The sequence below is a fragment of the Pseudomonas viridiflava genome, from assembly GCF_900184295.1.
GTDB lineage: Bacteria > Pseudomonadota > Gammaproteobacteria > Pseudomonadales > Pseudomonadaceae > Aquipseudomonas > Aquipseudomonas viridiflava.
In genome coordinates this window covers 1,830,524-2,291,896 of sequence record NZ_LT855380.1, presented here as the reverse complement: position 1 = coordinate 2,291,896, position 461,373 = coordinate 1,830,524, and the positions used below count along the sequence as shown (strand labels likewise).

370 protein-coding genes, 5 tRNA genes and 1 pseudogene (2 of these 376 only partly in view) are annotated in these 461,373 nt (G+C 59.7%); 138 read left to right on the top strand and 238 right to left on the bottom strand.

Features of this window, described 5'->3' with window-relative positions; genetic code table 11:
• From CFBP1590_RS10570 to cobA, 4 genes and pseudogenes are all read left to right on the top strand, one after another.
• Positions 1-1,541 carry the 3' portion of a bifunctional protein-serine/threonine kinase/phosphatase gene (locus tag CFBP1590_RS10570; protein WP_088234980.1) on the top strand. 121 nt of this gene lie to the left of the window's left edge, so 1,541 of the gene's 1,662 nt are visible here — the last part of the coding sequence; its start codon lies off the left edge, out of view; the stop codon is at positions 1,539-1,541.
• Positions 1,542-1,831: 290 nt separating this feature from the next.
• Positions 1,832-3,037, top strand: a pseudogene (locus CFBP1590_RS10565) (NAD(P)/FAD-dependent oxidoreductase); the annotation flags it as partial.
• 20 nt (positions 3,038-3,057) lie between these two features.
• The gene (locus CFBP1590_RS10560; protein WP_088234978.1) at positions 3,058-5,778 is read left to right on the top strand and encodes a nitrate reductase; all 2,721 of its coding nucleotides are present in this window, start codon (positions 3,058-3,060) and stop codon (positions 5,776-5,778) included.
• Between the two features lie 10 nt (positions 5,779-5,788).
• Entirely contained in the window at positions 5,789-6,550 is a 762-nt protein-coding gene (cobA, locus tag CFBP1590_RS10555) for a uroporphyrinogen-III C-methyltransferase (RefSeq protein ID WP_088234977.1), read from the top strand.
• 99 nt (positions 6,551-6,649) lie between these two features.
• Here cobA and CFBP1590_RS10550 read toward each other — a convergent pair whose 3' ends face one another.
• The 8 genes from CFBP1590_RS10550 to ppsA all read right to left on the bottom strand — a co-directional run bounded on the left by CFBP1590_RS10550 (position 6,650) and on the right by ppsA (position 14,743).
• Positions 6,650-7,684, bottom strand: a complete 1,035-nt coding sequence (locus tag CFBP1590_RS10550) for an OmpA family protein (protein ID WP_025996041.1) — start codon at positions 7,682-7,684, stop codon at positions 6,650-6,652.
• Between the two features lie 107 nt (positions 7,685-7,791).
• On the bottom strand, positions 7,792-8,382 hold the full coding sequence (gene sigX, locus CFBP1590_RS10545; RefSeq protein WP_004885689.1) for an RNA polymerase sigma factor SigX: 591 nt from the start codon (positions 8,380-8,382) through the stop codon (positions 7,792-7,794).
• A gap of 82 nt (positions 8,383-8,464) precedes the next feature.
• Complete coding sequence (locus CFBP1590_RS10540; protein WP_004885692.1) at positions 8,465-9,289, bottom strand: mechanosensitive ion channel family protein; 825 nt, start codon at positions 9,287-9,289, stop codon at positions 8,465-8,467.
• 2 nt (positions 9,290-9,291) lie between these two features.
• Positions 9,292-9,540 carry a hypothetical protein gene (locus CFBP1590_RS10535; RefSeq protein ID WP_004885697.1) on the bottom strand — a complete coding sequence of 83 codons (249 nt, stop codon included), beginning with the start codon at positions 9,538-9,540 and terminating at the stop codon, positions 9,292-9,294.
• Between the two features lie 87 nt (positions 9,541-9,627).
• Positions 9,628-10,623, bottom strand: coding sequence for a divalent cation transporter CmaX (gene cmaX, locus CFBP1590_RS10530; RefSeq protein ID WP_088234976.1), 996 nt, complete (start codon positions 10,621-10,623; stop codon positions 9,628-9,630).
• A gap of 11 nt (positions 10,624-10,634) precedes the next feature.
• Positions 10,635-11,123, bottom strand: coding sequence for a ribonuclease E activity regulator RraA (gene rraA / locus CFBP1590_RS10525; RefSeq protein ID WP_029244453.1), 489 nt, complete (start codon positions 11,121-11,123; stop codon positions 10,635-10,637).
• Between the two features lie 90 nt (positions 11,124-11,213).
• Positions 11,214-12,200, bottom strand: coding sequence for an alpha/beta fold hydrolase (locus CFBP1590_RS10520; RefSeq protein WP_088234975.1), 987 nt, complete (start codon positions 12,198-12,200; stop codon positions 11,214-11,216).
• A gap of 167 nt (positions 12,201-12,367) precedes the next feature.
• Positions 12,368-14,743 (bottom strand): phosphoenolpyruvate synthase, encoded by a 2,376-nt coding sequence (gene ppsA / locus CFBP1590_RS10515; RefSeq protein WP_025996036.1) that lies wholly within the window; start codon positions 14,741-14,743, stop codon positions 12,368-12,370.
• Here ppsA and CFBP1590_RS28395 point away from each other — a divergent pair.
• Complete coding sequence (locus CFBP1590_RS28395) at positions 14,690-14,896, top strand: hypothetical protein (protein WP_370454405.1); 207 nt, start codon at positions 14,690-14,692, stop codon at positions 14,894-14,896. The two genes, ppsA and CFBP1590_RS28395, sit on opposite strands and share 54 nt — an antisense overlap.
• 39 nt (positions 14,897-14,935) lie before the next feature.
• Entirely contained in the window at positions 14,936-15,754 is an 819-nt protein-coding gene (gene ppsR / locus CFBP1590_RS10510; RefSeq protein ID WP_004885714.1) for a posphoenolpyruvate synthetase regulatory kinase/phosphorylase PpsR, read from the top strand.
• Positions 15,755-16,082: 328 nt separating this feature from the next.
• Here the strand turns inward: ppsR and prpF are convergent, their stop codons facing one another.
• The 5 genes from prpF to CFBP1590_RS10485 all read right to left on the bottom strand — a co-directional run bounded on the left by prpF (position 16,083) and on the right by CFBP1590_RS10485 (position 23,154).
• The gene (gene prpF, locus CFBP1590_RS10505; RefSeq protein ID WP_029244451.1) at positions 16,083-17,267 is read right to left on the bottom strand and encodes a 2-methylaconitate cis-trans isomerase PrpF; all 1,185 of its coding nucleotides are present in this window, start codon (positions 17,265-17,267) and stop codon (positions 16,083-16,085) included.
• Between the two features lie 351 nt (positions 17,268-17,618).
• Positions 17,619-20,207, bottom strand: a complete 2,589-nt coding sequence (acnD, locus tag CFBP1590_RS10500) for a Fe/S-dependent 2-methylisocitrate dehydratase AcnD (RefSeq protein WP_058433004.1) — start codon at positions 20,205-20,207, stop codon at positions 17,619-17,621.
• 82 nt (positions 20,208-20,289) lie between these two features.
• Positions 20,290-21,417 carry a bifunctional 2-methylcitrate synthase/citrate synthase gene (gene prpC / locus CFBP1590_RS10495; protein ID WP_058433003.1) on the bottom strand — a complete coding sequence of 376 codons (1,128 nt, stop codon included), beginning with the start codon at positions 21,415-21,417 and terminating at the stop codon, positions 20,290-20,292.
• Between the two features lie 139 nt (positions 21,418-21,556).
• Positions 21,557-22,450, bottom strand: a complete 894-nt coding sequence (prpB, locus tag CFBP1590_RS10490; protein WP_029244448.1) for a methylisocitrate lyase — start codon at positions 22,448-22,450, stop codon at positions 21,557-21,559.
• Positions 22,447-23,154 carry a GntR family transcriptional regulator gene (locus CFBP1590_RS10485; protein WP_032664482.1) on the bottom strand — a complete coding sequence of 236 codons (708 nt, stop codon included), beginning with the start codon at positions 23,152-23,154 and terminating at the stop codon, positions 22,447-22,449. Before CFBP1590_RS10485 ends, prpB begins: the two co-directional genes overlap by 4 nt.
• A 297-nt stretch (positions 23,155-23,451) precedes the next feature.
• Between CFBP1590_RS10485 and rloA the strand changes: the two genes are divergently transcribed.
• From rloA to pabB, 4 genes are all read left to right on the top strand, one after another.
• Positions 23,452-23,988 carry a retropepsin-like aspartic peptidase RloA gene (gene rloA / locus CFBP1590_RS10480; RefSeq protein WP_029244446.1) on the top strand — a complete coding sequence of 179 codons (537 nt, stop codon included), beginning with the start codon at positions 23,452-23,454 and terminating at the stop codon, positions 23,986-23,988.
• Between the two features lie 4 nt (positions 23,989-23,992).
• Positions 23,993-25,531 (top strand): osmotic stress tolerance membrane protein RloB, encoded by a 1,539-nt coding sequence (gene rloB, locus CFBP1590_RS10475; RefSeq protein WP_058433002.1) that lies wholly within the window; start codon positions 23,993-23,995, stop codon positions 25,529-25,531.
• A complete protein-coding gene (locus CFBP1590_RS10470) occupies positions 25,531-26,508 on the top strand; it encodes an alpha-L-glutamate ligase-like protein (RefSeq protein ID WP_162868308.1) in 978 nt (325 codons plus the stop codon). Before rloB ends, CFBP1590_RS10470 begins: the two co-directional genes overlap by 1 nt.
• Positions 26,509-26,604: 96 nt before the next feature.
• The gene (pabB, locus tag CFBP1590_RS10465; protein WP_088234973.1) at positions 26,605-27,951 is read left to right on the top strand and encodes an aminodeoxychorismate synthase component I; all 1,347 of its coding nucleotides are present in this window, start codon (positions 26,605-26,607) and stop codon (positions 27,949-27,951) included.
• Positions 27,952-28,603: 652 nt separating this feature from the next.
• On the opposite strand, the gene thrH is transcribed toward pabB, so the two are convergent.
• Entirely contained in the window at positions 28,604-29,221 is a 618-nt protein-coding gene (thrH, locus tag CFBP1590_RS10460) for a bifunctional phosphoserine phosphatase/homoserine phosphotransferase ThrH (RefSeq protein ID WP_029244442.1), read from the bottom strand.
• A gap of 174 nt (positions 29,222-29,395) precedes the next feature.
• Between thrH and CFBP1590_RS10455 the strand changes: the two genes are divergently transcribed.
• Positions 29,396-30,130: a phosphoadenylyl-sulfate reductase gene (locus CFBP1590_RS10455; protein ID WP_004887688.1), complete on the top strand. Its 735-nt coding sequence runs from the start codon at positions 29,396-29,398 to the stop codon at positions 30,128-30,130.
• Between the two features lie 69 nt (positions 30,131-30,199).
• Here the strand turns inward: CFBP1590_RS10455 and cysB are convergent, their stop codons facing one another.
• The 5 genes from cysB to CFBP1590_RS10430 form a co-directional block, all read right to left on the bottom strand.
• Positions 30,200-31,174, bottom strand: a complete 975-nt coding sequence (cysB, locus tag CFBP1590_RS10450) for an HTH-type transcriptional regulator CysB (protein WP_004887691.1) — start codon at positions 31,172-31,174, stop codon at positions 30,200-30,202.
• Positions 31,175-31,334: 160 nt separating this feature from the next.
• On the bottom strand, positions 31,335-31,829 hold the full coding sequence (locus tag CFBP1590_RS10445; RefSeq protein ID WP_004887692.1) for a universal stress protein: 495 nt from the start codon (positions 31,827-31,829) through the stop codon (positions 31,335-31,337).
• Between the two features lie 91 nt (positions 31,830-31,920).
• Positions 31,921-32,829 (bottom strand): 5'-nucleotidase, encoded by a 909-nt coding sequence (locus CFBP1590_RS10440; protein WP_025993305.1) that lies wholly within the window; start codon positions 32,827-32,829, stop codon positions 31,921-31,923.
• Between the two features lie 18 nt (positions 32,830-32,847).
• The gene (locus CFBP1590_RS10435; protein WP_088234972.1) at positions 32,848-33,804 is read right to left on the bottom strand and encodes a putative 2-dehydropantoate 2-reductase; all 957 of its coding nucleotides are present in this window, start codon (positions 33,802-33,804) and stop codon (positions 32,848-32,850) included.
• Between the two features lie 25 nt (positions 33,805-33,829).
• A complete protein-coding gene (locus CFBP1590_RS10430) occupies positions 33,830-34,165 on the bottom strand; it encodes a YbbN family protein (protein ID WP_058433057.1) in 336 nt (111 codons plus the stop codon).
• A gap of 233 nt (positions 34,166-34,398) precedes the next feature.
• Between CFBP1590_RS10430 and CFBP1590_RS10425 the strand changes: the two genes are divergently transcribed.
• Positions 34,399-35,475, top strand: a complete 1,077-nt coding sequence (locus CFBP1590_RS10425) for a 3-deoxy-7-phosphoheptulonate synthase (RefSeq protein WP_029244438.1) — start codon at positions 34,399-34,401, stop codon at positions 35,473-35,475.
• Between the two features lie 71 nt (positions 35,476-35,546).
• Here CFBP1590_RS10425 and CFBP1590_RS10420 read toward each other — a convergent pair whose 3' ends face one another.
• Positions 35,547-35,828, bottom strand: coding sequence for a GNAT family N-acetyltransferase (locus CFBP1590_RS10420; protein WP_004887702.1), 282 nt, complete (start codon positions 35,826-35,828; stop codon positions 35,547-35,549).
• Positions 35,829-36,435: 607 nt separating this feature from the next.
• On the opposite strand from CFBP1590_RS10420, the gene oprI reads away from it, so the two are divergent.
• Complete coding sequence (gene oprI / locus CFBP1590_RS10415; RefSeq protein WP_002553018.1) at positions 36,436-36,687, top strand: outer membrane lipoprotein OprI; 252 nt, start codon at positions 36,436-36,438, stop codon at positions 36,685-36,687.
• 549 nt (positions 36,688-37,236) lie between these two features.
• On the opposite strand, the gene CFBP1590_RS10410 is transcribed toward oprI, so the two are convergent.
• From CFBP1590_RS10410 to CFBP1590_RS10400, 3 genes are all read right to left on the bottom strand, one after another.
• Positions 37,237-38,202, bottom strand: coding sequence for a L,D-transpeptidase family protein (locus tag CFBP1590_RS10410; RefSeq protein ID WP_004887746.1), 966 nt, complete (start codon positions 38,200-38,202; stop codon positions 37,237-37,239).
• Positions 38,203-38,304: 102 nt separating this feature from the next.
• Complete coding sequence (locus tag CFBP1590_RS10405; RefSeq protein ID WP_029244437.1) at positions 38,305-38,586, bottom strand: hypothetical protein; 282 nt, start codon at positions 38,584-38,586, stop codon at positions 38,305-38,307.
• 56 nt (positions 38,587-38,642) lie between these two features.
• A complete protein-coding gene (locus CFBP1590_RS10400) occupies positions 38,643-39,248 on the bottom strand; it encodes an arylesterase (protein ID WP_029244436.1) in 606 nt (201 codons plus the stop codon).
• Positions 39,249-39,258: 10 nt separating this feature from the next.
• Between CFBP1590_RS10400 and CFBP1590_RS10395 the strand changes: the two genes are divergently transcribed.
• A complete protein-coding gene (locus CFBP1590_RS10395; protein WP_004887741.1) occupies positions 39,259-39,942 on the top strand; it encodes an ABC transporter ATP-binding protein in 684 nt (227 codons plus the stop codon).
• Positions 39,942-42,458: an ABC transporter permease gene (locus CFBP1590_RS10390; RefSeq protein WP_088234970.1), complete on the top strand. Its 2,517-nt coding sequence runs from the start codon at positions 39,942-39,944 to the stop codon at positions 42,456-42,458. Before CFBP1590_RS10395 ends, CFBP1590_RS10390 begins: the two co-directional genes overlap by 1 nt.
• Positions 42,459-42,643: 185 nt before the next feature.
• Here the strand turns inward: CFBP1590_RS10390 and greB are convergent, their stop codons facing one another.
• From greB to CFBP1590_RS10365, 5 genes are all read right to left on the bottom strand, one after another.
• Positions 42,644-43,117, bottom strand: coding sequence for a transcription elongation factor GreB (greB, locus tag CFBP1590_RS10385; protein WP_004887737.1), 474 nt, complete (start codon positions 43,115-43,117; stop codon positions 42,644-42,646).
• 47 nt (positions 43,118-43,164) lie between these two features.
• Positions 43,165-43,494: a hypothetical protein gene (locus CFBP1590_RS10380; RefSeq protein WP_004887736.1), complete on the bottom strand. Its 330-nt coding sequence runs from the start codon at positions 43,492-43,494 to the stop codon at positions 43,165-43,167.
• A gap of 80 nt (positions 43,495-43,574) precedes the next feature.
• Entirely contained in the window at positions 43,575-43,883 is a 309-nt protein-coding gene (locus CFBP1590_RS10375) for a hypothetical protein (protein WP_004887734.1), read from the bottom strand.
• Positions 43,884-44,127: 244 nt separating this feature from the next.
• On the bottom strand, positions 44,128-44,562 hold the full coding sequence (locus CFBP1590_RS10370) for a DoxX family protein (protein ID WP_004887732.1): 435 nt from the start codon (positions 44,560-44,562) through the stop codon (positions 44,128-44,130).
• A 103-nt stretch (positions 44,563-44,665) separates the two neighbouring features.
• A complete protein-coding gene (locus tag CFBP1590_RS10365) occupies positions 44,666-46,111 on the bottom strand; it encodes an MltF family protein (RefSeq protein ID WP_029244434.1) in 1,446 nt (481 codons plus the stop codon).
• A gap of 174 nt (positions 46,112-46,285) precedes the next feature.
• On the opposite strand from CFBP1590_RS10365, the gene CFBP1590_RS10360 reads away from it, so the two are divergent.
• From CFBP1590_RS10360 to CFBP1590_RS10350, 3 genes are all read left to right on the top strand, one after another.
• On the top strand, positions 46,286-47,122 hold the full coding sequence (locus CFBP1590_RS10360) for a TatD family hydrolase (protein ID WP_029244433.1): 837 nt from the start codon (positions 46,286-46,288) through the stop codon (positions 47,120-47,122).
• A gap of 84 nt (positions 47,123-47,206) precedes the next feature.
• A complete protein-coding gene (locus tag CFBP1590_RS10355; RefSeq protein WP_029244432.1) occupies positions 47,207-48,511 on the top strand; it encodes a methyl-accepting chemotaxis protein in 1,305 nt (434 codons plus the stop codon).
• Between the two features lie 117 nt (positions 48,512-48,628).
• On the top strand, positions 48,629-48,991 hold the full coding sequence (locus CFBP1590_RS10350; RefSeq protein WP_029244431.1) for an Mpo1-like protein: 363 nt from the start codon (positions 48,629-48,631) through the stop codon (positions 48,989-48,991).
• A 422-nt stretch (positions 48,992-49,413) separates the two neighbouring features.
• Here CFBP1590_RS10350 and CFBP1590_RS10345 read toward each other — a convergent pair whose 3' ends face one another.
• From CFBP1590_RS10345 to kdpF, 12 genes are all read right to left on the bottom strand, one after another.
• On the bottom strand, positions 49,414-50,211 hold the full coding sequence (locus CFBP1590_RS10345) for an acyl-CoA thioesterase (protein ID WP_029243935.1): 798 nt from the start codon (positions 50,209-50,211) through the stop codon (positions 49,414-49,416).
• Between the two features lie 135 nt (positions 50,212-50,346).
• Positions 50,347-51,108 carry a CHAD domain-containing protein gene (locus CFBP1590_RS10340; protein ID WP_029243934.1) on the bottom strand — a complete coding sequence of 254 codons (762 nt, stop codon included), beginning with the start codon at positions 51,106-51,108 and terminating at the stop codon, positions 50,347-50,349.
• Positions 51,109-51,130: 22 nt separating this feature from the next.
• The gene (locus CFBP1590_RS10335) at positions 51,131-53,134 is read right to left on the bottom strand and encodes a transglutaminase TgpA family protein (RefSeq protein ID WP_088234969.1); all 2,004 of its coding nucleotides are present in this window, start codon (positions 53,132-53,134) and stop codon (positions 51,131-51,133) included.
• The gene (locus tag CFBP1590_RS10330; protein WP_088234968.1) at positions 53,131-54,087 is read right to left on the bottom strand and encodes a DUF58 domain-containing protein; all 957 of its coding nucleotides are present in this window, start codon (positions 54,085-54,087) and stop codon (positions 53,131-53,133) included. Before CFBP1590_RS10330 ends, CFBP1590_RS10335 begins: the two co-directional genes overlap by 4 nt.
• Entirely contained in the window at positions 54,084-55,001 is a 918-nt protein-coding gene (locus tag CFBP1590_RS10325; RefSeq protein WP_004887712.1) for an AAA family ATPase, read from the bottom strand. Before CFBP1590_RS10325 ends, CFBP1590_RS10330 begins: the two co-directional genes overlap by 4 nt.
• A gap of 198 nt (positions 55,002-55,199) precedes the next feature.
• The gene (locus CFBP1590_RS10320; protein ID WP_004887711.1) at positions 55,200-55,478 is read right to left on the bottom strand and encodes a hypothetical protein; all 279 of its coding nucleotides are present in this window, start codon (positions 55,476-55,478) and stop codon (positions 55,200-55,202) included.
• A gap of 639 nt (positions 55,479-56,117) precedes the next feature.
• Positions 56,118-56,810 carry a response regulator gene (locus CFBP1590_RS10315; RefSeq protein ID WP_058433045.1) on the bottom strand — a complete coding sequence of 231 codons (693 nt, stop codon included), beginning with the start codon at positions 56,808-56,810 and terminating at the stop codon, positions 56,118-56,120.
• Positions 56,811-56,865: 55 nt separating this feature from the next.
• Entirely contained in the window at positions 56,866-59,529 is a 2,664-nt protein-coding gene (locus tag CFBP1590_RS10310) for a DUF4118 domain-containing protein (RefSeq protein WP_088234967.1), read from the bottom strand.
• 144 nt (positions 59,530-59,673) lie between these two features.
• A complete protein-coding gene (gene kdpC / locus CFBP1590_RS10305) occupies positions 59,674-60,246 on the bottom strand; it encodes a potassium-transporting ATPase subunit KdpC (protein WP_029243929.1) in 573 nt (190 codons plus the stop codon).
• A 59-nt stretch (positions 60,247-60,305) separates the two neighbouring features.
• The gene (gene kdpB, locus CFBP1590_RS10300; RefSeq protein WP_371321597.1) at positions 60,306-62,366 is read right to left on the bottom strand and encodes a potassium-transporting ATPase subunit KdpB; all 2,061 of its coding nucleotides are present in this window, start codon (positions 62,364-62,366) and stop codon (positions 60,306-60,308) included.
• A 16-nt stretch (positions 62,367-62,382) separates the two neighbouring features.
• Positions 62,383-64,077, bottom strand: coding sequence for a potassium-transporting ATPase subunit KdpA (kdpA, locus tag CFBP1590_RS10295; protein ID WP_058433041.1), 1,695 nt, complete (start codon positions 64,075-64,077; stop codon positions 62,383-62,385).
• 8 nt (positions 64,078-64,085) lie between these two features.
• Positions 64,086-64,175: a K(+)-transporting ATPase subunit F gene (gene kdpF, locus CFBP1590_RS10290; RefSeq protein ID WP_004882540.1), complete on the bottom strand. Its 90-nt coding sequence runs from the start codon at positions 64,173-64,175 to the stop codon at positions 64,086-64,088.
• Between the two features lie 269 nt (positions 64,176-64,444).
• Here kdpF and CFBP1590_RS10285 point away from each other — a divergent pair, with 269 nt between their 5' ends.
• The gene (locus CFBP1590_RS10285; RefSeq protein ID WP_004882541.1) at positions 64,445-64,687 is read left to right on the top strand and encodes a helix-turn-helix domain-containing protein; all 243 of its coding nucleotides are present in this window, start codon (positions 64,445-64,447) and stop codon (positions 64,685-64,687) included.
• 87 nt (positions 64,688-64,774) lie between these two features.
• Here CFBP1590_RS10285 and CFBP1590_RS10280 read toward each other — a convergent pair whose 3' ends face one another.
• The 6 genes from CFBP1590_RS10280 to CFBP1590_RS10255 form a co-directional block, all read right to left on the bottom strand.
• Positions 64,775-68,626, bottom strand: a complete 3,852-nt coding sequence (locus CFBP1590_RS10280) for an RHS repeat domain-containing protein (RefSeq protein ID WP_231991839.1) — start codon at positions 68,624-68,626, stop codon at positions 64,775-64,777.
• Positions 68,627-68,704: 78 nt separating this feature from the next.
• On the bottom strand, positions 68,705-69,202 hold the full coding sequence (locus tag CFBP1590_RS10275; RefSeq protein WP_029243925.1) for a hypothetical protein: 498 nt from the start codon (positions 69,200-69,202) through the stop codon (positions 68,705-68,707).
• A gap of 27 nt (positions 69,203-69,229) precedes the next feature.
• The gene (locus tag CFBP1590_RS10270; RefSeq protein ID WP_088234966.1) at positions 69,230-72,163 is read right to left on the bottom strand and encodes a hypothetical protein; all 2,934 of its coding nucleotides are present in this window, start codon (positions 72,161-72,163) and stop codon (positions 69,230-69,232) included.
• A gap of 3 nt (positions 72,164-72,166) precedes the next feature.
• Positions 72,167-74,551 carry a hypothetical protein gene (locus CFBP1590_RS10265; protein WP_088234965.1) on the bottom strand — a complete coding sequence of 795 codons (2,385 nt, stop codon included), beginning with the start codon at positions 74,549-74,551 and terminating at the stop codon, positions 72,167-72,169.
• 100 nt (positions 74,552-74,651) lie between these two features.
• Positions 74,652-79,370 carry a hypothetical protein gene (locus CFBP1590_RS28065; protein ID WP_231991838.1) on the bottom strand — a complete coding sequence of 1,573 codons (4,719 nt, stop codon included), beginning with the start codon at positions 79,368-79,370 and terminating at the stop codon, positions 74,652-74,654.
• A gap of 35 nt (positions 79,371-79,405) precedes the next feature.
• Complete coding sequence (locus CFBP1590_RS10255; protein WP_088234964.1) at positions 79,406-81,202, bottom strand: hypothetical protein; 1,797 nt, start codon at positions 81,200-81,202, stop codon at positions 79,406-79,408.
• 267 nt (positions 81,203-81,469) lie between these two features.
• On the opposite strand from CFBP1590_RS10255, the gene CFBP1590_RS10250 reads away from it, so the two are divergent.
• The 5 genes from CFBP1590_RS10250 (at position 81,470) to CFBP1590_RS10230 (ending at position 92,132) form a co-directional block, all read left to right on the top strand.
• Positions 81,470-86,503 (top strand): RHS repeat-associated core domain-containing protein, encoded by a 5,034-nt coding sequence (locus CFBP1590_RS10250; RefSeq protein ID WP_088234963.1) that lies wholly within the window; start codon positions 81,470-81,472, stop codon positions 86,501-86,503.
• Between the two features lie 495 nt (positions 86,504-86,998).
• Positions 86,999-87,550 carry a fimbrial protein gene (locus tag CFBP1590_RS10245; RefSeq protein WP_029243922.1) on the top strand — a complete coding sequence of 184 codons (552 nt, stop codon included), beginning with the start codon at positions 86,999-87,001 and terminating at the stop codon, positions 87,548-87,550.
• Between the two features lie 101 nt (positions 87,551-87,651).
• Positions 87,652-88,407 carry a fimbrial biogenesis chaperone gene (locus tag CFBP1590_RS10240; protein WP_088234962.1) on the top strand — a complete coding sequence of 252 codons (756 nt, stop codon included), beginning with the start codon at positions 87,652-87,654 and terminating at the stop codon, positions 88,405-88,407.
• A 37-nt stretch (positions 88,408-88,444) separates the two neighbouring features.
• Complete coding sequence (locus CFBP1590_RS10235; protein ID WP_088234961.1) at positions 88,445-90,958, top strand: fimbria/pilus outer membrane usher protein; 2,514 nt, start codon at positions 88,445-88,447, stop codon at positions 90,956-90,958.
• A gap of 61 nt (positions 90,959-91,019) precedes the next feature.
• Positions 91,020-92,132 carry a fimbrial protein gene (locus CFBP1590_RS10230; RefSeq protein WP_374729058.1) on the top strand — a complete coding sequence of 371 codons (1,113 nt, stop codon included), beginning with the start codon at positions 91,020-91,022 and terminating at the stop codon, positions 92,130-92,132.
• A gap of 30 nt (positions 92,133-92,162) precedes the next feature.
• Here CFBP1590_RS10230 and CFBP1590_RS10225 read toward each other — a convergent pair whose 3' ends face one another.
• The 3 genes from CFBP1590_RS10225 to CFBP1590_RS10215 all read right to left on the bottom strand — a co-directional run bounded on the left by CFBP1590_RS10225 (position 92,163) and on the right by CFBP1590_RS10215 (position 98,473).
• The gene (locus CFBP1590_RS10225) at positions 92,163-93,599 is read right to left on the bottom strand and encodes a hypothetical protein (protein WP_088234959.1); all 1,437 of its coding nucleotides are present in this window, start codon (positions 93,597-93,599) and stop codon (positions 92,163-92,165) included.
• A 182-nt stretch (positions 93,600-93,781) separates the two neighbouring features.
• On the bottom strand, positions 93,782-96,100 hold the full coding sequence (locus CFBP1590_RS10220; protein WP_088234958.1) for an autotransporter outer membrane beta-barrel domain-containing protein: 2,319 nt from the start codon (positions 96,098-96,100) through the stop codon (positions 93,782-93,784).
• Positions 96,101-96,472: 372 nt separating this feature from the next.
• The gene (locus CFBP1590_RS10215; RefSeq protein ID WP_088234957.1) at positions 96,473-98,473 is read right to left on the bottom strand and encodes a hypothetical protein; all 2,001 of its coding nucleotides are present in this window, start codon (positions 98,471-98,473) and stop codon (positions 96,473-96,475) included.
• A gap of 356 nt (positions 98,474-98,829) precedes the next feature.
• Between CFBP1590_RS10215 and CFBP1590_RS10210 the strand changes: the two genes are divergently transcribed.
• Both CFBP1590_RS10210 and CFBP1590_RS10205 read left to right on the top strand, forming a co-directional pair.
• On the top strand, positions 98,830-99,579 hold the full coding sequence (locus CFBP1590_RS10210; protein ID WP_058433032.1) for a response regulator: 750 nt from the start codon (positions 98,830-98,832) through the stop codon (positions 99,577-99,579).
• A complete protein-coding gene (locus CFBP1590_RS10205; RefSeq protein ID WP_088234956.1) occupies positions 99,576-100,631 on the top strand; it encodes a sensor histidine kinase in 1,056 nt (351 codons plus the stop codon). Before CFBP1590_RS10210 ends, CFBP1590_RS10205 begins: the two co-directional genes overlap by 4 nt.
• Before the next feature lie 57 nt (positions 100,632-100,688).
• Here the strand turns inward: CFBP1590_RS10205 and CFBP1590_RS10200 are convergent, their stop codons facing one another.
• The 8 genes from CFBP1590_RS10200 to CFBP1590_RS10165 all read right to left on the bottom strand — a co-directional run bounded on the left by CFBP1590_RS10200 (position 100,689) and on the right by CFBP1590_RS10165 (position 106,951).
• On the bottom strand, positions 100,689-101,738 hold the full coding sequence (locus CFBP1590_RS10200) for an AI-2E family transporter (RefSeq protein ID WP_029243914.1): 1,050 nt from the start codon (positions 101,736-101,738) through the stop codon (positions 100,689-100,691).
• Positions 101,739-101,829: 91 nt separating this feature from the next.
• The gene (locus CFBP1590_RS10195; RefSeq protein WP_080665301.1) at positions 101,830-102,660 is read right to left on the bottom strand and encodes a DUF4892 domain-containing protein; all 831 of its coding nucleotides are present in this window, start codon (positions 102,658-102,660) and stop codon (positions 101,830-101,832) included.
• 127 nt (positions 102,661-102,787) lie between these two features.
• Positions 102,788-103,642, bottom strand: a complete 855-nt coding sequence (locus CFBP1590_RS10190) for an alpha/beta hydrolase (RefSeq protein WP_088234955.1) — start codon at positions 103,640-103,642, stop codon at positions 102,788-102,790.
• Positions 103,639-104,460: an alpha/beta fold hydrolase gene (locus tag CFBP1590_RS10185; RefSeq protein ID WP_029243911.1), complete on the bottom strand. Its 822-nt coding sequence runs from the start codon at positions 104,458-104,460 to the stop codon at positions 103,639-103,641. Before CFBP1590_RS10185 ends, CFBP1590_RS10190 begins: the two co-directional genes overlap by 4 nt.
• 131 nt (positions 104,461-104,591) lie before the next feature.
• Positions 104,592-105,035, bottom strand: coding sequence for a hotdog fold thioesterase (locus CFBP1590_RS10180; RefSeq protein WP_058433027.1), 444 nt, complete (start codon positions 105,033-105,035; stop codon positions 104,592-104,594).
• 68 nt (positions 105,036-105,103) lie between these two features.
• Positions 105,104-105,559: a phosphohistidine phosphatase SixA gene (sixA, locus tag CFBP1590_RS10175; protein WP_058433026.1), complete on the bottom strand. Its 456-nt coding sequence runs from the start codon at positions 105,557-105,559 to the stop codon at positions 105,104-105,106.
• The gene (locus CFBP1590_RS10170) at positions 105,556-105,900 is read right to left on the bottom strand and encodes a DUF4389 domain-containing protein (protein ID WP_058433025.1); all 345 of its coding nucleotides are present in this window, start codon (positions 105,898-105,900) and stop codon (positions 105,556-105,558) included. The genes sixA and CFBP1590_RS10170 overlap by 4 nt, the downstream gene beginning before the upstream one ends.
• A 25-nt stretch (positions 105,901-105,925) precedes the next feature.
• Entirely contained in the window at positions 105,926-106,951 is a 1,026-nt protein-coding gene (locus CFBP1590_RS10165; protein ID WP_025996428.1) for an NAD(P)H-dependent glycerol-3-phosphate dehydrogenase, read from the bottom strand.
• A gap of 285 nt (positions 106,952-107,236) precedes the next feature.
• On the opposite strand from CFBP1590_RS10165, the gene CFBP1590_RS10160 reads away from it, so the two are divergent.
• From CFBP1590_RS10160 to CFBP1590_RS10145, 4 genes are all read left to right on the top strand, one after another.
• Positions 107,237-109,162, top strand: coding sequence for a response regulator (locus CFBP1590_RS10160; RefSeq protein WP_088234954.1), 1,926 nt, complete (start codon positions 107,237-107,239; stop codon positions 109,160-109,162).
• A gap of 220 nt (positions 109,163-109,382) precedes the next feature.
• Entirely contained in the window at positions 109,383-109,898 is a 516-nt protein-coding gene (gene fabA / locus CFBP1590_RS10155) for a 3-hydroxyacyl-[acyl-carrier-protein] dehydratase FabA (RefSeq protein ID WP_024686114.1), read from the top strand.
• Positions 109,899-109,908: 10 nt separating this feature from the next.
• Positions 109,909-111,126: a beta-ketoacyl-ACP synthase I gene (fabB, locus tag CFBP1590_RS10150; RefSeq protein ID WP_088234953.1), complete on the top strand. Its 1,218-nt coding sequence runs from the start codon at positions 109,909-109,911 to the stop codon at positions 111,124-111,126.
• 182 nt (positions 111,127-111,308) lie between these two features.
• Positions 111,309-112,160: a pirin family protein gene (locus tag CFBP1590_RS10145; protein WP_029243905.1), complete on the top strand. Its 852-nt coding sequence runs from the start codon at positions 111,309-111,311 to the stop codon at positions 112,158-112,160.
• Positions 112,161-112,181: 21 nt separating this feature from the next.
• Here the strand turns inward: CFBP1590_RS10145 and CFBP1590_RS10140 are convergent, their stop codons facing one another.
• Positions 112,182-112,916: a dienelactone hydrolase family protein gene (locus CFBP1590_RS10140; protein WP_029243904.1), complete on the bottom strand. Its 735-nt coding sequence runs from the start codon at positions 112,914-112,916 to the stop codon at positions 112,182-112,184.
• Positions 112,917-113,007: 91 nt separating this feature from the next.
• A complete protein-coding gene (gene htpG / locus CFBP1590_RS10135) occupies positions 113,008-114,915 on the bottom strand; it encodes a molecular chaperone HtpG (protein WP_004882570.1) in 1,908 nt (635 codons plus the stop codon).
• A 335-nt stretch (positions 114,916-115,250) separates the two neighbouring features.
• Between htpG and CFBP1590_RS10130 the strand changes: the two genes are divergently transcribed.
• The gene (locus tag CFBP1590_RS10130; protein WP_004882571.1) at positions 115,251-115,523 is read left to right on the top strand and encodes a hypothetical protein; all 273 of its coding nucleotides are present in this window, start codon (positions 115,251-115,253) and stop codon (positions 115,521-115,523) included.
• An 81-nt stretch (positions 115,524-115,604) separates the two neighbouring features.
• Here the strand turns inward: CFBP1590_RS10130 and brnQ are convergent, their stop codons facing one another.
• The 10 genes from brnQ to sdhC form a co-directional block, all read right to left on the bottom strand.
• Complete coding sequence (gene brnQ / locus CFBP1590_RS10125; protein WP_004882572.1) at positions 115,605-116,918, bottom strand: branched-chain amino acid transport system II carrier protein; 1,314 nt, start codon at positions 116,916-116,918, stop codon at positions 115,605-115,607.
• A gap of 396 nt (positions 116,919-117,314) precedes the next feature.
• Positions 117,315-118,196: a succinate--CoA ligase subunit alpha gene (gene sucD / locus CFBP1590_RS10120; protein ID WP_004882573.1), complete on the bottom strand. Its 882-nt coding sequence runs from the start codon at positions 118,194-118,196 to the stop codon at positions 117,315-117,317.
• A complete protein-coding gene (sucC, locus tag CFBP1590_RS10115; RefSeq protein ID WP_004882574.1) occupies positions 118,196-119,362 on the bottom strand; it encodes an ADP-forming succinate--CoA ligase subunit beta in 1,167 nt (388 codons plus the stop codon). Before sucC ends, sucD begins: the two co-directional genes overlap by 1 nt.
• Before the next feature lie 206 nt (positions 119,363-119,568).
• Positions 119,569-121,005 (bottom strand): dihydrolipoyl dehydrogenase, encoded by a 1,437-nt coding sequence (gene lpdA, locus CFBP1590_RS10110; protein WP_088234952.1) that lies wholly within the window; start codon positions 121,003-121,005, stop codon positions 119,569-119,571.
• A 165-nt stretch (positions 121,006-121,170) separates the two neighbouring features.
• The gene (odhB, locus tag CFBP1590_RS10105; RefSeq protein ID WP_057410401.1) at positions 121,171-122,391 is read right to left on the bottom strand and encodes a 2-oxoglutarate dehydrogenase complex dihydrolipoyllysine-residue succinyltransferase; all 1,221 of its coding nucleotides are present in this window, start codon (positions 122,389-122,391) and stop codon (positions 121,171-121,173) included.
• A gap of 41 nt (positions 122,392-122,432) precedes the next feature.
• A complete protein-coding gene (locus CFBP1590_RS10100; protein WP_088234951.1) occupies positions 122,433-125,264 on the bottom strand; it encodes a 2-oxoglutarate dehydrogenase E1 component in 2,832 nt (943 codons plus the stop codon).
• A 260-nt stretch (positions 125,265-125,524) separates the two neighbouring features.
• Positions 125,525-126,229, bottom strand: a complete 705-nt coding sequence (locus CFBP1590_RS10095; RefSeq protein ID WP_004882578.1) for a succinate dehydrogenase iron-sulfur subunit — start codon at positions 126,227-126,229, stop codon at positions 125,525-125,527.
• Between the two features lie 12 nt (positions 126,230-126,241).
• Positions 126,242-128,014: a succinate dehydrogenase flavoprotein subunit gene (gene sdhA, locus CFBP1590_RS10090; RefSeq protein WP_004882579.1), complete on the bottom strand. Its 1,773-nt coding sequence runs from the start codon at positions 128,012-128,014 to the stop codon at positions 126,242-126,244.
• A gap of 3 nt (positions 128,015-128,017) precedes the next feature.
• Positions 128,018-128,386 (bottom strand): succinate dehydrogenase, hydrophobic membrane anchor protein, encoded by a 369-nt coding sequence (sdhD, locus tag CFBP1590_RS10085; RefSeq protein WP_004882580.1) that lies wholly within the window; start codon positions 128,384-128,386, stop codon positions 128,018-128,020.
• Positions 128,380-128,766: a succinate dehydrogenase, cytochrome b556 subunit gene (gene sdhC / locus CFBP1590_RS10080; protein WP_004882581.1), complete on the bottom strand. Its 387-nt coding sequence runs from the start codon at positions 128,764-128,766 to the stop codon at positions 128,380-128,382. The genes sdhD and sdhC overlap by 7 nt, the downstream gene beginning before the upstream one ends.
• A 350-nt stretch (positions 128,767-129,116) precedes the next feature.
• Here sdhC and gltA point away from each other — a divergent pair, with 350 nt between their 5' ends.
• Entirely contained in the window at positions 129,117-130,406 is a 1,290-nt protein-coding gene (gene gltA / locus CFBP1590_RS10075) for a citrate synthase (protein ID WP_004882582.1), read from the top strand.
• A gap of 69 nt (positions 130,407-130,475) precedes the next feature.
• Here the strand turns inward: gltA and CFBP1590_RS10070 are convergent, their stop codons facing one another.
• From CFBP1590_RS10070 to CFBP1590_RS10030, 9 genes are all read right to left on the bottom strand, one after another.
• Positions 130,476-131,081: an START domain-containing protein gene (locus CFBP1590_RS10070; protein ID WP_029241477.1), complete on the bottom strand. Its 606-nt coding sequence runs from the start codon at positions 131,079-131,081 to the stop codon at positions 130,476-130,478.
• Positions 131,082-131,136: 55 nt separating this feature from the next.
• Positions 131,137-131,394, bottom strand: a complete 258-nt coding sequence (locus CFBP1590_RS10065) for a YkgJ family cysteine cluster protein (protein ID WP_029241476.1) — start codon at positions 131,392-131,394, stop codon at positions 131,137-131,139.
• Between the two features lie 91 nt (positions 131,395-131,485).
• Positions 131,486-132,145 (bottom strand): translation initiation factor 2, encoded by a 660-nt coding sequence (locus CFBP1590_RS10060; protein ID WP_162864278.1) that lies wholly within the window; start codon positions 132,143-132,145, stop codon positions 131,486-131,488.
• Positions 132,146-132,257: 112 nt separating this feature from the next.
• Positions 132,258-133,697, bottom strand: a complete 1,440-nt coding sequence (locus CFBP1590_RS10055) for an aminotransferase-like domain-containing protein (protein ID WP_029241474.1) — start codon at positions 133,695-133,697, stop codon at positions 132,258-132,260.
• Between the two features lie 366 nt (positions 133,698-134,063).
• Positions 134,064-134,879: an OmpA family protein gene (locus tag CFBP1590_RS10050; RefSeq protein WP_004882587.1), complete on the bottom strand. Its 816-nt coding sequence runs from the start codon at positions 134,877-134,879 to the stop codon at positions 134,064-134,066.
• Positions 134,876-135,226: a DUF4398 domain-containing protein gene (locus CFBP1590_RS10045; RefSeq protein ID WP_025996416.1), complete on the bottom strand. Its 351-nt coding sequence runs from the start codon at positions 135,224-135,226 to the stop codon at positions 134,876-134,878. The genes CFBP1590_RS10050 and CFBP1590_RS10045 overlap by 4 nt, the downstream gene beginning before the upstream one ends.
• 11 nt (positions 135,227-135,237) lie before the next feature.
• Positions 135,238-136,080 carry a substrate-binding periplasmic protein gene (locus CFBP1590_RS10040; RefSeq protein ID WP_058433018.1) on the bottom strand — a complete coding sequence of 281 codons (843 nt, stop codon included), beginning with the start codon at positions 136,078-136,080 and terminating at the stop codon, positions 135,238-135,240.
• 120 nt (positions 136,081-136,200) lie between these two features.
• Complete coding sequence (locus tag CFBP1590_RS10035; RefSeq protein WP_069143268.1) at positions 136,201-137,130, bottom strand: electron transfer flavoprotein subunit alpha/FixB family protein; 930 nt, start codon at positions 137,128-137,130, stop codon at positions 136,201-136,203.
• A complete protein-coding gene (locus CFBP1590_RS10030; RefSeq protein WP_029241471.1) occupies positions 137,131-137,880 on the bottom strand; it encodes an electron transfer flavoprotein subunit beta/FixA family protein in 750 nt (249 codons plus the stop codon).
• 538 nt (positions 137,881-138,418) lie between these two features.
• Here CFBP1590_RS10030 and CFBP1590_RS10025 point away from each other — a divergent pair.
• Positions 138,419-140,074, top strand: a complete 1,656-nt coding sequence (locus CFBP1590_RS10025) for an electron transfer flavoprotein-ubiquinone oxidoreductase (protein ID WP_088234950.1) — start codon at positions 138,419-138,421, stop codon at positions 140,072-140,074.
• A 62-nt stretch (positions 140,075-140,136) separates the two neighbouring features.
• Here CFBP1590_RS10025 and CFBP1590_RS10020 read toward each other — a convergent pair whose 3' ends face one another.
• The gene (locus CFBP1590_RS10020; protein ID WP_029241469.1) at positions 140,137-141,042 is read right to left on the bottom strand and encodes an AraC family transcriptional regulator; all 906 of its coding nucleotides are present in this window, start codon (positions 141,040-141,042) and stop codon (positions 140,137-140,139) included.
• A gap of 180 nt (positions 141,043-141,222) precedes the next feature.
• Here CFBP1590_RS10020 and CFBP1590_RS10015 point away from each other — a divergent pair, with 180 nt between their 5' ends.
• Positions 141,223-142,275 (top strand): NAD(P)-dependent alcohol dehydrogenase, encoded by a 1,053-nt coding sequence (locus tag CFBP1590_RS10015; RefSeq protein WP_004882594.1) that lies wholly within the window; start codon positions 141,223-141,225, stop codon positions 142,273-142,275.
• 1 nt (position 142,276) lies between these two features.
• Here the strand turns inward: CFBP1590_RS10015 and CFBP1590_RS10010 are convergent, their stop codons facing one another.
• The 10 genes from CFBP1590_RS10010 to leuC all read right to left on the bottom strand — a co-directional run bounded on the left by CFBP1590_RS10010 (position 142,277) and on the right by leuC (position 153,051).
• Positions 142,277-143,089, bottom strand: a complete 813-nt coding sequence (locus CFBP1590_RS10010) for an IclR family transcriptional regulator (RefSeq protein WP_088234949.1) — start codon at positions 143,087-143,089, stop codon at positions 142,277-142,279.
• 65 nt (positions 143,090-143,154) lie between these two features.
• Complete coding sequence (locus tag CFBP1590_RS10005) at positions 143,155-144,465, bottom strand: MFS transporter (RefSeq protein WP_004882596.1); 1,311 nt, start codon at positions 144,463-144,465, stop codon at positions 143,155-143,157.
• A 111-nt stretch (positions 144,466-144,576) separates the two neighbouring features.
• Positions 144,577-145,725, bottom strand: a complete 1,149-nt coding sequence (gene dgoD, locus CFBP1590_RS10000) for a galactonate dehydratase (protein ID WP_004882597.1) — start codon at positions 145,723-145,725, stop codon at positions 144,577-144,579.
• 61 nt (positions 145,726-145,786) lie between these two features.
• Positions 145,787-146,416, bottom strand: a complete 630-nt coding sequence (locus CFBP1590_RS09995; RefSeq protein ID WP_029241468.1) for a 2-dehydro-3-deoxy-6-phosphogalactonate aldolase — start codon at positions 146,414-146,416, stop codon at positions 145,787-145,789.
• 1 nt (position 146,417) lies between these two features.
• Positions 146,418-147,422 (bottom strand): 2-dehydro-3-deoxygalactonokinase, encoded by a 1,005-nt coding sequence (locus CFBP1590_RS09990; protein ID WP_058433016.1) that lies wholly within the window; start codon positions 147,420-147,422, stop codon positions 146,418-146,420.
• 178 nt (positions 147,423-147,600) lie between these two features.
• A complete protein-coding gene (gene asd / locus CFBP1590_RS09985; RefSeq protein WP_029241467.1) occupies positions 147,601-148,713 on the bottom strand; it encodes an aspartate-semialdehyde dehydrogenase in 1,113 nt (370 codons plus the stop codon).
• 70 nt (positions 148,714-148,783) lie between these two features.
• On the bottom strand, positions 148,784-149,866 hold the full coding sequence (gene leuB / locus CFBP1590_RS09980) for a 3-isopropylmalate dehydrogenase (RefSeq protein ID WP_057408160.1): 1,083 nt from the start codon (positions 149,864-149,866) through the stop codon (positions 148,784-148,786).
• Between the two features lie 66 nt (positions 149,867-149,932).
• Positions 149,933-150,697 carry a class I SAM-dependent methyltransferase gene (locus CFBP1590_RS09975; protein WP_058433015.1) on the bottom strand — a complete coding sequence of 255 codons (765 nt, stop codon included), beginning with the start codon at positions 150,695-150,697 and terminating at the stop codon, positions 149,933-149,935.
• Positions 150,698-150,974: 277 nt separating this feature from the next.
• Positions 150,975-151,616, bottom strand: coding sequence for a 3-isopropylmalate dehydratase small subunit (gene leuD / locus CFBP1590_RS09970; RefSeq protein ID WP_004882606.1), 642 nt, complete (start codon positions 151,614-151,616; stop codon positions 150,975-150,977).
• Between the two features lie 10 nt (positions 151,617-151,626).
• Positions 151,627-153,051 carry a 3-isopropylmalate dehydratase large subunit gene (leuC, locus tag CFBP1590_RS09965; RefSeq protein ID WP_058433014.1) on the bottom strand — a complete coding sequence of 475 codons (1,425 nt, stop codon included), beginning with the start codon at positions 153,049-153,051 and terminating at the stop codon, positions 151,627-151,629.
• Between the two features lie 144 nt (positions 153,052-153,195).
• Here leuC and CFBP1590_RS09960 point away from each other — a divergent pair, with 144 nt between their 5' ends.
• Together CFBP1590_RS09960 and CFBP1590_RS09955 are read left to right on the top strand one after the other, a co-directional pair.
• Positions 153,196-154,053 carry a LysR family transcriptional regulator gene (locus CFBP1590_RS09960; RefSeq protein WP_088234948.1) on the top strand — a complete coding sequence of 286 codons (858 nt, stop codon included), beginning with the start codon at positions 153,196-153,198 and terminating at the stop codon, positions 154,051-154,053.
• Positions 154,054-154,145: 92 nt separating this feature from the next.
• Complete coding sequence (locus CFBP1590_RS09955; RefSeq protein ID WP_088234947.1) at positions 154,146-156,344, top strand: putative bifunctional diguanylate cyclase/phosphodiesterase; 2,199 nt, start codon at positions 154,146-154,148, stop codon at positions 156,342-156,344.
• 43 nt (positions 156,345-156,387) lie between these two features.
• On the opposite strand, the gene CFBP1590_RS09950 is transcribed toward CFBP1590_RS09955, so the two are convergent.
• From CFBP1590_RS09950 to uvrB, 9 genes are all read right to left on the bottom strand, one after another.
• A complete protein-coding gene (locus CFBP1590_RS09950) occupies positions 156,388-156,831 on the bottom strand; it encodes an Hsp20 family protein (protein ID WP_004882612.1) in 444 nt (147 codons plus the stop codon).
• A gap of 101 nt (positions 156,832-156,932) precedes the next feature.
• Positions 156,933-157,913: a tRNA dihydrouridine synthase gene (locus tag CFBP1590_RS09945; protein WP_029242537.1), complete on the bottom strand. Its 981-nt coding sequence runs from the start codon at positions 157,911-157,913 to the stop codon at positions 156,933-156,935.
• A 29-nt stretch (positions 157,914-157,942) separates the two neighbouring features.
• Positions 157,943-158,404 (bottom strand): acyl-CoA thioesterase, encoded by a 462-nt coding sequence (locus CFBP1590_RS09940; protein WP_058433012.1) that lies wholly within the window; start codon positions 158,402-158,404, stop codon positions 157,943-157,945.
• Positions 158,405-158,582: 178 nt separating this feature from the next.
• Positions 158,583-158,658 (bottom strand) — tRNA-Glu (locus tag CFBP1590_RS09935).
• Positions 158,659-158,703: 45 nt separating this feature from the next.
• Positions 158,704-158,779, bottom strand: a tRNA-Ala gene (locus CFBP1590_RS09930).
• A gap of 52 nt (positions 158,780-158,831) precedes the next feature.
• A tRNA-Glu gene (locus CFBP1590_RS09925) sits at positions 158,832-158,907 on the bottom strand.
• Positions 158,908-158,983: 76 nt separating this feature from the next.
• Positions 158,984-159,059: transfer RNA gene (locus CFBP1590_RS09920), tRNA-Ala, on the bottom strand.
• Between the two features lie 187 nt (positions 159,060-159,246).
• Entirely contained in the window at positions 159,247-160,728 is a 1,482-nt protein-coding gene (gene gltX, locus CFBP1590_RS09915) for a glutamate--tRNA ligase (RefSeq protein ID WP_029242539.1), read from the bottom strand.
• An 873-nt stretch (positions 160,729-161,601) separates the two neighbouring features.
• Positions 161,602-163,617 (bottom strand): excinuclease ABC subunit UvrB, encoded by a 2,016-nt coding sequence (gene uvrB, locus CFBP1590_RS09910; RefSeq protein WP_029241568.1) that lies wholly within the window; start codon positions 163,615-163,617, stop codon positions 161,602-161,604.
• 385 nt (positions 163,618-164,002) lie between these two features.
• Here uvrB and CFBP1590_RS09905 point away from each other — a divergent pair, with 385 nt between their 5' ends.
• Complete coding sequence (locus CFBP1590_RS09905) at positions 164,003-165,199, top strand: amino acid aminotransferase (protein WP_088234946.1); 1,197 nt, start codon at positions 164,003-164,005, stop codon at positions 165,197-165,199.
• A 555-nt stretch (positions 165,200-165,754) separates the two neighbouring features.
• Positions 165,755-166,057 (top strand): hypothetical protein, encoded by a 303-nt coding sequence (locus CFBP1590_RS09900; protein WP_029242896.1) that lies wholly within the window; start codon positions 165,755-165,757, stop codon positions 166,055-166,057.
• Between the two features lie 73 nt (positions 166,058-166,130).
• Here CFBP1590_RS09900 and pvdQ read toward each other — a convergent pair whose 3' ends face one another.
• Positions 166,131-168,479: a bifunctional acylase PvdQ gene (gene pvdQ / locus CFBP1590_RS09895; protein ID WP_088234945.1), complete on the bottom strand. Its 2,349-nt coding sequence runs from the start codon at positions 168,477-168,479 to the stop codon at positions 166,131-166,133.
• 197 nt (positions 168,480-168,676) lie between these two features.
• On the opposite strand from pvdQ, the gene CFBP1590_RS09890 reads away from it, so the two are divergent.
• The 3 genes from CFBP1590_RS09890 to CFBP1590_RS09880 are packed head-to-tail and all read left to right on the top strand — an operon-like array spanning position 168,677 to position 173,217.
• Positions 168,677-169,849, top strand: a complete 1,173-nt coding sequence (locus CFBP1590_RS09890; RefSeq protein WP_088234944.1) for an efflux RND transporter periplasmic adaptor subunit — start codon at positions 168,677-168,679, stop codon at positions 169,847-169,849.
• Entirely contained in the window at positions 169,850-171,817 is a 1,968-nt protein-coding gene (locus tag CFBP1590_RS09885) for a MacB family efflux pump subunit (RefSeq protein WP_088234943.1), read from the top strand.
• An 11-nt stretch (positions 171,818-171,828) separates the two neighbouring features.
• On the top strand, positions 171,829-173,217 hold the full coding sequence (locus CFBP1590_RS09880; protein WP_088234942.1) for an efflux transporter outer membrane subunit: 1,389 nt from the start codon (positions 171,829-171,831) through the stop codon (positions 173,215-173,217).
• A 314-nt stretch (positions 173,218-173,531) separates the two neighbouring features.
• On the opposite strand, the gene pvdP is transcribed toward CFBP1590_RS09880, so the two are convergent.
• A complete protein-coding gene (pvdP, locus tag CFBP1590_RS09875; RefSeq protein WP_088234941.1) occupies positions 173,532-175,166 on the bottom strand; it encodes a pyoverdine maturation tyrosinase PvdP in 1,635 nt (544 codons plus the stop codon).
• Between the two features lie 403 nt (positions 175,167-175,569).
• Between pvdP and pvdM the strand changes: the two genes are divergently transcribed.
• The 6 genes from pvdM (at position 175,570) to CFBP1590_RS09840 (ending at position 186,329) form a co-directional block, all read left to right on the top strand.
• Positions 175,570-176,913, top strand: coding sequence for a pyoverdine-tailoring dipeptidase-like protein PvdM (pvdM, locus tag CFBP1590_RS09870; protein ID WP_058432633.1), 1,344 nt, complete (start codon positions 175,570-175,572; stop codon positions 176,911-176,913).
• The gene (gene pvdN / locus CFBP1590_RS09865; protein WP_088234940.1) at positions 176,910-178,190 is read left to right on the top strand and encodes a pyoverdine-tailoring periplasmic protein PvdN; all 1,281 of its coding nucleotides are present in this window, start codon (positions 176,910-176,912) and stop codon (positions 178,188-178,190) included. Before pvdM ends, pvdN begins: the two co-directional genes overlap by 4 nt.
• A 56-nt stretch (positions 178,191-178,246) precedes the next feature.
• Complete coding sequence (gene pvdO, locus CFBP1590_RS09860) at positions 178,247-179,107, top strand: dihydropyoverdine dehydrogenase (RefSeq protein WP_029244065.1); 861 nt, start codon at positions 178,247-178,249, stop codon at positions 179,105-179,107.
• 63 nt (positions 179,108-179,170) lie between these two features.
• On the top strand, positions 179,171-180,835 hold the full coding sequence (locus CFBP1590_RS09855) for a cyclic peptide export ABC transporter (protein WP_088234939.1): 1,665 nt from the start codon (positions 179,171-179,173) through the stop codon (positions 180,833-180,835).
• A gap of 305 nt (positions 180,836-181,140) precedes the next feature.
• Positions 181,141-183,387, top strand: a complete 2,247-nt coding sequence (locus tag CFBP1590_RS09850) for a TonB-dependent siderophore receptor (RefSeq protein ID WP_088234938.1) — start codon at positions 181,141-181,143, stop codon at positions 183,385-183,387.
• Between the two features lie 512 nt (positions 183,388-183,899).
• Positions 183,900-186,329, top strand: coding sequence for a TonB-dependent siderophore receptor (locus CFBP1590_RS09840; protein ID WP_374729029.1), 2,430 nt, complete (start codon positions 183,900-183,902; stop codon positions 186,327-186,329).
• A 190-nt stretch (positions 186,330-186,519) separates the two neighbouring features.
• Here CFBP1590_RS09840 and CFBP1590_RS09835 read toward each other — a convergent pair whose 3' ends face one another.
• The 5 genes from CFBP1590_RS09835 to CFBP1590_RS09815 form a co-directional block, all read right to left on the bottom strand.
• A complete protein-coding gene (locus CFBP1590_RS09835) occupies positions 186,520-195,147 on the bottom strand; it encodes a non-ribosomal peptide synthetase (RefSeq protein ID WP_088234935.1) in 8,628 nt (2,875 codons plus the stop codon).
• Position 195,148: 1 nt separating this feature from the next.
• Positions 195,149-201,619: a non-ribosomal peptide synthetase gene (locus CFBP1590_RS09830; protein WP_088234934.1), complete on the bottom strand. Its 6,471-nt coding sequence runs from the start codon at positions 201,617-201,619 to the stop codon at positions 195,149-195,151.
• Between the two features lie 246 nt (positions 201,620-201,865).
• Complete coding sequence (locus CFBP1590_RS09825) at positions 201,866-209,665, bottom strand: non-ribosomal peptide synthetase (protein ID WP_088234933.1); 7,800 nt, start codon at positions 209,663-209,665, stop codon at positions 201,866-201,868.
• The gene (locus tag CFBP1590_RS09820; RefSeq protein ID WP_088234932.1) at positions 209,662-213,072 is read right to left on the bottom strand and encodes a non-ribosomal peptide synthetase; all 3,411 of its coding nucleotides are present in this window, start codon (positions 213,070-213,072) and stop codon (positions 209,662-209,664) included. The genes CFBP1590_RS09825 and CFBP1590_RS09820 overlap by 4 nt, the downstream gene beginning before the upstream one ends.
• A 310-nt stretch (positions 213,073-213,382) precedes the next feature.
• Complete coding sequence (locus CFBP1590_RS09815; protein WP_088234931.1) at positions 213,383-214,360, bottom strand: TauD/TfdA family dioxygenase; 978 nt, start codon at positions 214,358-214,360, stop codon at positions 213,383-213,385.
• Positions 214,361-214,668: 308 nt separating this feature from the next.
• Between CFBP1590_RS09815 and CFBP1590_RS09810 the strand changes: the two genes are divergently transcribed.
• From CFBP1590_RS09810 to CFBP1590_RS09775, 8 genes are read left to right on the top strand one after another with little or no spacing between them, the layout of a single operon-like run.
• On the top strand, positions 214,669-215,880 hold the full coding sequence (locus CFBP1590_RS09810; RefSeq protein WP_088234930.1) for a PepSY-associated TM helix domain-containing protein: 1,212 nt from the start codon (positions 214,669-214,671) through the stop codon (positions 215,878-215,880).
• Complete coding sequence (locus CFBP1590_RS09805; protein ID WP_029242848.1) at positions 215,877-216,419, top strand: PA2404 family protein; 543 nt, start codon at positions 215,877-215,879, stop codon at positions 216,417-216,419. The genes CFBP1590_RS09810 and CFBP1590_RS09805 overlap by 4 nt, the downstream gene beginning before the upstream one ends.
• Positions 216,416-216,754 (top strand): hypothetical protein, encoded by a 339-nt coding sequence (locus CFBP1590_RS09800; RefSeq protein ID WP_088234929.1) that lies wholly within the window; start codon positions 216,416-216,418, stop codon positions 216,752-216,754. Before CFBP1590_RS09805 ends, CFBP1590_RS09800 begins: the two co-directional genes overlap by 4 nt.
• Positions 216,751-217,320 (top strand): DUF6162 family protein, encoded by a 570-nt coding sequence (locus CFBP1590_RS09795; protein WP_088234928.1) that lies wholly within the window; start codon positions 216,751-216,753, stop codon positions 217,318-217,320. Before CFBP1590_RS09800 ends, CFBP1590_RS09795 begins: the two co-directional genes overlap by 4 nt.
• Positions 217,321-217,345: 25 nt before the next feature.
• Positions 217,346-218,278, top strand: a complete 933-nt coding sequence (locus tag CFBP1590_RS09790) for a metal ABC transporter substrate-binding protein (RefSeq protein WP_029242851.1) — start codon at positions 217,346-217,348, stop codon at positions 218,276-218,278.
• Entirely contained in the window at positions 218,275-219,039 is a 765-nt protein-coding gene (locus tag CFBP1590_RS09785; RefSeq protein ID WP_088234927.1) for a metal ABC transporter ATP-binding protein, read from the top strand. Before CFBP1590_RS09790 ends, CFBP1590_RS09785 begins: the two co-directional genes overlap by 4 nt.
• The gene (locus CFBP1590_RS09780) at positions 219,039-219,938 is read left to right on the top strand and encodes a metal ABC transporter permease (RefSeq protein ID WP_088234926.1); all 900 of its coding nucleotides are present in this window, start codon (positions 219,039-219,041) and stop codon (positions 219,936-219,938) included. Before CFBP1590_RS09785 ends, CFBP1590_RS09780 begins: the two co-directional genes overlap by 1 nt.
• Positions 219,939-220,847: a metal ABC transporter solute-binding protein, Zn/Mn family gene (locus CFBP1590_RS09775; RefSeq protein ID WP_088234925.1), complete on the top strand. Its 909-nt coding sequence runs from the start codon at positions 219,939-219,941 to the stop codon at positions 220,845-220,847. It abuts the gene before it with no gap.
• 505 nt (positions 220,848-221,352) lie between these two features.
• On the opposite strand, the gene CFBP1590_RS09770 is transcribed toward CFBP1590_RS09775, so the two are convergent.
• The 4 genes from CFBP1590_RS09770 to CFBP1590_RS09755 form a co-directional block, all read right to left on the bottom strand.
• On the bottom strand, positions 221,353-221,580 hold the full coding sequence (locus CFBP1590_RS09770) for an MbtH family protein (RefSeq protein WP_004881201.1): 228 nt from the start codon (positions 221,578-221,580) through the stop codon (positions 221,353-221,355).
• Positions 221,581-221,661: 81 nt separating this feature from the next.
• Positions 221,662-223,074: an aspartate aminotransferase family protein gene (locus CFBP1590_RS09765; protein ID WP_088234924.1), complete on the bottom strand. Its 1,413-nt coding sequence runs from the start codon at positions 223,072-223,074 to the stop codon at positions 221,662-221,664.
• A gap of 182 nt (positions 223,075-223,256) precedes the next feature.
• A complete protein-coding gene (locus CFBP1590_RS09760) occupies positions 223,257-236,276 on the bottom strand; it encodes a non-ribosomal peptide synthetase (RefSeq protein ID WP_088234923.1) in 13,020 nt (4,339 codons plus the stop codon).
• A 96-nt stretch (positions 236,277-236,372) separates the two neighbouring features.
• Positions 236,373-237,131 carry a thioesterase II family protein gene (locus CFBP1590_RS09755; RefSeq protein ID WP_058431259.1) on the bottom strand — a complete coding sequence of 253 codons (759 nt, stop codon included), beginning with the start codon at positions 237,129-237,131 and terminating at the stop codon, positions 236,373-236,375.
• Positions 237,132-237,454: 323 nt separating this feature from the next.
• Here CFBP1590_RS09755 and CFBP1590_RS09750 point away from each other — a divergent pair, with 323 nt between their 5' ends.
• Positions 237,455-237,991, top strand: a complete 537-nt coding sequence (locus CFBP1590_RS09750) for an RNA polymerase factor sigma-70 (protein ID WP_004881192.1) — start codon at positions 237,455-237,457, stop codon at positions 237,989-237,991.
• Positions 237,992-238,060: 69 nt separating this feature from the next.
• On the opposite strand, the gene CFBP1590_RS09745 is transcribed toward CFBP1590_RS09750, so the two are convergent.
• Positions 238,061-238,588 carry an SgcJ/EcaC family oxidoreductase gene (locus tag CFBP1590_RS09745; RefSeq protein WP_004881189.1) on the bottom strand — a complete coding sequence of 176 codons (528 nt, stop codon included), beginning with the start codon at positions 238,586-238,588 and terminating at the stop codon, positions 238,061-238,063.
• Positions 238,589-238,786: 198 nt separating this feature from the next.
• Between CFBP1590_RS09745 and CFBP1590_RS09740 the strand changes: the two genes are divergently transcribed.
• The 4 genes from CFBP1590_RS09740 to CFBP1590_RS09725 are packed head-to-tail and all read left to right on the top strand — an operon-like array spanning position 238,787 to position 243,421.
• Positions 238,787-239,971, top strand: coding sequence for a sensor histidine kinase (locus CFBP1590_RS09740; RefSeq protein WP_029242990.1), 1,185 nt, complete (start codon positions 238,787-238,789; stop codon positions 239,969-239,971).
• The gene (locus tag CFBP1590_RS09735; protein WP_004881185.1) at positions 239,968-240,636 is read left to right on the top strand and encodes a response regulator; all 669 of its coding nucleotides are present in this window, start codon (positions 239,968-239,970) and stop codon (positions 240,634-240,636) included. The genes CFBP1590_RS09740 and CFBP1590_RS09735 overlap by 4 nt, the downstream gene beginning before the upstream one ends.
• Positions 240,633-242,960 carry an ATP-binding protein gene (locus CFBP1590_RS09730; RefSeq protein WP_088234922.1) on the top strand — a complete coding sequence of 776 codons (2,328 nt, stop codon included), beginning with the start codon at positions 240,633-240,635 and terminating at the stop codon, positions 242,958-242,960. The genes CFBP1590_RS09735 and CFBP1590_RS09730 overlap by 4 nt, the downstream gene beginning before the upstream one ends.
• Positions 242,957-243,421 carry a response regulator gene (locus CFBP1590_RS09725; RefSeq protein ID WP_004881182.1) on the top strand — a complete coding sequence of 155 codons (465 nt, stop codon included), beginning with the start codon at positions 242,957-242,959 and terminating at the stop codon, positions 243,419-243,421. The genes CFBP1590_RS09730 and CFBP1590_RS09725 overlap by 4 nt, the downstream gene beginning before the upstream one ends.
• An 8-nt stretch (positions 243,422-243,429) precedes the next feature.
• Here the strand turns inward: CFBP1590_RS09725 and CFBP1590_RS09720 are convergent, their stop codons facing one another.
• The 6 genes from CFBP1590_RS09720 to CFBP1590_RS09690 form a co-directional block, all read right to left on the bottom strand.
• A complete protein-coding gene (locus CFBP1590_RS09720) occupies positions 243,430-243,861 on the bottom strand; it encodes a universal stress protein (protein ID WP_025995310.1) in 432 nt (143 codons plus the stop codon).
• 145 nt (positions 243,862-244,006) lie between these two features.
• Positions 244,007-245,017, bottom strand: a complete 1,011-nt coding sequence (dusA, locus tag CFBP1590_RS09715; protein ID WP_088234921.1) for a tRNA dihydrouridine(20/20a) synthase DusA — start codon at positions 245,015-245,017, stop codon at positions 244,007-244,009.
• Positions 245,018-245,425: 408 nt separating this feature from the next.
• Positions 245,426-245,707: a type II toxin-antitoxin system RelE/ParE family toxin gene (locus tag CFBP1590_RS09705; RefSeq protein WP_080665244.1), complete on the bottom strand. Its 282-nt coding sequence runs from the start codon at positions 245,705-245,707 to the stop codon at positions 245,426-245,428.
• On the bottom strand, positions 245,707-245,901 hold the full coding sequence (gene relB / locus CFBP1590_RS09700; RefSeq protein WP_029242986.1) for a type II toxin-antitoxin system RelB family antitoxin: 195 nt from the start codon (positions 245,899-245,901) through the stop codon (positions 245,707-245,709). The genes CFBP1590_RS09705 and relB overlap by 1 nt, the downstream gene beginning before the upstream one ends.
• 236 nt (positions 245,902-246,137) lie before the next feature.
• Positions 246,138-246,548: a LexA family protein gene (locus tag CFBP1590_RS09695; RefSeq protein ID WP_025995307.1), complete on the bottom strand. Its 411-nt coding sequence runs from the start codon at positions 246,546-246,548 to the stop codon at positions 246,138-246,140.
• A 97-nt stretch (positions 246,549-246,645) separates the two neighbouring features.
• Complete coding sequence (locus CFBP1590_RS09690) at positions 246,646-247,887, bottom strand: M20/M25/M40 family metallo-hydrolase (RefSeq protein ID WP_088234920.1); 1,242 nt, start codon at positions 247,885-247,887, stop codon at positions 246,646-246,648.
• 266 nt (positions 247,888-248,153) lie between these two features.
• Between CFBP1590_RS09690 and CFBP1590_RS09685 the strand changes: the two genes are divergently transcribed.
• On the top strand, positions 248,154-250,325 hold the full coding sequence (locus CFBP1590_RS09685; RefSeq protein ID WP_058431250.1) for a TonB-dependent siderophore receptor: 2,172 nt from the start codon (positions 248,154-248,156) through the stop codon (positions 250,323-250,325).
• A 68-nt stretch (positions 250,326-250,393) separates the two neighbouring features.
• Here CFBP1590_RS09685 and CFBP1590_RS09680 read toward each other — a convergent pair whose 3' ends face one another.
• Positions 250,394-250,873, bottom strand: coding sequence for a P-loop nucleotide/nucleoside kinase family protein (locus CFBP1590_RS09680; RefSeq protein ID WP_058431249.1), 480 nt, complete (start codon positions 250,871-250,873; stop codon positions 250,394-250,396).
• 246 nt (positions 250,874-251,119) lie between these two features.
• On the opposite strand from CFBP1590_RS09680, the gene tal reads away from it, so the two are divergent.
• Positions 251,120-252,055: a transaldolase gene (tal, locus tag CFBP1590_RS09675; RefSeq protein ID WP_088234919.1), complete on the top strand. Its 936-nt coding sequence runs from the start codon at positions 251,120-251,122 to the stop codon at positions 252,053-252,055.
• Positions 252,056-252,133: 78 nt separating this feature from the next.
• On the opposite strand, the gene rssC is transcribed toward tal, so the two are convergent.
• Both rssC and rssB read right to left on the bottom strand, forming a co-directional pair.
• Positions 252,134-252,619 carry an anti-sigma factor antagonist RssC gene (gene rssC, locus CFBP1590_RS09670; protein WP_004881040.1) on the bottom strand — a complete coding sequence of 162 codons (486 nt, stop codon included), beginning with the start codon at positions 252,617-252,619 and terminating at the stop codon, positions 252,134-252,136.
• A complete protein-coding gene (gene rssB / locus CFBP1590_RS09665) occupies positions 252,619-253,800 on the bottom strand; it encodes a two-component system response regulator RssB (RefSeq protein ID WP_004881038.1) in 1,182 nt (393 codons plus the stop codon). Before rssB ends, rssC begins: the two co-directional genes overlap by 1 nt.
• Positions 253,801-254,066: 266 nt before the next feature.
• On the opposite strand from rssB, the gene CFBP1590_RS09660 reads away from it, so the two are divergent.
• Positions 254,067-254,366 carry a PilZ domain-containing protein gene (locus CFBP1590_RS09660; RefSeq protein WP_004881036.1) on the top strand — a complete coding sequence of 100 codons (300 nt, stop codon included), beginning with the start codon at positions 254,067-254,069 and terminating at the stop codon, positions 254,364-254,366.
• 78 nt (positions 254,367-254,444) lie between these two features.
• Here CFBP1590_RS09660 and CFBP1590_RS09655 read toward each other — a convergent pair whose 3' ends face one another.
• Complete coding sequence (locus tag CFBP1590_RS09655) at positions 254,445-255,146, bottom strand: MlaA family lipoprotein (RefSeq protein ID WP_004881035.1); 702 nt, start codon at positions 255,144-255,146, stop codon at positions 254,445-254,447.
• Positions 255,147-255,337: 191 nt separating this feature from the next.
• Here CFBP1590_RS09655 and pcrP point away from each other — a divergent pair, with 191 nt between their 5' ends.
• Positions 255,338-255,949, top strand: coding sequence for an HAD superfamily inactivated hydrolase PcrP (gene pcrP / locus CFBP1590_RS09650; protein ID WP_025995302.1), 612 nt, complete (start codon positions 255,338-255,340; stop codon positions 255,947-255,949).
• Between the two features lie 103 nt (positions 255,950-256,052).
• The gene (locus CFBP1590_RS09645; protein WP_004881030.1) at positions 256,053-256,319 is read left to right on the top strand and encodes a DUF4404 family protein; all 267 of its coding nucleotides are present in this window, start codon (positions 256,053-256,055) and stop codon (positions 256,317-256,319) included.
• Between the two features lie 138 nt (positions 256,320-256,457).
• On the opposite strand, the gene queF is transcribed toward CFBP1590_RS09645, so the two are convergent.
• Positions 256,458-257,288 carry an NADPH-dependent 7-cyano-7-deazaguanine reductase QueF gene (gene queF, locus CFBP1590_RS09640; RefSeq protein WP_058431247.1) on the bottom strand — a complete coding sequence of 277 codons (831 nt, stop codon included), beginning with the start codon at positions 257,286-257,288 and terminating at the stop codon, positions 256,458-256,460.
• A gap of 175 nt (positions 257,289-257,463) precedes the next feature.
• Here queF and CFBP1590_RS09635 point away from each other — a divergent pair, with 175 nt between their 5' ends.
• Both CFBP1590_RS09635 and CFBP1590_RS09630 read left to right on the top strand, forming a co-directional pair.
• Positions 257,464-258,144 carry a heavy metal response regulator transcription factor gene (locus CFBP1590_RS09635; RefSeq protein WP_043306664.1) on the top strand — a complete coding sequence of 227 codons (681 nt, stop codon included), beginning with the start codon at positions 257,464-257,466 and terminating at the stop codon, positions 258,142-258,144.
• Complete coding sequence (locus CFBP1590_RS09630; protein WP_088234918.1) at positions 258,141-259,502, top strand: heavy metal sensor histidine kinase; 1,362 nt, start codon at positions 258,141-258,143, stop codon at positions 259,500-259,502. The genes CFBP1590_RS09635 and CFBP1590_RS09630 overlap by 4 nt, the downstream gene beginning before the upstream one ends.
• A gap of 52 nt (positions 259,503-259,554) precedes the next feature.
• Here the strand turns inward: CFBP1590_RS09630 and CFBP1590_RS09625 are convergent, their stop codons facing one another.
• The 3 genes from CFBP1590_RS09625 to CFBP1590_RS09615 form a co-directional block, all read right to left on the bottom strand.
• Positions 259,555-260,799 carry a lipoprotein-releasing ABC transporter permease subunit gene (locus CFBP1590_RS09625; protein WP_088234917.1) on the bottom strand — a complete coding sequence of 415 codons (1,245 nt, stop codon included), beginning with the start codon at positions 260,797-260,799 and terminating at the stop codon, positions 259,555-259,557.
• 62 nt (positions 260,800-260,861) lie between these two features.
• Positions 260,862-261,545 (bottom strand): lipoprotein-releasing ABC transporter ATP-binding protein LolD, encoded by a 684-nt coding sequence (lolD, locus tag CFBP1590_RS09620; protein ID WP_179302754.1) that lies wholly within the window; start codon positions 261,543-261,545, stop codon positions 260,862-260,864.
• Positions 261,546-261,552: 7 nt separating this feature from the next.
• Positions 261,553-262,803: a lipoprotein-releasing ABC transporter permease subunit gene (locus CFBP1590_RS09615; protein ID WP_043306661.1), complete on the bottom strand. Its 1,251-nt coding sequence runs from the start codon at positions 262,801-262,803 to the stop codon at positions 261,553-261,555.
• Positions 262,804-262,905: 102 nt separating this feature from the next.
• Here CFBP1590_RS09615 and CFBP1590_RS09610 point away from each other — a divergent pair, with 102 nt between their 5' ends.
• On the top strand, positions 262,906-263,493 hold the full coding sequence (locus CFBP1590_RS09610; RefSeq protein ID WP_043306660.1) for a PilZ domain-containing protein: 588 nt from the start codon (positions 262,906-262,908) through the stop codon (positions 263,491-263,493).
• 55 nt (positions 263,494-263,548) lie between these two features.
• Positions 263,549-264,271, top strand: coding sequence for a glycerophosphodiester phosphodiesterase (locus CFBP1590_RS09605; RefSeq protein ID WP_004881009.1), 723 nt, complete (start codon positions 263,549-263,551; stop codon positions 264,269-264,271).
• 42 nt (positions 264,272-264,313) lie between these two features.
• Here the strand turns inward: CFBP1590_RS09605 and sthA are convergent, their stop codons facing one another.
• Together sthA and CFBP1590_RS09595 are read right to left on the bottom strand one after the other, a co-directional pair.
• On the bottom strand, positions 264,314-265,708 hold the full coding sequence (sthA, locus tag CFBP1590_RS09600) for a Si-specific NAD(P)(+) transhydrogenase (protein ID WP_025995295.1): 1,395 nt from the start codon (positions 265,706-265,708) through the stop codon (positions 264,314-264,316).
• A 135-nt stretch (positions 265,709-265,843) separates the two neighbouring features.
• Complete coding sequence (locus CFBP1590_RS09595; RefSeq protein ID WP_058431245.1) at positions 265,844-266,830, bottom strand: FAD:protein FMN transferase; 987 nt, start codon at positions 266,828-266,830, stop codon at positions 265,844-265,846.
• Positions 266,831-267,344: 514 nt separating this feature from the next.
• On the opposite strand from CFBP1590_RS09595, the gene CFBP1590_RS09590 reads away from it, so the two are divergent.
• On the top strand, positions 267,345-268,637 hold the full coding sequence (locus CFBP1590_RS09590; RefSeq protein ID WP_029242973.1) for an MFS transporter: 1,293 nt from the start codon (positions 267,345-267,347) through the stop codon (positions 268,635-268,637).
• Positions 268,638-269,092: 455 nt separating this feature from the next.
• On the opposite strand, the gene CFBP1590_RS09580 is transcribed toward CFBP1590_RS09590, so the two are convergent.
• The 3 genes from CFBP1590_RS09580 to CFBP1590_RS09570 form a co-directional block, all read right to left on the bottom strand.
• Entirely contained in the window at positions 269,093-270,253 is a 1,161-nt protein-coding gene (locus tag CFBP1590_RS09580; RefSeq protein WP_088234915.1) for a sensor histidine kinase, read from the bottom strand.
• Positions 270,254-270,382: 129 nt separating this feature from the next.
• Positions 270,383-271,648: an MFS transporter gene (locus CFBP1590_RS09575; RefSeq protein WP_088234914.1), complete on the bottom strand. Its 1,266-nt coding sequence runs from the start codon at positions 271,646-271,648 to the stop codon at positions 270,383-270,385.
• Between the two features lie 172 nt (positions 271,649-271,820).
• The gene (locus CFBP1590_RS09570; RefSeq protein WP_088234913.1) at positions 271,821-273,284 is read right to left on the bottom strand and encodes a glyceraldehyde-3-phosphate dehydrogenase; all 1,464 of its coding nucleotides are present in this window, start codon (positions 273,282-273,284) and stop codon (positions 271,821-271,823) included.
• Positions 273,285-273,473: 189 nt separating this feature from the next.
• Here CFBP1590_RS09570 and mfd point away from each other — a divergent pair, with 189 nt between their 5' ends.
• The 5 genes from mfd (at position 273,474) to CFBP1590_RS09545 (ending at position 283,271) form a co-directional block, all read left to right on the top strand.
• A complete protein-coding gene (gene mfd / locus CFBP1590_RS09565; RefSeq protein WP_029242969.1) occupies positions 273,474-276,926 on the top strand; it encodes a transcription-repair coupling factor in 3,453 nt (1,150 codons plus the stop codon).
• Between the two features lie 11 nt (positions 276,927-276,937).
• Complete coding sequence (locus CFBP1590_RS09560) at positions 276,938-277,462, top strand: CsiV family protein (protein ID WP_057411090.1); 525 nt, start codon at positions 276,938-276,940, stop codon at positions 277,460-277,462.
• Positions 277,463-277,537: 75 nt separating this feature from the next.
• Positions 277,538-280,282, top strand: a complete 2,745-nt coding sequence (locus CFBP1590_RS09555; RefSeq protein WP_043306655.1) for a DEAD/DEAH box helicase — start codon at positions 277,538-277,540, stop codon at positions 280,280-280,282.
• 65 nt (positions 280,283-280,347) lie between these two features.
• Positions 280,348-282,543: a PA5441 family protein gene (locus CFBP1590_RS09550; RefSeq protein WP_088234912.1), complete on the top strand. Its 2,196-nt coding sequence runs from the start codon at positions 280,348-280,350 to the stop codon at positions 282,541-282,543.
• Entirely contained in the window at positions 282,543-283,271 is a 729-nt protein-coding gene (locus tag CFBP1590_RS09545; protein ID WP_058431239.1) for a DUF3142 domain-containing protein, read from the top strand. Before CFBP1590_RS09550 ends, CFBP1590_RS09545 begins: the two co-directional genes overlap by 1 nt.
• On the opposite strand, the gene CFBP1590_RS09540 is transcribed toward CFBP1590_RS09545, so the two are convergent.
• Positions 283,262-283,819, bottom strand: coding sequence for a cysteine hydrolase family protein (locus CFBP1590_RS09540; protein WP_088234911.1), 558 nt, complete (start codon positions 283,817-283,819; stop codon positions 283,262-283,264). The two genes, CFBP1590_RS09545 and CFBP1590_RS09540, sit on opposite strands and share 10 nt — an antisense overlap.
• 148 nt (positions 283,820-283,967) lie before the next feature.
• Here CFBP1590_RS09540 and CFBP1590_RS09535 point away from each other — a divergent pair, with 148 nt between their 5' ends.
• From CFBP1590_RS09535 to CFBP1590_RS09525, 3 genes are all read left to right on the top strand, one after another.
• Positions 283,968-284,717, top strand: coding sequence for a 3-oxoacyl-ACP reductase family protein (locus CFBP1590_RS09535; protein ID WP_004880985.1), 750 nt, complete (start codon positions 283,968-283,970; stop codon positions 284,715-284,717).
• 200 nt (positions 284,718-284,917) lie between these two features.
• Positions 284,918-285,007, top strand: a tRNA-Ser gene (locus tag CFBP1590_RS09530).
• A 298-nt stretch (positions 285,008-285,305) separates the two neighbouring features.
• A complete protein-coding gene (locus CFBP1590_RS09525) occupies positions 285,306-286,058 on the top strand; it encodes a hypothetical protein (RefSeq protein ID WP_145958173.1) in 753 nt (250 codons plus the stop codon).
• Between the two features lie 22 nt (positions 286,059-286,080).
• Here the strand turns inward: CFBP1590_RS09525 and fliB are convergent, their stop codons facing one another.
• Positions 286,081-287,247, bottom strand: a complete 1,167-nt coding sequence (fliB, locus tag CFBP1590_RS09520) for a flagellin lysine-N-methylase (protein ID WP_088234909.1) — start codon at positions 287,245-287,247, stop codon at positions 286,081-286,083.
• Between the two features lie 158 nt (positions 287,248-287,405).
• Between fliB and CFBP1590_RS09515 the strand changes: the two genes are divergently transcribed.
• Positions 287,406-287,774 (top strand): c-type cytochrome, encoded by a 369-nt coding sequence (locus CFBP1590_RS09515; protein WP_025995281.1) that lies wholly within the window; start codon positions 287,406-287,408, stop codon positions 287,772-287,774.
• Positions 287,775-287,831: 57 nt separating this feature from the next.
• Here CFBP1590_RS09515 and CFBP1590_RS27855 read toward each other — a convergent pair whose 3' ends face one another.
• On the bottom strand, positions 287,832-287,996 hold the full coding sequence (locus tag CFBP1590_RS27855; protein WP_004880973.1) for a DUF6021 family protein: 165 nt from the start codon (positions 287,994-287,996) through the stop codon (positions 287,832-287,834).
• A gap of 149 nt (positions 287,997-288,145) precedes the next feature.
• On the opposite strand from CFBP1590_RS27855, the gene CFBP1590_RS09505 reads away from it, so the two are divergent.
• Positions 288,146-288,553, top strand: coding sequence for a DUF4124 domain-containing protein (locus CFBP1590_RS09505; protein ID WP_088234908.1), 408 nt, complete (start codon positions 288,146-288,148; stop codon positions 288,551-288,553).
• Between the two features lie 3 nt (positions 288,554-288,556).
• On the opposite strand, the gene CFBP1590_RS09500 is transcribed toward CFBP1590_RS09505, so the two are convergent.
• Entirely contained in the window at positions 288,557-288,871 is a 315-nt protein-coding gene (locus CFBP1590_RS09500) for an EthD family reductase (protein ID WP_088234907.1), read from the bottom strand.
• A 172-nt stretch (positions 288,872-289,043) separates the two neighbouring features.
• Between CFBP1590_RS09500 and CFBP1590_RS09495 the strand changes: the two genes are divergently transcribed.
• From CFBP1590_RS09495 to CFBP1590_RS09485, 3 genes are all read left to right on the top strand, one after another.
• Positions 289,044-289,337, top strand: coding sequence for a DUF6388 family protein (locus tag CFBP1590_RS09495; protein ID WP_088236391.1), 294 nt, complete (start codon positions 289,044-289,046; stop codon positions 289,335-289,337).
• 99 nt (positions 289,338-289,436) lie between these two features.
• Positions 289,437-290,126, top strand: a complete 690-nt coding sequence (locus CFBP1590_RS09490) for a crotonase/enoyl-CoA hydratase family protein (RefSeq protein ID WP_058431235.1) — start codon at positions 289,437-289,439, stop codon at positions 290,124-290,126.
• Positions 290,127-290,253: 127 nt separating this feature from the next.
• Positions 290,254-291,225: a magnesium and cobalt transport protein CorA gene (locus tag CFBP1590_RS09485; protein ID WP_004880963.1), complete on the top strand. Its 972-nt coding sequence runs from the start codon at positions 290,254-290,256 to the stop codon at positions 291,223-291,225.
• 454 nt (positions 291,226-291,679) lie between these two features.
• Here the strand turns inward: CFBP1590_RS09485 and CFBP1590_RS09480 are convergent, their stop codons facing one another.
• Complete coding sequence (locus CFBP1590_RS09480; RefSeq protein WP_088234906.1) at positions 291,680-292,408, bottom strand: amidotransferase; 729 nt, start codon at positions 292,406-292,408, stop codon at positions 291,680-291,682.
• 685 nt (positions 292,409-293,093) lie between these two features.
• On the opposite strand from CFBP1590_RS09480, the gene CFBP1590_RS09475 reads away from it, so the two are divergent.
• Entirely contained in the window at positions 293,094-293,468 is a 375-nt protein-coding gene (locus CFBP1590_RS09475) for a rhodanese-like domain-containing protein (RefSeq protein ID WP_029242956.1), read from the top strand.
• 88 nt (positions 293,469-293,556) lie between these two features.
• Here the strand turns inward: CFBP1590_RS09475 and CFBP1590_RS09470 are convergent, their stop codons facing one another.
• The 8 genes from CFBP1590_RS09470 to CFBP1590_RS09435 form a co-directional block, all read right to left on the bottom strand.
• Entirely contained in the window at positions 293,557-294,387 is an 831-nt protein-coding gene (locus CFBP1590_RS09470; RefSeq protein ID WP_058431233.1) for a transglutaminase family protein, read from the bottom strand.
• Positions 294,384-295,343, bottom strand: coding sequence for an alpha-E domain-containing protein (locus CFBP1590_RS09465; RefSeq protein ID WP_004880946.1), 960 nt, complete (start codon positions 295,341-295,343; stop codon positions 294,384-294,386). Before CFBP1590_RS09465 ends, CFBP1590_RS09470 begins: the two co-directional genes overlap by 4 nt.
• A gap of 12 nt (positions 295,344-295,355) precedes the next feature.
• Positions 295,356-296,765 (bottom strand): circularly permuted type 2 ATP-grasp protein, encoded by a 1,410-nt coding sequence (locus CFBP1590_RS09460; protein ID WP_004880943.1) that lies wholly within the window; start codon positions 296,763-296,765, stop codon positions 295,356-295,358.
• A 530-nt stretch (positions 296,766-297,295) separates the two neighbouring features.
• Entirely contained in the window at positions 297,296-297,637 is a 342-nt protein-coding gene (locus CFBP1590_RS09455; protein WP_029242954.1) for a ribonuclease E inhibitor RraB, read from the bottom strand.
• 241 nt (positions 297,638-297,878) lie between these two features.
• Positions 297,879-298,115, bottom strand: a complete 237-nt coding sequence (locus CFBP1590_RS09450) for a hypothetical protein (RefSeq protein ID WP_004880940.1) — start codon at positions 298,113-298,115, stop codon at positions 297,879-297,881.
• Between the two features lie 207 nt (positions 298,116-298,322).
• Positions 298,323-300,416, bottom strand: coding sequence for an LTA synthase family protein (locus CFBP1590_RS09445; RefSeq protein WP_088234905.1), 2,094 nt, complete (start codon positions 300,414-300,416; stop codon positions 298,323-298,325).
• 267 nt (positions 300,417-300,683) lie between these two features.
• The gene (speE, locus tag CFBP1590_RS09440) at positions 300,684-301,544 is read right to left on the bottom strand and encodes a polyamine aminopropyltransferase (protein WP_004880936.1); all 861 of its coding nucleotides are present in this window, start codon (positions 301,542-301,544) and stop codon (positions 300,684-300,686) included.
• Between the two features lie 198 nt (positions 301,545-301,742).
• Positions 301,743-301,934, bottom strand: a complete 192-nt coding sequence (locus CFBP1590_RS09435; protein ID WP_004880934.1) for a PLDc N-terminal domain-containing protein — start codon at positions 301,932-301,934, stop codon at positions 301,743-301,745.
• Positions 301,935-302,097: 163 nt separating this feature from the next.
• Here CFBP1590_RS09435 and CFBP1590_RS09430 point away from each other — a divergent pair, with 163 nt between their 5' ends.
• Positions 302,098-303,024, top strand: coding sequence for a ZIP family metal transporter (locus tag CFBP1590_RS09430; protein WP_088234904.1), 927 nt, complete (start codon positions 302,098-302,100; stop codon positions 303,022-303,024).
• On the opposite strand, the gene CFBP1590_RS09425 is transcribed toward CFBP1590_RS09430, so the two are convergent.
• Both CFBP1590_RS09425 and CFBP1590_RS09420 read right to left on the bottom strand, forming a co-directional pair.
• A complete protein-coding gene (locus CFBP1590_RS09425) occupies positions 303,025-303,543 on the bottom strand; it encodes a hypothetical protein (protein WP_088234903.1) in 519 nt (172 codons plus the stop codon).
• Positions 303,544-303,643: 100 nt separating this feature from the next.
• A complete protein-coding gene (locus CFBP1590_RS09420; protein WP_004880928.1) occupies positions 303,644-304,183 on the bottom strand; it encodes an ankyrin repeat domain-containing protein in 540 nt (179 codons plus the stop codon).
• Between the two features lie 333 nt (positions 304,184-304,516).
• Between CFBP1590_RS09420 and CFBP1590_RS09415 the strand changes: the two genes are divergently transcribed.
• The gene (locus CFBP1590_RS09415; protein ID WP_004880927.1) at positions 304,517-304,795 is read left to right on the top strand and encodes a DUF3509 domain-containing protein; all 279 of its coding nucleotides are present in this window, start codon (positions 304,517-304,519) and stop codon (positions 304,793-304,795) included.
• 111 nt (positions 304,796-304,906) lie between these two features.
• Here CFBP1590_RS09415 and CFBP1590_RS09410 read toward each other — a convergent pair whose 3' ends face one another.
• The 6 genes from CFBP1590_RS09410 to aroC form a co-directional block, all read right to left on the bottom strand.
• Positions 304,907-305,629, bottom strand: a complete 723-nt coding sequence (locus CFBP1590_RS09410) for a helix-turn-helix transcriptional regulator (RefSeq protein ID WP_058431229.1) — start codon at positions 305,627-305,629, stop codon at positions 304,907-304,909.
• Positions 305,630-305,838: 209 nt separating this feature from the next.
• Entirely contained in the window at positions 305,839-306,522 is a 684-nt protein-coding gene (mtnC, locus tag CFBP1590_RS09405) for an acireductone synthase (RefSeq protein WP_088234902.1), read from the bottom strand.
• Between the two features lie 47 nt (positions 306,523-306,569).
• Positions 306,570-307,115: a 1,2-dihydroxy-3-keto-5-methylthiopentene dioxygenase gene (locus CFBP1590_RS09400; protein ID WP_004880921.1), complete on the bottom strand. Its 546-nt coding sequence runs from the start codon at positions 307,113-307,115 to the stop codon at positions 306,570-306,572.
• 86 nt (positions 307,116-307,201) lie between these two features.
• Positions 307,202-307,816, bottom strand: a complete 615-nt coding sequence (locus CFBP1590_RS09395) for a methylthioribulose 1-phosphate dehydratase (protein ID WP_088234901.1) — start codon at positions 307,814-307,816, stop codon at positions 307,202-307,204.
• Entirely contained in the window at positions 307,813-308,976 is a 1,164-nt protein-coding gene (locus CFBP1590_RS09390; protein ID WP_088234900.1) for an MFS transporter, read from the bottom strand. Before CFBP1590_RS09390 ends, CFBP1590_RS09395 begins: the two co-directional genes overlap by 4 nt.
• A gap of 30 nt (positions 308,977-309,006) precedes the next feature.
• Positions 309,007-310,098, bottom strand: coding sequence for a chorismate synthase (gene aroC, locus CFBP1590_RS09385; protein WP_025995264.1), 1,092 nt, complete (start codon positions 310,096-310,098; stop codon positions 309,007-309,009).
• A 142-nt stretch (positions 310,099-310,240) separates the two neighbouring features.
• Between aroC and CFBP1590_RS09380 the strand changes: the two genes are divergently transcribed.
• Positions 310,241-311,248, top strand: a complete 1,008-nt coding sequence (locus tag CFBP1590_RS09380; protein ID WP_088234899.1) for an alpha/beta hydrolase — start codon at positions 310,241-310,243, stop codon at positions 311,246-311,248.
• 123 nt (positions 311,249-311,371) lie between these two features.
• On the top strand, positions 311,372-312,172 hold the full coding sequence (locus tag CFBP1590_RS09375) for a hypothetical protein (RefSeq protein WP_080922486.1): 801 nt from the start codon (positions 311,372-311,374) through the stop codon (positions 312,170-312,172).
• Between the two features lie 33 nt (positions 312,173-312,205).
• Here CFBP1590_RS09375 and prmB read toward each other — a convergent pair whose 3' ends face one another.
• Positions 312,206-313,114, bottom strand: coding sequence for a 50S ribosomal protein L3 N(5)-glutamine methyltransferase (gene prmB, locus CFBP1590_RS09370; RefSeq protein ID WP_088234898.1), 909 nt, complete (start codon positions 313,112-313,114; stop codon positions 312,206-312,208).
• Positions 313,115-313,373: 259 nt separating this feature from the next.
• Here prmB and CFBP1590_RS09365 point away from each other — a divergent pair, with 259 nt between their 5' ends.
• From CFBP1590_RS09365 to CFBP1590_RS09355, 3 genes are all read left to right on the top strand, one after another.
• Positions 313,374-313,964: a cysteine hydrolase family protein gene (locus CFBP1590_RS09365; RefSeq protein WP_029242943.1), complete on the top strand. Its 591-nt coding sequence runs from the start codon at positions 313,374-313,376 to the stop codon at positions 313,962-313,964.
• A gap of 136 nt (positions 313,965-314,100) precedes the next feature.
• Positions 314,101-314,421 carry a hypothetical protein gene (locus CFBP1590_RS09360; RefSeq protein ID WP_004880906.1) on the top strand — a complete coding sequence of 107 codons (321 nt, stop codon included), beginning with the start codon at positions 314,101-314,103 and terminating at the stop codon, positions 314,419-314,421.
• Positions 314,422-314,466: 45 nt separating this feature from the next.
• Entirely contained in the window at positions 314,467-315,024 is a 558-nt protein-coding gene (locus CFBP1590_RS09355; RefSeq protein WP_025995260.1) for a Smr/MutS family protein, read from the top strand.
• A gap of 12 nt (positions 315,025-315,036) precedes the next feature.
• Here the strand turns inward: CFBP1590_RS09355 and CFBP1590_RS09350 are convergent, their stop codons facing one another.
• The 7 genes from CFBP1590_RS09350 to CFBP1590_RS09320 form a co-directional block, all read right to left on the bottom strand.
• Complete coding sequence (locus CFBP1590_RS09350) at positions 315,037-316,173, bottom strand: hypothetical protein (RefSeq protein WP_163022421.1); 1,137 nt, start codon at positions 316,171-316,173, stop codon at positions 315,037-315,039.
• Positions 316,174-316,366: 193 nt separating this feature from the next.
• A complete protein-coding gene (locus CFBP1590_RS09345; protein ID WP_088234897.1) occupies positions 316,367-317,500 on the bottom strand; it encodes a hypothetical protein in 1,134 nt (377 codons plus the stop codon).
• A gap of 193 nt (positions 317,501-317,693) precedes the next feature.
• The gene (locus CFBP1590_RS09340) at positions 317,694-318,827 is read right to left on the bottom strand and encodes a hypothetical protein (RefSeq protein WP_088234896.1); all 1,134 of its coding nucleotides are present in this window, start codon (positions 318,825-318,827) and stop codon (positions 317,694-317,696) included.
• Complete coding sequence (locus CFBP1590_RS09335; protein ID WP_145958172.1) at positions 318,820-322,500, bottom strand: toxin VasX; 3,681 nt, start codon at positions 322,498-322,500, stop codon at positions 318,820-318,822. Before CFBP1590_RS09335 ends, CFBP1590_RS09340 begins: the two co-directional genes overlap by 8 nt.
• Positions 322,497-323,396, bottom strand: a complete 900-nt coding sequence (locus CFBP1590_RS09330) for a DUF4123 domain-containing protein (protein ID WP_088234894.1) — start codon at positions 323,394-323,396, stop codon at positions 322,497-322,499. Before CFBP1590_RS09330 ends, CFBP1590_RS09335 begins: the two co-directional genes overlap by 4 nt.
• Positions 323,383-325,431: a type VI secretion system Vgr family protein gene (locus tag CFBP1590_RS09325; RefSeq protein WP_088234893.1), complete on the bottom strand. Its 2,049-nt coding sequence runs from the start codon at positions 325,429-325,431 to the stop codon at positions 323,383-323,385. Before CFBP1590_RS09325 ends, CFBP1590_RS09330 begins: the two co-directional genes overlap by 14 nt.
• 131 nt (positions 325,432-325,562) lie before the next feature.
• Positions 325,563-326,081 carry an Hcp family type VI secretion system effector gene (locus tag CFBP1590_RS09320; protein WP_004882969.1) on the bottom strand — a complete coding sequence of 173 codons (519 nt, stop codon included), beginning with the start codon at positions 326,079-326,081 and terminating at the stop codon, positions 325,563-325,565.
• Positions 326,082-326,913: 832 nt separating this feature from the next.
• Between CFBP1590_RS09320 and folE the strand changes: the two genes are divergently transcribed.
• Positions 326,914-327,459 (top strand): GTP cyclohydrolase I FolE, encoded by a 546-nt coding sequence (gene folE, locus CFBP1590_RS09310; protein ID WP_004880900.1) that lies wholly within the window; start codon positions 326,914-326,916, stop codon positions 327,457-327,459.
• 69 nt (positions 327,460-327,528) lie between these two features.
• Positions 327,529-327,900, top strand: a complete 372-nt coding sequence (locus CFBP1590_RS09305; RefSeq protein ID WP_163001136.1) for a glutaredoxin family protein — start codon at positions 327,529-327,531, stop codon at positions 327,898-327,900.
• 19 nt (positions 327,901-327,919) lie between these two features.
• Here the strand turns inward: CFBP1590_RS09305 and CFBP1590_RS09300 are convergent, their stop codons facing one another.
• The 3 genes from CFBP1590_RS09300 to CFBP1590_RS09290 all read right to left on the bottom strand — a co-directional run bounded on the left by CFBP1590_RS09300 (position 327,920) and on the right by CFBP1590_RS09290 (position 330,188).
• On the bottom strand, positions 327,920-328,306 hold the full coding sequence (locus CFBP1590_RS09300) for a lysozyme inhibitor LprI family protein (protein ID WP_088234892.1): 387 nt from the start codon (positions 328,304-328,306) through the stop codon (positions 327,920-327,922).
• 67 nt (positions 328,307-328,373) lie between these two features.
• Complete coding sequence (locus CFBP1590_RS09295) at positions 328,374-328,976, bottom strand: glutathione S-transferase family protein (RefSeq protein WP_004880895.1); 603 nt, start codon at positions 328,974-328,976, stop codon at positions 328,374-328,376.
• Positions 328,977-329,021: 45 nt separating this feature from the next.
• On the bottom strand, positions 329,022-330,188 hold the full coding sequence (locus CFBP1590_RS09290) for an aminotransferase-like domain-containing protein (RefSeq protein WP_088234891.1): 1,167 nt from the start codon (positions 330,186-330,188) through the stop codon (positions 329,022-329,024).
• Positions 330,189-330,269: 81 nt separating this feature from the next.
• On the opposite strand from CFBP1590_RS09290, the gene CFBP1590_RS09285 reads away from it, so the two are divergent.
• The gene (locus tag CFBP1590_RS09285; RefSeq protein ID WP_004880891.1) at positions 330,270-330,740 is read left to right on the top strand and encodes a MarR family winged helix-turn-helix transcriptional regulator; all 471 of its coding nucleotides are present in this window, start codon (positions 330,270-330,272) and stop codon (positions 330,738-330,740) included.
• Between the two features lie 126 nt (positions 330,741-330,866).
• Complete coding sequence (locus tag CFBP1590_RS09280; protein WP_088234890.1) at positions 330,867-332,060, top strand: benzoate/H(+) symporter BenE family transporter; 1,194 nt, start codon at positions 330,867-330,869, stop codon at positions 332,058-332,060.
• A gap of 7 nt (positions 332,061-332,067) precedes the next feature.
• On the opposite strand, the gene CFBP1590_RS09275 is transcribed toward CFBP1590_RS09280, so the two are convergent.
• Entirely contained in the window at positions 332,068-333,003 is a 936-nt protein-coding gene (locus CFBP1590_RS09275) for a S66 peptidase family protein (RefSeq protein ID WP_088234889.1), read from the bottom strand.
• Positions 333,004-333,230: 227 nt separating this feature from the next.
• Between CFBP1590_RS09275 and CFBP1590_RS09270 the strand changes: the two genes are divergently transcribed.
• On the top strand, positions 333,231-334,241 hold the full coding sequence (locus CFBP1590_RS09270; protein WP_088234888.1) for an NADP-dependent oxidoreductase: 1,011 nt from the start codon (positions 333,231-333,233) through the stop codon (positions 334,239-334,241).
• Positions 334,242-334,387: 146 nt separating this feature from the next.
• On the opposite strand, the gene pyrF is transcribed toward CFBP1590_RS09270, so the two are convergent.
• The gene (pyrF, locus tag CFBP1590_RS09265; RefSeq protein ID WP_025995251.1) at positions 334,388-335,086 is read right to left on the bottom strand and encodes an orotidine-5'-phosphate decarboxylase; all 699 of its coding nucleotides are present in this window, start codon (positions 335,084-335,086) and stop codon (positions 334,388-334,390) included.
• A gap of 328 nt (positions 335,087-335,414) precedes the next feature.
• Here pyrF and eat point away from each other — a divergent pair, with 328 nt between their 5' ends.
• On the top strand, positions 335,415-336,779 hold the full coding sequence (gene eat / locus CFBP1590_RS09260; RefSeq protein ID WP_025995250.1) for an ethanolamine permease: 1,365 nt from the start codon (positions 335,415-335,417) through the stop codon (positions 336,777-336,779).
• 127 nt (positions 336,780-336,906) lie between these two features.
• Positions 336,907-337,074 (top strand): DUF2897 family protein, encoded by a 168-nt coding sequence (locus CFBP1590_RS09255; RefSeq protein ID WP_004880879.1) that lies wholly within the window; start codon positions 336,907-336,909, stop codon positions 337,072-337,074.
• 40 nt (positions 337,075-337,114) lie between these two features.
• On the opposite strand, the gene CFBP1590_RS09250 is transcribed toward CFBP1590_RS09255, so the two are convergent.
• Positions 337,115-337,942: a substrate-binding periplasmic protein gene (locus tag CFBP1590_RS09250; RefSeq protein WP_004880877.1), complete on the bottom strand. Its 828-nt coding sequence runs from the start codon at positions 337,940-337,942 to the stop codon at positions 337,115-337,117.
• A 270-nt stretch (positions 337,943-338,212) separates the two neighbouring features.
• Between CFBP1590_RS09250 and CFBP1590_RS09245 the strand changes: the two genes are divergently transcribed.
• Entirely contained in the window at positions 338,213-338,755 is a 543-nt protein-coding gene (locus CFBP1590_RS09245; RefSeq protein WP_029242832.1) for a 3'-5' exonuclease, read from the top strand.
• 176 nt (positions 338,756-338,931) lie between these two features.
• Positions 338,932-339,213 (top strand): pyrimidine/purine nucleoside phosphorylase, encoded by a 282-nt coding sequence (gene ppnP / locus CFBP1590_RS09240; RefSeq protein ID WP_004880874.1) that lies wholly within the window; start codon positions 338,932-338,934, stop codon positions 339,211-339,213.
• A 56-nt stretch (positions 339,214-339,269) separates the two neighbouring features.
• On the opposite strand, the gene CFBP1590_RS09235 is transcribed toward ppnP, so the two are convergent.
• On the bottom strand, positions 339,270-341,048 hold the full coding sequence (locus tag CFBP1590_RS09235; RefSeq protein WP_088234887.1) for an ABC transporter transmembrane domain-containing protein: 1,779 nt from the start codon (positions 341,046-341,048) through the stop codon (positions 339,270-339,272).
• Positions 341,049-341,343: 295 nt separating this feature from the next.
• On the opposite strand from CFBP1590_RS09235, the gene CFBP1590_RS09230 reads away from it, so the two are divergent.
• On the top strand, positions 341,344-341,523 hold the full coding sequence (locus CFBP1590_RS09230) for a PA1571 family protein (RefSeq protein ID WP_004880870.1): 180 nt from the start codon (positions 341,344-341,346) through the stop codon (positions 341,521-341,523).
• A gap of 52 nt (positions 341,524-341,575) precedes the next feature.
• Here CFBP1590_RS09230 and pdxB read toward each other — a convergent pair whose 3' ends face one another.
• From pdxB to rlmM, 3 genes are all read right to left on the bottom strand, one after another.
• Positions 341,576-342,727 (bottom strand): 4-phosphoerythronate dehydrogenase PdxB, encoded by a 1,152-nt coding sequence (pdxB, locus tag CFBP1590_RS09225; protein ID WP_088234886.1) that lies wholly within the window; start codon positions 342,725-342,727, stop codon positions 341,576-341,578.
• Between the two features lie 71 nt (positions 342,728-342,798).
• Positions 342,799-343,053, bottom strand: a complete 255-nt coding sequence (gene tusA / locus CFBP1590_RS09220) for a sulfurtransferase TusA (protein WP_004880865.1) — start codon at positions 343,051-343,053, stop codon at positions 342,799-342,801.
• A 50-nt stretch (positions 343,054-343,103) separates the two neighbouring features.
• Complete coding sequence (gene rlmM / locus CFBP1590_RS09215; RefSeq protein WP_029242828.1) at positions 343,104-344,186, bottom strand: 23S rRNA (cytidine(2498)-2'-O)-methyltransferase RlmM; 1,083 nt, start codon at positions 344,184-344,186, stop codon at positions 343,104-343,106.
• 188 nt (positions 344,187-344,374) lie between these two features.
• On the opposite strand from rlmM, the gene acnA reads away from it, so the two are divergent.
• From acnA to CFBP1590_RS09190, 5 genes are all read left to right on the top strand, one after another.
• The gene (gene acnA, locus CFBP1590_RS09210) at positions 344,375-347,125 is read left to right on the top strand and encodes an aconitate hydratase AcnA (protein ID WP_088234885.1); all 2,751 of its coding nucleotides are present in this window, start codon (positions 344,375-344,377) and stop codon (positions 347,123-347,125) included.
• Between the two features lie 112 nt (positions 347,126-347,237).
• Positions 347,238-348,029, top strand: coding sequence for a CPBP family intramembrane glutamic endopeptidase (locus tag CFBP1590_RS09205; RefSeq protein ID WP_029242826.1), 792 nt, complete (start codon positions 347,238-347,240; stop codon positions 348,027-348,029).
• Between the two features lie 98 nt (positions 348,030-348,127).
• The gene (aer, locus tag CFBP1590_RS09200; protein ID WP_088234884.1) at positions 348,128-349,693 is read left to right on the top strand and encodes a methyl-accepting chemotaxis protein Aer; all 1,566 of its coding nucleotides are present in this window, start codon (positions 348,128-348,130) and stop codon (positions 349,691-349,693) included.
• 300 nt (positions 349,694-349,993) lie between these two features.
• On the top strand, positions 349,994-350,656 hold the full coding sequence (locus tag CFBP1590_RS09195) for a hypothetical protein (RefSeq protein ID WP_088234883.1): 663 nt from the start codon (positions 349,994-349,996) through the stop codon (positions 350,654-350,656).
• Between the two features lie 423 nt (positions 350,657-351,079).
• On the top strand, positions 351,080-351,607 hold the full coding sequence (locus CFBP1590_RS09190; RefSeq protein WP_088234882.1) for a hypothetical protein: 528 nt from the start codon (positions 351,080-351,082) through the stop codon (positions 351,605-351,607).
• Between the two features lie 67 nt (positions 351,608-351,674).
• On the opposite strand, the gene CFBP1590_RS09185 is transcribed toward CFBP1590_RS09190, so the two are convergent.
• Positions 351,675-353,798 (bottom strand): autotransporter family protein, encoded by a 2,124-nt coding sequence (locus CFBP1590_RS09185; protein WP_231991858.1) that lies wholly within the window; start codon positions 353,796-353,798, stop codon positions 351,675-351,677.
• 479 nt (positions 353,799-354,277) lie between these two features.
• Between CFBP1590_RS09185 and CFBP1590_RS09180 the strand changes: the two genes are divergently transcribed.
• The 3 genes from CFBP1590_RS09180 (at position 354,278) to CFBP1590_RS09170 (ending at position 358,675) form a co-directional block, all read left to right on the top strand.
• On the top strand, positions 354,278-356,158 hold the full coding sequence (locus CFBP1590_RS09180) for a hypothetical protein (protein WP_205855599.1): 1,881 nt from the start codon (positions 354,278-354,280) through the stop codon (positions 356,156-356,158).
• A gap of 47 nt (positions 356,159-356,205) precedes the next feature.
• Positions 356,206-358,113: an immunoglobulin-like domain-containing protein gene (locus tag CFBP1590_RS09175; protein ID WP_050575405.1), complete on the top strand. Its 1,908-nt coding sequence runs from the start codon at positions 356,206-356,208 to the stop codon at positions 358,111-358,113.
• Between the two features lie 103 nt (positions 358,114-358,216).
• Positions 358,217-358,675, top strand: coding sequence for a hypothetical protein (locus CFBP1590_RS09170; protein ID WP_088234880.1), 459 nt, complete (start codon positions 358,217-358,219; stop codon positions 358,673-358,675).
• A 1-nt stretch (position 358,676) separates the two neighbouring features.
• On the opposite strand, the gene CFBP1590_RS09165 is transcribed toward CFBP1590_RS09170, so the two are convergent.
• Positions 358,677-359,357 (bottom strand): alpha/beta family hydrolase, encoded by a 681-nt coding sequence (locus tag CFBP1590_RS09165; RefSeq protein WP_088234879.1) that lies wholly within the window; start codon positions 359,355-359,357, stop codon positions 358,677-358,679.
• Positions 359,358-359,632: 275 nt separating this feature from the next.
• Here CFBP1590_RS09165 and ccoN point away from each other — a divergent pair, with 275 nt between their 5' ends.
• From ccoN to hemN, 12 genes are all read left to right on the top strand, one after another.
• On the top strand, positions 359,633-361,075 hold the full coding sequence (ccoN, locus tag CFBP1590_RS09160; protein ID WP_043306620.1) for a cytochrome-c oxidase, cbb3-type subunit I: 1,443 nt from the start codon (positions 359,633-359,635) through the stop codon (positions 361,073-361,075).
• Positions 361,075-361,683 (top strand): cytochrome-c oxidase, cbb3-type subunit II, encoded by a 609-nt coding sequence (gene ccoO / locus CFBP1590_RS09155; RefSeq protein WP_088234878.1) that lies wholly within the window; start codon positions 361,075-361,077, stop codon positions 361,681-361,683. Before ccoN ends, ccoO begins: the two co-directional genes overlap by 1 nt.
• 5 nt (positions 361,684-361,688) lie before the next feature.
• The gene (locus CFBP1590_RS09150; RefSeq protein ID WP_043306677.1) at positions 361,689-361,880 is read left to right on the top strand and encodes a CcoQ/FixQ family Cbb3-type cytochrome c oxidase assembly chaperone; all 192 of its coding nucleotides are present in this window, start codon (positions 361,689-361,691) and stop codon (positions 361,878-361,880) included.
• A complete protein-coding gene (gene ccoP / locus CFBP1590_RS09145) occupies positions 361,877-362,854 on the top strand; it encodes a cytochrome-c oxidase, cbb3-type subunit III (RefSeq protein ID WP_088234877.1) in 978 nt (325 codons plus the stop codon). Before CFBP1590_RS09150 ends, ccoP begins: the two co-directional genes overlap by 4 nt.
• A 135-nt stretch (positions 362,855-362,989) precedes the next feature.
• Complete coding sequence (locus CFBP1590_RS09140) at positions 362,990-363,235, top strand: type II toxin-antitoxin system Phd/YefM family antitoxin (RefSeq protein WP_088234876.1); 246 nt, start codon at positions 362,990-362,992, stop codon at positions 363,233-363,235.
• Complete coding sequence (locus CFBP1590_RS09135) at positions 363,235-363,687, top strand: type II toxin-antitoxin system VapC family toxin (RefSeq protein ID WP_029242815.1); 453 nt, start codon at positions 363,235-363,237, stop codon at positions 363,685-363,687. The genes CFBP1590_RS09140 and CFBP1590_RS09135 overlap by 1 nt, the downstream gene beginning before the upstream one ends.
• 24 nt (positions 363,688-363,711) lie before the next feature.
• On the top strand, positions 363,712-365,127 hold the full coding sequence (gene ccoG, locus CFBP1590_RS09130; RefSeq protein WP_029242814.1) for a cytochrome c oxidase accessory protein CcoG: 1,416 nt from the start codon (positions 363,712-363,714) through the stop codon (positions 365,125-365,127).
• A 10-nt stretch (positions 365,128-365,137) separates the two neighbouring features.
• Positions 365,138-365,677, top strand: a complete 540-nt coding sequence (locus CFBP1590_RS09125; protein ID WP_029242813.1) for a FixH family protein — start codon at positions 365,138-365,140, stop codon at positions 365,675-365,677.
• Position 365,678: 1 nt separating this feature from the next.
• Positions 365,679-368,132, top strand: a complete 2,454-nt coding sequence (locus tag CFBP1590_RS09120; protein WP_088234875.1) for a heavy metal translocating P-type ATPase — start codon at positions 365,679-365,681, stop codon at positions 368,130-368,132.
• On the top strand, positions 368,111-368,329 hold the full coding sequence (gene ccoS / locus CFBP1590_RS09115; RefSeq protein ID WP_029242811.1) for a cbb3-type cytochrome oxidase assembly protein CcoS: 219 nt from the start codon (positions 368,111-368,113) through the stop codon (positions 368,327-368,329). Before CFBP1590_RS09120 ends, ccoS begins: the two co-directional genes overlap by 22 nt.
• Positions 368,330-368,337: 8 nt before the next feature.
• Positions 368,338-369,021: a sulfite exporter TauE/SafE family protein gene (locus CFBP1590_RS09110; protein ID WP_029242810.1), complete on the top strand. Its 684-nt coding sequence runs from the start codon at positions 368,338-368,340 to the stop codon at positions 369,019-369,021.
• Between the two features lie 103 nt (positions 369,022-369,124).
• Positions 369,125-370,507: an oxygen-independent coproporphyrinogen III oxidase gene (gene hemN / locus CFBP1590_RS09105; RefSeq protein ID WP_029242809.1), complete on the top strand. Its 1,383-nt coding sequence runs from the start codon at positions 369,125-369,127 to the stop codon at positions 370,505-370,507.
• Positions 370,508-370,521: 14 nt separating this feature from the next.
• Here hemN and CFBP1590_RS09100 read toward each other — a convergent pair whose 3' ends face one another.
• On the bottom strand, positions 370,522-370,989 hold the full coding sequence (locus CFBP1590_RS09100; RefSeq protein WP_029242808.1) for a FlxA-like family protein: 468 nt from the start codon (positions 370,987-370,989) through the stop codon (positions 370,522-370,524).
• A 151-nt stretch (positions 370,990-371,140) separates the two neighbouring features.
• On the opposite strand from CFBP1590_RS09100, the gene fnr reads away from it, so the two are divergent.
• Entirely contained in the window at positions 371,141-371,875 is a 735-nt protein-coding gene (gene fnr / locus CFBP1590_RS09095; protein WP_004880807.1) for a fumarate/nitrate reduction transcriptional regulator Fnr, read from the top strand.
• A 63-nt stretch (positions 371,876-371,938) separates the two neighbouring features.
• Complete coding sequence (locus CFBP1590_RS09090; protein ID WP_004880806.1) at positions 371,939-372,487, top strand: adenine phosphoribosyltransferase; 549 nt, start codon at positions 371,939-371,941, stop codon at positions 372,485-372,487.
• Positions 372,488-372,569: 82 nt separating this feature from the next.
• Here the strand turns inward: CFBP1590_RS09090 and CFBP1590_RS09085 are convergent, their stop codons facing one another.
• The 50 genes from CFBP1590_RS09085 to CFBP1590_RS08840 form a co-directional block, all read right to left on the bottom strand.
• The gene (locus tag CFBP1590_RS09085) at positions 372,570-372,971 is read right to left on the bottom strand and encodes a DUF2802 domain-containing protein (RefSeq protein ID WP_004880805.1); all 402 of its coding nucleotides are present in this window, start codon (positions 372,969-372,971) and stop codon (positions 372,570-372,572) included.
• On the bottom strand, positions 372,972-373,451 hold the full coding sequence (locus CFBP1590_RS09080; protein ID WP_002554262.1) for a chemotaxis protein CheW: 480 nt from the start codon (positions 373,449-373,451) through the stop codon (positions 372,972-372,974). It lies immediately after the preceding gene.
• Between the two features lie 56 nt (positions 373,452-373,507).
• Positions 373,508-374,371, bottom strand: coding sequence for a CheW domain-containing protein (locus tag CFBP1590_RS09075; protein WP_029242807.1), 864 nt, complete (start codon positions 374,369-374,371; stop codon positions 373,508-373,510).
• 102 nt (positions 374,372-374,473) lie between these two features.
• Entirely contained in the window at positions 374,474-375,262 is a 789-nt protein-coding gene (locus tag CFBP1590_RS09070) for a ParA family protein (RefSeq protein WP_004880799.1), read from the bottom strand.
• Between the two features lie 43 nt (positions 375,263-375,305).
• Positions 375,306-376,193, bottom strand: coding sequence for a flagellar motor protein MotD (gene motD, locus CFBP1590_RS09065; protein WP_029242806.1), 888 nt, complete (start codon positions 376,191-376,193; stop codon positions 375,306-375,308).
• Positions 376,194-376,199: 6 nt separating this feature from the next.
• Positions 376,200-376,940, bottom strand: a complete 741-nt coding sequence (locus CFBP1590_RS09060; protein WP_004880794.1) for a flagellar motor protein — start codon at positions 376,938-376,940, stop codon at positions 376,200-376,202.
• The gene (locus CFBP1590_RS09055; RefSeq protein ID WP_029242805.1) at positions 376,940-378,112 is read right to left on the bottom strand and encodes a protein-glutamate methylesterase/protein-glutamine glutaminase; all 1,173 of its coding nucleotides are present in this window, start codon (positions 378,110-378,112) and stop codon (positions 376,940-376,942) included. The genes CFBP1590_RS09060 and CFBP1590_RS09055 overlap by 1 nt, the downstream gene beginning before the upstream one ends.
• 51 nt (positions 378,113-378,163) lie before the next feature.
• Positions 378,164-380,422, bottom strand: coding sequence for a chemotaxis protein CheA (locus CFBP1590_RS09050; protein ID WP_029242804.1), 2,259 nt, complete (start codon positions 380,420-380,422; stop codon positions 378,164-378,166).
• Positions 380,423-380,455: 33 nt separating this feature from the next.
• On the bottom strand, positions 380,456-381,241 hold the full coding sequence (locus tag CFBP1590_RS09045; RefSeq protein WP_029242803.1) for a protein phosphatase CheZ: 786 nt from the start codon (positions 381,239-381,241) through the stop codon (positions 380,456-380,458).
• Positions 381,242-381,260: 19 nt separating this feature from the next.
• Positions 381,261-381,635: a chemotaxis response regulator CheY gene (locus tag CFBP1590_RS09040; protein ID WP_161627625.1), complete on the bottom strand. Its 375-nt coding sequence runs from the start codon at positions 381,633-381,635 to the stop codon at positions 381,261-381,263.
• A gap of 255 nt (positions 381,636-381,890) precedes the next feature.
• The gene (fliA, locus tag CFBP1590_RS09035) at positions 381,891-382,631 is read right to left on the bottom strand and encodes an RNA polymerase sigma factor FliA (protein WP_002554271.1); all 741 of its coding nucleotides are present in this window, start codon (positions 382,629-382,631) and stop codon (positions 381,891-381,893) included.
• A complete protein-coding gene (fleN, locus tag CFBP1590_RS09030; RefSeq protein WP_003412391.1) occupies positions 382,628-383,461 on the bottom strand; it encodes a flagellar synthesis regulator FleN in 834 nt (277 codons plus the stop codon). Before fleN ends, fliA begins: the two co-directional genes overlap by 4 nt.
• A gap of 115 nt (positions 383,462-383,576) precedes the next feature.
• A complete protein-coding gene (gene flhF, locus CFBP1590_RS09025) occupies positions 383,577-384,905 on the bottom strand; it encodes a flagellar biosynthesis GTPase FlhF (RefSeq protein ID WP_004880785.1) in 1,329 nt (442 codons plus the stop codon).
• Between the two features lie 11 nt (positions 384,906-384,916).
• Positions 384,917-387,046, bottom strand: a complete 2,130-nt coding sequence (gene flhA / locus CFBP1590_RS09020) for a flagellar biosynthesis protein FlhA (protein ID WP_004880782.1) — start codon at positions 387,044-387,046, stop codon at positions 384,917-384,919.
• Positions 387,047-387,244: 198 nt separating this feature from the next.
• Complete coding sequence (gene flhB, locus CFBP1590_RS09015) at positions 387,245-388,381, bottom strand: flagellar biosynthesis protein FlhB (RefSeq protein ID WP_004880779.1); 1,137 nt, start codon at positions 388,379-388,381, stop codon at positions 387,245-387,247.
• Position 388,382: 1 nt separating this feature from the next.
• The gene (fliR, locus tag CFBP1590_RS09010; RefSeq protein WP_032650615.1) at positions 388,383-389,168 is read right to left on the bottom strand and encodes a flagellar biosynthetic protein FliR; all 786 of its coding nucleotides are present in this window, start codon (positions 389,166-389,168) and stop codon (positions 388,383-388,385) included.
• Positions 389,169-389,174: 6 nt separating this feature from the next.
• Complete coding sequence (fliQ, locus tag CFBP1590_RS09005; RefSeq protein ID WP_004880775.1) at positions 389,175-389,444, bottom strand: flagellar biosynthesis protein FliQ; 270 nt, start codon at positions 389,442-389,444, stop codon at positions 389,175-389,177.
• Positions 389,445-389,469: 25 nt separating this feature from the next.
• Positions 389,470-390,222 carry a flagellar type III secretion system pore protein FliP gene (gene fliP / locus CFBP1590_RS09000; RefSeq protein ID WP_004880774.1) on the bottom strand — a complete coding sequence of 251 codons (753 nt, stop codon included), beginning with the start codon at positions 390,220-390,222 and terminating at the stop codon, positions 389,470-389,472.
• Positions 390,222-390,659 carry a flagellar biosynthetic protein FliO gene (gene fliO / locus CFBP1590_RS08995; RefSeq protein WP_004880772.1) on the bottom strand — a complete coding sequence of 146 codons (438 nt, stop codon included), beginning with the start codon at positions 390,657-390,659 and terminating at the stop codon, positions 390,222-390,224. Before fliO ends, fliP begins: the two co-directional genes overlap by 1 nt.
• On the bottom strand, positions 390,660-391,121 hold the full coding sequence (gene fliN, locus CFBP1590_RS08990; protein WP_004880770.1) for a flagellar motor switch protein FliN: 462 nt from the start codon (positions 391,119-391,121) through the stop codon (positions 390,660-390,662).
• A gap of 62 nt (positions 391,122-391,183) precedes the next feature.
• Entirely contained in the window at positions 391,184-392,152 is a 969-nt protein-coding gene (gene fliM / locus CFBP1590_RS08985; RefSeq protein ID WP_004880767.1) for a flagellar motor switch protein FliM, read from the bottom strand.
• Positions 392,153-392,161: 9 nt separating this feature from the next.
• Positions 392,162-392,662, bottom strand: coding sequence for a flagellar basal body-associated protein FliL (gene fliL, locus CFBP1590_RS08980; protein WP_004880765.1), 501 nt, complete (start codon positions 392,660-392,662; stop codon positions 392,162-392,164).
• Positions 392,663-393,076: 414 nt separating this feature from the next.
• Complete coding sequence (locus CFBP1590_RS08975) at positions 393,077-394,489, bottom strand: flagellar hook-length control protein FliK (protein ID WP_088234874.1); 1,413 nt, start codon at positions 394,487-394,489, stop codon at positions 393,077-393,079.
• Between the two features lie 90 nt (positions 394,490-394,579).
• Complete coding sequence (locus CFBP1590_RS08970; protein WP_088234873.1) at positions 394,580-394,936, bottom strand: Hpt domain-containing protein; 357 nt, start codon at positions 394,934-394,936, stop codon at positions 394,580-394,582.
• 43 nt (positions 394,937-394,979) lie between these two features.
• Positions 394,980-396,677 carry a SpoIIE family protein phosphatase gene (locus tag CFBP1590_RS08965; RefSeq protein ID WP_088234872.1) on the bottom strand — a complete coding sequence of 566 codons (1,698 nt, stop codon included), beginning with the start codon at positions 396,675-396,677 and terminating at the stop codon, positions 394,980-394,982.
• Between the two features lie 3 nt (positions 396,678-396,680).
• Positions 396,681-396,983 (bottom strand): STAS domain-containing protein, encoded by a 303-nt coding sequence (locus tag CFBP1590_RS08960; RefSeq protein WP_004880759.1) that lies wholly within the window; start codon positions 396,981-396,983, stop codon positions 396,681-396,683.
• A gap of 79 nt (positions 396,984-397,062) precedes the next feature.
• Positions 397,063-397,512, bottom strand: a complete 450-nt coding sequence (gene fliJ, locus CFBP1590_RS08955; RefSeq protein ID WP_004880757.1) for a flagellar export protein FliJ — start codon at positions 397,510-397,512, stop codon at positions 397,063-397,065.
• A gap of 6 nt (positions 397,513-397,518) precedes the next feature.
• A complete protein-coding gene (gene fliI, locus CFBP1590_RS08950) occupies positions 397,519-398,877 on the bottom strand; it encodes a flagellar protein export ATPase FliI (RefSeq protein WP_029242800.1) in 1,359 nt (452 codons plus the stop codon).
• Positions 398,867-399,685, bottom strand: coding sequence for a flagellar assembly protein FliH (fliH, locus tag CFBP1590_RS08945; RefSeq protein ID WP_088234871.1), 819 nt, complete (start codon positions 399,683-399,685; stop codon positions 398,867-398,869). The genes fliI and fliH overlap by 11 nt, the downstream gene beginning before the upstream one ends.
• 15 nt (positions 399,686-399,700) lie before the next feature.
• Positions 399,701-400,717 (bottom strand): flagellar motor switch protein FliG, encoded by a 1,017-nt coding sequence (fliG, locus tag CFBP1590_RS08940; RefSeq protein WP_004880752.1) that lies wholly within the window; start codon positions 400,715-400,717, stop codon positions 399,701-399,703.
• The gene (gene fliF / locus CFBP1590_RS08935) at positions 400,710-402,491 is read right to left on the bottom strand and encodes a flagellar basal-body MS-ring/collar protein FliF (RefSeq protein ID WP_004880751.1); all 1,782 of its coding nucleotides are present in this window, start codon (positions 402,489-402,491) and stop codon (positions 400,710-400,712) included. The genes fliG and fliF overlap by 8 nt, the downstream gene beginning before the upstream one ends.
• Positions 402,492-402,506: 15 nt before the next feature.
• Complete coding sequence (gene fliE / locus CFBP1590_RS08930) at positions 402,507-402,836, bottom strand: flagellar hook-basal body complex protein FliE (protein WP_004880750.1); 330 nt, start codon at positions 402,834-402,836, stop codon at positions 402,507-402,509.
• A 253-nt stretch (positions 402,837-403,089) separates the two neighbouring features.
• Positions 403,090-404,505: a sigma-54-dependent transcriptional regulator gene (locus CFBP1590_RS08925; protein WP_029242797.1), complete on the bottom strand. Its 1,416-nt coding sequence runs from the start codon at positions 404,503-404,505 to the stop codon at positions 403,090-403,092.
• On the bottom strand, positions 404,505-405,719 hold the full coding sequence (locus CFBP1590_RS08920; protein WP_058430779.1) for a sensor histidine kinase: 1,215 nt from the start codon (positions 405,717-405,719) through the stop codon (positions 404,505-404,507). The genes CFBP1590_RS08925 and CFBP1590_RS08920 overlap by 1 nt, the downstream gene beginning before the upstream one ends.
• 122 nt (positions 405,720-405,841) lie before the next feature.
• On the bottom strand, positions 405,842-407,317 hold the full coding sequence (fleQ, locus tag CFBP1590_RS08915) for a transcriptional regulator FleQ (RefSeq protein ID WP_025995203.1): 1,476 nt from the start codon (positions 407,315-407,317) through the stop codon (positions 405,842-405,844).
• Between the two features lie 178 nt (positions 407,318-407,495).
• The gene (fliT, locus tag CFBP1590_RS08910) at positions 407,496-407,792 is read right to left on the bottom strand and encodes a flagellar protein FliT (protein WP_004880742.1); all 297 of its coding nucleotides are present in this window, start codon (positions 407,790-407,792) and stop codon (positions 407,496-407,498) included.
• A 28-nt stretch (positions 407,793-407,820) separates the two neighbouring features.
• Positions 407,821-408,216, bottom strand: a complete 396-nt coding sequence (fliS, locus tag CFBP1590_RS08905) for a flagellar export chaperone FliS (RefSeq protein WP_025995202.1) — start codon at positions 408,214-408,216, stop codon at positions 407,821-407,823.
• Between the two features lie 130 nt (positions 408,217-408,346).
• Positions 408,347-409,807, bottom strand: a complete 1,461-nt coding sequence (gene fliD, locus CFBP1590_RS08900; RefSeq protein ID WP_088234870.1) for a flagellar filament capping protein FliD — start codon at positions 409,805-409,807, stop codon at positions 408,347-408,349.
• Between the two features lie 79 nt (positions 409,808-409,886).
• A complete protein-coding gene (locus tag CFBP1590_RS08895; protein WP_025995200.1) occupies positions 409,887-410,279 on the bottom strand; it encodes a flagellar protein FlaG in 393 nt (130 codons plus the stop codon).
• Positions 410,280-410,351: 72 nt separating this feature from the next.
• Entirely contained in the window at positions 410,352-411,200 is an 849-nt protein-coding gene (locus CFBP1590_RS08890) for a flagellin domain-containing protein (protein WP_025995199.1), read from the bottom strand.
• Positions 411,201-411,520: 320 nt separating this feature from the next.
• The gene (locus tag CFBP1590_RS08885) at positions 411,521-412,447 is read right to left on the bottom strand and encodes a ketoacyl-ACP synthase III (RefSeq protein ID WP_025995198.1); all 927 of its coding nucleotides are present in this window, start codon (positions 412,445-412,447) and stop codon (positions 411,521-411,523) included.
• A gap of 296 nt (positions 412,448-412,743) precedes the next feature.
• Entirely contained in the window at positions 412,744-415,647 is a 2,904-nt protein-coding gene (locus tag CFBP1590_RS08880) for a glycosyltransferase family 2 protein (RefSeq protein ID WP_088234868.1), read from the bottom strand.
• A 141-nt stretch (positions 415,648-415,788) separates the two neighbouring features.
• Complete coding sequence (locus CFBP1590_RS08875) at positions 415,789-419,370, bottom strand: glycosyltransferase (RefSeq protein ID WP_029242792.1); 3,582 nt, start codon at positions 419,368-419,370, stop codon at positions 415,789-415,791.
• Between the two features lie 88 nt (positions 419,371-419,458).
• Entirely contained in the window at positions 419,459-421,051 is a 1,593-nt protein-coding gene (locus tag CFBP1590_RS08870; protein ID WP_029242791.1) for a flagellar hook-associated protein 3, read from the bottom strand.
• A 13-nt stretch (positions 421,052-421,064) separates the two neighbouring features.
• Positions 421,065-423,125: a flagellar hook-associated protein FlgK gene (gene flgK / locus CFBP1590_RS08865; RefSeq protein WP_088234867.1), complete on the bottom strand. Its 2,061-nt coding sequence runs from the start codon at positions 423,123-423,125 to the stop codon at positions 421,065-421,067.
• A 10-nt stretch (positions 423,126-423,135) separates the two neighbouring features.
• Positions 423,136-424,377: a flagellar assembly peptidoglycan hydrolase FlgJ gene (gene flgJ / locus CFBP1590_RS08860; protein WP_088234866.1), complete on the bottom strand. Its 1,242-nt coding sequence runs from the start codon at positions 424,375-424,377 to the stop codon at positions 423,136-423,138.
• A 10-nt stretch (positions 424,378-424,387) separates the two neighbouring features.
• Positions 424,388-425,497: a flagellar basal body P-ring protein FlgI gene (locus CFBP1590_RS08855; RefSeq protein WP_004880722.1), complete on the bottom strand. Its 1,110-nt coding sequence runs from the start codon at positions 425,495-425,497 to the stop codon at positions 424,388-424,390.
• 13 nt (positions 425,498-425,510) lie between these two features.
• Entirely contained in the window at positions 425,511-426,227 is a 717-nt protein-coding gene (gene flgH / locus CFBP1590_RS08850) for a flagellar basal body L-ring protein FlgH (protein WP_004880720.1), read from the bottom strand.
• Between the two features lie 81 nt (positions 426,228-426,308).
• Positions 426,309-427,097 carry a flagellar basal-body rod protein FlgG gene (flgG, locus tag CFBP1590_RS08845; protein WP_002554310.1) on the bottom strand — a complete coding sequence of 263 codons (789 nt, stop codon included), beginning with the start codon at positions 427,095-427,097 and terminating at the stop codon, positions 426,309-426,311.
• Between the two features lie 46 nt (positions 427,098-427,143).
• Positions 427,144-427,884 (bottom strand): flagellar basal-body rod protein FlgF, encoded by a 741-nt coding sequence (locus tag CFBP1590_RS08840; RefSeq protein WP_029242787.1) that lies wholly within the window; start codon positions 427,882-427,884, stop codon positions 427,144-427,146.
• 282 nt (positions 427,885-428,166) lie between these two features.
• Between CFBP1590_RS08840 and CFBP1590_RS08835 the strand changes: the two genes are divergently transcribed.
• A complete protein-coding gene (locus tag CFBP1590_RS08835; RefSeq protein WP_004880715.1) occupies positions 428,167-428,358 on the top strand; it encodes a hypothetical protein in 192 nt (63 codons plus the stop codon).
• A 91-nt stretch (positions 428,359-428,449) separates the two neighbouring features.
• Here the strand turns inward: CFBP1590_RS08835 and flgE are convergent, their stop codons facing one another.
• The 4 genes from flgE to flgB are packed head-to-tail and all read right to left on the bottom strand — an operon-like array spanning position 428,450 to position 431,351.
• A complete protein-coding gene (gene flgE / locus CFBP1590_RS08830) occupies positions 428,450-429,778 on the bottom strand; it encodes a flagellar hook protein FlgE (protein ID WP_004880714.1) in 1,329 nt (442 codons plus the stop codon).
• A gap of 28 nt (positions 429,779-429,806) precedes the next feature.
• Complete coding sequence (locus CFBP1590_RS08825; RefSeq protein ID WP_004880713.1) at positions 429,807-430,484, bottom strand: flagellar hook assembly protein FlgD; 678 nt, start codon at positions 430,482-430,484, stop codon at positions 429,807-429,809.
• Between the two features lie 15 nt (positions 430,485-430,499).
• Positions 430,500-430,940, bottom strand: coding sequence for a flagellar basal body rod protein FlgC (gene flgC / locus CFBP1590_RS08820; protein ID WP_004880711.1), 441 nt, complete (start codon positions 430,938-430,940; stop codon positions 430,500-430,502).
• Positions 430,941-430,943: 3 nt separating this feature from the next.
• The gene (flgB, locus tag CFBP1590_RS08815) at positions 430,944-431,351 is read right to left on the bottom strand and encodes a flagellar basal body rod protein FlgB (protein WP_004880709.1); all 408 of its coding nucleotides are present in this window, start codon (positions 431,349-431,351) and stop codon (positions 430,944-430,946) included.
• Between the two features lie 310 nt (positions 431,352-431,661).
• Between flgB and CFBP1590_RS28055 the strand changes: the two genes are divergently transcribed.
• A complete protein-coding gene (locus CFBP1590_RS28055) occupies positions 431,662-433,032 on the top strand; it encodes a hypothetical protein (protein ID WP_231991836.1) in 1,371 nt (456 codons plus the stop codon).
• Between the two features lie 76 nt (positions 433,033-433,108).
• On the opposite strand, the gene cheR is transcribed toward CFBP1590_RS28055, so the two are convergent.
• Together cheR and CFBP1590_RS08795 are read right to left on the bottom strand one after the other, a co-directional pair.
• A complete protein-coding gene (gene cheR, locus CFBP1590_RS08800; RefSeq protein ID WP_004880708.1) occupies positions 433,109-433,936 on the bottom strand; it encodes a protein-glutamate O-methyltransferase CheR in 828 nt (275 codons plus the stop codon).
• A gap of 62 nt (positions 433,937-433,998) precedes the next feature.
• Positions 433,999-434,925, bottom strand: a complete 927-nt coding sequence (locus tag CFBP1590_RS08795) for a chemotaxis protein CheV (protein WP_004880707.1) — start codon at positions 434,923-434,925, stop codon at positions 433,999-434,001.
• 78 nt (positions 434,926-435,003) lie between these two features.
• Between CFBP1590_RS08795 and flgA the strand changes: the two genes are divergently transcribed.
• From flgA to CFBP1590_RS08775, 4 genes are all read left to right on the top strand, one after another.
• Positions 435,004-435,762, top strand: coding sequence for a flagellar basal body P-ring formation chaperone FlgA (gene flgA / locus CFBP1590_RS08790; RefSeq protein ID WP_088234865.1), 759 nt, complete (start codon positions 435,004-435,006; stop codon positions 435,760-435,762).
• A 160-nt stretch (positions 435,763-435,922) separates the two neighbouring features.
• The gene (gene flgM, locus CFBP1590_RS08785) at positions 435,923-436,234 is read left to right on the top strand and encodes a flagellar biosynthesis anti-sigma factor FlgM (RefSeq protein WP_088234864.1); all 312 of its coding nucleotides are present in this window, start codon (positions 435,923-435,925) and stop codon (positions 436,232-436,234) included.
• A 50-nt stretch (positions 436,235-436,284) separates the two neighbouring features.
• Entirely contained in the window at positions 436,285-436,752 is a 468-nt protein-coding gene (locus CFBP1590_RS08780; RefSeq protein WP_025995186.1) for a flagellar protein FlgN, read from the top strand.
• A gap of 82 nt (positions 436,753-436,834) precedes the next feature.
• The gene (locus tag CFBP1590_RS08775) at positions 436,835-437,581 is read left to right on the top strand and encodes a flagellar brake protein (protein WP_025995185.1); all 747 of its coding nucleotides are present in this window, start codon (positions 436,835-436,837) and stop codon (positions 437,579-437,581) included.
• A gap of 97 nt (positions 437,582-437,678) precedes the next feature.
• Here CFBP1590_RS08775 and CFBP1590_RS08770 read toward each other — a convergent pair whose 3' ends face one another.
• The 3 genes from CFBP1590_RS08770 to CFBP1590_RS28050 form a co-directional block, all read right to left on the bottom strand.
• A complete protein-coding gene (locus CFBP1590_RS08770) occupies positions 437,679-439,097 on the bottom strand; it encodes an MFS transporter (protein WP_088236386.1) in 1,419 nt (472 codons plus the stop codon).
• 53 nt (positions 439,098-439,150) lie between these two features.
• Positions 439,151-440,392 carry a glutamine synthetase family protein gene (locus tag CFBP1590_RS08765; RefSeq protein ID WP_167383116.1) on the bottom strand — a complete coding sequence of 414 codons (1,242 nt, stop codon included), beginning with the start codon at positions 440,390-440,392 and terminating at the stop codon, positions 439,151-439,153.
• A gap of 204 nt (positions 440,393-440,596) precedes the next feature.
• Positions 440,597-440,776, bottom strand: coding sequence for a hypothetical protein (locus tag CFBP1590_RS28050; protein WP_127051617.1), 180 nt, complete (start codon positions 440,774-440,776; stop codon positions 440,597-440,599).
• On the opposite strand from CFBP1590_RS28050, the gene vioA reads away from it, so the two are divergent.
• The 3 genes from vioA to CFBP1590_RS08750 all read left to right on the top strand — a co-directional run bounded on the left by vioA (position 440,775) and on the right by CFBP1590_RS08750 (position 446,214).
• Entirely contained in the window at positions 440,775-441,893 is a 1,119-nt protein-coding gene (gene vioA / locus CFBP1590_RS08760) for a dTDP-4-amino-4,6-dideoxy-D-glucose aminotransferase VioA (protein ID WP_004880695.1), read from the top strand. The genes CFBP1590_RS28050 and vioA overlap by 2 nt on opposite strands.
• The gene (locus CFBP1590_RS08755; RefSeq protein ID WP_029242784.1) at positions 441,893-442,618 is read left to right on the top strand and encodes a methyltransferase domain-containing protein; all 726 of its coding nucleotides are present in this window, start codon (positions 441,893-441,895) and stop codon (positions 442,616-442,618) included. Before vioA ends, CFBP1590_RS08755 begins: the two co-directional genes overlap by 1 nt.
• Positions 442,619-442,692: 74 nt before the next feature.
• On the top strand, positions 442,693-446,214 hold the full coding sequence (locus CFBP1590_RS08750) for a glycosyltransferase (RefSeq protein WP_088234862.1): 3,522 nt from the start codon (positions 442,693-442,695) through the stop codon (positions 446,212-446,214).
• An 89-nt stretch (positions 446,215-446,303) separates the two neighbouring features.
• On the opposite strand, the gene CFBP1590_RS08745 is transcribed toward CFBP1590_RS08750, so the two are convergent.
• The 7 genes from CFBP1590_RS08745 to CFBP1590_RS08715 all read right to left on the bottom strand — a co-directional run bounded on the left by CFBP1590_RS08745 (position 446,304) and on the right by CFBP1590_RS08715 (position 452,558).
• Positions 446,304-447,326, bottom strand: coding sequence for a ketoacyl-ACP synthase III (locus CFBP1590_RS08745; protein WP_162876808.1), 1,023 nt, complete (start codon positions 447,324-447,326; stop codon positions 446,304-446,306).
• Complete coding sequence (gene vioB / locus CFBP1590_RS08740; protein WP_043306578.1) at positions 447,326-447,967, bottom strand: dTDP-4-amino-4,6-dideoxy-D-glucose acetyltransferase VioB; 642 nt, start codon at positions 447,965-447,967, stop codon at positions 447,326-447,328. Before vioB ends, CFBP1590_RS08745 begins: the two co-directional genes overlap by 1 nt.
• Positions 447,964-448,725: an SDR family NAD(P)-dependent oxidoreductase gene (locus CFBP1590_RS08735; RefSeq protein ID WP_162876807.1), complete on the bottom strand. Its 762-nt coding sequence runs from the start codon at positions 448,723-448,725 to the stop codon at positions 447,964-447,966. The genes vioB and CFBP1590_RS08735 overlap by 4 nt, the downstream gene beginning before the upstream one ends.
• Positions 448,726-448,776: 51 nt before the next feature.
• A complete protein-coding gene (locus CFBP1590_RS08730; protein WP_004880682.1) occupies positions 448,777-448,986 on the bottom strand; it encodes an acyl carrier protein in 210 nt (69 codons plus the stop codon).
• A gap of 251 nt (positions 448,987-449,237) precedes the next feature.
• Positions 449,238-449,933, bottom strand: coding sequence for a sensor histidine kinase (locus CFBP1590_RS08725; RefSeq protein ID WP_088234861.1), 696 nt, complete (start codon positions 449,931-449,933; stop codon positions 449,238-449,240).
• The gene (locus tag CFBP1590_RS08720; RefSeq protein ID WP_004880679.1) at positions 449,930-451,531 is read right to left on the bottom strand and encodes a tetratricopeptide repeat-containing response regulator; all 1,602 of its coding nucleotides are present in this window, start codon (positions 451,529-451,531) and stop codon (positions 449,930-449,932) included. Before CFBP1590_RS08720 ends, CFBP1590_RS08725 begins: the two co-directional genes overlap by 4 nt.
• Positions 451,532-451,883: 352 nt before the next feature.
• Positions 451,884-452,558, bottom strand: a complete 675-nt coding sequence (locus CFBP1590_RS08715) for a TIGR04211 family SH3 domain-containing protein (RefSeq protein ID WP_004880677.1) — start codon at positions 452,556-452,558, stop codon at positions 451,884-451,886.
• Positions 452,559-453,023: 465 nt separating this feature from the next.
• Here CFBP1590_RS08715 and ppnN point away from each other — a divergent pair, with 465 nt between their 5' ends.
• A complete protein-coding gene (ppnN, locus tag CFBP1590_RS08710; RefSeq protein WP_088234860.1) occupies positions 453,024-454,397 on the top strand; it encodes a nucleotide 5'-monophosphate nucleosidase PpnN in 1,374 nt (457 codons plus the stop codon).
• Between the two features lie 49 nt (positions 454,398-454,446).
• On the opposite strand, the gene CFBP1590_RS08705 is transcribed toward ppnN, so the two are convergent.
• Positions 454,447-455,316, bottom strand: coding sequence for a helix-turn-helix domain-containing protein (locus tag CFBP1590_RS08705; RefSeq protein ID WP_088234859.1), 870 nt, complete (start codon positions 455,314-455,316; stop codon positions 454,447-454,449).
• 149 nt (positions 455,317-455,465) lie between these two features.
• Here CFBP1590_RS08705 and pobA point away from each other — a divergent pair, with 149 nt between their 5' ends.
• The 5 genes from pobA to CFBP1590_RS08680 form a co-directional block, all read left to right on the top strand.
• Entirely contained in the window at positions 455,466-456,650 is a 1,185-nt protein-coding gene (pobA, locus tag CFBP1590_RS08700; protein ID WP_088236383.1) for a 4-hydroxybenzoate 3-monooxygenase, read from the top strand.
• 351 nt (positions 456,651-457,001) lie between these two features.
• Complete coding sequence (locus CFBP1590_RS08695) at positions 457,002-458,327, top strand: MFS transporter (protein ID WP_088234858.1); 1,326 nt, start codon at positions 457,002-457,004, stop codon at positions 458,325-458,327.
• Between the two features lie 167 nt (positions 458,328-458,494).
• Positions 458,495-458,845, top strand: coding sequence for a DUF6152 family protein (locus tag CFBP1590_RS08690; RefSeq protein ID WP_088234857.1), 351 nt, complete (start codon positions 458,495-458,497; stop codon positions 458,843-458,845).
• Complete coding sequence (locus tag CFBP1590_RS08685; RefSeq protein WP_088236382.1) at positions 458,845-459,339, top strand: DUF6644 family protein; 495 nt, start codon at positions 458,845-458,847, stop codon at positions 459,337-459,339. Before CFBP1590_RS08690 ends, CFBP1590_RS08685 begins: the two co-directional genes overlap by 1 nt.
• Before the next feature lie 304 nt (positions 459,340-459,643).
• A protein-coding gene (locus tag CFBP1590_RS08680; protein ID WP_088234856.1) for a type VI secretion system Vgr family protein crosses the window boundary here: on the top strand, positions 459,644-461,373 show its 5' portion. 346 nt of this gene lie beyond the right edge of the window; the window shows 1,730 of its 2,076 coding nt (coding positions 1-1,730); it begins with the start codon at positions 459,644-459,646; its stop codon lies off the right edge, out of view.

Here is a 461,373-nt window from a genome sequence, read left to right as displayed (position 1 = left end):
CCTTGGCCGACGGGGTCAGTCAGTGTGCCGATGGTGCGCTGGCTGCGCAGTCAACACTGCAGGCGCTGGCGCTGGACTACTACTCGACACCAGAGACCTGGGGCGTGGCCCAGTCTCTGGATCGTCTGTTGCTGGCCCAGAACCGCTGGCTGCTGGCCAACGGTCTGCTGACCACCCTCAGCGCGCTGGTCCTGCGCGGCAGACGCTTCACCCTCGCCCACGTGGGCGATTGTCGCGCGTATCGCTGGCAAGACGGCAAGCTCAAACGCATCAGTGAAGACCATGTCTGGGAACAGGCCGACATGCAGCACGTGCTCAAGCGTGCGCTGGGGCTGGATCAGTACGTGGTCATGGACTATCTGGAGGGCGAGCTCTGTGAAGGCGAGCGCCTGCTGCTGGTCAGCGACGGCATCTGGGCGACGCTGGGCGATGCCAGCATCCGCTCGATCCTGACCGAACAGGACGATCTGGATGCCGCAGTCATAACCCTGGTCAGCGCGGCGCATCTGGCGGGCAGTCAGGACAATGCCAGCGCCCTGCTCATCCAGGTCGACAGCCTGGGCGAGGATGATCTCGGGGATGCACTATTGCAGTTACAGCAATGGCCGTTACCGCCGGCACTCAAACCCGGCCAGGTGTTTGAAGGCTGGAGTATTGGCAATGTGCTAGCCCAGTCGCGGCAATCCATTCTGTACCGCGCCCACGATGCTCATGGGCTGCCCTGGCTGATCAAGACGCTGCCATCTGCCCGGCATGACGAACCCGGTGCAGGTCAGGGCCTGCTGTTGGAGGAATGGTTCCTGCGCAGGGTCGCCGGACGCTTCTTTCCAGAAATCCATCCGCTGCCCGAGCGTCAGCATCTGTATTACGCCATGCGCGAATACTCCGGGCGCACGCTCGCCCATCTCTTCTCCCTGAGCGGCCCCCTGCCACTGGCGCAATGGCAGGATCTGGCCACTCGACTGCTACGGGCCACGGGTCTTCTGCATCGACGCAACATCATCCATCGCGACATCAAGCCGGAGAACCTGCTGCTGGGTGACGACGGCGAGTTGCGCCTGCTGGATTTCGGTCTGGCGTTCTGTCCCGGCCTGTCTGCGGCCAATGCAGAGGATTTGCCTGGCACGCCGAGCTACATTGCACCGGAGGCCTTCAACGGTGCCGAACCCGATCCGCAACAGGATCTGTACGCAGTCGGCGTCACGCTTTATTACCTGCTGACCGGTCAGTATCCGTATGGCGAAATCGAGGCTTTTCAGCACCGCCGCTTCGGCACACCGATTCCGGCCAGTCGCTACCGGCCCGACTTGCCGCTCTGGCTGAGCCAGAGTCTGGACAAGGCCGTGCAGGCCAATCCCGCCCAGCGTTATGAAACCGCCGAGCAGTGGCAGCTTGAACTGGAACAGGCCGAACAACGCCCTGTGGTCGCGCGACCCAGGCCATTGCTGGAGCGCGAGCCGCTGAAGGTATGGCGTACGCTGGCACTGGTTTCTCTGCTGATCAATCTGGTCGGCCTGATCTGGCTGATGAGCCGCCATTAAGCGCTGAGCCGCCCTACATCGCCCCGCTTCTGTGCAACGCGCCTCAACGCAGTGCAGGCAACTCTCCCGCAATCGACCCGAACCCCCGCATTCGCAGCCTGATCAGAGTTGGCACAACCGCTGCATGATCTCCCTCAGAAGTTTCATAACGCGCCGCCCTCAACGATGAAGGCAGCGCTTCCCGAGAGAACGGGACCGGACAAAGGCGTCCTCGTCAGGCAACTGACGGGACGCCTTTTTTGTTTGCGCGCAATTTGTCGAGCGCACCCTGACGGTGACTCGGAGGCACGATGAAAAAACTCAAACTGGTGATGATTGGCAACGGCATGGCCGGCGTGCGCACACTCGAAGAGTTGCTCAAATTAAGCGAAGACTTGTACGACATCACAGTCTTCGGTGCCGAGCCACACCCCAACTACAACCGGATTCTGCTCTCGCCAGTGCTGGCGGGCGAACAGACGTTCGAAGAAATCGTACTCAACGACCTCGCCTGGTATGAAAACAACGGCATTCAGTTGCTGCTGAACCGGCGCGTGGTCAGGATTGATCGCATCAAGCGTCTGGTGATCGCTGACGATGGCACGCAGGCCCATTACGACCGCCTGCTGATCGCTACCGGTTCGAGCCCGTTCATTCTGCCGATTCCCGGCAACACGCTGGAGGGCGTGATCGGCTATCGCGACATCGGCCACACCCGGGAAATGATCGACACTGCCGCCACGCACAAGCGCGCGGTGGTTATCGGCGGCGGTCTGCTGGGCCTGGAAGCGGCCAATGGCCTGAGCATGCGCGGCATGCTGGTCACAGTGGTCCATAACGGACAAACGCTGCTGGAGCGTCAACTGGACAAGACCAGCGGTCTGATGCTTCAGGCCGCGCTTGAACAGCGCGGTCTGAGCTTTCGCCTCAACGAGCAGACCGAGGCCTTGCTGGGCGACGATCACGGTCGCGTACAAGCCGTGCGCTTCAGGAACGGCGATGTCATCGCCGCTGATCTGGTGGTGATGGCAGCCGGAATTCGTCCCAATACCGAACTAGCCGAACAGGCTGGCCTGCCGTGCAGCCGTGGCATTCTGGTCAACGACACGCTGCAGACCTACGACCCGCGTATCTACGCCATCGGCGAGTGCGTCAGCCATCGAGGCATCGCCTACGGCCTGGTCGCACCTCTGTTCGAACAGGCCAGGGTCTGCGCCAATCACCTTGCGCAGCTGGGTTTCGCCCGTTACCAGGGCTCGGTGACGTCGACCAAGCTGAAAGTGACGGGAATCGACCTGTTCTCCGCTGGCGACTTTCTGGGTGGCGAAGGCACGGAAAGCATCACCCTGTCCGACCCTATCAGCGGGATCTATAAAAAACTGGTCATCAAGAATGACGTGCTGGTGGGTGCGTGCCTGTACGGCGACACCGCCGATGGCAGCTGGTACTTGAAACAGATTCGCGAAGGCCAGGGCATCGATGCCATTCGCAACCACCTGATGTTCGGCGAACCCGCTCCGACCGAGGCGGCGTGCGCATGACCCGCCTGGCGATCCCGACCACTCAAATCACGGCATCCACCTGCTGCTACTGCGGCGTGGGTTGCGGGGTGCTGATCGAGCACGACGGGCAGAACATTCTGGGCGTCAGTGGCGACCCGCAGCACCCGGCCAACTTCGGCAAACTGTGCAGCAAAGGCTCAAGCCTGCACCTGACCGGCGACATCGACGCGCGCGCACTTTACCCGGAACTGCGCCTGGGCAAAGATCTGGCCCGCAGTGTCACCGACTGGGATACGGCGCTGGACCACGCTGCCAACGTATTCGCCGACAGCATCCGTAAGCATGGCCCGGACAGCGTGGCGTTCTACATATCCGGCCAGTTGCTGACCGAGGATTACTACGCATTCAACAAACTGGCCCGCGCCCTGATCGGCACCAACAACATCGACAGCAACTCGCGGCTGTGCATGTCATCGGCCGTGGCGGGCTACAAACGCAGCCTCGGCGCCGACGCCCCGCCCTGCAGCTACGAAGACATCGAGCTGAGCGATTGCGTGATGATCGTCGGCAGCAACATGGCCTACGCCCATCCGATTCTGTTCCGTCGTCTGGAAGAAGCGAAGAGCCGCAGACCCGCGATGAAACTCATCGTCATCGATCCTCGGCGTACCGACACGTGCGAACTGGCCGATCTGCATTTGGCGATTCAGCCCGGCACCGATGTGGCCTTATTCCACGGCATTCTCCACGTGCTGATCTCTCAAAGACTTATCGATCAGGCGTTCATCGCCGCACACACTCAGGGCTACGACGACCTCGAAACGCTGGTCCGCGATTACCCCCCGGAGCACGTCGCACAGCTGTGCGGCATTGCGCTCGAGCAACTGCTGACCTGCGCCCGCTGGATCGGCGAAACGCCCAGTTTTCTGTCACTGTGGTGCATGGGGCTGAACCAGTCCACGGCGGGCAGCGCCAAGAACAGCGCGCTGATCAATCTTCACCTCGCAACGGGCCAGATCGGCCGCGTTGGCGCCGGCCCCTTCTCGCTCACCGGCCAGCCAAACGCCATGGGTGGCCGTGAAACCGGCAGCCTGTCCAACCTGCTGCCGGGCCATCGCGAAGCCGCCAACCCGGAACATCGCGCCGAAGTGGCCGAATACTGGGGCGTCGACCAGTTGCCCGCCAACCCCGGTCTGTCTGCCATCGAGCTGTTCGAACAGCTGCAGAGCGGCAAGATCAAGGCGCTGTGGATTGCCTGTACCAACCCGGCGCAGTCACTGCCGGACCAGAACAGAATCAGAGAAGCGCTGCAGACCTGCCCGTTCGTGGTGCTTCAGGAAGCGTTCAAGACCACTGAAACGGCACGCTTCGCCGACCTGTTGCTGCCCGCCGCCAGTTGGGGTGAAAAGGAAGGCACGGTAACCAACTCGGAGCGACGGATTTCCAATGTGCGAAAGGCGATTCAGGCTCCCGGCCAGGCACGTCCGGATTGGGCGATCACCGTGGACTTCGCCCAACGCCTGCAACATCGGCTGCAGCCCGAAGCGCCCGCCCTGTTCGACTTCAGGAATCCGGCCGCCCTGTTCGATGAATTCAAAGGCCTGACCGTCGGGCGCGACCTGGACATGTCAGGCATTGATCGCGCATTGATCGACCGTCAGGGGCCGCAGCAATGGCCATTCCCGGTGGGCACCAGCGTCGGTACGCCGCGCCTGTATGCGGATGGCATCTTCCCTTCCCCATCGGGCCGTGCGCAGTTCCTGAGCGAGCCGTACGTGGCTGCCAGGGAACTGCGCGATGCCGACTTCCCGCTGACCCTCAACACCGGTCGCCTGCGTGACCAATGGCACGGCATGAGCCGGACCGGGACCGCTGCCCGCCTGTTCGGCCACGTCAGCGAAGCGGTGCTGGGTCTGCACCCGCAAGACTTGCAACTGCATGCGTTGCAGGCCGGCGATCTGATCAAACTGGTCAGCCGTCGCGGTGAACTGTATTTGCCGGTGAGCAGCGATGACAGCGTACGTCCCGGCCAGGCATTCCTGCCCATGCACTGGGGCGATCGCTTCCTCAAGGGTGGCGTGAATGTCCTGACCCAGCCGGCGTATGACCCGATTTCAAAACAGCCGGAACTCAAACATTCTGGCGTCAGGATTGAAAAAGCCGATCTGCCCTGGCAGTTTTTTGCGCTGGTGGAAGGCGATGTGCAGCAGCAATGGGAGCGTCTGCGCTCATTGTGTGGATCATTCACCTACCTGAGTCTTGGCCTCGTCGGCCGCGAACGCCCTGCCCTGGTGATTCGAGCCGCAAACGCTGTTGCGCCGGACGCGAGCCTGCTGCAACAGATCGACGTGTTGCTGAGTGTCGCTGAAGGTCCGGTACTGGCCTACGACGACCCCAAGCGCGCCATCGGCAAGCGGGTGCGGATCGACAACGGTCGTATTACCGCCATCCGCCTGGCCGGCGAGACCCTGGCGCAGCATTGGTTGCAGACGCTGTGGCTCGAAGAGCGCGTCGATCTACCGCTGCGCCGCTGGCTGCTCGCGCCACTGAGCAGCCAGCCGGGCAAGGATGGTTCGCAAGCGCGCGACAAGACCCTGTGCAACTGCATGAACGTCAAACAGAGCGCCGTGCTGAAAGGCGTCGAAGCTGGCCTGGACTTGAATCAACTGAAGAAACAATTAGGCTGCGGGACGATGTGCGGTTCCTGCGTCCCTGAAATAAAAAGACTGATCAACACCGTGATGGTCACTGAATGAGGAACACAGCATGAGCGCAAAAGTCTGGCTGGTGGGCGCAGGCCCGGGTGATCCCGAATTGCTGACGCTCAAGGCCGTGCGGGCCTTGCATGAGGCGGATGTGGTGTTGATCGATGATCTGGTCAACCCCGCTGTGCTTGAGCACTGTCCTGCTGCAAGGGTTATCCCGGTCGGTAAGCGCGGCGGTTGTCGCTCGACGCCACAGGCCTTCATCCATCGCCTGATGCTGCGCTACGTGCGACAGGGTAAATGCGTGGTGCGCTTAAAGGGCGGAGACCCGTGCATCTTCGGCCGTGGCGGTGAGGAAGCAGAGTGGTTGCAGGAACGCGGCGTGGCAGTGGAGCTGGTCAACGGCATTACTGCTGGCCTGGCGGGTGCAACGCAATGCGGTATTTCGCTGACGCTACGCGGGATCAGCCGTGGGGTAACGCTGGTCACCGCCCATACTCAGGACGACAGCAGCCTCAATTGGCAGGCACTGGCGCAAAGCGGCACGACACTGGTGGTGTACATGGGCGTGGCGAAGCTGCCACAGATTCATGAGAACCTGCTGGCGGGAGGAATGAGCCCGGACATGCCGGTGGCGATGATCGAGAACGCGTCCCTGCCATCGCAACGTGAATGCCGCAGCACACTTGCAAACATGCAGCGTGATGCCGCTGCGTTCGAATTGAAGAGCCCTGCCACTCTGGTGATCGGCGCAGTCGCCGCAGGCAACCAGGAAGTCTTGAATCAGACATTGTTGGACGATCTTCAGCAACAGGCCGGCTGAGTTCCAGCTTTATTGCCTACCCGCCAGCATGCATGCACGCTCAAATCGCAGACAAAGAAAAGCCCGGCCTGAGCCGGGCTTTTCAGTACAAGCGGCTAATTACTTAGCTTGAGCTTCTACTTCTGCTTCTACGCGACGGTTAACTGCGCGGCCAGACTCAGTTGCGTTGTCAGCAACTGGACGGGATTCGCCGTAACCAACCGAGTTTACGCGGCTAGCACCAACGCCATACTGGTTGACCAGGACCTGCTTAACGGCGTTTGCACGACGCTCGGACAGCTTCTGGTTGTAAGCGTCAGGACCGACGGAGTCAGTGTGACCTTCAACAGTGGTGGAGGTTTGTGGGTACTGCTGCATGAAGTCAGCGAGGTTCTTGATGTCGCCGTAGCTGCTAGGCTTGACTACGGATTTGTCGAAATCGAACTTCACGTCCAGCTCAACACGAACCACTTCAGCAACGGCTGGGCAGCCATCAGCGTCAACAGTTACGTTTGCCGGGGTGTCTGGGCACTTGTCAACGTTGTCGCAAACGCCATCGTTGTCGCTGTCGGAGCACACTTCAGCTACTGGAGCGGGTGCTGCTTCAACTTTCTTGCTGCCGCCACCGAAGTTAACGCCGATACCGACGCTTGGCGCCCACTCGGTGTCGCCTTGGTCGATGTTGTACTGAGCTTCAACGCCTGCACGGGCATAGAAGTTGTCAGTGAAGTACAGCTTCGCGCCGCCGCCAACGTTGGCGAAGGTGGAGCCGTTACGGCCGCCACGAGCGTCCTGGCCAATGCTCTGGTCAGAGAAACCGGCAGACAGGTAAGGACGCAGCATGTCGCCCGGGTTGTTGAAGTGGTACAGAGCGTCCAGGGCGGTGTTGGAGCCCTTGATGTTCTTGCCGCTGTCGCTACGGACGTTGTGAACTTCGTCGTAGCCCAGACGCAATTCAACGTCATCGGTCAGGAAGTAGCCAACGGAGCCGCCGAACAGGTTGCCGTCGTTTTTGAAGTTACGAGCGCTGTCGTAATATTCTTTCTTGGCGAAGCCTTCGATTTCGACCGCGCCTTGGCCTTGTGCCAGAGCGCCGAAAGAAGTTGCGGCAACAATAGTACCAATGGCCAAGCCCAAGGTGTTTTTCAGTTTCATCCGTTAAATCCCCATCTGATGATTGTAAAGCAGTCCCGCATAACTGGGGACAACTCGTCGGCAAGTCTACCAGACCTTGCCAGTTCGTTAGAGATATTTGCTCGCCGTTAAGTTTCGACGATACCTGCAAATTTCTCACGTAGTTTATCAAGCGCCCGCTTGTAACGCATTTTCGTTGCGCTCAAGCCCATGTGCATGATGTCTGCGATCTCCTGGAACTCCAGTTCTGCGACAAATCGCAGCACCAGAATCTCCCGATCAATCGGGTTCACGTGCACAAGCCAGCGATCGAGACCGCCCCGCTCTTCAGGTTTTGGCGTCTTTTCTTCCGACGCTTCCTCAAGCGGATCCAGACTCAAAGCGTCCATCAAGCGACGCTTACGCCGTTCCTTCCTGTATTGAGTGATGCACTCGTTGTACGTGATGCTGTAGAGCCAGGTCTTGAATTTCGATTTACCCTCGAAATTCTTCAAGCCATACAACACCTTAAGCATCACCTCCTGACAGACATCGTCCGCGTCGCGATCGTTCCCTAAATAACGTGCACAGACGTTAAAAAGTGTCCGCTGATAGCGACGCATCAATTCTTCATACGCCCGCGTCACGTTGAACAGCTCGACGTGGGCACGTGCCACCAGCTCCTCATCCGAGAGCTCGTGTGGATCGTAGCGCGTTGAAAGCGGTTGAGGTTTATTCAAAACGAATCTTGCCGACAGTCAGGTCAATGTCCGCCACAGCCCTTTCCGGCAACTTGGCGGCATAGATTAGCAGGTTAGCCGCTTAACGGCTGCTTACTCTCTGATCGAGGAGGATGCGGTTGGAAAAAGAAACCAGCTCCCCTTCGTCTGTCAGCAGGGTCGTCTTGACCGTACCGATTTCCTCTATCTGCCCCTCGGTGTCGCCTATCTGCACCTGCTGGCCCACCTGATAAAGTTCACGCACATAAATTCCGGCGATGATCTGACCTGCAATTTCGCGACTTCCCAGGCCCAACGCCAGGGCGACCGCCAGACCAACGGTCAGCAAGGCAATCACGATCACATGGTTCAGCAGGTCGGTTTTGACCTCCAGCTGGCTGATCGCGACAGAAATGCTGATGATAATGACCAGCCCCTGGGCAATTCGCCCGAGTCCGGCGGAGTAATCGATGCCGACGCCTTCAGCCGCACCGCGCACCAGTCCATTGACCAGTTGCGCCAGCAAGACACCGACCAGCAGCACCAGTGCCGCGCCGAACACCTTCGGCAGATAAAGCGCCAGCATGTCGAGCGTGGCCGATACGCGCTGCAGACCCAGAGATTCTGCAGCGGATACCAGGAAAATCAGCAACACAAACCAGTAAACGATCCTGCCGATAAGTGTGGAGATCGGCACCTTGACGCCCGCACGCCCCATGATCTTGGTCAGCCCTGTGCCGCCGACCAGACGATCCAGCCCCAGCTTGGCGAGCAGTTTGGACAGCAGCGCATCAAGCAGCTTGGCTACGGCAAAGCCGAGCACCACCACGACGAGCGCGCCAAACAGGTTGGGGATGAAGTTTGCAACTTTGGTCCACAATGCAGTCATTGCAGCAAGAAGGCTCTGCGTCCAGAGGTTCAATTCCATGCTCAATCAGCCTTATCGGTAGAACGGGCACCAGATCCGGTGCGACGGGAAACGGGAGCGACATGGGCAGAACCGTTGTTGAGTGCGATCATCATCGCCTCGGACCAACGGCCCAGCAGCCCGAACAACACACCGGCACCGACCTGGCGGTTGGCGGTTTTCAGGACTCGCCCCAGACATGCATCGTCGTCCCGGCTGGAGGATGACGAGTTCAGCATGTCACGTAAAGATTCTTCGAACGGATCGTGCATCAGGCACCTCACGCAATGTAAGTCAAAGACGTGACGCTTTGCGGGTGAGTCACAAACGCTTCATGAAAAAACATATAAGTATAAGCCTTATACCCAACGCAACCGTCTGAACAACCACCACTGCCCGGCCGCCAGCGCGACGATCAGGCCGCACGCGACCAGAAAACCGTAGGGATTTTCCGCCCCCGGAATGCCACCGACATTGATACCCAGCAGGCCGGTCAGAAAACTCATGGGCAGGAAGATACCGGTGATGATGCCGAAGCGGTACAGAGTGCGATTCATGTGCTCGCGCAGACGCCGGTCTTCGGACTCAAGCAGCAGCCCGACTCGCTCTCGGGTCAGTTCAAGCTCTTCAAGGTAACGGGTCAGGCTGTTGTTCAACTCGTTCCAGTAGTCGGCGTCTTCATTGTCGAACCAGGTCAGTTTGATCCGTGAAAGCTGGCCATAGATATCGCGCTGCGGCCCCAGAAAACGCCTGAGACCTGCCGCACGGCGGCGGATGTGCAGCAACTTGCCATGTTCGGGACTGTACCGTTCGTCGGCGTCGGTCTTTTCTTCTTCCTCATCGACCGACTCAGTCAGCTCGCCCACCAGATCCTGAACCTTGTCGGTCAGGTACTGGGCCAGATAGAGAATCAGTTCCGACGCCGTTTTGGGGCCTTTGGACTGGCCGAGCAGCTCGATCAGTTCTTCGGTGGCGCGCAAGGGCCGCAGCCGCAACGAGATGACCCGCTGCGCCGCTGCGAAAATCCGCACCGAAACCATGTCTTCCGGCTCAGCGCCGGGATTGAGGTTCACGCCGCGCAGAAACAGCAGCAATTCCTCGTCCGGCAACGCCAGCAGACGCGGCCGGGTATTTTCTTCAAGCAGCAGATCACAGGCGAACTCGCTCAGGCCGCTGGCGTTGCGCAACCATGTCTGGGTCTGCGGATGACTGCGGTCCCAATGCAGCCACAGGCTTTCCTGCGGCTGCATCTGAAGTTCCTGAAGCTCGGTCCGAGCGATGAAGCGCGCCCCACCCTTACCATCCAATACGAGGGCATGAACCAGCCCCCACTGCGCGTTTGCTTCATCGAACATTGAGTCGTCGCTTATTCCGGCATGGTCAGGGGGGAAGGAGAAATAATCACGCCGTTGTTGTCGGCGTACAGATAATCGCCCGGCTTGAAGGTCACACCACCGAAGGTCACCGGCACGTTCAGCTCACCGATGCCGCGCTTTTCGCTTTTCTTCGGATGGCTGGCCAGCGCCTGCACGCCCAGATCGGTCTGGGCCAGCATGTCCACGTCTCGCACGCAGCCGTAGATCAGCAGACCTTCCCAGCCATTTTTCGAGGCCTGCTCGGCGACCATATCGCCCAGCATTGCGCAACGCAGCGAACCGCCGCCGTCAACCACCAGGACCTTGCCCTTGCCGTCCAGAGCAATCTGCTCCTTGACCAGCGAGTTGTCTTCGAAACACTTGAGGGTGACGATCTGGCCGCCAAACGAGTCGCGTCCACCGAAATTGCTGAACATCGGCTCGACAACCTGTATCAGGTCCGGATAAGCGTCACACAGATCGGGGGTGAGGTAGTGCATGAGGTCAACTCCTGTCATTGAGGCATGGGCTCAAGAATGGTGCAGATCAGCGTGCTGCGCAGTGCAGTGTCTTTATAGCGACTTTAACCGCTAACTGCCTACTGCCACCTGAAGCTCAGCTGTCTGTTCAGCAGACCGCTCGCGCAGCCAATCGATCACTCGGGGCCATACCTGTTGCTGCGCGCCCTTGCTGACCAGCATCTGCACATGACCGAAATCTTCGTTGAAGCCATGCTCGCGGCCCAGACAGAGAAACTGCTTGAGTTCGCTGCCTGCCTGATCGAACAGCATTCGACAGGCCCATACCGGATCCTGGTGATCGCCCACCGCGGCCACTGCCAACAACGGAACCTGAACGGCTTTCAAGCCTGCCCACCAGTCACCGTGACGATCACCGAAACGCCCGAACAGACCATGCCAGCGCATGCTTTCAAGCAATATGCCCATGGGCTCGTCTTCCGGGCCGCGCTTGAAACGCGGACCCGATACATGCTCGAAACGCTTGAGCAGAAGACGACTGGACCATTGCAGCGGCGGAATCTTCAGCGGCCAGTAGCTGCGACTGATCTGACTGCCGAACAACGCCACCGACGCCGCGCTCTCGACGCCAAGGTATTCGCCGCCCAACGCTGCAGCCAGCGTGGTACCACCCAGCGAATGACCGATCCAGTGCGGTACCTGCCCGTTTTGCTCTTGTACGAAGGCGGCGATTGCTGGCACGTCATAGCGGGCGTAATCGGCCACGCAATTGCCGCGATAGTTCTGATTGCGCGCCGACAGCCCGTGTCCGCGCATTTCGGGAATCCAGACGTCATAACCGGCACGCGCCAGAAACGGCCCCAGACCGATTCCCTTGGGCGAATACCAGAACCTGCGATTGGAAAAACTGCCGTGTACCAGAATGACCGGGATACCGCGTCCATGAGCCTGATCGACCAGACCCAGGCGGGTCACGGCCAGTTCGACGCTCGGGTCAGGACTGTTGGCAGGTTTGAGGCGGTAGACATCCTCGACCAGATCACCACGACGCTCGGCACTGATCAAGGCAACGGGAAATAGGTGGCTGCTGCTTTGCATATTGCTCTTTTTCGGAAATTCAAAGGCATCGGGTCGCCTCTGACAGACTGTATGAAACTGCGTGTGGGTGCGCCGTGAGGCGCATAAAAAAGGCGGTCTCCGAAAAAACCGCCTCTTTTTGATGAAACCCTGAACCACAAGACGGCTCAGGGCTTTTTCGCGTCACATCAGACCGGCGCCTGCGCCTCGGCCAGGAAGAACCAGGTTTCCAGCACCGAATCGGGGTTGAGCGAAACACTCTCGATGCCCTGATCCATCAGCCAGCGCGCCAGATCCGGGTGATCGGAAGGCCCCTGACCGCAGATGCCGATGTACTTGCCAGCCTTGTTACAGGCCTGAATGGCGTTGGACAACAGCTTCTTGACCGCTGGGTTGCGTTCGTCGAACAGATGCGCAATGACGCCCGAATCACGATCCAGACCGAGGGTCAGCTGCGTCAGATCGTTGGAGCCGATGGAGAACCCGTCGAAGTACTCGAGGAACTCTTCAGCCAGAATCGCGTTGGACGGCAGCTCGCACATCATGATGATGCGCAGACCGTTTTCGCCGCGCTTCAGGCCGTTGGCCGCCAGCAGGTCGATGACCTGGCTCGCTTCGCCCAGGGTGCGCACGAACGGCACCATGATCTCGACGTTGGTCAGGCCCATGTCTTCACGTACACGCTTGAGGGCACGGCATTCCAGCTCGAAGCAATCGCGGAAGTTTTCGCTGATGTAACGCGATGCACCGCGGAAACCCAGCATCGGGTTTTCTTCTTCCGGCTCGTACAGTTTGCCGCCGATCAGGTTGGCGTATTCGTTGGACTTGAAGTCCGACAGACGCACGATGACCTTTTTCGGGGTAAACGCGGCAGCCAGGGTGCTGATGCCCTCGACCAGCTTCTCGACGTAGAAGCCGACCGGATCGTCGTAACCGGCGATGCGCTTGTCGACGCTGTCCTTGATTTCCGGCGGCAGCAGCGAGTAGTTCAGCAGCGCCTTCGGGTGCACGCCGATCATCCGGTTGATGATGAACTCCAGACGCGCCAGGCCGACACCGGCGTTGGGCAGCTGGGCGAAATCGAACGCGCGGTCCGGGTTGCCGACGTTCATCATGATCTTGAACGGCAGCTCGGGCATGGCATCGACCGAGTTGGTCTTGATGTCGAAACCCAGCTCGCCTTCAAAAATGTAACCGGTGTCGCCTTCGGCGCAGGAAACCGTCACACCCTGCCCGTCCTGCAGCAACTGGGTGGCGTTGCCGCAACCCACAACGGCCGGAATGCCCAGTTCACGCGCAATGATCGCTGCGTGGCAGGTGCGACCGCCACGGTTGGTGACAATGGCACTGGCGCGCTTCATGACCGGTTCCCAGTCGGGGTCGGTCATGTCGGAGACCAGCACGTCACCTGCCTGGACCTTGTCCATCTCGGACACGTCCTTGATGATCCGCACCTTGCCCGCGCCGATGCGCTGACCGATTGCGCGACCTTCGACCAGCACCTTGCCGGTCTCCTTGAGCAGGTAGCGCTCCATGACGTTGGCCGAGGCGCGGCTCTTCACGGTTTCAGGACGCGCCTGAACGATGTAGAGCTTGCCATCGTCACCGTCCTTGGCCCACTCGATGTCCATCGGGCACTTGTAGTGCTTCTCGATGATCATGGCCTGTTTGGCCAGTTCGGACACTTCGGCATCGGTCAGGCAGAAACGCGCACGATCCGCAGGCTCGACGTCGATCACCTTGACCGAACGACCGGCCTTGGCTTCTTCGCCGTAGATCATCTTGATGGCCTTGCTACCCAGGTTGCGACGCAGGATCGCAGGACGGCCAGCGGCCAGGGTATCTTTGTGTACGTAGAATTCGTCCGGATTGACTGCGCCCTGCACAACCGTTTCACCCAGGCCGTAGGCGCCGGTGATGAACACCACGTCGCGAAAGCCCGACTCGGTATCCAGGGTAAACATCACGCCCGCAGTACCGGTTTCGGAACGCACCATGCGCTGCACGCCAGCGGAGAGTGCGACCAGCTTGTGATCGAAGCCCTGATGCACGCGGTAGGAAATGGCGCGGTCGTTGAACAGCGAGGCGAACACTTCCTTGGCGGCACGAATGACGTTCTCGACGCCACGGATGTTCAGGAAGGTTTCCTGCTGGCCTGCGAAGGAGGCATCAGGCAGGTCTTCGGCGGTGGCGGAAGAACGCACGGCAACGGCCAGATTCGGATTGCCTGCCGACAGCGCGGCAAACGCAGTGCGAATCTCGGCGTTGAGCTTCTCGGGGAACTCGGCTTCCATGATCCACTGACGAATCTGCGCGCCTGTTCTGGCCAGGGCGTTGACGTCGTCGACATCAAGAGCATCCAGAGCTGCGTGGATCTGATCGTTCAGACCGCTGAGCTCGAGAAAATCACGGTAGGCCTGGGCCGTAGTCGCGAAACCACCAGGCACTGAGACACCAGCGCCTGCGAGGTTGCTGATCATTTCGCCGAGGGATGCGTTCTTGCCTCCCACATGCTCCACATCATGGACGCCGAGCTTATCGAGGGAAACTACGTACTCTACCAAGGTGATCTCTCCACTAACTGTGTTTATTGTTGGGAAAAGCTCATTCACCGGGGTCACGGCAACGCGACCGCAGGCGTTTCGGAACAGGCGCGAACCCGAACCTTCAAAATAGGCGAGAATGCAGACCCTCAGGGCCCGCAAGCGCGCCTATGATATCCAGAAATCGTCAACTGCTTAAGGCCAGGGGCGCAAATGAAACGATCCGCTTTCTTCATCTCCGACGGGACCGGCATCACGGCCGAGACCCTTGGGCAAAGCCTGTTAGCGCAATTTGAAAACATCACGTTCAACAAGTTCACCAGGCCCTATATCGACAGCGTCGAGAAAGCGCGGGCGATGGTACAACAAATCAACAAGGCCGCCGACAAGGACGAGGTGCGGCCGATCATCTTCGACACCATCGTCAATCAGGACATCCGGGAAATTCTGGCGACGTCGAACGGCTTCATGATCGATATTTTCTCGACCTTCCTGGCGCCGCTGGAACTGGAGCTTAGTTCACACTCCTCGTATTCGGTGGGCAAATCGCACTCCATCGGTCACAACTCCAACTACATGGAGCGCATCGAGGCGGTCAATTTCGCACTGGATAACGATGACGGTGCGCGCACGCATTACTACGACAAGGCCGACATCATTCTGGTCGGTGTCTCGCGCTGCGGAAAGACCCCGACCTGCCTGTACATGGCCATGCAGTTCGGCATCCGCGCAGCCAACTATCCGCTGACCGAAGACGACATGGAACGCCTGCAACTGCCTGCGGCGCTCAAGCAGCATCGCGAGAAACTGTTCGGCCTGACCATCGACCCGGATCGCCTGACGGCCATTCGTCACGAACGCAAACCCAACAGTCGCTACTCAAGCTTTGCCCAGTGCGAATTCGAAGTACGGGAAGTGGAGAGTCTGTTTCGCCGGGAGAACATCCCGAACATTAACTCCACCCATTTCTCGGTGGAAGAAATCTCCGCCAAGGTGCTGGTGGAGAAAGGGGTTGAGCGGCGGTTCAAGTAGGGGCCATTTCGTTAGATCCTGATCGCGCTCATCGCGATACACGAGTCTGCCTCAACTCTGATCGTGCCCATCGCTCTGCGTGGGCATGCCTCCCGTGACGCTCCGCGTCACAAATGGCACAGACTGCGGACTCAGTGAGCCGGGCGCCCGACTCAGGTCACCTTTGCGCCCTTACGGCGCGCTACTTTGAGGGACCAAAGTAGCCAAAGTCCTTAGCTCCGGTTCCGGCCCCGGCTTCGCCGGGGTTCCTTCGCCCTGACACTGATTCGTGGGACGCGGAGCGTCCCGGACTGGGTGCCAACGCGGAGCATTGGCACGACCGAGCGCACTAGGCCTGCGGCACACGCACCCAGCCTTCCATCAACACTCTGGCGCTGCGGCTCATGATGGCCTTGGTGACTTTCCATTCGCCCTCTTGCTGATGCGCCTCGGCGCCCACCCGCAAGGTGCCGGAGGGATGGCCGAACCGCACCGCGCTGCGGGTTTCGCCGCCCGCCGCCAGATTCACCAGTGTGCCCGGAATGGCAGCCGCCGTACCAATCGCCACAGCGGCAGTGCCCATCATCGCGTGGTGCAACTTGCCCATGGACACGGCCCGCACCAGTAAATCGATATCCTGCGTCGCGACCGACTTGCCGCTGGACGACACGTAGCCGGACGGTGGCGCGACGAAAGCGACCTTCGGCGTGTGCTGCCGACGTGCCGCTTCGTCCACATGCCCGATCAGTCCCATGCGCACAGCGCCGTAGGCCCGAATGGTTTCCAGCTTCGCCAGTGCTTCAGGGCTGCCATTGATGTCGCCCTGCAGCTCGGTGCCGGTGTAACCGATATCGGCGGCGTTGATGAAAATGGTCGGTATGCCCGCGTTGATCAGGGTTGCCTTCAACGTGCCGACACCCGGCACTTCCAGGTCGTCTACCAGATTGCCAGTCGGAAACATCGAGCCACCGGCGCCCTCTTCGTCCGCTGCCGGATCGAGAAACTCCAGTTGCACCTCGGCTGCGGGAAAGGTCACGCCGTCCAGCTCGAAGTCGCCGGTTTCCTGCACCTCGCCCTGATTGATCGGCACGTGGGCGATGATGGTCTTGCCGATGTTGGCCTGCCAGATGCGCACCGTGGCAATACCGTTCTGCGGAATGCGACTGGCATCCACCAGACCGCTGAGAATCGCGAACGAGCCAACCCCTGCCGACAGGTTGCCGCAGTTGCCGCTCCAGTCCACGAACGGCTTGTCGATGGACACTTGACCAAAGAGGTAATCGACATCGTGATCGGCCTTGTTGGAGCGCGACAGGATCACGGTCTTGCTGGTGCTGGACGTCGCCCCGCCCATGCCATCAATCTGTTTCTCATACGGATCGGGACTGCCGATCACGCGCAGCAGCAGTGCGTCTCTTGCCGGACCTGGAACCTGCGCAGCCTCGGGCAGATCAAGCAAGTTGAAGAACACACCCTTGCTGGTACCGCCACGCATATAGGTGGCGGGGATTCGGATTTGCGGTAAATGAGTCATGTCTGTTCCTGTCCCGGTCATCGACCGCTCCCATGTTCTGCGCTGATCGTTATACACACGTCTGCCTCAACACTGATCGTGCCCATCGCTCCGCGTGGGCATGCCTCCCGTGACGCCCCGCGTCACACATGGCACAGATTGCGGACTCAGTGAGCCAAGCGCCCGGCTCAGGCCACCTTTGCGCCCTTACGGCGCGCTACTTTGAGGGACCAAAGTAGCCAAAGTCCTTTGCTCCGGTTCCGGCCCCGGCTTCGCCGCGGCTCCTTCGTCCTGACACTGATTCGGGGGTGTTCATGCCATCGCACTAACGACGAGCGTAGAGCGATGAGCACGATCAGCGCTGCTCAGATTTCAAGACGCCGTCGCTTCGAGAAAGTCCTGGGCGAAGCGTTGCAGCACGCCGCCCGCCTCATAAATAGAGAGTTCTTCGCCGGTGTCCAGACGACAGGTCACCGGCACTTCCAGGCGCTCGCCGTTCTTGCGAGTGATCACCAGCGTCAGGGTTGCACGCGGCGTACGCTGACCGATCACGTCGAAGGTTTCGCTGCCATCGATGCCCAGCGTCAGTCGGTTGGTGCCCGGTTTGAACTCCAGCGGCAACACGCCCATACCGACCAGATTGGTGCGATGGATACGTTCGAAACCTTCGGCAGCAATCGCCTCAACGCCCGCCAGCCGCACGCCTTTGGCCGCCCAGTCACGGGACGAGCCCTGACCGTAGTCGGCACCGGCGATGATGATCAGCGGCTGTTTGCGCGCCATGTAGGTTTCGATGGCTTCCCACATGCGCGTGACCTGCCCTTCCGGCTCGATCCGGGTCAGCGAGCCCTTCTTGACCTTGCCCTCGACGACCGCCATCTCGTTGACCAGTTGCGGGTTGGCGAACGTGGCGCGCTGGGCGGTCAGGTGATCGCCGCGGTGGGTGGCGTAGGAGTTGAAGTCTTCTTCCGGCACGCCCATTTTCGCCAGATATTCACCGGCGGCACTGTTGAGCATGATCGCGTTCGACGGCGACAGGTGATCGGTGGTGATGTTGTCCGGCAGCACCGCCAGCGGGCGCATGCCCTTCAGCGTGCGCTCTCCGGCCAGCGCGCCTTCCCAATAAGGTGGACGGCGGATATAGGTACTCATCGGGCGCCAGTCGTACAGCGGCTCAACCTTGGGACCGGTATGTTCTTCGATAGCGAACATCGGGATGTAGACCTGGCGGAACTGCTCCGGCTTGACCGAAGCCTGCACCACGGCGTCGATTTCTTCGTCGCTCGGCCAGAGGTCCATCAGGCGGATCTCTTTGCCATCGACAACGCCCAGCACATCCTTCTCGATATCGAACCGGATCGTGCCTGCAATCGCGTAAGCGACTACCAGCGGCGGCGAGGCGAGAAATGCCTGTTTGGCGTAAGGATGGATACGTCCGTCGAAGTTGCGGTTACCGGACAGTACAGCAGTAGCGTACAGATCGCGGTCGATGATTTCCTGCTGGATGGCCGGATCCAGCGCGCCGGACATGCCGTTGCAGGTGGTGCAGGCAAACGCCACCACGCCGAAACCCAGTTGCTCAAGCTCCGTGGTCAGCCCGGCAGCGTCCAGATACAGCGCCACGGTTTTCGAACCGGGCGCCAGCGAAGACTTCACCCAGGGCTTGCGAGTCAGACCCAGGCGATTGGCGTTACGTGCCAGCAGACCTGCGGCGATCACGTTGCGCGGGTTGCTGGTGTTGGTGCAACTGGTGATCGCGGCAATGATCACCGCACCATCGGGCATTTGCCCCGGCACTTCGTCCCATTGCCCGGCAATGCCTCTGGCGGCCAGATCGGACGTGGCCACACGCGCATGCGGATTCGACGGCCCGGCCATGTTGCGCACCACGCTGGACAGATCGAAGCTCAGCACGCGCTCGTATTCAACCTGTTCAAGGCTGTCGGACCACAATCCGGTGTGCCTGGCGTACAGCTCCACCAGCTTGACCTGCTCATCCTCGCGCCCGGTCAGGCGCAGGTAATCGATGGTCTGCGAGTCGATGGAAAACATCGCGGCCGTGGCACCGTACTCAGGCGCCATGTTGGAAATCGTCGCCCGGTCGCCCAGCGTCAGGCTGGCCGCGCCTTCGCCGTAGAACTCAAGGTACGCGCCCACCACTTTCTGTTGGCGCAGGTATTCGGTCAGGGCCAATACCACATCGGTAGCGGTAATCCCGGGCTGGCGGCGACCGGTCAGTTCAACCCCGATGATGTCCGGCAGACGCATCCAGGACGCGCGACCCAGCATCACGTTTTCCGCCTCAAGGCCGCCCACGCCAATAGCGATCACGCCGAGCGCATCGACATGCGGCGTGTGACTGTCGGTGCCGACCAGCGTGTCGGGAAACGCCACGCCGTCGAGCACCTGAACCACCGGCGACATTTTCTCCAGATTGATCTGGTGCATGATGCCGTTGCCGGGCGGGATCACTTCGACGTTCTTGAACGCCTGCTTGGTCCAGTCGATGAAGTGGAAGCGGTCTTCGTTGCGGCGATCCTCGATGGCGCGGTTCTTCTCGAATGCCTGCGGATCATTGCCGCCGCACTCAACGGCCAGCGAGTGATCGACGATCAGTTGCACCGGCACCACCGGATTGACCAGCGCAGGGTCGCCGCCCTGGGACGCGATGGCATCGCGCAGGCCTGCGAGGTCGACCAGCGCGGTCTGACCCAGGATGTCGTGGCACACCACACGCGCCGGAAACCACGGAAAATCCAGGTCGCGGCGGCGCTCGATCAACTGGGTCAGCGAGGCATTAAGGGTCGCTGGATCACAGCGACGCACCAGGTTTTCGGCCAGCACGCGTGAGGTGTAAGGCAAGGTGGCGTATGCACCGGGCTTGAGGGCTTCGATGGCTGCATGTGCATCGAAGTAGTCCAGCCGGGTGCCGGGAAGCGGTTTGCGAAATTCACTGTTCATTGCTGGGCTCGGTTCATAGCGGCTAAATCAGGTTTCGAAAAGCAGGCGGGAAGCTCATCGGCGGCTCCCCTGCCCACCTGGCTCAGCGTTGCTCGATGGGCACGAAGCTGCGCTGCTCGACGCCGGTGTACTCGGCGCTCGGACGAATGATGCGGTTGTTGCTGCGCTGTTCGAACACATGCGCCGCCCAGCCCGTCAGGCGCGAGCAGACGAAGATAGGCGTGAAAAGCTTGGTCGGAATGCCCATGAAGTGGTAGGCCGACGCGTGGTAGAAGTCCGCGTTGGGAAACAGTTTCTTCTGTTCCCACATGACCTTGTCGATGGCCTCGGACACAGGGAATAGCACAGTGTCACCCACCTCATCGGCGAGCTTTTTCGACCAACCCTTGATCACCTCGTTGCGCGGGTCGGATTCCTTGTAGATCGCATGGCCGAAGCCCATGATCTTCTCCTTGCGCTCCAGCATGCCCAGCGTGCCCTGGGTCGCCTCTTCAGCCGAGCCGAAACGCTGGATCATCTCCATGGCCGCCTCGTTGGCACCGCCATGCAACGGACCGCGCAAGGTGCCGATAGCCGCCGTGATGCAGGAATACAGGTCGGACAGGGTCGATGCGCAGACACGCGCGGTAAACGTCGAAGCGTTGAATTCGTGCTCGGCGTACAGGATCAGTGACACGTCCATGACCTTGCGGTGCAGTTCGCTGGGTGTCTTGTCCAGCAGCAGGTGCAGGAAATGCCCGCCGATGGAGTCTTCGTTCGTGATGCAGTCGATGCGCTTGCCTTCATGGCTGAAGCGGTACCAGTAGCACATGATCGCCGGAAAGGCTGCCAGCAGGCGGTCGGTGGAATCACGCTGCTGCTCGAAGCTGCGCTCCGGTTCCAGGGTCCCGAGCATCGAGGCCCCGGTGCGCATCACGTCCATCGGGTGGGTGTCGGCGGGTATGCGCTCAAGCACTTCTTTCAGGGCCTGAGGCAGTTCGCGCATTTCCTTGAGGCGTTGCATGTAGGCGGTCAGTTGCATCCGGGTCGGCAGCTCGCCGTAGAGCAGCAGATAGGCGACTTCTTCGAAGCGCGCTTCGGCGGCCAGCTCGCGAACGTCATAGCCACGATAGGTCAGGCCAGCGCCTGCCATGCCGACGGTGGACAGGGCAGTCTGTCCGGCGACCTGGCCCCGCAGACCTGCGCCGCTCAATACTTTTGCTTCAGCCATTGCATTCTCCAGTTCTTGAAATTGTCGGGAATGATCATGTGAATATCCCGCTCGTGCGCCACGAAACACTCGAGAGCGGACGCTGAGCGTCCTGGGCGGTGTTACCACGCAGGAGTGGGAACGATCAGCGGGCTTTTTTTCAGCCTTTCTTCTGCGCAAACAGCGCGTCGAGCTTCTGCTCGAAGGTGTGGTAATCGATGGCGTCGTACAGCTCCATTCGGGTCTGCATGGTGTCGATCACATTCTGTTGGGTGCCATCGCGGCGGATCGCGCCGTAGACATTTTCCGCCGCCTTGTTCATGGCGCGGAATGCCGAAAGAGGATAGAGCACCAGCGATACATCAGCGTCGCGCAGCTCGTCCACGGTAAACAACGGCGTGGCACCGAACTCGGTGATGTTGGCCAGGATCGGCACACCGGCGCGGTTGGCGAACTGCTTGTACATGGCAAGCTCGGTGATCGCTTCCGGGAAGATCATGTCCGCACCGGCTTCGATGCAGGCCGCCGCCCGTTCCAGGGCCGAATCAAGACCTTCGACCGCCAGCGCATCGGTGCGCGCCATGATCACGAAACTGTCGTCGGTCCGCGCATCGACGGCGGCCTTGATGCGGTCGACCATCTCCTGCTGCGACACGATTTCCTTGTTCGGACGATGCCCGCAACGCTTGGCGCCGACCTGATCTTCGATGTGAATGGCGGCCGCACCGGCCTTGATCATCGAACGCACGGTACGCGCCACGTTGAATGCCGACGAACCAAAACCGGTGTCGACATCGACCAGCAGCGGCAGGTCACAGACATCGGTGATGCGTCGCACATCTATCAGCACATCTTCAAGCCCGGTAATGCCCAGGTCCGGAATACCCAGCGAGCCTGCAGCCACTCCGCCACCGGACAGATAAATCGCCTTGAACCCGGCACGTTTGGCCAGCAGCGCATGATTGGCATTGATTGCGCCAACCACCTGCAACGGCTGTTCGCTGATAACCGCGTCACGAAAACGCTGCCCGGGAGTTGTGGTGTCGCGACTCATGATTCACCTCGGTCGGTAGCCGCCTGATAATGGCGCTCAATGTTGCGTCTGGACGCACCGATATGGCGGCGCATCAATAATTCGGCCAGCTCGCCATCGCGTTCGGCAATCGCATCGAGGATGCGGTGATGCTCGGCAAAGGCCTGGCGGGGTCGGTTCGGCGTGGTCGAAAACTGGATGCGGTACATGCGAACAAGCTGATACAGCTCGCCACAGAGCATCTGGCTGAGGGTGCGGTTGCCGCTGCCCTGAATGATCCGGTAATGAAAGTCGAAATCGCCTTCCTGCTGGTAATAGCCGACACCGGCCTGAAACGCAGCGTCGCGCTCGTGGGTATCCAGTACCCGACGCAACTCGTCGATCTCCTCGCTCGTCATGCGTTCGGCCGCCAGCCGACAGGCCATGCCTTCAAGGGATTCACGGATTTCGTACAGCTCGATCATTTCGGCGTGGCTCAGGGAGACCACGCGGGCGCCGACATGCGGCACGCGGACCACCAGACGCTGGCCTTCGAGACGATGAATCGCTTCGCGCAGCGGGCCACGGCTGATGCCATAGGTACGGGCCAGTTCCGGCTCGGAAATCTTGCTGCCGGGCGCGATCTCGCCTTTGACGATAGCCGCCTGGATACGCCGAAAGACGTTCTCGGAAAGGGTTTCCGAATCGTCCGCCAACACTGTAACTTCTTCAAGCGCACCCAACATTGTCGACACCTTGAATTTCAATAGGGCTAAATCTAGTCATACACATTCGACCCGTCAAAGAAAAACGAGCGATTGTCGACAATCATCTAATAAACGGAAGTTTTTCACAGACTAGCGAAGGGTGCCGGACGCTGTCACAAAACTGGCAGCGGCAAGGCTTCATGCTAGACTGCGCGCCACATTTATTCAGCGCTGCCCGGCCCCGGATTCCAGCCTGCAACCCTGTTTTTTTTCGTCATCAGGCCCATCCCGTTTGAGCCCTGACCCTGAAGTTTTGCGCTCATTGCGCCAGGATTTATGAGACTTGATACCCTCGCCACTCTGTTTTGCCTTTTGCTTCTGCCTGCCTTCAGCGTTGCAGCCAACAAGACTGTCTACGGCCTGAACGAGTACGCGCGACTCGCTGATATTGACCTTGAGGTCGCCGCAAAGCTGGATACTGGCGCCAAGACGGCTTCATTGAGCGCGCGCGACATCAAGCACTTCAAACGCAATGGCGAAAGCTGGGTACGTTTCTATCTGGCCATCGACGACAGCCATGCGCACCCCATAGAACGACCGCTGGCGCGGGTCAGCAAGATCAAGCGCCGCGCCGATGACCGTGACCCGGATGACGAAAAAAAGTACACCGCTCGCCCAGTCATCAGCCTGTCGGTCTGCATGGGTGAAGTTTTACGCACCATAGAAGTGAACTTGACCGACCGAAGTGCTTTCCAATACCCGCTTTTGATCGGCTCCGAAGCCTTGAAACACTTCGATGCGCTGGTCGATCCAAGTCTTAAATATGCGGCAGGGAAGCCTGGCTGCGCTTCCGTCGCTCAAAACGCAGAGTAAATACATGCGCTCTCTTACGCTCCATCTGAAAATCCTGATCACGGTGCTCGTCACGCTTGGCATCGCAATCACGGCCTATCAGATACTGGCGCTCGGCATTCCGGTGACCGAAGACGAAACCGACGACCTGTGGAACATCGATGCCAAGGTCGAATTTGTTGCCAACCCCAAGGACTCGGTCAAGATCCAGATGTTCGTGCCGCCGCTGGCGCACGACTACATCAGCCTCAATGAAAGCTTTATCTCCAACAACTACGGCGTCAGCGTCAACCGTGGCGACGGCAATCGCCGCGTCACCTGGTCGACCCGCCGTGCCACCGGCAACCAGACGCTTTACTACCGACTGGTGCTGACCAAGCGCTACAGCGGCGACAAGCCCAAGGTCAAAGGCCCGATCTTCCGTGACAGCCTGCCCGTCGAAGGCCCGGAAAAAGTCGCTGCCGAAGCATTGCTTGCGCCCATTCGCCAGCATTCGGCGGATGTCGAGACCTTCATCACCGAGGCCATCAAGCGCGTCAACAACCTGAACGACGACAACGTCAAGCTTCTGCTGGCGGGCGATACGTCTGCCGGCAAGAAAGCCCAGGTCACTGAATTGCTGCTGTCCATCGCCCACGTGCCGATGGAAAAGGCTCACACCATTCGCCTGGACGCCGGTCAGCCGCAAACGCCTGAACTGTGGCTGCGCAGCTTCAATGGCAAGGAATGGCTGTATTTCAACCCGGACACCGGTGAAGCCGGTTTGCCGGACGATCGCCTGCTGTGGTGGACCGGTGACGAGAATCTGGTCACCGTCGAAGGCGGCAAGAAGGTGCAGGTCACCTTCAGCCTGAACAACAGCGAAATGAATGCCATGCGTCTGGCCAAACTGACCGACGCCAGCACTGATTCGGATTTCCTCGCCTATTCGTTGTACGGCCTGCCACTGCAGACCCAGCAGACGTTCATGATCATGGTCATGATCCCGATTGGCGTGCTGGTTATCCTGATTCTGCGCAACCTGATCGGCCTGCAGACGCTGGGTACGTTTACGCCGGTGCTGATCGCCCTGGCCTTCCGCGAAACCCAGCTGGGCTTCGGTATTGCGCTGTTTACGGTGATCACCGCGCTCGGGCTGTCGCTGCGTTCCTACCTTGAGCACCTGAAGCTGCAGATGCTGCCGCGCCTGTCGGTGGTACTGACCTTCGTGGTGGTACTGATCGCCGCCATCAGTCTGTTCAGCCATAAACTGGGGCTGGAACGCGGCCTGTCGGTGGCGCTGTTCCCGATGGTGATCCTGACCATGACCATTGAACGCCTGTCGATCACCTGGGAAGAACGCGGCGCCAGCCACGCCATGAAAGTGGCCATCGGTACGCTGTTCGCGGCGTCCCTGGCGCACCTGATCATGAGCGTGCCGGAGCTGACCTATTTTGTGTTCACCTTCCCCGCAGTGTTGCTGGTGCTGGTCGGTTTCATGCTGGCGATGGGCAGATACCGTGGCTACCGCCTGACAGAACTGATGCGCTTCAAGGCCTTCCTGAAAGAGGAACAGGCCAAGTGATCGGCTGGTGGAAAACCTGGAAGGCGCTGGAAGCGCGCGGGATCATGGGCATCAATCGGCGAAACGCCGATTACGTGCTCAAGTACAACAAGCGCAGCCTGTACCCGATTGTCGATGACAAGATCATCACCAAGGAACGCGCCATCGCGGCTGGCATTCATGTGCCGGAAATGTATGGCGTGATTTCGACCGAAAAGGAAATCGACCAGCTCGACGAGATCATCGGCGGACGCAGCGATTTCGTGATCAAACCGGCACAGGGCGCAGGCGGCGACGGCATCCTGGTGATCGCCGACCGCTTCGAAGACCGTTATCGCACAGTGTCCGGGCGCATCATCAGCAAGTCGGAAATCGAGCATCAGGTGTCCAGCATCCTGACCGGCCTGTATTCGCTGGGTGGACACCGCGACCGCGCATTGATCGAATACCGCGTCACGCCGGACCCGATCTTCAAGAGCATCAGCTACGAAGGCGTGCCGGACATACGCATCATCGTGCTGATGGGATACCCGGTCATGGCCATGTTGCGCCTGCCTACCCGTCAGTCGGGCGGCAAGGCCAACCTGCATCAGGGCGCCATCGGCGTGGGTGTTGACCTGGCAACGGGCATCACCCTGCAAGGCACCTGGCTGAACAGCATCATCAGTAAACACCCGGACACCACCAACTCGGTGGATGGCGTGCAGTTGCCCAACTGGGACGGCTTCATGAAACTCTCGGCCGAATGCTATGAGCTGTGCGGGCTGGGCTATATAGGCGTCGACATGGTGCTTGATCAGGACAAGGGACCGCTGATCCTTGAGCTTAATGCCCGCCCCGGTCTGAACATTCAGATCGCCAATGACAGCGGCCTGACACACCGCACTCAGGCGGTCGAGGCGCGCATTGAGCACCTGGCGCTGGAAGGCCGGCAGGAAACGCCTCAGGAACGGGTCGAGTTCGTACAGGCGCTGTTCGGCCATGTACCCGGCGCCTGAGAACGATCAGTCTCTGCCCAATCCCGACATACCCCTAGGAGGCGACAGTCCACAGGACTACAATCCCCGGCCGCGCCTCAATACTGACGTTTCGACATGCCCACCTGCCTGATTCATCCCCTGCCCTACAGCCCAGACCCGGCCGAGTACTTCTCACGCATTCGCCAGGCACCGGGCGCGATCCTGCTCGACAGCGGAAGACCCGTAGCCGATCGGGGTCGCTTTGACCTGCTCAGCGCCTGGCCCTTGCAGGAGCTGACAGTCGGGACGCAGGAAACCGGCAGCGCCTACATCGAACGGCTGCGCGCAAGCCTCGCGGCACTGGGCAGTGCCAGCCTGCCGGAAGGCTGCGCGCTGCCCTTCGCAGGCGGGCTGATCGGCTACCTGAGCTATGATTTCGGGCGGCGACTTGAACCTCTGCCAGGTCAGGCCATCGACGACCTGCAACTGCCCGATGCACGCTTGGGACTCTATGGCTGGGCCTTGATAAGCGATCATCAGGCGCAGACCAGTCAACTGATCTTTCATCCGGTCATGGCCGAGGCCGAGTGCGAACACCTGATTGAGCTGTTCGAAGGCAAACCGGCACCCGACGTGACACCGTTCTCACTGCAACGGCCTTTTGCCGCCAGCATCAGCGCCAGCGATTACCAGCAAGCGTTCGAGCGGATTCAGGACTATATCCAGGCAGGCGACTGCTATCAGGTCAACCTCACCCAGCGATTTCAGGCACCTTGCTCGGGCGATCCGTGGCAAGCCTACCGGGCTCTACGCTCGGCCTGTCCGACGCCGTTTGCAGGTTTCATGGCCTTGCCGGATGACGACGCGATCCTGAGCCTGTCACCCGAGCGTTTTGTTAAGGTCAGCGACCGGCAGGTCGAAACCCGGCCGATCAAAGGCACCCGCCCGCGTGGCAAAGACCCGGCACAGGACGCCGAACTCGCCGGGCAACTGCTGAGCAGCGAAAAAGATCGCGCCGAGAACCTGATGATCGTCGACCTGCTGCGCAATGACCTGGGGCGCAGTTGCAGAATCGGCTCAGTGAAAGTCCCGCAACTGTTCAGCCTCGAAACCTACCCCAACGTGCATCATCTGGTGAGCAGCGTGACCGGCGAACTGGCGGCAGACCATGATGCACTGGACCTGATCGCAGGCAGCTTCCCCGGCGGCTCGATCACCGGCGCGCCGAAGATCCGGGCCATGCAGATCATCGACGAACTGGAGCCCACGCGGCGCAGCATCTATTGCGGTTCACTGATGTACATGGACGTACGCGGGCAGATGGACAGCTCAATCGCCATTCGCAGCCTGCTGGTCAAGGACGGACAGGTGTCCTGCTGGGGCGGCGGCGGCATCGTAGCGGATTCCGAGTGCGAAGCGGAATATCAGGAGACCTTCACCAAGGTGCGCGTACTGCTTGAGACGCTGAATGCGCTGTCATGATCCGGCCGTGATGATCGCTCCCACGCTCCGGCGCTCATCGTTATACACAAGTCTGCCTCAACACTGATCGTGCCCATCGCTCCGCGTGGGCATGCCTCCCGTGACGCTCCGCGTCACACATGGCACAGACTGCGGATTCAGTTAGCCGGGCGCATGACGTGGATAACGCTGGAGCTTGGGCTAGCATCTGCGCCACATTCGAGAGCGGACGCGGAGCGTCCTGAGCGGCATTCCCACGCGGAGCGTAGGAACGATCAGTGTGAGGGCTGGCATCTGTACCCGATCGTTTCTATGCTCCGCGCTCATCGTTATACACAAGTCCGCCTCAGCACTGATCGTGCCCATCGCTCCGCGTGGGCATGCCTCCCGTGACGCTCTGCGTCACAAATGGCACAGATTGCGGATTCAATTAGCCGGGCGCATGACGTGGGTAACGCTGGAGCTTGTCCACGCCTCTGCGCCACATTCAAGAGCGGACGCGGAGCGTCCTGAGCGGCATTCCCACGCGGAGCGTAGGAACGATCATCATCGGATTCCTCCAGGAGGACTTGTGTATAACGATGAGCGCCCCAGCGTGGTAACGCCGCCCAGGACGCTCCGCGTCCGCTCTCGAATGTGACGACACAGAGCGCCAGAACCCATCAAAATCGGGCTAGAGCGTCAATTCTCGATTCGATGCCTTGATGAATTCCTTCTTCAAGTCTTCGAATGTATGCACCGCCGGAAACTGCGGAAACTCGCGGATCACGTTTTCAGGGGCGTGAAACAGGATGCCAGCGTCAGCTTCGCCCAGCATGGTGGTGTCGTTATAGGAATCGCCTGCTGCGATGATGCGGTAATACAGGCTCTTGAAGGCCAGCACCGATTGGCGCTTGGGGTCTTTCTGGCGCAATTGATAGCTCACCACCCGGTCGGTCTCGTCAGTAATCAGGCGATGGCATAGCAAGGTCGGAAAACCCAGTTGGCGCATCAGCGGCTGGGAAAACTCGTAAAACGTGTCCGAGAGAATCACCACCTGAAATCGCTCGCGCAGCCAGTTGACGAATTCCACCGCACCGTCCAGCGGCTTGAGGGTGCCGATCACTTCCTGAATGTCCGACAGTTTCAGGCCGTGCTCGTCAAGAATGCGCAGGCGCTGCCTCATCAGCACGTCGTAGTCGGGAATGTCCCGGGTGGTGGCGCGCAGGGATTCGATACCGGTTTTTTCGGCAAAGGCGATCCAGATTTCCGGGACCAGCACACCTTCCAGGTCGAGACAGGCAATTTCCACAGAACGCTCCTCAAGGAACACTTCAAGACAAAGGGAAGCGGCACTCTAGCCGCTCGTCAGACCCCGCGCAACGCATCACAAGGGCCAGCGAAGCGGCCATGCAACGATGGATTTTGTTACCATTGCTGCCATCACGAGCGCTTAAGCGCCACCCTTTACTCAGGAAGCCGCCTGATGAGCCAACCTTTCGACGTCGCCGAGCTGGCGACGACTTATGCGAACAAGTCTGCGCAGGACATTCTGAAACTGGCCTTCGAACATTTCGGTGACGAGCTGTGGATTTCCTTCAGCGGTGCCGAAGACGTGGTGCTGGTGGACATGGCCTGGAAACTGAACAAGAACGTCAAGGTATTCAGCCTCGATACGGGTCGTCTGCACCCGGAAACCTATCGGTTCATCGAGCAGGTCCGCGAGCACTACAAGATCGACATCGAGATCATCTCGCCGGATCAGAGCAAGCTCGAACCTTTCGTCAAGGAAAAGGGGCTGTTCAGCTTCTATCGTGACGGCCATGGCGAGTGCTGCGGCATCCGCAAGATCGAACCGCTGCGCCGCAAGCTGTCAGGCGTCAAAGCCTGGGCAACAGGCCAGCGACGTGACCAGAGCCCTGGTACCCGCAGCGCAGTGGCGGTCATGGAAATCGATACGGCCTTCTCGACGCCCGAGCGGACGCTCTACAAGTTCAACCCGCTGGCGCAGATGAGCAGTGAGGAAATCTGGGGCTATATCCGCATGCTGGAGCTGCCTTACAACAGCCTGCACGAGCGCGGCTTCATCAGCATTGGTTGCGAGCCCTGCACGCGTCCGGTCTTGCCGAACCAGCACGAACGTGAAGGTCGCTGGTGGTGGGAAGAAGCCACTCAGAAAGAGTGCGGCCTGCATTCGGGCAACCTGATCGCCAAGGTCTGACCGACTGCAGCCCAGCTCATTGCGGGCATCGAGTGCTGCCCGCAATGACGCTGTGTCAGCTGTGCCCGATCAATGCACGGGCAGTTCGACATTGGCGAACAGCTCTTCCATCTCCTGTTTGTTATGGCAGGTAATCGCCTTGGCCATGACTTCGCGAGTCAGGTGCGGGGCGAATTTCTCGATGAAGTCGCACATGAAGCCACGCAGGAACGTGCCGCGACGAAATGCAATCTTGGTAACACTGGACTCGAACAGGTCGCTGGCATCCAGAATCACCAGATCGCTGTCCAGTTCTTCGTCCACCGCCATTCTGGCGACGATACCCACACCCAGATTCAAGCGAACATAGGTCTTGATCACGTCGGCATCTGCCGCTGTGAACACGACCTTGGGCACCAGACCACGGTGGCTGAAGGCTTCGTCCAGTTTGGAACGACCGGTGAAACCGAACACGTACGTCACAATCGGGTATTCGGCCAACAATTCCAGCGTCAACTTCGGCACCTTGGTCAGGGGATGGCCCTGAGGCACCACGACGCAACGGTTCCAGCGATAGCACGGCATCATAACCAGGTCACTGAACTGCTCGAGCGCTTCGGTGGCGATGGCGAAATCAACAGTCCCGTCAGCCGCCATTTCGGCGATCTGAGTAGGCGACCCCTGATGCATATGCAGTGCTACGTCCGGGTATTGCCGAATAAAATTGCTGATGACAGGCGGTAATGCGTAACGCGCCTGAGTGTGAGTGGTTGCAATCGACAGCGTGCCCTTCTTCTCGTTAGAGAACTCCTGAGCGATCTGTTTGATACTTTCGACCTTGCGCAAAATCTCACCTGCCGTGGTGATGATGCGCTCGCCTGCCGGTGTGACACGCGTCAGGTGCTTGCCGCTGCGCGCAAACACCTCGACCCCCAGTTCGTCCTCAAGCAGGCGTATCTGCTTGCTGATGCCGGGCTGTGAAGTGTAAAGGCTCTGTGCCGTCGCGGAAACGTTGAGGTCGTGGTGCGCCACTTCCCAAATGTAGCGCAGTTGTTGGAGCTTCATATGTATCCCTCAAAGCAGATAAACCCTAGGGGCATCAGCGACGGTATATAACTGGATTAATGGTCAGGCGAATAATTCTAGAACTTTTTATCACCTTTGTGGGGCGATGGCACGCTCGATTTCACTTGAACAGCCAATTAGACCTTCTCGAACCGTCGCTCTACCCTCGCCCTCTGTTCTGCATCATGGGCACCATGTAAACCGGTACATCGGAAAGCTGTAAAACCCTGGCGGCCGTACGACCTATCGACTCGCCCTCTTTCGCCCGGTGGCTGTGACTGCCCACCACCAGCAAATCCACATCCAGTTTCCGCGCCTGCTCAAGAATAACGCTGGAGGGTTCTCCCTGAACGACCCGCACTGTGCGAATGAAAGACAGGTCTTTGTGACCTTCACCCAGTTCCTCACGAAACCCGTCGAGCATCCGTTGCTCTATTCCATCCATGAACGCACTCACGCCCCTGCTGTGAAGCTCCCTCAACGCATCCTCGCCCAGATAGCTCTGCAGCACCGATTCGGCGAACAGCCCCATGGGTTCAACGACATGGATAACGTAAAGTTCGGCATCGAACGTCCGGGCCAGTGCCAGCGCATGCTGTGTCACATAGGGCGCATACAGACCGAGGTCTGTGGCATACAGCATCGAACGAACCATACAACCTCCCGGACAGCCACATTGGCGGAGATTGATTGAGCTTAGCAGTGCGCCAAAGACCGCGACGGCGGACAATTGGCGGTCTGTCCGCTCAAAGCTTGATTTCGTTGGTGATCCCATGGGGAACGTGGCCGGTTGCTACCACTTCACGCGCTTTTTCGCAGTGCCCCGGCTGATCGTCGAAGAACACATCCGCAGCGAACGCCTCAAGAAACGCCGATTTCTGCAGCCCGCCGAGAAACAGCGATTCGTCGAGCCGAATGTCCCATTCACGCAAGGTGCGGATGACCCGCTCGTGGGCAGGCGCCGAACGGGCAGTGACCAGTGCGGTGCGGATCGGGCAGCTTGCCTCGGGGAATTCACGTTGCAGCAGATTGAGCGCTGCCAGAAACGGCTTGAACGGCCCACCGCGCAATGGCTCACGGGCCGACTCTCGTTCGCTGGCCTGAAAGGCCAGCAGCCCGCCGGACTGATAGACCCGCTCCGACTCATCGGAAAACAGCACCGCATCGCCATCGAACGCGATGCGCAACTCGGGACTGGCCGCCCGTCGCGCACCACCCGACAGGATGGTTGCCGCCGCAAACCCGGCATCCAGCGCACTGCGCACGTCCTCCGCATGGGTCGACAGAAACAGATGGCAGCCGAACGCGGCCAGATAGGGATAAGGACTGCGCCCGCCGACGAACGCCGCCCGACTGATGTCCAGCCCGTAATGCTGGATGGAGTTGAACACGCGCAACCCGGTATCGGCACTGTTGCGCGACACCAGAACCACTTCGACGCGCGCCTTGCTCAGGCTGGCGTTGAGGCTCAGCAGCTTCTCGACCAGCAGATAGGCATCGCCCTGCTCGAGAATCTCGTCTTCGTGTTCGATTTGATACTTGCGGTACGCCTCGACACCCTCTGCCATGTAAACCGCATGACTGTCGCTCAAATCAAACAGCGCTCTGGATGAAATGGCCAGTACCAGTTTGTGATCTTCGGCGTTTGTTGTCATGTCTGCTTCCTCGCCTCTTCAGCGATTGTCGCGATCAATAAAGGCCAGGGCCTGATACAGCGTTCGCACGCGCGGCATGTCAACGCCGGCATCGAGCGCAGCGGCCAGAGGCCGGGTATAGATGGCATCCAGCTCCAGCGGGCGTTTTTCGATAAGGTCATGGTGCATGCTGGGTTTATAGTCGGGCATGCTTTCGGTCACCGTGAACAGATGCCGCGCAATGCCTTCCGGCAAGGCATGACCACAGGCCTCTGCGCCCTGCACCACCTCGTCCATCAAGGCCAGCACCAGCTCACGACTGGCGGGGTCGTTCATCAGGCGCGACGTGCTGGTCCGCAACAGCGCCGAAAGCCCGTTGAACGGGACGTTCCACACCAGCTTCTGCCAGCGGGCCTGTTGCAGGCTGGGCATGGCGCGCGATTCGACACCGGCCTGCCGGAACAACTGCGCACAGGCTTCGACAATGGACAGGCGCTCCGCTTCATCAACCGCCGGGCCGCTGTGATAGCCGATGCTCACTGCCCCGAACGCCTGATGCGCCACGACGCCGGGCGCGGTCCGGTGGACGCAGACGAAACACAAGCCGCCCAGTATGTGCAGGCTGTCCGGCAGAACCGCTCGCAACTGGTCTTCGACCGCGAGCCCGTTTTGCAACAACAGAACTTTAGCGCCATTGGCAGCCATCGCGCCGATGACCGGTCCCAGCTCGGCATTGCCGGTGCTCTTGGTGCCGACCAGCAACCAGTCGCACGGCGGCATATCGACAGCCGAACAGTAGGCCTGCACCGGGTTGAGTTGCAGATCGCCATGCACCGCACTGTTGATCCGAAGGCCGTTTTGCGCGACGGCATCAAACTCGCTGCGCAGCAGAAAGTGCACATCGAATCCGGCGCGAGCCAGCATCAGGCCATAAAAACCGCCGATGGCCCCGGTGCCCACGATACCGATTCGCGGGCGTCTGATTTCACTGCTCATAACGTCTCTCTGGCTGACTGTCTTATCAGGGTAATTCGTCGGGTGGGCTGGCAAGTGCACGGTCCAGTGCCGAAGCCAGACCCTTGACGTTCAGCGGGGCGCGAATTGCGCCATGGAAGGCTCCGTCGCGCACCAGAAACAGTGCTGGAAGGTGAAACACTTCGTAGCGCTGCACCGCGCCACCATTGTCCTGGGCGTCGATCCAGCACAGGCGATCAACCGCAAGGCCCATCCCAGGCAACTGCTGCCTGGCCCAGCGACAGGCAGAGCAGCCCACGCTGGTAAAAATGACCAGCGACGTGCCGGTCAGCTCAAGCAATTGGTGATCAATGTCAAAGTCGCTCAGTTGCAGTTCAGTCAACGAAATAGCCCTCACCTCTGGCCGTACACTATCCGTTGCAGCGCCAGTGGTTGCAAATGACAGATGCTTCAAGGCCGTCAGGTCGCGGTAAACAGGCCCGATACGCCGCTTTGCCCATTGTCGAACAGCGCGATAACGCGCTAAGGTTCCGCTCCCCACTGCGCTCAACCTGCTGGGCACCGCCGCACAGGGGATCGCAGGCGGCCAGTACCCGCGACCTGATGAGTAACACGATGGCTGATTTACCGATTGACGACCTCAACGTTGCATCCAACGAGACTCTGATCACACCGGATCAGCTCAAGCGCGAAATCCCCCTGACCGACGCTGCCCTGCACACGGTCAGCAAGGGTCGCGAAGTGATCCGCAATATTCTCGACGGCAACGATCACCGCCTGTTCATCGTGATCGGCCCATGCTCGATCCATGACCTGAAAGCGGCCAAGGAATACGCCGAGCGCCTCAAGGCGCTGGCAGCAGAGGTGTCCGACACCCTGTATCTGGTCATGCGCGTCTATTTCGAGAAACCACGCACTACCGTGGGTTGGAAAGGCCTGATCAACGACCCGTACCTGGATGACTCGTTCAAGATCCAGGACGGCCTGCATATCGGCCGTCAGTTGCTGCTGGATCTGGCCGAAATGGGCCTGCCGACCGCAACCGAAGCGCTGGACCCGATCTCCCCGCAGTATCTGCAGGACCTGATCAGTTGGTCGGCCATCGGTGCCCGCACCACCGAATCCCAGACGCACCGCGAAATGGCTTCGGGCCTGTCGTCGGCAGTCGGCTTCAAGAACGGCACCGACGGCGGCCTGACCGTCGCCATTAACGCCCTGCAGTCGGTTTCCAGCCCGCACCGGTTCCTGGGTATCAATCAGGAAGGCGGCGTGTCCATCGTGACCACCAAAGGCAATGCCTACGGTCATGTGGTGCTGCGCGGCGGCAACGGCAAGCCGAACTACGATTCGGTGAGCGTGGCGCTCTGTGAGCAGGCCCTGAACAAGGCCGGCATTCGCCCGAACATCATGGTCGACTGCAGCCACGCCAACTCCAACAAGGACCCGGCCCTTCAGCCACTGGTCATGGAAAACGTCGCCAACCAGATCCTGGAAGGCAACGAGTCGATCATCGGTCTGATGGTAGAGAGCCATCTGAACTGGGGTTGTCAGGCCATTCCCAAGGACCTGTCGGAACTGCAATACGGCGTGTCCATCACCGATGCCTGCATCGATTGGGAAAGCACCGAGAAAACCCTGCGCGGCATGCACGCCAAGCTCAAGGGTGTATTACCGGCGCGCAAGCGCAAGTAATCGGTCACGCACACCAAAACGCCGAGCAATGCTCGGCGTTTTTGCAGGTGTCGATTACAGCGTGATGCAGATCAGATCTTCGCGGCCTGTCGCTGATGGCGCTCCATATAACGCTCAACGTAGGAGCAGGAAGGAATAACGGTGTAGCCCATGCTGTCGGCGTAGTCGAGTGCCTTCTCGGTCAGGGCAGCAGCGATGCCCCTGCCGCGCAATGCATCCGGGACGAAAGTCCGATAGAAATCCAGGGTCTGTTTCCCCAGATCCATATAGGTCAGGTAGGCCCGATGGCCATCGATATTGATTTCGAACTGATGGCCGGTCTGATCATGGTGGATGGACAACGCCTCGCTCATCGCTACTCCTCGCGGGTCTTGGAATTTGACCCCTACCTTACCGATCTTTTTCCGGCGAAGGAACATCTACGCCACCCTGTGCCTGTTTTTGACACCGGGAAGAGCCTGGCCGATCTCAACAAAGAGCACCTGTAAATAGTAGGCGTCATTACCGGAGATGCTCAAGTGCGATAGCTATAAAAAAAGCATAAAACCACGGCAAGGCATAGCCAACACTCGCTCGCCCCTTGCGCGGCAGTTCAACACGATCGATTCAGGCACTTGCCTTGTGCTCGTCGATGCATTGGATCCGCCGAATAAAAGGCTCTACAGCGGACACAGGATGACCGATATGAAGCCAACATCCATCACTGTCTGCGCGGTCATACAGGAACCGTTTCGATAAGGCTGTTGTCAGCTTTACAGCAGTGGCCAGCCACAGCAAAGTGGATAGTTTTTAGACAGTTTGCATGAGAAGTAACGCGGAACACTTTCAAAGCCAAGAAATTTATGCGCTTCTTGCGCTTCCTCCGTTTACTTACTACAAACAATGGGTACTATGTACGCCGGTCATTTTCTCACTTTCGAGAGATGACTAATTTGAAATAAGTCCTTGAAGGGGAACACGATGAACAACGTTCTGAAATTCTCTGCTCTGGCTCTGGCAGCAGTTCTGGCCACCGGTTGCAGCAGCGTATCCAAAGAAACCGAAGCTCGTCTGACAGCTACCGAAGACGCAGCAGCCCGTTCGCAAGCACGTGCCGACGAAGCCTACCGCAAGGCTGACGAAGCACTGGCTGCAGCTCAAAAAGCTCAGCAGACTGCTGACGAAGCCAACGAGCGCGCACTGCGCATGTTGGACAAGGCTAGCCGCAAGTAATAGTCCCCTCGGGATTGTTGAAAAAGCCGACCCGGCAGCGGGTCGGCTTTTTTATTGGGCGACGTTTGAGAGGCATGGAGCATGATCGCTTCCGAGGCGATGCGCTCAGCGTTACATCCAAGTAGGCTCTGCGCTCATCGCTATACAAAGGTCATCTGGCAATCTGGAGACGCAACGGCACTGGTGTGCTTTTGTAGCGCGATGGCATGAACACCGCAGAACGCGACGCGGGTAAAGGCTGAGCACAGGGGGTTGCGTACTTTGCCCCGTCAAAGTACGTCGCCGAGGGGCGAAAAGGTGACTGGAGCCATGCGCTCGACTCACTGAATCCGCAGTCTGTGCCATTTGTGACGCGGAGCGTCACAGGAGGCATGCCCACGCGGAGCGATGGGCACGATCAGTGTGCTTGAAGTCCATGATCGTTCCCACGCTCCAGCGTGGTAACGCCGCCCAGGACGCTCCGCGTCCGCTCTCGAATGTGGCGCAGATCATCTTGGGCTGCGTGCCCACGCGGATGGGCACGATCATAAAAAGGTAACGCGCTTCAAATCACTGAAAAACCACCGGCGCATCAGCCGCAGCAGGAGCCGTGCCCGGCACCGCGATTTCTACCGGCATCCCATCTTCCGCGGCAACCACATCACGCACCAGATCCCAGTTCATGCGCAGGTTGTTGGCCAGATCGTCACGCTTGAGCAAGGCGTTGATGACCGCCGTGTGCTTGTCGACCACCGACGGATTGCCCAGATCGTCCACCGGCGTGTGCGCTTCCAGATAGACCTTGCCGCCGCTCAAACCGAACTTGTAGGGCTCGCTGATAATGCGCACCGTAGTGCCGACGGGTGCCATGTCGGCCAGTTCCAGCACGTTGTTGTTGTACATGCGGAAGCAGCCGTGGCTGGTGCGCATGCCGATACCGAATTTCTTGTTCGAACCGTGGATCAGGTAACCGGACATCCCGAGCCCGAACTTGAACGGCCCCAGCGGGTTGTCCGGGCCTGCCGGAACCACGTTGGGCAGCGGATCACCATCGGCAGCGTGTTCGGCCTTGATCGATGCCGGTGGCGTCCACGTCGGGTTCGGCGTCTTGGCCGTCACCTTGGTGACACCGATCGGCGAACCCCAGCCCTCACGACCTACACCCAGCGGATAGGTGTGCACCACGTTCTGCCCTTTCGGGTAGTAATACATGCGGTACTCGGCCAGGTTGATGACGATCCCTTCACGCGGACCCGGCGGCAGGATGAAACGGGTTGGCAGCACGATGTCCTTGCCTGCCCCCGGCAACCATGGATCGACACCGGGGTTGGCCGCGATCATTTCCAGGTAGCCCAGATCGTACTGGGTGCCGATGTCAGCGAACGTGTCTTCGTATTTGGCCTTGATGACCTGCACCTGCCCGACAATGTCCTCGCCGGGTGGCGGCAACGGAAACTCCAGTGCATGAACGGAGCTCGCCGCGCAGAGAGCAGCAAGTGACAGACAGCGGGCAACGGCTGGAATGCGCGACAACATCCGGGAAGATCCTTCGAGTAACGGCGATATGGGAAAGATTCGAAGTGTACACCCGCACCCGGCGATTCGGGGAGATCCGCAGGGGTGAACACGCTGACAAGGTTACAGTTCAGGCCAGATCGGGTTCATCCCACGCCGCTGGGCATCGAGAATGGCCTTGCACAGTGGACACAGGCGCTCATCACGCAGCGCATCGGTTTGCACCGCCGACAGGTGCGGCTGAGCCGGTAGCAAGGTACCGCACAAGGTGCGATCGATCGAGCCGCCCAGTTCCAGTTGACGAGCAATCAGATGCACCCGCACTTCCTGACACGCGAACAGATCCAGCTGTTCATCAGGCTCAAGCATTTGGTAGGCATACAGGGACCAGGCGGGACGCGGCATGGGGGGCTCCAGATCGGGGGCGCCACATTAGCCGAAAGCTCCCGCCTGGAAAAGCCTCAAAGCAGCGGTTTCAGCGTCGGCCAGACATTTTCCAGCAGTTTTCCCTGCGCAGCGGCTGCGGGATGAAGACCATCGGCCTGCATCAACTGCGGAACACCCCCGACGCCCTCCAGAAAGAAGGGTACAAACGGGACCTTTTTATCTTCGGCCAGATTGCTGTAGACCTCTTCGAAGGCCTTGGTGTAGCGCGGGCCATAGTTGGGCGGGATCCGCATCCCCAACAACAGTACCTTCGCACCGGCTGCGCGAGAGCTGTCGATCATCGACGAAAGGTTTTGTTGCAATTGAGCAGGCAACTGGCCACGCAAGCCATCATTGCCACCCAGTTCGAGAATAACCAGCTCAGGCTTATGCTCTGCAAGCAGCGCAGGCAGCCGCGCCTGGCCTCCGGCACTGGTGTCGCCACTGATCGATGCATTGATCACCTTATCGTCGAAACCCTGTTCCTTGAGGCGCTGTTCGAGCAGGCTGACCCACCCCACGCGGGTATCCAGGCCGAAAGCCGCGCTGATACTATCCCCAACGATCAACACCGTGCCCGCCACTGCGCCCTGTGACAGCAGCAGCAACCCCAGGCCAGCACTTAAAAACCACGCACGCATCGGATTCTCCATGAGTGAAAGTATTCTCAGTGCCCAAAGCCTCAGTAAAGTGGTCCCCAGCACCGAAGGTGACCTGACTATCCTGCACGAACTCTCCCTGGAACTAAACAAGGGCGACACACTGGCCATCGTCGGCTCATCGGGTTCGGGCAAATCCACGCTACTCGGCCTGCTCGCCGGCCTCGACCTGCCCAGCGCAGGTTCCGTCATCCTCGCCGGTCGCAACCTGAGTGAGCTGGATGAAGACCAGCGCGCCCGGGTACGTGCCGAGCACGTCGGTTTTGTCTTTCAGTCGTTTCAGCTGCTAGACAGCCTCAATGCGCTGGAAAACGTCATGCTGCCCATGGAGCTGGAAGGTCGCCGCGACGCCCGTGAGCAGGCGCGCGATCTGCTGCAGCGGGTTGGTCTGGGCCAACGCCTGACCCACACCCCGCGCCAGCTGTCCGGCGGCGAACAGCAGCGCGTGGCCATCGCCCGTGCTTTTGCTGCCCATCCCGACGTGCTGTTCGCCGACGAACCCACCGGCAACCTGGACAGTCACACGGGTGAGCGCATCAGCGATCTGCTGTTCGAGCTGAACAAGGAACGCAACACGACGTTGGTGCTGGTTACCCACGACGAGCGTCTGGCCCATCGCTGCCGACGCCTGATCCGTCTTGAAGGGGGCCGCCTGGTCGCCCCGCTGGAGCCTTGATGGCACGCCTGCCTTTTGTTCGTCTGCTGAGCCTCGCTGCCCGCCAACTGTTGCGCGATGCCCGCGCAGGCGAATTGCGGGTGTTGTTTTTTGCGTTGCTGGTGGCCGTGGCCGCCAGCACTGCCATCGGCTATTTCGGTGCACGCCTGAACGGCGCAATGTTGCTGCGCGCCACCGAATTCCTGGGGGCCGATCTGATTCTGGAAGGCTCAAGCCCTGCCCGCCCAGAACAGGTTCAGGAAGGCGAGCGGCTGCAACTCAAGCATGCGCAGATCGTGATCTTCTCCAGCGTCATCGCCACGGACGCTGGTATCCAACTGTCGAGCATCAAGGCGGTAGACGATGCCTACCCGTTGCGCGGCGAGCTGAAAAGCGCCTCCGAGCTGTACCAGACCGAAGAGGCAGGCAGCGGACCGAAAACCGGTGAAGCCTGGGCCGAGGCACGGCTGTTTCCTGCCGTGAACCTGAAGATTGGCGACGACATCGACGTCGGTGCCAAGACCTTGAAACTGACCCGTGTGCTCACCTACGAGCCCGACCGCGCCGGCAATTTCTACAGCCTCACCCCTCGGGTAATGATCAACCTGCAGGACCTTGCCGCCACAGGCGTAGTGCAGCCGGGCAGCCGGGTCACCTATCGGGAAATGTGGAGCGGTCCGCCGGAAACACTCGCCGCCTATCGCAAAGCCATCGAGCCGGGTCTGGAACCGCATCAGGAAATCAAGGATGCCCGCGACGGCAGCCAGCAGATTGGAGGCGCGCTGGGCAAGGCGGAACGCTATCTGAATATGGCCAGTCTGGTCGCTGTACTGCTGGCGGGTGTTGCGGTCGCTTTGTCGGCATCACGCTTCGCCGCACGACGCTTCGACGCCAGCGCCCTGCTGCGCTGCCTGGGTCTGTCGCGAGGCGAAGCAATGGCGTTGTTCAGTCTGCAACTGGCAATCATCGGCCTGCTGGCGAGCCTGAGCGGTGCGATGCTTGGCTGGCTGGCGCAACTGGGGCTGTTCGCGCTGCTGCAAAATCTCTTGCCTGCAACCGTGCCGCCGGGCGGCTTGCTGCCCGCGCTGGCTGGCATGGGTACAGGTCTGGTCGCACTGGCCGGTTTTGCCTTGCCGCCGCTGGCGGCGCTGGGTCGCGTTCCGCCGTTGCGTGTGTTGCGCCGGGACATGCTGCCCATCCCTGCCAGTTCGTGGCTGGTGTATGGCGCCGCGCTGTTGGCGCTGGGCCTGATCATGTGGCGCCTGAGCTTGGATCTGGTCCTGACCTTCGCCCTGCTGGGTGGCGGCATCGTTGCGGCGCTGGTGCTCGGCAGCCTGTTGCTGTTGGGCCTCAAGAGCCTGCGCCGTCTATTGTCCGGGGCGTCGCTGCCGTGGCGCCTGGGTCTGGGCCAACTGCTGCGTTATCCGCTTGCTGCTGCCGGTCAATCGCTGGCCTTCGGCCTGATTCTGCTGTCGATGGGTTTGATCGCGCTGCTGCGTGGCGAATTGCTCGACACTTGGCAAAATCAGCTGCCCAAGGATGCGCCGAACTATTTCGTGCTCAATGTGCTGCCTTCTGAGAAAGAGAACTTCGCCCAGGCCATGAGCAAGCTGTCCACTCACTCGGCGCCACTGTATCCGGTGGTGCCGGGACGCTTGACCAGTATCAACGGTGAGCCGGTGGGCAATTTCGTCACCAAGGACTCACGCGGCGAGAACGCGACCCGGCGCGACCTGAGCCTGACCTGGGCTGCCGACTTGCCTGAAGGCAACACGCTGACCGCCGGACAATGGTGGAAAGACCTGCCCGCAACCGGCCAGGCCGATACCACGCCAGGCGTATCAATCGAAACCAAACTCGCCGAGAGCCTGCAGATCAAGCTGGGGGATCGCCTGAGTTTCATCGTTGGCGGTCTGACCCGCGAAGCCGTCGTCACCAGCCTGCGAGACGTGAATTGGGATACGTTCCAGCCCAACTTCTTCATGATCTTCCAGCCCGGCACACTGGCCGATCTGCCGACCACTTACCTGACCAGTTTTTACCTGCCCAAGGGTCAGGACAAGCAGATCGTCGAGCTGTCGCGGGCCTTCCCGGCCATCAGCATCCTGGGCGTGGAAGCCCTGTTGGAGCAGGTGCGCAGCATCCTCGATCAGGTCACGCTGGCCGTGCAGTTCGTCTTGCTGTTTGTACTGGCCGCCGGTGTTGCCGTGCTGTTCTCGGGCTTGCAGGCGACGCTGGACGAGCGCATCCGCCAAGGCGCGCTGCTGCGTGCCCTGGGTGCGGAGCGGGCATTGCTGATCAAGTCACGCAGGATCGAGTTTGGCCTGCTGGGCGCTGCGAGCGGACTGCTGGCGGCGCTGGGCTGTGAGCTGGTGAGCTTTGTGCTGTACCGCTACGCCTTCTCGCTGGAATGGAGCCCACATCCGTGGCTGTTGCTGCTGCCGCTGATTGGCGCACTGCTGGTGGGCGGTGCCGGTGTGTTCGGCACACGCCGTGCGCTGAATGCCAGCCCGTTGACGGTGCTGCGGGAGGGTTGATTGCAAGCGTGAACGCAGTAAACACTGTGGGAAGCGGCTTGCCGGCGATTGGGTTTTTCAGGCGCTATTCAGCGACTGAATTGACGCCATCGCCGGCAAGCCGCCTCCCACGAATTGTGCTTCTTCAGAAAGAGACGTGTTGCTTGAAAAGATCCCGCAGCGTCTTCGCGAGCGGGATACTGTCCTCACTGCTCATAAACAATACTGTTCACGAACCACAGTTTCTCGCCCTCGGGCGTGTTGACGATCACTTCGTCGCCCTCTTCCTTCTTCAACAACGCCCGCGCCATCGGTGAGTCGATGGAGATATAGTCGTTGCGACCATAAATCTCGTCGTAACCCACGATGCGAAATTTCTTCAGGTCGCCGTCTTCGTTCTCGATCTCGACCCAGGCACCGAAGAACACCCGCCCTTCCTGCTCGGGCGAGTACTGCACCACGCGCATGTCTTCCAGACGCTTGCGCAGGTAGCGTACGCGGCGGTCGATTTCGCGCAGCAGCTTCTTGTTGTACTGATAGTCCGCATTTTCGCTGCGGTCCCCCAGAGAGGCCGCCCAGGCGACCTTCTGGGTGATGTCCGGGCGATGCTCGCGCCAGAGATAGTCGAGTTCTTTTTTAAGGGCATCATGCCCCTGTTTGGTGATGATCTTTGTACTCAAGACGTTCCTCCGTAAACACAAACATCAGCGCGACAGGGGCCATGGCATTATCGGCGCGCCACCTCGTGGCGGATGCAGCCGTCGTAATAAATCTGCCTGACGCTGTCGGGCTTGAGACGCGAGTCGCTGTCGTAAGTCTGCTCGGTAATACCCAGCGCCATCGGACGCATCCACTGTTTGGTGAACTTGCGCGCCTGAAGCTTTTGCCGCGCACCATAGCGGGTGACGCCTGAAAGCTTCGCCGCTTGCGCACCACTCGCAATGGTCGAACCCCAGCGACAGAGGTAACGTTCGCCTTCAGTAGCGTTTCGGGCCTGGGCAGACAATGCAACGCCCGACAGCGTCAGGCAAGCCAGAGCACAATAAACCAATCGCATGCAGACACCACACCTAATCCTTTGATAAGGCGGCGATTCTGCCTGTCAGGCGATTCGGTGGGGGCCAGCATAATGCCTTCTCAGCCGAAGGTGATCAAACCCTGCCGGGCCACCCGGGTGAGGTCGCGAATCACCTGCTCTACCTGCTCTGCATCCGGTGACTGAATCACTGCCAGATCAAACTGATCATTGGCGAAATGGCTGAGCGGTTGGTGAGCGTCGACAAACTGGATGAGGAAGGCACAGGAGCCGCCACGGCGACGTGGCCAGCCGTCCAGATAACGCAGCAGCGTCGGCTGATGGGAACCGGCGAGAAGGATTTTCGGATTCTTGCGCGTCAGCACAGTGCTGATCGGGGACAGACGAAGAAGCGGGCGCAGGTTGTTCATGGTTTTGTCTCTGCCTCAAAAGCTCCGCTGGGCAGCGGTGAGAGGCAACACCGAACCAACGTTTTAGCGGTATTTCGACAAGGTTCGAGCCTTGTCAGGCGCCCCGCAAGTAGTTGTTAAATCGGCGCTTGAGCACGCATCCTAGAGAAGCCCGCCCTTCATTGTCAATTACCTTGCCCTACAATCCTGCTGAAACGCAAAAGGCCCACTTTCACGTGGGCCTTCAGTCTGCAAGCGGCAGAGGTTATCGCGCGATGAGGCGGTCCAGTGACAGCTTGCCTGCGCCTTCGATCAACACAGCCAGCGCGCCACCCAGCAAGGCGAGCGCATATTCAAAACCGTTGTTGGCCATGAAGAAGCCGTTGCCGATGTGCACGGTGAAAATCGCCACCAGCAGCAACACGGTCACCAATGCCGCAGCCGGGCGGGCCAGCAGGCCGACCAGCAGACCCAGACCACCGAAGAACTCGGCACCGCCGGACAGCAGCGCCATCAGATAACCGGGCGTCAGGCCCAGGCTTTCCATGTACTGCGCGGTGCCTTCCAGACCATAGCCACCAAACGCGCCGAACAGTTTCTGGCTGCCGTGCGCGATGAAAGCGATACCGACAATGACACGCAGGATGGTCAGGCCATAACCGGCGCGGGTGGTGAGTACGGATTTGATCAGGCTGTTCATGCGAGTGCGTTCCATCGTTGATTAAGTGGGAGTGGCGCCATCATAATCAAAATGACTCATGTGAAAACGGCAATAAATGGCACATACCTATCGAATTGTTCGATTAACGCCTGACCGTTGATTTCCCGGAGCCTTCCTTTTCCAGCGCATCGCGCTGACGGTCGAAGGCCAGGTAGTATTTGTTGACGCTGTTGACGAAGGTCACGACGTTGGCGCCGCCCTGCTCCATCGCGATGCGCTCGGTCTGAAAGAACCATTGATTGGGATTGAGCCCGCGCTTGCGCGCCTCATCACGCATACTCTGAACCCGTTCCGGCCCCATGTTGTACGCGGCCATGGTGAACGCCATGCGCTCACGCTCGTTGACCCTGGGGCTGGAGAAATACTTGCGCTTGATCGAGGCCATGTAACGTGATCCGGCGCGAATATTGTCATCGGCATTCTGGATATTCGAGACACCGACGCTTTTGGCCGCCGAGGGCGTGATCTGCAGCAGCCCCGTTGCGCCACCACTGCCTTTCGCAGACGGGTCGAGCTTGGATTCCTTGAACGCCAACGCAGCCAGGTCGAGCCAGTCCATGCCCTGCGCATCGGCATGGCGTTGCAGCATGGGGCGCAACTGTTCGAGGCGCTGAATGTTGCCGCGCACCAGTGGATTATTGACCCGGTACATGTTCTTGTAAGCCTTTTCAAAGGCTACATCCTGACGGTTGGACGGTTTGTAGTCCTTGAGGAAGTCATTGATGCTGGCGCGCAGCATGGTGGCGTTATCGCGCACGAACCAGCTCACATCGCCGTGGGTTTTCAGGGAAAGCCCACGATCCAGACGCAGTTTGGGCATCACCCCGGCCCAGCGCTCGGCGATCGGCTGCTCGACCAGCGTCATCGGGTAGATGCCAGCCTGGACCATCTCCAGCACGTCTTCGACGGCAAGGCTGGGATCAACCCATTCGATCTTCACTGGCGGCAGCTTGCGCAGTTCCAGTTGCCGATTGACCTGATGCAGGGCTTCGTCCGCAGCGCTGCCGGTGGCCAGGCTCAGGGTTCGACCGGACAATTGCTCCACGCGCCGCAGGCTGCGATCACCGCGCAGGCCAACGAGCACCAGTGGCACGTCATGAATGATCGGATTACTGGCCTGAACGCCCTTGGCATCGCTCACATCCAGCAGCTCGCCAGGCGCGATCAGATCACCCTCGCCGCGCTGCAGAGCGCTGAGCAGTTGATTCTTGGCTTTGGGGATGACTTTGAAAGTGACCTTCTGCCCGTCGCGGGCATGGCTGTTGAGGTAGCGCTCGAACGCTTCCAGCCGGTGATACTCGACGCCGATTTCCTGACCCTTCACATCGCCGGAACTGTTGCGGCTCTGATTGACCAGTACCCGAAGCACCTTGCTGCTACGAATCGCGGCCAGATCGCGCACGGGCGGCGCGTGCGGTGCAGCGACCACAGGCCCGGCAGACGTGACCGGACGTGCAGACACTTCACCCGAGAAGGTCGTCAGAAGCGGCAGAAGGCAGGCAATGGACACAAGCGCGGATCGGATCATTCATTCCCCAGTGGCATCGCCGTAACAGGAAAAAGGAACTCTGGAAGTCACGCAGCAGCATCAACATTGAAGAAAAGCATCGAGTCCTTGAGCTCAACCGTTTGAATAGCCAGCGTTTTCTTGTTTTTACCGAAGCTCTGATATGCTCGGCAGCCTTGCGCTGGAGGTAGCACCATGCAACTCATCGACATTGGCGTCAATCTGACTAACGCCAGCTTCGCTTCGCAGCGACAGGCGGTACTCGACCGTGCCTACGCTGCAGGCGTTGATCAACTCGTGGTGACAGGCACCAGCGTCGAAGGCAGCGAAGAAGCCTTGCAGCTGTGTCTGGAACTGGACGACAGTGCGCAGCGACTGTTCTGCACGGCAGGCATACACCCTCACTCGGCGACCGATTGGACCGGCGACACCGAGAAACAGTTGCATGCCCTGCTCAAGGAAAACCGCGTGCGTGCCGTCGGTGAATGCGGGCTGGATTTCAATCGCGACTTCTCCCCTCGCCCGCAGCAGGAGAAAGTGCTGGAAGCGCACTTGGCCATGGCTGTGGAACTGCAACTGCCGGTGTTCCTGCACGAGCGCGACGCCAATCAGCGAATGCTGGAAATCCTGCGCGATTACCGCGACCGTTTACCTGCGGCGGTGGTGCATTGCTTCACTGGCGAGCGGGCTGCGCTGTTCAGCTATCTGGACCTGGACCTGCACATCGGTATCACTGGCTGGATCTGCGACGAGCGCCGTGGCACCCATCTGCACCCGCTGGTGGGTAACATTCCCCGCGGCCGACTGATGCTGGAAAGCGACGCGCCTTATCTGCTGCCGCGCAGCCTGAGGCCCAAACCGAAAAACGGTCGCAACGAACCCGCCTATCTGCCCGAAGTACTGCGCGAAGTGGCGCTGCACCGAGGTGAGTCCCAGGAGGACCTGGCGCGTCACAGCACAGCGTGTGCCCGTGAGTTCTTTGGCTTGCCAGTCGTGGAACAGGCCGCCGACGAAAATCCGCAGTTTTCTTGATCCGCGTCAAAGGTCGCTTTGATGACCGGAATACAGTGATGGCACCTTGCTGCTATTTCTACCGATCATCGAAGAAGACCCCTCATGCGCTCATGGCTTGGCAACCTGTCACTCAAGTACAAATTCTGGGCGGTAAACGCGGTCGCGTTCATCACCACCCTGCTGCTGGTGCTGTATGCCGTGCATCTGGAGCAGAAATCGCGTGAAGAGTCGGCGCACAACGCTGCGCAGCTGATCGCCCAATGGCCCACTACCCAGCCGCTGCCTGCCAGCGGCGCAGCGCTCATCCATGCACCGACCTTTACCGATGTACTTGAACAGCATTTTGCTCACTACGCCCTGGCCGTGTTTGTCCTGATGATTGTGATGCTCGGCGCTTCGCAGTTACTGATCCGTTTTCTGCTCAGTCAGCTCAACACGCTGAAAGACGTCATGCTGCATGTCGAACAGAGCGGTGACCTTTCGGCGCGCGTACCCAACCGCAGTGACGACGAAGTCGGGCAGATGGCCAAGGCGTTCAATGCGTTGCAGGCCGGGTATCAGCGTGTGGTTGCCACAGTGTCGCAGACCGCCATCCGGCTCGATCAGGGAGCCGCGCACCTGGCGTGCGGCATGACCGAGGTGCGTCACGGCATGCTGGGCCAGCAGAGTGAAACCGATCAGGTCGCCACGGCCATCAACGAGATGACCGCCACCGTGCACCACATCGCTCAGCACGCCACCACCACGCGTGATCAGTCACAGACCGCCGATGCGTTGGCAGGCAGCGGCAAGGCGGTGGTGGACCGGGTGCAGGTATCGATTGCCGGTCTGTCCAGCGGCGTGCAGCAGACCGCCGAAATGATCCAGCGCATGGCCGCCGACAGCCAGAAGATCAATGGCGTGGTCAATGTGATCCACAGCATTGCCGAGCAGACCAACCTGCTGGCGCTCAACGCCGCGATTGAAGCGGCGCGGGCTGGTGAGATGGGACGCGGCTTTGCCGTGGTCGCCGACGAAGTCCGCAACCTTGCCAAGCGTGTGCAGACTTCGACCGACGAAATCACCACCATGGTGTCCGCCTTGCAGAGCGGTACCCGCGACGCGGTGGATTTCATGCAGGACAGCTCGTACAAGGCCGATGAATGCGTGCAGCAGGCCCGTGAAGCAGGTGAGGCATTGGCGGCGATTGCTGGCGCCGTGGCGCAGATGCGTGAAAGCAATACGCAGATCGCAGTGGCCGCTCAGCAACAGAGTCAGGTTGCGGAAGAGATGAATCGGGCAGTGGTGAGCATTCGCGATGTGACAGAACGCACTGTGACCCAGACCGTGGAGTCGGCCAATACCAGCGGCGAACTCGCGATACTGGCGGGCGAACTGAACACCGCCATCGGCCAACTCAAGCTGTAAGCGGCTGTTTGTAAACGCTATCACACCGATAGTCAGGCTTGACTCGCGGCCTGTCGGGGTCGGGCCTATTCTTCATGCATTGAAACATGCGTTGAATGCATTGAAGAGGACAGCAGTATGGGCAAGCGACTTCCCAATTTACACACATGGCAGTGGCGCGGTTACGCAGACAATCATCGGCATCCGGCGAATCTGGTGCTTCACCTGATTGCCGTCCCCCTGTTCATCCTGGCAGCGCTGTTGATCGTTGACGGGCTGTTTTCACTCAGCGTCTCGTCGATTGCCATCGGCATCATCGGACTGATCGCGGCGCTGGCTTTCCAGCGTCATGGCCACACGCTGGAACAGCAGTCACCTGAACCGTTCAGTGATCGCAGCGACGCGGTCAAACGCCTGCTCGTCGAGCAATTCGTGACCTTCCCGCGCTTCGTGCTCAGTGGTGCATGGTGGCGGGCCTGGAAGGAGCGGCATCGACGGTAGCGTTAACAGCCCGGTCTTACACAAAGCATGGACTGTGGAAGATGCCCTGTGTCCCTGGCACAGCGCTGTCTTGCAGCAAATACGGGATAGTGGGAGGCGCCACTACGTCTTCGACGTAGCGCTGTCGCGCAGCAAACTTGGTGGGAGCGGACTTGTCCGCGAATGCAGTATTTCAGCCACTGCGTATGCGTCGGATGTACCGGCCTTTTCGCGGACAAGTCCGCTCCCACAAAATCGAGTTCCTTCAGTGGGTTACAGGTTGTTTGATAAGAGGCGGCTTGCCGGCGATGCAGTCGCCACGGTACGTCAGGAACATCGCGTCATCGTTCATCGCCGGCAAGCCGCCTCCCACAAAAACGTGTTCACTCAGCAGACTACGTGTAGTTTGATAACAGACGGCCTGCATCGTCTGACCATGCTGGTCAGCCAAACACCGTAACCGTCTGACGGCTGATCGCGATCAGCTCACCCTCAGGCGTCCACATCGCGGCAGCGGTGTGCCCGTAGCCGTCACGCGCATGTTCGATCACCGCGCGGTAGCTGCACCATTGCAGGGTATCGAGCACCGGCTGTGGCTGCACGAACTCGATGGTCCAAGTCAGCGAGCTGCCGGGCGCAGGTCTGTTCAGATGCGGTAGCACCGCAGGCGGCCAGGTATCGACCAGCGCCAGAATATGCGCCTCGGTCATCGGCTCCGATTGCGAGGTATCCCTGAAGCGTGCGTAACCGCCAACGGCGGGTGATGGCGTGTTGCTGAACGGCAGACCACCCAGCGCCCAGCGAATCTCCATGAAACGCAGGTACTCCGGCATGATGCCGCTGACAAAGGGCAGCTCGGGGCATGCGTCGACCGGTTTGAGGTCGGGCGCAGCGTCTGCCTTGACCGAGATCATCGACTCCCGTGAAGCACCGAAACTGCCTTGCATCAGCGTCATCACCTGACCGTTCTGCACAGCGCGACCGAGGACCTGACTCACCGCCTTGCCGTGACGCAGGATTTCGACTTCGAACGAGATCGGCACGCCAGGCTCTGCAGGACCGACAAAGGTGATCGCCAGTGAACGCACAGGTCGCCCTTCCGGCACCTGGGCGCGCATGGCCTCGTAGTTCAACGCTGCCATGAGACCGCCGAAGCAGGCCCGGCCCTGAGACCATTCGGCAGGAATGGTGACGGAACCGGGGTTGTCACGCACTGCGGCGATCAGTTCGGAGAAGGTCATGGGCGTTCCTGCGGGATTCGATGTGAGTAGGGATGATGGTACTCATCCCCCTCCTCACTGACATGCTACATATCGGCCATTATTGCGGCCTGAATGACCTGTTTACCGTAGGAAAAGACCTCATAAAGCCAGCGTTCAGAAACAGGCCTTCGCCAGACGTTTCAGCGATGCCTCCGCCTTGCGTTCGGCACGCACGATCCCGATCTGCCAACCGGCAATGCACGGCGCTAGATCAGGTTGTTCGCCGGCCTGCGCGAGCCATTGCAGATGGTCATGCCAGTCACCCAGTTCGCTCTGTGCCGACTTGAGACGCGCCTGCATGTTCTTGGGTTGATGGCTCAGTTCCGGGTACGCCTCGGCGGCGTAACGCACACGCTTGATCAACAGGCGCAGGTCGTGGCGATCATGATCCGGCTCGGCAATCGCCGTGCGCAGTTTGCGCCACTGTTTGTCCATGCGCTTCTCGATGGTCTTGCGCAGACCGCGTAACAGGCCCTGGCGTTGCTGCATGCGCAACATCGTCGGAAACTGGTCGATCAAGGTCAGCAGCCGGGTCAGTTCGCTGGACTTCGCCACACGTGGGCAGGCGCTGCTCAGATGATCGTGACGTTTGCGGGCGGCGTCGCTGAGGCCCTGCTTGTCGAGGAATGCAGCCAGGACCTGCATGTCACGCAACGGCGTGGTCAACTGGCCCACTGCCTTGGCGGCGTCTTCCAATTGCGTAGCACCGGAAAACTCGCGTAGCGGCCTCAGCACACTACGAAGACGGCGCACGGTGGTGCGCAGATCATGCAGCGCTTCACTGTCGGTCGAGACGGCCAGGCGTGCCTGACAGGCAAGCAGTTTGACGTCCAGCGCCAGGACTTCAGCGACCAGATGATCCACCATTGAAGACATGCAATTCCCCCTTGCAAAAAAATTAAGAATGACTGTTTCGGGACGACGAGAATCGCCATGGCAAACGACGACGCAACACTCTAAGACGGCTTCGCAAATGGCTTGCGGAACCCGAATGTCCGGCATAGCGCTGCGCCTGGAACTCGTCGATAAAGGCGCCGATGGCCTCGGCGTGCTGCGGCAGAAACAGCGCGGCACGAGCACCGAACGCCTCGGCACCTTCGCCCGGCATACGACGCAGACCATGGCGAGCGAGCAAGCGTTCAAAGGCATTGAACAATCGCAGCTGTGAATCGCTTTCCCGCTGCCACGGTTTGAACAGCCACAAGGCAACCAGTCCCAGCGAAAGCGCGATCCCGGCGACGAACACCGGTGCCTGGAAACCCGAGAACCAGCGGCTCAGTACCTGCAGTTGCTGCTGGCCCTGATAACCCAGCACCCAGCGTTGCCAGCCGTAATTGAGGTTGTCCCAGCTCAGGCGCATCGCGTTGATCCAGGGCACGTGTCGATAGCGCAAGGCAGACATGGGCGAGTCCTGAAGAAAGTCCTCATCGGCGGCCAGCGCCTGTTCCAGTCCCTGCTCGATGCGCTGAGGCGCGACGGCGGCGGTCGGATCGACACTGCGCCAGCCAACGTCCGGCTGCCAGTATTCGACCCACGCATGCGCGTCGAACTGGCGCACGGTGAGGTACTGGCCCTCTGGATTGAGTTCGCCGCCCTGATACCCCGCCACCACGCGCGCGGGAATCCCGGCTGAACGCAGCACGAAGGTCATCGCCCCGGCGTAGTGGGCGCAAAAGCCCCGGCGGCTCACAAACAGGAATTCGTCAATGCTGTCATTGCCCAGCGAATCGGGCTTGAGGGTGTAGTGAAACGGCTGGTCGGCAAAGTACCTCAGCATGGCCTGCACCCGCTCATCGGGCCTGGCGTAACGACGTCGCAGCTCCTCGGCCCATTGCCTGGCCTGCGGGTTGCCCTTGGCAGGCAGTTGCAGGTCCTGGCGCTGAATCTGCTCGCTGAGCTGCGAGTCGCGCACACTGTCCGGCCACGACGTGACGCTGTACAACAACGACTGCTCGACCGGGCGCCTGCGCTGCAAGCGAAAATCACTCATCTGACGCACATCGGACAGCGGGGTTTCGCCGATGTCCAGACTCGGCAGCCAGGGCCGGCCGCTGGCCTCCATGACGACGCTGTAGGCCACCGGTTCACCGCGCTTCTGCCATTGCGGCACCTGCACAGCCTGGGCGCGTGCCGACTGCGACCAGCGTCGGCCGTCAAACTGTTCCAGTGTCAGACCGCGCCAGTACAACTGCTTGCGCGCAGGTATGGCCCCTTCGAAACTGGCGCGAAACACCAGCGCGGGCGAGCGGCTCAGCTCGGCCATGTCGCCGGGGGCCATGTTGTCGGAAAGCCCGGTGACCCCTCTGTTGCTGGGCTGCGGCAGCGACCAGAGCGGATCCAGACGTGGAAAGAACAGAAACAGCAGAATCATCAGCGGCACCGCTTGCGCCATCAGCTTGAATGCCAGCTTCAGAGTGCCCGAAGGCTTGCTCGCCAGATCCGATTGCTGCAAGCCGATCAGGGCCGCCAGCAGCGCACCGATCGGCAGCAGGCTGAACAGCGCCCACAGCAGGTTATCTTCGAACAGATAGCCAACCGCCACGCAGAAGAAACCGAGAAAGATCAGTACCCTTGCATCGCGGTGCGTATTCATTTCCAGCATCTTCAGCACAAACGCTGCAACCAGCAGCGCCGCGCCTGCATCCAGCCCCACCAGACTGCCACGCGCCAGATAAACCCCTCCGGCCGTGCCAACCAGCAATCCGGACTTGACCCAGGTCCCAGGCAAACGCACACGCATGCGAAACGCCTGGACCCGCCAGAGGCTGCAGCCCAGCCACAGCACCACGATCGAAGCCGGTACGTGCAACGCAAACGGCACCACCACCAGAGCCTGCGCCAGCAGCAGCCAGGTCAGGCTGACCCGGGGAATCGGTTGGCTCACCGCCGTTTTGGTCGTCATGGCCGTTGCCCGTACAAGGCCAGCGCACGCAGGCAGGCTTCCCGATGCGCATCGCCGACGTCGATGCCGGACAAAAAGCCTGGCAGGCGCAACGCAAACGGCTGGCGACGCTCAGAGAGTTCCAGCACCCAGTAGCACAGGCGCGACAGACGTTCTTCGATATTGCCGCCCAACGCCAGAAAATCCAGACACAGCTCATGCCCGCTCAGATCAGTGAACTCCTTGACCAGCAGGCCCTGCCCTCGCGAATAGGCTTTCCAGTGCAGCCGTCCACGATTGTCGCCCGGCTGATAGCTGCGCAACCCCTGATAGTCATCCACGCCTGCGCCCTGAGTCGCGTGGCCGTCATCTTCTGCATGGGGCTGCACGCCATTCAGCAACGGCATGGTGCCCGCCAACGGACGCGGATAGATCAGCGCCGTCTGCTCCAGATCCAGCCAGGTCCAGGCACGAAAGACACCCAGCGGAAACACGCTCTCCACCCGCAGCCGAGGCGCACGCAGCCAGCCTCGACGCTCAGCAGACAGTGTTAACTCGACTTCGGTCAGTCCCTGGGCGCTGACGTCGCCATGTTGCAGACTGTCCGCCTCCCAGCCCAGCCCGAGCGCCTGATGGGCATGGTTTGCGCTTTCAAGGCGCAGACGCAACTGCACGGCCTCGCCGACAAACACCGAGCGGGCCGGTCCGGCACTGAGGATCAGTCCGCTCAGGTTGCGGTAGGTATGCAGAATAGCCAGCACCCCGACCGACAACAGCAGAAAGGTCAGTCCGTAAGCCAGGCTGTTCTGATAGTTGATTGCAACGAGCAGCATCAGGACCAGCACGACCATGAAGGTCACGCCCGTGCGCGTCGGCAGGATGAAGATGCGTCGATGATCGAGCACGATGCGCGACGCCGCAGGAATGCGTCTTGCCAGCCAGCGTTGCCAGAACGGTTTGAGCGGCGGAATCAAAGCACCGGCACCTCACGCAACAGCCATTGCACCAGCGCCCCGCCACCATGACCGGTCGGATCGGTGCGTTCACGCAGGCGATGCCCCACCACCGACGGCAGCACCGACTGCACGTCTTCCGGGATCACATAATCCCGGCCCGTCAGCATGGCCCAGGCCCGCGCCGCCGCCAGAATCGCCAGACTGGCACGCGGCGAAAGGCCGTAAGCGAATTGCGGCTGACTGCGGGTCGCATCCACCAGACGCAGCACATAATCGACCAGCGCATCGCTGGCGCGAACCTGACGCGCCTCGGCCTGCAACTGGCCGAGCATGGCGTGATCGAGTATCGGTTGCAGGCGCGGCAACAGCTCACGGCGCGACTCGCCCAGCAGCAGCGCCTTCTCGGCAGCGCGTGCGGGATAACCCATGGAGATGCGCATCAGAAAGCGGTCCAGTTGCGACTCGGGCAAGGCGAACGTCCCCCCGGAACTGAAGGGGTTCTGGGTGGCAATCACGAAAAACGGATCCGGCAACAGGCGTGTCGCCCCTTCGATGGACACCTGCCCTTCTTCCATAGCTTCCAAAAGCGCGCTCTGGCTCTTGGGCGTGGCGCGGTTGATTTCGTCTGCAAGCACCAGCTCGGCGAAGATCGGCCCCGGATGGAAGGTGAATTGCCCGGTGTCGCGATCGAACACCGAGGTGCCAAGAATGTCACCCGGCAACAGGTCGGACGTGAACTGGATGCGCTGATAGCTCAGGCCCAGAATCTTCGCCAGTGCGTGGCTGAGTGTGGTTTTGCCCATGCCGGGCAAGTCTTCGATCAGCAGATGTCCGCCGCCGATCAGGCAGGTCATCGCCAGACGCACCTGTGCTTCCTTGCCCAACACCACCTCATTGATGGCGCTCAAGCATGCATCGAGTCTTTTGCCCATTGATACGCCTCCCCGGCAACTGCTTTATGGCTGGTCATGCATGACCAAGGATGCCAAACGTATGATCACTTTACGGTTAGCGTAGGCCGTTTCACCAGAGGGGGTAGCGATTTGCTGAAGAGCGAGTAGGGATTTGCTCAGGAGGGGCTGAAACGAGGACGGGCAAGCACACGTGATGTGCCTGCCCGTGGGGAACCATCAACGACCGGCGCGCGACTCACGAATGTAGAAACGGGCCTTTTCGGACTTCTCGGTGCAACCTTCGAATGCTTCGAATTGCTGCTGGGTCTTGGCGCCTGTCAACAGCGAGAGGGCCTTGGAGTAACTGACGGTTCCGGCAAAGCCTTCGGCCTTGGCCAGATCAAGCTCATGCCAGGCCGCATCGATTTGCGTGGCACAGCTGTCCCGATACCCGGTCTTGCCAGCACAACCTGCAAGAACCACGATGAACAATGGCAGACAGATCCAGGCTTTCATGGGGTGTTACCTCAAGTAGAAATAGAATTGTGCGGCTTTGACGGCGATATTGGCTGAAAGTGCCGTCATGCGCGGGCTCAAGGGTAACTGTTTTCGTTTGAGTGCGTGGGTTCACTTCACTCCGCGTGGGCATGCCGCCCGTGACGCTCCGCGTCACAAATGGCACAGATTGCGGACTCAGTGAGCCAAGCGCCCGGCTCAGGTCACCTTTGCGCCCTTACGGCGCGCTACTTTGAGGGACCAAAGTAGCCAAAGTCCTTTGCTCCGGTTCCGGCCCCGGCTTCGCCGGGGTTCCTTCGTCCTGACACTGATTCGGGGGTCGCTGCAAATGGGCCATCCATGGCCCAGTGCAGCTCAATCGGCATCCATGCCGATTGCCCCCCGAATCAGCGCCAGGACTCAGCCTTCACCCACGTCGCGTTCTGCGGTGTTCTTACCATCGCGTTAGAAAAGCGCATCAGTGCTGCTGCCTCTCTGGATAGCCAGGTGACTTGTGTAAAACGATGAGCGCTGGAGTGGGCGTGATTGGTGTGCTTGAGACCTCTGATCGTTACCACGCTCCAGCGTGGTAACGCCTCTCGGGACGCTCCGCGTCCGGCCGTGATGTGGCGCAGAGCGGCACGTTTGCGGGCACTGCGCTTAATCCCTGGCCAGCAACCGGTAACCCACGCCCGCCTCGGTCAGGATGAACCTGGGCGCTGTCGGGTCGTCGCCCAGTTTCTGACGCAGGTGCCCCACCACAATGCGCAGGTAGTGGCTGTCTTCCGTATGGGTCGGGCCCCAGATGTCCTTGAGCAGTTGCTGCTGAGTGATCACACGTCCGGGGTGGCGCGCCAGTTGCGCGAGCACTGCGTACTCCTTGCGGGTCAGTGCGACTTCGTTGCCATCCAGCAGCACTCGGCGATACGCCAGGTCCACCGTCAGCGGGCCGAAGCTCAGTGCGGCGTCGGGTTTTTCAATGCCGGAGGACTGGCGCAACAGTGACCTGACCCTGGCCAGAAACTCCTGAATGCCGAACGGCTTGGTCACGTAATCGTTGGCGCCTGCGTCCAGCGCCTGCACCTTCTGGGCTTCGCTGGCGCGTACCGACAGCACCAGGACCGGCACCGCCGACCATTCGCGAAACTCGCTCAGCACCTGCTGGCCGTCCATGTCCGGCAGGCCCAGGTCGAGCACCAACAGATCGGGTTTGTTCAGTGCCGCCTGAGTCAGACCCTCCGCGCCGGTGGCAGCCTCCAGCACCTTGTAGCCCTGGGACACGAGGCTGATGCGCAGGAATTTGCGGATCTGCGGCTCGTCGTCGATCACCAGTATGGTTGCCGTCTGACTCATCGGTGCGCTGCCGTTTCAATACAGTAAGTGAACACAAGCGTAACCCGGGATCGACTCAAGCCTGCTCCTCCGTTTCAGCATCGGGCTGAGCCTGCAACGGCAGGAACAGGGTAATGCGCGTACCCAGACCGTCAATGCCTTCGCCGACGCTCAAACGGCCGCCATGCGCACCGACCATGCCCTGACAGATTGCGAGACCAAGGCCCGTGCCCTGCCCGCCCCGGTCGCCGCGTGCGGCGGTGTAGAACATGTCGAAAATCTTCGCGCGCTCCTCTTCGGGAATACCCGGCCCTTCATCGCTGACCGAGAAAAACAGTTCGCTGTCGATAACGCCCGCCGCCACTTGCAGACGTCCTTCCGGCGGCGAAAATCGTGCAGCGTTTTCCAGCACGTTGACCAGGGCCTGCTCGATCAGCGCCGCATGCACGTAAAGCAGCGGCAACACTTCGGCGACCTGGGTACTGACCTGCAACGGCGTCATCACGGCACGCAGACGATTGAGCGCGCTGCCGACGATGTCGGCGGGCGAGACCCAGTCGCGGGCCAGTTTCAAAGCGCCGTGACCGAGCCGGGTCATGTCCAGCAGGTTCTGGATATAACGATCCAGACGTTCGGCTTCGTCGCGCGTGCCCTCAAGCAGTTCACGACGATCCTCCAGCGGAATGGCCTCGCCCAGCGCCAGCAGACTGTCGATGCTGCCGCGCATGGACGTCAGTGGCGTGCGCAGGTCATGGGAGACGGACGCCAGCAAGGCGCTGCGCAATTGCTCGGTTTCACCGTGCAGGCGAGCCGCTTCCAGCTCTTCGGCCAACTGCGCACGTGCGAGGGCTTGGGCCAAGGGTTGAGTCAGCGCCGCCAGCAGACGCCGATGCTGCGCCGTGAACGACTGACCCTTGCGGGCCGTGACCCCGAGCAGCGCCAACGGCCCCTCTTCGGCGGTGATCGGCCACCACCACCATTGCCCTGACGGCAAGGTGCCGGTGCCGCTGCCCGCAGGCTGCTCATGCTGCCAGGCCCAGTCGGCTGCAGCGCGCTCGGCCTCGGTAAAGGTCAGTGGCCCGCCGGTCTCGACCGTCCAGCCGCCCTGCTTGTCGCGATCCAGCAGACAAAGCTTCAATTCCTTCCAGCCACTGAAATGCTGTTCAGCGGCATGAAACACGGCCTTGCTGTCGGCGGCGGCGGTCATCTTGCGTGACAGGTCCAGCAACTCGCTGGTCTGTTCCTGAGTGTCGCGCAACGCCTGCAACTGCCGACGCTGACGTGCCGCCAGCTTGCCGGTGAGCGCCGACATCAGCAGGAAAAACATCAGGGTCAACACGTCTTCGTCGCGCTGGATGCTCAGCGAGAAACTGGGCGGGATGAACAGAAAGTCGTAGGCCAGAAACGACAGTCCGGCACAGGCCAGCGCCGGCCCCATGCTGCTGCGAACCGCCACCAGCAGCACGGCCGCGAGAAAGATCAGAGAGATGTTGGGCAACGCCAGCACGCCCGAAACGCCCCACGCCACCAGACTGGCCAGCACCGTTGCGATCAGCGCCAGCCCGTAGTCGAACCACACCACATCGCGAAGCGGCCGGGCGCGGGGCGGCTGGTCGGGTTGCTGCTCGCTGTCGTCGAGCACACAGACTTCCAGCCCGTGTCCTTCGCGCAGCAGACGTGCGGCCACACCGCCGCCGAAAATACGCCGGTGCCAGTGTCGATGCGACTGGCCGACCAGCACCACATTGGCACGACGCTCCACCGCATGCTGAATCAGGGTTCGGGCCACCTCTCCCGCGCGTAGGGACACCACTTCGCCGCCCAGTCGCTCGGCCAATTGCTGGGCACCTTGCAGACGCGCCCGGGACTGTTCGTCCAGCGTCTGCCCGTCGTCGACATGCACGGCGCTCCACGGCAGGTGACGGCGCTGGGCGACTCGGCTGGCATGACGTACAAGGCGCTCGGCCTGAGTATCGCCGTCAATACCCACCAACAACCGCCCGCGCACTGCCGGAGCGGCCTGCCCCAATTGCCGATAACCCTGCGCCAGATCGTTGTCGACCTGGGTGGCCGCAGTCTGCATGGCCAGTTCGCGCAGAGCACTCAGGTTGGTCGGGGTGAAGAAGGCGTCGATGGCCGCGCGTGCCTGTTCCGGAACATAGACCTTGCCCTCGCGCAACCGCTCCAGCAGCTCGCGGGGCGGCAGGTCGATCAGGATAAGATCGAAGGCTTCCTGCAACACCCAGTCGGGCAGCGTTTCGCGGACCTGCACGCCGGTGATGCCGCGCACTTGATCGTTGAGGCTTTCCAGGTGCTGAACGTTGACCGTGGTGTAGACGTCGATGCCCGCAGCCAGCAACTCCTGAATGTCCTGCCAGCGCTTGGCGTGACGACTGCCGGGCGCATTGCTGTGCGCCAGTTCATCGACCAGTACCAGACTCGGCGCGGCCTTGAGCAAGGCGTCCAGGTCCATTTCTTCCAGCGTCATGCCACGGTATTCGCTGCGCAACAGCGGCTGCTGCGGCAGGCCGTTGAGCAGAGCTTCGGTCTCCGCACGCCCGTGGGTTTCCACGACACCCGCCATGACGTTCACGCCCTGACGCAGCTGTTTGTGAGCGGCCTGCAGCATGGCGTAGGTCTTGCCCACGCCCGGCGCCGCGCCCAGAAAAACCTTCAGCCGCCCTCGGCCGTCGCGGGGCAATTGAGCCAGTAATGCGTCTGCTCGACCGGAATCACTCACGTTGGGTATCACTCTCTTTCGGTGTGGCCTGGGCGCCGTTGAACATCATGGCGGCCGGAAGAACGCCTTTTCTGAAACAGCGTTGTCTCGCATCGAACACCGGACTGTGGGCGTTATCGCGAAACAGCGCTTTGTCAGCGAATGTTACAGCTGCGCGTTGCGTTGTGCAGACGTTATCTGATTCAGGCTCATATTCAAGGTCAATACGTTGACCACTGGCGGGCCGATCAGTGGACGCCGGGTGTTGGCTTCGATCAGCGTCTGAATCCTTTCCAGCGGCAATTTCCGTGCATTGGCCACACGTGCGGCCTGCCAGTCCGCCGCTTCAGGCGACAGGTGAGGATCAAGCCCGCTGCCGGACGTAGTCAGCAAGGCCAGCGGCACCGGGCCCTGACCGGGAACAGCCAGTTTTGCGGCGTCTTCGGTAACACGTGTCGCCAGTGCCGGGTTGCTCGGTGCAAAGTTGCTGGCACCGCTGGCAACCGTTGCGAAAGCACCGGCCGAAGGACGCGGCTGGAACCACTCATCACCAGTAAACGCTTGGGCGATCAGCTCGGAACCGCGCACCTTGCCCTCGTTGTCATACAGCAGGCTGCCATTGGCCTGCGCCGGGAACGCCACTTGCGCCACACCGGTCACCACCAGCGGATAGGCCACGCCGGTGATCAGACTCATCAACACAATCAGGCTCAGGGCCGGACGCACTACATTCGACATTTCTTCATCCTCAATCAGGTGAAGCTGCGCGCCGACCGGCGCGCAGCTCAGTCATCCACTCAAACCAGGCCAAACGCGACCAGCAGCATGTCGATCAGCTTGATCCCCACGAACGGCACGAAGATGCCGCCCACGCCGTAGATCAGCAGGTTGCGACGCAGCAGGTGCGCAGCGCTGGCGGCCTGCACCCGCACGCCACGCAGGGCCAGCGGAATCAGCACCACGATGATCAACGCGTTGAAGATGATCGCCGACAGAATCGCGCTCTGCGGGCTGGCCAGTCGCATGACGTTGAGCACGCCCAGTTGCGGGTAGATCGCAGCGAACAATGCGGGCAGCACAGCGAAGTACTTGGCCACGTCGTTGGCGATGGAGAACGTGGTCAGCGCGCCGCGGGTCACCAGCAACTGCTTGCCGATGTGCACCACGTCCAGCAGCTTGGTGGGGTCGCTGTCCAGGTCGACCATGTTGGCCGCCTCACGGGCCGCCTGAGTACCATCGTTCATGGCCATGCCGACGTCAGCCTGCGCCAGTGCCGGGGCGTCGTTGGCACCGTCGCCGCACATGGCGACCAGACGACCTTCGCCCTGTTCCTGACGAATCCGTTCCAGTTTCTTCTCGGGGGTGGCTTCGGCCAGCACGTCATCCACACCCGCCTCTGCTGCAATCGCCGCCGCAGTGAGCGGGTTGTCGCCGGTCACCATCACGGTGCGGATGCCTAGCTTGCGCAGCTCTTCGAAACGCTCACGGATGCCAGGCTTCACCACGTCCTTGAGGTGAATCGCGCCCAGCAGACGGCCATTGGCGCAGACCAGCAGCGGCGTACCACCGGTCTTGGCGATCTTGTCGACTTCACGTGCCAGCGGTGCAGGCAGGTCGCTGCGTTGCAGGTTGATGAACGCCAACAGCGAATCCACCGCGCCCTTGCGATACACATGGCCCTGATAGTCCACGCCAGACAGTCGCGTGTCGGCGCTGAACGGCACGGCGGTCACCGAGCTCAGCGTCGGCTCGTTCATCGGGTGCAGATTGCGCAGGAATTCGACGATGGATTTGCCTTCGGCGGTTTCATCGGCCAGCGAAGCGAGCAAGGCGCCCTCGCCCAACTCTTTGGGGGTCACACCGGGGGCTGCGTAGACGGCGGCGCAACGACGGTTGCCGAAGGTGATGGTGCCCGTCTTGTCGAGCAGCAATACGTGCACGTCACCCGCCGCTTCCACGGCGCGACCGGACTTGGCGATCACGTTGAGGCGCACCAGTCGGTCCATACCGGCGATACCGATGGCCGACAGCAGGCCGCCAATCGTGGTCGGAATCAGCGTCACCAGCAGTGCCACCAGAAACACCAGCGGCAGGCTGCCACCGGCAAAGTGAGCGAACGGCTGCAGGGTGATCACCACCAGCAGGAAGATAAGCGTCAGGCCGATCAGCAGGATATCCAGCGCCACTTCGTTGGGCGTCTTCTGACGCTTGGCACCTTCCACCAGCGCGATCATGCGGTCTAGCGTCGACTCGCCGGGGTTGGCACTGATGCGCACCAGCAGCCAGTCGGAGACCAGACGCGTGTTGCCGGTCACGGCGGAGCGATCGCCGCCGGACTCTCGGATCACGGGGGCGGACTCACCGGTAATCGCTGCCTCGTTGACCGCCGCAATGCCTTCGATGACCTCGCCGTCACCGGGAATCATCTCCCCGGCTTCGACGCGTACCACATCGCCCTTGCGCAGTTCGCTGGCATTAATGGTGCGCAGGCTGCCGTTCTCGTCACGGATACGGGCTTTCAGCCCTTCGCTGCCCGCCTTGAGACTGTCGGCCCGCGCCTTGCCACGACCTTCGGCCAGCGCTTCGGCGAAGTTGGCGAACAACACGGTGAACCACAGCCACAGCGCAATCTGCAACGCGACCGAGGTCGACACCTGTGGATCGGGAATGAAGCACAGCACGGTGGTCAGGATGGCGGTCAGTTCCACCACCAGCATCACCGGCGAACGCTTGAGCAAACGCGGGTCCAGCTTGACGAAGGCTTGCACCAGTGCCGGACGCCACAGGGCCGACATACCGGTTTTGGCAGAAGTCTGAGCGGTTTGGGATTCGGCCTGTCTGGCAGAAGAAATAGGCATATTCATGTTCGGTTCCTCAGAAACCCAGGCTCAAGTGTTCGGCAATCGGACCCAGTGCCAGCGTCGGCAAAAAGGTCAGCCCGCCGACCAGCAGAATGGTCACCGTCAGCAATGTCACGAACAGCAGGCCATGGGTCGGGAAGCTGTCCTGACCCTGCGGTATGCTCTTTTTCATCGCCAGGCTGCCCGCAAGGGCCAGGACCGGCAGGATGTAGCCGAAACGGCCGATGAAGATCGCCAGACTGAGCATCAGGTTATGGAAAACGGTGTTGGCACTGAAACCGCCGAACGCCGAGCCGTTGTTGGCAGTGGCCGAGGTGTAGGCGTAAAGCAACTGGCTGAAGCCATGCGGACCGGGGTTGCTGATCGCACCCGCAGGACCGGGAATACTCGCGGCGATGGCGCCCAGTACCAGCACGCCGACCGGCATTACCAGCAGCGTCGCGACCAGCAGCCGCACTTCCTGAGCCTGCAGTTTCTTGCCCAGATACTCTGGCGTGCGACCGATCATCAGGCCTGCCAGAAACACGGCGATCAGCACGTTCAGCAGCATGCCGTTGAGGCCGACACCAACGCCGCCGAAGATCACCTCACCGACCATCATGTTGACCAGCGCCACCATGCCCGTCAGCGGGTTGAGGCTGTCATGCATGCCATTGACCGAGCCGTTGGAAGCCGCGGTCGTGGCCACCGACCAGAGCACGGTGCCGGTGGTGCCGAAACGGGTTTCCTTGCCTTCCAGCGGTGCGGTCTGTTCGACGCCTGCCAGATTCAGCATCGGGTTAGGCTGGTACTCGGCCCACAGTGACACTGCACCGCCAATCAGCAGCAACGCCAGCATGCAACCGAGAATCGCGCGGCTCTGGCGCATGTCCTTGACGTAATGCCCGAAGGTGAACACCAGTGCCGCCGGGATCAGCAGGATCGAGACCAGCTCGAACAGGTTGCTCCAGGCCGTCGGGTTCTCGAACGGATGCGCCGAGTTGACGCCGAAGAAGCCGCCGCCGTTGGTGCCCAGTTGTTTGATTGCAATCTGGCTCGCGGCTGGCCCCATCGGCAGGCTCTGATCGGTGCCTTGCAGGGTCAGCGCATCGATGTAATGGGCGAAGCTTTGCGGCACGCCCTGCCAGACCAGAAACACGGCCAGCACGATGCTGATCGGCAGAAGGCCGTACAGTGTGGCGCGAGTCATGTCGGCCCAGAAATTACCCAGGCTGTTGGAAGAACGACGGCTGATGCCTCGGCACAAGGCAACCAGCACGGCGAGGCCGGTGGCGGCGCTGACGAAATTCTGCACGGTCAGGCCGACCATCTGGCTCAGGTAGCTGAGCGACGCTTCGCCGCTGTAGGCCTGCCAGTTGGTGTTGGTAATGAAACTCATCGTGGTGTTGAACGCCAGTGACCACTCCATGCCGGGCAACTGCTGCGGGTTGAGCGGTAGCACGCCCTGCAACAACAGGATCGCAAACAACAGGACAAAGCCCGCCAGATTGAAGGCCAGCAAGGCCCAGGCGTACTGTTTCCAGGACTGTTCCACCCGTGGATCAACGCCGGATATCCGGTAGCAGGCCCGCTCAACGGGTCCCAGCACAGGCGTCAGCCAGGTACGCTCGCCTTCCATCACTCGGTAGTAAAAACGCCCAAGCCAGGGTGCCGGCAACAGCAGCAGCACCAGAAAGGCCAGGATCAACAGATAGTCATAACTGTGCATGGCCGCTCCTAGTTCTGGTCGGCGCGCAACAGCGCCACCAACAGATAGATGAACAGCCCGACTCCCATCAACAGAGAGATACCATCCATAACGCTCATTGCAATTTCCCCATGATCAGGCCACATCGAATACGGCGATGGCCGCGTAATGGCATTGTCAGGATCAAAGGCGTAAAGGAACGAGGGCGAGGCGGCAGAACCCGCATAAAGAAACTGTAAAATTCGGGATTTTGCGCTAAAAAACGCTCGCGCAAAGAACATCAGGTCGGTTGGCGAACCGGGAGTGAATAAATGACATTTCTGTCAGGTTTCAAGCGCTCATTGACGCGCTAAGTTAATGGCTGGTTTTCAAGGATGAGGAACCGGCCATGAACACTGTAGAACGCTATTATCGCGCCCATGAAGCGCCCGTACGCTTGACCCCCAAGGAACAGGAGGCCCTGCACTGGGCCATGCTCGGCAAGACCGCGTGGGAAACCTCGCGCATACAGGATTGCAGCGAAGCGGCGATCAACTTCCACCTGAGCAATATTCGTCGCAAATTCGGGGTCAGCTCGATAAGAGCGGCGCTGGTCATCGCCATCAATCAGGGCATGTTGCTTTCCAGGTAGGCAACTGCTTGAAATGCTTTTCAATCCCTCATAAAAAAGCCGGCCAGGATACAAAGCATTCTTGGCCGGCCTTCTACAAGCAACGCCTCAACGCCTGACTTGCGTATCCTCAGAGCTTGCGACTGCCAGAGGATCGGCAGGGTCGTGGGGACTGTCAATCGTCACGCCCGGACTGCCGACCTCGATCAGACGGCCAAGGGCGTCGTATTTAAGCGTGCGGTTGCATTCATCGCGAATCAGATTGCCGTCCGGATCATAAGTCAGATCGATTCTGGCCGGGTAATCCGCGTGTTTATTCGTGACGGCGCTCAATTGTACAGGGTCGGGATTTTCGTAAAGATAGCTGGCAATATTGCTTTCGTTACCGAAGCTGGTCTGGACCAGTCTCAGGTTGTCCAGACCGTCGAAACTGAACAGTTGTCTGGAGACGGTCTTGCCGTAGGGATCCACAGGACAGTGAGTGCCTTCACAGGCGTATCGGGTCAGACGTCCACGCAGGTCATAACCGTAAGTCTCGTCCCGAATGACGGTGTTTCCTTCAGTCAGCAGACGCCTGGTCATGTCATCAACATGATCGTACTCCTGTTCCATTTGCTGCATGACGCCGGCAAGATCAAAAGTGCGCAGGATCTCGCGACCGAAATCGTCGTACTCCAGACCGACCGCGACACGCTGCTGATTTCCGGTGTCAGTCGTTGTGATGCTTCTCGTGCGACCCAGGGCATCGTAGGTGAAATCCGTGGATGTAGTACCCAGCGAGGTGTACCTCAAACGCCCGTAGTCGTCGTACAGGAAGGTTTGCTCCTGTTTGAGCACATCGGTATAGCCCAGCATTCGGCCAAGCCGACTGTAGCGATACTGCATTGAGTAAAGATTTCCATCGGAGAGCCGCTGCTCGCTTTTCAATTCTCCGGTGCTGTAGTAATTGCGCTCCAGACGTTCGCCCTGCTCCTGGGAATGAAGCAGACGTGCATTTTTCGGATCATAGGTGTAATCAGACGTCACGCCCTCCAGCGTCCGTTGCAACGGATCGGAGCCCAGCCGAGGCTCGTAGGTATACCCCACAGTTTTTCCGCTGGCCGTGGTGACCGACTGGGGTTGCAACATCCCCGCCTCATACTTCAATACGCGCTGTCGTCCACCCGTGACGGTTTTCCTGATGCGGTCAAGGCCATCGAACACCTGTTCGCCCAGTGGAAATGTCTTGCCGGCATGTTCGACGCTGATGGAAACAGGCAGGTCTTCGCTGCTGTGGCGCGCAAAGGTACGGTGCACGATGGCGTTATCCGGCAAGGTGGTTCTGACAGCCCGGCCAAAGGCATCATAGGAAAACTTCGTTTCCCTGAACGGTGGCTCGAGGCCGACGATCTCCTCCACGGTACGTCCCAGGCCATCGTAGTGGCTCTGCGTCTGGCTGACTTTTTTACCGTCACGGTCAAACCGGACGACAAGGGTGGGTTTTTCAAACAGATTGAGCCAGGTTTCGGTGACGCCGGTTTTTACAACGATACCGTTTTCGTCGGTTCCTTCGCTCCAGCTGCGCCGGACAGGTCCTTTGGACTCATCGGTACCGATAGGGTCGGTTTCTTCAAAATTCCTGACACCGTCCGGGCCCGTCACGCAGCGTTGTTCTCCCCAGTCGTCGTACTCGAATCTGCTGGTCAACGCCAGAGCACGCGCATCAAGCCAGTCGTACTCGCACTCCCACGCCAGCCGCCCCCATGGATCATAGTGGGCCGCATAGGTCGGACGTGTAAAACGGGTACCGAACGGGCTGGGGTTGTCAGCATCGTCACGTTCCTCGCGGATCACCCGGTGCAAGCCGTCCATGTAACTGATGGTTTTCACGCCCTTGACGTCGAACACCCCTTGCTCGGCCTGATCGCCGTCATCGGCGCAAAGGACATAGCTGTAGAACCGGGAAGCCTCGTACATCGTATCGGGCGCAACGGTCTCCGAAAAAACGCGTCTGAGCGAGTCGTATGCATAGCGGATTTCCACATCGTTGTCATCGCGATTGAGTAAAGGCTCACCCATGAGCAGAGAGTGCTCAAACGTCGTGACTTTCTGTTCGCAATCAAAGCCGGTGACCGTCTGAACCGTACGCTGCACACTTTCGCCAAAGACGGGGCTTTGCAACGTGTCGTAGGCGAAATCGGTTGCGGTGTCCTGGCCGTCCAGTGTCAAGATCTGTCGCCCGATGCGCCCATGCCGAAATGCATCGGTGGGCACGTCAATATAGTCGTAGAAAGTACTCTGCAGCGGCTGCTCGCTTTGTGCGACTTTCTTCCTGACAGCCTCGATGAGCTTGCGCGCAGTGCGTTGAAAGATAGGGGCCAGTTTTGAAACTACAGCCGCAGCCATTTTGTCCAGACTCGCTTGCAGCTTGTGTAGGGTCCCTGTCTCAATCTGCACCTGCGTTTCGCTCTGCACAGCCAGCCAGTTGTCGAGCTCGCTGTCCGCTATCGGATCAAGCGACGTGTAACGGTAGCGTGTAACAAGTGTCGGCGCCTGACCGTACTCCGAAGCCGCAGGCTCGACAGTGCGGCTCTTGATGTTACGAACAAACCCTTCCGGATCGGGCGGGCAACCATCCTCTCCTTCGGCCTCGTACCACACACTGGTTTCGACCACCCCGTTTGCGTCGGTCTGACTGAGCAGGTTGCCATGCGTGTCATAGCGGCTGCTGACGATTTCACTGCGCGGCACACGCCCACTTTCCAGTTGCCGCCATACTGTCCTGACCTCCCTGGGAAGCTGACAATAGTTGGGCTGCTGGTCGAAGGGCTTGTCCGGATCAACGTAGTACAGGGTCTGCACCTCTTTGACATTGTTGTTCTGGCGGGTGGTTTCCAGGGTGAGCAGGTGGAACTGATTGAACACACGCTCAATCGTGCGTGCCTCCTGATCGTCCACGCACAGGGTTTCGGTCGTCACATAGTGATACGCTTGCGCCCCCCCGTATTTGTAGAGATTGTCGAGGCCGTCGTCCGCCCAATCAATCTCGAGGCCGGCACCGAGGAAATTATGCTCACGGCCTTCGCTGTCCTGATAGGTGTAGTGCACCTCCACTTCAGGCTGGTCAAAACCGGGCGTGGTGCGATGACAGGTCACGCGCGGCAATGGCTGACGTCCCGCTGACCCCGGAAACTGATGGCCGCCGTCCAGGTAGGCAATGTCTTCGTGACCTCCGGCAGGTGTGTCGAGTGATGTGACACAGAGGTGTTCGCGAAACAACTCGTAATCAAAACGCCAGGATGCGGCATTCTCGGTAGGAAGTTCAATCCTATGGACACGATGATCCGAACCGCCCAGTCTCATTAAAAACTCGACGTCCGGCCCCTCCCCCGCACTCATCCGGAGACTGACAGACAGATCGTCTCGACAGATGCTCAGCAAGGTGTGGCCTGCATCATCGATGACTTCGCTGAGCAACTGATGGGTATTGTCGAAAGACGTGTAGGTCAGTTTCAAACTGTGCCCTTCAGGGGCAAACAGTTGCACGGGCAGCGCAACGGGATTCTCGCGACTCCCGACAACTTCAAGTATCTCTACCTGTCCGGACTTGTGCACGACCCGGTACGTCGAGTCGACCTGTTCGTGAAAGTGGAAACTGTCGATCTTCTTTTCCGACATCAGTAACTGATCGCCGCTACTGTCATCCACCTTGAACGTCTCGCCGGTGCTCAAGGCAAGTATCTGACTACCCGGTGTGTATTGCGACAACCCCAGATTCCAGCCCAGGCCAAAACCACTGTCTTGGGTATTGAGCGGGTTATAGTTCAATGCCAATGGAAAACCCGGACCGCGAAGCCCATTGGTTTTTATATCCGGCAATGTAATGGAAACGGTGTACTGACCGGTACGGGGGTCTACGCCACTTTGGACGAAACTCATGAAATTGAAAGCGTTGGAATGTACGGAAGTTGAAAGCGTCATTGCGTGATTCTCCCATTCTTTTTCGCAAGGGAAGACAGGCCTCATCGTTCCCTTGCAACGAACCCCATGCGCTCACCGTCAACGAGAGGTTCTCACCCTGACACAGGACAGCTTTCCTTTTATCTGATCGTCGTCTTCACGTTTTTTCCACTCGAGATAAACGCCCTCCCGAACGATATAACCAGGCTCTTGGCCTTTCAGTTCCTGGATGTCAATCCAGTCCGTACTCACCGGATCAACGTACGTCTTTAAAGCAAACACCCACCCACCGGAATCGTTACAGTGCCTCGACTCCAATTCGATGCCCGTGGCCGAACGAACATTATTCAGCTGAAAATAATTCATCTGATCATTCTTGCAGGGATTATCATCCGCGAAACTCCAATCCACAGTCGAATTGATGGGGACCGAGCACTGATCGCCCTCAGGTCTTTGATTTTCATATTTTTCTGCAAAATTTATGGAGCGTGATGTATCGCCTTCGAGCGCTACCGGCTGCCTGTCAGAGCCGAATCCTTGCAAACTCGTCAAGCCTGCCACCAGCAGGCAGGCAAAAAAACCATTCCTTATATTCATGACCCTGACTCCCTGTCGTTCAATAGCCTAAGGTTTAAAGGGGGTATACAAACTATGAAGCAGACGATTTCGTCTTCCGACACCGCTGGGTCTAAAGTCGATGTATCTTCGGTGAACGTTTCCTTTCTGATCAATCAACATGACCGCCAGCGGACGGTACAAACGATCGCGCACCGCATCGCCTGCGGGACGGTAAGGTATTTTCCAGGAGCGGTGCAGGCTGATGACCAGCGACCCCACTTCAAACCCCGGCAGTACCACGCCCTTATCCAGACTTTCACCGGTGCCTGTAACGTCCGAAACACCGGGATCGAATGAAATCTTTTCAACGCTCGGGCCATCCGGGATGGCCTGAAATATATAACCTGTCCAGCTGACAAACGACTCGTTCACTTGTTCGCTCTCCCAAAGCAGTGCCGAACAATTGATATCATCGCTCCCGTTGACCGAAGGCAGGAACTCAACGGTGTAAAACTTCATCCATTGACGCGTCATCGGATCCAACACTTTCAACGCCCAGAAATCAACAGACTTAAATACGAGATTGAATGCGGGGTCTGAAGTGACGTCGCCATCCGCCGCGGGCGGGGGCGGTTCCGCTGTGGGAGGAGGAATATCATTGCCCTCGACCCGATGCGGTTCGAACGAATAGTCTTTCGTGTCAAATACAACAAGCGCTAACGGCTCGATCGTTATCCTGTTGAACTCGTCGGCAAACTGGATCGATTCAAACCACGCTTTTGTTTCAGATTGAAACCTGGCATAAAACTCCGTGACCATTCCTGCAGGTGCACGACTTTGCAGATAAAAGGGCTGGACGACGGTGCTCGAACTAATAAGTGACGACTCGGCCGCGGCGAACGTATCCGGCACATCCGCACTGGCCATCGTCCAGGTAGCGAGATCGAAACGATTGGCGAGACTGTGGGTCGCCCACAGTTGCTGCTCTTGCAGTGCGGCCGCTTCAGCGATAGCCTCCTGACCATCAAGCAGGAATGCTATCTCCTGACTGGTAGCTTTATCGACCAGTCGCATCGAAGCCATTTCTGCCGGGCTCAACGGATAATTCACACCGCTGACGTCCATGGTTTGCGTCTCGACCCGGAACGCGAGTTGCTGGCGACCGTTCGGAAGCAACTTCCCGGCATGAAGGTTATATATGTTTGGCACCACCACCTTGAAAACACTCAGCTCACTCCACGTCGGCTCATCGATCAGATCCGACACCTCGATAACGCTATAGCCACAGGCCAGCACCATACCCTCGCGGACGATCTCACATCTGACCACGCTGTTTGACCCGGTATTCTCCAGAGGCGGGCTGAACTCGCCCTGGTCATTGACGCTGCCAGCGCCACTGATCACGTGCCAGCGGCGCTGAAAGCCCGGAAGCATCGTGGCGTCGTCGGTCAGCTTGACGGGAGTCGATTGTCGCGCCCGCGCTACAAAGACGGGATCGATTCGCAGCATGGGTTGCCCATTGGCTATCAAAACTGTGGCAACTTTCCCGTCCGCCCCCCCTGCCTCGATCTGCTGGGCGATCAGTGCCTTGTTTACAGATCGCTCATCGGGGGTGAACAGTGCACCACCTTCGACCTCACTCAGTACGCCGTACTCAGGACTGTGTAACGCCCAGAGCGTTACGGCACCGTCGGAATCAGATGCCTTCAGGGTCACAGATTCAGGGCGTGTTCCACCTGCGACGAGCACCAGGCGTGGCCCGAGTTCCAGTTTCTCGTACACGACCGTCACCAGCGCCGAAGCGACGCGAGGTCTGGCACCACCGTAAGTCGCGATGATCGCGACACGGAGGGATTCGTGGCCCAGCAGGTCCACGCGGGCTGCCGTGTAAACGCCAAGTGGATTGATCTTGCCCTGGCTTTCAAGCGTATGGCTTTCCAGGCCCCGCACCTCCCACCTGTCAACGTCCAATTCCATACCGTCAGCATCCTGCAGCACAAACCGCCGCTGCTCCCCGGCATACAATCTGGTCGTCGATGGGCTGATAGCAGCCTGCGGCGACGCGAGCGTACCGAACAGCACCAGATCGCTCGACACATCGCGCTCCACCTCGACAAACCTGCTCCGCCCAGCGAAGCGCAGGCTGTCAACGATCATCGCAAGCCCCTCGGCAGTCATGCCTCGTGCGTCGCGCGAAAGTGCCAGCGTCACCCCGAACCCAGCACGTTTGTCCGCGCCGGAGGCGTCAGGAATCAGGAATGGAAAATCACTGGTGGGTGGGAAACGTCCGGACTCAGGACGCCCCCTCAATCGCATGAATACCACCAGAGCACCCGCACCGAAGTTTCTGGCCCCCCGCACGTGCGATCCAGGCGCTGGCTGAATGAAAAGCCTGCTGCCCGAAAGCACCTGTGGAGGTAACTTCTGCACAAGAAAAAATGAACTCTGGTGCAGACGAAGATTGTTGAACTTCTGCTCAATAAATTTGGCAACAAGCGCACTGGAGACTTCGTCAGCCCCCGCCACGTTGCAGGTGAAGTCGAATGCTTTTGCCAGATCCAGTGTCACGCCAAGGTCATCATCAAGCTGCAGTTCAGCGACTGCCTGCAGGCTGAAACCCATGGCCTCAGTGATGCGTACATCCTGTGACACTGTGGTGGCGCTGCCTTGCGGGCAGCGCGATATTCGGCAAGTACCGGACACCACCCCAATCGTCACCTGCACGAACTGTTTGTACGCAGACGCACTTGAGATGGACAGAACCGGCACACCCAACTCGATGCGAGACAGATGAATGTTCACGGCCTTGTCTGTCGAGTCGATGTCACCGGAAAACGATGGAAGAAAACTCAACCGCGCATGGCGCTCCAGATACTGAACGAGCAATTGTTCGTTCAGCTCGGAGAAGCTGATGGCCAGAACAGCGCCCCAGCCTTGAGTGACCGAACCGTTGTCGGAAGTCTGTAACCGGTGTTTCAGATACCTGAGGGAAATTGACATGATTCACACTCCGGGCACAACAGGCTGCGCCTGGTCATCGGGTTTGATCGAAAGCGCCTTGACTACGGCCGCAGCCTGTTTGAGCGGCAGGGGCAGAATGATGTGCCCTGCCAACTCTCCGAGGAAATCGTCTTCCCAGGTGGCATAAATCAGGACGAAACAGTCGCCGGCATTGGAAGCGCTGGTGTAGACACCGTTCTGATCAATAGAGCCGGGGCCACCGGCAGGCAATGACCACACGAACCCTTCCTCGTCGGAAGTCTTTGCCGGAATGCGTTCTCCCTTTTTCAAGCTCGTTGTATCGACGCCGCTCAAGACCTCCAGGCGAATTTGCCCTTCGGGAAGCGTTGCATCCTCGACAGGCCTGATCGCGAGCGAAGGCGGCATCTGCTTCACAAGGATCCAGGCCGAACGGGCGTCATTGCCATCGCTGACCGTCACTTCATCCAGCACATAGGTTTTATCTGCCACCCTCGGCCCGGCGGTGTAGATCTGGCCGCCTGCCGGATCAGTCTCGTCAGGCCCGAGGCTGCCGCCACTGGCCGCGTCCTTTTTCTTCCAGACAAGATCTGCGCCACTGACACTTCTGGCCGACAGCCTTACCGACTCGCTGTGATTGCAGACTTCGATCAGAGGGTTCAGGCTGACGCCATGAAACTGGACGGCAATCAGCGTTGTAGCGCGCTCGTTGCCGACAGCGTTCTCTGCGCTGATCAACACCTGATGAAACCGCTGCCCCATCGCCTCGGTATCAGGGGCCTGATACAGGCCTTGGGCACTGATCGTCCCCGGGGCGCCATGACTGTCATCAGGCAGAGTGACAGACCATCGCAAGCCTTCGCGGATGGGCTCAGTCCTCAACTGCAGGCTCGATCCAGCCACAACCACGCCCTGGAGCGCGACAATCCTTAGCGTCGAGGAGTCAGGCCCCATTCGGCCGAACACTGCCAGATCGTGAGGCAGCCTCTTTGCCCGAGCTTGCAATCCGTGCCCGCCGCACAGTTTCAGACCCGACAGGTAGGTTTCACTGCCATCGGCACGAAAATGCGGGGCCAGTCCCTTGAGCAGACCATGTTTGGCCGTGTAGGCAACGAAGCCATTGATCTGTTGCAGTTCTGCGGGCGAAATGTCTGCCAAATGATCTGCCACAGGGGTGACCTGCGCATCATGGTTATAAGGGCAATAGAAATGGCCCTCGATCACATCGTTATCGAATTCACCAGGCGTCAGGTGAAACTCATGCTTGAGGGTGACGTTGAACGTTGCCTCCTGATACGGCTGCCACTCGCTACTGTTCAGCGCCCGGTACCGAAAGTTGAGCGTGCAGGGAAAACCCCAACTGTGAACAGCGTTGCCGTAATCGAAATCAACCGTCAGTGGCTTGTACGTGTCAGAGGCCTGCACACTGAATGCGGAAGACTCGAAAACAAAGTCGGCGCTCTGGTAACTGTCGCCCGCCACGTCGAACGTGCCCGACCGGGCGACCATTGATCTCAGCGGCTCCTTGTCAGGCATTTCGAAAAAGAATTCGGGGCTATTGAGCATTTCCATCACGGCATGGCCAAGCGCGGCCCTGTGGAGCGCGTGAGAGGAAAACACCATCGCCGCCGAATAGTCAGCGCCTGCGTCATTGGGAATCAGATAACGGAAATCCGAGCTGTCATCCGGCAGCCCACCCGCCACGCCATAATCAAGCGTGACAAACAGCAGCAACGCTCCCTTGCCCTGCGCCTCTGCGGTTTGTCGAGAAACACCTTGAGCGTTCTCGAGCTGGGCTCTTGCCTCGATCCTGCGCACCTTCAACAACGGGTTGTCCGTGGCGCTGAATTCGACGATCGGAAACACGCGCGCAGATTCGGAAAGGCTTTGCAACCAACTGTGAAAATATTTGCCCGCCTCGCGCTGCTCAGTCTTCGTGCCGGCAATCGTCAGCTCCGGGCCCTCGCCAAGCGCCAGATCCACAGAAAGGGTATTGGATTCGCTGGCCAGCGCCAGATCCATATCAAGCGCCGGACTGTTAAGCGGCTCATAGGCCGATATCCGCAGTACCTCGTTCTGACCATACTCTCGGGCCAGAATAGTATGCAGGCCACCGACCATCGACACTCGCCATGCCAGTGGTGCATGTTCAAGCGAGGCCTGCCTGAGTGAAAGGCCTGGCGGCCCTGATACGAATCCCGAGAAAAAGTGCGAGATGTTGGTGTCGAGGATGGAGACGCTTCCGTCGGGTACGGTTGGCGTCACGCCATTCTCGAGGTTGAGCTGGTAAATGCCCTTCAGGCCCTCACTGACCTGTCGAGTATCCAGCGCTATCACATTATCCCAACCTCTCAACCGGGTCGTGTCCCTCAACCACACCAACAGACTGTCCATTGAATAACCCGCCATGACATCACCTCCTGTGATATCCGTGTGCATCTTGTTTACAAACTACCGTCAATTGCTTTGCTGAATACATTGCGAATCGTGAAGGCAGCCTTGACCCACTTTAGCGTTCACGCAAAGGCAACGGCAGAATGATATGCCCCTCGAACGCCCCCAGGATCGGGTGCTCCCACCTTGCGAAAATCAGAACAAATCGTTCGCTGGATTGCGGATCACTGAGGTAGGTGCCGGTTTCGCTGATTGACCCGGGCCCGTGCGCCCCGATTGACCAGTTAACGACCTGATCGGGCGGCAAGGGTTTGCCATTGGCGAACGCCAACAAATGGATGCTGTCTGCGGTAAGCCCCGCCTCTTCATGTTTGATCACCAGGCCTGGCGGCTTCTGTTGCACCAGCACCCAGGCCGATACGCAGCCGTCGACGCCTGTCACGACAACCTCATCCAGTACGTAGGTTTTACCTCGTACGGCCGGCGCCGCGAGATAGGCGCGATTGCCGTTGTGATCACTGCCTGGTTGCTCGCTGAATTGCAGCTCTCCACTTTCGCCTTCGACAAAATTGTCAATGCGCCATTCCAGATCACCGCCGCCAAGGGCACCGGCAGCCAATTCCACGCTAGCCAGGGCATCGCAGACCTGAATAAGCGGATTGACGGTCAGCGCATTGGCCAGCACGGTAACCAGCGCCGAGCTGGCATGCCCGGTGGCCGGATCCGTGGCGGTGACCCTGATCCGGGTGAACGACTTTTCAAGCGAGCTGGCTTCCGGCGCGTAATACTTGCCCACCCCACTGATCGCACCAAAATCTTCGGATTCTCCGTACAGATTTTCGATACTCCATTGCACATCCACCTCGGGTGGATCGGTCGTGAACTTCATGGAGCTGTCAGCCGCCATCAGGTGCTCCTGAGGCGTCACGACAAAATCGTCTGCCACCGCAGCCACACGACCGACCGATAGGAAATCCCGAGGTGCACGCAACACATCGCTGGTGACGGCGCGATTGAAATTGAGCTGGACGCTTTCACGGATGAACCCGCTGACTTGCACACTCGCATTGAACGTGCTTTCCAGGATGTCCGTAATCCTTGTGATGAACAGCGCCCGGCTGCTGGTCGAGGCAGCATAACCTGCTGCCATAATCAAAGTCATAAGCGCGAGAGAAGGGGTCGGGGCACCGGGTTCGATGCCGATATCCTGGTCTGAACTGCTTACGTCCAGGTTGAGCTCGGGCTTGAGGATCAATTCGCCGGTTTCATCGTTGAAACTGTACTGGACAGTCACGTCAATCGAGATTTTTTCCGCGAACACAATCGGCGGAAACTGTATGCCTTTCAGCTCAAGCATATTGGCAATCGTGAGGCTGTCCTTCCACTTCAGCAGAACACGGTTACGTCCGGCCAGCTCCAGAACCATCGGCTGCGATCGCGCAATATCAACCTGCGCACCGTTCCAGTAAATGTGGGGAGTCACCAAAACACCGTCGACCCTGCTTGGGAGAAGATCCTGACTGGAGGTCGGAAAATTCAGCAAACCACTGGTTGCAGTAGCATTGATCACGACGCCGTCAGCGTTTTGCTTATAGTCAAACTTGGCGGCCTCGAAGCGCGCCTTGATGGCCTCTGCCACCGTTTCAACGTAACGCGCGGCGTCAAAGGCTCGCTCAGCTTCGAGCAGGACGGTGGCTGAATAGTCCTTGTCCTGATCATTCGGGATCAGATACGCATACTCGACCGGAATATCTCCGCCCTCCGAGCTGCCCTCCATCCGTATGAACACCAGAAGAGCCCCGTCACCAAAGCTCGCCGCACGGCCATCGCGCGCAGCCATGGGATCGGACTGCGTACGCAGCTTGAACGACGCCGGCACCAGCAACGGGTTGCTGTTCTTCTGAATGACACCCAGTGTCCAGATCCGCTGTGAGTCGGGCAGCTTGTTGAAGAGCTCGCTGAAAAAATCACCGCCCAGCTTTCGCTCATATTCGGTGTCTGCAAACGACAGCGTGAAATTGTCACTGTCCTTGAGGTCCAGTCGCACCCGACCGTCACTTTCGACAAGACCAGGAACCTGATCGAGTTGCAGGTCAAGCGTCAACTCAGGCCCCTGCAGCGGGTCGATGTACACCGCCTTTTCGACCTGCCAGACATCGACGTTGTTGTGAAGCGTGAACTGCGTTCCGCTGTAAATGGAACATTTCAAGGTCGCGCGTGAGCGACCAAGGTCATCATTGGTAAAGGCCAGACGTGGTGCATCGAGGATGAAATCGTGAATGCTTTCCTTCCACACCCCGTTCACTGTCGACACTTCACCGCTGATGGGCGGCAGGTAAGTGTCGCTGTCGAAACGGGCGGTATATTCCTGTAATAACAGATCGTTGATCTTGCCCCGTGCCATGGCACAGATGGCGCCCCACCCCCACATGACGTTGCTGTCGGGTTTGGCCATCCATTGCACGAGCCCCTCGAGGGAAGGATCATTGAGCAGCGATTTCTGACCCATTTCTTCCTCTTCAATGCCCACGCTCAGCAACCCCAGCTCGTCAGGGAAGTCTTCCAGCGGAAGTGGCAGGATGATGTGGCCTTCGATGTCGCCAAGAAATGCATCGTCATACGAGGCAAATATCAGGACAAACCGGTCATCGGTACCTTGAGGTGCGGTATAGATGCCCTCTGCATCGAGAGAGCCCGGACCTTCCAGCGGCAGACGCCATGAGACAGGCATGGCCTCGTCGCTGTCGAAGAAGGCTCGCAGACGTATCTGCCCGGCGGACAGGTTGACGTCCGGGAACGGTCTGACTGTCAACGGTGACACTATCTGCCTGACCAGCACCCAGGCAGAACGCGTCTCGCCTGCGCTGCTGACCTGCAGTTCATCGATCACATACGTCTTGTCCGGCACTCTTGCCGCCGCGACGTAGCTGCAATCGTGGCCAGGCACCTTACCGGGTTCCAGCGTACCGCTTTCCCCCGCCACCGGGTTGCGCACCGTCCACTGCAGCGCTGCATCGTCCAGTGCGCCGCCCGCCAGTTCCACGGTTTCGCCGGCGTTGCATACCTGAATCAAGGGACTGATGTTCAACCTGTGTTCCAGTACAGTGACAAGCGCAGCGCTGCTGTGCCCGTTGTGCGTGGCGACCACCCTTATGCGATTGATCGCGGGGCCTGACGTTTCAGCGCCAGGTGCCTTGTACAGCCCTGCAGAATTGATGCTGCCCAGGCCTGCACCGCCGCCTGCCGGGTCCTCCAGTGACCAGATCACACCTGCGACACCGGGTTGGGTGCTGAACTGCTGACTGCCTCCTGCCGCCATTATCGGCTGCAAAGGATTGATGACGAACGTCGTCAGGGTCGGGTTGACGCGGCCAAAAATGACAACGTCACGAGGGATGTGCAGGCTCTGGCTTTCGATGAACTGGTCAGCCCCCACCTTGATGTTGTCCTTCAGGAAGGCTTCGGCACCGGTCCCGGCCGAAAAGGTGGTTTCAAACATCGGATCGATGCTTTCGCTGACTGTTTCCAGAAATGCGTAGTGAACGAGGTCGAGTATCACCTGCTCGATAAAACTCCAGAACCAGCCCGTCCGGCGAGCCAGATCAAGGTCAGCGGGGGCAACGTATGTTTTATCGAGCGTATAAGCCGTTCTGGAGAACGTGAGGCCTTGCAGTTCATAAGTGGCGTCGAGCCTTAGGGACACACCAAAGGTGATGCTGTCCTCCTCGGACTGATCCTCTGCCGACATACGCATTGTCGCTGAGGCTGCCGAAGACCAGGTGATATGAATGCTGGTGCCCTCGATGCCCAGTACGAGCGGCTGCTCGACCGTGGCAGGGAACTTCATTTTTTCAATGACGCAAACCACCACATAACCCGTGTCCGGATCGGTTTGCTCGATCGTCATGGGCGGCACGCTCAATTCTCCGGAGGTCAGCTTCGCTTCTGCGCGTGAACTCTGTGCATCGTAGGCAAACGAAAATGCCTGGCCGCCGAATGCTTTCTCGATAGCAGCGAACAAGGCAAAGGGGGTTGTGGCCTGGTCAAAAAGTACCGTGGCCGAATACTGCTCCCCGACATCGTCAGGAATGAAATAGGGGTAATCAGCCGGAAAGTCGTCTCCCCTGTCCTGACCCGCCATGTTGATGCACACAAGAACAGCGCCGTCGCCATCATTATCCCGCTCCGCTGCCGGGTTTTTCTGCGCACGCAGCGTAAAGCCATCCGGCGTCATCAGCCCTCCACCTTCGCCGCCTATACTGCCCAGCTCCAGGATACGTTTGTCATCCGGCTGTCCTTTGAACCAGTTTTGAAAAATCTGCCCGATCCTTTTTTGCTGCTCTTCAGTGTCGGCTCCCATAAACCTGAAGTCATCACAGTTCCTGAGGTCCAGCAGGATGCGACCGTCGTCGTCCACGTCTCCCGACGCAGTTGTCAGGTCCACGTTCAGCAGTACTCTGGGGGCGGTCAAGGGGTTGATCGCCGTGACTTTCTGGATATGCCAGCCCTGAGTCTCGGCAACGAGCAAGAGCCAGGAACCGGCTGTGACCGGACAGCTCAGGCTTGCATGATCGTGCTCGGCCCTCTCGAACGATAACTGGGGCGCATCCAGCAAAAAACCGCTGAGGATGTCTTTCTGCTTGCCCGGAATCGTGTCAACCGCTGCATCGATACGAAACCCGGTATCAGCGGTATGGCTGGCAATGTGATTCTGCACCAGCACCTCATTGAGCTGCTTGCGCGCCAGTACTGCAATGCATCCCCAGCGATGCATCACGTCGTTTTTGCTGTCGCGCATCCATGACACGAGACCTTCCAGCGAACTGCCATCCATAGCGATTTTCTCCCAGCCAAACGTCAGGCGTTGAATCAGTCGAGCACACTGAAGTCGATAAAGGGGAAGGTCACGTAGGTCGCCCCGTCATCAAAGCTGACGGCAACCGTAACCCTGTTGGTCTCGCTGTTTCTCTTCAGGCGCGCCAGAAAATCCTTGGGAAGGATTACCGATACCTCTCTCGCCTGATACTCCGTAGGGGTAACGGGTTCGGCAGCCCCCGTACGAATGTCGATTCTTTCTTCCCCTCCTGCCTGCAATACGCCTATGGCCTTGACCTGTACGCGCTGGCCCTGCGCCATATAGACCCATGAGGCCAGATCAAGCCCGGCGCCCTTCGCAGGCACGCTGCCCAATGGAATTCGCGCATCAGTGGCAGGTGGACGCTTGATCTGGATCACTGGCCAGCCTTCCTTGATCCCTCTGACTTCCAGATCGAATATTTTCGACATTCCCGAGGGTTGCGAAACAGGCTTGACCTCGTAATAGACACTGACATGCCGCCCCATGTTGGCAGGCACGGCAGAGGCAGGGATATCGAAGGAACGGGGATCACCTGGTAAAGGAATGGCAATGAAGCTGCCGGTGTTGCCGTACCCGTCCCAATGCATTTGCACGGTATCGTCGACACCGATGAAGGCGCTGTCCGGAATACGGACACGTGCTCCACGAACAAGGCTGGATGCAAAGATATGCCCCGCCACGCCGTTTTCGATCACGCCGTCGATAATGGCATCGTCGATCTCCGGCGGCGGTAGATCGAGGGGTTTGCGGATCATTACTTTGTGTGCAATGGCGCTGCCCGCCTGGCCTTCACGCGCGTACTGCCATGTAAACTCGATTTCCTTGCCGTTGTTCTGCAACAACCATTGATACGAAAGATCGAACTGCAGCACGCCGCTGTCGAGATTCGAACGATCAGTACGCAGGCTCTGTGCCTCTTGTTGCACACCGCTTGCGTACAGCACCACGCCGTCGTCGATACGCATGCCGGGATAGGGCTCGATGACCAGTGTGAGGCCGTCGGGAAAGGAGTTGGGGTCCAGCGAGCCACCGCTGAACCCTTCAATCGTCAACGCGGGCAGCATAGGTTGCGAAGGAGCGACGACAGACAGCCTCTGAATGAGCGACACCGTCGGTTGCGTGGGTGTCGCATAGTCGACGCTGTAGTGCATGAAAAAAAAACCGTCTTCGATCATCGACAGCTCGGTCACACCGATGACCCACAGCAACGTTTGCCCCACATCCGCCTCGGTCACCTCTTTTGACTGAACGAGGGAGATCAGGCAAAAATCCTCAACCAGGTAAAGGTCGAGCGTGAGCGTGACCTTGTCACCCGCAAGCATGGCGCGATAAGGCGGCGTCACGATCGAAATGGTATCGATCTTTTCCAGCAGCGCAGGATCGAGGTGCAGGTCATGAGACTCCTTGCACTGCGCGACTGCCAGGGCAGGCAACATCATCGACCGCTCGCCGACGTAGAAAAACAGCCGCGCGGACTCTTCGCCCGGATCGTTCGGCTGGGCGGGATCGAGGAGCCGATAGGAATAAAACACCCAGCCCTGATCCAGCGCCTTGAGCAACGCATTATCAATCTCCAGAAGCATGCCTTCGGGCCCTGGATTGATGACCTGCTGCATATCTGCAAAGAAATCCACAACCTCTCCTGCAGCCCCGCAGCCTCGCCAGTTAGGGTAGAAAAAATCACCGTCAGCGATGCCCGGATAACTGACATACGTCGTCAGGGCAGCGGTGCCCAACCTGGCCAGATCGATGTAATTGCCAGGCTGTTGCAGGTCAGGCACCTTTGGCGCAGGCAGATTGCGGGTCATATCGGATGGCTCCTGTCGCATTCGTACTCGACTCAAGAACGAAACGCTGCGGGCATCAGGCTCACGACAGCGGGTGGAGCATTTCTACCCCGTGCCCACTGCCCCGCCTACTCGCACAATTGCTAGGTTGCCAGCCTGCGGAGGATTGTTAGGGTTAATACGAGCCTGGCTTCAGCACTGCAGGCTCAATAATGCCCAGGCGCACGGATCAGAGATTGTCAGGCGTCCGCGCACTCGTCTCTTCGCCGATCAAAGAGGTCCGCCTCCATGCCTGCAGCCACCAGTTCCGTGCATTCCAAAGCGCTCAGTTTCATGAGCAACCTGAAAAGCGGTGTCGATCCGCGCACCGGGCTTTACAACGTATCGATCGATCTGCCCGAGTTGAAATGCAATGACTTGCGCGGTCCGGACATCAAACCCACGCTGTCTTACAGCCCCTTGAATACCCTGGACAGTGGCTATGGCTACGGCTGGACCCTCGAACTTTCGCACTACGATATCAGTCGGCATATTCTGTCTCTAAGTACCGGTGAAACGTACCGCATCGATAACACGGACGGCGCCGAGCTGCTGGCGACGGAGAAAAAACTGGATACGTTTCACTTCTACAGGATCGATCAAAAAAGCTTTCGTGTGGCACATAAATCCGGACTCACGGAACTGCTGACCGTGCACAGCGCCGGCGACTCCCAGGTTGCCCTCGTCACCCGGATCATTGCGCCCTCCGGGCACAGCGTGCACCTCAGTTATTCCGCTGCGGGCAACAGTCAGTTCAGGTTGAAAGAGATCACGGATGACGCCGGTGAAAGACTGCTTGCCGTGTCGCGCAGCGATAACATGGTGAGCATTGATCTCTACCCTGACTCAGGCACGGATGGCCAACTGACCGATTACAAGCTGATCCTCGGTTACAGCGATAACCGCGTGAAACGCGTTGTTTTGCCTACCGATAATGAGGCGAGCTGGGAGTTCGAATATGATTACAGCCACGAACAGCTGTGCATCGTGTCTGTACGCACGCCGACGGGTGGAAGGGAATTCCTGAGCTACCATGACGCTGGGCACACATTTCCTGCCAGTGCCCATCGTACCGCTCTGCCCAGAGTTACCCATCACCGGACTGAACCGGGGTTTGGTCAATCTGCGGTCGATGTGGAATACATCTACAGCGACAAGAACTTCCTGGGTGCCGGTCTTACCATAGCCTGGGAAAACGACGGCCTGGACAACCTGTTCAAAACCCTCCAGGACTACGACTACGTCTGCACTGAAAGCCTGTGTATCGATGACAAACCCGCACGCACTGTTCAGCGCACCTTCAACCGGTTTCATCTGCAGACGCTGGAAGTCACCTCCCAGAACAACCATACCCAGACGTTACGTACGGACTACAACATCAGACCGGGCCTGCCTTTTGACCAGCAACCCATCGATTGCCAGATGCCCCGCGAGATCACTACAGAGTGGACCGTGTCGGGTGAGTCGGCGATACGCAAGGAGACAGTCACCCACACCTACTACCCTGACGGCAACCTGCAGACCAAGACACGTGCGGACGGAGTCGTCGAACACCTGACGTGGTATCCAGCGCAAGGCGAGAGAAGCCCGGACGGCAGCGAGCTCTGCCCTGCCAACCCCAAAGGTTTTGTCAGTCAGTTGAAGGAAAAGACTATTACACCCGCGAAGTCCAGTCAGGATGGCGCTCCGACGTTGAGTACGCGTTACACCTATACAGCGCTGCCTGCGCTGGAGGGCAGCAACATGCCTGAATGGATCGTGCCGGTCACCGAGACGATGGTGCACCTGAACGCTGACGGCAACGGTAATGAGCTGGAGCTGCAGCGGACCCGCAAAGAGTATTTTCACGCTCTGGAGGAACCATTTTCGCATGGTCGCACCCAGCGTCAGACTCAAACCTTGAATAAAAAATCGACCTCTATCACCTACGATTACAAAAAAATCACGAGTGAACAGACGGGCCTGCAAGCCTTGCAGACCAAACAGTGCCTGAGCAACGATTTCGATAACGCCACCAAGACGAGCCTGCGCCAGCAGTCACTGCAGACGGCACTTGAGCAAATGAGCCTTGCCGATGGTGTGAAGATTCACTACAAGTACGACGTTCTGAGAAGAGTGATTCTTGAAACGACTGCGCCAGGCACGCCACTCTTCGAGGCCAGCCGTTCTTACCAGTACACCTTGTGCGCGGGACCTGAAGATCAGGCCGAACAGGTCATGACCGATGCACTGGGTGTAAAGACCTGTACCCGAGTGGACGGAATGGGCCGGATCATCTTCGAGGCTCGGGACAACCTCGACAGCAATAACCCCCAGGCCCTGAAGCAAATATATTCGGCCTGCTACGACGCCTGGAGCAACATGCTCACAGAGACCGTGTACGACCACCGCGACAATGATCAACCGCTCGTTCTCACCAACCGTTACCTGTATGACGACTGGAACCAACAACGCTGCGTTATCGGCAGCGATGGTGTGCAGACCCATCAGTTGTTCGATCCCGTCGGCAGCGCAGAATCCGCCAGCCCCATTCTGCGCAGCTGGGTTCAAAGCGCCGGGCCGGAACCGCTCATTACCGGTCGCCAGGAAACCTGGCTGAACCTGTTCGGCAAACCGGACCGCATCATCAGCCAGAACGGCGATGGAGAGACAGCCAGCACTCAGACCTTTTTATACGATGGTCTGGGACGCTGTACGAAGCAGACCGATCAACTGCAGCAGGAAACGTTGTACCGCTACGATGCATGGTCGCGCATGATCACAACAACGTTGCCCGACACCAGCGTGGTCGAACGCAGTTACGCCGTGCACAGTTCTGCCGAGTTGCCGGAAAAAATTGAAGTCATTCACGCCGACGGCACGACCCGGACGCTGGCAGGTGAGCAGGTATTCGACGGGCTGCAGCGTCTGACGCAGACCCGGATTGGCAACCGGACCGAGACCTTCACTTACGAGGATAGCCGATCACAGATCAAGGCAAGAACAACCGGCAAAACCGACACGATACAGTTCACTTACGACCCGACACTGACGCATCAGGCCCTGACCAGCACTGCGCCGGATGAAAGGGCCCGCTTCGAATACCACGACAAGAGCGCCCGCCTGCTGCTTGCAGAGAACGAACAGGGTAAACGCACCTACCTCTATGACGCGCTCGGCCGCCTGCAGCGTGAGGCATGGACCGATAAGCAGGGCAACGACTGGACAACCTTTCACGAGTCGTCATCAAAGGGACGCCCTATAAAACGTAGCGAGCAGATTCCCGGCACGACCCTGTCTATCGACACAACGTATGACTATGACACGCTCGGTCGAATCGCAACGCTGGAGCAGGGCAATCTTGTTGCAGAGTTCGGCTACGACGACTTGGGTCGCGTTCAGCTGATATTGACGACCGACATCAACGCATCGACCGTGTTAAGCACGGCACTTGAATACGATGATCAAGGAAGGGAAACCCTCAGAACGCAGTGTTTTCCCGACCAGCCCGCGCGCTACATTCGTCAGGAATGGCAAGCGGACAATCTGCTCAAGAGCCGACATCTTCACCTGAACGACGGAACCAGTCTGCTGCTTGAAGAGTTCAGGTACGACGCCAGGGGACGTCTTGACGATTACCGTTGTTCAGGCGCCACGCTCCCCAAAGATGTCATGGGTCGCGAGATCACGAAACAACAGTTCAGCTTCGATGCTCTGGACAACATCACGCTGAGCAAAGCCGAATTTGCCGATGGCAAGCTCGAACTCGCCATGTTCTCGTATGACACTCATAACCCCTGCCAGCTGACAGGTATTGCGTACATGCCTGCAAGGGCAACACCGAATCCGTCGTTCACCTACGACCTGAACGGCAACCAACTCAATGACGAGCGAGGCCAGAAGCTTGAGTACGATAGCCAGAATCGTCTGGTGGGTGTTCATGGCTCCGAGGGCGAGCCAGTCAGCGCCTATGCGTATGACGGTCATGATCACCTCGTAACCTCCAGACACGGCAGCGCCAGTGAAACGCTGCACTTCTATCAGGGACATCAGGAAAGCAGCCGTGTCCAGGACGGTCACCGCACCCAGCACCTTTATCTCGACGAGCAACCACTGGGCCAGCAGACGACGGACGACCCGCAAAAAACACTGCTGTTGCTCACCGACGCCAACCGGAGTGTGCTTGGTGAATTTCAGCAAGACACGTTGAGAACGGCGGTCTACAGCGCCTACGGGGAGCAGCCGTCGGACCAACCGCTTCTCGCACTTCATGGGTTCAACGGCGAATCGCGAGAGGCATCCACCGGCTGGTACCTGCTGGGTAACGGCTACAGGGCGTACAACCCTGCCCTGATGCGTTTTCACAGTCCGGACTTCATGAGTCCATTCAGCGAGGCCGGGGTCAATCCTTATGCCTACTGCCTGGGCAACCCCATCGCCCTGCGTGACCCCACCGGCCACGACGCAGCCAACCAGAGTGGCCGGTTGCGTCGACCGGATGAAAATGTGGTGCCGGGAAGTTCCGCTGGTGGTGGTTTTGGAGTGGTGGACTGGGTGATGCTGGGTGTGGGCGTCGTATTCACCATAGCGGGTGCCTACGCGACAGTTGCCAGCTTCGGAGCAACCGCGCCGGTAACGGTTCCTGTCTCGGTAATGGGGATCTCGATGAGTGCCGCATCAGCCTCGACAATAGCCACCGGGATGCTCGCTCTGGGTACGGTGGTGCAGGCTGCGTCAACTGCGGCCAGCGCATATGGCGCTGCTACCAACAACAATACCTGGCGCGCAGCAGGCCTGTACGCGGGTCTGGCATCGATACCTCTCTCATTCGGCGGCGGTGCAATCGCCTCCACAGTGAAAAGTACCGTCAAAGCGGCTCTTGGGCCTGCGGCAGCCGCGCAGACGGCAGCTAGAAGCAGCTTATCGTCAAGCGTCGCAGTTATAGCAGCGAGTGAGTCGAACGCGGGAGGCGCTGCGTCGAGAACCTCGAACGGCCTGAGAAGCACTCTCGACGATTTCATCACTCTACCAAGAGCTGCCCTTAAACCTCAGTTCATGGCGATTAACGTAGACATGAGCGCTTCAAGGCTGCACACGCTGCCGATAAAAGTGTCAGGCAGTAACCCCGGTGTCAGCGGTGCGCGGACCGCAGCCAGCGCCAATCGAGCCGCTCAACCGGTACTGAACAACGTGCCAGCCATGGCAGTCACAGGTCAGAATATCCAGCCGACATTCGTCATCGCAGAGCAGTTTCCGGCGAACGGCAAACTGAACTATGGGATCAGAATGATTGGATACAACTGATGTGACGCAACGCTACGGGCTTGCTGTGACATGAAGCCTACCCAGTGAGGGCATGATCACATAAAAGGTGGAATGGCCGGAGTGCTCTGAGCGAGCACTTCCGCCTGCTCAAAACCTCACTACAGATTACTCTTGAAACAACTTCTAATAATCGATGTTGCCCTGCCACCATTACAAAAACTGCAGTTACACCCCCATCACTGCAACGACCCACAACTTCCAGGCCGCCTTGTTTTTAAACGAGAAATATCCACATACAAAAAGAAATAGAAAACCCCGTCACATGCCATTTATTTCCCTTTAAAAAATCATCAGGAAAGTTCTTACAGGCACAGTCATCAACCAAGTAAGACTCGCCCCTTTATCAATCAAATTTCCCGCACTAGAATCCCGCCCCGTCATGACACGCAATAAAAACGCCATACCGTTTGATATAAACAGATACATATAACGCAAAAAACTTTCGACACTTCACCTCGCCATAAGGTTCTTACCGTGAAAAAAACAGTATCCGCACTGGGCCTGACCGTGGCCGCCGCACTTTACGCAGCGTCGGCATCGGCCAATACCGGCACCATCAACTTCGAAGGCAAGATCACCAGCAGTACCTGCCCGATTGAAGTCGTCAATCCCGGCGACGGCGCAGTGGGCAATCTGGTGAAAATGGGTTCGGTCGACGCCAGCCGTTTTACCAGCGTGGGCCAGGAATACAGCGGCAAGCGATTTGCCCTGCGCATCGACGATAAAGGCAGCTGCGGTCTGACCGGCGTCGATGACGTCGCCAAGGTGACATTCAACGGTACTGCTGACACCTCTGGCAGCTATTTCGGTGTTACCCCTACCTCGGATGGAGCGACCGGCGTGGCCATCGTGATCAAGGACCACACCGGCGCGGCTGTTGCCCCCGGCGCGGAATCTGCCGAGTACCCGCTGATCAAGGACGGCATCACAGACATGGTATTCGATGCCTACTACCGCTCGACCGCTGCCACAGTCACTGCGGGTACGGCCTCGGCAGACGTGCAGTTCGTCGTTGCAATCAACTGATCTGCCCGCTGGCTTCCGACATGGTCGTCCACGCACCATCCACCTGAAACATCGTCAATGCATCCAGACCTCCTGAGGTCTGGATGCACAAGGTAAATCCAATGATCGGCGTAACCCGTCAGCAGGTTTTTCCAGGCCGTGCACGTGCGCTTTGCGTGGCTTTGCTCATGCTCACCGCTTTCATGCACGAAGCTCGTGCGGCATTGACCGTCAATGCAACTCGCGTGGTATTTGCCAGCGACAAGCGCAGCACTTCGGTCATCATTTCCAACCCGAGCAATCGACCTTTCGCCGTTCAGACGTGGGTCAACACCCAGGCGGACGACGCCACCTCACTCGTGCCGTTTGCCCCCTCACCTTCGCTGTTTCGCCTCAACCCCGGCAAGGAACAGCAGGTGCAGATAAACGGCCTGCCCAATGATCTGCCCGATGATCGCGAATCGCTGTTTTTCTTCAACGTCCAGGAAATCCCACAGGCCGACGCGTCACAAGGCAACGTACTGAACATCGCACTGCGCACACGCCTGAAACTGTTCTATCGGCCTGCGCAGCTCAAGGACAACCCCATCTCGCGGCTCAAGGATCTGCAATGGTCGATCAGCAGTCTGGAGGGAAAAACCTACCTGACTGCCGCCAATCCGACGCCTTTTCACGTGTCGTTCATCCGTCTGGAAGTCAATGGCAGCGGCAAGACTGAAAAGCTCAGGCAGGCCACCATGCTCGCCCCCTTTTCGACCCAACGTTACCTGCTGGATGAAACCTACGCGACACCAGGCGTGCAAGTGGTGTTTTCGGCTATCAACGATTACGGCGGTTACAGCACGCCACAGACCGCCCCTGCCTTGCTGACACCCTGAGTCGGCCTTTTTTGGATTCACCTCCAGGACATTGAAAATGAAGCTATTACCCGAATCCGGGCTCATACCGGTGCGCCTGCGTTTCATGCGCCTGTTATTGGTATGCGGAAGCGGTGCCCTGGTCCTGAAGCCGAGCTCCAGTGCTGCGGCTACGCTCCAGTTCCAGTCAGGCTTCCTGCGTCAGGGCCCCGGTTATTCCAGCGATGCCGGCGTACAGGCGCTCGATTCGCTCACCGACACTCAGGATCTGGTCCCGGGAAACTACTGGATAGAGATCTACGTGAACACGCGCTATTTCGGCCAGAGACAAATCCGTTTTATCCAACGGCCGACGGACGAAGGTCTCGTGCCCTGTTTCTCCAGCCCAATGCTGGAACAGATGGGGCTTCGGGTTGAAAGCCTTGCCGAACCTGCCTTGTTGCAAGAGCAGTGCGTCGACCTGCTGCGACTGGTCCCGGGATCACAAATCGAATTCGACGGCGGCAGGCTCCAGTTGTCACTCTCCGTCCCGCAGGTCGCCATGCGCCGCGACATGATCGGCCAGGTCGATCCAGCCCTCTGGGATCATGGTATCAACGCTGCGTTTTTCAGCTATCAGGCGTCAGCTCAGCAAAGCACCGCAACCCATACCGGAAGGCGCAACAGCGCTGACCTCTACCTCAATAGCGGGATCAATCTGGGTGCCTGGCGACTGCGCAGCAATCAAAGCATACGCCACGATGAAGAAGGAGGCCGCCAATGGAAACGGGCCTACGCCTATGCACAGCGGGATCTGCCAGGTACTCATGCGAACCTGACCCTGGGCGAGACCTATACCGCAGGTGACGTCTTCGCAAGCGTGCCGATAGAAGGGGCGCTCATCAGGACCGATCAGGAAATGCTGCCGGATGCGCTTCAAGGCTACGCACCGGTGATCCGTGGTGTTGCACAAAGCCGCGCCAAACTGGAAGTGCTTCAAAACGGCTATCCGATCTATTCAACCTACGTCAGTGCGGGCCCCTATGTGATTGAAGATCTGACCACAGCAGGCAGCGGCGAACTGGAAGTCGTGCTGACCGAGGCCGATGGGCAGGTCCGGCGCTTTATCCAGCCCTACGCCACGATCAGCAATCTGCTGCGCGAAGGCGTATGGAGGTACAGCGCTGCGCTCGGACGTTACAACGGCGCTCGGGACAGCGAACAGCCCTGGCTGTGGCAAGGCACTTTGGCCATGGGTATCGGCTGGAACTCGACGCTTTATGGTGGCTTGATGACCAGTGATATCTATCACGCCGGAGCGCTCGGAATATCAAGGGACATGGGACAGCTGGGTGCCCTGGCCTTCGACCTCACCCATTCGCGTGCCGATACAGACCGGCTTGATGAGAACAGCGTGCAAGGCATGAGTTATGCGATCAAATACGGCAAGGCATTCGCGACCGACACAAGCCTGCGTTTCGCGGGTTATCGCTACTCCACCGAAGGGTATCGGGACTTCGACGAAGCTGTGCGCCAACGCGACCAGAGCAACACGTTCAGCGGCAGCAGACGCAGCCGTCTGGAAGCGTCCATTCATCAACGGATCGGGTCACGCAGCAGCCTCGGCATGACGCTGTCACAACAGGACTACTGGGGTACCCGGAGTGAGCAACGCCAGTATCAATTCAACTTCAACACTCGATATGCCGGCATCACCTATAACCTGTATGCCTCGCAATCGCTGAGCGAGGGGCGCAATCGCAACAGCGATCGGCAAATCGGTCTCAGTCTGTCAATGCCTCTGGACATCGGTCATTCCAGCAATGTCACGTTCGATACGCAAAGCAGCGGCAGCCGTCACAGTCAAAGAGCGAGCCTGAGTGGCAGCCTTGACGATAACCGCCTCAGCTACCGAACCAGCCTGAGCAGTGACGACGGGCACCAACGCAGCGTCGGGCTTTCGGCAGGCTACCAGGCCGCTTTCGGCAGCGTTGGTGCAGGCGTCACTCAAGGTACCGGTTATCGCAGCACATCGATCAACGCCAATGGCGCCGTTCTGCTCCACGCCGACGGCATCGAGCTGGGACCCAATCTGGGCGACACCATTGCGCTGGTGCAAGTGCCTGGCACGCCAGGTGTCGGCATTCTCAACGCCACAGGGGTCGAAACAAACCGCCAGGGCTACGCGTTGGTCCCCTATCTGCGCCCCTACAGGTACAACCAGATTGCTCTGCAGACCGATCAGCTCGGCCCGGAAGTCGAAATCGAAAACGGCAGCGCTCAAGTGGTTCCCACACGAGGGGCCGTGATCAAGACCACCTTCGCTGCCCGTACGGTCACGCGACTGATCATTACCGCCCGGACCGCCGGGGGTCAGCCTTTGCCATTCGGAGCCCGGATCAGCGATGCAACCGGAAAGCCGCTGGGAATTGCCGGCCAGGGTGGACAGGTCCTGATCGCCACTGACGCCCGACCGCAGACCCTTGACGTGCGCTGGGGCGAACAAGGCGAGCCGCAATGCCAACTGCACATTGATCCAGCAAGCATGCCGCAGACCGATGGCTATCGCTTGCAAGAGCTGACCTGCACCTGATCGCCACGCAACCGACACCGTCAAACCGCCCGCCGCCAAGGAATACTTGATGAACGACCCAATGAAGCGCCTGACACGGGGCCTGATCGCCCTTGGTGTCCTCTACGGTGCCAGCGTCCAGGCACAACCGCAAAAGCAAAACCCCAACAACGATTGTTACTGGGTTTCTACCCCTGGAATCAAAGACTTCCGTCGCGACATCGGCACGCTGTATATCCCCCGGGATGCACGCATCGGCAGCGTTATCGGTACGGTGGACATGAGCGCGAGAAGCACTGATCTTGCCAACCTGCACGCCGCCTGTGGCAACAACGGCACGGTGCTTCTCGAATTCAACGCGGTCGCAACTGCACCGATCTTTCCGGGCGTAATCGACCCGATCAATGGTGAAGATGTAACCGGCAAAATATTGCAAACCAATATTCCAGGCGTCGGTGTCAGGATCAAACTGGGTTATCCGTTCACTACCCCGTTTGGCCCTTGCGCCAATTGCTTCTTACCGGTGGGGGGAAATCCGACGGTGCCCTACCTCGGGATCAACGACCACCAGCAGATGCTGACTTCGCTCAGCATGACGTATCTGACTAATGTGATAACACTGGTGAAGACCGGACCGATCCCGCCTGGCCCGCATCAACTGGACGGTGGCGAACTCTGGTCCGGCAGCGTCACGACGCTGGGCAGGATCATGAGATACGGACTGGTCGGCACCATCATCCAGGCTCAGTGCACTGTAGGCAGCAACCCGGTCAGTGCAGATCCGGTACAACTGGGTGAATGGAACAGCTCGGACTTTACAGGACCAGGCTTTACCACCCCCCCGGTTCCTTTCAGCATTGCCCTGAGCAATTGCGAGACCGATGCCAGCGGAGCGTTCGTGAGCACCGCACACATCCAGTTGGACGGCGTCAATGGCTCAACACCTATTGGGCAGGCCAGCAACGGAATTTTCAGCCTGACGAGCGATTCGGGAGCTGAGGGGATGGGCATTCAGATCCTCAAGGCCGATGGTGTTACGCCGATGGAACTGCAGGCAGAAGTGCCTCTGGTCACGATCATGCCGGGCAGCACCACGGTCAATTTCAATGCCCGTTTCTACCAGACCCATACCAGAAGCGAGATTCGTCCGGGGCTGGCAAAAGGAGCGCTCAGTTTCACGATGACCTACCGGTAGTGGTGAGCGCTCGATAGCCGACTTTCCGGATCAGTTGGACAGCGTCGGCCTCAGCGACCCGAATGGCAGCCAGCTGACTTTCTCATCGAAACTCACCTTCGTGCGCACTTCCAGCAGACCACCTGTCTTGAAACGTTGCAGGTCGGTTTTGGTGATGTGCCCGACATCGATGGTATCGGCGACATGGGGGACCGGAGACTCTTTCAAGACATCAATGGTCAGGTTCTGTCCTCCGACGCTCAGGCCGATGACCTGAATGTTGATGAATTGGCTGGTGTCCATGAACGGCCAGCTACCCAGCGTAAAAAGGGCCCTTCCGCCATCTGCAATGCTGCCCAGACTCAACCGCCCGCCCGAAACCTTGTCGCACTGCACCACGGGAAAGCCGCTGATCGTCGACACCCTCAAGGTGTGAGTGTTCGAAACGTGAGGATCCGCGACACCGCTTTCGTGCACCTCGTAATAGACCGGAATTGATTTTCCGAAGTGCTGCGCGATGCAGGTGGACGGGATGCTGAACGCCCTCGCATCCTCCTTTGACGTGAGATAGGAACCCACGCTCTCTGGCTCCGCCCACTGCACCGAGACTGTTTCTCCGGCACGGATCACAGCGTCGTCGGGTATTGTTACCGTGGCGCCGTGGATGGCATTTATCGGGTCGAGCGTGCTGGTTGCTGCCGATCCAGTCGCTTGTGTGACTCTCGGGGGAGGCAGTACGCGAGGTGCAGGCTGGGCCTTGACCTCAAGTTCAAAGGGGTGGGAATACGGGCTGAGATTGCCCGCCCGATCGCGGAGTCTGTAGAACGCGTAACGCGTTCCGTCCTGGCGCGACAGAATCATGTCACCACCAAACGCGAGCGCGACCGGCTTGCCCACTTCTTCTCGCTCCAGGATCCTGGTTGAAACCACATCAGCGTCACTGAAATTGAAGGCATTTTCACTCCAGTACCAAGTCACCACATCACCTGCCTTGCCGCCACTGTAAGCAGGCACAATGCCAATGACCTTATTGTCGTGGTCGTGCAGATACTGTTCTGTGATAGTCGCAGTGTCGAACTCCAACTGGCCGGAGGCGGCGTTCAGTACAGGAGCGATCACATCCACCGTAACGATCTGTCTCAACGAATCGTTCGAGTTGCCATCTGAATTGACCACAACGTAATGAAGCTCATGCGCCCCTTGGGTCAATTGCGCAACAGGTATGTCGAAGATCAGATCGTTCGCAGGCAAGGTAGGCACCTCGCCATCCAGCTCCCGTCTGTCAAGCAGCTTTTCATCCCATAATATGTTGAGATAAAAACGCTCATTGGGCTTGGGGGTGTATCCCCAGGCAGGCACTTCGATCCGCAATGGCGAGGTCGCCAAGCAGGCGGGCAGCAGACCCGTTTCGTCCCATCGGGAATCGTCAGCCATCAAATCGGCGACAACGGGCAACGCGAGTTCTTGCTTTGGAGTGGAGTCGGTCATGTGCACCCTCACCATCCGTTTCATAGCGTCATGAAATCGGCATCAATTCTTCAAGATCCAGATTTAACACGCTGACCCGTGTCGTAAACACTGGCAGATCTGCTAGGTCGTCGATGAGAGACATACGAAAAAAGGGAAGACCTGCTGGCCTTCCCTTTGGATGCGGTAGAAATTTCTGGCGATTACCAGTTGTACCTGAGTCCGACGTTGGCACCCCAAGGCTGCTCAATGCTGCTGCCATTGCTGTATTCGAAGTCCATGTGCGCCTCCAGCCGCTCGGAAAACGCAACGGCGACGCCAGCTCCCAGCTCACCGCGTGAACCGGAAATGTCATTGTCGAACCGGTTTTCGTTCACTTTCACTTCGTTGCTTTTGACGAACTCATGTGCCAGCGCGACGCGCAGATATGGCTGAACGATCCGGCCCTGCCCCATATCGAAGTTGCGCCCTGTCGTGACACCCACCTTGCCCAACAGCGAGCGGGTCGAATCACCCTCGGCACGCAGACCGTTATCCAGCTCGTAATCCTTGCTTTCGATTAATGCCCCGATCAGTTGGGTATAGGGCTCGACGTAATAGCTGCCGTCCAGTTTGATGTGACGCCCAAACTCAACGGACGCACCAACGCCGGAATTGCTGTAGTCCCCCTTGGTGCGCGTACCATCACTGAGATTCACTCGCGCCTTGTTATTGAAGCGGTTGAGCTTGATCACGCCGTCCAGATAATAGCCGCTCTGGCTGTCCAGCCAGGTGCTGTAGGCGCCCACGTAATAACTGTCAACCTTGCCGTTGGCTCCCAGATCCAGATCCAGGTCGGACGTGCTTTGCCCAGCCATCACGCCTGCCAGCCATTGCCCGTTAGAGGTCGGTATGCTGCCGTCCGCTCCCAAAGCAGTTCCGTGCTGCACCTGTTTGTAGCCGAAGCCGGATGCATTGGCCACATTGAATTTATTGCCGTAAGACCTCATCCAGACGCCTGAGCGCCCACCATTGGCGCGCAGCTCACCCATACGTGTGCGCAGACTGCTCAACTCGCCGTACCACACGGTAGGTGCGGCGTTGAACAGGGCCAGAACTGTCTGCGGTGCAGGACCGATCGTGCGGGTAGTAGCGTCCAGATACCAGTCGTTGTCGCCCTGCTTGATCAGGTCATAAGACCAGGTGCCCAGGTCCACGCGTCCGCCGACCAGCGCGAAACTGGCATCACCCGCTTGAGCATGCACCACATGCAGACTGGTGTCGGTAGTCGGATCGCTGCCAGTACTGCCGACCAGCAACTGGTGGCTGCCCGTCGCGCTGCCAGTGATGTCGATAAAATCGGTTTGCGCCCCGCCGAAGTCCACATCCATCCTGAAGGTGCCGCTGCCAGACAGATTGGCGACCGAAAGGGTGTAAAACGCGGCAGCCTCGCCGAGCTGGACGGCACCGCCGTTCATCACGAGGTTTTCGACGTTGCCGTTGTCGACCATCGTCCACTGCGACCCGTTGCCGACAGCTACACTGCGAGTGTTTTCAAGACGACCGGTCAGTAGAGAGCCGTTGTCCAGTCGCACATTGGCCGTACCGCCGGACTCGGCAACGATATCGCCCGTGAGGCTACTCTGGTTTAGAGTGACGGTGGCCGTACTGCTGGCATCAACCTGGACATTACCGTTCAGGCGGCTGTCGTTGACGTTCAGGGTAGCGTGCGACCCGTCCGCGGTTTCGAGGATATTTCCGTTGCCGCCCGTCAAGGTGGAACCGTTATTCACATTGATGACGGCGATGGGTAGAGCGCTTGTCGGGTTCGATTGTGCGACCCTGATTGCAGCACCGGTCTGCCCGGTCACCTGGCTGGCATCGAGGCTCAACGAACCCTCCCTGTAACCCTGTTCTGCGACGACCAGCACACCCTGCTTAGTACCGGTAATGCTACTGCCGCTCGCCTCGGCCGCGCCTGCAATCAGTCGCAGGCCCAAACCGCTGGTACCGTTGCCGGTCAACGTCGAGTTCTGCAAATTGAGCAGGCTGAAGTGCGTCACCGAAGCCCCGGCAGTCACGCCAGTGCTGGTGCTGTTGGTCAGGGTCACGGTCGAGCCGAAGGTATTGCTTGACTGCCTTATAAGGGAAAGGCCGCTACCCGTGCTGTTGAGCAATGTACTGTCGACGATCGTTCCCTGGCTTTCGTTCAACGTCGTTCCGCTTCTGACCGTCGAGCCTGTCATCGTAAACGATGAGCCGAACGACAAATCGGCGTACTCGATCGAGGATCCGGCGGTCATCGTCAAGGTGGAGTTCCGCACAATGACCGAGCCGTGCTGGGTTCCACCTTTGACATTCAGCGTTCCCCCCTCGGTCACGATGTAGTTATTACTATTGCTGAGTCGATCAATGTCCAGAACGCCCTTGACTGGAATAGTGGCACCCAGCGCCGTATGGCTGAAGAGAAAAACCGGCAAGAGCGACGTCAGGTTGATCGCAGCCGGCAAGGGGCGACGAATGAACAAATCGGCGATCGACATACATAATATCCTTGAGGCCATGGGCGGCTGATACGCATCGGGTAATGCCAGCCGGGCCCTTCATAAGTGAGCGGCCGCGCAGACTACATGCTTGCACCTCAAACTTATGCAAGACCAATCTGATGTTATTGTAGGACTCGTCCTACGTAATAATGCCGTCAGCCTCTAAGTTTAAAGCCTGGAATTCAACGCAACAGAACGTTTTGAACTATAAATTCATCGGCTTAGTTAAATCGGGTGGCCCGCAACAGAAAGGATGGACGCCTCGATTTCGCGACCCTTTGAATCAAAATCGGCAATACCCACCCCCCTACAATCCTCAGGTATTGCCGTATTCACTACAGTTCAATCGTCACGCCGCGTCGCAGGCCGTCATTCAGCGAGATCGGGGATATCGCAAACTCCCGGTTCTTCCCGTGTGCACAGGTTTAACTCGCCTGGCAGTACGCGCGTTACAACGACCAGGGTCGATTTGACACTTATCTGGGTTGGCGATTTCTTCAACACATAGGTGACGCGGCCACTGCCACGCGTCACGATGGGCTCGATGTAATCGGTATAAGGCACCGTGATGGTAAAACCGTTTCTCACTGCGTCGTCATCCAGCGTTACAGTGGGCGCCGAATAGGCCGTTCCAGGAATAGGCGAGTTACCTTGCGAGTCATCGTATGCCTGCCAGCTGACATCAACCGTGTTACCCACTTCGAAACTCACCCGATCCCCCGGGATCCTGGCTTTGATTCCGTCCCAGGGTTTCGAGCAGCAGTTGATCACCGGAATGGCCGGATTTCCTCCGGAATACCGGTCTGGAAACTCTACATCGGCGAGTTCTTCCGACTCGACGATAGTCACCTTTACCAGGGTACGCGGGGATTGTTGCTCGTTGACGCCATTCCAGGTGCTGTAATAGACCGGTAATTGTTCGTTGTAGCCACCTTGCTGGATTTTGTCCCAAGGCACTGTGAACTCAACGGGATCGGCGGGCGGGTCGGTAATAACCACCTCATCGACATGAGGTATCAGCGCCCCCCAGAACAGACGCAGGCTCTGTCCGGCGATCACAGGATTTGGCGTCACCAGCGCCTTGGCATCCTGCCCCTTGTCCTCCTCGCTTAGCTCGTTATCTACAGGCCCGCGGCTCTTGATGACCACCGGTGGCAGCTTGTCATTTATCGGATCAGGCCCTTCGGGATCCGGATCCGGATCTGGATTGACACCTGCCACGGTGAAATCCACAGAGATGTCAATTTCCGAAGATTTTGTCTTGGCAGCGCCCCGGACCACGCTATAACTCACTTTGAAGCTGCGCGCGTCCAGCGCTCCTTCTGCCGACAACGTAGGCCAGTCAATGAAAATCGACATCGGAAAGGTTGACAGAGGCACCGCTGGAACCGTGGTGTTTTCCCAATTGACCTCAATCATGTCCTTGCCTGGTTGCGGGTTGCCGTAACCCGGCGCGGGAATTTCCACGTACACGCCCAGACGCGCGTCGGCACGATCGATCAAACCATCATCTGCCAGCGGTACCAGCGGCGCCACAAGACTTTCCGGCGACGGATCAAGATCAACGTAGATCTCCTGCCACCTTGAGGGCTGACCCAGGTTGCCGGTTCGATCGACATAGCGATAAAGCACTGCGATCGAGCCATCCTGAAGCGTTTTGACGAGATCAGCGTCAAGGCTTATGACCGGGTCACCAGCTCCTGGCAAGGCTTGATCCTTTGAGACGGTAATGGATTCGATGTGGTCTATCGGATCGGCCATGCTTTTTGGACCGACCGCCCCCCAATACAATCGAATATCATCCCCGGCAATGATATCGCTGGTACGAGGAATACTGATATCAAGCGTCGCATGAGCATCGAAGTACGCCAGTGTAAGGCCGTTACCGATGACGTCTTGCGGCAAGCCGGGAGTCTGCCCGGGAATGTTTCCGTTGGGCGCCGTGTGGTCGACAGTCACTGACCGGGAAGCCGAACCAATTGTGTTGCCATCACTATTTGCGTGCAGATATTCAATCTTATAGGCGCCTTCGGATTCGAATTTATCTGCGGGTATCACATATTCGCGAATGGCAGGGGTCACTGGATCAGGCAGGTTGATAACATCCAGTCGATCTCCATTCATGAAGAAATGCAGTTGTTCATAAGGGTTCAGTTGTACAGAGTTCGGAATCCTGATCGTCCAGTCGTTTCCCCACTGAGTTCTGGGCCAGAGGTACCTTTCATCTCCATCAATAAACCCGAGCACGCCATCGACGTCGGGCTGATCCAGGTCCACCTTTTTCTGTGAACCCTCGGAACGTTTTTTTCGATAGGACTGCCGCGCCTGCTCAGCGGCGGTCAGTTCGGGTTGAGGTTTTGATACAGTCATCAATGCGTCTCCCTGACGAAGACCCGCCGGACCGACGGGCAATGACACATGGGCCTGAACGGACTTTCATGACCGAGAAGGCGACCTGCCGGCACGCAGCAACACTGCGGTTGCGCGGCCGTACAGACGCCATTTAACGTGGACAGCGGCGTTGTCGATACTGTTGGAAACGCTAGGTGCATGCACAGAAATGAGGTAAAAATTCTGAGGTGTATCAACTCCGATACATTCCCGACATGCCGATGACAATCAGAAGCCCCACCCTCTCGCCGCGCCTCCCGGCGAATCGGTATGACGGGAGCCTGAATCATCAACAGCGGCCAACCATGGCAGCATCAACAGGCAGCACAGGCACTATGCAGGCATTCACCGAGAATTCATCCGGCACTACCGCCCCCGAGCAGCGCTGGGCAGTGCGCGCCCTGATCGTCGATGACGACGTGGCGATCCGTGAACTGCTGTGCGATTACCTGACGCGCTTCAATATTCAGGCACGCGGCGTGACTGACGGTGCCCAGATGCGTCTTGCCCTTAGCGAAGAAAGCTTCGACGTAGTCGTGCTGGACCTGATGTTGCCCGGCGAGGACGGCCTGTCGCTGTGCCGCTGGCTACGCAGCACCTCGGACATCCCTATCCTGATGCTGACCGCCCGTTGCGAACCCACCGACCGAATCATCGGCCTGGAACTGGGTGCAGACGACTACATGGCCAAGCCGTTCGAGCCCCGCGAACTGGTAGCACGCATTCAGACAGTCCTGCGCCGGGTCCGCGATGAACGCAGCGATCAGCGCAGCACGATTCGCTTCAACACTTGGCGCTTGAATAGCGTGCTGCGCCAATTGATCGCGCCTGACGGCCTTGTCGTGCCACTGTCGAACGCCGAGTTTCGCCTGCTTCGGGTGTTCATAGAACGTCCGCATCGCGTACTGAGCCGCGAGCAATTGTTGGATGCCGCCCGAGGCCGCTCCATCGAGGCATTTGATCGCAGCATCGACCTGCTGGTCTCGCGCCTGCGCCAAAAGCTGGCTGACGACCCGAAGAACCCGCAACTGATCAAGACCGTACGCGGCGAAGGCTATCTGTTCGATGCCAGGGACCTGGGTTGATCCGCAGGTTCGATACGCTCTTCGCCCGCCTCTTCGGTGGCGCGCTATTGGCCATTCTGCTCGCTCACCTGCTGGCGTTCATTTGGTTCATGAATTACGGCATGCACCCGATGCAGCCTCCGCCAGGGGGTGAACTTTCTGTCCAGCACGATCAGAGCAGGCCGGATTATCCGGACGAGCGACGCAGACCGCCCAGACCACCACTACTGGGCGGTCCTGTCGTGCCACTGATCTTTCAGTTCATTACGCTGATCATCGCAGCGTGGTATGGCGCCAAGGCCCTGAGTCGTCCTGTGCAGCGATTGAGCGAAGCCGCCGAACGCCTGAGTGAAAACCTCGACAGCCCGCCGCTGGAAATCTCCGGCCCGCGCGAAGCACGTCAGGCGGCGCAGACCTTCAACCTGATGCAGCACAAGCTCCGTGAGCAGATGCAGCAACGCGGGCGCATGCTGGCAGCGGTCTCTCATGACCTGCGCACGCCCCTGTCGCGGCTCAAGCTGCGTGTCGAACAGATCGAGGATCCCAGGCTGCACGGGCAGATGACCCAGGACCTCAACGACATGATCAACATGCTTGACGCGACCCTGGCGTACCTCAACGAACACCGCAGAACCGAAGTCCTGCAACAGCTGGATTTGCAGGCGCTGATCGAATCACATGCTGAAAACGCGCAGGACAATGGCGACGATGTTCAATACGAAGGCCAGTGCAAGCCGCTGAAAACCCAGCCCATGGCGCTGCGCTCATGCCTGCAGAACCTTGTCGATAACGCCCTGCGCTACGCAGGCAGCGCGAAGATCGTGATTGAGGACGGCGCTGATCGGGTCAAGATTTCGGTCGTCGATCATGGCCCCGGCATTGCGCCTGAACTGCATGAGAGCGTGTTCGAGCCCTTTTATCGACTGGAAGGTTCACGCAATCGCAACTCCGGTGGCGTCGGCATGGGCATGACCATCGCCCGTGAAGCAGCGCGACGGATCGGGGGGGAATTGTCGCTGGAACAGACACCGGGTGGAGGACTGACGGCAGTGCTGTATTTGCCGCGTCATTGAGCCCCGGACGCCACAGGTATTGGCCCTGCGACGTCGCTGGCCTGCGCGAACGTCAATTCAACGCGGCGTGCGCGCCCTCTCGCTGCCCACCCAATCCGTCAACAGACTATAAGCTACCGCCAGTAAAGTCGGCCCGATGAACAGACCGATAAAACCGAACGCCAGCAGCCCGCCAAAAACACCCAACAATACAATCACCAACGGCAGGTTGCCGCCCCGGCTGATCAGGTACGGCTTGAGCACGTTGTCCACGCCACTGATGACGAACATGCCCCAGATGCCTAGGAACACGGCCATGCCGTACTCACCCTGCCACACCAGCCAGGCGGTGGCCGGCAGCCAGACCAGCGGCGGGCCCATGGGGATAAGGCTGAACAGGAAGGTCAGAATACCCAGCACCAGCGCGCCGGGAATGCCTGCAATCAGGAAACCGATCAGCGCCAGCACCGCCTGGGCAGCAGCGGTACCGATCACACCGTTGACCACGCGCTGAACCGTACCAGCGACCAGATCCAGATAATACTGGGCTCGATCGCCGATCAGACGCTCGAGCAGGCTGAGCACGAAGGCCGCCAGACGCGGGCCGTCGCGGTAGAAGAAAAACGCAAAGACGATGCTCAGGGTCAGCTCGAGAATACCGCCACCGATTTGCGCACTGCGCGCCAGCAACCAGTTACCGACTTCGCCCAAATAGGGTTTGACCGTCGTCATGAAGGCTGCGCCCTGCTGATCGATGGTGGTCCAGAAACCCACCAGCCGCTCACCCACGATCGGAATGCCTGCCAGCCAGGTGGGCGGATCCGGCAGACCATCGACCTGAACATCTTTGACAAACGCCGTGGCATCACGCACGTGGTCAGCCAGATTGAAACCCAACCATACCAGCGGCGCGGCCACCAATAGCAGCCAGCATAGACTCATGACCAATGCGGCCAGCGATTCCCGCCCCTTGAACCAGCGCGTCAGCAGGCGCATCAACGGCCAACTGGCAAACGCCAGCACCGCGCCCCAGACCAGTGCCGACCAGAACGGCGCCATCACCCACAGGCAAGCGCCGAACAGGGCCAGCAGCAGGATCTGAACCAGTAGACGATCGTTGTTGAACATGAAGGGCCTGCGAGAAGGAATCGGAAGTGGCGAGCATAAAGACGAACACGGCTCGCGTCAGCCGTATTCGTCGCGAGCAGAACATGGAACGCTAGCGAATCACTTCGATGGACACGCCCTTTTTATCGGCACCGCCGGTCTCCAGTCGTGCAGCACGGACACCCTTGGCGATCAACGCATCGCGCCATGCAGCCGCGCTGGCCCCGGAAACGGTGACACGCAATGTGCTGTCGAGGTTGAGCCCGCGCGATATCAACGTCACCCAGGTCTCCTGAGGGTCGCCACTCAACCTTGGCAGATCGAGCCTGCCGGTGCTCTTGAGCTGACGCAGCAAGGTAGCCGAGGTCGGCAACAGATCGCCCAGCGGCGCGGCGGATTCGAACTGCTCGACATGCAGATAGGCACGGCGATTGCCACGGGTAATGCTGTAGAGCGCAACCAGCGTATCCGTATCGGGTTCAGCAAGGCGCAACAGCAGATACGCTTGCCGGTCATCGGCGCCGTACAATTTGGAGTTGCCGAATACCTCGTTGGCCCACAGGCTGCTTTCGCCACAGTCGCGGGCCTGGCACCAGAACAGTAACTCGGCACCCTGTTGTTGCAAGGCTTCGCGCGCTGCGGTGAATGCGTCGTCAGAAGAATGCTCGGCAGGCAGCTGATAGGTAACCGACGTCAGATTGCCTCGCGCACTGACCTGACCATCGAACCGCAACTGGCCGCTGATCTTGCGGATCGAGCCCATCGGGTAGACACGTTCGAGTTCGGCGCGGGGGCGATAGTCGACGATTTCAGAGTCGGCCAGCCGCGGCAGAATCTGCAAATCCTGACTGCCCGGCAGATCGGCAGCACCCACCATGGCACTGAAGACCGACGCAAGGAGTGCGACGAATGGAACACTTGATACACGCATGAGTGCTCTCATTGGCAGGCAGACAAAAGGAAAACGTTAAGGGCATTGCCAACAAGGCAATCTTGCAGAGTGGAGGATTGATCCATCGTGGTTGGCTCCTGTTTCAACCTGCTCAGCGTCGGCAGTTGCCGACCGCAAGTCAAGAAGCAGCGAAGAAGCGATTGAAACAGCGTGCAACAGCGCACGCGCCCTCCTCGTCATCCAGATGCAGGTGATGGCCGCCCGGCAAGGTTTCGATGCCGAAAGGCAGACGCTCGATGACGTCGTGCTTTTTTGCCAGCATGCCCTCGCGAGCGATGACCAGTTGCGTCGGACATTTCACATTGTTGATGAACGCCATGGCCTGTTCGTGAGTCAGGCGCGTTGCAGAAGGCAGGGTCAGGCGGCTGTCGCTGCGCCAGGTGTATCCACCCGGCACCGGCATCAGTCCGCGCTGCGCGAGCAACTCGGCAGCCTCTCGGCTGACTGCCACCACGCCCTTCATGCGCGCCTGAATGGCCCGGTCCTGATCCTGATAAACCGGTTTTTTCTTGCCGGGCAATGCCAGTTGCGCCTGCAGCGCAGCGCCCATCCTTTCGGCAGAAGAGTCAGCCTCGCCTGTCAGCGGGATCAGGCCGTCGATCAAAGCAAGATGGCTAATTCGCTCGGGCAGCGCGCCAGCCAGCATGACCGAAATGATTGCCCCCAACGAATGCCCGAGCAGCGCGAAGCGCGACCAGCCCAACTGCTCGGCGACCTGAAGGACGTCGAACACATAATCGGCCAACGCATAGCCGGCACCTGCCGGTCGGTGATCGGAGTGACCGTGCCCGGCCAGATCCAGTGCCACGATACGCAGGCCGTCAAGCTTCGGGGCAAGTCTGGCAAAGCTGTTGGCGTTGTCGAGCCAGCCATGCAACGCGATGACCGGCGTGCCTTCTTCGGGGCCGAACAGATGCGCAGCAAGCTCGACATGCCCGAGGCTCAGGCGCACTTCCTCGACAGCACACTTCATGCAGGAGTTTTCTGTGCGTGACGACGTGCATTGCGTTCGTCCCAGCGCGCGAACAGTGATTTGAGCAACTGCGCCGTTTCATCCGGCCTTTCCAGTGGAAACATGTGCCCTCCCGGCATCGACAGGTATTCGCCTTCACGCATGCGTCTGGCCAGATAGCCATGGTGCGGCATGATCACACGGCTGTGCTTGCCACGCACCATTGCCAGCGGCACCTTGAGCTGCCGTGATGGAACGGGGCTGGTGTGGGGAATGCTGCGGTAGATACTGATTTCAGTGGCCGGATCGAAGCGCAGGCGCAACTGCTCGCCATCCCGTTGCAGGCCATGCTGCAGATAGGCATCCAGGCATTCCGGATCGAATCTGCGAAACAGCGTCTTGCTGGAAAAATAGGCCCGCGCAGATTCCAGATCGGCAAAGGCCTCCCGACGCCCCAGCGTTCGCCCCGCAGGTGTGATCCGGTCAATGAACCCAAGACGCTTGGCAGCGCGGATGAACAACTGGTCAGCCAGCCCCAGTACCGGCGAATCGAGCATCACCACCCCTCGGTAAAGCTCGGGACAACGCAGGGCGGCATGCAGGTGCAACAACCCGCCCAGCGAATGCCCCACGCCCCACACCGGCTCGGCCTGCTCTCGCAAATGATGGATCAGTTCATCGACCAGATTCAGCCAGTTGTCGTCCACGGGAAAACGCGGATCATGGGCATGCTGTTCCAGATGTGCCACTGCATATTCAGGCCCCAGCGCAGCGAACAACTTGCCGTAGGTGGCCGAGGGAAAGCCATTGGCGTGGGCGAAGAACACGGGCTGGGGCATGCCGATAGACTCAAGGGCCGGACGAGTACTGATTGTGCGCACCGGGCCAAAACTACGACAACGATTGGAACTGCCATCGAAGGTGTCACTCCGGCCATTTACAGGCCGAAGTGTCAGAAGCCCGAGGCCAGTCAACGAGCTGGCGGTTCCTGCCCATGAGGCACCACGGCGACGGTCAGACGCGAGATACAGCTCAGCTTGCCCTCTTCTGTGGTGATTCGAATGTCCCAGACATGGGTCGTACGACCCAGGTGCACCGGCCTTACCACGCCTGTGACGCGTCCGGAACGCACGCCACGCAGGTGGTTGGCGTTGACCTCAAGCCCAACGCAGAAAAACTTGTCCGGATCCACAACCAGGTAGCTGGCCATCGAACCCAGTGATTCGGCAAGCACCACCGACGCGCCACCGTGCAGCAAGCCGAAGGGTTGATGGGTACGCTGATCGACCACCATGCTGGCGGTCAGGGAGTCGTCCGTGAAGGCTTCGAAGCGGATATCAAGCACTTCGCCGATGGTGTTCTTCTGCGCCTTCATCAGGGCATCGATATCCGGGGTGACACGCCATACACTCATGTTCAGTCCTTTTTATGGTGGGGTGACGCTGGTTTTTCACACGGCGAGCGGCCGACTTTTCGGTCCGCTCACACGTGGCGAATACTGTTGAGGTTCATGCCACCTGCGAGCACATGATCGCCTTCAAGCTCGGCAAGGCTGGCCGTGCTCATCGGTTCGGCATGCTGATAACTGCCGTGGGCCAGCAGCCCGATCAGGGCACCGACCAAAGGCTGGTGGCTGACCAGCAGGACTTCGTCGACAGTCAGCGCCGCGAGCTGATCCAGAACCTCACGCGGATCGCTGTCCGGTGTCAGCCATGGCACGGTCACGACCGCGTCATCGAAGCCCAGCGACCTGTGCACCAGCCCGGCTGTCTGCTGCGCGCGGACATAAGGGCTGGCAAGTATTTTCTGCAACGGCTTGTCACTCAGGTGAACGGCGCTCTTGAGCACTTCTTCTCGACCATGATCGGTCAGCTCCCGCTCGGCATCGCTGCGCGCCCGGGACTGGGCTTCGCCGTGGCGCAACACCCAGACCTTCATAGCTTCGGCTCCTCGTCACGCACCGGATGCGGCGCAGGGGCAACGAAATGCGCAGCTTCGCCCTCCGGCAAACGTGGCGTAGGCCAGTCAGCGAACGGCCAGGGTTTCTGATCAGAATGGAAGGTGCCGAAACGGCCGATCTGAGCCAGAAACTGGCTGAGGCTGTCGCCAAAATTCATCAGGCTGCCGCTGGGTGCGCCATAGATCAGGCGATAGCCCAGTTGCACAATGACCACGCCTGCCAGCACCACTTCTGCAACCTGCCAAACGATGACAAATAGCAGCATCCAGAGGATGCGCAGCGCGATGGATTCGTTCTTCTGGGTATTCGACTCGTTCAAGATCCTTCTCCCGGCTGAAGTGGTTTCAATTGAAGCCCGTGATTGAAATGAAATCGACGTCCGTCTTGGGCTCGGCGCGCATCAGCGCTTCGATGACCTGGTTGAGCGTACGACCTTCGAAAAGGATGGCATGCAGGCCCGCGACCAGTGGCATATAAACCTGGACTTCCTGGGCTTTGACCTTGAGCACCTTGAGGGTGTTCACCCCTTCTGCGACCTCGCCCAGACGCGTGACCGCCTCGTCGAGAGTCAGCCCCTGACCCAGCGCGAAACCGACTTGATAATTACGGCTTTTCGGCGACGAACAGGTGACGATCAGGTCGCCGACGCCGGCCAGCCCCAGAAACGTCATTGGGTTGGCACCCTGAGCCACGGCAAAACGGGTCATCTCGGCCAGGGCGCGTGTGATCAGCATGCTCTTGGTGTTCTCACCCATGTCCAGCGCCACGGCCATACCAGCGATGATCGCGTACACGTTCTTCAGCGCCCCGCCCAGTTCGACACCGAACCGATCAGCGCTGGCGTAAACCCGAAAGGTACGACCATGCAGAACGGCCTGCACCTGCTGACACAGCGCCTCGTCTTCGCTGGCGACCACGGTGGCGGTCAACGCATGCTCGGCGATTTCCCGCGCCAGATTCGGTCCGGACAACACGCCGATACGCGCCTGCGGCACGATTTCTTCGAGAATCTGACTCATCAGCTTGAACGTCTGCGCTTCGATACCCTTGGTCAGGCTCACCAGCATCTTGCCGCTCAGGCATTCGACATGAGGCGACAACACACCGCGCAGTGCGCTGGAGGGCAACGCGACGAAGATCAGCTCGCTGCCTTCAAGCGTTGCGGCCAGATCGGTTACAGGCTCCACTTCAGGCCGGACCTTGATGCCCTTGAGGTAGCGCGGGTTTTCACGGTTGACGCGAATGGCCTCCGCCTGCTCGGGATCACGCATCCACTGGCGAACCTGATGGCCGTTTTCGGCCAGAAGATTTGCGATGGCGGTGCCAAAGCTGCCGCCACCAAGAACCGCTACAGGCTGCTGCGTGGTCATAAATCAATCCATCCTGGGCCATTGACTGGCAATGTCGGCATTATACGGAGCGTTGCGTCATCGGCCAGCGTCAAACGCGCCAGAGCCTGTCAGCAAGCAATAAGGTGTCTGGAACTGCAGTTATCTCGGTTAACATATGCGCACACTGCATGCATCATCGTGAACATCGGCTTTCCTGAGCATCCGGAACGATGCCATCGATGCATTGATACGAACCCGCGAGCGCACCGGCATGGACGCATCAGTCGAATTTCAGGAACAGGCCGCCGCCGAACGGGGCTGGCGATGACGTTTCGTCACTGGGACATTAACACCCGCACGCAAATGATCAGTCTCGGCCCGGCCCTGCTGCTGACCGTCCTGCTGATCGGGTTCTTCACGTTCGTGCGGATTCAGGATCTGCGTCAGGAACTCAACCACACCGGCCAACTCATCGCCAACCAGCTGGCACCTGCCGCCGAGCCCGGATTGCTGGTCGGCGATACCGAAAGCCTTAAAGGCCTGATGCGCGCCACGCTGTCCATGCCCAGCGTTCGCTATGTCGAGATTCAGGACAGCTCCAACACCGTTCTGGTTTACATCGACCAACCAAGGGAAAACGAACACCAGACGCGCCAGATGGAAATTTTCCAGGCACCGGTACGCGCCCAGCATCTGGTCGTACACAAGGCACCTGCATCGGGAGAGCCGTTATCGACGGCAGGCTCCAAGCGTTATCTGGGCCGGGTACTGGTCGGCATGTCCAGCGAAGCCTTCAACCGACGCCAGCAGGAAATCCTGCTCAAGGCCGGCATCCTGGCGCTGTGCGCCTTATTGTTCACGTTTCTCCTGGCCAGACGCCTTGCCCTCAGCCTGTCGCGCCCGATCAGCCGCATGGGTGAAGCCCTCAAGGCCATTCAGCAGGGAGACTACAGAACGCCGCTGCCGATCAGTGACGATGCCGAACTCGGGGCGCTGGCGCGGCACATCAATAATCTGGCAGCGAATCTGGACAAGGCCAGCCTGGAGCAGCAACGCTCCATGGCGCAGCTCATCCAGACCCGCGAGGAAGCGGAACAGGCCAACCGTGCCAAATCCGACTTTCTGGCGATGATGAGCCACGAGTTGCGCACGCCCATGAACGGCGTGCTGGGCATGCTGCAATTGCTGGAAACGACCCGCATGACCGACGAGCAGAGCGAATACGCCACGCTCGCCACCGAGTCCACCGAGCATCTGTTACGCGTCATCAACGACATTCTCGATTTCTCGCGTATCGAACGCGATGCCCTGCAGATGGAGGGAATCGCGTTCAATCTGGCCGAACTGGTCAACGCATCCACCCATGCCTTCAACCACAACGCACAGCAGCGCAACCTGCAGTTGAATCTGCACGTCCAGCCAGGCCTGGAATCGCTGACCGTCATCGGCGATCCGACACGTATCCGGCAGATACTGGTCAACCTGATCGGCAACGCGCTGAAGTTCACCGAGCAAGGCAGCGTCTGCATCAAGGCGGGCTGGAGCCTGATCGAAGAAGACCGGCTTCAGTTCACCTGCACGGTTCAGGACAGCGGCATCGGCATTCATGCCGACATGCTGGAATCGATGTTCGACGCCTTCCAGCAGGCTGACAGCTCCATCTCCAGACGCTATGGCGGAACCGGGCTTGGCTTGCCGATTGCGCGCACCCTGGCCGAGCGCATGGGTGGCACGTTGCGCGCGCAAAGCGAAGAAGGCGCGGGGTCGCTGTTCACCCTGCAGATACCACTGTCGATATCGCGGCAATTGCCCGTCGATATTCGCCAGCCGCTCTCGGCACTGGACGCTTCCGGCAAGGAGCGCAGTGTTCTGCTGGTCGAAGACAATCCGGTGAACCGCACCGTGGTTCAGGCCATGCTGCACAACCTGGGGTGCCGGGTGGACGTCGCCGTCGATGGTGCCGAGGCTGTTAACATGGCCGCCGCAGGCGAATACGGCCTTATTCTAATGGATTGCCGACTGCCGGTCATGGACGGCTATGAGGCCACGCGCCGTATCAGGCAACTGGAAGGCCTCGAACAGTTGCCCATTATCGCGTTGACGGCCAACGCACTGCAGGGTGATCGTGACGCCTGTTTACAGGCGGGGATGGACGACTATCTCGCAAAGCCCTTCAAACACGCTGATTTACAGCAGGTTTTGCGCCGCTGGCTATTCTTTCGGACACCTGTGACTGGCGATAAATGTTAAATTGCGGCAGTCTTGACAGCCTGATCGACCCTGAACGGCGGTCGAGTGACAAAATTCAGTGCACAGGTGTACTTTGATTTCTCCTGTCCTGTGACTTTCATTACAACGCAACAGTCTATGAGTAGGCTGCCGGACATAGTCCTGGCAATTTAGTCCGCCAGGACTGGCGTTTGGGCCAGTGGCGCCCCAACCTGCCGCACAAGATCATTGAGGAGCTCGCATGACCAAACAACACGCCTTTACCCGGGAAGACCTGCTGCGCTGCAGTCGTGGCGAGCTGTTCGGCCCAGGTAATGCGCAACTGCCCGCCCCCAATATGCTGATGGTTGACCGCATTACGCACATCAGCGAAGAAGGCGGCAAGTTCGGCAAGGGTGAGTTGGTCGCCGAACTCGATATCAATCCTGACCTGTGGTTCTTTGCCTGTCACTTCGAAGGTGACCCGGTGATGCCGGGCTGCCTGGGCCTTGACGCCATGTGGCAGCTGGTCGGCTTCTATCTGGGCTGGCAAGGCAACCCCGGCCGCGGCCGCGCCCTGGGTTCGGGTGAAGTGAAGTTTTTCGGCCAGGTCCTCCCGACTGCCAAAAAAGTCACCTATAACATCCATATCAAACGCACCATGCGCGGCAAACTGGTCCTGGCAATCGCCGACGGTACCGTGAGCGTTGATGGTCGCGAAATCTACAGCGCCGAAGGTCTGCGTGTCGGTCTGTTCACTTCCACTGAAAATTTCTAAGGGTAATCGCATGCGCCGCGTCGTTATCACTGGTCTGGGTATTGTTTCCTGCTTGGGCAATGACAAAGACACCGTCACCGCTAACCTGCGTGCCAACCGCCCTGGCATCAAATTCCAGCCGGAATATGCCGAAATGGGTCTGCGTAGCCAGGTTGCCGGCTCCATCGACCTCAACCTTGAAGAACTGATCGATCGCAAGATCTACCGCTTCGTCGGCCATGCGGCAGCCTATGCCTATCTGGCCATGAAAGACGCCATCGCTGACGCCGGCCTGACCGACGAGCAGGTGTCCAACGTGCGTACCGGCCTGATCGCCGGCAGCGGCGGCGCATCGACACTGAACCAGATGGAAGCGCTGGACATCCTGCGTGAGAAAGGCGTCAAGCGCGTTGGCCCTTACCGCGTCACGCGGACCATGGGCAGCACCGTTTCCGCCTGTCTGGCCACGCCGTTCAAGATCAAGGGCGTGAACTACTCCATCTCTTCCGCGTGCGCCACCAGCGCCCACTGCATCGGCAACGCTGTCGAGCAGATCCAGCTGGGCAAGCAGGACATCGTCTTTGCAGGCGGTGGTGAAGAAGAACACTGGAGCCAGTCGTTCCTGTTCGACGCCATGGGCGCACTGTCGACCCAGTACAACGAGACGCCGGAAAAGGCTTCCCGCGCCTACGACGCCAAGCGTGACGGTTTCGTCATCGCAGGCGGTGGCGGTATGGTCGTGGTCGAGGAGCTGGAACACGCTCTGGCACGTGGCGCGAAGATCTACGCGGAAATCGTCGGCTACGGCGCGACATCCGATGGCTACGACATGGTCGCACCGAGCGGCGAAGGTGCCATCCGCTGCATGCAGATGGCCCTGTCGACCGTTGAAGGCCCGATCGACTACCTGAACACCCATGGCACATCGACCCCGGTCGGTGATGAAATGGAGATGAACGGCGTACGTGCAGTCTTCGGCGACAATGCTCCGGCAATCAGCTCCACCAAGAGCCTGTCGGGCCACTCGCTGGGTGCCGCTGGCGTTCACGAGGCGATCTACTGCCTGTTGATGATGGAGAACAACTTCATCGCCGGCTCCGCCAACATCGACGAGCTGGACCCGAAAGTCGCTGACATGCCGATCCTGCTGGAAACCCGGGAAAACGCAAAGCTCGATCGCATCATGAGCAACAGCTTCGGCTTCGGTGGCACCAACGCAACTCTGGTTCTGCAGCGCTACAACGCATAAGCAAGACCGTGCAAGACTGAAAAGGCGCCTTTCGAGGCGCCTTTTCTGTTTTCAGGATGCCGCACGCGGCACGCTGGATGATACGGTTCGCTGGAGGCGGCTTGCCTGCGATGACATTCGCCCCTCACCCAGCCCGCGTTATGATTCCTGCCATTCCCTGCCTCATCATCGAGACTCGAATCATGCTCACCCTCACACCACGCGCTGAAACGGTGGAAGGCCAGCCGATCCTGCGCCCCCTGCCCTCCGCACGCTGTCGCAGCGTGGGGCCATTCGTGTTCTTCGACCATATGCTCGCGACGGATTACCCCCCTGGCACCGGCATGGATATCCGTCAGCATCCGCACATCGGCCTGTCGACGCTGACGTACCTGCTGGAAGGCGAACTGCAACACAAGGACAGCCTGGGCAGCGACCAGCGTTTCAAGGCGGGGGATGTGAGCTGGATGACGTCAGGCGCAGCCATCGCCCACATCGAGCGAACGCCGGAGCCGTTGCGGGTGAGCGGATCGCGCCTGCATGGCCTGCAGGTCTGGCTGGCATCGCCCCGCGACCACGAACAGGGCGAAGGTCATTACAGCCATCACACGGCACACAGCCTGCCGCAAAGCGACAGCATGGGAATTTTCATACGCATGCTGGCCGGTAGCGGCTTTGGCCTGAAATCACCCGTACCGGTGCTCTCGGACACGCTGTACGCCGAGTTGCGCCTGCAGACCGCCACAACACTGGCAATTGAACCGGAACATCAGGAGCGCGCGCTGTATGTGCTCGAAGGTGAAGCCGCACTGGATGGCACACCGGTCCTGCCCTGCACGCTGGTCGTGCTGGAACCGGGAACCACCGTCAACCTGTGCGCGGAAAGCGAATGCCATGCTGTGCTGATAGGCGGCGCAGCCCTGGACGGACCGCGACGCATGAACTGGAATTTCGTCGCCAGCGAGGCCGCACTGATCGAAGATGCACGGCGTCGATGGGCAGACGGCGACTGGCCGACAGTTCCAGGAGAAACGGGCCGGATCGAGTTGCCTTGAAGATCCGGCCTTTACACTGACTTACTTTTGGTTGAACACTTCGCCCAACAGATCGTGCATCGACTTGAAGGCCCGCGCAGCGACCTTGGCGTCGTACATCATCTTGCCCGGAACATTGGCGTGCGGGTCGGTGAACGAATGGAACGCGCCGCCATAGTTGTGCAACTGCCAGTCGACATTCGCCGCGTTCATTTCATCTTCGAACGCCAACTGCTGCTCTTTCGGGACCATAGGGTCCGATGCGCCGTTCAGGACCAGAACAGAACCCTTGATGTTGCTGGCATCACCAGGGTTTGGCGTGTCCAGTGTGCCGTGGAAGGATATCGCCGCCTTCACATCAGCACCGCTGCGCGCTAGCTCCAGCGAGCAGCAGCCACCGAAGCAGAAGCCGAACGTCGCAATGCGCTTGGCGTCCAGTGACACACCTGCCTGACTCAGCAGCAGATCGAGACCGGCCTGCATGCGCTTGCGCAGCAATGCACGGTCGTCCTTCAGGGGCATCATTGCCGCGCCTGCTTCATCGCCATTGGCCGGACGGATTTTCTGACCATACAGGTCGGCCAGCAGCACCACATAACCCTGCTCAGCCACGGCCTTGGCGATGTCCTCGGCACCTTCGCTGACGCCCATCCAGTTGGGAGCCATCAACAGGCCAGGACGGGACGAGGTCGCGCTGGCGTCGTACACGAGACGACTTTCGTAGGGCTGACCATCAATCTGGTGTACTACGGAACGGACAGTAATCTTGCTGCTCATTGCTGACTCCTGATCATTTGAGGTTGTAAAAAATACGGTGCGCAAGCACAAACAAAAAACCCGCCGAAGCGGGTTTTCTGTCATTCGGTCATCAAACCGACAGTTCTACCAACAGCTTGTTCAGACGGCGCACGTAAGCGGCCGGATCCTTGAGGCTGTCACCGGCAGCCAGCGCAGCCTGATCGAACAGGATGTGCGACAGGTCGCCAAAGCGTTCTTCGCTCTGCTCGGCGTCCAGCTTGCCGATCAGAGGGTGAGCCGGGTTGAATTCGAAGATCGGCTTGGAGTCCGGAACCTTCTGACCGCTGGCTTCCAGAATCTGACGCATCTGCAGACCCATGTCCTGCTCGCCGATGGCCAGAATCGCAGGTGAATCGGTCAGACGATGCGACACACGCACCTCACTGACAGACTCGCCCAAGGCCGTCTTGATACGCTCGATCAAGCCTTCCTTGTCCTTGGCAATCTCTTCCTGAGCCTTCTTGTCCTCTTCGGAGTCAAGCTTGCCCAGATCCAGATCACCACGTGCCACGTCCACGAAGCCCTTGCCGTCGAAGTCGCTCAGGTAGCTCATCAGCCACTCGTCGATACGGTCGGTCAACAGCAGCACTTCGATGCCTTTCTTGCGGAAGACTTCAAGGTGCGGGCTGTTCTTGACCTGAGCGTAGGATTCGCCGGTCAGGTAGTAGATCTTGTCCTGACCTTCCTTGGCGCGAGCCAGGTACTCGGCCAGAGAAACGCTCTGCTCGCCGCTCTCGTCGGAGGTGGAAGCGAAGCGCAGCAGGCCGGCGATCTTCTCCTTGTTGGCGAAGTCTTCTGCCGGGCCTTCCTTGAGGACCTGACCGAAATTCTTCCAGAAACCCTTGTATTGCTCGGGTTCGTTCTTCGCCAGTTTTTCCAGCATGTCGAGAACACGCTTGGTCAGCGCCGACTTCATCGAGTCGATGATCGGGTCTTTCTGCAGGATCTCGCGGGACACGTTCAACGACAGGTCATTGGAATCGACCACACCCTTGATGAAGCGCATGTACAGCGGCAGGAACGACTCGGCCTGATCCATGACAAAGACACGCTGCACGTACAGCTTCAGGCCACGCGGCGCTTCGCGTTGATACAGGTCGAACGGTGCGCGGGCCGGTACATAAAGCAGCGAGGTGTACTCCAGCTTGCCTTCGACCTTGTTGTGGCTCCAGCTCAGCGGGTTCTCGTAGTCGTGGGCGACATGCTTGTAGAACTCCTGATACTCCTCGTCCTTCACTTCGGAACGGGAACGGGTCCACAGCGCACTGGCGCGGTTGACGGTTTCCCACTCAAGCGCCGGTGCCTCTTCGCCTTCTGCCGCTGGAGCCTGCTCTTTCGGCAGCTCGATAGGCAGAGCGATATGGTCGGAGTACTTCTTGATGATGTTGCGCAGACGGTAGCCGTCGGCAAACTCATCTTCGCCGTCTTTCAGGTGCAGGACGATGCGGGTGCCGCGCTCGGCCTTGTCCAGGGTCGCGACTTCGAACTCGCCTTCACCCTTGGAGGACCAGTGCACACCTTCGCTGGCCGGCAGGCCCGCACGACGGCTGAACACTTCAACCTGATTGGCGACGATGAACGCCGAATAGAAACCGACGCCGAACTGACCGATCAGGTGCGAGTCCTTCTTCTGGTCGCCCGACAGGTTTTTCATGAAATCAGCGGTACCGGATTTGGCGATGGTCCCCAGATGGGTGATCACATCGTCACGGCTCATACCAATGCCGTTGTCTTCGAGCGTAACGGTCTTCGCGTCCTTGTCGAAGCTCACGCGAATCTTCAGCTCTGCGCCGCCTTCCAGCAGCTCAGGCCTGGACAGCGCCTCGAAACGCAATTTGTCGACCGCGTCAGACGCGTTCGAGATCAATTCGCGAAGGAAGATTTCCTTGTTGGAATACAGCGAATGGATCATGAGGTGAAGCAGCTGCTTTACCTCGGTCTGGAAGCCCAGGGTTTCCTTTTGAGTTTCCACACTCATGGTCATCAAACTCCGATCTGGATGGCATAAGCCGCCACAGCGAGGCATGAGCCTGTGTAGCAGCGCGTAGTCATCAAAGTGGGGGCTGGGCGAGGGATTTCAAGAGCACAGGAATCAATCGATGCGTTCCGACTGTCGACCGGGCTGTGAACTTCTCCGTCGTCGCGGATCGGCACCGCGTATGCGTAATAGCATCGGCTGCTGCTTGCGAGCTGTTTAAGCTGGACGAAACATGAATAAAACAGCGAGGTTAAATAATATACCGAACTGTCTGGAACTTAATTTACACGGGCATGCTCTTAGGCACGTGGATACTCAATAAGGAGAAATACCCCATGCGTAAATCTTTAGCCTATGCCTTGATGCTTTCTGCCACTCTGGGTCTTGCTGCCTGCGACAAAAAATCCGAGAACACTCAGCAAGATGCCAACAAAGCTGCTCAACAGTCCCAGGAGTCGATGGAGAAGGCTCAGGAAAAAGTGAACGACGCGGCCAAGGAAAGCCAGGAAGCTGCTCAGAAAAACGCTGAAGCCGCTCAACAGCGCGCGACCGAGAACGCCAACCAGGCTCCGGCCCCGGCAACTGAAGCAGCACCTGCAACCAAGTAAAGCCATCGGCTTGCAGAACTACACATAATAAAGCCCGCTTAGGCGGGCTTTATTATTGCGCGTTTAGTTATATGATCGACTTCATGCCAACGCTTCGCTGCGTTTGCCTTTTATTCTGTCGACAATGATTGCACCCGCCAATGTTATAACCGACGGAATCAACCAGGCCAGACCCTGCTCACTCAATGGCAAGTTAGCCAACGCTTTCGGCAGAGAGTCAGTAAAGCCCGCGCCTTTTATCGCATCGATCAGCCCAAAGATCAGCGACACCAGCATGACCGGTGCCACCACTCGACCCTGACGTTGCCAGAATCCCTTGCAGAAGCTCAACGCAACCAGAACGATGCAGGGCGGATAGATCGCGGTCAGTACCGGGATCGAGAACAGGATCAGCTTGGTCAGGCCCAGATTCGACACCAGCAGCGAGAAGACAGCCAGCATCACCACCAGCGTCCTGTAGGACAGCGGCAGGATCTTGGCAAAGTATTCGGCACAGGCGCAGGTAAGACCTACCGCTGTCACCAGACACGCCAGCGAAATCAGCACGGCCAGAAAGCCGCTGCCCAGCGAACCGAAGGTGTGTTGCACGTAAGCGTGCAGCACCACCGCGCCATTGGTTGCACCCGCAGCCACCGAGTGACTGCCGGAGCCCAGGCGAAACAGACTGATGTACACCAGCGCCAGCCCTACCCCTGCAATCAGTCCGGCGATGATCGCGTAACGCGTGATCAGCCGCGGCGATTCGACGCCCCGCGAGCGAATGGCATTGACGATGACAATGCCGAAGACCAGAGCCCCCAGGGTGTCCATGGTCAGATAGCCATTGATGAAGCCCTGCGAGAATGGCGCTGCCGTATAAGCAGGCTCTGCGGTACCAATGTCGCCTGCTGGCAGAGCAAAGGCTGCGATACCCAGAATCGCCAGTGCGAGTATCTTGAGCGGCGCGAGAAAGCGCCCTACCGTGTCGAGCAGTCGCCCCGGATACAGCGACACCCAGAACACCACCAGGAAATACACGAGGCTATACAGGGCCAGCGCCATCGGACCGTCACCGGTCAACGGCGCAAGCCCGACCTCGAAGGAAACCGTGGCCGTGCGCGGCGTGGCGAACAAAGGGCCGACGGCGAGGTAACACACTGCAGCGAGAATACCGCCCGCGACCTTGCCGATCGGGCTGCTCAACGCATCCATCGCGCCACCGACCCTGGCCAGGGCAATTACCGTGACCACTGGCAAGCCCACTGCCGTAACCAGAAAGCCCAGCGCGGCGATCCATACATGGGGACCGGCCTGCAGGCCCACGATAGGCGGGAAGATGATATTGCCCGCCCCGACGAACAGGGCGAACGTCATGAAACCAAGTGCCAGGATGTCCTGGCCTTTCAACACTTTCATTGCGAAGGACCACACAAAATCGAGATAAGGGAAATGACGTCACCCGTGAATGAGGTGAACGCAGCCCGTCAGCGTAAGACGTGGCAGTACCTTGCGACGTGCCCCTTGTGAGGGCGACGCAAAAACGGTCGACAGGGTAGCGAATCCGGCCAATAAATGCACTATTGAAGGGCGAGCTTCCGATATACGCACTTTATAAGCGCAGGAATTTATAGCCACAAACACTCGATTGTGGGATGCGCCACCACGCCTTCGACGTGACGGGTCTGTCACAAAAAAATCCTGTTTCTTTAGTAGCTTGCGAGTGGCGTGGCCGCGATTGATTTCCCAACCCCAGAATGCACAAAGGCCACCCGAAGGTGGCCTTTGCTGATTGCTCGAAAAAGTAAGCGAGGCTTACTTCACCGGCCAACCGGTCAGCTCGGCCAAGGCCTTGCCGATGTCTGCCAGGGAACGAACGGTTTTGACGCCCGCGTCCTGCAGTGCAGCGAATTTCTCGTCTGCAGTACCTTTACCGCCGGAGATGATTGCGCCCGCATGGCCCATGCGCTTGCCCGGAGGAGCAGTCACACCAGCGATGTAGGAAACAACCGGCTTGGTCACGTGTGCCTTGATGTAGGCAGCCGCTTCTTCTTCAGCCGAACCGCCGATCTCACCGATCATGACGATCGCTTCGGTCTTCGGGTCTTCCTGGAACAGTTTCAGGATGTCGATGAAGTTGGAGCCCGGGATCGGGTCACCACCGATACCAACGCAGGTGGACTGACCGAAACCGGCGTCAGTGGTCTGCTTCACAGCTTCGTAGGTCAGGGTGCCGGAACGCGACACGATACCGACCTTGCCTGGCAAGTGAATGTGACCTGGCATGATGCCGATCTTGCACTCGCCCGGAGTGATGACGCCTGGGCAGTTAGGGCCGATCAGGACCACGCCCAGTTCGTCACACTTGACCTTGGCTTCCAGCATGTCGATGGTCGGGATGCCTTCGGTGATGCAGACGATCAGCTTGATGCCGGCGAATGCAGCTTCCAGGATCGAATCCTTGCAGAAAGGAGCCGGAACGTAGATAACCGAAGCATCGGCGCCAGTGGTAGCAACCGCTTCTGCAACAGTGTTGAACACCGGCAGGTTCAGGTGAGTGGTGCCACCCTTGCCTGGTGTCACGCCGCCAACCATTTTGGTGCCGTAGGCAATGGCTTGTTCGGAGTGGAAGGTACCCTGCGAGCCAGTGAAGCCCTGGCAGATAACCTTGGTGTCTTTATTGATCAGGACGCTCATTATTTGCCCTCCGCAGCTTTGACGACTTGTTGAGCAGCGTCGGTCAGGCTGGTAGCCGCGATGATGTTCAAACCGCTTTCTGCCAGTACTTTAGCGCCCAGTTCAGCGTTGTTGCCTTCAAGACGAACAACAACCGGGATTTTCACGCCGACTTCTTTCACTGCACCGATGATGCCTTCGGCAATCATGTCGCAACGAACGATGCCGCCGAAGATGTTGACCAGTACTGCAGCGACGTTGGTGTCGGACAGGATGATCTTGAACGCTTCGGTAACGCGTTCCTTGGTAGCGCCACCGCCAACGTCAAGGAAGTTTGCAGGCTTGCCGCCATGCAGGTTGACGATGTCCATGGTACCCATGGCCAGGCCAGCACCGTTGACCATGCAGCCGATGTTGCCTTCCAGTGCCACGTAGTTCAGTTCGAACTTGGCAGCGTGGGCTTCGCGCGGGTCATCTTGCGATGGATCGTGGAAAGCCTTCAGCTTTGGCTGGCGGTACATGGCGTTGGCGTCGATGTTGATCTTGGCGTCGAGGCAATGCAGGTCGCCGTCAGCCTTGATCACCAGCGGGTTCACTTCCAGCAGGGCCAGATCGTGGTCCTGGAACAGTTTGGCCAGACCGGTGAAGATCTTGGCGAACTGAGTGACCTGCTTGCCTTCCAGACCCAGCTGGAATGCCAGATCGCGACCCTGGAACGGCTGAGCGCCAACCAGTGGATCGATCGTGGCCTTGAGAATCTTTTCAGGAGTGTCGTGAGCGATCTTCTCGATGTCCACACCACCCTCGGTGGAAGCCATGAACACGATACGACGGCTGGAACGGTCTACAACAGCGCCCAGGTACAGCTCTTTGGCGATATCGGTGCACGACTCGACCAGGATCTTGGTCACTGGCTGACCATTGGCGTCAGTCTGGTAAGTCACCAGACGCTTGCCCAGCCACTGCTGTGCGAACGCTGCAGCGTCTTCCTTGCTGCGAACCAGCTTTACGCCGCCCGCTTTACCGCGACCACCTGCGTGAACCTGGGCTTTGACGACCCACTCGGTTCCGCCGATCTTGTCGCAGGCTTCTGCTGCTGCTTCGGGGGTGTCTACTGCGTAGCCTTTGGATACTGGCAGGCCGTATTCAGCGAACAGCTGCTTACCCTGATACTCGTGAAGATTCATGCTTATTACCGTCTTCGTTTAGGTACTGCGCATTCGGTGCTGCACGTCAGCGTGCCGCACCACCTGTGACCGCTACTCCGGGTGGACTCCGGAAAGGCCGTCGGGCCTTCCTGAAGCCGCCTGAGAGGTCGAGTCCGACGCAGATTCCGCGGTGATTCCTGCTGGCAGGATTCACGACGGGCACTGCGTCGTGGTTTCTTGTTGTCTCAGCGTTTCTTGCGGTTCTGGATGTGGATGGCGCCGCCATTCACTGCCAGGGCCGCTTCGTGCAGCGCTTCGGACAGCGTCGGGTGCGAGAAGACCATCATGCCGATGTCTTCGGCGCTGGTGCCGAACTCCATTGCAATAGCACCCTGCTGTACCAGTTCGGCAGCGCTCGGGCCAATCACGTGAACACCCAGAACGCGGTCGGTCTTGGCATCGGCGATGATCTTGACGAAACCGCCAGTATCGTTGGCTGCCATGGCACGGCCGCTGGCTGCGAACGGGAAGGAACCGACGTTGACTTCAACGCCTTCGGCCTTCAGGGTCTGCTCGGTCTTGCCGACCCATGCAATTTCCGGGTGGGTGTAAATGACCGAAGGAACCAGATCGTAGTTCATCTGGGCCTTGTGGCCCTTGATGCGCTCGACGACCATGATGCCCTCTTCCGACGCCTTGTGCGCCAGCATCAGACCACGAACCACGTCGCCGATCGCGTAGACGCCCGGAACGCTGGTGGTGCAATGGTCATCGACGAAGATGAAGCCGCGCTCGTCGATGTCGACGCCGCTGTCGGCTGCCAGCAGATCAGTCGTCACAGGACGACGGCCTACGGCAACGATCAGGCGGTCGAAAACGATCTTCTGTTCGCCGGCAGCGTCGGTGTAGGTGACTTCAACTTCTTCGCCGTTGACTTTCGAGCCGGTCACGCGAGCGCCCAGCTTGATGTCCAGACCCTGCTTGGTGAAGGTCTTCAGCGCTTCCTTGGAAACCGCTTCGTCAGCTGCTGGAATGAATTTTTCCAGTGCTTCCAGAACGGTCACCTGAGCGCCAAGACGCGCCCAGACGGAACCCAGTTCCAGACCGATCACGCCTGCGCCGATCACGCCCAGGCGCTTTGGCACCTGTTGGAATTCCAGAGCACCGGTCGAGTCGACGATGACTTTCTGGTCGACCGGAGCCGGCGGAATGTCGATCGGACGCGAACCGGAAGCCAAGATCACGTGATCCGCTTCGATGATTTCGACTGTGCCATCAGCACCGGTCAGCTCGACCTTCTTGCCGGCCAGCAGCTTGCCGTGGCCTTGCAGAGTGGTCACGCCGTTGGCCTTGAACAGGCTGGCAACGCCGCCGGTCAGGCCTTTGACGATGGTGGACTTGCGACCGATCATGGCCGGTACGTCCATGCTCACTTCGGAGGTCGAAATACCGTGGACCGCAAAGCCGTTCTTGGCTTCGTAGAACTTCCAGGAGCTGTCCAGCAGCGCCTTGGACGGAATGCAACCCACGTTCAGGCAGGTACCGCCGAGGGCCAGTTTGCCCTCCTTGTCCTGGTATTTCTCGATGCAGGCAGTCTTGAGACCAAGTTGCGCAGCCTTGATGGCGGCAACATAACCGCCAGGGCCTGCGCCAATCACTACCACGTCGAATTTCTGGGACATAAAAAGATTCCTTTTTAGCTGCGAGCTTCAAGCTGCAAGCTGCAAGCCGCTCTGCCTTGCGGCGTCGCTGGCTTGCGACCAATTCATAAGATGCAACACACCAGCCTCAGGCTGCACATCGACCTGATCGCTCAAGCCCGACACGTGCAACCTGTGGCCGCTTCATCAGATATCCAGCAGAAGACGCGCTGGATCTTCCAGCAGGTTCTTGATGGTAACGAGGAAGGTTACAGCTTCTTTACCGTCGATCAAACGGTGATCGTACGACAGTGCCAGATACATCATTGGACGGATCACGACCTGACCGTTGACTGCCATGGGACGCTGCAGAATGTTGTGCATGCCCAGGATGGCTGCCTGCGGCGGGTTGACGATCGGCGTCGACATCATCGAACCGAAAGTACCACCGTTGGTGATGGTGAACGTGCCGCCAGTCATCTCGTCGATGGACAGCTTGCCGTCGCGCGCCTTCTTGCCGAAGGTGGCGATGCCGCCTTCGATTTCAGCCAGGCTCATGTGCTCGGCGTTACGCAGAACCGGTACAACCAGACCACGGTCGCTGGAAACCGCAACACCCACGTCAGCGTAGCCGTGGTAAACGATGTCGGAACCGTCGATCGACGCGTTCACAGCCGGGAAGCGCTTCAGTGCTTCGGTAGCCGCCTTGACAAAGAACGACATGAAGCCCAGACGTACGCCGTTGTGCGACTTCTCGAACAGGTCCTTGTACTTCGAACGCAGCGCCATGACTTCAGTCATGTCCACTTCGTTGAACGTGGTCAGCATGGCCATGTTCGACTGGGCTTCAACCAGACGCTTGGCCACGGTTGCACGCACACGGGTCATCGGCACGCGCTTCTCGGTGCGGTCGCCAGCGGCGACCACAGGAGCGGCGGCGGCAGCAGGCTTGGCAGCAGGCGCAGCGGCTGGAGCGGATTTCTTCGCTTCAATCGCAGCAACCAGGTCTTCCTTGGTGATACGGCCGTCTTTACCGGTGCCCTTGACGCTGGCCAGGTTGATACCGTTTTCTGCAGCCAGCTGGCGTGCGGCAGGCGCAGCAATCGGGTCTTCATCGTCAGCGGCGGATGCAGCAGGCGCCGATGCCGCAGGAGCAGCGGCAGCAGCAGCTGGAGCAGCCGATGCAGTTGCACCGGCATCCAGGGTTGCAATCAGTTCATTGGACAGGACAGTGTCGCCCTCGCCTTTAACGATCGATGCCAGCACGCCGTCGGCTTCGGCCAGAACTTCGAGGACAACCTTGTCAGTCTCGATGTCGACCAGCAGCTCGTCACGTTTTACCGCTTCGCCCGGTTGCTTGTGCCACTTGGAAATGGTGCCGTCGGCAACGGATTCCGGGAAAGAGGGGGCTTTGATCTCGATAGCCATTATCTGTAATTCCTTAATTCGGTTTCTAATGCTCGAAGGCGTTAAACAGTGAAGGCATCTTGCAGGAGTTTTTCCTGCTGCTCGGCGTGCATCGAAGCGTAGCCACAGGCTGGAGCGGCAGAAGCATCACGACCTGCATACTCGAGAACGAGTTCGCGCTTGTGGTTGCCCACACTGCGACGCAGATGATGCTGACTGCTGTACCAGGCACCCTGGTTCATCGGCTCTTCCTGACACCAGACTGCATGCTGCAGGTTGGTATAAGGCGCGATCGTTTCCATCAGGTCATCTTCAGGGAACGGATACAGCTGCTCGATACGAACGATGGCGATATCTTCACGACCTTCGGCACGGCGTTTTTCCAGCAGGTCGTAGTAGACCTTGCCGCTGCACAGCACCAGACGTGTGACCTTGGCCGGGTCGAGGGTATCGATTTCCGGGATCACGGTCTGGAACGAGCCTTCGGCCAGTTCTTCGAGCGTTGAAACCGCAAGCTTGTGACGCAACAGCGACTTGGGCGTCAGCACAATCAGCGGCTTGCGCAGCGGGCGGATCACCTGACGACGCAGCAAGTGGTAGATCTGTGCCGGCGTGGTCGGCACACATACCTGAATGTTGTGCTCGGCACACAATTGCAGGTAGCGCTCAAGGCGCGCGGAGGAGTGCTCCGGGCCCTGCCCTTCATAACCGTGAGGCAACAGCATGGTCAGACCGCACAGACGGCCCCACTTGTGCTCGCCGCTGGTGATGAACTGGTCGACAACCACCTGGGCACCGTTGGCGAAGTCGCCGAACTGGGCTTCCCAGATGACCAGCGCGTTGGGCTGGGTGGTCGAATAGCCGTACTCGAATGCCAGCACCGCTTCTTCCGACAGGAACGAGTCATACAGGTCAAAGCGAGGCTGACCGGCGTACAGGTTCTGCAGCGGAATGTAGGTACCTGCATCCTTCTGGTTATGCAACACGGCGTGACGGTGCGAGAACGTACCGCGACCGATGTCCTGACCCGTCATGCGGATCGGGTGGCCTTCGAACGCCAGCGTGGCGTACGCCATGGTTTCGGCATAGCCCCAGTTGATCGGCAAGCCACCGGCCTGCATCTTCTGGCGATCCTCGTAGATCTTCTGGACCTGACGCTGCACGACGAAGCCTTCCGGCAGCTCCATCAGTTTGGCGGACAGTTCCTGCAGGGTCTTGAGGTCGAAACGCGTGTCGTGACGCGCAGTCCAGGCGTGGCCCAGATACGGACGCCAGTCGACGAACAATTCCTTGTTCGGTTCCTTGACCAGGCTTTTCACCACGTGCAGACCATTGTCCAGCGCGCTGCGGTAGTCGTCGACCTTGGCCTGAACACGGGCCTCGTCGAGAACGCCGGTCTTGATCAGACGCTCGGCATACAACTCGCGGGTGGTGCGCTGCTTGGTGATCTGCTGGTACATCAGAGGCTGGGTGCCGCTCGGCTCGTCAGCTTCGTTGTGACCGCGACGACGATAGCAGACCAGGTCAATGACGATGTCACGCTTGAACTGCATGCGGTAGTCGATCGCCAGCTGGGTCACGAACATCACGGCTTCAGGATCATCGCCATTCACATGGAGAATCGGTGCCTGAATCATCTTCGCAACGTCGGTGGCGTACTCGGTGGAACGCGAGTCCAGCGGGTTGCTGATGGTGAAGCCTACCTGGTTGTTGATGACGATATGGATCGTGCCGCCCGTCTTGAAGCCGCGGGTCTGCGACATCTGGAAGGTTTCCATCACAACGCCCTGGCCTGCGAAGGCAGCGTCGCCGTGAAGGGAAATCGGCAGAACCTTGTCACCGTTCGGATCGTTGCGACGATCCTGACGCGCGCGCACCGACCCCTCGACCACCGGAGACACGATCTCAAGGTGGGACGGGTTGAATGCCATGGCGAGGTGAACTTCGCCGCCTGCGGTCATGACGTTGGAAGAGAAGCCCTGGTGATACTTGACGTCACCGGAACCCAGTTCCACTTTCTTCTTGCCTTCGAACTCGTCGAACAAGTCGCGCGGGTTCTTGCCGAAGGTGTTGACCAGTACGTTCAGACGGCCACGGTGGGCCATGCCGATCACGACTTCCTTGGTGCCGTAGGAGCCGGAACGCTGGATCAGCTCATCGAGCATCGGAATCAGGCTTTCGCCGCCTTCCAGGCCGAAACGCTTGGTGCCCGGGTATTTGGTACCCAGGTATTTTTCGAGGCCTTCGGCAGCGGTTACGCGCTCGAGCAGATGGCTCTGGATGTCAGCCGAAAAGACGGGACGACCGCGTACGCTTTCCAGACGCTGCATGAACCAGTTGCGCTGCTCGGAATCCACGATGTGCGTGAACTCGGAGCCGATGGTGCGACAATATGTCTGCTGCAACGCTTCGTGGATTTCGCGTAGGCTCGCTTCCTCTTTGCCGATGAACAAGTCGCCGGCGCGGAAAGTCGTATCCAGATCGGCATTGGTCAAGCCGTAGTGATTGATCGACAGATCGGCGGGTGCAGGACGCTGCCACAGACCCAGCGGATCGAGCAGGGCGGCCTGGTGGCCACGCATACGATAAGCCTGGATCAGTCGCAGTACTTCAACCTGCTTCTTCTCGTGTTCGCTGCTCACACTGCCGGCGGACACCGGTTGAGCGCGGCGCTGGTTTTTGGCCAGCAACACGAAATGATCGCGAATGGTCGAATGCGATACATCAGTGGCAGAGCTGCCATCAGCTGGCAACTTCTGAAAGTAGGTGCGCCATTCTTCTGGCACAGCGTTAGGGTCGTGCAGGTAAAGCTCATAGAGCTCTTCCACATAGGCAGCGTTACCACCGGATAGGTGGGCACTGTTCCACATGCGCTGCATCACGCTTTCTTGCATGCTTGGTCACCCTCGGTAAGGGGACACCACCGGCGAAGACACCAGAGCAATCCTGAAATAGTCGTGTGCAGCGACTGTATCAAGTCACCAGGGAATCACGCAGATAGTCCGGGTACCAGCCCGGATGCCCCTGCTGGTCTCATTTCTTCAAAATAAGAGCCGCAGCCTTGCGAGCTACTGCTCAGGTTAAAACCACGGCGCCGGTTGAAGCCTGCGCCGCGGCCATTTCAGTGCAACGGTGTTACAGGTAAAGCGTTGAATCAGACGCCGTTCTGCAGAAGCATGTTGCGTACGTGACCGATAGCCTTGGTTGGGTTAAGGCCTTTCGGACAAACGTTGACGCAGTTCATGATCCCACGGCAGCGGAACACGCTGAACGGATCGTCCAGTGAAGCCAGACGCTCACTGGTCCGGGTGTCACGGCTGTCAGCCAGGAAACGGTAGGCTTGCAGCAGTGCAGCCGGGCCCAGGAACTTGTCGGGGTTCCACCAGAAGGACGGGCAGGATGTCGAGCAGCAGGCGCACAGAATGCACTCGTACAGGCCATCGAGCTTTTCGCGCTCTTCCGGAGTCTGCAGACGTTCGATGGCCGGAGCCGGCGTGTCGTTCTGCAGGAATGGCTTCACCTTCTCGTACTGCTTGTAGAAGATGCTCATATCGACAACCAGGTCACGAATGACCGGCAGGCCCGGCAGCGGACGTACGATCAGCTTGCCCTTGGCAACCACAGCAGACACTGGCGTGATGCAGGCCAGGCCGTTCTTGCCGTTCATGTTCATGCCGTCGGAACCGCAGACGCCTTCACGGCACGAGCGGCGATACGAAAAACCTTGATCCTGTTCTTTGACCAGGGCCAGCACGTCCAGCACCATCAGGTCCTTACCACCGGTATCGACCTGAAACTCCTGCATGAACGGCGCAGCGTCCTGCTCAGGGTTGTAACGATAAACACTGACTTGCAACATATCGGCCACCCCTTAATAAGTCCGAATCTTAGGTTCAAAAGTCGGAACAGTTTTCGGCGAGAAGTTCACGGCACGCTTGGTTACGCGCTTGTCACCCGGGAAGTACAGGGTGTGGCACAACCAGTTCTCGTCGTCGCGATCTTCAAAGTCTTCACGGGCGTGAGCGCCGCGGGACTCTTTACGATGCTCTGCGGCAATCGCGGTAGCTTCTGCGACTTCCAGCAGGTTTTGCAGTTCAAGCGCTTCGATACGGGCAGTGTTGAACGCCTGGCTCTTGTCGTTGATCTTGACGTTGGCGATACGACCACGCAGGTCTGCCAACTGGGCAATACCCTTCTGCATGTATTCGCCGGTACGGAATACACCGAAGTAGTTCTGCATGCAGCTTTGCAACTCTTTACGCAGCGAGGCAACGTCTTCGCCTTCGGTGCGCTCGTTCAGGCCGGCAAGACGCGCCAGAGCGGCGTCGATGTCGGACTGGGAAGCACGGGCGTAATCAACACCTTCACGCAGGGCCTGCTCCAGGTGGATACCCGCAGCACGACCGAACACCACCAGATCGAGCAACGAGTTGCCGCCCAGACGGTTGGCACCGTGAACCGATACGCAAGCCACTTCACCTACAGCGAACAGACCCGGAATGATCTGATCCGTTCCAGCCGCGTCCTGAGTGATTGCCTGACCGTGAATATTGGTGGCAACGCCGCCCATCATATAGTGGCAGGTCGGTACCACAGGGATCGGCGCGGAAGCCGGGTCAACGTGTGCGAAGGTCTTGGACAGTTCCATGATGCCTGGCAGGCGGCTGTGCAGCACTTCCTCACCGAGGTGATCGAGCTTGAGCATCACGTGGTCACCGTCAGGACCACAGCCGTTACCGGCAATGATTTCCTTGACCATGGAACGCGCAACGACGTCACGACCGGCAAGGTCTTTCGCGTTCGGAGCATAACGCTCCATGAAACGCTCGCCGTGCTTGTTGATCAGGTAGCCGCCTTCACCGCGGCAGCCTTCGGTAACCAGTACACCTGCGCCAGCAATGCCGGTCGGGTGGAACTGCCACATCTCGATGTCCTGAACCGGCACACCGGCGCGCAGCGCCATGCCGATACCGTCGCCAGTGTTGATCAGGGCGTTGGTGGTCGAAGAGTAGATACGGCCTGCACCACCGGTCGCCAGTACAGTTGCGTTGGCGCGAATGTAAGAGGTCTCACCGGTTTCGATGCAGATGGCGATGATGCCGACGAACGCGCCGTCCTGGTTCTTCACCAGATCCACTGCGTAGTATTCGTTCAGGAATACGGTGCCGGCCTTCAGGTTGGCCTGATACAGGGTGTGCAACAGTGCGTGACCGGTACGGTCGGCCGCGGCGCAGGTACGTGCAGCCTGACCACCCTTGCCGAAGTCCTTGGACTGGCCACCAAACGGACGCTGATAGATACGACCCTGTTCGGTACGGGAAAACGGCAGGCCCATGTGCTCGAGCTCGAAGACCGCTTCCGGACCTACGGAACACATGTACTCGATAGCGTCCTGGTCGCCGATGTAGTCGGAACCCTTGACGGTATCGTACATGTGCCAGCGCCAGTCATCGTTCGGGTCGGCCGAAGCGATTGCGCAGGTGATGCCACCCTGTGCGGATACAGTGTGCGAGCGGGTCGGGAAGACCTTGGTGACCACGGCGGTCTTGTGACCACCCTGAGCGAGCTGCAGCGCAGCGCGCATGCCTGCACCGCCACCACCAATGATGATGGCGTCGAAAGAAAGCGTATTTGTGTTAGCCATGGATCAGATACCCCAAAGAATCTGCACGCCCCAGACGAAGTAGGCGAACATCAGAACACCGCATACCGCCTGGAACAGGAAACGGACTGCAGTCGCGGACTTGCCCAGCGCCATCGGCGTCAGGTAGTCGGTCGCGATGGTCCACATGCCGACCCAGGCGTGAGCGCCGAGGGCAACGAGGGCCAGCAGACTGAAGATGCGCATCCAGTTGTTCGCGAACAGATCATGCCATTGGGCGTAGCTCAGACCCGGGTGAAAGACCATGTATCCGATCAGGAAGATGAAATAAGCCGCGAGCACGACCGCAGAAACACGCTGCGCCATCCAGTCATAGAGGCCCGAACGTGAAAGGTTGGTGACGTTGGTTACCATATCCATACTCCTGCCAGAAGAATCAGTACCACGGAAACCGCGATAACGATTTTGGAGCCCAGCTTGCCGCCTTCCAGCGTCTCGCCCACTCCCGTGTCCATGATCAGGTGACGGATACCGGCCACCAGGTGATACAGCAGGGCAGACAGCAGCCCCCAGATGACAAGCTTGGCCAGCGGGCTGGTCAGACACGCCTTTACTTCACCGAAGCCCTCTTCGGATGCCAGCGACTTGTCCATTGCGTACAGCATGATTGCAATACCGACAAAGAGGATGACACCGGAGATACGGTGAAGGATGGACGTGTAAGCAGTGACTGGGAGCTTGATGGTCCTTAGGTCTAGATTTACAGGTCGTTGGCTATTCACGGCTTTTTTCACACTGAAGAGCCCCTAACAATCAGGGCAAGTTGTTGGGAAGTGCACTGGTCAGGTACCCACCACCCAGGAAGTGACGACCCCCTTCGAACAGGCCCAAAAGCCCCCGGCGGTCGGACGCCGAGTATAGACAGTTAGGTTACTAATGACAACGCACAGACTTACCGCCAATAGCGGATTGCGCTCGTCACGTAAAAGGCGTAAACGGCAGGAAACGGGCCTTGAAAAATATGCAGGAAGGCCTTCTGGAACGCGACTTTAGCCAAATTGACTTTAGAATTTATCTCACTATAGTGATGCGGGCCCTGCGTGGGGGGCCTGTCTGATGATTTGAAGCATAAATAGGAGGCCACATGGCTGACAAAAAAGCGCAGTTGATCATCGAGGGCGCTGCCCCCGTCGAGCTGCCAATTCTGACCGGTACAGTGGGTCCGGACGTGATCGACGTACGCGGTCTCACCGCCACCGGCCGCTTCACATTCGACCCTGGCTTCATGTCGACCGCCTCTTGCGAGTCGAAGATCACCTACATCGATGGTGACAACGGAATCCTGCTGCACCGCGGCTACCCTATCGAACAACTGGCCCAGCACTCCGACTACCTGGAGACCTGCTACCTGCTGCTCAATGGCGAATTGCCGACCGCCGAGCAGAAAGCCCAGTTCGTCGCCGTGGTCAAGAACCACACGATGGTCCACGAACAGCTCAAGACCTTTTTCAACGGCTTCCGTCGCGACGCCCACCCGATGGCCGTAATGTGCGGCGTGGTCGGCGCGCTTTCAGCGTTCTACCACGACTCGCTGGACATCAATAATCCGCAGCACCGCGAGATTTCCGCCGTACGCCTGGTCGCCAAGATGCCGACCCTGGCCGCCATGGTCTACAAGTACTCCATGGGTCAGCCCATGATGTACCCGCGCAATGACCTCAGCTACGCCGAAAACTTCCTGCACATGATGTTCAACACCCCGTGCGAGATCAAACCGATCAGCCCGGTGCTGGCCAAGGCGATGGACAAGATCTTCATCCTCCACGCCGACCACGAACAGAACGCCTCGACGTCCACAGTGCGCATGGCGGGCTCTTCGGGCGCCAACCCGTTCGCCTGTATTGCCGCAGGCATTGCAGCGCTCTGGGGCCCCGCTCACGGCGGCGCCAACGAGGCTGTACTGACCATGCTCGATGAAATCGGCGATGTTTCGAACATCGACACCTTCATCGCCAAGGCCAAGGACAAGAACGATCCGTTCAAGCTCATGGGCTTCGGTCACCGCGTCTACAAGAACCGTGACCCACGCGCCACCGTGATGAAGCAGACCTGCGACGAAGTGCTGAAAGAACTGGGCATCACCAACGATCCTCAGCTCGAACTGGCCATGCGCCTTGAAGAGATCGCCCTGACCGATCCGTACTTCATCGAGCGCTCGCTGTACCCGAACGTCGATTTCTACTCGGGCATCATCCTGAAAGCCATCGGCATTCCGACCAGCATGTTCACCGTGATCTTCGCCCTGGCGCGGACCGTCGGCTGGATCTCGCACTGGAAGGAAATGCTCTCGAGCCCTTACAAGATCGGCCGCCCACGCCAGCTGTACACCGGCAACGTGCAGCGCGACATTGTCGAGCTCAAAGACCGCAAGTAAGCCGTACTGCAAAACGAAAAAGGGCTGCCAATGGCAGCCCTTTTCAGTTATCGCATCAAGACCGTGACGTTATTGCGCTGCCCTCTCCCGCAACGCCTTCAGAGTGTTGAAAGGCGCGTCGACCACGAACTTGTTGGCCAGCATGGACGGCACGCTGCCGCCGGGCTCGGTGTGCACCTGATACGTTACCTCAGTCTGGTTGGGCCCTTTGGGCACCAGCTTCCAGAAACCTTCGACCTCCGCCACACGTACATAACCTTTCTCTTCGGGGATGTAGTCAGGCTGTTCCTGAATATTTCGGGTAAGACTGCCGTCAGCCCCCTCTTGCGTGGTAATCAGCAGCACCGAATCACGCGGCGTAACAGGCCAGGGCGTATTGAAACGCGTATAAGTCCAGGCCTTGTTGCCTTCATGCTTGAGCACCTTCTGTGACTGGCACTCATGGATCCAGGCACAGGCACCCGCCACGTCTTCCTGCAGCGCGCGCAACTTGCTCACGCTGGCATTGATGATCGCCACCCCGCGATACGCCTTGTACTTGGAGCCCGGCACATCACTGAGCGAAACCTTGATGCCGTCTTCGTCCTTGGCGACCTGCCAGTCTTCAGCCTGAACAGCCCCCACCAGCATTACAGTCAAGCCACAAGCGACAGCCATGCGATACAGCGGACCCATTGTCTTATTCCTTATTGTTGAGATGCCGACGAAACCATCATGTAGAACAGCTTGTTCAGGCAACTGCGGTCATTTTTTCCCACCATCCGATCAGACGGATCGCATCAGCCTGATCGACGCCACACACATCCTCCGCCGCCTTGAACTGACTGCAGACCGCTGGCCGTTCGGGATTACCGAACAACCCGCAAAGAAGCTCGATGGAAAGATGCAGACAGCGCTCCCCTGCCGGCTTGCCGTTCGGCATGCCCGGTATGGGAGACGTGATGGAAGGCGCGATGCAGCAGGCACCGCAACCAGAGCGGCAGTCCATGACCCGAACCCTTGCTGAATGATTGAAAGAAGCAGGATAGTACTCATCAATACGCCCGTTTGAAAACGGCGTTCCGGACGATGATGATGCCTTACTGGTGAAATTTGAAGTCCAGCGCTGCACCTTCGACGTCGCGACGGTTGTCATTACGCATCTGCAGCTGCATTTCATTGGACAGCAGTCGGCCATTCAACTCGAAGGCCCCTGAGTCCGAAGGCGAATCCTTGCCGCCGAACATCTGCGGCAATATCGGCTTTCGTTTGGCCGTGATGACATTGGCAGGTGGATCGAGCGCCTTGACCATCTCGGGAGGCAGGCTGAGGTCCAGCTTCGGCGGATTGAGACGCACGTCCCTGGCCTTGACCTCTTTGCCAGTCTTGGCAGCCACCTCACGCTTCACAGCTGTCGACTTTGTCGCCGCCGCTTTCACAGTCGGCCGGGGTTTTTCAACTGCCTCGAGGATAGGACGGGGTGCAACGGGCTGAGACGACTCCTTGCCAGCCACCACCGGCTTCACCGGAATATTGGGCATCAACTCGTGCATCGTCACGGGCGACTTCTCGGATGCCGAATCGGTGACCACAGACTCGCGTGGCGAATCGACCGTGGAACGCGCCTCGGCAGCGACTGGAGCCTGCGCCGCCGCAGGCGCGCTACTTTCGGTCTTTGGTTTGGGCACCGGCGTTTCCCGAGCGTCACACGCACCCAGTAAAACGATCACGCAAAGCCCCAGACAGCGAAACATATTCATAGGCAAAAGATCAGACAAGACAGTGGCAAAGCCGAAAGAGCTACATGCTGTGCTTTTGAGGCATGCATGACAAGCCAAGAGTTCCGAACATTTGACGAAAATCGGCTGGCATTCAGTAGGCTGGCGAAACTTCCTGACACAACTGTCTGGCCAACATTCCCAATGTCATCAATGCACGCTCCGCCTCCCTGTTCCAGGGCATTCCGCAATTGAGTCGAATACAGTGGTTGAATTGCTCGGTGTTACTGAAAATAAGCCCCGGCGCAATACTGATGCCCTGCTCCAACGCCCGGACATGAAGTTCCTGAGTATTGACCCGTCCAGGCAGGCTGACCCAAAGAATAAAACCGCCCGCCGGCCTGCTCATCTGCGTGCCTTCGGGAAACGATTGCTGAACCGCAAGTTGGTAGGCACTCAGATTCTTGCGGTATTCCAGCCGTATAAACCTGAGGTGCCGGTCGTAGCCGCCATTCTCCAGGTAAGCGGCAACTGCCATCTGCGTCACACTGCAGGCCGAATGGGTGCTGAAGGTTTGCAGGCGCTGGATTTCGGCCTGGTACTTGCCGGCGATCATCCAGCCCACGCGCACGCCCGGTGACAACGTCTTGGAGAAACTCGAGCAATAAATCACCCGCCCCAGTCGATCAAAGGCCTTGAGCGCCTTAGTGCGCCCCACCTCGAACATCAACTCGCCATAGACATCATCTTCGACGACCTGAATGTCGAAATCCGAAGCCAGTCGCAGAAGATTTTTCTGCCGCTCTTCAGGCATGGTGCCACCCAGCGGATTGCTCAGCCGGGAGGTCAGCACCAGCGCCTTGATCGACCACTGATTGGCAGCGAGCTGCAAGGCCTCAAGGCTGATGCCGGTGGCCGGATCACTTGGAATCTCGATGACTTTCAGGCCGAGCAGGTCAGCCAGTTGAAGCAGGCCGTAGTAGGCTGGCGACTCGGCGGCAATCAGATCGCCGGGACGAGTCAGGACGCGTAATGCCATCTGCAGCGCATCGACACAACCGTGTGTGATCACCACTTCAGACGGATCGACCACCACGCCCGCATCACGCATTCGAATAGCCACCTGCCTGCGCAACGGCTCGAAACCCGGGCTGAACATGTAACTGAATGCCCGCGGACTGTGAAAACGCGTGACCTTGGCGAGCTGCTGATGCAAAGCGCGAACAGGCAGATAGTCAACATGAGGCACGGCTGCACCCAGCGCGAAGACCCCCTCACGGCGCGACTCTTCGAGCACCTGCTGAATGATGCTGCTGCGCGTGACCAGCCCCGGACGCTCGACACGGGCTATATCAGGCGTGGAGGCGGTCAACGCAGGCGTCTGATGCACGTAATAGCCGGACTGCGGCCTGGCCCGGATCAAACCTTGATCTTCGAGGTTCGCATAGGCCTGCAGGACCGTGGCATGGCTGACATTGAGCTGCGAACTCATCTTGCGCACCGACGGCACACGCTCGCCGGGTTGATAAACACCACGACGAATGTCTTCAGCCAGTTGCTGAGCGATGCGCTGATAGAGCAAAAGATTGGTCATGACCACAGCCTCATGAGGGTCGGCCATTTTTTTATAAAACAGATTGGTGGTGGCCGACCATTGTCATGAAGTGTACTGGAACAGTTTGAGAACGGGCCAGCGAATGTGTGGGGTGCGGACAATTAGTGAGCGCACGTTCAAGCCAGGCACATTCCAGAGCGGACGCGGAGCGTCCTGAGCGGCGTTACCACGCAGGAGTGTGGGAACGATCATCAACCAACATTGATCGTGCCCATCGCGTGGGCATGCCGCCCGTGACGCTCCGCGTCACAAATGGCACAGACTGCGGATTCCGTAAGCCGAGCGCACGACTCAGGTCATCCTTCCCCCTAGGCAACTTTGACGGAGCAAAGCCAGAACCCAGCCTTAACGAGCCGCGCCAAGCTGACCCTTCTCGTCGGAAAAGACGATTTCAACGCGACGATTCTGAGCGCGCCCACGTTCGGTTGCGTTCACGTTGACCGGGAATTCCTGACCATAACCCTCGACCTTGATTCGCTTTTCATCGATCCCAAGGTCCATCAGCACGTCAGCAACGGCCTGTGCCCGATCACGGGACAGCTTGAGGTTTTCCTGACGATCACCGGTGCTGTCGGTATAGCCCTCGATCCTGACGATCCGGCGCGGGTTGATCTGCAGGAACTGCACGACCTTGAGCACGGTGCGACTCGCAGAATTCTTCAGCTCGGCATGGCCCGCATCAAACAGCACATCGCCCAGGGTCATGACCAGCCCACGATCGGTCTGGGTTGTGGCGAGGCTGAGGATCTGGTCTTCAAGCCACCTGCCCTGCTGCTGGGCGCTGGCCAGCTTGGCTTCGCGCAAGCCCAATTGCAGGCGCTGACGTTCCATTTCCATTTTCGCCAGACGCTCCTGGCTCAGCATGAGATTGCTGTGCTCACGGGCGATTTCGCTGTAGCGGCTGCTCAAATAGGCGTAATGATTCACGTCGGCGCCGCTGCCAAGGTAACTGGAGAGTCGCTCGGCACGAGCCAGTGACTCACCGGCACGAATCACGTCTTTCGGCGCACTGCGCAGTACATCGGTGTCCTCCTTGACCTTCTGGAAGTCCGCACTGGCCTGCTGCAGGGCCTGATCACTGTTCTGGTGACCGGCGCAACCGTAAAGACCTGCAGAGCCCAGCAACAGGCAAACGCTGAGCGCACGTGGAATGCGATTCATTGGGCGTCTCCCAGTTGCTTGCGCAAACGATTCAGGCGGGTGTTCAACTGCGTGATCTGCTCCTGGCTTTTCAGCGTCAGGACGCGCGCCTCTGCCAGACGGGCATCCAGCTCGGCCTGCTCGGCTTTCATGCGCGCGTCTTTGTAGGACTTGTCAGCCATGTCGGTACGGGCATCGGCGAACTTGGCCTCGGCCGTTTCCAGCTCGGGTTGCTCGTCAGCACCGACAGCCTTGGCCTGCTCAAGCGCCTGCTCGGTCAGCTTGAATTGCTCGGTCGGAACCGGATCACTGGCGCAACCGACCAGCATGGCGGCTGCCAGGGCGGCGATTGAAAAACGAATACTCACAAAAAACATCCCTACTTGGTTGAGGCGCTGGCACTGGCAGGCTGCAACAGCTGGGTTTTCCAGAGATCCAGATTGTGTCGGATCACTTCACCTGCAAGGCCGGAGGCGGCCGATTCTGTCATCTTTTTCGCCAGCTGTCCGCGCAACCATGGATCGTTGCAGGCCGAATTGAACGACAGCGCCAGGTAGAAACCGGGCCTGTCGAGAGGTAAAGGCTGGGCAACTACGTCAGCCGACAAGCCCAATGTCTGCACCATGACCATCCCCGCATAGCGACCGGCCAGCACGTAATCAACCTCGCCCAGCGCCAGTTTCTGGAATGCCGGGGTCAGACCGGAAACGCGCTCCAGCTTCAAATGCTGTCGGGTGGCCTCGTCGAAGTCAGGCGTCAGCCGCGTTTTGTCAGAGATGGCGCCGCTGTGACCATGAAGTTCGCTGAACGTCGTCAGCGGAACAGCATGATCATGACGTGTCCAGATCACGATATCGTTCTGCGCGATGGCTGGATGGATGTAGTCAAGGGCATCCAGTTGTGCGGCATTCATGGGCGCATCGGCCAGCAGGTCCATGCGTCCGGTGCGTACCTCTTCGAGGGCCTGGCTGCGCTTGCCTGCGTACAGAAACTCGACCTTGATACCCAGCTCTCCGGCCGCCTGTTTCAACAGATCAGCGTTGGCGCCCATCAGGTGCCTGGGATCCTGAGGATCGCGCCACAGGTAAGGCGGCGCGTCAGGGCTGCCGGTCACGATCAGCCGCTCACATTTACCCGCCGCAAAACCCAGCGCTGGCGACACAAGCAGCCCCAGCAGAAGCGAGCGCAACAGTCTGAAATGAGGAACGGAATGGCGTTGCATGGACAGCCCTTTTCACAAGTCGATAAAAAACCCGTTCATCAGACTTCAAACACCGCAGGCAAGCCTGACAGTGAATGAAGCCGAATGGAACGGGTTCTCTTTATAGTGGAAGAGCCTGAATCAGACCAGCTTCTCCAGCTCCGGGATTGCTTCGAACAGATCCGCTACCAAACCGTAATCGGCCACCTGGAAGATCGGCGCTTCTTCGTCCTTGTTGATCGCAACGATCACCTTGGAGTCCTTCATGCCCGCCAGATGCTGGATCGCGCCGGAGATACCGACCGCGATGTACAGCTGTGGCGCAACGATCTTGCCGGTCTGGCCGACCTGCATGTCGTTGGGCACGAAACCGGCATCGACGGCAGCGCGCGAAGCACCAACCGCAGCGCCCAGCTTGTCCGCCAGCGCGTACAGGTGCTTGAAGTTGTCACCGTTCTGCATGCCGCGACCGCCGGAAACGACGATTTTGGCAGCCGTCAGCTCAGGACGGTCGGACTTGGCCAGCTCTTCGCCGACGAAGCTCGACTTGCCCGCGTCGTGAGCAGCCGAAACCGCTTCGACCGACGCCGAACCGCCTTCTGCGGCAACCGGATCGAAGCCGGTGGCACGCACGGTGATGACCTTGACCGAAGCAGTGGACTGCACGGTGGCAATGGCGTTACCGGCGTAGATCGGACGGGTGAAGGTGTCAGCCGACTCGACCGAAATGATTTCCGAGATCTGGTCCACATCCAGCTGCGCAGCAACGCGCGGCAGGATGTTCTTGCCATTGGACGTGGCGGCAGCCAGTACGTGGCTGTGACCGGCGGCCAGCTCGACGACCAGCGGCGCGATGTTTTCCGGCAATTGATGCGCGTAGGCGGCGTTGTCGGCCACCAGCACTTTTGCCACGCCAGCGATTTTCGCAGCGGCTTCGGCCACGGCGCTTACGCCGGAACCGGCCACCAGCAGGTGGATGTCGCCACCGATCTTCTGGGCCGCAGCGAGGGTGTTGAGCGTAGCCGGGGCTACGGTTGCATTGTCGTGCTCAGCGATAACCAGGATCGTCATTTAGATTACCTTCGCTTCGGTTTTCAGTTTCTCGACCAGTTCGGCCACCGATTTGACCTTGATGCCCGCGCTGCGCGCAGCCGGTGCTTCGACCTTGAGGGTCTTGTTGGTCGAGGCCGTGGAAACGCCCAGTGCATCGGGTGTCAGCACTTCAAGCGGCTTCTTCTTGGCCTTCATGATGTTGGGCAGCGAGGCGTAACGCGGCTCGTTCAGACGCAGGTCTGTGGTCACGATGGCCGGCAGGCTCAGGGAAACGGTTTGCAGACCGCCGTCGATCTCGCGGGTCACGGCAACCTTGTCGCCCGACACTTCGACCTTGGACGCGAAGGTGCCCTGCGGATAGCCGCTCAGCGCAGCCAGCATCTGGCCAGTCTGATTGTTGTCGCTGTCGATGGCCTGTTTGCCAAGGATGACCAGTTGCGGCTGCTCCTTGTCGACAACGGCCTTGAGCAGCTTGGCAACGGCCAGGGACGTCAGCTCTTCGGCGGACTCGACCAGCACTGCGCGGTCGGCACCCAGTGCCAACGCAGTACGCAATTGCTCTTGAGCAGTGGTCGGGCCGATGGTCACCACCACGATCTCGGTCGCTACGCCCTTCTCTTTCAGGCGTACAGCCTCTTCCACGGCAATTTCGCAGAAAGGGTTCATGGACATTTTGACGTTGGCAAGATCGACGCCGGAGTTGTCCGCCTTGACGCGAACCTTGACGTTGTAGTCGACCACTCGTTTGACAGCTACAAGAACCTTCATGGATTCCTCACTCTCCGGTGAAAAGAAGTCGCCCGGCAATACCAGGCGATCGATATGTGTCCTCAACAAGCAATCGTATTCGTGCAGGCGAACATGCCTTGATGCAAATCCCGCCAAAAGCCCGATAAAAACAGGGCGTCACCCGTCATGCACCGGCAGGGTGTGTAAAATGCGCCGGGCGACACTGGCCGTTTACGTGACTGCCTGCACTGCATTCGCCTGATGCCTTTTTCCGGGGTCCGCTGCGGATATCCCCAAGGGATGTCCGTGGAAGCCCGTTTCAGCCTACGGCGAACGCAAAACCGCCCGTATCTTGACCGCAACGCCTTTTCCGGTCAATACGCCAAATCGGCCAGTCATGAGTCGCGCGTCTTTGATTTATCTGGCCTGCGGCCGATTCAAACAAACGTTTGTATTGGACCCTCGCAGTGGTGTAGATATACTGCACGCCTTAAAAAGATATGCGGTCCAAGTCCGTATGTCGGTCCACCGTGACCCATAAAAAAATACCGTGAGCCTTGAGAGTAGGAGATAGCCTGTGGAACGCGAATACATGGAATTCGACGTCGTCATCGTCGGAGCCGGCCCGTCCGGGCTTTCAGCCGCTTGCCGCCTCAAGCAGAAGGCTGCCGAAGCCGGGCAGGAAATCAGCGTCTGCGTGGTGGAAAAAGGCTCCGAAGTCGGTGCACACATCCTGTCCGGTGCGGTGTTCGAACCCCGCGCCCTGAACGAACTGTTCCCTGACTGGCAGGCGCTGGGCGCGCCGCTCAACACGCCGGTCAAGCGCGACGACATTTATGTCCTGAATGACGCCGAGAAAGCCCGCAAGGTGCCGAACTTCTTCGTGCCCAGGACCATGCACAACGAAGGCAACTACATCATCTCGCTGGGCAATCTGTGCCGCTGGATGGCTCAGCAGGCCGAGAACCTGGGCGTTGAGATTTACCCCGGCTTCGCAGCTCAGGAAGCCCTGTTCGACGAAAACGGCATCGTGCGCGGCATCGTCACCGGCGACCTGGGTGTCGATCGCGAAGGCAACCCGAAAGAAGGCCTGTACACCCCAGGCATGGAGTTGCGCGCCAAGTACACGCTGTTTGCAGAAGGCTGCCGCGGCCACATCGGCAAGCAACTGATCAAGCGTTTCGATCTGGACAATGAAGCCGACGTGCAGCATTACGCCATCGGCCTCAAGGAAATCTGGGAAGTCGACCCGGCGAAACACGAGCAGGGTCTGGTGGTCCACACCGCCGGCTGGCCGCTGGACGACGCCAATCCGGGCGGCTCCTTCCTTTATCACCTGGAAAACAATCAGGTGGTAGTTGGTCTGATCGTTGATCTTTCCTACTCCAACCCGTACCTGTCGCCGTTCGACGAATTCCAGCGTTACAAGCATCACCCGATCATCAAGCAATACCTGGAAGGCGGCAAGCGCATCAGCTACGGTGCCCGCGCCATTGCCAAGGGCGGCCTGAACTCGCTGCCGAAGATGGTCTTCCCCGGTGGCGCACTGATCGGCTGCGACCTGGGCACCCTGAACTTCGCCAAGATCAAGGGCAGCCACACCGCCATGAAGTCCGGCATGCTGGCTGCCGATTCGGTTGCCGAAGCGTTGCTGGCAGGCAAGGAAGGCGGCGACACACTGACTTCCTACGTCGATGCATTCAAGGCCAGCTGGCTGCATGATGAACTGTTCACCAGCCGCAACTTCGGCGTGGCCATTCACAAGTACGGCGCGATCAAGGGCGGTGCATTCAACTTCATCGACCAGAACATCTTCGGTGGCAAACTGCCGTTCACGCTGCACGACACCAAGCCGGACTACGCCTGCCTCAAGCTGGCCGCCGACTCGAAGAAGATCGACTACCCGAAACCCGACGGCAAGCTCAGCTTCGACAAGCTCAGCTCGGTATTCCTCTCCAGCACCAACCATGAAGAGGAACAGCCTTGCCACTTGAAGCTGACCGACCCGAGCATTCCGATCAGCAAGAACCTGCCGCTGTACGACGAACCGGCGCAGCGCTACTGCCCGGCGGGCGTGTATGAAGTGATCACCAAAGAAGACGGCGAGAAACGCTTCCAGATCAACGCCCAGAACTGCGTGCACTGCAAGACCTGCGACATCAAGGATCCCTCCCAGAACATCACCTGGGTGGCACCGGAAGGCGCTGGCGGTCCGACTTACCCGAACATGTAAGTGTTCCGGTCGCGACAACAATAAAGGCTCCCTCGGGAGCCTTTATCTTTTTCAGCAGCAGGTCAGGCGGGAACGCCCGGATACGCGCCCTCTTCGCCCGGACTGCGCTCGAAATAGCGTTTGTACTCGCGACTGAATTGCGACGCGCTCTGATAGCCGACCCGCAACGCCACCTGCGCGACGCCCAGCCCTTCAGCCACCAGCAACTGCTGAGCCTTGAGCAGCCGCAGGCGCTTGAGGTACTGCACCGGCGACAACAAGGTGCTGCGCTTGAAGTGCTCATGAAAGGTCGAGGTGCTCATGTTCGCGCAACGCGCCAGCGTATCGACATTCAAAGCATCGGCGTAATGCTCATGCAAGTAGGTCACCGCAGACGCGATCCGTGCAAATTGCCCTTGCTGTTCGACCAGCGCCCGCAGCACGCCCGCCTGCGGCCCGCGCAGCGCGCTGTACAGCACATCACGAATCCGGGCCTGACCCATGGCCTGACACTCCAGCGGGTCGTGCAGGCAGCGCAGCAGGCGCTCGACACTGTCACGCATCCCGGCATCGATCAGTACCGAGGTCATGGACTCAGGCGTCTGCGGCTGGCAGTCCTGCAACGACAGCGAGCCCATCACCTGCACCAGTTCGCCGAGCAACACACGGTCGATGGACACCGACACGCCATACAGCGGCTTGTCAGGCGTAGCAAACGTCTCGCATTTGAAGGGCACTGACAGTGCCTGAATCAGGTAGTGACCGGTGCCATACTCGAACGTGCGCGTCCCCAGGCAGGCGATCTTGCTGCCCTGCACCACGATCATCAGGCTCGGCTCATACATCTGCGGGCTGCTGGCCACATAGCTGAACGCCGAAAGCACACGCACCTCGGGCAAGTGCGTGTCGACAAAGCCGGGACGCACCGCCAGCGGCTGGATCAACGAGACCAGAACAGCATTGCCATCGACAGGGTGAGGGAGCGACATAAGGAGTACCGGCAGAGAATCAGACAGCTCCATGATCGCAGATTTGCGCGCTTGAGCGGTACCCGGATCCGGTAGCCGGAGGAATAGGCATGAAACACGGAGGAATCACCCTAGCGACACGCGCCCATCACGCGGACAATGATTCGCCTCTTCTCCGTATCATTTCGCGAGGTCATATTTATGTACACAGCCATCGGTTACGCCGCTCAGTCAGCCACCGCTCCCCTCGCCCCGATGACCTTCGAACGTCGCGCTCCGCGTGCCGACGACGTTGCCATCGAAATCCTCTACTGTGGCGTATGCCACTCCGACATCCACCAGGCGCGCAACGAGTGGGGCATTGCCGTCTACCCGTTGATGCCGGGCCACGAGATCGTCGGTCGCGTTACCGCCACCGGTGCCAACGCCACCCAATACAAGGTCGGTGATCTGGTCGGTGTCGGCTGCATGGTCGACTCCTGCCGTGAGTGCTCGGCCTGCAAGTCGGACCTTGAGCAGTATTGCCTGGAAGGTCCGACCATGACCTACGCCACGCCAGACCGCGTGGACGGCAGCAACACCATGGGCGGTTATTCCAACAGCATCGTGGTCAGCGAACACTTCGTCGTGCGCGTTCCCGAGAAGCTGGATCCGGCCGCTGCTGCACCGATTCTCTGTGCAGGCATCACCACCTACTCGCCGCTCAAGCACTACGGCGTGAAGGCCGGTGACAAGGTCGGCATTCTGGGCATGGGTGGTCTGGGCCACATGGGCATCAAGTTCGCCAAGGCGATGGGCGCCGAAGTCACCCTCTTCACCCGCTCCGCGTCGAAAGCTCAGGAAGCGCGTCGCCAGGGTGCCGATCACGTGATCGTCTCCACCGATGCCGAACAGATGAAAGCGGCCGCCGGTCATTTCGACTTCCTGCTCGACACCATTCCGGTGCAGCACGACCTGAACCCCTACCTGCAGACCCTGCGTTTCGACGGTGTGCACATCCTGGTCGGTCTGATCGAGCCGGTTGAACCGCCGGTCCACGCCGCCAATCTGGTGATGAGCCGCCGCGTACTGGCCGGTTCGCTGATCGGTGGTATCGCCGAGACTCAGGAAGTGCTGGATTTCTGCGCCGAGAACGACATCACCTGCGACATCGAGATGCTCGACATCCGCAACATCAACGAAGCCTACGAGCGCATGCTCGCCGGTGACGTGAAGTACCGCTTTGTCATCGACATGGCCACGCTCAAAGCCTGATTCAGGCGGCCCCGAGTTCGGCCGACAGTCCCGCCGCGATCTCCCTGATCAGCGGGACCAGTTCGGCCATCTTTTCCAGGGGCATGTACGGCACCGTACTGGCGACGCTGATGCCAGCCACAATCTGTTGGCTGGCATCACGCACCGGCGCCGCTACACAACGGATCGACGGTTCGTTGTCCTCCAGATCGAACGCATAACCTCCCGCCACATATTCCTGCCTGCGCTCCTGCAGCTGCTCCCACGTCTGTTGCTCGTGATTGGGCCACAGCGGATGCTTGCCTGACGCTGGCATGCTGACCTCGTAGAGACGAAGCCACTCGGCTTCAGGACTGTCCAGCAATAGCGCCTTGCCGATACCCGTGCGCACCAACGGCATACGATGCCCGACCCGCGACCGCATCTCCGGACCATTGCGGCCGGGATTCTTGTGCAGGTACAGCACGTCATCGCCTTCACGCACCGCCAGATGCACGGTGTCTCCGGTCAACGCCGATAGTCTGTCCAGAAACGGCCGCGCCAGAATAGCCAGCGGCACTTCTTCGCGCGCCTGAAAGCCCAGCTCGATCAGTTTCGGCCCCAACAGATAACCCACCTGAGGAACCACCCGAAGATAGCGTTCGTCCACCAGACAACTGGCCAGACGATGGGTGGTGCTGCGTGTAGTGCCGATCAGGCGGGCGATTTCCTTCAGATCCCGCGCACCACTGGCCACGGCCTGAACCACACCCAGGCCGCGCAACAGGGTCTGGGTTCCGGCAGGGGCCGACTCTTTGCCTGGAGGATTTTCAGCGGGAAGCGGTTCGTTGTGCATGACAAGCCTTAATCAGATCGGGACGCTGGCGGCATTATCGTCGCCAGCGTCAGGACACGTCGATATCAGAGTTCGATGCGCTCGACTTTACCCACCAGCAGTATGTAGGACAGCGCACCCAGCAGTGCCAGCACCGAGATGTAGGTGATGGCGGGTGCAAACGAATCGCCCGAAGCCAGGAAGCCGATCACGATTGGCGTGGCGATGGCCGCCAGATTGCCGATGAAGTTGAAGGTGCCGCCTGTCAGCCCCAGAAGACGCGCCGGGGCCAGCGTCGATACCAGCGACCACGTAATAGAAGCCAGACCGTTACCAAAGAATGCCAGTGCCAGAAACGCGATCACCAGCGGCGTGGATTCGACGAAATTGGCGCCGATGATCGACGTGGAAATCAGCAGACCCGCAATGATCGGCAGCTTGCGAGCGAAGCCCACGGTGTGCCCGCGACGGATCAGCCAGTCGGAGAAGAACCCCGAACACAGCACGCCAACGAAGGCGGCCAGAAACGGCAGCGACGCCAGCAGCCCGGACTTGATGAAGTCCATGCCCCGGTATTTCACCAGATAGGTCGGGAACCAGGTCAGGAAGAACCAGAGCGTGGAGTTCAGGCAAAACTGGCCGAGGTAAATACCCCAAAGCTTGCGCCTGCTGAGGACGATGCCCAGGTCCAGCCAGCTGAAACCCTGCTTCTGCTTTTCGACGTCCTTCTGAATGTCCACCAGCCCGCCGCCTTCGCGGATCAGGTCGATTTCCTGCTGATTGACACCCTTGAAGTCACGGGGCTCGCGGTACACCGCGTACCAGATCGCTGCCCAGAGCACACCGACGCCGCCGGTCGCGACGAACACCATGTGCCAGCCGTAGTGCGCCTGCAGCCACGCCAGCACCGGCGTCAGAAACGCCAGACCGACGAACTGCCCGGACGTATAGAAACCAATCGCCGTGGCACGCTCGCGCTCGGGAAACCAGGTGGTCACTACGCGGCTGTTGATCGGATAGGCAGGAGCTTCCAGCGCACCGACGGCCATGCGCAGCACGAACAGCGCAATGAAGCTGGCGGCAAAGCCAAGCATGATGGTAGCGATCGACCACAACGCCAGGGCCACGGTGTAAAGAATACGCGGCGGCACGCGATCCACCAGCCAGCCACCGGGCAACTGCATGGCCGCATAGGTCCAGCCGAACGCGGAGAAGATCAGACCTACATGAACCGGATCGATGCCCAGCTCGGACGTCAGCGCCGGCGCGGCAATCGACAGGTTACTGCGGTCCAGGTAATTGATGACCACGGTGATGAACAGCAGCACCATGATAAAGAAACGTTTGCGGGACGGCGTCACCAGTGATGCCGCGCCCTCCATCGTACGAGTGCGCATGAAAATGTTTCCTCTTTTTGGATTTATTGAGGATGTGTGTTGTTGGCAAATCGCTTGGATCGTGCCTCACGCTCTGCGTGGGCACGATCAGGAGGCCTGCTCCGGATCAGATCACCACTCGGCAAAGCTGCCATCGGCATGACGCCAGATCGGGTTGCGCCAGCGGTGACCGATCGCAGCGCGTTCCTTGACGTATTCCTCGTTGATTTCAATGCCAAGGCCCGGACCGTTGGGGATCTTGACCATGCCCTTGTCGTAGTCAAAGACTTCCGGGTGCTTGACGTAATCCAGCAGGTCGTTGCTTTCGTTGTAGTGAATGCCCAGGCTCTGCTCCTGAATGAACGCGTTGTAGCAGACCGCATCCAGTTGCAGGCACGCCGCCAGTGCAATCGGCCCCAGCGGACAATGCAGCGCCAGCGCCACGTCGTAGGCTTCGGCCATGTTGGCGATCTTGCGCGTCTCGGTGATGCCACCCGCGTGCGATGCATCCGGCTGGATGATGTCGACGTAGCCTTCGCTCAACACGCGCTTGAAGTCCCAGCGCGAGAACAACCGCTCACCCAGCGCAATCGGCGTACTGGTCAGCGGCGCCAGCTCTTTCAGCGCTTCGTAGTTCTCGCTGAGCACCGGCTCCTCGATGAACATCAGCTTGTACGGGTCCAGCTCCTTCATCAGTACTTTGGCCATCGGCTTGTGCACGCGACCATGGAAATCGACGCCGATCCCGACGTTGGGACCGACCGCGTCACGCACCGCCGCGACGTTGGCCAGGGCCAGATCGACCTTGTCGAAGGTGTCGAGGAATTGCAGTTCTTCAGTGCCATTCATCTTCACCGCAGTGAAACCACGCTCGACCGCTTCCCGTGCCGCACGTGCGGTGTCGGCCGGACGGTCGCCGCCGATCCAGGAATAGACGCGAATCTTGTCACGCACCTGACCACCCAGCAGATCGCTGACCGATACACCCAGCGCCTTGCCCTTGATGTCCCACAGCGCCTGATCGATCCCGGCCAGCGCGCTCATGTGGATCGCCCCGCCACGGTAGAAGCCGCCGCGGTACAGCACGGTCCAGATGTCTTCGATGTTGCGCGGGTCCTTGCCGATCAGGTAATCGGAAAGCTCTTCCACGGCCGCGGCCACGGTGTGCGCACGGCCCTCGACGACCGGCTCACCCCAGCCAACGACGCCCTCGTCGGTCTCGACTTTCAGGAAGCACCAGCGCGGCGGAACGATGAAGGTGGTCAATTTGGTGATTTTCATGAGTACGGCTTCTCTTATTGGTTCTCTTGTCAGGCGGCTGCGTCTGGCCCGCCGATCCGTTTCAAAGCGATGAGGTGTGTTCTTTCCAGGCGGCCACATAGGCCTTGGCGCGCTCGGCGACGTCGGCAGCGCTCATGCCCGGCTTGAACAGCCCGGAACCGAGACCGAAACCTTTGACGCCCGCGTCGAGAAACACCTTCATGTTGTCCGGCGTGATGCCACCGACCGGCAGCAGGACCGTGCCTGCGGGCAGCACCGCCAACCAGGCCTTGACCACTGCGGGCGACATTTGCTCGGCCGGGAACAGCTTGAGTACATCAGCGCCCTCAGACAGTGCGGCAAAGGCCTCGGTCGGCGTGGCCACGCCCGGCGACAGGAACATGTTTGCCGCTTTGGCCGCCCGCAGTACCTTGGGGTCGCTGTGCGGCATGACGATGACCTGCCCGCCTGCGTCCTTGACCTGCGTCACCTGCTCGGGCGTCAGCACGGTTCCGGCGCCGATCAGGCAATCGGCAGGCAGGCGCTGGCGCAGCAGGCCGATGCTGTCGAACGGCTGAGGAGAATTGAGCGGCACTTCGATGACCCGAAAGCCCGCCTGATACAGCTCATCGCCAATCGCCGGGGCCTCTTCGGGACGCAGGCCGCGCAGAATCGCGACCAGGCCGTTTTCCTTCAATGCTTGCTTGAGCATGTCACACCTCTTGAACGTAATGGGACGACTGGCGCGCGACCAGACCGGCCTGAACTGCGACCTGCCAGAGGCCGCGTTCGGTCGCCTGGGCGGCCACTGTCACCCGGGGAAAGCCGCAGGCGGTCAGGCCACGCGCATAGCGCTGGCACAGCGACTCGCTGCCGATGAGAATCACCGCAGGCAGATGGCCGTGGGCGTCGTATTGAAGTCTGGCGAGCGAGGCCAGTTCATGGCCGATCAACAGACCGGACAGGTAATCGGGCTGGCTGCTCGCAGGTAACTGGCCAGTAAGGCCGAGCGTTCGGCAACTGAAGATGGTGGACAGAGGGCCGGCAGCGCCCTCCTCCGACTGTGCATTGGCGAGCCCGCGATCGAACGCGGCACTGTCGAACGTTTCGCTCGGCTGCATGGTGCGTCCGAGAATGGTATGGGCGCACAGCGCAGCGTAGACCTCACCGGTCATGAAGGTATCGAAATGAACGATGCGATCCTGCGCCACCTGCACCCACTTGGAGTGGCTGCCCGGCAGGCCGATCAACAGCGGCTGGCTGGCCGACTGCTCGTCGAGTCCGGCGAGCACGCCCAGCACCTGAGTCTCTTCACCGCGCATGACATTGGGCAGCGTCGAACGCTGCAACACACCGGGGATGATGTGAACGGTCACGCCACGCACGCTGCGTACGGTCTGCAAAGCGGCGCTCAGCTCATCGACGCTGGCAGGCGCTTCACGATAGGTCGCCTCACGCCAGCCTTGCGCGCTGCCAACCATGCCGCAGGCGATCACCGGCAGATCAGGCCGCGCGTCGAGCCAGTCGCCGCACGCTTCATCAAAGGCCAGCTCGAACCCATCGCTGCACAGCGCGCCCGCGATCATCCTTGGGTTGTCCGGCAATTGCATGATGCCCGCGCTCAGGGCGCGTTGTTCCAGTACCTGGCCGTGTTCGCCAAGTCGATAAGCACGAAGTGAGGTCGTCCCCCAGTCGAGCGCGATCAAGTGCGCCTGCATTGCTTCACCTTTTGTATTTTTGGAAGTGAGTGCAGGACGGACTATAAACCCGAAATCGGAGTTATCTCAATATGTAAATTTCAATCCCATATATTGGGATATATATTGCCTTATCAACGGGCAATAAAAAACCCGCGTCCTGGTCAGGACGCGGGTTCGGGGTGCAACGGCGTTTCGATCAACGTTCCAGCAGGATTCTCAACATGCGGCGCAGCGGTTCGGCCGCGCCCCACAGCAGTTGGTCACCCACAGTGAATGCGCCCAGGTACTGCGAGCCCATGTTCAGCTTGCGCAGGCGACCCACAGGAATGCTCATGGTGCCGGTCACAGCCGTCGGGCTGAGGTCCTGCATGCTGGCTTCACGGTTGTTCGGCACCAGCTTGACCCAAGGGTTGTGCTGGCTGATCAAGCCTTCAATGTCCGCAATCGGCACATCCTTGTTCAGCTTGATGGTCAGTGCCTGACTGTGGCAACGCATGGCGCCGATGCGCACGCAGATGCCATCCACCGGAATCGGGCTCTTGAAGCGACCCAGAATCTTGTTGGTCTCGGCCTGGCCTTTCCACTCTTCACGGCTCTGGCCGTTCGGCAGCGCCTTGTCGATCCATGGAATCAGACTGCCGGCCAGCGGTACGCCGAAGTTCTCGGTCGGGAACGCTTCGCCGCGCATGGCTTCAGCCACCTTGCGGTCGATGTCCAGAATGGCGCTGGCCGGGTTGGCCAGTTCATCGGCAACCGACGCGTGCACAGCGCCCATCTGCTTGATCAGCTCACGCATGTTCTGCGCACCGGCACCGGAAGCCGCCTGGTACGTCATGACGTTCATCCACTCGACCAGACCGGCTTCGAACAGACCACCCAGCCCCATCAGCATCAGACTGACCGTGCAGTTGCCGCCGATGTAGTTCTTGGTACCGGCGTCGAGCTGCTGATCGATGACCTTGCGGTTGACCGGATCCAGCACGATAACGGCATCATCCTGCATGCGCAGGCTGGAAGCCGCGTCGATCCAGTAACCCTGCCAGCCCGCCTCGCGCAGCTTGGGGAATACCTCGTTGGTGTAGTCGCCGCCCTGGCAGGTCAGCACCACGTCCAGGGTCTTCAGCTCGTCGATGCTGTACGCATCTTTCAGTGGCGCAAGATCCTTGCCCACCGAAGGCGCCTGGCCACCGACATTGGAGGTAGTGAAGAACACCGGCTCAATGAGATCGAAGTCCTGCTCTTCCCGCATCCGCTGCATGAGCACGGAACCGACCATGCCACGCCAACCGATCAGACCTACACGTTTCATCGCAACACACCTAGAAAAAAAGTGGGACCGCTATTCTGCGGATGCACAGCAGAATAGCGGGCCAGAGAGATTACAGATTCCGCAGCGCGGCGACTACTGCGTCGCCCATTTCTTGCGTACCGACTTTGGTGTTACCCGTCGAAAAGATGTCGCCGGTGCGCAGACCCTGATCCAGAACCACGCTGACGGCCTTTTCGATGGCGTCGGCAGCGTCGGTCAGGTTGAAGCTGTAACGCAGCATCATCGATACCGAGAGGATAGTCGCCAGCGGGTTGGCGATGCCTTTGCCAGCGATGTCCGGTGCCGAACCGTGGCAAGGCTCGTACATGCCCTTGTTGTTGGTGTCCAGCGACGCGGACGGCAGCATGCCGATGGAGCCGGTCAGCATCGACGCCTGATCGGACAGGATGTCGCCGAACAGGTTGTCGGTCACGATCACGTCGAACTGCTTGGGCGCACGCACCAGTTGCATGGCGGCGTTGTCGACGTACATGTGGCTCAGCTCGACTTCAGGGTAATCCTTGGCGACCTGCTCGACGATTTCGCGCCACAGCTGGCTCGACGACAGCACGTTGGCCTTGTCCACCGAACACAGCTTCTTGTTGCGCACCATGGCCATGTCGAAACCGACGCGGGCGATGCGACGGATCTCGCTTTCGCTGTAGGGCAGCGTGTCATAAGCCTCGCGCTCGCCGTTATCCAGCACACGAACACCACGTGGCGCGCCGAAGTAGATCCCACCGGTCAGTTCGCGCACGATCAGGATGTCCAGACCGGCGACGATTTCAGGCTTGAGGCTGGAGGCGTCGGCCAGTTGCGGATAGAGAATCGCCGGACGCAGGTTGCCGAACAGGCCCAGTTGCGCACGGATTTTCAACAGGCCGCGCTCAGGACGGATGTCGCGTTCGATGGTGTCCCACTTGGGGCCACCCACGGCGCCGAGCAGAACAGCGTCGGCTTTGCGGGCGCGCTCGAGAGTCTCGTCGGCCAGCGGAACGCCGTGCTTGTCGATGGCAGCGCCACCGATCACGTCGTGAGTCAATTCAAAACCCAGCTGATACTTCTCGTTGGCCAGTTCCAGCACCTTGACCGCTTCGGTCATGATTTCCGGACCAATGCCGTCACCCGGGAGAATCAGAATCTGCTTGCTCATAACTTCCTCGATTTTTTATCGACGCCTCGGACAGCGCCCGTTTATAACGTTTCAAGCCGTAAAAGATTAACGCTCGGCCCACAGCACCAGCACATCGGTACTGAATGAACCCTGCGCATCAATCTCGAAATACTGACGCACTTCATCGCCCATCGCCTGCTGCAATTCGCGTATGGCCACGCGCAACGGCTGTGGCGTGCGCATGCGCTCCACCCACGACGTAAACTCCAGATGCAGCCGCTGGCGGGCATGACTGCGGGTAAACAACCCCGCGTCGCTGACCTGATGCAGCCATTCGGCGGCGGAATAATCGCGCACATGACTGGTGTCGCGCAGCACTTCAACCGTTTGCAGATAAGTATCCAGCAACGGGCTGCCCGGCGACATCACGTCGATGAACGCCGCCACACCGCCCGGTTTCAATACCCGGCGCACTTCACGCAACGCCAGAGCGAGATCGCTCCAATGATGAGCCGAATAGCGACTGAACACGAAGTCGAACTCGCCGTCAGCGAACGGCAAACGCTCGGCCGCACCGCATACCGTTCGGATGTTGCCCAGACCCTTGTCGGCGGCCGCAGCGGCGACCACGTCGAGCATCTGCTGTGACAGGTCGTACGCGACCACTTCACCGACAGACGGCGCAACATTGAAGCTGACATGACCCGCCCCGCAACCCAGATCCAACACCCGCGCATCAACGCGCCCTTCGACAGCCTCCTGTAGCAGCGCAAACTCGGCACCTTGCGCGTGAACGGCGCTATTGAGGTAAGCCGAAGCCTGTTCGCCGAATTGACGCTGTACGACCTGGGAGTGGGCTGTGCTGGTCATGGGTGGTTTCTCTGAAGGTTCAGGGTGTTGAATTGGGGGACTCTTGAACGTGCTTTCACGAACGCGCGATCTGCTGACTGACACGCCGAAACATCCTGTGGAAGGCACCACCACGTCTTCGACGTAGCGCTGTCGCGCAGCAAACACCGAACCGTGGGAGGCGGCTTGCCGGCGATGGCGTCATTTCAGGCACTGAGATGTCCCCTGTAAATCGCATCGCCGGCAAGCCGTCTCCCACACGTGCTGCGTTACTCAGGAGACAGCCGCTACCCGCCTGTCAGTCGCGAAACAACCACGGTTGGCTTGCACGGTGCTTGCTCTCGAACGTCGCAATGGCATCGGCGTCCATCAGCGTCAGGCCGATGTCGTCCAGGCCATTGAGCAAACAATGCTTGCGAAACGCGTCGATCTCAAAGCTCAGCACCTTGCCGTCTGGACGGGTCACGGTCTGAGCCTGCAGATCGATGGTCAGCTGATAACCCGGGCTCGCTTCAACCTGCTTGAACAGTTCGTCAACTTCAGCTTCGGTCAGGATGATCGGCAATAGACCGTTCTTGAAGCTGTTGTTGAAGAAGATGTCGGCATAGCTGGGCGCGATGATTGCGCAGAAACCGTACTCTTCCAGTGCCCATGGCGCGTGCTCGCGGCTGGAGCCGCAACCGAAGTTCTCACGGGCCAGCAACACGCTGGCTCCCTGATAACGCTCGTGATTGAGCACGAACTCATGGTTCAGCGGGCGCTTGGAGTTGTCCTGATACGGCTGACCCACATCCAGATAACGCCACTCGTCGAACAGGTTCGGGCCAAAGCCGGTGCGCTTGATCGACTTGAGAAACTGCTTGGGAATGATCTGGTCGGTGTCGACGTTGGCGCGATCCAGAGGAGCGACCAGACCATTGTGCTGGGTAAAGGCTTTCATGCGGGTGTCCTCAGTGCTGGATCAGGTCGCGAACGTCGATGAAACGGCCATTGACGGCCGCTGCTGCTGCCATCGCCGGGCTCACCAGGTGAGTCCGGCCGCCAGCGCCCTGTCGCCCTTCGAAGTTACGGTTGGACGTCGAGGCGCAGTGTTCGCCGGAACCCAGTCGATCCGGGTTCATCGCCAGACACATGGAGCAGCCTGGCTCACGCCATTCGAAACCGGCTTCGATGAAGATCTTGTCCAGCCCTTCCTTCTCGGCCTGAGCCTTGATGAGGCCGGAGCCCGGCACCACGATGGCCTGCTTGATGGTCGCGGCAACCTTGCGGCCCTTGGCGATATCGGCGGCGGCGCGCAGGTCTTCGATGCGCGAGTTGGTGCACGAACCGATGAACACGCGATCCAGCTGAATGTCGGTGATCGGCTGGTTGGCCTTGAGGCCCATGTACTTCAAGGCACGCTCGATGGAGCCACGCTTGACCAGATCCATTTCCTGCGCAGGATCGGGCACGTTCTGATCGACAGCCAGTACCATTTCCGGCGAAGTGCCCCAGCTGACCTGCGGTTTGATCTCCGCAGCGTCGAGCCTGACTACGGTGTCGAACACCGCGTCCGGGTCGGAAACCAGATCCTTCCACGCCTCTACCGCCAGATCCCACTCGGCACCTTTTGGCGCAAACGGACGGCCCTTGACGTACTCGACGGTTTTTTCATCGGTGGCCACCATGCCGACGCGGGCGCCTGCTTCGATGGACATGTTGCAGATGGTCATGCGGCCTTCGATGGACAGGTCACGAATTGCACTGCCAGCGAATTCGATGGCATAACCGTTGCCGCCTGCGGTGCCGATCTTGCCGATCACTGCGAGCACGATGTCCTTGGCGGTCACGCCGAATGGCAGTTGCCCTTCGACCGACACCAACATGTTCTTCATTTTCTTGGCGACCAGGCACTGGGTAGCCAGCACATGCTCGACCTCGGACGTGCCGATACCGTGAGCCAGTGCACCAAAAGCGCCGTGTGTGGAGGTGTGCGAGTCACCGCAGACCACGCTCATGCCCGGCAGGGTTGCGCCCTGCTCAGGGCCGATTACGTGGACGATGCCCTGACGCGGATCGTTCATCTTGAATTCGGTGATGCCGTATTCGTCGCAGTTGTCGTCCAGGGTCTGGACCTGCAGACGCGAAACCTGATCCTCGATGGCACCGATGCCGCCCTTGCGTTCCGAGGTGGTCGGTACGTTGTGGTCGGGGGTGGCGATGATCGAGTCGATGCGCCACGGCTTGCGCTTGGCAAGGCGCAGGCCCTCGAAGGCTTGTGGCGAGGTCACTTCGTGGATGATGTGACGGTCAATGTAGATCAGCGCCGAACCATCGTCGCGCTGTTTGACCAGATGCGAATCCCAGAGCTTGTCGTAGAGCGTTTTACCGGCCATTGGACGTACTTCCTCATCAGCTTTTTTATGCCTTGGGCTACGGACGTCCATGGGCCCTTGGCTTGTGTGACCATCCTATGGAATGTGCTTAAATAACTCCAATTCATATTTTTTATGCTTTGGATAACCAACTGGAATGTGACGATGGATCTCGCCAACCTGAATGCTTTTCTGGCCATCGCCGAAACCGGAAGCTTTTCCGGTGCCGGAGAACGCCTGCACCTTACCCAGCCGGCCATCAGCAAACGAATCGCAGTACTTGAGCAGCAAATCGGCGTGCGCCTGTTCGACCGCCTGGGTCGTGAGGTGAGCCTGACCGAAGCGGGCCGCGCTCTGCTGCCACGGGCCTATCAGATCACCAACGTGCTGGATGACACGCGTCGGGCGCTGACCAATCTGAACGGCGAGGTGTCCGGGCGTTTGAAACTGATCACCAGCCACCATATCGGTCTGCATCGTCTGCCACCTTTATTGCGCGAGTTCACTCGCACGTATCCGGCCGTGGCGCTGGATATCCGGTTCATGGATTCCGAAGCGGCCTATGACGAAATTCTGCACGGCCGCGCCGAGCTGGCCGTCATCACCCTCGCGCCGGAACCTCATGCACTGGTACGCGCCACTGCCGTATGGGACGACCCGCTGGACTTCGTGGCGGCACCGGAACACCCGCTGACAAACAGCGGCCCGATGAAACTGGAGGATATTGCCCGCTACCCGGCCGTGCTGCCCAGCGACAACACCTTCACCCACAAGATTGTCAGCAACCTGTGCGAGGCCCACGGCCTCAAGCCTGATATCGCGATGAGCACCAACTACCTTGAAACCATAAAAATGATGGTGTCCATCGGGCTGGCCTGGAGTGTTCTGCCACGCACCATGCTCGATGAACAGGTTGCGCGGATTCCGTTGACAGGCGTGCAACTGAATCGCCAGCTAGGCTACATCCTGCACACGGAGCGGACTCTATCAAATGCGGCCCGGGCATTCATGAAATTGTTGTAATGCGCGATACAGCGGTTGATAGTGTTTTTTTATGCGATACAGGATGCAGATCGATCGTTTTACTGGCTTTATTCATTAAAGGCTCGTGATCAATGCCCAACCTTCTGGACCCGACCATTCTGCTGGCGTCCGCACAGCCTGCAGCCGCGCCAGCGGCACAGGGCACTGTGGAACAGACCCTCAGGGAAACGCTGGATCGTCTGAATCTGGCGTTGAGTTCCGCGCAGATGGGGACCTGGGAATGGGACATTGCCACCGATCAACTGCACGCCTGCGCACGAGCCGCCCAATTGCATGGCCGCGAAGCCCGGTCACTCGATTACGACTTCACCCGCTTTCTGGCGGGCGTGCCAACGGTGGAACGTCATCGCATGCGCAGCGCCTACAAAGCGGTGGTCGCCGGTGAACAGGACACCTTCCAGCTGACTTACCGCTTTCAATTGCAAAACGGCCTGTCACGACTGCTCGAAAGCCGCGCCATCCTTTACCGCAACGCTGACGGCACGCCTTCGAGACTGGTCGGCACGCTGCTCGACATCACTCAGCAACAGGCCCAGGCCGCACTGGAGGCCAGCGAAGAGAAGTTTGCCAAGGCGTTCCACTCAAGCCCCGACTCGATCACCATCACCGAACTGGGCACCGGCCGGTACGTGGAGGTCAACGACGGTTTCTGCCGCCTCACCGGCTATACCGCGCCCGAAGTGCTGGGCAGGACGGTCCAGGAGATCGGCATCTGGACCGACCCTGATCAGCGCCAGAGCATGATCGATCAATTGCGCGACACTGGCCGCGTGCATCATCGAGAGATGGCAGGCCGCAACAAGAATGGCGATCCGCTGACCCTCGATGTGTCGGTGGAATTCATCACCCTGAACCAGACCGCCTGCCTGCTGATGAACGCCCGGGACATCGGCCAGTTGAAAAGCGCCCAGGCGCAGATCCAGCACCTGGCCTATCACGACCCGTTGACCGGCCTGCCCAACCGTGCGCTGCTCATGGACCGCCTGAGCCAACAACTGTCGCTGCTCAAGCATCACCGCCTGCGTGGCGCGCTGCTGTTCATGGACCTCGACCACTTCAAGCACATCAATGACTCCCTCGGCCACCCGGTCGGCGACAGCGTGCTGAATATCGTCTCCGCTCGGCTGGAGGCCAGCGTGCGCCTCGAAGACACCGTGGCGCGCCTCGGCGGGGACGAATTCGTGGTGCTGATCTGCGGTCTGGAAGGCTCACGTCACGAGGTGACCCAACAGGTTCAGGAGCTGTCAGACAACCTGCGCGAGCTGCTGGCGGAACCCATGTTCCTCGACGGCCATCGACTCCAGGTAACGCCCAGCATCGGCATGGTGCTGATCCCGGACGACGGTTCGACCCCTGCCGACCTGCTCAAGCGCGCCGATATCGCGCTGTATCGCGCCAAGGATTCAGGCCGCAACACCGCGCAATTCTTCCACAGCTCCATGCAAAAAGCGGTGAGCCAGCGCCTGCGCATGGAAAACGATCTACGCCTGGCACTGACCCGTAACGAATTCCACCTGCACTTTCAGGCCCAAGTGGATTGCCGGAACCAGGCCCTCACAGGTGCCGAGGCACTGCTGCGCTGGCAGCATCCCGACTATGGCGTGCTGCCGCCCACTCAGTTCGTGCAGATCCTTGAAGAGAGCGGCATGATTCTTGAGGTGGGTAGCTGGGTGCTGGACGAGGCTTGCAAGACTGCCGGTCGCCTGCTCAAACAGGGGCTGATCGCGCACAACGGGTTCCTGATGGGCGTCAATATCAGCCCGCGCCAGTTCAGGCAGACCGACTTTGTCGCACGGGTGGAGCGCAGCCTGAAGCTGCATCAGCTGCCTGCAACCATGCTGAAACTGGAAATCACCGAAGGCATCGTCATCCAGAACCTGGAAGACACCATTGCCAAGATGCGCAGCCTGAAAAAGCTGGGGATCAGCTTTGCCATGGACGATTTCGGCACTGGTTATTCGTCGCTGACGTATCTCAAGCGTCTTCCGGTGGATACGCTCAAGATCGATCAATCGTTCGTGCAGGATGCCACCAGCGACCCCAATGACGCCGAGATCATTCGCGCGATTGTGGCGATGGCACAGAGTCTTAACCTCAATGTCATCGCCGAGGGCGTCGAAACCGTTGAGCAACTGGCGTTCCTCGAAAAACTGGGGTGCCACGTGTATCAGGGGTATCTGTTCAGCGAACCGCTGGGCGACTCGCAATTTGAAGCCCTGCTGCGACTCAAGCAGCCCGTTCGCCAGCCGAGCCTGCTCCCGGATCACTAAACGCAGAAAGGCGCCCGAAGGCGCCTTTCCGTTACAGCAGCGATCACTGCTCGATGGCTTTCTGAGTATTCAGCGGAATGCGCTTTGGCTTGGCCTCTTCGGGCACATTACGCACCAGATCGATGTTCAGCAGGCCATGGGACAGATCGGCACCCCGAACCTCGATATTGTCCGCCAGACGGAACGACAACTTGAATTCGCGCCGGGCGATGCCCTGATGCAGATAGGTCACGTTTTCGGCTTCGCGTTCGCGCTTGCCGCCAGTGACTGTCAGCACCCCTTTCTCGACCTGCAAATCAAGGTCTTCTTCCTGCATGCCTGCCGCTGCGATCACGATCCGGTACTGATCGTCGCTATGCCGCTCCACGTTGTAGGGAGGGTAGCCACTGGACGAATCATTGCGTGCCGCCGACTCGAAAAGGTCGTTGAAGCGGTCGAAGCCCACTGAGTGACGAAACAGTGGAGCCAGAGAAAATGCAGTCGTCATGATAATTCTCCTGTTAATCAGCGAGTAGTTTGCGCGACCCGGATTCGGCATCGCGTAATCCCCAAACTAGGGCCGGTCACTGACTTTTCAAGAGCGATTTTTTACGAAAAACACGACCGTTCGTCGGGCTGACTTTCGGCTGAATAACCCAGCAGAACACTGATCCGGTCGCAATCGGTTTCGCGGCGCAAGGCGTTGAACATCAGCGTCGCTTCCGGGTAACTCTTGGTCAGCAGCACCAGCCATTGCTTGAGGCGGCCCGGCGCCTGCACCAGGGTCATCTTGGCCAGGCAATCGCCCCAGAACGTGCGCAACATCGGTTGCAGCTCGGCCCAGGTCATCTCGACCACCTCCTCGCCCGCATGGGCCGCAGCAATCTGGCGGGCCAGATCGGGACGCGCTACCAGACCGCGACCGATCATGATGTCGCGGGCGCCACAGATCTCCTGACAGCGCCGCCAGTCCTCGACCGTCCAGATTTCACCGTTGGCAACGACCGGCACCTTGACCACTTCCTGAATGCGCGCGATCCACTCCCAGTGCGCCGGCGGCTTGTAGCCATCGACCTTGGTGCGCGCATGAACCACGATGCGTTCCGCACCGCCATCGGCCAGCGCCCGGGCACAGTCCAGGGCGCCGTCAGTGTTTTCATAGCCCAGGCGCATTTTCGCGGTGACGGGAATGTCGCGAGGCACGGCGCGCCGCACCTGACTGACAATGGAGTGCAGCAGGTCAGGCTCCTTGAGCAGAATCGCACCGCCCCGGGAACGGTTGACGGTCTTGGCCGGACACCCGAAGTTGAGGTCCATGACTGGCGCGCCCAGCTCACAGGCAAACGCGGCGTTCTCTGCCAGACAGACCGGATCGGACCCCAGCAACTGCAAGTGCAGCGGCACGCCTGCTGCCGTTTTGGCATCGGTGTGCAGTTCGGAGGCCATCTTGTAGTAATAGGTGGCAGGCATGACCCGCTCGGTCACCCGGATGAATTCGGTCACACACCAGTCGATGCCACCGACGCGAGTCAGCACATTACGCAGGATGTCGTCGACCAACCCCTCCATGGGCGCCAGAGCAATTTGCATGGGTCACACTCGAAAAAAAGTCCGGCAGTTTACTGCTCGTCACCCGGATTGGGAACGCCGCCGTCCAACATTGCAGCGCCATAGCCTTCGATGAACTCTGACGGCATGCGCTTCGGGCGACCGGTGGACAGTTCGATGCAGACGAAGGTGGTTTGCGCCCGCAACAGTGTCAGGTTGTCTGAGGGACGTTTGAGCTGAAAGCAGCGCGTCATTTTCAGGCGACGATCCCAATCGACGATCCAGGTCGCGAGTTGCAGCTCATCGCCCTCGTAGGCACTGGCCAGGTAATCGATCTCGTGCCGGACCACAGCCATGGCGCGGTCCAGTCGGCGATACTCGCTGAGGTCCAGACCCAGATACTGCGAATGACGCCAGGCGCAACGCTCCAGCCAGGTAACATAGACCGCGTTGTTGGCGTGCCCCAGACCGTCGATATCATCGCTACCCACATTCAGATCGATGACGAAAGGCGTTGCCCGATCCCAGACCATGCTCGCTCCTGCTTGGGTAATTTCGTTGGCGGCAGTGTAGCTGGAATGCATGCGCGGCAAGGCATGTCTGGAGATTTTTGAAGGCAGGAGACGGGCTCGAAGAAAAAACAGAACCCTGAAAAAACAAAAGGGCCATTCAATAATCGAATGACCCTTGGTCCCGCAGAGCGGGAAATCGTGGCGTCCCCTAGGGGACTCGAACCCCTGTTACCGCCGTGAAAGGGCGGTGTCCTAGGCCACTAGACGAAGGGGACGCAAAACCTTCAGTCAGGTTCATCAGAGATGAACCCTGGCAAAATTGGTGGAGCTAAGCGGGATCGAACCGCTGACCTCCTGCATGCCATGCAGGCGCTCTCCCAGCTGAGCTATAGCCCCGGATTTATCGCCTCGCGGCGGAGTTAAACCTTCCGGCATCACTCGGTGAAACTGGCGTCCCCTAGGGGACTCGAACCCCTGTTACCGCCGTGAAAGGGCGGTGTCCTAGGCCACTAGACGAAGGGGACAAAACCTTCTACCTGATCAGAGTTGGGACTCTGATCGATTCAACACCCTGTTTTACCAGGCCTTGAACCTTGAATTTGGTGGAGCTAAGCGGGATCGAACCGCTGACCTCCTGCATGCCATGCAGGCGCTCTCCCAGCTGAGCTATAGCCCCACATCAGTGGACGGGGCGCATGTTAAGCGTGAGTCGCTAACCTGTCAAATTTATTTTCGAGAAATTTGAAAGTTTTTCGTCGGCATAACAATCACTTACCGTTTCGGCCCGCAAATCCGAGGCCGAGTCAGCCACTGCCTGCCCTGCTCACGCAGGCACACAGTGGCTTCTTCACATCACTGATGGGTCAGGCAATGGCGCCCAGCAGTTTTTCCCACTCTTTGTTTTCTTTCTTCGAAACGCCGCCCAGCAGATCAATGGCCTGACGCAGACGGAAACGCGTCAGGTCCGGGCCGAGAATCTCCATCGCATCCAGCACCGAAACGGAGCTGGCCTGCCCGGTGATCGAGGCGAACATCAGCGGCATGGCGTCACGCAGCTTGAGGCCAAGGTGCTCGACCACCGACTGGATGCAGGCGGTGATCGGGTCCTTCTCCCACTGACGCAGCGATTCCAGCTTCCACAGGATCAGTTGCATCAACTGGCGCACCTGGTCGCCGGACAGCTTCTTGTGCTCGAACAGTTTCACGTCCGGCGTGACACCACCGGCGAAGAAGAAGCTGGCCAATGGCGCGATCTGACTGAACGTCTCGACGCGGCCCTGCACGTGCGGTGCGATCTTCATCATGTACTCGGGGTTCAGCGCCCAGTTCTGCACACGAGCGGCAAACTCCTCGACCGGCAGCTCACGCAGCCACTGACCGTTGAGCCAGGACAGCTTCTCGATATCGAAAATCGGACCGCCCAGCGACACGCGGGACAGGTCGAAGTGCTCGACCATTTCCTGCAGCGAGAACTTCTCGCGCTCGTCCGGCATCGACCAGCCCATGCGGCCCAGGTAATTGAGCATGGCTTCAGGCATGAAGCCCATGCGCTCGTAGAAGGTCACCGAGGTCGGGTTCTTGCGCTTGGACAGCTTGCTCTTGTCCGGGTTACGCAGCAGCGGCATATAGCACAGCTGCGGCTTGTCCCAGCCGAAGTATTCGTACAGCAGAATCAGTTTCGGGGCCGAGGGCAGCCACTCTTCGCCACGCAGCACGTGGGTGATGCCCATCAGGTGGTCATCGACCACGTTGGCCAGGAAGTAGGTCGGCAGACCGTCGGTCTTCATCAGGACCTGCATGTCCATGCGGTCCCACGGGATTTCCACTTCGCCGCGCAGCAGGTCCGGTACCACGCAGACGCCTTCGGTCGGCACCTTCATGCGGATGACGTGCGGCTCGCCAGCGTCCAGACGACGCTGCACTTCCTCTTTGGAAAGCAGCAGCGCACGGCCGTCATAACGCGGGGTCTCGCCACGGGCCATCTGCTCGGCACGCATTTCGTCCAACTCTTCCGCAGTGCAGAAGCACGGGAAGGCATGGCCCATTTCGACCAGTTGCCGGGCGTACTTCTGGTAAATCTCGCCCCGCTCGCTCTGCCGGTACGGACCGTGCGGTCCGCCAACGTCCGGACCTTCGCTCCACTCGATGCCCAACCAGCGCAATGCGTCGAAAATCTGCTGCTCGGACTCACGGGTCGAACGCAGCTGATCGGTGTCTTCGATGCGCAGAATGAACTCGCCACCGTGCTGCTTGGCAAAGCAATAGTTGAAAAGTGCGATGTAAGCCGTGCCAACGTGAGGGTCGCCCGTGGGCGATGGCGCGATGCGGGTACGAACGGTGGTCATGGAAAATCCCGAAATAAGGTCGATCAAGCGCGGAATGTTAACAGGCCCGGGGGGTTGGGCTCCAGCGCGGGTGCTGGCAGATCAGTGATCGTTACCACTCTGCGCTCATCGTTATACAAAGTCCGCCTCCACACTGATCGTGCCCATCGCTCCGCGTGGACATGCCTCCCGTGACGCTCCGCGTCACAAATGGCACGGATTGCGGATTCAGTAAGCCGGGTGCCTGACGTGGATAACGATGGAGCTTGGGCGCGCATCTGCGCCACGTTCGAGAGCGGACGCGGAGCGTCCTGAGAGGCATTCCCACGCGGAGCGTGAGGAACGATCAGAGTGATCTCAGGCACGCCGATCACGCCCATGCCTGTGCTCAGCGTTATACCCGAGTCTTGCTGCGACCACGGACTGTGGGAGGCGGCTTGCCGGCGATGCTTTTTCTGAAGCGATCTATCAGTGACTGAACTGACGCCATCGCCGGCAAGCCGCCTCCCACGGGGTATGCATTCAGTCAGATACTTACGTTTTGGCCCCGTTTTGCGCGTCTTCCGGACTTGTGTATAACGATGAGCGCAGAGCGTAGGAACGATCATCATCGTATTCCTCCAGGAGGACTTGTGTATAACGCCAAGCGCAGGGCATGGGAACGATCATTGCGCGATATTGATCGTGCCCATCGCTCCGCGTGGGCATGCCTCCCGTGACGCTCCGCGTCACAAATGGCACAGACTGAGGATTCAGTAAGCCGAGCGCATGACGTGGATAACGCTGGAGCTTGGGCACGCATCTGCGCCACATTCCAGAGCGGACGCGGAGCGTCCTGGGCGGCATTCCCACGCAGAGCATGGGAACGTCAGGGTGCAGCGAGCCAACGCTGCATCATACCGCCAGCAAGCGCTCGCGCAGTTTGCCGATTTCGTCGCGCATCTGTGCTGCGGCCTCGAACTCCAGATCGCGGGCCAGCTGGTACATCTTCTCTTCCAGTTGACGGATGCGCTTGGTGATTTCGCTGGGCGAGCGCAGTTCGTTTTCGTACTTGGCGTTTTCCTCGGCGGCCTTGGCCATGCCTTTGCGCTTCTTGCTGCGCGAGCCTGGCACGGTGGCGCCTTCCATGATGTCGGCCACGTCCTTGAACACACCTTTTGGCGTGATGCCATGCTCAAGGTTGAACGCGATCTGTTTCTCTCGACGACGTTCAGTCTCGTTGATCGCCCGCTCCATGGAGCCGGTGATCCGGTCGGCATACAGAATTGCCCGGCCATTGAGGTTACGCGCCGCCCGACCGATGGTCTGGATCAACGAACGGTCGGAACGCAGGAAGCCTTCCTTGTCGGCATCGAGAATTGCCACCAGCGACACTTCCGGCATGTCCAGACCTTCGCGCAGCAGGTTGATGCCCACCAGCACGTCAAAAGTGCCCAGACGCAGGTCACGAATGATCTCGACCCGCTCCACCGTATCGATGTCCGAGTGCAGGTAACGCACCCGCACGCCATGGTCGCTGAGGTAATCGGTCAGGTCCTCGGCCATGCGTTTGGTCAACGTGGTCACCAGTACACGCTCGTCGATGGAGGCACGCTTGTTGATTTCCGACAGCAGGTCATCGACCTGGGTCAGCGCCGGGCGAATCTCGATCTGCGGGTCCACCAGACCGGTCGGCCGCACCACCTGCTCGACCACACGCCCGGCATGTTCCGCTTCGTACTTGCCCGGAGTCGCCGAGACAAAAATGGTTTGCGGGCTGACGTTCTCCCACTCTTCGAAACGCATCGGCCGGTTGTCCAGCGCGGACGGCAGACGGAAACCGTATTCCACCAGGGTTTCCTTGCGCGAACGGTCGCCTTTGTACATGGCGCCCACCTGCGGCACGCTGACGTGGGACTCGTCGATCACCAGCAAGGCGTCCGGCGGCAGGTAGTCGTACAGTGTCGGCGGCGGCGCGCCGGTCGGGCGGCCCGACAGGTAGCGTGAGTAGTTCTCGATGCCGTTGCAGTAGCCCAGCTCCAGAATCATCTCAAGATCGAACCGGGTGCGCTGCTCCAGACGCTGGGCTTCGACCAGCTTGTTCTGGCTGCGCAGATATTCCAGACGCTCGCCAAGCTCGACCTTGATGCCTTCCATCGCGTCCAGCAGCGTTTCGCGGGGCGTGACGTAGTGGCTCTTGGGGTAAAAGGTGAAGCGCGGCAGCTTGCGAATCACCTCACCGGTCAGGGGATCGAACGCCGACAGGCTCTCGACCTCGTCGTCGAACAGCTCGACGCGGATCGCTTCCAGATCCGATTCGGCCGGATAGATGTCAATCACATCGCCCCGCACCCGGAAGGTGGCACGGGCAAAGTCCATGTCGTTGCGGGTGTATTGCAGGTCAGCCAGACGGCGCAGCAAGGCGCGCTGATCCAGTTTGTCGCCCCGGTCGATGTGCAAGACCATGCGCAGGTAGGTTTCGGGGCTGCCGAGACCGTAGATGCACGACACGGTGGTCACGATGATCGCGTCCTTGCGTTCCAACAGTGCCTTGGTCGCGGACAGACGCATCTGCTCGATGTGATCGTTGATCGACGCATCCTTCTCGATGAAGGTGTCGGACGACGGCACATAGGCTTCCGGCTGGTAGTAGTCGTAGTACGAGACGAAATATTCGACGGCATTGTTCGGAAAGAACGCCTTGAATTCGCCATACAACTGCGCCGCCAGGGTCTTGTTCGGCGCCAGCACCAGGGTCGGGCGCTGCACCTGAGAGATGACGTTGGCGATGCTGAACGTCTTGCCCGAACCCGTCACACCCAGCAGGGTCTGGTGCGCAAGTCCGGCGTCAATCCCTTCGACCAGTTGGCGAATGGCCTCGGGCTGATCACCAGCGGGCTCAAAACGGGTAACGAGCTGGAACTCGGACATAACCTACCTCTTGAATTCGTTCGCGTCGGGGTTCGCGACAAGGACTCGTCTGCGCGGCCTGTGCCGGCAATGACGAAAACACCACCGACGACTCATCCCGTCAATGGGAGACGACGTGCGGCAGTGGCAGTGCTTGAAGTGATGCACATTAAATGGAGACGTTTGCGCATGTTTCAAGGCGCTCATTTCACCAGTGGCTACATCATTGAGGTTTCAACGGGACGAACGTTCTGCAAATAAACCGAAAAACCTTGAAAAAACCCGCCCTGCCCTGTCGCCCCTCAGGGGGATGCTCTTTATACTAGGTCCCCGTTTGTGCACCGCTTTGGCGCATTCGGCCGCGGCGTGCATACCCCTCCCTCCTTCATTCAGAGCTGCCGCAAAAATGAGCCTCTTCTCCGCTGTCGAAATGGCGCCCCGCGATCCTATCCTGGGTATCAACGAAGCATTCAACGCCGACACTCGCACCACCAAGGTCAACCTTGGCGTGGGCGTCTACTGTGACGAAGACGGGCGCATTCCCCTGCTGCGCGCAGTGGCTGAAGCCGAGAAGATCCGTGTTGCCCAGCACGCGCCACGTGGCTATTTGCCGATCGACGGTATCGCGGCCTACGACCTGGCCGTGCAGAAGCTGTTGCTGGGCGCCGACTCGCCATTGATCGCGTCGGGCCGTGTTCTGACCACCCAATCGGTCGGTGGCACTGGCGCGCTGAAGATCGGCGCAGACTTCCTCAAGCAACTGCTGCCAAACGCCGTTGTGGCCATCAGCGACCCGAGCTGGGAAAACCACCGTGCGCTGTTCGAAACCGCAGGCTTTCCGGTTCACAACTATCGCTACTACGACGCTGCCTCCCACGACGTGAACCGTGGCGGCATGCTCGAAGACCTGAAAAACCTGCCTGACCACTCCGTGGTCGTGCTGCACGCCTGCTGCCACAATCCGACCGGCGTCGACCTGAATCTGGAAGACTGGAAAAAGGTCCTGGAAGTGGTCAAAGCCAAGGGTCACGTGCCGTTTCTGGACATGGCCTATCAGGGTTTCGGCCAGGGCATTCAGGAAGACGCCATCGCCGTGCGTCTGTTCGCCGAGTCCGGCATGACCTTCTTCGCTTCCAGCTCGTTCTCCAAGTCGCTGTCGCTTTACGGCGAGCGCGTCGGTGCGCTGTCGATCATCACTGAATCGAAAGAAGAGACCGCCCGCGTCCTGTCCCAGGTCAAGCGTGTGATCCGCACCAACTACTCCAACCCGCCGACCCATGGCGCAATCATCTCCGCAGCTGTGCTCAACGACCCGGCGCTGCGTGCCATGTGGGAAGAGGAACTGGGGGAAATGCGCGTGCGCATCCAGGGCATGCGCAAGGCGATGGTCGAGCGTCTGGCCGACAACCCGGCCGGTCAGGACTTCAGCTTCGTCGGCCGTCAGTGCGGCATGTTCTCCTACTCCGGCCTGACCGCCGAACAGGCCCAGCGCCTGCGCAGCGAGTTCGGCATCTATGCGCTGGACACCGGTCGTATCTGTGTCGCGGCGTTGAACCAGAAAAACATCGACGCTGTGTGCGACGCGATCAAGAAGGTGTTGTAAGAGGGAACTGATCATGCTCACTCCGCGTGAGCATGCATCCTGTGACGCTCTGCGTCACACATGGCACAGATTGACTCAGTGAGCCGAGCGCATGGCTCAGGTCACCTTTGCGCCCTTACGGCGCGCTACTTTGAGGGACCAAAGTAGCCAAAGTCCTTTGCTCCGGTTCCGGCCCCGGCTTCGCCGGGGTTCCTTCGTCCTGACACTGATTCGGGGGTCGCTGCAAATGGGCCATCCATGGCCCAGTGCAGCTCAATCGGCATCCATGCCGATTGCCCCCCGAATCAGCGCCAGAACTCAGCCTTCACCCACGTCGCGATCTGCGGTGTTCATGCCATCGCGCTACAAAAGCACGGCAATGCCGCTGTCTCACTGGATAACCAGATGAATTGTGTACAACAATGAGCGCTGGAGCGTGGGAACGATCAGGGATCTCAAGCGCACTGATCGTGCCCAGTCAGCCCGCATACCACTCGGCAATCCGATCGAACGATCCCTCTCCCCAAGACCTCGAAAGTCTGTCAGCCATTTATGAAGCAGACTTTCGAGGTATTCATGTCTACCGAACCGCAACGGCAAAAAGAACAGGCACCCGGTCAGCACACGCCGCCGGACCAGGGCACGGAACGCAACGATCCGGCCATCGATCCGCAAGAGCCGGATGCTGTACCGGATTCGAGCGAGCATGACGGTCAGCGTCAGAATCAACAGCAAAGTCAGAGCCAGAGCCAATCGCAAGGATCGTCTGAAAAAAGCGCCTACGTGCCTGACTATGAGCCGCAGGAGAAGCCTCAGACTCAACGTAATCATCAGCCGACTCAGGGCGTTGATGCCGATATCGATACCCAGGGCGGTTGAAGCCTTGTGCTTGGCAGGTGAATTGGGCCGTGCGGCCCAATCACTGCTATTGCCTGATTCAGCTTTTGACTAATCAATGCACGGGCGGGGAAAGTTGCTCCCTGATTTCCTGCACCTGATACGCCGGATCAGCCTTGATCTGCTGCTCGGTAAACGGCAGGTCAGCCCACCGCTTATTGGAGAACGCCTCGGTTTGATCCCGCGAATGCGCCGACTGCGGATTGCTCGATTCGGAAAACGCCAATAATCCCTTGGCCTGCGGTCCATTTTCGTCGAATGTCACCACTTGCAGGTAGCTGGTACCGCTGACCACTTCTCGCTTGCCATCCTTGCCCGCCACTGTCTGCATGGCATTGTAAACGCCCAGTACCGCAGGACCGCCGTGGATCGGAACCGATACACCGCTTTGGCTCGACACCTGAATATCACCCCAGGTCGTCTTCGCCGTCAGGCCCACCTTGCTCACCTCGTCCTGCGCCGTCAGCATGGCAGCGCGTAACGCCGTGGCGACTTCCGGGTACTCGATGGCCAGACCACGGGGCGTGTGAATCGGATCGTTGGCATCGAACACTACCCGCCAGCGCGAACCGACGGACTGCATCGCGGTCATGATTTTCTGGAAGTACACGAAGCCCACACCACTGCTCAGGTCGACTCGACCGTCCCAGGCTTTCAATGCCGTGCACAGCGGTGCCAGGCGCTTTTCGTCATCACCCAGTCCTGTCGCACAAAACTGCAAAAGATCAGGCAACACCTGCCCGGCCTGATACACCTCGTTGTCCATCACCATGGCCTGCAGGTTCTCGACGCTGACCTTGCCCGACTGCTGCAGTTTGCCGAGTCGATCCAGCGCGAAACGCGCGCGCAGCCCGAGCGGCTGGCCTTCCTGGCTGATCAGCGGCGAAAAGTTTTTCTGCGGCACCGCCGGATTGACCATCCAGGCCGAGTCATTGGAATGCTGCACGAAGTCGGTCCGCAGCAATTGCGGCTGACGTGACGACGGATAGATGCCGGGTTGCGCTGCCTCGGGCGCGATGTCCCAGTTACAGTCGCTGCGCGAACCGTCGAGGATAATCAGCTCGGTGCCAATGCGTGGATCGCTGCACTTGGCGAGCTTGACCGCGTCGACATTCGGCACCACCGACAGGTTCATGTACAGCGCCTGACCCTTGGCATCGACCGCCACGGTGTTCACCCACGGGATGCCCTGAATGCTGCGTACCGAATCCTGAAACGCCTTGAGGTTTTTCGCCTGATCCATGGCGTACCACTGTTGCAGCACGCGGTCATTCTTGAGGTTCGCGTCGCGCAGGCTGAAGGCGTACTTGTCGTCCCAGTCCAGCCTGCCGGGCCATTGCACCACAGGGCCGAATTTCGACGAATAGATCGTGCGGGTTACAGGCTTGATGCTGCCGTCCGCCTGTTTCGCCTCGACATTCACCTGTTGCTTGCCCATCGCCACTGACTTGCCGTCGAGCATGTAACGCGTCGAATCCCTGGGATCGAGCGTCAGTCGATGCAACGTGAAGTGCTTCGACGTATCGACGGTGTGGGTCCAGGCCAGGTGCTGGTTGAAGCCGATGTTGATCAGCGGCAGACCCGGCAACGCCGCGCCCATCACGTCCAGTTTGCCGGGAATGGTCAGGTGCATCTGGTAGAAACGCATGCCACCGCCCCACGGAAAATGCGGGTTGGCCAGCAACATGCCGCGGCCGTTGGCGGACAGCTTGCGCCCGATCGCCACCGCATTGCTGCCACGCTCCAGCGCAAACTGTTCATTGCGCGCGGCGGCCAGTTGCAGGGCCTCACGCTGCTCGGTCTGGAGTTGGGCCTGAGCACCCGCTTGCGGCGGTCTGGCGCCAGCCAGCGCTTCGGTGAACTGACCCACGCCACCCTCAACCAGCAATCGACGGGTCAGACGCACCAGATCGTCGGTACTGATCGGTCGTACCCATTCGGCTGCGCAGGCTGTCGGCAAGCCTTTGGCATTCTGCTCGTCCAGTGAGCGGTTATAGCCAGCCGCGTAACCCTGCATCAACTGACGAATCTCGGGTGGCTGGGCCTTCCAGAAATCCGCGAGCGACTCAGGCGTGTTCAACCATTTGAACAACAGGTCGCTGGCCATATTGTTGCGCTGTTCGAGGGTCGCCTTGTCCGGCCCGAAATAGCGGGAGCGCTCGCCATTGACCGTGACGATCTCGTTCGCCAGCAGGCAAAGGTTGTCTTGGGCATAGGCGTAACCGATGCCATATCCCAGCCCGCGCTCGTCAGCAGCCACTATATGCGGCACGCCAAATGTGGTGCGACGCACTTGCGCCGAGACGCTCCGATTCTCGGGAGCAACCAGTGCCTGAGCGGGCAGCACCAGCCCAAGCGAAAGACCTGCAACAAGGAAACCGGACAACGGTCTGGAAATGATCATGCTGACTCCACCTCGAAAGGAAAACGGAACACGGCTGGAATGAGCCGCTCCCCTTAAACGATTCGCCAGAACAAAATTTAGTGAACAAAGCCAATTAATTGACAGCGCTAAATTCCGCCGCACTCCCCTCGTCTTAATGACAGCCCCAGTAGCCGTCGCCCGTCGACCGGCCGATTTTTTCCAGGCAGGAACCCTGCATGAAACGCTCTCGACTCCCTCGACGCACTGTCCTCGCGGCACTGTGCCTGTTTCCGGTCATCGCGGTGTGCGCGTGGCAGATCCTGCCGGGCGACCACAACAGGACGCCCACCGTCACCGTCACGCGCAGCAGCATTGAAAACAGCGTGACGGCGCTGGGCACGCTGCAACCGCGCAGTTATGTAGATGTGGGCTCGCAGGCAACCGGGCAGATCATGAAGATCCATGTGCAGGTGGGCGATCAGGTCAAGGAAGGTCAGTTGCTGGTCGAGATCGATCCGTCCACACAAAAAGCCAGGCTCGATGCAGCGCGCTACGCCATCGACAACCTCAAGGCCCAGCTTCAGGAGCAGCGCGCGCTGCACGAACTGGCGCAACAGAAGCAGCAACGTCAGCAACGTCTGGCGGCCGGAGGTGCGACAAGGGCCGAGGATGTGCAGGCGGCCGAGTCCGAGTTTCGCGCTACCCAGGCCCGGGTCGACATGTTCAAGGCGCAGATCCTTGAAGCCCAGGCAGCGCTGCGCAGTGACGAGGCTGCGCTGGGCTACACCCGCATCTACGCGCCCATGAGCGGCACGGTGGTTGCGCTGGATGCCCGCGAAGGCCAGACCCTCAACGCACAGCAACAGACCCCGCTGATCCTGCGCATCGCCCGCCTGTCGCCGATGACGGTGTGGGCCGAAGTGTCCGAGGCCGACATCGGCCATGTGAAACCCGGCATGAGCGCTTACTTCACGACCCTGAGCGGCGGCAGTCGGCGCTGGAAAAGCACCGTACGGCAGATCCTGCCCGTGCCACCCAAACCTCTGGAGCAGGCCAATCAGGGCGGCGGCAGCCCGAGCAGTTCGCGCAAGACCGGCGGCGGCCGAGTGGTGCTGTACACCGTGCTGCTGGACGTCGACAACGACGATCAGGCACTGATGGCCGAGATGACGGCGCAGATCTTTTTCGTTGCAGGCAGCGCGCAGAACACCCTGACCGCGCCACTTTCCGCTTTGAAAAACGGTACGCAAGGCGATCTGCAGACCGCGCAGGTGCTTACCGCCAGCGGCGAAGTGCAGAACCGTCAGGTGCGCACCGGGATCAGCGACCGGTTGCGCGTCCAGATCCTCGACGGTCTTGAGGAAGGCGACCGCCTTCTGGTGCCTTCCGCGCCTGGCAGCGGAGGCTGAATGCAGATGCCGCTGATCGACCTGCGGGCCATTCGAAAATCCTACGGCGGAGGCGACAGCCCGCAGGTCAACGTCCTGCAGGGCATCGACCTGTCGATTCACGCCGGAGAGTTCGTCGCGATTGTCGGCGCGTCCGGCTCCGGCAAATCGACGCTGATGAATATTCTGGGCTGCCTGGATCGCCCTACCTCGGGTGAATACCTGTTTGCAGGCGAAAACGTCGCGGAGCTGGGCAGCGACGAGCTGGCCTGGCTGCGCCGCGAAGCGTTCGGCTTCGTGTTTCAGGGCTATCACCTGATCCCGTCCGGCTCGGCACAGGAAAACGTCGAGATGCCGGCGATCTATGCTGGCACGCCTGCTGCGCAACGCCATGCCCGTGCCGCCGCCTTGCTGGACCGGCTGGGGCTTGGTTCGCGCACCGGCAATCGCCCGCATCAACTCTCCGGTGGCCAGCAGCAGCGAGTGTCCATTGCCCGCGCCTTGATGAACGGCGGCCATATCATCCTGGCCGATGAGCCGACCGGCGCTCTGGACAGCCACAGCGGCGCGGAAGTCATGACGTTGCTGGACGAGCTGGCCAGTCAGGGCCACGTCGTCATTCTGATTACCCACGACCGCGACGTCGCCGCCCGCGCCAGACGCGTCATCGAAATCAGCGACGGGCGGATTGTCAGCGACACACTCAGTGAGACTACTGGGGATGCTCAGCCAACGGACGCCCTGCAAGCCGTCGATCTGCGGGCGCGACTGGCCCAGGGCAGCAACGCCCGAAGCGCGTGGAAAGGCGAGTTGCTCGACGCCGTTCAGGCGGCGTGGCGAGTGATGTGGATCAACCGATTCCGCACTGCACTGACGTTGCTGGGCATTGTCATCGGCGTGGCCTCGGTCGTGGTCATGCTTGCGGTCGGCGAAGGCAGCAAGCGTCAGGTCATGGCGCAGATGTCGTCGTTCGGTTCCAACATCATTTACCTTAATGGCAAGGCCCCCAGCCCGCGTGCGCCGAAAGGCATCATCACGCTGGAAGAGGTCGCCGCGCTGGGCGATCTGCCCGAGGTCCGCATGATCATGCCGGTCAACGGCGGGCAGGCAGGTGTGCGCTTCGGCAATGTCGATCATTCCAGCTACGTGGGCGGCAATGACACGCACTTCCCGGCCATTTTCAACTGGCCGGTGGTAGAAGGCAGTTACTTCACCGAAGCCGATGAACAGAGTGCCGCGGCAGTGGCCGTGATCGGACACAAGGTCCGGCAGAAACTGTTCGGCGAGCCCATCGACCCCATCGGCCAGTACATCCTGATCGAGAACGTACCGTTTCAGGTGGTCGGCGTGCTTCAGGAAAAGGGCGCCAGTTCGGGCGATCTGGACAGCGACAATCGCATCGCGATTCCCTATTCGGCGGCCAGCATTCGCCTGTTCGGCTCGCAGGATCCCGAGTACATCACCATCGCCACCCGCGACGCCGACAACGTCAAACAGGCCGAAGCGGCGATCCGCAATTTGCTGAACCAGTTGCACAACGGCAAGCAGGATTACGAGCTGACCAACAACGCGGCGATGATCCAGGCCGAGGCCCGTACCCAGAACACGCTGTCGTTGATGCTCGGCTCGATTGCGGCGATCTCGCTGCTGGTCGGCGGCATTGGCGTGATGAACATCATGCTGATGACCGTGCGCGAGCGGACCCGGGAAATCGGCATCCGCATGGCCACCGGTGCGCGTCAGAGCGACATTCTCCGTCAGTTTCTTACCGAAGCGGTGATGCTCTCGGTGGTCGGCGGTCTGGCCGGTATCGTCCTCGCGCTGGGCATGGGCACAGTGCTGTTGCTGAGCAACGTGGCCGTGGCCTTTTCCCTGTCGGCCGTGGCCGGGGCCTTTGGCTGTGCGCTGATCACCGGGGTGATCTTCGGCTTCATGCCCGCCCGCAAAGCCGCCCGCCTCGACCCGGTGGCGGCCCTTACCAGTCAATGAAGGGTCAATCCATGAAACCACGTCTCACGCTGTTGACCACATGCCTGTTGCTGGCCGCCTGCGGCACGTCCGCGCCCGTCCCGGACAGCGGCGTCCAGCCACCGCCAACCTGGGCGTTTGCCCAGAGCGCGGCGACTCAGCGCAACGACGCCCGGTGGTGGCAACGCTTCGGCAGCCCGGAACTGAATCGCCTGATCGAACAGGCCAGCCGTGACAGCCATGAAGTCGGCGCGGCCATGGCGCGGGTGCGTCAGGCCCAGGCGACGGCGATCATCGGTGGCGCGCCGCTGTTGCCGGAGCTGGGTTATGACCTGCGCGGCGAGCGCAACACATTCATGCGCAGCAGCGACCGCAAGGCCAATCCGTCCGACGACAACAACACCGACATGTTCACCGCCGCCCTGACCGCCAGCTATGAAGTGGACTTCTGGGGCGGCGTGGCGGCCGGTCGCGACAGCGCCGTGCAGCGTTTGCGTGCCAGCCAGTTCGATCAGGCGACCGTGGAGCTGACACTGCTCAGCAATGTAGCCGACCGCTACGCACAAACCCTGTCAGCCCGCGAGCAGGGCCGTATCGCCGCGCTCAACCTGGCCAACGCGCAGGATGTGTTGCGACTGGTGCAGACACGTTACGACTCGGGGTCGGCAACGGCACTGGAACTGGCACAGCAGAAAAATCTGGTCGCCACCCAGCAGCGCGAATTGCCACGGATTCAGCAACTGGCCAACGAGCAGTTGATCACCCTCGCCGCCCTGCTGGGCCAGCCGGTGCAGAACCTCAAACTCGGTGGTCAGGCGTTTGACACCCTGAGCTGGCCAGACATCGGCAGCGGCGTGCCCAGCGATCTTCTCACCCGCCGCCCGGACCTGGCCAAAGCCGAAGCCGAGCTGGCAGCCGCGCACGCCGACGTCACGGTCGCCCGCGCCGCGATGCTGCCCAAGATGACCTTGAGTGCCCACGTCGGCACCGAATCGGTCCGCGCCGAAGACTGGCTGCGCGCACCGTTCAGCAGCCTGGCGGCAGGTCTGGTCGGGCCGATCTTCAACAATGGCCGCCTCGGAGCCGAGCGCGACCGGACCACGGCGCGGCAGGAAGAACTGCTGGAAACCTATCGCGGCGCGATCATCAACGGCTTCGCCGACGTGGAAAAGGCACTCAACAGCATCGACGGCCTTGATCGACAGCGTGGCTGGCATGAAGAAGAACTGAAACAGGCGCAGACCGCGTTTCGCATCGCCCAGAGTCGTTATCAGGAAGGCGCCGAAGATCTGCTGACCGTGCTGGAGACCCAACGCACCCTGTATCAGGCACAGGACGTCAGCGTGCAGTTAAGGTTATCGAGGATGCAGGCGAGTATCGCGCTGTACAAAGCGCTGGGCGGTGGCTGGCAGGTGCACTGAGTTGCATGGCGGACGCGGAGCGTCCTGAGAGGCGTTCCCACGCTGGAGCGATGGGAACGATCCGAGGTACGACACTGATCGTGCCCATCGCTCCGCCTCTTATCAAACAATACGTAATCTGCTGAATGAACACGTTTTTGTGGGAGGCGGCTTGCCGGCGATGCAGTCGACGCGGTATGTCAGGAAAATCGCGTCATCGTTCATCGCCGGCAAGCCGCCTCCCACGGTCCGGTGTTTGATGCGCGACAGCGCTACGTCGAAGACGTGGTGGTGCCTCCCACAGTCCGGTGAGCTGCAAGACTGCGTATATCGATCTAAAACCACTTCTCCGGCAGCAGATTGCGCGCATACCACGGGCGACGCGGCACGCGACGGATCAGGTCACCGAGCTTGTCGTCGGCGGCGAAGGTGATGCGCAGCGCGAGCTTCATGACTTCCGGGTCCATTTCCATCGAGGTCCCGGCCTGCAGGCCCGGCGTGGTGCTGCAACCGTGGGTCACCGGCCCCAGCCACGGGTCGCTGACTTCCACCCAGCGACCCGGCGCGAACCAGGGCACGCCGTTGACCTCGAGGCGCTTCACTTCACCCGGATGAAAACGCTCGTGCGCCCGGAACCAGTCATCGATACGGTCGTCGATCCAGCCATGGAACATCCAGAAAACCGGGTTCACGTGGGACGAAAACGGGTCGGCCAGAAAGTCGTTTTCCGGTCCGAACCAGCGCTCGGCAAAGTCATCCGACCGCCTTGCCATCGGCACCGGCTGGCCGTTGGCCGGGTCGCGGGCCACCGAGGCCCAGCGCATGTGCAGCCAGTCATGCAGCTCCAGCTCGACCTGCGAACCGAACTGCCCCAGCGTCAGCTTCGACAGAAAGCGCGGGTCACGGTACTGGGATTCCCAGACCTGAAAATGGGTGTGATAGGTCTCGGGACTTTTGATGTCGCTGACCAGTTGGGTGTATTCCTCGTCGCCCTGCGCCAGCCAGTTCGGCGGCAATGAACAGCCGTCGTGATTGTCGAAGTAACGTGCGAAACCCGGCCGGTCGCGCTCAAGTTCTGGCTGCGGCATTGGAAAACGCGGCCACGATGGCAGGTCCTGAATCTGCCGCGCCTGAATCAGCATGTGCCGGTGCATGAAGAAGAAGTCCACGCCCGAGCCGTTCCGGTCCTTGCGCGGTCCGCGAGCATCGCGCTCCTTGTCCCGCGGCCCTGGCTGCCAACCGATACCGCGCAGGGCTTCCTGCTTGTCGGTGGGCAGTTTGTGCCATTTGTCCCGGGACGCATGCCAGAGCTGGTGGAACAGGCGATGTTCCTTTGAAATCAGCCAGGCGTGAAACTCAGGCGTCAGACTGACCCGCTCCCGCGCTTCCGGGAACAATTGCTTGACCGCGATCACCCGGTTTTCCAGCTCCGGCAAGGCCAGCGGTCGGTCAAGGCGTTCGATACGACCACTCAGCGTGCCGCTGCCCGCATTGCCGAATCCGCCCCATACCTCATCGAGGATCAGGCTGAACTCGTAATCCGGGGTATCGCTGTGCGGGTCGTTGCCTGCGTGACCGTCCATGACCCGCAGATACAATTTGGCGGCGTTGGCCGGCTGCAGGTCGCCGATCACCCGAAAGCGTGGCATTGCCTCGCCACGCAGGTTGTCAGCGGTATCGATGTAACCGCGCATTCCACGACCGCGCGGGGCGATGTCGAGGAACAGTTCCAGGCCTTGCAACGGCGCATCACGCAGCCCTGCATCGCGACCCTCGAAGCGCAACGTCCACACGCCGCGCAGCTTGTCGGCCAGACGCTGGGTGGCGACGTCGGCCGGGCCTGCGGTGGCTTCGCCGGGAGTAACAGGTTCCTCGACGCGCGTGAGTTCCCGATGTGCATACCAGGCAGCCGGTACTGCCGCGCCGGTCAGCGCCAGCCCTGCCATGAACCCTCGTCGAGAAATCGTCATCACCCTACCTGTTACAGCCCCCGAGACACCGGGTATCCAGCTAGAACGTAAAGCCTGAGGATAAATTTACTTCTCAGCTTGCCTGCGCAGGAAGCGCACTGATCGAGCCCGAGCGCTCGGCTCACCGAATCCGCAGGCTGCACCATTTGTGACGCGGAGCGTCACGGGAGGCATGCCCACGCGGAGCGATGGGCACGATCAGCGTTGAGGCACACTTGTGTATACCGATGAACGCGAAGCATGGGCACGATCAGTGTGCAGGCAGACTTGCGCGCAGATGAACGCCTCGCCTGACAAGACCACCGCTAAATTTTCCCGCCATCCGCTCGTTCTCCCCAGATAGCAACGGCCCCGATGCCCGCATGCGAGGCAGGCCTGCACCGATCATCTGAACGAGACGGCAATGACAAGACCGCGTTGGAAAAAGGCTCTCTTCATCGGCCTGCCCCTGGCTCTGGCCATCAGTGCAGGCGCGGGTTATCTGGCCTGGAATTACTGGTCGCCAGCGGGTTACCCGGTGAAGGTCATGAAACAGGCCGAAGACCTGCAGGAACGGATCATTTCCTTCGACAGCCACATCACCGTGCCGATGAAGTTCGGCAGCGAGCGCAACGAAGCCGACAAGGATGGCTCAGGCCAGTTCGATCTGGTGAAAACCGCACGCGGGCGGCTGTCCGGCGCCGCACTGACGGTGTTCGGCTGGCCGGAAATCTGGAACGGCCCCAACGCACCGCATCGCCCGACGCCCGGCTTCGTCGATGAGGCGCGTCAGCAACAGGAAGTACGCTACAAGATCATCACCGGCATGGTGCGCGACTTCCCCAATCAGGTCGGCATCGCCTATACCCCGGACGACATGCGCCGCCTGCAGGGCGAAGGCAAGTTTGCGATCTTCATCAGCATGCTCAACGCCTACCCGCTGGGCAACGACCTCGATGCGCTGGACCGCTGGACCGCACGGGGCATGCGCATGTTCGGCTTCAGTTACGTGGGCAACAACAGCTGGGCGGACTCGTCGCGCCCGCTGCCCTTCCTCAACGATACGCCGGATGCACTGGGCGGTCTGTCCGACATCGGCAAACAGGCCGTACAGCGCCTGAACGATCTGGGCGTGATCATTGATGTATCGCAGATGTCGAGCAAGGCGCTGGAACAGATCAGCCAATTGAGCCGCACGCCAATGGTCGCCTCGCACTCGGCACCGCGTGCGCTGGTGGACATCCCGCGCAACCTCAGCGATGAGGAAATGCAGCTGATCAAGCAGAGCGGCGGCGTGGTGCAGGTGGTGGCCTTCCCCGCCTACCTCAAGCCCTTGAGTCAGAAAACCCAGGACAAGCTCAATACGCTGCGCAAGGAATTCGACCTGCCGCCGCTGCCGAATCTGGCCATGGCGCTGATGCCCGGCGACGCGATCATTACGGTCTGGCCGGAACAACGCTTCGGTGCCTACGCGAGCAAGTTGTACGCCATTCTCGAGGAAGAACCCAAGGCCACGGTCAAGGATTTCGTCAACGCCATCGACTACACCGTGCGCAAGATCGGCATCGATCACGTCGGCATCAGTTCCGACTTCAACGACGGCGGCGGCGTGAACGGCTTCAACGATGTCAGCGAGATCCGCAACGTGACCGCCGAGCTGATCGAGCGCGGCTATGCCGAAGCGGACATTGCCAAACTGTGGGGCGGCAACTTCCTGCGCGTCTGGGAACAGGTGCAAGCCTCGGCAAAACCGGTGGCCCAGCCATGACTGATCGCAGAACATTCCTCAAACAGGCCGGACTGCTGGCCGCCGCCCTGCCGCTCGGCTCGGGCCTGATCGCGCCTGCTGTGGCCGCCACAAAAGAGCCCGTATCAGCAGACAAGTGGATCGGTTTGAAACAGCTGTTCAACCAGGACCCGGACTACATTCACTTCTCCAACTTCCTGGTGACCTCGCACCCGAAGCCGGTGCGGGATGCCATCGAGCAGCACCGCGCTCACATCGACCGCAACCCCGGGCTGGCAATGGACTGGGACCTGCAGGAAACCGAACTGCGCGAACATGACGTGCGGGTCTGGGCGGGCAAGTACCTGAACGCCAAACCCGGCCAGATCGCCCTGACCGGCAGCACCACCGAAGGGCTGGCGATCATCTACGGCGGGCTGCACATACGCCCGGATCAGGAAATTCTCACCACTGAGCACGAGCACTCCTGCGCACGCAGCATCCTCAATTTCCGCCAGCAGCGTGACGGCACTCAGGTGCGCAGGATCCGCCTGTTCAAGGACCCGGCGCAGGTCTCAGCCGACGAAATCATCGGCTCGATTGCCCGCAGCATTCAACCCAACACACGTGTACTGGGCATGACCTGGGTGCAATCGGGCAGCGGCGTGAAGCTGCCGCTCGGGGCCATCGGTGAGCTGGTCGAAGAGCACAACCGCAACCGCGACGCCAAGGACCGCATCCTCTATGTGGTCGACGGCGTGCACGGCTTTGGCGTGGAGAATCTGGATTTCCCGGACATGAAGTGCGACTACTTCGTGGCGGGCACCCACAAGTGGATGTTCGGCCCGCGCGGCACCGGGATTGTCTGCGCCCGTTCGGAACAGATGACCGACCTCACGCCGACGATCCCGACCTTCTCCGAAGCGACCAATTTCGCTACCACCATGACGCCGGGCGGCTACCACTCGTTCGAACATCGCTGGGCGTTGAACAAGGCCTTCGAGTTGCACCTGCAACTGGGCAAGGCCGACGTACAGGCGCGCATTCATCAGCTCAACAGCTACATCAAGGAACGCCTGCAGGCGCAGCGCACTATCGAGCTGATCACCCCGATGGATCCGGCCCTGTCGGCAGGCTTCAGTTTTTTCAGAATCAAGGATCAGGCCAGCGACGACGTTGCTGCATGGCTGATGAAAAACCGCATGGTGGTCGATGCGGTGAGCCGCGATGTCGGCCCGGTGGTGCGTACCGCGCCGGGCCTGTTGAACAGCGAAGCCGAGGTCGACCGTTTCATGGCGCTGCTCAGCCAGCGTACCTGACGCCTGCATAACTGCTCCGCATCACCTGCTTTCCGTTTTTGCCATTGAGGCCCGTCATGAAAAAGATGCTGTTCACCCTGTCCCTGAGCTCGCTGCTCGGCCTGTCCTTGAGCGGCACCGCGCAGGCGGCCACACCCGAGGCCGGCAAAGTCTTCAAGGACTGCAAGGATTGCCCCGAGATGGTCGTGCTGCCTGCGGGCACCTTCACCATGGGCGCGCCGGAAGAGGAACTGGGTCGCCAGCCGGACGAAGGCCCGATGCACGATGTGACCTTTGCCAAGCCCTTCGCCATCAGCCGGTTTCAGGTGCTGAGCGGCGAATGGGACGCCTACATCAAAAGCTCCGGTTACAAAATGCCGGACGGTGACACCCGTCCAGGACGTGAGTGCAAGGCGGGCAAGCCGCGCTATCCGCTGGGCCCGCGCCAGCCTGCGGTGTGCATGGACTGGAACGAAGCCAAGGCCTACGTCGCCTGGCTGTCGAAGAAGACCGGCAAGTCGTATCGCATGGTCAGCGAATCGGCCCGTGAATACGCCGCTCGTGGCGGCAGCAAGGGTTCGTTCCCGTTCCCGATGGATGAAGGCAAGCCCTACGGCATCGCCAGACACGCCAACACCTACGGCCCGGAAGACGGCTTCAGCTACACCGCTCCGGCGGGCAGCTATAGCCCGAACGACTTCGGCATCTACGACGCCCACGGCAACGTGTACGAGTGGACTGCCGACTGCGAGACCAGCAATTACAACGGCGCACCCACCGACGGCAGCGCCTGGCTGGCGGGCGATTGCACCTGGAAGATGATCCGCGGCAACGACTGGACCGAAGCGCCGATCTTCTCGCGCTCCGGCAACCGCAACAGCCGTCAGCCGGATGTGCGTGGCGACTGGCTGGGCTTCCGGGTCATGCGCGACCTCTGACCGACTCATCGAGCCTGCGGCCTTTGCCAGGGGCCGCAATCACGGACACTTACGAGAACCCTCATGACCCTCAAAACCCATAGCCTCGCCGGGGAAACCCTGAGGATCCTCAAACCCTTCTGGTGGCTGGTGGCGCTGTCGACGGTGCTGGGGATCGTCAGTGGCCTGAGCGTGACGGCGCTGCTGGCCACGATCAACAACGCGATGAACCTGCCGGGCGGGCCGAACACCCACACCGCGCTGCTGTTCGCCGGGCTGTGCGTGCTGACGCTGGCGTGCTCGACACTGTCCAACCTGTCGACCAACTATGTGGGCCAGCGCGTGGTCGCCAACCTGCGCCGCGAACTGGCGGCCAAGGTGCTGGTGGCGCCTATCGAGCAACTGGAACGCTACCGCTCGCATCGACTGATTCCGGTGTTGCTCAACGACGTCAACACCCTCAGCACCTTCGCCCTGTCGGTGGCGCCGATGGTGATCGCCTTCACCGTGACCCTCGGTTGCCTGACCTATCTGGCGCTGTTGTCCTGGCAGATTCTGGCGCTGACAGTGCTGACCGTGGTGCTGGGCACCGGTGCGCAGTTCGTGGCCCACCGATTCGGCATGCGCAGCATTCTGGCAGCACGCAACGGCGAGGACGAACTGCAGAAGCACTATCAGGCGCTGTCGGCGGGTGCCAAGGAGCTGCGCATCCAGCGCAAGCGTCGTCAGCACATGCTCGATGAGAAGATTCAGGGTGCCACCGAGCAGATCTGCCGCTCGAACATCCGTGCGGCGAACATCTTTGTCAGCGCAGAGACCTTCGGCTCGATGCTGTTCTTTGCGGTGATCGGCATGGCCATCGCCTTTCAGGCCCTGTGGCCGACGACCGAGAAGACCGTGCTGGGCGGTTTCGTGCTGGTGATGCTGTACATGAAAGGCCCGCTGGAACGCCTGATCAACTCCCTGCCCGCCATCAGCCGCGCGCAGATCGCCATGCGCCGCATCGCCGAGCTGTCGTGGAAGTTTTCAAGCCCCGAGCCGCACCTGCTGGTCAGTGACCGGCCCAACTCGCTGGCCAGTCTCAAGACGCTGGAACTGCATCAACTGCGTTACGACTACCCGCCGGTCGAAGGCAGCGACGCGTTCCACCTCGGCCCGGTCAACCTGAGTATCAAGCAGGGCGATATCGTGTTCATCGTCGGCGAGAACGGCTGCGGCAAGACCACGCTGATCAAGTTGCTGCTGGGCCTGTACACGCCGCAGCAGGGCGAAATCCGCCTCAACGGCCAGACGGTGACGCCGGAAAACCTGGATGATTATCGGCAGCTGTTCACCACCATTTTCGCCGACTACTACCTGTTCGATGAGCCGCTGCAGGGTCAGGCCAGTCTCCCCGAAGACGCGGGCAAGTACCTGGAGCGGCTGGACATCGCCCACAAGGTCAGCATCCGCGACGGCGCATTTACCACCACCGACCTGTCCACCGGCCAGCGCAAGCGTCTGGCGCTGATCAATGCCTGGCTGGACGAGCGTCAGGTGCTGGTCTTCGACGAGTGGGCCGCCGATCAGGACCCGGCCTTCCGCCGCGTGTTCTACACCGAGCTGCTGCCTGAGCTCAAACAACAGGGCAAGACCATCATCGTGATTTCCCACGACGACCGGTATTTTTACATCGCCGACCAACTGGTGCGCATGCAGGCCGGCAAAATCGACGTCGAACAGGTACAGAACGCTTCCGTTTCCGCCTGATTTCAAGCGCTCCCCAAGCCCCGCCCGGCCTGTCCGCGAGCGGGGCTTTTTCGTTCTGCAGGCCACCTGCACATGAGCGTTAATAGCCATCCGCCACCTATTTTTCGCGCAATGTGAAAAATTCATTAAATAACAGTGATTCGCTTTCGTTCTCATTTACAGCAACGGTGCGCATGGCTGCTTTCCCGCCCCGATTGCCCATAAAAAAGTTGCTCACGACGGCGCGAATGGCTGGCTGGACCAGACCGCGCAGATCTGATCGACGCTATCTGCCCTCTGCCGATACTCACTAAAAGAGCCACGTCATGCACAACCCGTCACGACTCACCCCGCTCAGCAAAGCCTTGCTGCTCCGCCCGATGTTCACTTCCCGACCATCCATGGCAGCCATGGGTTTCGCGCTTTGCATGCCGCTGGCTGCGCAGGTCCAGGCGGAGGAAGCCACTGCAGAAGGCCCCAGCACCGCAGGCACGGTGACCCTGGCCCCGACTGCCATCGACTCCAAATCGCTGGGCACCACCACCGACGGGACCGGTTCCTACACCACCGGCGCCGTGAGCATTGGCAAGGGCGCGCCGCAGTCATTGCGCGAAACGCCGCAATCGGTCAGCGTCGTAACCCGTCAGGTGATGGACGACAACAACCTGAACAGCCTCAGCGATGTTCTGGAAGACACGCCCGGCATGAGCTTCCAGTACCGCAATTTCGGCGGTCACGTGTACACCTCACGCGGTTTCTCGCTGCTGGCGGAGAGCTTTCTGGTCGATGGCATCGGCGGTCAGGGCTATCAGATCACTGGCTGGATGCAGCCGGATATGGCCATCTATGACCGTGTCGAAGTATTGCGCGGTGCGTCCGGTCTGCTGGTCGGTGCAGGGCAGCCAGGCGGCGCGGTGAACCTGGTGCGCAAGCGCCCGACCGCCGAGAACAAGTTTTCGATCACCACCCGCGCCGGATCCTGGGATCAATACCGGGTCGATCTGGACGGTAGCGGCAAGCTCAACGATTCGGGCACCCTGCGTGGCCGCATGGTCGCCGCCTATGACGACAGCGGCTCGTACCTGGATGGCCGTGACAGCCGCACGCCGCTGCTGTACGGCATCGTCGAAGCCGACGTGACCGACGACACCACGCTGACCATGAGCCTGCGTCGTCAGGAACAGGTCATCAACGGCTATTCCATCTATGGCCTGCCGCGCTACAGCAACGGCCAGTCGCTGGGCCTGTCGCGCTCGACCAACCTGGCGCAGGACTGGAACCGCCTCGAAAGCGACATGACCGAGGTCTTCACCGAAATCGAACACCGCTTCAACGATGACTGGAGAAGCCGGACCTCGTTGACCTACTCCCAGGGTGGGTTTGATCAGGCGATTGCGTATGCACGCGGCGCGGTGAACCCGACCACACTGGCAGGCTCGACCTTCCAGAACACGCTGTTCCGTAAGGACGAAGTCAACAGCACAGGCCTGAACAGCCAGCTGGAGGGCAACTTCAACGCGTTCGGCCTGAACCATCAGTTGACCCTGGGTGCCGACTGGTCCAGGCAGAAATCCAACACCAAACAGGCGCAGGTCAGAACGGCTTCGCCCATCAACATCTTCAACGTCAACCAGAACGCTTTCGCCAAGCCAGTGCGTCCGGCCTGGGGCAACGACATCGACATGACCGAAGAGCGTGCGGGCCTTTACGCCAACGCGCGCATTCACTTGAGCGAACCATTGAGCGTAGTGCTCGGCAGCCGCTTGAGCTGGTATGACTATAAGTACGATGTAAAAACCGGCGCAGCCAACAGCTATGAATCCAAGCAGACGCAGGAATTCACCCCGTTCGCCGGTCTGATCTACGACATCAACGACAATTGGTCGTGGTACGCCAGTTACGCCGATATCTTCACGCCGCAAGCCGATTTCGTCGACGTGGCTGGCTCGCCACTGGATCCGGCCATCGGTTCCAACTACGAGACCGGCTTCAAGGGCGAGTTGTTCGACAAGCGCTTGAACCTGTCGATGGCGCTGTTCTACATCAAGCAGAAGGACGTTGCCGCGGTTGACCTGTCTGCCGACGCCGCTTCCGTGTTCTGCCCGACCAGCTCGGACGGTTCGTGCTATGTGCAGGACGGCATCAAGCGCAGCAAGGGCGTGGAACTCGAAGCCAGCGGCGAAGTGCTGCCGGGCCTGCAGGTGTTCGGCGGTTATACCTACAACATGCTGCGTAACAATGGCGACGCGGAAGTTGCCTACGAAACGCCGAAACACATGCTGCGCCTCAACACCAGCTACAACCTGCCGGGCGCCTGGAATCGTCTGACCCTGGGTGCCGGTGTGTCGGCGGATTCGGGTTACGAAGTGCCTTCCAACGACCAGTTGGGTGTTTCAGGTCGCGCGATCTGGGATGCGCGTGCCTCCTGGAAGCTGGACGAAAACTGGCGTGTTTCGCTCAATGCCGAGAACCTGTTCGACCGCAAGTACTACACCACTGCAGTGGCCACCGACCGTTCCAACGTGTACGGCGAGCCGCGCAGTTACGTCCTGACCTTGCGCGGAGATTTCTGATCCACCGTCAGATTCACGGATAACGGCAACAGCCACAAGGCCAAGGGGAAACCCTTGGCTTTTTGTGCTTTCGCGGTGCCGACATCGAAGGTGTCTGCCCGATGCTGGAAACAGCCTGAAGAACACGGTCTTGTGGGAGGCGTCACCACGTCTTAGACGTAGCGCTGTCGCGCAGCAAACTCAGTGGGAGCGGACTTGTCCGCGAAAGGGCCAGTACATCCGACGAATATTCATCGCCTGAAATACAGTATTCGCGGACAAACGGAACGCCGCCCGGTCCGCTCCCACAAAATCCAGTTTCTTCAGTGGTTTACAGGTTGTTTGATAAGAGGCGGCTTGCCGGCGATGAACGATAACGCGGTCCGCCTGCGACACCGCGCTGGCTGCATCGCCGGCAAGCCGCCTCCCACAGACTGGTAAGTCAAAAACAATGAGCCTGCTGACGAAGACTGACACCCGGCCGACGACAAATACACTATCCTGCACGCGCGTACCAAAAGAGCCCTCCTGCTATGCCACCACCCTTCAGACGCTGCCACTCGGGACGCGTAAAACCCTTCGACAAACGCCCGAAATCCGGGTTGATGTTGAGGGTGCTGGGTCTGGTGTTCTCGCTGTTGCTCCAGGGCCAGGCGATGGCCGAGGAGCTGGACTTCGACATTTCCGCCCAGCCCTTGAGCAGCGCCTTGAAAGAACTGGCGCGCCAGGGCGATCTGCAAGTGCTGTACAACCCGGATGACGTACGCGGCAAGACCAGCGGCGTGGTGCGCGGCAAGCTCACGCCCGAGCAGGCGGTCACGGATCTGCTGCGCAAGGCTGGAGTGGCGCATACCTTCGAAGCCAACACCCTGACGCTCAGCCGCACGCCGCTTCTGCCGCCTGTGACGCTCAAACCGGTGGCGATTCAGGCACAGCAGTTTGGCGTCACCACCGAGGGTAGCGGCTCGTACACCACCGCCGCCGTGAGCCTCAACAAGACACCTCAGTCACTGCGTGACACACCGCAATCCGTGACGGTGATGACCCGCCAGTTGATGGACGACAAGAACCTGACCGGGCTTGACGAGGTGATGGCGCAAACGCCGGGCATTACCTTCTCGCAACGCAACTTCGGCTCCCACGTCTACAGCTCGCGCGGCTTCGCCATGGAGGACGAAAGCTACACCATCGATGGTGTTTCCGGGCAGGGCTACAGCGTGACCGGCTGGATGACGCCGGACATGGCCATCTACGATCGTGTCGAAGTATTGCGCGGCGCGGCGGGCCTGCTGATCGGCGCAGGTAATCCGGGCGGAGCGGTCAATCTGGTGCGCAAGCGTCCGACGGCCATTCCTCAGCTCTCGGTGACCACCCGCGCAGGCAGTTGGGACAATTATCGCGTCGATCTGGATGGCAGCAGTCGCCTCAATGACTCGGGCAGTGTGCGCGGTCGCTTCGTGGCTTCATATGAAGACCGGGGCTACTTCATCGATGTGCTGCACAAGACCGCCCCGCTGCTCTACGGCATTCTGGAAAGCGATCTGAACGAGGACACCACGCTGACCCTCGGGATCCGCCGTCAGCGTGCGGACACTGACGGCTTCTCGATATTCGGCCTGCCGCGCTACAGCGACGGCCGGGCGCTCGAGGTGTCACGCTCGACCTCGCTGGCTCAATCCTGGAACCGTCACGAGACGCAGACTGATGAAGTCTTCAGCGAACTGGAACACCGTTTAGACGACGACTGGACGGCGAAGCTGTCGGCCACGCATTCCAACGGTTCGTTCGAACAGCAAGTCGCCTACGCCCAGGGTGCAATCGACCCGCAAACGCAGGCGGGCTCTCGGCTGGTCAAAACCCTGTTCCGTTCGGACGATCTGCAGAGCGATGGCCTGGACACCCATCTGGACGGCCGCTTCGAGGGGTTCGGGCTGACTCATCAGTTGACGCTGGGCGCCAACTGGTCGGAGCAGAAACGCGACTCACGCTACACCACCGTGAATACGGTTCGTGCGGTTGATGTGTTCAACGTCGACCACGACGCAGTCACCGAACCCGCGCGCCCGGCCTGGAGCAGTACCGACTTCAGCGACAAGCGCTACGGCGTCTACAGCAATCTGCGGCTGGCCCTGACCGAATCACTGAGTCTGGTCATGGGCGGCCGTGTGAGCTGGTATGACTATCAGACCCAATCGGCCGGGTTGACGACCCGCGCCCGACAGGACAACGAAGTCACGCCCTTTCTCGGTGTGATCTACGACCTGTCCCCGGACTGGTCGTGGTACGCCAGCTACACCGATATTTTCCTGCCGCAGAGCGGCTATCGCACGGCGGGCGGCGCCCTGCTCGATCCGGCCATCGGCGCCAGTCACGAAACCGGGATCAAGGGCGAACTGCTCGACAAACGCCTGAACGTTTCCTTTGCCGTGTTCTACGTGAAACAGAAAGACGTGGCGGTCGAGGACGATACCCATGTCGGCGAGTGCCTGATGAACGACGCTTACGGGACCTGCTACCTGAACGGCGAAGTACGACGCAGCAAGGGTTTCGAGATGGAAGTCAGCGGCGAACTGCTGCCGGGGTTGCAGACGCTGGCGGGATATACCTTCAACCTCACCCGCGGCAGTGACGGGCAGTCCATTTCTGCCGAGACTCCGCGGCACATGGCACGCATCAGCAGCAATTACACCCTGCCCGGAGCGTGGAGGCGGCTGTCCGTTGGCGCTGGCGTTTCAGCCCAGAGCGGCTACCGGGAAACCGAATCGACCCAGGTCATCGAAAATCCCGGTCGGGCGATCTGGGATGCCCGCGTGTCGTGGAAGGTCGACGAGCACTGGTCCATCGCGTTGAACGGCAACAACCTGCTCGACCGCAAGTATTACAAGGCTACTGGCGATATCGACCGGGGCAACTATTACGGCGATCCACGCAATTACGTCCTGACCGTGCGCGGGGATTTCTGAAGTTGCGCGTTGCCGACTCACGCTGATCGTTTTCTACCGAATCTCCGAGTCAACAGATCCACTGGGACTCAGAGCGTCCCGGGCTGCATGCCCTCGCGGAGCACTCATCGTCGCTGATCGTTCCTACGCTCTGCGTGGGAATGCCGCTCAGGACGCTCCGCGTCCGGGGTGACGTACGATCAGCAACAGATCACATCCTCAACCGCGCCAGCAGCCCATCCAGAAACGCATCGGCAATCACCACGTTGTCGTGACGCTGATCAACCACGCTTGAACTCGCCAGCCCGTTCACTGAGCACTGTTCGAGCAATACCCGCTCAGCCTTGGCGATCTGGTCGGGCTGGCGGCTTTGTCCGGCCCACCAGCAATCGACTTTGACGTTCAACCGTTTCAGGGTGAAGGCTTCGCTCAGGCGGGCGTTGGCGTCGAGCAGGCGGTAGCCGGTTTCGATTTCGTCCTGCACGGCAATGTCCTGGAACACGCTGCGCAGGCTGTCGGCACTCATCCCGGCGTCGTGTGCAACCTGATCGACCACCCGATCAATCACCTCGCTTTCGCTTGAAACCGACTGCCGGGCCGTTTCGATCAACTGGACAATGGCCTCTTCCTGCAAGCCCGGAACAAAGGCCTGAAGGCTCTTGATCAGGCTGCGGTAGTAGTTCTCGTCCTGCTTCTGGCGAGTGACGTCCGGCGCTTCCTCGACCCACTCCATGCCGACGGAAACGGGCAGCTGGGTATCCACCAGCCCCACGAACTCAACGATTTCGCCTGCGCTTTCCAGACAATGCGCGACGTCGATAGCCAGTGCGCCGCCCATCGACCAGCCCATCAGGCTGTAAGGCCCGACCGGCTGGGTGTTGCGAATCTGCTCGACGTAGTAATCCACCATCTCTGTCCATGACGTATCGAACCAGCCCGGCATCACGTAGGCCTTGTTGACCAGCCCGTACACCACGCGGTGGTCAGTCAGTTTCCCGGCCAGTGGATAGTAGGAATACGTACCGCCGCCGCCCGGCGGCAGGCAGAACACTGGCGTGCGGGTCGAGCCACTGGTGTTCATGGCAATGACCGCCGATTTGACCTTCGCCTCGCCAGCGCGCATGAAATCGGCCAACTCGCCCAAGGTCTGCATCAGCAGGAAATCATGCAGCTTGATCGACACATCGAAGGTCTCGCGAATCCGCCCGGCCAGTGAAACCGCCAGCAGCGAGTGTCCGCCCAAGGCAAAGAAGTTGTCGTTCAATCCAACCTGTTCGACCTGCAGCACCTGTTCCCAAAGCGCAGCCAGACGTTGTTCGAACTCGCTACGCGGCGCCACGTAACCCTGCGCACGGCCTGCTTCAGGCTTGGGCAGAGCGCGGCGGTCCAGCTTGCCGTTGGCGGTCAGCGGCATGGCGTCGAGCAGCACGAAATGCGCAGGCACCATGTAATCCGGCAGGTGGGACTTGAGCTGCGCTTTCAGCGCCTCACGCAAGCCCTCTGATCCCTGCTCCGCATCGCTCGGCACCACATAGGCCACCAGTTGCTTACCGGTCGGTCCGTCGATGTCGATCACGCTGGCTTCATGCACAACGGCGTGTTCAAGCAGCCGCGCTTCGATTTCACCCAGTTCAATGCGCAACCCGCGAATCTTCACCTGGTGGTCGATACGCCCGGCGTATTCGATCACGCCTTCCTGGCGATAACGTGCCAGATCGCCCGTGCGGTAAAGACGACCACCACCCTGTTCGTCGAACGGGTCCGGCACAAAGCGTTCGGCCGTCAGCGCGGCGCGGTTGTGATAACCCCGCGCCAGCCCGACGCCGCCCAGGTACAGCTCCGCCGCCACGCCGGGTGCGGCCGGCAGCAGGCCGTCATCGAGGATGTGGGTCTTGAGGTTGTCGATGGGACGACCAATCGGCACGCTCAGCACATCGTCCAGCGAACAGGTCCAGTGCGTGACGTCGATGGCCGCTTCGGTCGGGCCATAGAGGTTGTAAAGCCCGATCTGTGGCAGACGCTTGAGCACCTGCCCGGCCAGTTCCGCTGGCAAGGCTTCGCCGCTGCACACCACGCGTTTCAAGCTGCGGCAGCTTTCCACCTGCGGATGAGTGAGAAAGGCCTGAAGCATCGACGGCACGAAGTGCAAGGTCGTGACCTGATGCTGCTGAATGGTCTGCACCAGCCGCTCAGGGTCGCGATGATCACCCGGCAACGCCACGGCCAGACGCGCTCCGGTCAGCAGCGGCCAGAAGAATTCCCAGACCGATACGTCGAAGCTGAACGGGGTTTTCTGCAGCACGGTATCGGTCGCATCCAGCGCATAAGCCTTCTGCATCCAATGCAGACGGTTGACCAACGCACGATGGCTGTTGCCCGCGCCTTTGGGTTTGCCGGTCGATCCCGAGGTGTAAATCATGTACGCCAGATTGAGCGGATCCGTCAGGTTGACCGGGTTGGCGGTGCTATAACCGTCCAGCCAGTCGCCGTTCTGATCCAGGCACAGACTCTGCACCCCGGCAGGCATCGGCAGACGCGCCAGCAGCGGCGTCTGGGTCAGCAAAAGGCCGATACCGCTGTCCTGCATCATGTAGGCCAGCCGGTCTTCGGGATAATCCGGGTCCAGCGGCACGTAGGCACCGCCTGCCTTGACGATGGCCAGCAGGCCGATCACCAGTTCCAGACTGCGTTCGACACAGATGCCCACTCGCACGTCCGGGCCGACGCCCGATTCACGCAAACGGTAAGCCAGCTGGTTGGCGCGGGCGTTGAGTTGCGTGTAACTCAGTTGCTGCTCGGCAAAGATCAGTGCAGGCGCATCCGGCGTCGCCAGCACCTGAGTCTCGATCAGCGTATGAATGCACTGTTCGCTCGGGAAGTCTGCAGCCGTATCGTTCCAGTCGCGCAATACCTGCCGCTGCGCAGGCTGATCCAGCAGCGCCAGTTCACCAATTGCAGCCTGTGGATCACGAATCAGCGCCTGCAACAGGTGCTGGAAATGCGCCGACAATTGCACCACGTCGGCGTCGCTCATGCTCTGCCGGTCGTAGCTGAAACGCATCGACAGGGTCTGACCCAGATTGACCACCAGCGTCAGCGGGTAATGAGTCTGTTCCTGCGTATGCAGGCCGCCGAAGACCAGCCCCGGCGGCGCGGTCTGTTGCAACGCGTCGGAGACCGGGTAGTTCTCGAACACCAGAATGCTGTCGAACAGCGCATCACCGCCACTGCGCGCCCAACGCTGAATGTCGTAAAGCGGCGTGTGTTCATATTCGCGCAGGGCCAGATTCTTGGTCTGGACCTGCTGGACCCAGTCGGCAACACGCTGCTCGGGACGCGGGCTGGCGATCACCGGCAAGGTGTTGATGAACAGACCGAGCTGTTCCTCGACACCCGGCAACTCGGCAGGACGCCCCGCCACCGTTGCACCGAAGGTCACGCTGGATTGCCCGGTGTAGCGTCGCAGCACGAGCAGCCAGGCCGACTGCACCAGCGTATTGAGGGTTACACGCTGTTCGCGGGCGAACTCGCTCAATGCCTGTGTGGCGTGCGCGTCGATCAGTTGCAGGTGATCGCCCTGCCCGGCCTCGCCCGGCTGCGACTTGAAGCTCTGCATCAGGCGGGTCGGCTCATCCAGCTCCGCCAGTTGTCCGGTCCAGAAACGTTCGCTGAGCGCCGCGTCCTGACGTTGCAGCCATTCGATGTAATCGCGATAACGGCTGGTCTGTCTTGCCGGCGTCTGTCCGCTGTAACGCTGCAACACTTCGCCCAACAGGCGCGAGCTGCTCCAGCCGTCCATGAGAATGTGGTGGCTGGTGTAGACCAACTGATGTTTGTCTTCCGCGGTGCGCAATACCGTCAGACGCAGCAACGGCGCCTGAGTCAGATCAAAACCCTGTCGACGGTCCGCATCGGCCCAGTCATCCAGCCATTGCGGCGTCTGGCCTATGGCATCCACCTCGGCGAACGGCATCGGCACTTCGCGCAACACCACCTGCAGTGACTGATCCAGATGGCTGACGAAACCGCTGCGCAGCACTTCATGGGTATTCAGCGTGGCCTGCCAGGCCGCCTTGAAACGCGCGACATCCAGGCCGCTGACTTCGACGCGCATCTGGTTGATGTAGTTGCCCGCCTCCTGTTCGAACAGGGTGTGGAACAGCATGCCCTGCTGCATCGGCGCCAGCGGGTAGATGTCTTCGATGTCTCGGGCCGCCATCGGCAGGCTGTTCAGTTGTGCCTGAGTCAGACGGGCCAGCGGGAAGTCGGACGGCGTGACACCGGCCACGCCTGACGCCGTGCAGTGCGCGATGAGCTGTTGCAACTCCAGTGCGTAGTCGTCGGCCAGACGTTGCACCGTGCCGGTCTCGAACACCGCGCCGCTGAAACTCCAGCTCAGACGCAGCTCGCCACCGTACACCTGACCGTTGATGCTGAGGGGCGCAGCCAGCGGCGCTTCGGCACTTTGAGAGGCGCCCGCGCTGTCAGCCGATGGGGCGAATAACGCGTCCTGCGCATCGAAACTGCCGTCGAACTGGCCCAGATAATTGAAGACGATGCTGCCCTGCGGCAGCTGTTGCAGCGCATGACGCGCGGCGTCGCTGCCCAGATAGCGAAGCGCGCCATAACCGATGCCCTTGTCGGGCACCGCGCGCAATTGTTCCTTGATGGCCATGATCGAATCGGACAACACGCTCTGTGGCGACAACCTGACCGGGTACAGGTTGCTGAACCAGCCAACGGTACGGCTGAGGTCCAGCGTGTCGAACAGGTCCTCACGGCCATGGCCTTCCAGGCGGATCAGCACGTCGGACTGTCCGGTCCAGCGGCTGATCACCTGCGCCAGCGCCGTCAACAGCAGGTCGTTGATCTGGGTACGATAGGCCGCTGGTGCGTCCTGCAGCAGTTGCCGGGTCAGTTCGTTGCCCAGTTGCGTGACCACAGAGGTCGCGTGTTTCTGCTGCTGCCCGCCCTGTGGGTTGTCGCAGGGCAACGCGTCGCTGGCGCCCTGCAACTGGTTCTGCCACCAGGACAGTTCCTGCTCCAGCGCAGCGCTCTGCGCATGGGCCTGCAGGTGTTCGGCCCAACTTTTGAGGGAACTGGTTTTACTCGGAAGCGCCAGGGTTTGTCCTGCGGCAATGGACTGATACACCTGTTGCAAGTCTTCCAGCAGCACACGCCACGACACGCCATCCACCACGAGGTGGTGAATGACCAGCAGCAGGCGTTGCTCGTTCTGCGGCAGATTGACCAGCACGCCGCGCAGCAGCGGTCCGTTTTTCAGATCAAGGCTGCGTTGTGCTTCGTCGGCCAGTTCGGTCAGGCGTTCGGTGTCGTCCAGCTCATGCGTCCACAGCACATCGCGAGTATTCAGCGCGCCAAACGTGGCATGCCATTGCCCGTCCTGCCGAGAGAAGCCCAGACGCAGCGCGTCGTGATGTTCGATCAGCGCTGTCAGCGCGCTTTGCAGCAGCGTTGCGTCCAGAACCGTATTGGGCTTGAGCGTCACCGCCTGATTCCAGTGATGACGCTCGGGAATCTCCAGTTCGAAGAAGCGCGCCTGAATCGGCAGCAAGGGCAGTGAACCGCTGACCTGCTCCACCGTAGCGGCAGGCTTCTTCTGAATGAGTTTCGCCACCGACGCCAATTGGCCGATGGTCTGCTTTTCGAACAACTGCTTCGGGCTGAGCTTGATGCCCTGACGCTTGGCGCGGGCGATGATTTGCAGACTGAGGATCGAGTCGCCGCCCAGTTCGAAGAAGTTGTCGGTGCTGCCCACCTGCTCCAGCTTGAGCACATCGGCCCAGACCGCGGCGAGCTTTTCCTCGATCTCGCCGACCGGTGCGGTGTAGCGTTGTTTGACCACGCCCGGTCTGGGCAAGGCGCTTTTGTCGAGTTTGCCGTTGGCGGTCAGCGGCAGACGCTCGAGCATCAGGATTTGCGCTGGCACGAGGTATTCCGGCAGGCGTGCGGTCAGTTGTTCGCGCAGGGTTTCAGCGCTTACCGACGCCACGCACCACGCCACCAGTTGCAGACGCGACTCATCGCTGTCCAGCGGCTGGGCCAGCACCACCGCTTCGGCGACGCCTTCCAGGGTTTGCAGCAACTGCCCGACTTCACCGGGCTCGACCCGATAGCCACGGATTTTCACCTGATCGTCAGCGCGACCCAGATACTCCAGCACGCCATCCACCCGGCGCGCGCGGTCGCCTGCACGGTACAGGCGTTTGCCATCGGCTTCAGGGTCCGGCACGAAGCGTTCGGCAGTCATCGCCGCACGGCCCAGATAGCCCTGCGCCAGACCCGCGCCGCCAAGGTACAACTCGCCGGCGACACGCTCGGCGACCGGGTTCAGGTATGCGTCCAGCACCCGCGCCTTGCCGTTGGCCAGCGGCTGGCCAACAGGGACACTGCGGCAGGCGGACAACTTTTCAGCCACTTCGTGGGTGAGGATGCCGACCGTGGTTTCGGTGGGACCGTAGTGGTTGACGATCCGGCAGCCCGGCTTGAGCGAGCGAACCTGCTCGATCAAGGCCCAGGAACTGGCTTCTCCACCCAAAATCAGCATCTGCCTGGGCAACACATCGGCGGGCCTTGCGGCCTGTAGCAGACCTTGCAGATGGCTTGGAACGATCTTCAGCACGTCCACCTGATGCTCGGCCATGTAGCGGGCAAATCCGTCGGGATCGAAGGCCTGTTCGTGGGACAGCAAGTGCAATGTGCGACCGGAGGCCAGCGCGCCGAACAGCAAGGTGTGACCCAGGTCGGCCGCTACGGTAGAGACCATCGCCATGCTCGCCTCCGCATCGAGCGACAGGCGCGTCAGCACGGACTGCACGTAATTGGCCAGCGCGCCGTGGCTGATCACCACGCCCTTGGGCTGCCCGGTGGAGCCTGAGGTGTAAATGATGTAAGCCGGTTGCTCGGCCTCGACCTGAATCCCCAACGCTTCATCGGCGCAATCGGCCCACTGCGTCGCATCGAACGCCAGCACCGGGCAGACGCCAAGCCGTGCGGCCTTGTCGTTGTCCGCAGCATGAATCAGCAATGCCGCGCCGCTGTCCCTGACCAATTGCTGCAAGCGCTCGGCGGGCTGTGAGGTGTCCAGCGGCAGGTACACCGCACCGAGTTTCAGCACCGCCAGCAGGCTGACCACCCACTCCACGGAGCGGTCCTGACACAGCGCAATCGTCATGCCTGCGCCGATGCCCTCGGCTTGCAGGTAGCGAGCGAAACGGTTGGACTGTTGCTCCAGTTGCGCAAAGCTCAGCGTCTGTTGGCCAACCCGCACGGCCGTTTTGTCACGTACGTTGTGCAGGCCGTTCTGCCAAAGGCCGAGGAAGTCGGAGCAGGCGAAATCCAGCGACGTTTCGATAATCGGCAGCGAACCTGTGAGCGGCTGATCCGCCAGACGACGATCAACATTCGTCACCAGCGCCTGCAACACCTCGCGCAACGCGTCAGCGATACGCTCGATGGTGCGAGCCTCGAACAGGTCGGTGGCATAGGTGAAATAACCGCGCAGGCCATCCGGTGTGTCGGTGAAATCGAAGGCCAGATCGAAGCGTGCATCGCTTGCGCCCACCGGAAACTCGCTGACGCTCAGCCCGGTCAGGCTCTGGCGCGAGGCGTCGGCCTGATCGGCAGCGTAGACGTGTTGGTTGATCTTGAACTGGAACAACGGGTTGTGGCCCAGATTGCGCTCTGGGGCGAGGGCGTCCACCAGATGCTCGAAAGGCAGTTCCTGATGCGACTGCGCGCCGCTCACCACCTGTTTCACCTGATCCAGCAATGCCGCAAAACTCTGGCGCTCGTCCACCTGCACGCGCAGCACTTGGGTGTTGATGAAGAAACCGATCAGTCCTTCCAGTTCGCTGCGGGTACGTCCGGCATTCGGTGCACCGATGCGAATATCCGCCTGCCCGCTGAAGCGCGACAACACCACCGACAGCGCCGCCAGCACCTGCATGAAGATCGTCTGGCCACGGCTGCGGGCCAGGGTTTTCAACTGTGTCGACAGGTGTTCCGAGAGATCGACACGCACGGTCGCGCCACGATGGCTGGGCTGCAACGGACGCTCATGGTCCAGCGGCAGGGTCAGCACCGGGTGCTCACTGCCCAGTTGCTGCTTCCAGTAATCCAGCTGCCGCTCGCCCTCCCCGGCTTCCAGCCAGGCGCGCTGCCAGATGGCGTAGTCAGCGTATTGAATCGCCAGTTCAGGCAGGGTTGCGGTCTGCCAAAGGACTTGCGCCTGATACAGCTGCACGAATTCACGAATCAGCAATTCGCCCGACCAGCCATCGGACACCACGTGATGCAGGCACACCGTCAGCACGTGTTCAGCGTCGCTCAGCTGGAACAGCTTGACCCGCAGCAACGTACCGCTGAGCAGATCGAACGGCTTATGCAGTTCGGCACGTACCTGCGCCTCAATCTGCTCTGCCTCGACACTGACGCACTCCAGGGCAACGTTGCCCTGCGGCAGAATTTCCTGATGAAACTCGCCGTCTTCGGAGACGAACCGGGTGCGCAGGGTTTCATGACGCTGCACCAGTTGGTCGAGCGCTGCGCCCAGCGCCTGCGGGTTCAGCGGGCCATTCAGACGCACTGCCAGCGGCACGTTGTAGGCGATGTTGTGCGGCTCCATCTGCCAGAGAAACAGCATACGTTGCTGTGCGTACGACAGTGGAATGCGGGCAATCTCATGGCGGGTCACGGCAATCGGCAGCAGCCTGAAGCTCTGTCCGGTTTCATTCATCTTGCCGAGAATCTGACGACGCTGTTCGACGGGCAAACCGACGAAACGCTGGGCGATACGCGCTGCTGCAGACTGGTCCATGTCAGATACCCGCCATTTCGTTCATCATTTTCTCGATATCGGACAAGCCGTCCTCGGTCAGCGACAGGCCGCTCTGGGCGAACGCCTGGATAAATTCGTTCAGTTGCGGTTTCTCGAAGATCAGCCGCAACGGGATGTCGATGCCCAGTCCCGAGTGGATTCTGGACACCAGTTGCGTGGCCAACAGCGAATGGCCGCCCAGTTCGAAGAAGTCGTCGGTCAGCCCAACTCGCTCGACCTTCAGCACCTCGGCCCAGATCGCCGCCAGTTGTTGCTCCTGTTCGGTGGCCGGTGCCACGTAAAGGCGTGCCGCTTGGCCGGACTGCGGTTTCGGCAAGGCCTTGCGGTCCAGCTTGCCATTGGCCGTGAGCGGCATCCTGGCCAGCCAGACAACGTGATGAGGCACCATGTGGTCCGGCAATGTTTCTTTGAGGAACGCCCTGAGCCTGTCCCGCAGACCTTCAACGTCCGGGTTCTGATCGTTCGTCACCACATACGCGGCGAGCTGCTTGCCGGACGAGCCTTCGATGTCGATGACTACTGCTTCCTGAACGGAAGGGTGTTCGAGAAGGCTGGCTTCGATTTCACCCAGTTCAATGCGCAACCCGCGAATCTTCACCTGGTGGTCGATACGCCCGGCGTATTCGATCACGCCTTCCTGGCGATAACGTGCCAGATCGCCCGTGCGGTAAAGACGACCACCACCCTGTTCGTCGAACGGGTCCGGCACAAAGCGTTCGGCCGTCAGCGCGGCGCGGTTGTGATAACCCCGCGCCAGCCCGACGCCGCCCAGGTACAGCTCCGCCGCCACGCCGGGTGCGGCCGGCAGCAGGCCGTCATCGAGGATGTGGGTCTTGAGGTTGTCGATGGGACGACCAATCGGCACGCTCAGCACATCGTCCAGCGAACAGGTCCAGTGCGTGACGTCGATGGCCGCTTCGGTCGGGCCATAGAGGTTGTAAAGCCCGATCTGTGGCAGACGCTTGAGCACCTGCCCGGCCAGTTCCGCTGGCAAGGCTTCGCCGCTGCACACCACGCGTTTCAAGCTGCGGCAGCTTTCCACCTGCGGATGAGTGAGAAAGGCCTGAAGCATCGACGGCACGAAGTGCAAGGTCGTGACCTGATGCTGCTGAATGGTCTGCACCAGCCGCTCAGGGTCGCGATGATCACCCGGCAACGCCACGGCCAGACGCGCTCCGGTCAGCAGCGGCCAGAAGAATTCCCAGACCGATACGTCGAAGCTGAACGGGGTTTTCTGCAGCACGGTATCGGTCGCATCCAGCGCATAAGCCTTCTGCATCCAATGCAGACGGTTGACCAACGCACGATGGCTGTTGCCCGCGCCTTTGGGTTTGCCGGTCGATCCCGAGGTGTAAATCATGTACGCCAGATTGAGCGGATCCGTCAGGTTGACCGGGTTGGCGGTGCTATAACCGTCCAGCCAGTCGCCGTTCTGATCCAGGCACAGACTCTGCACCCCGGCAGGCATCGGCAGACGCGCCAGCAGCGGCGTCTGGGTCAGCAAAAGGCCGATACCGCTGTCCTGCATCATGTAGGCCAGCCGGTCTTCGGGATAATCCGGGTCCAGCGGCACGTAGGTACCGCCTGCCTTGACGATGGCCAGCAGGCCGATCACCAGTTCCAGACTGCGCTCGACGCAAATGCCCACTCGCACGTCCGGGCCGACGCCTGAATCACGCAAACGATGAGCCAGTTGGTTGGCGCGGGCGTTGAGGTGCGCGTAACTCAGTTGTTGTTCAGCAAAGATCAGCGCAGGAGCGTCCGGCGTTTTTTGAACTTGAGTCTCGATCAGCGTGTGAATGCACTGTTCGCTCGGGAACTCCGCAGACGTGGCGTTCCAGTCCAGCATCTGCTGGCGTTCGGCGTCGTTCAGTATCGGCAGCTCGGCAATACGCTGGCCGGGATTGGCGCAGATGGCCCGCAACAGGGTTCGCCAATGCCCGGCCATGCGCTCGATGGTGCGGCGATCGAACAATTCGGTGGCATAGGTCATGCCCGCGCTGAGCCCACCGTCGTGTTCGGCGGTGTTCAGGGTCAGGTCAAACTGCGCCGGGTAGCTGTCGAGTTCGACTGATTGAACCTGCAGACCCGCCACCTCGCGCACCTCGGCGCTGGCCTGGTTCTGGTGGTTGAACATGACCTGGAACAGCGGGCTGTGACTGAGGCTGCGTTGGGGTTGCAGGGCTTCGACCAGTTGCTCGAACGGCAGCTCCTGATGCGCCTGGGCCTGCAGCGCGGTCTGTTTGACCTGTTGCAGCAACTCGTTGAAAGTCGTGTGCAGATCAAATCCGGCACGCAGCACCTGAGTGTTGACGAAAAAGCCAATCAGGCCTTCGGTTTCAGCCCGGGTGCGGTTGGCAATCGGCACGCCGACGCGAATGTCGGACTGCCCACTGTGGCGATGCAGCAGGCTCTGGAACGAAGCCAGCAGCACCATGAACAGACTCACGCCCTGTTGGCGGGCCACGCTCTTCAACCCCTCGACCAACGCCTCATCCAGCTCGATGGCGAGTCGCGCCCCGGCATGGCTTTGCAGCGCCGGACGCGGCCGGTCGGCGGGCAGTTCCAGAATCGGTTGTTCGTCACCCAACTGCTGTTTCCAGTACGCCAGCTGTCGCGCCTGCTCGCCCGCCTCCATCCAGTTGCGTTGCCAGAGCGCGTAATCGGCGTATTGCAGGCTCAGCTCGGCCAGTTGCGCGTCGCGGCCCTGACTGAAGCCTTCGTAGAGACGCACCAGTTCGTTGACCATGATCGGCATCGACCAGCCATCGGAGACGATGTGGTGCTGGGTCAGGATCAGTAGGTGCTCATCGCTGCGCAGATTCAGCAGCTTGACGCGCAGCAGCGGGCCTTGCTCCAGATCGAACGGACGCTGCACTTCCTGCTGCACGACCACTTCAACACCCTGCCCGCTCGGCAGCGACTCGACCGTCAGCGTGAACGTATGGGCCGGATGGATGATCTGCACCGCCTGCTCGCCATCCTGACGGAACGTGGTGCGCAAGGTTTCATGACGGGCGATCAGCGCGCTGAAACTGTTTTCCAGCGCTGCGATGTCCAATGGGCCGCTCAGGCGCAGCACGGCAGGCATGTTGTAGGCCGTGCCTTGCGGGTCGAGTTGCCAGAGAAACCATTGACGCTGCTGGGCGTAAGACAGACCCAGCGCCTGGCTGCGGTCGGCCTTGACGAACGACGGCATGCTGGCGGCCTGCCCCTGACCGGCACACTGCGCAAACGCGGCCAGATCCCGCGCTTCGAACAGATGACGCAGGGACAGCTCGACACTGAGCTGCTGACGAATGCGCGAAATAACCTGTGTGGCCAGCAACGAGTGCCCGCCCAGCTCGAAGAAATTTTCGGTACGACCGACCTGCTCAACCTTCAACACTTCGGCCCAGATCACGGCCAGTTGGTGTTCCAGCTCGCCTTCGGGCGCGACGTACTGCGCCTGCAATTGGGTGGCATCCGGAGCGGGCAGTGCCTTGCGATCCAGCTTGCCGTTGGCGGTCAGCGGCATGGCGTCCAGCAGCACGAAATGGGTCGGCACCATGTAGTCCGGCAGATGGGTTTTCAGCTCGGCCTTGAGGGTTTCCCGCAGTGTTTGCGGGTCCTGCGCAGGGTCGTCCGGCACCAGATACGCCACCAGTTGCCCGTCCAGCGCCAGCACGATCACTTCGCGCACCTGGGCCTGGGCCTGCAGACGCGCTTCGATCTCGCCCAGCTCGATGCGATGGCCACGGATCTTGACTTGATGGTCGATACGCCCGGCGTATTCGATGACGCCAGCTGCGCGATAACGCGCCAGGTCCCCGGTGCGGTACAGGCGTCCGCCGTCAGCAGAAAACGGATCAGGCACAAAGCGTTCGGCGGTCAGCGCAGCGCGGTTGTGATACCCCCGCGCCAGCCCCGCATGACCGATGTGCAGCTCGCCGCTGCAGCCTTGGGCCACCGGATTGAAATCGGCATCCAGTACGTACCACGACAGGTCAGGAATGGCCTCGCCGATGGGACTCGCAGGGTTGTGTGTGTCGGCCTGGGTGATCGGCCGATAGGTGACGTGAACCGTGGTTTCGGTGATGCCGTACATGTTGATCAGTTGCGGCGCTTGATCGCCAAAACGTTCGAACCACGGCGTCAGACTGGTCACGTCCAATGCTTCGCCACCGAAGATTACAGAGCGCAGCGCCAGCGGTTTTGGGCTCTCGCAGGCGACGTGCATCAGTTGCTTGAACGCCGACGGCGTCTGGTTCAGCACAGTGACCTGCTGCTCGACCAGCAAGGCGTGGAAGTCTTCCGGCGAGCGGCTGGTTTCACGGGGCACGATCACCAACCGGCCGCCATGCAGCAGCGCGCCGAAGATTTCCCAGACCGAAAAGTCGAAGGCAAAGGAATGGAACAGCGTCCAAACGTCACGTTCGTTGAAGGCGAACCACTCATCGGTGGCGGCGAACAGGCGCATCAGGTTGTGGTGTGCGAGCAACGTGCCTTTGGGCTTGCCGGTCGAGCCTGAGGTGTAGATGACGTAGGCCAGATTGTCCGGTGTCGTATGGTTGATCAGGTTCTCGGCGCTATAGCCGTCCAGCGCGGCTTCGATGAACAGGCACTGCACGTTCGCCGGGACCGGTAAGCCATTCATCAGATGACGTTGAGTCAGCAGCAGCTCGATGCCGCTGTCCTGCATCAGGAAACTCAGCCGGTCCTGCGGGTAATCCGGGTCCAGCGGTACGTAAGCGCCACCGGCTTTGAGGATTGCCAGCAGGCCGACGATCATGTCCAGACTGCGCTCGGCCGCCAGGCCCACGCGCACATCAGGGCCGACGCCCTGCTCAAGCAATTTGTGAGCCAACTGGTTGGCCCGTTGATTGAGCTGGTCGTAGCTCAATTGCTCACTGCCCAGACTCAGGGCAATGGCCTGTGGTGTTTTCAACGCCTGAGTTTCAAAGCGCTGATGCGCGCACTGCCCGGTCGTATAAACCTTCAGACCGGCGTTCCAGCCCTGCAAGGTCGCCTCACGCTCATCGGTGCTCAGCAACGGCAGGTCGGCAATGCGCTGCTGCACATCGTTCGTCATGGCTTGCAACAGGTTGCGCCAGTGGCCCGCCATGCGCTCGATGGTGGACGCATCGAACAGGTTGGTGGCGTAGATCAGTGATGCACCAAGCCCGTCCAGACGCTCACAGGTGTCCAGCGTCAGGTCGAACTGGGCGGTGTGTTTGTCGGACAGCTGATACTCGAGACGCAGACCCGCCAGTTCGCGGGCTTCGTTGCGGGACTCGGTCTGGTGGTTGTAGGCGACCTGAAACAGCGGGCTGCGACTCGGGTCGCGTTCCGGCTGCAGGGCTTCGACCAGTTGCTCGAACGGCAGGTCCTGATGGGCCTGAGCCTGCACGGCAGTCTGTTTGATCTGTTGCAGCAGTTGGGCCACGGTGGTCTGCGCCGAAAACTCGGCCTTGAGCACCTGAGTGTTGACGAAGAAGCCGATCAGCCCTTCGGTTTCGCTGCGGTTGCGGTTGGCAATCGGCACGCCGACACGCACATCGTCCTGCCCGCTGTAGCGATGCAGCAGGGTCTGGAACGAGGCCAGCAACAACATGAACAGGGTAATTCCCTGCTCACGGGCAAGGGCCTTGAGGCGATTCAGCAGCGCGGCATCCAGTTCGACATTCAAGCGTGCGCCATGAGGATTGCGCATGGCCGGACGTGGACGGTCGGTGGGCAATTCAAGCACGGGAGACTGGTCACCGAGCTGATTTTTCCAGTATTCCAGCTGCCGTGCCTGTTCACCCATCTCCAGCCAGTTGCGTTGCCAGATGGCGTAGTCAGCGTACTGGATGGGCAGCGGCTCACGCTCGATCGCTCGCCCCAGGCTGATGGCCTGATAACCCTGCAGCAGTTCCTCGACCATGATCGGCATCGACCAGCCGTCGGAGACGATGTGGTGCTGGGTCAGCACCAGCACGTGTTCTTCATCGGCGACCTGCAGCAGCCTGACGCGCAGCAGCGGTCCGTGTTGCAGATCGAACGGCTGCTGCACTTCGTGATCGACGTAGTCCTGAACCGATTGGCCATCGGCAAGCCGATCAACGTTCAGTAAAAAGGCCGACGCCGGGTGCACAACCTGAAGCGCTTCGTCCCCCTGTTGCTCGAAGGTCGTGCGCAGGGTTTCGTGACGCTCGATCAGCGCTTCGATACTGCGACGCAGCGCTTCAATGTTCAGCGGGCCATGCAGCCGCAAGGCCAGCGGAATATTGTAGGCCGCGCTGTGCGGCTCCAGTTGCCAGAGAATCCATTGCCGTTGCTGGGCGAAGGACAGCGCTGCCGGTTCCTGCGTCTCCCTCGGGAAGATCGGCGTGACCCCGTAAAGATTCACCCCCTGACGCTTGAGCAGGACCGCCAACGCCTTGCGTTCACGAGGGGACAGCGATTTAACGGAGTCAAGCAACTGGTGCACGGGTGTCTCTCCTGAACAACTGAACTGAAGCATTCCTGAGGGAACTGGCGCGCTGTGTCTGACACAGCGCTATCTCGCAGCAGGCACTGGACTGTGGGAGGCGGCTTGCCGGCGATTGATGGATGCGGCTTGTCAGGCAAACCGCATCGTCGTTCTTCGCGGGCAAGCCCCCTCCCACAGTTTGTTTCTTGCTGCAAATCTGCGGCGTGTCAGGGAATAAAAATGCCCCTCCACCCCGCAAAACCATCACGCCAGCAAATTATCAATTTCCTCCGCTGATAAACGTTTGAGAGCCTCCAGTGATTTAGTCAATTCGTCCTGTGCGTGGTCACTTTCACCGTTTTTCTGCTGAATCGTGGCGCAGAAGTCGGCGAGTACGGGCCGTTCGAACAGGTCCTTGAGGCTGACCTCGTGCTTCAACTGCTCACGCACGCGGACCAGCATCTGCACCGCCACCAGCGAATGCCCGCCCAGCTCGAAGAAATTGTCGGTACGTCCGACCTGATCGACCTTCAGCACGTCGGCCCAGATCGCGGCCAGTTGCTGTTCCAGCTCGCCTTCGGGCGCAACGTACTGCGCCTGCAATTGAGTGGCATCCGGCGCAGGCAGCGCCTTGCGATCCAGCTTGCCGTTGGCGGTCAGCGGCATGGCGTCCAGCAGCACGAAATGGGTCGGCACCATGTAGTCCGGCAGATGGGCTTTCAGCTCTGCCTTGAGGGTTTCCCGCAGTGTTTGCGGGTCCTGCGCAGGGTCGCCCGGCACCAGATACGCCACCAGTTGCCCGCCCAGTGCGAGCACGATCACTTCGCGCACCTGGGCTTGGCCCTGCAGATGCGCTTCGATCTCGCCCAGCTCGATGCGATGGCCACGGATCTTGACCTGATGGTCGATACGCCCGGCGTATTCAATGATTCCGGTCGCGCGATAACGCGCCAGGTCGCCGGTGCGGTACAGGCGTCCGCCGTTCGTTGAAAACGGATCGGGCACAAAGCGTTCAGCGGTCAGCGCAGCGCGGTTGTGATACCCCCGCGCCAGCCCCGCATGACCGATGTGCAGTTCGCCGCTGCAACCTTGGGCGACCGGATTGAAGTCGGCATCCAGTACGTACCACGACAGGTCAGGAATGGCCTCGCCGATGGGACTCGCAGGGTTGTGTGTGTCGGCCTGAGTGATCGGCCGATAGGTGACGTGAACCGTGGTTTCGGTGATGCCGTACATGTTGATCAACTGCGGCGTCTGATCGCCAAAGCGTTCGAACCACGGCGTCAGACTGGTCACGTCCAATGCTTCGCCACCGAAGATCACCGAACGCAGTGCCAGCGGTTTTGCGCTCTCGCAGGCCAAGTGCATCAACTGCTTGAACGCCGACGGCGTCTGGTTCAGCACAGTGACCTGCTGCTCGACCAGCAAGGCGTGGAAGTCTTCCGGAGAGCGTCTGGTTTCACGCGGCACGATCACCAGTCGGCCGCCATGCAGCAGCGCGCCGAAGATTTCCCAGACCGAAAAGTCGAAGGCGAAGGAATGGAACAGCGTCCAGACGTCTTTTTCGTTGAAGGCGAACCAGTCGTCGGTGGCGGCGAACAGGCGCATCAGGTTGTTATGAGCGAGCAGCGTGCCCTTGGGTTTTCCGGTCGAGCCGGAGGTATAGATCACGTACGCCAGATTGTCCGGTGTCGTATTGTTGATCAGGTTCTCGGCGCTATAGCCGTCCAGCGAACTCTCAATCAGCAGCCACTGTACGTGGGCCGGAACCGGCAACTGCTCCAGCAGATACCCTTGGGTCAACAACAATTCAATACCGCTGTCCCGCATCAGGAAAGACAGGCGATCCTGCGGGTAATCCGGGTCCAGCGGCACGTAAGCGCCACCTGCTTTGAGGATTGCCAGCAGGCCGACGATCATGTCCAGACTGCGCTCGGCCGCCAACCCTACGCGCACGTCAGGGCCGACACCCTGCTCGCGCAGTTTGTGGGCCAGCTGATTGGCGCGGCGGTTGAGCTGGTCATAGCTCAATTGCTCGCTGCCCAGACTCAGGGCGAGGGCCTGAGGTGTTTCTGCAGCCTGCGCCTCGAAACGCTGATGAGCGCACTGCGTGGTCGGCCAGACCTGCACAGCCTGCGTCCAGCCGACCGGCAGCGACAATTCACCGAGGCAGGCCGAAGGTTCGGCACTCAGGCTTTGCAACAAGTGATCAAAGTGCGCAGCCAGTTGCGCGACGGCTTCGGCGCTGAAGTGCTGACGGTCGTAACTGAAGCGTACCGACAACACGTCGGCGGCCTCGATCACCAGTGTCAGCGGGTAATGCGCCTGCTCCTGATTGCGCAGCTCGCTGAACGTCAGACCGTCCGGTGCACGTTGCAACGCCTCGGACATCGGGTAGTTTTCGAACACCAGAATGTTGTCGAACAACGCTTCGCCGCCGGTCCGCGCCCAGCGCTGGATGTCGTACAGCGGCGTGTGTTCATGTTCGCGCAGCGCGAGGTTTTTCGCCTGCACCTGCTGCACCCAGTCGGCAACGGTCTGCTCAGGGCGCGGGCTGGCGATGACCGGCAGGGTATTGATGAACAGACCGAGCTGTTCCTCGACGCCCGGCAGATCCGACGGACGTCCGGCCACGGTGGCGCCGAAGGTCACGCTCGACTGACCGGTGTAGCGGTGCAGCACCAGCAGCCACGCCGACTGCACCAGCGTGTTGAGGGTCACGCGTTGCTCACGGGCAAACTCGGTCAGGCGTCGGGTGCTGTCGGCATCGATCAGTTGCACGTAATCGGCATGCCCCTGCCCGCTCGGCGACGACTTGAGCGTCTGCACCAGCCGGGTCGGCTCGTCGAGTTCGGCCAGTTGCTGCGTCCAGAAACGCTGGCTGAGATCAGCGTCCTGAGCGCTCAGCCACTGGATGTAGTCGCGATATCGCCCGGCCTGTTTCGGAAGTGTCTGGCCACTGTAGCGTTGCAACACTTCGCCCAGCAGGCGCGAGCTGCTCCAGCCGTCCATGAGGATGTGATGGCTGGTGTAGATCAGTTGATAATTGTCTTCGCCGGTCTGTAGCAGTGCCAGACGCAGCAGTGGCCCCTTGGCCAGATCGAAGCCCCGCTGACGGTCATCGTTGGCCCAGTCGTCCAGCCAGTGATCCGGCTTGCCACGCGCATCCAGCACCACAAATGGCACATCGGCCTGACGCTGCACCACTTGCAGCGACTGCTCTGCATGGCTGACAAAACCGCTGCGCAGCACGTCATGGGCGTCCACGGCAGACTGCCAGGCCGCCTTGAAACGCGGCACATCCAGCCCGCTTACGGACACGCGAAGCTGATTGATGTAATGACCCGCGTCCTGTTCGAACAGGCTGTGAAACAGCATGCCCTGCTGCATCGGAGCCAGCGGGTAGACGTCCTGAACGTTGCTGGCAGGCATCGGCAGACGATCAAGCTGCGCCTGGCTCACTCGGGCCAGCGGAAAGTCAGACGGCGTGACGCCCTGATGCCCGGCCAGACAATGTTCGATCAGCGTGGTCAGGGCCTGCTCGTAACGACGCGCCAGCGCGTCGATGGTCGAGGGCTGGTATTGCTCGCGGCTGAAGGTCCAGTTCATCTGCAATTGGCCGTCGAACACCTGGCCGTTGAGGCTCAGACTGTTGGCCAGCGGGCCGTCCTCGTTGAGCGCGACACCCGTGTCATCTGAACTGGGCAGCCACAGTGCGTCCTTGCTGTCGAAGCTGCCATCGAACTGGCCCAGGTAGTTGAACGTGACCTGCGCTTCGGGCAGTTCAGCCAGTTGGCCGGCGAACGACGCCTCGCCCAGATAACGCAGCACGCCATAACCGATGCCCTTGTTCGGCACGGCTCGCAGCTGTTCCTTGATGCCGCACAGGCTCGCACCCAGCGCGGACCGTGGCGTAAGCCGGACCGGAAACAGGCTGCTGAACCAGCCGACCGTGCGACTGAGGTCCATGTCGTCAAACAGGTCTTCGCGGCCGTGACCTTCCAGCTGGATCAGCACCGACGGCTGTCGACTCCACTCGCAAAGCACCTGCGCCAGCGCGGTCAGCAGCAGGTCGTTGACCTGAGTGCGATAGGCAGCAGGCGCAACTTTCAGCAACTGATGCGTCAGTTCCTTGCTCAGCCAGGACGATGCGTGGGCCGCATCGCGGTTGCGCTGCGTGCCTTGCGGATTGTCGCGTGGCAGCGGTTGATCGGCGCCCTGCAGGGCCTGCAGCCAGTAATCACGCTCGGCTGTGAGCGCGTCACTCTGTGCATAGAGCTGCAACTGTTCGGCCCAGCGCTGCAACGCGCTGGTTTTCGCGGGCAATGTCAGTGGCTGACCAGCCGCCAACGCCTGATAACCCTGTTGCAGGTCTTCCAGCAGCACACGCCATGACACGCCATCCACAGCAAGGTGATGAATGACCAACAGCAGGCGTTGCTCGCCTTGCGGCAAGTTCACCAGCACGGCGCGCAGCAGTGGGCCGGTGTGCAGATTCAGACTGCGCTGGGCCTTGTCGGCCAGCTCGGTCAGGGGCTCGCGATTGTCCAGTTCATGAATCCACAGCAGATTGCGCGAGTCGTGCGCGCCGAAGCTCGCGTGCCACTGGCCGTCCTGCTGAACGAAGCCGAGGCGCAAAGCGTCGTGCTGCTCGATCAGCGCAGTCAGCGCGCCTCGCAGCAATGTCGCGTCGAGTACCGTTTGCGGTTTGAGCATCACGGCCTGATTCCAGTGATGTCGCTCGGCGATCTCCAGTTCGAAAAAGCGCGCCTGAATCGGCAGCAAGGGGAGCGTACCGCTGCTCTGCTCCACCGTCGCCACCGGCTTTTTCTGAATCAGCCTGGCGACCGACGCCAATTGGCCGATGGTCTGTTTTTCGAACAACTGCTTGGGGCTGAGCTTGATGCCCTGCCGCTTGGCGCGGGCGATGATCTGCAGACTGAGAATCGAATCGCCGCCCAGCTCGAAGAAATTGTCGGTGCTGCCGACCTGCTCCAGCTTCAAGACATCGGCCCAGACCGCTGCGAGCTTTTCCTCGACCTCGCCGACCGGCGCGGTGTAGCGCTGCTGTACCACGCCCGGCTTGGGCAAGGCACGCTTGTCGAGCTTGCCGTTGGCGGTCAGCGGCAGGCGGTCGAGCAGCACAATCTGCGCGGGCACCATGTAGTCCGGCAACCTTGTCGCCAGTTGTTCGCGCAGGATTTCAGCGCTGGCAGACGCTACGCAATACGCCACCAGTTGCAGGCGCGACTCGTCACCTTCCATCGGCAGCGGCAGCACGCAGGCCTCGCTCACCGTTTCAAGCGCCAGCAGCACCCGCGCCACTTCGGCAGGCTCGACCCGATAGCCGCGCACCTTGACCTGATCGTCGGCGCGACCGATGAACTCCAGCAGTCCCTCATGGTTGCGGCGCATGCGGTCGCCGCTGCGGTAGACCCGAGCGCCATCCTGCGCGAACGGATCCGGCACGAAGCGTTCGGCGGTCAGCCCGGGTTGTCCGAGATAACCCAGCGCCACGCTGTCACCACCGATGTACAGCTCGCCCGCCACCTGCGTGTCGCTCAGGTTGAGCACGTCATCCAGCACATATGCCTGCGCACCCGGCAAAGGTTTACCCACGGGGACAGGACGCATCGGGTCGAAGACGAGCACTTCGTGAGTCAGCACCCCGACCGTGGTCTCGCTCGGGCCGTAATGGTTGATCACCCGGCACTCTGGCTTGAGCTGGCGAATCTGCTCGACCAGCGTCGGCGAACAGGCTTCGCCGCCAACGATCAACGCATGCTGGGGCAGCACGTCGGCGGGCTGGCTGGCCTGCATCAGTGCCGCCAGATGGCCGGGCACGATCTTCAGCACGCCGACCTGATGTTCGGCCATGTAACGGGCAAAACCGTCCGGGTCGAAACCCAGGGTTTCAGGCAGCACGTGCAGGGTGCGACCGGAACACAAGGCACCGAACAGCACGGTATGGCCCAGGTCGGCGGCGATGGTCGAGACCAGCGCCATGCTCGCCTCGGGAGCCAGTTGCAGCCTGTCCAGCAGACCCCGCACGTAACTGGCCAGCGCGCCGTGGCTGACCAGTACGCCCTTGGGCTGGCCGGTGGAACCGGAGGTGTGGATGACGTAGGCAGGCGACTCGGCGGCAAGCGTCGAGTCGAAGGTAGTGGCTGGCAAATCCTGCCACACCGCAGGCGTCCAACTGACGCCCTGACAACCCTCGACTTTCAGCGACTCAGCCCGTGCATCGCCTTCGGCACACAGCACCACGCTGGCCTTCGCGTTGACCAGCATCTGCTGCAGGCGCGCATCTGGCGCTTTCACGTCCAGCGGCATGTACGCGCCACCAGCCTTGAAGATCGCCAGCACTGACATCAGCCACTCCAGCGAGCGCTCCATCAGCACGGCGACCGGCTGGCCTTGCTGTACGCCCAGCCGAATCAGATGGCGGGCCAGTTGATTGGCGGCCTGATCCAGCTCCAGCGTGCTCAATGTGCAGTCCAGATAACGGGCCGCAAGCGTATGCGGCTGCCGTTCGACCTGACGATCCCACTGCTGCAGCACGGACAGCGCGGGCTCAAGCGGACATGGTGCCTGCTCGACGGCCAACGCGCCGAGACTGAGCAGCGGCGCGTCGGGCGCAGCCAACAGGGTCTGGAACAGTGCCAGCAACTCGGGCACGAAACGCTCGACGGTCGAGCGGCGATACAGGTCGCTGGCAAAGGCCAGGTCGCCGTGAATCAGCGTGCCGTCGTCGGTGATGTCCAGCGCCAGGTCGAAGTGCGCGCCCTGTTTATCGAACGGATACTCGCTGACTTGCAGACCCGGGAGCCTGAGCGCGGTCTTCTGTTTGAGCACCACGTTCTGGTTGAACTTGGCCTGGAACAGCGGGTTGTGGCCCAGATTGCGCTCCGGTGCGAGATGGTCGACCAGTTGTTCGAACGGTACGTCCTGATGGGCCTGTGCGCCAAATGAGGTGTCGCGGATCTGAGCCAGCAGATCGAGGTAGCTCAGGCGTTCGTCCACTTGGCAGCGCAGCACCTGGGTGTTGATGAAGAAGCCGATCAGCCCTTCCGTCTCAGCCCTGCCCCGATTGGCGTTGGGCACACCGATGCGGATGTCGCGTTGCCCGGCCTTGCGCGACAGGAACAGCGAGAAACCGGCCAGCACCAGCATGAACAGGCTCATGCCGTGAGCGCGGGCAAAGGCATTGAGCTGACGCGAGAGGTCGGCACCGAAATCAAAGCACAGATGCTCGCCCTGATAGCTCTGCGCGACCGGCCGCGGGAAGTCCTGTGCGGCGTCGAGCAGCGGTTGTTCGTCGCCCAACTGATCGCGCCAGTAAGCCAGTTGCCGCTCGCCCTCGCCCGCCTCCAGCCAGCTGCGTTGCCAGATCGCGTAATCGGCGTATTGCAGCGGCAACTCCGCCAGGCTCGGCTCGCGGCCTTGGCTGTACGCCTGATAAGCGTGGACGAACTCCTGAATCATCACGTCCATCGACCAGCCGTCGGAGACGATGTGGTGCATGCACACCACCAGCACATGCTCGTCACTGGCCAGACGGAACAGATGGGCACGCAGCAGCGGACCGAAGCGCAGATCGAAAGGCTGCGCAGTGACCGTCGCCACCTGCAGGGCCAGTTCGGCGTCGCGCTGTTCGTTGTCCAGCGCAGACAGATCGATGCGCTCAAGCGCCACGTGCTGGTCATTCAGCACCACTTGCAGCGGCTGGTCGCCGTCGGTCTGGAACACCGTGCGCAGCACTTCGTGGCGCTCGATCAGATGGTCGAATGCGCGGGTCAGCGCCGCCTCGTTCAGCGTGCCATGCAGACGCAGGCCGGTGGTCATCTTGTAGGCATCGCTCGACGGATCGAGCTGCCAGAGGAACAGCAAGCGCTGCTGAGCGAAGGACAGCGGGATCGCAGTGAAATCGTGACGACTGACCGGCACCGGCAGCAGACTGAAGTCCTTGCCGTCCTGACGCAGCCGGGCGAGAAATTGTCGGCGTTGCTCCAGCGACAGGCCGACAAAGCGCTTCGCGATACGTGCAGCAGTGGTCCCGGTCATGCTTCAAATTCCTCCAGCGAATCCATGAACTGGTCCATGTCGCTCCAGTCGTTGTCAGGGGTATTGGCGGTCAGCAGCGCGACCTCGGCAGACAAATCGCCCAGCACCGGTTTTTCGAAGAGCACGCGCAGCGGCAGGCTGACGCCCAGTTGCGTCTTGATACGGGCAATGACTTGCGCGGCCAGCAGCGAATGGCCGCCCAGTTCGAAGAAGTGGTCGTCGAGCCCGACCCTCGGCGCGTGCAGGACTTCCTGCCAGATGGCGGCGAGGCAGACTTCTACCTCGCTGGTCGGCGCGCGATATCGGGCCTGCAACTGGCTGACGTCCGGCGCGGGCAAGGCCTTGCGATCCAGTTTGCCGCTGGGCGTCAGCGGCAGGGTCGGCAACAGCAGCAGGTGGCTCGGCACCATGTAATCCGGCAGGCTGGCCTGCAACTCGGCCTTGATGCGCTGGCGCAACGTCAGTTGCTCGGCTTCGCTGACGGTCGCGGCTTGCGGCACGATGTACGCCACCAGTTGCGTGCTGCCCGCCAGAGGGACGGCCAGCACCACGGCTTCGCGCACGTCATGGCACTGTTGCAGGCGCGACTCGATCTCTCCCAGCTCAATGCGGAAGCCACGAATCTTCACCTGATGGTCGACTCGACCGATGTACTCAATGGCGCCATCGAGACGCTGCCGGGCGCGGTCGCCAGTGCGATACAGGCGCTCCCCCGCCACGAACGGATCAGCGACAAAGCGCTCGGCACTCAGACCCGGTTGGCCGTGATAACCCCGCGCCAACCCCGGCCCGCCGATGTACAACTCGCCCACCGCGCCTTGCGGCAGCAGATTCAGATCGTCGTCGAGCACATACAGACGGCGACCAGCCAGTGCATGACCAATCGGCACGCCACGCCAGGACACCGCTTCCGGCGTCAACGCGCTGCAATCGTGAATGCTCGACACCACAGTGGCCTCGGTCGGGCCGTAGGTGTTGAGCAGGCGAACATGACCCAGACCCGCGTCGCGCCACAGACGCAAGCCTTCGATGGCCATGGCCTCGCCGCCCACATGAATCTGCCGCAGCGCGCCGTAATGCGCAGGCGGACTGGCGGCGAAGTCCTGAACCAGCGTGAGCCAGTAGGCAGCGGGCAAGTCGGCCAGCGTCACACCATGCTCGACGACTGCCTGATGGAAGGTCGCGCTGTGCCACACACGTTCGTCACGCAGCACCACGGCGGCGCCTCGGCATAACGGCGGGTAGAACTGTTCGACGAAGCCGTCGAAGCTGTGGGTCGCGAACTGCAGCACCCGGTCGCCGTCGCGCAGGTCGCTGTAATCGGCACCCAAGGTCACAAATTCGGCGAGCGCTCCATGACTGATCGCCACGCCCTTGGGCCGCCCGGTGGAGCCGGAGGTGTAGATCACATACGCGAGGCTGGCCGGATCAACAGGGACATGCAGATCGCTTATGTCGGTCGTCATGTTGTCGACCTCATCGACGCACAGGTAATCGAGCCCCTCAGGCATCGGCAAAGCGGCGAGACGGTCACTGTGGGTCAGCAGCAGCTTGAGGCCACTGTCGTCCATGACATGCCGCAGACGCTCGCTTGGCGCCGACAGGTCCAGCGGCACGTAAGCGCCCCCCGCCTTGAGCACGGCCAACAGCGCGACGGGCATATCCAGCGAACGCCCCAGCGCCACACCGACCAGCACGTCGGGCCCTACGCCGCGTTCGCGCAAGCGTCGGGCCAGTCGATTGCCGCGTGCGTTCAGTTCGGCGTAGGTCATGCCCGGCGAGTCGCTGTCCTGAGCAAGGATCAGCGCTACGGCATCCGGGGTGCGTCTGACCTGCGCTTCGAACAGTTGGTGCGCAGGCGTGCTGCTATCGGCTTTGATGAGATTATCGACGTCCAGTAACTGCGTGCGCTCTTGCGCCGCCAGCATCGACAGTTGTGACACGGTTTGCAGCGGATCGGCGCAGACCGACGCCAGCAGGTTGCGCCAGTGCGCGGCCAGCCGGGCGATGGTTGCCTCGTCGAAAATATCGATGGCGTAAGTGAACGCGGCGTTCAACTGCTCGCCTTCGCCGCTGGTGGCCAGCATCAGGTCGCTGGCTGCGGCATGGGAGCGCTGGGCGAGCGCCTGTTGCTCGGCAGGCAGGTTGGCCACCCGCAGACCGCAGGCCAGTTGCTTGTCGAGGAGATCGGCGACCACCGGCTGGTGATTGAACATCACCTGGAACAGCGGATTGTGGCTTTGACTGCGCTCGGGCTGGAGCGCGTCGATGACCGCGTCGAAGGGTAATTCCTGATGCGACTGTGCGCCGGTCGAGGCGTTGGCCACGGTTTGCAGCAGATCGACAAAGCGCGTCTGTGCCGTGACTTCGCTGCGCAGCACCTGGGTGTTGATGAAGCAGCCGACCAGCCCTTCGGTTTCGCTGCGGGTGCGGTTGGCAATCAGCCCGCCGACCCGGATATCGGTCTGCCCGCTGTAACGGTGCAGCAGGCTCTTGAAGGTCGCGAGCAGGACCACGAACAGCGTCACGCCCTGACGCTGGGCCAGGATTTTCAGGTTGCGTAACAATTCGGGTTCCAGCGCCAGCTCGAGGCGTGCGCCTTCGTGGCTGGGCAAGGCCGGGTATGGACGGTCGGTCGGCAGCTCCAGCACCGGATGTTCATCGCCCAGATGCGCGCGCCAGTAATCCAGCTGCCGTGCCTGCTCACCCGCTTCCAGCCAGCTGCGTTGCCACACGGCGTAATCGCGGTACTGCACGACCAGCGGCTGGAACGGAAGCGGCTGACCGGCGACCAGCGCGTCGTAGCCTCGCAGCCATTCGTCGATCAGTACGTTCATCGACCAGCCGTCGGTGATCATGTGGTGCAGGTTGAGCAGCAGCACATGCTCCTGCCCGGCCAGGCGCAAGACGCGCACGGTGAACAGCGGCCCGTGTTGCAGATCGAACGCCTGCACCGCCTGCTCGGCCATGGCCTGACGCGCCGCAGCCCAGCGCTGATCGACAGGCATTGCACTCAGGTCAGTCAGCTCGATACGGACGGGAGCCGCTGGCGCGACGCGCTGAAATGCCCGGTCACCTTCCTGACCAAAGGTCGTGCGCAGGCTCTCGTGGCGCTCGACCAGCACGCTGAAGGCCTGCTCCAGCCGCGGCAGCTCCAGCGCGCCGTTCAGGCACACCGACATCGGCAGGTTGTAGGCCGCGCTGGTCGGGTCCAGTTGCCAGAGAAACCACATGCGCTGCTGCGCATAAGACAGCCCGTCCCGCTCCGCCAGCCCCTCGCACGAAGGGATCGGAAACAACGAAAAATCCATGTCTTCACGACGCATGCCGTCGAGAAACAAGCGACGTTTTTCCAAGGGCAACTCGACAAAACGGCGAGCGAGTTTCTGGGCGTGTTCGGGGTTCATGGGGGCATGTCCTTGCTGAATGGGGCTGACCGTGTGACGCGGCCGTCTCAACAAGAACGAATTGGCGGGGAAATATTTAGAAAGGTTTTGAGGGTATTAGCAGATGCTCCGGTGCGTCTTGCAGATCGGACGCGGAGCGTCCTGGGAGGCATTCCCACGCGGAGCGTGAGGAACGATCAACGCACCCCGGCACTGATCGTGCCCATCGCTCCGCGTGGGCATGCCTCCCGTGACGCTCCGCGTCACACATGGCGCAGACCGAGCGCTCGCTTGAAGTCATCTTCTACGCAGTAGACGAGGAACCCGGCGCTTATTTGTCCGAATGTCCCTGCGCCATGGCCACCACCACTTTGCGCTTGCCGGTGAACGGGGCACGGGAGTGGGCGGTGAGCATGTTGTCGAGCATCAGCACGTCGTTTTCCAGCCACGGGAAACTCACCGTGCAGTCGTCCAGCACGCCGCGAATCTCGTCAAGCAGGGTCTCTTCGATGGCCGAGCCGTCGCCGTAGTACACGTTGCGCGGCAGGTCTTCCTCGTCCACGACGTCCAGCAGGGTTTCGCGCACTTCCGGCTGCAGGTTGGAAATGTGAAACAGGTGCGCCTGATTGAACCAGACCGTGTCCTGAGTGACCGGATGGCGCGACACCGCCTGGCAAATCTGCCGGGTGCGCAGTTCGCCGTCGTCCTTCCACTCGCACTCGATGGCGTGGGCGCGGCAGTAGGCTTCGACCACGCTTTCATCTTCGGTGTTGAACACCTGACTCCATTCCACGTCCAGCCCGTTGCCGTAATTGCGCACGTACATCAGTTTCTTTTCGATGAAACGGTCACGGATGCGCGCCGGAATGCGACGGTAGATCTCCCGGCTGTCGGCAATCGGCGTTTCGCCGCCGGTCTGCGCGGCGATCATGCTGTAGAACCAGATCTTCATCGGCCATTCCAGGGTGTAGGCCTGCTCGTTGTGCAGCGGAATGCTCTGGTGCGCCGGGTATTCGGTGGAGGTGTATACGCCTTTGGTCACGTTGCTGCGGGGCGTGGAACCGAATTCGTAATTGAGCAGCGGATCGCCGAAGCCAGCAGCAAACTCGCGAAACGCTTCAGGGCCGCCCACGTCGAAGCCGCGAAACAGAATGCCCCCGGCACGATAGAGGTGCTCTGCGACCACCGGCTTGAATTCGCCCAGCGCTTCCATCAAGTCCAGACCTGGCTCGGGCGCCTGTACCAGCATCGGCAATGTGCCTGCACCCGCCAGCAATGGCCGGATATCCAAACTCAACGCATGACTCATGATGACTCTCCCTTGATGGCAAAAGCGCCTGATCCCCTGCGGCCGGACGCAACGCCAATGTCCAGATTGAACGTAACCGGCGGGCGGAAAATTAGCCGACGCACGACATTCACCCTCCCCAGATCCTGCTCTGAAACATTTCCTTTCATTTAAGCGCGAGAAAAAACTACATCTTTCGTATTCTCATTCGTCTTTAACTGGATGCAGGGCCTGTCGGTAGAACCGCGCCCGTTTTTCAGATGATGCCCCACAGAGAGCCCATGCCTGCCTGAAGGCCGCTCCATACCGTGAATCGAGACCGTTTACCCATGTCGAAGAAATCCCGCTCGAAAATCTGGTTTCTCGTCCACAGCTGGCTGGCCCTGCCCATCTGGTTCTTCGTGCTGATTGTCTGTGTGACCGGCACCCTGGCTGTGGTCAGCAAGGAAATCATGTGGCTGGCGATGCCGGAAATACGTGACAACCCGCCTTCGGACACGGCCGAACGGATGAGTTTCGAGCAGATTCGCGCCACCATCGAGCGTAACGAGCCGGACCTGATCGTCGGCACGATCATGCAGCCCGACGGCGACTATTTTGCCCTCAGCGTGTTCGTGACTTACCCCGACGGCCGTTCAGTACCGGCCTACGTCAATCCATATACCGGAGTGATTCAGGGCCTGACGCCGTCGTTCGATTTCCGCCGCTTCACCCGCGCCCTGCATGGCTGGTGGCTGGTGCCGTTCACCAATGGCTATTCGTGGGGCTGGTATCTGGTCTCCATTCTCGGCCTGCCGCTGCTGGCGTCGCTGGTGACCGGGCTGGTGGTCTACAAGAAGTTTTGGAAAGGCTTTTTCAAGCCGCTGCGCTTCAGCCAGGGTCCGCGGATCTTCTGGGGCGACCTGCACCGGCTCAGCGGTGTCTGGTCGATCTGGTTCATTGCCGTCATTTCCATCACCGGCACCTGGTTTCTGATTCAGGCAATCCTCGGTGACAACCAGATCAGTATCTCCAGCCGTTCCCAGGTCGCTTCGATCATTCCTCACAGCGCGGTGCCGCTGACCGCCGATGGCAGCCCTGCGCCGACCATCAGCCTGGAAAAGGCCGTGGAAATCGCCAAGGAGCGCATTCCAGGCCTGGAAGCCAGTTTCATCACACCGCCGTTCAACGCCTACAGCAACCTGCAGGTCGGCGGCCGCAGCTGGTATCCGCTGATGTACCAGACCGCCGAGATCAACCCGTACAGCGGTGAGATCGCCGCCTCTCATTTGCTGTCGGACCGCAACAAGCTGGAGTTCGTGACCGAGTCCATGCGTCCGCTGCACACCGGCGACTTCGGCGGCATATGGATCAAGCTGATCTGGGCGTTCTTCGGTCTGGTGCTGAGCATGATGGTGCTCAGCGGCCTGCTGATCTGGAGCAAGCGCACCGCACTGGCCACGCTCAATGCCTTGAAGCGCGAGAACAGAATCCAACCGCTTTCCACCCGGCAAACCCCTCGGTCGCCGCTGGCGACCGGCACCCCGGAGAACAACCTGTGAGCAAGGCCGCTGTCGCGCAACCCGCTTCGTCACTGAGCCGTTTCTGGCACAAATGGCGTTTCCACATCAACGTACTGCTGATCCTGATTCCGCTGGGTTTCATGCCCAAATACTTTGCCGACAACGCGCTGGATCGCGGCGACACGGGCCTCGGGCAGCGGGAGATTGGCGAGTTCAAGGTCGGCCCGTGGAGCCTGCGTCTAGCCGAAGACCGCAACGAAGCGCCGCGTCTGTCCGGTGCGTCGGGCTACATGAAAAGCTTCAACGCCGCGCTGTGCAACGCCTGCATCGACCGGGTCAAGGCGACTTACCTGCGCATCGGCAAGCCCCGCAGCCTGCGCACCGCCGGGGTAATTTTCTTCGGCGGCGGCTATCGCATGGGTGCCTTCATGCAGATCCCGGAAACCACCAGCCCCGACTCGGACCTGTGGATCACCATGGAAGGCTGGGACGGTTCCGTGCATCAGACCTCCATTCCCCTGCAACAGGCCTCGCCCACCACCGTGGCCTGGCTGAAAAAACAAGGAGCCAAACCATGAATGCCCGCTTCTCCCTCCGGCGGCTGACGGCCGCTGCGCTCTGCCTGATCGGCTTGGGCCTGAGCGCCAACGTGCAGGCCCACAACCCGATGTGCGAGTGCAAACAGATCGACAATGAACAGATCCGCTGCACCGGCGGTTTCTCCGACGGCAGCGGCGCGCCGGGTGTGACCCTGGATGTGATCGGCTATGACGAGACCATTCTGGTGCCCGGCAAGCTGGGTGAGGATTCCACCGTCACTTTCAAGCGCCCCGCTTCGGAGTTCTATGTGCTGTTCGATGCCGGTCCCGGCCATGTCGTGGAGATCGACCAAGCGGACATCCCGACCCCATGAGTGCGCCGACCCGACAGATCGTACGGCCGGCCGGTGCCGGGCATGAAACCCTCTACGTCCTCCTGTTGTGTCTGGTGATTCTGGCGGCTGCAGCAGGTGTCGTCAGCCTGCACGGTGAGCGTCAGGACGACCACAGTGTCGCCAGCCATCAGCTTGATGCCCGTCGCGACCTGACCGCCGCCGAACAGGGCATCTACGCCGACCTGCGCGTGACGCTGGATGAAATCCGCCTGCTGACTCAGGAGCAATCAACGCCGGTCACGCCGCAGCAACTGGGCGAGGAAGGTTTTGCGCCGTTCGCTGAAGACGCAAGTTCCGTGAGCCGTGGCGCCCATGCGTGGCAGATGCTGGAGCAGTCCTATCTGGGGCTGAGCCAGACGCCGACGGTGGCGGGCTCGTTCCTGATGCGGGTCGGCACCTCGCCTGACGCTCAGGCCGACATCTGGATCAACCGCAAGACCACGGCTGCACCGGCCGACCTCAGCGACAAGACCCTGATCGGCGCAGGCTGGCAACAGGTTGTCGCGCAATTCGACGCTGGTGTCACCCGCCAGCATCAGCACTGAAATCATCAGAGAAGATCGCTCGCCCATGCCTATTTTTTTCAAACGCCGCACCTTGCTGCGTGTTCTGCTGATCGGCCTGTGTGCCACGCTGATGGCGCCGCTGAGCCATGCCGCCGATCCGGCCAAGCGCCTGCGCATCGGCATCACCCTGCACCCGTATTACAGCTACGTGGCCAATATCGTGGGCGACAAGGCCGAGGTCGTACCGCTGATTCCAGCGGGTTTCAATCCCCACGCCTATGAGCCTCGCGCCGAGGACATCAAGCGCATCGGTTCGCTCGACGTTGTCGTGCTCAATGGCGTCGGCCATGACGACTTTGCCGACCGCATGATCGCCGCCAGCGAAAAGCCGGACATCAAGACCATCGAAGCCAACGCCGACGTGCCGCTGCTGGCGGCCACCGGTGTTGCTGCACGCGGCGCGGGCAAGGTGGTCAACCCGCACACCTTCCTGTCGATCAGCGCATCCATCGCACAGGTCAACAACATCGCCCGTGAACTGGGCAAGCTCGACCCGGACAACGCCAAGACCTACACCGCCAACGCCCGCGCCTACGGCAAACGCCTGCGGCAGATGCGTGCTGACGCCCTGGCCAAGCTGACCAAGGCACCCAACGCCGACCTGCGTGTGGCCACGGTGCATGCCGCCTACGATTACCTGCTGCGCGAGTTCGGCCTTGAGGTTACGGCAGTGGTGGAACCGGCCCATGGCATCGAACCGAGCCCGAGCCAGTTGAAGAAAACCATCGATCAATTGCGTGAGCTGGACGTGAAAGTGATCTTCTCGGAGATGGATTTCCCGTCCACCTACGTCGACACCATCCAGCGTGAGTCCGGGGTCAAGCTGTACCCGCTGTCGCACATCTCCTATGGCGAATACAGCGCCGACAAGTACGAAAAGGAAATGGCCGGCAACCTCGACACCGTGGTCCGGGCGATTCAGGAGGCAGGCGCATGACGGCTGCGCAAAACCTTGAGATTCCCCATCAGGGGCCTGACATTGAATTCAGCGACGTGAGCCTGACGCTGGGCCGCACCACGATCCTTGATCGCATCACCTTCAACGTGCGGGCAGGCAGCGTGCATGCACTGGTCGGCCCCAATGGCGGCGGCAAGAGCTCGCTGATCAAGACACTGCTTGGCCAGACCCCGCATCAGGGCCAGCTCAGCCTGCAATGGCCCGGCTCGCCCGGCCTGATCGGCTATGTGCCACAGGCGCTGGAATTCGACCGCGGCCTGCCGATGACCGTCGATGATTTCATGGCGGCCATGTGCCAGCGACGCCCTGCCTTTCTGGGCTTGTCGAAGCACTACGCTGCGGCCATCGGCGAAGCACTGGAGCGGGTCGGCATGCAGGACAAGCGCAAACGTCGCATGGGCGCGCTGTCGGGCGGCGAACGCCAGCGTGTGTTGCTGGCGCAGGGCCTGATTCCGGCTCCGCAGCTGCTGGTGCTGGATGAACCAATGTCGGCGCTGGATGAAGCCGGTATTCAGGTCTTCGAACGCCTGCTGGGCGACTGGCGTCGAGCCGGTATCACGGTGTTGTGGATCGAGCATGATCTGGAAGCCGTGAAGCGGCTCGCCGATCAGGTGACCGGACTCAATCGTCGGGTGTTGTTCGATGAATCGGCGCAGACAGCGCTCACGCCGGAACGGCTGCTGACCCTGTTTTCGGCGCATCCGCGTGCGGCAGACGTCACGAACGGGAGCGCCGCGTGATGGATTACGAGAGCTTTCGACTGTTCATTCAAGGCCTGGCGTCATCCGGTTATCTGCCTGAAGCGCTCGCCTACGGCTTCGTGGTCAATGCCCTGCTTGCAGGCTTGCTGATCGGTCCGGTGCTGGGCGGTCTGGGCACGCTGGTGGTGGTCAAGCGCTTCGCGTTCTTCTCCGAAGCGGTAGGCCATGCGGCGTTGACGGGCGTGGCCATCGGCATCCTGCTCGGCGAGCCTTACACCGGCCCATATGGCAGTTTGTTCGGCTACTGCCTGCTGTTCGGCATCGTGCTCAATTACCTGCGCAACCGCACCGGCCTAGCGCCCGACACGCTGATCGGCGTGTTCCTGTCGGTCTCGCTGGCGCTGGGTGCGAGCCTGCTGCTGGTGCTGGCGGGCAAGATCAACGTGCACATTCTGGAAAACGTGCTGTTTGGCTCGGTACTGACCGTCAACGGCAATGACCTGCTGGTGCTGCTGGTCGTCGGTTCGCTGGTCATGGGGCTTAGCCTGCCGCTGTACAACCGCATCATGCTGGCCAGCTTCAATCCGCAACTGGCCGCTGTGCGTGGCGTGGCGGTGAAGACGCTGGATTACCTGTTCGTGATTCTGGTGACGCTGATCACTGTGGCGGCAGTGAAGGTCATCGGCGCGATTCTGGTCGGCGCCCTGTTGGTGATTCCCGCTGCGGCGGCGCGTCTGCTGAGCCAGTCACTCAAGGGGTTCTTCTGGATCTCGGTGGCGATTGCGACCGTCAGCACCCTGTGCGGCATCTTGCTGCCCATCGTCTTCGACCTGCCTGTACCTTCCGGCGCAGCGATCATTCTGGTGGCCGGCGTCGCGTTCGCCCTGGCCGCCATCGCTCGCGGCACAGTGCCCAGCCTCAAAGGAAATATCGGATAAATGTTCACTCTGCGACGTATGACCCTCGCGCTGGCCATGACCGGCCTGCTCTGCAATGCCGTCTCTGCGGCTGATGCCACAGCGCAATCCGCCCAGCCGGTGCGCGTGCTCGCCAGCCTGCCGATCACCTATGGCCTGGGGCAGATTCTGCTCAAGGACAGCGGCGTAGTGCTGGAGCGGGCTGCAGCAGCCAATCTGCCCGGCTCTCGCCAGACTGCCTACTTCACCGGGCGTGGTGCCGAGGCATTGCGCGGGCTGGCGGTCAAGGCTGATGCGGTGATCGGGCTGCGCTCGATCTGGGCCGATGACCCGCTCTACCCCAATGCGCGCCGCAGCAACATTCGTATCGTTGAGATCGACGCCGCGCGTCCCGTGGACGGCAGCCTGCCCGGCATCGCGGTTCAGCCGGGGCAAGGTGTCGATGGCCTGAACAGTCAGCCGTGGCTGGCGAGCAACAACATGGGGCGCATGGCCGACGTGATGGCGGCAGACCTGGTGCGACTGGCGCCAGCCGCCAAGCCGAAGATCGAGGGCAATCTGGCAGCGCTCAAGCAGCAACTGCTCAAGCTCAGCGCCAGCAGCGAAGCGAGTCTGGCGAGCGCCGACAACCTGAGCGTGGTGAGTCTGTCGGACCGCTTCGGTTATCTGGTCAGCGGGTTGAATCTGGAGCTGATCGACAGCCAGGCATTGACCGACGAACAATGGACGCCAGAAGCGGTGCAAAAGCTGGCGAAGACTCTCAAGGACAACGACGTGGCCCTGGTACTCGACCACCGCCAGCCCCCCGAGCCGGTCAAGGCCGCGATTGCCCAGGCAGGCAGCAAGTTGCTGGTGCTGGGGATCGATGGCGCTGATCCGCTGGCGGAATTGCAGGGGGATATCGAGCAGATTATCGGGGCGTTGAAGTGATACTGATTGGGCGCAGTCGCGCTCATTGATATCACCCTGATCGTTACCACGCTTCGCGTGGTAACGCCTCTCAGAACGCTCCGCGTCCCGGTGCCTGCACTGAATCATCGGCCTGAGTGATTGGCGTCGCCAGACCCAATGGGACGCAGAGCGTCCCGGGCTGAATGCATACCCCGTAGTCGTAGCAAGACTCGGGCATAACGCTGAGCACAAGCATGGGCATGATCGGCGTGCTTGAGATCACGCTGATCGTTCCTACGCTCCGCGTGGGAATGCCGCTCAGGACGCTCCGCGTCCGCTCTTGAATGTGGCGCAGATGCGTGGACAAGCTCCAGCGTTATCCACGTCATGCGCTCGGCTCACTGAATCCGCAATCTGTGCCATGTGTGACGCGGAGCGTCACGGGCGGCATGCCCACGCGGAGCGATGGGCACGATCAGTGTTGAGGCGGACCTGTGTATAACGCCGAGCGCGGAGCATGGGCACGATCATTGATCCGACTTGATCAGTGGCTCGCCGCCGTCTGCGCGTCCATCTTCTGGCGCAGGCTCAGAGGACGCATGTCGGTCCAGACTTCTTCAATGTAGGCCAGGCATTCTTTCTTGAAGCCGCTCTTGCCCACGGTGCGCCAGCCGTTGGGGATGGCTTTGTAGTCGGGCCAGATCGAATACTGTTCTTCGTGGTTGACCACCACTTGAAAGACGATGTCTTCCCGGTCGAATACTGAAGTCATTGTTGCTCTCCATGAGGGTTCAGCGCCGCCGTGCCAATTCATGGCGGCTATAGGGATTGAACGTATCGCTACGTCGAAAAATTAAAGCTGAGCGACTGCGGCGTTCAGCGCGCGGCCGAAGATGCCGGCGACTTCGTCGATCTGTTCGGCGGTGATGACCAGTGGCGGCAGGAAGCGCACGACGCTGCCGTGCCGACCACCCAGTTCCAGAATCAGCCCGCGCTTGAGGCATTCGCGCTGGATCAGCGGCGCCAGGCGTGCAAACACCGGCGGATGACCCTGAGCGTCACGCGTACCGGCCGGGTCGACCAGTTCAACGCCAAGCATCAAGCCACGTCCGCGAATATCGCCCAGTTGCGGGAAATCACGCTGCAGCTCGCGCAGGTGCGCAACCAGCCGCGCGCCCATCGCGGTCGCGTGCTCGCAAATGTTGTGTTCCTTGAGATAACGCATCACCGCAGAGCCGGTGGCCATGGCCATCTGGTTGCCACGGAAAGTCCCGGCATGCGCGCCCGGCAGCCAGGTGTCGAGCCACTGGCGATAGACAACGACCGCCAGCGGCAGGCTGCCACCGATGGCCTTGGACATCACCACCACGTCCGGAATGATTCCGGCGTGCTCGAAGGCGAACATCCTGCCGGTGCGGGCAAAACCGCTCTGGATTTCGTCGACGATCAACGCCACGCCTGCCTTCTCGGTGATACGACGCACGCCACGCAGCCAGTCGAGGTCAGCCGGAATCACGCCGCCCTCGCCCTGCACCACTTCGACAATCACCGCTGCAGGCAGTTGTACACCGGCTTCCGGGTCGTTGAGCAGGTTTTCCAGGTAATGCAGGTTGGCTTTCACGCCCTGCGCGCCGCCCAGCCCGAACGGGCAGCGGTAGTCGTAGGGATACGGCAGAAACTGCACGCCTGCGCTGAGCAGCGCACCCAGCGGCTGCTTCGGACCCAGGCTGCCCATCAGGCTCAGCGCGCCCTGGCTCATGCCGTGGTAACCACCCTGAAAGGACAGCACGGTGCTGCGTCCAGTCGCCGTGCGCACCAGTTTCAGCGCTGCTTCCACCGCGTCAGTGCCGGTCGGACCGCAGAATTGAATCTTCGCTTCACGAGCCAGTTCTTCGGGCAGCAGACCGAACAGGTCCTGCACGAACTGATCCTTGACCGGCGTGGTGAGGTCCAGCGTGTGTAACGGCAATTCGTCGCTGATGACTTGCTGAATTGCTTCGATCACCACCGGGTGATTGTGACCCAGCGCCAACGTGCCAGCGCCTGCCAGGCAATCGATGAAACGCCGTCCTTCGACGTCTTCGACATGAATGCCCTTGGCGCGCTTGAGTGCCAGCGGAATGCGCCGCGGGTAGCTGCGGGCGTTGGACTCCTGGCGACTCTGGCGCGCCAGCAAGGGCGACTCGTCGAACTGGTAGAGCGTCTCGACCGGCGCCGGGGAAACCCGTGCCGGTTGGTCATCGATAAACCTGGTAGCGACTGACATCTGTGCAACCCTCAATACGCTGTCTGATGAGCGAAACCGTTGTGTGACCTTGCTCGACCGGGTGCTGGACCCGGTCGAGCAAGGCATTTATTCCTTCCCTTGAAAACGCGCCAGCGACCTGGGGATTTACACCCGGTAACGAGTTTTTCATCCGCTAGGCCGATAGCCCGACGACAGGCCGATCAGAGCCCTTCCAGTTCCGCCATCAGGTCGGCCAGCCGGTCGAATTTCTGCTCGTCGACCTTCTGCCCGCCCAGGCTTTCCAGATGCTGTGCCAGCGCCTGAACCGTGTTGAACTCGAACATTGCCCTTAGCGGCACGTTGCGCTGCAACTGTTTCTGCGCACGGGTCACTACCTGGGTGGCGAGCAGTGAATGGCCGCCCAGTTCGAAGAAGTTGTCGGTGATACCGACCCGCTCCACCTTGAGCACATCGGCCCAGATCGCCGCCAGTTGCTGCTCCATTTCGCTTTGTGGCGCGACGTAATCCTGCTGCGCCAGGCTGACGTCCGGCGCAGGCAGGGCCTTGCGGTCCAGCTTGCCGTTCGGGGTCAGCGGCATCTGCTCCAGCAGCACCAGATGCGAGGGCACCATGTAGTCCGGCAAGCTGGCCCTGAGCTGGTTCTTCAGGTCGTCACGCAAGGCGTCGGGGTCCTGCACCACGCCGTTGGGCACCAGATAGGCGGCGAGCACCCTGCCCAGCGGACCGTCGATATCCAGCACCACCGATTCGCGAATCGCAGCATGCTCCTGCAAACGGGTTTCGATCTCGCCCAGCTCGATTCGGTAGCCACGGATCTTGACCTGGTGGTCGACCCGACCGACGTATTCCAGCACGCCATCACGGCGACGGCGTGCCAGATCGCCGGTGCGATACAGCCGCTCGCCCGGCGCACCGAACGGGTTGGGCACGAACAACGGCACGGTGCGCAGCGGATCGCCGACATAACCGCGTCCGACCCCGGTACCCGCCACGCAGAGCTCACCGACGGCGCCCAGCGGCACAAGCTCCAGCGCTTCATCGAGCACATACAAACGGTTGTTGTCGGTCGGCAGGCCGATGGGCAGGTAGGTGCTGCGGGTCGACGCCGGATCGACCCGGAAGAACGCCACGTCGTCCGAACATTCAGCCGGACCGTAGGCATTCACCAGCTCGATATCGGGATAGCGTTGCAGCCACTGGCTGGCCAGTTCCGGCGGCATCGCCTCGCCCGTCGGAAGCATCCAGCGCAGGCCGTCGAGCGTCGCCTGCTCTTCGGCCAACAGCCCGGTGATCAGTGACGGCACGCTTTCCAGCACGCTGATGCCCTGCACCTGAACATGTTTGAGCAGCGCCTGAGGATCGCGAGCGATGTCGTTGGGGACAATATCGACCCGAGCGCCAAACAGCGGCGCAGCGAGGAACTGCCAGACCGAGATGTCGAAGCTCTGCGAAGCGGTCTGGGCAATCACATCGGCAGCGCTGAGGTTCAGGTAAGGCACCTTGCTCAGCTGATTGTTGAGCATGCCGCGCTGCTCGACCATCACGCCTTTCGGTTGCCCGGTCGAACCCGAGGTGAAGATCACATAGGCCAGGTTGTCCGGTGCGCTGTAGCGACCCGGATTGTGCTGTGCGGTTTCCCGCTGCTGCACGGTTTCCCAGACCAGCAAGTGCGGACGATTGGCTTCGGGCAGCGCCTCAAGCAAGGCCCTGCCCTGCCCCACACAGTGCTCGGCACACACCAGAACCGGCGTACGGCTCTGACCGATGATCCCGCTCAGGCGTGGATTCGGCAGCGCAGGGTCCAGCGGCAGGTAACCGGCACCGGCCTTGAAGCTGCCAATAATCATGCCCAACAGCTCAGGCCCGCGCTCGGCCAGCAGCGCAATCGGCTGATCGAACCCGACACCGGCCCTGATCAGAGCATGGCCCAGTCGGTTTGCAGAGTGGTTCAGCTCGGCATAGCTGGCGCGATGTTCCAGACAGCTGACGGCGATGCGCTCGGGATGCTCGGCAACCTGCGCCTCGAACAACGCCACGTAGCTGCGCTCCAGCGGATAGACGCGCTCGCTCTGGTTACAGCCTTCCAGCAGAAATTCACGTTCCGCTTCGCCGAGCAGCGCCAGCTCGGCCATGTCGCCGTGGAAGCCTTCGACCAACGCCAGCAGCAGGCGCTTGAACTCGCCAAGCATGCCCTGCACGGTGGATTCGTCGAAGTAACGCTGGTCGTAGGACAGGTGCAGGCCCAGGTCATTGCCGGGGTAGCAGACCGCCGTCAGCGGGTAGTTGGTGTGAGTGCGACCGGAATCGGAGGTGGCGTTCAGGCTTTGGGCGCGGTCCAGCACCGAGACCTCCACCGGCGCGTTCTCGAAGACAAACAGGCTGTCGAACAGTGGCTGGCCCTTGGGCAGCTCGCTGTTTTCCTGAATGGTCACCAGCGGCAGGTATTCGTACTCGCGCAGTTGCATGTTGCTGTCCAGCAACTGACTCAGCCACTGACGCACGCTGCACCGCTGCTCGTCCCCCGGCATGCCGATGCGCAGCGCGATGGTGTTGATGAACAGCCCGACGGTGCGCTGCATCTGCGGCAATTCCACCGGACGGCCTGCCACGGTGACACCGAACACGACGTCGCGATCGCCGCTCAGACGCCGCAGGGTCAAGGCCCACGCGGCCTGGGCGAAGGTGTTGACGGTCAGTTGGTGCTGCTGCGCCAGTTCACGCAGCCGTGCGCCGTCCGCGACATCGAGACGGGTGTAGCAGTCACCGACCACCATACCGCCGCTCTCGCCCGCGTGTTCCCGCAGGAACGGACGGTCGCTCGGAATCGGCGTCGGCCGTTCGAAGCCCGCCAGATTCTGACGCCACCAGTCGCGGGCCTGCGTCAGCCCCCGGCGTTGCAGCCAGCCGATGTAGTCGCGGTAACGTGGCGCCGGGGCCAGCTGCGCGTCACGGCCTTCACCCAGCGCAGTGTAAATGTCGAAAAAATCGTTCATCAGCAATGAGCGGCACCAGGCATCGATGAGGATGTGGTGGTTGCTCATCATGAACCAGTAGCGCGCCTCGTCCACGCGGATCAGGCGCAGGTGGAACGGCGGCTGCCGCAGCAGATCGAAACCGGCCTCACGCTCGGACTTGAGCAGGGCCTGCAGGCGCGGTTCCTGCTGGTCGCTGGCCACGTCGCGCCAGTCCAAGTAATCGATGGGCGTATCGCCCGGTTTGTGAATGACCTGCAACATGGTTTCGCCGATGTCCCAGCAGAACGAGGCCCGCAGCGCTTCATGCCGAGCGATCACCGCCTGCCAGGCTTGCGCGAAACGTTGCGGGTCCAGCGCGCTGTTGATGCGGTAGCGGTCCTGCATGTAATACAGGCCCGTACCCGGCTCCAGCAGCGTGTGCAGTAGCATGCCTTCCTGCATCGGTGTCAGCGGATAGACGTCTTCGATCCGGGCGGCCGGAACCGGCAACGCGTCGAGCTGCGCCTGATCCAGTTCGGCCAGCGGGAAGTCCGACGGCGTCAGACCGCCGCTGCCTTCGGTCAGGCAATGGCTGATCAGCGCCTGCAACTGCTTCAGATAATCCTGCGCCAGGGCTTCGATGGCTTCAGGCTGATAACGCTCGGCACTGAAGGTCCAGCGCAGCACCAACTCACCACCGTACACCTGACTGTCGATGCTCAGTTCGTTGGGCAGCGGCGCATGGGGGTCATGGGCCGTGCCAGCGGACTCTTCCAACGGCCGAAACAGCGCGTCGTCAGCGAAGCTCTGATCGAACTGGCCCAGGTAGTTGAAGGTGATCGGGGCGACCGGCAACGCCTGCATGGCGCTGCGACTGCCCTCATCGGCCAGATAGCGCAGCACCCCGTAACCCAGCCCCTTGTGCGGCACCTGACGCAGCTGCTCCTTGATGGCCTTGATGGACTCACCCGGTTCGGCATGGTCGAGCGCAGGGGTCAGGCGCAACGGATAGGCACTGGTGAACCAGCCGACGGTGCGGGTCAGGTCGATGTCATCGAACAGGGTTTCGCGGCCGTGGCCTTCGAGCTGGATCAGGGTCGAGGCTTGCCCGCTCCAGCGACACACTACCAGCGCCAATGCGGTCAGCAGCAAGTCGTTGACCTGGGTCCGGTAGGCGCTCGGCGCCTGTTGCAGCAGATGCCGGGTGCTACTGGAGTCCAATCGCACGCTGAGGGTTCGGGCGTGACGATTCTGCTGACCGCCCTGCGGGGCATGGCACGGCAGCGCTGCGGTCGGACCGCTGAGCTGGCGTTGCCACCATTGAAGCTCTTCACGCAACGACTCGCTGCCGGCATAGGCCTGCAAGCGACTCGCCCAGTCCCGGAAGGCACTGGTCTTGGCCGGCAAACGAACCGGCAGGGTTTCACTGAGCTGCCGATAGGACGTCTGCACATCGTCAAGCAGCACACGCCAGGACACCCCATCGACCACCAGGTGATGAATGACCATCAGCAGACGTTGCTGATCCTGCGGTCCATCCACCAGCACGGCACGCAACAGCGGACCGTTCTGCAGATCAAGGCAGCGCTGGGCCTGCTCGAACAGCGCGGCGCATTCGTCCATCTGCGCCACCTGCGCGTGGATCAGCAGCGCGTCTTGCGTGACCACTGCGCGATGCTCGGCGCGCCAATGACCGCGCTGCTCCTCGAATCCGAGCCTCAGGGCATCGTGCTGTTCGAGCACGGCGTGCAGCGCGAGTTCCAGCGTCTGCGCGTTCAAGCGGGCGACAGGCTCCAGCACCAGCGCCTGATTCCAGTGCTGACGCTCTGGAATCGGCGTGTCGAAGAACCAGTGCTGAATCGGCGTGAAGCCCGATTCGCCGCTCACCCGGCCCTGTTCGGCCTGGATCAACTGCTGAGTCGTCGCTACGGCAGCAAGGGTATATACGGTCTGATGCTGAAACAGATCACGTGGTGTGAAATGAATGCCCGCCTGACGCGCCCGACTGACCACCTGAATCGACAGAATCGAATCGCCGCCCAGCTCGAAGAAGTTGTCGTCGAGCCCGACCTGCGCCACGTTCAGCACTGCGCACCAGATCGCCGCCAGTTGCTGCTCGAGGTCGCTGACCGGCGCCACGTAGTGCTGACGATTGAGCTCGGGGTCCGGCGCAGGCAAGGCCCGTCGGTCGAGTTTGCCGTTGGCCGTCAGCGGCATGCTGTCCAGCAGAATCAGGTGCGCAGGCACCATGTAATCCGGCAGTTGCGCCTTGAGGTGCGCTTTGAGCGAGTCACGCAGATGCGCCTGTTGCCCGGCATCCTGCGCGGCCACGTCAGTGACCAGATAACCCGCCAATTGCTTGCCTGACGGCGTATCCAGGGCCAACACCACGGCCTCGCGCACGCGCCCGTGTTCCAGCAGGCGGGTCTCGATTTCGCCCAGTTCGATGCGGAAGCCGCGAATTTTGACCTGATGGTCGATTCGGCCCAAGTATTCCACAAGCCCATCGGCACGCTGGCGCACCAGATCGCCGGTGCGATACAGACGCCCGCCCTGCCCGCTGAACGGATCGGCCACGAAGCGCTCGGCGGTCATGCCCGGACGCTGGTGATACCCCTGCGCCAGACCCGGTCCGCCAATGTACAACTCGCCACTTGCGCCCTGCGGCACCAGAGCCAGATCGGCATCAAGGATGTAGGCGACTCGCGCGCCCACCACCTGACCAATCGGCACGCTGGCCTCGCCTTCCGGCAATTGCTGCGGGGCCAGACTCGCCAGCGGCATGACCACGGTTTCCGTCGGGCCGTAGGCGTTGAAGAACAGCTCCGGCTGGAACACCGCACGAATGCGATGCAGGTGCTCGCCAGTCAGCGCTTCGCCGCCGGTGATGCACATGCGTACTGGCAGGGTCTGACCCTGTGTCGCCAGCCATTGCGCCAGCTGGCTGCCGTAGCTCGGGGTGAAACCGAGAATATTGACCTGTTGTTCACGGATCAGGCTGCAGATTTCTTCGGCGTCCCACTGCCCCTGCGCGCGCAATACCACGCGTGCACCGGCAAGCAATGGCACCAGCAGACGCTCGGTGGCCGCATCGAAATTGATCGAATAGAAATGCAGCTCGCAGTCGTCAGGCTGCATGTCGAAGCGGCGGATCACCGCCTGGCAGTGCATGGCGATCTCGCCATGGGACACCACCACGCCTTTTGGCTTGCCGGTCGAGCCCGAGGTGTAGATCAGGTACGCCTGATGCTGCGGCAGGCTGAGGAACGGCAATTCGTCGTGCGAGTAACCTTCCAGCAATGGCAGGTCATCCTCCAGACACCAGCGCACCACGTCATCAGGCAGCTCGCCGAGGGCGGCAAACAGTGCGCGATCACTCAACAGCAGGCCGACGCCGCTGTCTTCGATCATGTACTGCAAGCGCTCCAGCGGGTATTCCGGGTCCAGCGGCACATAGGCGCCCCCAGCCTTGAGGATCGCCAGCAGGCCGATCACCATGTGCTGCGAACGCTCCAGCGCCAGACCGACACGCACTTGCGGCCCGACACCCCGCTCGCGAAGCATCCGCGCCAGTTGGTTGGCCCGGCTGTCCAGTTCGGCGTAGCTCAGGGTTTCGCCGGCAAAGGTCAGCGCTGGCGCGTTCGAACGCAGGCGGGCCTGCTCGGCAAACAGTTCATGAATGCACTGATCCAGGCGTTGCTCGCCCGCTTCGACGCCCAGACTGTCGAGCAGTTGCTGACGCTCGGCGTCCTGCAACAGCGGCAGTTCGCTGAGGCGTTGCTGCGGATCGGCCAGCAAGGCTTGCAGCAGGTTGAGCCAGTGCTCGGCCATTTTGGCGATGCGCGGCTCGTCGAACAGGTCGGTGCTGTAAGTCAGGCAGCAACCCAGACGATGATCCAGTTCGGTGACTTCGAGATTGAGGTCGAACTTGGTCGCCCGCGCATCGTTGACCAGGTACTCGACCGTCATCCCGGCCAGCTCACGGCTCTGCTGGAATTCCCAGCGCTGCACGTTGCACATCACCTGGAACAGCGGGTTGTAGGCCGCGCTGCGCGGCGGTTGCAGGGCTTCGACCAGATGGTCGAACGGCAGGTCCTGATGTGACTGGCCTTCGATGACGGTATGCCGGACCTGCTCGAACAACTGGGCCACGCTCATCTGCCCGTCGAGCTGCACACGCAGCACCTGGGTGTTGAGGAACGCGCCGATCAGGCCTTCGCTTTCCGGGCGAATCCGATTGGCCACCGGCGCGCCGATGCGCAGGTCGGTCTGGCCGCTGTAACGGTAGAGCAGCACCGCCAGCGTGGCGGTCATGGTCATGAACAGGGTCAGGCCGTTCTGTGCGTTGAAAGCGCGAACCCTGGCGGCCAGATCGGCTTGCAGATCAAAACGGTACAACTCGCCCTGATGGCTCTGCACCGGCGGACGCGGACGGTCGCCGGGCAGTTCCAACAGTGGATGCTCGTTGCCCAGTTGTGCGGTCCAGTAATCCAGTTGGCGCTGACGCTCGCCCGCTTCCATCCACTGGCGTTGCCAGACGCTGTAATCCAGATACTGCACCGCCAACGGCTCCAGTGGCGACGGCTTGCCTTCAAGAAAGGCTTCGTACAACAGCCCCAGTTCGCGAGCGAAAATGTCCATCGCCCAGCCTTCGGTGACGATGTGGTGCAGGGTCAGGACGAAGTAATGCTCCAGCTCGCCCGCCCGGACCAGACAGGCACGCAGCAGCGGTCCGGTTTCCAGATCAAACGGCTGATGCGCTTCGCTGTCGGCCAGAGCCTGAAGCCGCTGCTGACGAACCTCGGCAGGCAGCGCGGAAATGTCCTCCCAGCGCATCTGCAGACCGGTGTGCTCCGAGACTTTCTGATACGCCACGCCATCGACGCTGGGAAAGGTGGTGCGCAGGGTTTCGTGGCGCAGGATCAGCGCTTGCAGCGCCGCGTCGAAACGCTCGATGTTCAGCACGCCGTTCAGGCGCGCCATGCCGCCCACGTTGTAGGCCGGGCTGTCCGGCTCCATCTGCCAGAGGAACCACATGCGTTGCTGCGAGTAGGACAACGGCACCGGCTGGCTGCGGTCGACGCGGGCAATCGGTTGCAGGCTGCCGCGTACGCCGGACGCCTGAATGCTCGCGACCTGCTCGGCGAACGCACCCAGTTTGCTGGCTTCGAACAGTGTGCGCAGCGGCAGGTCAATGTCGCAGGCCTGACGCACGCGGGAGATGATTTGTGTGGCCAGCAAGGAATGGCCGCCCAGCGTGAAGAAGTCATCCCGCAATCCGACACGCGGCACGCCCAGCACTTCGCGCCAGATGGCGGCGATCTGCTTTTGCAGCGCCGACTGCGGCTCGACGTGCTCGCGGGTCTGCCATTGCGGTTCGGGAAAGGCGCGACGGTCGAGCTTGCCGCTAGGGCTCAAGGGCATGCTGTCCAGACGCACGAATTGCGTCGGGACCATGTAATCCGGCAATTCCAGCGCCAGTGCGGACTTGATGCGCTCTGCCTGTTCAGCTTCGCTTTCGTCCTCGAGCGCTGCGGTGTAATAGCCGATCAGTTGCGGACCGGCGACCGTTTCGCGCACCAGCACCGCCGCATGGCCAATACTCGGCTGAGCCAACAAACGCGCTTCGATTTCCTGCGGTTCGACCCGGAAACCACGCAGCTTGACCTGCTGATCGAGACGCCCCAGGTATTCCAGCGCGCCGTCGCTGCCCCAGCGCACCCGATCGCCGGTGCGATACAGCCGCTCACCCGCCTCGCCCAGCGGATCGGCCACGAAACGTTCGGCTGTCAGCGCAGGACGATCCAGATAGCCCCGCGCCAGTCCGATGCCGCCAATGCACAGCTCGCCAGCAACGCCTTGCGGCACCGGATTCAATTCATTGTCCAGCACCCGACACAGCACGTTGCCCAGCGGGCGGCCAATCGGCGAGCGCTCGCCGTCCGCCAATTGGCAGTGCCAGTGGCTGACGTTGATCGCGGTTTCGGTCGGGCCATAGCGGTTGTGCAGTTGCACGTTCGGCAGTTGCTCCAGCACCCGGTTGCGCAGCTCACTCGGCAGCGCTTCACCGCCCGCGAACAGACGACGCAGGCTGTTGCACTGCAGGGTGAGCGGTTCATCGATGAACACCTGCAACAGCGGCGGCACGAAGTGCAGCGTGGTGACGCCGTAATCCTTGACCAGTTGCGCGATGCGATGCGGGTCGCGGTGCTCGCCGGGACCGGCCAGCAGCAATCGAGAACCGGTGATCAGCGGCCAGAAACACTCCCACACCGATACGTCGAAACTGATTGGCGCTTTCTGCATCAGCACGTCGCTCTCATCCAGCGCGTAGGTCGCCTGCATCCATTGCAGGCGCTCGGCCAGCGCTGCGTGGGTATTGCCAACGCCCTTGGGTTGCCCGGTAGAGCCTGAGGTGTAGATCACGTACGCAAGGTTATCGCCCTGCAAATGCAGACCCGGCGCACTGACCGGCCAGCTTTCCAGGTTCAGGGTGTCCATCGCCACCGTGCAGACACCCTCGGCGCTCGGCAGATCACCCAGCAGATGGCTCTGGGTCAACAGCAGTTCGACGCCGCTGTCCTCAAGCATATAGGCCAGGCGTTCGGTCGGGTAATCCGGGTCCAGCGGCACGTACGCGCCACCGGCCTTGAGAATCGCGAGCAGCCCGATCAGCAGTTGTGGCGAGCGCTCGGCGGCAATCGCGACTTTGACATCCGGGCCGACGCACTTGTCGCGCAGGTAATGCGCCAGACGGTTGGCCTGAGCATGCAGGCTGGCGAAGTCGAGGCTGCCGCCCTCCCACATCAGCGCAATCCGTTCCGGCGTCTGTCGGGCCTGATTGCTGAGCAGCTCAGGCAGCCAACGCGTCGCGGGCGCACAGGGCGCAACGCTCCACTGTGCCTGTTGCGCCTGCTCGTCATCGCCGAGCAGTTGCAGATCACCCTGCGCGATCTGTGCGTGCTGGCTGACCTGAGTCAGCACCCGTACATAGTGCTGCGCCATGCGCACGATGGTGTCGCGCTCGAACAGCTCGTCGGCGTAATCGAAAGACAGCGTCAGGCGCCCGTTTCTGTCTTCCTCGCTGTGCAATTGCAGGTCGAACTTGGCTTCGCGGCTGTGCCATGGCAATTCGTCGGCGAGTAATCCCGGCAAGCGGCGCAAGGCGCTCAGGTCGCGCTGCTGATGGTTGAACATGACTTGAAACAGACCGTGCTCGCGGGCCTGCGCAAAGGCTTCGACCAGTTGATCGAAGGGCACATCCTGATGCGCCTGAGCGTCCAGCGCCGTCTGACGGGCCTGGGCCAGCAATGCCGAGAATGGCTGGCGCGAATCGAGCTGCGCACGCAACACCAACGTGTTGATGAAAAAGCCGATCATGCCTTGGGTTTCATGACGCGGACGATTGGCACCGGGCACGCCGATGCGAATGTCGGTGTGTCCGCTGTAGCGATGCAACAGGGTCTGGAAGCTGGCCAGCAGCAGCATGAACGGCGTCGATTGCCAGGCTTGCGCCGTATTGCGCACGGCGGCGCTCAATTCGGCACTCAGGCGCAGACTGTAGCGGTCGGCGCTGTGCTGCTGGCGCGCCGAGCGCGGATGATCGGTGTTCAACGCGAGCACAGGCTGCTCATTGCCCAATTGCTGCTTCCAGTACTCGAGCTGGCGCGCAGCCTCGCCACGCGCCAGCCATTCACGCTGCCACTGGCCGTAGTCGGCATAACGCAGCGCCAGCGGTGCCAGTTCGAGCGACTGACCTTGAACAGCCGCCGCATAAAGGCGCGAGAATTCATCGATCAGCACGTTCAGCGACCAGCCGTCGGCGATGATGTGGTGCAAGGTCACCAGCAACAGGTGTTCTTCGTCGTCCAATTGCACCAGCGTTACGCGCAGCAGCGGACCGTTCTGCAAATCGAACGGCTGACGCGCCTGCTCTTCGCGAATCGCCCGTGCCCGGTTTTGACGCTCGTCGCCAGACAGGCCACTGATGTCCAGCACCTGCAACTGAAACTCACCGGCCGGATCGATGCGTTGCAGCGCTACGCCGTCCTGTTCGTAGAAGCGGGTACGCAGCGATTCATGCCGCTCGATCATCCGCTGGAAGCTGTCGCGCAGGGACGTGCGGTCCAGTTCGCCACGCAAGTGCAGACCGCCGGGAATATTGTAGGCGCTGCTGTGCGGGTCCAGTTGCCAGACAAACCACAGGCGGTTCTGCGCCAGGGATTGCGGCAAGTGCTCGTCACCCGGCAGGCGGGTGATGGCGTTTTCGCTGGGCGCATCGCCTTGTTGTGCGGCCAGTTGCAGCGCTTCGATCTGTGCAACAAAGGCACCCAGGGTCGGCGCTTCGAACAGCAGACGCAGGCTCAGGTCGATGCCCAGCACCTCACGCAGCTTCGCCACCACCTGAGTCGCGGCAATCGAGTTGCCGCCCAGCAGGAAGAAATGGTCATCCGCGCTGATCTGCTCGCGCTGCAACTGCTCGCACCAGACGTCGGCGACTTTGGCCAGCAGCTGCGAACCCGTGGCATGCGCCTGCGCCACCTGACATGCGCTGCTTTCAGGAAACACCGCGTAGCTGTCCAGGCTGCCATCGGCCAGACGCGTGCGGCAGGCTGAACGTTGCAGTTTGCCGCTGGAGGTCTTGGGCAGCGCGCCAGGGTTGAGCAGCACGACGACCGTCGGTGCCTCCTGGAACGCATCGGCCACGGCCTGGCGAATGACCTTGATCAAGGCTTCGGGTGGCAGGGTTTTCTGCACACTGCGACCGACTTCAGCCGCAATGCCGATGCCTTCGATGCCCGCCTGAGTCACAGCGAACGCGGCGATACGGCCTTTGCGCACCCCATCGACGTCGCGCTCGACGACTTTTTCGATGTCCTGCGGATAGAGGTTCTGCCCGCGCACGATCAGCATGTCTTTCAAGCGGCCAGTGATATACAGCTCGCCGTGGCGCTGGAAACCCAGATCGCCGGTTCGCAGCCAGGTCTGGCCGTCATGTTCGACGAAGGTCTTTGCCGTCGCTTCAGGGTTGCGCCAGTAACCATGGGCAATGCTCGGGCCGGTCGCCCAGACTTCCCCGACGTGGTTATCGTCCAGCGTTTGCAAGGTATTCGGGTCAGCGATCAGTACGCCATGCCCCGGCTGACCGGTGCCGCAACTCATCACCGGACTGCCCTCTCCCAGCTCCACGACATTGCGCGCCAGCGCCGCTTCGTCCAGACGCAACGACGGAATGCCCTTGCCGCGCTTGCCACCGGCCACATAGAGCGTCGCCTCGGCCAGCCCGTAGGACGCCATGAAGCTGTCGGGCGTGAAGCCACAACGGGCGAACTTGTCGGCGAACGCGTCGAGGCTGTCCTGACGGATCGGCTCGGAACCGGAGTACGCGACGCGCCAGCGACTCAGGTCCAGACGCTCCAGCGCCGACTCGCTGACCCGTGCGCTGCACAGCTGATAGGCGAAATCCGGTCCACCGCTGATGGTGCCGCCGTACTCGTTGATCGCTTCCAGCCAGCGCAACGGGCGGGTCAGAAAGTACGCAGGCGCCATCAGTACGCAGGGCACGCCGCTGAAAATCGGCTGCAACAGACCGCCGATCAGGCCCATGTCGTGGTACAGCGGCAGCCAGCTGACGATGACGTCGTCGGGGTTGAGGTCAATGCCGAAGCCGTGACGGATCAGCATTTCGTTGGCAACCAGGTTGCCGTGGCTCACCTGCACGCCTTTGGGCAAGGCAGTCGAGCCTGAGGTGTACTGCAGAAAGGCGATGTCATCGGCCTGTAATTCAGGTCCTTGCCAACCCTCGGCCAGGGCGCGGTCCAGCGTGTCCACACAAAGCAGTTGCGGCGCATCGGCAGCCGCCAGCTCGTCCATTTGCAACAAGGCGGATTTCAGGTCGGAACCGGTCAGCAGCAGACGCGGTTCGGCGTCGGCGATGATCGACAGCAGACGTTCCTGATGATGACGGCGATTGGATTCCGGCGGATAGGCCGGTACGGCAATGACCCCGGCATACAGACAACCGAAGAACGCCGCCACGTAATCCGGCCCGCTGTGAAACAACAGAATCGCGCGATCTCCCGGCACTGCCTCACGCTTCAGGGCGGCAGCGATGGTGCGCGCGCGCAGGTCCAGATCACGGTAGGTCAACACCAGGCCCTGGCTGTTTTCGTCGGAGAGAAAACGCAGCGCCAGCTGGTCAGGCGTTTTCGCGGCGCGACGTTGCAGCGCCTGAGCCAGAGTTTCGGGGAGTTCGAAAGCGTCCATGATGGGTTTCCTGCTGGATTCGGCTTGCCAGAGCGGGTCTGGGTATCAAAAAAAAAAACGCGTCGCAGGATCAGCGACGCGTCGGGCGAGCGGGCATCAGCCAGCTGCGCGGGTCAGGTGCCGGGCCGCGCTGTTGCGCCAGCGAGTCAGGTGCTGTTCGGCGTAACGCCGCAGATGGCGGAGCAATTGGGCCTGCTCGTCGACCAGGTAGAAGTGGTGGCCTTCGAACATGTCCAGAGAAAACCCGGTCGCGGCGTCTTCCTGCCAGTCGAGCAGTTCTTCGACGCTGACGCTGTCCTGCTTGCCGCCGAATACGTGAATGGGGATCTGCAGCGGCTCGCGCACGCCATAGACAAAGCTGCCACACAGCAGAAAATCGGCGCGCAGGATCGGCAGCATCATTTGCATGAGTTCGTCATTGGCGATCACCTCTTCGCGGGTGCCCTTGAGCGTACGAAGCCGTTCGATCAATTGCGCATCGGTCCTGGCCACGGCGTAGTCGCTGACGTCGCGGCGCGCAGGCCCCGCCGTGGCCGAGGCGAACAGCGCCAGCGGCGCGGGCAGCCCGCGAACGCGCAGTGCATGCGCCAGTTCGAAGGCCAGCAGTCCGCCCAGGCTGTGCCCGAACAGCGCATAAGGGGTGTCGAGTTCGGCGGCGATTTCATCGGCCAGTTGACCGGCCAGTTGCACGATATCCGTCTGCAACGGCTCCGCCATGCGCATGCCGCGGCCCGGCAGTTCCAGCGGGCGCACGTTCAGCCAGTCCGGCAACGTGCGCCGCCAGGGGCTGTAGAACATCGCGCTGGCACCGGAATACGGCAGGCAGAACAGCTTCATGCCTGTAGAGCTGTTCATATCAGGGCCGTCCGTCCATTGGATCCGGTGTAAAAGCCTCGATGCGCGCGATTGATACGCATGGTGTTCTCCTGATGTCATCCCCGGCCTGCGCCATGGGCGGGCCTGTCATCAATGAGAACGGACGGCGTTCGGAAATAATTAGTCGCATTCGCCCGCCTTGCACGCGTGTCGGGCGCACTGGTCGGAATCGCCCCTTTAAAGTGCGATGATGCGCTTTCGCATTTGACAATAATTATCATTAAGACTAATTTATCGCCCCACGTGATGGTGCGACCCACAAGGCCGCTCCCCTCCAATGACTTTGCAGCAAGGTGAATTCCATGACGGAACAAGTATTCACAAGTAAGTGCGATTCACCCCTCCTCCAGGCTTTCGTCGACAATTACCTGCTGCTGGTCAAGATTGCCGCACGCATCGTGGGTTGTCGGTCCCGTGCCGAGGATGTGGTTCAGGACGCTTACTTCAGGCTGCGTTCGGCCCCTCAGGTCACACTGACGTTCAAGGCTCAGCTCAGCTATCTGTTTCAGATCGTGCGCAATCTGGCCATCGACCACTACCGCAAGCAGGCACTGGAGCAGCGATACACCGGCCCCGAGGCAGAGGGTTTGAATGTGGTGATTCAGGGCGCGTCACCGGAAACCTCGCACATCAACTTCTCGAGTCTGGAAAAAATTGCCGACGCGCTTTCGGAGCTGCCACCCCGCACCCGTTACGCGTTCGAGATGTACCGCCTGCACGGTGTACCGCAAAAGGACATCGCCAAGGAACTGGGCGTTTCCCCTACCCTGGTCAACTTCATGATTCGCGATGCGCTGATTCACTGTCGCAAGGTCAACGGCGTCAGAACCGAGCCTTGAGCCTTTTCAGACGACAAAAAAATCCGGAGCCTGGGCTCCGGATTTTTCGTTTTGGCTCGACGCTTTTTATCAGCGGCTGACCTGGTACTCAGGCTGCACTTCCGGCATGGCCGAAGAGTGGTGGTTCAAGATCTTCCACTCGTTGCCGACACGATGGTAAAGGAAGGTATAGCGAGCCTGGACCTTGCTCTGCTTGCCCTCGGCCGACGTCAGGGTGAAGGTGTAGACACCGCTGTCCACTGCTGCATCCGGACCCAGACGGCGGATTTCCCGGTAGTTGATCTCACCGACCGGCTTCAGGGCCAGGAAGTGCTCGAAGTAGTCCTTGATCTCGGCCGGGTTGGCTCGCACCTTGTTCGAGACTGTCGGCTGCAGCACGGCATCCTTGGCGTAGAGTGAGACAACGGTCTGCGGATTGCCGGTTTTCAAAGCCTTGTTCCAGCGGTCGAACAGACCTGCAATCTCTTTATCGTTTACGTTGCTTGGCTGCTCGGCCACCATGCGGTAGGTGTAACCGCCGGCCGGTTCGGCAGCTGCCTGAACCATTGGGGCGCTAACAGCGAGGAACAGGGCCAGGGCGGTCAATTTCAGTTTCATTGCAACTCTCCTACGGGGTAATCGGTTCAGGGATTCAGTGGTTGCCAATTTGCCCTGTAGCGCTGTTTTCTCCATCGGCCGAACGGGGTTATTTGCCTATGCCAACTGGCAGATAGGCGCACAATCGCCTTACGCGTTCTAATGGCTGTACTCAAGGTGTGCTCGCGCGCGCATCACCCTTCGCTGGAGCCCTCCCCTATGCAAAGCCCTCCCCATGACCCGGCAAGTGCCCTGGCGATCCGTACCCAGTATCGCCAGTCACAAAGCCGTGCCGCCCGTCTGCGACTTCTGGTGGACACGGGCCAGGAACTGACCCAGTTGCCGCCCGAAGCCATGCGCCAGCGGGTGCTGCAACGGGCCTGTGCCTTCGTGGCCATGGACCATGGCCTGCTGCTTGAGTGGAACAGCGATAACGTAGTCACGATCACGGCCAGCCACGGCAGCAAGGAACGTCTGAACTCGATGGACAAGGTGGCCGACCCCCTGGCCGTCGGCCCGCAGTGGCTGGATTGTCCGCAAGACCGACTGCCCAGTGTGCTGATGCTGCCGTTGCGCGGTGCAGATGAAGGCGCGTTCGGCACGCTGCTGCTCGCCAACAGCGTCGGGATCAATGCCCCGGACAACGAGGACATCGAATCCCTGCAACTGCTCGCCACTCTGCTGGCGGCGCATCTGGAGAACAACCGCCTACTCGAAGCGCTGGTGGCGCGGGAGCGGACCATGTCCGAGCTGGTGCATCAACTGTTCACCGCTCAGGAAGACGAACGCAAGCGTATGGCCTATGACCTGCATGACGGTCTGGCACAAACGCTTGCCGGACTGCATCAGCGTCTGCAAGGTTTCGCCGGTCGCTGCCCGGAACTGCCGGAGCCCATGAGCGCCGACCTGCAGGCCATCCTCAATCTGGCGCAACACTGCGTGGGCGAAGGACGGCAGTTGATCAGCGGTCTGCGCCCTACCGTGCTCGATGACTTCGGCCTGCTTCAGGCGGTCGACAAGGAAGCTGACCGCCTGCGTGAAGCCGGCATCGCCGTGCACTGGAGCTCGCGCTCGATGGTCCGCCTGCCCAGCCATCTGGAGATCGGCCTGTTTCGCATTGCTCAGGAAGGCATCAACAACGTGCTCAAGCATTCGGGCGCTGGCAGCGTGCAGCTGGCGCTGGACATCAGCGACAGTAACGTTTCGCTGCTGCTCGAGGATAATGGCCGCGGTTTCGTGACCGATCAGCGCAGCGACGGCAACGGCGTTCAGAAACTGGGGCTGGTGGCCATGCAGGAGCGCGCCAGTCTGATGGGTGGCCGCCTGACCTGTGTCAGCCGTCCCGATTGCGGGACGCGATTGCGCGCTACTGTCCCTTTCACTGCTGACAAGGCAATTCAATGACTGACACCCTGCGACTGGTCCTTGCGGACGACCATGAAGTGACCCGTACCGGATTCGTCTCGCTGCTGGCAGGACATCCTGAATTCGAAGTGGTTGGCCAGGCCGCCAACGGCCAGCAGGCCATTGAGCTCTGCGAAGAACTGCAACCGGACATCGCGATACTCGACATCCGCATGCCGGTGCTCAACGGACTGGGCGCAGCCCGGCTTCTGCAGCAACGCATGCCGAAGCTCAAGGTGGTGATCTTCACCATGGACGACAGCACCGATCACCTGGAAGCGGCGATCAGCGCCGGTGCCGTGGGCTACTTGCTCAAGGACGCCAGCCGCGATGAGGTGATTGCCAGCCTGCAACGCGTGGCACGTGGTGAAGAGGCTTTGAACAGTGCGGTCAGCGCACGCCTGCTGCGCCGCATGACCGAGCGCAACACCAGCGGCGCGTCACTGCCCGAAGCCCTGACGCCTCGCGAACGTCAGGTGTTGGGGCTGGTGGCAGGCGGTTTCAGCAACCGGGAAATCGGCGAAAAACTGGGCATCACCACCGGGACTGCCAAGGCTCACGTGGAAAAAGTGATCGGCAAGCTCGGCGCATCTGATCGCACCCAGGCGGCCGTGCGTGGTGTGGCGCTGGGACTGGTTACTCAGGCACCGGGCGACTGGCAATGACAGCACTGTCCACCAGCCGCTGGCAGGATCTCCCCCTGCGTGGCAAGGCACTGCTGGCGATTTCGATGCCGCTGGTGGTGCTGATGTCCTCGCTGGGGTTGATCTATCACGCCGAGCGCCAGACCGCGCAGGCCGAAGAGGATGTGCGCCGTGCACTGCTGGTGCAGGGTGATATTCAGACGGTGCATACCCAGATCGCCGAAGCAGCCGCAAGCGTGCGCGGTTACCTGCTGACCCGCCAGGCGGATTTTCTGCCTGGTTATCTGAACGCACAGCCGCTGATCGACGCGGCGCTGTCACGGCTTGATGCCAATATCCAGGACGAGCGGATGCGCGGGTACCTGACGTCGATCGAGCCCCTGATCCACGCCAAGGCCGACGGGCTGGCAAAACTGCAGGCACTCAGCCTGGATGTACCGGAAAACATCACGCGCATCCTGATTGAAAACAAATACGTGCTCGATCAATTGCGCGAACGCATCAGCACCATGCGCGAGCGCGAGGACACGCTGCTGGCCGAACGCACTGCCGCCGCGTCGGCCACTCGCCAGCAACTGTTGCTGTCCACGCTGCTGGCCGCGGCCTGCGGCATCATCGGCGCCATTCTGGCGGTGCTCATGCTGTCGCGAGGCATCGTCACGCGGGTCCAGCAGGTGCAGCGCAACGCCCAACGCCTGGCGCTCGGCCATCCCTTGCGGCCACAACCTCCGGAGAAAGACGAGATCGGTCAGTTGAGCACGCGTCTGGTCGAAGCCGGGCAATTGCTTGCCGAGCGTGAGCGCGCCCTGCGGGACAACGAAGAACGCCTGCGGCTCATCATTGAAGGCGTGAAGGACTACGGCATTTTCGCGCTGGACAAGCACGGCTACATCACCACCTGGAACGCCGGTGCCGAGCGCATCAAGGGCTACACCGAGCAGGAAATCATCGGTCAGCACTTCTCTGTTTTCTACCAGCCAGAGGAGTGTCCGCAGCATCCGGACATGGCGTTACATGAGGCTACGGTCGAAGGGCATTACATGGAAGAAGGCTGGCGCTGCCGCAAGGACGGCAGCCGTTTCTGGGCCAGCGTGGTGATTACTGCACAGTACGACGGCAACGGCGAACTGCGCGGTTTCTCCAAGATCACCCGCGACATCACCGACCGCCGTGCCGCAGAGATCGCGCTGGGTACGGCCCGTGAAGAAGCCGAACGCGCCAGCCGGGCGAAAAGCGAGTTTCTTTCGCGCATGAGCCACGAGTTGCGCACGCCGCTGAACTCGATCCTGGGGTTTGCCCAGTTGCTGGACATGGATTCGACGGCAAGCCAGCGGCCGCAGGTCGGGCACATCCTGCGTGCCGGTCAGCATTTGCTGAAGCTGATCAACGAGGTACTGGACATCGCCCGTATCGAAGCTGGTCACCTGTCCCTGAGCCTGGAACCGGTGGCCCTGTCGGCGGTGCTTCAGGAAGCGCTGGTGCTGGTTTCGCCGATGGCGGCGGACGGCAACATCCGGCTGGTCGAACTGCCCGACATGCCGGACGAACTTGGCGTAATCGCCGACCGCCAGCGCCTGATTCAGGTGTTGCTCAACCTGTTATCCAACGCCATCAAGTACAACCGGCCCCATGGTCAGGTGCAGATCGAAGTCGAGCAACTGGATGAGCACACGTCCGTAACCGTCGTAGACACCGGCCACGGCATCGCCGCCGAACGCATTGATCAGTTGTTCAAGCCGTTCGAGCGCCTGGGTGCCGATCCGAATGTCGAAGGCACCGGCCTGGGGCTGGCGCTGAGCAAAAGCATGCTCGAGATGATGCAGGGTCAGCTGTCGGTGGAAAGCACGCCCGGACAGGGCAGCCGCTTCACCCTGAGACTGCCTCACGTTCAAGTGCAGGCTCCCGTCGCACCCGCACCGCGTCCGACCGAACTGCTCCCGGCTGTGCAACGCCCTGCCACTGCCGACTATCACGGCAAAGTGCTGTGTATCGAAGACAATCTGTCGAGCATGGCCCTGATCGAAACGTTGCTGCAGCGCAGACCGGGCATTCGGTTGCTGTCGAGCATGCAGGGGCAACTGGGTCTGGACCTGGCAAGGCAGCATGCCCCGCAATTGATCCTGCTGGACCTGAATCTGCCGGACCTTCAAGGGCTGGAGGTCCTGCAGCGGCTCAGGCGCCTGCCAGCGACCGCGCACACGCCGATCCTGATGATCACCGCCGACGCCAGCGACACCGTTCAACGAACCTTGCAAGCGGCCGGCGCAACCGCCATCCTGACCAAACCCATCCAGGTGCCGGCCTTTCTCGCGTATCTGGATCAATACATACCGGAGCCGACATGACCGGAGATTTCCGTATCCTGATCATTGATGATCAGCGCCCCAACCTTGAGTTGATGGAGCAACTGCTCGCACGGGAAGGACTGACAAACGTACTGAGCAGCACCGAGCCGTTGCGTACGCTGGACCTGTTCAACAGTTTCGAGCCGGATCTGGTGGTACTGGATCTGCACATGCCCGAGTTCGATGGCTTTGCGGTCCTGGAACAACTGAACCGGCGCATTCCCACCAATGATTATGTGCCGATCATGGTTCTGACTGCCGACGCTACGCGTGACACTCGCCTGCGCGCCCTGGCACTGGGTGCACGTGACTTCATCAGCAAACCGCTCGATGCGCTGGAAACCATGCTGCGGATCTGGAACCTGCTGGAGACGCGCGCGCTGTACAAGACCCTGCGCAAGCTGGTGCCGCCCGAGCATATAGAACTGCTGCGCCAGCCACGTTCGCTGGCACAGCAATAGCTGGCGGCTTACTTGATAAGCGTCACCGGCACCGACGCTTCATGAATCACCCGCGTGGCGACCGAGCCCAGCAACAGGCCCGTCACGCTGCTCAACCCACGGGTGCCCATGACGATCACGTCGCAACCCAGCTTCTGCACCTGTGCCTCGACCTGCTCCGCGACATTGCCCAGATCGACGTGCGCCTGAAAGGGTGTTCCGGCGGCGGTCAGCAGTTCGATCGCATCATCCAGCACGCGTTTGCCTTCGTTGTTCAGACCGGCCTTCACACCCTCGATCATGTCCGGTGCCAGATAGAGGCTGTAGTCGATCGGACTGGCCTGTACGTTCAGCAGATGAACCTCAAGCGGCTTTTTGAGATCGGCAGACAGCTCAATGACATACCCGAGGGCCCGCATGGCGTGATCGGAACCGTCGAAAGGAACAAGAACTTTATGCATGGCGGCTTTCCTTGTTGGATTATGCCGTCAACATAGCCTGAGCCGGGCGGCGCAGCTACTGCAAAGAGTGTTTGATTTGATCCAGAGCAAACAGCCGACGCCTGGACTGCCAGACGTCACTGAGAAAATACCTGTTTGCTCGCCTTTAGCGACCTTCGAGGAAAGCTGCCGCCTGATCCAGCAGCATCAGCGGGTTCTCATGCTTGTGGATATCGACTGAAAGCAACTGCCGAAAACGCCGCGCCCCCGGAAAGCCCTGAGCGAGCCCGAGCACATGCCGGGTGATGTGGTGCATGTTGCCGCCGCTGACAAGATGCGCCTCGATATAAGGCCGTAATGCCTCCAGCGCTTCGGCGCGACTGATAACCGGCGCGGCACTGCCGAACAGTTGCTGATCCACTTCCGCCAGCAGGTAGGGATTGTGATACGCCTCACGGCCCAGCATCACGCCGTCGAAGGTCTGTAGATGCTCCTGACATTGCTCCAGCGTCTTGATACCGCCGTTGAGGACGATCTCGAGCTGCGGGAAATCCTTCTTCAATTGCGCAACCACGTCATAACGCAGCGGCGGAATATCCCGATTCTCCTTCGGCGACAGACCTTCCAGAATCGCGATTCGCGCATGCACCGTAAAACTCTGGCAACCCGCTTCATGCACCTTGCCGACGAAATCACATAGTTGCTCGTAGCTGTCACGACCATTGATCCCGATACGGTGCTTGACCGTGACCGGAATGCTCACCGCATCGCGCATCGCTTTAACACAATCCGCCACCAGTTCCGGATGCCCCATCAGGCACGCGCCAATCATATTGTTCTGCACCCGGTCACTCGGGCAGCCGACATTCAGATTGACCTCGTCATACCCCACCGCTTCCGCCATCCGCGCACACGCCGCCAGATCCGCCGCCGTACTGCCACCCAGCTGCAGCGCCAACGGATGCTCGGTCTCGTCATGCTTCAAGAACCGCGCGCTGTCGCCGTGCAGCAACGCGCCGGTGGTGACCATCTCGGTGTAGAGCAACGCGTGTTTGGAGAGCAGACGCAGGAAGAAGCGGCAATGGTGGTCGGTCCAATCCATCATCGGGGCGACGGAGAAGCGGCGGGACAGCGCAGGCCTTGTAGGACGGGGGTTTTGGGCAATATCTGGTTGCATATTTATCAGTCGATTTTTAGCACTTTCGGGCTGTTTTTGGCCGTTTTTTGGGCTCGGTGCTAAAATTTAGCACCGCAAAAAAACTTTTAACACCGAAGGAACGAGATGGGAACGATCACCCAAAGGATGAACAAAAAGGGTGGAATCAAGTACACCGCACAAATCAGGTTCAAACGCGCAGGGAAGGTAGTTTATCAGGAAGCGCAGAGCTTTTACCGCAAGCTCGTAGCTCAGGGGGCAACGTGGAATCTTACAGGGACGGGAATGAATGGCGAAGGTGCTGTCCTGAGCAAAGTCTCCAGAGCGACCTGCATTGATTTCCATAGCCGCCTTTAATAAACCCTTACCTACCTTACGCTGCGCATTGCACATTGGAAGCCGAACCTTGCGCAACACAGGTGACCCTGTTCATGTCAACGGATAGGTCTGCCTTGAATGCAAGACGTTCACGATCTCCACTCGATCTGAGGCAATGCGGTAAACGATGATGTAATTGGGATGCGCGACGAGTTCGCGCGTACCGGAAACCCGCCCCAGAGGAAAAAGATAAGGATGTTCAACTAATGGTAAAGGCGCAGCCTGAAGACGTGATTTTAGGCGACGAGCGGCAGAGGGGTTTTCATTGGAGATGTAGAGGATGATTGAAGAAAGGTCATTTACAGCAGCTTGCAGCCAGACAATGGGCAACATCAGCTACCCAATCTCTGCCTGGCCTCAGCAGCCTCAATGATCGCGTCCATGCGCGCCATGACTTCATCGTGAGGCACTGCACGTCCAGGTTCGGCCAACGAAGCTTCCACCTTGGCGCGAAACCAGAGATCGTAGCTATCAGCTTGCTCTTGCGTATCAAATTCGGAAACGATGGGGGAAAGTGTAGTGCTCATAATTACCTCCAAGTCACACAGGCCACAGTCTAGTACGTTCCACTCGAGCTGTCAGGATTGGCGACTTGGGAAACTCTTCAGCAGATATTTCTGCCTGTAAGGTTTCCGCGTGGATGGTGACGTGAAAGCTCGGTGTGCCCTCATGAGCAGGATTCACAGCATGGGATGATCTTCGAAAAACGTCGAAACGTGCGGACAGCCGGCACGGGATAATCAATTGCTACCCACCCCGCCACTCAAACCCGCCTCAAACTCTGCGTCACCACCCCCAAAATAATCAGATCATCATTATCCGTCACAGGCTGCGACGGGTAATCCTTGTGGCTGGATTCCAGCATCACGACATTCCCGCGCATGTGCAACCGCCTGCATACCTGCGCCTCGTTGAGCGAAGCGATAACGATGTCGCCGTGCTCGGCGTAGCGTCCGCGGTCGACAATCAGCATGTCTTCCTTGCTGATGTGCTCCCCTTGCATGCTGTCGTCCTGGATGGCAGCAATGAAAAAGTCCGGTTCGCGCACTTCGCAGAGCTCCGCTATCGAGACGTGCTTTTCGATGACGGGCGATTGCGAGCCGACGGACGACATGGAGATGAAGGGGAGCTTGATGCCCCCTGCGGACAAGGGGCCAAGGAAGGTGACACTCATGATGCGAGCCTTTTTATGATTAACTGTATGCATATACAGTTAATCGCGCATCGGGGCTGAGGTCAACCTTGGACGTAAGAGATGTCGACAGATGGCGTCAGGATTTGGCATCCGAAAGCTGCTTGATCAACGCCACTGTCAGGTAAAGCCTGGGGGCGATGCTCGACAGTTCGATGTACTCATCATCGGCATGCAAGCCGGCACCGACGACGCCCATGGTTTCGAGCACGGCCGGTTTTTCGCTACCCGGAACGTAGGCATAGCCTGCGTCAGTGCCGAAGCGCATGGCGATGGGCTCGATGTTGCGCCCGATCTTTCCGTAAAGCGTCTGTGCGGTTTTGGCCAGTTGTTCGGAGCCTGGGTTTTTCGCCAATGGTGGGCGTCCTTTCTCCAGACGTACCGACACCTCGGTGCCGTCGATGAGTTTCTTCTGCACGATGCGCTGGGCGTCGGCGATGACACGATCACTTTCAGACAGATCGGAATAGCGCATGTCCGCTTCCGCCGAAGCACTGGACGGGATGATGTTGCGCTTCTCGCCGCCCTTGATCAGGGTCCAGTTGACGGTGGTGCCTTTGGCTGGATCGCCCAGGTCCTTGAGTTGCAGTATCTGGTGCGCCAGTTCAATCGCCGCGTTGCGTCCGGCTTCAGGCGCGGAGCCCGCATGTGAAGACTTGCCTTTGACGTCGAGAATCACACCGTTGATGCCGTTGGTGGCGACGGTGACGGCATCCTTGTCAGGTGGCTCGTAGGAAAAGACGTAATCGTGCTGGCGAGCCAGTTCGGCGATGATTTTCTTCGAGCCGCTGGAGCCGGTTTCCTCATCAGGGTTGAACAGCACGGTGAGTGTGCCGAAATCCTTGAAGCCCTCCTCCTGCAGAAGCTTCAGGGAATGCAGAATCATTGCGACGCCACCTTTGGCATCGGCAACCCCCGGACCGTAAGCACGTACACCGTCCTGCTTGAAAGGGCGTTTCGCAGCCGTGCCCGGCCCGAATACGGTGTCGTAATGGACCATCAGCAGAAAGGATCGGGTACCGCTGCCCTTGATCGTGCCGACGATGTTGTCACCGGCGGAGGGCGTCGCGGGCGTGGTGCTGACTTCTGCGCCCAACGCTTTCAGGCGCTCGACCAACAGCGCGCTGATGGTTTTCAGGCCGGGAGCCTGGCCTGTACCGGTATCGACATCGACCAATTGCCTGACGGTCTCGAGATAGGCTGTCTGTTCGGTTTCGGCTTTTTTCAGTAGCTGCTCGGGCGAGATCTCCGCCGCGAAAGCGCCGGTGGACAGGATGGAAAAGGCGATGACACTCGCAACCGATGTACGTCGAATTTGCATGCTGGTTCCCCCAGATCATTGCGGCTTGAAACCCCATCTTTACCCAACCTGCCTCACAACACCACTTCCAGACGCCTGAGCGACGTCGACCCATTCAAATGCAAATATGTATATAAATGTAACTGAGAGTAATTAGCATTTAGTCAATTGTGAAAAAATTGTTAGGATTCTGCGACCAGCCTGCTGGCTGACCAAACGTCCGGCGCCCCGTTGTTCAAGTAGTTCGCCACTTTCCAAACGCTCAGGTCCATCGTAGGAAACCCACAATGTTTCGTCCGCTCACTTCGCTGACCGCTTTTGCGATTATCGGTGCATCAACTGCTGCGCTGGCTGCTCCCGATCAAACCAATCCGCCTGCCCAGACTCAGTCGAGCGCGTTGACGCTGGACAATGTCGACATCAATGCGCGAGTAGGCGTGGCGGGAACGGCGACCACCGAAGGCAGCGGTTCCTACACCACCGGCTCCATGAGCACCGCCACCAAGTTGCCGTTGTCGATTCGCGAAACGCCCCAGTCGGTGAGCGTGATTTCACGTCAGCGCATCGAAGATCAGGGCATGAACGATCTGAACGATGTGGTGAAATACGCGCCGGGCATCATCCTGCGCAAGTTCGGTACAGACCGTCAGCAGTTTCTTGCACGCGGTTTCAGCATCGACAACCTGATGTACGACGGTCTGCCGACCATCGTGAGCACCTTCACGCTGGACACCATTTCCGGGGCCGATCTGGCGATGTACGACCGTGTCGAAGTGGTCCGCGGCGCCACCGGTCTGATGACGGGCGCAGGCAGCCCATCGGCAACATTGAATCTGATCCGCAAGCGCCCCACCGCCATACCGCAAGTCAGCGTCACGACCAGCGCGGGCAGCTGGGATCGCTACCGAACGGAAGTGGATGCCTCCAACAAACTGAACGACTCGGGCACATTGCGCGGTCGGGTAGTGACAGCGTATGAAAAGGGCAACAGCTTTCTCGACGAGCGCGACGAGGAGCGCCAGACGTTCTACGGAATCCTGGAAGCAGACCTGAACGAATCAACCACCTGGTCCATCGGCGCTTCCAAACAGCGTGACGATGCAACATCGGACTGGGGCAGTCTGCCTTCGGGTCCGAATGGCCAATACCTCGGCCTGCCCCGCTCCACATTCCTGAGCAACGATTGGGCTTACTGGGACCGAGACAACGTCAGCGTATTCACCGACGTGACTCACCGGTTCGACAATGGCTGGAGCGGCAAGATCGCAGCAGCGAAGATATGGGCCGAGTCGGACATGTATTCCAACTATCTGACGGCTAACGGCAACGGTTATGGCCAGGCGGCAGGTCAGTACGACACCACCGATGTGCAGACCAATATCGATGGCTCGCTGTCCGGCCCTTTCAAGCTGTTTGGCCGCGAGCATGACCTGATGCTGGGTGTCAGTCGCCGTGAAGAGAAATTCGACCAGAAAGGCGGTTTCTACGGCTCGACGCCCATCGATATCTACAACTTCAACCCGAACGTGATTCCCAAGCCGGACATCAACACCCGCACGGCGTATGTCAGCCAGAACACCGCGACCGAAGACGGCATCTACGCAGCCGCACGCTTCAACCCGATCGATCCACTGCACATCATCGTCGGCAGCCGGGTGAGCTGGTACGACTATCAGAATCGCTCGGCCAACACGGGCGATTACAAGGTCACACGCGAGGTCACACCTTATGCCGGCATCGTCTACGACCTTAACGACACCTACTCGGTCTACGCCAGTTACACCGAGATCTTCAAACCACAGAACCAGCAGGACGTGAGCGGTGCCATTCTTGACCCGATGACCGGCGAGAGCTATGAAATCGGTTTGAAGGGCGAATACTTCAACGGCGGCCTGAACGCCTCGCTCGCGCTGTTCGACATGACTCAGGAAAACCGCGCTTACGCCATTGTCAATCCGCCCGCCAGTTGCCAGCAACAGAACCGCACCTGCTACGAAGCGGCGGGCGAAGTGCGTAGCCGCGGCATAGATGCAGAAGTCACCGGTGAGCTCACACCGAACTGGCAGGCCTCGGCGTCCTACACGCTGGTGCTGAGCCAGTACGTCAAGGACCGGAACTTCGACAAGGGTGATCGATTCGCAGCCGAGCAGCCCAAGCACCTGTTCAAGGCCGCAACCACGTATCACCTCTCAGGCGACTTCAGCAAATTGCGCATCGGGGCCGACGTACTGGCTCAGAGCGACACCTACAACCGTGTCGGCACCGGTCGCTCGGAGCAGGATTCGTATGCGGTGGTGGGCCTGATGGCGGGCTACCGCTTCGACGAGCACTGGGACGCCCGAGTGAACCTGAACAACGTGCTGGACGAGAAGTACTGGCAGGGCATTCCAACCGCGACCGGCAGCGGCGTTTACGGAGATCCACGCAACGTGATGTTCTCGTTGAAGTGGTCGCTTTGATTGCTCGATAAACAAACTCACAGGCGTCCAGAGAAAACCAGGCGCCTGTGAGACGTTATGAGAGCGCCCTAATACGTCACGATGACCAGCCCCTCATGCTCGTCTGGCACCGTGAAGTAGCTGGTGATGAGATCGAATTCTTTGTCCGTGGCAGCAAAATCGTGATCACCCCGGGCATTGCGCGCACGCAGTCGCGCGCGACACGTCTGATCATCAACATTAAGAAAATGCAGGCGATTCTGCACTTGGGCACCATCGGCGAGCGCACGAAGCCAGGCTCGATCCGAGACTGTATTGGCAGGAAAATCCAGGACAACACTCACGCCCGCCGATAGTACGCTGATCACCAGTGGCTCCAGCACCCCACGAATACGCCGGGCGCGATTTACATAGTCGGAAACAGAGCGGATTTCGTCCGGATAGAGCGCCGCAAGCCAGCGGTCTTCGCTGATGACAATTGTCTTGGCTTCGCTGCCCAATGTGCGGGCCAGGGTTGATTTGCCGGATGCGATTTTGCCGCACAGAAGATGCAATATCGGGGTCGTCATGGGAATCCTTTCAATTCGTCCAGTACAGATACGTTAAGTGAAACCGCACCATACGACCATGGGGCACGCTTAAATCAAGGTTCAGGGAACAAGCAGCCCGCCATGGGCTCAAAACCATTCTCGACAAGGTTTGCGCGACAATGCCGACCCTCGACGCCACTGATGCGCAAAGCTTATGCGCCACGGCCTTGAGTGGGCGGCAGCGCTCGGGTAATGTCATCCAACCGCACAGGACAGAGCACGCTCATGACTTCCAAGCTGGATCAACTCAAGCAATTCACCACCGTTGTCGCCGACACCGGTGACTTCGGCGCAATCAAAAGCCTCAAGCCGCAGGACGCTACCACCAACCCTTCCCTGCTGCTCAAGGCCGCTTCGAGCGAGAGCAACTCGCAACTGCTGGCCGACGCGTTCAGCGGCAGCGAGGGTGACATTGGCCTGGCGTGCGACCGCTTCGCCGTCGCCATCGGCCAGGAGATTCTCAAGGTCGTTCCAGGCCGTGTTTCCACTGAAGTGGATGCCCGCCTCTCTTTCGATACCAACGCCCTGATCGAACGCAGCCATCGCATCATCGAGTTGTACGACAAAGCGCATGTCAGCCGTGATCGCGTATTGATCAAGCTGGCGTCCACCTGGGAAGGTGTTCGCGCTGCCGAGAAGCTGGAGAAGGAAGGTATTCAAACCAACCTGACCCTGCTGTTCTCCTTCGCTCAGGCCATTGCCTGCGCCGAAGCAGGCGTGTTTCTGATTTCGCCGTTCGTGGGTCGCATCTACGACTGGTACAAGAAGTCGTCCGGTCAGGACTACACCGGTGCCGAAGATCCTGGCGTGCAGTCTGTGACCCGCATCTACAACTACTACAAGGCCAACGACTACAAGACGGTCGTGATGGGCGCAAGCTTCCGCAACCTGAACCAGATCGAACAACTGGCCGGCTGCGACCGTCTGACCATCAGCCCGGACCTGCTCAAGCAACTGGCTGAAGACACCGGCACACTGGAGCGCAAACTGGCTCCGGGCAATCCCGGCGAAGATGGCAAAGCTGGCGATAAATTGACTGAAAGTCAGTTCCGCTGGGCATCGAACGAAGATGCCATGGCCACCGAGAAGCTGGCTGAAGGTATTCGTCAGTTCGCTCGCGATCAGGAAAAGCTCGAGGCTCTGCTCTCCGCCAAGGCCTGAAAACATTAAAGGGCGACCTCCTTGCGGAGGTCGCCCTTTTTGCTGCCCGCCATTCAGCGTGACAGGCAGGGAATGCTGTTAGCGCTGACCTTCGAGGGCGTTGACCAGATCATGGAAGGCTTCACGATTGGAGTCGTTGAGCCCCATGAGGATCTTGTGCGCTTCAAGCACCTTGGCCTTGACCACTTCCTCGCATTGATCCTGCGAAGGCAGATCAGTCAGACATTCAGGACGCGGAATGGGACGATCGACGATGTTGAACACCTGATCGAAACCCATCGACTGCAATAACCGCGTGATGTCTTCGTGAGTGGTTACCAGCGTTGGCAACAGACCCACTTTCTGACGGGACAGGATCGAGAGCTTGGCCAGCAAACCAAGCGTCGTGCTGTCGATGCTGCGAGTTTCGGTCAAATCAATCACCACCGCCGAAAAATTCAAGGCAGTGAAGATTCGCTCGATAGTCGCGTCCAGGGCCGAACACAGCGTCAACCGCACTTCACCCACGAACTTGAGAACGAAGGTGCCTTCCTGCTCGGCGAACTGGATTCTACCGGTACTCATTAAAGATTCCTGCTTAACACTAACAAGGCGATATCATCCGGCATCTCCCCTAGCGTTGCCAATTCAAAAACCTGACGCAAGCCATCCAGGCTACCGCCGGCCGTCTTCACCAATTCGGGTAAAACGGCTTCTTTCTCTTTGAGTGTATCACCGGGCAACAGATCGAGTATGCCGTCAGACAGCATGGTCAGACTGAACGACGCTGGCAGGTCCATTTCATGGTCCTGATAGGTCGCTTCGTTGAACAACCCGACCGGCAATCCACGTCCTTCCAGATAACGCGTCTGACCCTCGGTATACAGCACCGGCAGCGGCAGATGGCCGCCAACGGCATAGGTCAGCTTGCCTGATTCTTCATCGATAACACCGCCAACCATGGTCACGTGCTTGCCCAGTTTGCAACTGATCAGCCCGCGGTTGATGTGCCCTAATACATCGGAGGGCTTGAACTCTGGCAAGGTTCCGCCACGCTTGGATTCAAACAGCAACCGCGTGGTCATGAACTTCAGCAGTACGGTGATGAATGCCGAAGAGGCGCCATGCCCGGATACGTCGGCCAGATAAAACGCAACGCGTCGCTCATCCACCCGGAAATAGTCGACAAAATCGCCTGACAGGTACAACGAGGGAATGATCTGGTGGGCGAACTGAAACTCGTCGATCGCCCACGGCGTGATCGGCAACATGTTCATCTGCACCTGACGGCCCGCATCCTGATCTTCCTGAAGCAGATGAAGGCTGGCTTCAAGCTCGCGATTGGCTGTTTCCAGTTTTTCGCGGTAGACCTGGTTTTCCTTGAGCAGGCGCGCGCGGTCCAGCGCTCGGCGCACTGAATGCTCGAGCACGGCCAGGTCTTCAAGTGGCTTGATCAGATAATCGGCGGCGCCCAGACGCAGGGCTTCGACCGCATCGCTCATGACGCCCGCGCCGGAAACGACGATGACCGGCGTTTGCGGAGCGATGGACGTCACCTGACGAATCAGCTCAAGACCACCCATCTGAGGCATGCGCAGGTCGCAGACCACAAGATCAGGGGTTTTCTGCTCGAATATCTGAATACCCTGCAAGCCGTTACTTGCCTGCAGGACGCTGAAGCCACTGTCTTCCAGATAGGCGGCAAGGCTTGCGCGCACGACTTCATCGTCGTCGATTATCAGCAGCGTGGCACTGGTTTTTGGCATGTGGGCAAACGGCGCCAGATCAGGTTTGCGTAGGCGGCCCGGTTAACCGGAACCTGCTTACTGGATTCGCTTCTAGCCTCTCTTAAACCATCCGTGCACAACAATGTTGCGCATCGTGTTTCAGAGGTGCCCTTCAAGGCGCAGACGGTACTCCCATCCGACGGGCGTTTCAAGCGTACTCCGGCGCGGACTTTGCGCTCTTTACATCGCAAATCGCCGGGAGTTATAAGAACGGTCACATCAGCAACCAAAACGAAGGACTGGACATGAGTCGAACCGATCGCGACTACGAGGAGAAAAGGGATTACATCCGCATGCGCGTCGACGCAGACGTCAACCTGATCCATGCGGGACAGGTTATTCCCGCCGTGTGCATTGACCTTTCAAGCTCTGGCATGCAGGTCCAGGCGCCCCGCTCGTTCAGCGTCGGAGACAAGCTGAACGTCAGCATTGATTCCGATCATCCTGCGCTCAAGGGCCTGGAAGCTGATACTGAAGTGGTCTGGGTAACGGACGAAGAAGGCGGCGGACAGAAACTGGGCCTGTCCATCGTGTCCATGAAGTGAGTCATGGTTCACAATCCGGAAAAATAATAAAGGCGACCCTTGGTCGCCTTTATTCATTATCACGCTGCGCAAAAACGATCAAAAATCGTCTTCGACCTGCCCGTCCTTGACCTTGAATTCGCGGTTCTGCAGATACGCATTGCGAATGAAGGTGTAACGGTCGCCACTAATCATGCGCTCGGCTGACAACAGGCTGGCGCGGGTATCGACCAGATTCACGCCCAGCGCGGTGTTACGGGTCGGCACGTGGTCGATGTAGCGATATGGCGTGGTGTAGGTGTCTGGAATCTTGGCGAAGGCATCACGCACAGTGCTCGGGCCCAACAGAGGGATCACGACGAAAGGACCGCTGCCGACACCCCAGTGACCGAGGGTCTGGCCGAAGTCTTCGTCATTGCGCTGCAGGCCCATGTGGGTGCCCACGTCGATGAAGCCCAGCAGACCGAAGGTGGTGTTGAAGATCAGGCGGGCGGTGTCGACACCGGCGGCCGCTGGTTTGGCCTGCAGTACGTCGTTGGCAAGGTTGCCTACGTCACCAATGTTGTTGAAGAAATTGTGCACACCGTCCTCGACGAATTGAGGCGCGACGTACTGATAACCCTTCGCCAGTGGCTTGAGTGTGTAGGTATCAACGACATCGTTGAAGCGGAAGATGGCGCGGTTGACGCCTTCCCATGGGTCATCTTCTGCCGCCTGCGCGACAACTGGAACCAGCACCATACCGGCACAGACAGACAACTGAGCCAGACGTTTGATAAAGCCTGCACCGGTCACGGGCATAGCTGACACTCCTGATCTAAATAATGACGCGGGTGCTACGCCCCCACACGCAAGGACCGGCAGTATAAAGCGTTCTGTGACAAATAAGGCAGTTCTGTCGGCAAGGCAATGCAGGTAAAAGCGGTCATCACTCGTTCATCGCAGTGTCACAAAAGGCCTGTAGCGTGCTTTGGTATTTCAGAGAGATCACCATGCTCGCGCCGGTCCTCAACCCGCAACCCTCATTCTCCGCCCTGCTGTTCGGCCTCAGCGGTTGCCTTGTGGACTTTGGTGCGCAGGCCGCCAGCCCTGCTGCCGACCGGGAATGCAATCATGCAGAGGCGACGCCGGGTGCATTGGATGCCCTGCGAAGACTGCGTCAGCAAGGCCTGCCCTGTGCATGGCTGGACGAGTTGCCGGACACACTCAGTAATAAACTCGCTGAACCTTTGAATGACTGGATCATGGCCGCGCCGCGTCCCGCCGCACAGTGGCCTGCGCCAGATGCCTGCTGGACCGCCTTGATGGCTCTGGGTGTGCGCCAACTGGATGGCTGTGTATTGATCAGTGGTGATCCGCGCCTGCTGCAATCGGGGCTGAACGCCGGGCTATGGACGATTGGATTGGCGTCGTGCGGGCCGTTGTGCGGGTTGTCGCCCCTACAATGGAAAGCCCTGAGCGATGCCGAACGCGAACAGCGACGCGCTCACGCCACGTTGAAGCTCTATGCGCTGGGCGTTCACTCGGTGATCGATCACTTGGGCGAGCTGGAGTCGTGCCTTGCAGACATCAGCCTGCGCCGCAGCAAGGGCGAAAAGCCCTGACACACATGCAGCCTGCTCTGGAGTGGATTAGTCTTAAGGCGTCACGAACCTTTAGCCCAGCGGCGTAGTCCATGGGACAGACTTATCATTGAAGGAGCACGTCATGCCTGCCCGCGAACTGCAAGAACAACTCGATACCCTGCGCGAGCAACTGGAGCAGAATCCCCCGCTGTCCGAGGCCGAACGCGACAATCTGCACGAGCTGATGGCACAGATCCAGACCCGAATCGAACTGGAAAACGCCACCCACGAAGACCCAAGCCTGGCCGATGGCGTGAACCTGGCGGTCGAGCGCTTCGAACTGGAACACCCAGCGATCGCCGGCACCCTGCGCAATGTCTTGCAGACATTGGGCAACATCGGGATTTGATGATCGCTGAGAGGCCGCTTTGATCGTGCCCATCGCTCTGCATGGGCATGCGTCACGTGACGCTCTGCGTCACATTCAAGAGCGGACGCGGAGCGTCCTGGGCAGCGTTGCGAACGATCAGTAAGCGGCCCGAACGCCTTACTGCCGCGCCAGCCTACCGTTCTCCACGTCAAGCACTTCGGTACTGCGATACGGGTTGATGTCCAGACCGCCGCGTCGTACGTAACGCGCATACACCGTCAGTTTTTCCGGCTTGAGCAGTCGTTGCAGATCAAGAAAGATCCGCTCCACGCATTGCTCGTGAAAGTCCGAATGCTGGCGGAAGCTGACGATGTAGGCCAGCAGACTCGCATGATCCAGTGCCGCGCCGCGGTATTCGACCACGACGCTGCCCCAGTCCGGCTGACTGGTGACCGGACAGTTGGACTTGAGCAGGTGGCTGTACACGCTTTCCTCGACGATGCGCGACTCATCACAACGCAGCAGTTCAGGTTGCGGCCGATCGTAACTGCTGACGCTGATGTCAAGATCATCGATGCACACGCCCGGCAACGCCGCTACCCCTTCACGCTCGATCTCGTCAAGACTGCGGATGCGCACGCCGACCGGTTTTCCGGCAGCCGCTGAAAGGTCTTTCTCCAGCGTGACCTGTAATTGCTCACGCGTCTCGAACGCAGTCTGGTTGAGCGAGTTGAGGTACAGCTTGAACGACTTGGACTCGATGATATTCGGCGAGTCGGCCGGAATGCTGAACTCGGCAATCGCCACCACCGGCTTGCCCGACGGCAGCAGCCAGGACAGCTCATAGCAGTTCCAGAAATCGACACCCCGATACGGCAGCGTCTCTGCTGTAAGCCCCAGCTCGGCCCATTTCGCAGCGCGCGGAATCGGGAACAGCAAGGAAGGCGTATAGGTGGCGATGTACTCACTGGACTTGCCCAGCGGCGAGTGTTCGGCTGCGGGATGCATGGCGATACCTGGATCATGAATTAACGCGGCGAGTTTATAGGGTTTGCGGCAGGCTTTCAGCGACAATCTCTCGCTCGACGCGGCGCAGCCGGATCATTACAGTCGTGTCAGCTTCACCCCTGATAACGCCGCCTGCGCTATAAAGCCTGCATTGCACTGCACATGACCGCGCCCAATGAAATTACTGATCGTTGAAGACCAATCCAGAACCGGCCAGTTTCTGCGCCAGGGCCTGAACGAAGCCGGGTTCGACACCGAGTGGGTAGCTGACGGCAGCGCCGGTCAGCAGCGGGCCTTGAGTGGCGACCATGCACTGCTGATTCTTGATGTGATGCTGCCGGATTGTGACGGCTGGGAAATCCTTGAATCGGTACGCGCTGCCGGGCTGGATACCCCAGTGCTGTTCCTGACCGCGCGTGATGCCATCGAGGACCGTGTTCACGGCCTGGAACTGGGCGCTGACGATTATCTGGTCAAACCCTTCGCCTTCTCCGAATTGCTCGCCAGGGTCCGTACCCTGCTGCGCCGCGGTGGCAGTGCCGCTGTCGAGACTCATCTGCAGATCGCCGACCTGCGTCTGGATCTGATGCGACGCGAAGTTGAACGCAACGGCCAGCGAATCGTCCTGACCGCCAAGGAGTTCACTTTGCTGGAGTTGCTGCTGCGTCGTCACGGGGAGGTGCTGCCCAAATCTCTGCTGGCAGCGCAGGTCTGGGGCATGAATTTCGACAGTGACACCAACATCATCGAAGTTGCCATCCGCCGTCTGCGGGCCAAGATCGATGACGACTTCCCCGACAAACTGATTCATACCGTGCGCGGCATGGGCTATGTCATCGAAGAGCGTCCACTGTGAATCTACGGCGCCGGTTTGATCGGCTTTCATTACGCAATCGCCTGGCACTGCTGTTTTGCGTCTGCACGGCTGCGGTCTCGCTCACCGCAGGCATCCTGTTCAACCATGCCAGCGAAGCGCATTTCGTCGAACTGGACCGGCAACTGCTCGACGCCCGACTCGCCAGTCTGCGCAGCACATTGCAAGGTGTCGGGACAGCGCAGGATTTCGACCAGCGTCGGCAACTGGCGCTGTCCAGTACAGGACACCAGCCGGACCTGACGTTGCGCATCACAGGCCCTGACGGCCAGATCTGGTTCGATAACCTCTCAACCGCTGCGCCGCTCGATGACGGCCTTCAGACGATCAGCGCTGACCAGACGGCCTATCGCAGCCTTACAGAATCACTGTTGCCGCACAAAGAACATTCACCCAAGGTCACGCTATTGCTGGACATCACCCATCACCAGCACTTCCTGGAGCGAATGCAACACCTCATCTGGCTTACCGTCGGCCTGTCTGCCCTCGCTACCGCGCTGCTCGGTGCCTGGGCCACCCGCAGCGGGCTGAAGCCGTTGCGCAGGATGAGCACTGTCGCGGCCAGCGTGTCGGCCAGTTCGCTGACCACCCGCCTCCCCGAACAGGACATGCCTACAGAGCTGGCGGAACTGACCCGCGCATTCAATGCCATGCTCGGCCGTCTGGACGACAGCTTCCAGCGCCTGTCGGCGTTTTCTGCCGATATCGCTCATGAGCTGCGCACGCCGCTGTCCAACCTGCTGACCCAGACCCAGGTCACCCTCACCCGCCCGCGTGCGCTCGAAGACTACCGTGAAGCGCTGACCGGCAACCTCGAAGAGTTGCAGGGCATGGCGCAAATGGTCAAAGACATGCTGTTTCTGGCCAAGGCCGAGCACGGCCTCTTGCATCCGGCACGCGAAGCGCTGCAACTGGAAAATGAGGTGGATGCCGTACTGGAGTTCTTCGCGCCACTGGCCGAAGACACACAGGTGAGTTTGTCGCGAAAGGGACAGACCACCGTGCACGGTGACGCTGCGCTGCTACGCCGCGTGCTGTCCAATCTGCTGGACAACGCCTTGCGCTTTACCCACCCGGGTGGCTACGTGAAGATCGAGTTGAAGACGTCACCGTCAAGCGTTGCTCTTAATGTTGAAAACAGCGGCACCGATATCGCTGCTGATGCCTTGCCACGCCTGTTCGACCGCTTTTACCGCGAAGACCCCGCCAGACTGGAAAGCAGTGAACATGCCGGGCTGGGTCTGGCGATTACTCGCTCGATCATTCATGCCCATGGCGGCACGATTCGTTGCGAATCGGCCAACGGTGTCACCCGCTTCCTGATCGAACTGCCTGTCTGAGAACAAAAAAGCCGTTGCGGGTCGGCAACGGCTTGAAGTCCCAACGTGAAGATCACTCGTAACGCAGGGCGTGCGCCGGCTCGATCTGCGCGGCGCGCCAGGCCGGATAGACCGTGGCCAGGAAGCTCAGAATGAAACCGGCGCTGCAGATCAGCAACACGTCACCGCCCTGCAGTTCGGACGGCAGGTTGCTGATGAAATACACGTCGGAACTGAAGATGTGCTGACCACTGACCCGCTCGATCCAGCCCACCAGACTGCTGACATTCAGCGCCGCGACGATGCCGAGCACGCCACCGATCAGCGTGCCGACAATACCGATCACCGTGCCCTGCACCATGAAGATCGCCATGATCTGTTTCGGTGTCGCGCCGATGGTGCGCAGGATGGCGATGTCAGCGCCCTTGTCGTTCACCACCATGATCAGCGTGGCGATGATGTTGAACGCGGCCACCGCGACGATCATCAGCAGCAACAGGCCGATCATGGTCTTTTCCATTTTCATGGCGCTGAACAGGCTGCCCTGCGTGTGTGTCCAGTCATCGGCGCGATAACCGTCGCCCAGGCCGCTGGCGATGGCGGTCGACACTTGCGGCGCCATGTACAGGTCTTTCAGCGCGAGACGCACGCCCTGCACCTGATTCGGCTGCCAGCGCTGCATCTGTGCGGCGTCTGCGATGTTGATCAGCGCCATGGAGCCGTCAAGCTCGGCACCGACCTTGAACACGCCAACGACCGTCAGACGCTGCAGACGCGGGGTGATGCCGCCCGGTGCGCTACTGACTTCGGGCACGATCAGGGTCAGCTTGTCACCGACGCTCAGGCGAAAGCGACGGGCCGTGAGATCGCCCAGCACGACGCCAAACTCGCCGGGCTTCAGATCTTCAAGGCTGCCACGCGTGATGTGCTTCGTGACAATCGACACTTCGTGTTCGAGTGCCGGATCAACACCACTGATCTGGATCGGCTGCATCGAGCCCTTGTAGGACAGCATGCCTTCCATGTCGGTGAACGGCACGGCTGCCGTCACTTCGGGATTCTTGAGGGCAGCGGCGGCCAGCGGCTTCCAGTCATCAACCGGCGTCGTGCCAGCAATCACTGCGTGCGGCACCATGCCAAGAATTCGCGAGCTCATTTCACGCTGGAAGCCGTTCATCACCGACAGCACCACGATCATTGCCAGCACACCCAGTGCCAGACCGATCATCGAGGTCATCGAAATGAACGAGATGAAGCTTTTGCGGCGCTTGGCGCGGGTATAGCGCATGCCGATGAAGATGGGTAACGGTCTGAACATTCGCGGAGCACCGTAGAAAAAGTGTAGAACCCGGCGCGATGACTTGCGCCGGGCCGGGTGAATCAAGCCTCGACGAGGCGACCGTCTTCCAGACGCAATACGCGGTCCATCTGTCTGGCCAGGCTCATGTCGTGGGTCACGACCAGAAACGCGGTGCGCGACGAGGTGCTCAGTTCACGCATCAGGTCCTGAATGCCCTGGGCCGTGTGATGGTCGAGGTTGCCGGTCGGCTCGTCGAGCATCACCAGACCCGGCTGATTGACCAGCGCACGGGCAATCGCCACGCGCTGACGCTCGCCGCCGGACAGCTCGGACGGCTTGTGCGCCAGACGATGTCCCAGCCCCACGCGCTCCAACAGCGCAGTGGCGCGATTGCGAGCCTCGGGAATCGCCGTGCGGCCGATCAACAGCGGCATGCAGACGTTTTCCAGCGCCGTGAACTCGGGCAACAGGTGGTGGAACTGGTAGACGAAACCCAGTGCCCGGTTGCGCAGCAGACCACGGGCCTTCTCGCCCAGTGCCGACAGCTCTTCGCCCGCCAGCCAGACGCTGCCTTGCGATGGCGTGTCCAGGCCGCCCAGCAGATTGAGCAAGGTACTTTTGCCGGAGCCCGAGCTGCCGACGATAGCCACCCGCTCACCGGGGTGCAGTTCCAGTTGCAGGCCGGACAATACAACCACTGATTCCGGGCCTTCCTCGTAGGATTTACCCAGGTTGCGGCAACTCAATACAGCTTTATCAGACATGCCCGACTCACTCATAACGTAACGCCTCCGCCGGCTGGGTGCGCGCAGCACGCCAGGCGGGATACAGGGTGGCGAGGAAACTCAGGACCAACGCCGCACCGCAGACCTGGAACACGTCCTGGGCCATCAGTTGCGAAGGCAGGTAATCGATGAAATAGACGTCGGCGTTGAGAAACTTGTGGCCGATCAGCCCTTCAAGCGCCGATATCGCCGCGCTGACATTGAGCGCAGCGAGAATCCCCAGCGCCGCGCCGATCAGGGTGCCAACGACGCCGATCACCGTGCCTTGCACCATGAAGATCGCCATGATTTGGCGTGGCGTGGAACCCAGCGTGCGCAGGATGGCGATATCGCCCTTCTTGTCGTTGACCACCATGACCAGCGTGGAAATGATGTTGAACGCCGCCACAGCCACGATCAGCAGCAACAGCAGCCCGATCATGGCCTTTTCCATGCGGATCGCCTGATACAGGTTGCCGTGGGTGCGGGTCCAGTCACGGGAATAGAAATTGTTTTCGCCCAGCTTCTGAGCGATTTCCCACGAGGTGCGCGGTGCAGCGAACAGGTCTTTGAACTTGAGGCGCAAGCCCTGAACCTGATTGGGTTTCCAGCGATGCAGGCGCGCCAGATCATCAAGATTGGTCAAGCCCAGATAGCCGTCGATCTCGCCAGCGCCGACGTGGAAAATGCCGGTCACTTCGAAACGCTTCATGCGCGGAAACATACCGGCAGGTGTCAGTGAAACTTCAGGCGCCACGAACGTCAGTTTGTCACCGACCGCGACACCCAGCTTGGCCGCTGCCTTGTCACCAATCATGATGCCGAAGCTGCCGGGCTCGAGGCTGTCGAGCTTACCCTGCTGGATGAAGTTGTCGATGATCGACACCTTGCGTTCCTGGGCCGGGTCGATGCCGTTGAGCAGCACTTTCTGCACCTTGCCTTCGTGGGTCAACAGACCCTGCATCTGGGTGAATGGCGCAACCGCGAGCACCTCAGAGTTCTCCTGAACCCTGGCGGCGAGCGCCTTCCAGTCCGTGATCGGATCACCGGACTCGATGGTCGCGTGGGGCACCATGCCCAACACGCGGGTGCGCATTTCATGATCGAAGCCATTCATTACCGATAACACGACTATCATCACCACAACGCCAAGCGCCAGGCCGATCATGGAAGTCAGGGAAATGAAGGAAACAAAATGGTTACGTCGTTTTGCACGTGTGTAGCGCGTGCCGATGAATACAAAAAGAGGTCTGAACATTAGGGACTTTGTTCGCAGGAATGAGGACGTCCGTGTGGCGGGCCTTGACGTGCAGCTTTACACTCGAGACTCTCTGACCACCGCCGCTACCATGGGTTCGCCATGTCGACATTAGATGAAGCAGAACGCCGCGAATACTACCGTATCGATGCCAGCGTCGCACTGGAAATTAACCCGCTGTCCGCAGCCGAGGCCGCCAGCCACGAGGCGATGAAGGAGACCTCGGCGCTGTTCGACCTGCTGAGCGAGCTGCATGTCAGCGAATTCGAATCCCAGCATCTGCTGCGCCAGCTCGACGAGCGGGACCGCGTGCTCAACAGCTTTCTCAAGTCGCTGAACAAGCGCATCGACCTGCTCGGTCAGGTCGTCGCCCACACCGCGTTGGGCAAGCTCGGCACACCGCAGCCGGTCAAACTGTCCGAAGGCGGCATGCAGTTCAATTCGTTGCAAAACTATACGGTGGGCGAAGAACTCTCGATCAAAATGGTGCTGATGCCACAGGCCGCCGGCCTGATGCTGCACGCCAGGGTGACGCAGAGCGATCCGCTGGCTGACGGCGGTTTCGACACCTGGGTCGAGTTCGTGCAGTTGCCTGATGCGCAACGCCAGTTGATTGCCCGTCACGTTCTGCAACGCCAGGCGCAGCAACGTCGCCAGGCGCTGGAGCGAGGCCAGCCCTCAGGCTCATGATTCACCCCTCATCCGATCACACCAGTAGTTGGCGCCTTTCAGGCCAGGAGTAAACGTGACCCTTATCTACGGCCACCGCGGCGCCAAGGGCGAAGCACCGGAAAACACCCTGACCAGCTTTCAGGAATGCCTCAAGCATGGCGTTCGCCGCTGCGAACTGGACCTGCACCTGTCGCGCGACGGGGAACTGATGGTCATCCATGACCCGACCCTCAAGCGCACCACCGACCGGCGCGGCAAGGTCCACGAACACGACGCAGCCGATCTGGTGACCTACGACGCACGCAAGGGCGGACCTGGCTGGGTGAACCCCTGCCCGATTCCGCGCCTGGAAGAGTTGTTCGAACACTGCGACTTCGAGCACTGGCAGCTGGAAGTCAAAAGTGCCTCACGCACCCGTGCCGCAAATACCGTGCTGGCTATTCGTGAAATGGTTCAGCGGCACGGATTGCTGGACAAGGTCACCATCACCTCAAGCTCCCGTGAAGTGCTGCGCGCCGCTGTCGAGCTGACGCCGGACATCTCGCGGGGACTGGTAGCCGAATACGCCTGGCTCGACCCGCTGAAGGTCGCGCAGAACTATGGTTGCGAAATTCTGGCGTTGAACTGGACGTTATGCACCCCTGAGCGCCTGCAAAAGGCACAGCGTCAGGGGCTGCATGTGTCGGTATGGACGGTCAACGAACCGGCGCTGATGCGCAGGCTCGCTGACTTCGGCGTGGACAGCCTGATTACAGACTTTCCCGGTTTGGCCACCGCCACGCTCGGGAATCGCTGAAATCGGTCGCCCCGGCCGGCTCAGGCCACCGGCCGGAGTCGCTCAAAAAAGCCGGTTGAGGCCATCGTAAGCGGCTACCCGATAGGCTTCGGCCATGGTCGGGTAGTTGAACGTGGTGTTCACGAAGTACTTGATCGAGTTGGCTTCGCCCGGCTGACTCATGATCGCCTGACCGATGTGCACAATTTCCGATGCCTGGTCGCCGAAGCAATGCACGCCCAGCACTTCAAGCGTCTCGCGGTGGAACAGGATCTTCAGCATCCCCACGCGTTCGCCGGAGATCTGCGCACGCGCCATGCCCTTGAAGAACGCCTTGCCCACTTCGTATGGCACCTTGGCCTGGGTCAACTCATGCTCGTTCTTGCCGATCGAGCTGATCTCGGGAATGGTGTAGATGCCGGTCGGCACGTCATTCACATAACGCCAGCTGCCATTGTCAACCACACTGCCCGCCGCCGAGCGCCCCTGGTCGTACGCCGCACTGGCCAGACTCGGCCAGCCGATCACATCGCCTGCACCATAAACACTGGCAACGCTGGTGCGATAGGTTTCATCGACTTCGATCTGGCCACGGCCATTGGCCTTGAGGCCGATATTTTCCAGCCCCAGCTTATCGGTGTTGCCGGTACGCCCGTTACACCACAGCAAGGCATCGGCCTTGATCTTCTTGCCGGACTTGAGGTGCAGAATCACCCCGTTATCCAGGCCTTCGACCTTTTCGTATTCTTCGTTGTGGCGAACCATCACGTTGTTATTGCTGAAGTGATAACTCAGCGCCTGCGAAATCTCGGTATCGAGGAAGCTCAGCAACTGGTCCCGGTTGTCCACCAGCTCGACCAGTACTCCAAGCCCGCTGAAGATCGACGCGTATTCACAGCCGATTACGCCAGCACCGTAGATGATCAGCTTGCGCGGGGTGTGCCCCAGGCTGAGGATGGTGTCACTGTCGTAGATACGTTTGTGGCTGAAGTCGATGTCCGCCGGGCGGTAAGGACGCGAGCCGGTGGCGATGATGATCTGGTTGGCGACCAGTTTTTCCATGACGCCATTGGCGCAGACCACGTTGATGCTGTTCTCGTCGGCGAAACTGCCTGTCCCAAAGAACACATCGACCCGGTTGCGGGCGTAGTAGGCAGTGCGCGAGGCCACCTGCTTGGAGATGACCATCTCCGCGTTTTTCAACACATCCGGAAACGAAAACCAGCGCGGCTCGCCAATGGCCCGGAACATGGGGTTGGTGTTGAACTGAATGATCTGTTTGACCGAGTGACGCAGTGCCTTGGACGGGATGGTGCCCAAATGAGTGCAGTTGCCGCCCACTTGCCGACGGCTGTCGACCATGGCGACCTTGCGTCCCGCCTTCGCGGCGTTCATTGCCGCGCCTTCTCCGGCTGGGCCGGAACCCAGTACCACTACGTCGTAGTTGTAGACAGCCATGCGTACTCCTTTAGAACAGTCCGAGGCGCCACTCTGGCATCTCTGGCTAAATCACGCGGCGCAGTCTAGCGCTGCGCCGAGGCGGCGAACATTAACCCTTGGTCGCGTCGAAGGCCACTTTTGTCTGTGCCGCACTTACAGTGGCTGCTCCGTCACGAGTCGGTCGAACGACGCGTTGCTGTGAATGATAAAGCGCTTATCGGCACGAATCACAAAAAAAGCAGCAATTTGATGCTCTTGCGCGTAATTCCATCCCCGCTCCGGCCCGAGAATCAACAACAGCGACGACAGCCCGTCAGCCATCATGGCCGAGGGATGAAGCACAGTCACCGAAGCAAGGGCATGACTCACCGGCAGACCGGTCAGTGCATCGAAGGTACGCGAACGCGCGTGACGACCATGCTCGAAATGATCACGGTAATCACCGGATGTGGAGACACTATAGTCGTCCAGCTGAAAGCTTTTCTGCGCCGTCTCTCGATCGTCTCGAGGCGCTTCCAGCTTGACCCGCCAAGGGGCACCGTCCGGTTTTCGACCCTTGACGCGCATTTCACCCATGGCCTGCACCATATAATCGTGCACGCCGGCCGCGTCCAGAAAACGGGCAATACGATCAACGGTATGGCCCGCCGCCAGGCTGTTGAGGTCCACCTGCACGGCGGCGTCCTTGCACAGTCGCTGACCGTCGATGCGCAGGTTGCGATAACCGATCTGGCCGCGCGCGCGCGTCAGTTGCGGTGCGGAGGGTACCTGCTGTGTCTTCGACGCATGAGCACCAAAACCCCATAGCTCCATCAACGGCTCGACCGTGAGGTCGAACGCCCCGCCGCTGTCCTGCGACAACTGCCTGCCGACGTCGATCAGTTCAAGCACGGCAGGCGGCATGTTCTGACAGCTGTTGGCAGGCAGGAGATTGAAGCGGCTTATGTCCGAATCGAGCCGCCAGGTCGACATTTGCTGATCGACTTCGGCCAGCACGGTCTCGACTTCGGCCTGCAGATGGGCGCGATCAGGCGTTGTGACGTCATGCGCATAAACCACTGAATAGTGATTGCCCATGGTCGGCCCGCCAAAGCTCTCCAGTGCCCGCTGTTGCTCGCAGCCACTGCAGATGACCAGCAACAGGCATACCGCAAACCTGCCCAGCCCTCTTGAACCTATTCCCTGCAAATCAGCTTCCCGCACGTCAGTGTCTTGAATACCCGTTCTGAAGCACTCGCATTCACGACGAAACACCACGAGGCCAAAAGCCTGCAAGAGTGCCTTGCCAGGCAGCGTCGGGCAAGGCCGAAACGGCCATTCACTTCTATCACGCCCTCCATCCTCAATGCCGTTACCACCCAATGTCCGGTAAAGCCCGACAAGTGCCACGGCAATTTCGGACAAGCGGTGACGTCGCTCATAACTCGTCCGGTATAAACAGTCGAGCCATTCAATTAATACGCGTAGTTCTGCATGCTCTCAGCGCTGTCAAGTCCCTGCCAATTAACCGTTAATTCCCGAAACGGTTGTCTTTGAGCTACGTAACACATACTGTTACAAATGTGCATGATGAGCGGGATACATCGCCGTTGTGACGCATGCGGGATAAAAACGACAACGGCCTACAAGCCGATGAGCCTGAGCGAGTAACTAAATGGCCTCCACAACCAGTAAGGGCAAGGCGATCTTTCGCGTTGTCAGCGGTAACTTCCTCGAAATGTTCGACTTTATGGTCTACGGCTTTTACGCCACGGCCATTGCCAAAGCCTTTTTTCCCTCCGACAGCGCTTTCGCGTCCCTGATGCTGTCGCTGGCGACATTCGGCGCAGGCTTCCTGATGCGTCCGCTGGGCGCAATTTTTCTGGGTGCCTACATCGACCGTCATGGCCGCCGGAAAGGATTGATCGTGACCCTTGCCATGATGGCCATGGGCACACTGCTGATTGCCTGTGTACCGGGCTATGCAACGCTGGGTGTTGCTGCACCGTTGCTGGTACTGCTGGGGCGCCTGTTGCAGGGCTTTTCGGCAGGTGTGGAACTGGGTGGTGTTTCGGTCTATCTGGCTGAAATTTCGACACCGGGTCGCAAGGGCTTCTTCGTCAGCTGGCAGTCCGCCAGCCAACAGGCCGCAGTGGTATTCGCGGGCCTCTTGGGTGTTGGCTTGAACCACTGGCTCAGCGCCGAGCAGATGACTGACTGGGGCTGGCGTGTACCGTTCCTGGTTGGCTGCATGATCGTACCGGCCATCTTCATCATTCGCCGCTCGCTGGAAGAGTCTCCCGAGTTCGAAGCACGTACGCATCGTCCAACCCTGCGTGAAGTGGTTCGCTCGATCAGCCAGAACTTCGGCCTGGTACTGGGCGGCATGGCGCTGGTAGTCATGACCACTGTGTCGTTCTACCTGATCACGGCCTACACGCCGACATTCGGCAAGAACGAGTTGAACCTGACAGACCTTGAAAGCCTGCTGGTTACCGTGTGTGTGGGTGTGTCGAACTTCATCTGGCTGCCGATCATGGGTTCGTTCTCGGACCGCATCGGACGCAAGCCACTGCTGATAGCTGCCACGGTGCTGGCCATTGCCACCGCCTACCCTGCCCTGTCGTGGCTGGTAGATCACCCAAGCTTCAGCCACCTGCTGATGGTCGAGCTGTGGTTTTCGTTCCTGTACGGCTCCTATAACGGTGCGATGGTCGTTGCCCTCACCGAGATCATGCCGGTCGAAGTCCGCACCACCGGCTTCTCGCTGGCCTACAGCCTGGCAACCGCGACCTTCGGTGGCTTCACCCCGGCAGCCTGTACGTACCTGATTCATGCGCTGGGCAACAAGGCTGCACCGGGCATCTGGCTCACCGGCGCTGCCGTGCTGGGCCTGGTCGCAACGCTGGTCCTGTTCCGCAAGGGCGGCCAGAAGCTCGAAGCACCTGGCGCTGCAGCGACCGCCTGATTACGGGTCACCGCGCGCAATAAAAAACCCCGGTCTGACATCGTTCAGACCGGGGTTTTCTACATCTGTACCTTGCATTTATTCGCTCCGGGACAGATCAAGCGTCGGCTCTTCAGCGCGCCCCATACCTCGCATGATAAGACGGGGCACCGGTGGCAACCTGCGGATTCCAGTCCGCTGCCTGCCCGCACGCCTTGTCCAAATCAGCCCAGGGATCTGATTTCTCGTACTCGCACGAGCAGCCTTTGGAATGCAGGAACACGGCTCCGCGATCAGCCTCCTCCTGCCCCGCCAGACAGACTCTGCAGGAAACCACACGCCTGTTAAGCCGCCAGCGGCTGTTCCACTTGATGAGATCGTCAATCATCGTCCCATCCCTCCAATAACCCAGTCTTAAGACTGTGAGTGAACACATGCTCGCAAGTTTCTGTATATCTGACCGACGGCCTTTTTTATCACTGCATGGCGGGAAGCGATACCGAGGACAGAATCGGTGATAACGGAATTCTGACCTTGAACGTAGTTCCCATACCGGCAACGGACTCCACATCGATACTGCCCTCGTGGGCACTGACAATGGCGGATGCGATATAAAGCCCGAGCCCCAACCCCGCACCAGCACCGTATTCGACGCCGCCTTCAGCAAGATGCCGAACCATCGGGCTGAAAAGACCGGCCCTGGCACCTTCGTCAATCGGAGCGCCCTCATTGTGGACGGACAGGCAGGCAACGCCCTGTTCGTCGGTCAATGTCACGGTAACGGCCCTGCCGGCGTCGCCATGCTTGATCGCGTTGCCGATCAGGTTGGAAATGACCTGTTCCATCCGGGAACGGTCGAAACTTGCCGCAAGGCGGGGCTCGGACAGCAGGACGATACTGCGGTCAGGATGGTAGGCGCGCGCCTCCTCGACCATGGCTTCACAGGCCTGCGCCAGATCGTCCACCCTCCTGCGCACTGGAATACCCGAGCCCAACTGAGTGCGAGTGAAATCCAGCAGGTCGCCGACGATACTGACTGATCGTTTCACACTGGTGAAAATACGCGACACGTTTTTAATGGCTTTCGGAGGCAGATCACCCGCTCCCAGCAGCACCTCGGCGCTCAGCGAGATCGCGCCCAACGGGCTTCTCAGGTCATGCCCGAGAATTCCGAGAAAGACGTTTCGCGCGGCATCGACCGCCTGCGTGTATGTCACTACCGATTCGGCAAGCGCCTGATCAATCGCCTCGTTGAACCGGACAATGTCCGAAATTTCCTGATCTTTAGCCACGTCTTTGGGCGGCATCCAGAGTATGAGCACGCTCGTACGCAAAGCCCGGTACTCGGCAATCATCTGACCGATCGTGAAGCCCGAGACCTGCCGGGTATCGGCGTGAGTTTCGGCGGCGGTGCGGTTGAGCGAGTCCGGCGCCTCACCATGAGACTTCGAGATTCTCGCCGCGTGGGTCTGCGTGGTGCGCAGATCGGCGGCTATCGTGAGCAACATTTGCTCGGCGTGGTCCCGCAAGGCCGCCGTGTCCATACCCTCTGCTGCCGGGGTCATGGTTTTCGCGAAGTCTTCCCATTGCTGCAGGATGGGCTCGATATTCTGAACGATGAAATCAGCCAACCGCATGCTGTGTACTCCATTACCTGGGGAAGATTGCTCCGCAAAACAGTGTGCGATGCAGGTTGCGATTCAACGCAACTGGACGCGAAGCTACAGGTATTAGGCGCGCACCGGCGATTTATATCGCTTATCACCTCACCCTTTGAGCTGCCACGGCCTGAAACTCATCCACAACAACAGCCCCGGCACCTGCAGCACAATCATCAGTCCCAGCGACCACTGATAGGCCTCGACCGGATGTGCAACGCCGTCAAGGGTCGGCCACAGGTTCAGTACCGCCCCCGCCAGCCACTGCAGAACGAACGCCAGCACGAACACCACTAGGTTGAAGGAAGAGCTCACCCTTCCGGCCAATTCCGGCGGAACCGATTGCGCCACGATGGCGTAGTTCATGGTGGTCGAGGTGCCAAAGAAGCTGAAGCCCATGGCAATCAGATAAGGCGACACCGGCAAACCGCTGATCATGAGCGCCTGAACACCAATGAAGATCGCCATGCCAGCGCCGCAGACCATGATCGGCTGCACGCCGAAGCGGCGCAGATAATCCGTGATGGTGCCGAACGCCAGGGAGCCTGCGACCATCGCCACCGCTCCGAACAGCAGCACGCGGGCCATGGCAGATTCGCTCAGGCCGGCCACGTCATGCAGCCACGGCCCCATCCACAACGACAGCACCGACATGTAGATGGCATGAGCGAACACCGAATACAGCGCCAGTCGCCAGAACGTCCACGAGGCGTACAGCCTGCCGACGGCGGCAAACATGTCGGCAAATCTCGCAGGCCGGGCTTCGTAGGTTCTGGGCACGCTGAAATGAATGATTCCCGCAACGCAGAATGTGAGCAGCGCCAGGATCAGAAACGCCTCACGCCAGGTGAACCAGTCGAGCAGCAAATGCAGTGGCGTGGTGGATGCCATCGCACCGAGGCCGCCAATCGACAGCAGGCAGGCGGTACTCAACGGCAGGCGTTCGACCGGCAGCCAGATGGCGCAGGCCTTGATGGCGCTCATCAACGAGCCCGCTACGCCCAGGCCGATCAATCCACGCCCGATCAGCAGGCCGGTCTCGGTGCTGGACAGGCTGAAGATGATCGAACCCAGCACTGAAAACAGCAGCATCGGCGCCTGCACACTGCGTGGTCCATAACGATCCAGCATCACGCCCAGTGGAATCTGCGCAGCGGCAAAGGTCAGGAAGTACACGCCGGTCAGCAACCCGAGGCTGCTGGCAGGCAGGCTCAGGTCGGCCTGCAGATCCACATAGATCACGGCATTGACGGTACGGAACAGGTAGGAAACGAAATGCCCCAGACCGAAAGGAATGAAGATCGTCAGGAACAGAAAGAAGAAACTGGTTTTGAGTTGTTTTTGCGAGCCGTCCATGACCGAACCATCGTTCATCCGAACCCCCTTCCATGAGCCATTGTCTGCGCGGCTGTCAGCCCAGCGCCGCGGGCGTCGATCTTCCCATGATCTGTCGTCGCAACCAACACGCAAAAAAAGGCCGGACCCTGTTTGCACAGGATCCGGCCCTTTCGTCACACACTACCCGGACTGACCGGGCCGCGCATGCTTACTGCGGGAAGGCTGGCGGATTGACGTCGGCCATGTCTTCCATCACGCGAACCACCTGATGGCTGTAACCGAATTCGTTGTCGTACCAGACGTACAGGACAACGCGGTTATCGTTGACGATGGTCGCTTCGGCATCCACGACACCGGCGTGACGCGAGCCCACGAAGTCAGTGGACACCACTTCCTGCGAGTTCACGAAGTCGATCTGCTTGTGCAGGTCCGAATGCAGCGCCATGTAGCGCAGGTACTCGTTCATTTCTTCGCGAGTGGTCTGCTTGTCGAGGTTCAGGTTGAGAATGGCCATGGACACGTTCGGCGTCGGAACGCGAATCGCGTTGCCGGTCAGCTTGCCGGCCAGCTCAGGCAGAGCCTTGGCGGCCGCCGTGGCAGCACCGGTTTCGGTGATGACCATGTTCAGCGCGGCGCTGCGACCACGACGGTCGCCCTTGTGGAAGTTGTCGATCAGGTTCTGGTCGTTGGTGTACGAGTGAACCGTTTCGACGTGACCGTTGACGATGCCGAACTTGTCGTTGACGGCCTTGAGCACCGGCACGATGGCGTTGGTGGTGCAGGAAGCTGCGGAAACGATCTTGTCTTCAGCAGTGATTTCGCCGTGGTTGATGCCGTGCACGATGTTCTTAAGCTTGCCTTTGCCCGGCGCAGTCAGTACGACGCGGTCGATGCCCGGGCAGGACAGGTGCTGGCCCAGACCGTCGGCATCACGCCATACACCGGTGTTGTCCACCAGCAGAGCGTCCTTGATCCCGTACTGGGTGTAATCCACCTCGGTCGGGTTCTTGGCGTAGATCACCTGGATCAGGTTACCGTTGGCAGTAATGGTGCTGTTGGCTTCGTCGATGGTGATGGTGCCGTCGAACGGACCGTGCACCGAATCGCGACGCAGCAGGCTGGCACGCTTGACCAGATCGTTTTCCGCGCCTTTGCGGACCACGATGGCGCGCAGGCGCAGGCCGTCGCCACCACCGGTTTTTTCGATCAGGATGCGCGCCAGCAGGCGGCCGATGCGACCAAAACCGTACAGCACAACATCAGTACCCTTGCGCGGGCTGGTGTTCTGCTGACCTACAACGCTGGCCAGTTCGTCACGCACAAACTGCTCAGGCGTACGGCCATTGCCTTCGGTCTTGAACTTGACCGCCAGCTTGCCCAGGTCCACCGAAGCGGCGCCCAGTTTAAGCTCGCTCATCGCCTTGATGAGCGGGAAAGTCTCGTGTACGGACAACTCGCTCGCATCGGACTGACGATGGCGCGCAAAGCGGTGAGCTTTGAGAATCGCGATGACTGAACGGTTGATCAGGCTGCGGCCATAGATCGAACTCACCACATTGTTATTGCGGTAGAGCTGACCGATAAGCGGGATCATCGCCTCGGCGAGGGCTTCACGATCGATCCATTCACCAAGACACTGGTCGGGCTTCTGAGTCACGGGAACCTTCCACATGTAGGGGCTGAAAAAAGGGGCTACATTATGACCAAGCCAGTGTTTATGAGCAATGCGCGACTGTCAGATCGTTACGCACTACATAATTTCGGCCCGTAAATACGCGGTAATGGACTGGAAAACTGACAGCCACCACCTTCCCCCGCTACAATCGCCGCCCCTGTCGCAACGCCTGGAGCCTGACCTTCCGTGCCAGTTCTGCGTCTACCGCTTCTTTCTGCCGCTGCAGGCAAACACCACTGGGGCAATCTTCCCGGTGCCGCACTGAGCCTGGCAATCGCCGAGGCGGCCAGCGCTGCAAAGCGCTTCACCCTGCTTCTGACCGCCGACAGCCAGAGTGCCGAGCGGCTCGAACAGGAACTGAAGTTCTTCGCGCCCACGCTGCCGGTTCTGCACTTCCCGGACTGGGAAACCCTGCCCTACGATCTGTTCTCGCCGCACCAGGACATCATTTCCCAGCGTATCGCCAGCCTGTATCGCCTGCCGGAACTGGAGCATGGTGTTCTCGTAGTACCGATCACCACGGCCCTACACAGACTGGCGCCGACTAAATTCCTACTGGGCAGCAGCCTGGTACTGGACGTCGGCCAGAAGCTCGATGTCGAGGCCATGCGCACCCGTCTGGAAGCCAGCGGCTATCGCTACGTGGACACGGTCTACGAGCATGGCGAGTTCACGGTACGCGGCGCGCTGATCGATCTGTTCCCGATGGGCAGCAAGGTGCCTTACCGCATCGACCTGTTCGACGACGAGATCGAAACCCTGCGCACCTTCGACCCGGACACGCAGCGTTCCATCGAGAAGGTCGAATCGGTACGCCTGCTGCCCGCACGTGAATTCCCGCTGAAGAAAGAAGAAGTCACCCGCTTCAAGGCGCGCTTCCGCGAGCGTTTCGATGTCGATTTCCGGCGCAGTCCGATTTTTCAGGACTTGAGCAGCGGCATCACGCCTGCCGGTATCGAGTACTACATCCCGCTGTTCTTCGAGGAAACCTCGACCCTGTTCGACTACCTGCCGCAGGACACTCAGGTGTTCTCGCTGCCGGGCATTGAACAGGCGGCGGAAAACTTCTGGAAAGACGTGCGCAACCGCTACGAAGAGCGGCGTGTAGACCCGTCGCGCCCCTTGCTACCACCCGCCGAACTGTTCCTGCCAGTGGAAGACTGTTTCGCGCGCCTGAAAAACTGGCCGCGCGTCGTTGCCAGCCAGCAGGACATCGAAGCCGGTGGCGAACGCTCGCGTTTCCCCGCGCAGAGCCTGCCGGATCTGGCCATTGAAGCCAAGGCAGTCCAGCCGCTGGCCGCGCTGTCGAAATTCCTCGATGAATTCCCCGGTCGTGTGCTGTTCACCGCTGAATCGGCGGGTCGCCGGGAAGTGCTGCTGGAATTGCTGGAGCGCCTCAAGCTGCGGCCGAAGACGGTCGACAGCTGGCTCGATTTCGTGGACGGCAAGGACCGGCTGGCGATCACCATCGCGCCGCTGGACGAAGGCCTGCTGCTGGAAGACCCGGCCCTTGCGCTGGTTGCCGAGAGCCCGCTGTTCGGCCAACGCGTGATGCAACGCCGTCGTCGCGAAAAACGCACCGATGGCGGCAATAACGACGCAGTCATCAAGAACCTGACCGAGCTGCGCGAAGGCGCGCCGGTGGTGCACATCGACCACGGTGTCGGACGCTACCTGGGGCTGGCCACGCTGGAAGTCGAAAATCAGGTCGCCGAGTTCCTGATGCTGGCGTACGCCGAGGACGCCAAGCTGTACGTCCCGGTCGCCAACCTGCACCTGATTGCACGCTACACCGGCAGCGACGACGAAATGGCACCGCTGCACCGTCTGGGTTCGGAAACCTGGCAGAAAGCCAAGCGCAAGGCCGCCGAGCAAGTGCGCGATGTGGCCGCCGAGCTGCTCGACATCTATGCCCGCCGCGCCGCCCGCGAAGGCTACGCGTTCGCCGATCCGAAAGCCGATTACGCGACCTTCAGCGCAGGCTTCCCGTTCGAAGAGACGCCGGATCAGCAGACCACGATCGAAGCCGTGCGCGCCGACATGCTCGCGCCCAAACCCATGGATCGTCTGGTCTGCGGCGACGTGGGCTTCGGCAAGACCGAAGTCGCCATGCGCGCCGCATTCATCGCCGTTCACGGCGGGCGTCAGGTTGCGATTCTGGTGCCGACCACCCTGCTCGCCCAACAGCACTACAACAGTTTCCGCGACCGTTTCGCCGACTGGCCAGTGACTGTCGAAGTCATGAGCCGCTTCAAGTCGGCCAAGGAAGTCAGCGCCGCCGTCGCCGATCTGGCCGAAGGCAAGATCGACATCGTCATCGGCACGCACAAGCTGCTGCAGGACGACGTGAAGATCAAGAATCTGGGGCTGGTCATCATCGACGAAGAGCATCGATTCGGTGTCCGTCAGAAAGAACAGCTCAAGGCCCTGCGCAGCGAAGTCGACATTCTGACCCTGACTGCAACGCCTATTCCGCGCACGCTGAACATGGCCGTGTCGGGCATGCGCGACCTGTCGATCATTGCCACGCCGCCAGCGCGCAGGCTGTCGGTGCGCACCTTCGTCATGGAGCAGAACAATCCCACGATCAAGGAAGCACTGTTGCGCGAGCTGCTGCGCGGCGGCCAGGTCTACTACCTGCACAACGACGTCAAGACCATCGAGAAATGCGCCGCCGACCTCGCCGAACTGGTGCCGGAAGCGCGTATCGGCATTGGCCACGGCCAGATGCGCGAGCGTGAACTCGAACAGGTGATGAGCGACTTCTACCACAAGCGCTTCAACGTGCTGATCGCCTCGACCATCATCGAGACCGGCATCGACGTGCCGAGCGCCAACACCATCATCATCGAGCGCGCCGACAAGTTCGGCCTGGCGCAACTGCACCAGTTGCGCGGCCGTGTCGGACGCAGTCACCACCAGGCCTATGCCTATCTGCTGACACCACCACGCAAGCAGGTCACCCGCGATGCCGAGAAACGTCTGGAAGCCATCGCCAACACCCAGGACCTGGGCGCAGGCTTCGTGCTTGCCACCAACGACCTGGAAATCCGTGGCGCGGGCGAACTGCTGGGCGATGGCCAGAGCGGCCAGATCCAGGCCGTGGGTTTCACCCTGTACATGGAAATGCTCGAACGTGCGGTGAAGTCGATTCGCAAGGGCGAACAGCCCAACCTCGACCAGCCGCTGGGCGGAGGACCGGAAATCAACCTGCGCGTGCCTGCGCTGATTCCCGAGGCCTACCTGCCCGATGTGCATACCCGCCTGATTCTCTACAAGCGCATTGCCAATGCCGCCGACGAGGATGGTTTGAAGGACCTGCAGGTCGAGATGATCGACCGCTTCGGCCTGTTGCCGGAGCCGACCAAGGCGCTGGTGCGGATCACGCAACTCAAACTGCGCGCCGAGCAACTGGGCATTCGCAAGATCGACGCCGGGCCGCAAGGCGGGCGCATTGAGTTTGCCGCCGAAACGCCGGTCGACCCGCTGACTCTGATCAAGCTGATCCAGAGCCAGCCCAACCGTTACAAGTTCGAAGGCGCCACGCTGTTCAAATTCATGGTGCCGATGGAGCGCGCAGATGAGCGTTTCAACACGATCGAAGCGCTGCTTGAGCGCCTGACCCCGACAACTGCTTGAAGGATTCATCCATGCGTCTGTTTCGCTCATTGTCCCTGCTGCTGGTGCTCGTCGCGCCGGGAGCCTTTGCCGAGGGCACCTATCAGGTGGAGCTGATCCTGTTCCGCCAGAGCGGAGAACCGGCGGCCACGCGTCAGCTCGCGCCCGAAGACTGGGACGCCGGCGCGCAGAAAATCGCCGCAGCCGATGAGCGCAGTCCGGCGCTCAACGATCTGGTCGCCAAATTGCAGGGCAGTGGCAACTACGAGGTGCTGATGCAGCGCGCCTGGCAGCAGACGATTGGCACCGAGCCCGTTAAAATTGCCGTTGCCACCGGCAAAGAACAGCTCGGCCACTTCCCCATCGAGGGCACGGTGAGCCTGGCAATGGATCGTTTCACCGACATCGATGCGCAGTTCTGGGTCAACCAGCTGGACCCGCATGGCGTGGTCCTCAACAGCGAGCGCCTGAAGCAGACCGCCAGGGTCAAGAATGGCGGGCTGAATTACCTGGATAACGGCAATCTGGCGCTGCTGATCAAAGTCTCTCCACTGTGATCGTTACGTATTCAAGGAGCACAGGCGTGCTCCCTTTCTTTTTGAGCATCGCTGCGGCGTAGGGCTTTTTTTAACTTGTCGTCCATTCTCGAAAAAGTCCTCGCCTCGGCCTGGACAGACCTGTTCACTGATCGAACGCTTGAGCGCGGGCGCGACTATGCCCGCCAGAAACGCATCGTGCTGGAAGACTCCAGCCCGCAGATCATCCGTACCGCCTGCCGAGGCTCGGGGCTGGAGATCTACACCCAGACCCTGCTGTTCAAGGATCCGGATCGCTACCGCAATTACCTGACCTGCAAATGCACGTGCCCGGTGCGCAACGACTGCAAACACTGTGTCGCGGCCATGTACTTCCTTGCGGACCCGACCAACCAGCCGTTGCTGCAGGCTGCGCTGAGTACCCACGAGCGGGAGATCCAGGCACAGATCGAGCAGAAGCCAAAACTGCCCGAGCGACTGGTCGACAACCTGCAACCCAAACCACGACTGATTCTGGCCAGCATCGAGTTCAGCGCCTACGAACCGCGCAACGGACGCATGCAACGGCATATTCAGCATCGCGCCGCACTGGCCTTCGCTTACGGCAAGCATTACGCGGTGGGCACGACCAACGTCAGCATTCTGGTGAGTTCGCTGGGCAGCGATCTGGTGAACCAGAAAAGCGACATCATCGAACACACCGAAACCGAAACTCTGCGCATCCGCCGTCAGGGCGAGCAGGAACGGCAGCTGCGCCAGCAACTGACCGATCTGGGGTTCAAGGTTTCCACGCGGCAGAGCAAGGCTCTGCCCGACAGCGCCGGCGACATGTACGAGTTGCCGAACGACAAGGCCTGGCTGCATTTCGTGCTGGACGACCTGCCAAAGCTTCGCGAGCAAGGCTGGGAAATCGAGATTCAGGACGAGTTCGGCTTTGACGTCACGCCGGTTGAAGACTGGTACGCGGTCATTGATGAGGAGAACGAACGCGACTGGTTCGATCTGGAACTGGGCATCATCGTCAATGGCGAACGCCTGAGTCTGCTGCCAATCCTGATCAACCTGATCCGCAGCCATCCCGAACTGATGAGCCCTTCGGCCGTTGCCAAGCGCGGCGACGAAGAACAACTGCTGGTGCAGCTCAATCACTTCACGCAAAGCGGCGGCAGCCCGGTGCAGATCGCCCTGCCCTACGGCCGGCTCAAGCCGGTGCTGGCGACGCTGGGTGACTTCTACTGGCGTCAGGAAGGCAACAACGCGCTGCGCATGAGCAGGGCCGACGCGGCACGGCTGACGCAACTCGAAGACCTGCCGCTGACCTGGCAGGGCGGCGACCGCCTGCGGCACTTTGCCGAGCGCCTGATCAACATCAAGGACGCGCCAGTTGCGGTCCCCGATGGTCTGAACGCGACCTTGCGGCCTTATCAGCTGGAAGGCCTGAGCTGGATGCAATCCCTGCGCGAGCTGGAAGTCGGTGGCGTGCTGGCTGACGACATGGGCCTGGGCAAGACTCTGCAGACGCTGGCGCACCTGTTGATGGAAAAACAGGCCGGGCGTCTGGATCGTCCGGCACTGGCAGTAATGCCAACCAGCCTGATCCCCAACTGGCTGGACGAGTCCGAGCACTTCACGCCAGACCTCAAGGTGCTGGCGCTGTATGGCGCCAATCGCCATCAGGACGCCAGCAACCTGCAGGACTACGACCTGATCCTGACCACGTACGCCTTGCTGCCTCGCGACCTCGAATTGCTGAAATCGCAGTCCTTCCACCTGCTGATTCTCGACGAAGCCCAGTACATCAAGAACCCCAACAGCAAGGCCGCGCAGGCAGCACGTGACCTCAATGCGCGCCAGCGTCTTTGCCTCAGCGGCACGCCACTGGAAAACCATCTGGGCGAGCTGTGGTCGCTGTTCCATTTCCTGATGCCCGGCTGGCTGGGCAACAGCAAGGAGTTCAACAGCAACTACCGCACTGCCATCGAGAAGCACGGCAATCAGGATCGGCTGCAACACCTGAATGCACGCATCAAGCCATTCCTGCTGCGCCGCACCAAGGAACAGGTCGCGACCGAACTGCCGCCCAAGACCGAGATCATTCACTGGGTCGACCTCAACGACGCCCAGCGCGACGTGTATGAAACCGTGCGTCTGGCGATGGACAAGAAGGTCCGCGACGAAATCACTCGCAAGGGTGTGGCCCGCAGTCAGATCATCATTCTCGAAGCGCTGCTCAAGCTGCGTCAGGTGTGCTGCGACCTGCGTCTGGTCAATCCGGACATGCCGGTCAACAGCAAGCAAGGCACGTCCGGCAAGCTCAACAGCCTGATGGAAATGTTCGACGAACTGCTGGCCGAAGGACGCAAGATCCTGCTGTTCTCGCAGTTCACCTCGATGCTGAGCCTGATCGAGGCCGAACTGAAACAGCGCGGCATCCCTTACGCCCTGCTCACCGGCTCGACGCGTGACCGACGTACGCCGATCCACGACTTCCAGAGCGGCAAGCTGCCGATCTTCCTGATCAGCCTGAAAGCAGGCGGTACCGGCCTGAACCTGACCGCCGCCGACACCGTGATTCACTACGATCCATGGTGGAACCCGGCCGCCGAGAACCAGGCCACCGACCGCGCCTATCGCATAGGTCAGGACAAGCCGGTGTTCGTCTACAAGATGATCGCGCGCGGCACAGTGGAAGAGAAAATCCAGCGCCTGCAACGCGAGAAATCCGCCCTGGCGGCAGGCGTACTCGATGGCCGGGCCAGCGGCGACTGGAAGCTGCGCGACGAAGACCTGCAGGCCCTGTTCGCGCCTCTCCCCGCAGCACCCAAGAAGTCCAGAAAATAGCAGCCGAGGGTACAGGCACTGAGCTACTATCGGCAGCGCTTGTACCCTCGACTAAAGGACTTCTCATGCGTACCCGGTTGCTGACCGTTACAGCGGTCATGGTGGGCTCTGCCCTTCTCAATCAGGCCAATGCCAGTGGCGACGATTCCTGCTATCCCTCCTGGACGGTGCTCAAGGAAAACCTGGATGCGTGCAGCAACCTGCCGTTCCTCAGCCCGGGCAATGACAGCGAGGTGAATCTGCGCCTGCTGTTGGCTGACAAGGGACTGAAGACGTTCCAGTTGTCAGGCGAGAAAAACCTGGAGCGGGAAGAAGGATTTGGCGCCGTACCGTTCTCGCTCTTTCGCTTCGGCGCGACCGATCTGGCAATGGCTACAGAAACCGCCGAGGAAGTGAAGCCCGACGAGCCAACCGCTACGGCGGCGCAAGCATCACTGACAGCCATGCTTGATAAGCTGGGCCTGACGCGCGCTGATACGCCAGCGGCGGGTGATGAGTTCCTGTCCGGCGAAGGCAGTCGCTGTCGCAGTAATTCCGATGAAAGCGCCCAGGCATTTATCAGTCAGGTTCTGGCCAGCACCGAATTGACGGATGCCGAACGCAAGGCACTGGCCGACAGCCGCATGCAGATGCTGGGTGCCTGCGCCTGGGATGCTGACGCTCGGGAAGCCCTGCAACCCAAGGCCGTAGCCTCCGCGACCGGCAAGGCATTCGCCACGTACCTGCGCGCCGCCGGCGCCTTCTATAACGGCAACTTTGACGAAGCACTGACAGGCTTCACCGCGCTGGCAGACAGCCCGCAGCCGTGGCTCAAGCAAACCGCCGTTTACATGGTCGCGCGCACCAGACTGAACAGTGCCCAGGAAGCCGTGTTCGACGAATACAGCCAACTGCAGCGCGACAAGGTCGACAAACCCGCGCTCGCAGACGTCGAAACGGCGTTCAAACAGTATCTGGACAGCTACCCCGACGGCGATTACGCAGACTCGGCCCAAGGGCTTTTGCGGCGCGTGCACTGGCTGGCGGGCGATGACGTGAAACTGGCCGAGGATTATGCCTGGCAGCTCAAGCAGCAAGGCAAGGCCTCAGGCGACCTTGAGCCACTCGTTATCGAAATGGACCGGGCCGTACTGGGCAGCGACAGACAGAACCTGCGCTCACCCTGGATGCTGGCGATCACCGATCTGATTCGCATGCGTGAAACGTCCAGCCCCAGATTGAGCGAAGCCGATCTGAAAACCCAGGAACCCTCGTTTGCCGACCAGCCCGAGCTCTACCGTTATCTGCAAGGCGCGCTTGCGCTGTACGTCCTGGATGATCCACAACAAGCCCTTGAGCACCTGCCTACCGCGCTGCCCGAGCACCTTGACTATCTGACGTTCAGCCAGCACCTGCTGCGCGGCCTGGCATTGCAGGCACGTCAGGACATCAAGGGCGCGCAAGCGCTGTGGCTGGAGATGCTGCCACGCGCCACACAACCACTGCAACGCGAACAACTGGAACTGGCGCTGGCCATGAGTTTCGAGCGTAATGAGCAGCTGTCCAGCGTGTTTGCCGCCGACTCGCCCATTCAGTCGGACAAAGTGCGCTACATCCTGCTCAGCCGGGTCGCCGATGCCGACCTGCTACGCCAGCAGACCACCCAAGGGCTGACCGAGACCGAGCGCAACACGGCGTTGTTCGTCCTGCTGTACAAAGACCTGATGCGCAACCGCTATGCAGACTTTGCCGAAGACCTGAAACGCCTTCCGGAAAAACTGCCGGAAGAAAAACTGGGTTACGCCTTGGGCTATACGTACGAAAAAGGTCCCTCGTTGAGCCTGTTTCAATGGCAGGGCACCCCGTCCGAATCCGGCTACACCTGCCCCGCCATCGTGCAGACAGCCGCCGCGTTGAAGCTCGATGCCAAGGACCCCAAGGCGCTGAACTGCATGGGCGAGTTCATCCGGGCCAACAGCCTCGACGGCATGCCGCTGGACAGCAAGCGCCACGCCGATACGCTGGGCGGCAGCGCGCCGGGCTTCAGTGGTGAGGCGTTTTCCCGACTGGAAGGCTACAAGACCGTCATCGCCAACCCCAAGGCGCCGCGTGACGAAAAAGCCTACGCGCTGTACAGGGCGGTCAACTGCTACGGCCCGTCCGGCTACAACACGTGTGGTGGCAAGGAAGTCGCACCTTCTGTACGCAAGGGCTGGTTCCGCCAGTTGAAAAAGGACTTCGCCAACACCCAATGGGGCCAGACCCAGCAGTACTACTGGTAATGCAAAGACTCCAGCGCTGCCTTGCCCTGCTTTGTCTTTTGACGCTCGGCCAGGCAGATGCAGCGGTCAAGGCCGAGGATTACGATGCGTTCTGGCTGTGGGCAGGCGTCAGGCCGCAGCCAGTGATGGATAAGGCAAAGACCCTGTATGTGCTGCAAGGCCAGGTCAGCACGTCGCGCCGGGATCCGCAGCAACGTGTCAGCTTCATCGCGCAAGGCGTCTCGGTGACTCGTTTGCCGCAGGACCAGGTATGGCTGGTCTACCGCGCCCACACGCTGCGCTGGCCGGATGCTGTCTACCGGCAACTGCTTGGTCAGGCTCAGCGCTGGAAAGCATCCGGTACCCACGTGATCGGCATCCAGATCGACTTCGACGCCCGCACCCGCTACCTGAATGAGTACGTCGATTTCCTGCGCGACCTGCGCCAGCGCCTGCCTGAAGACTACCGATTGAGCATCACCGGGCTGATGGACTGGAGCAGCAATGCCGACATCGCCGCTATCGGCGAGCTGAAAGGCGTGGTGGATGAAGTGGTGGTGCAGACCTATCAGGGCCGCCACAGCATCCCGGATTACGCTGCGTACCTGCCCCGCCTTGGCCGTCTCGGCCTTCCGTTCAAGGTCGGCCTGATTCAGGGCGGTGACTGGCTGGCACCGGCTTATCTGGAAGACAGCCCCTGGTTCAAGGGTTACGTGGTTTTCCTGCAGAATCCACCGACTCAGCGCTGATCGAGAATCTGCGCCGTGGACAGCACTGTCGCGTACTCGCCATGCAGATTGGCCAGTGACATTGCATGCACGTCTTCGGCGCTGCGCGGCGTACCGAAAAAGTCTGCCTGATCGAAGGTAAAGCAGGCGTCGTGCGCAACGATGACTTCAAAACCCAGGTTGCCCCCACTGCGCGCCGTGGACTCCACCGAGTTATTGGTGACAACGCCTGCGATCACCATCTGCCTGATCCCGTCCGAACGCAGCCACATCTCCAGAAACGATCCGCAGAAGGCATCGGGCACCTGTTTGCTCAGTTCCCGCTCGTCCGCCTGCGGCACAAAGGCTGGCTGATATTCCACGCCGGACTGCCCGGGCCAGAACACCGAAGAAGGCGAGGTAGAGAAGTGCCTGACATGAATGACCGGACGTTCGGCTTCCCGCCACGCTGACAGTAATTCAGACATGCGCGCTTCAGCCTGCGGGTTGTTGCGACGCCCAAGCTTGGGATGATTGATGCCCTGTTGCATGTCGATCAGGATCAGCGCGCTGTCGGGACGGATATCCATTGGGGTTCATTTCCTTGAAATTCGAGCCTGCGACAGTAGTCGTAAGTTGCGCTCGGTTCCAGCGCGGTATCAGCCGCCGGACAGCTTATTGCGACTACGCTGTCTACGCACATCCACGTCCCGTCGCACCCACACATTGGAGAACACCATGATTCAGCATCTGAACCTCGCCGGCAAAGTCGCCTTCGTTCAAGGCGGCTCTCGTGGTATCGGCGCAGCCATTGTCCAGCGCCTGGCCAAGGAAGGCGCCGCCGTGGCCTTCACCTATGTCAGCTCCGAAGAAGCCGCGCTGGAGATACAGGGCAGCATCACTGCCAACGGCGGCCACGCACTGGCCATTCGAGCCGACAGCGCTGATGAAAAGGCCATCCGCCAGGCAATTCAGACTGCCGCCGAAAACCTGGGTGGGCTGGATATTCTGGTCAACAACGCAGGCGTGCTGGCCATTGCCCCGTTGAACGAATTCACCATGCAGGACTTTGACCGAACCCTGGCCATCAACGTACGCAGCGTGTTCATCGCCAGCCAGGAAGCCGCTCGCCACATGGGTGAAGGCGGACGCATCATCAACATCGGCAGCACCAACGCCGATCGTATGCCCTTTGCGGGCGGCGCGATCTATGCCATGAGCAAGTCGGCGCTGGTCGGCCTGACCAAAGGCCTGGCACGCGACCTCGGCCCGCAGGGCATCACCGTCAACAACGTCCAGCCCGGCCCGGTCGACACCGACATGAACCCAGGACACGGTGAATTCGCTGAAAGCCTCAAGGCCATGATGGCGATCCCGCGCTACGGCAAGAGCGAGGAAATCGCCAGCTTCGTCGCCTACCTCGCTGGCCCGGAAGCGGGTTACATCACCGGCGCCAGCCTGACCATCGACGGCGGCTTCGGCGCCTGATCCCAGCCATCGAACGACGCGCATGGCTGGCCCGGCCTTCCCATGAAACCCGGAGCCCGCCAGCCCGCGCAGACCTTTCAGCGGGCAGACCACGTTTTTCTGCTTAACCGCATGAAAATTCTGAAAAAAAGTTTTGCGTTCCGAAAAGCTTTCGACTACATTAGCGCGCCTCGACAGACACAACGTTGTCAGCGAGATACGGTGAGGTGTCCGAGTGGCTTAAGGAGCACGCCTGGAAAGTGTGTATACAAGAAATTGTATCGAGGGTTCGAATCCCTCCTTCACCGCCATATTCGATACACGAAAAGCCCCGACATTCCTTGTGAACGTCGGGGCTTTTTCGTTTCCGAAGGATATCCACGTCCCACGCGAAAACTCGAACGATTTCGGAGGCGCAGGCGCAGGCAGCCTGAAACACAATACGACTCATGGCATGCTGACACTTGCTTCAGGGATATCCGGTATCAATGCTCGACGCGGAGCCGGTCAGACACTGCAACCGGCACAGAGCTCAAGGAAAACAACATGAGACCCGAAAGACATGGGCAGGCGCTGCGCCTCGTCGCTGTGCCGTTGTGTGCTGGCATCGTGTTTGCGATCACCCGCGGCTTAACCGAAGTCTGGAATGGAGAGAACCTGATGCCAGGTTTTCTCTACGGCTGCCTCATCGGGGTTGTTCTGGGCATTCCGTTATTGCTGCGCAGCGAGACCAAAGGTAACCATTCCAAAGGCCGCTACCTGTTCAACGCGCTGACTCAAGCTCTGGCCGGATGGCTGCTGGCTGGCGCCTCACTCAACAGCCTGCCACTGGCCATCGGTCGTGGCGTCGCTCTCGCAATACTTTTTTCAGCCACGATCTACGGCATTCAAAAACTGTGCACGAGTGACAATCAGAGCCGCCCGGCGAAGCGCGCCGCTCTGTATGCCGTCCCGCTGTCAGGCGCATTGACGCTGGGGACGACAACAGTCATCGGTTTCTACGGCCCCGACATTGGCCTGTCGACGTTTGTCATGGCAGGTCTGGTCGGAGCATTTCTGAGCATACTCGCTGACTGGCCAGTGTTGTGGTTTATCGAGCGCTATCTGACAACGCCGTTGCGCTACATCGCTGGAGGTATTGTCACCGGGCTGCTGATCTGGCTGTGCATTACCCTGGAACAACTCGTCAACGCCATGCACGCGATGGTGTCGGGAGGCGATTATGTCTTGCCCGAGTCCTTCCTGGAAGGCGCGGTATTTTTCGCTTTTATAGGCATGGTGGCGGGCATCGTTTGTACGGGAATCATACTGGGCTGTGAGCGCGTTGGCTTGAATCGCTCCAGAGCCACACTGCGCCCATGAGTCTGACAGCTCTATCGCGAACTCAAACCAGATCAGTCAATACGCGCAGATAGCCCAGACCCTGCTCACCCAGTTTCTGCCTGAAAAACAGTTCTGCGCCTGTCGCCACGCTGTGGTTGGCGCTGCGACAGAAGCGGTAGACCAGATCGACAATGGCTTGCTCATCAGGGGCTTGCCGAGTGACTGGATCGCAGTGCACCAACAACAGACAGCGCAAGGCCAGGGTCCGCAGCGCCAGCGTGCATGCCCACTGACTCAGGCTCGTACCGTAGTCCTGGCCATACGCGGTGGTCGAGATGAATGGAAAGCCGGTGCGGGACATCTCGGCGCAAACGAAGCGTTTCAGGACAGGCTCCAGCGCCTGCCCTGCCCGTCCGCTGGCAAGGTCCAGAAACTCGGTTTTGAGCCGCATGCCCTGAGGCTGATCGCCCTGGGCCGGGGTGACGTCAACCGAGCGAATGACCTGCTCGCGCATCGCCTCTGTCACGCCTGGCCCGTTGAGCATCTGGATCAGCACGACCATGACCGGATCAACCGCCAGCGACTCGCCCGAACCGGCAGGCGTCTGGTAATCCATGATCAGTCCGGGCAATGCGTACAACCAGTCCTCGCAGGCAATGGTTTCCAGCTTGAGCGTCAGGTCCAGCAGCCTCAGCAGCGCGTGGCGAGTGGTCTGCTGGTCCTGAAGCACCAGCTCGTTCAGTTGCTGAACGACAGCAGCGCGCTGCTCCGCATCGATGCCGGGGAAATCCTTGTCCGGGTAGGCAGACAGCGTCTTGTCGTCCACGGTGACTTGCGCTGGCGCAAAGGGAGTCGCACTTTTGAGGACCAGCCGCACGATTTCGGGACAGCTCATGCTGGCCGACCCGGTCAGCGCGTCGTTGATACGCCGGTACATGCGCGGATAGATTCGGCAAGTGTCGGAAAGCGCATCTTCGCCGTGTGTCGCATGGACGGAGCAACGCCCGTTGTCGAACGCCACGCAGTCGCCATCGGTCTTTTTCATCCAGGTGCCGCCATCGTCCTTGACGATCAGGTTGAGCAACTGGGGTAGTTTCTGGTCCCACAGCTCGACGGTTCTGGCCCCTACCGATACCGGCCAGACCTTGCAGCAGTTGTCCTCGCAGCGCTCGGCAAGGCATGAGAATTCTTTGACGAACTGAAAAGTGCTGACAGCCTGCTGAGCCATGATCGTGTCCTGAACGATGAGATGGCAATGGGTGGCCGGGCCGGGCAAGTGGTTCCCTGGCGCCTCCCTTGAAAGGGCCTGAGGTTTCAGCGAATCGGGGACTGCGTTAGCATGCAGCGCTTGAAAATCAGGCTGTCCAGACCTGTGATGGAAGATCGATGAAAAAGACTGCGTTATTCCTGCTCGCACTGGCGATACACGCGACCGCTCAAGGGGCTGGCGATGCAGAGGCCGGAAAAGCGGTATTTACGCGACTCTGCTCAGGCTGCCACAAGATCGGACCCGGTGCCCGCAGCGCATTTGGCCCACCACTCAACGGCATTATCGGAAGCAAGGCGGGTCAGCACCCTGACTATGTGTACACGGACGCGATGAAAAACTCGGGTATCACCTGGACCCGCGAGCAACTCACCACGTACATCAAGGATCCGGGCGAAGTGGTGCCGGGGACGCGCATGAAGCTGTGGTGGATGGGCAACGACCAGCGCATGGAAGACCTGCTGGAATACCTCGACGCGAACAAATAACGCCGTGAAATGAAAAGCCCCCGAATCACTTCGGGGGCCAGTATTTGTTCTTTCGACTTACTTGTCGGATTCGTAGGGTGGATAGTCGTCCTTGGTGCCGTGCTCCTTGGCAGGCGTTTTTGCGGGCTTGACCGGATCAACCTGCGGATCGCCGGCATCCGGTGATTCGGTATTGAAATCCGGTTTGTCGGTACTGTTGTCGCTTGGCTTGTTGCCAGTCATAGGCGCCTCCATTGGGTTAAAACGTACAACCTGTTCTTCAGAGGCGTAATCACCTCAGGCGTGCCACGGGACTGACGAACGGAGCTGCCACAAACCCTTTGCGACGCGCGTCAGGACTGGTAGCCTTGCGCCACTCATGGAGGATGACGATGAAAAGGCTTTCAATGCTGCTCGCGATTACAGCGGCAGCGGGTTCAGGCACGGCGCACAGCGAGATCTTCAAATGCACCTCGGCGCAGGGCCACGTGAGCTACGCGGCCATTCCATGCGATGGAGCGGCGGAGGTCGCGGTTCAACGGCCCGGTCCGCCAAAAATGCTGCGTCAGGGCGAACCCGTCGACCATGCCCACAAGGTTAACCTGAAGGCCACTGAATACCTGCAAGTCAGCGGCCGCGCCAAGGTCAATGTGTACGAGACTGAAAGCTACAAAGCCTTTCAGAAAAGCCATTTGCCGGCGCCCGATGTGCCCTCTCAATGCCAGAGCCCGCGCTACGACAGTCAATGCTTTGATCCATCGGGCGGCGCTGCATTCGGAAAAGCCGTATCGGGCAATTGAGCCTTACTCGGCCCTGACCTCACTGATCTGAATCACCGGAATCAGGTCCGTGTAGTTGATGATGTCGGCGTTGATCCGCTCCTGGTGCGGTCCCATGCCGGCCTGGAACGCTTCAATCGAGTCGCAGTAGATGTGGCACATGCCGACATAGACCGGCGTGGAGCCCGGCGTTGCACCGCCCAGGCCCTTGTCGACGCTGTAGCGCTTGCAGCGCTCGCCCATCAGGGACTGCACCAGCGGCATGTGCTGGTCGCGATAGTAGTCATGGTCGAACCGGGCACCTTCCTTGTACGGGTACAGCACGCTGACTTTGATCATGTCGATATTCTCCAGGTGGCAGGTAAAATTGTGTTGGGACTCTACCGCGAGACACGCGGCAAAGTGTTATGACAGCACTGGCAGGTATTTCTCCCTTCCCGCACAATCACGCCGTTTGGCCGGACTGCGCTGCAATGAGTTCCGGCCGCCCAGCCAGATCGAGGAAAACAGCATGAACGCTCTTGAGTGGAACGAAGCCGCCCTGGCGAAATATCTGTCGACCCATCCCACGCTCAAAGACGAAATCAGCCAGCTCAGCGCGGCCGAACAGAAGCAGCAGCTTCAGTGGGCTTTTGAGGATGAAGCCGAAAGCCGAGGGATCGAACCCTGGGAACTGGCGCTGGAGTTGATTGCCGAATCGCCTGAACAGCTCAAGCAGATGCGGCTGGAGGCCCATGCGCAGGTCGCCGAAGCTCTGGGCATGGACTGGGACGAGTACTGCGAGCTGAACGATATTCAGGTGTAGCCTGCGTTTCAGCAAAAATGAGTGACCCATCAGTCAGCGCTTTACCTGTTCAGCATGGGTGAGTAACGTCTGCTCACTTCAATAAAAAGGAATCGCGTCATGAGTGATCTGGTCTCGTACCAACTGGACGATGGCATCGCAACGCTGACCCTGAACAATGGCAAGGTCAACGCCATTTCCCCGGACGTCATCGCCGCGTTCAATGCCGCTCTGGATCAGTCCGAGAAGGATCGGGCAGTGGTGATCGTGACCGGCCAGCCCGGCATTCTCTCGGGCGGCTACGACCTGAAAGTCATGACCTCCAGCCCCGAAGCGGCCAGCAGTCTGGTGACTCAGGGTTCGACTCTGGCCCGGCGCATGCTGTCACACCCCTTCCCCATCATTGTCGCCTGCCCGGGCCATGCCATTGCCAAGGGCGCGTTCCTGCTGCTGTCAGCCGATTATCGTATCGGCGTCGAAGGCTCCTTCAATATCGGCCTGAACGAAGTGCAGATCGGCATGACCATGCACCACGCCGGGATCGAACTGGCCCGTGATCGTCTGCGCAGGTCGGCGTTCAACCGCTCGGTGATCAACGCCGAAATCTTCAACCCCGAGGGTGCAATGCAGGCGGGCTTTCTGGATCAGGTGGTCAGCGTCGAAGCCTTGTCCGAGACAGCACGTACGGTTGCCACGCAGTTGAAGAAAATCAATATGAACGCCCACGGGAAAACCAAGCTCAAGAGCCGAAAAGCGTTTCTGGACACCCTGGACGCGGCCATCGAACTGGACAAAAAGAGTTTTATTTAAGGCCACCCGAAAAGCCCGCGATTGCGGGCTTTTTGTTTACCGGCGAACTCATCCGCGTTTGGTTAATCTCATCAGCTACCGCGCATCCCCTCTTGCGCCACAGCCACATTGAAGAAGCGATAGCACCATGGGTCGAGTTGTTGCAGCCGCGGTTTACAGCAAAGGCAAGAAAGTCACGGATATCACACTGGACGAGGGCGCAGCCTGGGCCGCCAAGCCCGGCCACTTTGTCTGGATCGGGCTGGAGCAACCCAATGCCCAGGAACTGACCAGCCTGAAGGAACAGTTCAACCTGCACGAACTGGCGCTGGAAGATGCGATGGAAGTTCACAGCCGCCCGAAGCTTGAGACCTTCGGTGATGCGCTGTTCATCGTCACTTACGCCCCGGTGCGCGACAACGGCAAGTTGCTGTTTATCGAAACCCATATTTTCGCGGGCAAGGGCTACGTCATTACGTCACGCAACGGCCACTCCAAGTCCTATGGACTGGTGCGTCAGCGCTGTGAAGCCCGCCCTCTGTTGCTGGAGCACGGCGAGGACTTCGTGCTGTATGCCTTGCTGGATTTCGTGACCGAAAACTATCAGCCGGTGACCGAAGCCATTCATGCCGAATTGGAGTTGCTGGAGCAGAACGTGCTGGGTGGCGCGTTGCGCGAAGCCGATATTCAGCACATTCACGCCTTGCGTCGCGATCTGCTCAGAATGCGGCGTTACGTGGCACCGATGGTTGAAGTGGGCGAAGAGCTGCAGAAACTCAGCTTCCCCTTCATCGACAAAAATATGCGGCCGTACTTCCGCGACGTCGAGATTCACGTCAAACGGCAAATGGAAGACCTCGGCAACCTGTGCGACATCGCCAGTCAGACTATAGAGATCGGCCTGCTGCTGGAGTCTTCACGGCAAAGCATCGTGCAGCGCAAGTTTGCGGGCTGGGCGGCCATTCTGGCCTTTCCGACGGCAATTGCAGGTATCTATGGGATGAACTTCGAGAACATGCCCGAGCTGACCTGGCACTACGGTTACTTCATCGTGCTCGGCGTGATCGTTGGAGGGTGTTCTGCGCTGTTCGCCAGCTTCAAGCGGTCGGGGTGGTTGTAGCCTGCTGCACCTTGCTTGGCAGTGCGGGCGAAAAAGGTAGGCTGATTTTATCGAACACCACTTAACTCGCTGGACAAATGCAGTTTTTTGGGAGGCACCACCACGTCTTCGACGTAGCGCTGTCGCGCAGCAAACGCCGGGCGTCGTGGGAGCGGACTTGTCCGCGAATGCAGTATTTCAGCCACTGCATATGCGTCGGATGTACCGGCCTTTTCGCGGACAAACGGAACGCCGCCCGGTCCGCTCCCACAAAATCGAGTTCCTTCAGTGGGTTACAGGTTGTTTGATAAGAGGCGGCTTGCCGGCGATGCGGTATCACAGGCCGCCTGTCAGCGACTGACCGGACGCCATCGCCGGCAAGCCGCCTCCCACAGTCCGGTGTTTGCTAAGCAACAGCGCTAAGCCGAAGACGTGTGGGCCGTCCACAGACAGCGCTGATCCGGAACCGGACCCATCACACCGCCGCCCCATCCGGCTTGTGCGCCACGAAGCGCATCATCCATTCGGCTACCGTCACGCCATGGTGGTCGTGATCGAGACTGGCGACGCCCTTCTGATAGATCTGCTCGCCCAACGACTCCTGACGGATATCAAGCAGGGTTCGCGAGTAATCGTGAATGAATTCGGGATGCCCTTGGAAACACAGCACCTGATGGTTGATGTGGTACGCCGCAAACGGGCAGAAGTCGCTGGAAGCGATCACCGTGGCGTTGTCGGGCAAGGTAGTGACCTGATCCTGATGACTGATCAGCAGGGTCAGCTTGTCCATTGCCGGTGTCATCCAGGGCGTGGCGGGTGCCAGTTGGTAATGATGAATACCCACGCCCCAGCCTTGCACCGCCCGCTCGGTCTTGCCGCCCAGCAACAGGGCCAGCAACTGATGACCGAAGCACACACCCAACAGCTTGTCGCCGCGCTCGTACAGCTTGAGCAAATACGCTTTCAGCACCTGAATCCATGGATCACTGCCAAACGAATCGGCTTTGCTGCCGGTCACCAGATAGGCGTCGAAGCTGGCGCTCTCGGGTGGATAAACGCCCTGCATCACGTTATAGACTTCAAACTCTGCAGCAATCGGCTGGCGCGCGAACAGCAACTCGAACATGTGTCCGTAACCTTGGTACTGCTCGACCAGCTCCGGTCGCAGGATGTCGGTTTCCAGAATGCAGATGCGTAGCGGCATATAAAGGGACCTGAAACAGTGATGGGCGACAGCGCACGCGGGCAGCCTGCCTTGATGGCTGATGCAAATCAAGCGGCGCTTCGCAAACCTGACGACAACTGAAACGCTACAGCCAAGCGTAAAGCCAGAAAATGTCTACGCACCTCGTTTACTAGAACCGAATTGCTGTGGCGCCGCTCGCAGATGATGTAAGAGATTTCCGAGCCGGACGAACGGTAAAAAGACCAGTATCTGGCCTGAGGCGTCTAGTTAAGGGCTATAGGCCAGCGAGCGCATGCACTGATAACCGTTTGCTCAAAATAACACCTGTTTAAATTCCCAACGGATCTAAAGCATCGGGCACGCGACCTCTAAGGTTAAGTCTGTAACAGGACGACGCGATAAAAACAGTTCCGCGTCAGGTTGCGGTCACTTGATCGAACCCGCCTGTTCAACCGCTAAACCTTTGCCAGCTGCCGTATTACCGCTCATGTATCGGTCAGCTTTTGTCGCTCGGGAATAACAACAAAAGGCAGTCAGCCATGTTTAAACATTCGAAAGTACGTCAGGCGGGTCTTATCGTCTTCGCCACCACTCTTTTATTGATCTTGCCGAACCTGAACAGGCTGTTCGGCTAGTCAACTTGCGCTATCGAACTGCGCGCAACTATGCCACTCTTCCCACTCGAATGAAGGGAGAAAGGCTCATGCGCCAATGGATCGCGTTGTTCATTGCCCTGACAGGCAGCTTCGCCGCACAGGCGGGCGATGTGGATCAGGCCGCGGCCGTTGCGGCGTTGAAGGAAGGCAAGCTGGCCATGGATGTCCGCAGCCAGACCGATTACGACGCAGGCACTGTGCTCAACGCCGTACGCGTTGATCAGGTACGGCTGGTGAACCAGATGAAGCTGGTGCTCAACGACCGCAACGCCGTGTTCGTGATTTTCAGCAGTTCCAACGAGAAAGCCAGCAAAGCCCAGGACAAGCTCATGAAAGCGGGTTATTACAGCGTGATCAACGGCGGCAACTACGAAGAGTTGCACAACGCGCTGTATGACATTACGGACGACCCGGCGGAATAATATTCAAATGCGTGAATACATCCGGGAAAACATCAGACAGGGCACGTTTATGAGTGCGCTGCCTGATATGAGGATCGGACTTGCACGGTTATTGATGTTGCGCCTGGCCCTGAACCCTTGCCTTGGTCTTCGGCACACTCACCATCGGCGACACCACCACCTTGGCGTGCATCTGCTCTGCCCCGCCTCCACGCCGCATCCCGCGTACCGGACACGCATCGAGATAGTCCAGACCGACGGCCAGTTTCAAATGGCGCTCGGGAATAGCCAGTTGATTGGTCACGTCGAAGCTATACCACGCATCATCGATCCAGGCTTCGGCCCATGCATGGCTGGACAGGTGATCGCTGTCTTCGCTGCACAGGTAACCCGAAACATAACGCGCTGGCACACCCAGGGTCCGGGCGCAGGCCAGAAACGCATGCGTGTGGTCCTGGCAGACGCCTGAGCGTCCGGCAAATGCCTTCGCCGCGCTGGTATCGACTTCCGTCGCGCCCTGCGTGTACGTCATGTGCTGATTCAATGCCTGCATCAGGTCGATCAGTGCGGTCCGGTCGATACGCTTGCCACACTGAGCGGCCGCGAAGCTGCGAATGGCCTCATCCGGCTCGGTCAGGCGCGTCACGCGCAGGAACGGCAGCGGCGACTGGCTTTCGTGCTCGGCTTCGCACGTCGCGTCGATTTCGACCTGTCCGCGCGCGCCGATGATGATCGATTCATGAGGTTCTTCAAGGCTCAGCACATGCAGAATATTGCCGAACGGATCGACTTGCGCCCGCGCTTCGCGTGGCAGCGTCAATTGCCAGCTGAGCACCTTCTGACGCTCGCTGTCGTGGGGAGTCAGGCGCAGGTACTGGATACTGGAACGCACCTGATCATCATAGTGATAGGTGGTTTCGTGGCTAATTGAGAGTCTCATGCAGCCTCCAGGTACGAAGTGTGGATAGCATCACCCAGTTGGGCGAGCATCGGGATGAATTCGTTCAGCCACTCGTGCAGGCCCTCATCCAGGATCTCGTCGATGCTGGTATAGCGCAGGCGTGCATCCATCTCGGCCGCCATGCGCTGCGCAGGTCTGCCGTTGACGCCGGGCAGACTGGCAAGAATCAGGTCCATCTCTTCCAGGCAGGCACGCAACGAGCGCGGAATGTCGGCGCGTAGCAGCAACAGTTCGGCCACCTGACGGGCGCCCGGCGCGTCGCGATACACCTCGGTATACGCCTCGAACGACGACAACGCACGCAACAACGCACTCCACTGGTAATAACCGGCAGCGGAATTGTCGGCGGCGGCGTTGGCCTGAGGCCCACGCAGTTCGAGCATTTCATAACGCGCGTCGAGCATGCGCATGGTGTTGTCGGCGCGCTCGATGAAGGTCCCGAGGCGAATGAAACGGAACGCGTCGTTGCGCATGATGGTGCCGTAGGTTGCGCCGCGAAACAGGTGAGAACGCTCCTTGACCCACTCACAGAAACGGCTCATGCCGTAACGCGTCAGCCCCTGCTGGGCAATGCCACGAATTTCCAGCCAGGTGGAGTTGATGTTCTCCCACATGTCGGCGGTGATCCGACCGCGCACCGCATGAGCACTGGCGCGTGCAGCGCCCAGGCAGCTGTAGATGCTGGCCGGGTTGCTCGCATCCAGCGCGAAAAAATGCAGCATGCGCTCGGCGTGCAACTCGCCATGGCGCTCGATGTAGGTTTCCAGCGTACCGGTGATCAACAACGGCATGGCTATCTCATCCAGCCCGTCGCCACGCCCGTCCTGGGGCATCAGCGACAGCGAATAGCTCACGTCCAGCATTCGGGCGAGGTTCTCCGCTCGCTCCAGGTAACGCGACATCCAGAAAAGATCCGAGGCAGTTCTACTTAACATTGGCAGGCATCCTTAATCCTCGACCACCCAGGTGTCTTTGGTTCCGCCGCCCTGCGACGAATTCACCACCAGCGAGCCTTCACGCAAGGCCACTCGGGTGAGGCCGCCAGGCACGACGCGGGTTTCACGACCGGACAGAACAAAGGGGCGCAAATCGATATGGCGCGGGGCGATGCCGTTCTCGACAAACGTCGGACAGGTCGACAGGCACAGTGTCGGTTGAGCGATATACGCATGCGGCTTGGCTTTGAGACGCGCACGGAAGGCTTCGATCTCGGCAGCCGTGGCGGCAGGCCCGACCAGCATTCCGTAACCGCCGGAACCCTGGGTTTCCTTGACGACAAGGTCTTTCAGGTTAGCCAGTACGTGGGACAACTCTTCGGGCTTGCGGCATTGCCAGGTCGGTACGTTCTTGAGGATCGGCTCTTCGTCCAGATAGAAACGAATCATGTCGGTGACATACGGATACACCGACTTGTCGTCCGCAACCCCGGTGCCGATGGCGTTGGCCAGCACCACGTTGCCGGAGCGATAGGCCGCCAGCAGACCGGGCACGCCCAGCATCGAATCAGGGTTGAAGGCCAGCGGATCAAGGAATGCATCGTCCAGGCGACGGTAGATCACATCAACGGCCTTGGGGCCGTCGGTGGTGCGCATGAAGACGCGATCGTCACGCACGAACAGATCGGCACCCTCGACCAGCTCGACGCCCATCTCGCGCGCCAGGAAAGCATGTTCGAAGAACGCGCTGTTGAAGCGACCGGGCGTCAGCACCACAACGCTGGGGTTATCCAGAGGGCTGGAGCTTTTCAGCGTATCGAGCAGCAGGTTCGGGTAATGATCGATGGGCGCGATGCGCTGCGCCGCGAACAGCTCGGGGAACAGGCGCATCATCATCTTGCGGTCTTCGAGCATATAGCTCACGCCGCTGGGCGTGCGCAGGTTGTCTTCGAGCACGTAATAAGTGCCATCGCCATCACGGACCAGATCGACGCCGGAGATGTGCGAGTACAGGTCGCGGTGCAGATTCAGACCCTGCATCGCCAGCTGATATTGCTCGTTGGCCAGCACCTGTTCGGCAGGAATGATCCCGGCCTTGATGATGCGTTGGTCATGGTAGAGGTCGGCAAGGAACATGTTCAGCGCCTTGACACGCTGAATGCAGCCCCGCTCCACGACCCGCCACTCGCTGGCCGGAATGCTGCGCGGAATGGTATCGAACGGAATCAACCGCTCGGTGCCTTGCTCGTCACCGTAGAGCGTGAACGTGATCCCGGCGCGATGAAACAGCAGATCGGCTTCACGCCTGCGTTGAGCCAGAAGCTCAGGGGGCGTATCGCCCAACCAGCGGGCGAATTCCCGATAGTGCGGGCGGACCAGACCGCCAGCATCGTACATCTCGTCATAAAAGGTGCGGATCATGCCGTACTCCTTGTCACCATGGACACCTTAGGCTTCGCAAGGCCCGTGCCACCGGCATAAACGCTTAAATATCAATAGGTTATATATAAACCCTGCGGGCCGCGCACCATTCCTGTGCGCTAAATGCCCCAGCTACCTCTCGCATGCGTCATTCGGAAGCGTCTTTGCGCCGCGAAATCTATGACCAGCATAGTCAGAGTTGATTTCCGAACACGATATTAGTTCGCCATAATCGCCAGCAACCGAGCAAACAGGGCATCAAACGTCGCTTTTGCCCTGAACCCCATTTCTCAGCGAGCGCCACGCATCATGACGCGTTCCTGACCGGACTTCCCTTTGAGCCACTCTCTTGAGTGGCTTTTTTTTGCGCACGGATAACCTGTTCGGGCTTTACGTGGTCCTGGCGAGCACGCTATTCGTGAACAGCACTTGCGCGAGATTCCCTGACCCCGAAAACAAAACCGGCCGCCCCGGCAGATTTCTCCAGGTCGGCCGATCAGCACGCAGGTATCAATCGCAATTGCAGCGGATCAGGCGTGCAGCCTCCTGATCTCCTGTTTCACCCCCCAGCCTTCAACCTCCCCGTCCATTGGCGAAATGGCCATTTGAAAGTCTTGCTCGAAGTCACCGATACCGTCATAGGTGGCGTACATCACTTTGCTCAACTGCAAATGCCAGGCACCGTCATCGCGTACATTGATCTGTGTATTGAGGGACTCACCACGAAATTTTTCTGCAGCCTGCCGCGCCCGTTCCTCGTCGGGAAAAATGGCATAGAACTCGATGGGGTGAATTCGCGCGAAGTCAAAACCGCCTTCTTTCATGCGGCGCAGTACGTTACTGCTGATGTCCTCTTGATAGGCTGTGCTCATGAAACGTCCTCCTATGCAACGATAGATAGAGTTTCAACTCTTCCCGAGTGGCCATCGAGAAGATGGCCAGCGCACGGCAGTTACTCCGACGTGGGGAATCAAGCATGTAGCTGACCGGACCTGGAACGGGCCGGAGATGGACCTGTGTCAGAGGCCGTCTTCACGACCTCATTTGCAGAGTAGACCCATCGGGGGGACATTGCCAAGTGGTTGGCGCAACAAGATTTTTTGCAGTGAAGGATCAGCTCGCTTCTGTGATGGAAATGATCTGGACACTGTTATGGTCCTTGAGTGTCTTGACGGTCGGCTCATCGGTTCGACCTTCCAGGTCATTGAGATCCAACTCATCCGTGACGGGATATAAATCCTTGCGCAACAGACGTGCAGCATCCTCTTCGCTGGGGCGTTCCTGCCACTGCACTTCCCGACGCTGCTGCACACCATCCTTGTCCAGATACAAAATGGCCCACTGTTTCATCAATGCCTCCAGAATAAGCAAGCCAGGCACTCTGACTTACCTACTCTGGACCTTTCACCGCCTCCATTCGTTCCAATGGATTGCGCACAGCAAACGGACTCAAACGGATAACAAAAAGGCCCTCGCATTGGATGCCGAGGGCCTTTTCATTGCTGAAACGGTCAACTGCGTGTCCTGCCCGATTGATACCGGGCAGGACGACATCAGTCAGTTTCTGTTCTTGCTGGCTTCCACGCCTGCAGTGTTGTCCAGCAGGCTCTTGGTCGCGGTTTGCAGGAAGCTCTCCAGCTTGCGCTTGAGCTCCTCGGTGTCCGGCGCATCGGGTACTTCTTCCGCGTGCGGCGTGGCACCCAGGGTGTACGTCAGCAGCTTGGCCGGCATTTCGGTCGGTTCGATCAGAATGCGGTTGCCGCTGATGATTGCCACCACCTGCTCGCTGCCCGACGGCTTGATCACGCCAAAGCCCTTGTCGCCTTCCGGCAGGTTGAGCAGATCGCGTCCCCAGCACTGGTTACGTGTCTGACCACCCAGACGGCCCATGATGGTCGGTACGACGTCCACCTGGGTGCCGACGATGCTGCTGCGCTGGCCGAACTTTTCCTGCACGCCCGGACCGATCAGCAACATCGGCACATTGAAGCGACCGAGGTCCATTTCTGTCAGCTGACGGTTGTTGCCGAAACCGTGGTCACCCAGTACGACGAACAGGGTGTTCTTGAAGTAAGGCTCTTTCTTGGCCTTCTCGAAGAACTGGCCCAGCGCCCAGTCGGAATAACGCATGGCGGTCAAATGCTCGTCCAGCGAACCGTGGCCGGTCACACGCTCGACCGGCAGGTTTTCCGGCAACGCGTAAGGGGTGTGGTTGGACAGGGTCTGCAGCAGCGCATAGAACGGCTTGCCGTCCTGACGCGCCTTCAGTTCCTGAGCGCCCCGGTCGAACATGTCCTGGTCGGAAACGCCCCAGGTCGGATCGGAGAACACTGGGTTGACGAAGTCGTCACGGCCAACAAAGTTGGTCATGCCCTGGTTACTGAAAAAGCCCGACTGGTTGTCCCAGGCAAAGTTGCCGTTGTAAACGTAGACGTCATCGTAGTTGCGACCCGCGCTCAACAGCTGCGGAAGGCCCGACAGCTTGTGGCTGCCTTCCGGCGTCTGCATCAGGTATTCGAAACCTGGCAGGTTCGGGAAGCAGGCCATGGTGGCGAACATACCCTGGTGGGTGTGGGTGCCGTTGGAGAAGAAATGATCGAACAGCAGGCCTTCCTTGGACAGTCTGTCGAAGTTCGGCGTGATATTTGCATCGCTGCCCAGCGCACCGACCGAGTGACCGGCAAAGCTCTCCATCAGGATCACGACCACATTGCGGATCGGCAGGGTGTTTTCCGCAGGCGGCGTGAAGTCACGGCGTACTGCAGCAATGTCCGGCTCGACCAGCTTGTCATGGGAGGTCAGCAACATATCGCGTACGGTCTGTTGTGCGTCGGCCTGTGGCAGCGTGGCTTTCCAGATGTTGTCGCGATCTTCGGACATGCGGCTTTTGGCAGCCGTGATCAGGGTCAGCGTGCCGTTGAGGCCCAACTGGTTGGCGAAGTTCGATTCGGTGGTGTACGCATCACCCCAACGCAGCGGCGGGCCCTGGCGCAGGGTGCCACGGGCGCAGATCACGGCAACGATCAGGACCAGGAAGAACACGCCTATGCGCATGTACCATGGCGCGATGGAGCGCGTGCCAGCGCCACCGCCCGACAGTGCATTGCGCGGCCGCGTCACACGGTCGATGCCCTTGAACACCAGACTCAACAGCCAGGTGACCACGGCCCACGCCAGCAGATAGCGCACCACCGGAAAGCCGTACCAGAGCATGCTCAGAACGGTCTTCGGGTCTTCCTTGACGTACTGGAACACCAAGCCGTTCAGGCGTTGATGGAATTCACGGTAGAAGTCCATTTCCATCAGGCCAAAGAACAGCGTGATGCTGCCGACCAGGGTCAGCCAGAACCGGAAGAAGCCGCGTGCCGCCATGGCCCGAGCGCTGAACAGCGACAGCATCAGCGGGATCAGCAGATACACCGTCAGACGCAGGTCGAAACGCATGCCGTTGAACAGCGCCTCAATGAAGGTCGACGCGGGCGTATCGCCAATCATCTCGCGGTTGTAGACCAGCAGACCGATACGCAGCAGCGTGTACATCACCATCAGGGCCAGGCCACTGAGCAATGTATAAGCCAGATGCGATTTGACGGTCGGGTTTTGCAGGCGGGACAAGGCTTGCCGATGAATCTGGGCGTCCGTTTTGGCCATGGTTGTCAGGATCCGGTGGATTCAGGGTTGGGTTCAGGCGTGCGACACCAGCGCTCCAACGAGTGGGCGGCAGGCTGCAAGGGGGGCAGATAGTACTTGATCGACAGGTATTTGGCGCTCGTTCAGCGCGTCTCGTTCAGCGACAGAGACTATCTGCGGGTTCAGCGTCGCGCGCAATTCTGGGCCGGGGGGTGTGAAAATTTTGTCGCGCCCCGCCATACGGCAGGACGTTTCAGGCGTTCAGGCCCGAAACGTCGGACACCGGACTCAGTCGTTGCTTGGCTTCTTGATGGCGCTGAGCACGTACTGCGGCAGCGCGAACGCGCCGATATGCACTTCAGGGTTGTAATAACGCGTAACAATACCGCTGCCAGCGAAGCGCTGGCGCAGGGTTTCCAGCGGCAGCTTGCGGTACGCCTTGTCGGTCGCGCCCCAGGCAAAGGTCATGGCGCCGCCGATGTAGGTCGGAATGGCGGCCTGATAGAAATGCCAGTCGGCGAACAGGCCGTTCATGCGCCCGGCCGTGGTCTGTACGCCACTGAGCTGCATGAAAGGTGTGCCGTTCTGAGTAACCAGAATGCCACCCTCGTTCAGGCAGCGATGGCATGCCTGATAGAAGTTTTCCGAAAACAGCACCTCTCCCGGACCGATCGGGTCAGTGGAGTCGGAGATGATCACATCGAACTTCTCTTCGGTGGTCGCAACGAAACGCATGCCGTCGTCGATCACCAGATTCAGACGCGAATCCTCGAAAGCGCCGTTGGAGTGAGTCGGCAGGAATTCCTTGCACATCTCGACGACTGTGCCGTCGATCTCGACCATGGTGATGTGCTCGACCGTCGAGTGCTTGGCCACTTCACGCAGCATGCCGCCGTCGCCGCCGCCAATGATCAGCACACGCTTGGCTGCACCATGCGCCAGGATTGGCACGTGGGTGAGCATTTCGTGGTAGATGAACTCGTCGGCCTCGGTGGTCTGAATCACGCCGTCTAGCGCCATGACACGGCCCATGCGCGGGTTCTGGAAAATCACCAGGTGCTGGTGATCGGTGCGCACTTCGTGCAGCATTTTTTCGATACGAAAGCGCTGGCCGTAGCCTTCGTACAACGTTTCCTGATAATCACTCATGGGTAAGCTCCCGAAAAAGACAGATGACAGGACGGCCGACCGCCCGCAACAAAGGCGCGCATTCTACGTCGCCGAACATGACAGGTCGAACCTCTGTGCTCACAGCCCGCCATACACGTACCGCCCTGCCCGTCCCTGAAAGCAAAAAACGCCTGATTACTCACGTAATCAAGCGTCTTTGATCCGACCTGAGTAACGTCAGATACGCACGTTGCCACGCGGACCCGCGATGGCCCAGATGATCAGCCCCAATACAGGCAGCAGCACAATCAGCAGGATCCAGAGAATCTTTGCCCCGGTTTCCGAGCCGCTCTTCAACACGTTGATGATGGCCCAGATATCGAGCGCGAGGATGATCAAGCCGACCAGACCGTTGAATGTGGAACCCATGGTGTTGCCCCTGATTGAATACTGACACTTCTAGGATGATCGTGCCCTTCGGGGGTTCCATTGAACCAACGGCATATTTTCAGGCTCCGAATTCAGCAACCTGTTTGATCCTGTTCAGCTCATGACTCTGGCGATCGGCCTACAGCAAAAGGTAACACTCTGCATGCAACCTTCCGCGCACCCAAGAACCCTGCGGGCGACCTGGCTCGCCCAGCTTCAAAGCAGCCCACTGGTGAGCCTGGGCTTTATATTCGCTTCTGTGATCGTCGTGATTCTCGGCGCCATAAGCCTCTATAACGCCTTTTTCGGCACCAGCCAGACCAACTTCAATTACGCCCTGCTGGGCGGCACCGCCGGTTTCGCCGCGACGGCGCTCGGCGCGATCATGGCGGTTGCTTTCCTCAATGTGGCGCAGCGCACTCAGGACATCATGCTGGGTTTCGCGGCCGGGATGATGCTGGCGGCCAGCTCCTTCTCGCTGATTCTGCCGGGGCTGGAAGCCGCTCGGGAAATCACCGGCACCGGCCCATTCGCGGCAGCGACCGTTGTCACGGGTCTGGCGCTGGGCGTGCTGCTGATGCTCGGCCTGGACCGGTTCACCCCGCACGAGCACGAGAGCGTAGGCCGTCAGGGACCGCATTCGGAACGTATCAATCGGGTCTGGCTGTTCGTGCTGGCGATAACCCTGCATAACCTGCCGGAAGGCATGGCAATAGGGGTGAGCTTCGCAGGCGGCAACATGAACGTCGGCCTGCCACTGACCACGGCCATCGCCATTCAGGACATTCCGGAAGGACTGGCGATAGCGCTGGCATTGAGAGCGACGGGGCTTTCATCCTTCAAGGCCATGATGGTTGCCATTGGCTCCGGCCTGATGGAGCCCCTGGGCGCATTGATAGGACTGGGCATTTCCAGCGGCTTCGCCATTGCCTACCCGCTGAGCATGGGTCTGGCGGCGGGTGCGATGATTTTCGTGGTGTCACACGAAGTCATCCCGGAAACCCACCGCAACGGTCACCAGACGTCGGCGACGCTGGGCTTGATGGGCGGATTTGCAGTGATGATGTTTCTGGATACCGCGCTCGGCTGATTAGCCGCGCAATGCCTGCAACGAAGGCGCGGCATGAATGCCCGCCGCTGCTGCCAGCTCCAGTACACGTGCTTCATCGTTGCCGTAGACCAGCACCGCCTGCAGCTCATCGTCCAGCGGCTGGCTGAAATCCATCAGGGTGTAGCCGCCCATTTCCTTGTTCATGCTGCTCAGCTGGATCTGGATGCGATTGAGCGCCACCAGCGGCTCGACCTTGGTCAATTGTTTCGACTTGATGTTGAACGTCACATCCTTGCCAAACGACTGGACGATCTGCTCAAACAGGTCCGCATAGGTGTCGGCCTGAAACAGGACCGTCTCCGGCAGACTGCCGACCACGACCCACTCACCCAACGGGATGGGAAAGGTGTCGTCGTAATTGATATCAGGATTGGCGCTCAGAAAAACCTGCGGGTCGGCATAGGCCTGGGCGGCTTCGTCAGCCACGCGCAGGATCTCGTCGTCGCCCATGCACCCCGAACTGATTTTGCTGATTAATTCGGCGAGAGCGTCTTTCATGAGGGACATCCTGATAGCGGGCAAAAAAAGAGGCGCGAAGGATAACGGGAAATCCTTCGCACCTCTATGCCTTCAGGCCGATCACAGCCACAGGGCCGAATCAGACCGGCTGAACACCCAGATTGATCAGTTGCTCTGCGGTCCCCGTGGCGCCCATTGTCTGGGCGGCTGCGAGCGCGTTCACACCTTTGGCATCGCGGACATGCGGATCAGCGCCCTTGCTGATCAGGTAGTCGACGATTTCCATCCGGTTGAACATCGCCGCCATCATCAGCGCAGTGCGACCATCGGCAGACGCGCCTTCCACTTCAGCGCCGTTTTCCACCAGCAGTTTCACCACCGCAAGGTCGCCCTTGAAGGCCGCGCCTGCAATCGGGCTCTGTCCATTGTCGTTGCGAATTTCCGGGTTGGCCTTGTGCTCGAGCAGTACACGAACCGCATCAAGGTGGCCGTGATAGCTGGCCAGCATCAGCAAGGTGTCGCCCTTGTGGTTGCGCAGGTCTGCAGGAAGGCCTTTTTTCAGCAGACGCTCCAGCATCACCGCATCGCCCTGACGCGCAACATTGAATACCTGTTCAGCGAACTCGGCAGTCTCTTCGTCAGTCATAGTCTTCGGTTGACTGGTATTTGAATCGGTCATCACTAACTCCTTGGCGCACGGTCATCCGGGAATCCGATGTACCCGGCAGCGGTAAACACACTGACCGCAAGTCTTGCCAGCTGTTCGATCAGGGTCAAGCCATGCCCTCGATTGAAAAAATACCGACTTGGTCCGCATTCCAGCCATTTGGTTCCCCGCAAACGGCAAAATGCAGGATGCCCGATAGACTTTCATGCAAAATGCACGAACCCTCTAAAATGACGTTACTTTAACTCGTTGATTTTAAAGGGAAAAAATTCATGGCAAATGTGGCACAGACACTGCACTAGTACTTCCAAGCTTGTTATCCCATGAGCAATGGAGCCGCTAGACATGACTTTTATTCAAGAAAAATTCGCTTCCGTATTTTCCGACTACACCGTGACCACCCAGCCTCGTCCTGACGGCGGCGTGTTGTTGTCGCTGCGCAACGATGAAGGCAAACAGATCCGTCGCTCCGTGTCTTATGCACAACTGCACACTCCGGTTCAGCTGGAATGGGTAATCAGCGCAATCCGTCGCGACCTGGCCGCACAAGCCAGCGATCTGCCGGCCATCTCGATGCTGCAAAGCCAGCACCGCTTCGATCTGCCGACTTATCACACGCGCTAAAGTTTTCGCGTCACCGAACCTGGTGGCGCCGTTGTACGCTCTCTCATCCCTTGTTCGCCGCGATTACATTTTTGTTCTCGCGGCTTTTTTTTGCCTGTCTGGTTTTAATTGTCAGGTAATGAATCCGCGACACAACGCCTCCCCCACCGCCTGCGCACGATTGGCGACACCCAGTTTGGAATAGATGGTCTTCAGGTGAAATTTCACAGTGGCTTCTGAAATCTCCTTGATCATCGAGATTTCCCAGGCCGTCTTTCCGTCTCTGGCCCACTGCAGAATCTCCAGCTCTTTTTGGGTAAGCCCCCTGGAGCTGAACTGAATGCCGCGGCCGACCCTATGCAACACAGGTACCAGACTGGTGATCAGGTATTTGTCACCTTGGGTGGTATTACGCTTCAGTCCCGCCAATGTGAAGATCGACGTCACGCCATCAACGCCCCGGCAGTGGCTGGTGTAGCCATATGAAATCGCCGGTGCGAGGTCGCAGGCACTGAGTGTTTCTTCATACCAGGCGGGCGGAAGATAATGCCTGATCGCATCGTCCCATTCCAGAAACCCGAGGTTGTTGCGGTAATGACGCACCACCGGATCATGGGAAATCATCTGCTGACGACGATAGGCTTCGCCCCACACGTCATCGACGTTGGACGTCACGAACGTCAGCAGTTGTACACCCTTGAACTGGTAGAACATGGCCCGCTCACAGCGGCACTCCTGCCTCAGCCATCGAAGCGCATTCTCGATAGCTGTCTGCCCATCGATTTCAGTGATCGTACTGACCATCTGCTCTATCAATAAACCCATTGTTGCGTTGTCCGTCATGGCACTGCACATCGCCGTCGCTCCCTCCCTGCCCTGCTCGAGTAAACCAGTGGCATTCGCTCGATGAGGGATTCGAAAACGCGAAACTTACACGACTGACCGTGCTTGAAAACAACGCCTTAAACAAACAGGATTAACGCACTCACAGACAGGCAGCGTCCCACTCAAAAGCAGGACGCTGCTGACAGAAATCGCTGGTAACAGCGTTCGAGAAAGGATTTTTACCAGGCAGTCGGGTCGATCAATGCGAAGCTGGATACGTTTTCATGACCTGCCAGAACGCCTTCGGCGCGCACCAGACCACAGGTCGCCATGCCGGCATCTCGTGCGGCATCCAACTCTTCGACGATATCCGACAGAAACAGAATCTTGCCCGCCTCGCAGCCAATGGCTTGCGTGATGGTGCGGTAGGACTGCGCCTCGCGCTTGGGGCCGGACGTGGTGTCGAAATAACCACTGAACAGACCGGAAAGATCACCCGCCTCGGAGCAACCGAAGATCAATTGCTGAGCCTGAATCGAGCCCGAGGAATAGACATACAGCCTGTAACCCTCGGTGTGCCAGCGCTTCAGAGCCTCGACGGCGTCCGGGTACACATGCCCTTTCAACTGACCGGCGTTGTAGCCCTGCTCCCAGACCATGCCTTGCAGTGCCTTGAGTGGCGTGGCCTTGCGATCCTCGGCAATCCACTGCAAGAGAATCTCGACGACTCGTTCGACATTGGCCTGCGGCTCGCCACTGTCGGCACGCACGGCCTGCAATTGCTCTGCGACCGCAGGCTTGTCAGCGTTCTGGCGAACGAAGTCCGGCAAGTGCTGCCTGGCGAACGGGAACAGCACGTCGAACACGAAACTCACCGCACTGGTGGTGCCTTCGATATCCGTGAGGATGGCTTTGATGGACATCAGGGTCTGGCTCCTTTGAAGCGATACATAAGCAAACGGCGGACGGGTCAGTCTTCAAGCCTTGGGAAACGGCCTGCGATGTCTTCACCGGTGAAGTTCGCGACCCAGCCTTCAGGGTTATTGAACAGGCGGATGGCGACGAAGTGCGGATTTTCACCCATGTCGAACCAGTGCTTCGTTCCGGCAGGTACGGAAATCAGGTCGTTCTTCTCGCACAGCACGGCGTAGACGTAATCTTCGATGTGCAGCGTGAACAGGCCTCGCCCGGCTACGAAGAAGCGCACTTCATCTTCGCCATGACGATGCTCTTCAAGAAACTTCGCACGCAATTCGGCTTTTTGCGGGTGATCGCTATTGAGGCTGATGACGTCAACGGTCACGTAGCCGTGCTCGGTCATCAGCGCATCGATCTGGCTGCGGTAGGCGTGGATGACATCTTCCTGGGAGGCGCCCGGCGTGATTGGCGTCGCAGCTTCCCAACGCGCAAACGAAACGCCCTGCTCGGCCAGGGTCGAGGTGATGTCTTCCAGGTGGGTCAGTACCTTGTTGGGCACCTCAGGACTTGAAACGTGGTAAACGGACAGGCTGCTCATGGCATTGAATCCTCGGCTTGGGCTTGGCAAGGCCTTCCGGCTTTTACAGGCCGGTCAGGCATACGCACGTGTTTAACGCGTGGCGGTCAACGGTTCAAGACCGTGCGCATCTTCAGTTCGCATTCAAACAGAAATTCGAATGCCTCGATCTGACGCAGTGCATCGCTCATCTGCGCGCCCCAGGTATAGAGCCCGTGGCCGCGTATCAGGTAACCGGCGCAGTCCGGATGGGCATCGAGCCAGGGCTGCACCTTCGCGGCCAGCCGGGCAATGTCCTGATCATTGTCGAAAATCGGCACCACCACTTGCGATTCATGAGTGGCCACGCCCTGAAAGGCTTTCTGCAGTTCGTAGTCCTCGAACACCAGATGATCGGCATCGGTCAGCCTGGACAGTACGGTCGCGTTCACGGAATGCGTGTGCAATACGGCACCGACCTGCGGCCTGCAGCTGTACAGCTGGGTGTGCAGCAGCGTTTCAGCCGATGGCTTCTTGCCTGGTTCCAGGCTGTTGCCGTGCAGATCGGTGGCCAGCACATCGTCGATACCCAACTGGCCCTTGTGCTTGCCGGACACCGTCAGCAGTGCCTCGCTGGCCGACAGCCGGACCGAGTAGTTGCTGCTGGTGGCAGGCGACCAGCCACGGCCATACAGAAACCGGCCGGCTTCGATGATCTGCTGTGCCAAGTGTTCGCGGGTCATACACCTTCCTCTTTCCTGGGTGTGACAATCATGATGGCTGCGGCCAGTGCCGCAAGGCTGGCGATGGCAAAGGTCCAGAATGGTCCCAGCGCAGTCCAGCTATAACCTGAGTACAACGCGCCGAATGCCCCGCCGACGCCGGACAGTGCGGCATACAGCGCCTGCCCCTGACCTTGCTGACGTGGACCGAAGCTACGTTGCACGAAATGGATGGCAGCGGCGTGAAAGCTGCCGAACGTCGCGGCGTGCATCACCTGAGCAACCAGCAAGACCAGCAAATGCTCGGCAAATGCGCCCAGCAGCAGCCAGCGCACCGCCGCCAGCAGAAAACTGGCCAGCAACACCTGACGCACGGAAAGACGCTGCAGAACACGGCTCATCACCATGAACATCAACACTTCCGCCACCACGCCCACTGACCACAGCACACCGATCAGGCTGCGACTGTAGCCCAGTGCCTCAAGGTGCAGGGTCAGAAACGTGTAATACGGGCCATGGCTGAGCAGCATCAGCGCGACACTGAGGTAGAACGCCAGCACGCCAGGGCGTGACACCTGCCGGAGAAAGCCGCCCTCGTCCGACGGCCTCGATGAAACAGCTGGCTGCGCATTGGGCACCCACCAGCTACTGATCGCGATGCCGGCCATGACCATCAGAAGCATGTGAGGGAACAGGTCCAGGCTGAACCATTCGAGCAATCGCCCGAGCACCACCACCGCCAGAATGAAGCCGATCGAGCCCCACAGGCGGATCTGGCTGTACCGGGCAGTCTGACCTTGCAGGTGAGCGAGGGTAATCACCTCGAACTGCGGCAGAATCGCATGCCAGAAGAACGCGTACAGGGCCATGACCATCGCCAGCCAGGCATAGCTGTGATCCAGCAGGATGAGCGAGAACGCCAGCAGCGTGCAGACCGCGCCAAAGCGCACGATGGCCAGTCGCCGTCCGGTGTAATCGCCGAGCCAGCCCCAGAGGTTGGGCGCCACGCATCGCATCAGCATGGGAATGGCGATCAGCTCGCCAATCCGCGCGCTGGAAAACCCCAGATGATGCAGATACAGCGCCATGAACGGCGCGGACGAGCCGAGCAAGGCGAAGTAACACAGATAGAAACCGGACAGCCGCCAGTAAGGAAGCTGTCCGTGGGGAAGTGGCGCCACGTTAGCGGTCCGCGACAGTGGCCACGCTCATTACAGCTGAGCCAGCACAGGCGTGGTGACACTGACGTCGGCGTTCTGACCGCGATGGCGCAACAGATGGTCCAGCAGCACGATGGCCATCATGGCTTCGGCAATCGGCGTGGCACGAATTCCGACGCAAGGGTCATGACGGCCTTTGGTGATGACGTCTGCGGCGTTGCCATCGACATCGATGGAGCGGCCCGGCGTGGTAATGCTCGATGTCGGCTTGAGCGCCAGATGCGCGATGATCGGCTGGCCGGAAGAAATCCCACCCAGAATGCCGCCTGCCTGATTGGACAGAAAACCTTCCGGCGTCATCTCGTCACGGTGCTCGGTGCCACGTTGGGCAACGCAGTCGAAGCCTGCGCCGATTTCTACGCCCTTGACGGCGTTGATGCTCATCAGCGCATGGGCCAGTTCGGCGTCCAGACGGTCGAAAATCGGTTCGCCCAGACCCGGCATGACGCCTTCGGCGACGACAGTGATTTTCGCGCCAACCGAATCCTGGTCGCGACGCAACTGGTCCATATAGGTCTCCAGCTCCGGCACCTTGTCAGGATCGGGACAGAAAAATGCGTTCTGCTCGACCGAATCCCAGGTCTTGAACGGAATCTGGATCGGACCCAGCTGGCTCATGTAGCCGCGAATGACAATACCCTGGGTCGCCAGGTATTTCTTGGCGATGGCACCTGCGGCGACACGCATGGCCGTTTCACGCGCCGAGCTGCGACCGCCGCCACGGTAGTCGCGCACGCCATACTTGTGGTGATAGGTGTAATCGGCATGCGCGGGCCGGAACAGGTCCTTGATGTTCGAATAATCCTTGGACTTCTGATCGGTGTTGCGGATCAGCAGGCCGATGGACGCGCCGGTGGTCTTGCCTTCGAACACTCCGGAAAGAATCTCGACCTCGTCAGCTTCCTGGCGCTGCGTGGTGTGCCGGCTGGTGCCCGGCTTGCGGCGATCCAGGTCGCGCTGCAGGTCCTGCAGGTCCAGCTCCAGACCGGGCGGGCAGCCGTCGACGATAGCGACCAGCGCCGGGCCATGGCTTTCGCCGGCGGTGGTGACAGTGAACAGCTTGCCGAAAGTGTTGCCGGACATGCGGGCGCTCCGAAAAATCAGCCAAAAAACCAGATCATTGAATCAAGCGCGCCAGTATACGCAGGCTCGACGTACAGTTCATCCTCGAACCTTCCGTTACGGCGTGCGTCCAAGCGAGACCCTGCCCTATGATGGCCTTGCGATGTTATCTGGTAATTCTTCGATGAAAGCTTCAAACATGCTGCGCCTGCTGGTCCTGCCGATGACATTGCTGCTCATCCTGTTTGCCGCAACGGCCAGCGCAGCCACCCCCAATGTCGTGCAACGCCCCATGAACGTGGACACCGGAAACGGCAAGCTTTACGGCACGCTGCTGATGCCGCGCGCAGACAGGCCGGTGCCTGTGGTGCTGATCATTGCGGGTTCCGGCCCCACCGACCGGGATGGCAACAACCCTGAAGGCGGACGCAACGACAGCATGAAGCGTCTGGCGGTCTTCCTCGCAACCCACGGCATCGCCAGCGTGCGTTATGACAAACGTGGTGTGGCGGCGAGCAAGGCCGTCACGCCGGACGAGCGCGACCTGAGCGTCGAGCGCTACGTGGCCGACGTGCAATTGTGGGTCAGAGCGATCCGCGCCAACCCGCGCCTCGGTCAGCTGATTCTGCTGGGTCATAGCGAAGGCGCATTGGTGGCAGCCCTTGCCGCCGACAAAGCTGGCGCTGCCGCAGTGATATCGGTTGCCGGCACCGGTCGCCCGGTGGATCAAGTACTGCGCGAGCAGTTTCAGGAACGCCTGCCTCCCGAGTTGCTGCAACGTAGCAACCAGCTGCTGGACGAGTTGAAGGCAGGCAAGACCGATGACAAGGTCCCGCAGGAACTCGAGGTGGTGTTCAGGCCGAGCGTGCAGCCTTATCTGATCTCGCTGTTTCGGCAGGACCCTACTGCCGCCTTCGGCTCGCTGACCATGCCTGCGTTGATCGTTCAAGGCCGCAACGACATTCAGGTGGGCGTGGGCGATGCGTTGCTGCTTCAGAAAGCCAAACCGGATGCCGAACTGGCGCTGATCGATGGTATGAATCACGTCTTGCGCATTGTTCCTGACAATCTGGAGCAACAGTTGCTGTCCTATCGCAATCCCACCCAACCGTTGGCCAAGCAGGTCACGGCCCGCATTCTGCGCTTCATCCAGGCCTTGCCGCCGGCCTGAGGGAAGATTTGACGCCAGTAATCTGCAAACCCGCCGTTTTGCCCTTCAGTCTGGGCAAAGACTGCCGATAGCGGATTGCTGGCTTTGTGTTTGCTGCACAAAGCCATGGACAGGACCGCCTCCATGACTGATACCGCCATGACCGAAACCGTTGCTGCACCCGACAGCGCAGAAGCCGCTGCACCCGCACCGCCCCAACCGTGGGAAGACGTGGTGCCTGAGAATTTTCAGATGCTGCGCCTGTCGCCGTTGCCGACCGACCGCGCCACGGGTGGACGACCGCTGCGTTTCGTTCAGTTTGGACGCGCCGAGCGTCACAGCAAGGAACTGAGCCTGTTGCGCATCAGCATTCAGTTGCCAGGTCAGCGTGTGCGCAAGGAACAGAACAATCTGGATATCTGGGTGGACCATCAAAAACGCCTGGTGCGTTTCGGCCCCGAGTCCGGCTTGCAGATCGAACCGTGGAACCGCGGTATCGGGCGCTTCCTGATTGCGCACGGCGTGCACTGGGCACAACGCAAATGGTCTTCGTACAAGATCGAGAGTGTCGCGCTGGCGAGCAAAGACGGCCTCAACGAGGACACGCGCCTGCGTCGCGACCACTTTCTGCGCACGCTGGGTTTCGAGGTGGTTTACGCCGATGCCCAGCACATGAAAGGCAGCATCAAGGACGTGCACGTCGGCAATCTGCACAGCACCTGGAACAACGACAAGGTGCAGATCATCGAGATTCTTGAAGCCTCGCACATGCTCGAGAAAGCCGAGAAAAACCTGCTGGAGCAGGAAGTCACTATCCGTCAGCACGAAGACCGGGTCAGCAAGTACAAGCGCGAAGACAGCAGCCTGCGCTTCACGATTGCCTGTCTGGTGACATTCGCAGTATTCCAGGCGGGCCTGCTGATCTGGATCGCGACCCACCGTTGATCTGGCGGCACACACAGTGCCGCCACTCGGGATTTACACCCTCGACTGGAACAGCGCCTGATGCGCGACGCACTGCTCGGCGGTCAGCATGAACACACCGTGCCCGCCGCGCTGGAAGTCCAGCCAGGCGAAATCGACTTCCGGGTAAAGCGTCTCGACATGCACCTGGCTGTTGCCCACCTCAACGATCAGCAGACCTTTCTCGGTCAGGTGATCCGCCGCCTCGGCGAGCATGCGACGCACCAGATTCAATCCATCACTGCCACAGGCCAGCGCCAGTTCCGGCTCGTGCTGGTATTCGTCCGGCATGTCGGCAAAATCCTCGGCATCGACATACGGCGGGTTGGAAACGATCAGGTCGAAGCGCTGCCCGGGCAGACCTTCGAAGCCATCGCCCTGCACGGTGTAGACGCGGTCTTCCATACCGTGACGCTCGATGTTCTGGTTGGCCACTTCAAGCGCGTCGTATGACAGATCGGCCAAGGCGACTTCGGCGTCCTTGAACTCGTCGGCACATGCGATACCGATACAGCCCGATCCGGTACACAAGTCAAGAATGCGGGTCGGCTCGCTCGCCAGCCAAGGCGCAAAACGGTCTTCGATCAGTTCGGCAATCGGCGAACGTGGAATCAGCACGCGGTCATCGACGATGAACGACATGCCACAGAACCAGGCCTCGCCCAGCAGATAAGGCGTCGGGATACGTTCGTTGATGCGGCGCTTGATCAGGCCCTGCAGTTCGGAGATCTCATCGACCTCCAGGCGGCAATCCAGGTAGCTGTCGGCAATTTCCCAGGGCAGGTGCAGCGCGCCCAGCACCAGTTGCCGCGCTTCGTCCCAGGCGTTGTCGGTGCCATGACCGAAAAATACATCTTCCTCATGAAACCGGCTGACGGCCCAACGGATGTGGTCGCGCACGGTACGCAAGCGGGAAGTGATCATGGACAGACTCCTTGAGAAAACGACAGGCCACTTGAAAAGGCCGGGGGCGGGACGAGGCAATGCGCCTGATCTCTGAGCGGCGCGGGCAGGCCTGGAAGTTTCGCCCATTCGCGACCCGCCATCAAGGCAAACCGCCAGCTACGCAGCCATCCAAATGCCCTGCAGGCCATAAAAACCGTGACTTGCAACAGTGACCATTCCCATAACCCTTCAGCCAGAGGACAATGTCGCAAAAGCCCCATTCAAAAGGAGCCCTCGAATGCCTTCCATCAAGACCATGTTTCAACTCAGCGGCCGTGTTCATGCGCCGGCCAGCCTGAGCAATGCCACGTTGATTATCATCGACGCGCAGAAAGAATACCTCAGCGGTCCGTTGGCGCTTACCGGGGTCGACGAAGCCCTGGCCAATATCGGTCAGTTGGTTGCCAAGGCCCGCGCCGTCAAGTGCCCGATCGTGCATGTCCGCCACCTCGGAACCGTAGGCGGCCTGTTCGACCCACAGGGCGAGCGCGGCCAACTGGTCCCGGAACTGCTGCCTCAGGCCGACGAGCATCTGGTTGAAAAGCGCCTGCCCAACGCCTTCAACGGCACCGGACTGCACGAATTGCTGCAGAGCCTGGGTCACCTGGATCTGGTAGTCTGCGGCTTCATGAGCCACTCGAGCATCAGCACCACCGTTCGCGCCACCAAGGATTACGGCTATCGCTGCACGCTGGTCGATGATGCCTGCGCGACCCGCGACCTGCCGAGCCCACACGGTGTGGTCAGCGCTCAGGTCGTGCACCGCACCGAGATGGCGATCATGGCCGACAACTTTGCCACGCTGGCACTGACCAAAGACCTGATCTGAGCCCTGCCCCTGTGGACAGGCTGTGTGAGCCTCTTCACCTAACCGCCCATCCCTTATTGCCCTCCTTTGCGTCCGGAACGGGAACCCAGGTCCGCCTGTTCTGGTCAGAGCGCCGATAAACACTGAGGAAACCGGAATGAAGATATCCGATGGTTTCGACGCCCGCAGGCTGCGTCCCAAAGGGCGAAGCAACTGGCGGACGCGAATCGGCAAGACGATTGCCTTCGTGTTTCTGGTCTCCGGTGTGGCGCTGGCCCTGACCGGAGGCTCCAGCCTGATCGTGCATCCCCAGGCACTGGGCGATCTGAACGCCAATCCCGCAGGTGCCGCAGTGGTTGCCGTGGCCGGTTTGCTGGTGCTTTTGCTGGGTATGTGGCTGTGGCGCAGAAGCGGTCGCGGGCCGCGCAGTTCCGGCGGATTGAGCATGTCAGCCCATCTGATGAAAAAACACGACTGAGCGCTTCGTCTTCCCGGTTAAACTAGCCCCCTTCGCGGAGGCCCCATGCAAGACGACGATTTTTCCCTGTTCAGAAGCGAGACGCGTGGCGTCAAGCCCATCAAGCACGAACATGCCGATGTCGGCAAACCCAAGACTGACCGCAAATTACTGGCGCGCCTGCGTCAGTCTGCGACCGTGCGCACCGATGCGGTGACGATTGATGGTCTGTCGGACCAGTTCGTGATCGATGTCGGCCCCGAAGACGTTCTGAGCTGGTCGCGCGACGGGGTTCAGGAAGGCCAGATGCGCAAACTCAAATTGGGGCAGATCAGCTTCGAAGGCACACTGGATCTGCACGGAATGAACGTCGAACTGGCCCGGGAAACCCTGTGGGAATTTCTGGCCGAAGCCACAAAACTCGAAATCCGCTGCGTGCGCGTCACCCACGGCAAGGCCGTACGACTGGACGGCAAGCGCCCGATGATCAAAAGCCACGTCAACACCTGGCTGCGTCAGCATTCGCAGGTACTGGGCTTCTGCTCATGTTTGGCCAAGCATGGTGGCGCGGGTGCGGTTTACGTGATGCTCAAGCGTACGATGATGGAGGGGCGCGACGAGTAGCCGGACGCTCCTCTAGCGGGAACGACTGTTCTCTGTCGCCTTCCCGCCCTGATAAACCTCGGCGAAGATATCCGTAATTGATCGCAATGGCGTGCGCGCTTTCAAGACTTTCACCTGCTTGCTCAGGCGCGTGAGTTCTTCGGTGGGTTTGGCCCATTGAGCTTGCGGCAGTGGTTCAGACCAGGACCGCATGGCCTCCGGCAACGCCCTGCGGCCCACTTTCGCGATTCGGCGAACTTCCCATTCAACCAGTCGATTGGGCAGTGTCCAGAACGTCATGACGTGGAACAGGTACCAGAAAAAACCGTACACCCAGCCCTTTTCCTTCTCACGAATCATCCGATGCAACCTGGCTCGCGCGTTGCGAAAGGTGTGCACACCTTCATGGCGGGGATCATCAGGTCCCTGCAGGTCCATCGGGTCCTGAATGCTTTTAAGATCGTGAACTTCATACTCCATGAAGGCGCGGACAGCTTCCCAGTGAGCGATCGCCAACGGTAGGCCTGCACACATAAACTCGACACTTACCTGCTGACCTGCCTGCTGGTAGCCCATCCCCATGGCGTACTGGCGATGCACGCCATATTGCGTCGCGCCCTGTGCCTGAACCACCCAGGCGGATAGAGATTCCCAGGGCACGAACGTGGGGGATTCTGCACCAGTGGGCATAAAGCAGACTTCACGGCGCTGGCGATTGAAGCGCGTCGGGATGACTTTGGTGTACTTGTTATGGTTGTGGATCCAGACGACTAGACAAATACTCAAACCAAGCAAAAACATGCAGATGGCAGGTCCCACCACAGCTAAGAAAACATCTTTTACAAAATCGAGCACTTCGGTCGTTTCAAAACCGCTAGGTAAAAGCATCAGAGCGGCTACTAGCGGTATGCCCGCCACCATTAAAAACGCCGCAGTAAATGGACCGCCCAACGTCACCTGCCATGAAAACACCTGAGGCTTTCCGCCACCAAAATCCAGATACGTATCGTTAAGATCGCTCACATAGGGGCTGTGTGGCAGTGCATCGGTGGGCAGCGGCAAGGGTGCCAGGTAAATGGTTTGCCCGGAGGGAAAACGCTCGACGTCTCCGGCACGGTAAAGTGTCGGGGCGGCGGGGTCAGTCGTGACGATATCGGCAGTATCAAGCATGCGGGGCAGTTTCCAGCATCAGAGGCTCTAACGGAAGCAGGTGCGCCTGCTTGACAGGCAAAACTTTGTCGGCCAAGAAAGGCAGGCTCATTACTTGAACCGCGCTTAACGATAATTACATTAAAAGCATATACATCAAAGAATAATGGAGATACAGGCACACAATGTGTTTGTCTCCCCTCTTATCGATCAACTATCGCCGCTGTTTTTGACCGCTTTTTGTATTCTGACAAACCTCGGCGAAGATATCTGTAATTGATCGCAATGGCGTGCGTGCTTTCAAGACTTTCACCTCCTTGCTCAGGCGCATGAGTTCTTCGCTGGGTTTGGCCCATTGAGCTTGCGGCAGTGGTTCAGACCAGGACCGCATGGCCTCCGGCAACGTCCTGCGGCCCACTTTTTCGATTCGGCGAACTTCCCATTCAACGAGTCGATTGGGCAGCGTCCAGAACGTCATGACGTGGAACAGGTACCAGAAAAAACCGTACACCCAGCCCTTTTCCTTCTCGCGAATCATCCGATGCAACCTGGCTCGCGCGTTGCGAAAGGTGTGCAGACCTTCATGGCAGGGATCATCAGGTCCCTGCAGGTCCATCGGGTCCTGAATGCGTTTGAGATCGTGAACTTCATACTCCATGAAGGCGCGGACAGCTTCCCAGTGAGCGATCGCCAACGATAGGCCTGCACACATAAACTCGACACTTACCTGCTGACCGTCCTGCTGGTAGCCCATCCCCATGGCGTACTGACGATGCACGCCATATTGCGTCGCGCCCTGTGCCTGAACCACCCAGGCGGAGAGTGATTCCCAAGGCACGAACGTGGGAGATTCTGCACCGGTGGGCATAAAGCAGACTTCACGGCGCTGGCGATTGAAACGCGTCGGGATGACTTTAGTGTACTTGTTATGGTTGTGGATCCAGACGACTAGACCAATTCCCAGACCGAATAAAAACATGAATATTGCTGGTCCTATAGACTCCATGAAAATGCCTTGCATTACCTCTCGAATATTAGTCCACTCGTAGCCGAAGATTGCGCCAAAAACCCCAATAATGATCGGACTACCTAACAATATTAAAAGCACAGTGGTAAATGGACCGCCTAACGTGACTTGCCATAAAAAAACCTGTGGCTTTCCACCCCCAAAATCCAGATAAGTATCGTTGAGATCGCTCACGTGGGGGCTGTGTGGCAGTGCATCCGTAGGCAGCGGCAAGGGTGCCAGGTAAATGGTTTGCCCGGAGGGAAAATGCGCGATGTCTCCGGCGCGGTAAAGTGTCGGGGCGGCGGGATCAGTCGTGTTGATATCAGCAGTATCAGGCATGCGGGGCAGTTTCCAGCATCAGAGGCTCTGACGGAAGCAGGTGCGCCTGCTTGACAGGCAAAACCTTGTCGGCCAAGAAAGGCAGGCTCATTACTTGAACCGCGCTTAACGATAATTACATTAAAAGCATATACATCAAAGAATAATGGAGATACAGGCACACAATGTGTTTGTCTCCCCTCTTATCGATCAACTATCGCCGCTGTTTTTGACCGCTTTTTGTATTCTGACAAACCTCGGCGAAGATATCTGTAATTGATCGCAATGGCGTGCGTGCTTTCAAGACTTTCACCTCCTTGCTCAGGCGCATGAGTTCTTCGCTGGGTTTGGCCCATTGAGCTTGCGGCAGTGGTTCAGACCAGGACCGCATGGCCTCCGGCAACGTCCTGCGGCCCACTTTTTCGATTCGGCGAACTTCCCATTCAACGAGTCGATTGGGCAGCGTCCAGAACGTCATGACGTGGAACAGGTACCAGAAAAAACCGTACACCCAGCCCTTTTCCTTCTCACGAATCATCCGATGTAACCTGGCTCGCGCGTTGCGAAAGGTGTGCACACCTTCATGGCGGGGATCATCAGGTCCCTGCAGGTCCATCGGGTCCTGAATGCTTTTAAGATCGTGAACTTCATACTCCATGAAGGCGCGGACAGCTTCCCAGTGAGCGATCGCCAACGGTAGGCCTGCACACATAAACTCGACACTTACCTGCTGACCTGCCTGCTGGTAGCCCATCCCCATGGCGTACTGGCGATGCACGCCATATTGCGTCGCGCCCTGTGCCTGAACCACCCAGGCGGACAGTGACTCCCAGGGCACGAACGTGGGGGATTCTGCACCAGTGGGCATAAAGCAGACTTCACGGCGCTGGCGATTGAAACGCGTCGGGATGACTTTGGTGTACTTGTTATGGTTGTGGATCCAGACGAACAGACCAATGCTCAGACTAAATAGAAATATGCAGATGGTTGGCTCTAATGCAGCTGTAAAAACGCCTTGCATTGCATCGTTGATGTCAGAACCGCCGTAGCCAAAGCTCACGCCCAAAAGAGCGATGATGATCGGGCCACCCAGTAGCATGAAAATCGCAGCCGTAAATGGGCCGCCCAACGTCACTTGCCATGAAAACACCTGAGGTTTCCCACCCCCAAAATCCAGATAAGTATCATTGAGATCGCTCACATGGGGGCTGTGTGGGATTGCATCAGTGGGCAGCGGCAAGGGTGCGAGGTAAATGGTTTGCCCAGAGGGAAAACGCTCTACGTCTCCGGCACGGTGCGGCGTTGTGGTAGCGGGATCGGTCATACTGACATCAACGGTATTAGACATGCGAAGTAGTTTCCAGTGTCTGAGGCTCTACCGGGAGCAAAGGTGCCTGATGGACAGGCTGGGCCTGGTCAACCGAGGGAAAGGCACCTGAGCCCTTCGGATCTAGACGGATATAGTGGATTCGCTGTTGAGGCTGGCCATTGGAGCCCATACTTTGAACGGCCACCACCAACATCAGTTCCTCACCGGCCTTACCGACAATACGCTCATCGCTCTCTGAGTAATTTATACAGAGGACCACCTGATCGCCCTCATTTCTACGCAGCCCCGCAACGACCGGCTCGCTAAGAATTTCCCAACGCTCTGTGGTCAGTGCCCGATCAATGAGAATTTTGTTGATGCGGTAAGCTCCGATTTTCAACTGATGACTAGGCTGACCAGCTAACGGAGCCTGGAACGCCGTCATGTCGAGACCGGGTAAAACCAGATGTATGTCACCGATTTTGGCGCTCAGGAACAGGTTTTTCCACCATGAGTCGTATTCGACACGACCAACCTGCACGGAAGGTGCCTGCGTTATCGCCACAAGTGAAAGTTGGTATTCAGCGAGACTGAGAGATTTGCGTTTGCTCGCGTCTTTCCCCCACGGTGTGGTTTGTAGCCATTGGTCATGCGCGCTGGTGTTGTAGTAGTTGTAAATGTAGTTCCCTCCCAGCTCCAACGCAGTAAACAGGGCTCCAACAAGATTGGCACGAAAGAACACGCTCGATAATCGAGCGCCTGACGCGGCCCATGCAGCGGCTCTGACGGCTCCTTGTTCAGCAGCGATTACTGTGTATGTTGCACGGGCGGTGCTGCCCAGCCCGTATGCATTGCTAGCCAACAATCCCCCTGAACCCGCCATTGACATGGTAGCCCCGGCCTGAGCCCCATCATTTCCGCTACGTACAGCCTGCTCCCAACTGCTCTGGTAACCTTTGAAGCTGGCACCGGCAGCGTATATACCCAACACGTAGGTCATAGACCCCAAACCGATATGCAACTTGCCCATCTGAACTTGTAAATGACCTAACGAATGATTCTGCAACCCTTGCACAAGAAGTGAACTGCGGGCTGTCAGCGCTGTATCAAATATGCCTTGAGCAGCAGCGAACCCTGCCGCACCAGTAGCCGCCAATGCGTTTGTAAACGGTATCCAGGTTCTCTGATCTTTATTTTTGCCAAATGCTTCTTTAGCTACCTGGAGCAAATTCACCGCCTGCACAACAAACAACAATAACGCCGCCCCATCCCCCATCAGGTTTTGCTTCGGTGCGGCTTTTACGCCGTCTCGGAAATTTCTCATCAAGCCTGATATCTCTTGATGATTCGCTGGCGGGAAAACAACGGTAATCCCGGCACGTACAGGCGTTGCCCCATACAGCCGTGCGCTGTTGTCAGGCAGCTCGCCTATAGGGCTGAGTCCCCCTGCCAGACGGGCCTCACTGGCCATCAGCTGCTTTCGGGCGACCACTATTTCAGCCTGGAGCTGTTGAGCTTTTGGCGATTTGTGACCCGCCGTGCGCTTTACCTGATTTCGCTCTTGATTGAGTTTGCGTAAATGCCCCTGCTCTTCGAGCACGTCCTGAAGCGCACGCTTGAGCGCGGCCTTCTCGGCGTCTGACGCCAGGGTAAAGGTCACGCCCTCACGCTTCGCGGCATCCAGGATACGGATCGGCAAGGCGTTGGGTAAATGGCGGAAAAGCGTATCCAGATCAGGTATCGTCTGCCCCTTCAGCACCTGATCAAAGTCTGCCAGCATTTTTTCCATGCCGCGATTAAGCGCCGGAGTCATGGTCTGCTGTGCAGCGTCCGCCACCGCTCGCGTATCTTCCGGGAGCTCATCGAGGGCCGGCAAACGATGCTCCTCAATCTTTTTAAGGGTCTTCAGGTATTCAGGCACGTTGTTGAACAACGTGATACCCGCTGCCTGTGCGAAACCGTACTGAACCCAGACCGCCGTCTGCTCACTGTAGGGTAACGCGTAAAACATGGGGCGACTGAACTGCGGTGCTTCCTCCAGATACTTGAAGATCGCATCGCAGGCTTCATCGCTGCGGCAGATATCTTTCATGCACCCATATTCTGTCGCAAACGCCTGGCCAACCTGTTCTGTATTTTGAGGATCGAAATACCAGACATTTTTATGAAAACGACCGGCGCAAATCATGTCAGCTCTATCGGCGGTAATGCTGTCGAGTAGCCTGTTCCAACGCTTGATTGATCCCCTGTGCTCGAACAAGGCGTTATCCATCGCCTCACGGTCAATCAGGTCGTTAATACCGCGTTGCCCCATCCTGGCGCCATTGAGCACGTCCTTTATCCGGCGATTTTGCTCCTTGCCGAGTTTAAGCAGCGCGTCGAAGTGCTTGTTGACAAAGTCTTGAGGACATCCCTTGAAATGCTCACGGGTGTAGTAAATACGGTCAGCGTCCTCAATCCCCTGAGTGTCTATGTGTTGGCCTGCCATAGGGCCGCCGTACATTGCCATCTGCAACGCATGATCCAATGCCTGCTGTTGCAAATCGGCAAGCTCCGGCGGGACTGGACTTCCTTTGGGCGGGGTCATCAAACCGCCCTTGTTGAGGTATTCAAGCATCGCTTGCCGCGTGGTGCCCTGCTCAGGCTGTCGCATTCCTTTCAGATCGCCGAGCATCTGCTTGATGGCCGGATCATCACTGGCATCGGCCAGTCCGCCGATATCCTCCTGAGTAAGTTGAGTCAACGATTCGATATAGCAGGCAAGCAGGTAATCACGTTCGTTCGCGCGCTCTTGCGGTCCACCTTTTGCCCACGTATCAATCCAGTCGGCTACCTGATCCTGGTAATTGGCGAGATCTCGAAGGACGCCAATACTGTCCTCTACCACAAGATACAAGACATCCTGCTGGTACTCTGCCTCAATACAACTGCTCAACGGGGTCATTGACGTTTCGCGGAAGCGTTCGGGCTTCTCCCACAAATAGGGAATGCGTTCATGTTCAGGAGAGACGTAAACAGTGACTGAAGGAAGAAATGTCGCTTTTTCCTCAGGTTCATTACGTTTCCTCCGTTCAGCGTTTTCAGCGTCCTCGCGAGCCTTAGCCGCAGCTCTGTCGCGTTCAATCTGCTCGCTTTGCACACGAGCAGTCGCAACTTCTGCCAGCCAGCGCTCGGCCAGAGCAGGCGTCAACAAACTCGGACCGCCGGTTTCACAATTGGCCCGGTTCAAATCAACAGCCTGCATAAAAAACATACGCTCTGACTTGCTCTTGAGCACCTGACGACACTTCTTTGCCGTCCACTGAACCTCGGAATAGTTAACGTAAAGAATGCTGCGTTTCGAGTACACCAACACAGGCTTTTCAATCGGGCTCTGGCGTTTGTCGCTGCTGACGTCAGGACCCTGCGACAGCCTTGCGCTGACCAGACCATCAATGACTCGATACTCCGACAGCTCATCATTCTGACTGTCGATCACGTAGAGCCATCCATCACGCAGAAGACGGATCCCCAAAGGACGCGTGCCAAGTTTGTAAGGAACAGGTATTTCACCCGATGGGTCAAGAGCAGTGCCGTTCACCAGCCCATAACGCAAAGGCACCAGTTGAATCTTACCCTTCATCAGCGGGCATGAGCCTGTAGAGCTTCTGGCATCCTCGCGACTCACGCTGACGTTGTTAGGATTTTTTCCTGAGGTGGCGGGCGTGCTCATCCGTGGCTCCCTTGCAGGCTTTCAGCCCTTTCCCTGGCGATACTGGCGACATGCTCAATCCGTTGAGTAGGAGAAAGCGTTGACGGCGTTTCAAGCAACGTATCGAGGTCTGGATGCTCGGTCATGGCATGAGGTCCGAGAAATCCGTGGATGTTGGCGTAGAGCGTGATTTCCAGTTCGCTGCCGAACCCTCGCTCATAAGCATTCGAGGCAAGCGTATAGAGATATTTCCAGCGATCCAGAGCGTCAAGGTGCACTTGGAACGCTGGGAAATATTCCCGCATATGCCGGTCAAGACGGATGACCACCGACCTGAAATTCACCTCGTCCAGCAATGTGACTTGTGATTCGCTCAACCGATACGGTTCGACGTGAGAGGTCACGGGAGCTTTAGCGGGACGGCGGTGGTTGTGCCAGCACCTCAGCGCCGCATCGGCAGTCAGAACGTGCGAGCAAGGCCCGAACAATGTGGCGTCTCCCCGTTGCATGCTCTGGTCCAGCAAGGCGTGCGCCACCGCCGGATCCGCGAGGCGAAGGAGCACCTGTTGGCCCTGGGGATGAGTCACACAGATCAACCAGCGAAAGTGATCCAGAACGGTTTGCCAAGGCTGATCGCTGAAGACGAGGTAACCCCACTCTTCGTCGGCGTGCGCCAGAAACTGCTGACAGATCGGATCACGCTCGCTGTTCAGGCGGACCAGGCACGGCGAGATATCGGTCAACCCTGACCAACGCGTCCCCAGATAAAGAGGCTGGTAATCCGGCGCCTCGGACCATGTGTATAACTGCTGAGGCAACTTGTCGACGCTGACTCCATCCAGCAGCAGTGCGACGGTTCCCCGCCAAGGTAGATCACGAGGCAAATGCTCGCTCAGCGGCCGTTCAATTCCGTGCATTTGATGTCTCCAGTCTGGCCTTTTCACAGATGGCGCAGATCGGCTTCCTCTGCATCAATGCCTGTCGTTGTGCGGGCACCAATACCTGCCCCGCCTCATCAGCATCGGCCTGCTGCAACGGGCCGGGCTTCAGCGGGGCGGCCGGTGTGCCGCTGCCGGGACTGCCGCCGGTATTGACGTTGATCACCGGACCGCTCAGGGTGACGCCGCTGGCGTCGATCTTGATGAAGCTGCCACCGACCTTCAGGGTCAGTTCTTTGCCCGCTTCGATCACCATCTTCATGCCAGCGCTCAGATGGATTTCCTGGCCAGCGTCGAGAAACTGGCCTGTGCCGATCTTCACGTGCTGATTGACCGCCACGGTCAGGTGATCGTCGGCACGGGCTTCGACCTTGCGGTCGGCGTAGACAGTGTGGTGTTCCTCGGCCTTGAATTCGCTGTAACTGTTCTGCTCGACGGTGTCGTGGCGCTCGTTGCCGACGCGGATCTTCTGGTCGTGCTCGACGTTCTCGTCCCAGTCGCGCTGGGCGTGCAGGTAGATCTGCTCCTGCCCCTTGCGGTCCTCGATGCGCAGCTCGTTATAACCGCCGCCGCCCGGTGAGCTGAGGGTCTTGAACGTACTGCGGGTCTTGTTTGCCGGCAGGTCGTACGGAACGACATTTTCCTTGTGGTACAGGCAGCCAGTGATCAGCGGCTGATCGGGGTCGCCTTCCAGGAAGGTCACCAGCACTTCCATGCCAATGCGCGGAATGGCGATGCCACCGTACATCGCGCCAGCCCAAGCGGATGAGACCCGCAGCCAGCAACTGGTCTTGTCGTCGGCCTGGCCTTCGCGATCCCAATGGAACTGTACTTTGACGCGGCCGTACTGATCGCAGTGAATCTCTTCGCCCTGTGGACCTGTGACCACGGCGCTCTGGCTGCCGAGAATGCGTGGCTTGGGATGGTCCAGCGGCGGCCGGTTCGGCACGTCCCACGGGGTGGCCTGGAAACGGTTGCGGTAGCCCTGATGGAAGTCATCCTTCAGGTCAGTGGTGTCGCTGGTGACCGACTCTTCCAGCACTTGCGGCTGTTTGCCTTCGTGCAGGATTTCGGTGAGCAGCCACAGGTCGTTCCATTTGGCCTTGGGGTGTTGGGTCATGGCCAGGAAATGGCCACTGACCAGTAACGGCTGATCGCTCTTGCCTTCGACCAACTGGTAGTCGCTGCGATGACGCTCCAGTGCTCGCTTGGCGAGGTGCTTGCCGCGGTCACGGTCGACAAAGCGGCCGGGGTAGTCGTAATCCTCGAGGTCAGGCAGTGCGTCGCCACGGTTTTCGCTTTCCAGCGTCATGCGCGGCTTTTCGAAATCGTAGTCGCGACGGGTCGTGCGGCTGGTGCGGGTCTCCAGGCGCAGGTCGAAACGCTTGATCACCGGGTCGCTGGCGACCATGCCGGAGTCCTGCTGATAAGCCACGGGCGCCAGTTTCGGGAACACCGTCTGGTCATCGCCGAACACCAGCGTGTGACCGGTGGTGCTGTGCTGGAAGTGGTAATGGATACCTTCTTCCTCACACAGGCGCTGGACGAAGTGCAGGTCCGATTCATCGTACTGAACGCAGTAAATGCGCTCCGGGTACGTTGCCCCGACCTTGAACTGGTAGGCGTTGCTCTGAATGCCATGTTCTTCGAGGACCTGGCCGATGATTTTCGGCACGCTCAGGTTCTGGAAGATGCGCTGGTTAATGCGGTGCGCCAGGTACGCCAACTGTGGGCGCAGGGTCACGGCGTAGCGGGTCAGCCGCTTGCCGGAATCGCCTTGGGCGGCGCGGTAGATCTGGCCGTGAATGCCGCTGCCGTCAGGCGAAAGCTGCAGAAAGGCCGGTTTGTGCAGCAACGTTTCGAGGTCCAGGGACGGTTGCTCACTGACCAGCTCTACCTCGAAGGCGAATGGCTGGCTGATGGCTTCTTTACCGGTGAGGGCAAGCACCTGAAAAACACTGGTAAAGCCTTCCACGGTCAGGCTGAAATGAGTCTGGTTGGCCGGTGCGAACATTCCATGTTCCTCGTGCAATATCGCAGCGCGCCTCAAAGCCCGATAAACGGTCCTGAGCGCGCTGAACTCTGAAAGCGTGCAAACGACATCGACCAGCAGAGCTGGCCGATGCTTGAAGCGGTCGGCGCGACTTAGCCGGCGACCGGGGAACGCCAGTCATCGGAACCCGAAGTACCGGATACTTCGTGGGTCCAGGTGATTTTGCGGTAGGTGAACTCTACATCTTCCAGGTGAGTGAAGTGCGCGTTCGCCGGGTCCTGGCAGTTATGCATGTAGTCCTTGATGTCGACGATGATCGCGTCTTCGAGTTTGGTGGTGAAGTAGTGTTCCTGGGTGCCGGCAGCCGAAGTGCGGTACCACTGAATGGTGATCTCGGTCAGGCGCTCCCCCGACGTCAGTGCTGCCAGCAGCAGTGGCGAGGACTTGTCGAACACCTTGGTGATCTTGACTGGCTTGTGAACGCGCTGACCGGTTGGCTGGCCGGACTGTGGGTCACGCGGGATGATGACTTCGTGGCTGAAACCCTGAACCATGACCTGGTCTTCGTGACCTTCCTGGTAGGTGTTGCCGACCGAATCAGCGGTGAAGGCACCGGCAGTGATCAGGCCTTGTTTGGTGCCGGTGATGGACATATACGCTGGCGTAGCCATAGAGGTGCTCCTTGCTGAACAAATAGGGGACCCGAGGAGCAAGATCGCTCCTGTGGCGCCTTAGAGCCATCAAGCTTTGTGCCAGACTTTTTAAAAGCTTTTAAAATCAGTTAGTTAATATAAAAATATAGGAATTAGGCTATTGCTTCGTAGGAATTATGATTAGAAGTGCGCAAGAAGTTGCGCACCGGTGTGCAAGAAGTTGCGCAATTAGCTACAGCTCCCCCACCACATAGCCTGCAGCGATTAGAAGGCAGGATTTGGCCGAAAGCGTGAGCAACTTCTTGCGCATAATAGCAAAAGGGCATCAACACCCAGATCCTGGCTGAATACCGGTCTGGACACGCAGGCAGATTCACCGAACAGAAACGGAGTAAAACTGAACAGTGATATGAAAACGGAAGGCGGTCTGAAGCCAACCGCGCTCCCCTTGACCTCAGCGACCGCCATCAGGACCAAAACCCGGACCCGGACCTCCACCACCGCCAGGCCCCTGATGGTGACCGCCGCCCCCATGCCCGCCAGGACCGGGCCAGAACGGCCAGCAGCCCGACATTGACGACAACACGATGGCGAACACTGCCATTTTTACCATTCGACTCAACATCCCGGACTCACTCTTTCAACGGACAGTATTTGAAAACCTGTCCATCAGACCGCGTCCACCGGGGAAAATGGGTAGTCAGTGCGTTGCCATCGAGTAAGCAAACCGATACAAAACGCCGTTTTGCAGCCCCGCCGTGCACCTGTCCCTGCGCGTAAGTTACTATATGTGACTTGGCGAAGGCGTCATGCCTTCGCGTTTATCGAACCCACACGGAAACACAGTCCTGTGACACTGGAACAGAATTACACCGCCATCCTGGGGCAACTGGGCGAAGACGTCTCCCGCGAAGGCCTGCTCGACACACCGAAACGTGCCGCCAAGGCGATGCAGTACCTGTGCCGCGGTTACGCGCAGACCCTTGAAGAAGTGACCAACGAAGCGCTGTTCAGCTCTGACGCCAGCGAGATGGTCATGGTCAAGGACATAGAGCTGTATTCGCTGTGCGAGCATCACCTGCTGCCGTTCATTGGCAAGGCTCACGTCGCGTACATCCCGAATGGCAAGGTGCTTGGGCTGTCGAAAGTCGCACGCATCGTCGACATGTATGCTCGCCGCCTGCAGATCCAGGAAAACCTCAGCCGTCAGATCGCCGAGGCCATTCAGCAAGTCACTGGCGCACTCGGTGTTGCCGTGGTCATCGAAGCCCAGCACATGTGCATGATGATGCGCGGCGTCGAGAAGCAGAACTCTGCCATGATCACCTCGGTGATGCTTGGCGAGTTCCGTGAAAACGCAGCGACCCGCAGCGAATTTCTCAGCCTGATCAAGTGATCCCCGGCTCGCAGCCTCGCCTTTCGGCGCGGCTGCTGCTCCATATCCCCATCGCAAGAGGTTGTGATCGTGTTCATGAAAGCATTAAGGGTCGGTCTCGGCCAACTCGTCATCGGCATCGATTTCCTCACTCGCCCGAGCAAGAAGAAACGTGATCCGGCAGCGCAGGCCGCAGTGAATCAATCGGCTCAGGACCTGACGCTGTATCAGTTTCACGCCTGCCCTTTCTGCGTCAAAACCCGCCGCGCGCTGCGCCGCCTGAACGTCCCGGTCGCCCTGCGCGATGCGAAGAACAACGAGCTGGATCGCCAGACATTGCTCAACGAAGGCGGCAGAATCAAGGTGCCCTGCCTGCGCATCGAAGAAGGCGACAAAACGGTCTGGATGTACGAGTCCAACGTCATCATTGATTATCTGGACAAACGATTCGGCGCAGTCTGAATCCGCTGCCCGCGCCCCCTCAGCGCGGGCAACCTTCCTGCCGACAGGCAACGTAAGCCTTCAACTGCTTGACCCGTACTCGGGTCTGCTCTGCCAGACACCGGGTTTGCAGCAATGGCCAGATCGACCCTGAATCTTCACGCTTGCCCACCTGATACAGGCAGTCGGCATCACGCAGAGCGAGCCATTTGCGCTGAGCGTCCTTGAGCGCCTGTTTTTTTGCCGGACTTTTCAGCCAGTTCATCTGCGCGTTGTACTGCGTGTTCAGGTCGGCATCGAGTGCTGATAATTCCTTGGCTGCGCACTGGTTCATGCTCGCCTGACTGGCATCGCAGTCCTCGGCCTGGGCCGAACAGCCAACGCCCAGTGCCATCAGGGCGGCCAGGACAGTTATAGCGAAACGCATGGAATATTCCTTTTCTCGGTATGTCAGGTAGCTGTTGTGGTGAACAGGCCGGCTCCCGCAGCTGCAATCAATCCAGCATTCCCACGTACCCTGGCTGGTCTTTGACTCGATCCAGCCATTTGCGGATGCCGGAATAAGGCGCCAGATCAAAGCCGCCCTGATGCGCCACATGGGTGTAAGCATAGAGCGCGATGTCGGCAATGGAAAAATGCTCGCCCACCAGAAACGGCGTACGATCCAGTTGCTGCTCCATAACAGCCAACGCGCGATAGCCGGACTTCTGCATGGCGCGGTACTCGACCATGCGCTCTGCGGGCAGGCCCAGATAGAACTGGATGAAGCGCGCAACCGCCACCGAAGGCTCGTGACTGTACTGCTCGAAGAACTGCCACTGCAGGACCTGCGTGCGCAAGCGTGGCTCGGTCGGCAGATAAGCGGTGCCGTCGGCCAGGAAATTGAGAATTGCGTTGGACTCCCACAGGCATGTGCCGTCTTCCAGTTCCAGAACCGGAATCTTGCCGTTGGGATTCTTCTCCAGAAAGGCTGGCGTCTGGGTTTCGCCGTTGAGGATATCGACCGGCACCCACTCGTACTGAATATTCAGCAGGTTGAGCATCAGCTTGATCTTGTAGCAGTTGCCCGAGTTGTAATCACCGTAAACCTTGTACATCGCCCTGCCCCTTCTGTGACCGAAGTCCCTGCTGATCGAATCGATTCAGGCTGCCTTGAGATTCTGTGCTGCGCGCACGACAGATGCCAGTCGTTTCACACCTTCATCCAGCCGGGCCGGATCAATGTGGCTGAAGTTGAGTCGCAGATGACCGTGATTGGCGTCAGGGTCGGCAAAGAACGGTTCGCCGGGCATGAAGGCGACGTCCTGCGCCAGCGCGGCGTCCAGCAACGTGCGCGTATCCAGCGGCTGACGCAGGGTCAGCCAAAAGAACAGGCCACCTTGCGGGCTGTTCCACTCGGCCAGATCACTGAAATGATCCTGCAGCGCCTGCTCGAACGCGTCCCGTCGGCTGCGATAGAACTCACGCAGCGTTGTCAGGTGCTCACGATAGTGTTCGGTGCCGATCCACTGCAAGGCCTGCCACTGTCCGAGGCGATTGGTGTGCAGATCGGCCGACTGCTTGAGGCGCAGCAGGTGCGGGAACAGATCGGGACTGGCGATCAGATACCCCACGCGCAGACCGGGCAGCAGGGTCTTGGAGACCGTTCCGGTGTAGATCCAGCTGGACGTCTTCAAACGGCTGACGATGGGCCTGGCGCTGCCGCCGTCGAAACTCAGCTCGCGGTAGGGTTCGTCCTCGATCAGGGTCACGCCGAACTCGTCGAGCAGTGCCGCTACCGCTTCGCGACTGGCTTCGCTGTAGCGCACGGCGGAGGGGTTCTGAAAGGTCGGGATCAGATAAGCGAAGGCAGGTGTGTGCTGTTCCAGACGCTGGCGCATGGCAGCGAGGTCAGGGCCATCGGCCTGCAAAGGCACCGTGAGGCAATTCGCGCCAAACAGCTGAAAGATCTGCAGCGCGGCCAGATAAGTCGGCGCTTCCAGCAGGATTTCCGTGCCCTTGTCGATGTACAGCTTGGCAGCAAGGTCCAGCGTCTGTTGCGAACCGCTGACCACCAGTATCTGGCTGGCGTCGCACTGGATACCCAACGCCCGGGCTTCGGCAGCCAATACCTCGCGCAGCGCCGGCTCACCCTCACTCATGCCGTATTGGCCGAGAGTGACAGGCATTTGCGCCCACTCGACCTTGGGCAGCATGGACTCGGCAGGCAGGCCACCGGCAAAGGACATGACTTCCGGACGCTGGGCAGCGGCAAGAATCTCGCGGATCAGAGAACTTTTGAGACGGGAAACGCGTTCGGAGAATGGCATGACAATATCCCTGGCAGAGCCCAATGCAAATGAGTCAAACTTGTTGACTCAAATTACGCCGCGCCACCCGGATACGTCAATATGCTTGACCTTAAAAATTCCGCCAATCAGCAGCGTGCCATGGAAGCCTTTTTCTTCGGCTACCAGGCTTTCACTGCCAAGGCCGACGAAATGCTGGACAAGCGCGGCTTCAGTCGCGTCCATCAGCGCATCGTGTTTTTCATCGCGCGCTATCCCGACCTCAGCGTCAAGGAGTTGCTGACGGTACTCGGCGTCAGCAAGCAGGCCCTCAACGCCCCGCTGCGGCAACTGATCGCCATGAATCTGGTGCACAGCGAGGCGCCCGACACCGATAAGCGCAAGCGACTGCTCGGGCTGACTGAAGAAGGCGTCAGGTTTGAACAGGCGCTGCGTCGCGAGCAGGTCAAACTGCTGCAACGCGTTTTCGCCGACGCGGGGCAGGCAGCCGTGGATGGCTGGATGGCCGTCAACGAAGCGCTTGGCCAGACGCTGCAGTCCAGCGCTCGACCCGCCGATTCGGACGCCGACTGATCAGGTTACCTGCTCACCGAAAATAACTGTTCCGGCAATTGCTCATGCCGCTGTATCGCACGCCTGCAAGGCGATCCGTATAGGCTGTGCGCCTTTTTGCTGCCTGCCGTTCAAGGAAGACCCTGCATGAATTCTCACCTGAAGCTGCCTTTGCGCCCTTTGGCAGACTCATCGCCCTCCGCTGTTGTAGCGGGCTTCATCGCCATGATGACCGGCTGCACCAGTTCGCTGGTGCTGATGTTTCAGGCAGGCCAGGCAGCGGGGCTGACCAGCGTGCAGATTTCCTCATGGCTGTGGGCCTTGTTCATGGGCATGGCGGTATGCAGCATCGGTCTGTCACTGCGTTATCGCGCGCCAATCACCGTGGCCTGGTCAACGCCCGGGGCCGCGCTGTTGATCACCAGTCTGGGCGGGGTGACGTATCCGCAAGCGATCGGCGCGTTCATCACGTGTGCCATTCTGGTTACGCTGTGCGGACTGACCGGCAGCTTCGAACGCATGGTCAAACGCCTGCCCGCCTCGCTTGCTGCAGCCTTGTTGGCGGGCATTCTGTTCAGGATCGGCAGCGAGATTTTTATCGCGGTGCAGCATCGTACCGGCCTGGTGTTGGGTATGTTTTTGACCTATCTGGTGATCAAGCGTATATCGCCGCGCTATTCGGTGCTGGCGGCACTGTTGGTCGGGGTGGTGCTGTCAGCGCTGCTGGGACTGCTCAATTTCGATGGTCTGGCGATGGAAGTGGCTCTGCCCGTCTGGACGACACCTGAGTTTTCACTGGCGGCGACCATCAGCATCGGTATTCCGTTGTTCGTGGTGGCCATGACGTCACAGAACATGCCGGGGATTGCGGTGCTGCGAGCCGACGGCTATCAGACGCCCGCCTCGCCGTTGATCTCCGTGACCGGTATTGCTTCGCTGCTGACCGCGCCCTTCGGCGCCCATGGCGTCAACCTGGCGGCCATCAGCGCAGCGATCTGCACCGGCCCACACGCGCATGAAGACAAGGACAAGCGTTACACCGCAGCGATCTGGTGCGGCATTTTCTACGCAGTGGCGGGTGTGTTCGGCGCGACGCTGGCCGCGCTCTTCAGCGCCTTTCCCAAAGAGCTGGTGCTGTCGATTGCGGCGCTGGCGCTGTTCGGCTCGATCATCAACGGCCTGACTGTCGCCATGGCCGAGCCCGGCGAACGAGAACCAGCGTTGATCACCTTCATGGTGACCGCATCCGGGCTGACGCTGTTTTCCATCGGTTCAGCGTTCTGGGGCATTGTGGCGGGTGTGTTGACGCTGCTGATTCTAAATCCGCGCCGGGCAGCTTGAAGCGGGTTTACTCACGAGCAGCTGCCGCGACCAGCAACGTACCTGCATCTGCGTCCAGCACGGCCTGTGTTCCCAGCGGTACGGCCTGATTGGCATCGCCGTGCCCTACGGGCAGTCCGCCCAGCACAGGGATACCCAGACTGTTCAGGCGCTCTGCCAATACATGGGCCGGACTGATCGTGCCACCGGTGTTGGGGGCAGGACTGAACTCACCCAGCGCGATACCTGCCAGACGCTCAAGAATGCCGCAGTTGCCAAGATGCGTGAGCATCCGATCGACCCGATACGCGGGCTCGTTCACTTCTTCAAGCAACAGAATCGCGCCAGTCAGCTCAGGCATGAACGGCGTACCGACCGAGGTGCTCAACATGCAAAGGTTGCCGCCCAGCAGCACACCCTGCGCCGTTCCGCCGGTACGTACACTGGCGTTTGGCGCTGCGGGGTCAGACTTGAGCAGAACCGGCTCGGTGCTCATCAATACGTGGCGCATACCGCTGGCAAATAGCCCGCCGCGCTCCAGCTGGGTCGCGACCGGACCGTGAATGCTCGCCAGACGCGCGTGGTTCCAGAGCGCGCCGTGCAAGGCGGTGATGTCGGAGAAACCGGTGACCAGTTTCGGATCGCGGCGAACGGCGTCCATGTCCACCTGCCGGACGATCCGCTGCATGCCGTAGCCACCACGGTTGCAGATCACGGCTCTGATTTCAGGGTCGGCCAGCGCGGCGTTGAGATCGGCGAGACGTTCTTCGTCAGTGCCTGAATAGAACGAATGTTTGCCCAGGGCATGAGGATAGACACGCGGGCGCAGCCCCCAACTCTTGAGAACCTCGACCGCCGATTCGATCTTGCGCGCGTCCACGGGTCCGGCCGGAGACACCAGTGCGACGGCGTCGCCTGCACGCAGAACCGTGGGGTGAAGGGTGTTTGAGTTTACCGAGGACATGCCAGTGATCCGTACTTCAATGAACGGCCAATGTAGAGCACTCGCCTGGCCTACTCAAGGCGCAGCCTCGCACTCTGCGACAGCCATGTGTATCAATTTGAACGCAGCCGCCCACAGGGACTCCTATCAACCATATGGATCAGGCGGCATTCGCTCAACGACCGCCGCTTGCCTCGGCCACCGTCCGAGGCTTGAATCACCTTTTGACTCTTATAGGAGGCCCTGCCATGACCGATCTTTCCAATCGCCAGTTTCTGCTCGCCAAACGCCCTTCCGGTGCCGTGCGCCGTGATGATTTCACTTATCAGGAAGTGCCTGTCCCTGCATTGGCGGACGGCCAGATTCTGCTGAGAAACAAATATCTGTCGCTGGACCCTGCCATGCGCGGCTGGATGAACGAGGGCAAGTCCTACATCCCGCCTGTACAACTTGGCGAAGTGATGCGCGCACTGGGCGTGGGCGAAGTCATCGAGTCGAAGAACCCGAAATTCTCCAAGGGCGATCATGTACAAGGCGCCATCGGCGTTCAGGATTACTTCGTCGGCGAGCCCAAGGGGTTCTACAAGATCGATACCAACCTCGCACCGCTGCCGCTTTATCTTTCGGCGCTGGGCATGACCGGCATGACCGCCTACTTTGCGCTGCTGGACGTCGGCCTGCCGAAGAGCGGCGACACCGTGGTTATTTCAGGTGCAGCCGGGGCAGTGGGCAGCATTGCCGGGCAGATCGCCAAGCTCAAGGGTTGCCGCGTCGTCGGGATCGCCGGTGGCAAGGAGAAATGCAGCCTGCTGACCGAAGAACTGGGGTTTGATGCCGCCATCGACTACAAGGCCGAGAGCGACATTCACAAGGCGCTGAAGCGTGAATGCCCGGACGGCGTGAACGTGTATTTCGATAACGTGGGCGGCGACATTCTGGATGCAGTGCTCAGCCAACTGGCAGTCGGTGCGCGCGTAGTGATCTGCGGTGCGATCAGTCAGTACAATAGCACCACGGCCGTCAAAGGCCCGGCCAACTATCTGTCGTTGCTGGTCAACCGTGCCCGCATGGAAGGCTTTGTAGTGCTCGACCACGCGGCTCGTTTCGGTGAAGCGGGCAAGGAACTGGCAGGCTGGGTCAAGGAAGGCAAGATCAAGAGCAAGGAGCACATCGAGGAAGGTCTCGAAACCTTCCCTGAAACCCTGCTCAAGCTGTTCAGTGGCGAGAACTTCGGCAAGTTGATGCTGAAGGTGGATTGAAATTACTGAAGCTGGGGGATCGTGCCAGCGCTCTGCGTTGGCATGCATCTCGTGACGCTCTGCCTCACATTCGCGAGCGGACGCGGAGCGTCCTGAGAGGCGTTACAACGCAGCGTGGGAACGATCACAGGGTAGGCATTCAGTGTTTACGCCAGCTCGGCAACCACCGCCGCCAGTGCCTTGGCCGGATCGGCTGCCTGGCTGATCGGGCGGCCGATCACTAGGTAGTCGGAACCGGCGTCCAGTGCCTGACGCGGGGTCAGGATGCGGCGTTGATCGTCCAGCGCGCTGCCTGCCGGACGGATACCAGGGGTCACCAGTTGCAATGACGGGTGAGCCGCTTTCAGCGCCTGCGCTTCAAGCGCCGAACACACCAGACCGTCCATACCCGCCTTTTCCGCCAGCGCCGCCAGACGCAGCACCTGCACCTGTGGATCAATATCAAGCCCGATACCGGCCAGGTCCTCGCGTTCCATGCTGGTCAACACCGTGACGCCGATCAACAGCGGCTGCGGACCGCTGCGCTGATCCAGGACTTCACGGCAAGCAGCCATCATGCGCAAGCCACCCGAACAGTGAACGTTAACCATCCAGACACCCATTTCTGCTGCGGCTTTGACAGCCATCGCGGTGGTGTTGGGAATGTCATGGAATTTGAGGTCGAGGAACACGTCGAAACCCTTGTCACGCAGGGTTTCGACGATGTCCGACGCACAACTGGTGAACAGTTCCTTGCCCACCTTGACCCGGCACAGCTTGGGGTCGAGCTGATCAGCCAGACGCAGGGCGGCTTCTCGGGTCGGGAAATCCAGGGCGACAATGACGGGAGTCTGGCAGGCGGACATGGGCGGGTTCTCAGGTAAGTCGAAATCGGCGCGCATTGTAGCCGAACCTGCGGACAGACGGGACCCGTAGATCGGTATTTACCAAGCGCGCCCGTCTGTGACAGACGTTAGCCTGATCGTCCGGAGGCCCCATGCTGGCCTGCACTTGCAGCGAACATCTCAAGCCCGCCACGCACCAAAGCCGCACATCACCCTGAACCGATTCAGCGATCCGTTCTACAAACGACCTCTTTTGAAGCAATACGACGGTTCGTCGTGCACTGGCACGGCCTCTGCAAGCCTCTGCAACAAAATGTTTCGACGAACTTCGAACCTCAGGGAGATAACGATGAGTACTCAACTCAAGCCAACGCTAGGCACGCTGCATCTATGGGGGATCGCTGTCGGACTGGTGATTTCCGGCGAATATTTTGGCTGGAGCTACGGGTGGGGTGTGGCAGGCACGCTGGGATTTCTGGTAACAGCGCTGATGGTCGCCACCATGTACACCTGCTTCATCTTCAGTTTCACCGAGCTGACCACTGCCATTCCTCACGCGGGTGGCCCATTTGCCTATAGCCGTCGCGCCTTCGGCGAGAAAGGCGGCCTGATCGCCGGCATGGCGACGCTGATCGAATTCGTCTTCGCGCCACCGGCCATTGCTCTGGCAATCGGTGCGTACCTCAATGTGCAATATCCCGGGCTTGACCCCAAGCATGCCGCAGTCGGTGCATACATCGTGTTCATGGCCCTCAACATCATGGGCGTGAAGCTGGCGGCGACCTTTGAGCTGGTGGTGTGCATTCTGGCGGTTGCCGAGCTGCTGGTGTTCATGGGCGTGGTCGCACCCGCCTTCAGCTTCAGCAATTTCGCCCTGAACGGCTGGGCAGGCTCACAGACATTCGGCCCCGAGGCCATCGCAGGGATGTTCGCGGCGATTCCATTCGCCATCTGGTTTTTCCTGGCCATCGAAGGCGCGGCCATGGCGGCCGAGGAAGCGAAAGATCCGAAGCGCACCATTCCAAAGGCCTACATCAGCGGCATCCTGACGCTGGTGACGCTGGCACTGGGCGTGATGCTGTTTGCCGGTGGCGTGGGCGACTGGCGCACTCTGTCAAACATCAATGACCCACTCCCACAGGCGATGAAAGCCGTGGTCGGCGACAGCTCCGGCTGGCTGCACATGCTGGTGTGGATCGGCCTGTTCGGTCTGGTAGCCAGCTTTCACGGGATCATCCTGGGCTATTCGCGTCAGTTCTTCGCCCTCGCCCGCGCCGGGTATCTTCCAGCTTCTCTGGCAAAGCTGTCGCGCTTCCAGACGCCGCACCGGGCAATCATCGCAGGCGGCCTGATCGGTATCGCCGCGATCTACAGCGACGGACTGATCAACCTGGGCGGCATGACGCTGACTGCTGCGATGATCACCATGGCGGTATTCGGTGCCATCGTGATGTACATCATGAGCATGCTCAGCCTGTTCAAGCTGCGCAAGACCGAACCGTTGCTGGAGCGCTCGTTCCGTGCGCCGGGCTACCCGGTGGTTCCCGGCATTGCACTGGCCCTGGCGGTGGTGTGCCTGCTTGCGATGGCCTGGTTCAATATGCTGATCGGCCTGATCTTCCTCGGCCTGATGGCGATCGCTTTCATCTACTTCAGCCTGACCGCCAAGTCCCGCGCCGACGCACCTGCCGACGCCATGCTGACCGGACTCTGACGTTGCCCTTCCCATAAAACCATGAGGCCGCACGCGAATTGATCGCGCGCGGCCTCTGCATGGCGCTTACACTTGAACCAATGAGCCGCACCGCAGCTCAAACCGGTATCACAAGAAGGAGAGCGTTATGCCCTGGTATGCCTGGTTAATTCTGTTGGTTGCAATCGGCTCGATCGCAGGTGGCCTGATGATGCTGCGCGACACCGCAAAAAAGGTTCCTCTGACCGAAGAGCAGCTCAAGCGTGTCCATGAGCGCAACGCCGAAATGGACGCCAAGGAAGCCAAGGACCGCTGAATCCCGGGGTTGAAAGGCGCATGAGCCTGTCAGCCCTGCCTCATTCCAGAACGACACCGGCCTGCATCGGCAAGACCTTGATGTTCAACGGCCGGAAGATGGTGTCCAACTCCCCGTCCTCACGCAGCTTTTGCAGCAGCTCGCTGAAATGCACGCCATTGATGGCGCCATGTGGACGCATGAGTGCGTACTGCCGATAGACCTGGTCGACACGATCAGAGACCAGCAGCTGCGACGCTTCATCCTTGTTGTGTGACATGAAATCGATCAGGTAGGAACGCGTGACAGGCGCGATGTCGGCACGTCCACGTAACACCATCAACAGATTGCTGTCGTGGGAATAGGTGGAGGTGATGTTGAAATGCTCAGCCAGGTATTTCTGATCGGCATTGAAGTTGGCAAACCCGTAGTGATAACCACTGAAGATCGCCAGACGCTTGTCATGCAAGTCATCGAAATAGTTCTGCTGACGCCCTTCGACGCGACGCGCCACATAAACTTCAGCGTCTTCAAGGCCCATGTCCACGGTCTCGTGAGCGATCTCCCTCCAGCCCCATTCAGGATTTTCAAAGATCGCGATGTCGAAACGACCTTCCGCGAAGTCGCGGAACCTGCGTGGCACCGAGGTGGGCACCATGATGAACTGATAATCGTCCTGCTCGGCGTTCAAGGCGTCCACCAGCCGTGGAAGAAGCCCGGCATCCTCGCCTTTTTCAGGGCGGACCATATAAGGCGGGAAATGCACCGCCGCCACGCGAACGATCTGAACGGCGGCAGCCTGCGATGCAGACAGCAGTGACGCGACCAGAAGCGTTCCCAATACTGCCCTGCGCGCAAACGACTCGATTATCACTGCATGTTTCTTCATAAAAACGACATCGATTAAAACCTCACAAGCTATGCGGTTTCGTCGCTTTAAACAACTCTAGAAATCAGCGTACAAGTATCGATTCAGTAGAGGGCTTCTCGAGGGTTCTTCCAACTTGGTACAAACGCACGAATACTTGCTGCCAGGGTCGATGCAAGAGAGAGGACAATCAAGATGCGTCCACATGACTACCGCCTGACAAGAGCACCGGGCACAGCCGTGCGTAAATGGCTACGCTCAACCTGACGCATACTGACGGGAGCATTGATAATGCCGCATTGGCTGGTGATTGATCTTGAGGCAACCACAGAAGAAGGTGGTTGGCCTGTCGCAGAAATGGAAGTCATCGAAATAGGCGCGACGCTGGTCAATCAGGATGGCCGGGAGCTGGATCACTTCGAGCGCTTTGTGCGCCCGGTGCGCAGGCCGGTGCTGACTCATTTCTGCCGTGATCTAACGCATATCAGTCAAAACAATATCGACAGCGCCGCGACATTCCCCATTGTGTGGCCGCTGTTCGAGCGCTGGCTGAGCCATCACCGGGCGCGAGTCGTGGGATGGGCGAGCTGGGGCGACTACGACCGCAAGCAGCTGGAGGAACAATGGCGCCAGCATGACATGACCAGCGCCCTGTCCGACATGCCTTACGTCAACCTCAAACAACGCTTCGCCCAGGCTCGCCAGTTGCAACGCCCCGTGGGGCTCAACAGCGCATTGCAACTGGCCGGCATGCAGTTCACGGGGCAACAGCATCGCGCGCTGGTCGATGCGCGCAACACCGCCAGACTGCTGCCGTTGATACTGCCCAATTGAATACGATGGTTCCTGATATCGTCGGCAAAATGCCTCCCACGGTCGGGTGTTTGCCGCAGGACGCCCTGAACGACCGTCAGTCACTTGGTATTAAGCCTTATGTATTAAAAGTGACGGGATTTCGCCCGTTGGGCATACTGGCAAGCCCTTTTTAACCCTTTCATAAGGAATCGCCCATGTTCAAGGTTAACGAGTACTTCGACGGCACCGTCAAATCCATCGCTTTCAGCCAGGCTGAAGGTCAGGCAACCATCGGTGTGATGGCGGCGGGCGAATACGAGTTCGGTACTGCGCAAAAGGAAATCATGCACGTGATTTCGGGCGAGTTGAGTGTAAAGCTCCCTGACAGCACCGACTGGGAAACCTTCGCCACCGGCAGCCAGTTCAACGTTCCCGCCAACAGCAAATTCCAGCTCAAGGTCAGTGTCGACACCGCCTATCTGTGTGAGTACCGCTGACAGACCAACGTGGGAGGGCCTGTCCTCCCACGGCTTCGCGCAAGCTTTTCCACGCCCTACCCCGCTTCATCCATCCCGGCATTGAACTGCAACGCCGCCAGCCTCGCGTACAGCGGGTTGTTGGCAATCAGTTGTTTATGCGTACCGACAGCCACCAGGCGCCCCTTGTCCATCACCACAATACGATCGGCGTTCTGAACCGTCGCCAGCCTGTGGGCGATCACCAGCGTCGTACGCCCTTTCATAAGGCTCGGCAGCGCCTGCTGGATGAGATGCTCACTTTGCGCATCCAGGGCACTGGTGGCTTCATCCAGCAACAGGATTGGCGCATCGACCAGCAGCGCTCTGGCAATGGCCAGACGTTGACGCTGTCCGCCTGACAGCCCCATTCCGCCATCCCCCAGATGAGTCTGGTAACCGTCAGCCATGTCGAGGATGAATTCGTGGGCATGAGCGATGCGAGCGGCGGCCTCAACCTGCTCAGACGTCGCGGTAGCGTTGCCGTAGCGGATGTTGTCTTCGACACTGCCGAAAAACAGCGCAGGTGATTGAGAGACAAACGCGAAACAGCGGCGCAGATCGAGAGGATCAAGCTCGGTGACAGGCACACCTTCGAGCAGGACACGTCCTTGCTGAGGATCATAGAAGCGCAGTAGCAGGTCAAAAAGCGTTGATTTTCCGGCTCCCGAAGGCCCGACGATGGCCAGGGTTTCGCCTGCCTGGATCGCCAGACTCAAGTCATCGATCGCATTGCGTTCCGGACGAGACGGGTAGGCAAAGCTGACGCCTTCCAGCGCCAGTCTTCCGGTGACCCGTGCAGGCAGGCGTTGCAGATTGACCGTCGGCGCTGTGATTTCGCTGCGGGCCTGAAGCAGTTCACTGATCCGCTCGGCAGCACCCGCTGCCCGCTGCAGCTCACCGATCACCTCGCTCAATGTACCGATTGCCATGCCGACCACTAGCGCATAGAACACGAACGCCGCCAGTTCGCCGCTGGAGATTCGGCCGCTGATCACGTCCATGCCGCCAACCCAAAGCATTACCGCGACCGCGCCCAACACCAGCACGATCACGACCGTGACCAGCCACGAACGCTGCAGAATCCGCTTGCGAGCCGTATCGAAAGCCTGCTCGGCGGTGACCGAAAAGCGCTGTTTGTCCTGTTGCTGGTGGTTGTAGGCCTGGACCGTCTTGATCTGCCCAAGTGCTTCGGCCACATAGCTGCCGACATCAGCGACCCGATCCTGGCTTTCCCGCGACAAACTGCGCACGCGCCTGCCGAACATCAGGATCGGCGCGATGATCAACGGCAACGCGACCACCACGATGCTGGTCAGCTTGGGGTTGGTCACGAACAGCAATATGACGCCCCCGACCACCATCAGGGCGTTGCGCAAAAACATCGACAGTGAAGAGCCGATCACTGACTGCAGCAACGTGGTGTCGGCCGTCAGTCGCGACTGGATCTCGGAACTGCGGTTGTTCTCGTAAAAGCCAGGATGCAGCTCGATCAAATGATCGAATACTCTCTTGCGCAGGTCTGCGACAACGCGCTCGCCAATCCATGACACCAGGTAGAAACGCGTGAACGTGCCGACGGCCAGACCGAGCGTCAGCAACATGAACAGGCCGATGGAGCGTTCGAGCAATTCGGGCGAGCGGGTCATGAAGCCCTGATCGACCATCAGCTTGATGCCCTGCCCCATGGACAACGTAATGCCTGCCGTGACAATCAGCGCAAGCAAGGCGCCCAGTGCATGCCATCGATAAGGCGCGATAAAACCCACAGCCAGACGAATGGCCTGACGGTGACGACGGGGAACCACTGAAATCATGAAAAAACCAACCTGCCTGTACGTCTGGATTGACCAAGCCGCCAGCCTACACCTCTCGTGCGACAAAAACGCTCGAGGACGTCGGCAAAAATCAGTGAACTTGATCGGCGTTTGACGGGTCATGTGATATGACAGCTTTACGAGCCCCCTATAAGGGATCGATCTAAGCAATTGCTGGCAGATTTATCCTGTTTCTGCTGGACTGGAGCCACGCTTGAACGACTGAACGATGTCATCGGGCGGTCATCAAGTGTCGCTAAATTCAACGCGCAACCCTGATGAAAGGAGAAACACCATGAGCCTGCAAGAGCGCAGCAGTAGCGAAGTCACTATCGTTCGAGCGACCCCAGACCTGCCCGTTGGCGGTGCGATTCTCGACCAGGATGGACGCGAAGTTGTGATCACTGAAGAAATGGTTCAGGCGGCCTGCCAGGCGTGTGACAAGCTTTGGGTCACCCCTGAAGAACAAAACTGAGTGACACCGAATACCTTGAAACCCGACTCCAGAGTCGGGTTTTTTCTACCTGTCATTCGCCCTGCATGACCACCGCACCAAGCGCACGGACAATCTTCGCCAGCGCCTCGGACTCGCCACTCAGGCAGACCTTGAGCCCTTCGATCTCCCGACGCGGCGGATAGTGTTTACGCAGCGCGTCGAAGGCCAGACGCTGACTGGCGGTATCACCCACCAGACTGCGCCTGAAGTCGGCATCATCCCGACGCGGGTCGTAAACGCCCCGGCACAGCATGTTCAAGGCCCAGACCGGGTCGGTTCTCTCATCCAGCGTCACCTGGGCAAGCCAGGGTCGGGGCAGCAGATCCTCAAGCACAATGGAGGCTGGCTGACCGAGAAAGGCACAGAGCGCCTGATAGATCTGCGCAGTCCCGCGCTGCCGGCCGTCCAGGCTGTAACCGGCGATGTGCGGCGTGGCAATCACACACAGATCAGCCAGCGGTACGTTGACCTGCGGTTCGCCTTCCCAGACGTCGAGCACGGCCTGCAGATCTTCACGATCGAGAAGCACCTCATGCAGTGCGGCGTTATCGACCACCGCTCCACGGCTGGCATTGATCAGCCAGGCACCTTGCCTGAGCTGGCGCAGACGTGATTCGTCGAACAGGTGCCAGGTCGGTAAGTTGCCGGTTCTGTTGAGCGGGGTATGCAGGCTGATCACATCGCAGCGCTCGACAATCTCATCAAGCGTGACGAAATCAACCGACTCAGCCGCCTGACGCGGAGGGTCGCAGACCAGCACGTTCCAGCCGAGCCCTTTCAGGACATTGACCAGCCGCCCGCCCACCTGTCCGGCACCGACGATGCCATAGGTGCGTTGCGCGAGGTCGGCACCTTCGATTTCCGCCAGCGTGAGCAGGCTGCCCAGCACATAGTCCACCACACCACGGGCATTGCAGCCCGGCGCACTGGACCACTGGATTCCGGCTTCCAGAAAATAGGCCAGATCCAGATGGTCGGTGCCGATGGTGCAGGTCCCGACAAAACGTACTGCACTGCCTTCCAGCAACTCGCGAGTGACCGGCGTCACCGAGCGCACCAACAGGATGTCGGCGTCGGCAACCGCAGCTCGGTCGATGGAGCGGCCCGGCAAACGACGGATGTCGCCAAAGTGAGCAAAAAAGGCGTCGAGCAGGGGAATGTTTTCATCAGCGACAATGCGCATGGGGGGTCTCTCTGAAGGCGGGCATTGGCCCTTGCTCAGCGCGAGCAAGGGCGAGAGGCGGCGACAACCAATCAGTCCAGCTTCTTGCGGATCCAGTACAGGAAGGTCCCGTCACCGGCCTGCTGCTCGATCAGTTCATGGCCGAGGAAAACGCAGAACTTGGGGATGTCGCGGGTAGTCGACGGGTCGGTCGCAATCACCTTGAGCAATCCGCCAGCAGGCAGGTCGCGCACCTTCTGATGCAGCATCATTACCGGCTCCGGGCAGAACAGTCCGCTGGCATCCAGCACGGCATCGACGGTGAGGCTTTCGGTGGATTCAGACATGGGGGGCTCCAGAAACGGGTGGTCATTGTTACCTAATTCGCACGATCACGTCAGCCCTTGCGCGGACGTGCTGTCTTGGCGACGTCCAGTCTGCGCAAATGACAGGTGACTTCTTCACGGTCGTGATAGAGCTGCTTGCAGCCGATCGATACGCGAATGCCCCGCTCCTTGAAGCCTTCCTCGATACGGTCGAGCAGACGGCGCACTTCAGCGTAGCGCTGTTTCATCGGCAACTTGAGATTGACCACCGCTTCACGGCACAGGCCTTCGCCCAGCCAGGTTTCCAGCAGCGCAGCGTTGCGCGCAGGTTTTTCGACGATGTCGCACACCATCCAGTCCACCGGCTGACGAGGCTTGTAGGTAAAGCCGTCGGCCATCAGGTGTTGCACGAGCCCGGTGTCCATCAGGCTTTCCGCCATCGGGCCATTATCGATTGCGGTCACCAGCATGCCGCGGCGCACCAGTTGATACGTCCAGCCGCCGGGCGCAGCGCCCAGATCCACGCCGGTCATGTCGCCGGACAGGCGCTCATCCCACTGATCTCTGGGAATGAAGTGATGCCAGGCTTCCTCCAGCTTCAAGGTCGAGCGGCTGGGCGCCTCACGCGGAAACTTCAAGCGCGGAATGCCCATCGGCCACATCGCCGAATTGCCAGCGTCTGCAAGCCCCAGAAACACTTCGCGGCCACTCTTGAAAGTCAGCAGCAGGCGCGGCTTGCGCGGGTCGTCGATCAGCTTGCCCGCCTGGGTCAGGGCCTTGCGCAGCGGCGCTTCGAACTTCTTGCAGAAATTCGACAGTTCCTTGCCGTCGTTGGTGTCCACGACTTCCAGCCACAGGCTGCCGCAGACCGGGAAATCAGTCATCTGCCCGAGGATCACGCTGATGCGGTCGGTTTCCGGCAGGTCCAGAAAAACGCCGCGTGCCCACTGCCGGGGAAAGATCAGTTGATCGAAGCGCTGGCCATTCATCAGTCGTTCGGCACCGTCGGGCTCGCTGCAGATGAATTCCGCGCAGGCGGTGTTGGGGCGCGCCTTGGCGTAACCGGCAACTTCCAGGCGCGCAGCATGCTCGGCGATCTCCGAGCAAACCTCGCTTTCGAAACCGGGCCGGCAATGCATAAACAGCGTATTCATGGTGACTCCTGGGACAACGACACGCGGGCGTAACCCGGCGGACTTGAAAGCCGCGCATGATAACGGAATCAGGAACCACTGGCGCGGCCCGGCAGTCCACTAAGCTTGAGGCCACACGCGGCGTCCACGACCTGATCCACCCGGACCCGCGATTCGTCGCTCACAGATTATTCTACAAGGAGCCGTTCATGCCCTCCCTCGATAGCCTGAAAAGCCTGAAAACACTCGACATCGATAACAAGACCTACCATTACTTCAGCCTGCCCGACGCCGCCCGCTCGCTGGGTGATCTGGACAAGCTGCCGATGTCACTCAAGGTGCTGCTGGAAAACCTGCTGCGCTGGGAAGACGACAAGACCGTCACCGGTGACGACCTCAAGGCCATTGCCGGCTGGTTGAAAGACCGTCGTTCCGACCGCGAGATTCAGTACCGCCCTGCACGGGTGCTGATGCAGGACTTCACTGGCGTACCTGCGGTTGTCGATCTGGCCGCCATGCGCGCCGCCGTGGCCAAGGCCGGTGGCGATCCACAGCGCATCAACCCACTGTCGCCGGTGGACCTGGTGATCGACCACTCGGTGATGGTCGACAAGTTCGGCGATTCGCAGGCGTTCGAGCAAAACGTCGATATCGAGATGCAGCGCAACGGTGAGCGTTACGCGTTTCTTCGCTGGGGCCAGAGCGCCTTCGACAACTTCAGCGTGGTGCCGCCAGGCACTGGCATCTGCCACCAGGTGAACCTGGAGTATCTGGGCCGCACGGTCTGGACCAAGGAAGGAGACGGTCGCACCTACGCGTTCCCGGATACCCTGGTCGGAACCGACTCGCACACCACCATGATCAATGGCCTGGGGGTGCTCGGCTGGGGTGTGGGCGGTATCGAAGCCGAGGCCGCCATGCTCGGCCAGCCGGTGTCGATGCTGATTCCGGAAGTGATCGGCTTCAAGCTGACCGGCAAATTGAAGGAAGGCATCACAGCCACCGACCTGGTGCTGACCGTGACCCAGATGCTGCGCAAGAAAGGCGTGGTGGGCAAATTCGTCGAGTTCTTCGGCGACGGCCTGGCCGATCTGCCGTTGGCGGACCGTGCCACCATCGCCAACATGGCGCCGGAATATGGCGCGACTTGCGGCTTCTTTCCGGTCGATGACGTGACGCTGGATTACCTGCGCCTGTCCGGTCGCCCGGATGAAACCGTGAAGCTGGTCGAGGCCTATAGCAAGGCACAGGGCCTGTGGCGTCTGCCAGGTCAGGAACCGGTATTCACCGACAGCCTGGAACTGGACATGAGCACGGTGGAAGCCAGCCTTGCAGGGCCGAAGCGCCCGCAGGATCGGGTTGCTCTACCCAATGTCGCTCAGGCCTTCAGTGACTTCCTCGGCTTGCAGGTCAAGCCTGCGAAAGTCGAAGAAGGTCGACTTGAAAGCGAAGGCGGAGGCGGAGGCGGTGTTGCCGTGGGCAACGAAGCGCAGGTCGGCGGCGAGATTTCTTACGAGCACAATGGCGAAACCCATCGTTTGAAGGATGGCGCCGTGGTCATCGCCGCCATCACTTCCTGCACCAACACCTCAAACCCGAGCGTCATGATGGCAGCCGGGCTGGTTGCGAAGAAGGCTGTAGAAAAAGGCCTGCAGCGCAAGCCGTGGGTCAAAAGCTCGCTGGCTCCGGGCTCCAAGGTCGTCACCGACTATTACAAAGCGGCAGGCTTGACCGAATATCTGGATAAGTTGGGGTTCGATCTGGTGGGCTACGGTTGCACCACCTGCATCGGTAACTCAGGCCCGCTGCTGGAACCCATCGAAAAGGCCATTCAACAGTCGGACCTGACCGTTGCGTCAGTGCTGTCGGGCAACCGCAACTTTGAAGGTCGTGTTCACCCATTGGTGAAAACCAACTGGTTGGCTTCCCCACCGCTCGTGGTGGCCTACGCACTGGCAGGCTCGGTGCGCATCGACATCAGCAGCGAGCCGCTGGGCGAAGGCTCGGATGGCAAGCCGGTTTATCTGCGTGATATCTGGCCGACCCAGAAAGAAATCGCCGAAGCCGTGGAAAGCGTCAACACCAGCATGTTCCACAAGGAATACGCAGAAGTGTTTGCCGGTGACGAGCAGTGGCAGTCTATCGAGGTGCCGCAAGCGGCAACCTATGTCTGGCAGGACGATTCGACCTACATCCAGCATCCGCCGTTCTTCGAGGACATCGGCGGCCCGTTGCCGGTCATCAAGGATGTCGAGAATGCGCGCATCCTTGCGCTGCTGGGCGACTCCGTGACCACTGACCATATCTCTCCTGCGGGCAACATCAAGGCCGACAGCCCTGCCGGGCGTTACCTGAAGGAGAAAGGCGTCGACTATCAGGACTTCAACTCCTATGGCTCGCGTCGTGGCAATCATGAAGTGATGATGCGCGGCACTTTCGCCAATATCCGCATTCGCAACGAAATGCTGGGGGGTGAGGAAGGCGGCAATACCGTGCACGTCCCTTCCGGCGATAAGCTGGCGATCTACGACGCAGCCATGCGTTATCAGCAGGAAGGTACGCCGCTGGTGATCATTGCCGGGCAGGAATACGGCACCGGCTCCAGCCGCGACTGGGCAGCCAAAGGCACCAATCTTCTGGGCGTCAAGGCGGTGATTGCCGAGAGCTTCGAACGTATCCACCGCTCCAATCTGGTCGGTATGGGCGTATTGCCGCTGCAGTTCAAGAACGGGCAGACCCGCAAGAGCCTGAACCTGAGCGGCAAGGAGACGTTGAGCATCACCGGGCTGACCGATGCCGACATCCGTCCGGGTATCGGCCTGCAATTGCACATCACCCGTGAAGATGGCAGTCAGGAGACGGTCGACGTGCTGTGCCGCATCGATACGCTGAATGAAGTCGAGTACTTCAAGTCCGGCGGCATTCTGCATTACGTACTGCGGCAGTTGATCGCGTCCTGATAGCCGCGACGGCACCTGGGATATCCCCGGGTGCCTGCGGAAGCGGTTAGAAACAAATTCCCTCGCCCAAAGCGCTGTAGACTCCCCGATTTCATTCATCAGGGGTATTGCTATGGCCTCACGGCACTGGCTGGCTTTAAGTCTTCTGAGCCTCGGGTACGGGCTGGCGCTTTTACACGGCAGCCTCGCCCCTTCAGCGTTACTGGGCCTGAGCCTGCTGATCATCGCTGGCGTGTGCGTCCAGAACACTCGCCCTCGCTACGTTCGCGTGATCGGTCACGCAATGTTCATTCTGACGGGCCTGGCGCTGGCTTTAAGCGTGATGCCCGGTTTCAACAACGCGATCGTCATTGATGCCGTACGGTTTACGCCCGACGCGGCGGCCTACACGATGGACCTGAACCTGGACAAGCCTCTGATCGGCTTCTGGCTGCTGCTGGCCTGCCCCTGGATTCTGGTCGGCGTCGGCATTGCCCATTCACTCAAAGTCGGCGTTCTCGCACTCGTCGTCACATCTGCGTTCTGCATGACGACGGCCGTTCTGCTGGGCATCACGGGCTGGGCGCCCAAATGGCCTGCGCAAAGCACGATCTGGTGGGTGAACAACCTACTCCTGGTAACCCTGACAGAAGAGCTGTTCTTCCGCGCCTATCTTCAAGGCGGTCTGCAACGATGGTTCGGTTCCACAAGGTTCGCGACGCCGCTGGCGATCACCCTCACAGCCTGTCTTTTCGGACTTTCACATCTTGGCGCCGGATGGGAATGGGTACTGCTCGCGGGCATGGCGGGTATCGGTTACGGCGTGGCTTTCCGTTTCGGTGGCCTGACGGCTGCGGTGATCAGCCACTTCGGGCTGAATCTGGTGCATTTCGCACTGTTTACCTACCCTATGCTGGACCGGTAGCTGCGTCTGACGAATCAGAAACTGCCAGTAATATTCAATTTTCGAGCTGACCGGTCGATAACACGCGAAAGTCTTATTGATCGAAGGACCGAAATCCAATGCGCAATAACCAGCCAATCACTCAATGTGAGCGGACTTTTCCTGCCGAACAACGTCTGATATCCACCACCGACACCCGCGGCACCATCACGTACTGCAACGAAGCCTTCGTGGACATCAGTGGGTACAGCCATGAAGAACTCGTCGGCGCGCCTCATAATACCGTCCGCCACCCTGACGTGCCGCCTGCCGTTTTTGAGCACATGTGGACGACGCTCAAATCCGGCCAACCCTGGATGGGCATCGTCAAGAACCGCTGCAAGAACGGCGATCACTACTGGGTCAATGCCTACGTGACGCCGATGCTGGAAAACCGCCAGGTTGTGGGTTTCGAGTCGGTACGCATCAAGCCGACCGCCGAGCAGATCCGTCGTGCCGAAGGGCTCTACGCGCGCCTGAACCAGGGCAAGAGCGCAGTGCCAGGGCGCGATAAATGGCTGCCGATGCTGCAGGACTGGCTGCCGTTCATCCTCGTCAGCCAGCTCGGTTTTCTGATCGGTGTATGGCTGAACTCGTCATGGGGCTTTGCCCTGACCGCCGCGCTCTCGGTGCCGCTGGGCCTGCTGGGGCTGTCGTGGCAACAACGTGGCACCAAGCGCCTGCTGCGCCTGGCCGAACAGACCACCTCCGACCCGCTGATCGCGCAGATGTACACCGACAGTCGCGGTCCGCAGGCGCGTCTGGAGATGTCGATACTCAGCCAGGAGGCGCGCATGAAAACCTGCCTGACGCGCCTGCAGGACACCGCTGAACACCTGAACCATCAGGCACGTCAATCCAACTCGCTGGCCAACGCCAGCTCGACCGGGCTCGAGCGTCAGCGCGTGGAAACCGAACAGGTGGCCGCTGCGATCAATGAAATGGCGGCTACCACACAAGAGGTCGCCAGCCACGTGAACCGCGCCGCCGAGGCCACGCAACAGGCCAACGAACTGACCCGTCGCGGTCGCGATATTGCCGGCGAGACCCGCGAAGCCATTCAGCGTTTGTCGACATCGGTCGGCGAAACCGGCCTGACTGTGACGCAACTCGCCAAGGACAGCGATGAAATCGGCGGCGTGGTCGATGTGATCAAAGGCATCGCCGACCAGACCAACCTGCTGGCCCTCAACGCCGCCATCGAAGCCGCCCGCGCCGGAGAAATGGGCCGTGGGTTTGCCGTGGTCGCCGACGAAGTCCGGCAACTGGCGCAACGCACCGCCGAATCCACCGGACAGATCCATGGCCTGATCGCCAAACTGCAACAGACCGCGAACGACGCCGTCCAGACCATGAACACCGGGCATCGCCAGGCCGAAGAAGGCGTAGCCCGCGTACTGGAAGCCGATCAGGCGCTGGTGGGCATCAGCGAAGCGGTGGCCAACATCACCGACATGACCACCCAGATCGCCACGGCCACCGAAGAACAGAGTTCGGTGGCTGAAGAGATCAACCGCAATATCTCGACCATTGCCGGATTGGCCGACAAGACTTCGGATGAAGCGCATCGCTCTGCAGTATTGAGCGCGGAATTGACGGATACGGCGAATTCGCAATATTCGTTGGTGGAGCGGTTTAATCGGTAAGGGATAGTGTTTGGAAGAGCCTCGGCAGATTTGGGTTTGTCGGGGCTTTTTCTTTTCATGCAGCCAAGCCAAATGCACTCAGCAGGACAGTAATTCCTACAACAATATCTGTGTACTGCGTAGGTCACTTCTCTAACCATTCACATGAGAGAAAAACAGGCGAAACAGGTTTGACAATGACGCACATATCCTATTAGTTAAAGTTCAAGCAATAGCATCTACACCCTGGCAACATCACGCATTGCTCAAACCTCAACAACAAGCGTGCAGACGCACCTTGCTAATTAATTGGATAAGATCATGAACACGTTCAAGAATATTGAGCTGTCAGCTCCTGCCATTCCCGTAGCCGATTATGACGGCCTTATAAAGGTAGCGGATCTGGCAGCGAACATCGAGGTTCTGTTTACCCTTACAGGTATGATTCAACAGGGCGATCTCTTCGAGTTGAAAATTAACGGTACTGAAACAGTCTTTGATCAGATCATTTCTGACCCAAACCCACCAAGCGAACTGTCGTTCATCATGAATATACATCCACGCTACTTGATGAATGACGGATCCTACACTGTCCACTATAGCTGGACTGGCTTTCCAGGCATGATCACGCAGGACTCGCTAAAGACAGTCATCCGAATAGACCGCACTGCACCCGGCGCAACCCTCCTCGCCCCAATCATCTTCCCGCAGATCAACTTCGGGGAAGTCCTGAAAGGCGCAATTCCTGGCTACGCGGACATGCAGTCCGGTGACCGAATTCAGACCCTGTGCAACGGCATCGAAGGACCGGTTCACGTGGTCACACCGCAAGACCTGACCGACCGGCCTGTGCAAATCGGCTTTGAGCGTGAATTTCTGACGAACCTGGACAGCGAGCACATCACGTTCAGCTATCAGGTAGTCGACCGGGCAGGTAATGTTTCGATCATGGCGCAACTCGTCGAGTTGTCCATGCAGCGTTAAGCCTTACAAAGGCACTCATATGAATACTTGAAAAACCATCGTTCACGCGAACGTGTGAACGATTTCGGTAATAATGTTGAACGAAATATCCTACATAGGAGTGGGATAAGGATGATTGCAGAATCTTTTTCTAATTTTCAGAAATTACTGTAGTAAGCGTCCTACGCTACTCGTGAAAAATTGATCGCACCGAAAGATCCGAATTCAAGCCTGACCCCTTAAACACGGGACCAGCAGTCATAAATAAACATCTTAAACAGACACAATCTGTAACACCATAATCAAATACCCATTGCACATCTCGCCAATGGCGAGTGACTTGATATTGAACGCAGATTGCCTTGTAATATTTTCCGCAACGAAAAACCACCGTTGCGAACACAACACCTCATAACGACTAAATATATCAGGCAAGGGAACGCGATGAGCGAAGATGATTCGAAAACACCACCCCCGGATGAACGACCGAAAGAAGATGCAGCAGACGTGGTCGAAGAGCCGACTGCTGCCTATGCAGAGCGTAAGCCTGCGGTTGCAGCGATACCGCCATCTGATATTTCAGACACCTTGAAACCGCCTCAACTGCCCCATGTCAATCCTGACGCCATCACTCAGGAGCAGGTATTTGCAGGCATCGTTATTCACATACCCGGTTCCGTAAAACTGTGCGAAGGCGACGTGATCATCTTTTACTGGGGCAGGAACGCATCCCAGACACAGGTCTATCACCGTGTCGGAGCGAACAGCATCGTGCGAGAGATGTGCCTGTCCTACCACTTCATGGCGGAGCCGCAGTACGGGCTTGTCGATCTTTATTATGAAATCCATCGGGAGAACCAACTGATCGGCACTTCACCCGCCTTGAGGGTGACCGTCAACTACTCGCCCCCGTTGACACCCAAACAACGACAACGAAAGCGCTGGATCAGCCGCCGCTTCCCCGATAACTGACTGAAAGGCCCTCGGTGAGCGATCACCGGGGGCCTTGGACTGGATGAAACCTGCTGCGCTCTAAGCGTTAAAACGCCAGGCTCAGCCCCACATTGGCCCCCCAGGGTTGCTCGACATGCTTGCCTTTCATGTAATCGAAGTCCGCATGCACCTGCAGGCGCTCGGACAGCGACACCGACACACCGGCACCCAGTTCTGCCCGCGAGCCGAACAGGCTGTTGTCGAACTTCGCGTCATTGACGCTCACCTCATTGCTGCGGGAGAACTCCTGTGCCAACGCGACACGCACATAGGGCTGCAGCACGCCGCCGTCCTTGAGCGCGATGGTGCGACCCGCCGAGGTGCCGACCTTGCCCAGCAGCGAGTGTGTGCGGTCGTTCTTCGCCTTCAGGTCGTTGTCCATGCGGTAGTCCTTCCCTTCAACAACAACACTGGACAACTGAGCAAAGGGTTCCAGAAAGTAGTCGTCCGCCAGCTTGATGTGGCGACCGAACTCTACCCAGCCGCCCACTGCGGAGTTGCTGTAATCACCCTTGACCTGGCTGGCATCGCTCATCGCCACCTTGGCCTTGTTGCGGAAGCGGTTGAGCTTGAGCACGCCATCCAGGTAGTAGCCATCGTCCGCCAGCCAGGTGCCGTAAGCGCCCGCATAGTAGCTGTCGATCTTGCCCGACGTGCCGCGACTCAAGTCCAGATCGGACTTGCTGTAACCGCCCAGCACACCAAACAGCAACTGACCGTGGCTGACCTCAATCGGCGCATCCGCACCGAGCGAAAGTCCGCTGATCTGCTGCCGATAGTCCACGCCGTCACCGGTCGTAGCGTTGAGGCGACTGCCATAGGCGCGCATCCAGCTACCGCCCCGGCCCGTCCCGCGGATTTCTCCCATGCGCGTTCGCAGCGTCGAAAGCTCACCCATCCACACCGTTGGCGCGGCATTGAACAACGCCAATGCACTCTGAGTGGACGGACTGATCACCTTATCCTCGCCCACGATGAACCAGTCATTGCCTTGCTGCTTCAACTGATAGGAAAAAGCACCCAGGTCCACTCGGCCACCGAGCAGACTGAACTGCGCGTCGCCGCCCTCGGTGTGGACCACTTTCAGCGGCTCCATGTCGGAAGAAACGACCTCCAATCCGGTATTACGCACCCGCAACCCGAACTGCCCGCTGGCCTGACCGTTGACATCGATCAGGTCGCCGACGCCCTTGTCCAGATCCACCCGCATGCCAAAGCTGCCCTGCCCCGACAGCTCATTCAGCGACAAGGTATGAAATCCCTCTTCAGCGAAATTCACACTACCGCCTTCCATGGACAGCGACTTGATGGCGTTATCCCCCACCATCTGCCAGTTGCCACCGGACTTCACAGCAAGGATGTTGCCATTGATGATATCGCCAGTGAGGCTCGCGTTGTTTTGCAACGTCACGTTCAGGGTGCTGGTGTCATCCGAAACCAGATTTCCTCCAAGCGTACTGTTATCCACTTTGAAATCCACAATGCTGCTTTCAGCGACTTCCAGCAGATTGCCGTTACCGGAAAGCAACTTGGAACTGTTTTGCACCGTAATATCTGCGCGAACATCGAGCAAATCACGATAATATACCCTTATGGATGCACCGCCTATACCTTCAACGGTCGAGTTATCGATAGTGATGACAGATTCCTTTTCCAGCAATTGACCAGACGCCGGATCTATAATCCTGATACCACTCTCATCACCTACAATATAGCTACCTTCAGCAATGACCATATTCGGGCCAGCAGCGCTGATACCGTAACCCGGGCTACCCAACGGGCTCCAAGCGTGACCATACACTTTAGTTGCTCTGATATCGACATCACCAAAGACTCCAGCGCTTATTCCGACGCCTGCCCCAGTCACTTCGCTGGAACGGACTTTCAACGTGGAACCGGAAGAGGGAGTACCGAAACTGCCGACACGGATAGCGGGTTGAGAACTCCCCTTTACCGTAGCGCCGTTGATGTCTGCAAAGCTGCCATCCAATAGTATACCTTGCTCTACATAACCCGAATTCATAACCAGCTTCGCGTCTCTGAATGAGGCTCCTTGTATCCTGCCGTTGTCGATAATATTGAGTTGACCTGAGTCCATGACGTTATAGTAGTCGGGGATCGTGGTAGTCGAGTCTACCGTCAATGTCTCCCCGCTAACGCGTACCGCCATAACCGTCTGCCCGTCAGGCAAATGTAAAGGCTGCCTCAATCCGCCAGTTTGAGTATTTGCCAAGACCTTGCCTACCAACGAAGCGCCGATCAAAACAATCACGCAACGTGAAACAAGATATCTTTTTTTTCTGCATGCTTTTACCGAATAATTCACCGCCATCTCCTCAATTGTCGAAGCAGGAAAATTAGCGTGATAACACTTTTTCTGTAGGCATCAGCATCTGCAATAAATGTAGGAAAATTCCGAATTAAATATAAATAAAATCCTACAACCAAGCCATCTCAAGGCACGAATAAAAAAACAATTTTTTAAAACGAGAAAAAACCAAAAGCACCTATTGACACAAACTCGAAAACCCTATTACGTCAAAATCGTGACTTAGACAACCGACAAACAAAACCGCCATCGAACGTCTCTCGCACAATTACCTGAAAAAGCTCCGAAATCTTATTACATAACCCACTGGAAAATCAGTTATGAAAACAGCATTAAACAGTATTGTTTCAGCCCCCATTCATGTCCTGAAAAAACATGCCAAGGGTCAACCGTTGGAACTGGTTGCACCCGATATCGAAGTTGCCTTCCATGATCAGGACACGCCAGGCCTCATTCCCGTCAACGCGCTGGATGCTCCGTTGACTGTCACTCTCAAGGCCTGGCCTGGTGCAGTAGAGGGCTACGGCTATCAACTTCATTTCGACGATGAAGATTCTGGGCCTACTAAATATATTCTGGAATCTCATACACCAGGTGACCTGCTGACGCTCGAAATTCCGACAGACCTCATGACCGAAGGGTTTCACAAGGTTCAGTATAAGGCTACCAACCCTACGAACGAGGTGAAGGAATACTCGGGTGTCTTCAGGATTCAAATCGACAAAACCCCACCCGGCGCGCCTGAACTGGCAGCCATCCAGTTTCCGCCCGAAATCCAGAATGGACTGACTGCCGCAGAGCTTGATCACTTGGGTGGCAAGCTTGACGTGCAAATCGCTGGTTATACCGGCATGAGGAAGCACGACCTCATTCAAACATGGTGGGGTGGCGTTGAAGGCCCGAACGCTGTGGTTAGCGAAGACGACATGGGCCTGAACAAAGTCGTCATTACCTTCACGCGCGAATTTCTGGAAAGTGCAGGCGATCAGGAACAGTTGGTCAGTTATCAGGTCTTTGATCGGGCAGGGAACGCGTCGATTTTTTCAAATCCGGTGCCTGTCGTACTGAGACTTCAGGACACGCCTTCAAACTTCCCTGCCCCCGTTATCGACCCGTCAGTTGGAGACCTGATCGATTACGTCGAAGCGAAGACAGGCGTTCTGGTTGATATCCCCCACTACCCTGGCGCAGCGGCACTTGATCACATCCAGCTTTTCTGGGGCGACGACAATCCTCTGCTGCCGGTTATCCTGCCCGGTGGCGATGAGAATGAAGACATCGTCATGACAATTCGGGTGCCTTATGAAGCAATTATGAATCAACCGCAAGGCAGGGTAAGCGTTCATTACGAAGTGTCACGAAAAGAAGAAGTCGCGGGCCTGTCCTTATATACAGATATCGACGTTTTCGCTGCCTTGCCTTTCCCGGCCCCCCTGGACAGTCTGGTCATTCAGGGCACCAGTGTGGGAAACCCCAACAAGGACGATAACTTTATCGACGAGGATGACTATGAACTGAATGGACGGGCTGTCGTAAAATGGAACGCGGGCCTGACGATCAGTGACGACTTGAATCTTCATTGGGGTGAGCAAGTCAAGCCGCAGTGGTATCAAATCAAGTCGAGTGACGTGTCCAACGCCAGAGACCTTATCATTCCTATCGATGGCGACATCATCAGGAGTCAAGGAACAGGCCCGGCAATTCCGGTGCATTTTACGGTCACCCGAAGCGGCAACCCCAACCCTGTCAAATCTCCGGTACAACCAGTCACGGTGAGATCCAAAGAAGACCAGCCGGGCGGGCCTGATGGTCTTGAAGGCCCTAAATTCAACCTCACATCAAATGGCGTTTTGGGCCCCAATGAGAATCCCGATGGTGCATTTGTAACTATCGCGCCCTATGCCAACATCGCAGAAGGGCAACGTATCACGTTCACGTTCAAGGGTTTTGATAAATCCAACAACCCGATCGACAGTGCAACGTATATTGCGACTCGAAAACTGGACGAGATCGACAGCGTGGACGGTTATCGCTTCAAAGTCCCTTTTATTAATACCCGAATGATTTGCACCGGCTTTGCGGAGGCCAGCTATACGGTCAATCCCGTAGAGGGCAGTAACCAGAGCCCGGCCAACTCGGTCAGCACCCGAGTTATTGTCAACATGCTGAAACCTTCCGAAGTCACCTGCTACCTCCGTTGACCGTGCGGGCCTCACGGCCCGCAACTTAACATTAAAAGGATTTTTATATGGATAACAACCTCGCACTCAATGCAGACACCCCTGTTCTGGAAGCGCCAAGCATTCCGGTAGCGTTGGATAACGGCGTAATACCGATTGCTTACCTGGACAGTCCACTTATCGTGGAGTTCAAAGTCTGGCCAGGCGCAATGCCCGGTTATACTTATCAGCTCTACTTTGACCACACCCTCATCGGCCCCAGGAAGCCCATTCTGGAGAGTCATAAACCAGACGACCTCCTGACACTTGAAATCCCCGCCGGCTTGCTCGTTGAAGGTAGCCATACTGTCGGATACGAAATAGAAAACCCTGTCAACATGGTGACCGAGCAGTCTCTGGAAACCGGAATCACAATTGACCGCCTACGACCAGGCAGCCCCGTCCTGGCTCCCATCCTGTTTCCGAAGCAAGTTCAGGACGGTCTGAACTCGGACGAACTTAAAGATATGGGGGATATCCTTTCGGGAACGGTTGCCAGCTACAGAGGCATGGAAGAAGGCGATGTGATTCGCACTTACTGGAACAATGTGCCAGGCCCAATGGCGGTCGTCACTAAAGATGACATGGGGTTGAAGCGGGTGATGGTCGACTTTGTCAGACCTTTTCTGGAGCTGATCGGCGACATCGAAGCACCGGTCTATTACACGGTGACCGACCTGGCGGGCAACCTGTCCATGAACTCGGAACCGTTGGTGGTCAAACTGCAACTGTTTGCAGAGATTCCTTTGCCCACCCCCACCGTAAAACAAGCCAACGGCGACACCCTCGACCCAACCAACGCCCCGAATGGTGCAACCGTTGTCATCGACGCCAGCGCAAGCTTCAAGGCCGGTGATCGAGTCACGGTTCAGTGGAAAGGTCCGAAAGGCAGCGACACGAAGGAAAAGACCCTCATCGACAGCGAGGCTGGTCAGCCGCTGGAAACCGTGTTTGCCCCTGCGCTGGTGGTCGCCAATGCCGGGCAGAACGTTGAAGTGGTTTACACCGTCAACCGCGCCAATGGATTGGTGCAGACGTCCGCGACGCTGACCTTGAAGGTTCTCGCCGGCCTGACGAAGCTCCCGGCACCACGCATGGACACGGTCGGTCACGATGGCGTGGTCAAGCCGTCGTTGATTCCTGAATCCGGGGCAACGGTGCGGGTGAGTTATCCGGGCATGAGTGGCGAGGACAGTGTGGTGCTCAACTGGCGCGGTCTTTCCAGTCATGACACGCCGGCCAAAACTGCGACGGGCAATGAGCTGCTGTTCAACGTTCCCAAGGCATGGATCATCGCTTCGCAAGGCGGTTCTGCCAGCGTCACCTACACCGTGACGCGTGACAGCGTTTCCAAGGGCTCAGTCCCATTGTGGCTCACGGTGGAAAAGGAGCTGGTGTTCGATACCTCGCCCGTCACGCTGGCGGGCAAGGTTTATCTGATTCCGAGCGTGCCGGATCTGCTGCCTTCGCTTCCGGCTGGCACCAGCGTCAGGCGACAGGCTTCGGGTGGACAGGCACCTTACCGTTACACATCGAGCAACCCGCTGGTGGCCAAGGTGGACGGCAATGGTCTGACGACCGTGCGCGGCAAAGGCACGGCAACGATCTCGGTCACCGATGCATCGGGGGCCAGTAAGAGTTATCAGGTGACCGTCACCAAGGTCATTCATTGCCTGGGGCTGGGCAGCGGCAGTCTGTCGCAGATGAGCAGCGCAGCCTCGGCCAAGGGCGGCAGAATTCCGTCGATCAACGAGTTGAAGGAAATCTACGCCACCTATGGCAACCGCTGGCCGCTGGGCAAAGGCAACTACTGGTCGTCGACCGTCGCGGCAGTGAACCTGGTGGGCTGGAAATGGTACTACGTGAAAAATCTGGTCACAGGCGCAGACTTCAAATTGCTGCACCACAATGCCAGTCTTGGCGTCGCCATTCGCTAAGCGATTGCTGAAGCGTTAGCCAGGGCGTTACGTGAATAACGTAACGCCCTCTTTTCATGTATGCACATCAGGCGTACAGCCCTCCCGCTTCAAGAGCCCGACCATGCGCCACACTGCCACGCCCACTCGCCGCTTTGTCCGCCCTCCTTCCAGCGAAGGCACTTTCGACGCCCGCGTCAACCAGAAGCCTTTTGTCCTGACCTCGCTGCTGGGGCGACTGACGCAGCGCCCGGAACTGTCCCACGCGCCTGATCACTGGATCTGGAAAGTGATTGCCGACGGCAAGGTCGGCAACAAGCGCACCAGCATCGGACTGTTCTTCGATCATGACCTGCGTCCCGGAACGCACAACCTGATCGGCCACGACCGAATCAAGGTCATCTATAACGAAACGCCCAATTGGCAGAGCGTGATCTACCACTCCGGGCATTTTCAGGCAGGTGTACTGAAACTGATCGAAGCCAATCCGCGCACGATGCGTTTGAGAGGCGAATTCAGTTTCAGCATGTCGGCCGTGGCATTCGAGGTCACCGAGGGTGCCTTCGAAGTGCTGTGCAAATGACTCATTCGCGAAGAAATACGGCAATGTTCTCTGCCGAATCCATCAGGCATTGATCATGAGTAACGCCAGCAGCTTTCAACGGCTTGAGGTCATGATTGGCCGTCGGCAGCCAGTGCAGGCGTATCGTGCCTGACAGCACGTATTGCTCGACCGCCTCACGATTCCCCAACGCATCGCGCTCGCCCTGCACGATCAGCGCCCGCGTACGAAGATCAGCCAGGTGTGCAGTTCGCGGTTTTTCCGGCTTGCCCACCGCATAGAAGGGATAGCCCAGACACACCAGCGCATCGACGCTCAATTCGTCGGCAATCAGGCTCGCCATCCTGCCCCCCATGGATTTGCCCCCAATCGCCAGCCGTCCCGTGACACAGGGTCGCAGCTGTGCATAAACCTCACGCCAACAGTCGAGCAGTTGGCCTTGCTGATTGGGCGGACGCTTGCTCCCACCCTGGCGTCGCTGGGCCATATACGGGAACTCGAAGCGCATGACATCCACACCTTGCCTGCCAAGAAACCCCGCGATGCTGTTCATGAAATCGCTGTCCATCGGCGCACCGGCACCATGCGCCAGCAACAGCGTGACAGGCTCCTGCCCGGCCTCGCGCTGACCTGCCGTCCATAGCCAGCCGTTATCCTGCGCCAGACGCGTGCACTGATGTTCGACCTGTGTCCCGGTACTCATGGGTACTTCTCTTCTATGAGGTATAAGTCAAAAAACGGACTATACCCGTGACCGATCGGCAACCGCACCTCGATGCCACGCCAGATGAGTGCGTCGGCTTCCCACGTGTGCCTTTCAAAGTTAAGCTTGCCGACCAGAGACCTGTCGCAGACACCTTGTGCCAGAGCGCTTTGCCGATCTCCACTTGCCCCGCCTTTTCGGTGTGTTCCGGCGATGTCGCGCCTCGCCAGAGCCCGCTTATGCCTCGCAAAAATCTGAATTCTGGAAGTCTGTAAATGAGCGCAGCAATCAGCCCGACGGCTTACAACTACACCGTGGTTCGCCAGTTCGCCATCATGACCGTGGTCTGGGGCATTGTCGGCATGGCACTGGGTGTGTTCATTGCATCGCAACTGGTCTGGCCCGAGCTGAACTTCGGTCTGGAGTGGACAACGTTCGGTCGCTTGCGTCCGCTGCACACCAATCTGGTGATCTTTGCCTTCGGCGGCTGCGCGCTGTTCGGCACGTCCTATTACGTGGTCCAGCGCACCTGCCAGACCCGGCTGATCTCCGACCGGCTTGCGGCCTTTACCTTCTGGGGCTGGCAGGCCGTTATCGTCAGCGCCATCGTTTCGCTGCCGATGGGCTACACCACCACCAAGGAGTACGCAGAACTGGAGTGGCCGATTGCAATCCTGCTGGCCATCGTGTGGATCGCCTATGGCGCGGTGTTCTTCGGCACTATCGTGCGGCGCAAGACCCGGCATATTTACGTCGCCAACTGGTTCTACGGCGCATTCATCGTGGTGACCGGCATGCTGCACGTGGTCAATCACATCGCCCTGCCGGTCAGCCTGTTCAAATCCTACTCGGCCTACGCGGGCGCTACCGATGCGATGATCCAATGGTGGTACGGGCACAACGCTGTGGGCTTTTTCCTGACCACAGGCTTTCTCGGGATGATGTACTACTTCGTGCCCAAACAGGCCGAACGCCCGATCTACTCGTATCGCCTGTCCATCGTGCATTTCTGGGCATTGATCACGCTGTACATCTGGGCCGGCCCGCACCACCTGCATTACACCGCCCTGCCTGACTGGGCACAGTCGCTGGGCATGGTCATGTCGATCATCCTGCTGGCGCCGAGCTGGGGCGGCATGATCAACGGCATGATGACCCTGTCCGGGGCCTGGCATAAGTTGCGCACCGATCCGATCCTGCGCTTTCTGGTGGTCTCGCTGGCGTTCTACGGCATGTCGACGTTCGAAGGGCCGATGATGGCGATCAAGACGGTCAACTCGCTGTCGCACTACACCGACTGGACCATCGGCCATGTGCACTCCGGCGCACTGGGCTGGGTGGCAATGATCACCATCGGCGCAACCTACCACCTGATCCCCAGGGTGTTCGGCCGCCCGCAGATGCACAGCATCGGCCTGATCAATGCACATTTCTGGCTGGCAACCATCGGCACCGTGTTGTACATCACCTCGATGTGGGTCAACGGCATCACACAAGGCCTGATGTGGCGCGCAATCAACACCGACGGCACGCTCACCTACTCCTTTGTCGAAGCCATGCAGGCCAGCCATCCCGGCTACGTGGTGCGGTTTATCGGCGGTGCGATTTTCACCAGTGGCATGTTCCTGATGGCGTGGAACGTAGGGCGCACGGTGCGCGCTTCCAGCCCTGCAGAAGCAGAGGCAGCGGCCCGTATCACAGTCGTGGGGGCGCACTGATGAAGCATGAAGTGCTGGAAAAGAATATCGGCCTGCTCGCCCTGTTCATGGTCATTGCAGTGAGCACCGGTGGTCTGACACAAATCGTCCCGCTGTTCTTTCAGGACGTGACCAATCAACCCATCGAGGGCATGAAGCCGCGCACGGCGCTGGAGGTGGAAGGCCGCGACGTCTATATCGCCAACGGCTGTGTGGGTTGCCATTCGCAGATGATTCGCCCTTTCCGGGCTGAAACCGAGCGTTACGGTCATTATTCGGTCGCAGGCGAAAGCGTCTGGGATCACCCGTTCCTGTGGGGCTCGAAACGCACCGGGCCGGATCTGGCAAGAGTCGGCGGTCGCTACTCGGACGACTGGCACCGCGCGCACCTGTACAACCCGCGCGACGTGGTACCTGAATCGAAAATGCCTGCCTACCCGTTTCTGGTCGAAAAGGTCCTCGACGGCAAGGACACCGCGAAAAAGCTCGAAGTGCTGCGCACGCTGGGCACGCCTTACACCGATGCCGATATCGCCGGTGCTGCGGCGGCCGTGCAAGGCAAGACCGAGATGGACGCGCTGGTCGCGTACCTGCAAGGCCTCGGCACCCTCATCAAGAGCAAACGGTGAACATGATGGACATCGGAATGATTCGAGGCCTTGGCACGCTGGTGGTGATGGTGGCGTTCATCGGCCTGACGCTGTGGGTGTTCAGCCCGAAGCGCAAGGCCGAGTTCGATGACGCAACGCTGCTGCCGTTCGCCGATGATCCTGAAGCCATCAGCAAAGTCGCGCGGTCCACAACGTCCCGGAGCGATGCGCCATGAGTACGTTCTGGAGCCTGTATGTCTCGGTCCTGACGCTGGGCACGCTGGTCGCTCTGGTCTGGCTGCTGATGGCGACCCGCAAGGGCGAGCGCAAGGATCACACCGACGAAACCATGGGCCACTCCTTTGACGGCATTGAGGAATACGACAACCCTCTGCCCAACTGGTGGTTCAAGCTGTTCATCGGCACCATCGTGTTTGCCGTGGGCTATCTGGTGCTGTATCCGGGCCTGGGCAACTGGCAAGGCCTGCTGCCTGGCTACACCTATCTGAACAAGGACAAACAACTGCAATTTGCCGACGGAAAGCAAGGCTGGACTGGCGTTCACGAATGGGAAAAGGAAGTGGCGCGTGCCGAAGCCCAGTACGGCCCGCTGTTTGCAAAATATGCCGCGATGCCCATCGAGGAAGTCGCCAAGGATCAAAAAGCGCTGGGCATGGGCGCGCGGCTGTTTGCGTCCAATTGCTCGGTCTGCCACGGTTCGGACGCCAAGGGGGCCTATGGTTTTCCGAACCTGACGGACGACAACTGGCGCTGGGGCGGCGACCCGCAGTCGATCAAAACCTCAATCCTGAACGGCCGTCGTGCGGTCATGCCCGCCTGGGGCGAAGTGCTGGGTGAGCAAGGCGTGCGTGACGTTTCGGCTTACGTCATGACGCTCATGGACGGTCGAAACCTGCCCGAAGGCGCGAAGGCCGACCCGGTTGCCGGGCAGAAGATCTACGCAACCAGTTGCATCGCCTGCCACGGTGCCGAAGGCAAAGGTCTGGCGATTCTCGGTGCGCCGGATTTGACTCATCCAGCGGGCTTCATTTACGGATCGGGCTTTGCCCAGCTTCAACAGACGATCCGTTATGGTCGTCAGGGGCAGATGCCTGCGCAACAGGCGACTCAGGGTGATGACCGGGTGCATATATTGGCGGCGTACGTGTACAGCCTGTCGCGTCGGGAAAAACCGGCTCAAGCAGAGTGATCCAGCTGCATGGCCACGCAGCGGCCGTCTATAGACAGTATCGCGGCTCATTCTGAAAAGATTCCAGGCTTGTAGTTACATTTCTACATGGCTAGACTTCGTTTCTTTGCACTGTCTGTTCCAAGGAGGTCGCCCATGACAACTACCCTCTCGAGCCGGGAATTCAATCAGGACACCAGCGGCGCCAAAAAGGCCGCCAAAGAAGGTCCGGTCATCATCACCGACCGGGGCCGCCCAGCCCATGTCCTGCTTTCAATCGAAGATTATCTGAAACTGACAGGCAGCGCGGTCAGCATTGCCGACCTGCTCGCGATGCCTGAAGACATTGAATTCGAACCACAACGGGCTGCTATCACACCCCGTCCGGTGGACCTCTCCTGATGTTTCTGCTCGACACTAACGTCGTCTCCGAACTCAGAAAACGCAGCCCGGACGCCAACGTGCTCAGATGGTCCCGGTCACACATGGCGTCCAGCCTGTTCATTTCATCCATCACCCTTCTGGAACTGGAAACAGGCGTCCTGCGTGTCGAACGACGTGATCCGATTCAGGGCGCAGCGCTCAGAACCTGGTTGGAACATCACGTTCTGAAAGCTTTCGCCGGGCGCATTCTGGCGGTCGACACTGCCGTTGCCAAACGGTGCGCACACCTTCATATTCCCGACCCACGCAGCGAATGCGATGCCTTGATTGCGGCCACCGCACTGGTTCACGGCATGACCGTGGTCACGCGTAACACGGCGGATTTCCAGCCCTGCAATGTCGCAGTGCTGAATCCGTGGATCAGCCAGTTGAACGAGGAGCCTGCAAGCTACTCGACAGCGGCCCGATGAATACACTCGCCGCAGGACCGCGCCATGAGTGAGCGGATCCCGCTACACAACATCACACCGCCGACCGGGAGCGAAGACGCGTTCGTCGACCTGTACGCCTCGCGGAAAAACATCTACACCCGTGCGTTCAAGGGTGTCTATCGCAACCTGCGCATGACCACCGGCGTGGTGTTGCTGCTGATCTACTTCGGCGCGGTCTGGCTCAATCGCGAGGGTCATCAGGCCATCTGGTGGGACCTGCCTGAGCGCCGGTTCTACATTTTCGGCGCAACCTTCTGGCCACAGGATTTCATCCTGCTTTCAGGTCTGTTGATCGTTGCGGCGTTCGGCCTGTTCTTCGTGACGGTTTACGCAGGACGCGTATGGTGCGGTTATACCTGCCCGCAAAGCGTCTGGACCTGGATCTTCATGTGGTGCGAGAAGCTCACCGAAGGCGACCGCAACCAGCGCATCAGACTCGACAGCTCACCGATTTCCATTGGAAAACTGGCGCGCAAGCTGGCCAAACACAGTCTTTGGTTGTTGATCGGCTTCGCTACTGGCTTGACCTTCGTCGGCTATTTTTCACCGATCCGCCAACTGATCACGGACCTGTTCACCGGGCAGGCCGATGGCTGGGCGTATTTCTGGGTCGGGTTCTTCACCCTGGCGACCTACGCCAACGCGGGCTGGCTGCGCGAACAGGTGTGCATTTACATGTGCCCCTACGCGCGATTCCAGAGCGTGATGTTCGACAAAGACACCCTGATCGTCTCCTACGACCCGCAACGCGGTGAACCACGTGGGGCAAGGAAAAAAGAGGCTGATCATCAGGCGCAAGGTCTGGGTGATTGCATCGACTGCACGATGTGCGTGCAGGTCTGCCCGACCGGCATCGACATTCGCGACGGCTTACAGGTCGAGTGTATCGGCTGCGCAGCCTGTATCGATGCCTGCGACACGGTCATGGACAGAATGGCCTACCCGCGCGGGCTGATCAGCTACACCACCGAGAACAGATTGTCAGGGCATACAACGCGTACACTGCGCCCGCGTCTGATCGGCTATGCGCTGGTGTTGCTGCTGATGATCGGCTTGCTGACCAGCGCCTTCCTGACCCGCTCTCTGGTAGGGCTGGATGTCAGCAAGGACCGCATGCTGTACCGGGAAAACGCTGAAGGGCGGATCGAAAACGTGTACAGCCTCAAGGTCATGAACAAGGATCAGGTCGCCCATACCTATGCACTGGAAGCACATGGGCTGCCTGATCTGAAATGGCAGGGACGTCGTGAAATAACGGTCGAAGCAGGCGAGATTCTCAGCACGCCAGTGCAACTGTCCAGCGCTGCCGAAGCCCTGCCGTCGAGCACGCAGGACATCACGTTCATTCTCAGGGATGTGCATGACGACGAGATTCACCTCGAAACCAGAAGCCGGTTCATCGGCCCGTCCACCCGCTAAGAGCATCGCCATGCCCGCCGCAACCGCTGCAAGCCCCTGGTACAGGCACCTCTGGCCATGGATCATCATTGCCATGCTGGGTGGCTCGGTCGTGCTCAGCCTGACCATGGCGGGCATCGCCATCAATCACCCGGACAATCTGGTCACCGACAACTATTACGAAGCGGGTAAAGGCATCAATCGCTCGATCAATCGCGAGATACTCGCCCAGACCCTCAAACTGCGCGCCAGCCTTCATCTGGACGACGTGACGGGCGAAGCCGAACTGCACCTGAGTGGCAACAGTAATCCCGATCGGCTGGAATTGAACCTGATCTCACCGACTCAGCCGGACAGGGATCGCCGTGTATTTCTGACCCGCAGCCCTTCGCAGGCAGGTCGCTATGTCGGGCAACTTCAGGACCGGGTCGAAGGCCGTCGCTTCGTCGAACTGCTGGGCAGCGAAGGCCGCCAGACCTGGCGCCTGTTCGAGGAGGAATGGCTGGGCCATGACCGCACACTGACGCTGGGCGACGAGCCGCTGCAGGCGGCTCAAGGCCGCAAGGACTGACGTGAACGCGCCCCTGCTCTGCTATCACTGCGCCCTGCCCGTTCCGGCAGGCAGCCGCTTCACAGCCGTCGTGCTCGGAGAAACCCGTGAGCTGTGCTGCCCTGGATGTCAGGCAGTGGTCGAGGCCATTGTTGCGGGCGGTCTGGAACACTATTACGCCCATCGCAGCGAAACCTCCGCCAACCCGGAGAGCCTGCCCACACGTGTGCTTGACGAGTTGGCGCTGTACGACCGCCCGGGTGTGCAGGCGCCTTTCGTACGTCATGACGCCGACGTTTCGGAAACCACCCTGCTCATAGAGGGCATCAGTTGTGCGGCCTGTGGCTGGCTGATCGAGCAACGGCTCGGCAAGCTGCCGGGTGTCGTCGAGGCGCGACTGAACCTGTCGAACCATCGACTGCTGGTGCGCTGGGTCAGCGATCAGGTTGCGTTCAGCCAGCTGTTGAACACGCTGCGCAACATCGGCTATGTCGCCCATCCCTGGCAGGCCGATCACGCTGCCGAACGGCTGACAAGCGAGAACCGGCTTGCACTGCGGCAACTGGGCGTCGCCGGTCTGCTGTGGTTTCAGGCAATGATGGCAACCATGGCGACCTGGCCGGAATTCAATCTGGACCTCAGCCCGTCGATGCATACCATCCTGCGCTGGGTCGCGCTGTTTCTGACCACGCCCATCGTGTTCTACAGCTGCGCGCCGTTCTTTCGCGGCGCATTACGCGATTTGCGCAGCCGCCACCTGACCATGGATGTGTCGGTGTCACTGGCCATTGGTACGGCCTACGTCGCAGGGTTCTGGACCGCCATCAGCGGGACAGGAGAGCTGTACGTCGACGCCGTCGGCATGTTCGCGCTGTTTCTGCTGGCGGGACGCTATCTGGAACGCCGGGCGCGCGAACGCACGGCAGTGGCGACGGCACAGTTGGTCAATGTGCTCCCTGCCTCGTGCCTGCGCATGAACCCCAGCGGCCAGACCGAACGCATTCTGCTCAGCGAGCTGCGCATCGACGATCAGGTGATGGTGCAGCCCGGCGCAGTGATTCCGGTGGATGGCAGGATTCTCGAAGGTCAATCCAATGTCGATGAGTCATTACTGACCGGCGAATACCTGCCCCGGACGAGAACTGTCGGTGACGGCGTCACGGCGGGCACGCTCAATGTCGAAAACGCCCTGAAGATACAGGTGCTTGCGCTGGGTCATGACACGCAACTGTCCGCCATTGTTCGTCTGCTGGAGCGCGCCCAGGCGGACAAGCCTCGGCTGGCGGGAATGGCGGATCGTGCCGCACAGACATTTCTGCTGATTTCACTGATTGCCGCTGCGGTGATCGGCATCGTCTGGTGGCAACTCGATTCATCCCGCGCCCTGTGGATCGTTCTGGCGATGCTGGTCGCCACCTGTCCCTGCGCCCTTTCACTGGCAACGCCCACCGCACTGACCGCTGCGACCGGCACGCTGCACACACTCGGGCTGTTGGTGACGCGCGGCCACGTGTTGGAAGGCCTGAACACCATCGACACCGTCATCTTCGACAAGACCGGAACCCTCACCGAGGGTCGCCTGACAGTGCGGGCTGTCCGTCCATTGGCAACGCTGGATGCAGAAACATGCCTGGAGCTGGCTGCCGCGCTGGAGAGCCGTTCCGAACACCCCATCGCCCGCGCATTTGGCCGCGCACCGAAGGAAGCCGGGCAGGTCACGAATACGCCTGGACTGGGCCTGGAAGGCAGTGTGGATAATCGGCGCCTGCGCATCGGTCAGCCTGAATTCGTCTGCGCGTTGAGCGATACCCGCGTCCTGCAGATGCCTGACGAAACCGGCCAATGGCTGCTGCTCGGCGACACCGACGGCCCGCTGGCGTGGTTCGGCCTTGATGACCGGCTGCGCGACGATGCCGTTGAACTGCTCAAGGCCTGCCAGGCTCGCGGCTGGAAAACCCTGCTGTTGTCGGGGGACAGTTCGCCGATGGTGCAAACAGTGGCAGCCACGCTGGGCATCGATGATGCGCGCGGCGGTCTGCGACCTGACGACAAGCTGGCCGTGCTGCAGCAGTTGCAGGCGCAAGGACACACGGTGCTGATGATCGGCGACGGCGTGAATGATGTACCGGCCATGGCCGCAGCCACCATCAGCGTGGCGATGGGCTCGGCCACCGACCTGACCAGGACCGGGGCAGACGCGGTGCTGCTGTCCAACCGCTTGCACAGCCTGATCGATGCCTTTGATCTGGCGCGACGTACCCGCCGGGTGATTGTCGAGAACCTGCTGTGGGCAGGCTTGTACAATGGCCTGATGCTGCCGTTCGCGGCGCTGGGCTGGATCACACCGATCTGGGCTGCCATCGGTATGTCTGCAAGTTCATTGATCGTGGTGCTCAACGCCCTGCGCCTGACACGGATGCCGCCGTCAGCACCGCCATTCGTCCCGGAGGTTTCATGCCCGCGCTCTACATCATGATTCCCGCCGCGCTGGTGCTGGTGGCGGTCGCGATCTACATCTTTTTCTGGGCGGTGGACAGTGGTCAGTACGACGACATGGACGGTCCGGCCCACAGCATCCTGTTCGACGATCAAGACCCCGATCATCAGGCCGCGGCACAACGCAGCACGTCCGATACCGAAGCGCCAAACCGTGCAGGAAAACCTGATGCCTGACGCGCCTCATGCTTGACCTCATCCCGCTGCTGTTTTCCGCGCTCGTACTGGGGCTGCTGGGCGGCGGCCATTGTCTGGGCATGTGCGGCGGATTGATGGGCGCATTGACCCTGGCCATTCCCCGAGAACAACGTGCACGCCGCATGCAGCTATTGATGGCTTACAATCTGGGCCGCATCGTCAGCTACGCGATTGCCGGTTTCTTCAGCGGACTGGTCGGCTGGGCCGTGGCGAACAGCCCGGGCGCGACGACCCTGCGTGTTGTGGCAGCGCTTCTGCTGATCGCCATGGGCCTGTACCTCGCCGGGTGGTGGAGCGGCCTGACCCGCATCGAGCGCCTGGGCCGAGGCCTCTGGCGCTACCTGCAACCTTTCGCCACGCGCCTGCTGCCGATCTCGAGCATCCCCCGCGCCCTGTTGCTCGGCGCACTGTGGGGCTGGCTGCCCTGCGGACTGGTCTACAGCACCCTGCTCTGGGCTGCCAGTCAGGGCAATGCCATCGACAGCGCCTTGCTGATGCTGGCGTTCGGACTGGGTACCTGGCCCGTGCTGCTTGCCACCGGCCTGGCCGCCGAACGCACCACCGCACTGCTGCGCAGACGCAGCGTTCGCACGGCCGGTGGCATGCTGGTGATCCTGTTCGGACTCTGGACATTGCCGGGGCCTCATCAGCACTGGTTGATGGGCCATTGAGCGATCGAGTCTGCTCGCTGTCAGCCCGGTTGACCCACGTCAACACCCGATAAACACGCCCCTCGTATGCTCCGGCGCTCATCACCCCATCCGGGAAACATGCATGCTGGACGTCATTCGTTGGGATTCAGACCTGATCCGTCGCTACGACGTCACAGGCCCGCGTTACACCTCGTATCCGACGGCCGTGCAATTCAGGACCGATGTCGGCGCTTTCGACCTGTTGCACGCGCTGCGTGACAGTCGCAAGGCGTTACGGCCGCTGTCGCTGTATGTGCACATCCCGTTCTGCGCCAACGTTTGTTACTACTGCGCCTGCAACAAGGTCATCACCAAGGATCGCGGTCGGTCACAGGCTTATCTGCAACGCCTGATGCATGAAATAGAGATGCTCGCCTGCCATCTCGACCCCGGTCAGATCGTCGAGCAGTTGCATCTGGGCGGTGGGACGCCGACGTTCCTCAGCCATGACCAGCTGCGGCAACTCATGGCGCACCTGCGTGCGCACTTCAATCTGTTGCAGGACGACTCGGGAGACTACGGCATCGAGATCGATCCGCGTGAAGCCGACTGGGCGACGATGGGCCTGCTGCGTGAACTGGGCTTCAACCGCGTCAGCCTGGGCGTGCAGGACCTGGAGCCTGCGGTACAGCGTGCGATCAATCGCCTGCAAAGCCTGGAGGAAACCCGGACACTGGTCGAAGCCGCGCGAACGCTGCAGTTTCGCTCGGTCAATATCGACCTGATCTACGGCCTGCCCAAACAGACCCTCGACAGCTTTGCCTGCACGGTGGACGAGGTCATCAGGCTGCAGCCGGATCGCCTGTCAGTGTTCAACTACGCGCATCTGCCAGAACGTTTCATGCCACAGCGGCGTATCGAAAGCGCCGATCTGCCCTGCCCTGAAACCCGTCTGTCAATGCTGGAGCGTACGGTTTCGCAACTGACTCAGGCGGGTTATCGCTACATCGGCATGGACCACTTCGCCCTGCCTCACGATGACCTGGCCATCGCGCAGGAAGATCGGACGCTGCATCGCAACTTTCAGGGTTACACCACCCACGGACACTGCGATCTGCTCGGGCTGGGGGTTTCGGCAATCAGCCAGGTGGGCAATCTTTACAGCCAGAACAGCAGCGATCTGAACGACTACCAGAACCTGCTCGCCAGCGATCAACTGGCGACCAGACAGGGGCTGTTCTGCAACAACGATGACCGGATCAGACGCGCAGTGATTCAACAATTGATCTGCCATTTCCACCTGAATTTCGTAAAAACCGGGCAGGCTCTGGCAATCGATTTCAAATCCTACTTCAGTGATATCTGGCCGCAACTCGACGTCATGGCCGAAGACGGATTGATCGCTCTGGATACCGACAAACTCGACGTGCTGCCTGCGGGACGGCTGCTGGTGCGCGCGGTGTGCAAGGTGTTTGATACGTACCTGCCCCGGCAGCACCCTCAACCCTTTTCAAAGGTGATCTAGGCCAGCCAGACGTCTTACATTTTGGCCATGATCAGCATGCCGGCCTTGACCTTGTCGTCATTGCTGGATTTGAGCCTGTTCATCAGCGTGGAAAGGTCATCGCTGGACGTACTGATCTGCGCCTGTAGCATGCTCATCACTGCCTGCAGACCCGCCGCCTTGCTCTTACGCTCCTCGTCAGTGAGGCTCGGATCCTTGAGCGCCTGCTGGATCTGCAAGGTCAGCTCGGCGATCTGTCGTTGCAGTTCGCGTATGGCCTTCAGCAGCTTCTGAACCGACGCCGGCAAACCACTCTGTTCGATATCTGCATCCCTGGAAGACGACGAGGCTGCTGCCTTTCCTGCAGCCGACAGGTCGACTTTCACCCCCTCTGACGTAGCAGGCGCGGCGTCGACCTTGACCTCCTGAGGCGAACGGGAAGTCACCGCTGGCGTGGCGACGGCCAGTGTAATGGCGCCTACGGGCGAAGTGGTCAGGGTCATGGTGGCACATCCCGCTGTCATTGAATGAGTACACCGCTATCGGCCGACCGGGACGAACCTTGATACCTGGGAGCACTCGCAGACTGGCCCTACTTGCCTTGGGTGAGTTACCCTTACGTCTTATGTGTGTTTTCCCACAAGGAATTAAGTGATGTCCGAGCCCGCCAAGTCACGTGCTTCAACCCAGGCTCATTGCAAGGATTGCAGTCTCGCCCCGCTCTGCCTGCCCCTCTCGCTGAACCTCGAAGACATGGAGTCGCTTGACCAGATCGTCAAGCGCGGCCGCCCGTTGAAAAAAGGCGAGTTCCTGTTTCGTCAGGGCGATACCTTCGAGTCGGTCTATGCCGTTCGCTCCGGTGCATTGAAAACCTTCAGCATCAGTGACGCCGGTGAAGAACAGCTCACCGGTTTTCACCTGCCCAGCGAACTGGTCGGCATGTCCGGGATGGACGCCCAGGCGTATCCGGTTTCCGCGCAGGCACTGGAAACCACATCGGTCTGCGAAATCCCGTTCGAGCGTCTGGATGAGCTTTCGGTGCAATTACCACAATTGCGTCGGCAACTGATGCGCGTTATGAGCCGCGAGATCCGCGACGATCAGCAAATGATGCTGCTGCTGTCGAAAAAGACCGCCGACGAGCGCATCGCAACCTTTCTGGTCAATCTGTCGGCGCGCTTCCGGGCGCGAGGCTTTTCCGCCAACCAGTTTCGCCTGAGCATGTCGCGCAATGAAATCGGCAATTACCTGGGCCTTGCGGTCGAAACCGTTTCCCGGGTATTCACCCGTTTTCAGCAAAACGAGCTGATCACCGCAGAAGGCAAAGAGGTGCATATCCTCGACCCGATCCAGCTCTGCGCACTGGCTGGCGGCGCCTTCCAAAGCTGATGCGTGCGATCCGGGGCCGGTCGGCTTAAACTGTCGGCCAATCTTGCCCCGGATCACTTTCTGATGATTTTCGATGAATTGAGCTTCAAATCCCTGATACGCCCGGTCGTGGACTTCCCCAAGCCTGGCGTCGTCTTCCGCGACATCACTCCACTCTTCCAGTCGCCCAAGGCCACTCGCCAGGTGATCGACAGCTTCGTGCAGCGCTACATCGAAGCCGACTTCAGCCACATCGGCGTCATGGACGCACGCGGCTTTCTGATCGGATCGGTCGTGGCCTACGAGTTGAACAAGCCTCTGGTGCTGTTTCGCAAACAGGGCAAGCTGCCGGCCGACGTGCTGTCCGAGGGTTACCAGACCGAATACGGCGAAGCGTACCTGGAAGTCCATGCGGACAGCCTGTGCGACGGCGACTCGGTCGTGATGTTCGATGACCTGATCGCCACGGGCGGAACGCTGATCGCGGCGGCCAACCTGATTCGCCGCATGGGTGCTCGGATTCACGAAGCCGCTGCGATCATCGATCTGCCGGAACTGGGCGGTTCGAAACGCCTGCAGGCCATGGCCATCCCCACCTTCTGCCTGACTGAATTCGCGCTGGACGAACAGTAAGGCACTCTGGAGCGGGACCGAGCCGGAAGGAAAATCAAGGGAAGGAAAAGCCTGGTCACGAATGGACCAGGCTTATCAGCGGTCAGCCCGCCGGATTGCCGTGAAGCTTGGTCATCAGTTGCGCTTCTGCCTGAGTCAGTCCGCAGGACTGGGTCAGCTCGTCAATGCTGGCGCCCATGCCGACCAGACGCGCTGCCTGGGCAAAGGACAGCGTGGAGGGATCGCGCTGTTCCAGTGCCGTGAGCTTGTCGGGCAACGGCGCAACGATGGCGCGCAGTTCGTGCAGAGCCTCACCCATGCGTACCGTGCCGCTCTGGAAGTTGTCCACGCGCCGGGCCAACTCCTTGATACGCTGATCACGCAAGGCAGCCGCCTCGTCACGCTCTGCGTCGAGCTTGCGCTGACGCTTGGTATGGGTCAGGAACATTCCCAGGGTGACTACCCAGAGAATGCCCAGAAAGACGACTGCAACCTCTAGAATCAATCAGATGCTCTCCAGCTCGGACCACTCTTCTTCGGACATCATTTTGTCCAGCTCGACCAGAATCAACAGCTCGCCGTTCTTGTTGCAGACGCCCTGAATGAACTTGGCCGATTCATCGTTACCGACGTTAGGTGCGGTTTCGACTTCGGACTGACGCAAGTAAACCACTTCTGCCACGCTGTCGACCAGAATCCCGACCACTTGCTTGTCGGCTTCGATGATCACGATACGCGTGTTGTCGCTGACTTCAACAGGCGCCAGGCCGAAGCGCTGACGGGTGTCGATCACAGTCACGACATTACCGCGCAGGTTGATGATGCCCAGCACGTAGCTTGGCGCACCCGGTACCGGAGCGATTTCGGTGTAGCGCAGCACTTCCTGGACCTGCATCACGTTGATGCCATAGGACTCATTGTCCAGGCGGAACGTAACCCATTGCAGGATAGGATCTTCGGAACCCTGTGCAGACGACTTATTCATACCCTAACCCCTCACGTGTGTACTCTGCGGGCGACGCGACTGGCGACGACCCATGATTATTTCGACTTGTTCAACTGCTTGACCGCGCCACTGGCTATCAACTCGGCCAACTCTGCAACGTCCAGCAACGCACACATGTGTTCGATCACTGTGCCCGCCAGCCATGGCCGCTGACCACGCTGTGTGCGCCACTTGATTTCGTTCGGATCAAGACGCAAAGAGCGACTGACCTGATGCACCGCCAACCCCCACTCGTACCCCTGAACCGAAATCACATACTGCAAGCCCTGGCGAAAATCGTCGCGGTAGCGATCAGGCATGATCCAGCGCGCGGTATCCAGCACTTTGAGGTTCCCCGCCTGAGAAGGCAGGATCCCGAGAAACCAGTCCGGCTGACCGAACAGAGGCGTCAGCTCCTGCCCTGCCAAAGGATAAATCGACCCCAGGCACACCAACGGCACCGCCAGTGTCAGCCCCGCCACATCGAACAACAGGCATTCGAAGGGCTCGGCAGCCCAGGCCGGACGACCATCGCTGGTCGGTGGCGGCGTGGGCGTACGTTGCGGCGCCATGGTGCTCAGCTCGGCAACCGGCTCGACCAGCTCGACCACCGGAACCTCGACTTCAACCACGGCCTCGGCCACGATCACCGGCGCAACTTCCAGCACCGGCGTCACCACCGGCGCCGCAACGACAACAGGCACCGCTACGGCTGCAGGGGCGGCTACAGCCACTGCGACCGGCTTTACCTGCGACTGCCTGCGCGCATCGAACGCCTGCTCTTCGAGCACCGCCGCCTGAAACTCGTCGATGCTGCTGGCTGGAACCTCCGGTTCTTCGGTCGCGTCCTGAAGCAACGCATCCAGATAGGACTGCAGGGCCAGCTTGGGTCGTGTTGCAACTTCTACAGGGCGGTTCATACCGGGGCCCAACAAAAAATGGAGCGAGTGCAGCCTGATAGAGTTATCGGCCGCATTGAGGCATCACTTGAGCTGACAGCAGAGAAAGAATATGCGCGCATGTCAGGCCACCTGAGCATTGAGTTGCTCGGCGAGCATATGCTTGAGCAATGCCCGGTACGCAATCACGCCACGGCTCTTGCTGTCGTTCTGCGACGGCGTCAGACCCGCGCGACTGGCATCGCGCAAACGCGTGTCCACCGGCACATAGGCCTGCCAGACATGCTCGGGAAAGCTGTCGCGCAAAAGTTTCAGGGTGCCCATGGAGGCTTGGGTGCGGCGGTCGAACAGCGTCGGCACGATGGTGTAAGGCAGCGGCACCTTGCGCGAACGGTTGATCATCGTCAGGGTGTTGACCATGCGCTCCAGGCCTTTGACCGCAAGAAATTCGGTCTGCACCGGAATCGCCAGCTGCTGACTGGCGGCCAGTGCGTTGACCATCAACACGCCGAGCAACGGCGGGCTGTCGATCAGCGCATAGTCAAAATCCTGCCACAACTGGGCGAGGCTCTTGGCAATCACCAGCCCCAGGCCACTCTGGCCCGGCGACTGTCGTTCCAGCGTCGCCAATGCGGTACTGGACGGAATCAGCGAGATACGCTGGTCACTGGTCGGCAACAGCAGTTGCCCCGGAAGTCCGTCAGGAACGACGCCCTTGTGCAGAAACAGATCGAAAGCGCTGTGCTCCAGTTCGTCAGGGTTGTGCCCGAAATAACTGGTCATGGAGCCGTGAGGGTCGAGATCGACCACGACGACGCGCTTGCCCGCATCGGCCAGCAGACCGGCCAGGGCAATGGTCGTGGTGGTCTTTCCGACTCCACCTTTCTGGTTGGCTACTGCCCAGACTCTCATTGATGATTTCCTTCCGTACAGCGATGACCGTACCAATACGCTATTAAGGTGCGGGTGACGGAGAATTGACAGTGTTCGCACGTACCGGCGGCTTTGCTGGCACCGGTGCAGTTTGTGTGCCAGCACGCTTCAATGCGGCGTCCGGCTGCGCATTCGCAGTGCCGGTGCTGGTCAGACTGCGCCGCACATCCAGGTTACGGGAGATGACCAGCACCACACGACGGTTCTTGGCACGCCCGGTAGCGCTGGTGTTTGGGGCAATTGGCTGGAACTCGCCGTATCCGACGGATGCCAGACGCGCTGGATTGACGCCATCGATGGCCAGCATGCGGACGATACTGGCCGAACGTGCCGACGACAGTTCCCAGTTGGTCGGAAACTGCGCCGTGCTGATCGGCTGGTCATCGGTGAAGCCTTCGACATGGATCGGGTTGTCGAAGCGCTTGACGATACCGGCGACCTTTTCAATGATCGTGAACGCCTTGTCGCTGGGCATCGCATCACCGCTGCCGAACAACAGACTGGAGTTGAGCTCGATCTCGATCCACAGTTCGTTGCCGCGCACGGTCATCTGGTCCGACTGGATCAGATCGCCAAACGCATCACGTACATCCTGGGCAATGGTCTGCAACGGATCACTGGCCGACGAGGCGATACCGGCGTCGGTTTCCTCGCTGTCCTTGAGCAATGGCTCGGACGGTTTGACCGAGACCGGGCGCTGCTCGCCGATGGGGATCGGCTTCATGGTGCGCTCGGTGTCGTTGAACACGCCGACCAGCGCCTGCGACAGAATCTTGTACTTGCCTTCGTTGACCGACGAGATCGAGTACATCACCACGAAGAAGGCAAACAGCAGCGTAATGAAGTCGGCGTAAGACACCAGCCAGCGTTCATGATTTTCGTGTTCTTCGGGCTGACGACGTCGAGCCATGAGGTGTTACTCCATGAAGCCTTGCAGCTTGAGTTCGATGGAGCGCGGGTTCTCACCCTCGGCAATGGACAGCAGACCTTCGAGCAGCATTTCGCGGTAGCGCGCCTGACGATGGGCAATCGCCTTGAGCTTGTTGGCCACCGGCAGCAGGATAAGGTTGGCCGTCGCAACACCGTAGATGGTCGCGACGAACGCCACGGCAATGCCGCTGCCCAACTGACTCGGATCGGCCAGGTTGCCCATCACGTGAATCAACCCCATGACCGCACCGATGATGCCCACGGTCGGCGCATAGCCGCCCATGCTCTCGAACACCTTGGCGGCCTGAATGTCTCGGGTTTCCTGGGTGATGAAATCGACTTCCAGAATACTGCGAATCGCTTCCGGCTCGGCGCCGTCGACCAGCAGTTGCAGGCCTTTTCGGGCATAGCTGTCAGGCTCGGCATCGGCAACCGTTTCCAGGCCCAGCAGGCCTTCCTTGCGAGCGGTCATGCTCCAGCCGATCACACGGTCAACGCCACCCGGCAGATCGACACGCGGCGGAAACAGCACCCAGCGAATGATTTTCATAGCGCGCATGAAAGCGCTCATGGGCGCCTGCAACAGCGAGGCGCCCAGCGTACCGCCGATCACGATCAGCGCGGCCGGACCATTGAGCAGCGCACTGAGGTGTCCACCTTCGAGAAAGTTGCCGCCGATGATCGCCACGAACGCCAGGATCAGACCGATCAGACTCAGTACATCCATCAGAGGCACGCCTCGACCAGGTGACGACCGATATCGTCCAGGCTATAGATTGCATCCGCCAGCTCGGCCTTGACGATGGCCATCGGCATGCCATAAATCACGCAGCTCGCCTCGTCCTGCGCCCAGACTGTACTGCCGGCCTGTTTGAGCAGGCGAGCGCCTTCGCGGCCGTCAGCCCCCATGCCGGTCAGCACGACAGAGAGCACCTTGTCGCCATAGGACTTGGCGGCCGAACCGAATGTGATATCCACACACGGCTTGTAGTTGAGGCGTTCATCACCGGGCAGAATCTTCACTGTGCCACGGCTGTCGACCATCATCTGCTTGCCACCGGGTGCCAGCAGGGCGAGGCCCGGACGCAGCACGTCACCGTCCTCGGCTTCCTTGACGCTGATCTTGCACAGCTTGTCCAGGCGCTCGGCAAAGGCTTTGGTGAACGCAGCAGGCATGTGCTGGATCAGCACCAACGGTGCCGGAAAACCGGCAGGCAGTTGCGTCAGCACACGTTGCAATGCCACGGGACCGCCGGTCGACGTGCCGATGGCAACCAGCTTGTAGGCCTTGCGCTTCGGCGTGCCCGAGGTGGTCGGATGGGCCGGGGCATGCGTCTGTGGCTGGGCATGGGCTGCATGCGGCGCAGGCACTGCAGTACGCGGCGCAATCGTGCGTGCAGGCGTGGTCGATGCAGGTGCCGGCGCAGCGGTACGGGCAGCGGGCGCAGCGGATGAGGAAACCGGAGCAGCAGAAGCAGAACTCGCGCCGCTGAGACGACGGTTACTGCGTGAGATGCTGTTGATCTTCTCGCACAGCAGTTGCTTGACCTTCTGCGGGTTGCGCGAGATGTCTTCAAAATTCTTGGGTAAAAAGTCCACGGCACCGGCGTCCAGCGCATCCAGCGTGACGCGTGCACCTTCGTGCGTCAGCGAGGAAAACATCAGAACCGGGGTCGGGATACGCTGCATGATGTGACGAACTGCCGTAATGCCATCCATCATCGGCATTTCGTAGTCCATGGTGATCACATCAGGCTTGAGGGCCAGCGCCTGTTCGATCGCTTCCTTGCCGTTGGTTGCCGTGCCGACAACCTGGATGTTGGGGTCCGAAGAAAGAATTTCCGTAACGCGGCGGCGGAAGAAACCGGAATCATCCACCACCAGGACCTTGACTGCCATAAACACTCCAATAGGCGCCGCAGGCAGCCGAAGCTGCCCGCAACCCCAGAATCAAATACGCCGTGCGGCGTAACGCTTGAGCATGCTCGGTACATCGAGAATCAAGGCAATGCGACCGTCACCGGTGATGGTGGCGCCCGACATGCCTGGCGTACCTTGCAGCATCTTGCCCAGCGGTTTGATCACCACTTCTTCCTGACCGACCAGTTGATCGACGACGAAGCCGATGCGCTGGGTGCCGACAGACAGAATCACCACGTGCCCTTCACGCTGCTCTTCATGCGCTGCCGAACTGACCAGCCAGCGCTTGAGGTAAAACAGTGGCAAGGCCTTGTCACGCACGATCACTACTTCCTGACCATCGACGACGTTGGTGGTCGACAGGTCCAGGTGGAAGATTTCGTTGACGTTGACCAGCGGGAAGGCAAAGGCCTGATTGCCCAGCATGACCATCAGGGTCGGCATGATCGCAAGCGTCAGCGGAACCTTGATGACGATCTTCGAACCCTGACCCTTGGTCGAGTAGATGTTGATCGAACCGTTGAGCTGGGAAATCTTGGTTTTCACCACGTCCATGCCCACACCACGACCGGACACGTCGGAAATCTCGGTCTTGGTCGAGAAGCCGGGTGCAAAGATCAGGTTGTAGCAGTCGGTGTCGCTGAGACGGTCCGCAGCATCCTTGTCCATGACACCGCGCTTGACGGCGATGGAGCGCAGCACGTTGGGGTCCATGCCCTTGCCGTCATCGGAGATGGACAACAGGATATGGTCGCCTTCCTGCTCGGCCGCCAGAATCACCTTGCCGCCGCGGGACTTGCCGGTGGCTTCGCGTTCTTCCGGGGTTTCGATACCGTGGTCGACGGCGTTGCGCACCAAGTGGACCAACGGGTCGGCCAGTGCCTCGACAAGGTTCTTGTCCAGGTCGGTCTCTTCACCCACCAGTTCCAGGATGATCTCCTTCTTGAGCTGGCGAGCCAGGTCACGAACCAGACGCGGAAAGCGGCCGAAGACTTTCTTGATCGGCTGCATGCGGGTTTTCATCACCGCGGTCTGCAGGTCTGCGGTTACCACGTCCAGGTTGGAAACGGCCTTGGACATGGCTTCGTCGCCACTGTTCAGACCCAGGCGAACCAGTCGGTTACGCACCAGCACCAGTTCGCCGACCATGTTCATGATCTCGTCCAGCCGCGCAGTATCGACGCGCACCGTGGTTTCGGCTTCTGTCGCGACCGGCTTTTCGCCAGTCGGGGCAGGAGCACGGGCGGGAGCAGGTGCAGCAGCCTTGGCTGGCGCAGGCTCGGCCTTCGCAGCAGGTGCAGGCGCCGCAGCGGGCTTGGCAGCAGGAGCCGGGGCAGCGGCCGCAGCAGGTGCGGGCGCCTTGGCCGCGATGGCCTCAGGCTCGAACTTGCCCTTGCCGTGCAACTCGTCCAGCAGGCTTTCGAATTCGTGATCGGTGATCTCATCCGAAGCTGCAGCCTTGGCCGTCACTGGAGCCTTGGCCACAACGGCCTCGGCAGCAACCGGCGCGACGACAGCAGCGTCGAACGACCCTTTGCCATGCAACTGATCCAGCAATGCTTCGAACTCGTCGTCAGTGATCTCGTCACTGGCCGGTGCGCTGCCGCCAGCCTTGGCCGCAGGGGCCGGTGCTGGAGCGGCATCGGCGGCAAACTTGCCCTTGCCGTGCAACTGATCGAGCAGGGATTCGAATTCCTGATCGGTGATTTCGTCGCTCGACGAGGCCTGAGCGGCCGGGGCCGCAGCAGGTGCTGCAATCGGCTTGGAGCCGTGCAGCGAATCGAGCAGCTGTTCGAATTCGTGGTCGGTGATGTCGTCGCCGCCAGCCGCCTCGGCAACCGGAGCAGGCACTTCAGTTGCCTCGGCCACAGGTTCAGGCTCGGCAACCGCATCATTGGATTGTGGTTCAGCCAGACGCGACAGCGCCGCCAGCAGTTCCGGCGTCGCAGGCGTCAGGTCAGTACGTTCGCGCACCTGGCCGAACATGCTGTTGACGGTGTCCAGTGCTTCCAGGACCACGTCCATGAGCTCGGAATCAACGCGCCGCTCACCCTTGCGAAGGATGTCGAACACGTTTTCGGCGATATGGCAGCACTCCACCAGCTCATGGAGCTGGAGGAAGCCGGCGCCCCCTTTTACAGTGTGAAAACCGCGAAAAATTGCATTGAGCAGATCAGCATCATCCGGTCGGCTTTCCAGCTCGACCAATTGCTCTGACAACTGCTCCAGAATTTCGCCGGCCTCTACCAGAAAATCCTGAAGGATTTCTTCATCGGCGCCGAAGCTCATGGGGGTGCTCCCTAAAATTAACCGTCAACAGACCTAGAAGCCGAGGCTCGATAGCAGATCGTCTACATCATCCTGTCCGGATACGACGTCTTCACGTTTATCGGCATGAATCTGCGGACCTTCACCCTTGGCGAGATGTTTTTTAGGATCTTTTTCTGCAAGGATGGATTCTTCGTCATGTTCGATGCCTGCGAAGCGATCGACATGGCTGGCCATGAGCACCAGCTTGAGCAAATTGCCTTCCACTTCAGTGACCAACTGCGTGACACGCTTGATCACCTGACCGGTGAGGTCCTGGTAATCCTGGGCGAGCAGAATGTCATTGAGGTGCGCGGAAACCTCGTGAGTTTCCTTCTCGGTACGCGTCAGAAAACCATCGACCCGCTTGGCGAGATCGCGAAATTCCTCGGCACCGATTTCGCGGCGCATGAAGCGCCCCCAGTCTTCACTCAACGCCTTCGCGTCGGCGCTCAGACCGTTCATGACCGGCGTGCTTTCCTCGACCAGATCCATGGTGCGGTTGGCCGCATTTTCGGTCAGCCGCACGACGTAACCCAGACGCTCGGTGGCATCCGTGATCTGCGATACCTCCTCGGCCTGAGGCATGTGCGGATCGATCTGGAAGTTGACGATTGCACTGTGCAGCTCACGAGTCAGCTTGCCCACTTCCTGATAAAGGCCGCGGTCGCGTGTCTGGTTGAGCTCATGGATCAGTTGCACAGCTTCGCCGAAACGACCTTTTTCAAGGCTGGTGACGAGTTCCTGCGCGTGTCTTTTCAGGGTCGACTCAAAGTCGGCCATCGAATCATTGTTATCCATAGCGCCCTCGCGGCATGCATCAGCTATTGACGCGTTCAAAGATCTTTTCGATCTTCTCTTTCAGCGCTTGAGCCGTGAATGGCTTGACCACGTAACCGTTCACCCCGGCCTGTGCAGCTTCGATGATCTGCTCACGCTTGGCTTCAGCGGTGACCATCAGCACGGGAAGGCTCTTGAGGCGCTCGTCCTGACGGACCTGGCGCAACAGATCGATACCGGACATGCCAGGCATGTTCCAGTCCGTCACCAGAAAGTCAAAGGCGCCGCTCTGCAGCATCGGCAGCGCGGTCAGACCGTCGTCCGCTTCCGATGTGTTGGTGAACCCCAGATCACGCAACAGGTTCTTGATGATCCGCCTCATCGTTGAGAAGTCATCAACGATGAGGATTTTCATGTTCTTGTCCAATTCGACCTCCAAGCAGTCTTTAACGCGTTCAGCACCTGAACACGCTGTTCACTCAATACTGGCACAGCACACCCCCGGCTGTACGAAACGACGACGGGCTTGGCAAAACGACAGGTACAGACCTGAACGAACAGCCCATCGAGGCACCGCCCGACAGGCTCCTGCCTTGTCTATCCTGTTACCACGTAACGCTCTGCACAGCCGGCTTGAAGCCAATGTGCGGACCAGGCCGCACCTTGACTGTCAACGCGCTCGCCACTCCCCCAAACGCCCTCGCAAACGAGCTGCGCACTGGCTGTGTAACTGACTGACCCGCGATTCGCTGACCCCCAGGACCTCTCCGATTTCCTTGAGGTTCAGCTCTTCGTCGTAGTACAGCGCCAAGACCAGACGCTCACGCTCCGGCAAATTGGCAATCGCATCGGCCAGGGCTGCCTGGAAGCGCTCGTCTTCCAGGTCCCGTGACGGTTCAAGCGAACCGCTGGCACCGTCCTCGTGCAGCCCTTCATGGTCGCCGTCCTGAAGCAGGTCGTCGAAACTGAAGAGGCGGCTGCCCAAGGTGTCATTCAAAATCCCGTAATAATCATCGAGACTCAACTGGAGTTCGGCAGCAACCTCGTGATCTTTAGCGTCACGTCCGGTTTTCGCTTCAATTGCGCGAATTGCGTCGCTCACCATGCGCGTATTGCGGTGGACCGAGCGAGGCGCCCAGTCACCCTTGCGCACTTCGTCGAGCATGGCGCCACGAATACGGATACCCGCATAGGTCTCGAAACTCGCACCCTTGGTGGAATCGTATTTGGTCGAGACTTCGAGCAGACCGATCATGCCGGCCTGAATCAGGTCCTCGACCTGCACACTGGCTGGCAGGCGAGCCAGCAGGTGATAGGCGATACGTTTGACCAGAGGCGCATAACGCTCGATCAGCTCGTACTGCGAATTCCGGGAAGCCTTGCTGTACATCTGATAGCCGCTCGCTGTCATTGGACAGGCCCCGCACTGGTCTGGTGAACGAGTCGTTCGACGAAGAATTCAAGGTGACCCCGTGGGTTGGCCGGCAACGGCCAGGTGTCGACCTTCTGGGCAATGGCCTTGAATGCCAGCGCGCATTTGGAGCGCGGGAAGGCTTCGTAGACGGCACGCTGTTTCTGAACGGCCTTGCGCACGCATTCGTCGTAGGGCACAGCCCCGACATACTGCAGCGCAACATCCAGAAAGCGGTCCGTGACCTTGGTCAGCTTGGCGAACAGATTGCGGCCTTCCTGAGGGCTCTGGGCCATGTTGGCCAGCACCCTGAAACGATTCATGCCGTAGTCGCGGTTGAGCAACTTGATCAGTGCGTAGGCATCGGTGATGGACGTCGGCTCGTCGCAGACCACCAGCAGGACTTCCTGCGCGGCGCGTACAAAGCTGACCACCGATTCACCAATGCCGGCTGCCGTGTCGATCACCAGCACATCGAGGTTGTCGCCAATCTCGCTGAACGCCTGGATCAGACCGGCATGCTGGGCAGGCGACAGATGAACCATGCTCTGGGTGCCGGAAGCGGCAGGCACGATGCGCACGCCGCCCGGCCCCTGGAGAAGCACGTCGCGCAACTCGCAACGGCCTTCTATGACATCGGCGAGCGTGCGTTTGGGTGTCAGCCCCAGCAGGACATCGACATTTGCCAGACCCAGATCGGCGTCAAGAAGCATGACGCGTCGACCGAGCTCAGCCAGGGCCAGTGAGAGGTTCACTGACACGTTAGTCTTACCGACGCCACCTTTGCCGCCAGTCACCGCAATAACCTGTACGGGATGCATGCTGCCCATGTTATTTCTTTACCTTGTCTTGCGTAGACCGAAGCCACATTGGGGGCTGCACGTTCGCGAACGAACAATGCCTGGCAGACCATCGATGCAGGGACATTCCAATAGTCTCCATCACTTAACCTACCCTTTTGCCAGGTGAGTGATAGAGGTCGGCAAACATATCAGCCATCGCTTCTTCGCTAGGCTCGTCCTGCATTTGCACGCTGACCGCGCGACTCACCAACTGGTGGCGACGCGGGATGTGCAAATCGTCAGGAATCCGTGGTCCGTCCGTGAGGTAGGCCACCGGCAATTCGTGACTGATTGCCAGGCTCAGAACTTCACCCAGGCTGGCGGTTTCATCCAGCTTGGTCAAAATGCATCCGGCCAGGCCACAACGCTTGTAACTGTGATAAGCCGCCGTCAGTACCTGCTTCTGGCTGGTTGTGGCCAGGACCAGGTAGTTACGCGACTTGATGCCACGACCCGCCAGGCTTTCCAGTTGCATGCGCAACGCAGGATCACTGGCTTGCAGCCCGGCGGTATCAATGAGGACCACACGCTTGCGCAGCAGAGGCTCAAGGGCCTGTGCCAGCGACTGACCGGGATCGACGTGAGTCACCGGCACGTTGAGGATGCGGCCCAGTGTCTTAAGCTGCTCCTGGGCACCGATGCGGAAACTGTCCATGCTGACCAGCGCAATGTTCTGCGCGCCGTATTTCAGTACATAACGGGCGGCCAGCTTGGCCAGCGTGGTGGTCTTGCCCATGCCGGCAGGACCGACCATGGCAATCACACCGCCCTCTTCCAGTGGCTCGACATCCGGCACGGCAATCATGCGCGCCAGATGGGCCAACAGCATGCGCCAGGCCTGACGAGGCTCGTCAATGTCCGGAATCATCGACAGCAGGTCACGCGACAGCGGGCCGGACAGGCCGACGCGTTGCAGGCGACGCCACAGGTTGGCCTGTTGCGGACGGCTGCCCTGCAACTGGGTCCAGGCCAGGGAACCGAGTTGGACTTCCAGAAGCTCGCGCAGACCGTTCAATTCGGAGCGCATCGATTCAAAGGCACGTTGACCGCCTGCAGGCTCGGCTGCAGGAGCCGGTGCGTAGGCAAACGGACGTGGCGGCTCTTCGAGTGTCGGCTCGATGTGGGTATCGGTCGCGCTGATCGACTTGCCGGAAAACAGCTGAAGATTGACCGAGGCATCGCTGTCGCTGCGGTTGTTCAGTTCAGCCTGGGCGGAGACGATGCGCGACTGAGTCTTGCGCAGCTCGTCTTCGAGTTCCATGTTGGGAACGCGTGGCGCCAGCGCAGACAGCTTGTAATCCAGAGCGGCGGTCAACTCGACGCCACCGGCGATGCGGCGGTTGCCAATGATGGCCGCCTCAGCGCCCAGCTCATCGCGAACCAGCTTCATGGCTTGACGCATATCGGCGGCGAAAAATCGCTTAACTTGCATGACTCACTACCTCAGCCGTTGGGCCCGACAGTCGCTACGATGGTTACTTGCTTGTTGTCAGGAATTTCCTGATACGCCAGAACATGCATACTCGGTACAGCCAATCGTCCAAATCGTGACAGCATGGCCCGGATCGGACCCGCTACCAGAAGGATTACCGGCAACCCTTGCATTTCCTGACGCTGGGCCGCCTCGATCAACGAACGCTGGAGCTTTTCAGCCATGCTCGGTTCAAGCAGAACGCCTTCTTCCTGACCCTGACCAGCCTTCTGCAAACTATTGAGCAATATCTGTTCCAACCTTGGTTCCAGAGTGATAACAGGCAGCTCCGGCTCAACGCCTACAATGCTTTGCACGATTGCGCGGCTCAGACCGACGCGGACCGCCGCCACCAGCGCGGCGGTATCTTGACTCTTCCCGGCGTTGTTGGCGATGGCTTCTGCGATGCTGCGGATGTCGCGTACCGGTACGTGCTCGGCCAGGAGCGCCTGCAGCACGTTGAGCAACGACGACAGCGAAAGGACACCCGGAACCAGTTCCTCAGCCAGCTTCGGCGAGCTTTTGGCCAGCAATTGCATTAGTTGCTGGACCTCTTCATGGCCGATCAGTTCATGCGAATGCTTGTACAGGATCTGGTTGAGGTGAGTGGCCACTACCGTGCTGGCGTCCACTACCGTGTAGCCGAGAGACTGAGCCTGACTGCGCTGGCTGATTTCGATCCACACCGCTTCCAGGCCGAATGCCGGATCTCTGGCGGTGATGCCGTTCAGCGTGCCGAACACCTGACCGGGGTTGATCGCCAGTTCGCGATCGGGATAGATCTCGGCCTCGGCCAGAATCACGCCCATCAGCGTCAGACGATAGGCGCTGGGCGCCAGATCGAGGTTGTCGCGGATGTGGACGGTCGGCATCAGGAAGCCAAGCTCCTGAGAGAGCTTCTTGCGCACGCCCTTGATACGCGCCAGCAACTGACCACCCTGATTGCGATCCACCAGCGGAATCAGGCGATAGCCCACTTCCAGACCGATGATGTCGATAGGCGTCACGTCGTCCCAGCCCAGTTCCTTGGAATCCTGAACGCGGGTCGGTGATGGCAACAGATCCTGTTGACGCTGAACTTCGGCCAGCGCCTCGAACTTCACCTGATTCTCTTTCTTCCACAGCAGGTAGGCACCACCGGCTGCCACAAGGCCAAGGCCGATGAAGGCGAAGTGCGGCATGCCCGGCACCAGCCCCATGACGATCATGATGCCGGCCGATACACCCAGCGCCTTGTAGGAAGAGAACATCTGACGATTGATCAGCTTGCCCATCTCTTCCGAACCGGAAGCACGGGTCACCATGATCGCGGCAGCGGTGGACAGCAGCAGTGATGGCAATTGCGCCACCAAACCGTCACCGATGGTCAACAAGGTGTATACGCGACCTGCGTCAGCGAAGGACATGTTGTGCTGAAAGATACCCACCAGCATGCCGCCGATGAGGTTGATGAACAGAATCAGCAGGCCGGCAATGGCGTCACCGCGCACGAACTTGCTCGCACCGTCCATGGAGCCGTAGAACTCGGCTTCCCCGGCGACTTCAGCACGACGGCGCTTGGCTTCAGGCTGGTCGATGAGGCCGGCGTTGAGGTCGGCGTCGATCGCCATCTGTTTGCCTGGCATCGCGTCGAGGGTGAAACGTGCGCTCACTTCGGAGATACGCCCGGCACCCTTGGTGATCACCACGAAGTTGATGATCATCAGAATCGCGAACACCACGATACCGACCACGTAGTTGCCGCCAATCACCACCTCACCGAAGGCCTGGATCACCTTACCTGCGGCGGCGTGTCCGTCCTGGCCGTGCAGCATCACCACACGGGTCGAAGCCACGTTCAGGGCCAGACGCAGCAGCGTGGCGACCAGCAGAATGGTCGGGAAAACCGAGAAGTCCAGCGGCCGCAATGCGTAAACGCACACCAGCAGCACGACGATGGACAGCGCAATGTTGAACGTGAACAGCACGTCCAGCAAAAACGGCGGAATAGGCAACATCATCATTGCCAGCATGATCAGCAACAACAGCGGCACGCCCAACTGGCCACGGCCGAGGCCTGCAAGGTTGCTGCGTGCGCTACTGAGTATCTGAGAGCGTTCCACCGATTCTTTACCTGCGCACTGGATCAAAACTTTGACGCCGACAGCGTCCTTGAACAGACCTATTGCAAGAAGCTGTCCAACTTTTCAAAAGCCAGTGAATGCGGGGGTGAAACGGCAGATAAGTAGCAATAACGAGGAAAAACTGAAAGTGGCTTGCTGGCGATGCATTCGACGCAGTGGATCAGGCAAACCGCATTATCAGGAATCGCGCTGCAGGTCCGGCGGAATCGGCACGTCGCCCAGCGGATCCGGGCGCTTGCCCTGTCCTGCGTGGTACTGACGGATCTGGTAGACGTAGGCCAGCACCTGAGCCACGGCCAGGTAAAGCCCTGCAGGAATCTCCTGTTCCAGCTCGGTGCTGTAATAGATGGAGCGCGCCAGGCCGGGCGACTCCAGAATCAGAATCTGATTGTGCGCGGCGATCTCGCGAATTTTCAGCGCAACCAGATCCGTACCCTTGGCCAGCAGCATTGGCGCGCCACCCTTCTCGGGATCGTATTTGAGCGCCACGGCGAAGTGAGTCGGGTTGGTGATGATCACGTCGGCTTCGGGGATCGAGGCCATCATCCGGCGCTGTGACATCTCGCGCTGCAATTGACGGATACGCTGCTTGATCTCTGGACTGCCCTCGCTGTTCTTGTGCTCGTCGCGCACTTCCTGCTTGGTCATCAGCAGCTTCTTGTGCGCCTCCCACAATACGAACGGAACGTCGGCGGCAGCGACGAACATCAAACCGCAGGCCATCCAGAAGCTGCTCCAGCCCACCACCTGAAGACTGTGGATAATGGCCTGCTCCAGAGGCTCGTGCGCGATGGCGACAAGATCGTTGCGCTCCTTGCTCAGCACCACCAGCGCTACCGCCAGAATGATCAGGAATTTGGCGAGCGACTTGAGCAGCTCAACCAGCGCGTGAGGCGAGAACATGCGCTTGAGACCCGCAGCCGGGTTCATGCGGCTGAACTTGGGAGCCAGCGATTTGGTCGCGAACAACCAGCCACCAAGCATGATCGGCCCTACCAACGCTGCCATAAGCATGGCAATCAGAAACGGCAGCACCACCACCAGGGCATGCAGGCCGGAACTGAGCAGTGCCTTGCCCATGTAATCCTGGTCCATCAGCGTTTCACGGGTAATGGTGAAATTGTCGCGCATCAACTCGAACATCATCTGTGCGATGCCACCACCAAACACCAGCGCCCCGCCCGACCCCATCAGCATCACCACCAGGGTGGTCAGCTCCTTGGAGCGGGCAATCTGACCATCGGCCCTGGAGTCACGGACCTTTTTCTCCGTGGGCTCTTCTGTCTTGTCCTGGCCATTTTCGTTCTCAGCCATTTCAACGAGCCCTCACCATGTCGCGCAGTGCCTGCAGAGCCTGACTGGCAAGCGGCTGATATTGATTGAGAATATCGCCCATGGTCATCCACAGAATGACCATGCCCAGCACAAGCGTCAGCGGAAAACCGATGGAAAAGATATTGAGCTGAGGTGCCGCACGTGTCATCACGCCAAATGCGATGTTGATGACCAGCAGCGCGGTAATCGCCGGCAGCACCAGCCTGAGAGCCGAACCCATGACCCAGCCAAGCCCGGTCGCCAGCTCCCAGAAATTATTGACCAGCAGGCCGCTGCCCACCGGCATGGTCGTGAAGCTTTCAACGAGAATTTCCAGCACCACCAGATGACCGTTCATGGCCAGAAACAGCAGTGTCACCAGCATGGTGAAAAACTGCCCGATAGTAGCCGACGAGACGCCGTTGGTAGGGTCGACCATCGAAGCGAAACCCATGCCCATCTGCGTCGAGATGATCTGCCCCGCCACCACGAAAATATGGAAAAACAGCTGTAAGGCGAGCCCCATCCCTGCGCCGATGATGATCTGCTCGCCAATCAACAGCAGCGCACTGAGATCGAGGGCCTGCACTGTGGGCATCGCAGGCAACACGGGCGCAACTGCAACGGTCATGGCAACCGCCAGATACAGGCGCACACGCCGGGGAACCAGCGTCGTACCAATGATCGGCATCGTCATCAACACCGCGATGATGCGAAAAAGCGGCAACATGAAGCTGGCGACCCAGGTGCTGATCTGGGCGTCGGTGAGCGCGAGCATCGGCTGCATGCAGCGTCAGCCGATCACGGTCGGAATGCTGGTGTACAGCGACAGCATGTATTCCATGAAGACTTTCAACAGCCAGGGACCGATCGCGATCAGTGTGATCAACATGACGATCAGACGCGGCAGAAAGCTGAGCGTCTGTTCGTTGATCTGGGTGGCAGCCTGAAACATCGCCACCAGCAGACCACAGATCAGACTCGGCACCACCAGAATCGCAACCAGCATGGTGGTCAGCCACAGCGCTTCACGAAACAGATCGACGGCTACTTCCGGCGTCATCGGGCAGACTCCTCAGCGAAACGACTCATACACCACCAAAACTGCCGGCCAGCGTGCCGACAATCAGCGCCCAGCCATCCACCAGCACGAACAGCATGATCTTGAATGGCAGGGAAATGATCAGCGGCGACAGCATCATCATACCCATCGCCATCAGCACACTGGCCACGACCAGGTCGATGATCAGAAACGGAATGAAGATCATGAAGCCAATCTGAAACGCGGTCTTGAGCTCGGAGATCACGAAAGCCGGCACCAGAATATTCAGCGGTGCCGCGTCCGGCGTCGGAATATCGGTACGCTTGGACAGGCGCATGAACAGCTCAAGGTCGCTGGTGCGCGTCTGCGCCAGCATGAAATCCTTGATCGGCACCTGAGCCTTAGCGACCGCATCCTGCGCCGTAAGCTGCTCGGCCAGATACGGCTGCAAGGCGTCCTGATTCACCTTGTCGAACACAGGCGCCATGATGAACATGGTCAGAAACAGCGCCATGCCGGTCAGGATCTGGTTCGACGGCGTCTGCTGCAGACCCAGGGCCTGGCGCAAAATCGAGAAGACGATGATGATCCGCGTGAAGCTGGTCATCAGCATCACGAATGCCGGGATGAAGCTCAGCGCGGTCATGATCAGCAGGATCTGCAGACTGACCGAATACTCCTGCTGACCGTCAGCCCCGTTGGACAGGGTGATGGCCGGAATCGACAAGGGATCGGCAGCCAACGCGACCGGCGCAATCATGACCAGCAACAGCAGTACCAGGAAACGCAAGGCGCCCATTACTTCTTGTCCTTATCCTTGCCCATCAAATCCAGCAGACGCTGAGCGAACTCGGGCGTCGCCTGCTCCCGGACCGGAACCTGCACAGGCTCCTTGAGCACATGCAGGGTGGTGATATTGCCTGGCGTGATGCCCAGCAGGACCTGTTCATTGCCCACCTGCACCAGCACCAGACGATCACGCGGCCCGATGGCCCGCGTGCTGACCAGTTCGATAATCTGGCTGTTGTTGGGCCCAACCCGCTGAACCCGCCGCATCACCCAGGCCAGCGCGAAAATCAGGCCGACCACCAGCAGCAGCCCGAACAATAGCTGCATCACCTGACCACCCATGCCACTGGATACGGTATTGGCCACGGCGGGCGCTGCCTGCGCAGCGGGCTCGGCGGCCAGCGCCAGCGAGGGCAGCATCAGCAGAACACTCAGCAAGCGCTTCACTTAACGCAGCTTCTTGATGCGTTCACTCGGGCTGATCACGTCAGTCAGGCGAATGCCGAACTTTTCGTTGACCACCACCACTTCGCCATGCGCGATCAACGTACCGTTGACCAACACGTCCAGCGGCTCGCCTGCCAGACGATCCAGCTCGATGACCGACCCCTGGTTGAGTTGCAGCAGGTTGCGAATATTGATGTCGGTGCTGCCCACTTCCATGGAGATCGACACCGGAATATCCAGAATCACGTCCAGGTTCGGGCCATCCAGGGTGACCGGCGCATTGTTTTTCGGCACGCTGCCGAACTCTTCCATGGTCATGCGATTGGTCGCATTGCCCGCGTCCGCGGCCAGCAGTGCGTCGATATCGTCCTGACCACCTTCGCCCGCCTCGCCCAGTGCAGCAGCCCATTCATCGGCCAGCGCCTGATCTTCAGCAGACGTCATATCGTTTTCATCAGCCATCGGTAGTCCTCTGCAAGCAGTGATTCAATTACGCAACAATGTTCCGACGTCGACCTGACAGGTCAACGTCGCGCTATGGGTTCAATTACCTGCAGGGCCATCTTGCCCTTGTGCGAGCCCAGCTTGACCTTGAACGAAGGCACGCCGTTGGCCCGCAGGACCAGCGACTCGGCCAGCTCGATCGGGATCACATCACCGGGACGCATGTGCAGGATGTCGCGCAGCGGCAACTGACGCTGGGCGATGGTGGTACTGAGCGGCACGTTGACGTCGAGCACGTCTTCCTTGAGCGCGTTGACCCAGCGCTCGTCCTGATCGTCCAGGTCCGACTGGAAACCGGCGTCGAGCATTTCCCGGATCGGCTCGATCATCGAATACGGCATGGTCACGTGCAGATCGCCGCCACCGCCATCGAGTTCGATGTGGAACGTGGAGATGACCACCGCTTCGCTCGGCCCGACGATGTTGGCCATGGCCGGGTTCACTTCCGAGTTGATGTACTCGAAGTTCACTTCCATGATCGCCTGCCAGGCTTCCTTCAGGTCGATGAACGCCTGATCCAGCACCATCCGCACCACACGCAGCTCGGTCGGCGTGAACTCACGCCCTTCGATCTTCGCGTGACGGCCGTCACCACCGAAAAAATTGTCTACCAGCTTGAACACCAGCTTGGCGTCGAGAATGAACAGCGCGGTGCCGCGCAGCGGCTTGATCTTGGCCAGGTTCAGGCTGGTCGGTACGTACAGCGAATGCACGTACTCACCGAACTTCATCACCTGAACACCGCCCACCGCTACGTCCGCAGAGCGGCGCAGCAGGTTGAACATGCTGATGCGGGTGTAGCGGGCGAATCGTTCGTTGATCATTTCCAGAGTCGGCATACGACCCCGGACGATCCGGTCCTGACTGGTCAGGTCATAACTTTTGACGCTTCCGGGCTCGCCGGGGCTTTCGGTCTGGACCATACCATCGTCAACGCCATGCAGCAGCGCGTCGATTTCATCCTGGGACAGCAGGTCTTGCACAGCCATGTCGAGGTCCTACTGCAATACGAAATTAGTGAACAGCAGCTGTTCGATCACAGTCTTGCCAAGTTCTTTCTGCGCCACTTCCTGAATGCTGGCGGTTGCCTTCTGACGCAGCATTTCCTGGCCGATTGGCGAGGCCAGCGACTCGAAAGGGATGGCCGCGAACAGCATGACCAGATTGTTGCGAATCACCGGCATGTGCACTTTCAGGGCTTCCATGTCTGCAGCATTGCGGCCCAGCATGGTGATGCTGACCTGCATGTAGCGCTGACGACCATTGGCGTTGAAGTTGACGACGAACGCAGGCGTCAGCGGTTCGAAAACCGCCACCGGCTTGGCGTTGGCCGCAGCCGCAGCAACTGCCGGGTCGGGCGCGCTTTCACCCTTGTGCATGATGAACCAGGTCGCACCCACTGACAGACCGACAGCGAGCAGCAAGGCCACAACCGCTACGATAATGAGCTTGAGTTTGCCTTTGGAAGCGGGGTCTTTAACTTCTTCGCTCTTCGCCATGCCAATAATCCGTCACTATTCAAGGGGTCTTCAATACGTGACAGGGGCAGAGCAAGTGTTATGCCAGAGTTGCGAGAAAGGAGGCGGATCGGGCTTAAACGGTTTTTTAAGCAAAGGCAGCACGCCCTCTCGAAAAGCATGCTGCCCGCTGAACAACGCGATTTTGCACAAGGCTCACGGCGTCTTCGATACAGAAAACAAACTGTGGGAGGCGGCTTGCCGGCGATCTGCCGGGAACCGACAGCAAACCTGCGCATGCGGTGTATCAGACTTGGTCAAGGGCCGCTGCGCAGCCCATCTCTGCCGTCGCAACCTCCGAGAGCTGCTACGCCCTCCGGGCAGAGGCAGATGCCAGTGCATCTTTGAAGACTGGGTTTGCTGCAGGCCAACACCCCGCCCCGCAGCTCACCCCAATCAGGCGTAGTAATCGATCTCGCTGGTACCGATCACCCGCGCCGCAGGCTGGCTGACGGGAACAGCGGCATCGGCGATGGACACGTCGTCAGCACTGTCACCCGACCCCGTCCCACCACTGCGACCGCCGCGCTGAGCCCGGCTGGCCTGCTCCTGAGCCTGTTGCTGGGCCTGCTGTTGCGACTGGTCCGAGACGTTCACGTCCACTTGACCCAAGCCCTGCTGGCTAAATGAGTCACGCAGGCGGGACATCTGGCTTTCGAGCGCTTCACGCACGCCCACGTGGGCGCTCATGAACGTCACTTGGGTCTGCTGATCCGGCGCCATATTGACGCGGATATCGAGACGGCCTAGTTCCGCCGGTTCCAGCTTGATTTCGGCCGACTTCAGGTTCTGGCTCGACAGGTACATGACCCGGTCCACCACACCTTCGGTCCAGCCACTCTGATGCATCGCCAGAGGCTGACTCATCAGAGGCGCTGCAGTCGGCGTTGCCGCGACCCTGGCGGGCTGCGCAGCCTGACTCAATGCTGCGAGACGGTCGGCAAAGTTGTCGACCCGCGTGTCACCTGCGGCGCTTTTCACATCCTTCAGGCCTTCACCGATCAACCCGCTGAACGATTTGTCGCTGCTTTCGGTGCTGCTGTCGTCAGTGGGCAACTGCTCGCTCAATTGCGACAGGTTATTGGCGATATTCTGTGTCGGGTCCGCTTCGGCGTTGGAAGGCGTCGCCTTGCTGGCGGTATGGGCATTCTGCGCCGCGAGTTGCGTTTTGGCGCTAGCGTTTTCCAATGCCAGTTGCACTGCTTCAAGGCCATCGAGCGGATCCGCCTCAGGATCGAAAGCGGCCTCAGCCACTGCAGGAGGCGGTGCCTTGACTCCGGCAGCGATCTCAACCACAGGCGCAGCCTTGGTATCGGTAACGGCAGGCTTGGCAATCGCAGGCGCAACAGGAGCCTGTACGGTCATTGCCTGCAATGCCGGGTCCAGCGCCGGGTCCGTAACCGGCACCGCATCGCCTTCGGCCAACGTATCGGTCAGTACCTGATCTGCTTCGGCCTGGTCGGCTGCGACCTGATCTTCATCGGCGGTAGCGGTCGTCACGCTGGCAGGCAAACCGTTGCCGCTATCGGCAACGGTCGACGGATTCGTGGCAGTGTTCTGATCGGCGGAAGGCTTGTCCTTGCCGCTCGCGACCTTGTCGGAACCGGACGAAGTCTTGTCCCTGGCCGACTTGACAGGCACATCATCGCGCGCTGAAGCGACGTCCTTTGCCTGCTTGGCATAGACATTGGAGAAGCTGGAAGCCTCGTCTTTGCTGCCGTCGGCAGGCTTGGCGGCATTGGTTGCCGCGCCGGACCGGGCGGTCGCAGGGGCATTGGCCTGTAAAAGCGCGTTGGTGGCGAGGGGCATTTCGGTCTCCGCATGAGCAGCTGGTTACCGAAATATTAGCAAGATGCAGGCCAACCCTGAAAAGGCGGCCTGAAGGTGATCCATGAACGCTTAACTGACGAAGAACTGGCGCTCTGCATCGAACAGTCGGCGGATGGTCGCATACTCGCTGGCGATCCTGCCGATCAGCTCTTCCAGACCCGCACTCTGCTGTTGACGGGCGCGCTCCTCAAGCTCGCGGCACAGCTCCGAGAGCCGTAGCGCGCCCATGTTACTGCTGCTGCCTTTGAAGCTGTGGGCATTCAGGCTCAATGTTTCCAGATCAGGCCCGTGAGGCTCGAGCGCCAGACGCATCTGGGACAGGCGCTGCTCGGAGTCCTTGAAGAACACATCCAGCAACGTGGGATATTCATCTTCCATGACTTCCTGCAGGGTACTCAAAACGCTGTAATCCAGATGAACAGACACTTGCTCACTCCTTGATCAAGACTCCAGGGCGCGATTATGCCACTCACTCCCAGGAAAATTCCACGCAGGCGATCCTGCCATCCGTGGACCATCGGGCCTGCCGACTCAGTTCACATACCAGTCTTATACCGCGCCCATACAACCCATCAATGACGGGTGCATGATTGATCACCTGTCGCGCGTCGAAACCATTGCCACTGTCTTCAACGGTCAAGGTAAGACGGCCACCCTGCCCAACAGGTTCAATTCGCAGCGCGATACAGATAAATCCGTCCCGAAGATTATCGAGACGCTCGGCACGTTGCTCGTAGTAGAGGGCAAAACCGTCGGCATCGTTCTTGAGCGTCGAATCGAGCCCCAGCACACCGTGCTCAAGCGCATTGCTGTACAACTCGCCCATCACCGCATGCAGTGCACCGCTCTGGTTGCGCAGCCCATGCACCTCAAGCAGCGACTGCAACACGTAGGGCACGGGATTGAAGCGTTTGAGGGTGGAGCCGCGAAACTCGAAACTGGCCGACCAGTCGAGGGGGCTTGAGGCACCACTGTCGGAATACGTCGGCAGCGGCAACGAATCGAGCGGTTCGTCAATCACCGTGATTTCCAACAGGCTGACGTCATCACGCGCCTTGCCGCCAAAGTCGTTGAGCGCCTGAAGGATTTCCTGGATCAGAAACACAGGCTGTTCATTAGCGGCCAGTACGTCACGCAGTCGCTGCACACCGAAGAGCTGATCATCGCTGTCGCTGGTATCGAGCACACCGTCGGACAGCAGAAAGATGCGGTCGCCCAGCGCCAGCGGATAGACGTCAGTCCTGACCTCGAACGCATCAACGCTCAACACGCCCAATGGCAGATGCCGGGAGACCAGCGTGACCGGATCACCCCCGTCAGCACGCAACAGATAACCATCCGGCAGCCCGCCGTTCCAGACCTCGACCTGCCGCTGCTTGTGATTGACGCACAGCAGCGTGGCGCAGCAGAACATATCCACCGGCAGAATGCGCTTCAGCTTGGCGTTCATTTCACGCAGGATTTCAACCAGACCAAACCCCTTGGCCGTCATGCCGTAAAACACTTCCGCCAGCGGCATGGCCCCTACGGCAGCCGGCAGACCGTGCCCGGTGAAATCGCCCAGCAGCACATGCATGTGCCCGGCCGGGGTGTAGGCCGCCAGCATCAGGTCACCGTTGAACAGCGCATAAGGTGACTGCAGGTAACGAATATTTGCCGCGCCCAGGCAGCCGGAATGCGCGACCTGATCGAAGACGGCCTTGGCGACGCGTTGCTCGTTGAGCAGGTATTCATGGTGGGTACTGATCAGGTCCCGCTGCTGCAGAACCGTTTCCTGCAACAGCCGCAGGCGGTTCATGGCATTGATCTTGGCCGCCAGCACCTGGGTGTTATAGGGCTTGGAGACGAAGTCATCACCGCCAGCATCCAGGCACCGCGCCAACGCCTCGCCTTCGGTGAGCGACGTCAGAAAGATGATCGGCACCAGCGACTCGCCAGCCATGAGCTTGATCCGCCGCGCCGCCTCGAAGCCGTCCATCAGCGGCATCATCGCATCCATGAGAATCAGGTGCGGGCGCTCGGTACTGAAGATCGCCACGGCCTCCAGGCCGTTGGCCGCGCTGACAACCCGGTGCCCCTGGCGGGCGATGATGGTCGCGAGCAGAAGACGGTCGCTGGCGCTGTCGTCGGCGATCAGGATGCACAGGCCTTTCGAGAGCGCCTGCACTGATCAGCTCAACTGGAACAGCTTCGAGAAATTGGAGATCGCGAGGATCTTGAACACATCGGCCGAGCAGTTGATCAGTCGCACCTGTGCCCGGTCACCACCGGCGTGGTCGCGCAGCAGCAACAGCATGCCCAGCGCGGAGCTGTCCAGATAATGGGTGTCGCGCAGGTCCACGACATAACTCAGGTCCCCCGGCTGCCCCTCATAGGCACCCCGAAAGGCCTGATGCGTGGCGAAATCGAAACGCCCTGCGATGTAGAGCGTCAGTTGGCGCCGGTCCGGGGAAAGCTCGGAAGTGACTGTCATAGGAATTCCTGAAGTGTTGCAACACCGAGACACTGTGAGCGTAGACCAGAGTTTGCGATCAACTCGTCAAAAATAGGTGTTAGTACTGTTCGTGACGAGGCAGGCGCTGGGACAACTCATCCAGCAGCTTCTGCTCGCGCTTGTCTTCAAGCTTGCGGGCCTCGTCCATGTAGCGCTGGACCAGTTTGCGCAGCCCCTCGACACGCGCATAGGCTTCCTGCCAGGCACCGCGTGCCTTGTCGAGATTGACCTTGTGCCACTCCAGGCTCTTGTACTGCTGGGCAACGGCAACGTCGAGCTGACTCAGAAAACGCTGATAACCCAGCAACCACTGACCGGATACACCCGAACTGCCGCGCTGCAGCCACTGCTGCTGATAGTCGTGGCGAAACTGGTCCAGCTCCTGCAACTTGTTGTTGGCCAGATTGACCTGCCCCTGAAAATGCCCGAGGCGCTGAGCCGCCGAACGCTCGGCCGCCTCCGCCATCTCGACCACAGGCGCCAGACGCGCCGCTCGACTCTGGGCCATGGTCTATCAGCCGCCCGGCGCCGGACCGAATACCGAAGCCAACGCTTCGCCACTGGCCTGCATGCTTTCGTTGTCGCGCAAGCCCTGACGCTGGTAGCGCACCAGCACCGGATGCAGCGCGATGGCCATGTCGGTTTCCCGATCGCCACCGGCCACGTACGCACCCACGCTGATCAGGTCGCGGGTCTGCTGATAGCGCGACCACAACTGCTTGAAATGCTGGGCTCGGGCCATGTGTTCAGGCGTCACCACCGATGGCATGACCCGGCTGATCGAGGCCTCAATATCGATGGCCGGGTAATGCCCTTCTTCAGCCAGTCGGCGCGAGAGCACGATGTGCCCGTCGAGCACACCCCGCGCAGAGTCGGCAATCGGGTCCTGCTGGTCATCGCCTTCGGACAGTACGGTATAGAACGCGGTGATCGAACCGCCGCCCGCTTCGGCGTTACCGGCACGCTCGACCAGCTTGGGCAAACGGGCAAATACTGAAGGCGGATAACCCTTGGTCGCAGGCGGTTCGCCAATGGCCAGCGCAATTTCCCGCTGGGCCTGGGCGAAACGGGTCAGGGAATCCATCAGCAACAGGACGTTCTTGCCCTTATCACGGAAATATTCGGCAATGCGCGTGCAGTACATCGCAGCGCGCAGACGCATCAAGGGCGCATCGTCGGCAGGCGAAGCCACCACCACCGAGCGTTTAAGACCTTCTTCACCCAAAATGTGCTCGATGAATTCCTTTACCTCGCGGCCCCGCTCACCGATCAGGCCGACGACGATGATGTCCGCTTCGGTGAAGCGCGTCATCATGCCGAGCAGCACACTCTTGCCCACGCCGGTACCGGCAAACAGCCCGAGACGCTGACCGCGGCCGACCGTCAACAAACCGTTGATGCAGCGGATGCCGACGTCCAGCGGCTGACTGATGGGGTCACGCTTGAGCGGGTTGATGGCCGGGCCGTCCATCGGCACCCAGTCTTCGGCCTTGATCGGCGGACGTCCGTCCAGCGGGCGACCTGCGCCGTCCAGCACCCGGCCCAGCATGGTCATGCCCATCGGCAGGCGACCGGCATCGGCCAACGGCACCACACGGGCACCGGGCGCAATACCTGCAACGCTGCCGACCGGCATCAGAAACACCTTGCCGCCGGAAAAGCCCATCACCTCGGCCTCGACTTCGACCGGGTGGTGACTGTCATCGTTGATCACCACGCAACGACTGCCCATGGCGGCACGCAAGCCTTCGGCTTCCAGCGTCAGCCCGACCATGCGCAGCAGGCGGCCTTCGACCACCGGCTGAGCAGGCAGACTGATGGAGCCTGCGTAAGCTCCCAGGCGCTTGCCGAAACTGGTGCGATCAAGGCGCATCAAGCGGGTCCATGTCGGGTGCGACGGTTTTCGACGCATGAACAGGGGCTGCATCCAGCTCGACGCTGACATCGGCCGGTGCGGGGTGCGTCACTTGTTCGTGCAATTGATCGTGCATTTTCGAGATCGCCAGAGCTATCCGTGTTTCGATGCTGGCATCGATGCGGCTGTGCTCGGTTTCAATCCGGCAACCGCCCGGCAGCAACGTGTCGTCTTCGAGAATTTTCCACGTCTCTTCATGACGCTCGCGCATGGCTTTGACCAATGCGAAGTCCTGAGGATTGATGAAGATACGCAGATTGTTGGCACCCATCGGCAGCAGCTTCAACGCGTCACGCAACACGCTGGCGATCTGCCCGGAATCGGTTGCCAGCTCGCGCTGAATCACCTGTCGGGCAATGTGCTCGACCAGATGGATAACAGCTTTTTCGATCTGCGTGTCCTGCTCTGCAATCGGATTCAACAGGCTGGCCATCAGCATTTCGAGGCTGGCAATCTTGCCAGCCAGCGCCACTTCCGCCTCCTGCCGAACCTTGAGCTGAGTGCTGTGAAAGCCTTCTTTTTCGCCGGTGGCGAAGCCTTCGTTCCAGGCTTCCTGGCGAATGCTTTCCAGCTCTTCCAGGGTCAGCGGCTGGACTTCTTCCAGCGGCACTTCTTCCATCTCGGCCGGTTCATCGACCGGATCGGGCTCGGGTTCCGGCTCAGGCTCTACATGCGGGTCGAAACTGGGCAATGCCCAGAGATCGAGACCACTGACATCCTTGGCACGAATGAGGTCGCTGGCCGATTCTTTATTGGAACTGGACATGAGTCGGCTGAATCCTTAGATCATTTCCTCGCCACCCTTGCCACCGAGCACGATCTCGCCGGCTTCGGCCATACGACGCGCAATGGTGAGGATTTCTTTCTGGGCAGTTTCCACATCGCTGACGCGCACCGGACCCTTGGCTTCCAGGTCGTCGCGCAGCAGTTCTGCGGCTCGCTTGGACATGTTCTTGAAGATTTTTTCCTTGATCGCCTCGTCCGAACCCTTGAGCGCCAGCACCAGCACGTCCGAAGACACTTCGCGCAACAGCGCCTGGATACCGCGGTCGTCCACGTCGGAGAGGTTGTTGAAGACGAACATGAGGTCTTCGATCTGCACGGAAAGGTCTTCGTCGACCTCGCGGATCGAATCCATGAGCGCGCCTTCGATGGAGCTGTCGAGAAAGTTCATGATGTCGGCCGCACGCTTGATACCACCCAGGGTAGTACGCGACGTGTTGGCGTTGCCGGAGAACTGCTTCTCGAGAATCTGGTTGAGCTCTTTCAGTGCCGCCGGTTGCACGGTGTTCAGGGACGAGACGCGCAGGATAATGTCCAGACGCACCTTGTGGTCGAAATGCCCGAGCACTTCACCGGCCTGGTCGGCATCCAGATACGCCACCACAATGGCCTGGATCTGCGGGTGCTCAAAGCGGATAACGTCGGCAACCGCGCGCGGCTCCATCCACTTGAGGCTGTCCAGACCGCTGGTGTTGCCACCGAGCAGGATGCGATCGATCAGGCCGTTGGCCTTGTCTTCGCCCAGCGCCTGGGTCAGCATTTTGCGAATGTAGCCATCGGAACCGACGCCCAGACTGGTCTGGTCACCGACGATGTCGACGAACTCGCTCATCACTTCTTCGACCTGCTCGCGATGCACGTTGCGCATCTGAGCCATGGCCACGCCCACTTTCTGCACTTCCTTGGGACCCATGTGACGCAATACCTGCGCCGCATCGGTTTCACCCAGAGAAAGCAGCAGCACGGCAGCCTTCTCGACTTTGCTCAGCTTGGCTACGAGGGCTCGATCATTCATCAGTGTTAATCCACTCTTTCACGACCTGGGCCACACGACCCGGATCTTCAGCCACCAGACTCTTGATTGCATTGAGCTGTGCGTCATAACCCTCGGTCGGGCTAGGCAACAGAATGCTCTGTGGACCGCCCAGGCTGACGCGGTCATTGGACAGCTCGCCATCCAGGCCGCCCATGCCACCCAGCTCGGCATCGCCACCGAAACCGGCCAGTTCGCGGCTCTTGCCAGTGGTGATGTTGTTCAACACCGGACGCAGCACACCGAACACCAGAATCAGGATGAAGATAACGCCCACTGCCTGCTTGACGATGTCCCAGAACCACGGCTGCGAGTAGAACGAAGCCTCGGGCAGCACTTCGGCGCGCTCGCTGGAGAACGGTACGTTGATCACGCTGACGCTGTCGCCACGGCTGGCATCGAAGCCGACGGCATCCTGAACCAGACGCGTGAAGCGGGCCAGATCTGCGGCGCTCCACGGTGCACGGGTCACTTCGCCGTTGGCGGCGTTGGTCTTGACCATGTCATCGACCACCACGGCAACCGACAGGCGCGTCAGACGACCCTGCTGTTGTTTGGTGTGACTGATGGAACGGTCCAGCTCGAAGTTCTTGGTGGACTGCACGCGCTTGTCGGCCGGGTATGGCGCCAGCGCAGGCTGACCGGTGGCCGGATCCATGATTTGTTGACCGTTGGCATCGAGCAGCGGCTGACCCGGAGCGATAGCGGCTGCAGCAGCGCCAGCACCACCAGCGGTCTGAGGCGCGGTCGCAGGGCCTGGAGGCTGGTTGCTCAACGCACCCGGAACGCCTTGCGAACCCGAGCTGCTGGAACGCTGTTCGTTGACCGACTGCTCGCTGCGCAAGGCAGGCTGATCGGGGTTGAAGCTTTCGGCGGTTGACTCGACAGCGCTGAAATCGACCACCGCCGACACTTCAGCCTTGTAGCGATCAGAACCCAGAATCGGTTGCAGGATGTTCTGCACGCGTTGCGTCAGCATGCCTTCCATACGACGGCTGTAATCGAACTGCTTGCCGGCCATGGTCAGTTCCGAGTTCTCGGCCTGATCGGACAGCAGGGTGCCTTTCTGGTCGACAACGGTGATCTGCGACTTGGTCAGCTCAGGAACACTGGTGGCGACCAGATTGATGATCGCCAGGACCTGACTCGGCTCAAGTGAGCGGCCTGCATACAGCTCGACCAGTACCGAGGCACTTGGCTTGCGGTCGTCACGGACGAAAACCGAACTCTTCGGAATGGCCAGGTGCACGCGGGCACCCTTGACGTTGTTCAACGCCGAAATGGTACGCGCCAGTTCGCCTTCCAGACCACGGCGATAGCGCGTGGCTTCCATGAACTGGCTGGTGCCAAGGCCCTGATCCTTGTCCAGAATCTCGAAACCGATGTTGGCATCGTTCTGCACCACGCCTGCTTGAGCCAGCTGGATGCGCGCACGCTGCACGTCATCAGCCTTGACCAGCAAAGCGCCGGAGTTCGGCTCGACGGTGTAATTGATGTTCGCAGCAGTCAGGGTGTCCATGATCTGCTTGCTGTCCATACCGGCAAGGCTGCCGTACAACGGACGATAGTCAGGCTGCTGCGACCACAGCACCACGGCAAAGCCAATGGCCACGCTCGCGGCCAGACCGACCATAAGGCCGATCTGACGCAGCATGGTCATTTCGGAAAGATTTTCCAGAAAAGAGAGCCCGAACAACGGTTTCTTGTCGGAGGCGCCCGCTCTTGCTGGAACAGGATCGGCTGTTGCTTCGGCCATGACTCAGTACGTCCCTTAAACCGGCATCTGCATGATGTCTTGATAAGCCTGAACCAGTTTGTTGCGAACCTGGGTCAAGGCCTGAAACGACACGCTGGCTTTCTGCGAGGAAATCATGACGTCAGTCAGATCCACACCGCTCTTGCCGATTTCGAACGCGTTGGCCAGCTGGCTGGAGGCCTGCTGAGTCGACGCAACCTTGTTGACGGCCTGGCCAAGCATATCGGCAAAGCTGCTGGCACCTGCTTCCTGAGGACCGGACACAGGCTTGGGTGCGGCCATTGCATCCATCTGCATGGCACGCATATCCAACATCAAGCGATTAAATTCAATACCTTGGCTCATGGACATTTTCTCTCGTAAGGCCCGCAAATTTTTGACACTGATTCAGCGGATACAGATGACTTAGCAACAACGGTGCCAGCTAGACGGCGGCAATATGCCACACCACCTTCGAAAATCCTGTCAGCCCAGATGCCATCACCGACAAAAGCCCCACCGGACAAGGCCTCCGGGCCTCCCGTATTGCATCCGTCATACGAAGAATCAAATACACCAGATCACGACCACTGGTCTGCAGCTGGCTGGACGGTGGCCGTCAGGTCGCAAACAGATAGCCTTCCACATCCATACCGGCGTCACGCATCTGCGCCAGCTTGTAACGCAGCGTTCGCGGGCTGATACCCAGCCGCTCGGCAGCTTCCTTGCGACGGCCGCGCTCGGCGCGCAGCGTGTCGATGATCATCTGAAACTCTCGACGCCTGAGGTCATCCCCCAGCGCACCTGCAGACTCTGAACCGCCAGCGGCCACTGCAGTATCCGCCAATGACGTGACAGGCATGTGTGGTGCGGGCGCCTGGACCACCGGAGCAGGAACGCTGCCCACCGGGCCGGCGAGGCAGAAATCCTGCGCCTGAATCACGCCGCCCTGCTGCAGGATCAGCGCGCGCTGCACAGCATTGTCCAGCTCACGCACATTGCCCGGCCATGGATAACTGACCAGACAAGCCTGCGCTTCAGCTGAAAGACGAACCGGCGCATGCTTCATTTTATTGACGTGCTTGGCCAGAAGACGCTCGGCCAAGGGCAAAATATCGGCAGTCCTTTGACGCAATGCCTGCCAGGCCAGCGGAAACACCGACAGCCGATAAAACAGATCCTCACGGAAGCGCCCCGCCGCCACTTCTCCGGCCAGATCACGGTTGGTGGTCGCCAGCACACGAATATCAAGAATGATGGGCTTGCGCGCACCGACCCGCTCAACCTCGCGTTCTTGCAGCACGCGCAACAACTTGGCCTGCAGGCCCATGGGCATTTCGGAAATCTCGTCGAGCAGGATCGTGCCGCCATCGGCCTGTTCGAACTTGCCCGCCTGCGCCGCAATGGCCCCTGTAAATGAGCCTTTCTCGTGACCGAACAGCGTGGCCTCGAGCATGTTGTCGGGAATCGCTGCGCAGTTGATCGCAATGAAAGGCTTATCGGCACGTGGCGAATTTTGATGAATGTATCGAGCCAGAACTTCCTTGCCGGTCCCGGACTCGCCGGAAATCAGCACGGTGGAGTCGCTTTTCGCCACTCGGCTGGCCAGATTGAGCAGTTGAATGCTTGCAGGCTCGACGGCAATCGGCCCCTCGCCTTCGGCCGGACCGAGACGCCCCAGCGCATGGCGTGCGACCAGCGCCAGCAGTGCCTTGGGCTCGAAAGGCTTGACCAGATAATCCGCAGCGCCCTGGCGCATGGCATCGACGGCACGCTCGACAGCGCCGTGCGCCGTCATCAGCAGCACAGGTAACTGCGGATGACGATTGCGCAGCAAAGCCAGCAACTGATGGCCGTCCATGCCCGGCATGTTCACATCACTGATCACCAGACTGAACGGCTCGGACTCTACCGCCAGCAAGGCTTCCTCAGCCGAACCGACCGCGCGGTAGCCGTATCCGGCCAGCTCCAGGGTTTCCCCCAGCGCTTCGCGCAAGGAACGGTCGTCTTCGACCAGCAGCACCTTGATCGACATCAGCTTGCACTCACTGAGCTGGACGCAGGAATCAACGGCAGGCTGACAATGGCGCAAGTGCCGCGCCCGACACGCGAGCGATATTGCACGCCACCCTGATGCGCGCGAGTCACTGCCGTAACCACCGCAAGGCCAAGGCCGGTGCCGGTGGTCTTGGTGGTGAAGAATGGCTCACCGATCCGAGCCAGCGCCGCCTGATCCATGCCACGGCCATTGTCGCTGATGCACAGCCGCAACGTATTGCCGCGACTGTAGACGTGAACCTTGAGACGCGTGCGCCCTGCACTGGCCTGCACCGCGTTTTCAACCAGATTGAGCAGCGCACCGACCAGCGTGTCGCGATTGCACAGCAACTCACCGTCGACGCTGTCGCACTGCCAGCGAACCGCCACGCCCTGCAAATGGGTCGCCGCTGCGTTCTGAAGTGCCTGAAACAGCGCACCCGGCGCGATCCGGTCGGTCAGCGGCAGTTCGCCACGGGCGAACACCAGCATGTCACGCACCTGATGCTCGAGTTCATGCAAACGCTCCTTGAGTCGGCCCGCAAAACGCTGCTGGGTTTCCACCGGCAGTTCCTGCTCGGTCAAATGGCTGGCATAGATCATCGCAGCCGACAGCGGCGTGCGAATCTGATGCGCCAGCGAGGCAACCATTCGCCCCAGAGAAGACAGACGCTCGTGGCGAGCCAGCTGCTCCTGCAGGCGACGGGTTTCAGTCAGGTCGTTAAGCAACACCAACTGGCCCGGCTCGGCATCCAGAGAGCGGGTAGAAATGGACAGACGACGGCCGTCCTTCAGCGATATCTCGTGCCCGTCATCTTCACGCGGAGCGAAGCAGCGACTGATCACATGCCGCCACAGCATGCCCAGCAACGGCTGACCCAGCAGATCGATTGCAGCAGGGTTGGCCTCGCGGACCACACCCATGCCGTCAATGACGATCACGCCACCGGGCAGCAAATCAAGCAGGTTCTGCAGGCGGTTGGCCAGGCGCTCTTTTTCTGCCAGCTCCTGAATACGCTGAACACCGGCCTGCGCCAGCTCACCCTTGAGTTCAGTCACGCGTGCTTCCAGATGTCCGTAGGAATCGGTCAATTGTGCCGACATCTGGTTGAACAGCGAAAACGCCTGTTCCAGCCCGTGACGGCTTTCCAGCTCAAGAGCGGGAAACGGCTGGACAGACAGTTCGGAAGTCATTTGGGCGGCGTTGGACATAAATCATCTCTCGCGTGGCGGACCGTCAGTAAACGGTGTGTTGAGAGAGACTTAGCAATCCTCGTGCCGAAAAAAAACCCCTGAAAATTCAGAGGTTTGATTTTTGGCCGTTCGAGCAGGCGTCAATCCTCCGCCTGTTCGTCTCCTTCCCGACGGCTCATGCCGTACTTGCGCATCTTCTCGACCAGCGTCGTGCGACGGATCCGCAGACGCTCGGCGGCACGGGCAACGATGCCGTTGGCATCATCCAGCGCCTGCTGAATAAGCCCCTGCTCGAGACCACCCAGGTAGTCTTTCAGATCGAGCCCTTCAGGCGGCAACAGCGCACCGGAGGCGAAGTTTGGCGTATGACCGTTGATGGCGACACGCTCTTCGATCTCGCTGCGCAGGCTGTCAACCATCTGCTCGTCTTCGTCGTCGACATAGCGAAACTTCTTCGGCAATTCTGCAACACCGATCACACCGTACGGGTGCATGATCGCCATGCGCTCCACCAGGTTGGCCAGCTCGCGAACGTTGCCCGGCCAGGCATGACGGCAGAGCGACATGATGGCCGCCGAGTTGAAACGGATAGAGCCGCGCTTTTCGTGTTCCATGCGCGAGATCAGTTCGTTCATCAGCAGCGGAATGTCTTCGACGCGCTCACGCAGCGGCGCCATCTCGATCGGGAACACGTTCAGACGATAATAAAGGTCTTCACGGAAGCTGCCGATCTCGATCATGTTTTCGAGATTCTTGTGCGTAGCGGCAATGATGCGCACATCAATACTCTGGGTCTTGTTACTGCCAACGCGCTCAAAGGTGCGTTCCTGCAGCACGCGCAGCAATTTGACCTGCATCGGCAGGGGCATGTCGCCGATCTCATCCAGAAACAGAGTGCCGCCATTGGCCAGTTCAAAGCGCCCGGCACGACTGGTGATCGCCCCGGTAAAAGCGCCCTTCTCGTGACCGAACAATTCGCTTTCCAGCAATTCAGCCGGAATCGCACCGCAGTTGACGGGCACGAACGGCGCGTCGCGGCGTTTGGAGTGGTAATGCAGGTTACGGGCAACAACTTCCTTGCCGGTGCCGGACTCGCCCAGGATCAGAACACTGGCGTCGGTGTCGGCCACCTGCTGCATCATCTGCCGCACATGCTGGATCGCACGGCTGGTACCGACGAGGCTGCGGAACAGGTTCGGTTCGCGATGACGACCACGCTCACGGGCCTGATCGTACATTTCACGATAGACCTGGGCACGGTGCAGGGAATCCAGCAGTTTGCTGTAGCTGGGCGGCATTTCCAGCGCAGACAGCACGCGCCTGCGCATGTCTTCCGGAAGCTCGACGGAAGAACTTTCGCCCAAAAGCAGGACAGGAAGGAACTCATCCCATGCGGCGATGGTCTTAAGCAGTCCTTGAAGGCTGCCCGGGGCGTTTACGTTGCCGATCAGCACGCAAAGCACTTCCCGCGTAGACCCTAACGAGCCTACGACCTGCTGCCAGTCTTGACTGGAACAGGAAAGATTTTCTTCGCCAAGGAAGTTCAGGATAACCGCCAGATCCCGGCGGCGCTGGCTATCGTCATCGATTAGCAGAATCTTGATTTCACGCCACATGCAATAGCAACTTCCCTAGTCAACTCAATGCCCATGATTGGGGGGCAGCTTGGCCGCTCAGCCGATATAAACGATGAGACGCCAGAAAATAGTAAACATCACTAGTTAAGTCAAAAAAACGTACACAGTCAAATTTATGGCGAACTTCCTGTCGGATAATTAAAACGACAAATAAAAGCTAGCCGAAGAGATGATAGACCTTCGTTGCGTTTTTCGCATTCTGGATTTGTGCCATTTCATCGACGATTGCTTGACGCTCGCCGGTTGCGACGTCAATCAATTGCCTGTAGACCCCTAAAAGCTCTTCCAGGTTGCTGCGCAGGGCGGGCTCGTCATCAGGCGAATGGCCGACCACCGCATCGACACATTCACGGCATGCCAGGTCAAGCTTGCCGATGGCCTCCCAGTCGCGCTCAGCCAGTGCCCCGACCAAGGCCTCACGGGTTTCTTCGATTCGCTTGAGTGCAGCACTCATGATGTCTCTCTCCTAAGGCAGCCGGGCCTTATTGCGATTGCGTGGCGCCGATGGCGTCCCAGCCTTCCTTGACCGTGATCAACAGACCTGCCACTTCATCGAGCATTTTCTGGTCGTTGTGCGCATTGGCTTCAGCGAGACGCGTCATCATGTAGTGATACAGCTTGTCCTGCCTGATCAGAGCCTCTGTCGGCTCTTTTTCAAGATCCAGACCATCACGCAGGCCGCCTACAATGCCGATGGCCTTGCTGATGAAGATGCCCTTGTTAGCGATTTCCTTGCGTGACATCGCGCCCTTGGCCTGGGCAATGCGATCCAGACCGCCCTCCATCAGCATCTGAACCAGACGGTGTGGGCTGGCTTCCGAGGTCTGTGCCTGGGAACCAATCTTCTGATACTGCCGCAACGCTAACATCGGATTCATAGGGGGCCTCATGATAAATCCAGATTACTCATATTCAAGCTATCGACGCAGCGCGAAAAAACTTTAGCCCAAAAACAACAACCCGACACAGGGTCGGGTTGTTGGCAAGCACAATAATCGGCAAATGGAACTACGAATTGTTCTTTTGCGCATTCATGGCTGCAAATATCGACGTGATGCTGCTCGCTGTTGCCTTGAGCTGCCCCACTACCAGATCCATCGCGTTGTACTTCTTGGTCAGGGTCTGAGTGAGGGTGTCTATACGACGGTCCAGGTCAGCCTGGTCTTTGGTTAGTTGCTTCTGCACCGCCGTCAGGCTGGTCGTTTTGCTCGGCAGAATCCCCTTGCCAGGTTCATTGTAGGGGAGGACCGCTTTGCCCAGACGACTCAGCAGACCACCTTCACCTGTGAAGAGCGCCTGGATCTGGCTACCCATCTTCTTGTCACTCAACGCCGCCGTGAACTTGGTCGAGTCCAGAGACAATGTGCCGTCGGTCTGCTGCGTCTGGATACCCAACTGAGCGAGAGAGCCAAGGCCTGAAGTCGAGGTCGAGGTAGCGATCTGTGTACGGATCACTGCCAGCAGCGAGCGAGGCGTCGCGTCGCCGGTCAGCGGAGCAGGTACGAACACATCCTTGCCGTCAGCATCCTTGCCCGTCGAACCCTTGGTAAGCGTCGCGACAAGCTTGACCAACGTGTTGTAGGAATCGACGAAGCTCTGCAGAGAAGCCTTCAGACCATCCGTGTTGGTTGCCACGGTGACGGTGGTGGTGGCGCCTAGTGCACTCGGCGCAACCAGGTCAAAGGTGATGCCGGAAATCGCGCCACTTACCTTGTTCGTCTTACTGGTCAGACTGAGACCGTCAACGGTGAACTCTGCGTCTCCCGCCAGTTCCGAAATCGCGCCCGCGCCTCCGATCACTTTGCCGTTGGCATCGGTGGTAGCGGTCTCCGACATTTTCTTTGTGCCATCGATATTGAACATTTCCAGACCGGAACTGGCCTCTACCGAGATGTCACTGCCGCTGCCGGTTGTGGTCGAACTGAACACCAGACGCGCACCGCTGGTGTCGTTGATGATGTTCGCGGTAATGCCCTTGCCTTGAAGCGTGGAGTTGATCTTGTCGCGTGCCTGCTCCAGCGTCGAGCCCTGGTCGATCGAGACCTCCTGAGCAACGCCATTCTGAGTGATTTTCAGGGTACCACTCGGAATGGCACTGGTCTGGGCAGCCGTCAATGCTGCAGTCGCGACCTTGGACGGAGTCGCCAGCTTAGTGACACCGATAGCGTAAGAGCCGTTGACTGCGTTGTTGCCCGCCGTTGCCTTCACGACCTTTTCATCGGCCGAGGTCGCCGCGAAGCCATTGAACGCAAGCGTTGTGGTGCTGTTGAGCGTGTCCATGGTTTTCTGGAACGCAGCCAGCGCAGACGACAACTGACCGACACCCGACAGCGAGGCCGAGGTAGCGGAAGTCTGCTTGTCTATCTGGGTCTGCTTGGGCGCCTTCTCGGCAGCCACTAACCCCTTGACGATATCACCGATATTAAGACCCGAACCCACGCCTACTGTCGAGGTAATTGGACTTGCCATTTCGCTTCTCCTTCTAGTGTGTCACCGGGCTTCGAGGCATTGGACCCTCCAAACCCTGCAACAATAACCTTACCGGTGGTCAGGCCTTGGCGCGGAACAACAAACTGTTCGCGTCACTCAGGCTATCGGCCAGTTTCAGGATTTCTGCATTCGGAATCTGCCGGATCACTTCACCAGAGTCACTTGCAATGACTTTGACGATGACTTTGCCAGAACCTTCATCGATCGAAAACTCAAGATTGCGTTTGACCGAATGAAAAAATTTCTGGATTTCGTCCGCCGCAGCCCTGACTTTAGTCTCCTCCTGAGCATCATCCTTCTTATGATCCAGCTCTTTGCTTTCATCCGAAGCGGCAACCCGCTCCACCGACTTGACGTCGGCAGGCTTATCAACAGACTTGTCCGTGGCCGGAGCCGGACTCGTCGGTTGAGTGGCCGGATAGGACACGTTCAGCTTTACACTCATCTCCATGACCATCACCTCCGAAAGCAAAAAAGCGAGAGAGCGCGATTACGCACTCCCCCGCCAAAACTCATGCCGATATTACTGAAGCAGTTTCAGTACAGCGGATGGCAGCTGGTTGGCCTGAGACAGGATCGAAGTCGAAGCCTGTTGCAGAGTCTGCTGCTTGGTCAATTGTGCAGTTTCAGCAGCGAAGTCGGTGTCTTGCAGACGACCCAGTGCAGCACTGGCGTTTTCGTTGATGTTCTGCAGGTTGGAGATGGTGGTGGTCAGACGGTTTTGTGCAGCACCGAGATCAGCACGGCTAGACGAGATGGTCTGCAGAGCGGAGTCGATTGCAGTGATTGCAGCAGAGAAGGCGGCTTCTGAAGCAGCACTGTCCGAACCGACGATGCTGATGGCCGAACCAACGCCCAGGGTTTCTGCGTCAAAGCTTGCGCTCAGGGTCAGAGTGATCTGGTTGGAGGTACCGGTGTTGGCGCCGACCTGGAAAGTCATGGTGCTGGCGGAACCGTCAAGCAGGTTCTTGCCGTTCAGGTTGGTACTGGCCGAGATACGAGTCAATTCAGAGCTCATCGCGGTGAATTCTTTGTTCAAGGCAGTACGGTCGACTGCGCTGTTACTGTCGTTACGCGACTGAACTGCCAGTTCACGCATACGCTGCAGGATCGATACGGATTCTTGCAGAGCGCCTTCAGCGGTCTGAGCCAGGGACATACCGTCGTTGGCGTTCTGGATCGCTACGGTCTGACCACGAACCTGCGAGTTGATCGAAGCGATGGTGCTCAAAACACCCACGTTGTCACGGGCGTTCTGTACTTTCAGGCCCGACGACAGACGGGACATCGAAGTGGACAGTGCGTCAGAGGCGCGGTTCAGGTTCTTTTGAACGGCCAACGACGTAACGTTGGTATTTACTGTTAAAGCCATGATGAATTCCTCGTGGGGTTGTGTACTACGTGGCTTCCGGCCCCTGCAAGCGCCGGGTATGCCTAGAGAACCTTCGTAATAGTTATCGTCGCGATGGCAGGTTGCTTGAGTGTTTTTTTCAAAAATTTTGCTAGCAGTCTGCCACCCCTTATAAAACAAGGGCTTGAAGCGCGCACAACGAGGAAAAGAGGATCTTCAACAGGCCGGAACGGCGCTGTTGGATTGACAAAATCAGTGACAGCAGTTTTTTGCAACCTATTTATCCAGAGTAAAACGCCCGCAACTAACGTTGCAGGCGTTTTATTTCAGACCGCCGACAATCAGGCCCTGTAAATAATTGCCGAGCCCCAGGACAAACCGACACCAAAGCCACTCAACGCCACACGGTTCCAGGAAGAATCGAGTACGTGCTTTTCTATAAGCAGAGGAATACTGGACGACACGGTATTGCCGGTCTCGACCATGTCCTTGAGAAACTTCTCCGGTTTATCCTCAAAACGACGCGCCACGGCGTCCACGATGGCAGCGCTGCCCTGATGGATACAGAAAGCATCGATGTCATCAGGCTGCAGACCGGACTCGCCCAGCAGCTCGTGCAGGTGAGCAGGCACTTTGAGCAGTGCAAAGTTGAACACCTGACGACCGTTCATGAAGAACACGCCGTTACTGACCTTCAGGTGCGGCGCACCGGAACCGTCCGTACCGAACTTCGCCTTGCCCAGTTGCCACGCAGCGCCCTCACCCATCCAGGTGGCGGTGGCCGCGTCACCGAACAGCATGGTGGTGTTGCGGTCTTCAGGGTCGACAATCTTCGAGTAAGGGTCGGCCGTGATCAGCAGGCCGTTTTTCAGGCCGGCTGCTTCCATGAAGCCCTTGATCGCGTAAATACCGTAGACATAGCCGGAGCAGCCCAGCGAAATATCGAACGCAGCGACGTTGGTCGAAAGCCCCAGCTTGTCCTGCACGATGGCAGCAGTGTGCGGCAGCCCTTCTTCATCACCATTCTGGGTGACGACGATCAGTACATCGACTTCTTCGCGCTTGAGCTGAGGATTGCTGGCAAACAGCTTGTTGGCCGCTTCGACACACAGATCCGAGGTTTCCTGACCGTCTGCCTTGCGCGGCAGGAACGTGGAGCCAATCTTCCCGAGGATGAAGTCTTCATCCTTGCCGAAGCTGGCACCTTGAGCGTAGTTATCGACGCCTTCAGCGGGCACGTAACTCGCTATGCTTTTTATGCCAATCATCATGGCTTCCCGATTAGTAAACAGGTAAATGTTCGTCCCAAAGAAATCAGGGCGCTACCGAATAGAGGCGAATTGCGGACATTTTCAGGGCGCATGACACATTAAGGCAAGTCAGGCGCTTGTCACTCGCTGTAAAACATTACAGTGGAGATGCACTTTATGACCCACAGGTCACTTGAATGTGACTGCTTTGCGATTCTGGGTGAGGAAAAAACAGGGCCGTGAGGCCCTTGCGATGTGGTGTAAGGAGCGATCCGGCTGACTGGCAGCCGGATTTTCCTCAAAAACAGACGGGATTAGAGAGACGCGAGGGTAAACGCTGTGCCCTTCAAGGACAGATTGGCGTTGTAGGCTTCATCCTGAGAGAACTGTGCTGACCATTTGCCGATCAACGCATCGCTCGCAGACTCAGGTGCATCGATCCTTCCGGAATGGATAACCTGAACATGCGGTGTCCATACCGTCAGATACCCCGCTTGGCCTGCTTTCAGACACAGATCGACATCGCCCAGCGCTTCGGCGAACAGCCCTTCGTCCAGACCGCCGACGTCATCGAACAGCGCCTTGCCAATCATCAGGCAGGCCGATGAAACCGCCGAGTAGTTCTGCTCGACGACCAGACGCTGCATGTAACCCCGGGATCTTTTCGATTCACCCACAAAGCCTGATCCCACTGCACCGTTTAGCCCGAGAACCAGACCTGCCTGCGTGATGGTGCCGTCCTTTTCAATAAGCCGGACACCGACAACGCCAACCTCGGGGCGCTGGGCCTGGTTGAGCAATGACTCAATCCAGCCGACATTGACGATCTGACTCTCGGCATCCAGCAGAATCAGGTATTCGCCCTTGGCTTCCTGGCTGACGAGATTGCGCAGTGCCGAGATACTCACGCGCTGTTCGGCCTTGAATACGCGGACACGGCTGGAGAGCTTCTCCTGCTGATCAAGCCAGGCGGTCAGTTCGGAGGACGAGCTCTGGTTGTCGGCGATCAGGACTTCATAACGCTGATAGCGGGTGCGCTGCAGAATGCTTTGCAGGCATCGCTGCAGCTCGGGCAGGTTGTCCTGACTGTGCAACAGGATCGAGACCATTGGCCGGTGACTGTGGCGATAGTCGATCTTGTAGGTACCAGGCAGCGCTGAACCGACTTCGGCCTGATAACCGCGATGGCTCAGATGACGAGTCAAGGCCTTCTGCTCATCCGTGTTGTCTTCAAGTTCCGGCGCCTCGCAGATCAACAGTGGCTCGCTGAGATGAGCCAGACCGCTCATGCCGCCCTGCTCGATCAGACGCAGCAGCAGGTCGAATTCCAGCGCTTTCGGAAACTCCCGGGCATAACCGCCCACCTCGACCAGCAGGTCGCGGCGAATCAGCCAGTGACGCGCCATGAGGGCTGGCACACTTTGCAGCAAATCAAGATTGAAGCCTGGACGAAACAGCGGCGCCAGCGTGCCATTGGGCTGACGTTGAATCTCGTCCACGGCAACAGCCCGACAGTGCGATGCATCGAGCAATTGGGCGCTGGCCAGCAACAGACCGCTGCGGGTGAACTCGTCACCGGCCTGCGCCAGCATCAACCAGTCACTGGGCGCCTGCTTGATGACCTGATTGATTCTGTCAACGTAGTTGCTCTCGGTGACTTTCACAAAATGCAGGGTGTTTTGCAGCGTCGTCGCTGCAGGCAGCTCGCCGGTGGTGAACACAATCACCTTGAACGACCGGTAATGGCCGTTCATCAGGCTGTCGAATGTCGCCTGCAACTTGAAGACGTCAGTCTCCAGATCCAGCAACAGGATACCGATCTGCGATCCGGCAGGCTGTTTAGACAGGCGGGCCGTAAGCGTTTTCAATTGCGCAGGCTTCGGATCGCGCGAGTCCAGCCAGCTCAGCAGGCGCCCCGATTCCATGCGGTCGAGCAGCCGGCTGTTACTGTGACTGGAAACTGCGAGCAGACGCTGCGCCCAGGCAGAGATGTCCTCGGCTTCCCCGTCATCGTCCGCAGAGCCGGCAAGTTCTTTCGCCAATGCCTGAACGACATCAATGCTGAACGCGTACGTGGCATAGGCCTGCCACAATCGACTGATCCGCGTCTCCGTATCGGGGTTGCTCTGCGGGCGCAACAGCTCGAATTGTTTGAGCAGCGCAGCTTCAAGTCCTTCCATTTGCAGGCGACCTGCCGGGAAGACGTGAATCAGAAACTCGATTCGAGCCAACTCGTCAAAGAATGGCTGGTTATAGAACGGCAGATCGACAAACTGCCGAGGCTCGAAGTGCGCTTCCGAGCATGCAAGACCGACGTTCCATAGCGCGCTGAACAGTTTCTCATCCGCTTGCCACGGCTGGGTTTCAAGACCGTCCGCTGCGGCTTGAAGCCCCTCGAGAACGGTTTGAACGCCTGGCTCCCCTACAAGACCGGACGCCTCGTCCATTGCCGATATCAGGGTGTGGGCGAATGCTTCACGCGCGGCGCGGGCCTTGGGGTCGATATGCTTGACCGCGCCCGAGACGGCACCGCCCAGACGTGTCTGCGCGTCCTTGTCCAACGCATGATGCAGCGCATAGGGGATTGGCAATATGCGCAGTTTTGCGGCGGCTGCCAAATAAGTCATGTAGCCGAGTTCCTGCCAGTGCAACTCGGTCTGCTCTGTCACCGTGGAAAACCAGCGACGAGCCAGTTCGGTACGGGTCACGGCGTTGAGCAACGAGATCCCCTGCCCCAAAAAGCTCAATAACCGTTCTGCGGATGACTCGCTGGCATAATCCTCGGCGATCCGGCGATCCCGGCGCATGTAATCCACCTGACCGACCAATGCCTGATAGCTCAGGCTGTAGCCCTGACAGGCGCCGTACGACTCGTTGTTTTCCAGAAAGCTCAGCGCCTCGACCACGGCGTCGGGCAACAGAAAACTGTCGACACTGGCGTACGCCACGAACGGCGTGGTCACGTGCCGAAGGCCTTCGGCCAAAACGGCGTTCAAGCCTTTTTCGGCAAACGCTGCAGCGTGCACGTAGTGCAAGTCCGCAATCGCGGCGATTCCCGCAGCCGGTTCCGGCGAGGTATCCACAAGGACGACGCTGCACGGAAAACTGCCGTAGTACTTCAACGCTCGACGCAGGAAATCCGGCTGGTCCTGATTCAGCAACAGCAGGGTCAGACGCTGATTCAAGGGTGTGGCTTCATTCCCGAAGTGGCTTTGCATACTCTTTCCTATAGCGAACCGATAACACCCTCAACCCGGTCCGAGCCGGCATTGAAGCAAGAACAGAACATAGCAGCTTCAGCATCCCGGACCGACTCCGGTCCGGTTTCCGAGCCGTGCGCGAGCTCAACAGATAAAGCGTCAGTCCGGCAGCCAGCCGTTGGCCCAGTATTGCAGGTTGTCCCCGCGCAACATGAAGTCACGCAGCACGGTTTCGCGCAACTCATCCCCCATACGGTAACTGGCATTGGGGTCGGACAAATGCATGCGAATCGCCTGCAGCCACTCTTCAGGGCTGTTGGTGAGTACGCGGGTAGCCGGTAAATGACCACGGTAGGCTTCTGTATCCGAACAGATCACTGGATAGCCGCACGCGCCGTACTCCAATAGCCGCAAATTGCTCTTGCAGTCATTGAAGATGTGAAATTCCAGCGGAGCCAGGGCCAGGTCCAGATTAAGACTGGCCAGCTTGGCCGGGTACGTACTCAGACTGACGCCTGGGTGATACTCATGGATATAGGGCCTGAGCAAGTCGGGGCACATGCCGAAGAGCACCCATTCGACTTCATCGGCCAATTCACGCACCACATCGACAATCAGCTCCAGATCACCGCGGTGACTGGTTCCGCCGCCCCAGCCGATGCGAGGTTTGCCGGACGTACGACGCTTGCTTTTCAGCCCGCTCCACAGATGCGGGGCCAGCATGTTCGGTACCACGCGAATATCGCTGTGCATGCTGGACAGCGCCTGAGCCAGCGGATGAGTCGACACCACCACGCGATCACACAGCCCAATGCCCTTACGCAACATCTGACCAATGTTGTCAGGCATGTTGCGCCGATGCTCGTTAAGCAGCGGAACGTCGGCGATGTAGTCATCCAGCTCGAAAATGCGCATTGCATTCGAGAAATTTTTCACCTGAATGATGTCGGGAATCTTGGCCTCGCTGTAACGCCCTTGAAGGATCACCACATCCGGGGACATGCGCTCGACCTCGACAATCGACGGCGAGTGATACGCCAGACTGCCCAGCACGCGTCCAGCGGCCTTCAATTCGATCAGAGGCTGGCTGACCCGGTAGTGCCCCACTGCTGACGAATTGACGATCATGCCCAGAATGGTCGGCAGATGCCGAGCGCAGAACGGGTTCCAGCCATCCAGCAGACCAGGTTCCAGATCGAAGGATAGCGCTTCATGGAGACTCAGATTGGGGTTGTAGGCCGGGTCACGGGCGATCGCCGGCAGCCACCTCTGGTAGAAAGCGTTCTGCTCGTCTTCAAGCGCTTTTTTCGACGCATCGGAACGCACAGCGGCAGCAGGTTCGGCCAATACGACCGTCGAATCGGGCGTGCCGACTATCAGGTAGCCGCTGCGTCCGACGCGCATGCACAGATCAAGATCCTGCAAGCCTTGGGTGAAGGTTGGCGCCTCCAAACCATCAAGGCTCTGGAATACGTCCTTGCGCACCATCAGGCAATTACCGCTGACTGCACTCCAGTTCTGCGTCACTTGCAGCCGCTGCATATAGCTGTTCGAGCCCGCGTGGAAATTGAAGAATGGTCTGCCAGCCACGCCTTCCATCCCCAGCACCATCCCTGCGTACAGCACATTGCCTTGCGGGTTGATGATTCGAGGGCCGACGATACCAACCTCGGGACGCTGAGCATGATTGAGCAGGGTTTCCAGCCAGTCGGCCTGATGGATGATCGAGTGAGGGCTGAGCATGACCAGATAGTCACCACGCGCTTCGCGCGCCGCCAGGTTCTGCGCGGTGGCCTCGCTGCCGGTTTCAGACAATGTGAAAATCCGTAGCTTCTCGGTGCCCAGTTGCCCCATCGCGGCAAACCAGGCTTGCGCTTCAGGGGTTTCACTGGCCTTATCAACGATCAACACTTCGTAATTCAGGTAGGACGTGTTGCTCAGCAGGCTGTCGACACAACGCTCCAGCGCCGCCAATTGGTCGTGCGTCGTGATAATGATCGATACCAGCGGCCGCTCTGGGTGCAGGTATTCGATGCGATTGATCAGCGACGACTGGTCATGATGGATCAGATGCTCTCGGCCAATGCGTGTCAGGTGAGCCGACACCAGCGGCTCACTCTTAATGATCACTTCAGGCAGCGACAGCCAGTCAGCGAACGCAAGCACTGATTCGACCTGAACTTCCGCGATGTGCTCGATGGTCTGCAACCCCGGGCCTTCCACCAGACGCCAGATCACGTCGTGGGGTGCCAGCTCTGCGTGCGCAGAGTCGAATCCGCCCATTGCCAGCAGGTTGCGTCGCTCGAAGGCGAGCGCGCGCCCGACATACGGATAGGCGCGCATCAGGTCCAGGTTGAATCCGGGCTTGAAAATAGGCTCGCCGGATTCGTCCTCGATGATCGCACCTTCGTCACTGTAGGCGCACAGCATGCCGGGGATGTGCGCAATGCGTTCGGCCAGCACCAACAGCGAAGTGGATGTCAGCCTGTCACCGGCACGCAGCAGGTACACCCAGTCGGCCTGCTCCAGCAACGGCAGCACGTCGTTCAACTGCTGCGCCTGATCAGGGTGCAAGGCAAAGCGCAGCACTTGCGGATCGTTGATGCTCGTTGCCGTGGTCAGCACCACAACGGCTTCAGCCGCGTAGTCCTGTTCGGCAATGCTGCGCAGCGTGATGTCGAGGTGCTCGGCACTGCCGTCGGCGTCAATGATCACCGGAACGATACGCGGCAGCCATGGCCAGCTTGCGATGCGCTGCTCAAGAAGCTTTTTCTGCGGTTTGCTGAACTGACGGCAGGATAGCCAATCCTCGTAAAGCTCGGCATAACTCTGACTTTCAGCGCCCACCCGGCTTCGCATGACGCCCTGCCGATTGGCCATGATGCCGTAAATACCAACCTCGTCCCACTCTTCGCGTGGCTCCTGCGAAGCCTTGCGCAGCGGCAGAAACCTTACCCACCCCTGGGCTGGTGCCTGCTCGCCACTGCGGGCCTTGAGCATTTCGGAAATCCAGCCCCATTCAGTCACTGCCAACTGATTCATTTCAGGCTGACGACTCAAACGCCCCGGATGCAGACGCTCTATATTTTCGATGCTGTGCAGCGTGACAAGATTGCCGCGGCGCAACAGGCAGATGAACAGCGTGAAATCCAGCGTTGCGATAAAACCCTCGCCGGGCTGCGCAATCGATGGCAGCAACTCCAGAACATCGGCCCTGCGCATCAGCGCACCGCTGAATCCACCCAGATAATTGCGCGGCGTGCGCTCGAAGATGGCCAGCATGTCATCGCCTTTGTACAAGGCGTCGTAAGGCACAAGCCCGACGTTTTCCATACGTGCCGGCAATATGTAACTATCGGCGTCCACCAGATGACGCCTGCCAACCACCAATTTCACATCGGCATTCGCCTCGAGCACCCGAGCCTGATTCAGCACGCAGTAGGCATAGAGCCTGTCGTCGTCACACAGAAACTTGATGTATTCGCCGCTGGCTTCTTCCAGGCAGCGAAGAATGTTGCGCTGAAAGCCAAGGCGCTGAGCGTTGCGCACGTAACGCGCCCGGCTGTCAGGCGCAGACGCCAACTCGTCAAAAATGGCTTTGATTTCGTCGGTCCGGCAGTCGTCGCAGACAATGATTTCCAGATTGTCATAGACCTGATCCAGCGCACTTTGCAGCGCCTGGCGGAAGAAGCGTGGATTGAAGGCGGGAATGACGACACTGACGAGGGGGACTGGATTCACTATTGCAGACTCGCGAGCGGCGGGAAGCGACCGTTCAAGTGGCTCCCCTCACCGCTGAAATAAAGACGGCGGATGCTCAACGCCAAGGTTACAGCTGGCTGAACAGGTTCAACTTGGACAACTGGACAAACACCTGCTGAGAGGCATCCAGCATGGTCTTCTGCAACGTCAGCCGTGTCGTGGCTTCAATGATGTCAGCGTTCACATAAGTGCCCTGCTCGACCGTGTTGTTGCCCTTGAGCAAATCATTCGTCGTACCCTGAGCCATCGCAGCAAGCTGACGCGCGCCGCCTGCCGCCGTCGCGGTCGAGACCTGCTCGATGCTGCTGCTCAGGTTACCCAGCGCCGACGTCAACGATGCATTGAGCTTTTGCGTTGCAACCAGATCGCCATCAGCCGGAGTACTCAATGCCTTGATGGCAGCCGTCAATGTGTTCAGCACGTTTTCAGTCTGACGGGTACCGGACTGAACGACGAACTGGTCACCTGCGGCCGGTGTGCCGTTGATTGCGAAATTGACCCCGGAAGCCTTGGCGTTGCCCCCAGCCATCGTCCCCGAAGAAACCGGCGTGCTGCTGCCGGTAATGGGCGAAGCATACAGTTCGTAATCAGTGGCACTGGTGAACCTGAGAATCGCGCCGCCGGTAGGGAATGTATTGTTGTACGCAGTCAGATCTGCAGCACTTGTGCCCACAGCCGAACTGCTCACAGTCGCGCTGGATGCGTTGCCGGGACTGCGGGTTGCATTGACGTTGTCCGGGGTCGACGCAAGGCTGTAGCTTCGATTGGTCATGGCGGCGTCTGCGGTGGCAGTCGTCGCCTTTTCCGCAGCAGACAGGTTGACGTTCAGGTTCATTTCCACACCACGGAATGTGAAGGTCTGAGCGCCAATACCGCCGCTGGTGTAGTTGCCTGCTGACGAAGCGTCTGTAGTGACGTCCTTGCCGGTGCCGTCGGTAATCCTGAATTGCGTACTGCTGGAGAACGTCAGCGTGTACGGCTCGCCACCCTGATAGGCAGAGTTGTAGACGCTGGTGGAGGTGACCAGGCCGCCGGACAGCACGACTTTGCCATCTTCCGTTGCGGGGGAAAGCCGCGTGGCGGACGTGCGCGTCGAGTTGATCGACAGCTCGAACGCCTCATAGCCAGTGGTATTGCTGGCCAACACCAGGCCATCACCCACAGAGAGGTTCATGCTGGTCTGGTCGCCGTTGTACACGTAAGTGCCGTCGGCAGACTCGGTATACGCGGGCGTCGACGACTTGGAACCGGAGAAAATGTACTGCCCGTTGCTGTCCTGACTGTTCATCAGGCCCAGCAGTTGGCTTTGATACTGCTTCAGTTCATTGGCGATGGCGACACGGCTCGCATCGGTGTACGTACCGTTGCCTGCCTTTACAATGGCCTCTCGAGCCAACTGCATGGTTCCGGTGATGTTGCTCATCGCCGTTTCGGAGTTGTCCACGTTGGTACTGATCGTGGCAATGTTCGATTCATACTGGGTCAGCATCGCATTCTGCTGAGTGAGCTGCAGAACGCGCGCTGCTCCTACCGGATCATCGCTCGCCGTGTTGAGCTTGATGCCGCTGGAGACTTCCTCGCCCGTCTTGATGACGTTCGAGTAGTTACGCTGATAGTTAGCGGTCGTGGATTCGTAGATCTGGGTGGTTGAAATACGCATGGCTCACGATTCCTTAAAGACTGTTGATCAGCGTGCTGAAAATGGTTTGGGCCGCCTTGATGATCTGCGAGGAGGCGGTGTAGTACTGCTGATACTTGATCAGGTTGGCCGCTTCTTCGTCCAGCGATACACCGGACACCGAGTCCCGTGCGGCCTTGGCCGTTGCCAGGACCGACTCGTTGGCCGTCACATCGCTCTTGGCCTGGGCGGTTCGCGTGCCGACCACCGAGACGATGTCTGCATAGGCACCGGAAAGGCTGGTGCCGACACTGCCACCCGTCACGCCTACCGATTTGGAGATCTGCAGGTTGATCATCGCCAGCGCGTTGCGGTTATCGGAAGAACCTGCGCCCGTCAGACCGATGCTGAAGGTGTCATTGACAATCGGCGTTCCGGAAAGGGTCATCTCGACCTCGAACGCCGTCCGGGTATTGGGCGTCGTGGTCGTGTCGGTATAACCGACGGCGAGCTTGATCTGGTTGTTCTGGCCCTGAATGATCGAACCACCGACAGCGTTGCCATTCTGGTCGAGCACAGCGGCACCGGTTGCATCCACCAGCGAATAGCTCTGAACGCCTGTGGCACTGGCAGCACCCATCACCAGCTTCATGGGCGTGGTGGTTTTCAGCGCATTGCGCAGATCGGCGGTTTGCGCGGAGTTGTAGATATCGGACTTGGTGGCAACCACCGGCTGGGTAAAGCCGCCGGTACCGGAGTTGCTGGTACCCGCCGTTGCGGTCAGGGGCGCCGCTGCCGCAATGTCCTTGGGATCAGTCAACGCCACGGCGATACCCGAGGCACCGTTGCGGGTCGGCGTCACTTTGAAGATGTCGCCAGCAGCCACCGCATTGCCACTCAGGCTCATGCTGAAGCCTTCGAACTGCTTGGGCGGGTTGTCGCTCAACGCACCTGTACCCACGCTTTCGCCGTTGGGCAGGCGACGTATCGTGTAGTTGTTGGTGTCGCTGAACGTGACTTCGTAATCATCGGCGGTCAGCTTGCTGGTGTCTTTGATGGTGACGCCCAGGTTGCCGGAGCCGGTGCTGTTGTTGACGTTGCCGGTGCTGCGCTGAAGGATCGCATCAGCGCTGTTGATGCTGGTGTACAGACCTGAGCCGAAGTTGCCCTTGCTGTCGATGCCCTGGCTCATCTGGCTGTTCATCTGATCGGCCAGCACCATGGCCACACGCCCCAGCTCATTGGCCGCCGGAACCAGTATGTCGGCGCGATAACGCAGAAGACCGCCAATCGAACCACCACTCACGACCGAGGTAACGTCTGTCTTGGTCTGACCGTAAGTGATCTGCAGGTTGTACTGCAACGGATCGGCCGCGCTCGGCGACGCACTCATGGTGTAGGCGTTCGCACCACTGACCAGCGATTGTCCGGTGCCGGTGTAGACATCGTAGTTGCCGTTGTTTTCGACCACTTTGACGCCGACCAGCTCGTTGAGCTTGCGAACGGCTTCGTTGCGCGAGTCCAGCAACGAGTTGGGCGTGGTATTGCCTGCCGACGCCTGGGTGATCTGCTTGTTCAGACCGGCGATCTGCTTGGTCAGCTCGTTGGCCTGAAGCGTGAAGGTATTGAGCTGTGCGTTGACGTTATCGTTCTGTGAGGTCAACTGTGCAGCCACCGAGTTGAAGCGCCCGCTGACCGAGGTTGCCTGGGTCAAAAACGCCGAGCGGCTGGACGCCTGCGTGGCGCTGCTGGCGACGCTCTGCAACTTGGTGAAGAAATCAGTCATTTGCGCGGCAACGCCGGTCGTACTGTCGGACAACAGCTGATCGGTCTTGGTCGCTTGCCCGGAGTAAGCCGTGGCATCGGCCTTGAGCGCTGTACTGGATTGCAATTGGCTGTCTAGGTAGCTGTTGTAGATGCGACGCACGTCGGACAGCGTGGTGCCGGTGCCGATGTAACCGACACCCAGACCGATGTTGATCTGTGCCGACGCCGTGGTCATCACCTGCTGACGCGAGTAACCGGCGGTATCCACGTTGGCCGTGTTGTTACCGATGGTGTTGATCGCGGCACTGCTGGCATTGATACCTGAGAGCCCAATTGAAATCAGCGACATGATTAAAACCTTATAAAGTCGTGGAAGAGCCCGTTGCAGCGGCGTACGTCTGGTAACTCTTCATCTGCTTCGCAATCTGCGAAATCTTGCTGGCATAGTCCGGATCTGTTGCGTAACCGGCCTTCTGCAATTCTTTTACAAACTGTTCTGGTTTATCGGCCGAATTGACCACTTCTTTATATCGATTGTTGTTCTGCAGCAGACTGACCAGGTCGTGGAAGCTGTCGGCATACGAGGTATAGGAACGGAAGTCTGCCGTCTCCTTGACCATCTTGCCGTCGCGGAACTCGCTGGTGATCGCACGCGCTTCCGGCCCTTTCCAGCTGCCAGCCGCCTTGATGCCGAACAGGTTGTGACTGCTGCTGCCATCCTGCTGACGCATGATGGATTTGCCCCAGCCGGTTTCCAGTGCAGCCTGCGCCACCAACATGACCGGATCGACGCCAATACGCGCAGCGGCTTCCTTGGCGAGCGGCAACATGGTTTCGACGAACTGGTCGGCGTTGCTGAACGCCCGCTTGGCCGGGGCCAGCGGTGGCTGAGCCATGGTGCGCACGTACTCCGGCGCAGGCGCCAGATTCGGATCCATCGTCCAGTCTCCATTCTGGCCGCCGGAACCGGCTACGGCGCGTGAAGGCATGGGGCTGTTGACTACGTTGGCAGCGGCGGTAGCCGACGGCACGATGCCCGCCAGCAATCTGTCAGTCAGTTTGGTCGGCAGCGACAGACGACGCGCATTGAGCAGCGCCATGTCGTTGCGGCCTTCACCGGACGCCGAAGCAGCCGCAGCCGCCTGATCGGCAGCCACCGAACGGGTGGCCCACAGCGGACGCTGATAGACGCTGTTCGCCAGACCGGTCTTGGCAGGTGCCGCCGGATCGGCAGTTGTTGCTGCCTGATCAGTTGGCGCTGCGTGCTTGATGCCCTTGTCTTTCGAGAGCTGACGCATCAGTACGTCCTGCAGACCAATGCCGTTGCCACGGGTGGAAAGCGTCACAGCCAGTTGCTGGTCATACATGTCCTGATACTGCCGCGTCGCCGCGGTGTTCATCGGGTTGTCCTTGGCCAGCACTTCGTTGGCCGAACGCATGGCCTTGAGCATCTGGCTGACGAACAGCGACTCGAACTCCTGGGCGACCTTTTTCTGGTTCGCCACACTGTCCTTGTCGCCATGCTTCAGCGATGCCAGACGATTGACGTCGGTATAGGCGCCCGAGTCGACCGGTGTGGAAATTCCACCCTTGATGTCCATGTACGCGCCCTCAGATGACGATCAGGTCGGCTTGCAATGCGCCGGCCTGCTTCAAGGCTTCGAGGATGGCCATCAGGTCACCGGGCGCAGCGCCCACCTGATTGACCGCGCGGACGATTTCGTCAAGCGTGGTGCCTGGACCGAACTTGAACATCGGGTGCAGTTCCTGCTGGGCATTGACCCGCGAACGAGGCACTACAGCCGTCTGGCCACCGGACAACGCGCCCGGCTGGCTGACAATCGGGTCTTCGGTGATGGTCACCGTCAGGCTGCCGTGAGTCACGGCGGCTGGCGATACCTTCACGTTCTGACCGATCACGATGGTGCCGGTCCGCGAATTGATGATGACCTTGGCCGCCGTCTGGCCCGGATCGACTTCCAGGTTTTCCAGAATCGACAGGTAATCGACACGCTGACCCGGATCCAGAGGCGCGGTCACGCGAACCGATCCGCCGTCCAGCGCCTGAGCCACGCCAGGGCCGAGCAGGTCATTGATCTTGTCGACGATGCGCTTGGCGGTGGTGAAGTCGGAACGGTTGAGGTTCAGCGTCAGGGTGTTGCCCTGATTGAAGCCGCTCGGCACCGAGCGCTCGACCGACGCACCGCCAGGGATACGACCCGACGACGGAACGTTGACTGTAATTTTTGAGCCGTCACGGCCTTCCGCGTCAAAACCACCCACCACCAGGTTGCCCTGAGCGATGGCGTAGACGTTGCCGTCGACACCTTTCATCGGCGTCATCAACAAGGCACCGCCACGCAGGCTCTTGGAGTTACCGATCGAAGAAACGGTGATGTCGACCGTCTGGCCCGGCTTGGCGAACGCCGGCAGGTCGGCGTACACCGCCACTGCCGCGACGTTTTTCAGCTGCACGGTGCCGGAACCGGCTGGCACCTTGATACCGAACTGCGACAACATGTTGTTGAAGGTCTGCAGCGTGAACGGCGTCTGGGTGGTCTGGTCGCCCGTACCGTTGAGACCCACCACCAGACCGTAACCGATCAATTGGTTGGCACGCACGCCGGAGATGCTCGCGATGTCCTTCAGACGTTCGGCGTGTGCGCCGAACGCTGTGGTCAACAACAAGGTCGCGGCTATCAGTTGCTTGAGCTTGATCATGTTTATCCCGCTATCAGAAAGGGAACAACGGGCTGAGGAAGAACCGGTCGAACCAGCCTGGCTGGCTGGAATCGGCGAAGGCGCCTGTCCCCGAATAGGTGATGCGTGCATCGGCAATGCGTGTGGACGAAACGGTGTTGTCGGTAGCAATATCGTCAGCGCGAATCAGACCGGCAATGCGCACCAGTTCGTCACCGGTGTTGAGCGTCATCCACTTCTCGCCACGTACCGCCAGAATGCCGTTGGGCAGCACGTCGGCCACCGTCACGGTCACGGAACCGGTGAGGCTGTTGCTCTGGGCAGCCTGACCACTGCCATCAGTGGCACGCTTGCCGTTATACCCGGCGTTCAGGCTCAGATCGTTGCTGCCGATCGGGTTATTGGTGGTCAGGCCCGAGCCGAACAACGAAGTCAGCCCAATGCTGTTGGTACTGTCTTTTTTCAGCGCCGAACTGGCCGCCTTGCTTGCTGCCATACGCTCAGAGAGCGTGATGGTGATGATGTCGCCAACCCGGAACGCCTTGCGGTCGCCATAAAGGTTCTGCTCGAAGCCTGCCTGATAGATCGCACCGTTGTTGGCCGCAGCCGACATCGGTGTGCGCGGCAACACCGGCGCGTAATAAGGGTCATTGGGCTTGGCGGACGGCGCCACGCAGCCCGACAGCAAAGCGATCCCGCACAATGAAGCGATCAACACTGAAAAACGCGGAACAACACTTAGGTGCTTCATGACACTTGAAACCTCGCGGTGTAACAGACGCTTATCAGGCGCCGCATCGGATTGAGCTTGAGCAACAGGCGGATCAAGGTGTTACAGGTTCTGAGTCAGGTTCTGCAGCATCTGGTCGGCGGTCGAGATCACTTTGGAGTTCATCTCGTAGGCGCGCTGGGTGGTGATCATGTTGACCAGTTCCTCAACCGTGCTCACGTTGGAGTTTTCCAGGGTGTTCTGCAGGGTAGGACCGAGGCCGTTCAGACCTGGCGTGCCGATCTGCGGCGCGCCGCTGGAACCGGTTTCCAGATACAGGTTGCCGCCGATGGCCTGCAGGCCGGCCGGGTTGATGAAGTCGGCGGTCTGGATGTTGCCGATGATCTGCGGCGTCGCGGTGGCGCCCGCCAAGGTGACCGAAACCGTACCGTCCTGACCGACCGTGAAGGTCTGGGCATTCTGCGGAACCACGATTGCAGGCTCGAGGGCATAACCGTTGGCGGTCACGATCTGGCCGTTGGCGTCCAGGTGGAAGGTACCGTCGCGGCTGTAGGCTACGGTGCCGTCCGGTTGAGTCACCTGAAAGAAACCACGACCGTTGACGGCCAGGTCCAGCGGGTTGTTGGTGGTCTGCAGGCTGCCGGCGGTGAAGTTCTTCTGCGTGCCGACGATGCGCACACCGGTACCCAGTTGCAGGCCGGAAGGCAGCTCGCTGTCCTGAGTGGACTGGGCGCCTGGCTGACGCTTGATCTGGTAGAGCAGGTCCTGAAACTCGGCGCGATCGCTCTTGAAACCTGTGGTCGACACGTTCGCCAGGTTGTTGGAGATCGTGGTCAGGTTGGTGTCCTGAGCGGCCAGGCCGGTTTTGGCGACGTATAGTGCAGGTAGCATGTGGATTCTCCTCGAGCGCCGGTTTGTCGGCGCAAGCTGTCAATAGTTAGCCAAGTTGCAAGACGCGAGCCATCGACTGGTCGTCTTCTTCGGCGGTCTTCATCATCTTGACGTGCAGCTCGAACTGACGAGCCAGGGCCAGCACCGAGGTCATCTCCTCGACGGCATTCACGTTGCTCGCCTGCAGGAAACCGGACTCGACCTGAACGTTGGCATCCACGTCGGCAGGCCGACCGCTCTTGGTGTGGATCAGACCATCGGGGCCTTTCTCCATCGTCTTCAGATCAGGGTTGACCAGCTTGATCCGGTCGACCTGCGCCATCACCTGAGGGCTTTCGCCAAGCGAACGAATACTGATGGTGCCGTCGGCGCCGATTTCGATCTGCTGCTGAGGCGGCACGGCAATCGGACCGCCGTTGCCCATTACCGGCAAACCGCTGCCGTCGCGCAGCACACCCAACGCATCGATGTTCATGCCGGAACTGCGGGTATAGGCTTCGCCGCCATCGGGTGTCTGGACCGCAATCCAGCCGTTGCCCTTGATGGCGATGTCCAGTTCACGACCGGTCTCGACCATGGCGCCGCCGGAGAAATCAGTGCCTGGACGCTCGCTCATGGCGTAGGCGCGTGAAGGCATGACCTCGCCGTACACGGGCATTGAGCGGGCCTGTTCCAGGTCGCGCATGAAGCCGTTGGTCGACACGTTTGCCAGGTTGTTGGCATGGGCCTTCTGCGCGATCGCGTTTTCAGATGCACCGCTCATTGCGACGTAAAGCAACTTGTCCACAGTCTTCCTCCTCCGACAGACGCTTGCCGCCTGTAGCTGTTCTGACAGTGAGAAAGCAATTTTCGAACCAACTCTTTACGCACGATACAAACGCTTGATTTACCAGCAAAAACGGGCGCACTCCAGCTGACCTGTGGCAAACGGCTATCCGATAGCGGCGGCAGACTGCCGCCTGCCTGCCAACACGGAGGACACACCGCCAAAAAAACTTCACTGCCCCCGCGTCGCAGTAGACAGGCAGTGATAATCTTGCGCTCACCACCCTGCACATCGGGAATCGACATGCCTGCTCGCACCTGGATTATCGGCATCGTCACCGCCAGCCTGACGACCTTCGCCCTGCTCGCCCACGCAGCGCCTGCCCACTATTACAAGTGGCAGGGCGACAGCCGTATCGTCTGTGCACAGACCAGCCCGGGGCCGGGCTGGACGCGATTGAAAGGTCACTTCGTCAAATCCGACTGCTCGATCTGAGCAGCCTCCCGACAGGTCGTTTTCGGATTGATCGTCGAGAAAACAAAAAGCCCCTTGAAGGGGCTTTTTGTTTATCGCAAAACCGACTTCATCAAGTCATCTGAATGGTGGTCTGCATGATGGTGCTTTGCGTCGAGATGGTCTTGGCGTTCGCCTGATAGTTGCTCTGCGCCTTGATCAGGTTGACCAGTTCCATGGTCAGGTCAACGTTGGACTCTTCCAGCGCCTGGCCGGTGATGTAGCCCAAGGTGCCCGACTGCGGAGTACCGCTGACCGGAACGCCCGACGCGAAGGTTTCACGCCAGTTGGTGCCGCCCGCCTGCGCCAGACCCTGCACGTTGGCGAAGTTGGTCAGCGAGGTCTGACCGATCACTTGCGACTTGCCGTTGGTGTAGGTGGCGAACAGGTTGCCGGTTGCATCCACGCTCATCGCGCTCAACTGGCCGGTCGCGTAACCATCCTGATCCTGAGTGAGCAGACCCGATACCGAAGCAGTCTGGGTGATGCCGGACATGTTCAGCTTGATCGTGGCCGCACCCGCAGCACCGTTGGCAGCCCAGGTCGTCGTGGTACCGGAACCGGTCTGCACGCCTGGCACCCAATTGTTGACGTTGAAGGTGCCGTCAGTGTTGAACGTGATGTTCGGGCTGTTGGTAGGTACAGCGCCAGGCGCGGTCACAACCAGATTACCCGCCGAGTTGAAGGTCAGGTCGTTCTTGTCGGCAGTGGTGGTGGCCGGGTTGGCGATGCTGCGGCCATCCATCAGCGAGTACATGGACCACGTGTTGGTGCCTGTCTTGACGAAGTACTGGTCCAGGGTGTGTGCATTACCCTGAGAGTCGTAAGTCGGCGTGCTGTACTTCATGTTGTAGCTTTTGGTATCTGTGGCATCGAAGGTCGACAGACTCGGCAATGGTGTCACCGAGTTCAGGTTGGCGACGTTGGTGATCGAACTGGTAGGCTTGGGCTCCAGGTTCGACGAATCAACGCGCAGATCGCTCAGTGCACCGGTGACGACGCTGCCATTGGCATCGACGTTGTAACCCTGCAGTTTCATGCCGCCGCTGTTGACGACAAAACCTTCCTTGTCGGTGTGGAACGCACCGGCACGGGTGTACAGCTTCTCGCCATTGTTGCTGAGCTGGAAGAAACCGTTGCCGTTGATGGCAAGGTCAAGGCTGTTGGCGGTGCCCGTGGTCAGGTTGCCCTGAGAGAACTGCTGGGAAACCGCTGCAGTGGAAACACCGCTGCCCACGTTGGTCTGGCCGGACGTACCGCGAATCGATTGCGCATACTGGTCGGCGAATTCCGCACGAGACGATTTGAAGCCGGTGGTCGCTACGTTGGCAATGTTGTTGCCGGTAACGTCAAGACTCTTGTTTGCAGCATAGAGCCCACTAAGACCGATATTGAAAGACATATTCCACTCCTGCGCCGTCTAGTCGGCTCTATATTCCGATCGTTTGAACTTTGGACAAGGCAACACTGCCGCTGGCCAGGTTGAGCTTTGTTTCAGCACCATTGACGCCCAGCGTGACGCTGTTGACGATCGCAGGCAGGTAAGTCGTGAACTGGGTGTTCTTGCCGTCAACCGAACCTGCAGCCGTGAAGCTGTAAGTACCGGCAGGTGCCACGGTGCCGTCGCTGGCCTTGCCATCCCAGGCAAAGCTGGTCGAACCGGCTGGCAGCGTGCCGAGGTCCACGGTATTGACCAGGTTCGACTGGGCGTCGTAAATCTTGACGCTCGTCACAGAGCTGGTCGCTGGCACTGCGATGGAGCCGACCATGCCCTTGGTGGTGTCAACCGCTGTGGAGCCGGCATTGATGATTACCGAGCGACCTACCAGCGACGACGCCTGGAGCGCCTGGGACGACTGGTAGCTGCCGGCAATCGAATCAACAGTAGAGGTCAGGTTCTGCAGGCTTTCCACACTGCTGAACTGAGCCAGCTGCGCCACAAACTCAGTGTTGTCCTGAGGATCCAGCGGGTTCTGGTTCTTCATCTGCGTGACCAGCAACTGCAGGAAGGAATCCTTGCCCAGCGTGCCCGTCGAATCAGTCTTCGTCGGCGTCGGGTTCTGAAGCGAGTTTACAAAACTCGTCGATACATTATTTTCAACGGCCATATCTTTCGCCTTCTATCACTGACCGAGGGTCAGAACCTTCTGCATCATGGATTTTGCGGTGTTCATGATTTCTGCGTTGGTCTGGAACGAACGACTGGCAGAAATCATGTCGGCCATTTCTTCCACGACATTGACGTTGGGGTAGTAGACATACCCGTTCTTGTCAGCCGAAGGATGATTGGGCTCGTAGCGCGCTTCGAGGTTGGAACTGTCTTCGATGATGCCGTTGACCTGAACGCCCTGCCCGGCTTCGCCCTGGTCCTGGAACAGCGACCCACCCGTGGACTGCTGACCCTGCATCACGGTGGCGAACACCGGATGACGGGCGCGGTAGGTGGCGTCAGCGCTCGAGGAAACGGTCTCGGCGTTGGCGATGTTACTGGCCGTGGTGTTCAGACGCGTGGTCTGGGCACTCATGGCGCTACCGGCAATGTTGAACACATTGGCTAGTGACATGAATTACTCTCCGCGAAGGGCTGCAACCAGCCCTTTGAATTTGCTGTTGAGCAAAGTGAAGCTGGCCTGGAAGCCCATGGCGTTCTCGGTGTAGCTGGCCTGCTCGACCTGGGAATCGACGGTGTTCTGGTCAAGCGATGGCTGCGACGGCGTGCGATACATCAGCGTGCCGTCCTGATTGCCCATGCCCTCGGCTTCGATGTGGCGACTGTTGGTCTTGTTCAGCGCAAAATGGCCGTTCTGGACCTTGTCGTTCTCGGCAGCCAGCACCGACGAAAAGTCGAGATCGCGCGCCTTGAAGTTCGGGGTATCAGCGTTGGAAATGTTGTTGGCCAACACCTCTGCACGCTGAGCCCGGAAATTGAGGGCCTTTTCGTGAATGCCTAGCGCTTTGTCGAAACTGATGCTCATGTCGGGAAACCTTTGCCGGTTGACCTGATTCTGTTGTCAGTGACAAAGCAATCGGCGTGCCACTTCTCAAAACGCAATGATTACGGGGCTTGCGGGCGGTGGCAAAGCGGCAATGCCAGAAAAGCGGCAAGGCATTTCCGCTGTAAAGAGGTAAAGCGGCAAGGTGGGTGCCGTTTTTTTGCCAGTATTCTGCTGGCAACCAGCGTCGGAGGACCACGCTCACGCAGGTCGCTTATGACTGCAGAGATCCGGCATACAGTCGATAGCTCTGGATGATCACAGGAATGATGTGCAAAGGGAGTTTCAAATCTTGGTCAACTCAGTCAGCACGAATAGCGCCTACGTACCGCCAGCCGCCAGCGCCACGAAAGCAGCATCGGCAAGCGCACCCACCAGCTCAAATGCAACTTCGTTTGCAACGGGCACCGCCGAAACGAACGCCGGGTTGTCTTCCCTTTCGCTTCAATTGAGCGAAAGCGCAACACGCGCAGCCTCCAGAGACTCAGCGTTAACCCGTCAGGAGCTGAGTGAAAAGGCAGCGCATCAGCTGAGCCAGATCGCAGGGCCTGGCTATGACGCAAACAAGGCCCGCAATAATGCAGAGGCTGTCGACAGTTACGATCCCGAACGACTGGCTCGCGCTGAGAAAGCGACTCGGTTTGTGAGCGGAGGTAGCGACAACCCCTTTGCAGGAATGCCCCGCAGCCAGCTTGCCCTGATCGCCTATGACGACAGCGACACCTTCACGGTGAACGAGAAGAGAGCAGCCTTCGAGGAGGACTTCCAGCAGGAATCACAGTGGCGGCAACAATTTGCAGCCAAAGCCATGGCCGAGTACAACGCAACCGGAAAACTCACCAACGCGTTTACCGAAGCACTCCAGCACTTCAAGGGCCTCCCGGCTATTGAACAGGCGCAATACCCGGAAGATTACGAAGCAAAATTACAAGGCTGGATCGACCTCGATTTCAATTACTGGACCCACACCGCCGAAGGCAAAGGCGGTGCTCAGCGCCTGTTCAGCCAGCTTCTGAAGCTGGATAAAAACCCGATCGACGAGAGCATTGCACGCGCTGATACCCGAGACAAAAGCCTCAGCCGCCAAGAGCTGAGCGAGAAAGCCCGTCAAGTGACGGAGCAACTGATAGGCCGCAGCTACGACGACAATAAAGCCAGGCACGATGCGGAAGTCCCCGACAGCATTGATCCTGATCGTCTGGAACGCGCCAAAGAGGCCACTCGTTTTACCAACGGCAGCGGCACAAACCCGTTCGCCGGCATGTCACGAGAGCAACTCTCCGTCATCGCGTATGACGAAGGTGGAGATTTCACCGTCAATGAGAAAAAAGCGGCGTGGCTTGAGTCCTACCATCAGGAAACAATCTGGCGGCAGAAAGTAGTGGCGCAAGGGAGTGCCGAATACAGTTCAACGGGCAAACTCACCCAGTTCTTCACCTCGGTGCTGGATCACTACAAAGCGCTGCCAGCCATTGAGCAGGCCACCTACGACGCCGGTTACGAGACCAGACTTCAGGCATTTATCGACCTGGATTTCAATTACTGGACCCACACCGCCGAAGGCAAAGGCGGGAGCGCTCAAAGCCTCCTGGAAAAATTCCTGAAGCTTGATGACACTGCGTTTGACCAGGACACACAGCCCACGAAACCTGTTCAACCTTAGCCAACTTATTTCCCATCCAATAAAAAAGAGACCCAAAGGTCTCTTTTTTATTTTCATTGAGTACAACCACTGCCAATCACTTGGCCTTGTAAATGATCCCCGGGCTGCACTGAACCATCTGGTAGTGATCCGGCAGGCCGTTGAGCGCTTCGGAAGCCCCCAGGAACAGGTAGCCACCCGGCTTGAGCGTGCCGTGGATGCGCAACAGGATGTCTTTTTTCACCTCAGCAGAGAAGTAGATCAGCACGTTGCGGCAGAACACGATGTCGAACTTGCCCAGCGCAGCGTAGCTGTCGAGCAGGTTGAAGGAGCGGAACTCCACGCGACTCTTGATCGGCGTCTTGACGACCCAGCGGCCCGGACTCTTGACGTCGAAAAAGCGCTGCAGGCGATCCGGCGACAGGCCGCGGCCGATGGCCAGGCTGTCGTACTCACCAGTCTTGCAGTTGTTGAGCATCGCACCCGACAGGTCGGTGGCAACGATTTGCGCGCCAGACTTGAGCTGGCCAGGGTTGGCGCGCTCGAATTCATCGATGGACATCGACAGCGAATACGGTTCCTGCCCCGACGAACAGGCCGCCGACCATATGCGCAGTCGCTGGCCGGGACTGGCCTTGATCTGCTCGGGAAGCACCTTGTTCTTCAAGACTTCGAAGGGGTAGGTATCGCGAAACCACAGGGTTTCGTTGGTCGTCATCGCATCGACCACCTGCTCGCGCAAGCCACTGCGCGGCTGGGTCTGAATGCGCTGGACCAATTCGCCAAGCGATTTGATGCTTTGCTGTTCCATCAGTTTGTTGAGACGGCTGGACACCAGGTACTGCTTGTTTTCCCCAAGCAGGATGCCACAGGCTTTTTCCAGAAATACCCGGAACTGATCAAAATCCAAATTACCCGTAGACAAGGTGCAGCCTCTCAAATCAGGTGAATCACCGGGGACGACGCCCCCGACTATTATTCCATTACTTATTCTGCTGCGTTGATACGCGCTACAACTCTGGCTGCCAGATCATCCGGCCGGAATTTCGCGAGGAAATCGTCGGCACCGACTTTCTTGACCATCGCCTGGTTGAACACCCCGGAAAGCGAGGTATGCAGGGTGATGTGCATTTTCTGCATGCGCGGATCGTTGCGGATCGCCGCGGTTAGGGTATAGCCGTCCATCTCCGGCATTTCAATGTCGGAGATCATCATCAAGAACTCTTCGTGAGGCTTCTTGCCCTCTTCGACCATCTTGCGCAGGTAGTCCAGCGCCTGACGACCGTCGTTCAGCGCAACCACCTCCACGCCGACCGTTTCCAGACAACGACTGACCTGCTTGCGCGCCACCGATGAGTCATCGACGGTCAGCACTCGCAGCGAGATTGCCTTGTGGTGAACCTCTTCATTAATGACGCCCACCGACACCTCTTCAGAGATCGGCGCTACCTCGGCGAGAATTTTCTCGACGTCGATAATCTCGACCAGCTGATTATCGACCCGTGTGACGGCGGTCAGGTAATGGTCGCGGCCGGTGCCTTTGGGTGGTGGATGAATCTCTTCCCAGTTCATGTTGACGATGCGCTCGACCGAGTGCACCAGAAAACCCTGAACCTTGGTGTTGTATTCCGTGATGATCACGAAGGAGTTGACCAGCGAGATCATGCCTGTCGAACCGGTTGCCATCGCCAGGTCCATGATCGGAATGGTGCCGCCGCGAATGCTCGCCACGCCCCGCACGATCGGACTCGATTTGGGCATGATGGTGAGTTTCGGGCATTGCAGCACTTCTTTAACCTTGAACACGTTGATGCCATAGAGCTGCTTGCCGTCGAGACGGAACAAGAGCAACTCCAGACGATTCTGACCCACCAGCTGCGTACGCTGGTTTACCGAATCCATTACACCTGCCATGCCGACCCCCTCTTACCAAAGCAACCGTTATCCACACACCAGACTGATAAGCGGCACGGGCTTTGCTTTTTATACGTCATGAACCCAAAGACGACAATTTCTCGACACTTGGCATTAGAAACCCGCAGGCTTCTGTGCGCAATCGGCATGCTGTGCCTTTTCAGCGTGACAAACCTGTGTCGCGCGGAGAATTTCACACTGCCTGAACAGCTTATCGGCGTTACCCAAGGGTTTCTTGAGTTCACAGTAGAAGACTATTTGGCAACCAACCAGATTGAGGGTCGTCATGACATCCAGGTCAAGCAGCTCGACCCGCGTATGCGCATGAATGCCTGCGACAAGGATTTGACAGCCGCACTGGAAAGCCCTCGCCCTGTCGGCCGGGTCACCGTGCGGGTTCGCTGCGAAGGCTCATCGCCCTGGACGGTGTTCGTGCCCGCCCAGGTGCAGCTGTTTCGTAACGTCGTGACCGTGACGCGCCCTCTTAAACGTGACGCCATCGTCACCGAAGATGACGTGGCAATGCGCGAGCGCGACGTCAGCAGTGTGGGGCTGGGTTTTATGTCTTCGCTGGATCAGGCGGTCGGGCAGAAGGTTGTCCGACCAATGGTCATCGATCAGGTGGTGACGCCCGTGGCGCTGGAGCAACCGCGCATGATTCACAAGGGTGATCAGGTAGTGATCATCGCCCGCAGTGGCTCGCTGGCGGTCCGCATGCCGGGCGAGGCCATGTCCGACGGCAGTTTCAACGAACAGATACGGGTGAAAAACCTCAATTCAAGCCGGGTAATCAAGGCGAACGTAACCGGTCCCGGACAGGTGGAAGTGGCCATGTGAACACATTGACGCTGGTATAGAAGACGCGTTTTTTCTAGACTGCGGTAACTTTCCGACGGTGAAAGCCTCTATTTGAGAAGCTTTATCACGACGAGCCTAAAGTTTTATCGGGGATGGCCGAAAAAAGGGCAAGCGTCCAAACACCCAGAGGTTTTTTATCATGGTCATAGACTTTAATAACCGTATCAACGGTGCGCAGTCCACACCCCGCGCCAATGCCATAAAAGAAGCAGGCAAGACCGAAGCAGCCACACCTGCCAGCAGCACTGCAGGCGTAAAAAGCACAGGGGAAACCGTTTCACTGAGCAACGAGGCTCAACAGTTGCAGAAAATCACTGACAAGCTCGCCGATCTGCCGACCGTCAACAGCGCACGCGTTGCTGAACTCAAGCAGGCCATCGCTGACGGTACTTACACAGTGGACAGCAACCGCGTTGCCAGCAAGCTGCTCAATTTCGAAACCCAACGCTAAGCCCGAGGCTCGCGCTGGATATTCTGGACGCTTAAAAACCAGAGCATGCGATGCAAGACACTACTTTGCTTCAGATGATCACCGACGACATGCTTCCGACCAGACAGCTGCATGAGCTGCTGCAGGCGGAGTCACTGATCCTTCAGGGTCGCGACATGGGCGAGATGGAACACGTACTGGCGCAGAAACAGGCGCTGGTGATTCTGCTCGAACAACATGGCCGCCGTCGCAGTCAAGTGCTGACAGGACTCGGGTTACCCTCTAACAGGCAGGGGCTTGAGCAACTGGCCAGCCATTCGGACATCGGCGAGCAGTTGCTTGCGGCCGCCGACGAGCTGAACGCGCTGATCGCTGAATGCCAGACGCTCAACGAGCGAAATGGCAGCCTTATTCAAATGCAACAGGTGAGCACTGCCCACCAGCTTCGCATTTTGAACGGAGGGGATACGCCGACCCTGTATGACAGTCGCGGTTCGACTGCCGGAAGAGCAAGACCACGCCCGCTCAGTCAGGCGTAACTTCCTGTATAAAGGTTTCGTGCGTAGTGGCAGAATGCCCGCTGTTGCGTTGCCGTAGTATTTTGCCTGGAGATGTAAGAACGTGAATGGCTCAAGCGCGGATGATGCTCCGCAGCCCCCGAAGGTTTTGAATACACCTTTGGAAATCGCCGCTAACCTGCGGTTACTCCTTGAAAGTCATGATCCGCTGATCATTACTTTCCACGAGCGCGCCCAGCGCTTTCAGAGCTACGTTATCGAAGTCGACCGAGAGACCAACGTCCTGGCGCTCGACGAAATGATCCCTCGCGATGGCGAACGATTCCTCACCAATGGCGAGTCCTTCCGGGTAGAAGGCTTTCACGACGGCGTGCGTATCGCCTGGGAAAGCTCGGAACAGATGGACATCGTGGACAATGACGGCCAGCGACTGTATCGCGGGCCGCTGCCAGAGGAAGTCATCTATCACCAGCGTCGCAACGCCTTCCGGGCCGCGCTCAAGCTTGCGCAACTGGTCGATATCGAAATCGGCGGCGATAAACTCAAGTCGCCACTCAAGGGCAAGCTGCTGGACATTTCGGCAACCGGCTGCAAGCTGCGTTTCGAAGGCGACCTTTCCGAGCGCATGCAACTGGGTCAGGTATACGAGCGCTTCATCGCCAGACTGCCTTTCGGCGCAATGACCGCCCCGGTGGAGCTGCGTTACCTGCATTTCGAGGAAAGGGTTCACACCACCTTTGCCGGCGTGCGCTTCCACAACATGAGCGGGCTGGTGCAACGTCAGGTTGAACGCTTCGTGTACCAGCTGCAACGTGAAGCCCGGCGCTTCGACAAAGACGACGACTTCTGACAGAACGTGCGTCTAAAGTGATTGCGGTAACTTCTACCGCAATCACGCAACACCCTCTTGATTCCCCTTGCAAACCTCCCCCAATTCCGAAAACCGATCAGGCCTTCCAGGTTTCCTCTTCGCGCTCTCGCTCGCCGTCTGCTGCGTGCCCGGTCTCGGCAACCTGCCCTTCTGGCGCTGAAGCGTGCTCGGCTACCGGTTCCGGTTCCGGCTCCAACTCAGGCTCAGGCTCAGGCTCAGGCTCAGGCTCGACAGTGGTTTGCATCTGATCCTGCACGACCTGTTCGTCCACACGCGGGTCAAGTGCCACGACAAGAGGCGAACTGGACATGCTGTCCGGCATGGCCACGTGGTGCAGCGGCGCATTCTCGACCTGGTGCAGGTGCGTAACGGCCTTGGGACGAATCAGCAGCATCAGTATGGCGCCAGCGCCGCAGACGAACACGTACAGCATGTGCCCGCCGAACATTTTCATGATCACACCCGCCGCCAGCGGGCCGATGCTTGCGCCGATCCCGTAGGTCATCAGCAGCATGGCGGTCAGCGATACGCGCCGCTCCGCCTCTACGTGGTCGTTGGCGAACGCCACGGCCAGCGGGTACAGGCAGAACTGCATCAGCGAGGCCAGAAAGCCCACGCCGAACAGCACTTCCACGGGCACGCTGGGGAAGACGGCAAGGGGCAGTGACGCCACGAACAGCGCTGCGGCGAACACCCGCATCAGTACTGAACGATCATAACGGTCGGACAGCAGGCCCAATGGCCACTGCACCAGAAACCCCGCCAGAATGCAGCAGCCCATGAACAGACCCACCTGCTCGGTCGTCAGCCCCTGCTCCGCTGCGTAGACCGGCGCCAGACCGTAGAAGGAGCCGATGATCAGGCCGGCGCCCAGCACCGCCGTCAGCGACTGCGGCACCCGCTTCATGAAGAACAGAGGTTCGAGTGGCGCGGGATGCAATGGCGCAGGGTGAATGGCGCGGGTCATGGCAACCGGCACCAGACACAGCGCAAAACACAGGGCCACCAGCATCAGCAATTCAGGCCCCAACTGCGGATGAACCACCAGCACCAGCTGCCCCAGCACCAGCCCCAGGTAGGACGCGATCATGTAACCGCTGAACACCATGCCTCGCTGCTTGGCGGCAGCCTGCTCGTTCAGCCAGCTTTCGATGACCATGTATTGACACATCATCCCCAGGCCGACGATGACCCGCAGAATCAACCAGGCAGGCAGCCAGGTGATCAGTCCATGCCCCAGCACAGCCGCACCGACGATCCCTGCACAGGTTGCATAAGCCCGAATATGGCCGACCCGGCCGATGAGCCGGTGGCCGATCTTGCCGCCCAACACCAGGCCGAAATAGTTGGCCGCCATCAAGGCGCCGACCCACAGGCTGTCGACCTGATCGGCAGCCAGACGCAGGGCCAGATAGGTGCTCAGCAGACCCGAGCCGATCAACATCATCAACGAGGCAAAATACAGCGCTCGAAAGGACTTCCAGATTTGGCGCATCGACATTCCAAAATACAGAGTCGCCTGAACAGGCGAGCCCGAAACAACGTTCTTTAAATCTGGGCAGCCAGTACGCGCCGTTCCCAGGGGGTAATTTCATCGAGAAAGCTGGTCAGTTCCAGGGTCTTCGACGCAATGTAGCCTTCGATGAATTCATGACCAAACAGTTCCTTGGCCAGGTGACTGCATTTCAGACGCTCAAGAGCGGCCTGCAAGGTACACGGCAACGTCAATTCTTCCGGCACCTGGATCTCGCCCTGCACGGCAGGTGTCGGCTCGATGCCCCGCTCGATCCCGTACAGCCCCGCCGCGAGGCTGGCAGCGATGACGAGATAAGGATTGGCATCGGCACCCGGCAGACGATTCTCGACGCGCCTGGCCGACGGTGCACTGGCGGGAATTCGCAGACCGGCGGCGCGGTTGTCATAGGACCAGCAGGCGTTGTTGGGTGAAGCGAACGGATGGAATAGACGCTGGTAAGAGTTCACGTTCGGCGCGAACAAGGCCGTGAAGTCTGCCATACAAGTCTGCAGCCCACCGATGAAGTGCCTGAACGTGGGCGTCGACTGGCCGTCCTCGGCGCTGAATACATTGCGACCGGAGACCGCATCCACCACGCTCTGGTGCAGGTGCATCGAACTGCCGGGCGTGTTCGCCAGCGGTTTGGCCATACAGACCACAATGACGCCATGTTTGAGCGCCACTTCCTTGAGCAGGTGTTTGAACAGAAAGGTCTGGTCGGCCAGCAGCAACGGATCGCCATGCAGCAGGTTGATTTCAAACTGACTGACGCCCATCTCGTGCATGAACGTATCGCGTGGCAGGCCCAGCGCCGCCATGCAGGCGTACACCTCGGTGAAGAACGGCCGCAGCCCGTTGTTTGAACTGATGCTGAAGGCCGAGTGCCCCAGCTCGCGCCGACCGTCCAGCCCTACAGGCGGCACGAACGCCTGAAGCGGATCCGGATTGGGGGCAAATACGAAGAACTCGAGTTCAGTGGCCACCACCGGTGTGAGGCCGTACTCGTCATAGCGGGCAAGTACGGACTTGAGCTGACCGCGTGTCGAAAGCGCGCAGCTGGTACCGGTCAATTCATCGGCGTCGCAAATGGCCAGTGCACGTGGCTGATCGCTCCACTGCAGACGGTGCAGCTGCGCAGGGTCGGGGACCAGCGCCACGTCACCATCATCACTGCCGTAGAAACGCGCCGGTGGATAACCGCCCATGATGCATTGCAACAGCACGCCACGCGCCATCTGCAATCGCCGTGCTTCCAGAAATCCTTCGGCGGTCATGACCTTGCCACGCGGTACGCCATTGAGGTCCGGCGTCACGCATTCCACTTCGTCAATGCCCGTCAGTTGCTGTGCAGCCGAACGGGCGTCATTGCGGTTCATTGCTCAATCCTTGCTGAGAGTTAAGGCCATCCTGCGGCAGTGCCTACAAAATACGCAACGGGCGTTCGGGAGATCAAGCGCTGAAACATAGCGTGAGACCGCTCACAAACCGAACCCCTCAAACGGCTCAAACTGAACTCTTGGCTGGTTTTTTGCTTTTATCCAAGTCAAAACAGTTTGGCCGCCATTTTTATGTCGATCGCCTGTGCGTGACGCGCCATGCGCCTTAAAAATGACCTGTCGAACGGCAATCTTCTGCGACACGTGTTGAGAGCTTTTCATGAGCGCACCGATTCCCGTCACACGTCCCCTGCTGCCGCCCCTTGAGGAATTCATTCCCTATCTCGAGCAGATCTGGGACAGCCACCAGCTCACCAACGGCGGACCGTTCCACCAGCAGCTCGAGAAAGAGCTGGCCAGCTATCTGGGCGTTCAACATCTGTCGCTGTTTTCCAACGGGACCCTGGCCTTGATGACCGCCATCCAAGCGCTGCGGATCAAAGGCGAAGTCATCACCACGCCCTACTCGTTCGTTGCAACCGCGCACTCATTGCTGTGGAACAGCCTGACGCCAGTGTTCGTCGATATCCAGCCCGGCACCTACAATCTGGATCCGGACCGCATCGAAGAAGCCATCACGCCGGCGACTACCGCCATCATGCCGGTGCATTGCTACGGCATCCCGTGTGACGTCGACCGTATCCAGCAGATCGCCGATCGCTATGGCCTGAAGGTCATCTACGATGCCGCCCATGCCTTCGGCGTGCAGCATCGCGGTGAAAGCCTGCTCAGACATGGCGACCTGTCGATCCTGAGCTTCCACGCCACCAAGGTCTTCAACACCTTCGAAGGCGGCGCCATCGTCAGCCCGGACCTGAAGACCAAACAACGTATCGACTACCTGAAAAACTTCGGCTTTGCCGACGAAGTCACCGTGGTTGCGCCAGGCATCAACGGCAAGATGAGTGAGATCAACGCAGCGTTCGGCCTGCTTCAGCTCAAGCACATCGATCAGGCACTGATCAGGCGCCAGCGTATCGACGAGCTGTATCGTGCTGCGCTGGCGGCAATCCCCGGTATAGATATCGTCTGGCAGAGCGCCGAAAAACATAACTACTCGTACTTTCCGGTGCTGGTACGCGAGACGTTCGCCGTGTCACGCGACGCGCTGTATCAGCGAATGCGTGATCAGAACATTCTGGCCCGCCGCTATTTCTACCCACTGATTTCGACGTTCCCGATGTACCGGGGTCTGGATTCGGCCAAGCCGGAACGCTTGCCGATCGCCACCGGCCTGTCGAATCAGATCCTGTGCCTGCCTATTTACGACAGCCTGACCGATGAAGCTTTCGACAGCATCATCAATGTCATCGTCGCTGCCAGTAACGAGAACCGCTAATGCGAACGTGTCCGGTCTGCTCCTGCCGATTTCCGAATTTCTACCCGATGGACAGAGGTCATCTGGAAATTTTTCACCGTTTGAACGTGTTCTACAGCGTGGACGATTTCGAAACCCTGAACGTCGGTCAATACAGTTGCCCTGAATGCCAGGCCTCGGACCGGGACCGGCTTTACGCGTTGTTTGCCATGCACCTGCTGAATAATCCGCCGGGGCAACCCTTGCGCATTCTCGACATTGCGCCAGCCGTTGTGCTGTCGAAATTCCTGCGCAGCCTGCCCAACGCCCGCTATCGCTCTGCCGATCTGTTTTCGCCGCTGGCTGATGACGTGGTCGACATCATGGATATGCACCTGTATGCCGACGAGTCCTTTGATTTCATCGTCTGTTCGCATGTTCTGGAACATGTGCCTGATGACCGCAAGGCCATGTCCGAGCTGCACCGGGTTCTGGCCAAGGGTGGCTCTGCGATCCTGATGGTGCCGATTCTGCTGACCGCGACCGACACAGAAGAAGACCCCGATGAGTCCAGCGTCGATGAGCGCTGGGCGCGCTTCGGTCAGGACGATCATGTGCGGATGTACGCCAGGCATGACTTCGTTTCGCGTCTGGAGGCGTCCGGTTTCAAGGTCGATGCGCTGGGTTCGGAAGCATTCGGCGAAGGCGTATTCCGGCAGCACGGCATTACTGATCAGTCGGTTCTGTATGTGGGCCGCAAGGCCTGACGACAGCAGCCGATCATGGATGTCGACCGGCGTGCCCGGTGGGCTCTCAACACTTCTTCACATGTGGTATTGCGATGAGTTCTTCACGCCTGGTCAGTATTGTCATTCCTGCTTACAAACCTGCTTTTTTCGAAGCGGCGCTTGCCAGCGCGCTGCGTCAGAATCACGACGACATCGAGATCATTGTCACTGACGACTGCCGTGACGACGGCATCAGGGACATTGTCGAAAAACTCAGGCCGCAGAGTCGCTGGCCGATTCACTACAGCAAAAATGACACGCCACTGGGCGAGCCTCACAACATTGCGCTTGGCGTGTCACTGGCACGCGGCGATTACATCAAATTTCTCTACGACGATGACATCCTGCTCACCGACTGCGTGCGCCTGATGTTCGATGTCATGCATGACAGCCCTGATATCAAGATCGTGTCAGCGACACGAAAACGAATCGACGCCAGCGGTGCGATGCTGGCCGACAACCTGTACACGGCTTACCCATTCGGCAAGAACGTGGTGCTGAACGGCCCGGAGCTGGTGTCCTTTCTGGCCCAGTATCCCGTCAACTTCGTGGGTGAACCGAGCGCGGTCATGTGTCGCCGCGAAGACCTGCTGGCCTTCGGTCAGGACATCATGTCCCTGAATCAGTTGCTGATCTGGGGGCTGGGCGACCTGGCGATGTACGTCAAACTGCTGCGTCAGGGCAATCTGGCAATGCTTGCCCGTCCCCTGTCCTATTTCCGCGTCTCCGAACAACAGAGCAGCGAGGCGTTCAGAAAAGACCCTACCCTGCCTCGCGAAGGTCACGCCAACTTCCATCGAATTCCCGGCGAACTGGGCTGGATCCGACCCGACGAACTCAATGGCAAGGTCAGGATTGCGCCACTGACCCAGCGCGACAATGTTCAGGACATGGACCTGCTGGGCTACTTCGACAGAAGGTCCCAGGCCACTGTTCGTAACACCCGCGTTGCCAACTGGCTTGGGCAGCGCAGGCCCACGCCCGCTCAGCATGCCCTACTGCATGAACACTTGCAGCAGCACAACGGTGGGCCGCCGATTGCCATCGTCGTTTCCGATTTCGATCAGCAGGCCGAGCGAGTGCTGAGTACGCTGCAAAGCATGGCGTCCGATGCGCCTCTGCTCGACAAGCTCAAGGTTTTCGTACTGGCCGACTACGACCGCGAGCAGCAGACACCGCTTCAGGCCCAGTTGCCCTGGCGGGAGGCGAGCCTGGAAAACCGTGCCACGGTCATCAACGAGCTGATGCAGGAACATGATCACGACTGGTGGATGCTGGTAGACGCAGGTACCACCTTTACCCCGAGCGGCCTGCTATGCGCCGTCATGAAGATGATCGAAGCGCCACACGCCTGCGCGGTCTTCGGTGACGAAGTGACCCTGCATGCTCAAACAGGCGCTCATCTGGTCTTTCAGCCAGGTTTCAGTCTGGATTACCTGCTGGCCTGTCCGTCGGCCACCAGCCGCAACTGGCTGTTCAACCGCGAAAAAGCCCTGGCGGTGGGCGGCTTCGATCCAGGCCACGCTCAGGCTACCGAGCTCGATCTGATACTGCGCCTGATCGAAGATTCAAGCTTTACCGAATTCGTCCATGTAGCCGAGCCGATTGCCATCTCGCCACTCTGGCAAGCGCAGGACAATTATGATGAAGCGCGTACGCTGCAACGACATTTGCTCGCGCGCGGCTATGCCGACGGCCAGGTGCATGCGCTGGAGTCGGGACGTTACCGGGTCGAATACGGCCACGCCTATCAGCCGCTGATCACGATCCTCGTCACCTCTCAGGACCAACTGCAGACGCTGCTGCCCTGTGTCGAAAGCATTCTGGAACACACGACGTACCCGTTCTACGAAATTCTGATCTGCGACAACAACAGCCAGTCGGCGCAGACCACCGAATGGCTGAGAACACTGGAGTCGATGCAATCGGAGCGCATCCGCGTCCTACGCCACGAGCAGACGGTGAGCCCATCGGCACTGTTCAATGCCGCCGCCAACCACGCTCGGGGCGACTATTTGCTGATGCTCGACAGCAACACCCTGATCGTTCAGCCGGACTGGCTCGAACAACTCCTCAATCACGCGCTGCGTCCTGAAGTAGGCATCGTGGGCGCCAACATCATTTCACCCGACAGCAAAATGGTGGAAGCCGGGATCATCGTGGGGATCGATGGTACCGCTTGTGCGATCACCGCCGAAGACACGGCGACTTGCGCGAGCTTCGCGCAACGTCTGGAAACCGATCAAAACTACAGTGCCGTCAGCGGTTCCTGCCTGATGATTCGCAAGTCAGTGCATGACGAGATCGAAGGCCTGGACGAACACCTTTTTCCTCTGCATTTCCGTGATGTAGACCTCTGCCTGAGGGCTCGCAGCGCCGGACACCTGGTCGTCTGGACGCCGCATGCCATTGTTGCCCTGCGTCCTGACGAGTCACAGCCCGACGCCGAAGCGATGGATTTCGCGACACGCGCCCTCGCCCATCGCTGGCTGCATTACATGGCATGGGACCCGGCCTACAGCATCCAACTGTCCCTGACAGAGCGTTTTGTCACCCAGAGCAATCCGCAATTGAGTTGGCGGCCGTTGACGCATCGCCCGCTGCCGGTGGTGCTCGTGCAACCCGGTGATCGTGGAACCGCCGGCGATCGGGTCGGCGCGGTCCTTCACAGTCTGCGTGCAGGGCTTGCAGTGGACGGCATCCTCAGCCACACACCGTTGCCGCTCGTGGAGATCGCCAGACTCAGCCCCGATACCGTCGTTGTGCAAGGTCCGATCAACGATGGCCTGGTCGCCAGCATCAATGCGATCAAGGATCACACCCATGCTCGAGTCATCTACGATCTGCCGCACTACCCGGCGTACGCCGAGATCGACAAGACCGCAGTACCTCTCGCTGCGATTGAAGCCTCTCTGCGCCACGGCCTGGGACGTGCAGACCTGATCACTGTCCCCACGAGAGCACTGGCGTATCTGCTGGGCGACTCGCACCCCAACGTTCAGGTCATCGAAACCCGGCTGGCGTCAGATTCATGGCTGAATCTGCAAAGCCAGCGCCAGACCCGTCCGAAACCTCGCGTCGGCTGGGTCGGCACAGCGGGCGAACTGGGCGACCTGTTGATCCTGTCGGAGGTCATCAAGGCGCTGGCGGACCGTGTGGAATGGGTCGTCATGGGGCCATGTACGCGCTGGCTACGACCTTTTATCCACGAACTGCGCTCGCCTGTGGAAGGGACGCTGCTTCCCGGAATGCTGGCCGGCCTGAACCTTGATCTGGTACTGGCGCCTGCCGAGTCCAATCGGGTCAACCAGAGCAAAAGCCCGGTGGCTCTGCTGCAGTTCGGTGCCTGTGGCTTTCCGGTCATTTGCAGCAACGTGCTGAGCGTTCCTGAAGACCTGCCCGTCACGCAGGTGGGTAACGAGACCCAAGCCTGGATAAGTGCCATCGAAGAGCACATCGAGCAGATGGATACCTGCGCGCAAAGGGGCGACGCCTTGAAGCAGGCTGTCATTGAACGCTGGATGCTTGACGCTGATCACCTGCAAGCCTGGCGCAACGCCTGGGTGGGCGGCTGATCGGCAAAAGGCTCACTAAAAAGGCCCTGCGTCAGTGATATGACGCAGAGCCTCGAGCCAGCCGTAACACAGAGTGCGATCTGTAGCGCTTACCAGTGTATGACGCACGCGCCCCACGAATAGCCCACTCCGAAGCCGACTGCCGCAACCCGATCACCGGGTTTGAGCGCACCCTTGTCCAAAGACTCTTTCAGCGCAATGGGGATGGTGCAGGACACCGTATTGCCGCAGTGCTGGAAGGCGGACACGAACTTGTCGACAGGCAATTTCAGACGTCGACGCAGGGCATCCAGCATGAAGTGATTGGCCTGATGAAACACGAACAGATCCATATCGGCCACCGCCAGTTCGTCATCGAACAACGAAGCGAACAACTGCGGTACGCGTGTCATGGAAAACTCGAAGATCGCCGGGCCGTTCATGTACAGGTTGGCGTCGGTACGCACATTTCCGTTGTTGTCCTCATGGGTTTCAGGCTGCGGATTCTGCGCCGAAGGCCTGCGTGCGCCGCCGATGGGCACAATCAGGTTCTCGGCCCCGGAGCCATCGCTGCCATAACGAAAGCGCTCCAGAAACGGCCCGCCCTCGGCGGCGCTGATCAGGGTAACGGCCGCAGCATCGCCGAACAGAGTACGAACACTCTTGTCCTGCGGGTGAATGTAGCGGCTGTAGGTCTCAGCCGTTACCAGCAATACATTCCGGCATTGGCCTGACTCGATCAACCCCTTGGCAATGCCAAGCCCATAGATGAACCCTGAGCAACCCTGATTGAAATCGAAGGCGGCGCATTGGGTAGGCAACTGCAGGCGATGCTGCAGGATGCAGGCCGTGGCGGGCAGCACGTAATCGGGACTTTGCGTGCAATAGATCAGCGCGTCTATCTGGCTGCGCTGAATGTCCCCTTTGAGGAACAGCTTCTCGCAGGCACGAAAGGCAAGGTCGGACGCGGTTTCATCCTTGTCGATGATATGCCGTTCACCGATACCGGTCTTGGCGAAGATTTTCTCGACATCCCACTCGGGAAATTCCCGGGCCAGCGTTTCGTTGTCCAGTGAATGAGCAGGCAGTTCATATTCTATGTCCACGATTCTGGCATGAGACTTCATGAGCATTACCCCGAGATACGTTTGGCCGGTACACCGAATACTGTAGTGCCTGCGGCCACATTGCGTATTGCAACACTGCCCGCTCCGACTACAGCCTGTTTGCCGATTCTGACCCTGGGCAGGACACTGGCATGTGTGCCCATGAAAACGCCCTCTTCCAGCACCACCCCCCCGGTGATGTCGCAATGTCCGCTCAAGGTAGAGAAATCACCGATCTCTGCGTCATGCCCGATCAGGCAGCCGATATTGAGAGTCACGAATGCACCGATCCGAAGGTCGACCGTCAGCACGGTTGAAGGGCAGATGACCGTGCCCTGACCCACCACGACATTCTCGCCCATGATGACCGAGGGATGGATCAGCGTGAAAAACCGGCTGCCCCTGGCGAGCAGTTTTTCCACCACAGCGCGCTTCCCCTGAGGCGAGCCAATCGCGCAGACCAGATACTCGTCAGGCTTCGGCTGGTAGCCGTCCACGGTTGAAACGACCGGCGGGTAATGATCGAAACGCTCGGTGGAGCCGGGTCCATCGTTGATGAATCCAGCGATGTGCCAGCCCGGATTCAACGCGACCCAGTCCGTCAGCCACGCGTGCACTTCACGCCCGAAAGCGCCGGCACCGACGATAAGCAGGTTTTTGGCATTCATTGGGCCAGATACCCCCCGTCCACGACCATCGACGTGCCGGTCACCCAGCGAGCCGCCGGGGACAGCAGGTAATTGACTGCGTAGGCGATATCCAGCGGCTCACCGAAACCCAACGGGTGCTTCTGCTCCACAACCTTCATGGAATCGACACCCACCAGGTCCTCGAGCGTGCGGGTCATTTCGGTTCTCACCACACCCGGCGCAATCGCATTGACCCTGATTCCGTCACGGGCCAGCTCCAGCGCCGCAGCGCGGACCATTGATTCAACCGCCCCCTTGCTGGCGCAGTAAGCCATCAGGGAAGGCTGGGCAGCCTGAGCCATCACCGACGAGAGCAGCACGATGCTGGCACCCTGAACGAACACTCCTTTCTGCCTGAAGGCCTTGACCAGCGAAAAGCCGGAGGTCACGTTGATGGCGAATACCGTCTCCCACTGCTCGAGTCCCAGTGCCCGAATCGGCATCGGCATCTGCACGCCAGCGGCATGCACCAGCCCGTCAAAGGGCGCGTACGTCCTGGCCAGGTTGCGCATCCAGCCCGAAACAGCAGCACCCTGCAGCAGATCGAAAGGTTCGACCCCATGACCTTCGCCATGGAGCTGAAGCCTGGTCGCTTCAAGGCGCTCGGTATTTCTGGCCACCAGCACCACGCGCGCGCCCTGTTGACTCAACCAGATCGCAACCTGACTGCCGATGCCGGAAGAGGCACCTGTCACCATCACCACTTTGCCGCTCAGTGAAAAAGGACTACTCACCACCCAACATTCCCCTTGAGGGTCGATTCATACGTTTGAAAAGAGACTGACGACTTACTTCTCTGTGACGAGATCGATCACATCGTCCACCGTCTTGCAGCCGTTGAGACGATTGGCCGCCAGGGTCTTGCCCAGATGTTCGTCGGCCAGCGACATGAATGTCAGGACCGCAATGGAATCCCAGTCAAGGTTCTGGCCCCGGCTCAGACTGCCTTCGTCTGCTTCCATCGCTTCTTCGATCAGCCTGAGTACTTTGTCTTCCATCTCTATGCTCCCGGACAGCCCGCTATTGAATTGATTTTGCGAAGACCAAAGCCGACGCCTGAGAGCGATATAGCAATAATCGAACCAAGCTGTTGAACAGATGAAGGTGCCGTGAATACGGGGTTTCAGTAGGCAGGAAGCAATACGCGGAGGCCTGAAAGCCAAAAAGATGACGCTCAAGGCCTCGGTGATTCGGCGCGGGCACCGCGCGCTGCGTCAATATAATGAAGAGGTGCGACTGCTTTTTTCGCTCAGGGCAGATAGATGCTGAACATCGCTCCGCCCAGCACGCCGCCGTTGGCGATCTCTATCCGTCCCTGGATGCCGTTGCGCACATGCAAGCGGGCAATGTGTGCGGCGAAGTAAAGGCCCAGGCCGGTGCTGCCCGTGCCCTGATTGATGCCCTGCACATAATCGGTCTGGCGCTCGATCAGGTAAGCCGGGTAACCGGGGCCGTCGTCATTGATGGTGATTTTCAACTGACCGTCTTGTTCAGCGACGCTGATCGCCAATTGCTCGCGGGCAAAACCGATCGCGTTGACGATGATATTGCCCACCACCGAGCCGACCAGTTCGCGGTCGAAAAACCCAAGTGGGCTTGCATCCGTGATATCCACCCGAGCGGCGATACCGCGACTGGCCAGCACCTCCTGACGATGCGCCAATTGCGCTTCGATGAAATCGTCCAGCTCGTGGTAATCCGGGCGCAAAGGCAGCTGGTTGACCCCGAGTTTGTACAGGCCCAGCAACTGCACCAGCATGCCGTTGAGGTTGGCGAACTCGTACTCGATCACCCCATGCTCCGGGGTGTCGCGTTGCTGGACGGAGAGCTTCGCCAGCCACTCGCTGTGCGCCTGGGTCAGCGTTGCCAGCGAGTTCTTCATGTCGTGCACGGTGGAAGCAATCACCATGGAAAAATCGAGTCCCTGTTGCTGCTCTTCGCTCATGCGCCAAACGCCCTTTCCCTGAGTTTCTGATAACGCTCATAACGTGAATCGCTGTCCGGGATCATGCCGACCATTTTCAGGCTGGCGCGACATTCCTCGAGTCCCGCCTGCCCGAGGTTCTGCCCCGGATGCAGCAGCGACTGCGCCATGTTCAGCGCGATACTGATGTTCTTGGGCTGCAAGGCCAGCGCACGACGGAAATGCTCCTGCGCCTCCGGCAGGTTGCCCGCCTTGTAGCTGCGCACGCCCTGCAGGTTGAAATCGATGGCGGCCTTGTTCGCACCCAGAATGGCGGGATCGTCGGTCATGCTGGCCACGCTTTTCATCACGGCCGGGTCATCACCATAGACTTCCGCGCAGTTTTTCAGCACGCCCGCGCCCGCTTCTTCCTGACCCAGCTGCTTGAGCTGTGACGCCACCAGCAGGGCTGCGTCGGCACTGAGGAACTGCTCCATACCTTCAAGCCTGGCCATCGCCTGCTCGGTGAGCTTGGCGGCGGTTTCCGGGTCCGAGTGCTGCAGACTGGCGGCTTTCATAAGGCGCGTGCGCACTTGAAGACCTTCGTCGTTGGTGTGTTCCTTGGCCACATCGCCCAGCGCGTTGTTGATCTCGACACGCGTGCGCGCATCCAGCCCCTGGTCGCCGCCCTTGCTGATCAGGGCATGAGCCAGACCCAGGTTGGTTTCCGGGTCCTTGAAACGTGAATGCGCTCCTTGGGAAACGGCCTGACGAAAGGCCTTGGAAGCGCTTTCAAAGTCTTCGTTGCCCATCGCCAGCTTGCCCAGCATCTTCTGGCGACGTACCGCCAATGGCGACAGGCGCACGGCGTTCTCCAAGGCGCTTTGCGCACGCTTGGCATCGCCGCGGGTCACTAGCACCTCGGCGAGACCATCGTACAACGCAGGCATGGTCGGAAAGGCCTTGATCGCCTGTTCGTAAACGGCCTCCGCCTCGGTGACCTTGCCGCGTTTGAGCAGCAGACTGCCCAGCGCGGCATACGCCCAGGGCGTGGCACGGTCGGCCAGGATGGTCCTGAGAAACGCTTCCAGCGGCTCGTTCTGTTTCAGATCACGCAGCGCATCGGCCTTGTAGCGCAGGCACAACGGCGCATAGCGCGGATCCTGCTCGATCAGTTTGTTGCACGCGACCAGCACTTCGGCGGGCTTGCGACGGTCCAGCGCCTGCAGAATCGGCTTGAGCAGGTTCTTGCGCTGCACCAGCTTTTCCAGGCGCTGGGCCAGGCCTGCGCGGTTGAACGGTTTGGTCAGGTAGCCGTCGGGCTCCCACTCCAGGGCGCTCATGACCATGGCCTGACTGTTCTCGGCGGTGACCATGATGAAAACGCTTTCGTAGCTCAGCAGCCGCTCGACCATCAGGTCTTCCAGCACCTGCTGACCGTTTTTGCGGCCATCGCCGAGATTGAAATCATGCAGCACAAAGTCATAACGCTTTTGCGAGCACATGCGCAGGGCCTGCTCGCCGGAGTCGGCCGTATCCACTTCCTTGACGCCCAGCTCACGCAGCATCGACCGCACCGAACTGCGAAAGTCGGAGAAGTCATCAACGATAAGAAAGCTTTTTTGGTTGTACGCCAGCATCCGGATTCCTACACAGGAGAGGGTGAAAATATAAGACCCAAGGCCTGAACGACTTTTCCAGGTCCAGCATCGATGCGCATGTTAACTAATGGCAACATGCCACATATAGCCCTGATCGCTCTATCGCGTGATTCAGTTAAGGGCAACAGCCAGTTTTTCGACCACTCAGGCAGAAACTATAGAGCGAACATCGACTTCGCGACTGATTGCATCGAGGACAGGCAGGATTTTTTGCGAGGCGGATCAAAAAAGCAGGAGCGTAAAGGCTATTACGGGGACGCGAGTCACATCGCAGGATTGCCCTGCACCGCAGCGCCCCGACGCTCGAGGGCTGCGGCATGCGGATAGAGCGTTACACCCAGCCGTCGTTCTTCTTGCGGCCCCGGGTCAGTGCCGGCAGGATCAGACCAACCAGCAGTCCAGCGCCAGCAATGCTGCCACCGTAGACCATGTAGCGCATCATCACCTGCTTGTTCTCGTCACCCAGGCGGGCCTGAGTGGAACGCAGCTCGGCCTGTGAGTCAGCCAGTTGATCGTTGAGGGTCTTGGTACGCGCTTCCAGTTCATCGACCAGCTTCTTGCGCGCATCCAGAGTTTCCTGCATGCCTTGCACGCGGGTTTTCCAGGTGTTGTCGATGCCGTTCAATTGTTCGGTCAGTTCTGCGACCTGCTGGGTCAGCTGCGGCACCCGCTCGGCCTGGCCAGGGACTTCCTGCAGATCACTGCTGGGGATCCACACGGTGCTGCCCCCCTCGCCTCGCACTTGGCTGAAATTGCCCGAGGTGCTGAGCAGTTCCACTTTCTGCCCGGACTTGAGCGTGCCGACAATGCGATGCCCGTCAGTCGGGCCGCTGCGCACGTAGGTGGTCAGGCTGTCACTCACCCAGCGCTCGCTGTCCGCCGCCTGAGCGGTAATGGGTGTAAGGACGCAAAGCACGGCGCCGAGCAGACCGGTGCCGAGGAGATGACGCGAAGCAGTGAACAGGCCAGGGGCACGAGAAAGCAGTGCTGAAAGATGACGAGACATGGCAATGATTATCTTTGTCTGGAATGAAAATAAAGCCCCGACGTACGGGCCGGCTAACGATGGATCTGGCGAGCGGCAAATCAATTGCAACTCCTGCCTGGACGGGCTGTCTGCCTGTCAGGCGCGTTGAAAAACGCCTGCAATCCTTTATATCGGCAGCCACTTCCACAGGCTGTCCAGAGAGTCCATCAGCTAACAGACCCTGTTAAATGGGTCAGGTTCACTATTGGCCCGCTTGTGCGTCAAAATTCAGCCGCATGGCGTTTCGATCAAGTGCCTGCTTTATATGACTTTCAGTCCCTCAGACGACGCCTGCACCCTCGAATACGCAGCAGGCGAGGCCCGGCGTTTGCATTCGCGCCCAAGTGCTGTAGAAAATACCGTCAGGCGTGAACGTCTTCGATGCTCACCATCCTGATGCGCAGGCCCTGCCGCCTCGACTGCATCGCTCTAATGGAAAATAGAATGATCCCAAGACAAGTGATTAACGCCACGGTAAGCCCAAAAGGCAGCCTTGAAACCCTGTCCCAACGTGAAGTCCAGCAGCTCAGCGCTGCGGGCTCAGGCAGCACCTACACCCTGTTCCGCCAGTGCGCCCTGGCCATTCTCAATACTGGCGCCCATGTCGATAACGCCAAGACCATTCTTGAGGCCTACGAGAACTTCGAGGTCCGCATTCATCAGCAGGACCGTGGCGTGCGCCTGGAGCTGCTCAACGCTCCGGCCGATGCCTTCGTCGATGGCGAGATGATCGCCAGCACCCGTGAAATGCTGTTCAGCGCCCTGCGCGACATCGTCTACACCGAAAGCGAACTGGACAGCCAGCGCATCGACCTGAGCAACTCTCAGGGCATCACCGATTACGTGTTCCACCTGCTGCGCAACGCCCGTACCCTGCGCGCCGGTGTCGAACCTAAAATGGTGGTGTGCTGGGGCGGCCACTCGATCAACACCGAAGAATACAAATACACCAAGAAGGTCGGCCACGAGCTGGGCCTGCGCAGTCTGGACATCTGCACCGGCTGCGGCCCCGGCGTCATGAAAGGCCCGATGAAAGGCGCGACCATCGCTCACGCCAAGCAACGGATCGTCGGTGGCCGCTACCTGGGCCTGACCGAGCCGGGCATCATCGCCGCCGAAGCGCCGAACCCGATCGTCAACGAACTGGTGATCCTGCCTGACATCGAAAAGCGCCTGGAAGCCTTCGTGCGCGTCGGCCACGGCATCATCATCTTTCCGGGCGGCGCAGGCACGGCCGAAGAGTTCCTGTACCTGCTGGGCATCCTGATGCACCCGGACAACAAGGACGTGCCCTTCCCGGTGGTCCTGACCGGTCCGAAGAACACCGAACCCTACCTGCAACAACTGCATGCGTTCGTCGGCGCCACATTGGGTGAAGAGGCGCAACGTCACTACCAGATCATCATCGACAACCCGGCAGAAGTCGCGCGTCATATGGCCAAGGGCCTGAAAGAGGTGCGTCAGTTCCGTCGCGAGCGCAACGACGCATTCCACTTCAACTGGCTGCTGAAGATCGAAGAGAGCTTCCAGCACCCGTTCGATCCGACCCACGAAAACATGGCCAGATTGCAGCTCAACCATGACGTTCCGTCTCATGAGCTGGCGGCCAACCTGCGTCGGGCCTTCTCCGGCATCGTGGCGGGCAACGTCAAGGACAAGGGCATTCGTCTGATCGAAGAACACGGCCCGTACCAGATCCACGGCGATCCATCGATCATGCAGCCGCTGGACAAATTGCTTAAGGCTTTCGTCGAGCAGCACCGCATGAAGCTGCCGGGTGGCGCAGCCTATGTGCCGTGCTACCAGGTAGTGACCTGACCGCTCGATAAGGCGGACAGACAACGGGGCGCTCTGAAGCGCCCCGTTTTCATTTCTGCTGGCGGAACTGGCTGGGTGACTGCCCGGTGGCACGCTTGAAGAATCGGGAAAAATACGCCGGCTCGGAAAACCCGAGGCTGTCGGATACCTGATTCACCGTCATGGTCGTGTAGACCAGATTACGCTTGGCTTCCAGCAGCAGACGCTGGTTGATGATCTGCAACGCCGACTGGCTGCACAATCGCCGACACAGTGCATTCAAATGCGCCGCGCTGAGCCCCATGCGCTGCGCGTGCTGCTCGATGGACCAGTGTTCGCGGAAGCTTCCTTCCAGTTGATGCATGAACACCTGCAAATGCTCGCGGCCGCGATCCAGCACCTGACTGTCGTCACCCCGCTGCTCGCTGCCCCGTCGGCTGAGCCAGACCATCAGCACGTTGATCAACGACTGCAGCATCAGATCGCGACCCGGCTTGCGCTGGCGATACTCGCGGGCAATCGCGCTGAACAGCATGTCCACGTAGACGCTGTCGTCGCCCAGAACATGACAACGCGCCGTACCGATGGCCGAAATATCCAGCGCCGCTTCCAGTTGTTCAACCAACGGCCGCGCCAGGCTAAGAATGTGCCCCTGAATGTCCTCGGCAAACTTGAAGGTGTGCACGCTGAGCGCGGGCACCACTTGCAGCGACGGCGTATCGACCTGGTGCACCACGTCTTCGACCTTCAGCACCGCGCGACCGGACTGGACGTACAGCAACTGAACCAGATCACCATGGCGATGGGGCTTGATCTCCCATTCATGGATTTTGCTGCGCTCGGGAATCGATTCGCAGTGGATCAGGTCTGGCGTCGGCCACGCTGTGGTTTCGCCGTAAAGCTTGAAAACGGGAACGGAAACAGGCGCTGTTCTGGGCATCATTCGATCCTCGCCAGACCCTCGAAAAGTCCAGGTAATGTGCTGGATATTGCCTTCTTATCCCGCGGTCATCCATTAAAAATGCAGGAGACAAAAACAAACACATCCCGCAAGCCATGGCTGGCAGGGATCACAGAAAGGTCATCTCCATGAAAACCCAAGTCGCCATCATCGGCTCAGGCCCGTCCGGGCTGCTGCTGGGCCAGTTGCTGCAACGTGCCGGTATCGACAACGTCATCGTTGAGCGCAAGAACCCCGACTACATCCTTTCCCGCATTCGTGCCGGCGTTCTTGAGCAAGGCATGGTCGATCTGCTGCGCGAAGCCGGTGTCAGCGAGCGCATGGACGCTGAAGGCCTGATTCACGACGGTTTCGAGCTGGCCTTCGACGGGCGCTGCGAACGCATCGACCTGAAAAGCCTGGCCAATGGCCGAACCGTGATGGTCTACGGCCAGACCGAAGTGACCCGCGACCTGATGCAGGCCCGCTCCGCGTGCGGTGCCATGACGGTCTATGACGCCGAAGACGTCCAGCCCCATGACCTCAAGACCGACCGACCTTACGTGACGTTCGTCAAAAATGGCGAAACCGTGCGTCTGGACTGTGACTACATTGCCGGATGTGACGGCTTCCATGGTGTGTCACGGCAGGCGATCCCGGCCGAGGCACTGAAGGTATTCGAGCGCGTCTACCCGTTCGGCTGGCTCGGCGTGCTGGCCGACACCCCGCCGGTCAACGACGAACTGGTCTACGCCAACCATCCGCGCGGCTTTGCGCTGTGCAGCATGCGTTCGGCGATTCGTACGCGTTATTACGTTCAGGTCAGTGCAGATGAACGCGTCGAGGACTGGTCGGACGAGCGTTTCTGGGACGAACTCAAATCACGCCTGCCTGCCCATCTGGCGGAGCGTCTGGTGACGGGTCCGTCCATCGAGAAAAGCATCGCCCCGCTGCGCAGTTTTGTGGTTGAGCCGATGCAGTATGGCCGCCTGTTCCTGCTCGGCGACGCTGCGCACATCGTCCCGCCCACCGGCGCCAAGGGCCTGAACCTGGCCGCCAGCGACGTGAGTACGCTGTACCGCATCTTGCTCAAGGTCTATCAGGAAGGCCGCACCGACCTGCTGGAAAAGTACTCGCAGATCTGTTTGCGCCGTATCTGGAAAGCCGAGCGCTTTTCCTGGTGGATGACCTCGATCCTGCACAACTTTCCCGACACCGACGCCTTCAGTCAGCGCATCCAGCAGACCGAACTGGACTACTACGTCGGCTCCGAAGCCGGACGCAGGACCATTGCCGAGAATTATGTGGGGCTGCCTTACGAGGCCATCGAGTAAGGGGCGCTTCAAATTGATGACCTGCCCGCTCTCCACATAGACAGGCATCCCGGACGCGGAGCGTCCTGAGCTGCATTCCCACGCGGAGCGCTCATCGTATACATAAGTCTGCCTCAACACTGATCGTGCCCATCGCTCCGCGTGGGCATGCCGCCCGTGACGCTCCGCGTCACACATGCTGCAGACTGGCGCAATCAAAAAGCCATGCACTGCCCAGTCTTTTGTGCAACCACACAACACCCACCCGCCTCAGCCGTGCAAAGCCCCAAAGCGTTTTATCTGCAGGCTCCCTATGATCGGGAAGCCCCCGGCAAGCTGCATAAAAATAACAAGCTCTGAGGAACTGACGCCATGTCCAACTCTCCGGTTCGCGAGGTTGGCGACGCTGACGGCAATCATGTCTATCGTCGCATCACCCTGCGCCTTATCCCGTTCATCTTCATCTGCTACCTGTTCAATTACCTTGACCGCGTGAACGTCGGTTTCGCCAAGCTGCAGATGCTCGACGCCCTGAGTTTCAGCGAAACGGTCTACGGCCTGGGTGCCGGTATCTTCTTCATCGGCTACGTGCTGTGCGGGCTGCCCAGCAATCTGGCGCTCAACCGCTTCGGCCCAACGCGCTGGATCGGGCTGATGATGATCACCTGGGGCATGTTCTCCACCTGCCTGCTGTTCGTCACCACGCCAGTCGAGTTCTACGTGCTGCGGTTCCTGACCGGCATGGCCGAAGCAGGTTTCTTCCCCGGCATCGTCCTCTACCTTTCGCGCTGGTACCCGAACCAGCGACGCGGCCGGATCATGGCCTTGTTCATGTCGGCGATTCCGGTGTCCGGCTTACTGGGCGGACCGTTCTCCGGCTGGATCCTCAACCACTTCGCCGCAGGCCAGGGCGGTATGGCGGGCTGGCAGTGGATGTTCCTGATTCAAGGCCTACCGACCGTTGCGCTGGGCGTGCTGGCGTTCTTCCTGCTCTGCGACAAGGTCGAAGACGCACACTGGCTGACGCCCGAGCAACGGCAACGGGTCAAGACCGACATCACTCAGGACGAACTCAATCGCCCGGTGCACGGCAAGAGTTCGGTGGCTTCGGTGCTGACCATGCCCTTTATCTGGATTCTGGGCTTCATTTACTTCTGCATTCAGAGCGGCGTCTACGCGATCAACTTCTGGCTGCCGTCGATCATCAAGAGCCTGGGTTTCAGCGATGCGCTGGTGATCGGCTGGATCAGCGCGGTGCCCTACCTGATGGCGGGTGTGTTCATGCTGCTGGTCGGCCGCTCCGCGGACCTGCGTGACGAACGCCGCTGGCATCTGGTCGTGCCGATGCTGATGGGCGCAACGGGGCTGATCATCGCGGCCAACTTTGCCAGCGTGCCACTCGTGGCCATTCTCGGCCTGACCATCGCCACCATGGGCGCGTTGACCAGCCTGCCCATGTTCTGGCCGCTGCCGACCGCCCTGCTCAGCGCCAGCGTTGCGGCGGGCGGCCTGGCCCTGATCAACTCGATCGGGCAGATGGCGGGCTTCCTCAGCCCCTACCTGGTGGGCTGGATCAAGGACCAGACCGGCTCCACCACCATGGCCCTCTATTCGCTGGCAGCGCTGACCATCGTCGGTAGCCTGGTTGCCTTGCGCATCAGCCGTCAGTCGGCAGCGAAGGTCGGCGCGACGGCCTGAGTCTCTTCCAACCGATCACGATTTCCACGGTAACTGACTACCGTGGAAGTCCCGGATTTCCATCCGTCGGAGAGATAGCCTGGTGCGTCGCCCTTTTCGTCTCAGCTGATTCACTTGTCTGCATCGACTTGATGTCATCCCATCGTCCTTGCAGGAGAAACCGTGCCATGAACCTCATGCACAAGAGCCTCGGCTTATCGCTACTGATGGTCGCGACCGCGGCCTTCGCCCACCACGGCTGGAGCGAGTACGACACTGAAAAACCACTCGAGCTGAGCGGCACCATCACGCAAAGCGGATACGCCAACCCTCATGGTTTCATTCATCTCAAAACCGCCGACAACACCTGGACCGTGGTGCTGGCACCGCCCTCGCGCATGGAAAACCGCGGGCTGACCCCGCAAATGCTGGCGAACGATACGCAGGCAACTGTCGTCGGCTATCAGAATCGCACCCGGTTTGAAGAGGTGAGAGCCGAGCGCATCACCATCAACGGCAAGACTGTCGAGCTTCGATGATGGCGGTCGTCAACGACGGCTCGTGGCTGGTCTGGCTGGAAGCGTCACCCCTCGCTCAGGCCATGCGTGAAGAAATCTGGCTTTACCCGATCATGGAAGTGGTGCATATCGTCGGTTTTGCCGTATTGGTCGGCTCAGTGATCCTGTTCGACTTGCGGCTGCTGGGGTTCTCGAAAGATATCCCGATTACCGCGCTCGCCCGCCATCTGCTGGTCTGGGCGCTGGCGGCACTGCTGCTGATCGTGCCGGCCGGGCTGATGATGTTTGCCGCCCACCCCTATGAGTTCGTCAACAACGGTGTGTTCATTCTCAAACTGTGCCTGATCGCAGCGGCCGGCACCAACGCCATGCTCTTTCATGTGGGCGTCTACCGCTCGGTGACGCACTGGAACACGCGGCTGGCCGCACCCTGTGTCGCCAGATTTCATGCCGCGCTTTCAATCGCACTCTGGATCGGCGTCGTGACCTGCGGACGACTGCTCGCTTACACCTGAAACTGTCGTGGTTCTCGGCCCCTTGGGCTCATCTGCTGATGCGCAACTTATTGCACAGGCGTGACTGATAAGGCCTGTTCCGAGCCATGCAGGCCAATGCGATTGGCCCGCTTTGCAGACATTTGCGCAGGTGCGCAATACCTTGCGCGGAAAACACCGAAAAATTGATCAAAAAACAATCAAATCATTCTCCTGCAGCTTCTATCCCTTTGTTTTTATGGGTTAAAAATAATCAGGCACGTATCTTGTTATAGGCATCTGTATTCGATGGGCGCGGTTGCCTGTTGGTACAGAGGAATTCGGGATGTCTGCCCACCAGACTTGTTTCACGCTCAACCTTGATGACATCGATCATGGCTTTCAGGTACTCGCCTTCAAGGGCCACGAAGCGATCAGTCAGCCGTTCGCCTTTACGCTGGAGCTGGTCAGCGAGTCGTCAGGACTGGATCTGGAAAGCCTGCTGAACAGACCTGCCTTTCTACAGTTCGCACCCGATAACAGTGGCATTCACGGGCTGATCGACCGTGTCGCCCAGGGCGATTCCGGGCAACGCCTGACCCGTTACTCGGTCACCCTCCGTCCGCATCTGGCTCGCCTCGGCCACCGCACCAACCAACGGATCTTTCAGCACCGTACGGTGCCGCAGATTATTGCCCGGATACTGGAAGAGCATGGCCTGCTGGCCACCACTTATCGCTTCCAGCTGGCCAGCGTCTATCCCGAGCGCGAGTACTGCGTTCAGTACCACGAATCGGACCTGCACTTCATTCAGCGCCTCTGCGAGGAAGAAGGCCTGCATTACCACTTCGAACACAGCCCGACTGCCCATCTGCTGGTGTTCGGCGAAGATCAGGCGGTGTTTCCCACACTGGTGCCCGTGGTGTATCGACAAGACAGCGCAATGGTCGCCGACACACCCGTCATCCAGCGCTTCAACCTGCGTCTGGAAACCCGACCGAGCCGCACCACGCGCCGCGATTACCATTTCGAGAAACCGCGCCTGACCATGCAAGGCGCAGTACCCGGCGACGCCCGCCCGGACCTTGAGGACTACGATTACCCCGGCCTCTTTACCCACCGCGACCGCGGCAGCCATCTGGCCGCCCGCGCTCTGGAGCGCCATCGCCACGACTTCCAGCTCGCCGAAGGGCACAGTGATCAGCCACGGCTGGTCAGCGGGCATTTCCTGCCACTGAGCGAGCATCCTCAGGCGGTGTGGAACGCACTCTGGCTGCTGACCGAGATCCGGCATGAAGGTCGTCAGCCGCAAGTGCTGGAAGCGGCAGCATCAAACGAACACTCGGGCGCAGGCGAGTTGCGCCAGGGCTATCGCAACACCTTCAGGGCCATACCCGGATCAGTCACGTTTCGGCCACACCTGCGCCATCCCAAACCGCGCATTGCCGGTAGCCAGACCGCCGTCGTGACTGGCCCGGCGGGTGAAGAGATTCATTGCGACAGGCATGGCCGCGTCAAGGTCCAGTTCCACTGGGACCGCGAAGGTCAGGTCACGGATCAGAGCAGTTGCTGGCTGCGCGTGTCTTCGAGCTGGGCGGGTGACCGCTATGGCGGCATGATCATTCCAAGGGTCGGCATGGAAGTGCTGGTGACCTTCATCGAAGGCGATCCCGACCGTCCGTTGATCAGCGGCTGCCTGTACCACGCTGAACACACGCCGCCCTACCCGCTGCCCGCCCACCAGACCCGCAGCGTGTTCAAGACCCTGAGCAGCCCCGGCGGCAAAGGCTCCAACGAACTGCGCATCGAGGACCGCGCCGGTCAGGAGCAGATCTACGTCCATGCCCAGCGCGACTGGGACCAGAACATCCAGCACGACCAGAAAATCCGCGTCGGCCACGAACGGCACGACCGGGTCGAGGCCAACAGCTACAGCGAATTCAAGGCCGAGGAACATCGCGCGGTCGACGGCAGCCGCCTGACTGAAGTGCGCACGGACGATCACCTGACCGTGAGCGGCAAGCAACACATCAAGGTCGGCGAAGCACTGCTCGCGGACGTCGGCCATGAAGTTCA

Excerpts from the sequence above, each read along its gene's own strand:
- rloB (WP_058433002.1), top strand. The coding sequence starts at position 23,993 with ATGCGCTCTCTTACGCTCCATCTGAAAATCCTGATCACGGTGCTCGTC.
- CFBP1590_RS09765 (WP_088234924.1), bottom strand. The coding sequence starts at position 223,074 with ATGTCAGTCGCTACCAGGTTTATCGATGACCAACCGGCACGGGTTTCC.
- CFBP1590_RS09360 (WP_004880906.1), top strand. The coding sequence starts at position 314,101 with ATGAAGATATCCGATGGTTTCGACGCCCGCAGGCTGCGTCCCAAAGGG.
- flgJ (WP_088234866.1), bottom strand. The coding sequence starts at position 424,377 with ATGGACATCAAGGGTGGAATTTCCACACCGGTCGACTCGGGCGCCTAT.
- kdpF (WP_004882540.1), bottom strand. The coding sequence starts at position 64,175 with ATGAGCGTTATGGATGGTATCTCTCTGTTGATGGGAGTCGGGCTGTTC.
- flhF (WP_004880785.1), bottom strand. The coding sequence starts at position 384,905 with ATGCAAGTTAAGCGATTTTTCGCCGCCGATATGCGTCAAGCCATGAAG.
- CFBP1590_RS09235 (WP_088234887.1), bottom strand. The coding sequence starts at position 341,048 with ATGATTTCAGTGGTTCCCCGTCGTCACCGTCAGGCCATTCGTCTGGCT.
- CFBP1590_RS10010 (WP_088234949.1), bottom strand. The coding sequence starts at position 143,089 with ATGCACAACGAACCGCTTCCCGCTGAAAATCCTCCAGGCAAAGAGTCG.
- CFBP1590_RS09060 (WP_004880794.1), bottom strand. The coding sequence starts at position 376,940 with ATGGATGTACTGAGTCTGATCGGTCTGATCCTGGCGTTCGTGGCGATC.
- flgA (WP_088234865.1), top strand. The coding sequence starts at position 435,004 with ATGAACCCAAAGACGACAATTTCTCGACACTTGGCATTAGAAACCCGC.
- aer (WP_088234884.1), top strand. The coding sequence starts at position 348,128 with ATGCGCAATAACCAGCCAATCACTCAATGTGAGCGGACTTTTCCTGCC.
- CFBP1590_RS09680 (WP_058431249.1), bottom strand. The coding sequence starts at position 250,873 with ATGACGACCCCGATATTGCATCTTCTGTGCGGCAAAATCGCATCCGGC.
- fliE (WP_004880750.1), bottom strand. The coding sequence starts at position 402,836 with ATGAGCCAAGGTATTGAATTTAATCGCTTGATGTTGGATATGCGTGCC.
- fliL (WP_004880765.1), bottom strand. The coding sequence starts at position 392,662 with ATGGCGAAGAGCGAAGAAGTTAAAGACCCCGCTTCCAAAGGCAAACTC.
- CFBP1590_RS09820 (WP_088234932.1), bottom strand. The coding sequence starts at position 213,072 with ATGAACCCCGAACACGCCCAGAAACTCGCTCGCCGTTTTGTCGAGTTG.
- ppnN (WP_088234860.1), top strand. The coding sequence starts at position 453,024 with ATGATCCCAAGACAAGTGATTAACGCCACGGTAAGCCCAAAAGGCAGC.
- fliD (WP_088234870.1), bottom strand. The coding sequence starts at position 409,807 with ATGGCAAGTCCAATTACCTCGACAGTAGGCGTGGGTTCGGGTCTTAAT.
- CFBP1590_RS08920 (WP_058430779.1), bottom strand. The coding sequence starts at position 405,719 with ATGTCCAACGCCGCCCAAATGACTTCCGAACTGTCTGTCCAGCCGTTT.
- CFBP1590_RS09780 (WP_088234926.1), top strand. The coding sequence starts at position 219,039 with ATGGATTACGAGAGCTTTCGACTGTTCATTCAAGGCCTGGCGTCATCC.
- dgoD (WP_004882597.1), bottom strand. The coding sequence starts at position 145,725 with ATGAAAATCACCAAATTGACCACCTTCATCGTTCCGCCGCGCTGGTGC.
- CFBP1590_RS09795 (WP_088234928.1), top strand. The coding sequence starts at position 216,751 with ATGAGTGCGCCGACCCGACAGATCGTACGGCCGGCCGGTGCCGGGCAT.
- CFBP1590_RS08705 (WP_088234859.1), bottom strand. The coding sequence starts at position 455,316 with ATGCCCAGAACAGCGCCTGTTTCCGTTCCCGTTTTCAAGCTTTACGGC.
- CFBP1590_RS09400 (WP_004880921.1), bottom strand. The coding sequence starts at position 307,115 with ATGAGCAGCCTGTCCGTTTACCACGTTTCAAGTCCTGAGGTGCCCAAC.
- CFBP1590_RS09690 (WP_088234920.1), bottom strand. The coding sequence starts at position 247,887 with ATGCAAATTCGACGTACATCGGTTGCGAGTGTCATCGCCTTTTCCATC.
- kdpC (WP_029243929.1), bottom strand. The coding sequence starts at position 60,246 with ATGTCGAATGTAGTGCGTCCGGCCCTGAGCCTGATTGTGTTGATGAGT.
- CFBP1590_RS10020 (WP_029241469.1), bottom strand. The coding sequence starts at position 141,042 with ATGTCGCTCCCTCACCCTGTCGATGGCAATGCTGTTCTGGTCTCGTTG.
- CFBP1590_RS10130 (WP_004882571.1), top strand. The coding sequence starts at position 115,251 with ATGCGTAAATCTTTAGCCTATGCCTTGATGCTTTCTGCCACTCTGGGT.
- cysB (WP_004887691.1), bottom strand. The coding sequence starts at position 31,174 with ATGAAGCTCCAACAACTGCGCTACATTTGGGAAGTGGCGCACCACGAC.
- CFBP1590_RS10370 (WP_004887732.1), bottom strand. The coding sequence starts at position 44,562 with ATGAACAGCCTGATCAAATCCGTACTCACCACCCGCGCCGGTTATGGC.
- CFBP1590_RS09740 (WP_029242990.1), top strand. The coding sequence starts at position 238,787 with ATGCAAAGCCCTCCCCATGACCCGGCAAGTGCCCTGGCGATCCGTACC.
- CFBP1590_RS09755 (WP_058431259.1), bottom strand. The coding sequence starts at position 237,131 with ATGAACAGCTCTACAGGCATGAAGCTGTTCTGCCTGCCGTATTCCGGT.
- CFBP1590_RS09575 (WP_088234914.1), bottom strand. The coding sequence starts at position 271,648 with ATGAACGATGGTTCGGTCATGGACGGCTCGCAAAAACAACTCAAAACC.
- CFBP1590_RS10445 (WP_004887692.1), bottom strand. The coding sequence starts at position 31,829 with ATGGTTCGTTCGATGCTGTATGCCACAGACCTCGGTCTGTATGCGCCC.
- fliF (WP_004880751.1), bottom strand. The coding sequence starts at position 402,491 with ATGGCCGAAGCAACAGCCGATCCTGTTCCAGCAAGAGCGGGCGCCTCC.
- CFBP1590_RS10030 (WP_029241471.1), bottom strand. The coding sequence starts at position 137,880 with ATGAAGGTTCTTGTAGCTGTCAAACGAGTGGTCGACTACAACGTCAAG.
- ccoO (WP_088234878.1), top strand. The coding sequence starts at position 361,075 with ATGAAGCATGAAGTGCTGGAAAAGAATATCGGCCTGCTCGCCCTGTTC.
- CFBP1590_RS10095 (WP_004882578.1), bottom strand. The coding sequence starts at position 126,229 with ATGTTGCAAGTCAGTGTTTATCGTTACAACCCTGAGCAGGACGCTGCG.
- fliJ (WP_004880757.1), bottom strand. The coding sequence starts at position 397,512 with ATGGCCCAGAGTCGAGCGGCGCGTCTGGCGCCTGTGGTCGAGATGGCG.
- CFBP1590_RS09705 (WP_080665244.1), bottom strand. The coding sequence starts at position 245,707 with ATGTTGCCCATTGTCTGGCTGCAAGCTGCTGTAAATGACCTTTCTTCA.
- brnQ (WP_004882572.1), bottom strand. The coding sequence starts at position 116,918 with ATGAAAGTGTTGAAAGGCCAGGACATCCTGGCACTTGGTTTCATGACG.
- CFBP1590_RS09335 (WP_145958172.1), bottom strand. The coding sequence starts at position 322,500 with ATGAGCACGCCCGCCACCTCAGGAAAAAATCCTAACAACGTCAGCGTG.
- CFBP1590_RS09685 (WP_058431250.1), top strand. The coding sequence starts at position 248,154 with ATGTTTCGTCCGCTCACTTCGCTGACCGCTTTTGCGATTATCGGTGCA.
- CFBP1590_RS09280 (WP_088234890.1), top strand. The coding sequence starts at position 330,867 with ATGAATTCTCACCTGAAGCTGCCTTTGCGCCCTTTGGCAGACTCATCG.
- CFBP1590_RS09900 (WP_029242896.1), top strand. The coding sequence starts at position 165,755 with ATGTCTACCGAACCGCAACGGCAAAAAGAACAGGCACCCGGTCAGCAC.
- pvdP (WP_088234941.1), bottom strand. The coding sequence starts at position 175,166 with ATGACGATTTCTCGACGAGGGTTCATGGCAGGGCTGGCGCTGACCGGC.
- CFBP1590_RS09660 (WP_004881036.1), top strand. The coding sequence starts at position 254,067 with ATGAGTCGAACCGATCGCGACTACGAGGAGAAAAGGGATTACATCCGC.
- fliA (WP_002554271.1), bottom strand. The coding sequence starts at position 382,631 with ATGACAGCGAGCGGCTATCAGATGTACAGCAAGGCTTCCCGGAATTCG.
- pdxB (WP_088234886.1), bottom strand. The coding sequence starts at position 342,727 with ATGCGCATTGTCGCTGATGAAAACATTCCCCTGCTCGACGCCTTTTTT.
- CFBP1590_RS09615 (WP_043306661.1), bottom strand. The coding sequence starts at position 262,803 with ATGTTCAGACCTCTTTTTGTATTCATCGGCACGCGCTACACACGTGCA.
- CFBP1590_RS09990 (WP_058433016.1), bottom strand. The coding sequence starts at position 147,422 with ATGCAGGCGCACTTGATCGCGCTCGACTGGGGGACGACCTCACTTCGT.
- CFBP1590_RS09955 (WP_088234947.1), top strand. The coding sequence starts at position 154,146 with ATGCCCAACCTTCTGGACCCGACCATTCTGCTGGCGTCCGCACAGCCT.
- CFBP1590_RS10180 (WP_058433027.1), bottom strand. The coding sequence starts at position 105,035 with ATGAGTGTATGGCGTGTCACCCCGGATATCGATGCCCTGATGAAGGCG.
- fliI (WP_029242800.1), bottom strand. The coding sequence starts at position 398,877 with ATGCGCCTTGATCGCACCAGTTTCGGCAAGCGCCTGGGAGCTTACGCA.
- CFBP1590_RS09395 (WP_088234901.1), bottom strand. The coding sequence starts at position 307,816 with ATGACCCGCGAACACTTGGCACAGCAGATCATCGAAGCCGGCCGGTTT.
- CFBP1590_RS09245 (WP_029242832.1), top strand. The coding sequence starts at position 338,213 with ATGCCGCATTGGCTGGTGATTGATCTTGAGGCAACCACAGAAGAAGGT.
- CFBP1590_RS08975 (WP_088234874.1), bottom strand. The coding sequence starts at position 394,489 with ATGCCCCTCGCCACCAACGCGCTTTTACAGGCCAATGCCCCTGCGACC.
- pvdN (WP_088234940.1), top strand. The coding sequence starts at position 176,910 with ATGACTGATCGCAGAACATTCCTCAAACAGGCCGGACTGCTGGCCGCC.
- leuC (WP_058433014.1), bottom strand. The coding sequence starts at position 153,051 with ATGGCCGGTAAAACGCTCTACGACAAGCTCTGGGATTCGCATCTGGTC.
- CFBP1590_RS10005 (WP_004882596.1), bottom strand. The coding sequence starts at position 144,465 with ATGCGCACTCGTACGATGGAGGGCGCGGCATCACTGGTGACGCCGTCC.
- CFBP1590_RS08685 (WP_088236382.1), top strand. The coding sequence starts at position 458,845 with ATGGCGGTCGTCAACGACGGCTCGTGGCTGGTCTGGCTGGAAGCGTCA.
- CFBP1590_RS28395 (WP_370454405.1), top strand. The coding sequence starts at position 14,690 with ATGCTCCACATCATGGACGCCGAGCTTATCGAGGGAAACTACGTACTC.
- ccoS (WP_029242811.1), top strand. The coding sequence starts at position 368,111 with ATGCCCGCGCTCTACATCATGATTCCCGCCGCGCTGGTGCTGGTGGCG.
- CFBP1590_RS10235 (WP_088234961.1), top strand. The coding sequence starts at position 88,445 with ATGAAGCTATTACCCGAATCCGGGCTCATACCGGTGCGCCTGCGTTTC.
- hemN (WP_029242809.1), top strand. The coding sequence starts at position 369,125 with ATGCTGGACGTCATTCGTTGGGATTCAGACCTGATCCGTCGCTACGAC.
- CFBP1590_RS10255 (WP_088234964.1), bottom strand. The coding sequence starts at position 81,202 with ATGACCCGCAATCTGCCTGCGCCAAAGGTGCCTGACCTGCAACAGCCT.
- CFBP1590_RS10060 (WP_162864278.1), bottom strand. The coding sequence starts at position 132,145 with ATGAATATGTTTCGCTGTCTGGGGCTTTGCGTGATCGTTTTACTGGGT.
- CFBP1590_RS10425 (WP_029244438.1), top strand. The coding sequence starts at position 34,399 with ATGGCTGATTTACCGATTGACGACCTCAACGTTGCATCCAACGAGACT.
- CFBP1590_RS08795 (WP_004880707.1), bottom strand. The coding sequence starts at position 434,925 with ATGGCAGGTGTAATGGATTCGGTAAACCAGCGTACGCAGCTGGTGGGT.
- CFBP1590_RS10365 (WP_029244434.1), bottom strand. The coding sequence starts at position 46,111 with ATGATCCGATCCGCGCTTGTGTCCATTGCCTGCCTTCTGCCGCTTCTG.
- CFBP1590_RS09505 (WP_088234908.1), top strand. The coding sequence starts at position 288,146 with ATGAAAAGGCTTTCAATGCTGCTCGCGATTACAGCGGCAGCGGGTTCA.
- pobA (WP_088236383.1), top strand. The coding sequence starts at position 455,466 with ATGAAAACCCAAGTCGCCATCATCGGCTCAGGCCCGTCCGGGCTGCTG.
- oprI (WP_002553018.1), top strand. The coding sequence starts at position 36,436 with ATGAACAACGTTCTGAAATTCTCTGCTCTGGCTCTGGCAGCAGTTCTG.
- CFBP1590_RS09055 (WP_029242805.1), bottom strand. The coding sequence starts at position 378,112 with ATGGCAGTCAAGGTCCTGGTGGTGGATGATTCCGGTTTCTTCCGCCGC.
- pabB (WP_088234973.1), top strand. The coding sequence starts at position 26,605 with ATGCCCACCTGCCTGATTCATCCCCTGCCCTACAGCCCAGACCCGGCC.
- CFBP1590_RS09785 (WP_088234927.1), top strand. The coding sequence starts at position 218,275 with ATGACGGCTGCGCAAAACCTTGAGATTCCCCATCAGGGGCCTGACATT.
- CFBP1590_RS09470 (WP_058431233.1), bottom strand. The coding sequence starts at position 294,387 with ATGAGACTCTCAATTAGCCACGAAACCACCTATCACTATGATGATCAG.
- CFBP1590_RS09255 (WP_004880879.1), top strand. The coding sequence starts at position 336,907 with ATGCCCTGGTATGCCTGGTTAATTCTGTTGGTTGCAATCGGCTCGATC.
- CFBP1590_RS09945 (WP_029242537.1), bottom strand. The coding sequence starts at position 157,913 with ATGCAAATTGCTCTGGCGCCCATGGAGGGGTTGGTCGACGACATCCTG.
- vioA (WP_004880695.1), top strand. The coding sequence starts at position 440,775 with ATGAGCGCACCGATTCCCGTCACACGTCCCCTGCTGCCGCCCCTTGAG.
- prpC (WP_058433003.1), bottom strand. The coding sequence starts at position 21,417 with ATGGCTGAAGCAAAAGTATTGAGCGGCGCAGGTCTGCGGGGCCAGGTC.
- CFBP1590_RS10070 (WP_029241477.1), bottom strand. The coding sequence starts at position 131,081 with ATGGGTCCGCTGTATCGCATGGCTGTCGCTTGTGGCTTGACTGTAATG.
- pvdM (WP_058432633.1), top strand. The coding sequence starts at position 175,570 with ATGACAAGACCGCGTTGGAAAAAGGCTCTCTTCATCGGCCTGCCCCTG.
- CFBP1590_RS09720 (WP_025995310.1), bottom strand. The coding sequence starts at position 243,861 with ATGCATAAAGTTCTTGTTCCTTTCGACGGTTCCGATCACGCCATGCGG.
- CFBP1590_RS10335 (WP_088234969.1), bottom strand. The coding sequence starts at position 53,134 with ATGACGACCAAAACGGCGGTGAGCCAACCGATTCCCCGGGTCAGCCTG.
- CFBP1590_RS09625 (WP_088234917.1), bottom strand. The coding sequence starts at position 260,799 with ATGTTCAGACCGTTACCCATCTTCATCGGCATGCGCTATACCCGCGCC.
- CFBP1590_RS10275 (WP_029243925.1), bottom strand. The coding sequence starts at position 69,202 with ATGAATATAAGGAATGGTTTTTTTGCCTGCCTGCTGGTGGCAGGCTTG.
- CFBP1590_RS09045 (WP_029242803.1), bottom strand. The coding sequence starts at position 381,241 with ATGGATAACAATGATTCGATGGCCGACTTTGAGTCGACCCTGAAAAGA.
- CFBP1590_RS10040 (WP_058433018.1), bottom strand. The coding sequence starts at position 136,080 with ATGCAACGCCATTCCGTTCCTCATTTCAGACTGTTGCGCTCGCTTCTG.
- CFBP1590_RS09295 (WP_004880895.1), bottom strand. The coding sequence starts at position 328,976 with ATGTACAAGGTTTACGGTGATTACAACTCGGGCAACTGCTACAAGATC.
- CFBP1590_RS09080 (WP_002554262.1), bottom strand. The coding sequence starts at position 373,451 with ATGAATAAGTCGTCTGCACAGGGTTCCGAAGATCCTATCCTGCAATGG.
- CFBP1590_RS09610 (WP_043306660.1), top strand. The coding sequence starts at position 262,906 with ATGTCGACATTAGATGAAGCAGAACGCCGCGAATACTACCGTATCGAT.
- CFBP1590_RS10440 (WP_025993305.1), bottom strand. The coding sequence starts at position 32,829 with ATGACAACAAACGCCGAAGATCACAAACTGGTACTGGCCATTTCATCC.
- CFBP1590_RS10230 (WP_374729058.1), top strand. The coding sequence starts at position 91,020 with ATGAAGCGCCTGACACGGGGCCTGATCGCCCTTGGTGTCCTCTACGGT.
- CFBP1590_RS09325 (WP_088234893.1), bottom strand. The coding sequence starts at position 325,431 with ATGTTCGCACCGGCCAACCAGACTCATTTCAGCCTGACCGTGGAAGGC.
- rloA (WP_029244446.1), top strand. The coding sequence starts at position 23,452 with ATGAGACTTGATACCCTCGCCACTCTGTTTTGCCTTTTGCTTCTGCCT.
- flgM (WP_088234864.1), top strand. The coding sequence starts at position 435,923 with ATGGTCATAGACTTTAATAACCGTATCAACGGTGCGCAGTCCACACCC.
- CFBP1590_RS09270 (WP_088234888.1), top strand. The coding sequence starts at position 333,231 with ATGACCGATCTTTCCAATCGCCAGTTTCTGCTCGCCAAACGCCCTTCC.
- eat (WP_025995250.1), top strand. The coding sequence starts at position 335,415 with ATGAGTACTCAACTCAAGCCAACGCTAGGCACGCTGCATCTATGGGGG.
- CFBP1590_RS09205 (WP_029242826.1), top strand. The coding sequence starts at position 347,238 with ATGGCCTCACGGCACTGGCTGGCTTTAAGTCTTCTGAGCCTCGGGTAC.
- CFBP1590_RS08855 (WP_004880722.1), bottom strand. The coding sequence starts at position 425,497 with ATGATCAAGCTCAAGCAACTGATAGCCGCGACCTTGTTGTTGACCACA.
- CFBP1590_RS10520 (WP_088234975.1), bottom strand. The coding sequence starts at position 12,200 with ATGCAAAGCAGCAGCCACCTATTTCCCGTTGCCTTGATCAGTGCCGAG.
- dusA (WP_088234921.1), bottom strand. The coding sequence starts at position 245,017 with ATGCAACCAGATATTGCCCAAAACCCCCGTCCTACAAGGCCTGCGCTG.
- CFBP1590_RS09250 (WP_004880877.1), bottom strand. The coding sequence starts at position 337,942 with ATGAAGAAACATGCAGTGATAATCGAGTCGTTTGCGCGCAGGGCAGTA.
- CFBP1590_RS08895 (WP_025995200.1), bottom strand. The coding sequence starts at position 410,279 with ATGGAGATGAGTGTAAAGCTGAACGTGTCCTATCCGGCCACTCAACCG.
- CFBP1590_RS10190 (WP_088234955.1), bottom strand. The coding sequence starts at position 103,642 with ATGAAGTGTGCTGTCGAGGAAGTGCGCCTGAGCCTCGGGCATGTCGAG.
- CFBP1590_RS10540 (WP_004885692.1), bottom strand. The coding sequence starts at position 9,289 with ATGGAATTGAACCTCTGGACGCAGAGCCTTCTTGCTGCAATGACTGCA.
- CFBP1590_RS10250 (WP_088234963.1), top strand. The coding sequence starts at position 81,470 with ATGCCTGCAGCCACCAGTTCCGTGCATTCCAAAGCGCTCAGTTTCATG.
- CFBP1590_RS09460 (WP_004880943.1), bottom strand. The coding sequence starts at position 296,765 with ATGATCCGCACCTTTTATGACGAGATGTACGATGCTGGCGGTCTGGTC.
- CFBP1590_RS10355 (WP_029244432.1), top strand. The coding sequence starts at position 47,207 with ATGCGCTCATGGCTTGGCAACCTGTCACTCAAGTACAAATTCTGGGCG.
- CFBP1590_RS08750 (WP_088234862.1), top strand. The coding sequence starts at position 442,693 with ATGAGTTCTTCACGCCTGGTCAGTATTGTCATTCCTGCTTACAAACCT.
- acnD (WP_058433004.1), bottom strand. The coding sequence starts at position 20,207 with ATGAACAGTGAATTTCGCAAACCGCTTCCCGGCACCCGGCTGGACTAC.
- CFBP1590_RS10420 (WP_004887702.1), bottom strand. The coding sequence starts at position 35,828 with ATGAGCGAGGCGTTGTCCATCCACCATGATCAGACCGGCCATCAGTTC.
- flgE (WP_004880714.1), bottom strand. The coding sequence starts at position 429,778 with ATGTCTTTCAATATCGGTCTTAGTGGGCTCTATGCTGCAAACAAGAGT.
- fliB (WP_088234909.1), bottom strand. The coding sequence starts at position 287,247 with ATGGCTCAGCAGGCTGTCAGCACTTTTCAGTTCGTCAAAGAATTCTCA.
- sucC (WP_004882574.1), bottom strand. The coding sequence starts at position 119,362 with ATGAATCTTCACGAGTATCAGGGTAAGCAGCTGTTCGCTGAATACGGC.
- CFBP1590_RS28065 (WP_231991838.1), bottom strand. The coding sequence starts at position 79,370 with ATGGATGGCAGTTCGCTGGAAGGTCTCGTGTCATGGATGCGCGACAGC.
- CFBP1590_RS09420 (WP_004880928.1), bottom strand. The coding sequence starts at position 304,183 with ATGACCGATTCAAATACCAGTCAACCGAAGACTATGACTGACGAAGAG.
- CFBP1590_RS09050 (WP_029242804.1), bottom strand. The coding sequence starts at position 380,422 with ATGAGCTTCGGCGCCGATGAAGAAATCCTTCAGGATTTTCTGGTAGAG.
- CFBP1590_RS09850 (WP_088234938.1), top strand. The coding sequence starts at position 181,141 with ATGCACAACCCGTCACGACTCACCCCGCTCAGCAAAGCCTTGCTGCTC.
- acnA (WP_088234885.1), top strand. The coding sequence starts at position 344,375 with ATGCCCTCCCTCGATAGCCTGAAAAGCCTGAAAACACTCGACATCGAT.
- CFBP1590_RS10055 (WP_029241474.1), bottom strand. The coding sequence starts at position 133,697 with ATGACCAATCTTTTGCTCTATCAGCGCATCGCTCAGCAACTGGCTGAA.
- CFBP1590_RS10270 (WP_088234966.1), bottom strand. The coding sequence starts at position 72,163 with ATGTCAATTTCCCTCAGGTATCTGAAACACCGGTTACAGACTTCCGAC.
- CFBP1590_RS10160 (WP_088234954.1), top strand. The coding sequence starts at position 107,237 with ATGACGTTTCGTCACTGGGACATTAACACCCGCACGCAAATGATCAGT.
- CFBP1590_RS10195 (WP_080665301.1), bottom strand. The coding sequence starts at position 102,660 with ATGAGAGCACTCATGCGTGTATCAAGTGTTCCATTCGTCGCACTCCTT.
- CFBP1590_RS10395 (WP_004887741.1), top strand. The coding sequence starts at position 39,259 with ATGAGTGAAAGTATTCTCAGTGCCCAAAGCCTCAGTAAAGTGGTCCCC.
- pvdO (WP_029244065.1), top strand. The coding sequence starts at position 178,247 with ATGAAAAAGATGCTGTTCACCCTGTCCCTGAGCTCGCTGCTCGGCCTG.
- CFBP1590_RS10390 (WP_088234970.1), top strand. The coding sequence starts at position 39,942 with ATGGCACGCCTGCCTTTTGTTCGTCTGCTGAGCCTCGCTGCCCGCCAA.
- leuB (WP_057408160.1), bottom strand. The coding sequence starts at position 149,866 with ATGAGCAAGCAGATTCTGATTCTCCCGGGTGACGGCATTGGTCCGGAA.
- rssC (WP_004881040.1), bottom strand. The coding sequence starts at position 252,619 with ATGAGTACCGGTAGAATCCAGTTCGCCGAGCAGGAAGGCACCTTCGTT.
- prpB (WP_029244448.1), bottom strand. The coding sequence starts at position 22,450 with ATGAGTCGCGACACCACAACTCCCGGGCAGCGTTTTCGTGACGCGGTT.
- leuD (WP_004882606.1), bottom strand. The coding sequence starts at position 151,616 with ATGAAAGCCTTTACCCAGCACAATGGTCTGGTCGCTCCTCTGGATCGC.
- CFBP1590_RS10065 (WP_029241476.1), bottom strand. The coding sequence starts at position 131,394 with ATGGACTGCCGCTCTGGTTGCGGTGCCTGCTGCATCGCGCCTTCCATC.
- CFBP1590_RS10185 (WP_029243911.1), bottom strand. The coding sequence starts at position 104,460 with ATGCCCCAGCCCGTGTTCTTCGCCCACGCCAATGGCTTTCCCTCGGCC.
- vioB (WP_043306578.1), bottom strand. The coding sequence starts at position 447,967 with ATGAATGCCAAAAACCTGCTTATCGTCGGTGCCGGCGCTTTCGGGCGT.
- CFBP1590_RS10380 (WP_004887736.1), bottom strand. The coding sequence starts at position 43,494 with ATGCGATTGGTTTATTGTGCTCTGGCTTGCCTGACGCTGTCGGGCGTT.
- flgC (WP_004880711.1), bottom strand. The coding sequence starts at position 430,940 with ATGTCACTAGCCAATGTGTTCAACATTGCCGGTAGCGCCATGAGTGCC.
- CFBP1590_RS09040 (WP_161627625.1), bottom strand. The coding sequence starts at position 381,635 with ATGAAAATCCTCATCGTTGATGACTTCTCAACGATGAGGCGGATCATC.
- CFBP1590_RS09365 (WP_029242943.1), top strand. The coding sequence starts at position 313,374 with ATGCCTTCCATCAAGACCATGTTTCAACTCAGCGGCCGTGTTCATGCG.
- CFBP1590_RS09760 (WP_088234923.1), bottom strand. The coding sequence starts at position 236,276 with ATGGACGCTTTCGAACTCCCCGAAACTCTGGCTCAGGCGCTGCAACGT.
- CFBP1590_RS09500 (WP_088234907.1), bottom strand. The coding sequence starts at position 288,871 with ATGATCAAAGTCAGCGTGCTGTACCCGTACAAGGAAGGTGCCCGGTTC.
- CFBP1590_RS09545 (WP_058431239.1), top strand. The coding sequence starts at position 282,543 with ATGCAAAGACTCCAGCGCTGCCTTGCCCTGCTTTGTCTTTTGACGCTC.
- CFBP1590_RS09655 (WP_004881035.1), bottom strand. The coding sequence starts at position 255,146 with ATGCCCGTGACCGGTGCAGGCTTTATCAAACGTCTGGCTCAGTTGTCT.
- CFBP1590_RS09905 (WP_088234946.1), top strand. The coding sequence starts at position 164,003 with ATGAGCCTCTTCTCCGCTGTCGAAATGGCGCCCCGCGATCCTATCCTG.
- CFBP1590_RS08885 (WP_025995198.1), bottom strand. The coding sequence starts at position 412,447 with ATGATTGGCATAAAAAGCATAGCGAGTTACGTGCCCGCTGAAGGCGTC.
- CFBP1590_RS09815 (WP_088234931.1), bottom strand. The coding sequence starts at position 214,360 with ATGAGTCATGCGTTGAGTTTGGATATCCGGCCATTGCTGGCGGGTGCA.
- flgB (WP_004880709.1), bottom strand. The coding sequence starts at position 431,351 with ATGAGCATCAGTTTCGACAAAGCGCTAGGCATTCACGAAAAGGCCCTC.
- cobA (WP_088234977.1), top strand. The coding sequence starts at position 5,789 with ATGAGCGCAAAAGTCTGGCTGGTGGGCGCAGGCCCGGGTGATCCCGAA.
- CFBP1590_RS09725 (WP_004881182.1), top strand. The coding sequence starts at position 242,957 with ATGACCGGAGATTTCCGTATCCTGATCATTGATGATCAGCGCCCCAAC.
- tal (WP_088234919.1), top strand. The coding sequence starts at position 251,120 with ATGACTTCCAAGCTGGATCAACTCAAGCAATTCACCACCGTTGTCGCC.
- CFBP1590_RS10035 (WP_069143268.1), bottom strand. The coding sequence starts at position 137,130 with ATGACGATCCTGGTTATCGCTGAGCACGACAATGCAACCGTAGCCCCG.
- fleQ (WP_025995203.1), bottom strand. The coding sequence starts at position 407,317 with ATGTGGCGTGAAATCAAGATTCTGCTAATCGATGACGATAGCCAGCGC.
- CFBP1590_RS10285 (WP_004882541.1), top strand. The coding sequence starts at position 64,445 with ATGAACACTGTAGAACGCTATTATCGCGCCCATGAAGCGCCCGTACGC.
- CFBP1590_RS09355 (WP_025995260.1), top strand. The coding sequence starts at position 314,467 with ATGCAAGACGACGATTTTTCCCTGTTCAGAAGCGAGACGCGTGGCGTC.
- CFBP1590_RS28050 (WP_127051617.1), bottom strand. The coding sequence starts at position 440,776 with ATGAAAAGCTCTCAACACGTGTCGCAGAAGATTGCCGTTCGACAGGTC.
- fnr (WP_004880807.1), top strand. The coding sequence starts at position 371,141 with ATGTCCGAGCCCGCCAAGTCACGTGCTTCAACCCAGGCTCATTGCAAG.
- CFBP1590_RS09750 (WP_004881192.1), top strand. The coding sequence starts at position 237,455 with ATGACGGAACAAGTATTCACAAGTAAGTGCGATTCACCCCTCCTCCAG.
- CFBP1590_RS09975 (WP_058433015.1), bottom strand. The coding sequence starts at position 150,697 with ATGACCAGCACAGCCCACTCCCAGGTCGTACAGCGTCAATTCGGCGAA.
- ccoP (WP_088234877.1), top strand. The coding sequence starts at position 361,877 with ATGAGTACGTTCTGGAGCCTGTATGTCTCGGTCCTGACGCTGGGCACG.
- fliN (WP_004880770.1), bottom strand. The coding sequence starts at position 391,121 with ATGGCTGATGAAAACGATATGACGTCTGCTGAAGATCAGGCGCTGGCC.
- CFBP1590_RS09455 (WP_029242954.1), bottom strand. The coding sequence starts at position 297,637 with ATGAGCACAGCCTATCAAGAGGACATCAGCAGTAACGTACTGCGCCGC.
- CFBP1590_RS10140 (WP_029243904.1), bottom strand. The coding sequence starts at position 112,916 with ATGAGCAGCAAGATTACTGTCCGTTCCGTAGTACACCAGATTGATGGT.
- CFBP1590_RS09435 (WP_004880934.1), bottom strand. The coding sequence starts at position 301,934 with ATGGGTTCCACATTCAACGGTCTGGTCGGCTTGATCATCCTCGCGCTC.
- CFBP1590_RS09885 (WP_088234943.1), top strand. The coding sequence starts at position 169,850 with ATGCAGATGCCGCTGATCGACCTGCGGGCCATTCGAAAATCCTACGGC.
- CFBP1590_RS09170 (WP_088234880.1), top strand. The coding sequence starts at position 358,217 with ATGCGCCACACTGCCACGCCCACTCGCCGCTTTGTCCGCCCTCCTTCC.
- aroC (WP_025995264.1), bottom strand. The coding sequence starts at position 310,098 with ATGTCCGGCAACACTTTCGGCAAGCTGTTCACTGTCACCACCGCCGGC.
- prmB (WP_088234898.1), bottom strand. The coding sequence starts at position 313,114 with ATGATCACTTCCCGCTTGCGTACCGTGCGCGACCACATCCGTTGGGCC.
- CFBP1590_RS09940 (WP_058433012.1), bottom strand. The coding sequence starts at position 158,404 with ATGGTCTGGGATCGGGCAACGCCTTTCGTCATCGATCTGAATGTGGGT.
- CFBP1590_RS09960 (WP_088234948.1), top strand. The coding sequence starts at position 153,196 with ATGGATCTCGCCAACCTGAATGCTTTTCTGGCCATCGCCGAAACCGGA.
- CFBP1590_RS10375 (WP_004887734.1), bottom strand. The coding sequence starts at position 43,883 with ATGAACAACCTGCGCCCGCTTCTTCGTCTGTCCCCGATCAGCACTGTG.
- CFBP1590_RS08770 (WP_088236386.1), bottom strand. The coding sequence starts at position 439,097 with ATGCGCCAAATCTGGAAGTCCTTTCGAGCGCTGTATTTTGCCTCGTTG.
- CFBP1590_RS08720 (WP_004880679.1), bottom strand. The coding sequence starts at position 451,531 with ATGCTGGCGTACAACCAAAAAAGCTTTCTTATCGTTGATGACTTCTCC.
- ccoN (WP_043306620.1), top strand. The coding sequence starts at position 359,633 with ATGAGCGCAGCAATCAGCCCGACGGCTTACAACTACACCGTGGTTCGC.
- kdpA (WP_058433041.1), bottom strand. The coding sequence starts at position 64,077 with ATGCACAGTTATGACTATCTGTTGATCCTGGCCTTTCTGGTGCTGCTG.
- cmaX (WP_088234976.1), bottom strand. The coding sequence starts at position 10,623 with ATGTTCGATGAAGCAAACGCGCAGTGGGGGCTGGTTCATGCCCTCGTA.
- fliM (WP_004880767.1), bottom strand. The coding sequence starts at position 392,152 with ATGGCTGTGCAAGACCTGCTGTCCCAGGATGAAATCGACGCGCTGCTG.
- CFBP1590_RS08780 (WP_025995186.1), top strand. The coding sequence starts at position 436,285 with ATGCAAGACACTACTTTGCTTCAGATGATCACCGACGACATGCTTCCG.
- CFBP1590_RS08835 (WP_004880715.1), top strand. The coding sequence starts at position 428,167 with ATGCCTGCTCGCACCTGGATTATCGGCATCGTCACCGCCAGCCTGACG.
- CFBP1590_RS10210 (WP_058433032.1), top strand. The coding sequence starts at position 98,830 with ATGCAGGCATTCACCGAGAATTCATCCGGCACTACCGCCCCCGAGCAG.
- gltX (WP_029242539.1), bottom strand. The coding sequence starts at position 160,728 with ATGACCACCGTTCGTACCCGCATCGCGCCATCGCCCACGGGCGACCCT.
- CFBP1590_RS08825 (WP_004880713.1), bottom strand. The coding sequence starts at position 430,484 with ATGGCCGTTGAAAATAATGTATCGACGAGTTTTGTAAACTCGCTTCAG.
- CFBP1590_RS09635 (WP_043306664.1), top strand. The coding sequence starts at position 257,464 with ATGAAATTACTGATCGTTGAAGACCAATCCAGAACCGGCCAGTTTCTG.
- CFBP1590_RS09415 (WP_004880927.1), top strand. The coding sequence starts at position 304,517 with ATGACTTTTATTCAAGAAAAATTCGCTTCCGTATTTTCCGACTACACC.
- CFBP1590_RS10550 (WP_025996041.1), bottom strand. The coding sequence starts at position 7,684 with ATGAAACTGAAAAACACCTTGGGCTTGGCCATTGGTACTATTGTTGCC.
- CFBP1590_RS10165 (WP_025996428.1), bottom strand. The coding sequence starts at position 106,951 with ATGACCACGCAGCAGCCTGTAGCGGTTCTTGGTGGCGGCAGCTTTGGC.
- fleN (WP_003412391.1), bottom strand. The coding sequence starts at position 383,461 with ATGGGCAGCATGCATCCCGTACAGGTTATTGCGGTGACTGGCGGCAAA.
- speE (WP_004880936.1), bottom strand. The coding sequence starts at position 301,544 with ATGAGTGATTATCAGGAAACGTTGTACGAAGGCTACGGCCAGCGCTTT.
- CFBP1590_RS08890 (WP_025995199.1), bottom strand. The coding sequence starts at position 411,200 with ATGGCTTTAACAGTAAATACCAACGTTACGTCGTTGGCCGTTCAAAAG.
- CFBP1590_RS09840 (WP_374729029.1), top strand. The coding sequence starts at position 183,900 with ATGCCACCACCCTTCAGACGCTGCCACTCGGGACGCGTAAAACCCTTC.
- CFBP1590_RS10145 (WP_029243905.1), top strand. The coding sequence starts at position 111,309 with ATGCTCACCCTCACACCACGCGCTGAAACGGTGGAAGGCCAGCCGATC.
- CFBP1590_RS08690 (WP_088234857.1), top strand. The coding sequence starts at position 458,495 with ATGAACCTCATGCACAAGAGCCTCGGCTTATCGCTACTGATGGTCGCG.
- CFBP1590_RS09230 (WP_004880870.1), top strand. The coding sequence starts at position 341,344 with ATGAGCCTGCAAGAGCGCAGCAGTAGCGAAGTCACTATCGTTCGAGCG.
- pcrP (WP_025995302.1), top strand. The coding sequence starts at position 255,338 with ATGCTCGCGCCGGTCCTCAACCCGCAACCCTCATTCTCCGCCCTGCTG.
- CFBP1590_RS09695 (WP_025995307.1), bottom strand. The coding sequence starts at position 246,548 with ATGAGTGTCACCTTCCTTGGCCCCTTGTCCGCAGGGGGCATCAAGCTC.
- CFBP1590_RS10220 (WP_088234958.1), bottom strand. The coding sequence starts at position 96,100 with ATGTCGATCGCCGATTTGTTCATTCGTCGCCCCTTGCCGGCTGCGATC.
- CFBP1590_RS09090 (WP_004880806.1), top strand. The coding sequence starts at position 371,939 with ATGATTTTCGATGAATTGAGCTTCAAATCCCTGATACGCCCGGTCGTG.
- CFBP1590_RS09135 (WP_029242815.1), top strand. The coding sequence starts at position 363,235 with ATGTTTCTGCTCGACACTAACGTCGTCTCCGAACTCAGAAAACGCAGC.
- flgK (WP_088234867.1), bottom strand. The coding sequence starts at position 423,125 with ATGTCGCTGATTTCAATTGGGCTCTCAGGTATCAATGCCAGCAGTGCC.
- CFBP1590_RS09465 (WP_004880946.1), bottom strand. The coding sequence starts at position 295,343 with ATGTTAAGTAGAACTGCCTCGGATCTTTTCTGGATGTCGCGTTACCTG.
- uvrB (WP_029241568.1), bottom strand. The coding sequence starts at position 163,617 with ATGTCCGAGTTCCAGCTCGTTACCCGTTTTGAGCCCGCTGGTGATCAG.
- CFBP1590_RS08870 (WP_029242791.1), bottom strand. The coding sequence starts at position 421,051 with ATGCGTATTTCAACCACCCAGATCTACGAATCCACGACCGCTAACTAT.
- CFBP1590_RS09745 (WP_004881189.1), bottom strand. The coding sequence starts at position 238,588 with ATGAAACTGAAATTGACCGCCCTGGCCCTGTTCCTCGCTGTTAGCGCC.
- CFBP1590_RS09340 (WP_088234896.1), bottom strand. The coding sequence starts at position 318,827 with ATGTCTAATACCGTTGATGTCAGTATGACCGATCCCGCTACCACAACG.
- CFBP1590_RS10485 (WP_032664482.1), bottom strand. The coding sequence starts at position 23,154 with ATGTTGGGTGCGCTTGAAGAAGTTACAGTGTTGGCGGACGATTCGGAA.
- CFBP1590_RS09110 (WP_029242810.1), top strand. The coding sequence starts at position 368,338 with ATGCTTGACCTCATCCCGCTGCTGTTTTCCGCGCTCGTACTGGGGCTG.
- CFBP1590_RS10200 (WP_029243914.1), bottom strand. The coding sequence starts at position 101,738 with ATGTTCAACAACGATCGTCTACTGGTTCAGATCCTGCTGCTGGCCCTG.
- CFBP1590_RS10560 (WP_088234978.1), top strand. The coding sequence starts at position 3,058 with ATGACCCGCCTGGCGATCCCGACCACTCAAATCACGGCATCCACCTGC.
- motD (WP_029242806.1), bottom strand. The coding sequence starts at position 376,193 with ATGGCTCGACGTCGTCAGCCCGAAGAACACGAAAATCATGAACGCTGG.
- CFBP1590_RS08745 (WP_162876808.1), bottom strand. The coding sequence starts at position 447,326 with ATGCTCATGAAGTCTCATGCCAGAATCGTGGACATAGAATATGAACTG.
- fliS (WP_025995202.1), bottom strand. The coding sequence starts at position 408,216 with ATGAATCCGATGTTAGCGTTGCGGCAGTATCAGAAGATTGGTTCCCAG.
- htpG (WP_004882570.1), bottom strand. The coding sequence starts at position 114,915 with ATGAGTGTGGAAACTCAAAAGGAAACCCTGGGCTTCCAGACCGAGGTA.
- sdhD (WP_004882580.1), bottom strand. The coding sequence starts at position 128,386 with ATGGTAACCAACGTCACCAACCTTTCACGTTCGGGCCTCTATGACTGG.
- CFBP1590_RS09495 (WP_088236391.1), top strand. The coding sequence starts at position 289,044 with ATGAACGCTCTTGAGTGGAACGAAGCCGCCCTGGCGAAATATCTGTCG.
- CFBP1590_RS09180 (WP_205855599.1), top strand. The coding sequence starts at position 354,278 with ATGAAAACAGCATTAAACAGTATTGTTTCAGCCCCCATTCATGTCCTG.
- pyrF (WP_025995251.1), bottom strand. The coding sequence starts at position 335,086 with ATGTCCGCCTGCCAGACTCCCGTCATTGTCGCCCTGGATTTCCCGACC.
- ppnP (WP_004880874.1), top strand. The coding sequence starts at position 338,932 with ATGTTCAAGGTTAACGAGTACTTCGACGGCACCGTCAAATCCATCGCT.
- CFBP1590_RS09490 (WP_058431235.1), top strand. The coding sequence starts at position 289,437 with ATGAGTGATCTGGTCTCGTACCAACTGGACGATGGCATCGCAACGCTG.
- CFBP1590_RS09790 (WP_029242851.1), top strand. The coding sequence starts at position 217,346 with ATGCCTATTTTTTTCAAACGCCGCACCTTGCTGCGTGTTCTGCTGATC.
- sucD (WP_004882573.1), bottom strand. The coding sequence starts at position 118,196 with ATGAGCGTCCTGATCAATAAAGACACCAAGGTTATCTGCCAGGGCTTC.
- flhB (WP_004880779.1), bottom strand. The coding sequence starts at position 388,381 with ATGGCTGAGAACGAAAATGGCCAGGACAAGACAGAAGAGCCCACGGAG.
- CFBP1590_RS08765 (WP_167383116.1), bottom strand. The coding sequence starts at position 440,392 with ATGACCGCCGAAGGATTTCTGGAAGCACGGCGATTGCAGATGGCGCGT.
- ppsR (WP_004885714.1), top strand. The coding sequence starts at position 14,936 with ATGAAACGATCCGCTTTCTTCATCTCCGACGGGACCGGCATCACGGCC.
- fliP (WP_004880774.1), bottom strand. The coding sequence starts at position 390,222 with ATGGGCGCCTTGCGTTTCCTGGTACTGCTGTTGCTGGTCATGATTGCG.
- mtnC (WP_088234902.1), bottom strand. The coding sequence starts at position 306,522 with ATGTCCATCAAAGCCATCCTCACGGATATCGAAGGCACCACCAGTGCG.
- CFBP1590_RS09425 (WP_088234903.1), bottom strand. The coding sequence starts at position 303,543 with ATGAAAGACGCTCTCGCCGAATTAATCAGCAAAATCAGTTCGGGGTGC.
- sixA (WP_058433026.1), bottom strand. The coding sequence starts at position 105,559 with ATGAAGGTCTGGGTGTTGCGCCACGGCGAAGCCCAGTCCCGGGCGCGC.
- CFBP1590_RS09800 (WP_088234929.1), top strand. The coding sequence starts at position 216,416 with ATGAATGCCCGCTTCTCCCTCCGGCGGCTGACGGCCGCTGCGCTCTGC.
- fliR (WP_032650615.1), bottom strand. The coding sequence starts at position 389,168 with ATGCAGCCGATGCTCGCGCTCACCGACGCCCAGATCAGCACCTGGGTC.
- asd (WP_029241467.1), bottom strand. The coding sequence starts at position 148,713 with ATGAAACGTGTAGGTCTGATCGGTTGGCGTGGCATGGTCGGTTCCGTG.
- queF (WP_058431247.1), bottom strand. The coding sequence starts at position 257,288 with ATGCATCCCGCAGCCGAACACTCGCCGCTGGGCAAGTCCAGTGAGTAC.
- CFBP1590_RS10345 (WP_029243935.1), bottom strand. The coding sequence starts at position 50,211 with ATGACCTTCTCCGAACTGATCGCCGCAGTGCGTGACAACCCCGGTTCC.
- CFBP1590_RS09880 (WP_088234942.1), top strand. The coding sequence starts at position 171,829 with ATGAAACCACGTCTCACGCTGTTGACCACATGCCTGTTGCTGGCCGCC.
- lpdA (WP_088234952.1), bottom strand. The coding sequence starts at position 121,005 with ATGTCCCAGAAATTCGACGTGGTAGTGATTGGCGCAGGCCCTGGCGGT.
- CFBP1590_RS09540 (WP_088234911.1), bottom strand. The coding sequence starts at position 283,819 with ATGGATATCCGTCCCGACAGCGCGCTGATCCTGATCGACATGCAACAG.
- CFBP1590_RS09320 (WP_004882969.1), bottom strand. The coding sequence starts at position 326,081 with ATGGCTACGCCAGCGTATATGTCCATCACCGGCACCAAACAAGGCCTG.
- CFBP1590_RS09165 (WP_088234879.1), bottom strand. The coding sequence starts at position 359,357 with ATGAGTACCGGGACACAGGTCGAACATCAGTGCACGCGTCTGGCGCAG.
- CFBP1590_RS09535 (WP_004880985.1), top strand. The coding sequence starts at position 283,968 with ATGATTCAGCATCTGAACCTCGCCGGCAAAGTCGCCTTCGTTCAAGGC.
- fabB (WP_088234953.1), top strand. The coding sequence starts at position 109,909 with ATGCGCCGCGTCGTTATCACTGGTCTGGGTATTGTTTCCTGCTTGGGC.
- CFBP1590_RS10280 (WP_231991839.1), bottom strand. The coding sequence starts at position 68,626 with ATGACGCTTTCAACTTCCGTACATTCCAACGCTTTCAATTTCATGAGT.
- fliG (WP_004880752.1), bottom strand. The coding sequence starts at position 400,717 with ATGAATGATCGAGCCCTCGTAGCCAAGCTGAGCAAAGTCGAGAAGGCT.
- CFBP1590_RS09485 (WP_004880963.1), top strand. The coding sequence starts at position 290,254 with ATGGGTCGAGTTGTTGCAGCCGCGGTTTACAGCAAAGGCAAGAAAGTC.
- fabA (WP_024686114.1), top strand. The coding sequence starts at position 109,383 with ATGACCAAACAACACGCCTTTACCCGGGAAGACCTGCTGCGCTGCAGT.
- CFBP1590_RS09300 (WP_088234892.1), bottom strand. The coding sequence starts at position 328,306 with ATGCGTTTCGCTATAACTGTCCTGGCCGCCCTGATGGCACTGGGCGTT.
- CFBP1590_RS10410 (WP_004887746.1), bottom strand. The coding sequence starts at position 38,202 with ATGTTGTCGCGCATTCCAGCCGTTGCCCGCTGTCTGTCACTTGCTGCT.
- CFBP1590_RS10050 (WP_004882587.1), bottom strand. The coding sequence starts at position 134,879 with ATGAATCGCATTCCACGTGCGCTCAGCGTTTGCCTGTTGCTGGGCTCT.
- CFBP1590_RS10535 (WP_004885697.1), bottom strand. The coding sequence starts at position 9,540 with ATGCACGATCCGTTCGAAGAATCTTTACGTGACATGCTGAACTCGTCA.
- CFBP1590_RS09515 (WP_025995281.1), top strand. The coding sequence starts at position 287,406 with ATGAAAAAGACTGCGTTATTCCTGCTCGCACTGGCGATACACGCGACC.
- CFBP1590_RS09175 (WP_050575405.1), top strand. The coding sequence starts at position 356,206 with ATGGATAACAACCTCGCACTCAATGCAGACACCCCTGTTCTGGAAGCG.
- CFBP1590_RS09195 (WP_088234883.1), top strand. The coding sequence starts at position 349,994 with ATGAACACGTTCAAGAATATTGAGCTGTCAGCTCCTGCCATTCCCGTA.
- CFBP1590_RS08925 (WP_029242797.1), bottom strand. The coding sequence starts at position 404,505 with ATGTCGATCAAGGTGCTGCTGGTCGAAGACGACCGTTCCTTGCGCGAA.
- CFBP1590_RS09350 (WP_163022421.1), bottom strand. The coding sequence starts at position 316,173 with ATGCTTGATACTGCCGATATCGTCACGACTGACCCCGCCGCCCCGACA.
- CFBP1590_RS09430 (WP_088234904.1), top strand. The coding sequence starts at position 302,098 with ATGCAACCTTCCGCGCACCCAAGAACCCTGCGGGCGACCTGGCTCGCC.
- CFBP1590_RS09450 (WP_004880940.1), bottom strand. The coding sequence starts at position 298,115 with ATGAAACAGTGGGCCATTTTGTATCTGGACAAGGATGGTGTGCAGCAG.
- CFBP1590_RS09480 (WP_088234906.1), bottom strand. The coding sequence starts at position 292,408 with ATGCCGCTACGCATCTGCATTCTGGAAACCGACATCCTGCGACCGGAG.
- odhB (WP_057410401.1), bottom strand. The coding sequence starts at position 122,391 with ATGGCTATCGAGATCAAAGCCCCCTCTTTCCCGGAATCCGTTGCCGAC.
- CFBP1590_RS09290 (WP_088234891.1), bottom strand. The coding sequence starts at position 330,188 with ATGCCATTCTCCGAACGCGTTTCCCGTCTCAAAAGTTCTCTGATCCGC.
- relB (WP_029242986.1), bottom strand. The coding sequence starts at position 245,901 with ATGAGCACTACACTTTCCCCCATCGTTTCCGAATTTGATACGCAAGAG.
- fliH (WP_088234871.1), bottom strand. The coding sequence starts at position 399,685 with ATGTCCAGTTCCAATAAAGAATCGGCCAGCGACCTCATTCGTGCCAAG.
- CFBP1590_RS09380 (WP_088234899.1), top strand. The coding sequence starts at position 310,241 with ATGTTATCTGGTAATTCTTCGATGAAAGCTTCAAACATGCTGCGCCTG.
- CFBP1590_RS08960 (WP_004880759.1), bottom strand. The coding sequence starts at position 396,983 with ATGACAGTCACTTCCGAGCTTTCCCCGGACCGGCGCCAACTGACGCTC.
- flgH (WP_004880720.1), bottom strand. The coding sequence starts at position 426,227 with ATGAAGCACCTAAGTGTTGTTCCGCGTTTTTCAGTGTTGATCGCTTCA.
- CFBP1590_RS10340 (WP_029243934.1), bottom strand. The coding sequence starts at position 51,108 with ATGTCTTCAATGGTGGATCATCTGGTCGCTGAAGTCCTGGCGCTGGAC.
- CFBP1590_RS09570 (WP_088234913.1), bottom strand. The coding sequence starts at position 273,284 with ATGTGGAAGGTTCCCGTGACTCAGAAGCCCGACCAGTGTCTTGGTGAA.
- CFBP1590_RS10320 (WP_004887711.1), bottom strand. The coding sequence starts at position 55,478 with ATGAAAGCCTGGATCTGTCTGCCATTGTTCATCGTGGTTCTTGCAGGT.
- CFBP1590_RS09890 (WP_088234944.1), top strand. The coding sequence starts at position 168,677 with ATGAAACGCTCTCGACTCCCTCGACGCACTGTCCTCGCGGCACTGTGC.
- fliT (WP_004880742.1), bottom strand. The coding sequence starts at position 407,792 with ATGAGTGCTGCACTCAAGCGAATCGAAGAAACCCGTGAGGCCTTGGTC.
- prpF (WP_029244451.1), bottom strand. The coding sequence starts at position 17,267 with ATGACTCATTTACCGCAAATCCGAATCCCCGCCACCTATATGCGTGGC.
- CFBP1590_RS09950 (WP_004882612.1), bottom strand. The coding sequence starts at position 156,831 with ATGACGACTGCATTTTCTCTGGCTCCACTGTTTCGTCACTCAGTGGGC.
- CFBP1590_RS09445 (WP_088234905.1), bottom strand. The coding sequence starts at position 300,416 with ATGGCCAAAACGGACGCCCAGATTCATCGGCAAGCCTTGTCCCGCCTG.
- fliQ (WP_004880775.1), bottom strand. The coding sequence starts at position 389,444 with ATGACGCCGGAAGTAGCCGTCGATCTGTTTCGTGAAGCGCTGTGGCTG.
- CFBP1590_RS08730 (WP_004880682.1), bottom strand. The coding sequence starts at position 448,986 with ATGGAAGACAAAGTACTCAGGCTGATCGAAGAAGCGATGGAAGCAGAC.
- CFBP1590_RS10315 (WP_058433045.1), bottom strand. The coding sequence starts at position 56,810 with ATGAGTCAGACGGCAACCATACTGGTGATCGACGACGAGCCGCAGATC.
- sdhA (WP_004882579.1), bottom strand. The coding sequence starts at position 128,014 with ATGGCTAACACAAATACGCTTTCTTTCGACGCCATCATCATTGGTGGT.
- CFBP1590_RS09125 (WP_029242813.1), top strand. The coding sequence starts at position 365,138 with ATGCCCGCCGCAACCGCTGCAAGCCCCTGGTACAGGCACCTCTGGCCA.
- sthA (WP_025995295.1), bottom strand. The coding sequence starts at position 265,708 with ATGGCTGTCTACAACTACGACGTAGTGGTACTGGGTTCCGGCCCAGCC.
- CFBP1590_RS09075 (WP_029242807.1), bottom strand. The coding sequence starts at position 374,371 with ATGAACCGCCCTGTAGAAGTTGCAACACGACCCAAGCTGGCCCTGCAG.
- CFBP1590_RS09410 (WP_058431229.1), bottom strand. The coding sequence starts at position 305,629 with ATGTGCAGTGCCATGACGGACAACGCAACAATGGGTTTATTGATAGAG.
- rssB (WP_004881038.1), bottom strand. The coding sequence starts at position 253,800 with ATGCCAAAAACCAGTGCCACGCTGCTGATAATCGACGACGATGAAGTC.
- CFBP1590_RS10100 (WP_088234951.1), bottom strand. The coding sequence starts at position 125,264 with ATGCAAGAAAGCGTGATGCAGCGCATGTGGAACAGTGCCCACCTATCC.
- CFBP1590_RS08715 (WP_004880677.1), bottom strand. The coding sequence starts at position 452,558 with ATGTCTCGTCATCTTTCAGCACTGCTTTCTCGTGCCCCTGGCCTGTTC.
- CFBP1590_RS09855 (WP_088234939.1), top strand. The coding sequence starts at position 179,171 with ATGACCCTCAAAACCCATAGCCTCGCCGGGGAAACCCTGAGGATCCTC.
- CFBP1590_RS08755 (WP_029242784.1), top strand. The coding sequence starts at position 441,893 with ATGCGAACGTGTCCGGTCTGCTCCTGCCGATTTCCGAATTTCTACCCG.
- CFBP1590_RS09730 (WP_088234922.1), top strand. The coding sequence starts at position 240,633 with ATGACAGCACTGTCCACCAGCCGCTGGCAGGATCTCCCCCTGCGTGGC.
- rlmM (WP_029242828.1), bottom strand. The coding sequence starts at position 344,186 with ATGAATACGCTGTTTATGCATTGCCGGCCCGGTTTCGAAAGCGAGGTT.
- CFBP1590_RS09100 (WP_029242808.1), bottom strand. The coding sequence starts at position 370,989 with ATGACCCTGACCACTTCGCCCGTAGGCGCCATTACACTGGCCGTCGCC.
- CFBP1590_RS10265 (WP_088234965.1), bottom strand. The coding sequence starts at position 74,551 with ATGGCGGGTTATTCAATGGACAGTCTGTTGGTGTGGTTGAGGGACACG.
- CFBP1590_RS10015 (WP_004882594.1), top strand. The coding sequence starts at position 141,223 with ATGTACACAGCCATCGGTTACGCCGCTCAGTCAGCCACCGCTCCCCTC.
- CFBP1590_RS09150 (WP_043306677.1), top strand. The coding sequence starts at position 361,689 with ATGGACATCGGAATGATTCGAGGCCTTGGCACGCTGGTGGTGATGGTG.
- CFBP1590_RS09550 (WP_088234912.1), top strand. The coding sequence starts at position 280,348 with ATGCGTACCCGGTTGCTGACCGTTACAGCGGTCATGGTGGGCTCTGCC.
- CFBP1590_RS09835 (WP_088234935.1), bottom strand. The coding sequence starts at position 195,147 with ATGGACCAGTCTGCAGCAGCGCGTATCGCCCAGCGTTTCGTCGGTTTG.
- lolD (WP_179302754.1), bottom strand. The coding sequence starts at position 261,545 with ATGTCTGATAAAGCTGTATTGAGTTGCCGCAACCTGGGTAAATCCTAC.
- CFBP1590_RS09735 (WP_004881185.1), top strand. The coding sequence starts at position 239,968 with ATGACTGACACCCTGCGACTGGTCCTTGCGGACGACCATGAAGTGACC.
- CFBP1590_RS09775 (WP_088234925.1), top strand. The coding sequence starts at position 219,939 with ATGTTCACTCTGCGACGTATGACCCTCGCGCTGGCCATGACCGGCCTG.
- CFBP1590_RS09645 (WP_004881030.1), top strand. The coding sequence starts at position 256,053 with ATGCCTGCCCGCGAACTGCAAGAACAACTCGATACCCTGCGCGAGCAA.
- CFBP1590_RS10455 (WP_004887688.1), top strand. The coding sequence starts at position 29,396 with ATGAGCCAACCTTTCGACGTCGCCGAGCTGGCGACGACTTATGCGAAC.
- CFBP1590_RS10325 (WP_004887712.1), bottom strand. The coding sequence starts at position 55,001 with ATGGGCAAAAGACTCGATGCATGCTTGAGCGCCATCAATGAGGTGGTG.
- CFBP1590_RS09580 (WP_088234915.1), bottom strand. The coding sequence starts at position 270,253 with ATGCGGTTGGCTGATTTCATCGTTCAGAATATCGAGCCCATCCTGCAG.
- pvdQ (WP_088234945.1), bottom strand. The coding sequence starts at position 168,479 with ATGATCATTTCCAGACCGTTGTCCGGTTTCCTTGTTGCAGGTCTTTCG.
- CFBP1590_RS09590 (WP_029242973.1), top strand. The coding sequence starts at position 267,345 with ATGGCCTCCACAACCAGTAAGGGCAAGGCGATCTTTCGCGTTGTCAGC.
- gltA (WP_004882582.1), top strand. The coding sequence starts at position 129,117 with ATGGCTGACAAAAAAGCGCAGTTGATCATCGAGGGCGCTGCCCCCGTC.
- CFBP1590_RS08880 (WP_088234868.1), bottom strand. The coding sequence starts at position 415,647 with ATGCAAAGCCACTTCGGGAATGAAGCCACACCCTTGAATCAGCGTCTG.
- CFBP1590_RS10405 (WP_029244437.1), bottom strand. The coding sequence starts at position 38,586 with ATGCCGCGTCCCGCCTGGTCCCTGTATGCCTACCAAATGCTTGAGCCT.
- CFBP1590_RS09995 (WP_029241468.1), bottom strand. The coding sequence starts at position 146,416 with ATGCTCAAGCAAGCATTGAAGGAAAACGGCCTGGTCGCGATTCTGCGC.
- CFBP1590_RS09770 (WP_004881201.1), bottom strand. The coding sequence starts at position 221,580 with ATGACTTCAGTATTCGACCGGGAAGACATCGTCTTTCAAGTGGTGGTC.
- ccoG (WP_029242814.1), top strand. The coding sequence starts at position 363,712 with ATGAGTGAGCGGATCCCGCTACACAACATCACACCGCCGACCGGGAGC.
- CFBP1590_RS10400 (WP_029244436.1), bottom strand. The coding sequence starts at position 39,248 with ATGCGTGCGTGGTTTTTAAGTGCTGGCCTGGGGTTGCTGCTGCTGTCA.
- flgG (WP_002554310.1), bottom strand. The coding sequence starts at position 427,097 with ATGCTACCTGCACTATACGTCGCCAAAACCGGCCTGGCCGCTCAGGAC.
- CFBP1590_RS08725 (WP_088234861.1), bottom strand. The coding sequence starts at position 449,933 with ATGAGCGAAGAGCAGCAACAGGGACTCGATTTTTCCATGGTGATTGCT.
- CFBP1590_RS10435 (WP_088234972.1), bottom strand. The coding sequence starts at position 33,804 with ATGAGCAGTGAAATCAGACGCCCGCGAATCGGTATCGTGGGCACCGGG.
- CFBP1590_RS10350 (WP_029244431.1), top strand. The coding sequence starts at position 48,629 with ATGGGCAAGCGACTTCCCAATTTACACACATGGCAGTGGCGCGGTTAC.
- CFBP1590_RS09825 (WP_088234933.1), bottom strand. The coding sequence starts at position 209,665 with ATGACCGGGACCACTGCTGCACGTATCGCGAAGCGCTTTGTCGGCCTG.
- CFBP1590_RS10225 (WP_088234959.1), bottom strand. The coding sequence starts at position 93,599 with ATGACCGACTCCACTCCAAAGCAAGAACTCGCGTTGCCCGTTGTCGCC.
- CFBP1590_RS09190 (WP_088234882.1), top strand. The coding sequence starts at position 351,080 with ATGAGCGAAGATGATTCGAAAACACCACCCCCGGATGAACGACCGAAA.
- CFBP1590_RS09070 (WP_004880799.1), bottom strand. The coding sequence starts at position 375,262 with ATGAGAGTCTGGGCAGTAGCCAACCAGAAAGGTGGAGTCGGAAAGACC.
- tusA (WP_004880865.1), bottom strand. The coding sequence starts at position 343,053 with ATGTCTGAATCCACCGAAAGCCTCACCGTCGATGCCGTGCTGGATGCC.
- CFBP1590_RS09275 (WP_088234889.1), bottom strand. The coding sequence starts at position 333,003 with ATGTCCTCGGTAAACTCAAACACCCTTCACCCCACGGTTCTGCGTGCA.
- CFBP1590_RS09560 (WP_057411090.1), top strand. The coding sequence starts at position 276,938 with ATGCGTCTGTTTCGCTCATTGTCCCTGCTGCTGGTGCTCGTCGCGCCG.
- CFBP1590_RS27855 (WP_004880973.1), bottom strand. The coding sequence starts at position 287,996 with ATGACTGGCAACAAGCCAAGCGACAACAGTACCGACAAACCGGATTTC.
- CFBP1590_RS09330 (WP_088234894.1), bottom strand. The coding sequence starts at position 323,396 with ATGCACGGAATTGAACGGCCGCTGAGCGAGCATTTGCCTCGTGATCTA.
- CFBP1590_RS09140 (WP_088234876.1), top strand. The coding sequence starts at position 362,990 with ATGACAACTACCCTCTCGAGCCGGGAATTCAATCAGGACACCAGCGGC.
- CFBP1590_RS09285 (WP_004880891.1), top strand. The coding sequence starts at position 330,270 with ATGCTTGACCTTAAAAATTCCGCCAATCAGCAGCGTGCCATGGAAGCC.
- CFBP1590_RS08695 (WP_088234858.1), top strand. The coding sequence starts at position 457,002 with ATGTCCAACTCTCCGGTTCGCGAGGTTGGCGACGCTGACGGCAATCAT.
- CFBP1590_RS09475 (WP_029242956.1), top strand. The coding sequence starts at position 293,094 with ATGCGCCAATGGATCGCGTTGTTCATTGCCCTGACAGGCAGCTTCGCC.
- CFBP1590_RS10215 (WP_088234957.1), bottom strand. The coding sequence starts at position 98,473 with ATGACTGTATCAAAACCTCAACCCGAACTGACCGCCGCTGAGCAGGCG.
- CFBP1590_RS10360 (WP_029244433.1), top strand. The coding sequence starts at position 46,286 with ATGCAACTCATCGACATTGGCGTCAATCTGACTAACGCCAGCTTCGCT.
- CFBP1590_RS09345 (WP_088234897.1), bottom strand. The coding sequence starts at position 317,500 with ATGCCTGATACTGCTGATATCAACACGACTGATCCCGCCGCCCCGACA.
- CFBP1590_RS09810 (WP_088234930.1), top strand. The coding sequence starts at position 214,669 with ATGTCGAAGAAATCCCGCTCGAAAATCTGGTTTCTCGTCCACAGCTGG.
- CFBP1590_RS09185 (WP_231991858.1), bottom strand. The coding sequence starts at position 353,798 with ATGGCGGTACGCGTTAGCGGGGAGACATTGACGGTAGACTCGACTACC.
- rraA (WP_029244453.1), bottom strand. The coding sequence starts at position 11,123 with ATGCACTACCTCACCCCCGATCTGTGTGACGCTTATCCGGACCTGATA.
- CFBP1590_RS09375 (WP_080922486.1), top strand. The coding sequence starts at position 311,372 with ATGACTGATACCGCCATGACCGAAACCGTTGCTGCACCCGACAGCGCA.
- CFBP1590_RS10240 (WP_088234962.1), top strand. The coding sequence starts at position 87,652 with ATGATCGGCGTAACCCGTCAGCAGGTTTTTCCAGGCCGTGCACGTGCG.
- kdpB (WP_371321597.1), bottom strand. The coding sequence starts at position 62,366 with ATGCCTATTTCTTCTGCCAGACAGGCCGAATCCCAAACCGCTCAGACT.